This window comes from Nocardia sp. NPDC057227, from assembly GCF_042669725.1.
GTDB lineage: Bacteria > Actinomycetota > Actinomycetes > Mycobacteriales > Mycobacteriaceae > Nocardia > Nocardia asteroides_A.
In genome coordinates this window covers 55,237-494,767 of record NZ_JBHUXA010000001.1, presented here as the reverse complement: position 1 = coordinate 494,767, position 439,531 = coordinate 55,237, and the positions used below count along the sequence as shown (strand labels likewise).

Genomic DNA, 439,531 nt, shown 5'->3' with positions numbered 1-439,531 from the left:
GGCGAGGTGCCCGCCCCGCCCGCCATCGGCTCGGTTCCGGGCAGCTGACATGACCTTCCTGTCGCTGGAGGCGGCGCTGCAGCGCACGCTCCTGCTGATCGTGCTGACCTACGCCGGGGCGCTGGTGCTCGGGGTGCTGCTGGCAGTCTGCCGGATCTCCCCGGTGCCGCCGCTGCGCGCCGCGGCCACCGCCTACGTGACGGTCTTCCGCAATATCCCGCTGCTGGTGCTGCTCGTGCTCTTCACCTTCGGGCTGCCGGACGTGGGGCTGCTCGTCCCGCTGTTCTACAACGCGGCGCTGGCGATGGCGCTGTACTGGGCGGCCTTCGTCTGCGAGGTGGTGCGCAGCGGGGTGCGGACGGTGCCGCGCGGGCAGCTGGAGGCGGCCCGCGCGCTCGGCCTCGGCTTCGGCCAGTGCCTGACCCAGGTGGTGCTGCCGCAGGCGCTGCGCTCCATGGTGCAGCCGCTGGCGAACATCTTCATCGGCTCGGCGCTGGCCACCGCGCTGGCCGCCGCGGTCGGCGTCGCCGAGCTGACCTTCTGGTACCAGCAGCAGGCCAACCTCGCCGGGGCGCCGCTCACCGCCTTCGCGGTGGTCAGCGCGCTCTACATCGCGGTCACGCTGACCGCGGGGCTCGCCGCGGGCAGGCTGGAACGAAAGGTGGCGATCCACCGATGACGCTGCTCGAACGCACGCACCGGCCGAAGCCTGCCCGCGCGCCGCGCCCGCGCACCGAGGAGGTGCTCTTCGACCAGCCGGGGCCGCGCGCCCGCCGCCGGATCCGGATCGCGACCGCGCTCTCCCTGGTGCCGCTCACCGCGCTCGCCGTCTTCGTGGTGCAGCGCTTCGCCGCGCACGGCCAGCTCGACGCCGACCAGTGGCGGCCCTACCTGACCTGGCCGATCATCCACTACCTGCTGGTCGGCGCCGGGAACACGCTGCTGGTCACCGCGGTGGCGGCGCTGCTCGCCTTCCCGCTCGGCGGCGCGCTCGCGCTGCTGCGCATGAGCCGGGCGGCCACGCCCCGGTGGCTCGCCCGCGGCTACATCGAGCTGCTGCGCGCGGTGCCGCTGCTCCTGCTGCTCTACCTGTTCCTCTTCGGCCTGCCCCGGCTCGGGATCGCGCTGCCGACCTTCTGGCAGCTGGTGGTTCCGATCGTGCTGACGCACGCGGCGGTGATCGCCGAGCTGGTCCGGGCCGGGGTGCTCGCGCTCGACCGCGGCCAGGGCGAGGCGGCGCAGAGCCTCGGGCTGAGCCACTGGCAGGCCATGCGCGACGTCGTCGCCCCGCAGGCGCTGCGGCGGCTGACCCCGGCCCTGGTCAGTCAGCTGGTGCGGCTGCTCAAGGACTCGACGCTCGGCTACGTCGTCAGCTTCCTGGAACTGCTGCACCGGGTGCGCGTGCTCGGCGAGTACAACCACACCGTGCTCTCCGCCTACCTGGTGGCCGCGGCGGCCTTCGTCCTGGTCAACGCCGCGCTCTCGAAGATCGCGGACCGGCTCGAACAGCAGCGCTGATCCCCGTCCCGAACCGAAAGGTACTCCCGGCATGTGCCGCTTACTCGGCGTGGTCATGCACGCCCCCCGGCCGCTCACCGACGCGCTCTCCGGGCTGCTCGAGCCGTTCACGGCGCTCTCGCACGAGCACGCCGACGGCTGGGGCGTCGCCGCCCGCCGGAACCACGAACTGGTGGTCGCCAGGGGCACCGAGCCCGCGCACGCCAGCCCCGGTTACCGCGCCGCGCTGGCGGGCCCCGCCGACGCGGCGCTGCTGCACCTGCGGCTGGCCTCGCCCGATTCGCCCATCCGGCCGGAGAACACGCACCCCTTCACCGCGGGCGTACTCGCCTTCGCGCACAACGGCTTCTTCACCCCCGGGGACGCCTTGGACGATCTCATCGCCCCCGAGCTCCTGGCCGGGGCGAGCGGCGACACCGACTCCGAGCGCTTCTTCCTCCGGGTGCTCACCCGATTGCGCAGCGGGGAGCGGGATCCCGCGGACGCCATCGCCCGCACCGCCGCCGAGATCCGGGTGCGCGCGGCGTTCGCCAGCTTCAACTGCCTGCTGCTCACCGAGGACGCGCTGTACGCCTACACCGAGGAGGACCCGGAGTCCGAGGTGAGCAGGCGGCGCGGCCCCGATTTCTTCCGGATGTACTACCGCACCGGGGCATCCGGCACGGTCGTCGCCTCCAGCGGCATCGGCGCCGGACCGGACTGGCAGGTACTTCCACCGCGCGCGGTACTGGAGATCCGGCGCTACCATCGTCGAATCTCCGTCCACACGGTGGTGGACGATCCGGCAATTGCGATCACCGCGAGGGAAAACAGTTCGGTAACAACCGATGTCGGCGAGGATCGAGCGATCCGTTGAGCACGACCGAGGTCCGCGCCTGATCGGCGGCCGGTGGAGCGTGAACCATGACCCTGGAGCTACCCGAGGAACTGCGCTGGCTCTCCTACCTGGCGGGCTCCGAGTGGCCGGAGGGTGACGAGGACGCCCTCTTCGCCCTCGCCGAGCTGTGGAAGGTGGCCGCGGCCGACCTCCGCGACGTCACCGGCGAGCTGCGCGCCGCCTGCGACCTCGCGCTCGCGAACTATTCGAGTTCGGGCGCCGATCGGATGCGGGCGCAGTTCGAGCTGTTCTTCGCCGGGGATCAGTCGATCGAGAAGATGGCCGAGAACCTCGACGGCCTCGGCGAGATGGTGCGGGATTTCGGCGCTCAGATCGAGGCCGTGAAGCTGCAGATCATCATCACCCTCGCCATCGTGGCGGTGGAGATCCTGTACGCGCTCTCGACACTGTTCGGCGCGGCGGCGATCCCGGCGATCGAGGCGACCGCGCACGGCGTGATCCGCACCATCAGCCAGTCGCTGCTGCGGCGGATGGCGGCGCGGGCGGAGAAGCACGCGGCCATGCCCATGTGGCAGCTGGCGCTGCGGGAGGGGTTGCAGGAGGCCGGGATCGGCGCCGCCGTCGAGCTGGGGGTGCAGGGGATCCAGCTCGCGGAGGGGCATATCGACGAGATCGACGCGGGGCGGGTGGCGATCGCCGGTGTCGTCTCCGGGATCTCCGGGATGGTGGCGGCGCCGGTCGCCTCCTATGCGGCGGGGGGCCTGAGCAAGTGGGCCGGTGGGAAGAACGGGATGTCGGGGTGGAAGGCGGCGGGGATCGGCATCGGGTCCGGGATCGCGGCCGGTGTGGTCGGTGCCGGGGCGGGGTTCGTCGCCAACGGCGCCATCACCGGGGACTGGACCTTCACGCCCGCCATGATCCTCGGCGGGATCGGCGGTGGTCTCGCCGGTGGGGTGCACGGGGTTTCGGGGTACTACAGCGGGATTCGGCTGCAGCCCTACATGTCCACCGGGGGAGCGGGGGGCGGGAAGTCCGCGTTCCCGGCGGCGAACAAGGGCGGGCCGCCGTCGTCCTCCGGCGGGCCGGAGACGCGCGGCGGAATCCGGTCGGGGGAGGTGCCGGTCGGGGGTGCGCGCGCGCTCCCGCAGGAGCAGGGGGCGGGGCGGCCGATCGACGCGGGGTTCCGGAGCACGGTGGAGAACACGGGGCGTCCGGCCGCGTTCGATGGATCGTCGCGGGTGAGCGAGGTCAGTGTGCCGCGGGTCGTCGACGGCAGCGGTGGGCCTTCGCGCGGCGCCGAGTCCGCCGTCGCCCGCTCGGGCGACGGAACCCCCTCGCAGGTCACCGCCCCGGTGGAGCCGCGCTCGGTCGACGGAAGCCACTCGCCGCTCCTCGAGCCGCTGTCGCCGGGCTCGGCCGATGGAAGTAACTCGCCGCTCCTCGAGCCGATATCGCCGCTCCTCGAGCCGCTGTCGCCGCTGATCGGGGACGAGACCTTCACGCAGCTCGGCGAATCGCCGCCGGATCTCGGCTCGCGCGGCCTTCCGGTGCCCGCCATCGGGGCGACGCACGCGCCTGCTGTGATCGACGGCAGTGCCCCGCTCACCACCGTGGACGGCAGTTCGCCGCTCTCGGCGCGAACGGAATTCAGCCCGGCGCCGATCGATACCCGCAACAACTGCGGTTCGCTCGCCCTGGAGCGGCTGGTCGCGCTGACCGGGAGCGAGGTCGCGCAGGTTCCGGCGCAGCCGATCGGCCCGGGCGGCATGACGCCCCAGCAACTGGAGGAGGCCGCGGGCGCGCCCCTGCAGCACTTCACCGACCACAACGAGATCGGCGCCCACCTGCGTGAGCTCGGCGACGGCTCGGCCGCACTCGTCGTCGACACCTACTCCGGCCCCTCGGACGAGTACGGCGTCGGCGCGCACGCCTACGTGCTGCACAATCGGGACGGCGAACTCGTCGTGGTAGATGCGGTGCTCGATCGCGAGTTCCCGCTGGACTCGGCGAACCACACCGGCATTCGCGACACCCACGCCATTCTCTACACCGCCGACGGCACCCCGTACACCTCGTCCGACCAGCGCACCGCCCCCGCCCGGCCGTTCGCCGACGTGCGCACCGGCTTCAATCCGGGCCCGGAGAGCGGACGGCAGTCGCCCGTCCGGGAGGGATCGAATTCCGGGCGCCCGATCGAGGGTGCGGAGCCCTCCTCGACCACCAGGGGCGGAGTGCCGCGCGAGGGCGGTCCGGAGCACGAGACCGCCATCGTCGGCGCCACCGATTCCGGTGCGCCCCGCCCCAGCGAGGAGGGGAAACCGCTCGGCGCCGAACTATCCGTCACCGCGGAATCCGCCGTCGACACGAAGGTGATCACGGATCCGGATGCGATCGGCACGAAGGTGGTCACCGAATCCGATGTCGCCGACACCAAGGTGGTCACCGACCTGGACCCCGGCGATACCAAGGTAGTCACCGATCCGGACCCCGCCGACACCAAGACCACCCCCGTTCCGGTGCCCGGCGACAAGCCGGAGCTGAAGGCACCACCGCTGGCGGACAGCGACAAGCTGCCGGCGCTCACGGCGGCGGAGCATGCGCAGCGCCTGCCCGCGATCCCGGTCCCGCTGCGCGCTGCCGACACCGCCGACAGCGGCGTCCAGCGCCTCGTCCTCGTCGACGCGGCCGGCGGCTCCTTGAAGCTCCCCACCACCGGAAACCGCCCCGCGGTCCGCGGTACCGACGGCTCCGGCCGCGAGTACTACGACTTCACCGAACGCGGCCGGAGCGTCCGGATCCCCACCATCCTCGCCCGCGATTTCACCTACACCCCACCCGCTGGCGACGGCGCCGCGGGCAGGCTGAGCTGGAACGTCCGCGGCGGCCAGCTCCGCTTCCTCGGCACCGACGCCACCGGCGCGCCGCAGGCCCTCGCGGTGCGCGGCAACTCCACAGTGATCGCCGTGCCCGACACCGGGGGAGCGCTCTCCGTCAAACTCCCCGGCACGGACCGGGGCTGGGTACGAATCGCCACGCCGGGCCCCTTCCTCACGCCACCGCCCGCCACCGCCACCCGGCACGGGGAATCCCTCGTCGGCCCGAACGGCCCGCACCCGGCCGACGTCCGCGCGGGCGCGGCGGGCGACGGCCACCTCCCCGCCACCCTCGCGAACCTCGCCACCCACGACCCGTCCGGCCTGGCGGAGACCCTGCACGACTACGGCGACGGCACCGTCGGCGTCCGCTTCTTCACCGGCGGCAAGATCGAGTGGGTCCGCGTCGAGAAGCAGCTCCACCTCGCACCCGGCACCGACACCGGCCACTTCGTGCACCACCGGCCGGGCCGACCCCTCTGGCCCGCCATGGTTGCCAAGGCCTACGCCCACCGCTTCGGCGGCGCCGACGGCTACCACGGTATCGCGGGCGACCCCCCGCACCTCATCGCCCAGCGCCTCGGCACGGGATACTTCAAGCGCACCCCCCACGGAGTCGAACAGCCGGTCACCGGCATCAGGGACACCGGCTTCCTGCACCCGCTCCGCTTCGACACCGACACCATGCGCGCCCTGACCGGCGGCGACCCGGAATTCGCGCGCAACGCCGCCGAGACCTACGAGCGGTACCGGGCCGACCTGCGCACCAGCGGGCAATCCCCGTCCCCGGCGCACTTCCGCGGTTACCTGGACCGGGAATTCCCCGGCAGCAGGGAGAACAAGTTCTGGCGCACCGAGAAACGCGCCCTCGTCGACTACTACCGGGCGGTGCAGAGCGGCGCCGCCGCCAACCGGGCGCTGCCCGCGAAGTACGGCGACGCCGCCCGCTGGATCGGCAAACGCCTCGAATACGCCGTGCGACACCAGACCTCGATCGTCCTGCACACCCGCGACCTCGGCCCCGGCCCGGACGGCGCGCCGCGCGTTCCCGGGCTGCTGAGCGACCACTCCTACTCGGTCACCGGCACCGAGCGCGGCCCGGGCAACCGCCCGGCGAAGGTGCTGCTGGAGAACCAGTGGCACCACGCGGGCGGCTACCCCCGCCCCGAACCCGGCATCGAGTACCGCTACGACGCCGCCTCCAGGGACGACTACCGCCCGACCCGCGGTGGCGGCGGCTACCGGGTCGACGCCGACGGCAGCCGGTACTGGTATCGCCCGGACGGCGGCCAGGGCGTCCGGCTCCCGGACGGCACCCACTACGGCATGCACGCCGACGGCGTCCGCTATCGGACCGACCCCGACGGCACCCGCTACCGCACCGACCCCGACGGCACCAAGTACCGCACCGCCCCTGACGGCACCCGCTACCGCCTGACCGGCGGCAACGACCCGGCCGCACCGCCGCGCGGCGGCATCGTCGCGGTCGACCTGCGGCACCTGCCGAAGTTCGGCAGCCTCGACATGGCCGGTGCGGGCGCGCACGGCCTCTACGGCCGCGGGCTCACCGACACCGTGCGCGATTTCGGCACCACCAGGGACGGCGCGCTGGACCTGAACCACATCACCCCGGTGCCGGAGGAGACGCTGAACTGGCTGCACCAGCAGATCTTCGCCCTGGTGGAGGGGAATCGCGGACCGGACGAGAAGTTCCGCGCGTCGGTCCGCGAGGTGCTCACCGCCCGGCTGCTCTCCGGCGAGTGGCCCCGGCTGCTGAGCACCTCGGGCATGCCGCTGCGGGTGAAGTACGGCGGCACCAGCTACCCGATCGCGCTGCGGCTCGGGCTGCGCTCGCCGCGCCCCGCCGAGTCCGACATCAACCCGGTCGGCATCCAGCGCTGGGCCTTCGGCATCTCGGAGACCTCCGATTCCAGCGGCAGCGGCAACTACCGCAGCTTCGGCTACGGCTCCAACTACACCCTGGACACCGATCTCGGCCCGCTGCGCCGCATCGGATTCGAGCCGGGGTTCAGCCTGACGCACAACCAGCTCTCCACCGACTTCGCCGTCACCTCGACCGTGCAGCCGATGATCCTCATGCGCAGCAAGGGCGGTTCCCGGCCGTTCGACTACGAGATGGTCTGGGAATTCCGCACCGGCAAGAACCTCGGCGCCCTGCTCGACCAGCCGCCGCCGGAGAGGGGCTGGCAGCAGGTGGCGAGCAAGCCACCCCCGAAGCGGTTGGCGATCTGGTTCCCGGACTACATGACCGAGGACAATGCGCTGCCCGCCGTCCGGCCGGGCGATCCGAGCACCGTCCCGGCACCCATGAGCAGGCTGAAGGAGGACTTCCCGATCTACCTCCCGCTCGGGATCCCGCACCACGACCGGGTGCTGGCCGACCTGACGGACTCGTTCCGCCCGCAGCTGCGCGACCTCTCCGGCTTCTCCACCGAGCAGCTGCGCGAGTTCTTCACCGAGGGCAACCTGCGCAGCACCATTCCGCTGGCCTGGGGCGGCTCGGCCGACACCCCGACGCTCTACACCTCGTCCGGGGAGACGATCGGCTTCTTCCGGCTCTCCATGGAGTTGACCGGCGGCAGCGAGCCGACCGGCCCGACCACCAAGTCCTCGGTCATGGAATCGCACGTGCTGCGGCTGCTGCGCATGCAGGGCAGCTCCGCGATCACCAACTCCCTCGGCGGCTCGTTCGGGGTCTCCTTCGGCTTCGGCGCCGAGACCGCCGACCCCGCGGCCGCCGCCGAGTCGATCGGCGGGCAGGTCGTCGTCAAGGGCGGTGCATCGCAGAGCTACAGCCATATCCTCGGCTACGGCGGCAATGCGCGGATGTCGCACTCGCTGCGAACCGGGGAGCCGTTCCTGCACGTCACACCGCAGATGAAGCTGCGGGTCGAGCTCATCCGCCCGGACAGCGCGCCGGTGCGGCCGGGCCGGGGCACCCCGCTGGACGGCGGGCACGACTACCCGGTGAATACGCTGGTGCCCTCGGTGCAGACGCTCGGCCACGCGCCGACCGAGAAGCGCTTCCTGCCGCCGGAGGTGCTGCACCTGCGGCAGCTCGGGGTCTCCACCACCCCGCTCACCGTGAACGGCACCGAGCCGCTCTTCGCTCAGGCCGAGAAGTACCTGCTCGACCAGGGCTTCTTCCCGTCCGAGGAGAAATCGCCCGGGTTCCTCGACAAGGCGACCCAGGAGGCGACGGGCACCCAGCGGCTGAACAATGTCCGCAAGTTCGAGCAGATGAGCAACGGCATCGGGCGGCGCTCGCAGCTGGACGAGATGATCGAGGGCGGCGCCGTCACCGTCTTCGAGCTGCCGACCCCGACCGGCACCCGCAAGATCTCGCTGAAACTCGTCGCCGAGCGGCCCGACCCCGACAAACCCCACGAGGGCACCGCGCACGTCTGGACCATCCCCAAGATCCAGACGCTGAACTACGCCGCCGCCACGCTGCCCGGCGAGGAGCAGTTCAGCCGGACACCGTTCGCCTGGAACGTCGGCGGCAACGGCTCGCTCACCAACCCCTTCGACGACAAGGGCAGCGTCGAGTTCCAGGGCTTCACCCCCGAATACACCTACTCCGGGCAGAAGTCGACGGTCACCGGGTCGGGCACCGGCTCCGGCCACGAGTACTACATGCTCAGCCCCACCGAGAACGGCATCCAGATCTTCACCCAGACGGTGCGCTACCGGATGGAGCTGACCGACACCGGCAACGAGCCGCCCGCGCCCTTCACCGGAGACGGCGATATCAAGCTGGCCGTGCCGACCTACCGCACGCTGACCGCGCAGGCGGAGCCACCGCCGAAACTCGCGAAGATCGAGGTGCGGGGGCACACCGACGACGACACCGCCAAGCTGGCGCTGCCCTCGGGGAACCGGACGCTCGAGGGGGGTGTGCTGCGGATCCCGGAGTCCGCGCTGCTGGATCGGGTGGGGGGCAGCAAGGAGCTGCGGCAGACCGCCGCGGAGCTCATCGACGACCTTAAGCTGGCGGCCGAGCAGGCTGCGGCGGAGGGCGACCCGCCGCTCCCGATGCCCGGGACGTTCCCCGCCGACGAGACCCTCCCCGGCAGTGAGGATTCCGACGCGGAGGGCACTGTCCGTGCGGGCGACGGTGGCGTTCCCCGTGCCGAGGACGGCGACGCGGAGCGCGCGGACGACACCGAGGAGCGCGGGTGGTTGCGCGGTGCCATCGACGGCACCGGCCGCGTGGTCGCCGGGACGGCGAAGGAGGTGGGGCAGTGGATCCGGACCGTCGCGGTCGGCGAACCCGCCACGAACACCGAGTCCTCGGCCGGCCAGGTCACCCACACCGGACTCTCCCCCTACCACCTGAACGGCAACGCCCTTCGCATCTTCCGCGACTCCTACGTGCTCGAGGGCGCCGGACGGCCCGGCATCGCGCGCGGCACCGACATCGTCGTCGAGGTCACCGGGTACCTGACCGACGTGACGCTGCTCCCGCAGCCGCCGAAGATGGACGCGGAGCGCTGGCTGCAGTCGCTCACCGCCGCCAACCGGACCGAGAGCGAGCAACGCGGCCACCAGTGGGGCGCCGCGCTCGCGGGCACGTACGGAAACACCGAGCGATACTTCGTGCCCGGTGGCTCCTACGCGCACACCTCCACCCATGCGCACAGCGAGACGGTGAACGACAACACCGGTGTATTCCGGGTCACCACCGAGGACACCGCCCCGGTGCACCGCTTCACCGCGACCGCCGTCTACGTGGTGACCGTGCGGATGGGTGGCCGCAACTTCGCCGTCGGCATCGTCGCGGGCGGTCCGTCCGCGGAGCGGAGCCGGGTCGTCGTGGTCCCGGACGGAGTGGAGTTCCTGCTCGTCGACAACGACCTGCAGAACCACCCCGACCTGGCGAAGCTGGTCGAGGACACGGTCGAGAAGGCGGCCGCCGATTCGACCCTGCCGAAGTATCTCCCGGTCACGGCGGCGAATCCGTTCGACCGCAGGCTGCCCGCCGCCTACGTCGAGAGCGCGGGCGAGCCCGGGTTCAGTGCCGTGACCGCCGCCGATCCACGCGGCGGCCGGAAGACCTTCCAGCTCGTCGCGGAGCGGCTGGTGAACAAGATCTCCCCCGGCGTCACCCATCCCGGCCACAACAACCACGTGCCCGGTGTGCTGACCCGCATCAACGAGCACACCACCTCGCTCTCGCTGCGCACGCTGCCCAATACCGGGCCGACCGGCCGCATCCGGTTCCACTTCATCGACCGGAACTCCTGGCTCGGCCCGCAGCTGATCGAGGTCTCCTTCGGCGCCCGTCCCGCCCCCGGCACCGATCTGGAGGCCATTCGCGGCAAGCGGGTCACCACCACCTCGGGCGTGGACAATATCGTCGGCCACTCGCTCGGTGACGGCTCCGCGCTCTCGCCGCCCGGCGTGACCCGGGTCGACGAGAACCGGAAGACCGGCCACCAGGGTGGGGTCTCGTTCGGGGGCCAGTACAACGGCCACCGCCCCCGGTTCGACGCCAAGGTGCAGCGGCTCGCCGGGCTCACCGAGTCGCAGAGCTCCAGCCGCGAGATCCGCTCCTGGCAGCGCAGTTTCGGCGCGACCAGTGAATTCTCCGTGCCCTACGAGTACTTCGTCGAGGTCAGCTCGCGGCCGCTGACCGAGGCGCTCTCGGTCTCCCTGCTGCGCAGCGGCATCGCCGGGGCCGCGCTGCTCGGCGCCAACCGGGGAGTCCTGCCGGTACTCGACATCTCGCAGCTGCGGGCGCCGATCCTGACCGACCGCGACAGCACGCTCGCCGACGCGAAGCTCCGCTTCAACACCTCCGAGACCAGGGCGGGGCTGCCCGCGCCCGGCAATACCGACCCGAGCGCGGGCGACGTTCCCGCCGCCCGCACCACGCCGGGCATCCACAGCGCCGATCCGGCCGTTCCCGCCCCGCCGCCCACCGACGGCGATGCCGTGATCGACATGGAGACCAGCCCGGATGTGCGGCACCTGCTGGCCCAGCCCGCCTGGGTGCCCGCGCGACCCATCGAGATCTACCTCTTCGGAGCGGTGGACGGGCTGGGCGCGGCGCTGCGCGCGGTCGACCCCTCGCTCGCCACCGGCGATCAGAACCTGGGAAATCGCTCCTCGGAGGGGATGTTCATCCGGTTGAACCGGCTGGTCGCGAACAACGAGTGGACCGTGCTCGGCCCCGCCGCCACCGCCCCCTACCTCGGCACCGGCATCCAGGGGCAGCACGCTGCCGCACCACCGCCCGCCCCCGGCAAGACCGGCCCCACCGCCGTGAAACTCACGCTCTTCGCGCCCCGCATCGAGCGGACCAGCAAGGACACCGCGATCGACCGCGTCGAGCTCTCGGTGGACGGCTTCCGGACCGCGGCCGACAACACCATCGGCTTCACCGGCCCCTTCGCGATCAGCAGCCCCTACTCCGAGCACCAGCGCGGCGCCTTCGTGATCCCGATCGCGGGCGGTGACGCCACGGACGGCCAGGCCAGCAGCATCTCGTCGCAGCGCCGGGAATTCATCCGCTTCGGCACGCCCGCGGAGAAGGCCGACGGTAGCGGGGCGACGGGGCACCGCATCCGCGCGCTCGCCCTGCTCGAGGTGCGCGGGCCGAAGGGGACGCTCTGGGTCACCGGTGACCTGCTGTTCCGCACCACCGAGACCCCGCCGTGGGTGGCGGACGTGGACAAGCCGTTCACCCTGGGCGGGTCGGAGGAGCACGACGGCTCGGGTGAGCACGATGGCTCAGGCGATTCCGATGGTTCGGGCGATTCCGATGGTTCGGGCGAATCCGAGGTGCCGCCGGCGGACGTGCGGGCACCGGGCACGCGGGCGGCGACGGTCGGCGGCGTCCGGGCCCCGGCCGGCCACGTCTGGGAATCCATGCCCGAGGACGGCGACTGCTTCCTGCACACCGTCGAGCGCACCGCCTTCCCGACCACCCCGCCCGCCACCGCGGCCGAACTCGACCGCAGGCTCCTCGACCTGCGCACCGACATCGCCGCGGAACTGCGAACCAACGCCGACGCCTACTTCACCCAGTTCCAGGCGGTCCTGACCGCCGCCGAGAAACCGGGCGCCACCGACCTCCGCCCGGAGGAGCGCGCCGCCCTGACCAAGGCCCGCGCCGACGGCACACTGCGCGAGCGGTTCGACGCCCAGGTCGACGCGATCGAGAACGCGGGCGTCTGGAACATCGCGGTCGGCCACCTGGTACCCGCCGCCGCCGGAGTGGTCCTCGCCGCCCGCGGCCTCGGGCTGCGCGTGCTGAACCGGGAGCTGAGCGCCACCCCCGGCTGGGTCCTCGCCGGTGGCAGCACCGCGAACGGCACCGTCCTGAACCACGGGAACCACTACTACCTCGCCGTCCCCGGCGGGGGAGGGGAGCAGGCATGACCAACGACCCCATCGAAGCGGACCCCGACGGCATGCGCCGCGCCGCGCACCTGTTCGAGGCCGTCTCGACCCGGACCAACCGGATCCTGACCAACCTGGAGGGCGGGTCGCCCGGCGAGCCGTGGGGCCAGGACGATATCGGCACCAAGTTCGCCGACGGCGACGGCGACCCGGAGAAGGGCTACCGGAGGGGAAGGGACAATATGTTCAGCAGCGTCCGCGCCCTGGTCGGCGTGCTCGACGAGAACGCCGTGCAACTGGCGGACGGGGCGAACCAGCTCGAGCAGGCCGACGAGAGCTGAAGGCCGCACCCGAAGTAGCCGAGAAGGTCAGCCCCACGGCCCCTCGGTCTGCACGCAGCGCAGCCCCTGCACGTCGTCGGGCAGCCGTACCACGCCCTCCTTGCAGGTGAAAACGGTGCGTGCGGCCGGGAACTCCAGCCGGAGCGGCTGCCGCACCGACCCCGACGGCGCGCCGTCGGATGCGCTGCAGTTCTCCCGGCCGGTGGTGACCCCGGTGATGTTCTGGTCGAGCAGCCGGCAGCTGTAGGTCGGCACGACCAGCGGGTCGGCGGTGGCGGGCGCCACCACCAGCCCGCCGCCCACCGCGGCCCCGAACACCACTGCGGCCACCCGATCGCGCCACGACATCGCCACCACCTTCCGGGACGGGAAGACCCGCCCGCACACTCGTCGTTGTGGGGTACCCCGCGCGCGGGTGCGGTAAGCGGTGACCGCGCTCTCGCAGGTCAGCCCAGTGCGACCCCGAGTTCGGCGGCGAAGGTGCGGATCATGTGCTGCACCCCGATCTCGTTGCGGCCGATGATCATGTGGTCGTGCTGCCCCTGCCGCACCCCCTCGCCGCACTGCGGCAGCATGGCGAAGTCCTCGTCCCGCACGGCGGCGTGCACCTGGGCGTAGATGCCGTCGTAGAGCGCGCGCTGCTCGTCGGTGGTGGCGGGGACCTTCGCCATCCAGCTGTGCCGGACGGTGCAGCGGGTGGGTGCGCCCGCGGGCAGCATGTCCAGGATCTCCACCCCGACCGGGCTGTTGGCGAGCACCAGGTTCGGATAGATCCAATAGATGACGCCCATGTTCATCAGCGGGTCCCAGGAGCCGCCCGGGTCGGTGTCGAGCGCGGTGATCCAGGTGAACGGGAAGCCCATGCGGTGGTGGCGGCCGAAGCTGTCGTGGGTGGAGGTGTCGGCGACGGTGTTCTGCCCGATCACGCTCTCCCCGTGCACGAACGGGAAGTGGTAGCTCTCCGCGAATGCCTCCAGCGCGCCCTTCCAGCTCACCTCGGAGACGAATTCGCGGTCGTCGTGGTAGCCGTAGCTCGCGTAGTCCAGCCGCGCCAGCTCCGGGCCGAGCGGCCCGAGGTGCGCGTCGACGTCGATCTCCGCGCCCGCGGTGAGCACCGCCCAGACGAAGCCGTGCCGCTCCTGGCTCGGCAGCTCGACCAGGCCGTAGTCGGCCCGGTCCATACCGGTGAAGCCCGCCTTGCCCGGTACCCCGGCCAGCTCGCCGGTATTGCGGTAGCTCCAGGCGTGGTACGGGCAGGTGAAGCGGGTGGCATTGCCGGAGCCGCAGGCCGGCTGCGCGCCGCGGTGGCGGCAGTAGTTCAGGAAGACGTGCGCGGCCCCGGCGCGATCCCTGGTGACCAGCAGGGAATCGCCGAGCACCGAGCGCACCACGTAGTCGTTCGGTGCCGGGACGCGCGCGCTCGGGACGATCGCCAGCGGAGTGCGGCGCAGGATCTGCCCCTCCTCGACCTCGGTGATCTTCGGATCGCGGTAGTAGTGCAGCGGCACCCGCAGCGGGGCGGGCGCCATCTCGGTGGTGCGGTCGAGCACCAGGCGCAGCGCGCGCCGGGTCAGCTCCTCGGTGAGGCCGGTCGCGGTGGAAGTCGTCATGGATAGACCATACATATGGGCAAATATGTATGGTCTGGATTCGGCTAAGGTCGCCGGGAGGAGGTGACCGATGCGCACGCACGGCTGGTCCGGCACCGCCCCGGTCGACGACGCCGAGGCGGTCCAGCGGATCCTCGGCGCGGCGCGGGCGGCGGTCGAGCGCCGCGGCGCGGACTTCACCATGGCCGAGATCGCCCGCGAGCTCGGCGTCACCAGGCAGACCGTCTACCGGTACTTCCGCAATGCCGACGCGCTGCTCGCCGCGACCGCGCTGGCCGAGACCGGCCGCTTCCTCGCCGTGCTCGGCGCGCACCTCGACCACCTCACCGACCCGGCCGAGGCCGTGGTCGAGGGCATCGCCTACACCCTCGAGTGCCTGCCTGCGGACCGCTACCTCGGGCTGCTGCTCACCCCGGTGCGCGCGGGGACCTTCTCCGCCGCCGTCACCTCCGACACCGCGCGCAGCTTCGGCCGCGCGGTGCTCGAGCACATGGCCGTCGACTGGGCGGGAGCGGGCATCGGCGACGAGCGCCTCGGCGAACTGGTCGAGCACATGCTGCGCATGGTGCAGTCCTTCGTCATCGACCCCGGCGACCCGCCGCGCTCCGGCGCCGAGCTGCGCCGCTATCTCGCCACCTGGGTGGCGCCCGCCCTGCGCCCGGAGGTGTGAGCCCGCCCGCCGTGGGCGGGGTGGGTGGCAGCCGCGAGTCGGCGCGGAACTCTCCGCAAAGTACGCAGATTCGCAGCTCCGCCTCCGCAGAAGTCGCCGGATGCGACGCGTTCTCGGGTGCTGTTTCCGCTTGTAGCGTTCGGAACGACATTCCGCGACGACCCGGAGGCATCGGCCCGTGAAGAATCATCTCGTTCGCACCCACCGTTCGGCGGCGGACTTCCCGCGCGAGCAGCACCTGGCGTGGCGGATCGCGGAGGTGGCCGCCGATCCGGTCGAGGTCGCGCCGGAGACCGAGGAGATGATCGTCAACCGGATCATCGACAATGCCGCGGTGTCGGCGGCGTCGCTGACCCGGCGTCCGGTAGCCAATGCCCGCGCCCAGGCGCTGGCCCACCCCTACCGCCCCGGCGCCACCGTGTTCGGCGTCGACGGCCGCTACTCCCCGGAGTGGGCGGCGTGGGCCAACGGCGTCGCGGTGCGCGAGCTCGACTTCCACGACACCTTCCTGGCGGCCGAGTACTCGCACCCCGGCGACAATATTCCGCCGATCCTGGCGGTGGCCCAGCACGCGGGGTGTTCCGGGCGCGACCTGATCCGCGGCCTCGCGACCGGTTACGAGATCCAGATCGACCTGGTGCGCGCGATCTGCCTGCACCAGCACAAGATCGACCATGTGGCGCACCTCGGCCCCTCGGCCGCGGCGGGCATCGGCGCCCTGCTCGGGCTGGACACCGAGACCACCTACCAGGCCATCGGCCAGGCGCTGCACACCACCACCGCGACCAGGCAATCGCGCAAGGGCGAGATCTCGAGCTGGAAGGCGTACGCCCCCGCCTTCGCCGGAAAGATGGCGGTCGAGGCGGTGGACCGGGCCCTGCGTGGCGAGGGCGCCCCCTCCCCGATCTGGGAGGGCGAGGACGGCGTGATCGCCCGGCTGCTCGGCGGCCCGGACATCGAGTACTCGGTGCCGCTGCCCGGCCCCGGCGAGCCCAAGCGCGCGATCCTCGACTCCTACACCAAGGAGCACTCCGCCGAGTACCAGAGCCAGGCCCCGATCGACCTGGCCAGGCGCATGCGCGAGCGGATCGGCGACCTGGACCAGATCGCCTCGATCGTGCTGCACACCAGCCACCACACGCACGTGGTGATCGGCACCGGCTCCGGCGACCCGCAGAAGTTCGACCCGACCGCCTCGCGCGAGACCCTCGACCACTCGGTGCCCTACATCTTCGCGGTCGCGCTGGAGGACGGCACCTGGCACCACGAGCACTCCTACACCCCCGAGCGCGCGCAGCGCCCGTCCACGGTCGACCTCTGGCACAAGATCTCCACCGCCGAGGACCCGGAGTGGACCCGCCGGTACCACTCGACCGACCCGGCCGAGAAGGCGTTCGGCGCGCGCGCCGAGGTCACGCTGAAGAGCGGGGAAGTGATCGCCGACGAGCTGGCGATCGCCGACGCGCACCCGCTCGGTGCCAGGCCCTTCGCCCGCGAGCAGTACATCGCCAAGTTCCGCACCCTCGCCGATGGCGTGGTCGAGCCCGCCGAACAGGATCGCTTCCTCGAGGTGGCCGAGCGCGCGGGCGAGCTCGCTCCGGGTGAGCTGCCTGAGCTCACCGTCACCGTCTCGGCGGACGTGCTCGCCCGCGCGCCCCGCTCCCCGAAGGGGCTCTTCCGATGACCGGCCTGCTGGCGGCGGCCACCTCGGCCGCGGACAAGCGGATCGCCTTCCGCGCCGGGCTCACCTCCGGGACGATCCAGCGCCTCCCCGGCGCCTTCAATCCGCTGGTGGCGACGCTGATCCAGGAGATCGGGTTCGAGGGCGTCTACGTCTCGGGTGCGGTGCTCTCCGCCGATCTCGGGTTGCCGGATATCGGGCTGACCACGCTCACCGAGGTCGCGGGGCGAGGGCAGCAGATCGCGCGGGTGACCGATCTGCCGGTGCTGATCGATGCCGATACCGGTTTCGGCGAGCCCATGAGCGCGGCCCGCACGGTCACCGTGCTCGAGGACGCCGGTATCGCCGGGCTGCACCTGGAGGACCAGGTCAACCCCAAGCGCTGCGGCCACCTGGACGGCAAAGCCGTTGTCCCGGTGCCGGACATGCTGCGCAGGCTCACCGCCGCCGTCTCCGCCCGCCGTGACCCGAACTTCGTGATCTGCGCCCGCACCGACGCCGCCGGGATCGAGGGGCTCGACGCCGCCATCGACCGGGCCGAGGCATACGCCGACGCGGGCGCGGACCTGATCTTCACCGAGGCACTGCATACCCCGGCCGAGTTCGAGAAGTTCCGGGCGGCGGTGGACACGCCGCTGCTGGCGAATATGACCGAGTTCGGTAAGTCCGAGCTGATCCCCGCCTCGGTGCTGGAGCAGATCGGCTACAACGCGGTCATCTACCCCGTGACCACACTGCGGCTGGCTATGTTCGCCGCCGAACAGGGGCTACGCGAGATCGCCGCCGAAGGAACGCAATCCGGGCTGCTGGACCGCATGCAGCACCGCTCCCGGCTCTACGAACTGCTGCAGTACGAGCGCTACAACGAATTCGACTCCGACATCGTCAATTTCTCGCTCGGAAGGAACCCCTGATGCCAGATATCCACAAGGGTCTGGCCGGCGTCGTCGTCGACACCACCGCCATCTCCAAGGTGGTGCCCGAGACCAACTCGCTGACCTACCGCGGCTACGCCGTGCAGGAGCTGGCCGCCACCTGCTCCTTCGAAGAGGTCGCCTACCTGCTCTGGAACGGCGAACTCCCCGGCGACGCCGAACTGGAACGCTTCCAGCAGCGGGAGCGCGCCTCCCGCCGGGTCGACCGCTCGCTGCTCTCGCTGGTCACCAAGATGCCCGACACCTGCCACCCGATGGACGTGGTCCGCACCGCCATCAGCTACCTCGGCGCCGAAGACGCCGCCGCCGAGGACAACTCGCCACGGGCCAACCGGGCCAAGGCGCTGCGCATGTTCGCCGTGCTGCCCACCATCGTCGCCGCCGACCACCGGCGCCGCCACGGCCACGATCCGATCGCCCCGCACTCGCATCTGGGGTACGCGGAGAACTTCCTGAACATGTGCTTCGGGAAGGTCCCCTCGCGGGAGCTGGTCAAGGCGTTCGAGGTCTCGCTGATCCTCTACGCCGAGCACAGCTTCAACGCCTCGACCTTCGCCGCGCGGGTGGTCACATCGACGCTGTCGGACATCTACAGCGCGGTCACCGCCGGGATCGGCGCGCTCAAGGGCCCCCTGCACGGCGGGGCGAACGAGGCCGTCATGCACCACATGCTCGAGATCGATGACCCGGCCCGCGCCGCGGACTGGCTGCGCGCCAAGCTCGCCGACAGGGAAAAGGTGATGGGCTTCGGCCACCGGGTCTACAAGAACGGCGACTCCCGGGTGCCGACCATGAAGCGGGCCTTCCTCGACATCGCCGCCGCGACCGACGGGCAGAAGTGGGTGCGCATGTACGACATCCTCGAACGCACCATGGTCGACGCCACCGGGATCGAGCCGAACCTCGACTTCCCGACCGGCCCCGCCTACTACCTGCTCGGCTTCGACATCGAGATCTTCACCCCGATCTTCGTCATGAGCCGGATCACCGGCTGGACCGCGCACATCATCGAGCAGGGCGAGTCCAACGCGCTCATCCGGCCGCTGAGCGAATACGTCGGCGTGCCCCAGCGCCCGGTCGTGGCGTAGTCAGCGCAACCGGTGCCCGGCCAGCAGTTCGTGGTCCCCGAGCACGTCGCCGATCGCCCCGTCGGCGACGATCCGGCCCCCGTCCAGGATCACCGCGCGGGAGCAGACCCGCTCGGCGTACGGCAGGTCGTGGGTGACCAGCAGCAGCGTGGCGGGCAGCGTCGCCAGGATCTCGGCCAGCTCGCGGCGCGCGACCGGGTCGAGGTTGGCCGCGGGCTCGTCGAGGACGAGCACCTCGGGGCGGCAGGCGAGCACCGTGGCCAGCGCGGCGCGGCGGCGCTCGCCGAGGGAGAGCCGGGTGGGGGAGCGGTCGGCGCGGTCGGTCATGCCGACGGCCAGCAGCGCGAATTCGACCGCTTCGGCGAGTTCCGTGCCGCGGACGCCGAAGTTGTGCGGCCCGAAGGCGACGTCCTGGGCGACGGTCGGCATGAAGAGCTGGTCGTCCGGGTCCTGGAACACCACCCCGACCCGTCTGCGGATCTCCCGCACGGTCCCGCGCTCCAGCCGGGTGCCGCCGATCACGACCTCGCCCGCGCTCGCCGTGAGCACCCCGTTCAGGTGCAGCATGAGCGTGGACTTCCCGGCCCCGTTCGGGCCGAGCACGGCGACCCGCTCGCCCGCCCGCACGGTGAGCGAGAGCCCGTCCAGCGCGCGGGTGCCGTCCGGGTAGGCGAAGGTCAGGTCGGTGACCTGCACCGCGGGCTCGGTGCTCACCGCGCCACCCACGCGCAGGCGCAGACTCCGGCGGCGGCCAGCACCACCGCACCGGCGGCCAGCCGGTCGCGCGCCGTGGCGGGGCGGGTGCCGAGCGCGGGGACGCTGCCGGTGAAGCCGCGCGAGAGCATGGCCAGGTGCACCCGCTCGCCGCGCTCGTAGGAGCGCAGGAACAGCGCCCCGACCCCGCGCGCGGTCGCGGCGACCTGGGCGAGCGAGCGCGGGTCGTCGCCGCGCGAGATCCGGGCCAGCCGCATGCGGGCGGCCTCGTCCGCGATCACGTCGGCGTAGCGCAGCATGAGCACCACGATGGTCACGATCAGCCCCGGCACCCGCAGCCTGGTCAGCCCGCCCGGCAGCTCGCGCACCGCGGTCGTGGCCGCCAGCGTCAGCGAGATACCCACGCCGAGCGTCCCTTTCGCCACGATGCCCCAGGCGGCCCAGAGCCCGGCCGTGGAGAGCGACAGCCCGAGCAGCGCGGTCCGCGGCTCCCCGGCGGCGAAGGGCAGCAGCAGCGCCAGCACCAGGAACGGCAGCTCGATCAGCATCCGCGGCGCGATCCAGCGCAGCGGGATGCGCGCCGCCGCCCACAGCGCGAGCAGCCCGGCCGCGAAGACGGCGTACGGCCAGACCGTCTCGCGCGGCGTCGCCACCACGGCCACCACCAGCAGCACCGCCCCGGCGATCTTCACCTCGGCGGGCGCCAGGTGCAGCGCGGAGGCGCCTGGCAGGTAGAGCCGGTCCGCCCTCACCCGGCGCGGCTCCGGCTCGGCCGCGCCGCGAGCAGGACCCGGACCAGCGCGAACAGCACGGCGAAGGTGGCTGCCGCCCCGAGGATTCCGGCGAGGCCGGTCAGCGTGGAATCACCGCCGATGGTGTAGTCGGCCAGCGGGGAGCCGGCCAGTTCGTGGTCCTCGGCGCTCTGCGCGATGCACTCGCCCTCCAGCTGCTCGGCCACCACGGTGCAGCCGCGCTGGGTGGTGGCGTCCAGCCCGTCCGGCTGCGAGCTGGCCAGGTACGACAGCGCCCCGGCCACCAGCACGGCCACCGCGGCGAAGCCGAACAGGAAGGCGTTCAGCGAGACCCTCGGCGCGCTCGTGCTGCGCAGCAGGTACACCAGATCCGGCCTGGCCTTTGCCACCGCGACCACCGTGACCGCGGTGATCAGCCCCTCCCCGATACCGATGAGCGAGTGCGTGACCAGCATGTACCCGGTGACCGCGCCGAGCGTCGACCCGGCGGCCCCGCCGAGCGCGTACTCCAGCACGAAGCCGAGCGCCGCGCAGAGCGTTCCGGCGAGCGCCGCGACGAACGCGACCACCCCGATACCCCCGCGCCGCGCGAACACCGGCAGCAGCCCGCGCGCCACCAGGTACCCGGCACCCACCCCGATCAGCGCCATATTGGTGATATTGGTGCCGAGCGCGCTGAGCCCGCCGTCGGCGAAGAGCAGCGCCTGCACCACCAGCACGATCGCCACGCACAGCGCGCCGACGTACGGACCGACCAGGATGGCGGCGAGCGCGCCGCCGAGCAGGTGCCCGCTCACCCCCGGCAGGATCGGGAAGTTCACCATCTGCACCGCGAAGATGAAGGCGGCCACCAGCCCCGCCATCGGCGCGGCGCGCTCGTCCAGCTCCGCCCGCGCCCGCCGGGCCGCGAAGCCGAGCCCGGCGACGGCGAGCAGGGCGAAGGCCGCGGAGGTCGGGGCGTCGACGATGCCGTCGCTCATGTGCATGGCGGAGGTGCTGACGTTCACCCGCCGGAACATTACTCGGAATATCTGAACATGCAGACCGATATCGGAGCGGGCTGGCCTCGCCGCCCCCGGACCGGCAGAGTGGAGCCGTGCCCGCCCCCACCTCGCTCGGCCACGAGCCCGCCGTCCCCGGCCTCGACGTCACCGGGATCGCGGGCTGGGCGCAGCGCTTCGAGCTGCTGGCCGACGCCAACCGGCTGCGGCTGCTGGTGTGCCTGCACCACACCCCGGACCAGAACGTCACCGAGCTCGCCGCCGCCGTCGGCATGAGCGCCACCGCCGCCTCGCACGCCCTGCGCATCCTGCGGCACCAGGGCTGGGTGACCTCGACCAGGACCGGGCGGATCATGCGCTACCGGCTCACCGACGAGATCATCCACCGGCTGCTGCACTGGATCGGCGCCCCGCACGCCCCCGCCCCCCGCCCGGACTGAACCGGCGCGGTTGCGCCGCCGGTCCGGTTGAGAAAGTGATCTCGGGGTACTGCACGAAAGCGCCCGGGCCACGGTGAAGCACGTCGATATCGTGATTGTCCGGACGTGGTGCGTCGTCCGTGGGCGGGTCCAGCAGCGCGGCTTGTCTCGGGCGGCGCTCGCGCACGTCACGGGCTACGGCGGCGGGTCGCCCGCGGCCTCGGCGGCGATCCGCGGGAACTCCGCGCCCATCCGCACCGACAGCGCCTGCGCCGCCGAGAGCGGGCGGACCATGACCATGAAGTCGTCGATCTTCCCCGCGTCGTTCGTGCGCACGAAGTCGCAGCCGGTGATCCGCTTCCCGTCGACGGTCGCCTCGAAGACGAAGGCGTGCTCGCGCCCGCCCGCGTCGGCGATCTCCCGGACGTAGCGGAAATTCTCGAACACCCGCATGGCCGCGCGCAGGATCGCCGCGGTCACCGGTTTGCCCGGATACGGCTTGAACGCGACCGGGCTGGTGAACACCACGTCGTCGGCGAGCAGTTCTTCGATGGCGGCGGTGTCGCGGGCTTCGACCGCCGCGCGGAATGGATGCATCGGACCTCCTCGATCGGGTCGGTCGAGGGTAGTGGAGGTGCTCCGCGGTGGGGTCGGTTCGGGCGCATTGATTCCGACGGCGGATTCGGCCGGTCGCTCCTGACCGCGGATCACGCCCGCTCCACCGTCGACAGCCGGTACACCCCGTCGAATCCCTTCAGCGCGACCTCCCGCGTCCCGGTCACCGCGATCCCGGGCAGCGCCGCCACCTCGTCCCGCACGGCGGCGCTGACCAGCACCTCCGCCCCGCCCGCGGCCCCGGCGACCCGCGCGGCCATCGCCACGTTGCGGCCGAAGAGGTCGTCGCCGCGGCGCACCGAGCGGCCGATGTGGATGCCGATCCGGACCCGGACCCGCTCCTCGGTCTCGGTGCCGCGGGCGAGCGCGGCCTGGATGTCGAGCCCGCAGCGCACGGCCTGCCCGGCCTCGGCGAAGGCGATCATGAAGCCGTCGCCCTGGCTCTTGATCACGTGCCCGCCGTGCGCGGCGACCTGCTTGCCGACCAGCCGCTCGTGCCTGGCGAGCAGCCGCACGAAGGCGCGGTCGCCGAGCCGTTCGTTGAGCGCGGTCGAGCCCTCGATGTCGGAGAAGGCGATGGCGACGTTGCCGTCCGGGGCGAGCGTCGCCAGATCCGGCCGTTCGACCTGCGCCCACCCGGCCAGATCCTCGATCGAGCTGAGCAGTGCGCCGCGGAAACCCTTGCGGCGCAGCAGGCTCGCCGCGCCCCAGACCGTCTTCACGGCCTCGCGCCCGCCGCTCACCCACGCCTGCCTGGCATCGAGCCGCCGCCGCGCCTCCGCGAGCTCGCGGCGGGTGCGGGCCAGCAGGATGCCGAGCACGATCAGCCCGGCGGCCTCCAGGGCGGCGATCAGCACGAGCAGGAGTTCGAGCGACACGGGCAACCGCCGAGGGGTCGAGGTGGGCGCGGACGCCACCGACCCTAGCGGTGCGGCCCGGTCGGCTCCGCCTCCGGCAGACCGACCCGGCCAAGGGCCCCGTTTCCTCGGCATTCGGGTCCGGTCACGGTGGCGACCGTGTGGAATGGGGTCATGAGTAGAGCAGCCGTCGTTCTCGGTGCGTGTGCCTTCGCGGCGATGTCGGTGGTGGTCGCGCCCACGGCGCAGGCCGCACCGGTCTGCGCGGGCGCCGGTCAGCCGACGCTGCCCGCCGCCTCGATCGCCGGTGCGCTCGAGGGGCTCACCGTCGACGCCCGCGGGCGCGCCTTCACCACCGATATCGCGACCGGCCGGGTCTTCCGGATCGATGCGCCCGGCGCCGCCCCCGTCCCCATCGGCACCGTGCCGAGCGGTGGCGGCGGCGCGCTGGCCTGGACTCCGGACGGCGGGCTGCTCGTCGGCTACGGCGCCGACGCCAGGGCGCTCGCCGGTGACGTGCTGCGCGCCGCGGGCATCGTCCGCATGGACCCGGAGACCGGCGCCACCACCCCGGTCGCCGCCGGGCTCAGCGCCGCGAACGGCCTGGCGGTCGCCGGGGACGGAGCCATCTACGCGACCAACGACTTCGGCAGCCTCGTCGGCCGGGTCGACCCCGGCGGCGCCGTGCAGGCGGACTGGGCGAGCCTGCCCAGCGCCAACGGTGCCGTCCTCGACCGGGCGGGCGAGTACCTCTACGTCGGCCGCACCTTCAGCAACCCCGGCGTGAGCCGCATCCCGCTGGCGAACCCGGGCGCCCCGCAGTCCCTGCTCGACCTCGGCGGCGCCGACGCGCTCGCCGCACCCGACGGGCTGACCCTGGACTCCGCGCAGCGCCCGATCGTCCCGTTCAACACCGCGGGCCAGGTGGTCCGGGTCGACGCACCTCAGCGGTACTGCGTGCTGAGCAGCGGAAACCCGTCCACCAGCGTCGTCACCTACGGTCGCGGCGCGAGCGGCTTCGCGGCGGGCAGGCTCTTCGCCGCGACCTTCACCGGCTCGATCTACGAGATCCCCGGTGGCTTCGACCCGGCCGCCACCACCGCCGCGCCCTAGGTCGCACCGGGTCGCGGCGGCGCCGCGGATTCCGATCCCGGCCACGCTCGGTCCGCTCGCGCTCAGCGCTGGGCCGACTCGGCCGGGCCAGTGGGATCGTTCCCGCTGGACACAAGCGAGGGCGGCCCGGCTCGATGTGAGCCGGGCCGCCCTCGGACCGTCAGCGGGGGGTGAACTACTGGCTGGGCTGCGGGACGTCGATATCGCAGTCGGCCTTCGGGTTCGCGCCGAGGTAGTTCAGCGGGCCCGCGATGATGGTGAGCGCGATGGTGCCGGTGCTGGCGCAGTTGGTCGGCGCGCTGTCGTAGTAGTTGCGCTGTGCTCCGGCGATCACACCGATGAGCAGCCAGACCAGCACGATCACACCGATCAGGCTGGTATTGCGGGTGGCGGGGCGGCGGCGGGCGAAGGTGGGCATCTCGACTCCTGAGCTGGGGTGGACTGGTTCGGCAATGCCCGGTCCGCGCCGCGGGAAACACTGTCCCGCCGGAGTTTCCGCCGCGGTCAGTGGCCGATCCGGTCGAGCCAGGTGAGCAGCGCCGGAATCGCGAGGTAGGCGATGGTGGCGTGCGAGGCGCCGGGGAGCTGCTCGTAGGTGACGTCCATGCCGAGGCCGCGTTCGCGGGCGACGAAGGCATCGGTGTCGGCGGGGACGACCAGCTCGTCGTCGCGGCCCTGGGCGACGAGCAGCGGCGCGCGAAAGGCGATGGCGCCCGCGGAGTTCCGCGCCAGCAGGTCGCTCCACGGCGGGGTGGTGGTGGGGTCGCCGGTGGTGAAGTTCCCGACCAGCGGCTGCCCCATGGCGTGCAGCTCCTGCAGATTGCTGAGCAGGCACAGCTGGTTCATCCGCGGCACCACGTCCTGCGCGGCCGGGGTGAGGATGCCGGGCAGGCTCGCGCCGTACACCCCGGCGTAGGCGGTGAAGGCGTAGGAGCCGATGGTGACTCCGGAGATGTCGTCCAGGTGGGTACGCATGAGCGCGGTGAGGTCGGCGGCCGGGGCGGCGACCGCGACACCGTCGACGGTCAGCTCGGGGGCGTAGGTCGCGGCGTTCTCGGCGGCGAAGAGCGCGGCCTGGCCACCCTGCGAATGCCCCCAGAGCAGCACCGAGCTTCCGGCCTCGGCCTCCGGGATGGCGCGGGCGGCGCGCACCGCGTCCAGCACCGAGTGCGCCGCCGTCTTCCCGACCAGGTAGGAGTCGGGGCCGTCGGTGCCCATGCCCGCGTAGTCGGTGGCGACGACGGTGTAGCCGCGGTCGAGCAGGAAGCGCAGCCCCTCGATCCCGAGGAACGGGTCGAAGCCGCGCGAGGGGGCACAGTCCTGCGCGGCGCCGGTGGTCGGGTGGCCCCAGGCCAGCACGGTGCGCCCGGCGGCGGGGGCGGGGCCGAGCGGGGTGACGACCACGCCGGTCACCACCACCGGCGCGCCGTTCAGGTCGGTGGAGCGGTACATCACCCGCCAGGCCCGCGCGCCCACCGGCGTCCCGGTCAGCGACTCGCTCTTGACCAGCGTGCCCGGTGCACCGTCCGCGGCACCGTCGGGCTGGGTGTAGAAGGCGTTCAGCCCGGGCCGCTCGGCCTCGTCACCCCGGACCCGGAGCACCTCCGCGGTGACGAGCGCCGACACCAGCGCGACCACCGCGCAGAGCGCGACCACCGTGAGACGTCGCATGTCGGTTCTCCGCTCCGGCGGGCCCGCACCCCGCGCAGACCAGCATTCTCACACCCGCGAGCGAATCCCGAGCGAATTCGAGCAACGGCCCGCTGGTCAGTAGGAGTTCTTGATGACGAAGTAGGAGCCGCGGATCGTCCCCGCCAGCTTCGACTTCTGCCGCGCGAACTTGAACGCGCCGAGCTCGTCCGGGATCTCCATCCCGTCCGAGAGCTTGAACCCCACCGCGCGCTTCCCGCCCGCTTCCAGCGTGTACAGCACGTTGACCGCCAGCCCGTCCGCGTAGAAGACGTATGCGAACCGGATGCCCGCGACCTCGAACGCGGCGGCCTCCAGCGGCCGGGCGGCGATGGTGATCCCGCGCTCCTCGGCCAGGATCCTGGTCACGTACTCGACGGTGTCGCGCGCCTCGGCCGCCGGTTCGACGGTGAAGACGTGGTCGTACTTGTTCCGGAAGTAGCGGGCCTCGTTGGCACGCAACCCGGCGAGCGCCGCGGCGACCGGCGAGCTCTCCAGCCCCGCGGTCGAGACGGTGCCGAAATCAACGGTGTGGGCCATGGCGAACTCCTCGATCCCTCGTCGAAGTCACTGCGCACCGGACTCTAACAGGGGAGCGGCCGCCGCCCCGGGGGATCGGCGGCCGCTCCGGTGGATGTCAGGAGATCTTGCGGCGGTAGGTGCGCATGGCGAACAGGTAGGCCAGCGCGAGGATACCGAGGCACCAGGCCAGCGCGATCCAGATATCGGTGCCGACCGGCTGCTCGGCGAAGAGCGCCCGGACCGCGTCGATGATCGAGGTGACCGGCTGGTGGTCGGCGAAGGCGCGCAGCGGCCCCGGCATGGTGTCGGTGGGGACGAAGGCCGAGCTGATGAAGGGCAGGAAGATCAGCGGGTAGGAGAAGGCGCTCGCCCCGTCCGCGGTCTTGGCCGAGAGCCCCGGAATGACCGCCACCCAGGTGAGCGCCAGGGTGAACAGGGTCAGGATGCCGAGCACCGCCAGCCAGGCCAGCGGGCTCGCCCCCGACCGGAACCCCATGAGCAGCGCCACCAGCACCACCACCGTGAGCGAGATGAGGTTCGCGACCAGCGAGGTCAGCACGTGCGCCCACAGCACCGAGGAGCGCGCGATCGGCATGGACTGGAAGCGCTCGAAGATGCCGCTCTTCATGTCCAGGAAGAGCCGGAACGCGGTGTAGGCGATGCCGGAGGCGACCGTGATGAGCAGGATGCCGGGCAGCAGGTACTGCACGTAGGAATCCGACCCCGACTCGATCGCGCCGCCGAAGACGTAGACGAACAGCAGCATGAAGGCGATCGGCAGCACCGTCGTGGTGATCACGGTGTCGACGCTGCGCGCGATGTGCCGCAGCGAGCGCCCGAGCAGCAGGGCGGTGTCGGCGAAGAAATAGGTGGTCATCACTGGTCCTCGGCGGTGGTCTCGGCGCCGACGAGTGCGAAGAAGACGTCCTCGAGGCTGGGTTGTTTCTCGACGTACTCGATCTCGGCGGGCGGCAGCAGCGCCTTCAGCTCGGCGAGGGTGCCGTCGACGATGATCTCGCCGCGGTGCAGGATCGCGATCCGGTCGGCGAGCTGCTCGGCCTCCTCCAGGTACTGGGTGGTGAGCAGCACGGTGGTGCCGCCCGCGGCGAGCGCCTTGACGGCGTCCCAGACCTCGATGCGGGCCTGCGGGTCGAGCCCGGTGGTCGGCTCGTCCAGGAAGATGACCGGCGGGCTCCCGATCAGGCTCATGGCGATGTCCAGGCGGCGGCGCATGCCGCCGGAGTAGGTCGCCACCCTGCGCGCCCCGGCGTCGGTGAGCGAGAACCGGGCGAGCAGGTCGTCGGCGATCCCGGCGGCGCCCTTCAGGTGGCGCAGCTTCGCGATCAGCACCAGGTTCTCCCGGCCGGTCAGGATCTCGTCGACGGCAGCGAACTGGCCGGTGAGGCTGATGGATTCGCGCACCTCGGCGGGGTCGGCGGCGACGTCGACGCCGTTGACGCTCGCAGTGCCCGCGTCGGCGCGGAGCAGGGTGGAGAGGATCTTCACGACCGTGGTCTTGCCCGCGCCGTTCGAGCCGAGCAGGGCGAAGATGCTGCCGCGGGCGGCTTCGAAGTCCACGCCGCGCAGGACCACCAGCTCTCCGTAGGACTTGCGCAGGCCGTGTACCCGGATGGCCGGGGGGTGTTGTGTCGTCATGGGACGCTCCGCTTTCCCGAAGTGATTCTATAAGTAGATGTATACGCACATCGCCTGTGGCAACTGTACGTAGACGCATACTCATATGCAACCCCTCGGGCGGATTGCGGTCGCGGCGCCGGGCCGGTCAGCTGTTCCCGGCCACCACGCCGTCGCTGTGCCTGGCCAGCGTGGCCACGGCCTCGCTGCGGGTGCGCAGCCCCAACCTGCGGGCGAACTCGCGGAGCTGGTCGCCGACGAACCAGGTGGGGCCGTTCGGCAGATTCGCGATGGCCTCGGCGACGACCTCGGCCGCGGTCGCGGCGCCGGGCAGCGGCGCGGTGTCCGCGGGGTCGAGCGCGCCGCGGCGCACGAGGGCCCGGCGCAGCGCGGGGGTGTCGGTCGTGCCGAGCACCAGCGCGAGCACATCGACCCCGTGTGGCCGCAGCTCCGCCCAGAGCGCCTCGGTCAGCACCAGGTCGAACGCCTTGGTGGCCGCGTAGGCGGCCATGTTCGGGGCCCCGTACAGCCCCGCGACCGAGGTGAGCACCACGATCCCGCCGCGCCCGCGCTCCATCATGGGGCCGGCGAAGTGGTGGCACAGCTGCAGCGGCGTCGCGCAGTTGCGCCGCAGCAGCGCCAGCGCGGGCTCGACCGGCCCGGACAGCAGCGGCGTGTACGCCGGATCCGCTCCCGCGCAGTACAGCAGCATGCCGACCGCGAGGCCGTCGGTCGCCGCGATGACGCTCGCCACCGCGTCCGGCTCGGCGAGATCGACGGCGAGCACCCGCACCTCGACGCCGGTGTCCGCGCGGAGCTCGGCGGCGAGCTCGTCGAGCGCGGCGCGGCGGCGGGCCAGCAGCACCAGGTCGAGGCCGCGCTCGGCCATGGCGCGGGCGTAGCGGGCGCCGATCCCCTCCGAGGCGCCCGCGATCACCGCCCAGCGGCCGTAGCGCTCACGGAAGCCGCTCACGCGAACGGCTCCTCGCCCGCGAGCTTCGTCCGGTGCAGCAGCCGCCCCGACTCCGGGTCGTAGGGCCTGGCCCGGTGCATGGTGCCGGTGTTGTCCCAGATGACCAGATCGCCGACCGACCAGGTGTGCCGGTAGACGAACTGCGGACCGGTGGCCCAATCCCGCAGCCGCACGAGCAGATTCACGCTCTCCCGGAAATCGGCGTCGACGATGTGGCGCGCGGTGCAGCCGAGCACCAGCGACTTGCGCCCGGAGCGGTGCGTCCACACCAGCGGCAGCTCGCGGTCGCCGATCGCCATCATCCGGCGCAGCGTCCGGTGGTCGGGCTCGGGGTCGTAATAGAACAGGGTGTTCCAGGCCGAGTGCATGACCCGCAGCTGCTCCAGCCGCTCCTTGTCGTCCGCGGCGAGGTCGTCGTAGGCGGCGTAGGTGTTGCAGAACTCGGTCTCGCCGCCGGTGGGCGCCAGTACCTTCGACGACAGCAGCGAGGCCCGGATCGGCACGTCGTTCATGGTGCCGTCGATATGCCAGAACAGCGAACCCTTCAGGTACTCGGCCTGCCGGTTCACCGAGGAGTCGAGGGTGACGCTGTAGACCTCCTCGCCACTGCGTTCGGGGGCGAAGGTGCCGAGCGTCCCGGTGAAGGCGATGTGCTCGTCGTCGGTGAAGCCGATGCGCGGGAAGACCAGGACGCCGCGCTGTTCGAGCAGGTCGCGCAGTTCTGGGGCGTGCGCGCCGCTGAGCAGCGCGTCCTTCTCCGCGTGCACCGCGGAGGCGATGCGGGGGGTCAGCTCGGTGGTTTCCAGCAGCGCGTTCGGCATGCGGTAACTATACATCGCTGTCTAGTTATTGTGGGCGGCCTAGAGTCGGAGCGTGACGTCGAACGGAGCGCCGCGCCGCGGCGGCCGCCCCACCCGGGCCGAGGCGGCGGCCCTGCACCAGCGGCTGCGCGCCGCCGCCGTCCGGACCTTCCTCGCCAACGGCTACGACGCGACGACCATGGTCGCGATCGCGGAGGCGGCCGAGGTCGCCAAGGCCACCGTCTACGCGCGCTACCCCGACAAGCGCGCGGTCTTCCTCGACGTCATCCCGTGGGCGCTGAGCCGCGCCGTCCACCCCGAAGCCGAGCCGGCCGACGGCGACGGCGACCTGCGTGCCACCCTGCTCGCCATCGGCCGTGCCGCCATCGAGCACGCGCTCGACCCCGATATCGTCCAGCTGCACCGCATCGCCGGTGCCGAGGCGCACCGCTTTCCCGAATTCGCCGCTGCCGCGGGGTCGTTCGGCTGGGCGGGACGTCAGCAGCAGGTCATGGCGGTGCTGCGCAGGCACGCCGAGGCGGGCGCGCTCGCCATCGACGACCTCGAGCTCACCGCCGAGCACTTCATCGCGATGGTGGAGATCCTGCCCGCCCGCCTCGCCGACTTCGGCGTCTACCGCAGCCCGCGCGATCAGCAGCGGCACCTGACGCACGCGGTCGACCTGTTCCTGCGGGGTGTGCTGGCGCGGTAGGCCGGTCTCGTTCTCGGCCGTGTACCCCGCGGCGAAGCTGTCGTAGCCCCGCTCAGGGCGTGGTCGTGAACCGCACGGTGGCTTCGACGATGCCGTCCAGCAGCTGCTCGCGGACATGGGGCGGCTCCTCGGCGAGGCCGGGGGGCGGATCGTGCATGAAGGTGAAGTGGCCTGCCTCCGGCAGGACGCGCACCTCGACGTCGGCGGGCGCGGCCCGCAGGTGGAGCGCCTGCTCCGGCGGGGTGACCGTGTCCCGGCCGCCGGCGTAGACCAGCAGCGGGATGGTGAGTTCGTCGAGCGCGCCGGGAGCGGTGAACCACCCGGCGGCGGGGGTGTACAGGACCGCACGGCGGATGCGCGGTTCCCGCGGTGTTGGCAGCGGCGTGCCGCCCGGCCCCGGCGAGACCGCGCCCGCCAGGCAGAGCGTGGCCCACGCGCCGATCGAGTGCCCGATCGCCACCACCTCGGCGCCGGGATCCGCGTGCCGGGCCAGGGCGTCGACGAGCCCGAGCGGACGGGCGAGCAGCTCGGCGCCGGACGGCTCACCGGGGACGCGGAACTGCTCGAAGTGCGGGGCGATCACCCGGCAGCCCGCAGCCGACAGGCGTTCCAGCAGCGGAAGGTAGCGACGGGGATCGCCACCCGCGCCGGTGCCGAACAGGACGGCGAGGCGCGCTGATTCCGGACCGAGGGTCAGAATGTCCACGGCCGCCACGGTACGGCACTCCCGCTACGGCGCCGCGCGGCCGGGAAGCAGCCTGCGCTGGTACCCCAGCCGGACCGCGAGCCGGGCCGCCCCGCCGAGGAACACGCGTTGCAGCCACTCCGGCGGCCCCGCGAGGTAGCCGTCCTGGAGCTGCCAGAGCAGAGCGAGGGCGAGCGGGTCGCGCGGGATGCCGGAGCGGGTCGTGCGGCCCGCGCGGTCCAGTGCGCTCCACAGCCGGAACATGTCGAGATGCCGGAGCGGGGGCCGGATCTCGTGGTCGAGCTCGGTGCCTGGATCGAGGCTCTCGAAGGCGTGCACCGCGCCGGGCGGGGCGTGCACGGTGTCGCCCGGCCCGGCGACCGTCGCGGTGCCGTCGATGACGAAGCGGAGCCGGCCGCGGGTGACCGTCCAGGTTTCGGCGAGGACCGGGTGCCGGTGCGGGCCCGCCTGTCTGCCCGGGGCGGGGAGGGTGTGCCGGAGCCGCAGCACCTCAGGGAGGTCGGCGACGACCTCGACGCGGTGGCCGCTGCGGAACTCCAGTACCTCGGACATATCATCAATAGAAAGGTAACCTTCCTATTATGTCAACCTCCTCTGTGCTCCGGCTGCTCGTCGAGACCACCCGCGAGTTCGAGCGCGAACTCCTCCGTGAGCTGCGCGAACGGGTTGATCCCGAGCTGCGCCCGGCGCACTTCGCCGTCTTCCGCTACCTCGAGCCCGACGGGTCCCGGATCGGGGCGCTGGCCGAGGCGGCGGGGATGACGCCGCAGTCGATGGGCGAGCTGGTCGGCCACCTGGAGAAGGCGGGGTTGCTGCGGCGCGAGGTCGATCCCGCGGATCGGCGGGCCCGGTTGGCGGTGCCGACCGAGGCCGGGCTGGCGGCGTTGCGGATCGCCGCGGATCGGATTGCCGCGCTGGAACATCGGGTGATCGGGGCCGTCGGCGCGGACGGTATCGCCGAGCTGCGGCGGCTGCTCGCCGCGGCCGGGACCGCGGTGCGGGAGTGCTGACCGGATCGGGCCGATCGGTCAGTCGTCGGGTGCTGCCCGGCGGTTGCGTTTGGTGACGCCGCGCCGCTTCTTCGCGGAGATGCGCCGCTCGGTCGCACCGCGCGAGGGCTTGGTGGCGCGGCGCACCGGCGGCGGGGCTGCGGCGGCCGCGCGCAGCAGCGCGGCCAGCCGCTCGCGGGCGGCCGCGCGGTTCTGCAACTGCGCGCGCTGCTCGGACGCGGCGATCGTGAGCACCCCGTCGACCAGCCGGGAACCGAGCCGCTCGAGCATCCGGGTGCGCAACCGCTCCGGCACCGAGGGCGAGCCGGCGAGGTCGAAGGAGAGCTCCACCCGGCTGTCGGTGGTGTTGACGCCCTGCCCGCCGGGGCCGGACGACCGGGAGAACCGCTCGCGCAGTTCGGCCGCGGGGATGACCAGCGCCCGCGTCACCGCCAGATCCGCCGCCATCATCCGCCTCCTTTTCCGCACCGGGTCTCCCGGAAAACGGTGGCAGCCGCCCGCGGGACGCGCAAGCCCATTTCAGAGCAGTCCGCGGCGGTGCGCGTAGATGGCGGCCTGGGTGCGGTCGCGGACGCCGAGCCGGTTCAGGATGCTCGAAACGTGGTTCTTCACCGTGCCCTCGCTCAGGTACAGGCCGCGCGCGATCTCGCGGTTCGCGGCGCCCGCGGCCAGCAGCCGCAGCACCTGGGTTTCGCGCTCGGTCAGGGCGATCGGCGCGGTCGCGGGGCGCGGGCGGACCAGGGCGGCGAGCCGCTCGGCCAGGGGCGCCGAGTACTGGCCGACCCCGGCGTGCGCGAGCCGGACGGCCTGGGCGAGTTCCGGCGCGGGGAGGTCCTTGAGCAGGTAGCCCGATGCCCCGGCGGCGAGGGCGCGGACGAGGTAGTCCTCGTCGTCGAAGGTGGTGAGCATGAGCACGGTGGCGTCCGGGCCGAGCCGGGCCGCGGCCTCGATGCCGTCCGTGCCCGGCATGCGGATGTCCATGAGCACGACCTGCGGTCGGAGCCGCGCGGCGAGGTCGACGGCGGTGGCGGCGTCCGGCGCGGTGGCGAGGACGTCGATGCCGGGTTGCAGCTGGAGCAGCGCGGCGATCCCCTCGCGGACCAGGCGTTCGTCGTCGACGACGAGGACGGTGACGGGCTCGCTCATCGCCGTGGCACCTCGGCCAGCAGCCGGGTTCCGCCGGGACCGCTGGTGACGGTGAGCGCACCGCCGACGCAGGCGAGCCGCTCCCGCATTCCGCGTAGGCCGTTGCCCTCGACGGTGCCCGGCGCGAAGCCCGCGCCGTCGTCGCGGATGTCGATGGCGCCCGCGTCGAGGTCGGCTCGGATCGTCACCGTGGTAGCGGCGGCGTGGCGGCGGGCGTTGGTCAGCGCCTCCTGGGCCACGAGATACAGGGTCAGCGCGGTGGTTTCGCCCAGGGCGGCGCCGTCGGCGGAGAGCTCGAGCGTGACGGCGAAGCCCGGGTCGTGCAGTCGCGCCGCGAGTGCGCGCAGCGCGCCTGCGAGTTCGAACTCGCTGCCGTCGGCGCGCAGCGCGGCAACCGCGTGCCGCACTTCGCGCAGTGCGGCGCGGGTGGAGTCGCGGCTGTCGGCCAGCGCACGGTCGGCGGTCGCAGGCTCCAGGTCGCGGAAGGCGGCGGCCTTCTCCAGCTGGATGGCGGTCACCACCAAGTGGTGGCCGACGGTGTCATGGATATCGCGGGCCAGGCGGGTGCGCTCGGCGACGGTGGCCAGCGAGACCGCCCGGTCGGCGTACTCGCGCAGCCGTTCGTGTGCCTCGGCGAGCTCGGCAAGCAGCTCCTCGGCGCGGCGCCGCCCCGCCTCCTCCCGGCCCGCCAGCACCGCAAGCACAAGCGCGAAGACGGTCCCGACCGCGAACATCGCCACATCCGAGACCGCCTCGGCATCCGGGCGCCCGGCCACCAGCAGCGCCACCCCCGCGACCTCCGCGCCGCCGAGCCAGAAGGCGGTCCGGCGCCCGACGGTGAAGTAGGCGGTGAGCGGGAGCAGGACGAAGAGCACCCTGGCGATCCCCGCGCCGTCGAGCGCGACCAGCAGCGTGAACAGTGCCGCCCGCATCGCGAGCGCCGCCACCGCGCCCGGCCGGGTGCGCGGGAGGGCGGGCACCTCGAGTGCCGCCGCCACACCGAGCCCGGCCGCGAAGCAGGCGAACCGCGGCCAGCTGCCGCCGTCGGTCACGGTGCCCGCGAGCCCGGCCAGCAGCACCGAGAGGTACAGGAACCACGCCACCCAGCGCAGCGCGCGCGGTCGGATCATGCATCGAGCCTAGGGCCGGAATCACCGTCCGGGGCAGGTCAGCCGTGGAAATAGGCCGAAGGTCATGGGTCCCGCGGCACTTCCGCGGGTGCCGTCCGGCTGCCTAGCGTGAGCGGCATGGAGAACGAAACGGATACGACGCTGCTGCGGCTCAGCGCGGTCGCGGGCATTACCTGCGGCGCCGCGATCGCGCTGGCGGGCGCAGTGGAATCGGTGATCGGGCACAAGGTCGCGGTCACCCAGGTACTCAACGGCGCCTCGGTGCCGTTCGGGCTCGGGCTGCTGGTGGGGCTGTACCTGTGGCAGCGGGCCGCGGCCGGGCGCTTCGGCACGGTCGCCTTCGTGCTGCAGTTCCTCGGCTTCGGCTACTTCGCCGGAATCGCCTACACCCGCAATGCCGTGCTGGTCTACCTCGACGAACCGGTGCTCGACGCCCTGCTCGACGGGCCGTCGCGGCTCGCCTTCCTCGCCACCGCGCTGCTGGCGCTGACCGGGACGATCGCGTTCGGGGCGGCGCTGTGGCGGGCGGGAGCGGTGCCGAAGGCGGCCGTCGCGCTGTACGTGCTCGGGCTGTCGGCGCTGTGCCTGACGTTCCTGCTGCCGACGCCGATCGTGCGGCTCGGGCACGTGGTCGGCGGTGCGGGCATGGTGTGGCTGGCGCTCACCCTGTGGCGCGCGATCTCTTCGGTCGCCGAACCGGTTCCGGCCCGCTGACGCCCCGCAGCACCGATCACCGGACGACGACGTGATGCACCCCGTGCGGGAGCGGGATGCGCTGCACCGGCGTCAAGCCGTCGTCCCCGACTTCGTAGACCTGCAGCCCCGGCCCCGGCCGGTCGGGGCGGTACCCCTGGAAGACGGTGGCGAGGAAGTACCGCCCGCTCGGGTCGAAGGCGCCGCCCTCGGGCAGCACGCCGTCGAGCGGGTACTCGCCGACCGGGGTGAGGGTGCCGTCGTCGAGGCGGAGCAGGGAGACCGAGGCGCTGTCGTCGTGGCCGGGGACGCCCGGTGGCAGGGCGGAGCCGCGCATGTTGACGGTGGCGACGTGGCGGCCGTCCGGGCTGACGGCGAGCCCCTCGGCGGATTTCCCGGAGTCGGCGGTGCCGGTCACCGTGTGCGCGCCGGAGTCGGCGAGGCGGATGACGGTGATGGTCGACGGCCGGTCCGGGAGGCGTTCGGCCAGGGTCGGTGCGGTGAAGTTCCGGCCCCAGTTCGAGGTCAGGTAGTGGCGGCCGTCGGGGGTGAAGCGGCCGACGAAGGGGTCGGGGCCGGTGGGTACCGGCGCACCGAGCGGCCGTACGGCGGGGCCGTCGACGGCGAGGAAGGCGACCCGGTTCCGGGTGGTGATGTTCACCGCGAGCGCTCGGCCGTCGGGACGCCACTGGACGCTGGTGGCGGTGACGCCGCCGCGCGGGCCCGGGGCGGTGCCGGTGATGCCGAGCGTGGCGAGGTCGAAGCGGAGCGGGTCGCCGAAAGCGTCTCCCGCCCAGGGCAGGAGCCACAGTTCGGCGGCGGCGGAGTTGGCCACCACGGCCAGCCGGGTGCCGTCCGGGGAGACCGCGAGCGCCTCCGGCGACGGTACCCGGGCGGTGTCCAGGAGCTGCGGCGCGCCGGAGTCCGGTAGCCGCACCGCGGTGATCAGGTCACCGGCGGGTAGTTCCGCGGCGCGGGTGACTCCGGGGGCGGGCCTGCCGAGGCGTTCGGCGACGAAGGCGACCGAGCCGTCCGGGGTGAGGTCGAGCACCTCGGGTGCCGCGGTCACCGAGTTCGACACTGCCACCTCCCCGGTCGTGGTGACCCGGCCGTCGCGCAGCGTCGAGGTGTGGAGCAGGTCCCGGTTGCCGGGGGGAGCGAGGATGCCGTCGCCGTAGGTGCTGGCGAGGTGGTCGCCGTCGGCGATGGTGACGAGGCGGTCGATGGTCGGTCCGGTGGGCGGGTCGTCGGCCGCGCAGGCCGTGAGGAGGGCGGCTGCCGAGCAGGCCGCCAGGAGTCTGAATCCGGTCACTGGCCCAGTGTCGATCCACGGGTGATCGGCGATCAATCGGAAGTTCGGGCTCCGTGATAAGGAACTACGATCACCGGGTGGACCTCCGGTCGATCGAGTGCTTCCTGCGCGTGGCGGAGACCCTGCACTTCGCCAGGGCCGCCGAGGAGTTGCACCTCAGCCAGCCTGCACTGAGCCAGCGCATCCGAACCCTCGAGCGCGAGATCGGCGTGGTACTGCTGGAGCGCAATCGCCGCGGCGTCCGGCTCACCGCCGCGGGCGCCGCCTTCCTCGACCCGGCCACCGCCGCGCTGGCCAGGGGTGCGCAGGCCGCCGACGCCGCCCGCCGGGCCGCGCGCGGACTGCAGGGCAGGCTGCGGCTCGGCTTCACCGTCATCGCCTCCTACACCACGCTGCCGCACGCCGTGCAGACCTTCCGCGGCGTCTGCCCGGAGGTCGTCGTCGACCTGGTCGAGATCAACTCGCCCGCGGTGGAGGAGGCGCTCGACCGTGGCACCCTCGACCTCGGCATCCTGCACCCGCCGCTGGAGCGCCCGCACCTGCGCACCCGGGAGCTGCCCGGCGAGCCACTCGTCCTCGCCGTCCCGGCCGGGCACCGCCTCGCCGAGCAGCCCGCGATCACCTTCGCCGACCTGCGGGGCGAAGCCCTGCTCGCCGCGCCCCGCCGCATCGGCCCCACCCTGTTCGACGGGCTCGTGCGCCGGTTCCGGGAAGCGGGCGGCGAACCGCGCATCGTGCAGGAGGCGACGCCGATGACCACGCTCGCCGGGCTGGTCGCCGCCGGCGCCGGAGTAGGCTTCGTGACCAGGGGGATCGCGCGTGCCACGCGCCCCGGCGTCGTCTTCCGGCCGGTCCGGGAAGCGCCCGCGGTCCCGATGGCGGCGGCGTGGGCGCCACCGGGGCTGTCTCCGGCCGGGGCGCGGTTCCTCGAGATCCTCACCGCCGGGCCGGCCTCGGAAAGTTGAATGGACACCTGTCTGGACGACCGGCCATGCCTTCGGTAGCGTGATCGGCACCTCAATCGCGAGAGCAAGGACGCTTATCTCGATGCCGAACACGCACTCGATCCCGTCCGGTCCGCAGGACATCACCGCGCGCTGGCTCGCCGACGTGCTCGGCGTGGCCGTCGACGACGTCCGCGTCGAGCCGATCGGCACCGGCCAGACCGGCGCCACCTACCGGGTGACCCCCACCGCCCCGCCGGAGTCGAAGCTCCCGCCGACCCTGGTGGCGAAGCTGCCCGCGCTCGACCCGGCCATTCGCGAGCGCTGCGCGCTCGGCTACCGCTCCGAGTGCGCCTTCTACGACGAGGTCGCCGGCTCGGTCGCGGTCCCGCTGCCCACCGTCTACCACGGCGACATCACCGAGAGCGCCACCGATTTCGTGCTGCTGCTGGAGGATCTCGCCCCGGCGGCGCAGGGCGATCAGCTCGCCGGGTGCACCCCGGAGCAGGCCGAACCCGCGGTCACCGCGCTCGCGGGGCTGCACGGCCCCCGCTGGTGCGACCCGGCCTGGCTGACCTTCACCGGCACCGCCATGCCGAAACCGGACGCGAACCTGGCCGCCGGGCTCGCCGGGATCACCCGCACCGCGCTCGACATCACCCTGGACAAGCTCGGCGACCGGCTCGGTGCCGCGAACCGCGAAACGCTCGCGCGGGTGGCCGAGCTGACCGAGCCCTGGCTGCTCTACGCGCCGGAGCGGTTCTCGGTGCTGCACGGCGACTTCCGCGTCGACAACCTGCTGTTCCACCCGGACGATTCCCGGATCACGGTGGTCGACTGGCAGACCGTGAGCGTGGGCCTGCCCGCCCGCGACCTCGCGTACTTCCTCGGCACCAGCCTGCTCCCCCCGGTGCGCGCCGAGCGTGAGCGCGAGCTCGTCGCCCGCTACCACCGCGCTCTCGCCGAGTACGGCGTCACCGGCTACCCGGCGGAAACCTGTTGGCAGGACTACCGGATCGGGATGCTGCAGATCCCGGTGCTGACCGCGCTCGGCTTCGCCTTCTCCGCCGCCACCGACCGCGGTGACGACATGATCGTCACCATGCTCGACCGTGGCTGCCGCGCCATCCGCGAACTCGGCACCCTCGACCTGATCACCGCCGGATGAGCCCGGCGCGCAGCCCCCGCGAGGTGGTCGAGGTCGACAACCGCGGACACGAGCAAGGAGCCTGGGCGTGAACAGCACCTTCGACGAACTCGGCTACTACCTGCTGGCCGGTGCGGGCGACCCGCGCACCCTGGTGGAGGAGGCCCGCCACGGCGAGGCGCTCGGGCTGGGCACCGCCTTCATCTCCGAGCGGTGGAACGTCAAGGAGGCGTCGTCGCTGGTCGGCGCGGCCTGCGCGGTCACCGAGCGGATGCGGATCGCCACCGCCGCGACGAACCACAACACCAGGCACCCGCTGATCACCGGGGCGTGGGCGACGACCATGCACCGGCTCTCCGGCGGGCGCTTCACCCTCGGCATCGGGCGCGGCATCGCCGCCATCTACAACGCCTTCGGCGTGCCCGCGGTGACGACCGCGCAGATGGAGGATTTCGCCGGGGTCATGCGCAGGCTGTGGCAGGGCGAGGTGATCGTGAACCACACCGGCCCGATCGGCGACTACCCGGTGCTGGTGCTCGACCCCGAGTTCCGCGAGGACATCCGGCTGGCGCTGGTCGCCTTCGGCCCGCAGACCCTTGCCCTGGGCGGGCGCGCCTTCGACGACGTCGTCCTGCACACCTTCTTCACCCCGGACACCCTGCGGCGCAGCGTCCGGATCGTGAAGGAGGCCGCGGAGCAGGCCGGGCGGAACCCCGACGACGTGCGGGTGTGGTCGTGCTTCGCGACCGTCGGCGACCACCTCCCGGAGGAGCTGCGGCTGCGCAAGACCGTGGCCAGGCTCGCCACCTACCTGCAGGGCTACGGCGACCTCATGGTGCGCACCAACGACTGGGACCCCGCCGTGCTCGCCCGCTTCCGGCAGGACCCGATCGTGACCTCGGTGCCCGGCGGTATCGACCACAAGGCGACCCCGGACCAGATCGAGCACATCGCCGGGCTCATCCCCGGCGAATGGCTCGAGCCCGCCGCCACCGGCAGCCCCGCGCAGTGCGTGGCGCGGATCCGGCAGGAGTTCGAGTACGGCGCCGACCGGGTCATCCTGCACGGCGCCACGCCCGCCGAGCTCGAGCCGATCCTGGCCGAGTACGGCACCGCGTCCTAGATCGCACGGCCGCGGTTCAGCGCCGACGCTCCAGCGGCAGCCCGGCATCCCGCCAGGCGGCGATCCCGCCCGCCAGGCTGGAGGCGTCGTACCCGGCCCGGCGGGTGAGCGCGGCGAAGTGCTGCGAGACCCGCCCGACCGGGCAGACGAAGACCAGCGGGCGGGACCGGCAGAACGGCAGCTGGTCGGGGGTGAAGCCGCCGAGCAGGTCGTCGCGCAGGTTGATCGAACCGGGGATGTGCGCGACGCGGTAGGCCATGGCGCCGCGGGTGTCGACGACGGTGATGCGCCGGTCGCGGTCCAGCTCGTCCAGGTGCTCGGGGGTGAGCAGGGGGACGGCGGCGAGCTCGGCGGGGTGCGGCGGGGCCGGACGGGCGGGGTCGTCGAAGAGCTCGGGGCGGCGGGCCCGCAGGTAGGACAGGTACGGTTCGAGCCGGTCGCAGACGATGAGCACGGCAACCAGATCGGGGTCGCCGGGCCGCAATGCGGCCGCGGCGGGGCGCAGTACGTCGAGCGCCGCGGCGTAGGCGGCGCCGGAGGTCGGCCCGGCGAGCACGCCGTAGCGGTGCGCGAGCAGCAGCGTGGCGCCGACCGCGTGCTCGGCGGCGACGGCGACGATCCGGTGGTAGAAGTCCGGCTGGAAGAGCCCGACGTCCCACATCTCGGTCTCCGAGCGGATGCCGGGGATGAAGTCGTCGCGCGCCGACACCACGCCGACGGTGCGCAGCCCCGGATTGTGCTCGGCGAGCGCGGTGGCGGTGCCGCGGGTGGAGCCGGTGGTGCCGAGCCCGCCGATCACGTAGTCGACCCGGTCGATCCCGCTCCCGGCGAGGGCATCGCGGATCTCCCGGCCGGTGCCGCGGTAGTGCGCCTCGACATTGCGCTCGTTGGTGTACTGCGAGGGATGGTACCACTTCCCCGGCTCGCGGGCCATGGTCGCGGCGATGACGGCGGCGACGTCGTCGGGGGCGGTGGGGTCGGGGCACTCGGAGAGCCCGGGCAGCTCGACGATCTCGGTGCCGAGCAGCCGCAGCGTGTCGCGCACCTCGTCGACCTTGATCCGGTTGGTCACCGCGCGCAGCCCGATGCCGTGCCTGGCGCCGAGCACGCGCAGCGCCTTCGCGGTGTTGCCGCTGGAGGCCTCCAGGAAGCCGCGGCCGCGCAGCTCGGGCAGGTCGTCGCGGATCATGCCCCAGGCGGCGCGGTCCTTCACCGAGCCGAAGGGGTTGTGCGACTCCAGCTTCGCGAAGAGCTGCAGCCGCTCGATGCCGTGCACGGCGGCATCGAGCCGGAGCAGGGGGGTGTCGCCGATCAGTTCGGTGATGTCGTCGTAGGCGCGCACGGGCCCTCCTCGGCGGGGCGGTGGCCGGCGTCGGGGCCGGCGGTGAAGGTGGAGCGGTCTCGGGTGACGGCGAGTCGGCGCGGCAGCGGGTGCATGGCCGCGGTGCCCGCGGAGAGGTCGGAGTGGTAGCCGGCGGTGTTGGGGAAGACCAGCAGGTCGCCGGGGCGGGGGCGGAAGGGGAGCCGGATCGCGCGGTTGCTGATCATGTCGCGCTCCAGGCAGAGGCGGCCGGCGAGGAACACGCCGAGCGGTTCGGGGTGCTCCGGGGGCGGCTGCGCGGGGACGAGGAGGGGGTCGACCAGGGCTTCCTGGTCGGCCGGGGTCACCTGGTCACGGCTGAGGTCGAGGTTGACGAGGACCGCGCCGTCGGGCAGGTCCTTGGTGAACTCCACTGTCGCCACGGTGATTCCGGCGTGGTCGGCGACGGCCTTGCCGGGTTCGAGCCAGAGCCGCAGCAGGTTGTCGGTGAGGATCGCGGCCAGCGGGCGGTGCTGGCCGGGGATCTCGGCGTCGAGCAGGGCCGCCAGTGCGGCGGTGGCGGGCACGGTGTTGGCGTACTTGTGGAAAACCGGGATGCCGTGCACCGACCCGTCGCCGACCCGGTAGCCGAAGGTTGCCCCCGCCCAGGTCAGGGGCGGGCCGTCGCCGAGCAGGGCGGTGCGCAGGGCGCGGGTGTAGGTGTCGTAGGCGGCGGGGTCGGCGGTGAATACCTGGCGCAGCCCGCCGCCGATGTCGAGCACGTCGGGGGAGAGGCCGGCGTTCCAGGCGCTCTCCAGCAGGATCAGGCAGGTCGTCACGGCGCGCAGCCGGTCGCGGTGCTCGCCGGTGTCGAGGTGGAAGGACAGGCCGCGCAGCGCTACTCGGTCTCGGTGTGCGGCCAGGAGCGGCCAGAGCGCGTCGATCCCGTCGGCCGGGATGCCGAAGCGGCTCACGGCGGTGCCGGGAAATCCGCTGACCCGCAGCAGGACCGGGGCGGGGTGTTCGGCGAGGGCGATGATCCGGTCGAGCTCCCAGCGGTTGTCGACATTGATCGTGACGCCCGCGGCCAGCAGCCGGCGCAGGAGGCGCTCGCCCTTGGGGCCGGTTGCCTCGATGCGGGCGGGCGGGAAGCCCGCGCCGAGTGCGCTGTCCAACTCTCCGGCCGAGGCGATATCGATGTCGAGGCCGAGGTGGCCGGCCTCGCGCACGAAGGCGTGCGACCGGTTGACCTTGTGCGCGTAGCAGAGGCGGTGCTCGACGCCGCGCGCCGACAGCACGTCCCGCAGTGCCGCGGCATTGCGGGCGAAGACCTGCGGGAACACCAGGTGCAGGGGAGTGCCGTTCCGGGCGGCGACCGCGACGAGGGCGGTGTCGACGAACTCGCGGACCAGCGGGTCGAGGAGCGCGGGGACCGCGGGCGGGGTCACCGGGGTCGCCCGGTGCGGGGTGGACAGGTGGGATCAGGCGGATTCATGGCGCATTCCTCGGTTCGGCGACGCGCGGCGGTGCCGGGCGCGATCACCCGCGCCTCGGCTGGGGCAACGCACACCGCTGCCGGGACCGGCGCGGTGCGCTGCGCTCACCGGCCAGGGCGGAACTACCTCAGCGGACGGCGAGCTCTGGGAGCGGGTCGGCGAGCACCGGCGGCCCGCGCCGCGACAGCGCATGCCGCAGCCGCACCCCGCGCAGCGGCGCCGGGTACTCCACCGGCACCGGACCCGGCGTCGCGGTGACCGCCGACAGCACGGGAAGAACGGCCCGGGTGAACAGCGTGCGCACGAGCGCGAACAGCGCGCGCTCCCCGCGCCACAGCCACAGCCCGCAGACCGCCGCGGCCAGCGCGTGCGCGGCCAGCATGCCGGCCCCGCCGCCGTGCGCACCGTGCTCGACCCCGAACCACAGGTGCAGCACCGCCTGCCCGCCGAGCAGCCCCCCGCCGATGGCGACCGGCCCGCGCTCCCGATCGGCCACCGTCCAGGCCACCGCCGCCACCGCGAGCAGCGCCGAGACCATCGTGGCCCCGGACACCGCGGCACCGGCGGCGCAGGCGTGCCCGGCCGCGGCGAGCGCGACGCAGAGCAGGGCGAAAACCGCCGCGCGGCAGAGCCGTACGGCGGGCAGCGCTCCCGCGCCGAGCGTCATCGCCGCATCCACCCCCTGCCGGACGGTCTTCGTGCCGGACAGCGTAGGCGGGTGCGCTCCGGCGGGGTTGCGCAGGGGTCGACCCCAATGCTGTTGCGGGTGGCCGGGTCAGGGCACACTTACCCCTGCCGGTGGGCACCGGCGGTGCACGTTCGAGGGAGTGATGCGGGTATGAGGTCGTGGCTGCGGATGCTGGTCCTGACGGTGGCGGCGGCCGGGGTGATCCTCGCGCCGAGCGGGGTCGCAGGCGCGCACACGTCGCTGAGCACCACCGATCCCGGGCCCGCCGCGGTCGTCACGGTGGCGCCGCAGCAGGTCACGCTGACCTTCGCGGCCACGCTGCTGCCCGACGACGCCGCGCTCACCGTGACCGGCCCGGACGGGGTCCAGTACCAGACCGCGACCGTGGTCTCCGGCAGGCAGGTCTCGACCGCGCTGCGCGGGCTCGGCCCGGCAGGCGTCTACACGGTGACCTACGCCGTCCGCTCCGACGACGGGCACCTGCTGCGCGACGGCTACGGCTTCCTCTACGCCCCCGTGGCGTAATCGGCCGCGAGGTCGACGATCTCGTCGGCCAGCCGCTCGATCACCCACTGCTGGTGACTGATCACGAGCAGCGCCACCCCCGAACCGCGCAGGTCGTCGAGGATGTCGAGGACGACATCGGCGGCGCGCCGGTCGAGCGAGGCGGTGATCTCGTCGCAGAGCAGCACCTCCGGCCCCGCGGCCAGCGCACGGGCCAGCGCGGCGCGCTGCTGCTGCCCGCCGGAGAGCCGGTCCGGGCGGCGCGCGGCCAGCTCCGGGTCGAGCCGGACCGCCGCCAGCAGCCTGCCGGTCTCGCGGGCGGCGCCGGCGGCGGTCATCCCGCGCAGGAGCCGCAGCGGGCGCGCGATCTGCGCGCCGATCGCGTGGGCGGGGTTGAGCGACGTCGCCGGATTCTGGAAGACCAGCTGGATCGCGCGCCGCTGCGCGATCGGCCGGTGATCGACCCGGGGGTGCAGTGGCTGCCCGTGCAGGGTGATGGCGCCGCGGTCGGGCGGGTGCAGTCCGGCCAGGGTGCGGGCGACGGTGGTCTTGCCCGCACCCGACGGGCCGGTGAGTGCGAGACAGCGGCCGGGGCGCAACGTGAACGACAGGTCGGTGGCGACCGGTCGCCGGTGGCCGGTGGTGAGGCCGTCGATCCGGAGAACGGCCTCGCGCTCGCTGTGCGACAGCGTTTTCCGGCTCGGTTCCGGCAACGGCTCGAGCTCGGCCACGGGCCGGAAGGAGACCAGCCTGCCCCGCTCGAGTTCGGCGACGTGCCGCACTATCGGAGCCAGCGCGGCCGGGTCGTGGGTGATCACGATCATCGTGGCGGCGGTGTTCCTGCGCAGGGTGCGCACGAGATTCGCCCTGGCCGCGGCGTCGAGCCCGGTGGTCGGCTCGTCGAGGACGAGGACCGCCGGGTCGCCGAGCAGCGCCATGGCCAGCAGCACCCGCTGCTGCTGCCCGCCGGAGAGCTGGTGCGGGTACCGGCGGCGGAACTCGCGATCGTCCGGCAGCCCGACCCGGCGCAGCGCGGCATCGACGGAATCGCCGTGCAGCCGGGTGATCTCGGCGAGTGCGGTGCCGATCCGCAGGGCGGGATTCAGCCCGGACCCCGGATCCTGCGGCACATACCCCACCGCGCGCGCACCGGACCGCACCGACACCTGCCCCGTCGCGGACAACCCGGCCGGGAGCGCACCCAGGATCGCCAGCGCGAGCGTCGTCTTCCCGGCGCCGGAGTCCCCGATCACCGCCACCGCGGAGCCGGCGGGCAGGTCGAGATCGATCCCGTCGAGCACCGTGGCGCCGTCGTCGGCCAGCACCCGGAGCCCGCGCACCCGCACCCCGCAGGCGCCGCCGGACACCGGCGGCAGCGCGGGCCCGGCCGCACCCGTGGCGAGCGCCCGGTCGGAGATCATGTTCGCGGCGACGACCAGCACCATGATCAGCAGTGCCGGGGCAAGCACCGCCACCGGCTGCTGGGCGAACCCCTGCCGGTTCTCGGTGATCATGAGCGCCCAGTCCGCCGACGGCGGGCGCAGCCCGAGCCCGAGGAAGCTGCTCACCGCCACGATCGACATGGCGGCCGAGAGCCGGACGCCGGCGTCGGCGGCGAGCACCGGGCGCAGATTCGGCAGCACCTCGACCAGCGCCAGCCGCCACAGCGGCTCGCCGCGCGCCCGCGCACTCTCGAGATAGCCGGTGGCGGCGATCTCCACGGTGGCGGTGCGCACGATCCGCACGATCCACGGCACCGCGGCCAGCGCGGTCGCGGTCGCCACCGCCGCCGGGCCCGCGCCGAGCGCGGTCGCGATCACCGCGAGCAGCAGGAACCACGGCAGCACCACGATCGCGTCCACCGGGCGGCTGATCCACGGATCGGCGCGCCGCCGCAGCCCGGCCACCACGCCGAGCCCGACTCCGGCGATGTAGGCGAGCGTCAGCGAGAGCGCCGCGATCGAGACCAGCGGCAGCCCGCCGTGCAGTACCCGGGAGAGCACGTCGCGGCCGATCACATCGGTGCCGAGCGGGTGCGCCGCGGCGGGCGGCAGGAACGGCGCGCCGGTCACCGCGGTCGGGGGATGCGGGGCGAGCAGCGGCCCGGCCAGCACCAGCAGCACGATCGCCGACGCGACGACGGCCCAGCCGGTTCTCATTCGTCTCATCATCGCTCCAGCACCAGGTCACGCGCGCGCGGGGAGGTCAGCATGGTCACCAGGTCGGCGATCAGGTAGAGCCCGATCCCGGTCGCGGCGAGCAGCACCGCCGCGGACTGCACGAAGGGGAAGTCGCGCCCGGCCACCGCGCGCAGCAACTCCTGGGACACCCCCGGGTACACGAACAGCGTCTCCACCACCGCGATCCCGCCGATCAGCCCGACCAGCGCGCCGGCGAGCGGGTGCACCGCCGCCGAGATCGCGTTCGGCGCCACGTGCCGCAGCAGCAGCCGCGGGCCGCGCACCCCGTTGAGCCGCGCGGTGCGGATGTAGGGGGCCGCCAGCACCTGCGCGGTCTGCGCGCGGACCATCCGCACCGGGTGCGGCGCCAGCGCGGCCAGCAGGCACAGCACCGGGAGCACCAGGATCTCCGGCCTGCTCCACACCGACGCCCCGGTCGGCAGCAGCGACACCGCGGGCAGCAACCGCAGCGTCAGCGCCACCGTTGCGATCAGCACCACCCCGGAGACGAAGGGCGGCAACGACTCCGCGGTCAGCGCACCCATGCTGATCGCCCGGTCGGTGCGCGAGCCCGGCCGCGCCCCGGCGACCAGCCCGAGCCCGATCGCCAGCGGCACCAGCAGCACCGCGGTCACCAGCGCCAGCGCCGCGCTGTTCGCCAACCGGCCGAGCAGCACGTCGGCCACCGGCCGCCCGGAGAGCAGCGAGGTGCCGAGGTCGCCGTGCGCGAACCGCACCGCCCAGTCGGCGAACCGGACCGGCGCCGGCCGGTCCAGCCCGAGCTCGGCGCGCAGCGCGGCCAGCTGCTCCCGGCTCGGCTCGGCCCCGCCCTGGCGGGCAAGGAGCACCGTCGCCGCATCCGAATCCAGCGTTTCGAACAGCACGAACACCAGCACCGCCACCGCCGCGAGCACGACGGCGGCGGTGCCGAGCCTGCGCAGCGCCCACCGGGTGAGCGCCCGGCTCACCCGGCGAGCCAGGTGGTGGCGTAGTTGGCCCAGTCGTCGGTGCCGGGCACCCCGTCGCGCATGCCGCCGACCTTCGCCCGCGCCGCGTCCGGGCGCTTGGCGAAGCTGTGCAGGATGAGCCCGCCCTCGTTCCAGAGCTCCTCCTGGAGTTCGGCGTAGAGCGCGGTGCGGCGGGCCGGGTCCATGGCGGCGCGGGCCTCGGCGAACTTGGCGTCCCAGCCGGGGCGGCGCCAGCCGGTGCCGTTGCTCGGCGAGGCGCTGGTGGCGGTCTGGCCGTAGAAGTAGTCCAGGCTGTAGTTCCACCAGCCGAGCTGGGTGAGCGGCTGCTTGCCGCTGATCTGCGAGAAGTAGGTGTCGGCCGGTGCGGATTCGAGCCGGATGGTGATGCCCGCCTTCGCGGCGTGCTCGGCGAAGAGCGTGGCGGCCTCCACCTGGCCGGGCAGCCCGTCCGCGGTGGGCAGGGTGACCGTCAGGTTCTCCTTGCCCGCCGCGCGCAGCAGCGCGCGGGCGCGCTCCGGGTCGTAGCCGCGCTGCGGCAGCCGGTCGTTGTAGAAGGGCGCGCCCTTGCCGTAGATGTCGTTGCCGACCTCGCCGTAGCCGTAGTACAGCGCGTCCGCCATGGCCTGCCGGTCCACCGCGAGCCGCATGGCCTGGCGCACCCGGACGTCGTCGAAGGGGGCCATGTCCACCCGCATCTGAAAGGCGCCCATGAGCCCGGCGGGCGGCACGATCACGCGCGCGTCGGGGTCCCCGGCCAGGGTGCTGGCCTGCAGGTAGCTCATCTCGTGCACCACGTCGGCCGCGCCGGAGAGGAAGGCGTTCATCCTGGCCTCGGTCTCCGCGATCTGGATGATCTCGACCTCGTCCAGCAGCGCGGGGCCGTCCCAGTGCAGGTCGTTGCGGCGCAGCAGCGTCCGGTCGCCCGGCGCCCAGTTCACCAGCGCGAACGGGCCGGTGCCGACCGGGAGCGTGCGCGCGTCGAAGGTGGTGGTGCCCGCCTTGACCACGTAGCAGTACCAGCCGGCCAGCACCGAGCCGAAATCGGCGAGTGGGTACTTCATCTCGACCACCACCGCGTGCTCGCCGTCGGCGCGGGTGCGGGCCGGGTCGATCATCGACAGGTCACCCGACGACGGCTTGGCCGGGTCGAGCATGCGTTCGAAGCTGAACAGGACGTCGCGGGAGGTCAGCGGGGAGCCGTCGCTGAAGCGCACACCCTGCCGCAGCCGGATCCGCCACGAGCTGCCGTCCGCGTTCGGCTCCAGCGCCTCGGCCAGCCGATAGCGCAGCGTGAGGTCGTTGTTGTAGGTGACCAGCTTGTCCCAGACGTTCTTCGCCACCGCACCGCCCGCGGAGCTGCCCGCCTCGAACGGGTCGAGCACGTCGGCGGTGGCCGAGCGGCCCGCGATCGCGGTGCGCAGCCGCCCGCCCGGCCGCGGCGGGCCGTCGGCCACCAGCGGCGCGCCGCCGCTGCCGCAGCCGGTGAGCAGCGCGGCGGCGCCGAGCGTCAGCCCGGCCGTGCCGATCAGGAATCCGCGCCTGCCGATGCGGGCGCGCGGTGTGGAGTTGTGCATGACCATCCTCGTGGGTGTGTTCCCGGTACCGCGGACGCAGGTGTCCTGGCTCCCGGATCGACGCTCCCCACCGGCCTTCCGACCCGGGTAGGTCGTGGCCACGAAATCGGCGGATCACTCCTCGGTGACAGTTGCGGGACAGCCCCGGATTCGCACCGGTGTTCCCTGCCTTCCGCCGTCGAACGTTACCGGGGCGAACCGGTGAACGGGCGGGCTGGATAATAGAGCGAGTGCTCTGTTACGGTGTGGGCATGCCCCGCCCCCGCCTGCACGACCTCGACGAACTGATGGACGTCGCCGAGCGCATGGCCGTGGATTCGGGTCCGGCCGCGGTCACCGTGCGCGCCCTGTCGCAGACCGCCGGGGTCTCGAACGGCGCGATCTACCACGCCTTCGGCTCCCGGACCGCGCTGCTCGCCCGGGTGTGGCTGCGCGCGGCGCAGCGCTTCCTCGCGCTGCAGCGGGAGGCCGTGCGGAGTGCGTCGGGCGGCGCGGTGGAGGCGGTCGTCGCCGCTGCCGACGCGCCCGCGGCATTCCTGATACAGCAACCGGTTTCGGCGCGATTCCTGCTCGCCGTCGCACGGGAGGAACTGCTCGGCTCCGGCGAGATCCCGGACGACCTCGCCGCGGAACTCCGCCACCTCGACCGGGTTCTGACCGAGCTGTTCGGCACCCTGTCCGACGACGTCTTCGCCCGCCGCGACCGCGAGGCCGTCGCGGTCGTCCGCGACTGCGTGGTCGAGCTGCCCACCGCCCTGCTCCTGCGCGGCAACCGCAGCCCCGACCCGCCGGTCCGCGCACGCCTCGCCGCCGCCGTCCGCGCGGTCCTCGCCCTGACTCCGCCCCCACCGACGTGAAGGAATCACCATGCCCGCGACCCTGCGCTACGAGGGCGACATCGCCGTCCTCACCCTCGGCACCGACGAGAACCGCTTCTCCCCGGACCGGCTGGATGCCGTCGGCGCCCACCTCGACGCCGTCGAGCGCGACGCGAGCGGCCTGATCACCATCGGCACCGGCAAGTTCTACTCCAACGGCCTCGACCTGGAGTGGCTGCTGGCCAACGGCGACCACGCCGAGGAGTACGTCGCCCGCGTCCAGGAGCTCTTCGCCCGCATCCTGACCTTCCCGATGCCGACCGTCGCCGCGGTCAACGGCCACAGCTTCGGCGCGGGCGCCATGCTCGGCCTCGCGCACGACTACCGGCTCATGCGCGCCGACCGCGGCTACTACTGCTTTCCCGAGGTCGACATCGACATCGTCTTCACCCCCGGTATGGCCGCGCTCATCCAGGCCAAGCTCACCCCGCAGGCGGCGCTCACCGCCATGACGACCGGCCGCCGCTTCGGCGCGGACGAGGCCCTCGCGGCCGGGCTCGTCGACGGCACCGCCGCCGAACCCGAGCTGCTCACCGCGGCGCTCGCCCGGCTCGCGCCGCTCACCGGCAAGAACCCCGCGACCGTCGCCGGGATCAAGGCGACCATGTTCGGCGGCGTCACCGCAGCCCTGCGCTGAGTACGGTGGGCGCATGGAGATACGCGCCGTCCTGCCCGGCGACCGGGCCGAGCTGCTCGCGCTGAGCAGCCGCGCCGGGGCGGGCTCGCCGACCGAATCGGTCTGGGGCCACGCCGAATCCGAGGCCGCGGTGTATCTCACCCCGTACTTCGAGCTGGAGCCGGAATCGCTGTTCGTCGCGGTGTCCGGCGGGGAACTGGTCGGGTACCTGGCCGGCTGCGTCGACACCGCCGCGTTCCCGAGCGAGGAGGAGCGCATGCGCCGGGCGATCGGCGACCACCGGCTGTTCGTCAAGCGCGGGCCGCTGGCGTTCTTCGCCCGCGCCGGTATCGATGCCATGCGCCCCGGGCCGGCCGCGGGGGAGCTGGACGATCCGCGCTACCCCGCGCACCTGCATATCAACCTCGTCCCCGAGGCGCGCGGGACCGGCGCCGCGGACGCGCTCATGGCGCGCTGGTTCGCCCGGCTCGAGCAGGCGGGCGCGCCAGGCTGTTTCCTGCAGACCCTGGTCGAGAACACCAGGGCCGGAAAGTTCTTCGAGCGTTCGGGTTTCACCGACCATGGCCCGACCCCGCTCGTCCCCGGCCTGCGTTACCGGGGTGCGCGGGTGCATCAGCGCACGATGGTCCGCCCGTCGCGCTGATCGCGGCGGCGGCGCAGGCGGCGGACGACGAACCAGCCGCAGGCGAGCACGACGGCGGCGATCACCCCGTACTGGAAGACGGCGGTGTACGGCTCGACCCGATGCCAGTTCGCGCCGAGCGCGTACCCGGCCAGCACGAAGACCGTGTTCCAGATCAGGCTGCCCGCGGCGGTGAGCACGCTGAAGTACAGGAAGTTCATCCGCTCGACCCCGGCGGGGATGGAGATGAAGCTGCGGAACATCGGGATCATCCGGCCGAAGAACACCGCCTTGCCGCCGTGCCTGCCGAACCAGGCGGCCGAGCGGTCGACGTCGTCGGCGTCGAGCAGCGGGATACGGCCCGCGATGCGGCGCAGCCGCTCGTGGCCGAGCCCGGCGCCGAGGCCGTAGAGCAGCCAGGCGCCGAGCAGCGAGCCGATCGTGGTCCACACGATCGCCGACACCAGCGAGAAGTCGCCGAGCCGGGCGGCGAAACCGGCCAGCGGCAGGATCACCTCGCTCGGCAGCGGCGGGAAGAGGTTCTCCAGGAAGATGGCGAGCCCCGCTCCGGGGCCACCGAGCCGTTCCATCAGGTCGACGGCCCAGCCTGCCAGGCCGTCGGGCGGTGCGGTTTCGATGGTGGGCTCCTTCCGTCGCGGGCGGCGGAAACCGCCCGTTTCGGGCATTCCCCGTCGGCGCGCCGGGACACCTCCGCCGGGCTCAGCGCTGTAGCGCGGCGGTGAGCAGCTCGACGGTCTGGATGCGGCCGGTGCTCTCGTCCAGCGGCTCGGATTCGAACTGCCCGGCGGCGGCGGAGATCATGATCTCGTCGACGCCGTGCTCGGCGGCGAAGGCGCGCAGCCGCTTCGCGACATCGTCGGGCTCGCCGATGAACCAGTTCCGTGCCTGGTGGTCGATGATCCGCCGCTCGGCCTCGTCGGAGGGGTTCGCGCGCACCTCGTCGACGGTCTCGGCCGCGCGCAGCGGCTTGTTCGAGCGCATGCGGGCCATCATGCGCAGGTGCGGAAGGGCGCGCTCGAAGGCCTCCTCGTGGGTCGGGGCGACGACGGCGTTCGCGGTGAGGAAACTCTTCGGCTCCGGGTGCGCGGCCGAGGGCTGGTACTGCGTGCGGTAGAGCGACATGGCGTGGTCGAGGTGGTCGCCGGCGAAGTGGTTCGCGAAGACGTAGGGCAGGCCGAGCTGCGCGGCCAGCCGCGCGGAGTAGTCGCTGGAGCCGAGCAGCCACACCTCGGGCGTGCTGGTCGCGACCGGGGTGGCCTTCACGGTGTACTCGCCGCCGGAGGCGAAGCGCAGGGTCGCGCCGTCGGGGTGCGAGAGCGCGATGATGTCCTTGATGTTGTCCGGGAAGCGGTCGACGTCGCTGGTCGCGCCGGACTGGCGGAGCAGCTGGGTGATCACCTGGTCGCTGCCGGGCGCGCGGCCGATGCCGAGGTCGATGCGGCCGGGCGCGAGCGCCGCCAGCGTGGAGAACTGCTCGGCCACGATCAGCGGCGCGTGGTTGGGCAGCATGACCCCGCCGGAGCCGAGCCGGACCCGCTCGGTGCGGCTCGCGGCGGCGGCGATGAGCACCGGCGGCGAGCTGGAGGCGATGGCGGGCATGTTGTGGTGCTCGGCGAACCAGTAGCGGTGCACGCCGAGCTCGTCGGCGCGCCGCACGAGCTGCATGGACGCCGCGACGGCCTGCGCGGTGGTCTGGCCGGTGCGCAGCGGGACGAGGTCGAGCAGGGAGAGGGTGAGTGCCATGTTCGTACCAATCCTTCGGACGGCGGGCGTCGCGGGTGGGTGGTCAGCCGCCGGTGGGGCGGCCGAGCGCGTCGATGGTGCGCCGGAGGTGCTCGAGCTCGTCGGCGGTGTGCGGGCAGACCTCGTCGATCTTGCCGGTGACGGCGCGGACCTCGGCCTCGAGCGCGAGCCCGCGCTCGGTGAGGTCGACGAGGACGCGGCGCTCGTCACCCGGATCCCGCCTGCGGGTCACCAGCCCGGCGGTTTCGAGCCGCTTGACCAGCGGGGTGATGGTGCCGGTGTCCATCTCCAGGCAGGCGCCGAGCGCGCCGACGGTCCGCGGCGCACCATCGATGAGCGCGAGGATCACCAGGTACTGCGGGAAGGTCAGCCCCAGCGGTTCGAGGATGGGTTTGTGGTGGCGGATCATCCGGTTCGCCGCCCCGTAGAGCGCGAACGACAGCTGCCTGCCCAGCTCGCCGGTTCGTTCTCCAGCGCGTGATTCCATAGTGCACTAGATACTAGCGTGCTGGAACAGGTACCGCCACCGGCCGCCGCGCGAGGTCGAAGTTGTTCGCCTCGGGATGGCTCACAGACTGCGGCGCCGTGCCTCCGTCAGATATCCCTCGAGCACCGCGCGCGTGGCCTCGGCGCGATGGGGGTCGCCTGCGGCGAGCGCGGCACGGTGGGCTGCCTCCCAGCGCAGTACGCCCGCGGTGACCCTCGGATCCGGCTGTTCGGTCAACGGGACTGCCCGGGTGGTAGACATGCCCACTATTTTCGCGCCCAAGCTAACTTCGGGCAAGCCTCGAAACGGTAAATATGAAACGTTTCACTCAAGGGTCGCCCCGCCGGTGCACGCGCGCGGCTCGCGTAGCTCACCCGCCCAGGTGTTCGTGCTGCAGGACGCCCATGCGCAGCGCGTTCCGGTAGCGACCACCGGCGAAGTACTCGTCGCGCAGGATGCCCTCGTCCTGGAAACCGAGCTTGCGGTACACGTGGATCGCCTTCTCGTTCACCACGTCCACGATCAGGTACACCTTGTGCAGGTTCAGCACGGCGAAGGCGTAGTCCAGCGCCTTGCGGGTCGCGACGGTCGCCAGCCCGCGCCCCTGGTGCCCGGGCGCGACGATGATCTGGAACTCCGCGTTGCGGTGCACCGGCGCGATCTCCCGGAGCTCGACCAGCCCGGCGTGCGCGCCGTCCACATCCAGGACGAAGCGGCGTTCCCGCTCGTCGTGGATGTGCCGGTCGTAAATGTCGCGCAGCTCGACGAGCGCCTCGAACGGCTCGTCGAACCAGTAGGACATGATCTGCGCGTCGTTGAAGAGCTGGTGGACGAAGGGGAGATCCTCGCGCTCGAGGGCGCGGAGCCGGATGTTCACGCCTCCATTCTATTGCTGAGCAGTTGCTGTTCGGTGCTACTCGGCCTGGAAGCGCAGCAGCTGCGCGGAGGCGAAGCGCCTGGACTCCAGCGGCCGGAGCCGGATGCGCTCGGCCAGCGCCGGGAACATCGGGGTGCCACCGCCGAGCAGCACCGGCGAGACGTAGACGTGGTACTCGTCGATCAGCCCGTGCGGAATGACGGCGGCGGCGAGTTCGGCGCCGCCGATCTCGGCGACGCCGTCGCCCTCGGCCTTGATCCGGCGCACCTCTGCTACAGCGTTCTCCTTGACCAGGGTGCTGTTCCAGGCGACCTCGGTGAGCGTGCGGGAGAAGACGACCTTCGGCACCGCGGTCCAGAGCTGCCCGAATTCGCGCTCGATCGGCGGCGCGTCCGCGGCCACGTGCGGCCAGTACTCGGCCATGAGCTCGAAGAGCCTGCGGCCGTTGAGCACGATCTCGAGCTCCCGGAACCGGTCGTTGTGGTGCTGGTGCAGCTCGTCGTCCGGGTCGGACCAGTCGATACTGCCGTCCCGGTCGTTGATGTAGCCGTCCAGGGACACGCCGAAGCCGTAGATCAGTCTTCTCATGCCGGGTAGACCTCCTGTGCGCCGGAAACTCATCGGTGCCTGCCGGAATCGATCACATCCGGATCGGGCCGAGCCCGCGCGGCCGGCCGTCAGGTGGGGCCACCGGCCCTGATCCCCGCGGTGTCGATGCCGAGCGCGCGCAGCCGGGCCAGGTAGGTCTCGACGGTGCGCAGCTTCACCTCCTCGTAGCCGCGCACCAGGTCGGCCGCGCCGGCGACCGCGACGGCGTGCGCGTGGTCGTCCGGAGTCAGGGTGGCGGTCAGGGTGCGGATCGTCTGCTCGTAGTGCGCCGCGAGGCGCCGCTCGAGCCGTCGCATCCGCGTGAACCCGAAGGGGTCGAAGGGCGTTCCGCGCAGCCCGCGGCCGCGGGCGAGCACGCGCAGCGCGGCGGGGGAGCGCAGCCCGATCTTCTTGTCCCTGCCGAGTGCGCGCAGGGTCGGCGGGTGCAGCTTGTAGGTGAGATCGCCCGCGCCGGGCAGCTCGTCGCGGACCGCGTGCAGGAAAGCGGGGTCGGCCAGCATCCGGGCGACCTCGTACTCGTCCTTGTAGGCCAGCAGCTTGTGCAGCCCGTGCGCCACCGCCGCGGTGAACTCACTACCCGCGCCGATCGCCTGCTCGGCGGCCCAGACCTGCTGCACCAGCGCGAGATAGCGGGCGGCCAGCGCCTCACCCTGGTAGGCGACGAGCTGGGCGGCGCGGCGCTCGACGGTGCCGCGGACCGCGCCGGTCACGCCGAGCGGGGCGAGCAGCCGCGCGGGTAGCGGGGCATCGTCGCTGCGGTGCGAGCGTTCGCCCGCGCGGGTGGCCGCGGCGAAGGCCGCCGGGTCGGCGACGGCGACCCGGCCCCAGGCGAAGGCGCTCCGGTTGGCGCGCACCGCGACCCCGTTGAGCGCGATGGCCTCCTCGATCGCGGCGGCGTGGATGGGCAGCGCCCCCGCCTGGTAGGCGGCGCCGACCAGCAGCGAGTTGGCGGTCGCGGAGTCGCCGAACAGCACCTCGGCGGCGGCCACCGCGTCGAAGCCGAGCACGTCCCTGCCCGCGGTGGCGAGCCGGTCGAGCAGCACGCCCTCCGCCGGGTAGGCGACCGAGGCGTCGTGCACCATGTCGCCGGTCGGGGTGCGGCTGGTGGAGGCGACGACCAGGGTGCGCTCGGCGCTGCCGTAGCGCAGGTTGCGGTCGTCGGCGGCGGTGAGCAGGTCGAAGGCGAGGAAGCAGTCGGCGCCCGCGGGGGCGATGCGGTTGGCGGCGTCGACCGCGCGCCTGCTCAGCCGCAGGTGCGAGGTGACCGGCCCGGCCTTCTGGCTGAGCCCGGTCTGGTCCAGCCCCTCCACGTGCAGCCCGGCGCGCAGCGCGGCGGTGCCGAGAACCTGGTTGGCGGTGACGATGCCGGTGCCGCCGACCCCGGCGAGGAAGACGTCGAAGGTGCCGTCGATCTCGGGCAGCTCCGGGTCGGGGACCTCGGGCGGGGCCGGGGTCGCGGTGCGGGCGGGCGGTGCGGGCACCTCGGGCAGCTCGACGGTGACGAAGGCCGGGCAGTCGCCGTCCAGGCAGCTGTAGTCGGTATTGCAGCCGGTCTGGTCGATCCGGGTCTTGCGGCCGAACTCGGTCTGCACCGGCCGCACCGACAGGCAGTTCGACTTCACGCCGCAGTCGCCGCAGCCCTCGCAGACCGCCTCGTTGATCAGCACCCGCGTGCGCCGCACCGGCGCCTCGCCGCGCTTGCGCTTGCGCCTGGTGTCGGCCGCGCACGGCTGGTCGTAGATCAGCACCGTGACGCCGGGGACCTCGCGCAGCAGGCGCTGGGCCTCGTCCAGGCGGTCGCGATCCCACACCAGCACACCGGGCGCGAACGCGGCGCCGCGGTGCCGCTCCGGCTCCTCCGCGCAGACGATGGTTTTCACCACCCCCTCGGCGGCGAGCTTGTGCGTCAGCCGCGGCACCGAGAGCCCGGCCTCGGCGGGCTGGGCGCCGGTCATGGCGACGGCGGCGTTGTAGAGGATCTTGTAGGTGATGTTCACCCCGGCCGCGATGCACGCCTGGATCGCGAGCTGCCCGGAGTGGAAATACGTTCCGTCGCCGACGTTCTGGAAGATGTGGCCGACATCGGTGTACGGCGCCTGGCCGATCCACTGCGCGCCCTCGCCGCCCATCTGGGTGAGCCCGGTGACCTGGGAATCGGTGCGCGAGGACATGGTGACCAGGGTGTGGCAGCCGATCCCGCCCCCGGCCAGCGAACCGTCCGGGACCACGGTGGAGCGGTTGTGCGGGCAGCCGGAGCAGAAGAAGGCGGTGCGCTTGGTGTCGAGCACGCTCAGCGGCAGCGCGGCGGGCAGCGGGGTGCGCAGCGGAACCCGTTCGCGCAGCACGGTGCGCAGCGGGCCGACGAGCCGGGCGGCGGTCAGCTCGCCGTCGGCGGGGACCAGCGGGCGCCCGTCGGCGGCGCGCTTGCCGAGGACGCGCGGCGCCCGTGCGGTGCCGTACAGCGCCTCCAGTACCTGGGACTCCGCGAACGCGGTCTTGTCCTCCACGACCAGCACCGTCTCCACCCCCGCGGCCACGCGGCGGACCTTGCCCGCATCCAGCGGGTAGGGCATGCCGACCCGCAGGATCCGGATCCCCGCCCGCCGCAACTCGTCCGCACCGAGCCCGAGCTCCTCCAGCGCCTGGCGCACCGCGTCGTAGGCGGTCCCGACCGCAACGATGCCGAGCCAGGCGTCGCCGGTGTCGACCTCGACGCGGTCGATGTCGTTGGCGGCGGCGAACTCTCGCACCATCGCCCACCGCGGCCCGTACAGATCCGCCTCGGCGAGCACGCTGTCCGGCGGGGCGGCGAGCACCCGCTGGCGGTAGGTCCATGGCCTGCCCCCCCACTCCAGCCGGGGCACGGTGATGCGGAAATCGGTGAAATCGCGGTCCAGCGTCCACAGCCCGTCGGCGACGTCGGCCACCAGTTTCAGCGCGGGCCAGCACCCCGACGCCCGGGACAGCGCCACCGCGTACAGGCCGAAGGCAACGACCTCCTCGGCATTGCGCGGGAACAGCACCGGCATCGACAGCGCCGCCAGTGAGCGTTCGCTGGCCGCGGGCACCGACGACGACTTCGCCGCCGGATCGTCCCCGACCAGCGCCAGCGCGCCGCCGGCCGGGTGCGCGCCGTACATGGCGGCATGCCGCAGCGCGTCACCGGCGCGATCCAGCCCGGGGCCCTTGCCGTACCAGACCCCGATCACCCCGTCGTGCGTCCTGCCGCCCTTGGGCAACTCCAGCTGGCTGCCCCATACCGAAGTCGCCGCCAGTTCCTCGTTCACCCCGGGCACGAGCCGCACATCGTGCTCGGAGGCCAGCTCCGGCAGCCCGGCGAGCAGGCGATCCAGTCCGGCCAGCGGACTGCCCTGGTAGCCGGAGACGAAGGTCGCCACCCGCCGCCCCGCGCGCCGATCGCGCTCGTGCTGCTCCACGAGCAGCCGCGCGATGGCCTGCACGCCGGTGAGCAGCACCGGCCCCGTCGCACTCCGGTACCGATCCGCCAGATCCACGGAATCGGTCACCGGCTGAACATCATCGACGTGCGTCATATCCGCACCGTCTCGGCAGAACTCGACATCTGGCGCCCCCATCGATATCGGTTGAATCCGGTCAACGAAGCATCGAGATCAACGAACCGACGGCCCGAAACGGGGCCTGCACCCTCATCGGCTCGGTGGAGCACAATCGTCCGGTCGCGAGGCGACGGGATCAGCGGCCGATGCTACCCCGTGCCGCGGGTACCGCGGGGCCGCGGTCCGCCCGGCTATGGACAACGTCGCTCCGCGGCCGGAACCCTTGGGATCGTGAGGATCGGCACCCGGCTCCGGCCTGCTGCGGCGATTAGCCTCGGAACGGACATTCCGACCAGCATTCGAGGAGCAACACCGTGTCCGAGGAACTACCCGCATCGGTATCCGTGTCCTGGCTGCGTGACCATCTGGGCGAGCCCGGCCTGGTCGTGGTGGACGCGAGCACGCACCTCACGCTGCCCGCCTCCGGCGCTTACACCGTCGAGCCCGGCCGGGCCACCTACGCGGCCGAGCACATCCCGGGCGCGCTCTTCGCCGACCTGCTCACCGACTTCGCCGACCCCGACTCCGCGCAGCCGTGGACGGTGCCCACCTCGGCGCGGTTCGCCGCCGCCGCCGGTGCGCTCGGCATCGGCGACGGCACCCGGGTGGTCGTCTACGACCAGCACGACGGCTACTGGGCCACCCGGTTCTGGTGGCAGCTGCGGCTGGAGGGGTTCGACGCCGTCGCCGTGCTCGACGGCGGGCTGCCCGCCTGGCGCGCCGCCGGGAACCCGGTGACCGACGAGCCCGCGGTCGCCGCCCCGGCCACCTTCACCGCACACCGCCGCCCCGAGCTGCTCCGCTCCACGCGGGAGGTGCTGGCCGCGGTCGACGACGAGAAGACCGTGATCGTCAACGTTCTCGACCCCGAGACCTACCGCGGGGAGCGCAGCAGCTACGCCAGGAACGGCCACATCCCCGGCAGCGTCAACGTGCCGGTCGCGCTGATCAGGGACGCCTCCGGCGAGCTGAAGCCGGTGGCCGAGCTGCGGGCCCTCTTCGCGGAGGCGGGGCTGCTCGACCCGGCGATCACGCCGGTCACCTACTGCGGCGGCGGCATCGCGGCCACCGGCGTCGCGCACGCGCTCGCGCTGGCCGGGCGCGACGACGTCGCCGTCTACGACGGCTCGCTGACCGCGTGGACAGCCGACGAGTCGCTGCCCCTGGTCACCGGCCCGAACCCGCGCTGAGCGCCGGGTCCCGCCCGCGCCGCGCGCGTGGGCGGACACTCGGTTTGCCTGCTTGCGTAACTCTGCAATTGCGAATGTCTTGGCGTACGGTGGGCTCACCGACGGAAGGAATCGCTGTGGCCCACATGGAAGTCGCGTTGAAGGATCTGATGATGCTGGACGGCGCGATCGCCGCGGCCGTCGTCGACTACGGCAGCGGGATGCCGCTCGGCACAGCGGGCGGGTCACGGGACTTCGACGTCGAGCTGGCCGCCGCTGGCACCACCGAGATCGTGCGGGCCAAGATGCGCACCATCGGCGACCTCGGGCTGGACGAGGAGATCGACGACATCCTGATCACCCTGCGCACCCAGTTCCACCTGCTGCGGCCCACCGGCAACGGGCTGTTCGTCTACGTCGTGCTCGATCGCGGCCGCGGCAACCTGGCGCTGGCCCGGCACAGCCTCAAGGCCGTCACCAGGGAACTCGAGGTCTGATCGCCGGATCGGCGCGGCCGCGGGGCCGGGAATCGGCGATTTGCTAGGGTTGGCGGGCAAATCTTCGGTGTGCCGGTGCGCTGGTTGGAGGGTCGACGTGGGCGGTGTGCGCCGGCCGCTGTACCGGATGAAAGCCGACTTCTTCAAGACGCTCGGGCACCCGGCGCGGATCCGGGTGCTGGAATTGCTGAGCGAACGCGAGCACACGGTGGCCGAGATGCTGCCGGAGGTGGACGTGGAACCGGCGAATCTGTCCCAGCAGCTCGCCATCCTGCGCCGCACCGGCCTGGTCACCGCCCGCCGCGAGGGGCTCTCGGTCACCTACGCCCTGACCTCGCCCCAGGTCGCCGAGTTGCTGCGGGTGGCGCGGGAGATCCTGACCACCGTCGTCACCGGCCAGGCCCAGCTCCTCGACGAGCCGGAGAGCGCGGAGAAGTAACCGGCGGTACCGGCGCCCGGCGCGGAGCCGGACGCCGATACCGCCCCGGGCTCAGGCGGGTCTCATCCGGCGCGCACCACGACGGCTGCCCGCCGGTACCACCGCTCGATGGTGTCGCCCTGGTTGCCGGTGTACCCCTCGGCCTGGTAGGCGTGTTCCTGCAGCACCCGCGTCGGTGTGGCGCAGCGGATTTCGTCGTCGTGCACCTGCTCCGAGACCGCCAGGCCGGCTCCGGCGGCATCGAGCCGCCAGGTCAGGGTGGTGATGACGAGTTCGGGCTCGTCGGTGCCGGTCGGGTTGGCGTCCGGGTGGTCGCTCGCCGAGCGGTCGCTCGGCTCGTCGAATATGTCCTCTTCGTCCTCGTCGCCCTCGATCGACTCCCACTCCTCGTCCACCAGCGCCCATTCGCCGTCGGCGAACTCCCACCGGCGGCGCCTGCCCATCATGCCCAGCTCATCGATGAAGGCGTCGGTGCGGTGATGGTGGACCACCTCGGTCAGGGCGAGCTCGACGGCGAGCCCGGCCGTTCCCGCGGCCGCCCGCAGTGCCGCCGCGCTCGCCGCGTCGGCGCCCTTGAGCCGATCCCAGCCGAGCCCGCGCTGCGAGTACTGGTGGTCGAGCAGGTACACCAGCTGCCGCGGCGCCTGGTGCTCGGGGCCGTCGCCGCGCCGCCAGTACGGGAGCGGGACCGGTGTCCCGAAGTAGGTGCGCAGCGCGGCGGTGAGCTGCGGAGTCGTCGCCGGGGGCGGGTCGGCGGGGCGGGTGTCGCCGGTCGCGATCAGGTTGTAGGTCAGGGCGATCCGGTGCCCCGCGGTCACCGGGAGCACCTCGTGCTCGCAGTCGGCGTAGAAGGCCACGTAGCCCACCGCGTCGGCCGCGCTCTCGGTGTGCAGCCGCCGGTCGCCGTGCTCGATGACGAGTTCGCCGCCGGTGCACTCCGTCGGCAGCGTCAGCACCAGCGTGCCGATCATGCCGTCGGCCTTCTCCGAATCGCGGTGCCTGCGGAAGAACTGGCCCGGCTCGTAGACCAGCAGCGAATGCGGCTCCGCGCGCAGCGCGCAGTCGGCGGGAAGCCCCAGCTCGGCGCGGACGGTGTCGAGAACCGCGGCGAAGCCGCCCCCGTCGACCCGGACCCGATCGAGGGGGACCTTCCAGGTGTCGCGCACCGCCGGGTCGAGCAGCGTCTGCTCGCCCCGGCCGAACCGCGCGGGCGCGGCCAGCGCGCGGAGCTGCCGCGCCTGCTCGGGCGGGACGGGGAACGCCAGCGGGCCGACGCCGTCCACCTCGACGGCGATGGTCGCGGGCAGGGTGCCGTGTGTGGCGAAAGAGCCGGATGCCGTTGTGGAACGGAGCAATTCGACGATGTCGGGCAGGGTCTGGTCGGTCATGGCCGCCCCCGGAGCGCAGATCTCATGCGGCAGAACGTAGCCGGGACCGGTGACAGGTTCGCGTCGTCCCGGAACTGGGACTTGCCCGGCCGCAGGGCCATCGGCATCGTCGCAGGTGAATCGAGAATCGCGGCGCCCGCCGAAATTCACCGAAATTGATGTCTTTCAAGGGACCAAAGTCCCTAGCTTTCGGCTACACTCAGCTTGTCCGGGTTCGGCTTGAGCCGCCACGACCCGGGCGGTCGGATACCGGTGGTCCGGGTCGAGATGTATCACGCAGCTCGGCCCGGCGCCATCCGCACCGAATTCCCCTCACTCCCGGCCGGGCCGCGTCCCGAAGTCCGGTGCCTCGAGCAGGCGGAAGCTGCCCAACACGGTGAGGCCGCGCTGGCGGAAGCGGGCCAGGAGGAGCTGCAGGTCGCGCGTGGTGTCGGCGGGGCCGGAGAGCACCGTCGTTCCCGCTGCCGTGCCGAGCGCCCGGATCAGGTCGGGGAAGGCGGAGAGCTGCTCGGGGTCGAGCTCGCCGGCGAGGACGAATCGGTACCACTGCGGAGGCACGCCGGACCACCTTCCGTTCCTTCGTGCCCCACGGACACCGATCGACCCACCAGTGTCCCCGCGCAGCGTCCCCGCGGCACCGGTCGCGGGGAAGTTCGGCGCGTCCCACCGCGATTTGTCGCGTTCTGCCCGGGTGCGGTCAATGCACCGAATCCGGTTGCGGGCCGGGAATATCGCGGGGCATCTCCGCCGCGACGAGGTGACTGCCGAGGTCGCCGAGGTGCACGCCGTCGGCGCGCCACGGCGAAGCGGTTCGGCTCACCTCGCGGGGGCCCGCTGGACGCCGGTGAGCATCGGCAGTACGAATTCGCCGTTCGCGGTTTCCGGGGTGGTGGTGAGGTAGGTGTGGATGCGGTCGAGCAGGGTGGTTCGTTCCTGCTCGGGGAGGGTGAGTACGCCCGCGCGGGTTGCCAGCGTCGCGACCAGCGTGTCGGCGGTGCGGCGCTGACCGTGCGGGAATTCGGCCTGCTCCGGTTCGCCGAACCGGCCTGCCGTCGGGAGAAACGGACCGGTCGCGGTGCGCCAGCGGCTGTGCGTGTCCCGGGGGCCGATCACCACGCGGCCACTGACCCGTTCCAGCCCGGCGACCCAGCCGACCCGGTCGTCCAGCACGTTCCACAGCCCCGCCACCGTTCCGCCCGGCGCGAGCACCCTGGTCAGCTCGGGGCCTGCCGCGGCCATGTCGAACCAGTGCATGGCATTGCCCGCCAGCACGGCGTCGACGGAGTCGTCCGGAAGCGGGATCGCCTCGGCGCTGCCGCGCAGGGCGCGCACCTCCGGCAGTGCGCGCCGCAGTTCGGCCAGCATCGCCGGGTCCGGCTCGACCGCGACCACCTCGGTGCCCAGTGCGGCAAGTACGCCGGTCAGCTTCCCGGTCCCGGCGCCGAGATCGAGCACCCGCGAGCCCGGTGCGAGTCCCAGCGCCCAGCGCACCGCCTCCGGTGCGTAGTCGGGGCGGTGCTCGGCATACGCGGCCGCGGCCGCGCCGAACGGGAGGTCGTGGACCCTGTCCTCTTCCATGCGGCCACCGTAGGGGAATTCACTCCGCGCAGAGGTAGAGAGCTCGGTGACGTCCCCGACGTCGAACAGCCGCAACGACATCCGCTCGGTCTCGAGCGCGGCGCCCATCGCCCGCGGCGTGGCCTCCGGCGGAATCATCGGCTCCGGTCGAGGAGATCTTTGGTGAGGACCGCGCGGACGGCGACGTCGTCGGCGGCGAGGGGGTGTTCGGCGGCGGGGGAGCGGTCGATGGCGCAGACCACCGTGGTGACGAGCCCGCCGCCGTCCCGGAGCGCCGAGGCGGCGGCGCGGACGGCGCCGCCGGTGGTGATGACATCCTCGATGAGGGTTACCGTCGCACCGGCGAACTCGCCGCCTTCGGCGAGCCTGCCCGTGCCGTAGGTCTTGGCCTGCTTGCGGACGAACAGGGTCGGCAGCCCGGTGATCTGGCTCAGCACGGTCGCCAGCGGCACGCCGCCGAGTTCGAGCCCGCCGAGCAGGTCGGTGCCCGCGGGCACCAGGCCCGCCATCTGTTCGGCGACCCGGCGCAGCAGCCGCGGGTCGGCCTCGAAGAGGTACTTGTCGAAGTACTCGGTGCTGGTGGCGCCGGAGCGCAGGGTGAAGCGGCCGTGCAGGCGGCAGCGGGCGTCGATGTCGCGGGCGAGGTCGAGCAGCGCAAAATCGGTCACGGGGTTGATCCTGTCATTCGTACGCCTCGCGCTGCTGCTCGTGGAGCCGGCGGTGCGAGACCGCCGTCGATCGGTGCTCAGGGCGCGCGGAGCCCGTCGAGCAGCAGTCGCGTCGTGCTCTGCACCCAGGCGTCGGTGAGCCCGTCCGGCCCGCGGATGAGCAGGGCGGCCAGCGCCGCGCCGATCACCACCTCCAGCAGGACGCCGCCGTCGAACCCGGGCCGCAGCTCGCCGCGCTCGATGGCGGCGGCGAGGTGGCCGTCCAGTCCGCGCCAGCCCTGCACGGCGAAGCGGTCGAGCAGCCGCTGGTTCAGGGTGGCGTCGGCGGCGGCCTCGCCGATCAGGCCGGGGACGGCGAGCCGGGCCAGCGGCGAGGTGAGCAGCGCGACGGTGCGGGTGACGACGGCGCGCAGGTCGGTCTCCAGCGCGCCGGTGGCGGCGACGGCCGAGGTGTCGGCCTCGCGGAACACCGCCTCGTGCACCAGGTGCGCCTTGCTGGGCCAGCGCCGGTAGACGGCGGGCCGCGAGGTGCCCGCCCGGTCGGCGATGGCGGCCATGGTCAGATCGGCGTAGCCGACCTCGGTGAGCAGCTCGGCCGCAGCGCTCAGGACCGCCGAATCGATCCGGGTGTCGCGGGGTCGCCCATTCTGCTCCGTCATTTCCGTGACACGCGTAACGTTTCGCCCGTGGGCACTACCGGACCCGTGGTCGCCGACCTGCGCGACATCACGGACGACAGCTTCGGCGGCAAGGCGAGCGGACTCGCCGAACTGATGCGGCTCGGCCTGCCGGTGCCGCCCGGCTTCGCGATCGCCGACGCCGCCGCGATCCCTGCTGCTGCCGTCATGGAACGATTCTCGCGCATGCGGGCCGCCGGATCGACGCCGGTGGCGGTGCGCTCGTCGGCCGCGGGGGAGGACGGCGCCGAGCTCTCCTTCGCCGGCCAGTACGAGACGGTGCTCGGCGTCGGCACCGAGCGCGACCTGGTCGCCGCCGTGCACCGCTGCGTCGCCTCCGCCGACTCCGGCCGCGCCACGCACTACGGCGCGGGCGGCGCCATGCACGTCGTGGTGCAGCAACTGGTCGACGCCGCCGCGGCCGGGGTGGTCTTCACCGCCGACCCGGTCTCCGGGCGCCGCGACCTGCTGGTGATCGACGCGGTGCACGGGCTGGGGGAGAGCCTGGTCGACGGCTCCGGGCACTCGGACCACCACGTCCTCACCGCCGCGGGCACCCCGGTGACCAGCGAGGTCGGCCCGCACCCTGTGCTCGCGCCCGACCAGCTCGCCGCCATCCGCACCGGCGCGCAGACCGCCGCCGCGCACTGGGGCAGGCCGCTGGACCTGGAGTGGGCGATCGACCGCGCGGGCACGCTGTGGTGGCTGCAGGCCCGCCCGATCACCACCCTGCCCGGCGAGCTGGACGAGATGGACACCCCCGTCTCGGCCGGGCACGTCTACACCCGCTGCAATATCGGCGAGATGATGCCGGGCGCCTTCTGCCCGCTCACCGCGGCGGTCAGCGGGTACGCCATCGACTACGCCATGCAGATGGTGCAGGTCATCGGCGGGGTGCAGCGGGGGTACGAGGAGCGCTGGCCGCAGGTCGGCTACTTCTACGGCCACATGTTCCTGAACCTGAGCGAGGGCACCGCGCTGAGCTCGGGCATCCTCGGCAACTCGCGCGAGCAGTTCTCGATGTCGGTCTGCGGCCGCGTGGTGGACGAGCTCGAGGCGGCTCCGCCCAAGCCGTTCGGGCAGCGGTTGCGGAACACGGTGCGGCTCAGCGCCTTCACGCTCAGCGTCGGCCCTGCCATCCGCGGGCTTCGCGCGGAGATCGACGGGTTCCCGGTGATCTCCGGGCGCGATCCGCGGGTCGTCCTGGCGCAGCTGGAGGCCGGGGTCGAGCTGTATCGCCGGGTGACGCTCACCCACGTCCGCTCCTCGTCGCGGGCGGCGGTGGCGGCGAACATCCTGGAGGATCGGCTGATCCGCGCCGCCGTGCGGCGGGGTGCGAGCGAGGCGGACGGCCGCGCCGAGGCGATCCGGCTGCTGGCCGGGGCCACCGACGTGGAGAGCGTCGTCATGGTCGAGCAGCTGACCGGTGTCATCACCCTGCTCGCCGCCGACCCGGACGCCGCCGCGGCGTTCCTGTCGGCGGCACCGGCCGACGCGGTCGAGTCGCTGGTGGCGGCGCAGAGCCCGGCCGGGGCGGCGCTGCGCGGATTCCTGGCGCGGCACGGCCACCGCGGCTACCGCGAGCTGTGCATGCGCGACCCCTCCTGGGCCGACGATCCCGACGGGCTCGGCTCGATGATGCAGATCATGCTGCGGGCCCCCGCGCCGGAGCGCGAGGAGGCCGCGGCCCCCGGTCCGCGCCGCGGCGCGCTGCGGCTCCTCGCCCGGCTCGCCCAGGGCGGGGCCAGGGGCCGGGAGGAGACGAAGTCCCGGATGGCCCAGGTCGCGCACCGGCTCAAGCGCGGCTACCGGCACCTCGGCGCGGTGCTCAGCGAGCGCGGCGACCTGCCCGACGCCGACCTCGTCTTCTTCTTCGACCGCGCCGAACTCGCCCGGCTCGTCGACGGCGACACCTCCCTCGTGCCGCGGGCGGAGCAGCGCCGCCTGGCGCTGCCGTTCCAGGCCGCGCTGCACTTCCCCGACGTCTCGGTGGGGCGGCCGGAGCCCGCCCCGCCGCGCGCCGCCGTCGCCGTCCCGGCCGACGGGGAGATCGTCGGCCGCCCCGCCGGGCGCGGCGTGGTGACGGGCGTCGTCCGGGTGGCGCAGTCGATCGTCGAGGCGCGCGACCTCCGCCCCGGCGAGGTGCTCGTCGCCCCGGTGACCGATGTCGGCTGGACCCCGTACTTCGCGGTGATCGCCGCGCTGGTCACCGACATCGGCAGCTCGGTCTCGCACGGCGCCGTCGTCGCCCGCGAGTACGGGCTGCCGTGCGTGGTGAACACCCTGGTGGCGACCACCGCGCTGCGCACCGGCGACCGCGTCCGGGTGGACGGCGACCGCGGTGTGGTGACCCTGATCAGCCGTCCCTGAACCGAATCCGAGGAGCCGAACGTGCCGCACGTGCCCGGGGTATTCCCGCTCGACGAGTACCCCATCCACCAGATCCCCGCCCCCATCGAATGGGTGGGCGGCGACCGCAACTTCTACGACCGGTCCTACTGGAACGCGCTCGACCACTCCGGCGAGCTCATGCTGATCACCGGCATCGGCTACTACCCGAACCTGGGCACCAAGGACGCCTTCTTCGTCGTCCGCCGCCGGGAGGAGCAGATCGCGCTGCACTTCGGCGACACGATCGACAGCGACCGGCTGAACCAGCACTGCGGGAACTACCGGCTGGAGGTGGTCGAGCCGCTGACCACCTCGCGGCTGGTGATCGCGGAGACCGACGGCGTCGCCGTCGACATGACCTGGCGCGCCTCGTTCCCCGCCATCCCGGAGCAGCGCCACGTCATGCGCTCGGGCAGCCACCGCACCATCATCGACGCGCAGCGCTTCGCCCAGGTCGGCACCTGGGAGGGCGCGATCAGCATCGACGGCACCGTCTACCCGGTGACCCCCGACCGTTTCACCGGCACCCGCGACCGCTCCTGGGGGCTGCGCCCGATCGGCGAGGCCGAACCCGCCGGGCGCCCCGCCGACCCGCCCTTCGGCGGCATGTGGTGGCTCTACGCCCCGATCGCCTTCGAGGACTTCGCCGTCGTGATCATCATCCAGGAGGACGCCGACGGCGAGCGCAGCCTCAACGACTGCCACCGCGTCTGGCCCGACGGCCGCACCGAGCAGCTCGGCTGGCCGCTGGTCTCGACCAGCTACCGGCCCGGCACCCGCCTGCCCGCCACCGGCACCCTCGCGCTGCGCACCCGCGACGGCGCCGAGGTGCGGCTGGAGCTGGAGTCGAAGCTGTTCCTCGCCATCGGCGTCGGCGGCGGGTACAGCCCCGACCCGGACTGGCTGCACGGCCAGTGGCACGGCGAGAACTTCACCGAGCGGCGGAACTACGACATGACCGCGCCCGAGGTGGTCGGCAGGCTGCCCTTCGGGCTCACCGACAATGTCGGGCGCGCGGTCTGGCACGAGGAGGGGATGGAGCCGCGGGTCGGCTGGGGGCTCTACGAGCACGGCGTGATCGGCGTGCACCGGCCGAGCGGCTTCACCGACTTCTTCCAGGCGGCGCCGGAGTAGGGGCTACTTCGCCGCGCTGCGCTCCCCGTCCAGCCTGCTCATCACCCAGCCCGCGCTGGCGCCGTGCACGAGCACCGACAGCACGATGGTGAACGCCGTGATCGCCCAGACGGTCTCGCCCGCCGCCCCGAAGTCGGTCTGCGCGAGCGCGTAGGCGACGTAGTACACCGAGCCGATGCCGCGCACCCCGAAGAACGCGGTCACGCGGCGCTCCCTCGGGTTCAGCTCCGGGCAGCGCCGCAGCGACAGCCACGCCGCGACCGGGCGGATCACGAAGACCAGCAGCACCCCGAGCAGCGCGCCCCGCCAGTCCAGCGCCGCCAGCAGCCCCGAGGTGAGCGCGGCGCCGAGGAGCAGCAGCACGACCAGGGTCAGCACGTGCTCGAGCTGCTCGACGAGGCTGTGCATCTCCTCGTGGTAGTCGTTGTCGCGCTCGATCCGCCGCATGGCGACGGCGCAGGCGAAGACCGCGATGAAGCCGTACCCGCCGATCAGCTCGGTGAGCCCGTACACCGCGAGCACCGCCGCCAGCGCCACGATCGGCTCGCCGCGGTCGGCGAGCCGCGCGTCGCGGACGGGGAAGCGGAAGAAGCCGCGGCCGAGCAGGTCGCCCGCGATCCACCCCGCGGCCACGCCGAGCGCCACCTTGCCGATCAGCTCCCACGCCACCCAGCCGGGCAGCCAGGTCAGGATCGGCCCCGCCGTCGCGAGCATGATCGCCAGGTAGACGAAGGGGAAGGCGAGGGCGTCGTTGAGCCCGGCCTCCGAGGTGAGCGCGAAGCGCACCTCGTCGTCCTCCTTGTCCGAGCCCTCGCCCGGCGTCGGCCCCTCCACCTGCACGTCGGAGGCGAGCACCGGGTCGGTCGGGGCGAGCACCGCCCCGAGCAGCACCGCCGCCGCGGGCGGCAGCGCCGCCGCCCACCAGCCGAACACCGCAACCGCCGCGATGCAGACCGGCATGGCGATGAGCAACAGGCGCCAGGTGGAGCGCCAGGTGCGCCAGTGCAGCGGCCGGTCGATCGCCAGCCCGACGCCCATGAGCGCCACGATCACGCACAGCTCGGCCAGGTGCTCGATCACCGCCGGGTGCGCGAGCGGGGAGACCACGTCGATGTCGGTGCGCCCGATCGCGAGCCCCGCCAGGGCCCCGATCCCGACGACCAGCATCGGCGCGGTGATCGCCCGATCCTTGAACAGGCGGGGCAGGGTCGCCGCGAGCAGCAGCGCGATTCCGGCGGCCAGGTAGGCGCCTTCGATATCGTTCTCGGTCATCGTCGTTCGCCGCGCGGGCACCTATCTCTCGGGGCAGTGAGTCTGCTCTACCCGGGAGGTTCCGGACGAAACGGTCTCAGCCCAGCCCCCGCAGGAAGGCGAGCAGCTCGGCATTCACCTCCGCCGGACGTTCCTGCTGCACCCAGTGCCCCGCCCCCTCGATCATGACCTCCCGGCAGGGCCCGGTCAGGATCTCGCGCATGCGGTGCCGCGGCGTGGTGAGCAGGGTGAAGTCGTCGGTGCCCGCGAGGAACAGGGTGGGCACGTCGATGGTGGGGGCGCCGGCGAGCAGTTCCCAGTTGCGATCGATATTGCGGTACCAGTTCAGCCCGCCGGTGAAGCCGGTGCGGGTGAACTCGGCGGCGTAGTGGTCGATCTCCTCGGCGGTGATCCAGTCCGGATCGCTCTCGGGCTCGGGCAGGCGTTCGACGAACCCCTCCGGCCCCGGCGCCACCAACCGCAGCATGGCTGCCTGTGCCCGCGGATCGGTACCGGCGCGCAACCCGCTGAGCAGGCGGCGGAGCGCGGTCCCCGGATCGGCGTCGAGCTCGGCGTCGGCGGGCCCGACCGGCTGGAAGTGGAGCATGTAGTAGAAGTTCTCGCCGAAACGCTTGGCCAGCACCCGCATGGGCGGGACCGGCGGGCGCGGCGTCGGCGGCACGCTCAGCACCGCGACGGCGGTGGTGCGCTCGGGATGCAGCTGCGCGAACCCGGCGGTCACGGTGGCGCCCCAGTCGTGCCCGACGATCACCGCCCGCTCGGCCCCGACATCGTCCAGCAGCCCGGCGAGATCGCCGGTGAGGCAGGCGATGTCGTAGTCCTCGACGGCCGCCGGCCGCTCCGACCCGCCGTACCCCCGCTGGTCGGGGGCGAGCACGTGATACCCCGCGCCGGCGAGCGCGGGGATCTGGTGCCGCCAGGAGAACGCGAGCTCGGGGAAGCCGTGCGCGAGCACCACGACCGGCGCGCCGCGATCACCGGCCTCGGTCACCCGCAGCGTCACGCCATTGGTGCGGACCGGCCGTTCGACGGTGCGATACATCCACCCAATCAACCACAGCCGGGTCCGCTACTCCCGATGCAACCGCTCCCGGACCGCGGCCATCCGCGCCGCCAGCTCGTCCTGGTCGATCACGCCGCGGTCCAGCAGCGTGTGCGCGGTGATCACCGCCGAGCGGGTGCGGACCGGGAAGTCGCGGTAGACGGTCTCGCCGAGCGCGTCCTCGGCGTGCCTGCGCTCCAGGTTGTCGAGTGCGCCGCGCCAGGAGAGGCACTCGCAGGTGGCCTGCATGCTCGACTCCCACGGGTCCGGCCTGCGGTCGAGGCCGGGCAGCGACTGTTCGCGCTCGGTGCCGTCGGGCAGGGTGGCGAGCAGGACGGCGTAGGGCGCGGTCATGCGCGGGCCTCCCCGTGCATGGCGTCCGCGGCCTGGCTCGGCGGTTTCTGCGCGGTCCAGCCGACCTGCGGCACCGCGACCCCGATCATGGTGTCGCGGGTGACGATGGCGGCCAGCTGCTCCTCGGTCCAGCCCTCGGTGCCCGCCGGGCGCATGGGCATGACCATGAACCGGGACTTCTGGTTGGAGTCGTGCACCCGGACGTCGACCTCGGCCGGGAAGTGCAGCCCGAACTCGGCGAGCACCTCGCGCGGCCTGCGCACCAGGCGCCTGCGGTAGTTCGGCGTGCGGTACCAGTCCGGGGACATGCCGAGCACCGGGCGCGGGTAGCAGGAGCACAGCGTGCAGACGATGACGTTGTGCACCTCGGGGGTGTTCTCCAGGACGTAGAAGAAGGTGTAGTCGCTCGGGGTGCCGGAGCCGGTGGGGTCGCGCCAGTCGATCCCGACCTCCCGGCAGGTCTCGGTGCCGTCGGCGAGCAGCCGCGCCTTGAACTCCGGGTCGGTCCAGGCCCTGGCCACCAGCTTGGAGCCGCCGTGCGGGCCGACGGTCTCGGCCCACTCGGCGAAGCGGCGGTGGTCCTCGCGGGAGAACAGCCCCTTCTCGATGGCGAGTTCGCGGATCGCGGTCTCCAGCACCTCGAATTCGCTGATCTGCCCTGCGGTCTCGATGGGGGCGTGGTCGTCGTGGTCGTGGGTCACTGCGTGTCGTCCTCCTGTGCGGGGGTCAGCCAGTGTTCGGAGATCTCGGTCTGCAGGGTGTCGGCGGGGAAGCCGGTGTAGCCGGGCCAGAGGTCGTGCTGCCGGAAGCGGACGACGTAGAACGGTTCGGTGCGGCCGTCGTCGCGGCCCCACGCCTCGTCCTCGGGGATGACCCACTCCGGGCGGTGCTCGACGACGGTGCCGGTGCGGCCGCGGGTGTAGAGCTGGGTTCGGGTGTGGAACAGGGTGGTGGCCGCGCGCACGGTGACCCGGTCGCCGATGTCGAAGCGGCGGGCCGTCACCGCGCGGCCTGCCTGGCGCGGACCTCGTCGAGCTTGGCGCTCAGCTCGTCGGGGGTGACGTACCCCTTCGCCACCAGCGTCTTCGCCGCGACCATGGCCCAGCGGGCGTAGTAGGGCAGCCCGAAGTAGAGGGTGGCGCCGAGGTCGTTCTCCGCGCGGCGGCGCTCCTCGGAGTTCCACACCCCGCGCCAGCCGAGGCATTCGCAGGTGACGTAGGTGTTCATCTCCCACTCCTCCTCGGTCTTCTCCAGGTACGGCACCGGGATGTCGGGCTGGCCGCCGACGTCGTGCAGCACGTGGCGCAGCGCGGCGAAGAGCTCGTCGGAGATGTCGTACGGGGAGTCGAGCGGCGTGCGCGCGACCGGCGCCACCCCGGCGACGCGGGAGGCGAGCTGGTCGAACCGATCCGGTGCAGTCATATCGCCTCCGCAGTGGCGTGCATCACTTTTATGACTCTAGAACATAACACGTGCTCAGGGTGGTGACGTTTACGCGGTCGCGCCGGTGGAAATGCGGGGTCGACAGCACAGCGGGACAGGGGACGGGGCAGATGGTCGCGGGATTCTCGAGGGCACGGCTGATGGCGGGCGTGCTGGGGTTGGCGCTGCTCACGGGGTGTGCGGAATCGCCGCCCGAGCAGCTCGGGCGAGAGGACCGGGCGGCCGCCGTCCCGGTGTTCGAACTGCACATGCCGGAGCAGGTGTGGCAGCGCACCGACGTCCGGCTCGGCGATCCCGGCGTCGAGGAGCCGGTGACGCTCGTCCCGGAGGCCGACGGCATGGTCCGCATCGACCTGACCGGCGAGCAGATGGCCGACTACCTCGTCGCGCTCGACCACAACGCGCACGGCGGCATCTCCGCCGACGACCCCGAGCTCGCCGCCGCCGTCTACGACCTCGTGGTCCGGGTGATCGACACGCTGCCGCCGCCCGCGCCGGGGCAGCCGGCGCCGAGCGTCGTCGTCCCGGCAACCGTCCTGCCCCCGGCCTGATCGCTGGCGCTTCCCGGCCCCGGTCTGGTCTACTGACCCGACCTCGACTGCCCGACCGGGCCGGGGCCCGCCTGCGGGCGACCCCCGACGACCCGAATTCCGAGGCACGAATGACAGCGATACCCGGGCAGACCGCCGCCGCGACGGCGGAGCAGGACCTGCGCGATCTGTTCGGACAGTCGGTCGCGGTGTACGCGACGCTCGCGGGCCCCGACCACGTGGTCGAGTCCGCCAACCCCGCCTTCCACACCGCCATCGGCAGCGACCGGGAAGCCGCGGGCCGCCCGCTGGCCGAGCTGCTGCCCGCCGCCGTCGGCCGCGACGTCGTGGCCGTGCTCGACCGGGTGCACCGCTCGGGCGAGGCCGCCACCATCAGGGACCTCCGCGTCGTGCTCGGCTCCGGCGCGCCCGCGCGGGAGGCGTTCTTCGACCTCACCGTCGAACCGCGGCGCGGCGGGGTCCAGGTGATCGGGGTCGAGACCACCCAGATCAAGCACGCCCAGCGGCTGCTCGCCGAGCAGCGGATCCTGGTCGAGCACATCGCCAGGCAGGCGCCGCTCGCCGAGGTACTGGACGGGATGGCGCGCTCGATCGAGAGCCTGGTGCCCGAGCCGGTCCTGGTCTCGGTGCTGCTCGCCGACCCCGACGGCGCGCACCTGCGCCACGGCGCGGCCCCCAGCCTGCCCGCCTTCTACAACGAGGCCATCGACGGCATCGCCACCGGCGAGGGCGTCGGCTCCTGCGGCACCGCCGCGCACCGGCGGGAACCGGTGATCGTCACCGACATCGGCACCGACCCCTTCTGGGCCGACTTCCGCGAACTCGCCGAGCGCGCCGAGCTCGCCGCCTGCTGGTCGACCCCGATCCTGGCCCGCGACGGCAGCCTGCTCGGCACCTTCGCCATGTACCACCGGCGCCCGCGCGTCCCGCGGGACAGCGATCTGGCGCTCGCCCGCGTCTTCGCGGGCACCGCCGCGCTCGCCATCGAACGCCACCACATCGAGCAGGCCAAGGCCGCCGCCGAGGCGCGTGCCGAGGCCGCGCGCGAGGAGTTGGCCGTTGCGCTGCGCGCCGAGCACGAGCTGCGGGCCGAAGCCGAGCGGCGGGCCGAGGCGGCCGCCGAACTCGCGGGGCGGCTGCGTTCGGCGGCCGCCGCGCAGGAGGCGGCGCCGCATCCGGAGCGGTGCCAGCTCGGCGGGCCGGAGGGGTGTGCCGATGTGGCGGAGATCAAGATCGCGGATTCGTGGGGGGATTCGGCGTGGGGTTGCCCCGCGCACGCCGAGGAGGCGATCCTGAACGTGCGGGCGGTGTTCATCGCCAGTGCGGAGCTGGGCGGGCTCGCCGCCTACCTCGGCCGCTGATGCGCTGAGCACGCGGGATCCGAAGGGGTACAGCGTGGTTGCGGTCGAGGGGTAGGTTGGAAGGGTTGTCGACGAGTCTCGTGGGGGTGGATCATGCGCGCCGGCTGGCGGGATGGTGAGCGATATCTGGTGCGCGCGGTGTCGTGGACGGGCGGTAGCCCGCACCTGGACCTGGCCGAGGTCGGCTCGGGGGAACGCACCGCCGTCCCGCTGATCGGCACGACCCTGGCGTTCAGCGTGCCGGAGCCCGGGCAGTTCTGCACCGGGCACGCGGTCTTCGCCGCCTCCGGCGAGGTGAAGGGCAGGGACTGCCCCGCGGCCCGGCCCGCGGTGACCGGACGGCAGTGCGCGGAGTGCGCCGCCGCCGACGAGTTCCGCTTCATCCACCACGTGCACCGCGGCGGCTACATCCCGGACGGCCTGCGCGAGTACGTCGCCCGCCCGCACTGGGTCTACATCGCCACCTTCGCCGACGCCTCCAGCAAGGTCGGCACGGCGGTGCACGCGCGCAAGCGGACCCGCCTCGACGAGCAGGGCGCCGTCCGCGCCACCTACCTGGCCTGGGCCGACTCCGGGGTCACCGCGCGGGAGTACGAAGACCTGGTCTCCGGCGCGCTCGACATCGTGCAGAGCAAGCGGCGCAGCGCCAAGCTGACCGCGCTCTCCCGTCCGCGGCCCGCCGCCGAGATCGAGCGGGCGCACGGGTGGGCCGTCCAGGAGGCGCGCGAAGTGCTGGAAAGCGCCTCGGCCGTGCTGCCGCTGGAGCCGTGGGAGCCGCCCGCGCAGCATGCCGGGATCGCCGGGGACGAGTACCCGCACACCCTCACCTCCGGTGACCACTGCCTGACCGTGGGGGCGATGGTCGGCTCCGTGGCATCGGTCACGGTGAACGGGGAGGCGGATCGCTACCTTGCCGATCTCGGGGTGCTCGCCGGGCGGCGCGTGGTGCCGGGTCCCGTTCGCTCGCCCGGGATCTCGACTCAGCTCGGGCTGTTCTGAGTCACCAGGTCCGCTGGGCGACGCGCAGGAAGTTGGCGCCGAGCACGGCGGCGATCTCGGCGGGTGCCCATCCGCGTGCGGCGAGGTGGTCGCCGAGGGCGAGGAAGGTCTCCGGTGGCATCCAGGTGATGGGGCCCCAGCGGGTGTAGGACTCGTCGAACAGGTGCGGGTTGCGGGCGATCTCGCGGAGGAAGTCCGCGGCGTCGAAGGAGTGGTCGGTGCTGACGCCGACGTGGTCGATGCCGACGAGGTCGACGGCGTATTCGAGGTGGCGGGTCATCGCCTCGAGCGTGGGGGTGTTGGGGCCGAGGAAGATGCCGACTCCGGTGATGCCGACGACACCGCCGGTCTCGGCGCATGCCCTGGCTTGGTCGTCGGTGATGTTGCGGGGGTGGTCCCACACCGCGCGCATGCACGAGTGGCTGTAGACGACCGGGCGGGTGGAGATTTCGCAGATGTCCAGCCCGGTGCGGGCGCCGCAGTGCGAGCCGTCGGGCACGATCGCTGTCGCGTTCATGTGCTCGATCAGGTCGCGTCCCCAGCGGGTGAGGCCGGGATCGTCGGTGTCGAGGCAGCCGCCGCCTGCGATATTGGCGTGGTTGTAGGTCGGGGCGAGGGTGCGGACGCCGAGGGCGGCGAAATGGGAGAGGTTGCCGAGGTCGCCGTCGAGGGGTGCGGCGTCCTCGAGGTCGAAGGCGACGCTGATCGTTCCCGGTGAGGTGTCCGGGATCTGCCGTGCGGTTTCGGCGAGGGTCAGCCGGGGATGCGCGGTGACGGCGGTGCGGTAGTGGTGCAGCAGGCGGGTGGCGTCGGCGAAGTCGTGGGGTGCGTAGCCGACGTTGATCGAGACGAAGGTGGGGCCGGGGTGGGCGAAGCGGGTGAGTGGTTCGACCTCGGCGTCGAGGTGCAGGGGGAGCGACGCGTGCTGGTCCCAGAGCAGGCTCATGGGTAGTGATTCTGCATTCGCGGGGTGCGTCAGCAGAACATGGTCGGCTCCGTACCGCCGGCGAGTACCCGGCCCGCGCCGATGACGACGGCTCCCACCTCGATGCAGGTCCGGCCTGGGGCGAACACCTGCCGCGAGCGGTGCAGTCCGGTGGTGTTCCCCGTGTGGCCGGTGGCGATGTCGGTGTACGCGACCGCGATCGAGGTCTGCACCTGCGCGTAACCGGACGGGTAGGGGTTGATCAGGTCGATCCAGCGCGTGTCGCACCCGGGGGAGCGGCGGACCGTGATCACCAGCCGGGTCGGGGCGCCCGACGGGTCGGTGAGCGGGACGGTCGCGGTGATGACCGAGTCACGCGCGCAACCGCTCTCGCGGGGATCGGTGGCGTTGAGCTCGGGACCCGCCTGCGCCGCGGGCGCCGCTGCGACCACCGCCGCGCACACGAGCGCCGCCATCACCGAATTCCGCACCACGCGCATCCCTTGCTCCCATTCGTCGCTGTCTCCCGTTGGCAGGCATCCACGTTCGTGGAGTCGGGAACGGTGGGAACTACACCCCGGGGTTCGAGCGAAACAGGTTGCGCCGAAACATTCCTCACGGTTGGGGGGTCGAGCGGACCTGCGGTTCGGGAATGCCCCGCCCCGACACCCGGTGGGCGCACCGCTGTCCCTGGCACGGCTCGAACCTGCGCGCGGGACAACCGGATTCCGGGTGGCGATCTCCACTCGGGTGCGCGGGTGGCGGAGCTCGGTTCAGCGCGGCGGGAGGATCGGGGCCGGGGCGCCGCCGTACGGGGTCGGGATGGACAGTGGCCCGACCGGCGGCGGGTCGGCGGTGGCCAGCGGATCGGCGCCCGCGGGCACGCCCGGCACCGCCCACCCGGGCGGGCGGGGGGCATTGCGGGCGCCGCGGGGGAGCAGCGCCGGGTCGGGGTCGGTGCAGTCGGCGTAGAGGTACGGCGCGGGGAAGTCCGGCACCGAGCCGGGGCGGCGGGGGACGTCGTAGTCGCACTGGTAGCGCGGGTAGATGGCGGCGAGTGCCCAGACTCCGCCGTCGTGGAAGGCCGACGCCACCGCGTCCAGGGTGGAGCCCGCGCGCTGCCGCGGGAAGAAGAACTCGGTGAAGGCGGGCACCCGCGGCTCCGCCATCCGGGTCACCGGGAGCAGACTGTCGAGCAGTTGCCCCACGTTCGCCGAGTTCTCGGCGAGGACGGCGTCCATGGCGGCGAGCGTGCCGGGAGCCTGGTTCACCAGGTGCTCGAAACCGCCGCTCAGCCGCGCGGCTCCGGCGGAGAGCGCGGCCAGGTCGGCGGCGCCAGCGGCGAGCCCGGCCTCGGAGTCACCGAGTGTGGTGAGCACGATCTTGCTGTTGCGCAGCAGCGACACCGTCTGCGGCAGTACGCCGTCCAGCGTGCCGAGCAGGAACATGCCGCCGTCGAGGATGTCGGCCAGCTTGTCCGGCCCATCGGGGCCGACGCCGAGCTCGGCGGAGATGGCGCGCAGCTGCTCCGGGTCGACCTGGGCGAGCAGGCCGCTCAGCGATTCGAGCATGCGCGCCATCGGGACCGGGCTCGCGGTGCGGTCGGCGGTGACCACCGAGCCGTCGGTGAGGAACGGGCCGGTGTCGGCGTCGGGGCGGAAGTCGAGGAACTGCTCACCGGCGGCGGAGAGGGCGGCGGCGCGGACGGTTCCGCTGTCCGGGATACGGATGTCGGGGTCGATGGCGGCCACCGCGACGACGGTGTCGCCGGACAGCTCCACCGAGGCCACCCGCCCGACCCGCGCCCCGCGCAGCGTGACGTCCTGACCGGGCAGCAGCCCGCCGGACTGCGCGAGCTCGACCCGCACCAGGTACGGCGGGTCCAGCGGATCGAGGTCGAGCACCCCGATCCCGAGATAGCCGCTCGCCAGCACCAGGATGAGCGCGAGCCCGGAGAGCGAGGCCGCGGTGCGGTATCGGTGCGCCCCGCTCACCGCGGCGGGCCGTTCAGCCGGCCGTCGAGCCGTTCGAGCATGTACCGCAGCGACCCGGCGAAGGCTGTCAGGTCGGTGCCGTCCGGCAGCCGGGCACCGGGCGTGCCGGGGAAGTTCGGGTCAGGGACCGCGCCGACGGCCAGCTGCGCGAGATCGACCACCACGTGCGCCGAGGAGGCGGTGGTCAGCTTCATCACCGTGGCGATGATGGAGTTCAACGCGTTCAGGTCGGCCTCCGGGTTCTTCGCCGCGGCGGCCAGCCCGGCGGCGAGCGCGTCGATGTCGGCGCTCATGCTGCCGGTATTGGTGCCCTGGACGGACGGGAAGCGGGCGAGCTGCCCGGCGATGGTGTCGATCCGGGCCACCAGCTCGACCAGGCCGTCGGTATTGGCCGCCATCGTCTCCAGCGCGGGGCCCGCGGCGGCGACCGTGTCGGTGATCGCGGTCTGCTGGGTGGCGACGGTGTCGCTCAGTGCCGTCGCGGTGGTGAGGACGGTACGGATCTCGCCCGACCGGTTCGCGATGGCGTCGAGCAGCTGCCCGGTGTGCGCGATGAGCGCGGCGAGCCGCTCACCGCGGCCGCCCGCGTATTCGCCGAGTGCGGTGAGCACCCGGGTCAGGTTCTCGATCGTGCCGCCGCCGACCAGCAGCGCGGCCCGGCTCAGCGCCTCCTCGATGGTGGCCGCCGCGGCGGTGTCGGCGAGCGGGATGGCGTCGCCGTCGCGCAGCAGCGCGGCGGCGGGGTCCGGGTCGGCGGGCGGGTGCAGCGCGACGAAGACATCGCCCATCGGGGTGGCCGAGCGCAGCTCGGCACCGGTGCCGACCGGCAGCGGGACGTCGGCGCGGATGCGCAGCGTGACCACCGCGGTGAAGTCGGCCGCCGTCATCGCCCCGACCTCGCCGATCTCGGCGCCGTTCAGCGTCACCTTCGCCTTCGCGGGCAGGTTCAGCGCGTTGGTGAAGGTGGCGGTCACCGAGTACGCGCCGGAGCCGAGCCCGGGGGCGGGCAGCGGCAACCGGTCCAGGCTCACCGAACAGCCGGTCAGGGCCAGCGCGGCGGCGATCGAGAGCACGGCGGCGCGGATCATTTCGGCTCCGCGAGGGCCTGCAGGATGGCGGTGATGCCGAAGTCGGGGCCCATGTCGCGCAGGTCGCCGGTATTGCAGCCGAGGCCGGTCAGGTTCAGCAGGTTGCAGATCTCCTTGACCATCTGGCCGTCGAGCAGCAGCCGGTTGATGTCGACGGTGGCGCGCAGCGCGCCTGCCTCCGTGTCGATGGCGTTGTAGACGTTGTCGGCGAGCAGCGGGAAGACGTCGAGGAACTCCGCGATATCGCCCTGATGGTCCGCGAGCGTGCCGGTGATGGTCGCCGCGTTCCCGGTGAGCCCGGTGAGCGTCTGCTGATTGCGGCGCAGCAGGTCGGTGACGGTGTCCAGGATGCGGTTGAGGAGCGCGCCGGTATCGCCGGAGCCGAGGTTCTGGTCGGCGAGCAGATCGCTCAACTGCCGGATGCCGGTACCGAATTCGCGCAGGGTGCGGTCGTTGCGGGCGGCGAGCCCGGACAGCTCGTCCAGTCCGGTGATCACCGTGCCGAGCGCGGCCCCGGTGCCTGCGCCGTCGCCGGACATCCGCAGCGCGCGGGCGAGCTCGGCCAGCGCCGCGCGCAGGTCGTCGCCGTTGCCGTCGGTGACTCCGGTGCCGAGCGTCAGCAGATCCGCGATCGGGCCCCGGCCGGTGCCGTCCCCGCCGAGTGCGGTGCCGAGCTTCTCCACCATGGCGAGCAGGCCGTCGAACTCGATCGGCGTCGCGGTCCGCTCCGGGCCGAGTACGGCCGCGCGGGGCAGCCGCGGGCCGCCGCGGTAGGGCGGGGTGAGTTCGATGTGCCGGTCGGTGAGCACCGAGTCCGAGACGGTGACCGCGCGCACCTCGGCGGGCAGCGGTATCTCGCCGTCCACCCGGAGCACCACCTCCACGCCACCGCCCCGCGGCGTGATCTCCTCGATGACCCCGACTTTCATGCCGAGCACCGCGACCACATTGCCGGGGTAGAGGCCGTTGGCATTGTCGAAGAGCGCGACCACCGTCGTCTCCGGTGCGTGGCTGCTGGAACAGCCCGCGAGCACGGTGCAGAGCATGAGCAGCGCGACGAGTCTCATCGGCAGTCCTCCAGATAGGGCGCACGGCCGGCCTCGACCGCCCGCGCGCTGAGCGCGCACATGAACGAATCGATGAAGGCGCCGTCCGGTGCGGCGGCCGAGAGCTCCATGCCGGAGCCGGTGGCGTTGGCGAAGAGCCGCCACGGCACCGGCAGGATCTGCAGGATATTCCGGAGCAGCGCGTCGTTGCCCGCGAGCATTCCGGTCATGGCGTGCAGGTCGTCGAGGAGCGTCTGCAGCTGCGCGCGGTCCTCGACCACGATCGGCTCCAGCGCGCGCACCAGCGCGGTGGTGGCGGTGAGCATGCGGCGCAGCGCGTCCTGGCGGGCGGTGATCTCGCGCAGCAGGGTGCGGCCCCGGCCCACCAGCGCGGCCAGGTCGGCCTGCTGGTCGCGCAGGAGCGTGGTGAGCTGCTCGGTGCTGGTCAGCAGGGTGCCGATCTGTGCGCGGCGCTCGGCGATCACCGTCGAGAGCGTGTGCACGTCGGCCAGTGCCCGTGGCACCAGCGGCGGCAGGTCGCGCAGCCCGGTCGAGAGCGCGGTCATGGAGTCCGCGATCCGGTCCGCGTCGACCGCGCCGAAGGTGCGGGTGGCGTCCTGCAGCGCGGTCTCCAGGTCGTAGGGAACCTCGGTGTGCGCGAGCGGGATAACGTGGTCGTCGAGGCCGCCCTCGCCGTTCGACCGCAGCTCGACGTAGCGCGAACCGAGCAGCGTCGTCAGCTTGATCGCGGCCCTGGTGTCGGCGCCGAGGCGCACCGCAGGGTCGACCCGCAGGGTGACCACGACGTGGTCCCCGGCCAGCCGGGTATCGGTGACGGTGCCGATCGGGACCCCGGCGTAGGTCACCGCGTCACCCGCGCCGATCCCGGCGGCCTGCGTGAACTGCGCCTGGTAGCCGACGGTGCCGAGGTGCAGCGAGTGCACGCCGACGGTGCCTGCCAGCACCGCGGCCAGCACGGCGGTGGCGGCGACGCCGACGCGGAACGGAACGGAGCGGAGCATGGGCCCTCACCTGCAGATCGGGGAGTGTTCGGGGGCGCCGCTCGGGCTGGCGACGCCGAGGATCCGGGCGATCAGCGGATCGACCCCCGGTATCGCGCTGACGCCGATGTCGCAGACGTAGGCGGTCAGGTAGGAGCCCTGGTCCACGATCCGGGTCAGCGATTGCAGCAGCAGCGGCAGATTGAAGCCGAGGAAGGCGAACTTCTCGCTGTTCTGCACGAAATGGCCGGAGAAGCCGGGCCGCTCGACGAACCGGTTCAGCGCGGGGGCCGCGCCATCGACCACCGCCGAGGCGCGGTCGAGCACCGTCGCGATCCGCGAGGTCTGCTCGACCAGCGTGTCCCTGCGCTCGTGCAGCCCGTCGAAGATCCGGCGGGTCTGGGTGATCGTGCTGCTCAGATCGCCGCGCTGCGCGGCAAGTTCGCCCATGACCCGGCTCAGGTTCTCGATCAGCGGGCCGAGGATCTCGTCCGGGCCCGCGAAGGATTCGGCGAGCGCGGCCGTCTGCGCGATCAGCGCGGGGATCGCGCTGTCCTGGCCCTGGAGTGCCCGGATCAGCGCGGTGGTGATCGCGTCGACGTCCTCGGGGGCCAGCAGCCCGAAGAGCGGCCGGAAGCCGTTGAGCAGCGCGGACAGGTCGAAGGACGGTTCGGTGCGCTCCAGGGGAATCCGCGCGCCCGGCGCCAGCCGGACCCGCTCGCCGGAGCCGCCGGGAGCGAGGCCGAGGTAGCGCTGGCCGATCAGGTTCTGATAGGTGACGGTGGCGCGGGTGTCGCTGTACAGGGCCTGGTCGATCTGGAGCTCGAAGGTCACCTCGGCGACCGTCCCGGCGATGGCGATGCCGTTCACCCGCCCCACCCGCACCCCGGCCACCCGCACGTCGTCACCGGGCCGAAGCCCGGAGACATCGGTGAACAGCGCCGAGTACCGGTCCGTCGCGCCGGGCACGCCGCGCTGCAGCGTGGCGGCGACCATCCAGGTCAGCAGGATCGAGACGGCGGTGAACACGGCCAGCCCGAGCAGGGTGCGGCGGTGGCTCATCGGGGCTCCTCCGGAGGTAGCAGCAGGCCGGCGAGCCCGCCCGGCGGGGCGGTGCCGAGCACGCCGGGGCCGGGCGGGCCGGTGCCGCAGCTCGGCCCGGCCAGCTCGCCGTAGCGCGGACAGTCCTGTGCGGTGTACTGCTTGTGCGGGGTGAGCTCGACGATGATCCGCGGCACCGCGCTCTGTGAGTCCGGGCGCCACAGCACCGCGGCGACCCGCTCGGCCAGCGCCCGCTGCGAGGTCGTCATCTGCACGAAGTTCGGGCTGCCCGCCGCCAGGATGTCGAGCACCGGCGCCGCGTTCGCGGTCACCTCGAGGACGGTGCCGGTGCGGTTCACCAGCCCGGTGCCGACGGTGCCGGTGGTGGTCAGGCTCCCGGTGACCAGCTCGGTGAAGCGCGCGCGCTGGATCGCCATGGCGCGCAGCGGGATCACCGCCTGGTTGACCGCGGCGAGCAGGTCGGGGGAGGCGTTGCGCAGGCCGGTCAGCGCGCGGTTCAGCGCGTCCAGGGTGGAGGCGGTGCCGTCCGGGACGGTCAGCGCGCTCAGCTCGGTGACCAGCCGTTCGAGCTGGGTGCCCGCGCGCAGTGCCTCGGGGCCGCGGCCCGCGGTCGCCCGCTGCACCGTCTCCAGGATGCCGACGGTGGGGTCGGCCGGGCTCCGGCCCGCGGCGGCGGCGATCCGGCTGAGCGCGGTGAGCGAGGTCTGCAACTGCACGGATGCCGCGCTGCGGTCCTGGTGGAGCTCCGCGCCCGCGCGCAGCGGCGCCGCGGGCCCGTTGTCGAGCAGCTGGATCGAGGGAACGGCGAAGACATTGCTCGGCACCACCCGCACCGTCACCGAACCCGGGATGCCCGCGATCTTCTCCGGCCGCAGCGCGATCCGCACCCGGGTCGGCCCGCCGCCGACCGCGGGCAGCACCGCGGACACGCTGCCGACCAGCACCCCGCGGTACTTCACATCCGAGCGCGGCGGCAGCCCGTCGCCGATCTCCGCCAGCACCGCCGTCACCTCGACCGCGTCGGTGAAGCCGCCCTGCGAGCGCACGATCCCGGCGGCGACCGCCACGGCCGCGAGCGCCGCGAAGAGCACGCCGCGGACGAAGAGCTTCGCGGTGCTCAGCGTGCGGTCGTCGGACTCGAAGAGAATGGCCACCCCGCTCACCCGCTCAGCCGGGAGCCGGAGCTCACGCCCCAGAGCACCAGGGTCAGCAGCAGATTCACCGAGATCATCACCGTGATGCTCGCGCGCATGGCGCGCCCGGCGGCGACCCCGACACCCTGCGGCCCGCCGGTGGCGTAGTAGCCGTAGTAGCACTGGATCGCGGTCGTGATGATCACGAAGACCTCGGCCTTGAGCAGCGAGCCGAGAATGTCGCCGCCGCTGAGCACCAGGTCGAAGTAGTGCGCGTAGGTGCCGGGCGCGTCGCCGCCCGCCACCCGGACGAAGGCCCGCACCGCCAGGTAGTCCGCGGCCAGCGCGGCGAGGTAGAGCGGCACCATGGCCACCATCGCCGCCAGCAGCCGGGTGGAGACCAGGAACGGGATGGGCCGGATGGCGATGGATTGCAGCGCGTCGATCTCCTCGGCCACCCGCATGGCGCCGAGCTGCGCGGTGAACCGGCAGCCCGCCTGCGCGGCGAAGGCGATCGAGGCCATGATCGGGGCCAGCTCGCGGGTGGCGGCGGTGGCCGCGATCATGCCGGTGGCCGGCTCCATGCCGAGCAGTTTCAGCGCGCTGTACCCCTCGATCCCGACGATCGCCCCGGCTGCCGCGCCGAGCACGACCATCACCCCCGCGGTGCCGCCGCCGACCACCAGCGACCCGTTGCCCCAGGTGACATCGGAGAGGATGCGCGCCGACTCGCGGCCGTAGTGCCGCACCGCGAGCGGAATGGAGAACAGCGCCCGCAGGAAGAAGGTGACCATGTGGCCGAGCCGCACGATGCCGTGCACCGGCCCCGCGCCCACCCGCACCAGCGGGCGCACGAGCGGCGGGAGGTAGGGCGCGGCCATCAGAGCGTCGTCCGCGGGAAGAGGATCGTGTACAACTCGGTGAAGCCGACGTTGACCACCATGAGCAGGATCATCGAGGCGACCACCGCGGCGTTCACCGAGTTCGCCACCCCGCCCGGCCCGCCCGCCGTGTGCAGCCCCTTCTCGCAGGCCACCACGGTGACGATGGTGCCGAAGACCGCCGCCTTGACCATGGCGAGCACCAGGTCGCCGGTGGTGGCGAAGGAGGAGAAGGTGGCGAGGTAGCTCCCCGGGGTGCCGTGCTGCACATAGACGTTGAACAGGTACCCGGCCAGGAAGCCGATGAAGCAGCTCAGCCCGGTGAGCGCCATCGCCACCAGGATGCCGGCCGCGAGCCGGGGGACCACCAGCCTGCGCAGCGCGGAGACGCCCATGACCTCCATGGCGTCGATCTCCTCGCGAATGGTGCGCGCGCCCAGATCCGAGCAGATGGCCGAGCCCACCGCCGCGGCCAGCAGCATGGCTGTCACCAGCGGCGCCGACTGCCTGATCACCGCGAGCCCGCCCGCGGCGCCGGCCAGCGAGGTGGCGCCGACCTGGCCGGCGAGCAGCCCGAACTGGATGGAGAGGGTGGCGCTGATCGGCAGCGCGACGGCGATCGTCGGCAGGTAGGCGGTCTTGACCATGAACATGGCCTGCCGGACGAACTCCCGGAACGGGAAGCGCCCGGCGGCGGCGTCGACCACCAGGTAGCGCAGCGCCTGCCCGCCCATGATCACCTGGCGGCCGACGGTCTCCAGCGCGGCGCCGGGGTGGCGGTGCAGGTACCCGCGGGCCCACGTGGTGCTCGCGCCCGATCCGGTACGGCTGGCTGCGGACGTCGCCATGCGGCCTCCTCGGCATGAACCGAATTTTCGTTCCGTCAAACGAAAGCACGGGCGCAGACCGACTGTCAACCACGAGAGTGCGCGGTGGTAAACCATTTTCGCCGCTAGAGGGCGCGCACACCCCTTGTGAACCGAATATTCGTTCCGTACCCTGAACTCGGCTCGGCGCTCGCCGCGCCGCGGATCTCGAAGGGGAGTGCGCCATGGGTCGTGTGACAGGAAAGGTCGCGTTCATCACCGGAGCCGCCCGCGGCCAGGGCCGCAGCCACGCGGTGCGGCTGGCCGAGGAGGGCGCCGACATCATCGCGGTGGATCTCTGCCGCGACCTCGGCACCGTGGGGTACGCGCTGGCCACCCCGGAGGATCTCGCCGAGACGGTCCGGCTGGTGGAGAAGACCGGGCGGCGGATCCTGGCCGGCGAGGCCGACGTGCGCCGCCCCGACCAGCTGACGGCCGCGGTGGAGGCGGGGGTGGCCGAGTTCGGCAGGCTCGACATCGTGGTCGCGCAGGCCGGGATCGCCGGCATGAAGGGCGAGCCGAAGAAGCAGGCGTGGAGCGATGTCATGGCGATCAACCTGGGTGGCACCATCAATGCCATCCAGGCCGCGCTGCCGCACCTGGCGGCGGGCGCCTCGGTGATCGCCACCGGCTCCACCGCCGGGCTGATGGACACCAAGTCGCTGGACACCCCCGGCACCGACCCGGGCGGCATCGCCTACCCGCTCTCCAAGCGGATGCTCTCGCAGTACGTGCACGAGTTCGCCGCGCAGTTCGCCGCGAGCGGGATCAGGGCCAATGTCGTGCACCCGACCAACACCAATACCCCGATGCTGCACAGCGAGCCGATGTACCGCGCCTTCCGGCCGGATCTGGAGAACCCGACGCGGGCCGATGCCGAGGCGGTCTTCCCGGTGCAGCAGATCATGCCGGTGCCCTACGTCGAGCCGGCGGACATCAGCGCGATGGTGCTCTTCCTCGCCTCCGACGAGTCCCGCTACGTGACCGGCATGCAGATGCGGGTGGACGCGGGCAGCTACCTCAAGTGGTACGACTACAAGATCTGAGCGCCGGGGGCGTCACCCGGCGCGGGTGACGCCCCGCAGCGAGGTGTCGCGGGCGAGCAGCAGCGCGTTCCTGGCGCCGACCTCGCGCAGGATGTTCTCCGGAATCCACTGCACGCCGATGACGCAGCGCGCGAGCATCTCGGTCGACCGGCTGTCGACGGTGATCTCCCCGGAGCGGATGCCCGCCCCGAGCATGGCCTTCATCTGCCGCACCCGCGCGGCGAACGACCAGCCCGGGTTCGGGGTGTCCGGCGGCGACTGCCGCATCCAGGCCAGCTGGATCCGGAACTCGTCCGGGAAGCGGTCGAGCGCGGCGATATTGATCCAGCTCAGCGCGTCCAGCTTCTCCACCAGCGTGGAGTCGGAGTCCAGTGCGGCCAGCCAGCCCGCGCCGACCTTCTCGCCGAACTCGCGCATGATCGAGGCGAGCAGCTGGTCCTTGGAGCCGATCAGCCGGTACACCGTCCCGGTCGCCATCCCCGCGGCCGTGGCGATGTCGCGGGCGGTGGTCGACTCGTAGCCGCGCCTGCCGAACACCGCGCGGGCGGTATCGCGCACGTGCCTGGCCCGGTCGCCTGCCTCGGGGTCGGGCTCGGCCCAGGAGTCGATGACCTGCTGCACCGCCGCGAAGGCCGCCGAGCCGTCCAGCCCGGCATCGGGCAGCGGTCCGGCCGCGATGCCGTCGAGCAGGATCCGGCACAGCAGCTCGGCGACCCGGGCGGGCTTGGCCCGGTGCCGGATGACGTCGAGCCCGACGTGCAGCATGGTCTGGCAGAGCCGGTCGGCCAGCACCGCTGGCTCGATGTCGGAGCGGATGTAGCCGCTCCACTTCCCGGCCCGCAGCGTCTGCTGCACCACCTCGTTCAGCCGCACCGGCCGCAGCCGGGTGAGCGTCGCCAGCTCCGTCGTGGCGCTCGGCCCCTCGAAGAACGACATCTGCAGCGCGGCCCGGTTGCGCACCGCGCACTCGGCGATCGCGGTGCCGAGCTCGCGGATCCGGTCCGGCGCCGAGAAGTCGCCGGGGCGGTCCAGCCGGGCGGCGGCCTCGTCGGCGATCCGGTCCAGATCGGCGTGGTAGCGCCGCATCAGCTCGACCAGGATGGCTTCCTTGGAGTCGAAGTGGTGGTAGAGGCTGCCCGGCAGGATGCCTGCCGCGTCCGCGATCTCCTGCAGCGAGGTGCGCAGCCCCGAGGAGGCGATCAGGGTCTCGGCGGTCAGGAGGATCTCGGTCCGGCGCGCGCTGTCGTCGCCGGGACCGCCGGCCACCGCGCTCCCGCCGCGGGCCGGGTCCCCCTGGTCATCCCCGAACATTGTGCTCCTGTCGTCCCTGGTGACCTCGACATTACCCGTCATGGGACGTTTATTTGTTTCCGCCCCGCTCGACAGGGGCCGCGGCGTTTCCCCGGGTCAGCGCGCGGGGAGCCGGGCGGCGAGGTCGAGCACGGTCACGGTGTCGGTGCCGGTCTTGCGCAGCCGCTCGGAGGAGCGGTGGCCCAGGTCCACATCGCCCGCCTGCGCGCGCAGCGCGCCGACCGTCGCCTGCTCGCGCGGGATGTGCGCGAACGGGTCGAAGGAGAACAGCCGCAGCGCGTTCCGGTGCGTGATCCGCTCGATGTCGTGGTCGGAGACGCCGTCGAAGTGCCCGGCCAGCGTCTCCGGCGCGGTGGGCCAGGTGGAGTCCGAGTGCGGGTAGTCGCACTCCCAGGTCACCATGTCCAGGTTCAGCCGATCGCGCACCCGGATCCCGAACGGGTCGTCGATGAAGCAGGTGACGATCCGCTCCAGGAAGATCTCGCTGGGCAGCCTGCCCGCGAAGTCCTGGTGCGTCCAGGCCCGGTGCGTGGTGTAGACGCGGTCGATCCGCTCCAGGAAGTACGGGATCCAGCCGATCCCGCCCTCGCTCAGGGCGAAGGTCAGATCCGGGAACCGGCGCAGCACCGGCGACCACACCAGGTCGGCGGCGGCCTGCACGATACTCATCGGCTGCAGCGTGATCATGGTGTCCACCGGCGCGTCCAGCGAGGTGATCACCACCTGCGAGGACGAGCCGATGTGCAGGCAGACGACGGTGTTCGTATCCGAGCAGGCCTGCCAGAACGGGTCCCAGTGCCGGTCGTGCAGCGAGGGGTGGTCGAGCTTGGCCGGGTTCTCCGAGAAGGTGACCGCGTGGCAGCCCTTCGCCGCCACCCGCCTGACCTCCGCCGCCATCAGCTCCGGATCCCAGATCGGCGGCAGCGAGATCGGGATCATCCGGCCCGGGTAGGTGCCTGCCCACTCGTCGATGTGCCAGTCGTTGTAGGCGCGCAGCACCGCGAGCCCGAGGTCCTTGTCCTTGGCGCGGGCGAAGTACTGGCCGCAGAACTGCGGGTAGGAGGGGAAGTTCATGGCCGCGAGCACGCCGTTGGCGTTCATGTCGCGGATCCGCTCGTGGATGTCGTAGCAGCCCTCGCGGATCTCGCTGAGCTTGGTCGGCTCGGCGCCGTACTCGTCGGGCGGGCGCCCGGCCACCGCGTTCAGCCCGACATTGGTGGCCTCCTGGCCCTCGAAGACCCAGGCGTCGGTGCCGTCGGCGCGCTGGATCAGCTTCGGGACGTCGTCCCGGTACTTCGCGGGGATGTGGTTCTCGAACATGTCCGGCGGTTCGACCAGGTGGTCGTCGACCGAGACCAGGATGAAGTCGTTGATGTCCACGGGGAGCTCCTTCGCCGGGACGGAAAGCCACTCGGGCTCCGGGAATTTCGGGGCGGCGATTGACGTGCCGCTCCCGCAAACCCTACTTTGGAACAGAAATTTGGTCAACGAACGGAGGCGGCGATGATGCCACCGCTGGAAGCGGTCGCCCGAGCGGGCGGGCCGTTCTACGTGCCGGTCGGAACCGAGCGGGCGGTGTTCGCCGCGGCCTACCGCAGCGGGCTCTCGATCCTGCTCAAGGGGCCGACCGGCTGCGGAAAGACCCGGTTCGTCGAGGCCATGGCGCACGAACTGGACCGGCCGCTGATCACCGTCGCCTGCCACGACGACCTGACCGCCGCCGACCTGGTCGGCCGGTTCCTGCTGCGCGGCGGCGCGACCGAGTGGGTGGACGGCCCGCTGACCACGGCGGTGCGCGAGGGCGCGCTCTGCTACCTGGACGAGGTGGTCGAGGCGCGCCAGGACACCACCGTGGTGCTGCACCCGCTCGCCGACCACCGGCGCAGCCTGCCGATCGAGCGGCTCGGCATCACGCTGGCCGCGGCGCCGGGCTTCGGGCTGGTCGTCTCGTACAACCCCGGCTACCAGAGCGTGCTCAAGGACCTCAAGGACTCCACCAGGCAGCGCCTGGTCGCCATCGAGTTCGGCTACCCCGCACCGGAGGTGGAGGAGGGGATCGTCGCGGCCGAGGCAGGCGTCGACCGGGACTGTGCCGCCGCGCTGGTCCGGCTCGGGCAGGCGATCCGCAGGCTCGGCGCCGAGCTGCGCGAGGTGGCCTCGACCCGGGTGCTGGTGGCGGCGGCCAGGCTGATCGCCGAGGGGCTGCCGCCGCGGGTGGCCGCGCGCGCCGCCGTCGCCGGGCCGCTCACCGACGACCCCGCGGCGACCCGCGGGCTGCTCGCCGTGATCGATTCCTATCTGCCCGCCGATGATTGACGGTCGGCCACACCGCTCGTTACAGTGTGAACAAATCTTAGGTTCGCTTGCTAGGGGTGCCATGTCCTACGAAAGCACTGCACATCCGATCAAGATCGGCTACCTGATGGACTTCCGGCTCCCCGACTCCTATCCGAAGGACATGCTCGACGACCTGTCGTTCCCCTTCGAGCTGGTCTTCGCCGAGGCGCTGGAGGCGGGGCTGATCGACCGGCCCGTCGAGGTGGTCTACCGGGAGGTCGAGGGGCTGCCGAAGGGCTCGGTGAAGGCGGTGATCGACGGCTTCGGCGAGCTGGTCGACGAGGGCTGCCTGGTGGTCTTCGGCCCCAACATCACCGACAACTGCGTCGCGGTGAAGGAGGCGATCGAGCAGCGCTTCCACATTCCGGCCATCGCGGTGACCGGCACCGACGACTGGCTGGGGGAGTGGACCTTCGCCTTCCCGCAGGGCTCGATGACCGACGAGCCGATCTTCTGGGCCGACCTGCTCGCCAAGGCGGGCCACCGCACGGTCGGCATGCTGGTCGAGCGGTCGCTGATCGGCGAGAGCTACCTGCGCAACTTCCGCGCCGCGGCGGCGCGCAAGGGCATCCGGGTGGTCGCCGAGGCGCCGATCGCGCAGACCGCGCAGGACATCTCGGCGGCGGTGCGGGCGCTGCACGCCGCCGCCCCGGACGCCCTTGTGCACTGCGGCTTCGGCTTCGGAATCGTCTTCATCAACCCGGTCCTGCGCGAGCTGGACTGGGATCCGCCGCGCTACACCAGCACCGCCTTCCAGAACGCCTGGGTGAACCCGGTCATGTGGGAGGCGTTCACCGGCTGGATCGGGGTGGACCAGTTCGACGAGGAGAACCGGGTCGGCCAGGACTTCCTTGACCGGTACGAGAAGCGGTACGGCCGCCGCCCGCAGTACGTGCTGCCGATGGTGAACCACGATGTGGCGCAGACCCTGCTGCGCGCCTTCACCGACGCGCACCCGCTGAGCCCGCGCGGGGTGCAGGAGGCGCTGGAGCGGGTGAAGATGCTGCCCGCCGCGGCGGGGGCGCCGGGTACCCGGATCTCGTTCGGCAAGTGGACCCGGCGCGCCTGGATGGGCGCCGGATACCTGGTCGCGCGGCGCCTCGACCCGGACGGCGTCACCTCGCACCTGGTCGACCGCTTCGGGGCGGACGGATGACCGCCACCGCGCCGCCGGTCCGCAGGAACCACCTGGGCTGGGGGCTGGCGGCGCTCGCCGTCGTCGTGCTCGGGCTGATCGCGCTGAACGCCAGGCGCGGCGCGGTCTCCGACCGGATCCGCAATCCGGAGGTCACCGGGGCGCCGCGCCCGGTGGAGCCGCTCTTCGGCTTCGAGCATTGGATCGCGGTCATCCACATCGGGACGCTGCTCGCGGTGCTGCTGGTGATCGCGATCTGGATCCGGATGTTCCGGCGCAACCCGCGCGACCCCGTGCTGATCATGGGGTTCATGACGACGCTGATCGTCTGGCAGGACCCGATCATGAACTGGGCGCCGTTCGCGGTCTACAACCCGGAGCTGTGGCACTGGCCGGAGGACTGGCCGCTGGTCTCGCTCTCGCCCACCGTAGAGCCCTTCGTCGTCATCGGCTACGTGCTGTTCTACCTCGGCCCCTACTTCCCGGCGATCGCGATCCTGCGCCGGTTGCAGGCGCGGCGCGGCCCGGACGCCTTCGCGCACCGGCATCCCCTGATCAGCCTGGCGCTGCTGATCCTGCCGATCGGCTTCGTCTTCGACATGATCCTCGAGGTCTCGCTGGTGCGGACCGGGATGTACATCTACTCGCAGGTGATCCCGTTCGGCTCGCTCTTCGCGGGCAGCACCCACCAGTTCCCGCTGCTGTGGGAGTCGCTGGCGGTGACCTTCGTGATGATCCCGGCCGGGGTGCTGATCTTCCGGGACGACACCGGGCAGACGGTGGCCGAGAAGCTCGCGCTGCGCGCGCGGATCTTCGCCGGTCGGCCCTTCCTCGGCATGATCGTCGTGATGTTCCTGGTCATGAACGTCTCCTACTTCGTCTACGGCGGCTGGTTCGCGGTGATCAAGGCGACCGGGGCGGCGACCTCGGTGGCCTGCCCCTGGCCGTATCCGGAGGCCAAGGTCTACGACCCGCAGGGCTTCTACGAGCGGAACGGGGCGCCGGGGCCGTACTCCGTCGGCATCTGGTCGGAGTGGATGAGCGGGCAGCCGGACGGCAGGCCCGATGTCGAACCGCCCGCAGATGGCGGCCGCTGCGGGGAGCCGTCATGAGAACCGTGCTGATCACCGGCGCCGCGCGGGGCCTCGGCTTCGCCTCCGCGGCAACGCTGTACCGCCGCGGCTGGCGGGTGCTGGCCGCGATGCGCTCGGTCGAGGCCGGGCTGGCCGCGCTGCGCGCCGAGACCGGCGCCGCCGCCGACGACCCGCGGCTGCTCGGGGTCCGGCTCGATCTGTGCGACCCGGAGTCGGTCGCGGCCGCCGCGGCCGAGATCCTGGCGCGGGCGGGCGCCCCGGACGCCATCGTGCACAACGCCGGGATCTCGGCGGCAGGCACCGTGGAGGAGACCCCGCCGGAGCTGTGGCAGCGGATGTTCGCCACCCACGTCTTCGGCCCGGCGCAGCTGACCGCGGCGCTGCTGCCCGGGCTGCGCGCCGCCGGGCGCGGCCGCATCGTGCTGATCTCCAGCGCGGGCGGCGTGCGCGGCATGCCGATGATCTCCGCCTACTCCGCGGCGAAGGGCGCGCTGGAGCGGTTCGGCGAGTCGCTGGCCGGGGAGGTGGCGCCCTACGGGATCGGGGTCACGGTGCTGGTGGTCGGGGTCTTCGACACCGAGATCATCACCGACGACGGCACCTTCGCCTTCCGCGACTTCGACGGCCCCTACGGCGCGCTGCACGCCACCGTCGACCGGCGCGGCCGCGCGGCGATGCGGATCGCCCGCCCGCCCGCGGTGTTCGCGGCGCGGCTCGCCACCGCCCTCGACGACACCGCCCCCTATGCCAGGCACGCCGTCGGTGCCGATGCCGCCGCGCTGGTGGCGTCGAACCGGGCGCTGCCCGCCGCCGCCATGCACCAGGTGGTGCGGCTGGCCATGGGGCTGCCGCGCTACCGGGCGCTGCGCGCGGGCGGCATCCGGCTCGGGCTCGCGACCAGGGCGCTGCTCCGGGCCGCTGAACTGCTGCCCGCCCCGGTCACCCGACGGATCACGCTGCCGCTCCTGCGGATCCACCCCACCCAGCTGCCGACGGAGGCCGCGCGATGAGCGACGAACCCGACACCCGCCTGCTGATCGACGGTGTGCTGACCGACGCCCCGGCCCGGTTCGCCGTGCTGAACCCGGCCACCGAGGAGGTCGTCGGCGCGGTCTCCGACGGCTCGGCCGCCGATATGCACCGGGCCATCGACGCCGCCAGGCACGCCTTCGACCACACCGGCTGGGCCCGCGACCACGCGCTGCGCGTCCGCTGCCTGCTGCAGCTGCACGACGCGGTGGTGGCCGAGCGGGAGCTGTTCCGCGAGGAGCTGATCCGGGAGGCGGGCTGCCCGCGCGCCCTCACCTACGGCCCGCAGCTCGATGCCCCGCTGGCCGAGGGGTTCCGCTACCCGGCCGAGCTGATCGGCCGCTACCCGTGGGAGACCGACCTCGGCGATGCCTTCGTCCCGCTGACCGGGGTGCAGACCAGCCGCCGGGTGCTGCGCGAGCCGGTCGGGGTGGTCGGGGCGATCACGCCGTGGAACTTTCCCTTCGAGATCACCGTCAACAAGCTGGCCCAGGCGCTGGCCACCGGGAACACCGTGGTGCTCAAACCCGCTCCCGACACCCCGCTCAACGCCACCCGGCTGGCCCGGCTCGTCGCCGAGCACACCGATATCCCGCCCGGCGTGGTCAATGTCGTCCCGGCCGCCGATCACCTGGTCGGCGAGGAGCTGACGCGCTCGCCGAAGGTCGATCTCATCTCCTTCACCGGCTCCACCGCGGTCGGGATCCGGATCGCCGAGCGCGGCGCCGCCACCATGAAGCGGCTCTTCCTGGAGCTCGGCGGGAAATCGGCGACCATCGTCTGCGACGACGCCGACCTGAACCTGGCCTGTGCCATCGGGATCGCGCCCTGCCTGCACGCCGGGCAGGGCTGCGCCAACCCGACCCGGATGCTGCTGCCCCGCTCGCGCTACGCCGAGGGCGTCGCGCTGCTGCGGAGCATGTACGAGTCGATCGCGCCCGGTGACCCCCAGGATCCGGGGACGCTGTGCGGGCCGGTGATCTCGGCCAGGCAGCGGGATCGGGTGGTCGGCTACATCGAGCGCGGGATCGAGCAGGGCGCCACCCTGCTGGCGGGCGGGCCCGAGCGCCCGGACGGCTTCGACCGCGGCTTCTGGGTGCGGCCGACCCTCTTCGTCGACGTCGACAATGCCATGACCATCGCCCAGGAGGAGATCTTCGGCCCGGTGCTCTCGGTGATCCCCTACGACGACGATGACGACGCGGTCCGGATCGCCAACGACAGCCGCTACGGGCTGGCGGGCAATGTCATGTCCGGCTCGCTGGAGCGGGCGCTCGCGCTCGGCCGCCGGCTGCGGGCGGGGTTCATCGGGCTGAACGGTGCCGCGGGCTACGGCGCCGACGTCCCCTTCGGCGGCTACAAGGCCAGCGGAATCGGCAGGCAGAACGGCAGCGCAGGCTTCGACCAGTACACCGAGATCAAATCCGTGGCCTACCCGGCCGCGGAGAGGGAGTGACCGTGCAACTTTTCGATGACCTCGAGGATTTCGGCTCCTTCGACGACGAGGTCTCCGGCGATGTCCGCGACCCCTACACCGAGCTGGCGCGGCTGCGCCGGGAGGAGCCGGTGCAGCGCATCGAGCTCTCCACCATGCCCGGCGACGACACCAAGCCGCTGTTCATCGCCTACCGCTTCGAGGACGTGCGGCAGATGCTGCGCGACGACCGCACCTTCTCCTCGGCCATCGTCATCCAGGCCTTCGGCGACGTGCTCGGGCAGCACGTCATGCTCGGCATGGACGAGCCCGAGCACGGGCGGCACCGGGCCCTGGTCTCGAAGGCGTTCGCGCAGAAGGCGCTCGCCCGCTGGGAGGACTCGCTGGTCCGCACCGTCGCCGACCAGCTGATCGACCGGATCGTGGCGGCGGGCAGCGCGAACCTGGTGTCCGACTTCACCTTCCCGTTCCCCACCCAGATCATCGCCGGGCTGCTCGGGCTGCCGCGCGCGGACTACCCGCGGTTCCAGCGCTGGTCGATCTCGCTGCTCGGCTTCACCGTCAACCCCGAGCGCGGCAGGGCGGCCTCGCTCGCGCTGGAGAACTACTTCACCCCGATCCTGGCGGCGCGCCGCGCCGAGCCGCGCGACGACCTGATCAGCAGGCTGGCCGTCGCCGAGATCGACGGTGAGCGCCTGGCCGACGAGGAGATCTTCTCCTTCCTGCGGCTGCTGCTGCCCGCCGGCGTCGAGACCACCTACCGCGCGCTCGGCAATCTGCTGTTCGGGCTCTTCAGCAACCCGGACCAGCTGGCCGCGGTGCGCGCCGACCGCTCGCTCATCCCGCAGGCCATCGAGGAGGCGGTGCGCTGGGAGCCGCCGCTGCTCACCATCACCCGGATCGCCACCGAAGACACCGAACTCGGCGGGGTGCCGATCCCGGCGGGCTGCGCGGTCATGCCCATGCTCGGCGCGGCCGACCGGCAGGAGGACCGGTGGGCCGAGCCAGACACCTTCGACATCTTCCGGCCCGCGCGGCCGAGCATGGCCTGGGGGCACGGCCCGCACGTCTGCCTCGGCATGCACCTGGCCCGGCTGGAGATGCGGGTGGCGCTGGAGCGGCTGCTGGACCGGCTGCCCGGGCTGCGGCTCGACCCGGACGGCGGCGACCCGCACATCCGCGGCCAGGTCTTCCGCTCCCCGACCGCGCTGCCGGTGCTGTTCGACGTGCCCGAGCGGGTGACGTCGTGAGCGGCGAGCTGCGCTTCGACGGCCGGACCGCGATCGTCACCGGCGCCGGGCGCGGGGTCGGCGCCGCGCACGCGGTGCTGCTCGCGGCCAGGGGCGCGCGGGTGGTGGTCGCCGACCACGGCGCCGGGCTGGACGGCAGCGGCCGGTCGGGCGAACCGGCCGACGCGGTGGTGGCCCGGATCCGCGCCGCGGGCGGCAGCGCCGTCGCGGTCTGCGCCTCGGTGGCCGAGGAGGCGGGCGCCGAGGCGATCGTCGCCGCCGCGCTCGCCGAGTTCGGCCGCATCGACATCGTGATCAACAACGCGGGCATCTCCGACCCCGGCCCGTTCGAGGAGCTGAGCGTGGCGCAGTTCCGGGCCATGGCCGAGGTGCACTGGTTCGGCACGCTCTTCGTCACCAGGGCCGCCTGGCCGCACCTGCGCGCCCGTGGCTACGGCCGGGTGGTGAACACCGTCTCCGAGGCCATGATCGGCACCGTCCCGGAGATGACCAGCTACGCCCCGGCCAAGGGCGCCGTGTGGGGCTTCACCCGCAGCCTCGCCACCGAGGCCGTCGGCACCGGGATCCGGGTGAACGCGGTCGCGCCCCGCGCGCACACCAGGATGTCGGCGGCGCAGGCGGACCGGATCGCCGCCGAGCACGGCTTCAGCGCCGCGGAGATGGCGGAGATCAATGCCGCCATGCCACCCGAGCTCGTCGCCCCGGCCGCGCTCTACCTGGCGCACGAGAGCTGCGCGCTGGACGGCGAGGTGCTGCGCGCCGGGTTCGGCGGGGTGGCCCGCATCGCGGTCGTCGCCACCGCAGGCATCCACCGCGCGGCGCTCAGCGCCGAGGACGTCGCCGCCCACATCGGCGAGATCCTCGACCTCGGCTCCGCCGCGGCCATCGACATCGCCTGACCCCGGCTCGCCCGGCAGTACCGAGGAGGACCCGTGCCCGACTTCGACGCGATCGACTACTTCACCGACGAGAGCCTGATCCCCGACCCCTACCCCTACTTCGACCACCTGCGGAACCGCTGCCCGGTCCTGCCCGGCGGCCCGGCCGGGGTCGTCGCCGTCACCGGCTACGAGGAGGCGCTCGCGGTGTACCGGGACACCGCCATGTCCTCGGCCAATGCCGTGGTCGGGCCGTTCGCGCCGCTGCCGTTCACCCCGGAGGGCGACGACATCACCGAGCTGCTCGAGCAGCACCGCGACGGCATTCCGATGGCCGAGCACGTGGTCACCATGGACGCCGAGCGGCACCTGCGCACCCGCGCGCTGCTGAGCAGCCTGCTCACCCCGAAGCGGCTGCGCGAGAACGAGGCGTTCATGGCCGGGCTGGCCGACCGGCAGCTCGACACCTTCACCGCTGGGCGGGCCGAGTTCCTCTCCGGCTTCGCCAAACCGTTCTCCGCGCTGGTGATCGCCGACCTGCTCGGCGTGCCCGCCGTCGACCACGGCGAGTTCCGCGCCGCGGTGGGTGGGCAGCACGTCGGCGATCTCGGCGGCGAGCTCGCGCACAACCCCCTGGTGTGGCTGGAGCAGAAGTTCACCGGCTACATCACCGACCGGCGCCGGGAGCCGCGCGGGGACGTGCTCACCAAACTCGCGCAGGCCCGCTACCCGGACGGCTCCGTGCCCGAGGTGCTCGACGTGGTCCGGCTCGCGACCTTCCTCTTCGCCGCCGGGCAGGACACCACGACCAAGCTGCTCAGCGCGGCCGTCCGCAATCTCGCCGACGACCAGGGGCTGCAGGCCGAGGTCCGCGCCGACCGCACGCTGGTGCCCGGCTTCCTGGAGGAGACGCTGCGGCTGGAGAGCCCGGTCAAGAGCCACTTCCGGCTGGCCCGCACCAGCACCGAGGTCGGGGCCTGCCCGATCGCCGCCGGTTCGACGGTGATGCTGCTGCCCGGTGCCAGCAACCGCGACCCGCGCAAGTTCGAGGAGCCGAACGAGTTCCGGGTGGATCGGCGCAATGCCCGCGAGCACGTCGCCTTCGGCCGCGGCGCGCACACCTGCCCCGGTGCCCCGCTGGCCAGGGCGGAGGGCCGCATCTCGGTGAACCGCATCCTCGACCGGCTGGCCGACATCCGGATCGACGAGCGCGAGCACGGCGCGGCGGGCGCGCGGGTGTTCCGCTACGACCCGACCTTCGTCATGCGCGGATTGTCCGAGCTGCACATCGAATTCGATCCGGTGCCGTGACCGACCTGCTTGCCTCCGCGATCGCCGGGCGCCCGTTGACGGTGGCCGAGCAGGAGCCGGGCGAGCCCGCCTGGACCGACGGGGCGGTGCTGTATCTCGCCGCGGGCGAGCCGGACCGGCTCGCCGCGATCGCCGTGCAGGCGTCGCTGCTGGCGGGCGGCGGGCTCGCGCCCGGCATCGTGCGGCGACTGCGCCGCGGGGAGGTGCGGCGCTACCTGGCGGTCGAGGGCGGGCGGGCGCTGCTCGCCAATGCGGCGGTGCTGCCGCCCGCGGTCCTCGGGTTGCTCGACGGGACCGTGCGCACCGGGTCGCCCGCGGAGTCGCTGGCACTGGCCCGCAGCCGGGTGCCGATCGCCGACCCGCCCGCGTGTTTCGGCACCATCCGCCCGGGTGTCGTGCGCGCGGACTCCCCGCCCGGCGGCGGTGCGCACCGGCCACGGCGCGGCGGCCGGGTCGAGGAGTTCGACGAGCCGGAGGAGTACGGCGACGACGTTCCGGATCCGTTCTCCAGCCCGATCGGAGGGGGCGGCGGGCTCGGCAAGCTGCTGCGGCGCCTGCTCGGCGTCGGCCGGGGCGGTGGCGCGGGCGAACCGGGGGCGGAGGCGGTCACCCACCGGACCCGCTCCGGCCGGATCGGCAACGGCACGGTGGTGTCGGCGGCGGTGGATCGCGCCGAGTACGGATTCGGCGCGCGCGCGGGCGGGTTCGGGTACCCCGAGTGGGACGTCCATCGGCGCGACTACCGCCCGGACTGGTGCACGGTCCGCGAGGTCGAGCCCACTCCGGCGGAGCACACGGAACCCGCCGCCCCCGACCCCCGCATGCGCGCCGCGCTGGCCCGCGTCGGGCTCGGCCTCGAGCGCAGGCGCAGACAGCCGCAGGGCGACGACCTCGACCTGGACGCCCTCGTCACCGCCAGGGTCGATGCACTGGCCGGTGCCGCAGCGGGGGAGTTCGTCCACCTCGACACCGCGCGCACCCGCCGCGACCTCTCGGTGCTCATCCTGCTCGATGTCTCCGGCTCGGTGGCCGGGCGCGGCACGGGCGGAGACTCCATCCACCGGCAGCAGCGCGCGGTCGCGCTCGCCCTCGCGGGCACACTGCACGAGCTCGGGGATCGCCTCGCGCTCTACGGCTTCCGCTCCGCGGGACGTTCGGCGGTGCAGCTGCTCCCGGTGAAACGCTTCCACGAGCCGTTCGGCGGTATCGCCAGGCGGCGGCTGCACGGGCTGGAGCCCGGCGCGTACTCGCGGCTGGGTGCGGCGATCCGGCACGGCACCGCGCTGCTGCGCGACGGCGGCGGCACCCCGCGCCCGGTGCTGGTCGTGCTCTCCGACGGGCTCGCCTACGACCACGGCTACGAGCGCGGCTACGGCGCCGCCGACGCCAGCCGCGCGCTGGCCGAGGCGCGGCGGGCGGGGATCGGGGCGCTGTGCCTCACCGTCGGCGCCCCGACCGCCGACGACGAGCTGCGTCGCGTGTTCGGCACCGCCGCGCACGCGGCCGTCCGGGACCAGGGTGAGGTGGCCCGGATCATCGGCCCGCTCTTCCGCGCGGCGGCTACTCGAAATCGGTGAACGACTTCCCGACGTCGGCGAGCGTCAGCGGGACGCCGTAGTCACCCCGGAACCGGTGGTACTCGACATCGCAGCGGTAGAGCCCGGTGTCCGGGCGGAAGTCGGCGGGCACCCAGCCGTCCGGGGTCGCGCGCTCGATGTTGAAGCAGGAGACCGGCGACTCCCGGTCGGCCGTGTCGACCGGGGCGTGCAGCCCGCCCGCGGTCCACGCGGGCCGGTTCGCGGCGGCCTCGTAGACGCAGCGCCGGGTGAGGTCGTCGCCGCAGGCGGCGGCCGAGGTCGCGAAGAGCAGCCACGCCGACATGGCGCGCAGCTGCGGGAAGGTCATCTCGGTGCCGGGGGCGTAGCGCTCGAACATGGCGGTGATCTGCCGCAGCGCGGGCACACCGTCCGACTTCTCGAACGGCGCCACCCCGCTCAGGTCGACCACATTGTTCTGGAACGCCAGCGACCGGCCGAGGCTGGTCAGGAACGAGGGGGTGTAGTTGTTGTTGGTGGCATCGATCCAGTCCGGCCGGTGCCCGATCTCGGTCAGCGCGTCCTCCAGCTTCGGCAGCTGCGCCGGTTCCCCGTTGAACACCAGCCCGCGCACCCCCCTGTCCTTCAGCGCCTGGGCGTACGGACCCCAGTTCGACAGCCCGGCAACCGGATACAGATCGTGGTAGACGACCGTGGCGCCCCTGGCGCGCAGGCTCTCCTCGGTCTTGGCGCCGAGCACCTTGGTGATGGGGGAGTCGGCGTCGATGATCCCGACCGCGCCGATCGAGCCCGGGTACCCCTCCGCGACCAGCCACTGCCGGAACCCGGTGTAGATATCGTGCCGCGGCAGCACCGAGGGCGAGCCGCTGATCTCCAGATCGGCCGCGACGCTGCCGTACTGCGAGATCTGCGCAGGGAAGCTGGGCAGCAGGCAGCCCAGCCGGTCCTTCACGCCCAGCCCGTCCAGCCCGCTGCCGCCGCCGACCAGCGCGAAGTCGTCGCGGCAGGATTCGCGCATGCGCTGGCGGACCTCGGTGAGCCTGGTGTCGCGCGTGATCGCCTCGATCCGGCGCCCCGCGATCCCGCCGTGGTCGTTGCACCACGCGGTGAAGACCTCCGCCGCGGTGATGAACTCGGGATTCTTCGTGAAGCCGAAGTCGCTGAAGACCCCGACCGCGATGCGGTCCGCGGTGACCCCCTGCGCCGATGCCTTCGTCGGCGCGCCCGGCCCGCAGACCGCGCCGAGATCGCCGAACTCGGCCGGTACCGGGGATGCACCCGGCGGCGCGTCCGAGCGGGACGAGCCGTCCCGGCCGCAGCCGGTGCACAGCAGCAGCGCTGCCACCGCGGTGATGACGAATGGACGAAGACGGGACATGCGCGCTCTCCCTCGAACGGCTGCGGAGCGCATCAAAACTAACATTTGTTCACACCGTGCGCGGGCGTTTGCGCCCGCCCGCCGTCAGCCGGGGCGGTGCAGGAAACCGTGCAGCACGGCCTGGGTCAGCTCCGCGACGATCGCCGCGCGCGGCGGCGGCTCCGCGCCGAAGTAGGTCGAGCGCAGCGCCGCCATGCCGACGATCATCGCCACCGTGGAGTGCGCCGCCAGGTCCGGGTGCGCCGAGCGCACGCCGCGCAGATCCATGCCCTCGGCGCTGATCCCGCCGAGCACCGCCAGCGCCCGCCGGACATCGGCGATCCCGGCCTCGCCCGCCTCCTCCGCGCTCAACGCGTCGGCCGAGAGCAGCGTCACCACCAGGCCGCGGTGCTCGACGAAGACGTCGTAGAGCCGGCCGACGAAGTGCCCGGCCAGCTCCTCCTCGTCGGTCGTCTCCGGGACCACCGCCGCCCAGGTGCGGCCGAATTCGTCGACGAACTCGGTGAACGGCAGCACCAGCGCCTCGCGGAACAGCGCCGCCTTGGAGCCGAAGTGCCGGAACAGCAGCGGCTCGGTGACCCCGGCCGCCTCGGCGATCTCCCGCGTGGTGGTGGTGCGGTAGTCCTGCCCGCCGAACAGGGTGCGGGCCGCCTCCAGCAGGAGCTGCCGCACGGCGCCGCGCGGACGCCGGGTGGTCGGTGATGACTTCTGGGGCAACGGGGTTGGCTCCTGGTTCGGGTCTTGGCGCGCGATGGAGATTAAGGTAGTCTCCACTACCCAAGGGGATAGGATAGTCCTCACTACCCAAGTCTGGCACTCGGATCGAAAGGAGTACGGACATGGGCGCAGTCATTATGCTGGCCACGCTGTTCGGGCTGATCGCGGTGATCGTCGGGGTGGTACTCCGCTTCGACCCGGAGGCACGGCGGTGAACGGCGAACTCACCCCGCTGCTGACCGCGGCCATCGGCTTCGCCTACGTCGGCGGGTTCGTCTTCGTCGCGGCCGGGGTGTACCTGAGTCTCCGCGGCAGGCGCCTGCATCCACTGCTGCTGGTGTGTATCTCGGCGATCTCGTTCTCCTGGATCGAGGCGCCCTACGACTGGGCGGTCTACGCCCAGTTCCCGCCCGCCATCCCGCGCATGCCGTCCTGGTGGCCGCTGAACATGACCTGGCAGGGGCTGCCGTCCTCGGTGCCGCCCGGCTACATCGCCTACTTCGTGCTTCCCGCGGTGCTCGGCGCCGCGCTCGGGCGCGGGCTGGTGGCGAGGTACGGGTGGCGGCGGCCGCAGACGCTGCTGGTGACCGGGCTGGTCGTCGGGTTCGTCTGGGCGTTCCTGTTCAACGCGATCCTGGGCGCGCGGCTCGGCGTCTTCCACTACGGCCGGGTGATTCCCGGGCTCGCGCTGTGGGAGGGCACGAAGTACCAGTACCCGCTCTACGACGCGCTGGCCATGGGCGTGCAGATGATGGTCTTCACCTACCTGCTCGGCCGCACCGATGCGCGGGGCCGCACGCTCATCGACAGCTGGGCCGATACCAGGGCCACCACCGGGTTCCGCTCCGCGCTGCTCTCCGTTGCCGCCGTCGTGCTCCTCGGGCACGTCGTCTACCTGTCGGTCTTCGTACCGCACCTGGCGACCAAACTCGGCGGCTTGGTCACCGCGGGCCCGTCCGAGCCGCTCTTCACCGGCGTACCCAACCAGCCGCCGTGAGGCGGAACTAAATTTCGGTTCTACGAAGGGATGCAGGTACGTGACCGAGACCCGAGCCGACCTGGTCTACGACCCCTACGATTTCGCGATCGACGCGGACCCCTACCCCGTCTGGCGGCGGCTGCGCGAGGAGGCGCCGCTCTACCGCAACGGCGAGCACGGCTTCTTCGCGCTGAGCCGCTACGACGACGTGGCCGCTGGGCTGCAGGACTGGGACACCTTCCGCTCCGGCCGCGGCACCGTCGTGGACGTGATCGCCTCCGGCGCGCAGATCCCGCCCGGCATCATCCTCTGGGAGGACCCGCCGCTGCACGACGCGCACCGCAAACTGCTGGCCAAGGTCTTCAGCCCGCGCCGGATGCTCGCCATCGAACCGCGGATCCGCGCCTTCTGCGCCACCGCGCTCGATCCGCTGGTCGGCGCCGCCGGATTCGACGTGATCGCCGACTTCGGCGCCTTCATGCCGATGCGCACCATCGGCTACCTGCTCGGCATCCCGGAGGCCGACCAGGCCGCCATCCGCGACGGCACCGACTCCGCCATCGGCCTGCGCGACGACAGCAGCGCTCCGGTGTTCGACCAGGGTAATTTCGAGCGCAGCGCCGAGGTGTTCGCCGACTACATCGACTGGCGGGCCGAGCGCCCCGCCGACGACCTCATGACCGAGCTGCTCCGGGCCGAGGTCGAGGAGGACGGGGTTTCCCGCAGGCTGACCCGCGCCGAGGTGCTCACCTACACCAGCGTGGTCGCGGGCGCGGGCAACGAGACGACCACCCGGTTGATCGGCTTCATGGCGCAGCTGCTGGCCGAGCATCCGGAGCAGCGCGCCGAGCTGGCCGCCGACCCGGCGCTCATCCCGGGCGCGGTCGAGGAGGCGCTGCGCTTCGAGCCGCCCTCCCCGGTGCAGGCCCGCTGGGTCGCCCGCGATGTCCGCTACCACGGCGAACCGGTCCCCGAGGGCTCGATCATGCTGCTGCTCAACGGCTCCGCCAATCGCGACCCCCGTCGCTTCACCGACCCCGACCGCTTCGACATCCACCGCAGGGGCGGCCACCTCGCCTTCGGCCACGGTCTGCACTTCTGCCTCGGCGCCGCCCTGGCGCGGCTGGAGGGACGCATCGCGCTCGAGGAGCTGCTGCGGCGGTGGCCGCGGTGGGAGGTCGACTACGCGGGCGCTGCCAGGGCGCACACCACCAGTGTCCGGGGGTGGGGGCGGCTTCCGCTGGTCGTGGGGTGAGGTACCCGATCCGTTCCAGCCGTCCCGCCGAACGCGATCACCGGCGCGGAGTCAAACTTCAGCTGCGGCAGCGGTACCCGCCGTTGCGGCGATCGAGCGAGATCGCGGCGGCGGAGAGCGCTCCGAGCCCGCCGCCCGCGATCACCCCCGGTGCGCAGAACAGCAGGGTGTCGATGGCGAGCAGCGCGGGGTCGGCGGCCAGCGCGGCGGCGAGCGAGCACAGCACGAAGAGCATCGCGAACCCACCGAGCAGCGCACCGGTCACCGTCGCGGAACAGATACAGCCTTTCACCTGCCCGAGTGTAGGAGCAGGGAGCCCGCGCCGACAGCCGCGGAAACCGGGGTCGCGACCGGCGGGCCTTCCGATTTACACCTGTATAGCCTAGTGTCTGGATTCATGGTCGAAACGGGAATCGGACGTCGCTCGCTGGGAGGTCGCTCGGTCGACACCGCGGATCGGGTGCTCGACGCGGGGCTGGCGGTACTGCGCGAGCAGGGCTACGACCAGCTCTCCATGCGCGAGGTCTCGCGCCGCTCCGGGCTGACGCACGCCACCGTCTACGGCTACTTCTCGGCCAAGCAGCACCTCGTCACCGAGCTGTACTGGCGCCGGGTCCAGCGCTGGTGCGAGCAGCCGGTCGCCGGCTCCGAGCCGCTCGAGCGGCTGGCCGGGGTCTTCGCCGAGCTCGGGCAGCTCATGTCGGAGGAGCCCGAGCTGAGCGTGGCCGCCTCGGCCGCGGTGCTGAGCCGCGACCCGGACGTGGCCCGGCTGCGCACCTGCATCGGCACCGCCATGACCGGCCGGTTGCGCCGCGCCGCCGGGCCGTCCTGCACGCCGGAGATCCTGGACGCGCTGAGCATCGCCGTCAGCGGCGCCATGATCCAGGCGGGCATGGCGTACGGCTCCTACACCGACATGGCCGAGCGGCTGACCTCGGTGTCCGCGCTGCTGCTGCGCGGCTGAGCATGCGCGTTCTGATCACCGGCGCGACCGGTTTCGTCGGCGCGTGGACCGCCAAGGCCGTGCACGACCGCGGTCACCAGGTGCGGCTGCTGGCCCGCGATCCGGAGCGCGTGGCCGCGGTGGCGGCCGAACTCGGTTTCGACGGCGGCGACGTCGTCCGGGGCGACATGACCGACGCGGAACAGGTGCGGGCAGCGTTGAACGGCTGCGATGCCGTCGTGCACGCGGCAGCGGTGGTCGCGCTCGACCCCGCCGCGGCCGAGCGGATGATCCGCGCCACCGTGACCGGGGCGGGGAACGTGCTCGGGCAGGCGGTGGCGGCCGGGCTGGACCCGGTGGTGTCGGTGTCGAGCGCGGTGGCGCTCTGGCATCCGCGCTGCCCGCTGCTGCACCCGGACCTGCAGCCCGGCGGCGGCGCCGACGCCTACGGCGAGTCCAAGGCGCGGGTCGAGCGGTACGCGCGCGGCCTGCAGCGGGCCGGGGCGCCGGTGGTGATCACCTACCCGAGCAGCGTGCTCGGGCCCGCCGTGGCCGGGCGGTTCGGGGAATCCGGCGATGCCGTCGGCGCCTTCCTGCGGTCGGGGATTCCGGGACGGGGCGCGGCGTTCTCGGTCGCCGACGTACGCGATATCGCGGAAGCGCACGCCCGCCTGCTCGAACCCGGGCTCGGCCCCCGGCGCTACGTGATCGCCGGACACCACCTCACCGGCGCCGAACTGGCCGCGCAGCTCAGCGCGATCAGCGGCCGCCGGGTGCGCCACCACCGCGTGCCCGACGCCGCGCTGGTGGCGGCGGGCACGCTCGCCGACCGGTTCCGCGACCGCCTCCCGCCGAGCCTGCGCAAACTCGGCGCGGCGGGCGCCCGCTACCTCGTCGACTCCCCGCCCGCCGACAACTCCGCCGCCGAACGCGACCTCGGCATCACCTTCCGCCCGGTCCGGCAGACCCTCGAGGAACTGCTCACCGACCGCAGACGACTGCGCGCCGCGCGCCCCTGAAAGGAATCTCCATGCCCCGATTCCCCCGTGCCGAAATCCAGGAAACGGTCGACCGCTGGCTGGCGGCCAATATCGAGGCCGAGCGCACCGGCGACTGGCGGCCGCTGGCCGACTTCTTCGTCGCCGACGGCAGTTACGGCTGGAACATCGGCCCGCACGACGATGTCATGTGCGTCGGGATCGACGAGATCCGCGAGATCGCGTTCGGCCAGGAGATGGCGGGGTTGCTGGGCTGGCGCTACCCGTACCAGCGGGTTCTCATCGACGACGTGCAGGGCGAGGTGCTCGGCTTCTGGAAGCAGGTCGCTACCGATACCGACGGCGTCGAGCACGAGGTGTACGGGCTCGGCGGGTCGTGGTTCGGGTACGCCGGGGACGGAAAATGGGCCTGGCAACGCGATTTCTTCGACTTCGGGCACGTCGCCGACCTGTATATCCGGCTGTTGAAAGCGGGCAAGGTCACCGCCGAGTTCTCGGCGCGGATGGCGAAGAACGCCGGCGCCGGACGGTTGCCGGGGTGGTATCCGCTGGGCACGACGCCGTCGCCACTGTGGCCCCCGGCGGTCGCCGCCGGATGATGGGGGCATCACCTGAGTGATTCGCACCTGCGCAGTGATGCGCTCGCCGGTACGCAGGTCCCGAGCGCGCCGAGGCGTGCGGCCCGGTTCAGGGCGTCGCGCGCTCGATCAACCCCTCCAGGTCGCGCTCCCCGGCGACCGTCTGAGCTCCGGCGGCGAGCGCGGCGGCGGCGCGATCGATGGCGTCGGCACTGGTGAAGAGGGGCATGAGCAGCGCCATCTCCCGCTCGGCGGAGTCGGGGCGTGCGGGCAGGGCCGCGTCGATCGCGGCGATGGCGGCCGCTACGGCGGCAGGTGGTTGGGCCGCGATCCGGTGCGCGAGTTCGGCGACGAAGGGATCGAGTTCGGCGGCGGGGAGGGCGCGGTCGATCCAGCCGTAGCGTTCGGCGGTGGCGGCGTCGTAGAGCTGACCGCTCAGGATCACCTCGAGCGCGCGTGCGCGGCCGAGCAGGGCGGGGAGCTCACGGGTGCCGCCGCCGCCGGGGAAGATCCCGAGGCTCACCTCCGGCTGGCCGAACCACGCGTTCCCCAGCGCCGCGTAGCGCAGGTCCAGGTGCAGGAGGAACTCCGCGCCGCCGCCGCGCACCCGGCCGGTGACCTTGGCGATGGTGAGCTGCGGCAGCGCCCGGTAGCGCTGGAAGAGGTCGAGGCCGGGGCCCTGGACGTAGGCGTCGAGCGCCGCCGGGTCGGTGAGCAGCCGGAGATCGCCGTGCGCGAGGAAGAAATCGGGGTTCGCGCTCTCGACGACCACGACGCGGGTGGTGGGGTCGGTGGCGAGTTCGGCGTGCAGGCGGTCGAGGTCGGCGATCAGTTCGGTGTCGAGCAGGTTGACCGGCGGGTGGTCGAGCGTGACGACGGCGACGCCGTGTTCGCGGCGGACGGTGAGGGCGGTGTAACCGGGGGACATGACCGGACTCCTGACTTCTCTATGAGAACCCAGAATGTAGCTGAGTTCTCTGGTGGAACTCAACCGGTAGGGTGGATGCGTGGAATGGACGTCGGTCGACCTGGGGAACTGCCCGGTGGTGCGGGCCCTTGAGGTGGTCGGCAGCCGGTGGACGCTGCTCGTGCTCCGCGAGCTGTTCAACGGCGTGCACCGCTTCGAGGACATCCAGCAGCACCTGGGGGTCTCCACCTCGGTGCTGAGCAGGCGGCTCGCCGAGATGGCGGAACACGGCCTGGTGGAACGGCTTCCGTACCGTCAGGAGGGCAGCCGGGAACGGCTGGAGTACCGGCCGACGGAGAAGGCGTGGGAGCTGTATCCGGTCGTGGTCGGGCTCATGCAGTGGGGGGATCGGCACCTCACCGGGCCGGACGGGCCGCCGGTCGCGCTGGTCGAGACCAGGACCGGGAAGCCGGTGGTGGCGGCGCTGGTGCCGGTCGATACGCCGACCTGCGCGCCCGCGGATGTCACGGTGGTCACCGGAGACTGATCTGCTACCGCACCTGCCTGCCGTCGATCCAGACGTGCCGGACCAGTGCCGCGTCGGGGGCGTCGAGCGCGGTGTGCAGAGGTGCCGCCAGGAGAACCAGGTCGCCGGGGGCGCCGACGGCCACGGTTCGCGGGCGGAGGTCGGCGCCGTGCAGGAAGCCGTCGAGCACCGTCCGGGTCGAAACCCGTTCGCCCGGAACGAGTTCGCGGGTCGCGGCGGCGCGCATGACGGCCCACGGGTCGAGCGGGCCGTAGGGGGCGTCGCTGCTCGGCAGCACCGGCACTCCGGCGGCGAGCAGGCTCGCGTAGGGGTAGAGGTGCGGGAGGTCGTCGGGATCGACTTCCGCGCGGTACCTTTCGCGGTTGGCGACGACGAAACCGGGCTGGGTGACGACGGTGAGCCCGCGCAGCGCGGCGGGGTCGGGGATGACGGCGCCGTGCTCGATCCGGTCGCCGGGCAGGATGCCGACCTCGTCCAGCACCGCGAGGGTGAGCAGCAGGGACACCCTGGTGACGCAGTGGACGGCCACCGGGAGGCCGCGGTGGTGCAGGGCGGCGATGCGGGCGCGGAGTTCGTCGTAGCCGGGGAGGTCGTGGTCGTGCAGGAGCAGTTTGCGCTCGCCGAGCAGGGTCACCCGTTGCGGCAAGGTGGGCATCGAGGTGCGGCCGGGGGTGGCGTCGGTGACGCCGGTGATGCCGTAGGCGGTGAGTTCGCGGCCGAGGGCGGTGAGATCGCCTCGGGGCGGCCAGGTTCCGCGGAGTAGGTCGTCCAGGCGCCACAGCCGGCCGGTGGGCTCGCCCGCGGCGTCGCGTTCGACGCCGGGCAGGTGCGGGAGGGGTGCGAGTTCGGCGAGGGCGGCGGTGTTGAGCATCCACAGGGCGCCGGAGCGGTGCTGGACGCGGACGGGGCGGTCGGGGACGAGGTGGTCCAGGGCGTGCCGGTCCACCGAGACGCCGGCGCCGACCGCGCGGATCCGCGCGGCCTCCGCCTGCCGCAGACTCTCCAGACCCGTTGTGCAGTCGACGGATTCGCGGGCTGCGGCGGTGCCGTGCAGGTGGATGTGGTGGTCGTGCAGGCCGGGCAGCAGTACCGCACCGCCGCCGTCGACCTCGGTCTCCCCGCGCGCGCGCAGCCGCGGCCCGATCTCGGCGATGACGCCGCCGGCGAGGCGCACATCGACGCCTTCGCGCCCGTCGATCAGCGAGACATCCCGGATCAGCCGGCTCACAGCAGCGACTCCAGTGGGTGCGCGCCCGAATCGGGAGCGGGGCCGGGGGCGTCGCGCGGTGCGGGCGCGGCGACCGGGAAGGTGCCCGCCTCGCAGTCGACCCACCACTGCTCGTCGCGGAGCGAGACCGTGTGCGCGGGAACCGGTCCGGATGCGGACCGCACCGCGAGGTCGTGCATGGAGATATCGATGAGGCGGGCACACTCGTCCAGCAGCGCCTCGGCGGCCTCGGCGGCGGCGACGGCGCCGGTGAGCGGGTCGGCGAGCGCGTCGCCGCAGGGCACCGGGGTGTGGCCGCCGGCGTGCAGCCCGGCGCAGGCGGCGATGTCGTCGCCGAAACCGACGCGGTCGGAGGCCCGCCCCCGCGCGGTGATCGACAGCCACGAGACCCCGGCCGCGACCAGCCCCTCGGCGTCGAGCCCGAGGCGGCGCAGGGCGCGCGGGCGGGAAGCCTCCACCACCAGGTCGGCGCCTGCCACCAGCCGGGCCAGGCGGTCGCGATCGGCCGGGTCGTCGAAATCAACGGCGACGCTGTACTGCCCGTGGTGCAGCAGGTCGTAGAAACCGGCGGGGCCGGTGCGGGCGCCGTCGGGGCGGGTGCGGCTCTCGACCTTGATCACCTCGGCGCCGATGCCGGTCAGCAGATGGGTGCAGAGCGGGCCCGCCCACAGGGCGCTGAAATCGATCACGCGGGGGCGTTCGCGGAGGCGTATCCGGCGGCCACCGACGGTGCGCCGCACCGGCTCGCGGGTGGCCGCGGAGCCGAGCGCGCCGCCGGGCAGCCCGAGCAGGGCGACGCGCTCATCGGCGACCCGGACCGGCAGCGCGCGGGCCCATTCGGCCAGGGCCGCCCACGGATCGGGGCACTCGCCGCGCTCGACCAGCGCGGGGAGCAGGGCGATGTCGTCGGGGCGGGCCAGCGACAGCCCGACGAAACCATCGCGCGCGGGCACCGCAAGGAACCGGCCCCCGCAGGAGAAGGGCGCGTTACGGGTGAAGCCCGTGCAGGCGGCGCGCTCACCGAGCAGCCCGACCCCGGGCAGCACCGGCGGGCGGCCGGTGCGCGCAGCCGCGGCACGGGCGACGCGGTCGAGCGCCCGCTCGACGACGAGCGCGGGCGCACCGGGCGCGGCCAGCGGCGGCTCACCGGGGAACCCCGTCAGCGCCATCGCCCCCGACCGCGCCCACGCGGCCAGTGCGGAACCGGAGGGTGCGCCTCCGTCGTCGGCGGCCCATCCGGGCTCGACGGCCGCATCCGGGACGGATCGCGGGTAGCCTGCGGCGCATCCGGACTCGGCGGCGTCCGGCATGCCCTACGCCCGATCCCGCAACGTATCGGCCAACCCCCACCGCACCGCCGTCTCCGCGTCGACGTACGCCCCGGTCAACACCATCCACGCCGCCCGCCAGCGCCCGATCCGATGTACCACCCCGACCGTCCCGCCCGCCCCCGGCACCAACCCCATGGACAGCTCGGGCAACCGCAGCCGCGCGTCGGGCGCGACCTGCACGTGGGTCGCGAAGGCGGGAACCTCGAGCCCGGCCCCGATGCACGACCCGTGCAGGTGCGCGTGCACGGTGGTGCCGGGCCGGACGGCCAGCCGATGCAGGGCGTACCCCGCACTGCGCTGCAACCGGACCGCGTGCGACGTGGGGGCGTGCTTCGCGGTGCCGAACTCGTCCAGATCCCCGCCGCTGCAGAAATCCGGCCCAGCCCCGTGCAGGTGCACCTCGGCCACCCCGGGATCCAGCGCGGCGATGTCGAGCGCCTCCAGCAGCGCGTCGCGCACTTCGCGGGCGAAGGCATTGCGCCGCTCGGGGCGGTTGAGCGTGAGGTCGAGCCGGTCGCCGGTGCGCTCGGCCAGCACCGGCGGGGCGACCGGATCGGGAACGGGCCGCACCGGCCGGGCGGCCCGCCAGGCGGCGAACTCGTCACCGGCGAGCAGCATCGAGTAGGCGAGCGACTCCGCGACCAGCCCGGAGGCGACCGGAGCGCCGGCGGTCAGCCGCAGCAACCCGGTCATCGCCAGGGCCGCCAGCGGCGCCCGGTCCACGGCGGCGACGATCAGCGGCAGGCTGTCGGGCTCGGCCACCACCTGTGGCGACCACTCCTCCGGCGCCAGGGTGCAGGTCAGAGCGGCCAACACCGGATCGGCCGCGGACGGCGGACGGCGGGTGGCGATGCCGATGGCGACCGGGCTCGCCGGGTCGGCGAGCACGGCGCACGCCGCCTCGACAGTTGCCGCGCTCCACTCGGTTCCGTCCAACTCCACCACCAGCAGCGGTGTCGACGGCACCCCGGCGGAGTCGAGCGTGCTGAACGAGGCGCCGAGCGCGGAGTCGGCGAGCTGCTCCACCGAGACGGCCGCGAGCGTCGGTGGCGGTGTCATCCCTCGATGGTCGCACGCCGGGTTACGGGTTGCATCCAGAGGTGAACGTGTGTTCACCTCTGGGGGAACGTTCGTTCGTCTCGGTAAGGAGCCCGCGTGGACAGTCCGGCGAAAGCGCCGCCGAATCGGCTGCTCACCGCGGTGCTCTGCCTCTCCGGCGTCGTGGTGGCGCTGCAGCACACCCTGGTGGTGCCGCTGCTCGGCGAATTCCCGGAGATCCTCGGGGTCGACTACCCGAGCGCCTCCTGGCTGGTGACGATCACGCTGCTCTGCGCCGCGGTGGCGACGCCGATCCTGTCCCGGCTCGCGGACATGTTCGGCAAGCGGCTCATGATGCTGGTGTCGCTGGGCACCATCGTGGCCGGGTCGCTGATCGCCGCGCTCGGCGGGACCTTCCTCGCGGTGCTGGTCGGGCGCGGCCTGCAGGGGCTGGCCTCGGCGCTGGTGCCGATCGGCATCGCCATGCTGCGCGACGAGCTGCCGCGCGCCAAGGTCGCGGGCGCGACGGCGCTGATGAGCGCGACGCTGGGCATCGGCGGGGCGCTGGGGCTGCCGCTGCCCGGCGTGCTCTACGAGCACCTGGGCTGGGAGTCGATCTTCTGGCTCTCCGCGGTCGCGGCGGCGCTGCTCTTCGCCGCGGTGCTCGCGGTCGTGCCGGAATCCGCGGTCCGCACGCGCGGCCGGTTCGACTTCGGCGGCGCGGTGCTGCTCTCGATCGCGCTGGTGGCGCTGCTGCTGGTGATCTCGAAGGGCGGTTCGTGGGGGTGGACGAGCGGGTACACGCTCGGTGCGGCGGCGATCGCGGTGCTCGGCTTCGCGGTCTGGTTCCCGTTCGAGCTGCGGGTCAGCCTGCCCATGGTCGACCTGCGCACCTCCGCGCGCCGCCCGGTGCTGCTGACCAATGTCGCGGCGCTGCTCTGCGGCATCTCCATGTACGCGAACATGCTGGCCACCATCCAGGAGCTGACCATGCCGGTCGGCACCGGGTACGGCTTCGGGCTCTCGGTGCTGGCGGCGGGGCTCTGCATGATGCCGGCGGGACTCGTGATGGTGGTCTTCGCGCCGATCTCGGCACGGCTGATCAGGCGGATCGGCGCCAAGTACACGCTGATGACGGGGACGGCGATCCTCGCGGTCGCCTACCTGGTGCGCGTCCTGCTCAACGGCTCGGTGCCGCTGGTCATCGGCGGCGCCATGTTCGTGATGGTGGGCACCGCCATCGCCTACGCGGCCATGCCGATGCTGATCATGGGGTCGGTGCCGATCACCGAGACCGCCTCGGCGAACGGGCTCAACACGCTGCTGCGCTCGGTGGGCACCGCGATCTCCAGCGCGCTCATCTCCGCACTGCTCACCACGCTCACCCTCGAGGTCGGCGGGGAGCGGCTGCCCGCGTTCGCCGCCTTCCAGCTGGTGTTCGTCATCGCGGCGGTGGCCGCCGCGGTGGCGACGGCGGTCGCGTTCTTCATCCCGCGGGTCGAGCTGCCCGCCGAACCGGTGCCCGACGACGGCGAGCTCCCCGACGAGCTGGTGGTCACCGGGACGGTGCGGGGCGGCGGCGAGCCGATCCGGCACGCCGTGGTCACCGTGCTGCGCACCACCGGCGAGCCCGCCGACTGGGGGCGGGCCGACAACGCGGGGGAGTTCACCGTGGTGCTGCCCGCGCCGGGGCCGTACCTGGTGATCACCGGCGCGGACGGGTGGGCGCCGGAGTCGCAGGTCATGGAGCTGGCCGCGGACTCGGAGCGGCCCAGCGTCGTGCTGACCCGCAGGCTCAGCCTCCAGGGCCGGGTCACCGCGGCGGGGGAGCCGTGCGCGGGCGCGATGGTCAGCCTGGTCAAAGTCAGCGGGGAGTACGTGGCGGCCACCGTCACCGGCAGCGACGGCGGCTACGAGCTGGCGCAGCCGCCGAGCGGGCGCTACCTGGTGACCGTGCTCGCCGCCGACCGGCGCACCGCGACCAGGCACGTCGCCGTGCTGACCCGGCCGGCCGCGGTCGACTTCGAGCTGGACCACGCGCTGCAGGCGTCGGGGGCGCGGTGAGCGACCGCTCCTCCCGCGACACGGTGATCGCGGCCGCGCGCGAGCTCTTCGCCCGGCGCGGCTACACCGCGACCACGATCAAGGACATCGCCGCCGCCGCCGGCTGCTCGCCCGCCCTCGTCATGAAGCTGACCGGGAGCAAGGCCGAGCTGTTCGCCGCCGCCGACCCCTCCGGCGCCGCGCTGGACGAGGCGCCGCCGCCCGCGGGCGAGCCGCCCGGAGTGCTCATGGTGCGGCGGCTGGTGGAGCGGCGCCGCACCGACGAGCCGGAGCCGTGGGCGATGGCGTCGGTGCTCATCCGGGAATCCGACGATCCGGCGCGCACCCGCGCCGACGTCCGCACTCGCTACCTGGACGCCGTCGCGGAGCGGATCGGCGACACCGCGCCGGACCGGCTGCGCGCCCAGCTGGTCATGGCGCAGCTGCTCGGGCTCGCCGCCGCGCTGCGCCACCTCGAGCTGCTCGACCCGGCCGCCATCGACGACGAGACGCTGATCCGGCGCTACGGCGCGCTGGTCCAGCGGATCGTCGACGGCGACGGGTGACCCGCGCGGAGTAGCGCCCCGCCGCGCGGGCTCGCTACTCGCCGAGCGCCGCCAGCCCCGCCGCGACCAGCGGCCCGACCGCCAGGTGCGCGTGCTCGAACCCGTCGCCCTCGGTCGCCCCGGCCCGGTGCCGGTGCGTGATCCCCTCGGCGATCACCGCGAGCTTGAGGTGCGCCAGCCCCAGGTAGAAGCCCCACTCGCCGAGGTCGCGGCCGGTGCGTTCGGCGTAGCGCTGGGCGAGCTCGGCGGGGCCGGGCAGCCGCGGGCTGGTCCAGGCCGCGGTCTCGCCGATGATGGCGTCGAGCGCGGCGTGGCGGTAGGTGCACATCTGGGCCAGGTCGGCGAGCGGGTCGCCGAGCGTGGAGAGCTCCCAGTCCACCACCGCCGCCACCCGGCCGGGCGCGGCCAGGATGGTGTTGTCGATGCGGTAGTCGCCGTGCACGATCGAGACCGCCGAGCGGGCCGGGACGGCGGCGGCGAGCCGGTCGTGCAGCCGGTGCAGGTCGGGCAGCTCGCGGGTCCGCACCCGTTCCCACTGCCGCGCCCACAGCGCGACCTGCCTGGTCAGGTACCCCTCGGGGCGGCCGAAGCCGGCCAGCCCGACCGCGTCGGGATCGACCTCGTGCAGCGCGGCGAGCACCCGGATCAGCTCGTCGGTGCAGGCGGTGATCTCGGCGTCGGAGAAGGCGGCGAGCTCGTCGGCGGTGCGGACGACCTGCCCGTCGACGAACCCGGTCACCGCGAACGGCGCCCCCATCACCTGCTCGTCGGTGCAGAGCGCGACCGTCGGCGCCACCGGCACCCCGCTACCCCGCAGCGCCGCGCAGACCCGGAACTCGCGCGCCATGTCGTGCGCGGACGGGGTGAGCCCGGCGGTGGGCGGGCGGCGCAGCACCCAGCGGGTGCGGCCGTCGGTGATCAGGAAGGTCAGGTTGGACTTGCCGCCGGAGATCAGCTCGGCCCGCAGCTCGCCGTCGACCGCGACGTCCCGCTCGGCGAAGAACCGCCGCAGCGCGACCAGATCGAGCCCCTCGTGCACGGTCGCGGTCACCGCGCCTGCTCCCGCGCGGCCCGCTTGGCGGCGCCGACGACCCGCTTGGCCAACGCCCAGCGGTGCACCTCGGAGGGCCCGTCGTAGACCCGGAACGGCCGGACCTCGCGGGAGAGCCGGGCCAGTGGCAGGTCGTCGGAGACGCCGAGCCCGCCGCACATCTGCACCGAGCGGTCCACGATCCGCCCGATCGCCTCGGCGCCGAAGGTCTTGGCGATGGCGGTCGCGTTCGCGGCGGAGCCGCCCCGGTCCAGCTCCCAGCAGGCGCGCACCAGCAGGGCGCGGGTGGCGGCGATGTCGATCTCGTTGTCGGCGACCAGCTGCTGCACCATGCCGAGATCGCCGAGCACCGAGCCGAAGCCGCGGCGCTGCGCCACGTGCGCGACGGCGATGTCGTGCGCGCGCCGGGCGGCGCCGAGCCAGCGCATGACGTGGGTCATCCGGGCCGGGCCGAGCCGCACCTGGGCGTAGGCGAACCCCTCGTCGACGGCGCCGAGCACGGCCTCGTCGGGGACGAAGAGATCGTCGAAGAAGACCTCGCAGTGTCCGCCGATCATCGAGCGGTCCAGCGTGCTGATGTGGCGCTCCACCCGCAGCCCCGGCGCGTCGGCCGGGCTGAGGAACATGGTGGCGCCGCCGCGGTCGCCGGGCGCGCCGGAGGTGCGGGCCATGATGATGAAGAACCCGGCGCCGTCCGCGCCGGTGATGAACCACTTGTGGCCGCTGATCTTCCAGCCGCCCGGCGCCTTCTCCGCGCGGGTGGTGAGCGCGGAGGGGTCCGAGCCCGCGCCGGGGGCAGGCTCGGTCATGGCGAAGGCCGAGCGCTGGTCGCCGTGCGCGAGCGGCGCGAGGAACTGCTGCTTCTGCTCCGGGGTCGCGACGTGCGCGAGCAGGTGCACGTTGCCCTCGTCCGGGGCGGCGATGTTCACCGCGAGCGGCCCGAAGAGCGAGTAGCCGGCGGCCTCGAAGACCGGGGCGCGGTCGCTCATGTCCAGCCCGAGCCCGCCGTACTCGACCGGCGCGTGCGGGGCGAAGATGCCGCGGCTCCGCGCCTCGCCCTGCAGCTCGACCCGGATCTTGTCGGAGCCCGCGACGGCGATGTCGCCGCCGTTGGCGTCCTCGACCGGGAGCACCACCTCCCGCACGAAGGCCTCGGTGCGGGTGACGAGGCCGGTGACCTCGTCCGAGTACGACAGCTCCACCGTCATGACGCTCCCGTCGGAATCCCGCCCGCACCTCGGCCGGCACGGGCTAATGACCATTAGCCTAGCGTGCCGCCGGATTGACCGTGTGCGATGGGTCGTCGGCTACTCGGCGGTTGCCGGTGGGATTCGGTCGGATCGCCGACAGACAGCGGCGGACCCGGGCCCTAGGTTCGGAGTATCCGGTTCGTCGCGCTCGCCGAGAGGATGTCCGTCCATGACCAGCACGCAGCTCCCGACGCCCGCGCACCGGCGGTGACGGCGGCCGGGCTCGTCCTCGACCCGGCCGCGCTGCGCCGCGCCGTCCGTACGGCCACCGCCGGCCGCTCCGGCCCCGCGCTCACCCGCGCCCGCGAGCGCGCACTCAGCGACTACGTCAACGGCGCCGCCGCGCACCTGCCGCCGGTGCGCTGGATGCGCGTGCACGACGCGCCGCCGGTGCTGGCCGCGCGCACCGACCGCTACCCGGACCCCGCCGACGTCGCCGCCCGCTGGGCCGCGGCGCTGCGCACCGCCCCGCCCGCCGCCGACCGGCTGCCCGGCGCGATGTCCGCGCAGTGCTGGACCCCGATCGGCATCCTGCGGGTCTGGTACCTCACCGACCGCAACGCCTACCTCACCTACTGGCGGCACCGGCGGGGCGAGCGGTGAGCCGCCTGCTCGCCGAGATCGGCGCGCTGGCGATGGGTGTCCTGACCACCGGTCTGGTCGTGATCCTGCGCAAACAGCTGATCCAGGCGGAGTCGGTGCTGGAGCGGTGGCGCGCGGCCGCCGATCCGGAGGAGTAGCCCGCCTCCCCGGGGTACTCCGCGCCGAACTACTCCCGAGGGCCCGCCGGGCTCTCGTGGCCGGAAGGAACGCCTGGTGCCCGTCACGCTCGCCGACATCGCCCGCGATCTGCGCTGCCCGCTCCCGCCGGGGGCCGGGGACGCACTCGTCACCGACGTCGCCGCCGACTCGCGGGCGGTCGAGCCGGGCACGCTGTGGTTCGCGCTGCCCGGGCAGCGGCACCACGGCCTCGACTTCGAGGAGCAGGCGCGGCGCCGCGGCGCGGTGGCGGTGGTCAGCGACCGGCCCGCGCGCACGCTGCCCACCCTGGTGGTCGCGGCGCCGCGGCCCGCGCTCGGCCCGCTGGCCGCCCGGCTGCACGGCGACCCCTCGCGGCGGCTGCCGGTCTTCGGGGTGACCGGCACCAACGGCAAGACCTCGACCACCTACCTGCTCGACGCGGGGCTGGCGGGCGCCGGAATCCGGCGCGGGCTGCTCGGCGGCATCGTCGCCCGGACCCCGGCGGGCTCGGAACCGGCGACCCGCACCACCCCGGAGGCCGATGTCATCGCCAGGCACCTGGCCCGCTGCGTCGCCGACGGCGCGGGCGCGGCGGTGCTCGAGGTGTCGTCGCACGGGCTCACCGAGCACCGGGTGGACGGCACGCACTTCGCCTGCGCCGCCTTCACCGGCCTCGCCCGCGACCACCTCGACCACCACGGCTCGATGGAGAGCTACTTCGCGGCCAAGGCCGCGCTCTTCCACCCCGCGCGCAGCGAGCGCGCGGTCGTCGCCGTCGACGACGCCTGGGGGCTGCGGCTGGCCGAGCGGGCGCTGCTGCCGACCGTCACCTGCACCACGACGCCGGGGGTCGCCGCGGACTGGCGGGCCACCGACATTCGCGCCGAGCTGACCGGAACCCGCTTCCGCGCGCACGGCCCGGCCTGCTCCTTCCCGGTGCGGTTGCGGCTGCTCGGCACCCACCAGGTGCGCAATGCCCTGACCGCGCTGGCCGTCCTGGCGGGCGCGGGAATCGACCCCGGGCTCGCCGCGGCCGGCATGGCCGGGCTCGGGGTGGTGCCGGGACGGCTCGAACGGGTCGACGCCGGGCAGGATTTCCTCGCCTTCGTCGACTACGCGCACAACGAGGACGGCCAGCGCGCGGTGCTCTCCTGGGCCAGGACCGCCACCGCGGGCAGGCTCATCGTGGTGATCGGCGCGACCGGCGACCGGGATGCCGGCAAGCGCGCGGCGCTCGGCCGGACCGCGGCGCACCGGGCCGACCTCGTCGTGGTCACCGACGAGAGCCCGGAGCACGAATCCGCGCCCGACCTGCGCCGCCAGGTGCTCGCCGGTGCCACCGGCGGCGCGACCGTCGAGATCGCCGACCGCGGCGCCGCCATCCGGCACGCCGTCGCCGCCGCCCGCCCCGGCGACCTCGTGCTGCTCGCGGGCCGCGGTGCCGACACCGTGCAGCGCTACGCCGCCGCGACCAGGCACTTCGACGACCGCGCCGAGTTGGCGGCGGCGCTGCGGGAGCGGCGCCGGGCACAGGGGCTTCAGCCCTCGATGCGGTCCAGGTAGGCGCGGCGCCGCCGCGCGTCGTACTGCCCGGGGTCGCGGCCGACGAAGCGGCGCTTCACCAGGCGCAGCGCCGCTTCGGGGATGCCCTGCTCGACCGTGCCCATCGGCGCCAGCCAGCGCGGAATCGTCACCTCGGCGCGCCGGTGCCGCACGGTGTCGGCGATCGCCTCGCCCACCTCATCGGGCTGCAGGGTGGGCTGCAGTGACAGGTTCACCCCCGAGGTGAGTTCGGTGTGCACCGCCGCGGGCATGACGGTGGTGACGCTCACCCCGGTGCCGTCCAGCTCGGCGCGGACCGCACGGGAGAGCGCGGCGACCGCGAACTTGGAGGCGCAGTACACCGCCGCGCCCGGCGTGGTCACCTTCGCCGCCATCGAGGCCACATTGACGATGTGGCCGCGCCCGCGCGCCACCATGCCGGGCAGCGCCAGGCTCATCCCGTTGACCACCCCGCCCACATTGATCGCCAGCTCGCGGTGGTGCCCCGCGAGATCCAGCTCCAGGTAGGGGGCGAGCCGCATGATGCCCGCGTTGTTCACCAGGATCTCCACCGGCCCGCTCGCCGCCGCGGCCGCCAGGAACGCGGCGAAACTCTCCGGGTCGGTGACGTCCAGCGGGGCCGCGTGCCCGCCGATCTCGGCCGCCGTCGCCTCCGCCGCGGCCACGTCGATATCGCCGATCCACACCCGGGCACCGCGCGCGGCCAGCGCGAGCGCGGTGGCCCGGCCGATTCCCCGTGCCCCGCCGGTGACGCAGGCGGTCGCGCCGTCGAGCCGGGTCATCGCCGCACCCCCGGCCGCGGCGCGCGCATGGCGAAGTAGCCGATCGCCCGGAGCTCACCGCCGGTCGAGCGCAGCTGGGCCCGGCCCAGGTACACCCCGGGCACCAGCTCGACGATCTCGTCCCTGACCCGTTCGATCGGCACCACGCGGCTACGCGGGTTGCCGAGCGCCGGGTCGGTGTAGGTCACCGCGACGACCTGGTTGTGCGGAGCCAGCACCGCCTTCTCGACCCGGTGCGTGAACCGGAAGCCGCGGTACCCGGTGCCGGTGCGTACCCAGCCCCGGTAGCCGGGGACGACGGCTTTCAGCGCGAGGTAGGCGGGCAGGTCGAGCCGGTTGGCGCCGGTGCCGGTGGCGGCGTCGAAACTCTTGCCGACCCAGCCGGGTTCGATCGCGACCACCGGGTTGAGCAGCGCCAGTCCGGGGATGCCGTGCAGTTTGCCGACGATGATGCCCTCGTAGTCGCCGTGCAGTTGTGGTGCGGTGCCCGCGGCGAAGAGCGCGTCGAGCAGCGCGCGGTCGTCGGCGGCGCTCGCCGCCAGCACGTGGTCCCAGCAGGCGAGGCGGGCGCGGGCGGGCGCCGTCGCGGTCAGTTCGCGGAGCTCGTCGAGCAGCGCCGCTGGATGGTCGCCGGTCTCGGTGGCGAGTGCGGTCGGGATGGTCACGGGATTCCCTTCGGGGGCGAGTTCAGGCCGCGGCGGTCGCGGCCGCGGGACGGATGTGCGCGCGGGCGAAGCGCGCGATCTCGGCGGTGAGCGCGCGGCTCTCCGGCAGATAGGGGAAGACGACCGGGAAGGCGTGGATCTGGCCGTACCAGAGGTGCAGCTCGCACGGCACGCCCGCCGCGGTCAGCCGCTCGGCCATGACCTCGGAGTCGAGCCGGAGGAACTCGTCGTCGCAGGCGGCGAGCAGCGTCGGGGGTAGTCCGGCCAGCACGCCGGAGACGGGGGAGAGGGTGAGGTCGACGTGGCCGTCGCGGGTGCAGCCCAGTTCGGCGATGCGCGGGAAGGCGGCGGTCGGGAGGTAGGCCTCGGTGGCGGCATTGCGGTGCGCGAGTTTGGTGGTCGGGTCCAGGTCGAGCCAGGGGCTGAGCGCGACCATCGCGGCCGGGGCCGGTAGCTGCGCGGTGGCGGCGGCGATCGCGGTGCTCAGCGCGAGGAAGCCGCCCGCCGAGTCGCCCGCGAAGACCACCGACCCCGGCGCGGCGCCCTGCTCGAGCAGCCAGCGGTAGGCGGCCAGGCAGTCGCGCACCGACTCCGGCACCGTCGCCTCCGGCAGGTACCGGTAGCGCACCTGGACCACCGGCAACCCCGTGGCCAGGGCGAGCTCGGCGGCGAAGCGGCGGTGCGTGTGCAGCCCGCCCGCGACGAAACCGCCACCGTGGAAATAGAGCAGCGCGCCCGCGCCGAACCCCTCCGCGACCCCGGCGGCGCGCACGACCGCGCCCCGCACCCCCTCGCCGCGCACCGGCTCGACCCGGACGGCGGTGCGCACCGGCAGCAGCCGCGCGCCGACATCGACCAGCGAACCGGCGCGCAGCGCGAGCGGCGAGATGGGCACCAGGCGCAGCACCGGGCGGACCAGTTCGCGCACCGCGGCGGTGGCGAGCCGGGAGCGCAGGCTGGGCCGGCGGCGGGCGCCGGCGCCGAAGTGGTGCCTGGCAGTGGGAGTCATGGCGTCGCCTCTCTGGCACGTCCGAAGAAGATGAAGCAAGCGTTTCATCTTGAAACGGCTGATGTCAATACTGCCCCGGGATGGGAGGATCGCCGCATGAGCTCTCCGAAGCTGTGGCGCGGGCAGACCCTGCGGGACCGCTCCCTGGATCGCCGCGAGCAGATGCTCGACGTCGGTGAGGAACTGCTCGGCACCGGCGGCGCCGCCGCGGTGACCACCCGCGCGGTCATGCGGCAGACGAACCTGAGCCCGCGCTACTTCTACGAAACCTTCGACACCCGCGAGGATCTCGTGATCGCGGTCTACGACCGGGTGGAGACGCGGCTCTTCGAGCGCATGCGCGGGGTCTCCACCGCGGCCGGGCTGCGCGCCGCCATCAGGGAGATCTTCGAGATCTGCGCGCGGTACTTCGAGGAGGATCCCGGCCGCGCCCGGATCCTGCTGCGCGAGCCGCTCGCCGACGACACCCTGCGCGCGCACAGCGCCGACCGCGCCCCCGCCTTCCTGCGGCTGCTCATCCCGATTCTCGGTGCGGAGGCGGGCGCGGTGGTCCCCGACGGCGACGAGGAGCTGGCGCTCGGCGCGGCCGCACTCGGCGGCAGCCTGGTCTCGCTGTACCTGGAGTGGACCGACGGGCGGCTCGCAGTCGGGCGCGACCGGCTCGCCGACGCCGCGGTGGCGGTGGTCTTCGCGGTGCTCGGGGCGGTGCGCGAGCAGGGCTGACGCGTCCGGCCCTTGACAGGGGCGGGCCACAAGTTGAAACATGCGCTTCATATTGAAGCGACCGTTACTGCTTGCTGTCCGCCCGGAAGGACCCGCGCCGATGACCACCGAATCCCGTCCCACCCCCGACCGAAACATCGTGATCATCGGCGCGGGCATCGCCGGGATCGGCATGGCGATCCTGCTGCGCCGCAACGGCATCGAGGATTTCACCGTGCTCGAGCGGGCAGGCGACATCGGGGGCGTCTGGCGCGACAACACCTACCCCGGCGTCGGCGCCGACGTGCCCTCCTTCAGTTACCAGTACTCCTTCGAGAAGAATCCGCACTGGTCACGGCTCTTTCCCAGGGGCGAGGAGATCAAGGCGTACCTGGACCACTGCGTGCGCAAGTACGACATCGCCCGGCACATCGAGTTCGGCGCCGAGGTGCTGGAGCGGCGCTGGGACGAGGGTGCGCGGCGCTGGCACCTGCGCACCGGCGACACCGAGTTCACCAGCCGCTACGTCATCAGCGCGCTCGGCCCGTTCGTGAACGCCCGCACCCCCGCGATCCCCGGGCTTGCCGAGTTCACCGGCGCCGTCATGCGGTCCCAGCACTGGGATCACGACCGCGACCTGACCGGGCTGCGGGTCGGCGTCGTCGGCACCGGCGCCAGCGCCGTGCAACTGGTGCCGCACGTCGCCGAGCGGGCGGCGCACCTGAGCGTGTTCCAGCGCCGCGCCATCCACGTGCTGCCCAAGCTGGACCTGCCCGTGCCGGAGCCGGTGCAGCGCGCGATCGCGGGTGTTCCCGGCGCGCAGCACGTGCTCCGCTACGCGTTCACCGCCCAGGTCGAGGCGCTGCTGGTCGCGGTCGCCGCCTACGGCCGCTCGGTCGCGCCGCTGGCCCGCGGGCTCTCGGCCACCAGCAGGGCGCTGCTGCACACCCAGGTGCGCGATCCCGGACTGCGCGAAAAACTCACGCCGGACTACGATTTCGGGTGCAAGCGCCCGAGCGTCTCCAACGCCTGGTACCGCACCTTCGCCAGGGACGACGTCGCGCTCGTCACCGACCCCATCGAGCGCGTCACCGCCACCGGCATCCGCACCGCGGACGGCACCGAGCACGACCTGGACGTCCTCGTGCTCGCCACCGGCTTCCACTTCGCGCACGAGCCGGTCAACTACCGGATCTCCCCGGTGCGCACCTCCGACGGCTTCGACCTGGCCGAGTTCTTCGAGCACGAGCCGCTGCAGTCCTACGAGGGCGTCAGCCTGCCGCAGCTGCCGAACGCCTTCTCGCTCTTCGGCCCCTACTCCTGGTCCGGCGGCTCGTACCACGTCATGGTCGAGACCCAGGCGGGCCACATCATCCGGGTGCTGCGGGAGGCCGAGCGCCGCGGCGCCGACCGGGTCGCCGTCCGGCCCGAGGCGAACGCGCGGTTCCTGGAGTTCGTCCGGGCCCGCGCCGCGAACTCGCTGCTCGCCATCAGCGACTGCGCCCCGGCGGGCAGCTACTACTTCGACCACCACGGCGACTTCAGCTCGCTGCGCCCGACCACCGGGCTGCAGGCCTGGTGGACCAGCCGCACCTTCCCGCTCGACGACTACCGCTACGCCTGACCCGTCGCCAGCGCCCGCACCAGCAGGCTCGCGATCACCGCCTGCCCGGTCGTGGCGAAGTGGATGCCGTCCGCGCTGATCAGGTCGGGGCGGTCGTTGAGCGGGTGCGCCCAGCAGTCGGCGACGGCCGCGCCGTGCTCCCCGGCCAGGGCGCGGGTGAGGTCGTTGAGCCGGGCGACGCGGTCGGCGAAGTCCGGGAACGCGGGGATCAGGAAGGCCCGGCCGAGGGTGAAGACGCTCAGCCGGGCGCCGGTGCCGCGCGCCCAGGCGTACATGGCGCCGAGATCGTCCTCTATCCGGTGCCAGTCGGGGGTGCGGCGGATGATGTCGTTCGCGCCGCTGTTCAGGTGCAGCAGGTCGGGTTCGAAAGCCTCGATGTGCTCGGTCTGCTCGTTCAGCGCCTGCGCGGTGGTGACGCCGACCCGCGCCGTGTTGAGGTACGCGAGGTCCGGCCTGGTCAGCCGGAGTGCGCGCTCGACCCGGCCCGGCCAGCCGAGGTCCTCGTACCCCGGGGTGGCGTCGCCGACGCCGAGCGAGAGGCTGTCGCCGAAGACGCCGAACCGGCGCCACGGGGCGGCCGCGAGCAGTGCCGCGGCGGCGTCGGGGGCGAGCACGTCGGGGTCGGCGGCCTCGGTCGCCGCCAGGAATCGCGCGGTCATCGGCTCGCCACCCGCTCCGGCCGGATGCCGAGCGCGGTCACCGCGCCCGCAAGGACGAGTACCGTGATGAAGATCCAGCCCTGCCGGAAGCCGGTGCCCGCGTGCAGCTCGGCCCGGCTGCCGAGGATCGTCACCAGTGCGGCGACGCCGAGCGCGTTCCCGGCCTGGCGCGCGGTATTGACCACCGCGCTCCCCGTCGCGGTGTCCGCGGGGGGCAGCCCGGCGACGGCGGCGCCGATCACGGTCGGCATGGCGATCCCGATCCCGGCGCCGATCACGATCCACCCGGGCAGGATGCCGGTGGCGTACTCCACCCCGCCGCCGAGCGCCAGCAGCGCCGAGCCGAGCCCGAACACCGCCAGCCCGGCCGCCACCACGTACCCGGGCGGCACCCCCGCGGCCACGCGCTGGGTGAGCGCCGCGAAGAGCGGAACGGCCAGCGGGCCCGGCAGCAGGGCGAGCCCGGCCCCGAGCGGGCCGTACCCGGCGGCGTTCTCCAGCCACAGCGCCACGCTCAGGAAGACCGCGCTGAACGCGCCGGTGAAGAGCAGGATCATCAGGTTGGCGACGCCGAACCCGGGCGCGCGGAACAGCTTCGGCGGAATCACCGGCGCCGGGTGGACGCGGACCCGGTGGACCAGCAGCGCGACGGCGAGCGCCGCGACCGCCGCCGTCAGCAGCATCCGGGGCGAGCCCCAGCCCCACTCCTCGGCCCGCACCAGCCCGAACGACACGCCACCGACCGCGACCGCGATGGCCAGCGCGCCGACCGGGTCGGGAATGCGCGTCCGCGCGGACGGCGTCGACGGCGGAAGCAGCCGCGCGGCCAGTACCAGCGCGACCAGTCCGACGGGCAGGTTGAGCAGGAACGCCCACCGCCACGAGGCCTCCGCCAGCAGCCCGCCGATCACCGGGCCGAGCGCGCCGGCGAACGAGGAGCTGGTGGCCCAGATCCGCACCGCGCCGGCCCGGCGATCCTCCGGCAGCACCTCGAGGATCAGTCCGAGGCCGGCCGGGGTCAGTACCGCAGCGCCGATCGCCTGGAGCACCCTGAAGCCGATCAGTACGCCCAGCGTCGGCGCGACCGCGCAGCCGAGCCCGGCGAGCGTGAACAGCCCGAGCCCGACGAGGAAGCCCAGCTTGCGCCCGTACCGATCGCAGAGGCTGCCCGCGGGCACCAGACAGGCCGCGTACACCACGATGTACGCGGTCAGGACCCAGCTGAGCGCGGCGAGCGAGGAGCCGGGGTAACTCGTCCCGATCGAGGTGAAGGCCACGTTCACGATGAACAGGTCGAGCATCGTCATGAACGCGGCGGCGCACAGCAGTGCGATGGTCCCGGTGGCGGCCTCGGGGGCTACCTGTCCGGTGCGGGGTCGTGAATCCGTAGGGGGCACAGCCACTCCCAGTGAGTTGGAAAAGCGAACTCACTTATCGTGGGGGAGTGGGTTTGAAAAAGCAACCCACTGGGGTGGAGAATGGGGTCATGCCAGCGGCACCTGCCGGGAAGACCCCGCGCGACTGCACGATCGCCGACGCCCTCGAGGTCGTCGGCGATCGCTGGAGCCTGCTGATCGTGCGCGAGCTCTTCTACGCCCAGCAGCGCTTCACCGAGGTCGTGCGCAACACCGGGGCGCCGCGCGATATCGCGACCGCCCGGCTGCGCAAGCTCGTCGAGCACGGGGTCATCGCCCGCGAGCAGTACAGCGCGCGGCCCGCCCGCTACGCCTACCGGCTGACCGAGTCCGGGCGCGCCCTCGCGCCGGTGCTGCTCGCGCTCAAGCGGTGGGGGCACGAGTACGTGCGCGACGGTGCGGATCCGGTGCGGTTCGACCACAGCTGCGGGCACGAGTTCGTGGGCGCGCTGCACTGCTCCGCCTGCGGAGAGTCGTTCGAGTCGGGATCGCTGACGCTGCATTCCTGAATTCCCGTTGCGCGCTGTAACGGGGATGGGCATCGGGGCGACAGTGAACATGAGTGTTCGTGAACCGCGAGTGCTCGGACGGTCTGTCGAAAACCATTGCGGAAGCGCTGCTTTCGCGTGGGAGCGAGGGGGAGAGTCATGCGGAAGTTCAGCAGGGGGCTGGTGTTCGGGATCGTGGCGCCGGTCCTGGTCGTGACCGGGTGCACCGCCGAGGAGGGGAGTGCCGGGGCGCCGGCGGCGAGCAGTGCCTCGACAACGTCGTCGACCGCCCCGGCGCCGGGCGGCTCGGACCCGGTCGACGCCCCGGAAGTCCCCGCTCCGGACCCGGTCGACGCTCCGGAAACCCCCGCTCCGGACCCCGGCGGCTCGGATCGGCCCGCGTCGACCCCACCCTGGGACCCCTGCGTCATCTCCGACGCCGACCTCATCGCCCAGGGCTACCGCCCCGACAGCGAAACCGCAACCACCGGCCCCGGCGCCGCCGACCTCAACTGCCGCTGGCAATTGTCCACCGGCGCATCCGAACTGACGATCGTCTCGGTCCGGTGGTCGATCGACGGCTGGCGGGAGACCGGCCGCTACGTCGACTTCACCCCGGTCACCGTCGCCGACCGCCAGGCCTACCGCTACCGGGCGGCACAGGACTCGAACCGGATCGGCTGCTACATCGGCTTCCCGGCCCCTGGCGGCGGCACCATCGCCTTCGTCATCCGCAACCTGCGATCCGACGGCGTCGAGGAGCCCTGCGCCACGGCGACCCGGGTCAGCGGTGCGTTCGCCGGCTACCTGCCCTGAGTGCGGGGCCGGTCGAGAACCGCCGCTATCGGCCGGGCGTCGAAGGGTTGGTGACGGCAGGCTCCCGGAAGCGCTCCGCGTGCTCGTCCACCCACTGGTCGAAGGTCAGGGCCGGCCGACCGGTCACTCGCTCGACGGTGTCGACGACGGTCCTGGAGGCGGCATCGGACGCGGAGTACCAGCCGACCACGTACTCCGCATCGTCCCGGGACACACCGCGGGCGGTGAGCCGGTCGACGGCCTGCCGGTGCGTGATCGGAACGAAGGCGAGATCCCGGCCCAGGGCGCGGGCCAGGATCGCGAGCCGCTCCCGCGGCGTCAGCGACTGCGGTCCGGTGAGGTTGTAGGCGCGTCCCGCGTGACCACCGTCGAGCAGCGCCACCGCCGCAACGGCCCCGATGTCGGCCTCGTGCACCAGCGCACTGGGAAAGTCGTACGGCTCGCGAACGACGCCCTCGCCCCGCACGGCGTCGACCCAGGTCAGCGTATTCGACATGAACTCCTGCGGCTCCAGCCGCGTCCACTCCACACCGGAGTCCGCCACGGCCCGCTCGACCGGCCCGACCGCACCGCCCCACACCACGGTGATGCGCCGCACGCCCGCCGCGACCGCCCGCCGGACCAGCTCGGGACCGACCTCGGCAAGCCCGGCCGTCACGGTGACATGCAGGCGACTGACCCCGTCGAGCGCCGCCCCCAGCGTCTCCGGCGCGGTGTGCGTGCCCGCCACCACCTCAACCTCCGGCGGGAACAGCCGCGCGGCCGCAGCGGGATTCCGGGTCAGCGCCCGGACCCGCTCCCCTCGGCGCGCCAGCTCGCGCACCACATGCCTGCCGGTATTGCCGGTGGCACCGGTAACCAGTGTCGTCATCGTCGAACTCCTGTCGTCGTCGACGACGCTAGGAGCTCAACCGAACTCGAGGTCAAGGGGCAGGCCCCGAGTCCGGGCGGTGCGGGCCGCGCTCAGGCGGCGAAGAGCTCCAGGCGGGGCGAGGGCTGGATGTCGCTGTAGTGCGCGGCATCGCCCTTGACGACCCGGCTGACGGTACCGTTGACGTCCACCGGCACGTCTCCGGCGAGCGTGATCCGGTGCAGCTCGCGCTCCTGGTTCCCGTAGTCGGCGATGCCGTAGTGCTGGGTGGCCCGATTGTCCCAGATCGCGATGTCGCCGAGCCGCCAGTTCCACCGGAACGTGTTCTCCAGCTTGATGATCCGCGCCTGCAACAGCTGGTACAGCGAGTGGAACTCGGCGTTCGAGAGCCCGGTGAAGCTCTTGGCGAAGTGGCCGAGCAGCAGCGAGCGCTCGCCGGTCTCCGGGTGCACGCGGACGACGGGGTGCACCGTCTCGTACTCGGTGCTGGTGAACTCCTGGTAGTTGGCGGGGGTGGTGCGCCCGGAGGTGCTGGTCTGGGCCGCGTAGTCGTAGAGGTTGCTGTGCGTCGCCCACAGCTCCTCGGTGAGCGCGCGCAGCGCGGGCGGCAGCTGCTCGTAGGCGGCGACGGTCGAGGCCCAGGTGGTGGCGCCGCCGTAGCCGGGAAGGGTGACGGCCCGCAGGATCGAGGCCTTGGGGATGCGGTCGACGAAGGTGACGTCGGTGTGCCAGCTGTTGGCGGCGCCGTCGATGGTGAGCAGTTTGGCGCCCTTGGAGGTCAGCGTCGGGTGCGGCTCGGTGGGCGTGCCGAGCAGCTCGGCGAAGGCGTACTGGGATTCGTCGTCGAGCTGGTGCTGGCCGTCGAAGACGACGACCTTGTTGATGGCGAGCGCCAGCCGGATCGCCTCGACCCGCTCGGCGGGCAGGTCGCCGCCGAGCCGGACGGCGCCGATCCGCGCGCCGATGTGCTCACCGAGCTTCTCGACGGTGATCCCGCCCTGCCGGTAGATCTCCGCGGCGCCGGCTTCGCGGTCGGCCCCGATGTCGTTCTGCGCGAGTGTCATTGTCCTGATCTCCTCATTCGCCGAGCAGGAAGTTGCCGATGTATTCGCGGACGCTGTCGCTGCTCGGCGGGTGGAAACTGCCCGCGCGCACGTCCCGGTAGAGCCGCTCCAGCTCGTTGCGGCGGTGGATGGAGCCGCCGCCGCCGATCTCCAGCGCGATGTCCACGACGTCGCGCGCCGTGCGGGTGCCGTTCTCCTTGACCGCGAACAGCGCGAGCAGCAGCCGGTCGCCGAGGTCGTCGCCGCGGGCCAGCCGCTCGGTGATGTGGTCGAGGTGCGCGGTGGCCGCCTCCAGCGCCAGCTCGGCCTCGGCCGCGTGGTACTGCACGAACGGCTTCCCGCCGACCGGGCGGTTGCCGAGGCTCAGCACGTTCCTGGTCCGCGCCTGCTCCAGCGCCACGTCGGCGGCCCGCCTTGCGATGCCGAGGTAGATGTTGACCAGCGCCGGGATCGCCCACGGCAGGATCGAGGCGATGAACGGGCCTGGATTGTCGCCCTTGTCGTAGACGTCGGCCACGTGCTCGGTGGCCACGAACACGTCGGTCAGCACGGTGTCGTGGCTGGCGGTGGCCCGCACGCCGAGCGTGTCCCAGGTCTCGACCGTGCGGACACCCTCGCTGGTCCGCGGGACGAAGGCGTGAACGATGCGCGGCCGCTCCGGGTCGCTGTCGTCGCGGGCGTGGATGCCGAGCCAGTCCCAGGCGGGCGAGAGCGAGGTGAAGATCTTGTGGCCGTTGATCAGGTAGCCGCCCTCCACCGGCACGGCGGTGGTGGTGGAGTCCTCGATGGCGAGGTCGTTGCCGCGCTCACCGTGCCCGGAGGCGATCACCCTGCCCGCGACGACCTCGTGCGCCAGCCAGTCCAGCGAGCTGTCGCCCGCGGCGATCCGGTCGGCCAGCGGACCGGTCCAGTACAGGTGCATGTTCACGCCGAGCGCGGTGGCGGGCGCCCAGTACGCGAGCGCCCGCTGCGCCCGGTTGAACTGCGGCAGCGTCCACCCGAGCCCGCCGTGGCTCACCGGGATCGCCGCGCGCAGGTATCCGATCGCCCTGAGCTCGTCCAGGTCCTCGGCGAAGAAGCGGTTCTCGCGGTCGTACTCCGGCGCGCGCTCGTGGAAGCCGCGCAGCAGCGCCTCGGGCAGCACGCCCGGCTCGAGCGCCTCCTGGATCGGTGGAGCGGCGAGATCTGTCATGGCGCACTTGTCCCCTCGTCTTGCGTCACCCGTCCGCGAGCGACGTGGCAGAAGTCGACGGTAGGAGGCGGCGGTGCGGGGCGGAAGGAATCGAGTCAGCGCGAGTGCAACGGTGGGCGCGGCTCCATTGCGGGTCAATGCATTACGCGCCGCCCCCGAGACCGAGGAGTTCGATGTTGCCGTGCTTGGCCGCCTCGGTCTCGATGGTGGACTCGCGCCGGAACGGGTCACCCGCTCCCGTCGTGATCAGGTTGTACAGGCTGTTCGTGAGGTAGCCGCCCCACGCGTTCGCGCACACCTCGTAGCACTCGCCCGCGGGGTGCAGGCCGGCGTGGGTGAAGCGGATCTCGGTGCGGCCGTCGCGCTCGGCGAGGTCGAAGACCACGTCGGTGTCCTCCCACTCCGCGGTGTCCGCGACGAAGGACAGGTACGAGTCGGTGACGTGCCAGACCAGGCGCTCGCCGGGCACGGACTCGGTGGTGGTCATGGTGCAGCGGTGCACGTCGGGCACCTCGAAGCGGTAGCTGTCGCCCACCGTCCCGGTGCTGCCGACGATGGTCTCCGACCACCAGCCGCGCACGTCGGCGATCGCCGCGAAAGCCTGCTCGGGGGTGGCGTCGACGGTGATGGTGACGGTGAAATCAGCTGTGCTCATGGGGATTTCCTTCCTGACGGTCCAGATGGTCGCGGAGCGCGGCGAGCGGGCCGTCCCAGTCCCGCGCCAGCGCGGCGAGGAACTGCTGGGCCACCCGCATCGGCGCGGAGTCGAGGCGGTAGCGGACGCGGCGGCGCTCGCCGGGCTCGGCGATCACCAGCCCCGCCTCCGCGAGCAGGGCGAGGTGCTTGGCGATCGCCTGCCTGGTGATGGGGAGCCGGTCGGCGAGGCCGGTCGCGGTGGCGGGGCCGTCCGCGGCGAGGGTGGCGAGGATCGAGCGCCTGCTCGGGTCGGCGAGCGCGGTGAAGACCCGCTCGGCGGTGGCCTCGGGTTCAGGCCGCATCGAGGTACCGGTCGAGTTCGGCGAGCTCCTTGGCCCAGCCGTCGGTGTTGCCGTCGAACGCGACCCGGTGCGCGTCGTCGGTGAGCTGCGCGAACCCGGTCTCCACCACGGTGAGCCTGGTACCGGACCCGGCCGGTTCCAGGGTGAACTCGACGTAGGTGCGGCGCGGGTCGTCCGCAGGCAGGCCGTGGATGTGCCAGGTGAAGCCGAAGACCGACGGCTCCTCGACCCGCTCCACCCGCAGGTGCTCGGTGTGCTCGCCCGACCAGGTGAGCTGCGCGGCGCCACCGGGGCGCAGGTCGATGCTCGCGCTGTCGCCGAACCAGCCGCCGAGCCCATCGGCCGTGGTGACCGCCGCCCAGACGGTGGCGGGCGGCTGGGTGAGGTCGATGGTGCGGACGATGCGATCGGGAAAGCTCATGCCGTGCTCCTCTATAGCAACCAGTTGATTGCCATCGACGATATTGCAACCTTCTGGTTGCGTCAAGGTGTGTGCCGATTCGGTCAGGTGACCAGTTGGGTGGTTGTCGCCCGTGGATCGGGCTCCCTACCATCCGGTAACCGGATCCCTGCCATCGAGGACAGTGCGACGATGCCTTCTCACCCTGGCGACAGCGGAATCACCCGCCGCGGCCTGCTCGGCGGCGCGGCGGCCGCCACCACCCTCGCCGCGCTCGGCCCGAACCCGGCCTGGGCCGCACCGGGCGGCGGTGACGCGGACGCCATCGTCGTCGGCGCCGGACTGGCGGGGCTCGTCGCCACCAGCGAGCTCGTCGCCGCGGGGCGCCGCGTGCTGCTGCTCGACCAGGAGCCGGAGGCGAGCCTGGGCGGGCAGGCGTTCTGGTCGCTGGGCGGGCTCTTCCTCGTCGGTTCGGTGGAGCAGAAGGTCGCCGGGATCAGGGACTCCTTCGAGCTGGCGCGCGCGGACTGGTTCCGCACGGCCGGGTTCGACCGCGGGGTCGGCGACCCGCTCGGCGAGGACCACTGGGCTGCCCGCTGGGCCGAGGCCTACCTGCACTTCGCCGCCGAGGAGAAGCAGGCGTGGCTCTTCCGGGAGGGCGTGCGCTGGGTGCCGATCGTCGGCTGGGCCGAGCGCGGCGAGGGGCCGCAGACCCCGGGCAACTCGGTGCCGCGCTTCCACATCACGCTCGGCACCGGGCCGGGGGTGGTGAAGCCGTTCGAGCGCAAGGTGCGGCAGGCGCCGGAGCGGCTGCTCACCTTCGCGTTCCGGCACCGGGTGGACGAACTGGTCAGCACCGGCGGCGCGATCTCCGGGGTGCGCGGCAGCATCCTGGAGCCGAGCGGCGCCGCGCGCGGCACGCCGAGCTCCCGCACCGAGGTCGGCGAGTTCGAGCTGCGCGCCCCGATCGTCATCGTGACCTCCGGCGGTATCGGCGCGAATCACGAACTGGTGCGGCGTAATTGGCCGGCCCGGCTCGGCGCCCCGCCCGCCCGGCTCAGCACCGGGGTGCCCGCGCACGTCGACGGGCGAATGCTCGGCATCGCCGAGGCGGCGGGCGCGCGGCTGGTGAACCGGGACCGCATGTGGCACTACACCGAGGGCATCGTCAACCCGTCGCCGATCTGGCCCGGACACGGGATCCGGGTGCTGGCCGCGCCGTCCTCGATGTGGTTCGACGCCACCGGCAGGCGGTTTCCGAGTCCGGGCATCCCCAGCGTCGACACCCTCGGCACGCTCGAGCTGATCACCGCGACCGGCTACGACTACTCCTGGTTCGTGCTCAACAAGCGGATCGTCGACAAGGAGTTCGTGCTGTCCGGCTCCGAGCAGAACCCCGAGCTGACCGCCGAGGACCTCGTCGGCTACCTCGCCATGCGCGCCTTCAACGACACCCCGCCGCCGGTGCGGAACTTCCTGGACCGGGGCGAGGACTTCGTCATCGCCGATACGCTCCCGGAACTGGTCGCCGGGATGAACCGGCTCACCGGCACCGACCTCATCGCCCTCGACGCCCTGCGGACGCAGATCGCCGCGCGGGACGCCGAGATCGGCAACCCGGCGAGCACCGACCCCGGCATCGTCGCGCTGCGCCGCTCCCGCGCCTACATCGGCGACAGCCTCGCCCGCACCACCGAGCCGCACCGCCTGCTCGACCCCGCGGCCGGGCCGCTCATCGCCATCCGGATGAACATCCTCACCAGGAAGACCCTCGGCGGGCTGCAGACCGACCTCTCCGGGCGGGTGCTCGACGCCGCGGGCGCCCCGATCCCCGGGCTGTACGCGGCGGGCGAGGCGGCCGGATTCGGCGGCGGGGGAGTGCACGGGTACCGCGCGCTGGAGGGCACCTTCCTCGGCGGCTGCCTGTTCTCCGGGCGCGAGGCGGGGCGCGCCGCCGCCCGTGAAAGTGCCTGACCCGGACGGTGTCCGCGACCGTATGATCGGCGCATGACGACAGTGGGTTTTCTCCTTCTGATCGCGGCGATCCTGCTCGCCGTCGTGCTGCTCATCGGGTTCATCGCCTACGTCGCGGGACGCTCGAAGGACACGTCGGACTCGGGGGAGTGGTCGGCGGGCGACGGCGACTGGTCGGATGCCGGTGGCGACTCGGGCGGCGGTTCCTGACGGCCCGTTCGAGGGCCGACGTGGGTGCGGCCCAACGGTTTCGGGGGATAGGGCGTTGCGCGCTGCGGGGTCGGCTGTAGCATGGCCGCCGATGGGGCTCGTGCCGCCGGTACGGGTCGCATCATCTCGGATACCGAGCTGCCGAGACCTTCGGGTCTCGGCAGTCTCCGGTCTAGCTCGAGACATGTACACATTGCGCTATGCGCATCAGACGGTTTGTCGAACCGGCGACAAACCGGGTCGAAAGAAGCGGGGAGGGCGGCAGACGGTATGCGACGGAGTTCGGTGCACGATGCGGGGGTTCGGTGTGCTCCGGGTGCCGGGTCGGGACGCGGCGGCGGGCTGCCGGGGCAACAGTCGGCGAACCGCGGCGACCAGCAGTTTTGTCCGGAAGAGATCTCGGTCCGGTCTCGGCCACCGCGACCAGGCGACGGTCGGGTAACAGCTTGGCCCCGTACCGATTTCGATCGGCCCCGTCCGTTGCTCGACCGCGCCGCCGTATTGCCGCCCCGGACCGCGCGGCCTACGGTCGAACCCCACAGTTCGTGATCACGGCGAAGCTCGCCGTATCGGGGTCCCCGGGGAGTTCGCGATGGGTCAGAAACCTAGGCCGACGACGGCGCCGCCGGGGCGGGCGCGCCCGGTGTGCCTGCGGGACTACTGGGCGAGCCCGGCGCGGGTGCTGCTCGTCGAGGACGATCCGGCGACCGCGGAGATGATCTCCATCGTGCTCGCCGGCCAGAGCCTGATCGTCGACCACCTCGCGGCGGGCGCACAGGCCGCCGCCTACGCGCAGAAGCACCGGCCGGGGCTGATCCTGCTCGACCTCATGCTCACCGATCTGCACGGGGTCGCGGTGTGCCGGGCGCTGCGCGCGGTCTGCGCGACGCCGATCGTGATCGTCTCCGCCACCCGCGAGGAGCCGGTGATCGCGGCGGCCATGGCGGCGGGCGCGCACGACTACCTGCCCAAGCCGTTCGCCGTGCACGACCTGCTCGCGCACGTCGACACCCACCTGCCGCCCACCTCGGCGCCGCTGCCGATCACCCTTCCCGGGCCGCGGTCGGCGGCGTCCTCGCTGGTCGGCGCGGTGACTGCCGGGCAGCGCGCGGTTCGCTGATCCGAAAGCTGGTTCCGGACAGCAGGATTGTCCTACGCTGTACGGACTGGGGGACGGAACGACCCGGGAGAACGATGGCCACCCTCGAACAGCGCTATACCGATCTCGTCGAGGCCATCGAGGGGCTCCCGACGGTGCCTGACCCGAGCAGCCTCGCCGACCTGCGCGAACAGCACGCCGAGCTCGACGCCGGGTGCAGGCGCAGCACCCTCACCGCGCACGAGCGGCACCGCCTGCGCCGCGCCAGCCTGGAGGCCGATCGGCTGCTCGAGGAGGCGGAGGCGAGGGCGCGCACCGCGGCGCCGTCCGGCTACCCCGTCGCCACCGGCGGCGGGCTGAGCGCGGACACCATCACCGACCTGCGGGCGGCGCTGGATCGCTACCACGATCGGGGCCGGTTCCACTAGCGAGGCAGCTCCGGGCCCGCTCGAGCAGCAGGGTGCGCTCGGCGGTGTTGCCGGTCATGGCGGCGGCGCGCTCGAACTGCGCCCTTGCCTCGGCGGGGTGCCCGAGCGTGCGCAGCAGGTCGCCGCGGACGGCGGGGAGCAGGTGGTAGCCGCGCAGCGCGGGCAGCTCGGCGAGTTCGTCGACCAGCACGAGCGCGGCCGCCGGGTTCCCGGTTCGCGCCACGGCAACGGCCCGGTTCAGCGCGACCACCGGCGAGCCGGTGAGCGCGCCGAGCTCGGCGTAGAGCGCGGCGATCCGGTGCCAGTCGGTGGCCGCCATGTCCGGTGCGCGGGCATGGCAGGCGGCGATCCTGGCCTGCAGCACGTAGGAGCCGGTGCCGCCGAGGCCGTCCGCCCGGCGCAGCGCGCCCTCGGCGTGCGTGATGAGCAGCCGGTCCCAGCGGGCGCGGTCCTGGCGGTCGAGCGGCACCGGGGCACCGTCGGCGCCGGTGCGGGCGCGCAGCCGGGAGCCCTGGAACTCCATGAGCGCCACCAGGCCGTGCGGCTCCGGCTCGCCGGAGGCGAGCGCGGCGAGCATCCGGCCCAGCCGCATGGCCTCCGCGCAGAGCTCGGCCCTGGTCCAGGAGTCGCCCCCGGTGGCGGCGTACCCCTCGTTGAAGATCAGGTAGACGACCTCGAGCACCGAGCCGAGCCGGGCGTCCAGCTCCGCCCCCGCCGGAACCTCGAACGGCACGCCCGCGTCCGAGAGCGTCTTCTTGGCCCGGGAGATCCGCTGCCCGACGGTGGCCGAGGGGACGAGGAAGGCGCGGGCGATCTCGCCGGTGGAGAGCCCGGCAACGGTCCGGAGCGTGAGCGCGACCCTGGCGTCGCGGCCGAGCAGCGGGTGGCAGGCGGTGAACATGAGCCGCAGGATGTCGTCGCCGACCTGCCGGTCGAGGTCGAGCGCGGCGATCGGGTCGATCCCGTCGGGGAGGTCGCGGGCGAGCAGTGCGAGCTTGCGGCGCAGGGTGGCGCGGCGGCGGACCGCGTCGACCGCGCGCCTGCGGGCGACGGCGAGCAGCCAGGCGCCCGGCTTGGCCGGGACGCCGCTGCGCGGCCACTGCTCCAGCGCCGCGAGCAGCGCGTCCTGGGCCAGGTCCTCGGCCAGATCCAGGTCACCGACGGTGCGGGCGAGGACGGCGGTCACCTGCGCGGCCTCGATCCGCCAGACCGCGGCGACGGTGCGCCGCGTCGCACTGCTCACCCGCGGCCCTACGCCTCGGCCGCCAGGCCGGCGAAGTCCTCGGGGCCGTAGAACGGCCGCACCTCGACCACGCCGCCGCGGATCGGGGCCCGGCGCACCCACTCCAGCGCCTCCTCGAGCGAGGAGACCTCCCAGATCTGGTAGCCGGCGATCAGCTCCTTGGTCTCGGCGAACGGGCCGTCGAGCACCGCCGAGCCGCCGTCCTCGTCGAAGCTCACCCGCTTGCCCGCCGAACTCGGCTTCAGGCCGTCACCGGCGAGGACGATGCCCGCCCTGGTGAGCTCCTCGGTGTAGGCCTCCATGGCGGCGAACTCCGCCGCGGTGGGCGGGATGCCCTGCTCGGTGGCCTCGGTCGCCTTACCCAGCACCATGACGCGCATATCGTCGCTCCTTCGTCTCGCCGGGCCGACCCACCGTGCGCGGACCGTTCCAACCCTGGCTCACCTCTCCGTCGATCGGCAACCCGGGTTTTCGACACGGCGGTCAGAGGGTGCGGCGGCGGGCGCAGACGGTGCGGTGGATCGCGGCGAGCCCGGCGTCGGTATCCGCCTCGACCCACTCCTCGAAGGCGAGGTGCAGGGCGATCTGCGCGATCTGCGCGATCTGCGCGATCATCCGCAGCCGGGCACGGTCCGCGGGGGAGCATCGGCCGTCGAGCGGGGCCAGCGAGCGCAGGGTGCAGTCCGCGTGCCTGGCGACGGCGCACTGTGGCCGAGCCGCGCAAGGCGAACCTAGACTACGTCTCGGTGCCGCTGGCCGCGCTCGGCTTCGGTGGGCTGGTGTACGGGCTGAGCAGCATCGGCGAGTCGGCATTCGGGCACGCTCCGGTGCCGCCCTGGGTCTCGCTCGCTGTCGGGTGCGGTGGCGCTGGTGCTCTTCGTGGGGCGGCAGTTGACGCTGGTCGAGCGCGGGCGGGCGCTGCTCGACCTGCGCACCTTCGCGATCGGGCCGTTCCGGCTGGCGGTGGCGCTGATGGGCAGCCTCATGCTGACGCTGTTCGGCGCGCTCATCGTGGTGCCCATCCACCTGCAGAACGTGCTCGGCAAGGACGTGCTCACCACCGGGCTGGTCCTGCTGCCCGGCGGGCTGGTGATGGGGTTGCTCGCGCCGTTCGTCGGCGCGCTCTTCGACCGGTGGGGCGCGCGCGGCCGCTGGTGCTGCCCGGCACCATCGCGCTGAGCGCGGGCGTGTGGGTGCCGGCGATGCTGGACGAGCACTCCGCCATCGGGCTGGTGATCACCGCGCACGTGATCGTCAGCGCCGGGATCAGCTGCGGGCTCACCCCGCTCATGACCTCGGCGCTAGGCGCCCTCCCGCCCGAGTGGTACTCGCACGGCAACGCGACGGTGAGCACGGTGCAGCAGGTGGCGGGGGCCGCGGGGACCGCACTGTTCATCACGATGATGACGCGCGGGACCGAGTCGGCAGAAAGTCGCGGTCGAGTCGGGCCGGTCCGCGCGGGGCTGGTAGTGGAGTGCGTCAGTAGGCATGTTCGCGGTCCGTCCGCAGGTATTGATGAGCGGGCCGCCCGGAGTTCGTCGGCAAGTTCGTCCGCAGTCGCATCGTAATCGCACACGGCTGAAATCGGGTCGGCCGGACAACCGACACAAAACCTTCCGTCGGGCTGCCTATCATTGGCCTCAATGTGTTAGGTCCGGTAGCACCGGGAGGCGTTTATGTCACTGCTCGCTGCTTTCGGGGCGCTGGAAACAAGGGACAAAGTGACGACCGTCCTGACGTTCGTCACGATTGTCATCAGCATCGCGGCATTCGTGATCGCGATCCGGTCGCAGCGCGTCTCGGAGGATGCTCTCCAGGTCTCCAGATACGAGGCCGCCAGTGTGTATCGAGTTACGATGCAGTATCGGTGGAAAGACGGGAAGGGGAATCACTCGGCTCGTCTGGAAGGCGAGGACGTAAGCCGGATATCTGTAGGCCAGTTCCTGAACAGCAATTCCTGGCTCCAGGTCGAGGTCGCCAATGTTTCGAATCGGCTGGACACCGTGCTCGATCTGGGGCTGGTAACCGATAGTGAAGAGGCGAGCGGATACTGGATCAATAACGAGGAATATGCGATACCGGAGTATTGCGCGGAGGATACGGACGCGCACCGTGATGTGAAGTGCTTTTCCTACCCGGTGCTCATCTCGGTCGGCAATTCTGTCAAATTCCTCTGGCATCTTCCGTACTGGGGGCAACGTCTGATCGATGAGGGAGGCGTTTCGCCCGTTTCGGTAGGGATCGTCAGCAGGAGTGGTACCGACGTCTTCGCCACCAATCTCGTCGTGGAGAAGTGACGAGAGTTTCCGGAGATCGTGGACCCGAGGTGCCGGCGCCGGGAACCGTGCCCGTGCTCCGTTGTCTTGACTGCCGGATGGACATCCGTCTAATTTCAGGGTCGTACCGCGGTGGCTCCGGCCGCTCGCCCGAGACGATGATCGAGGTCCTGCGATGGGTGATCCGACCGAGCCGCTACTGGGCAGGGCCGCGCTGGTGACGGGCGCGGCGCGCGGGCAGGGCCGCGCGCACGCCGTTCGCCTGGCCGAGCTTGGCGCCGACCTGATCGTGGCCGACGTGTGCGCGCCGATCTCGCCCACCGTCACCTACCCCGCCCCCACCGCGGACGACCTGGCCGAGACCGCGCGGCTGGTCGAGGCGACCGGGCGCAAGGTGCTGAGCAGGGTCGTCGACATCAGGGACCTGGCCGCGCAGCAGCAGCTGGTCGCCGACGGGGTCGCGCTCTTCGGGCGGCTCGACGTGCTGGTCGCCAACGCGGGCATCCTGAGCTGGGGCAGGCTCTGGGAGCTGAGCGAGGAGCACTGGGACCGCGTCGTCGAGGTCAACCTCTCCGGCACCTGGCGCACCGTGCGGGCCGCGGTACCCGCCATGATCGAGGCGGGCAACGGCGGCTCGATCATCATCGTGAGCTCGTCGGCCGGGCTCAAGGCGACTCCGGGCAACGGCCACTACGCCGCCGCCAAGCACGGGCTGGTCGCGCTGACCAACACGCTCGCGCTGGAGGCGGGGGAGTACGGCATCCGGGTCAACTCCATCCACCCGTACTCGGTGGACACCCCGATGATCCAGCCCGACGCCATGCTGGAGCTCTTCGGCAAGCACCCGTCCTTCCTGCACAGCTTCCCGCCGGTGCCGCTGAAGCTGGCCTCGGACGGGCAGAGCGGGTTCATGCCCGCCGAGGACGTCGCCGAGGTGGTCGGCTGGCTGGCGGGTCCCGGGTCGGGGCCGCTCACCGGGGTACAGATCCCGGTCGACGGCGGCGCGCTCAAGTACTGACGTGTTCACCTTCGAGGACGTCGAGAGCGCCGAGATCGACCGGCGGGCCGCCGTGTACGGCCCGCTCGCCGACGCCGTGCGCGAACTCGTCGACGCCACCATCCGCAGCACCGCCGCCGAGCCGGAGATCCGCGCGGCCGAGGCCGCGATCCGCGAGGTCACCGCGCGGCTGCGCCGCGACCAACTCCCCGGCAGCTTCGGCATCAGCTACAACGGGAGCGGCGACTCCATGCCGTGGGGCAATGCCGCGATCGGGCTGCGCAACGCCATCGCGCCGCCGCTGCAGATCGAGCCGGACCCGGACGGCGGCTACCGCTGCGACGTCGTGCTCGGCGCCGCCTACGAGGGCCCGCCCGGCCACGTGCACGGCGGCGTCTGCGCCCTCGTGCTCGACCACATCGCCGGCGTCGCCGCCTCCGACGGGGTGCGCGCCACCTCCACCGGCACGCTCACCCTGCGCTACCGCCGCGGCACCCCGCTCGGGCCCCTGCGCGCCAGGGCGAGGGCCGAGCGCACCGAGGGGCTGAAGACCTTCGTCACCGCGACGCTCGGCGATGCCGCCGGCGTCACCGTCGAGGCCGAGGGGATCTTCATCGTGCCGAGCTGGGCCCGCTGATCACGGCCGCGCGCCGATGAATTCGGCGATGTCGGCGGCTATCCGGTCCGGGTACTCGCCGTTGAGCGCGTGCGAGGCATCCGGGTAGACGCGCACGGTGCCGCCGGGCAGCGCGCGCTCGGCGGTCGCGGCGGCGGTCGCGGGGTCGTGCATGACCGAGCGGCCCGCGATGATCGCCAGCACCGGCGGGCGCAGGCCGGCCAGCCGGTCCTCGGCGATCCGGGTCGGGGCGGGGAGTTCGAGGCGGTAGTGCCGCATGCCCGCCTCGATCATGGCGGCGACCGGCTCGTCCTCGACGGGGGCGCCGCCCGCGGTGTAGGAGTTGAAGCCGTCCCGCCAGGACTTCGGCAGCCAGGGCAGCGCGGCGGGCAGTGAGCGGACGATCGTGCCGAGTGGCAGGTCGTCGAAGACCTGCACCGGGTCGATCAGGGTGAGCGTGGCGATGTGCGCCGGGTCGTGCAGGGCGAGGTTGACCGCGGTCCAGCCGCCGATGGAGAGCCCGACCAGGTGGAAGGCGTCCTCGGGGAGCGCCGCGAGGGTCTCGTGCAGCCAGGCGGCCTGATCTGCGTCGTCGGTGATCGGGCGCTCCTGGATGCTCAGGCCCGGCTCGCCGAGCAGGTCGACGGTGTAGACGTCGCCGAGTTCGAGCAGCCCGGGCAGGTCGGCGGCCCAGACCGGGGTGGCCGAGGCGCGGCCGGGCAGCAGCAGGAACGGGCGGGCCGCCGGGCGCTCACCGGCGAAGCGATAGACCCGGACCAGGCCGTAGCCGGTGCGGATGTCGAGGGTGCGCGCCGGAGCCGGAAGCGCGGCGAAGGCGGTGTCGTAGGCGGCGCGGAACCGGTCCTGACCGGCGGCGTCGTCCCAGTGCCCGATCGGGGCGGGGGTACGCACCAGCAGGGCGATGCCCGCTGCGGCGATGGTCACGGTGACGACGGTATTGCGGATCCGGCGCCTGGACTTCTCGGAGACGGTCACGGGGTGCTCCTAACCGATCGGTAAGTAATTCCACCTTACGGTAGAATCGGCGGATGGCCAAAGGTCGAGAGGGCAGACCGCCGACGCTCACCGAACGGGCGCGGCGCGCCCAGCTGATCGAGGTCGCCATCGAGCAGGTGGCCGAGCACGGGTACGCAGGCACCTCGCTGAGCCGCATCGCCGACGGCGCCGGGATCACCAAGGCGGCCGTGCTGTACCACTTCTCGTCCAAGGACGCGGTGATCCTCGCCGCCTACGACCACGTGCTCGCCGCGCTCGTCGAGACCGTCGGCGCCGCGGTCGACGCCGCCGAAGACGCCGGGAAACCGGCGGCCTACGCCCGCGCCATGATCGGGCACCTGCGCGCGCGGCCCCGGCACACCCGGATGCTGATCGAGGCCGTGACCGGCACCGCCGCCGAGCACGCCCCCGAAGCCCGCTGGCGCCCGCTGGCCGGGCTGCTCGACGGTGCCGTCCGCGCTCGCGGCGGTGCCGGAATCGACGCTCGGACAACGGCGCTCGCCATCGGCGGCGCCATCGACGCCATCGTGGCCGAACGGCTGCGCGACCCCGCCTACGACACCGCCGCCGCGGCCGAGGTGCTCGCCGCGATGATCGACACCTGGATCACCCGCTAGCGCGGCTCGATCCCGGCCGCCACCCCGTACGGGATCACCGTCGGCCCGACGCGGAAATCCCGGCCATGCCACCATGCTCATCTCGACCGGAACCCGACCGACGCCGCAGCGAGGAGCCGCCCATGATCACCGACCCCGTCCTGTTGCGCATCGGCGAGACGGTGCTGCGCGGCCACGCGGGCGAATCGCAGGAAGCGCGGCTCGAGCTGCGGCAGCTCTGGGACGAGATCGGCGGTGACAGCGGCGATCCGCTGCAGCGGTGCACCCTCGCGCACTCGCTCGCCGACCTGCAGGGGGACCCCGCCGACGAGCTCGCCTGGGACCTCCGCGCGCTCACCGCGGCGGCGGAGATCACCGACGAGCACACCGCGCGGGCCGGGGTGGAGCTCCCGGCGGCCGCGCTGTACCCGTCGCTGTACCTCAACCTGGCCGAGTGCTACCGGAAGCTCGGCGATCCCGGCCGGGCGCGCGAGTATCTCGCACTGACCCGGGACACGATCGGCACGCTCGGCGACGACGAGTACGGAGAGCTCATCCGGGACGGCCTGCGAACCGTCGCCGAACAGCTTGATGGTATCTAGATATCAAAACAGTTGATATGCTCGTACCGTAACCACGGGAGCGGGAGGGTACCCATGCCGAAAATCGGCCGATTCACCAGTGATACCGCGCGGGACGAGTTCTTCCGCGCCTACGACAGCGTGGCGGCGAAGTGGCCGGTGCCCTCGACCGAGCACGATGTCGCGACCTCCTTCGGAACCACCCGGGTGCGCCGGTCGGGCGAGGGCACCGGCGCGCCGATCGTGCTGCTCCCCGGCATCGGCGGCAACGGCAATGTCTGGTGGCGGTTCATGGCCGAGCTGGCCGGGGAGCGCACGGTCTACACCCCGGACGTCATCGGCTGGGCCGGTCACTCGACGCAGACCGCGCCCGTCCGCGACACCGGCGATATCGCCACCTGGCTCACGGAGCTGCTCGACGGGCTCGGCGCGGAGCGGGCGCACCTGATGGGCAACTCGCTCGGCGCCTGGCTGGCGGGCGCGGTCGCCGTGCACCGCTCGGACCGGCTCGCGAGCCTCACCCTGATCGAGCCGAGCGCCGCCACCTTCCTCCGCCCGCGCCTCGGCCTGCTGGTCAAGATGGTGCTGGCCGGCGCGCGCCCGACCCCCGAGCGCATGCGCACGTTCACCAGCTGGGGCATGCCCCGGTTCGTGATGGACGACGACGAAGTGGCGGTGGCCGTCGCGGCGACGAAGTACCGCATGGCCCTGCCGTGGGATCGCCCGTTCACCGACGGGCAGCTCGCCGCGATCACCACGCCGGCCCTGGTGCTCTTCGGCGCGGAGACGGTGGTGAGCGACCCGGTGGCCGCCGCCGCCCGCGCGCGGGCGCACATCCCGGTGGTGGAGACCGAGATCTACCCCGGCATCGGCCACGACCTGCTGTGGGCCAACCAGGACGTGGTGATCCCGCACCTGCTCGACTTCACCGCGCGTCACGAGCGGGCAAGGGCCTGACCGATCACCCGGGCAGCGGCCGGGAAATCGCCCGGCCGCGGGCCGGAGTAGTTGAGCCGCAGGTAGCGCCCGGTCGGCTCGGCGGGAAACCAGTCGTCGCCCGCCGCGACGACGACCCCGCCCGCCTCGCAGGCGCGCACGAGCCGGTCGAGGTCGGTGTCGTCCGGCAGCCGCACCCAGAGGTTCAGTCCGCCGCTGGGCACGGCCTCCAGGTGCGCGGCGGGGACGTGTTCGGCGAGCGCGCCGATCAGGAGGTCGCGGCGGGCGGCGAGCTGCCTGCGCAGCGACCGGAGGTGGGTGCGCCAGGCGGGCTGGGTGACCACGTCCAGCGCGACGGCCTGCAGCGTTCCGCTGACGTACATGGCCTGCGCCCCGGTGTCGGCGAGGATCCGTTCCCGGGCGGGACCGCGCGCCACCAGCCCGGCGACCCGCACCGAGGGGGAGACGCTCTTGGTGAGCGAGCGCAGGTGGACGACGTGCCCGCTGTCGTCGCGGGCGGCCAGCGGCGCCGGCTCGGCGGTGATGCCGAAGTCGTGCGCCCAGTCGTCCTCGATCAGGAAGGCGCCGTGCGCGCGCACCAGGCCGAGCACCGCGTCGGCGAGCTCGGGCGGCCAGCGGCCGCCGGTGGGGTTGGCGAAGGTGGGCTGGGCGTAGAAGGCCCGCGCGCCGGTCCGGCGGAAGGCGCGGTCGAGTTCGTCGGGGTCGGGGCCGCGGGGTCCGCTGGGGATCGGGACCAGCGGCACGCCGACCTGGGCGGCGGCCAGGATCGCGCCCCAGTAGCTCGGTGACTCGATGAGCAGCGGGCGACCCGCCCCGACCAGGGTGCGGAACAGCGTGCTCAGCCCGCTCTGGCTGCCGGGAAGGACGATCACGTCGCTCGCCGCGGGCGGGGTGTGCCCGCCGAGCTCGGCGGCGAACCAGGCGCGCAGCTCGGGCAGCCCCGCCGCCGGTGACCGGTCGAGGACCGTATCGGCGCGGGCCGCCCTGGCGAAGGCCGCGCGGACCAGGCGGCCGGGAAGCAGCTCGCGGTCCGGGTAGCCGGAGTGCAGCGCGATCAGGTCGTCGGCGGTGGTCCGCAGGGCGGCGGCCGAGCGCGGCAGCCGGGTGGGCGATGCGCCGAGCGCGGCGGTCTGCCAGCCGTAGTCGTTGGGGCGCACCGGACGGACCCCGCGCACGAAAGTCCCGACACCGGGGCGGGTTTCGACCAGCCCCTGCCCGACCAGCGCCCGCAGCGCCCGCTGCACCGTCACCGGACTCGCCCCGAACCGGTCGACCAGGGCGCGGGTGGACGGCAGCTGCGCACCCGCCGGAGCGGACGCCACCCACTCGCGCAGCGCGTCGACGATCCGGCCACTGCTACCCTCGGACATGAGAGCCGATAGTAGCGCTATCAAGACCGACGTCGCTCCGCTACCGAACGGGATGTGGTGGGGCCTGCTCGGTATCACCGCCTTCTCTCTCACGGTGCCGTTCACCCGCATCGCCGTCGGCGGCCATCTCTCCCCGCTCTTCGTCGGCTCGGGGCGGGCCGTCGTCGCCGCGCTCCTCGCCGCCGCGGCACTCGCGCTGACCAGGCAGGCGATGCCAGGCGGGCGGCAGTGGGCGCGGCTGGCCGTTGTCGCGGGCGGCGTGGTCGCCGGGTTCCCGCTACTCACCTCCTATGCGCTCACCGCGGCCCCGGCGAGCCACAGCGCCGTCGTCATCGCCCTGCTACCCGCCGCGACCGCGGTGGCGGCGGTCCTGCGCGGCCGGGAACGCCCGGGCGCCGCGTTCTGGGCGGCCGCCGCACTGGGCGCGACCGCCGCGCTCGGCTTCGCCGCGCTCCGCGGCGACGGCCTCGCCGGACTCGGCCACGCCGACCTCCTCCTCTTCGCGGCGGTCGTCGTCTGCGCGATCGGCTACGCCGAGGGCGGGCTGCTCGCCCGCGAACTCGGCGCCTGGCAGACCATCTCCCTCGCGCTGGTCCTGGCGGCGCCGCTGATGCTCACACTCACCGGGATCGCGGTGGTGCGCCACCCGCCCAGCGGCACGGCGGCCGAGTGGGGCGCCTTCGGCTACCTGGCCGTGGTGAGCATGTTCCTCGGCTTCTTCGCCTGGTACCGCGGCCTCGCCATCGGGCCGATGGCGCAGGTGAGCCAGGTGCAGCTCGCCCAGCCGGTGCTGACCATCGGCTGGGCCGCGCTGCTGCTGCACGAGCGCGTCGGCCCGGCGACCCTGCTCGGCGGCTGCGCCGTCGTCGCCGCCGCGCTGTTCGCGGTGCGCACGCGGAATCGGCCGGGACCCGGTGCCCGCCCGTACCGGTGATTCGGTATCCGGGGGGACTCCTCGATACGGTGGTTTCCGGCAATGGCGGGCGTCGGACTATCCGGGGGCGATGGCAGGTGAGCAGAGGCGAGGACACGATGGATTTCGTGGTGTGGAAGGTCGCCGACGTGCCGCCGCTGCCCGCGCGGGTCGCCGCGGACAATATCGCCCGCCGGGGCGGTGCCGCCATCGACTGGCGGGTCGTCGCCGAGGCCAGCGCGGAGGCGGTGAGCGCGCGGCCGAAGGGGTGGACGCACCGGGAGTGGCGCGAGCACGGGCGGCGGCTCGGGCTGCGCGGCAATGAATTGTTCGCCTGGAGTGAGCTGTTCGCCCGGCCCATCGAGATCGCCGCGAACGGCGCGCAGTGGGTCGACGGCATGCACCGCGCGGCGCTGATGGCGGAGGCGGGCGCCGAGCGGATGGCGGTGCTCGACCCGGACTGGATGCCGAACTGGGAACCGGACGGCTCCGACCGGGTCTGACCGGCGCCGGGCCGGGGTCGCACCGCGTGCGGATGCGAGACCCGGTGCCTGGTTGTAGCGTTCTTGCTGGTGGGGCTGCGCATCGAGGTGAAAGCCACCGGGCAGGAGCGCAGTTGACCACCTCAGGCCGCCCGGCGCCGCGCGGCCCCCGGCACGAGGGCCGTCGGTGATCGTCGGGAGGAGACCGCATGCGCAGCGAAGCCGAGTTCGCCGTCTACGCGGCGTTGCCGGTCGAATACCGGCAGCTCGTGGACGTGGTCGACCGCTTCCCGCACGGGGTGCAGGCCCGCCGGATCGCCCGGATGACCTACCCCGGCATGTGGGAGCTCGACGAGGCCGACATCGACAGCCGGGTCGTCGGCATCCTGCGCGACCGGCTGTCGGAGCTGGCCGCCGACGGCTTCGTCGCCATCGAGCGCAGCAGCGAGTACGGCGACATCTACCGCCCGGTGAACAGCCCCCTGGACATGGCGACCTGGACCCTCGAGCAGGGCCGCGCCTACTACGCGACCCGGCACGCCGAGCTGATCGGCGCCGACCAGCTCCCGGCCGCCGCCTACTCGATGGTGCTCGGCGCCTGGCGCACCACCCTGATCGAGGACGCGCACGCGGGCGACGGATTGAACCGGATCAGCGACGGCGAGATGTTCGCCGCCAACGTCGCCGCCTTCCGGATCATGCGCGGCTTCCTCACCGCCGCCGACCGCGGCCCCGAAGCGTGGCAGCGGCTTTCGCACACCCTCACCGACCCGGAGCGGGTGGCGGCGGGCAGCCGGACCGTCGCCGACCTGCTCGGTGAGCACTACCCGGAGTGGGCCGCCGACTGCGCGAGCGCGGTCCGCTACTACGCCACGCTGACCGCCCCGGCCGCGCACGACATGGCGTGGTTCATCGCGGTGAAGTCGTGTTTCGGTGCGGTGAGCGGGAATTGGTTCGGGATGCCGGGCTGGGCGCGGGTGGTCGACGCCTTCGCCGGGCGCACCGAGCCCGCCGTCCCGGAGACCGTGCGCGCGGCCCTGCTCACCGCCCCCGACCAGCTCGATCCGGCGATCCTGGAGCAGTACGTCCGGGCCGGTATCGGCACGCTCTGAGCGGTCACCCCGGCGTCAGGCCTGCCGCACCGCGTGGTGCAGCTCGTGATTGCGCGCGGCCAGGGCGCGGGCCCGCTCCTCGTCCACCCCGTCGCGGGCCCAGTCCGCGGCCAGCTCGCTCAGCCGGGCGAGCAGCTCGCTCAGCGCGGTTCGCGCCGCGGGAGCGTCGGCGGCGGCCGCCACCACGGCGGGGAGCGCGAGCAGGTAGTGGCAGGCCAGCAGCAGGTGCTCGGCGCCGACGGCATCGGCGCGGTCGGTGACCGGCGGGGGCAGGTGCGGCAGCGGCGCCCACGGCGGGGTGTCGATGAACTCGCGGAACGCCGCGAGTTGGGTGGCGAGCAGCTGCTCGGCCGAGCCGGTCCCGGCCCGCAGCTCCCCGCGCAGGATGTCGAAACGGTGTGCCCACCGCCGCAATTCGGTGTCGCGCACTTCCGGCCTCCTCGCACCCGCCCATCTGAGGACGAGCGTCGTCCAATCTAGGGTCGCCTACGATGGGGGTCAAATGGTGAGGCCCAAAGTCGAGCGCAGCTACGCCGGGGTGAGCGCTGCCGAGCGGCGGTCGGGCCGGCGCGTCGCGCTGCTGCGCGAGGGGCGCCGGATCTGGGGCGAGTCCGGGCACGCCGCGGTCACCGTGCGCGGGGTGTGCAAGGCCGCCGGACTCACCGACCGCTACTTCTACGAGCACTTCGCGAGCCGCGAGGAGCTGCTGGTCGCGATCGCCGACGAGGTGCGCGACCTGCTGCTCGGCACGCTCATCCAGGTCGGGCTGACCAGCCCGGGCAGCCCCGAGCAGCGGCTGCGGGCGGCGCTGCACGCCCTGCTCGAGGTGATCGCGACCGACCCGCACGTGCACCACATCGCGGCGGGCGAGCTCAGCCCGCTGCTGCTGGAGCGGCGCCGCGCCCTGCTCGCCACCATGGCCGCGATCGTGGTCGAGTACGCCCCCGCCCAGCTCGGGATCGCGCCGGACCCGCCGTCGCTGGCCCGCGCCGCGCTCTTCGTCGCGGGCGGGCTGAGCCAGCTGGTGGAGGCGTGGCTGGACGGCACGCTCGAGCTGAGCACCGGCGAGCTCGCCGAGCACGCCACCGCGCTGATCCTGCGCGCGCTGGTGCCCTGAGCTCAGCCCGCCGCCAGGTACTCGACGATCAGCCGGTTCACCACGGCGGGCTGCTCCAGGTGCGGGAAATGACCGGCACCGTCGACCTCGACGACCCGGCTCCCGGCAGGCAGCCGCCGCTCCAGGCCGCGGAAGAGGCCGGGGCGCATGCAACCGTCGGTGCTGCCGTGCACGGCGAGCAGCGGGTGCCGCGGCGCGGCGAGGAGCAGCCGGTCGAGTTCGCGGTTGCGCGGGCTGCGGGCGCGGCGGCGCAGCAGGAAGCGGTAGTAGTCGGTGGCGGCGGCGCGGTGCGCGCGGGTCGGGGTGGCGTCGGCGAGGTGGGCCAGATCCTCGGTGGGGTCGTACCCGGGCGACCAGGTGCGCCAGAGGAACTCCGCGAGCCGGGCGAAGGCGGCCTCGGGCAGCGCCGGGAGCTGGTTGGCGAGGATGTACCAGCTGTTGACCGACTGCGCGAGGGTCTGCGCCAGGTGCGGGAGCAGGTTGTCCCGGCTCGGGGTCATGCTCGCGATCGGCGGCACGGCCAGGCTCACCACCGCGCGGAACGGGGTGCCGTCCAGCGCCGCGAGCGCGGTCGCGGTGAAGCCGCCCCAGTCGTGGCCGATCACCACCGCCTCCGGCGCGCCGACCCGGGCGGCGATGCCGAGCGCGTCGGCCACCCTGGCGCCGGTGGAGAGGTCGCCGTCCGCGGGGATGCCGGAGGGGGCGTAGCCGCGGGTGAACGGCGCCACCACGTGGAATCCGCGCCCGGCCAGCTCGGGGCCCAGATGCCGCCAGGTCCAGGCGGTGTCCGGGTAGCCGTGCAGGCAGAGCGCCAGCGGCGCGCCGGGCGTGCCCCAGGTCAGCGCATGCAGGGTGACGTCGCCGAGGTCGAAGGTGTCGCGGTTCAGCACGGTTTCAGGGTACGAGGCGCCGGACCCGGCCGGGCCGTGGATCATGGGGGAGAGGCCGCACCGCGATCGGGGCGGCGGAGGAGGACGGCATGGGGCTGCGGGGCATCAATCACGTCGTGCTGTACGTCGCGGAACTGCCGCGCAGCCTGGAGTTCTACGAGGGCGTGCTCGGCTTCGAGCGGCTCGGTGCCGGGTTTCCCGGCGGCGCCTTCCTGCGGCACGCCGGCTCGGCCAACGACCACGACCTCGGGCTCTTCCAGTCCGAGGTGCCGCAGCCGCCAGCGGCCGGATCGGTGGGGCTGTACCACGTGGCGTGGGAGGTCGAGACCCTCGCCGACCTCGCCGAGCTGCACCGCGGGCTGCTCGCCGCCAATGCGCTGACCGGCGCCTCGGACCACGCCACCACCAAGGCGCTCTACGGCCGCGACCCGGACGGCATCGAGTTCGAGATCTGCTGGCTGGTCCCCGACGCGCAGGTCGAGGCGGCGCTGGCGGGTGGCGCGGCCATGACCGGCCCGCTGAACCTGGACGCCGAGATCGCCCGCTACGGATCAGCCACCCCCGGCGGCCCGCGCGCCGACCCGGCCGTCTGGGCCAGGGTGGCCGCCGCGGGCGGCCGCTGACCCGCCGGCTGGTAAGTTAGCCATCATTCTCGATGTGGGAGGAGATGGCCGGTGAGCGAGGTCGACGAGAACCGGACGGCGCGGCGGCTCGCGCTGCTGCTCGGCGGGGTCGGGGTGCTGCACTTCGTCGCCCCCGCGCCGTTCGACACGGTGATCCCGAAGCAGCTGCCGGGCAGCCCCCGGCTCTACACCCTCGGCTCCGGGGTCGCCGAGCTCGCGATCGCGGGCGCGCTGCTGCGCCCCGGCACCCGCAAGCTCGGCGCCCGCCTGGCGGAGCTGCTCTTCGTCGCGGTCTACCCCGCCAACATCCAGATGGCGGTGGACTGGGTGCGCGACGAGCAGCTGCCGAAGCCGCTCAAGGCCGTCGCGCTGGCCCGGCTGCCGCTACAGCTCCCCATGGTGCTCGCCGCGCGCCGGATCTACCGCGCGGGTTAGACGGCGTCGCCGCGCCCCACCTGGATCCCGACGACGCAGGTGTCGTCGTCGCTGTTGGCGTCGCTGTGGTCGAGCAGGTGGTCGAGCCGCTCGTCCAGGGTGCCGGTGAAGCCTGCCGACATGTCGAGCAGGCGCTGCACGCAGTCGTCGAGGTAGCGGTCGCGACGCTCGATCAGGCCGTCGGTGTAGAGCAGCAGGATGTCGTCGGCTTCCAGCTGCTCGGCGCCCTCCTCGTAGACCGATTCGGCGACGGCGCCGAGCAGCATGCCGGAGAGCTCGGGCAGGGTGACGGCGGTGCCGTCGCGGATCAGCACCGGCGGGAGGTGGCCGGCGCGGGCCCAGCGCAGCACCCTGGTCTCCGGGTCGTAGAGCCCGCAGACGGCGGTGGCGAAGATGTCGTCGGTGAGGTGGTGGGTGACCAGGTTGAGCCAGGTGAGCATCTGGCCCGGCCCGGCGCCGGTCGCGGCGAGGCCACGTAACGCGTTGCGCAGCACCACCATTCCGGTGGCGGCCTTGATGCCGTGGCCGGTGATGTCGCCGACCGAGACCATGATCTGCTTGCTCGGCAGCACGATGGCGTCGTACCAGTCGCCGCCGACCAGGTGGTCCTGCTCGGCCGGGCGGTAGCGCACCGCGATGTGCAGCCCGAACGCCTCGATGACGGGCTGCGCGGCGGGCATGATCGCCTGCTGCAGCTGGCGGGCGAGCCTGCTCTGCTCGGCGGCGTGCTGCTCGGTGTGCGCGAGCCGGTCCTGCGTGGCCGAGAGCGCGACCTCGGTCCAGTGCTGGGCGGAGATGTCCTGGTAGGCGCCGCGCACCGCGAGCAGGTGCCCGGCGCTGTCCACCACCGGCTCGGCGATGATCCGGATGTGCCTGGTGTCGCCGTTGGGGCGGATCAGCCGGAAGGCGGTGGAGCCGGGGCGGCGGTAGCGCAGCAGGGTCCGCAGCAGCCGCCGCACCGCGTCGGTGTCGTCGGCGTGCACGTGCTCGGGCAGCCGGGCCAGCGGGACCGGGTCGGCGCCGGGGGCGAGGCCGTGCAGCGCGAAGAGGTCGCTGCTCCAGGTGATCGCGCCGCTGGCGGCGTTCTCCTCGAAGCCGCCGACCCGGCCGAGGCGCTGCGCGTGCTGCAGCAGCGCGGCCAGCCGGGCGGTCTCGTCCTCCACCCGCCACACCACCAGCACCGCGGCGCCGTGCCTGCTGATGCCGAGCGCGGCGGAGACGGTGAGCGGCACCTGGTCGACCAGCTCGGTGAGCTGCACCCGGTCGGCGCGGTAGGTCTCGCCGGTGGCGAAGACGTGCTCGACGTGCTCGAAGAGCCTGCCCTCGCTGGCCGCCATCGGGTACGCCTCGAAGAGCAGCGCGCCGTCGACCAGCCCGCGCGGCCGCCCGGCCGGGTCGACGAAGGAGGCGTTGAGGTGGTGGATACGGAAATCGGTGAGCGTGCCGTCCGGGCCGAGGTGCGGGAGCAGCACCAGCGCCGGATCGAAGAGCCCGTCGGCCAGCCGGACCAGGTCGGCGACGCCGGGCCGGGCGGGGGCGCCGACGGTGACCGGGTCCGATTCCAGGGTGTGCGCGCACAGCTCGGCCAGTGCCTCGAGCTGGCGCCGGATCTGCGGCGGCTGTGGCTCGAGCGGCGTGGGCCAGCAGACCTCGAGCACGCCGATGAGCCGCCCGCCGATGCCTGCCGGGATGGCGGCGCGCCCGCCCTTCCGCGCCCCGATCGAGGGCAGCCCGGAGCGGGCGATGTCGGCGATCCACTGGGGTTCGCGCAGGGCGAGCGCCTGGCGGGCCGGGGTGACGACGCCGGGCGGGAGGTAGCGCCACCGCTCGGCCTCGGCGCGGTCGATGCCTGCGAAACCGGCGAGCGCGAGCGAGGAGTCGGTGCCGACCGCCCAGATCGCCACCGCGGTGGCGCCGAGCGGGGCGGCGGCGTGCTCCAGCAGCGACCGGGCGACGCGCTGCGGGTCGCCCGCGGCGAGCAGCCCGCTCTCCGCGGTGCGCAGCCGGACCGCCTCGGCGGGCTGCTGCGGCACCGGTACCGAGACCGCCTCGTCCTGCGCGGCCTGGCCGACCAGCTCGGCCGCCAGCTCGACGGCGCTCACCCCGGAGCGCCTGGCCAGTGCCTCCAGCTGCCGCGCCGCCTGGGCCGGGCCGCAGCGCAGCCGCTCGATCAGCACGCCCTTCGCCATCTCGACCAGCGCCCGCCCGTCCGCCGTCGCCTGCGCCTGCTGCACCTCCGCCCGCAGCCGCTCGACCGTCGCCGCCAGCCGGGTGACCACCGGCCCGTCGCCCGTCCCGGCGTCGGCCGCGACCGTTTCGGCCGGGCCGGAGCCGGCCCGCGTCCCGGTCACCGCGACCCCAGCCAATGCTGGATGCAGGTGAGCAGCGCGTCGGCGTCCACCGGCTTGGTGACGTAGTCGTTGGCGCCGGAGGCGAGGCTCTTCTCCCGGTCCCCGAGCATCGCCTTCGCGGTGACCGCGATGATCGGCAACTGCGCGTACCGCGGCATCTCCCGGATGGTGGAGGTCGCGGTGTACCCGTCCATCTCCGGCATCATGACGTCCATCAGCACCAGATCCGTCTCCGGGTGCGCCACCAGCGTCTCGATCCCCTCGCGCCCGTTCTCCGCGTGCAGCACCGTGACCCCGTGCAGCTCCAGGATGCTGCTGAGCGCGAACAGGTTCCGCGCGTCGTCGTCCACGATGAGCACGGTGCGCCCGGCCAGCCGCCCGTCCGGCCACTGCGGCGCCGGCGCGGGTTTCTCGTCGCCGCGCACCAGCGGGAGCACGTCGCCCGGCGCCTCGGCGGTGATGTGCAGCGCGATCCGCTCACGCAGCTCGTCCAGGCTGGAGAGCAGCTCCAGCGGCCGCTGCGCGGTGCGCTCCTGCAGCAGCCGCTCCTGCTCGGAGCCGAGCCTGCGGTTGTTGTGCGCCAGCACCGGGACGGTCCGCGCCGCGCTGTCGCCGTCCATGGTGGCCAGCAGCCGCAGCGCGGCGTCGCCGGGCATGTTCAGCTCCAGCACCACGCAGTGGAACACCTCGGCGGCCATCGCGGCGGCCGCCTCCTGCACCCCGATCGCCGTCACCACCTGCACCGGCCCGCGCGGGTCGTTGCGGTCGGCGAGGTCGGCGACCGCGCTCTGCGCGACCAGCGAGAGCAGCCCCTGCGGCCGCTCCTCGACCACGAGCAGCCTGCGCGGCTGCGGCGGCCCGGCGGGCAGCGGCAGCGGCTCCGGGCTGCGCACGTCCTCGCGCACCGGCGCCTGCAGGAAGTCGGGGCGCGCCACCGGCAGGTAGAAGGTGAAGGTGCTGCCCCGCCCGACCACGCTCTCCGCGGTGATCGCGCCGCCGAGCAGGTAGGCGATCTCCCTGCTGATCGAGAGCCCGAGCCCGGTGCCGCCGTACTTGCGGCTGGTGGTGCCGTCGGCCTGTTGGAACGCCCCGAAGATCGACTCCAGCTGGTGCTCGGCGATGCCGATCCCGGTGTCGATCACCCGGAAGGCGATGGCCGCGCCGTGCCTGCGCGCCGCCGCGGGCAGCTCGCCCGGCGCGGCGGGCTCGATGCGCAGCTCCACCGACCCGTTCTCGGTGAACTTCACCGCGTTGGAGAGCAGGTTGCGCAGCACCTGGCGCAGCCGGGAGTCGTCGGTGAGCAGCTCGGCGGGCAGCCCCGGCGCGGTGCCGACCCGGAAGCCGAGACTCTTCTGCGTGGTCATCGGCCGGAAGGTGGCCTCGACGTAGTCGAGCAGTTTGCGCAGCGGCACCTGCTCGGGGGCCAGCTCCATCTTGCCCGCCTCGACCTTGGAGAGATCGAGGATGTCGTTGATCAGCTGCAGCAGATCCGAGCCCGCCGAGTGGATGATCCCGGCGTACTCGACCTGCTTGGGGGTCAGGTTCCGGTTCGGGTTCTGCGCGAGCAGCTGGGCCAGGATGAGCAGGCTGTTCAGCGGGGTGCGCAGCTCGTGGCTCATATTGGCCAGGAACTCCGACTTGTACTTCGAGGCCAGCGAGAGCTGCTGGGCCCTGGTCTCCAGCTCCTGGCGGGCCTGCTCGATCTCCAGGTTCTTCGCCTCGATGTCGCGGTTCTGGGTGGCGAGCAGCGCCGCCTTCTCCTCCAGCTCGGCATTGGAGCGCTGCAGCTCGTCCTGCTGCACCTGCAGCTCCTCGGAGCGGGCCTGCAGCTCGGTGGTGAGCCGCTGCGACTCGACCAGCAGCTCGTCGGTGCGGGCATTGGCGATGATGGTGTTGACGTTCACCCCGACCGTCTCCATGAGCTGGTCGAGGAAGTCGCGGTGGATGCGGGTGAAGCGGTGCAGCGAGGCCAGCTCGATCACGCCGAGCACCTGGTCCTCGACCCCGATCGGCAGCACGAGCAGGTTCATCGGCGCGGTGCGGCCGAGCCCGGAGGAGATGGTGACGTAGTCGCCCGGCACCTCGTCCACCGCGATGGTGCGCCTGCTGCGCGCCGCCTGCCCGACCAGCGACTGCCCGAAGGCGAGCCGCGGCGCGCTGTCCTCCGGGCTGCCGTAGGAGCTGATCAGCCGCAGCTCCGGCCGCTCGGTGGTGTCGTCGGCCAGGTAGAAGGCGCCGAACTGGGCACGGACCAGCGGAGCCAGCTCGTCCATGATCAGCTCGGCCACCACGTGCAGGTCGCGCTGGCCCTGCATGAGCCCGGAGATCCGGGCCAGGTTGGTCTTGAGCCAGTCCTGGTCCTGGTTGGCGGTGGTGGTCTCGCGCAGCGAGCCGACCATGGAGTTGATGTTGTCCTTCAGCTCGGCGACCTCGCCGGAGGCCTCGACCGTGATCGAGCGGGTCAGGTCGCCCTCGGCGACCGCGCTGGTGACCTCGGCGATGGCGCGCACCTGCCTGGTCAGGTTGCCCGCCAGCTCGTTCACGTTCTCGGTGAGCCGCTTCCAGGTGCCGGAGACACCCTCGACCTCGGCCTGACCGCCGAGCCGCCCCTCCGACCCCACCTCGCGGGCCACACGGGTGACCTCGGCCGCGAAGGCGGAGAGCTGGTCGACCATGGTGTTGATGGTGGTCTTGAGCGCCAGGATCTCGCCGCGCGCGTCCACGTCGATCTTGCGGGTCAGGTCGCCCTGCGCCACCGCCGTCGTCACCTGGGCGATATTGCGCACCTGGTTGGTCAGGTTGTTCGCCATCGAGTTGACGTTGTCGGTGAGGTCCTTCCAGGTGCCCGCCACGTTCGGCACCCGGGCCTGCCCGCCGAGCATGCCCTCGGTGCCGACCTCGCGGGCAACGCGGGTCACCTCGTCGGCGAAGGCCGAGAGCGTCGTGACCATGGTGTTGATCACCCCGGCCAGCGCCGCGACCTCGCCCTTGGCCTCCACGGTGATGGTCTGGCTCAGGTCACCGCGGGCCACCGCGGTGGCGACCTGGGCGATCGAGCGCACCTGGTTGGTCAGGTTGGAGGCCATCACGTTGACGTTGTCGGTGAGGTCCTTCCAGGTGCCGGAGACCCCGCGCACCGTCGCCTGCCCGCCCAGGTTGCCCTCGGTGCCGACCTCGCGGGCCACCCGGGTGACCTCGTCGGCGAAGGCGGAGAGCTGGTCGACCATGGTGTTGATGGTCTCCTTGAGCTCCAGGATCTCGCCGCGCGCATCGACCCGGATCTTCTGGGTCAGGTCACCGCGCGCCACGGCCGTCGTCACCTGGGCGATCGAGCGCACCTGGGCGGTCAGGTTGTCGCCCATCACGTTCACCGACTCGGTGAGGTCCTTCCAGGTGCCGGAGACGCCCTTGACGTCGGCCTGCCCGCCGAGCCGCCCCTCGGTGCCGACCTCGCGGGCCACCCTGGTCACCTCGTCGGCGAAGGACGAGAGCTGGTCGACCATGGTGTTGATGGTGTTCTTGAGCTCCAGGATCTCGCCGCGCGCGTCGACGGTGATGTTCTGCGTGAGGTCGCCGCGGGCCACCGCGGTGGCGACCTGCGCGATCGAGCGCACCTGTGCGGTCAGGTTGCCCGCCATGAAGTTCACCGAGTCGGTGAGGTCGCGCCAGGTGCCGGAGACGCCCTTGACGTCGGCCTGCCCGCCCAGCCTGCCCTCGGTGCCGACCTCGCGGGAGACGCGGGTGACCTCGTCGGCGAAGGACGAGAGCTGGTCGACCATCGTGTTGATGGTCTCCTTGAGCTCCAGGATCTCCCCGCGCGCGTCCACCCGGATCTTCTGGGTGAGGTCGCCGCGGGCCACCGCGGTGGTCACCTGGGCGATATTGCGCACCTGGGCGGTGAGGTTGCCCGCCATGGCGTTCACCGAGTCGGTGAGGTCCTTCCAGGTGCCGGAGACCTCGGGCACCTCGGCCTGGCCGCCGAGCCGCCCGTCGGTGCCGACCTCGCGGGCCACCCTGGTCACCTCGGAGGTGAAGAGCGAGAGCTGGTCGACCATGCCGTTGAAGACCGTCGCGATCTCGCCGAGCAGCCCGTCGGCGTCGGCGGGCAGCCTGGTGCCGAAGTCGCCGTCGCGCACGGCGGTCAGCCCGGCCAGCAGCTGGCGCAGCTCCACCTGGTCGGACTGGTAGCCCGCGGGCGCCGCTGTCTCCGTCATTGCCGTCCTCGTTCCGATGTGCGGGCCGGACCGGGATCGCACCGGTCCGCCGAAGCTGGGCCGCCGGATGTGCCGACGGGGGTGCGCGACCGATATCCTCGCTGTGAAACCATGGCTCCGAGTGACTTTCGAGTCGGGTCGGAGCGGCGCCCGGCGCCCGCGCGGCGCGGCATCGGGGCGGTGCTCGTCGCGGGTTGGCGGCTACACCGTGCCCCGGCCCGTCACGGGCGACTCGAGGTCACCTCGGAAGTCAACCAGACCGGCCGGGCGCGCGCACACCGCTTGCCGCAAAGCGCGCCGCCGAGCGGGTTCGGCAGCGCCGATGCGGGGAAGTCCGACGGCGTGCGCGGCACCGCGCACGACAGCGAAGGGATCGTGGATGGCCACCTTCATCGACCTCGGCGACGAGTTCGAGGGTTTCGTCAATGCCGAGCAGGTGGTCCGGATCGGGATCCGGAACGATCGGGCCTGGATCTACACCGCCGAGAACCGGCACCGCTTCCCCGGCGGCAGCACCGACGGCACCGACGCGGTGCCCGCGGCCACCGTGCTCGAGCAGCTGCTGCACGAGCTGAGCGAACCCTCGGTGCTGCCCGGCACCAGGGTGATCGCCTTCACCAGGGGGCGGGTGGTCTCCCGCTACCTCTGAGCCCGACGACGGTGGCCCCCGCGATGTTCGCGGGGGCCACCGGGTGCTCGGGGCGGGGTCAGATACCGGCCGCGCGCCCGGCGGGCCTGCGGCCGAGCAGGACGCCGAGCCCGATCATGCCGACGCCGAGCACGAAGTGCAGCCAGTTGTCGCCGGTGTTCAGCGGCACGAAGTTGGCGCCGCTGTGCTCGTCGATGGCCAGGCCGTAGAGCCACAGCACCAGGTAGACGGCGCCGCCGACGATCAGGTACAGCTGCGAGGTCCGGATGGCCCGCGCGGCGAGCAGCCCGGCCGCGCCGAAGGCCAGGTGCACCAGGTTGTGCAGGATCGAGACCTGGAACAGCCCGAGCAGCTTCGCCTCGGAGTGGTGCCCGGCGAACTGCAGCGTGTCGTAGTTCGTGGTGACGCCGGGGATGAAGCCGAGGATGCCGACCAGCAGGAAGACCGCGCCGACGATCAGTGCCGCACCCCGCACCGGCGAGCGGTCGCCGGTGCGCTGGGTCGATCCGATGGATGCCATGGGAGTGCCTTTCCTCGGTGCCGTGGTCGGCGCCGAGCTACCCCTGGCCCGCGGTGCCAAACCGGCTCCGCGGCACCGCCGATCGGCTCGATTCAGCAGATCTTCGTCGCGGGGCCACCGCCGGCGAGCACCCGGCCCGCGCTGGTCACCGTCGCCGAGACCTTGATGCAGGTGCGGCCGGGCGCGAAGACCTGCGGGGAGATCTGCCACCCGGTGCGCGCGGCGGTGCGCTGGTAGCGGATGTCGGTGGCGGCCACCGCGATCGAGGTGTGCACCTCGGCCGTGCCGTCCGGGTAGGGGTTGTCGATCTCCACCCAGGTGGTGTCGCAGGCGGGCGAGCGCAGCACCCGCAGCGTGAGCGCGGTCGTCTCGCCCCGCTCGTCGGGGAGCGGCAGGTTCGCCGTCACCGACGTCTTCGCCGCGCAGCCGCTCGCCACCGGGTCGGTGCCGTTCAGCGACATATCCGCGCCCGCCGGACCCGCACCGAGCGCCGCACCGCACACCGCGAGCGCCGCACCCACCGCGACCATTCCTGACCAGCTCACCTGACCTGCCTTTCCACGATCGTCCGATAGTTCCGGGACTGTGTCGTGGCAGTGCTGTCCGGTGTGACGACCGGGAAAAAACATTTCGCGCGGTTCGGGTGCGCGGCCGTCCGGCGGTCGGTATCGGGGCGGTGGTCCGGGGATCAGTCCCCGGAATCGTCCTCGTCCGGTTCGGTGAGTTCCGGGGCGTGCTCGCGGGTGGCCATGCCGCCGTCCCGGCCCTGGTCGGTCGGGCCGGGACGGCCGCCCTTCGGCTCGTCGTCGCCGGTCTTCTTCTGCTCGCTCACGGCAGCTCCTCTCGTCGGGTACCGGGTGTGGTACCCCGGAGCGGCCCGGATGAACGGGTCAGCCGTTCTCGGTGACGGTGGTGTCCGGGTGCCTGCGGCTGGTGTCCGGCTTGACGAAGTGGCCGGTGATGGCCGATCGGTCGCGTCGGTTGTCACCGCCGTGCGCCTCGTCCTCACCGAGGGTGGTGCGCGGGTTCTGCTCCGCGGTCTCCTCGCTCACGTACTCGCCGGTCTCCGCCGAACGGTGGCTCTCCGCCATGGTCATCGCCTCCTGATACACGAATGTTCCTGCAACCGGGGGGATGCCACGGGAAAGCGGGGGAAAACGTGAGCGGCGCAGCCCGATCGACCGCTGATGGGTCGAACGGACTGCGCCGCACGGCTTTCCGGCCGTGGAATTTCTCGGGTCAGGCCCGTACCTCGAGCCGGTGCAGCGCGGTGCGCAGCCCGGTGTGCGGGCGGCCCGGAATCCGGACCGGGGGCAGCGGGGCGTCCGCGAACTTCTGCTCGGAGGCCGTCTCCGGCGCGTCGTGGCAGTCCCTGGTCAGGAAGCGGTCCGGCAGCGAGAGCTTGTGGATGGTGCGCAGCGTGAGCAGGTACTGCGCGAGCAGCGGCCCGCTGGTGTAGGGCAGGTCGTAGCGCTCGCACACCGCCCGCACCCGCACCGCGATCTCGGCGTACCGGTTGCTCGGCAGCTCGGGGAACAGGTGGTGCTCGATCTGGTAGCAGAGATTGCCACTGAGGAAGGCGAGCACCCGCCCGGCGTCGAAATTGGCGGTGCCGAGCATCTGGCGCAGGTACCACTCCGCGCGGGTCTCCCGCTCGGTGACGCTCGCGTCGAACTTCTCCGCGCCGTCCGGGAAGTGCCCGCAGAAGATCACCAGGTAGGCCCAGACGTTGCGGACGATGTTCGCGGTCGCGTTCGCGGCAAGCGTGCGCTTCCAGCGCCGCCCGCTCAGCAGCGGCAGCACCAGGTAGTCCTTGCCGACCTGGCGCAGCATCTTGCCGCGGATGGCGGCCAGGTGGCCGCGGCGCTCGTCCTTGCTGATCGAGCGGTCCAGCTCGGCGTAGAGGCCGTGCAGCGCGATGCCCCACTCGAAGGTCAGCGCGAGCAGCAGGTTCTGGACCGGGGCGAACAGGTGCGCCGGGCGCCATTCCTGGTCCCTGGTGACCCGCATGATGCCGAAGCCGAGATCCTCGTCGTGGTCGAGCACGTTGGTGTAGACGTGGTGCTGGTAGTTGTGCGAGTAGCGCCAATGGGCGGAGGCGCCCATCATGTCCCACTCCCAGGTGCCGGAGTGGATCTCCGGATCGTTCATCCAGTCCCATTGCCCGTGGCCGATGTTGTGGCCGAGCTCCATGTTCTCGATGATCTTGGCGAGCGCGGTGCCCGCGGTGCCGATGGCGACGGTCTTGCGCGAGCGGCCGAACACGATCAGCGCTCGGGAGACCGCGTCCAGCACGCGCTGCGCGGCGATGGTGTGCCGGATGTACCTGGCATCCGCGGCCCCGAGGCTGCCCGCCACGTCGGCGCGGATGGCGTCCAGTTCGCGCCCGAGCTCCTCGATGTCCGCGGGGCTCAGGTGCGCGTAGGGACCGACCTGGGTGATGGCGATGGGAGGCTCCTCACATGTACTGGGCGATCAGCGCCGGTTGCGGCGGGGCGGTGCGGAGTCGAAGTCGGCGTCGCGGGGCTGCGCGGAGCGCGGGTCGCTGAACACCGGGGTGGGCACCGCGCCGGTCTCCGGCGTCTGCGTCGGCAGCTCGGCCGCGGGGGCATGGCTGAACAGTTCGGGTACGTCGTTGCTGGTCACAAGGTCCTCGTGATCGGGTTCGGGGGAGCGGTGCTCCGAAGGTGCGCCCGGCGGGAAGAATCGGCAGGAGCCGCCTGGCGGTCGCGGCGATGGCCGTGGCCGGAGTGTTCCTGTCCTGTCCTGTCGGGCGCTGCGATGATCCGGCGGCACGCGCCGATTCGAGGCCGCGATTCTCCTTCCGGATGCCTCCACCCTACCCGGCCCGGCCGGGAGTGCCCGCGCGGCGCGGCGCGGCCGTGTCGGGCGAAATCGGACAATCGGCGAATATCGCTGCGGAACAGCGGTTTTCGATGTCGGCGGCCGGGTGCGCCGACGGTCCGGGTATCGCCCGACCTGGATGGCGGGTAAGGTTCAGTGGGTAAGGCCGCCGCGAGCCGATGATTCGACACATTTCTTTCCGGTTATCGCGGGGCGGCCCGTCGAGGAACCCGCTGAGTGGAGTTAACCGCTGTGCAGGGTCGGACGGGCCTCTTTCGCAAACGGAAGGTGCCTCGATGCGCCCGACGAACTCCGCTGTCCGCGCCAAGCGCGGCCCCGATTCCTACGACGACCTCGAGCCGCGGCTCACCGAACTCGCCGCGCTCGACGAGACCGACCCGGCCCGGGCCGGGCTGCGCGCCGAGATCATCACCGCGGCGCTGCCGCTGGCCGAGCACATCGCCGCCCGCTACGGCGGCCGCGGCGAGGCGCTGGAGGACCTGACCCAGGTCGCCACGGTCGGGCTGGTGCAGGCCGTCGACCGCTTCGATCCCGGCCTCGGCAGCCCGTTCCTCGCCTTCGCGGTGCCGACCGTCATGGGCGAGGTGCGCAGGCACTTCCGCGACCGGTCCTGGGGGGTGCGGGTGCCGCGTCCGGTCAAGGAGTTGCAGCAGCGGCTCGGCGGCACCATCGAGGTGCTCTCCCAGCGGCTGCAGCGGATGCCGACGGCGCGCGAGATCGCCGCCGAGCTCGACGTCGACGTGGTCGAGGTCACCCAGGCGCTGCTCGCCCGCAACGGCTACCGCTCGGAGTCGCTGGAGGCGATGAGCGCGGGCTCGGACGAGGCCGGCTCGGTTCCGGCGGGTATCGAGCAGCGCAGCGGCGCCGTCGACCCCTCCTACCGCCTGCTCGAGGACGCCATGACGGTCGGCCCGCTGCTGCGCGAGCTGCCCGAGCGGGAGCGGCAGATCCTGGTCTGGCGGTTCTTCGACAACCTCACCCAGAGCCAGATCGCGGCCCGCCTCGGCATCTCCCAGATGCAGATCTCGCGGATCCTGAGCCGCACCCTGGAGCGGCTGCGCGAACAGGCGCTGGCCGAGCCCGCTGCCTGAGCGGGCGGGCCGCGCCCGCGTGCGAGCCGGACAGGGGCCCGCCCGCGGGCACTCCGTCCGCCGGATCGGTGGTGCGCACCTCCACCGCGGCGGACCTCCACACCGTAGAACAGTGCGGAATGATCGGCAACATAATCGCCGAAACCCGCTGTCAGCACGGCGATTCCGAATGGAATCAGTGGTATTCAGCGCTGACATCGTCGTGGCGGCGCCGCGACGCGCGGAGGGATGCGGTTGACTATCGCGAACGATGTAGTTCACTGGGGTACGTCACGCGGTTCAGCCAGCAGCCGTGCGCGGGCGGGATATCACCTGGCCAGGCACTGGACAGAGGGCGGTGACGGGTGCGGAACCTCACGTTCGACAGCACGAACCTGAGCGAGACCGAGGAGTTCCTGAATCGGAACTACACCAGCATGCGGATCGGCAACGACAGCCAGAGCGCGCCCGAGGCGCACGTTCGCAGGGACATGCTCGGCCCGGTGCACCTGGACCGGCTGCACCTGGGCTTCGACATGGCCTACGACGCCGATCCGCTGCACAAGATCTGCCTGGTCAGCGTGGTCACCGGCGCGATCGAGGAGAACTACCACGACACCGGGCCGGACACCTTCCTGCCCGGCCAGACCGGGCTGCTGACCCCGCCCGAGCTGCCCTACTCCGGGGTCATCCGCTCCGCGCGCTACGACATCACCCTGTTCGACCCCGCGCTGCTGGACCGGGTGGCCGGGCGCGGCGGGGAGCCGGTGCGGCTGATCGGCCATCGCCCGCTCGACGACAACGCCAACCGCAGGCTGACCGCGGTGATCAAACACCTGCAGCAGATCGCGGCCGCCCCGGAGTTCCCCGCGGACTCGCTGGTGGCGGGCACCGCCGCGGACTACCTGGCGGCCACGGTGCTCGCCACCATGCCGAACTCCGCGCTCGCCGGCCCGACCGCGACCGACCGCCGCGACGCCCGCCCCGACACCGTGCGCCGCGCCGTCGCCTACCTGGAGACGCACCTGCGCGAGGACATCGCGCTCGCCGACGTCGCCGCGGCCGCCTTCGTCACCCCGCGCGCGCTGCAGCTGGCCTTCCGCAAGCACCTCGACACCACGCCGCTGCAGTACCTGCAGCAGCTGCGGCTGCACGCGGTGCACGAGCAGCTCGTCGCCGCCGGGCCGGGCAGCGGCCGGACGGTCGCCGCCATCGCCAGGCAGTGGGGTTTCGCGCACGCCGGCCGCTTCGCGCTCGCCTACCGCAGGCACTACGGCCGCTCGCCGAGCGACACCCTGCGGTCCTGACGGATCGCGGGTGTCGCGGCGCCGCTACGGGGTAGCTGCGCGGCATGGACCTGCACACCGCACTGCGAACCACCGAATCCGCCGGACGCCTCGACCCGGCCGCCACCCGGGTGGCCGAGCTCGTGGCGGGCGCCGTCGGGGAGGGAAGGGCCGCGGGGCTGCTCCGCGGCTCCTGGCTCGGCCACCCCGTCCACCCGCTGCTCGTCACCGTGCCGATCGGCGCGTGGAGCGCCTCGCTGGTGCTGCGCTCACTCGGGCAGCCCGAGGCCGCGCGCACCCTGATCGGGCTCGGCCTCGCCGCCACGGTGCCGACCGTCGTCACCGGCTGGGCGGAGTTCCCCGCGCTCGGCACCGAGGCGCGCCGGGTTGCGCTGATCCACGCCGCCGCCAACGCCACGGCCACCACGCTGTTCCTGAAGGCCTACCGGGCGCGCACCGATCGGGCCGCGACGACCTGGAGCCTGCTCGGGCTCACCGCCATGGGGGTCGGCGGTGCGCTCGGCGGGCACCTGTCCTACGCCCTCGGCGCGGGGGTGTTCCGCTACCAGCGGGGCGCGCGCCGGTAAGCCGCCCGACGCCCGGTTTCGGAGCGTGCGCCGGGGTAGTCGCGGGACGGCGGTACACAGTGCGGTGTATCGCGTCCCGCCCGCTCACGACAACGTCGAAGGACGAATTCCATGAGCACACGCGACACCACGGCCCTGCTCACCCAGCTGCGCGCCGTCCGCGACCTCACGCACACCGAGATCCAGCTCGCCGAGACCAGGGTCGCCCAGGCCAGGACCGAGGCGGTCCGGCGCGAACTCACCGAGAACGCGGAGAACGGCCGCTCCCGCGCCGCCGCGATCGAAGCCGTCATCCGCCAGCTCGGCGGCGTCCCGCAGCTGATCGGCCCGCTGCTCGGCCGGGCGACCGCCGCGTTCAAGGCGCTCGGCGAGCAGGCCCAGCCGCTCGATGAGGCGCTGCTCGGCGACCTCGCCCTCGAGCACCAGCTGCTCGACCGCGCCCACTACATCAGGGCGCTCGCCACCGCCGCTGACCATCCGACGGCCGAGGCGCTGGCCGACCGGCTGATCGCCGCGCACTCCGCCACCGTCGACTGGCTCGGCACCGTCCTCGCCGAGGAGGCGCTCGGCGGCCCGGCCGCGCTGCGCCGCACCCCGCTGCAGGCGGCAACCGGCACCGCGGTCAAGCTGGTGAACCTGCCGGTCACCTGGTCGGCCCGGCGCATCGATCGGGCACTGGACACCGTCCGCGCGACCAGGCCCGCCGTCGACCAGCTGCTCGCCCGCGGCGCGCACGCCACCGAGGTCGCGGCGAAGGCGGCGACCGCCGCCGGCGACTCCGCGCTGCGCACCGCCGAACTGGTCACCACCGACGAGGGCGCGGACGGCGCCGCCGAGGCCGTGCACCGGGTGCGCACCGCCACCGGCCTGCTCGACCAGGACGAACTGCCCGTCCACAACTACGACCTGCTCGGCGCCACCGAGACCATCCAGGCGATCCGCGACCTCGACGAGCCCGGCGACATCCGCGCCGTCGTCGCCTACGAGGAAGCGCACCGCAACCGGCACGGGGTGGTCTCCGCCGCCCAGACCCGGCTCGCGGCCATCGCCAAGGACGCCTCCGGTCTCGAGTGACCAGGTCTCCCGGCCGGTGACCGAGGGCGCGGTCACCGCCCCCGTCCGGGCCCGTTCACCCGCCCGACCGGCGACGACGCCGGCCCGGGCGAGGGTGAGCGAGGCCCCGGAGGCGTCGTCCGGCTCCGGTTCCGCGAAATGCACTCCTCCACAGAGGAGAATGGCATTGACGCTGGAGGGAAGCGTTGTTACCGTCAGGACACCGCACGGTTGGTGTCGGTTCAGCGCGCACTTCAGGGGCACTTCATGACCAGTACTCTCGATGCCACAACCGATCCGGCGCTCGACGGAGCCCGGCTATGGCTGGCAGCCCTCGACGAGGCCTTCGCGTCCCGCGACCGGAGCCGATTCGAGGGGCTGTTCCTCGAGGAGAGCTTCTATCGCGATCTGGGAGCGCTCACCTGGAACTTCCGGCAGGCCGCAGGCCGCGACAACCTGATCGACCTGATCCTCGGCAGTATCGATGGCATCGCCCCGCGCAACTTCCGCGTCGACGAGAGCAAGCCGACCGTGCCCGCGCTCACGCAGGAGGAGGGCGGGCCGCGGGTCATCGAGGTCTTCCTCGCCTTCGACGTCGACGCCGGAACCGCCGACGGCCTCGCCTACCTGGTCGAGGACGCCACCGCGCCCGCGGGCTGGCGCGCCGTCAACCTGCTCACCCGCATCGACGGCCTGCGCGATCACGCGCCGCACTGGCCGCGCCGCGACCGCTTCGACGACACCCACCCCGATGTCCGCTGGTCCGAGCACCGCGAGAGCGAGTCGAGCTTCACCGACTCCGACCCGGAGGTGCTGCTGGTCGGCGGCGGCCAGTTCGGCGTGATGATGGCGGCGCACCTGAACCGGCTCGGCGTGCCGAACGTGGTGATCGACAAGCACGAGCGGGTCGGCGACACCTGGCGCAAGCGCTACGAATCGCTGCTGCTGCACCAGCCGCACGGCATGCTCTACTTCCCGTTCCTGAAGTTCCCGGACAGCTACCCCGAGTACATCCCGAAGGACAAGTTCGCGAACTGGTTCGAGGCGTACGTCGAGGCGCTCGACATCAACTTCTGGACGTCGTCGGAGTTCAAGGGCGGCACCTACGACGAGGCATCCGGCCGCTGGACCGTCCGGATCGCGCAGGCCGACGGCTCGGTCCGGGAGCTGCGCCCGAGGCACGTCGTGCTCACCACCGGCGGCAGCCAGAAGCCGCGCATCCCCGATATCGCCGGGCTGCCCGACTTCGCCGGCGAGGTCGTGCACTCCAGCAAATTCGTCGACGGCAAGCACTACGCGGGCAAGAACGTCCTGGTCGTCGGCACCGGGACGAGCGGCCACGACATCGCGCTCGACATCCACAAGCAGGGCGGCACCTCCACGATCCTGCAGCGTTCGCCCGCGATCGTGCTCGACATCGAGACCGCGAACCTCTCCTACGCGCCCTACAACCCCCGGGACATCCCGGTCGAGCTGATCGACATCCGGTTCATGTCGGGCATGGTGTATCCCCAGCTGAAGCAGAACTTCATCACCCAGACCGCGCTCGGCGACGAGATCGACAAGGAGCTGCACGACAAACTCCGCGCGGCGGGCATGAAGATCGGCTCCGGCCCCGAGGACACCGGCTTCTTCTACAGCTACTTCCTCACCGGCGGCGGCTACTACCTCGACGTCGGCGCCTCGCAGCGGATCATCGACGGCGATATCGGCGTCATCCAGACCGACGACGTCGAGACCTTCACCGCGACCGGCGTCCGGCTGAAGAACGGCGACGAGCTCCCCCTGGACGCCGTGATCCTCGCGACCGGCTACGAGCCCATCGAGACCGCGATCGAGGAGTGGTTCGGCGCCGGGGTGCGCGAGAAGGTCGGCAAGGTCTGGGGCTTCGGCACCGACGGCGAGATCAACAATGTCTGGAAGCCGACCCCGCAGGACGGGCTGTGGATCATGCTCGGCGCCGTCGCGCAAGCCCGGTGGTACACCCCGACCACCTCACTGCTGATCAAGGCGTACATCGAGAACCTCGTCCCGCGGGAGTTCCTGGCCGACGGGCACCCGTCGCGGACGCCGAAGGAGCAGATCGTCGAGATCTGACGCCGTGACCGTGCGCGGACCCGGGCCCATCGGCTCGGGTCCGCGCTCGTCTGCGTGTCGGGGTCCGCGCGCGCCCGGTTCGTGGCATACCTGAGGGATGGCCCACTACCGCAGCCTCGGCGACGTGCCGCCGAAGCGGCACACCCAGCACCGGGATGCGAGCGGCGCGCTCTACGCCGAGGAGCTGATGGGCGCGGAGGGGTTCACCGGGGACTCCTCGCTGCTCTACCATCGCGGCAGCCCGTCGGCCATCACCGCGGCCGAGGTGTGGGAGCTGCCCGATCAGGCGACCGTGCCCAACCATCCGCTCAAACCGCGGCATCTCCGGCTGCACGACCTGTTCCCCGACCCCGCCGATATCGACGTCGTCACCGGGAGGCGGCTGCTGCTCGGCAATGCCGATGTGCGGATCTCCTACGTGGTCGCGCACCGGGAGTCCCCGCTGTACCGGGACGCCGCCGGTGACGAGGTGGTCTTCATCGAGTCCGGCGCGGCCAGGGTGGAGACGGTCTTCGGCGCGCTCCCGGCCCGGCGCGGCGACTACGTCCTGCTGCCTGCCTCCACCACGCACCGCTGGATCCCCCTCGGCGAGGAGCCGCTGCGGGCCTACGTGATCGAGTCGAGCAGCCATATCGCGCCGCCGCACCGCTACCTGTCCCGGTTCGGGCAGTTCCTGGAGCACGCGCCCTACTGCGAGCGGGATCTGCACGGGCCAGCCGAGGTGCTGCTGGCCGACGGCAGCGAGGTCGAGGTGCTGGTGAAGCACCGCACCGCGCGCGGCATCGCCGGCACCCGCATGGTCTATGCCAGGCACCCGTTCGACGTCGTGGGCTGGGACGGTTGCCTGTACCCGCTGACCTTCGATATCGCGGACTTCGAGCCGATCACCGGGCGGGTGCACCAGCCACCGCCGGTGCACCAGGTCTTCGCGGGCAGTGGCTTCGTGATCTGCAATTTCGTGCCGCGCAAGGTCGACTACCACCCGCTGGCGATCCCGGTCCCGTACTCGCATTCCAATACCGATTCCGACGAGGTGATGTTCTACTGCGGCGGCGATTACGAGGCGCGGAAGGGATCGGGGATCGGGCTCGGCTCGATCTCGCTGCACCCCGGCGGGCACGCGCACGGTCCGCAGCCCGGCGCGGCGGAGCGCTCGCTCGGCGCCGAGCGGTTCGAGGAGACCGCGGTCATGGTCGACACCTTCGCCCCGCTCGGGCTCGGTGAGGGCGGGCTGGCGTGTGAGGATCCCGAATACGCCTGGTCATGGGCGTGATCGACGGGGCACGGCCGTACGGGGTGTTCTCCGCCGGGGGTGCGGCGCCGCGCGTCGGGGTCCGGGTGGGGGAGGGGGTCGTCGACCTGGCTGCCGCGCTCGGCGACGATGTGTTCGCCCGGCCGAGCCTCAATGCCTTCATGGCGCAGGGGCCGCGGCGCTGGGACGAAGTCCGTTCGCTCGTCGCCGGACTCGACGCCTCGTATCCGCTGACCGAGGTCACCCTGTACCGGCCGGTGGAGATCGCCGACTACGTCGACTTCTACGCCTCCGAGCAGCACGCCACCAACCTCGGGCGGCTCTTCCGCCCGAATTCACCTCCGCTGCTGCCGAATTGGAAACACATGCCGGTCGGGTACCACGGGCGGGCGGGCACCGTCGTCGTCTCCGGGACCGACATCGTCCGGCCGTGCGGCCAGCTCGCGACGCCGGACGGCCCCGTCTTCGGGCCGTCGCGGCGCCTCGATATCGAGGCCGAGCTGGGATTCGTGGTCGGGGTCGGCGGCGCGCGCATCACCCCGGACGCCTTCGCCGAGCACGTCTTCGGCGTCGTCGTGGTGAACGACTGGTCCGCTCGCGATATCCAGTCCTGGGAGTACGCGCCGCTCGGCCCGTTCCTCGGCAAGAGCTTCGCCACCTCGATCTCCCCGTGGGTCACCCCGCTCGCCGCCCTCGACGCCGCTCGCATCCCCACCCCACCCCGGGACCCCGTTCCGCTGCCCTACCTGCGCGGCACCGAGCCGTGGGGGCTCGACATCGATCTCGCCGTCTCCTGGAACGGGCAGCTCGTCTCCCGCCCGCCCTACGCGGGCATGTACTGGTCGCCCGCACAGATGCTCGCGCACCTGACCGGCAACGGCGCCACCGCCCGCACCGGCGATCTCTTCGCCTCGGGCACCGTCTCCGGACCTGCCCGCGACCAGCGCGGATCCTGTATCGAGCTGACCTGGAACGGTTCGGAGCCGATCGAGATCGCCGGCGCGCAGCGATCGTTTCTGGCGGACGGGGACGAGATCGTCATCGCCGCGACCGCGCCGGGGCCGGGCGGCACCCGCATCGAACTCGGCGAGGTGCGCGGCCGGATCCTGCCCTCGGTCGGGTAGCACGACTTCGCGCCGCATCGAAAGCCGCGGTCAGCGCTCCGGAGAGCCCGTGCCCGGCTGTTCGAAGTGCTTCGGGCGCAGCAGAATACTGATCAACCAGGCGCCGAGGAGGACGACGGCGGCGTCGACCACGATGGCCACCCGGATACCGCCGAGGATGGTCGTCGCGGAGTCGACGTCACCGCTCCGGCCCATCCATGCGACAGCGACAGCGCTGAGGATGGGGACGCCGAGGGTGAAGCCGATCTGCTGGGTCATGGAGGTCAGGGCGGTGGCCAGCCCCTGCTCGGTGTCGGGAAGAGCCGAGGTGGCGGTGAGGGTGTAGGACACCACGGCCCACACGTGCCCGACACCGCCGAGTGCCGAACCGACGAGCAGTACCGCCATACCGGTGCCGACCTCGTCGCCGATGAGGACCAGCGCGCCGGTGGCGACACCCTGAACGACGAGCCCGAGCAGGAGCGCAGCCCGGGGGCCGAGGCTGCCCACCACCCGCGGAGCGATCATGCCGCCGAGGAAGACGCCGAGTCCGAGCAGTGTGAACGCCAGCCCGGTGGTCAGCACGGACAGGCCGAGTACCTGCTGCATGTAGATCGTGAGCAGGAACGAGAGCCCGCTCTCCATCGAGAGTGTGATCAGCCCGGCGAGGTTGCCCCACTTCACGGTCGTCCGGGAGAGCACGCGCAGCGGCGCGATCGGGTCGGGGGCGCGCAGTTCGACGAGCACGAACGCCCCGAACATCACCACGGCGAGCGCGAGCGACAGCAGCGTCTCCAGGCTGCCCCAGCCGTTGGCGGTGGCTCCGGTGAGCCCGTAGACGAGTGCGACGAGTCCGATGGTGACGGTGAGCGCACCAGGCAGATCCAGCCGCTTGGCCTGCTCCCCCCGGCTCGGAGTGATCACCAGCGGGGCGCAGATCAGAATCGCGATCCCGACCGGCACGTTCACCAGGAAGTTCCAGCGCCAGCTGAGGAGATCGGCCAGCACACCGCCGAGCAGCGCGCCGGCCGCGAACCCGAGCGAGAGCAGCGCGCCGTTGAAACTCAGCGCTTTGGTGCGCAGCGGTCCCTCGGCGAAGGAGGTGGTGAGCAGCGCCAGCGCGGCGGGCATCACCGCGGCCGTCGCGAGCCCCTGGGCGACCCGGGCGACCAGCAGGATCGCGGGGTCCTGGGCCAGTCCGCCGAGCAGTGAGCCGACGGTGAGCAGTGCCATCCCGGCGAAGAACAGCCGATGCCTGCCGATCCGGTCCCCGATGCGGGAGAACATCAGCATGAAACCGGCGGAGGCGAGTGCGAAGGCCGTGCTGATCCACTGCAGATCGGCCAGCGCAAAACCGAGGTCCGAGCCGATCACCGGGAGCGCGACGGTCAGGATCGAGAAATCGACGGCCACCATGAACTGGGCGCCGAGCAGGACAGCCAGGGTCAGCCGCTGGCGGGAGGTCATCGGTGCGGAGCTCGGCTGCTCGCCCGGGGGCGCGGTCGTCGAGGGCGGGCTACTTGGATCGGTGACGCCGGTCATCGTCGGTACCTCTCGCGTGGAAGAACGGAAACGAGCACGCGAAGAATGTTAGAGCTAGAACTATTCAAGCTGCAAGAGTCAAGACTTGATGCATCTCCCGGCTACACTGGGGCCATGAGGACCGCCCCCGATGCCGCTGTCGGCGCGCGCGATCTGTGTGCGCTGGTCAACCAGGTGGCACGGCAGATCCAGGACCACATGCACGAGTGCGCGGGATCGCTGGGACTGACCGCTACCCAGGCGATGGCCCTGCACGAACTCGGGGAGCCGAGAACGATGCGCGAGCTCGCGGATCGAATGTCCTGCGAGCCGTCGAACGTCACCTTCGTCATCGATCGCATGGAGAAGCTCGACCTCGTCGAGCGTCGTCCGCATCCGAACGATCGGCGGGCGAAGATGCTCGTGCTGCGCCCGGCCGGAACCGAGCTGCGGAACAGACTGCTGCAGGTCATGGCATTGGAGACGCCGCTCGGGGAGCTGGACGCCGCCGAGCAGCGGCAACTGCGTGACCTGCTGTCCCGGGCGGTCGCGCGCTGACGCGCTGCACCGGAACATTCTTCGCCTCCGGCGCGCGAGAGCCCCGCACGGCACCGAGAAACTGAAGCCGTTCTGAAGCCCGGCGCATCGGCTTCAGCTCGGCTTTGGGTACGCCCGCGATCCTGGTGACATTCGATCGTGATCGTGAAGGGCGAATTCTTCGATGCTGCAGCAGAACACGACCAAACGGCTCGGCTACTGGCTCCTGCTCCTGCACCTCTACTTCGAGGACGACATGGCGGTGGCGCTGGCCGCGCAACGTCTGGACCGGCGGGGCTGGCAGGTATTGCACGCGCTGGCGATCGGGGTCGACAGCGTCGACGCACTCGACGACGCGTTCCGCCCCTTCCTCACGGTCGATCGGCTCGCCAGCTGCGACAGCATCGTCGAGGACTTCGTCGGGCGCGGCTGGGCCGTCGCGAACCGGGGGCGCCTCGCGCTCACGGACGCGGGGAAGGCGGCACACGTCGAGGCCGAGGCGATCGTGAACGATCAGGCCGAGGACATACTGGCGGGGCTCACCGAAGATCAGTTCCTCGCCGCCAACGGTGTGCTCGAGCGCATCGCCGCGAACATGCGACCGAGCTGACCGATGGTCGCCGACGACTCCGCCCCGCCGGGCATCGCGAGCGGCCGCCGGACACCTGCCGTACTGCTGGCGGTGCTGTCGGGGAACATGCTGCTCGATTCGATCGAGGGTTCGATCGTTCTGCTGGCGGTGCCGACGATAGCTCGCCGATTCGAGGTGTCGATGTCGGTCGCGCAGTGGATGCTGAGCGGGTTCGCCCTCGGCTTCGCCGCCATGATCGCCGCCGGTCCCGCGATCACCGCTCGGTTCGGCGTCCGGCGCGTCTACCTCACGGCGCTGGCCGCGTTCGTCGTCGCCTCGGTCGTCGGTGGGCTGGCCGACGGCATCGAACTCCTGATCGCCGCCCGCGTGGTGAAGGGTGGCTGTGTCGCGCTGACGGCGCCGGTCGGGCTCGCCGTGATCGGCGCCGTGTACCCGGAGGGTTCCGCGCGCAGGCGCGCCGTCTCGATCTATTCCCTGTTCGGAGCGTCCGGGTTCACCGTCGGTCTCCTGCTCTCGGGTGTGCTCACCGCGGTGAACTGGCAGTGGACGCTGCTCGCGCCCGCTCCGGTCGCGCTCCTGCTGCTGTTCGCCGGACGTTCGGTGCTTCCCGCTGTCGCGGTGCCGGCGCGCCCCCGGATCTCGGCCTCGCTCCTCGGTCAGGGCATGCTGCTCCGCTCGGCGGTGGCGGCGGCCGCACTGAATGGGACGTTCATCGGCACGCTGCTGCTCACCTCGATGCAGTTGCGCTCGAGCCACGGCTGGTCGGCACCGGTGATCGCGCTCGCGCTGCTTCCCGCTTCCCTGCCCCTGGTGCTGTCGGTGCCGTTCACCGGTCGAATGCTCGGACGCTTCGGGACGGCGAAGCCGATCGCGGTGGGCGCCGTGCTCGCTCTGCTCGGCGCGCTCGGCTACTTCCTGAGCCGGTATCCCATGCCGTACTGGACGGTGCTCCTGCCGGTGTTGACGGCGCTCGCGGCGGGGCTGGTGCTGTCCTTCGCGGCGCTCAACGCGCAGTCGACGATCGGCGTCGATGCGGAGTCCCGTGCCGCCGGGGCGCTGGTCTATCAGCTCTGGGTGCAGGGGGGAGCGGCTGTCTCGCTGATCGCGATCGGCCACTCGATCGGTGAATCCGGGGAGAGCCGGACTTCGGCGCCGGTGGTGGTGGCCGCGGCGGTGGTCTTCGCCGCGGCGGCCTGGGCGCCCGGAAAGCGGAAGGTGACGGTGATCTCGTGAGTGCCGAGCCGTTGACGCTGGTGATCGTCGTCGGAAGTGTGCGGGACGGTCGTTTCGGGCCGACAGCGGCCCGGTGGTTCGCCACCCGTGCTCAGGCACACGGCCGGTTCACCGTTCGGTCGGTCGATCTGCTGGATCATCCGCTCCCGCTGGTGATGCCCGAGCCGGACCGCGCACCGGCTCCGGAGGTCGCGGCGGTCCGGGATGTGCTCGGCGCCGAACTCGCTGCCGCCGATGCGTTCGCTGTCGTGACGCCGGAGTACAACCACTCCCTTCCGGCGGCGCTGAAGAACGTCATCGACTGGTACTTCCCCGAATGGGCGGCGAAGCCGGTCGCCTGCGTCTCCTACGGCGGCATGAGCGGGGGGCTGCGCGCCATCGAGCACCTCCGGCAGATCTTTGCCGAGCTGCACGCAGTGACCGTTCGGGAATCGCTGAGTTTCCACAACCCCTGGGACACCTTCCGCGGAACCGAGCCCGACGACGCCGCTGCCGCCGACATCGCGGCGCAGGCGATGTTGGACCGGCTCGCGTGGTGGGCGGAGACGCTGCGCGCCGGCCGCCTGCGCCGGCCCTTCGTTCGATGACCGATACCACCTGCTGAGAGGCACTCCGATGAGCACCGTCTTCGATCACCGATTCCGTTTCGTACTCTGCGTTTTCGGCCCGACCGGGCGCGGGGGCTGGGTGGAGGCGGCCCGCGTCGCCGAACAGCTCGGCTACGACGCGATTGCCGTCTCCGATCATCTCGGTGGTTTCGCGCCGGTACCGACCGTCGCCGTCATCGCCGAGGCCACCGAACGCCTGCGGCTCGCGATCTATGTGTCGAGCAGCACGCTGTACCGGCCACGGGTGCTCGCCAGGGACTACGCGACGCTGGACCAGTACTCCGGTGGGCGGGTCGAGATCGGGCTGGGTGCGGGGTACAGCCGGGCCGAGTTCGAGTCGGCCGGTGTGCCGTGGTTGCCTGCGGGGCAGCGAGTCACGCTGCTCGAGCACGCGGTGCACGAGTTTCGCGACCTGATAACGGATCACGCGTTCCGTCCCGGGTTCGTCGTCCCGGCCGGGCCTCCGATGGTGGTCGCCGGTCGCGGCGACCGCGTCCTGCGGCTCGCTGCCGAGCACGCCGACATCATCGGCTTCTCGGGCACCGCCCCGGTGCCCGACGGCGAACCGCTGGTGCTCGCGGATCCGGCGGAGATTCGCGAGCGCGTGGACTATGTGCGCAAGCTGGCAGGGCACCGCCTGCACGAAATCGAGTTCGGCATCCCCGTGCACCGGGTGTTCCGCACTCGGCCGGACACCGCCATCACCGACGTGTGGGGCAACGAGATCCGGCTCGGCGCGGACGAGCTGGACGAACATCCCGGCGTGCTGATCGGTTCCCCCTCGGAGATCGCCGACAAACTCGTGATGCTGCGGGCCAGGTACGGCTTCAGCTACTTCAATGTGATGGAGAGTGAACGGGACTCGTTCGCCGAGGTCATCGCGCACCTGCGCTGAGCGCTGCGCGCAGTGCCCGAAGGTACACCTGCGGCGGCTGCGCTCCGGAGATGCCGGGTCCGCCGTCGATCACCACGGTGGGGACTCCGCGGATGCCGATCTCGCGGCTGCGGCCGTGATCACTGTGCACCGGCACGGCGTAGTCGTCGCCGGCCAGCAGTGCCCGCACGTCCGCCTCGGCCAGCCCCGCGTCGGTGCCGAGCCGGACCAGCGTGGGGTGATCGGCGATATTGGCCCCTTCGCCGGTGTAGGCCAGCATCAGCCGTTCACGCATCTCCTCTCCTCGGTTCCGGTCCGCGGCGAAACGGTACAGCCGGTGCGCGTCGAAGGAATTCACCAGCAGTGCGTCTCGCATGCGGTAGCTCAAGCCGAGCTCGGCGGCCAGGAGGTCGACTTCCTCGACCGCTGCTTCCGCTCGCTCCCGGGTCAACCCGACATCGCGCTGCAGGCGCTGCGGAATGGTCAGTTCGGCATCTTTCGGTTCACCGGGGTGCAGGTCGAAACTGCGGTAGCGCAACCGGACGGCCGCTGCGCCCTCGAATTCCGCGAGTGCCAGATCCAGACGCCGTTTACCGATATAGCACCAGGGGCACAGGAAGTCGAACCAGAAGTCCACTGCGATCTCGTCCATGCCGCCAGAATAGGGTGGTGGGCCCGGTGGGAGAAGGGCTTACATTTTAGTAAGCTTGTTCCGTGCAGGTAGGGACCGAGGGTGCGGCAGGGGCTCCGCTGGACGAGGTGTTCCGGAAGGACTGTCCGGGACGTCCGGTGTTCGAGCAGGTGACCGGACGCTGGGGGCTGCTGATCCTGGTCGCGCTGAGCGAAGGGGCGCTCCGCTTCGCCCAGCTCCGCGACCGGGTCGGGCGGATCAGCGAGAAGATGCTGGCGCAGAACCTGCGGACCCTGGTCCGGAACGGTTTGACCGAGCGCACGGTCGAGCCGACGGTGCCGCCGCGGGTGACCTACGCGCTGACCCCCCTCGGCCGCGACCTCGTCGCACGGCTTCGGCCGCTCGTCGAGTGGAGCGCGGAACACGATGCCGAGATCGCGGCGGCGCAACGGCGCCACGACGACGGGGTGGCTGCGCCGATGCCGTGAGTGTCCGCGGCGGGTGAGCGGTAGCGTCGTCCGCCCGGACTCCGTGCCCTTCCGAATGGTCGTGCGGCGATCGACGGCATCCTTGCCCCGGAAAAGGTGGGCAATGTCCCGGTTGTCGAACAATTTGCTCCGCAGAATTCCGAAAACCAGAGTATGTGACTTCTGTCACGAGCCGAATCTGCCACTCGGACGAGGGCTGAAACATCCGGATAGAATCGGTGCGGATTCGTGATGGGCGAACCGGTACAACGGGGTACGTGCTGTTTTTGCCCGATTCGTGGAGTGCTTCGCGCGAATCCACTCGCGGCCGAGGGGGAGCGTAAGTGAATTCCTGTGCGCACAATAATGATGTCGAAGTGCCTCACGAGGTGATTCGGCACTCCGAATTGCAGAGAATCACTGATCTCATAGAAATCGATGAGCGTGGTACGCGGATCGTCGAGATCGTCGGCGAACCCGGCGCAGGCAAATCCTTCCTGCTGTCGGCGCTCGCCCGGCGCGCGGAGGCAGGCGGGCTTTCCGTACTGTCGGCGCGCTGCGCGGAACACGATCCCGACATCCCGTGTCTGCCCCTGCTGGCCGCGCTCGGAGCGATGACCGATCCCGCGGAACCCGCGCTGCGGCTGCACCGTTCGCTGTCCGCGCAGGGCCGGAGCAGGCATCCGGAGCACGATCCGCAGGTGCTGGAGGCCTTTCGGCACATGCTGCGGACGTCGCCGGCGAGAACGCTCCTGCTGCTCGACGACTTCCATCTCGTCGACCCGGCGACGCTCGCCCTGGTGCGCGCGCTGATCAGATCGGTCGCCGGGGTCGGCCTGGTGGTGATCGTCGCGCACCGGCCCCGGCCGATTCCGCCGCAGGTCCGGTGCTTTCTCGACGATGCGGAGCCGATGCCGGGGGTCAGGGTGGAGCTGCTCCCCCTGAACGCGGACTGTGCTGCTCGGTTGTTGCGGATGGACGAAGCGAACGCCGCCGTCGGGGAGCTGAACCGGGCGGCAGCGGGCAATCCGCTGTACCTGCTCACGCTCGCCGGGCAGCGCCGGGCAGCGCAGCTCGAGCTCGGCGAAACCTCGCTCGGTTCGCGGGTTCTCGCCGAGCTCGCCGGACTCGATCCCGACCAGGTGCACGTGGCAGAGGCTGCCGCGGTGTTCGGTGAGCCCGTCGACATCGACACACTGGCCTTCCTGACCAGGCTCGGCACGCATCGGAGCTGTCGTGCGACCAACATCGTGCTGGAGCGTGACCTGTTGCGCCGCGATCCGGCCACGGGGGCGGTGTGCTTCCGGCACCCCCTGGTGCGCGACGTCGTCGCCGCGCACACCGACCACCACCGCCGGAAGGCGATTCATCGGAGGGCAGCGGATCTGCTCGGACGGCGCGGCGCGCCGGCGGTGACGCTGGCGCCACATCTCGAAGCGCTCGACGACGACGCACTCCGTCCCGAGTATCGCCACGTGCTCTATCGAGCCGCGCTCGATGTGCTCGAGCGGGATCCGCGCCGTGCCGTGCGATGGCTGGAGACCGTGCTCCTGCGCTGGCCCGAAGGCTGCGATCGGGACCACGAGAACGATTCCGTCCGTATCGCCCTGATCCGCGCGTACCTGGCCTCCGGCCGGCAGCCGCAGGCCGTGAAACTGCTCCGGGAGATCCGCTCCTCGGCGCGGCCGGGCGCCGCCGCATTCGGGGCCGTTGCCGCCGCCGCGCTCGGAACGCCCGGAGTTCTCGAGGATCCCCGAAGTCCCGGTGCCGGTGCGCTCGACCCGTCGATGACCGCGGTGTCGCGCGGTGCGGTTCGTTTCCTCCGGGGTGAGCCGCTCACCGTCGGCGAATGGGGCGAGCTTCGGCGCGTCGCCACCCGGGCCGGCAGCAGGATCGAACGCGCGACCGCGTCGGCGTTGCTCGCCACGCAGTCCGTCTGGAACCACGATCGCGGCACCGACGACGGCGTGCCCGCCTGTGCCGCCGAGTTGGACGCGCTGACCGACGCGGACTGCGAAGAACATCCGGTGTGCTGGGCGGCGCTGGGCTGGGCCGAGGCGCTGTCCGGGGATCCGGCAGCGGCCGAGCGGCACTTCCGGCGCGGCCTGTCCGCAATCGCTCGCTCCGGCGACGTTCATCTGCGGCCGGTCATGGTCGCGGGAGCGGCCTACGCCTACCAGGAATTGGGGCGCTTCGCCGAGGCGGCGGAGCTCTGCGCCGAAGCGGCACCGATCCTCCCCGAACTGGCGCACTCCGGATTCCGTGCGCTGCTCACCGGCCTGGAAGCCCGCAATTCCGCCGTCATGTCCAGCACGAAGACCGCATCGGCGCGGTACGAGTCACTCGCGACGCGGTGGCCGCGCTGCTCGAGGTGGGGGCGCGTCGCGTTGCTCACGCTCGCGGACGCGGCGCTGCTCGCCGATGATGCCGAGTTGTGCGCGGCGCTGATTCTCCGTGCCGGTGGCGGGACCGAACTCCGGGAGATTCCGGCAGCGCTGCTCCCGTGCTGCTTCCAGGCGCTCGCTGGGGCCTCGGCGCGCGCGTTCGCGGTGCCCGCCCGGTGGGTCGACTGCGCGACCGATACCGCGGCTCGCGCACCGCAGCAGCAGGCTTTCGTCCGTACCGCGCACGGCCACCTCGAGCACAGCCGCGGTGACGTCGGCAGCGCCGCCGAACTGTACGGTCAGGCCGCGGAATTGTTCGCCGAGGCAGGCATGGTCGGTGCCCAGACCCGGATGCTGCTGCAGGCCGCGGTCGTGGCCGGACAGGCGGGGCAGTGCGCGACTGCCCGCACCCACCTGCAGTTGGCTCGACAGCTCGCACGGGAGTGCGGTGCCGCCGGTCTTCATCGGGCTGCCGTCGAAGCCGAGGCCGGTCTCGCCCGGGACGGCGCCAGGGGCGAACCGAATGTCGCGCTGCTGCCGCTGACCGATCGCGAACGCCAGGTCGCGCAGCTGATTTCGAACACCGGCATGCGGACTCGTGAGCTCGCCGACCATCTCGGTGTCAGCCCGCGCACCGTCGACGCCCACCTCACGCGGATCTATCGCAAGCTGGGGATCACCTCGAGGGCGGCGTTGGTCGCCGTGATCACCGGCCGGCTCCCGCCGGGTGAGCGATATCTGTGAGCGAAAGTCGGGCAAAGTACGCGATTTCCCCGATGCGCCCGGCGCACCACCACTGCCACGCTGTGAACAGCCTTGTACACCTGAAGACCGGGGGCCCGATGCACTACCAGATACTCGGCACCTTGCGGGTCGTGACGGCGAGCGGTGACGTGCCCGACCTGCCACGGCAGATCCGCGTGCTGCTCGCCGTTCTGCTCATGCAGCCCAACCACACGATTTCCACGGCGCGCATCGCGGAGTTGATGTGGAACGGTAATCCACCCCGTCGCGCCGATGCCGCGATCCACGTGTACGTTTCCCAGCTCCGGAAGGTCATGGCGCGGGAGGGGCGCGCCTGCGTGCTGACCCGCAAGCCCGGATACCAGCTCGCGGTGGCGGAGGACGCGCTCGATCTCCCGATCTTCCGGCGCCTGGTCGACGCCGGTGGAGCGGCGCTGAGCGGCGGCCGAACCGCCGAAGCCGCCGCGATCCTGCACCGCGCGCTACAGCTCTGGCACGGGCCCGCGCTGGCAGACCTCAGGGAGAACGCCGCGGTCGACGGCTTCGCGGCATGGCTGGAGGATCTGCATACCGAGTGCGCCGAGATGCTGGTGGAGGCGCAGCTGATCCTCGGGGACACCGCGAACGCGGTGCGGTTGCTCCGGGACCTGTGCCGTCGTCACCCGCTCCAGGAAGTCCACCACCGGCAGCTGATGGAGGCGCTGTACCGATCGGGTCGACGGGCCGAGGCGCTGCGCACCTATACCGAGGCACGGCGGGTACTGGCCATCGAGCTCGGCGTCGAGCCCGGGCCCGAACTGCGTCGCTGCTATCACCGAGTGCTGCGTTGCGACCTCGCCGAACCGGCCGCCGAACTGATCGACGCGGGTTCGAGATGAGTGCGGGCGCCGAGCTCCGGGTCGGGCCGGAATTCCGGCAAGCGCCGAAGTCGGTGCTGAGCACGGAGCCGGGCAGCGACCATTCGTGCGCATCGCGGCCACCTTCGTTGTCCGACCTGTTCCGAGTCCGTCTCCTCGGGGCCGCTCAATCGACGTTGAGCTGCCCCGAATGCCGGTCGGCCCCGCACCGGCTCTGGCCGGCGCTGACCGTGCTGCTGTGGTCGGACCGGCTGTGTGAGGTTCGCGCGCTCGCTCGGGGGCGATCCGGGGACACGCCGCCGGACCTCCTCGTGCGCGCGGCGTCAGCGCGGGCGGCGGCCCTGCTCGGTGACATCGCCACCGGTGTCGCGGAGTTGGAGGCGGTGACCGGGCCCGGTCGCCTGCCGGTGGGCGGAGCGGTCGCGCTTGGCTGGCTCGCCGAGGCGCTGACGGCCGCGGGTGAACCCGAGCGCGCGAACCGCGTGCTCGGCCGTGGGCTGGGAGCGACGACCGCACCGTTTCCGCGGGCTGTTCTGCTGACCGCGCGAGGCTCGGCGGCATCCGCCACCGGCGACCTGCCGCGGAGCCTGGCCGACCACCTGGCGAGTGGGCGGATGCTGCGCCAGACCACCGTCACCAATCCGGCGGCGGTGGCGTGGCGTTCGCGCGGGGCGCTCGTCGCCGCCGCGCTGGGGCGGGGCGATCTCGCCGCCGCATTGGCCGAGGACGAACTGGCCGCGGCTCGGCAGTGGGGGGCGGCGGGAGCGGTGGGTCGCGCGCTGCACGCTCGTGCTGTCGCACGGCACGACGACTCCGCACCGGAATCGCTCGACCGCGCGGCCGAACTGTTGCGGGTGGCTGGGTTGCGCGGAGATCTCGTCGCCGTGCTCTGCGACTGCGCGGTCATGTGCGCTGCCGGCGGTGACCCGGGCCGGGGCCGCCGCGCGGTCGCCGCCGCCGAGGCCGCCGCGGCCGGCGACCCGGTTCTGGCCGACCGGGTGCGCAGCGCCGCTCGCGTGGTCGGCGGCGATCCGGGCGGTCCCGCCCTGACCAGACAGGAGCTCCGCATCGCACAGCTCGCACGGCTCGGCGACAGCAATCGGGTGATCGCGGAGACGCTGTTCCTGACCGTGCGGACGGTGGAGTTCCACCTGTCCAATGTGTACCGCAAGCTGGGCATCAGCGGTCGCCGTGAACTAGCGGTGACACTGCCGTCCGCGAGCCCGCACTAGCGGCGCTGTGTCGACCGAAGCGGACACGGCGGCGTCCGGCCGGACGCGGGACGCTCGGCATTCGCGATTCGCGGTTCTGCGGATCCGGAACTTCCGGCTGTTCGTGGCGGGGCAGCTCACCTCGGTGACCGGCACCTGGATGATGGTCGGCGCGCAGGACTGGCTCGTGCTGGAGCTGTCCGGCAATTCGGCGGTCGCACTGGCATTGATCACGGTGTGCCAGTTCGGACCCGCGCTCGTGGTGCCGATCGGCGCTGGCGTGCTCGCGGACCGGTTCGCGAAGCGGACGGTACTGATCGTCGCCAACTGCTCGGCTGCGGTACTGACGGCGATCCAGACCCTCGTCGTGGTCGGCGGGCACATCGAACTCTGGCATCTGTATGCGATCGCGGCCGGGATCGGCGTCGTTGCCGCCGTGGAGACGCCGGTCCGGATGGCTTTCATCACCGAGATCGTCGGTGCGGAGCGGTTTCGGGACGCGTCGGCGCTCAGCGCGATGTACTTCGGGCTCGCGCAGCTGTGCGGCCCGGCACTGTCGGGTGTGCTGATCGGCACGCTGGGAACGGGTGCGGCGATGGGTGTGAACGCTGTCAGCTATCTCGCGACGGTGGCCACCCTGCTCCGCGTGCGGCCGGGTGAGCTGTATCGGGCCGATCGTTCACCCGGTCGCTCCGACCCCCTGCGCGGATTGCGCCGAGTCCGCGGCGACCTGGAGTTGCGGCATACCGTCCTGCTCGTCCTGCTTGTCGGGTTCTTCGCGCTCACCCTCAGGGTGACGACTCCGCTGCTCGCTCGCGGCGAACTGGATTCCGATCCCATCGAATTCGGGATTCTCGCGGCGGCGACGGCGGTCGGCTCGCTCGTGGCAGCGGTGCTGGCCGGAGCGCGGGGAACGCCGTCCGTGCGGCGGGCGGCCGTCGTGGCGATGATTCTGGGAGGTGGCGAGATCGCACTGGCTCCGGTCACCGCGCCCTGGCTCGCCGTGCTCGTGCTCGCGGTCTGCGGGGCGATGATCACGCTCTTCCTGCAGACGGTCAATCACCATCTGCAACTGGGTGCGGGGCCGGGGAACCGAGTGCACGTCATCGCCGTCTACACCATGATCGTGCAGGGAATCACCCCGCTGGCAGCCATCGCGGTGGGGGTGGCGGCGGAGCGGTACGGCGTGCGTGCGGTCGTCGCCGCGGGCGGAGCCGCCACCCTCGGTGGCGCGTGCGCGATTCTGCTCCGCCACCGCGTGCTCGGGGCCCGGATCGCGGGCAACGGCTGACCTACGGGGGACCACAGGGTTCGGCCCGTGCCCTTGAGCCGGTCGGCGGGGGCGTGCCAGAGTGAAGTGGCAACGAAATTTGTTGCACTACAACAGTTCACGTTCCAGGAGCGGTTGCGCGGCATGGTGGCCCGAACCGTCCTGCGGCGCAGTCCGTCGAGCGAATCATCGCAAAGGACATGTCATGCCCCTGTTTCGGAGAGTGCTCATCGCGAACCGAGGAGAGATCGCGGTTCGGATCGCCCGTGGCTGCCGCGATTCCGGGCTCGCCTCGATCGCGGTCTACGCCGACCCCGATCGAGATGCTCCGCACGTCCGGGCCGCCGACGAGGCCTACGGCATCGGTGGCGACACTCCGGCCGCCAGTTATCTCGACAGCGCCAAGATACTGCTGGCAGCGGAGCGCTCCGGCGCCGATGCCGTGCATCCCGGCTACGGATTCCTCTCCGAGGACGAGTCCTTCGCCCGGGCGGTGGCCGCGGCCGGACTGACCTGGATCGGTCCGCCCGCCGCGGCCATCCGGCTACTCGGTGACAAGGTCAGCGCCCGCGCGATCGCTCGCGAGGTCGGCGCCCCCCTGGTGCCCGGCACCGACGGGCCGGTCGCCGGCCCCGACGAGGCAGTGGCCTTCGCCGACCGGCACGGGCTACCCGTGGCGATCAAGGCGGCGCACGGTGGTGGCGGCCGCGGTCTCAAAGTCGCGCGGACGCGGGCCGAGATACCCGAACTGTTCGATTCGGCGGTGCGGGAGGCGGTCGCGGCCTTCGGCCGTGGCGAGTGCTTCGTCGAGCGCTACCTGGAGCGCCCTCGTCATGTCGAAACACAGTGCCTGGCCGACAATTTCGGGAATGTCGTCGTGGTGTCGACCCGCGACTGCACGGTGCAGCGGCGACACCAGAAACTGGTCGAGGAGGCTCCCGCCCCCGGCCTGACCGCCGAGCAGCATGCGCTCCTGGTCTCCGCGTCGAAGGCGATTCTGCGGCGCGCCGGGTATGTCGGAGCCGGTACCTGCGAGTTTCTCATCGGGACCGACGGAACGCTGTCGTTCCTCGAAGTCAACACGCGATTGCAGGTCGAGCACCCGGTCACCGAGGAGGTGACCGGCATCGATCTGGTAGGGGAGATGTTCCGGATCGCGGCGGGCGAGCGGCTGGAATACGACGATCCCGCCCCACGGGGACACTCCATCGAATTCCGGATCAACGCCGAGGACCCCGGTCGCGGTTTTCTTCCGGCCCCCGGCACCGTGCGCGTGTTCCGCACGCCCTCGGGCCCCGGTGTCCGCGTCGACAGCGGGGTCGAGGCAGGAAGCGTCCTCGGGTCCTCCTGGGATTCGTTGCTGGCGAAATTGATCGTCACCGGCGCCGACCGGGAACAGGCGATCCGGCGCGCCTGCCGCGCATTCGCGGAGTTCACCGTCGAAGGGCTGCCGACGACGGTCCCCTTCCATCGCGCGGTGCTCGCGGATCCGGCCTTCACCGGTCCGCGGCCGTCGATCCACACCCGCTGGGTGGAGACCGAGTGGGTCAACCGGATCGAGCCGCAGGCGAGCGCCGGTGACCCGGACCCACAGGCCGAACGCGAGACCGTCATCGTCGAGATCGCCGGACGGCGCCTCGAAGTTTCCCTGCCGGCGGCCGCCGGTGCGGCCGGGCCACCGCCCCCGGTGCTCCGCACCGGCCGATCCCGGCGCGGAGCCGCCGCCCGGCCCGGCGCCTCCGGTGCCGATCTCGCCGCCCCGATGCAGGGAACCGTCGTCGCGGTTCCCGTCGCCGAAGGCCAGCACGTCACCGCAGGGGAGCTGATCGTGGTGATCGAGGCGATGAAGATGGAGCAGTCGGTGACCGCGCATCGCGCCGGTGTCGTACGCGGACTCGCCGTGCGGGTGGGCGAGACGCTGCGCCCCGGCACCACCATCTGCAGCCTCGACGATCCCGAAAGCACGGCCGCGTGAGCGGCGAGAGGAGTCCTGGGATGGAAGCATCGGTTGTCGTCGTCGGCGCGGGCCCGACCGGGCTGACGCTCGCCGCGGAGCTGCGGCTGGCCGGAGTCGACGTGGTGGTGGTGGAGCGGCTCGCCGGAGCCAGCGGTGAATCCCGCGGCATCGGGCTGACGCTGCGCAGCATGGAGGTGCTCGACCAGCGCGGACTGCTTCCCCGATTCGGTCCGCTGGAAACCGGGACGCACGGCCACTTCGGCGGAATCCCGCTCGACATGACGGTGCTCGGCTCCGCGCTCGACGCCGCGCGGGCGGTTCCGCAGTCGGTGACCGAACGCGTACTCGAGGGCCGGGCGCGGGAGCTGGGGGCGCACATCCTGCGCGGCACCGAAGTGTGCGAGGTCGAAGCCGACGCGGACGCGGTGCGGGTCCGGACCCGCGGCGCCGGCCCCGCCTCGCTGCGCGCCCGCTTCCTGGTGGGATGTGACGGCGGGCGCAGCACCGTGCGGAAGGCCGCCGGATTCGACTTTCCGGGCACCGCTGCCACCACCGAACTCCTCCTCGCGGATCTGCGCGGCGTCGAGCCGGTTTCCCGTGCACCCGGTTCCCAGGTGCCGGGCGGGATGGCGATGAGCGCCCGGATGCCGGACGGGACCCACCGCGTCATCGTCGCGGAACGCGGTGCGCCGCCGCGCGATCGCACCGAGCCGCCCTCGTTCGCGGAGGTGGCGGATGTGTGGAAGCGGCTCACCGGTGACGACATATCCCGGGCGGAACCGCTGTGGGTCAGTGCGTTCGGCGATGCCGCGCGGTTGGCTACCGCCTACCGCCGCGGGCGCATCCTGCTGGCGGGCGACGCCGCGCATGTCCACCTGCCCGCGGGGGGCCAGGGAATGAACACCGGCATCCAGGACGCGATGAACCTGGGCTGGAAGCTGGCCTCCGTCCTGCGCGGACGTGCCCCGGACTCGCTCCTGGACACCTATCACAGCGAACGCCATCCCGTCGGTCGAGCACTGCTGGACAACACCAGGGCGCAGAGCCTGCTGATCCTCGGTGGCGACGAGGTGCAGCCGCTCCGTGCACTGCTCGGGGAACTGCGCGGCTATCCACAGGTCGAGCGGTTGCTCGCGGCCCGGGTGAGTGGCCTCGACATCCGCTACGAGGTCGGCGGCGGCACCCATCCGTTGCTCGGTGCCCGGATGCCGCGGCTCGACCTCGACCTCGGTGGCCGCCGGGTGGACACCGCCCGGCTGTTGCATCGCGGCCGCGGGCAACTACTCGACCTGACTGCCAATTCCGTTCTCCGTGAACGCGCCCGGCCCTGGTCGGACCGCATAGACATCGTCACCGCGCAACCGGTGACGCCGCTCGCCGGGACCACCGCGGTCCTGGTGCGCCCCGACGGCCACGTCGCCTGGACCGCCCCGGGGAGCCACGACGACCTGCCCACCGCGCTGAACCGCTGGTTCGGCGCGCCCCGCTGACTCGAGGAGACTGTCGTGCACAGCACACTCATCGTCGCCCGGATGAATCCGGACGCCGCCACCGATGTCGCCGAGCTCTTCCGAGCCTTCGACGAATCCGACATGCCACACCTGATGGGAACCCGGCGCCGCCAGCTGTTCGCTTTCCACGGGCTGTACTTCCATCTCCAGGACTTCGATTCCGACGACGGCCACGACCGAATCCAGTCCGTCCGAGCTGATCCGCGCTTCGTCCGGATCAGCACCGACCTGAACCCGTACGTGCACGCCTACGACCCGGAGACGTGGCGCTCGCCCGCCGATGCCATGGCGGGGCGGTTCTATACCTGGAGTGCGCGATGAGCCGGCGGCGTGTGGTGATCACCGGGATCGGGGTGACGGCGCCCGGCGGAATCGGGACCAAGGATTTCTGGGACCTGATCTCCAACGGCCGTACCGCCACCAGGCGAATCTCGATGTTCGACCCGGCCGCGTTCCGGTCCCAGGTGGCCGCGGAGATCGATTTCGATCCCGAGCTGCACGGGCTGAGCCCGCAGCAGATCCGGCGCATGGACCGCGCGGCACAGTTGGCGGTGGTGACCGCACGCGAGGCGCTCGCCGACAGCGGACTGGAATTCGACCGTGTCGATCCGGCGCGCACCGGCGTGACGATCGGCAGCGCGGTCGGGGCAACCATGGGGCTGGACCAGGAGTACCGCACGGTCAGCGACGGGGGGCGGCTCGAACTGGTGGACCACGCCTACGCGGTGCCGCACCTGTACAACTACTTCGTTCCCAGTTCCTTCGCCACCGAGGTCGCCTGGGAAGTCGGGGCACAGGGCCCGGCCACGGTGGTCTCCACCGGATGCACCTCGGGGCTGGACGCTGTCGGCTATGCCGCGGAGATCCTGCGCGAGGGCGGCGCCGACATCATGATCGCCGGTGCCACCGATGCGCCGATCAGCCCGATCACCGTCGCGTGCTTCGACGCGATCAAGGCCACCACGTCCCGCAACGATGAGCCGACGACCGCTTCCCGCCCCTTCGACGCCCGCCGCAACGGCTTCGTTCTCGGCGAGGGCGCCGCGGTCTTCGTGCTCGAAGAGCTCGACAGCGCGCGCCGCCGCGGGGCGACGATCTACGCCGAGATCGCCGGTCACGCCACGCGCTCCAACGCTTTCCACATGACCGGGTTGCGGCCCGACGGAAGGGAGATGGCCGAGGCGATCCGGGTGGCACTGGACGAAGCCCGCATCGACGGCAGGGAGATCGACTACATCAACGCGCACGGTTCCGGCACCAAACAGAATGATCGGCACGAAACCGCCGCCTACAAGCGCAGCCTCGGCGACCACGCCAGGCACACCCCGGTGAGCTCGATCAAATCGATGGTCGGCCACTCCCTCGGCGCCATCGGCTCGATCGAGATCGCCGCATCGGTTCTCGCCATCACCCACGATGTCGTGCCGCCGACCGCCAATCTGCACGTTCCCGATCCCGAGTGCGATCTGGACTACGTTCCGCTGACCGCGCGGGACCGCCGGGTCGACGTCGTGCTGTCGGTCGGCAGCGGTTTCGGTGGATTCCAGAGCGCCGTCGTCCTCGCCGACCCCTTCCGGAGCCCGCGATGACCGTCGCGGTGACCGGCCTCGGCGTGACCGCGCCCACCGGGATGGGGCACCGGGCCTACTGGGCGGCGACGCTGCGGGGGGACAGCGCGCTCCGGCGCATCACCCACTTCGATCCGGCGCCCTACCCGGCGAAGGTCGCGGGCGAGATCAGCGGATTCGCCGCCGAGGAGCATCTCCCCGGCCGGCTGCTGCCGCAGACGGACCGCATGACCCGGCTCGCCCTGGTCGCGGCGGACTGGGCCTTCGCCGACGCGGGCATAGAACCGGCGGAGCTGCCGGAGTACGCGGGTGGCGTGATCACCGCCAGCCATTCCGGTGGCTTCGAATTCGGGCAGAACGAACTGCGCGCGCTGTGGAGCCGAGGCGGCGAGTACGTCAGCGCTTACCAGTCCTTCGCCTGGTTCTACGCGGTCAACAGCGGCCAGATCTCCATCCGCAACGGCCTGCGCGGGCCGAGCAGCGTCGTCGTCAGTGATCAAGCCGGCGGCCTCGACGCTCTGGCACACGCGCGGCGGCAGATTCGCAAGGGGACCGGGCTGGTGATCAGCGGCGCCGTCGACGCTTCGATCTGCCCGTGGGGCTGGGTGGCCCAGCTGGCCGGAGGAGACCTCAGCACGGTGCCCGACCCGCACCGCGCCTACCTGCCCTTCGATCCGGCTGCCTGTGGGCATGTCCCCGGCGAGGGCGGCGCGTTGCTCGTGCTCGAGGATGTCGGGCATGCCGAGCGGCGCGGCGCGCCGCACATCTACGGCTATCTCGCCGGGCACGCCGCCACGCTCGATCCCGCGCCCTGGACCGGCGGGGGCAGTGCGCTCGGGCGCGCGATCTCCGCGGCGCTGCGGGACGCGGGGGTCACCCCTGCCGATATCGACGTCGTCTTCGCCGACGCCGCGGGGACGCCGGAGCGGGACCGGGCCGAGGCGGCCGCGATCACCGAGATCTTCGGCGCGGGAGCCGTTCCCGTGACGGCACCCAAGACCATGACGGGACGGCTGTACTCCGGGGCGGCGCCGCTCGATCTGGTGGCCGCGCTGCTGTCCATCCGCGACAGCGTGATCCCGCCGACCGTAGGCGTCGAACCGGCCGCCGAGTACGGCCTCGACCTGGTGACCAGCGCGCGCCCGGCGACCGTCGGCGCCGCACTGGTGCTGGCTCGCGGAACCGGCGGCTTCAACTCGGCCGTGGTCGTTCTCGGCCCCGACCACCGCCACTGACGAAAGGAAGGCACGTCATGCCCGCAACCTTCACCGTCCACGACCTCCGGCGCATCCTGCGCGAGGGCTCGGGCGAGACCGAGGGGCTGGACGGCGAGATCGACGATCTCGACTTCGAGGCACTCGGCTACGAATCGTTGGCACTGCTCGAGACCACCGGCCGGATCAAGCGCGAGTACGGAGTCGATCTCGACGACGACGCCGTGATCGCGGCGACCACTCCGCGCGCGCTCATCGCCCTCGTCAACGACCAGCTGCGCGACCTGATCCAGCGCGGCTGATCCCCCCGACCGAAGGAGTAACGCCATGCCCCAGGATCCGAAGGTGGCGCTGATCACCGGCGCCACCAGTGGTATCGGACTCGCCTCGGCCCGCCGGCTGGCAGGTCAGGGCCACCGGGTGTACCTGTGCGCCCGGGACAAGGACGCGGTCGCCGACACCGTCGCGGCCCTGCGTCGGGAGGGCCTCGACGTGGACGGCACCGCTGCCGACGTCCGGGTGGCCGACGACATCGCGTCGCTGGTGCGCGGCGCCGTCGACCGCTACGGCGCTCTCGACGTTCTGGTGAACAACGCGGGCCGCAGCGGGGGCGGTGTGACCGCCGAGATCCCCGACGAGCTGTGGTTCGACGTGATCGCCACCAACCTGCACAGCGTCTTCCGGGTCACCCGCGAGGCGCTCACCGCGGGGGGGATGCGTGCGAAGGACCGTGGACGGATCATCAACATCGCCTCCACGGCCGGCAAGCAGGGCGTGGTCCTCGGCGCCCCCTACTCCGCTTCCAAGCACGGAGTCGTCGGGTTCACCAAGGCACTCGGCAACGAACTCGCGCCGACCGGAATCACCGTGAACGCGGTGTGTCCCGGCTATGTCGAGACGCCGATGGCCCGCCGGGTCCGGGCAGGCTACGCGGAGGCGTGGAGCGCCGACGAGGACGAGATCCTGCAGAAGTTCCAGGCCAAGATCCCGCTCGGCCGCTACTCGACGCCCGAGGAGGTCGCCGGCCTCGTCGGTTACCTGGCCTCGGACATCGCGGCCTCGATCACCGCCCAGGCGCTCAACGTCTGCGGCGGGCTCGGCAACTTCTGACCACCCACAGCCCCAGGAGCACTGATGGACGCCAACACCAGGCAGGCCGAGCATTCGATCGTCGTACACGCCCCCGCCCGCGAGGTCTACCGCATGCTCGCCGAGGTGGAGAACTGGCCGCGCCTGTTCCCGCCCTCGATCTACGTCGACCGCATCGAGCAGCGCGGCGACGAGGAACGCATCCGGATCTGGGCCACCGCCAACGGCGAACCCAAGAACTGGATCTCGCGCCGGACGCTCGATCCCCGCGGCCTCCGGATCACCTTCCGCCAGGAGGTCTCGGCGCCGCCGGTCGCGGCTATGGACGGAACCTGGCTGATCGACGAGCGACCCGGAGGTGAGACCGTGCTGCGGCTGCTGCACAGTTTCCGGGCGGTCGACGACGACCCCGCGAATCTCGACTGGATCGAACGCGCCGTCGACGAGAACAGCAGAGCCGAGCTGCCCGGGCTCAAGGCCGCCGTCGAATCGGCGGTCCGGGACAGCGAGCTCACCCTGTCGTTCGTCGACTCGATCGAGATCGACGGCTCCGCGCGGGCCGCGTACGACTTCGTGAACGAGGCGGACCGGTGGAGTGAGCGCCTGCCGCACGTCGCCGCGGTTCAGCTGACCGAGGACACCGCCGGTCTGCAGGTGCTGCGGATGGAGACGCTGACCGAGGACGGCTCGGCGCACGTGACCGAGTCGGTGCGAGTCTGCCTGCCGCACAACCGAATCGTCTACAAGCAGACGACCCTGCCCGCGCTGATGGAGCTGCACACCGGCTACTGGCAGTTCGACCAGCTCGCCGACGGCGTCACGACCGCATCCTCCCAGCACACCGTCGTGATCCGGGCCGACCGCATCGCGGCCGTGCTCGGGCAGCAGGCCGACGTGGTCGAGGCGCGCCGCTTCATCCGCAACGCACTCGGCGCGAACAGTCGGGCCACCCTCGCCCACGCGAAGGCGTACGCCGAGAAGCGCGGGCGATGACCGGCGGTGGTGCCGGCCCGGACACCGGCGTCGTCATCGCGGGGGCGGGCCCGGTCGGACTCCTGCTCGCCGGCGACCTCGCCGAAGCCGGAGTGCGGGTCAGCGTCGTCGACGAGCTGGCCGAGCCGTCCGCCGAATCCCGGGCTTCGACGCTGCACACCCGCAGCATGGAGCTGCTCGCCGAGCGAGGGGTGCTCGGTGGATTGGGCAGGCTGCCATCGGCGGGGAGCGGCCACTTCGGCGGCCTGCCGCTGGATCTGACCGTCGCCGACCCGGAACATCCCTTCGCCGGACAGTGGAAGTGCCCGCAGGTTCGGTTGGCGGCGGCACTGGAGCGGCGTGCCGTCGCGGCCGGTGCCCGAATCCGGCGTGATCAGCGGGTGATCGAGCTGCGCCGTGCGCCGGGGCGAGTCACCCTCGATGTGGTGACCGGGCGGGGTCGCCGAACCGCCATCACCGGGGCCTACGTGGTCGGCTGTGACGGTGAGCGGAGCACGGTCCGGCGCCGGGCCGGCTTCACGCTCACCGGGAGTGCTCCGGCGCGCGTGCTGTTGCGTGCCGATGTGGCCGGCATCGATATCCCCGTCCGCCGATTCGAGCGAATGCCCGGTGGATTCGCCACCGCGGCGCGCTGGCCCGACGGCAGCACCCGGGTGATGGTGCATGTCCGCGGCTCGACCGCGAACAGCGGCCAGGATCCGCCGGAGTTCGAGGAGATCGCCGAGGCGTGGAATCGGGTCACCGGGGAGGACATCGGGCATGGAACGCCGCTGTGGTGTAACCGATTCGATGATCGCAGCCGAATCGTCGCGAGGTACCGCAGGGGCCGGGTCCTGCTCGCCGGGGATGCGGCGCACCAGCAGATGCCGGTCGGCGGGCAGGCGCTGAATCTGGGGCTGCAGGATGCCGCGTACCTCGGATCCCGGCTGGCCGCGCATCTGACCGGCACCTCCGGCGACTCGGTACTCGACGACTACGACTCCATCAGGCACGCCGCCGGTGTTCGCGTGCTGGCAGGCATTCGCGCCCAGACGCTGCTGCTGCTCGGCGGTCCCGAAACGGAACCGATCCGGGATCTGGTCCGCGAGCTGCTCGCGTTCGACGACGTTCACCGGCACCTCGCCCGATCGATCAGCACACCCTCCGCCGAGCCCGCCGGGCGAGCGCGTTCCGCTACCCACCCTTCCGAGGAGAATTCGATGAGCCTTTCCCTGACGAACAAGACCGCGCTCGTCACCGGGTCGAGCCGCGGCATCGGCCGGGCCACGGCCAGGCAGCTGGCCGCGAAGGGCGCACTCGTCGCCGTCCACTACGCCGGCAACGAGGAGGCCGCCCGCGAGACCGTTGCCGCGATCGAGGGCGACGGCGGCAGGGCCTTCCCGATCCGCGCCGAACTGGGGGTCCCCGGCGACGTCCACGAGCTCTTCCTCGCTCTCGAGCAGGGGCTGAAGGAGCGGACCGGCCACACCACCCTCGACATCCTGGTCAACAACGCGGGCGTCACCACGCCGGCCGGTCAGCAGCCGGAGGACGTCACCCCCGAGGACTTCGACCGGCTCTTCGCCGTCAATGCCAAGGCGCCGTTCTTCATCGTGCAGCGCGCGCTGGCCTTGCTGCCGGAAGGCGGCAGGGTCATCAACATCTCCTCGGGGCTCACCCGGTTCGCCAACCCCGAGCAGGTCGCCTACTCGATGACGAAGGGCGCGATCGAACAACTCACCCTGCACTTCGCGCGGCACCTGGCACCTCGTGGCATCACGGTGAACAGCGTCGCCCCCGGGATCACCGACAACGGCGGCGCGATCTTCGACATCCCGGAGGCGGTCGAGCAGATGGCGCAGCTCTCCGCCTTCAAACGCGTCGGTGAGGCCGTCGATGTCGCCGATGTGGTCGCCTTCCTCGCGACCGACGACGCCCGCTGGATCACCGGCGCGTTCGTGGACGCCACCGGCGGCACCCTGCTGGGGTGACCGCGTGCTCTCGGAGGAGAAGATCATGACCACAGTGCGGGAACCCACCGACTCGGCGACGCGTCTGCGAGAACTGGCGGAGCGCAGGCGTCGCGGCCGCGGCGGCGCCGATCCGGCCGCCACCCGGCGACAGCACGACAAAGGCAAGCTCACCGCCGACGAGCGCGTCGAGCTGCTGCTGGATCCGGGCACCTTCGTCGAGGTGGAGCCGTTTCGGCGGCACCGCGCCACCGGGCTCGGGCTCGAACGGCGGCGCCCGGACACCGATGGTGTCGTGACCGGCTGGGGGCTCGTCGACGGCCGGACCGTCTTCGTCTACGCCGCCGACTTCCGGATCTTCGGCGGAGCGCTCGGCGAGGCGCACGCCCAGAAGATCCACAAGATCATGGATATGGCGCTGACCGCGGGTGCGCCGCTGGTGTCGCTCAACGACAGCGCCGGGGCGCGGATCCAGGAGGGAGTGTCCGCGCTCGCCGGTTACGGGGGAATCTTCGTCCGGAACACCCGCGCATCCGGGGTCATCCCGCAGATCAGCGTGATGCTGGGGCCCTGCGCGGGCGGGGCGGCGTACTCGCCCGCGCTGACCGACTTCGTCTTCGTGGTGCGCGACATCTCCCAGATGTTCATCACCGGGCCCGATGTGGTGCGGGCGGTCACCGGCGAACAGATGACCCAGGACGAGCTCGGCGGCGCCGACGTGCACGCCACCCGCTCGGGCGTCGCCCACTTCGTCCACGACGACGAGCGCTCGTGTTTGAGCGACGTCCGGTTGCTGCTGTCGATGCTGCCGGCGAACAACCGGGACCTACCGCCCGTCGCGTTCACCCGGGACCGGGCAGATCGTGCTCTCGACGACATCCTCGGACTGGTACCCGTCGACGGCAGCAGGCCCTATGACGTCATCGACGTGATCGGCGACATCGTCGACGACGGAGAGCATTTCGAGGTTCACGCGAACTGGGCCGCCAATCTGGTCTGTACTCTGGCCAGGCTCGACGGCCGGACGGTCGGCATCGTCGCGAGCCAGCCCGCGCATCTCGCGGGTGTGCTCGATATCGAGGCGAGCGAGAAGGGCGCGCGCTTCGTGCAGTTCTGCGACGCGTTCAACATCCCGCTGCTGACCCTGGTCGACGTTCCCGGCTTCCTGCCCGGCCTCGACCAGGAGCACGGCGGGATCATCCGGCGCGGTGCCAAACTGCTCTACGCCTACTGCAATGCCACGGTCCCGCGGGTCTCGCTGGTGCTCCGCAAGGCCTACGGCGGCGCCTACATCGTGATGGACTCGCTGTCGATCGGCGCCGATCTGGCGCTGGCGTGGCCGACCAACGAGATCGCGGTGATGGGTGCCGAGGCGGCCGCTGACGTCGTGTTCCGACGGGAGATCGCCGCGTCCGCGGATCCCGAAGGCACCCGCCGCGAGAAGATCGCCGAGTACCGGGCGGAGCTCGTCCATCCGTACTACGCCGCCGAACGCGGCCTCGTCGACGACGTCATCGACCCCCGCCGGACCCGGTCGGTGCTGATCAGGGCGTTCGCCATGCTCGCGGGCAAGGACACCGACCTGCCCCGGCGCAAACACGGAAATCCGCCGCAATGACCGAGGCGAACCCGGTGTTCCTCACCGTGACACGCGGCAGCGTCGACCTGTACGAACTCGGGGCACTGACCGCGGTCCTGCACGCCAGGACGGCGAGCACCGCGACCGGGCCGATGCCGGCGCGCCCGGCCGCGACCTGGCGGCGCACCGAACGCCGCCCCGGCTACACCGACCCACGGTCCTGGGCGAACCCGATCGTCCCATGAAAGGGCTAACCATGAAGATCGGCCTCCTCTTCGACCTTCGCAATCCCGCCCGATGGCACCGGCCCTGGGCCGACCACTACGCCCGCGCCCTCGACTTCTGCGAGGAAGCGGATATCCGAGGTGTCGACGGCGTGTGGTTCACCGAGCATCACCTCTTCGACGACGGCTACCTGCCGCAGCCGCTGACCTTCGCGGCCGCCGCGGCCGCCCGCACCAGCAGGGTCAGGATCGGCACCGCGGTCGTTCTTCCCGCGCTTCGTCCGCCCGCCCAGATCGCCGAGGAAGCCGCCGTCGTCGACCTGATCAGTGGCGGACGGCTCGAACTGGGATTGGGCGCCGGATACCGGGTCCCCGAGTACCGCCTGTACGAGGCCGATTTCGAGCGACGCTTCGCGCGCACCGGTGCGAACATCGCCGAGATACGCCGGTTGTGGGAGACCGGCGGGGTGACACCCGGCCCCGTTCAGCAGCCGGTACCGCTCTGGGGCGGTTTCTACGGCCCGCGCGGAGCACGGCTGGCCGGGCGGCTCGGTATCGGATTGCTGCACATCTCCCACGAGATGTTCGAGCACTACCGGGCCGGCCTCGTCGAAGCCGGGCACGACCCCGGCATCGCCCGAGTCTCCGACCTGCTTCCGGTGCTGCTCGCCGACGATCCCGACAGTGCCTGGCATCGGATAGCGCCGCACCTGGCACATCAGGTGAACAGCTACCGGCAGCTCTCGGTCGAGGGCACCGACGCACCGAAACCACCGCTCCTGCGGCCGGAAGACCTCCGGAACCGCACTCCGGACGGCCCGTGGGGCGCGCTCGAGATCCTCACCCCGGAGCAGGCGGCCGACCGGATCCACGAGCGGACAGCGGGACTGCCGCTGCACCACCTCATCTTCTGGGCCGACATCGCCGGTATGCCGGACGATCTGGTGCAGCGCAATATCGAACTCGCCGGCGGTGCCCTGCCACCCCTGCTGGCGAAGCGCTTCGGCGATCGGAAGGTGACCGTGCATGGCTGAGACGCTCGTGCTCGGTCTTTTCCCTGGGCAGGGTTCGCAGCGGCCCGGTATGGCGCGGTGGATCGAAGCCGAACCCGTCGCACGGGAGCTGCTGCGCCGGGCCGACGACATTCTCGGCATCCCGCTGACCGAACTGTGTGTCTCCGGGAGCGCCGAGGAGCTGCGCGACACCCGGATCGCGCAGCCCGCGATCCTCGCCACCAGCCTCGCGCTGCTCGCGGTACTGGCTCGGCGGGGCTGGCGGCCTGCCGCTGTGACCGGGCACAGCCTCGGCGAGTTCACCGCCCTGGCGGCCGCGGGAGCGATCGACGAGGAGTCGGCTCTGCGCCTGGTGCACCGTCGCGGCGAACTGATGGCCGAGGTGTCGCGGCAGCGAGGCGGAGCGATGAGCGCGATCGTCGGGCTGGCCGCTGCGCGCGTCGAAGAACTCTGCGCGGAGGTGCAGGACGGCGTCGTGGACATCGCGAACTACAACCAGCCCACCCAGACCGTGGTGTCGGGCGATGCCGCGGCCGTGGATCGGGTGGCGGAACTCGCCGTGGCCGCGGGCGCCGCCAAGGTCGTGCCGTTGAAGGTCAGCGGGGCGTTCCACAGCAGGCTCATGGCAGAGGTCGCCGACCGGTTCGGGGCCGAGCTGGATCGGTACCCCATCGGCACCCCCGCCATGCCGGTGCTCAGCGCTGTGAACGGCGACTACGTGCGTGGACCTGCCGAGATCAGATCGGTGCTCCGCAGGCAGATCGTGGCCCCTGTCCGGTGGGTGGACACCGTCCGCCGCGCCGTGCGGGACGGGTACGGCGAACTGGTGGAAATCGGGCCCGGCCAGGTTCTGACCGGGTGTTCGCGGCGGATCGTGCCCGAGGTGCCGTCACGGTCCATCGCGGCCGTCTGACACCGGATTCGCTCCGGCTCCGGAACGGCTCGACCGGTGCGCCGGGGCCGAGCACCTCACACGGGGGTATCACCCTCGGACTGCATCTTCTCCGCCTGCTCCTCGGTGTCGGTCGGCGTCTGGTCGGTGGAGTCCGGCCGGTGCTCGACGTCGTCCCGGCCCGGTTCGACACTGTTCCGCTCTTCGGGATCACTCATGATCGGAGAGTTGACCGGAATGCCGCGCGGAAACGCGCGCCGAGCCTCGATATCACCCCGAACGGGTGATGGCCGCGGCCGCGAAGGCGTGGATCATCGGGGGCGCCGATTCCGACCGGGAGGTGCGCCGTGCACGCGAAATCCGAGTCCGCGCAGCCGAGGCAGTCGCTGCTGGCCAAGGTCTCCACCGGGCAGTGGCTGGCGTTGGTCTTCGCGGTGCTCGCGTTGATCTTCGTGCTGTCCAACCGCGGGAAGGTGCGGATCGAGTTCCTGCTGGTGACCGTGACCTCGCCCATGTGGCTGATCCTGCTGATCATGTTCGTGATCGGGCTGCTCAGCGGGGCGCTGCTCACGCGCAGGAAGGGGCGCGCTCCGCGCTGAACCGGCCTTCGGGTGGCAGTGCGGCCGCTCGTCGCGTGCTCCCGCACATTCACGGACCCGCGAAGGAGGGCGACGATGCACGCCTACCCACCCATTGCCGACCACGGAATGGTCGGCGACCTGCAGACCGCCGCGCTGGTGTCGTCGGCGGGCGCCATCGACTGGTGGTGCGCCCCGCGCTTCGACTCGCCCAGCCTGTTCGCCGCCCTGCTCGACGCCGAGCGCGGCGGCTCCTGCACGATCACCGCCGACCCGGCCGCGGGGCCGGTGACCACCAAGCAGCTCTACCTGTCCGACACCGCCGTGCTGATCACCCGGTTCATGACCGCGGGCGGCGTCGGCGAGATCGCCGACTTCATGGAGCCGCTGGGCGACCCGGTCGCCACCGACCGGCACCGGCTGGTGCGCGTCGTGCGGGTGGTGCGCGGCAGCATGGGCTTCGCCTTCGCCTGCCGCCCGCGCTTCGACTACGCCCGCGCCGAGCACACCCTGGAGCTGGGTGCCGGCGCCGCCGCCTTCCGCGGTCCGGGGCTGGACCTGCACGTGCAGGTCAGCGGGCCGATCGAGTTCAGCGCCGAGAACACCGACGTGACAGCGCATTTCACGCTCGAAGCGGGCAGTACCGCCGCGATCGTGCTCAGCACCGCCGCCCCCGGCAGCGCGCCCCCGCCCGCCCCCGGCTCCGGCAGCGTCTTCGCCGCCTTCGACACCTGCTGCCGGTTCTGGCACACGTGGCTGCGCGGCAGCACCTACCGCGGCCGCTGGCGCGACATGGTGCACCGCTCGGCGATCACCCTGAAACTGCTCACCTACGCCCCCACCGGCGCGCCGATCGCCGCGCTCACCGCCGGGCTGCCCGAACAGGTCGGCGGCGAACGCAACTGGGACTACCGCTACACCTGGATCCGGGACGCCTCGCTCTCCGTCCGGGCCCTGCTCGACCTGGGCTTCACCGCCGAGGCGCAGGCATTCCGGCACTGGCTGCGCGACCGGCTCGAGGCAGGCGGCACCGCCTCCGGGGAGCCGCTGCAGATCATGTACCGGGTCGACGGCGACCCCGAGCTCACCGAGGAGACCCTCGACCACCTGGCCGGGTACCGGGGTTCGCGGCCGGTGCGGATCGGCAACGGCGCGGCCGGGCAGATCCAGCTCGACATCTACGGCGAGGCCGCCGACGCGCTGGCCCAGACCACCGATATCGCGGTGCGCGGCTGGCAGAACTTCGCCGGGCTGGTCGACTGGCTCTGCGACAACTGGGACCGCCCGGACGAGGGCGTCTGGGAGACGCGCGGCGGGCGCAAGAACTTCACCTACAGCAGGCTGATGACCTGGGTCGCCTTCGACCGCGCCGTGCGGGCCGCCACCGCGCACGCCCGCCCCGCCGACCTGCCGCGCTGGACGGCGGCCCGCGACGCCGTCTTCGACCAGATCCTGGCCCGCGGCTGGAACGCGAAGCGGCGCGCCTTCACCCAGCACTACGACACCGAGGTGCTCGACGCCGCGCTGCTGCTCATGCCGCGCATGGGGTTCCTCTCCCCGCGCGACCCGGACTGGCTGAGCACGCTCGACGCCATGGACGCCGAACTGGTCAGCGACAGCCTGGTGCACCGCTACGACCCCGCCGCCGCGCCGGACGGCCTCGCGGGCGCCGAGGGCACCTTCACGCTCTGCAGCTTCCTCTACGTGGAGGCGCTGGCCAGGGCGGGGCGGCTGACCAGGGCCCGCTACGGCTTCGACAAGATGCTCACCTACGCCAACCACGTCGGGCTCTTCGCCGAGGAGATCGGCCCATCCGGCGAGCAACTCGGCAACTTCCCGCAGGCCTTCACGCACCTCGCGCAGATCGCGGCCGCGCTGGCCCTGGACGAGGAGCTGGATCGGGTCGAATCGCGGCCGGATCCCGGCGCGGGGGTGGCCGCGGAGTTCCGGTGAGGGGGCTGCTGATCCCGCTGACGCTCGCCCAGTTCCTGTGCAGCTTCGCGGGGTCGAACATGACCGTGATGATCAGCGACATCAGCGTCGACCTGAACACCACCGTGCACGGCGTGCAGGTGACGATCACAGTGTTCCTGCTGGTGATGGCGGCGCTGATGATTCCGGGCGGGGTGCTGAGCGACCGGTTCGGGCGCAAGCGCTGCTTCACGGCCGGGCTCGCGCTCTACGGGGTCGGCGCGGTGCTCAGCGCGCTCGCCCCCTCGCTCGGGATCCTGCTGCTCGGCAACTCGATCCTGGAGGGCATCGGCACCGCGCTGCTGATCCCGCCGGTCTACATCCTGACCACGCTGCTGTGCACCGAGACCGCGGCGCGGGTGAGGGCATTCGGCGCCATCATGGCCGCGGCCGGGCTCGGCGCGGCGGCCGGGCCGCTGCTCGGCGGGGCGATCACCACCGCGCTGAGCTGGCGGGCGTCCTTCGCCTTCCAGGCGGTGGTCGTGGTGCTGATCCTGGTGTCGAGCAGGCGCATCCGGGACCCGCTGCCCCCGGACCCGGCGCGCCGGGTCGACCTCCGCGGGGTGCTGCTCTCGGCCTCCGGGCTGGTGCTGATCGTCGCCGGGATCCTGGCCGCCGCCACGAACCTGCTGGTGACGCTGGGGCTGGTGCTGTTCGGCGCGCTGCTGCTCGCCGGGTTCGCCGCCGCCGCGCGGGCCGACGAGCGCGCCGGGCGCGAACCGCTGCTCTCGCTCGCCCTGTTCCGCAACCGGGTCTCCGACCTCGGGCTGCTCACCCAGAACCTGCAGTGGCTGCTGCTGATGGGGGTCTCCTTCGTGGTGGCGGCCTACCTGCAGGTGGAGCACGGCTACAGCGCCATCGGCACCGGGGTGGTGTTCACCGCGGCCACCGCCGGGCTGCTGGTCTCCTCGCTGGCGGCCGGGCGGCTGGTGCGCCGCCACCGGCGGCGCACGCTGGTGCTGGCCGGATTCGCGCTCACCGCCGCCGGGATCGCGATGCTGCTGCTGCTCCCCGGCGCGCGCACGGTGTCGGCCTCGGCCTTCGTGCCAGGGCTCGGGCTGGTCGGGCTCGGTCTCGGGGCGATGCTCACGCCCTCGGTGGATCTGGTGCAGTCGGCCTTCGACGAGCGGTGGCAGGGCGAGATCTCCGGGCTGTCGCGCTGCGTGTCGAATCTGGGGTCGGCGCTCGGCACCGCGGTGGCCGGGACCGTGCTGGTGCTGAACCCGGGGGGCCGGGGGTACGCCGCGGCCATGGTGCTGCTCGGCCTGCTCGCCGTCGCCGGGATGGCGGCGGCGGCCCTGCTGCCGCGGAATCCGGTCGCGCCTGCCCGGTGAGCCGGGTCCGGGCGCGGGTCACCCGGATCGGATGAGGGCGGCGCGGGTGCCCGGCGGGAGGCTGGAGAGCGTCAGCCGGACCCGCGAGAGAGGACCTGCCGTGTCGTTCTGGGAGATCGCCGGAGTCGTCGTGATGTCGTTCCTGTTCCTGGCCTACCTGATCGTGCTGTTCCGGATCGTCACCGATCTGTTCCGCGACCACACGACCTCGGGATGGGCCAAGGCGGGCTGGATCGTCGCGCTGGTGCTGCTTCCGCTGCTCGCCGCGCTGGTCTACGTGGTGGCGCGGGGGCCGGGCATGGCCGAGCGCGCGCAGGCCGCCGCACTGCGGGAGTGGGAGGCGCGCAACGATTACATCCGGGTGATCGCGGGCACCGACGCGGTCTCCCGGATCGGCGAGGCGGGCAGGCTGCTGGACAGCGGCACGATCACCGAGGCCGAGTTCGCTCGGATCAAGGACTCGGTGATCGGCCGCTGAGCGGACGGGTCAGAGCAGCCCGGCGCGCCGGGCGTGCTGCAGGGTGCCCGCCCGGCTGCTGGTGCCGAACTTGGCGTAGATGCGGCGCAGGTGGGTCTTGACCGTGTTCACCGAGACGCCGAGCGCGTCGGCGATCTGGTGGGCGGTGCGGCCGCTCGGCAGCTGGGCGAGCACGGTGCGCTCGGTCTCGGTGAGCAGCGGGGCGGCGGTGCGCTCGGCGCCCGGGTTGGCGCGGATGGCGGCGGCGAACTCGTTGTGCTCGGTGAAGGTGCCCGCGTGGTCGTCGAGCAGCTCCAGGATGCCCGGTGTCTCCAGGAACGGCCGCACGATCCGCTCCGGCGCTGCCAGCTCCAGCGCCCGGACCAGCGCCGCGCGGGCCTTGCCCGGGATGCCGAGTGCGGCGTGCGCGTTCGCCTCGAGCAGCTGCACGAGCACCGCGTGCTGCGGGGCCGTCGCGGCCGGGTCGCGCCGCAGCGGGTCGAGCAGGGCGCGGGCGAGGTCGGGGCGGTGCAGCCCGGCGGCGAGCACCGCCCTGGCCAGGACGAGGCCGGGCCGGTCGCCGAGCTCGGCGCGGGCGTGGCCGAGCAGCAGCCGGGCGGTGCGCGGGGTTCCGGCGTCGACCAGCAGCCGGACCACGTGCGGCAGCAGCAGTTCGGTCACCGTGCGCTCGGGGAGCGCGGCGGTGTGCAGCAGCGTGCTGACGTGGTGGCGGAGCGCGTCGGCGCGGCGGTGCCGGTCGGCCTCGTCGCCGGTGCCCGCGAGCCCGTCGAGCACCGCCCGCACCCGACCGTCCGGCCCGGCGGCCGGCGGGGCGGCCGGCCGGGTGGACGGTCGGGGCGGACGGTTGTTCGGCCCGGCGGTGAGCGGCGGCTCGGTGGCGAGCGGCGGCTCGGTGGTGAGCGGCGGCTCGGTGGTGAGCGGCGGCTCGGTGGTGAGCGGCGGCTCGGTGCCGCGCAGGAAGGCGATGTAGGCGGCGGCCGCGTCCGCCTCGCCGAGCGCGGTGAGCAGCCCGGCGTCGGCTGCGGTGGCCGCCGCCGCTTCGGCCCGCTCGGCGCCCGCGGTGAGCCGCCCGCTCCAGGCCAGCACGGCCGCGAGCCTGGACTCCGCGCGCAGCACCAGCCGGGGATCGGCCGCGACCCGGGCCAGCGCCACCGCGCGGTACAGGTCGTCGATCCCGCCCGCGCTGTCCCCGCGAACCGCGCGGGCGGTGCCGGACTGGACGGCGGTGTAGGCGTCCACCCCCGGACTCCCCGATGCCGGGACCACGTCGGGCAGCCGGACGTCGGCGAGCCCGGTGGCCATGGCGAGCGCGGTGGCCAGTGTGGCGGCCAGGATCAGCGCGACCAGCTGCCCGCTCGGCGCCGCGGTGCCGTTGCCGGTGCGGCGGCAGGCCAGGTCCAGGTAGGTGAGCGCGTGCGCGGAGTCGGCGCGTTCGACCGCGTCGATGGCGCGCAGTGCCCAGACCGCCGGGTCGTCGGCCTCGACGCCGTGCGCGAGCTCGAGGCCGTCGAAGAGCGCCCGGCCCGCGCCCTGCAGGATCATGCGCAGCGCCGGATCGCCGAGGAAGGCGGGCAGCCCGCGCTGACCGTTCTCGCCGAGCACGTGCGGCAGCGCCGCGGCGGGCGCGCCCGCGGCCAGATGCCAGGCGGCGGTGATCCGGTGGCACTCGGCGCCGACCCCGGCCCGCTCCGCGGCGCCGAGCAGGTGCGCGCGGACCAGCGGGTGGTAGCCGAACCAGAGCGCGCCGTCCCGGTACACCGGCGCCAGCGGGAAGTTCTCGCGCAGCAGCCGATCCAGGATCTCCGGCGCCGCCTCGCCCGCCAGCCGCCAGGCCAGTGCGGTGCTGAACCGCTCCGGAATGCTGGTGCGGATCAGGAACCTGCGCACCGGCGCCTGCTGCGGCTCGATGAGCGTGTCGAGGAAGGCGCCCGCCTCGGCGGTCGGGTCGAGCAGCGCGGCCGCCGCCGCGCGGACGTCGCCGCCGCCGTCGAGCTCGGTGGCCGCGATCCGCACCGGGGCCGCCCAGCCCTGGGTGAGGCGGAGCAGCGCGTCCATATCGGCCCGCTGCGGCTGAATGCCGTACCCGGCGAGCAGGTGTGCCGTCTCCCGGCGATCGAGCGCTAGTTCGGCGGCGCCGATCCGCGTCACCCGGGTCTCCAGGACCAGCGAATGCCAGGCGAGCGGCGGGTCGCGACGCGCGATCAGCACCAGCGCGGTGTCGGCGGCATGGTGCACGAGGTAGTCCAGCGCCGCCTGCGAACGGGGATCGCTGACGAGATGCGCGTCGTCGATCACCAGCACCCGCGCCGGTGCGGCGGGGCCGCCGCGGGCGGGTCCGCCCGGGGTCACCGGGGGCAGCAGCTCGGCCACCGGTGGACCGCCGGGCGCGCATGTCACCCAGTGCATCTCGGCTTCCGGCGTACTTTCGCGGAACTTGCGGAACCATTCCGCCACGGCCACCGTCTTACCGCTGCCCGGCGGTGCGCAGACCAGCACAACCCGGCGCGGACGGGTGCCTGCCGCGGAATCGAGAATCCGCCGGATCCGTTGCCGGGGAACGGGTTCGAATGCGAATTCGGGTGAAGGGGTCATCATCTCCTGCTCGGGGTGGCGAAGAATGGCCGGACACCGCGCCGCGCGACCCCGGGTTCGGCCGGGATCGCGCGGCGCGCAGCGGATTTCAGGACGGCAGCAGCAGGGCGAACGGCGCGTAGTCGCGCACGTGCCCGTCCACCCACTGCCAGACCGTCGTGGTGTCGACGGCGACACCGTTCTGCAGGCAGAGCAGCCAGCCGTGCTCCGCGCGCACCCAGACGTCGCCGTCGCGGTCGCGGTAGACGCCGGGTGCGGCCGGCTCGGGGGCGGCGGGGCGCGGAGCCGGGGCGACGTCGGTCGTGGTGGCGGTCATGGGCAACTCCCGTTCGGGTCGGAAACAAATGCTGCGCAATTCTCACGCGCCCGGCTGAACAATTACTTCCGCACCGATTCCGCAGTTCTTCGGAAATTCTTTGTTATCGAGTGTTGACCATTTTCGAATGGCACTGCGACGAAATTCGTGAATAGAGTGTCGGTGTTCTCCGGATCGGCGAGAGGTGAGGGTATGGATTGGCGCAGTGGCGCCGCGTGCACGGGAATCGCGCCGGGGCTCTTCCTGCCCCCGCTGCCGCCGCGCGGCGACCCGAGGCAGGCGCTCGAATATTGCCGTCGCTGCCCGGTTCTCGTGGAATGCGCCGAGAGTTCGCTGCGCGCCGGACGACGGCACGGGGTGGTGGCCGGAGTTTGGCTTTCGGCCGACCGGGGGGCGCGCGAAGTGCTGCGCGAAATTTCCGCGGGGCGGGTGCGGCAGCGGCGCTGCGTGCGCTGCTGGCGGGTGCTGGATCCGGCCGCGACGGAGCGGTCCTGTGAATTGTGCGGATTCGCCGAGGTTCCGGCCTGAGCCGAAATCTCGCACGCGATCGTGTTCGCGAACACAACTGTTACCCACCGTTTGTCAGTTTTGTGAACCGGCGGTAATTTACCGGTCGGTTTATGTTTGCCGAGGATCGGATGTAAATATCCGGCGACTGGAGGGGCGTCGTTTCATGACAGAGGTGCGAGTTCAGGTCTTCGGCCCGCTGCGGGTCGTGCTCGACGGCCGGGCGACCCGACTCCAGGCGGGCAGGCAGCAGGCGCTGCTCGGCAGGCTCGTCCTGGCCGGTGGGACGACCACGCGGGTGGATCGCCTGATCGAGGATGTGTGGGAGGGCAGCCCGCCCGCCCAGGCCGCCTCGGTGCTGCAGGTGCAGGTGCACAATCTGCGCCGCGTTCTCGAGCCGGCCAGGCCACCGCGGACACCGGCCTGCGTGCTGGTCTCCGAGGACGGCGGATACGCGCTGCGGCTCGATGCCGACAGCGTGGATTCGTGGCATTTCGAACGATTGCTCAACCGCTACGAGCACCATCTGCGCCGGCACGCCGGAACCGGCCCCGCCGAGCGATATCGGATGCTGGACGAGGCGCTGGAGTGCTGGCACGGCGAGGCGTTCGAATCCTTCGCCTCCGCCTCCTGGGCGTCGGCCGAGGTTTCCCGGCTGTCGGATCTGCGGGCCACCGCGATGGAAATGCGGGCCCGCGCCGCGCTGGAGATGGGGCTGGACGCCGATGTCGTCGCGGCGCTGCATCAGCTCGCCCGCGACAATCCGGGGCGCGAGGAGAGCGCGCGATTGCTGGCCACCGCGCAATATCGGCTCGGGCAGCAGATCGACGCGCTGGAGACCGTGCGGCGCACCCGCGAACATCTGCGCTCGGAATACGGGGTCGACCCCGGCAGGCCGCTGCACGAACTGGAAATGGCGATCCTGAACCATTCGCTGGAACCGGAGACACCCCCGCCCGGCACCGCGCTGGTGGTGGCCGCCGTGCCGCGCTCGGAGAAACCACCGCCGCGCCCGGCCTGCTATCCGGCCGAGGCGACCGCCGTCCACGCCGCGGCCGAGGCGGCGGCGGCGGGCGACCCGCGACTACTCTGGCTGGTCGGCGCGGCAGGGTCGGGCAAGACCACGTTGCTGACCGGCGTTCTCGGTGAATTGGCGGCGCGGGGCTGGCACACCGCCTTCGCCTCCTGCCCGGAATTGGACGGCGCGCCGGAGGGATGGGTCTGGACCGAGCTGCTCGAGGGGCTGCCCGGCAGCGCGGAGGTGCGCGCCGCCGACGGCGTCTTCGGGGTGGTGCGCGCGGTCTACCGGCGCAGCCGCGAACTGGCGCTGCACGGACCGGTCGTCATCGCGCTGGACGGCGCGCACCGCGCCGACGCGGCCACGCTGCAGGGCATCAGGCAGCTCATGACCTGGTTGCAGGGCGAGGCGGTGCTCGTCGTCGTCGCGGATCGCGGCCCCGAGCCGGGCCGACCGGCCGACCTGATCACCGACCGGGTCGAGCTCACCGGCCTCGACCTGGCCGGGACGCGGGAGTTCCTGCGCGGCAGCGGCGTCGACATCGGTGACGACGCCCTGGTGCGCAGCCTGCGCGAGCGCACCGCGGGAAACCCCATGCAGCTGCGGATCTGGGGTCAGGTGATCGCCGCGCGGCCGGACTCCGGCGAGCCGCCGCACCGCATCCGGGCCCTGGTCCTGGACGTCGCCGAGCGGCTGCCGACCGGCTCGCTCGCGATGCTGCGCGCACTCGCGCTCTGGGGCGGCCCGATCGACGTCGACGCGCTCGCCCGGCTGGCCGAGCTCACCGAGGAGCGGGTGGCCGATCTGCTCGACAACGCCATGGCCGCCTCGCTGGTGCGCTTCGACGGCTCCGGCCGGGTTGCCGTCCGCGACGAGCTGGTGCAGCGCATCGTGCGCGACAGCATCCCGCCGATGCGGCGCAGGCGCATGCACGCCCACATGGCCGAGGTCGCCGCCGACCGGATCGCGGGCGGGGTCCTCGACGGGGCCGGGCCTGCCGCGCTCGCCGTGCACGCGCTGCACGGCAGCACCCCGGCCACCGCGGGCCGGGCGCTGGAGCGGCTCGTCGAGGCGGCGGCGCGCTGCGCCGCGGCGGGCAGGCGGGCCGAGGCGGCGACCCTGTGGCGGGCGGCCGCCGAGCTGAACGGGCGCGCCACCCCGGTCGATCCCGACGCCGCCCCGGCGGAGCGGGCCGGGCTGATCGACGCGCTCTGCCTGCTCGCCGACGCACTGGCGCACGGGGGCGACCGGGCCGCCGCGGCCGCGGCCCGCGAACGCGCGCTCGACATCGCCGAGAGCCTGGCCGACCCGGCCCTGCTCGCCCGCGCGCTCACCTGCTGGAGCGCCCCGGTGATCCCCGGCATCCGTTACCGCGGCACCGGCAGCCCCCGGCTCCGCACCGCGCTCAAGAACGCGCTGGCCGAGCCGCTACCCGGCCACACAAGGGCTCGGCTGCTGATCACCCTGGCCGGCGAGTCCGAGGGCACGGTGACCGCCGCGCAGCGGTACGCACACGCAGGCGAGGCGCTGGCGCTTGCCTACCACGCCGGTGACCGGCCGCTGGTGTGCGCGGCGCTGAACGCGGTGGTCTGCGCGCTGGTCGACGCCGGCTCCGCCGACCTGTGCGGCCCGGCCACCGCGGAGCTGAGCCGGGTGGCCGCGCTCACCGAATCGGCCGAGTACCGGGCGCTCGCGCTGTACCTGCGCTTCCTCGACGCCTGCAGGCGCGGCGACCTGGTCGCCGCGGCGCGGTTCGCGCTGGAGGCGCTCGCCGCCGCCGAGGACGGGCACTTCCCCGAGCTGCGCCAGGCCCTGCTCTGCTTCGTCGCCACCACCGACCTGATCCGCGGCGACCGCGCCGCCGCCGAGCAGCGCTACACCGCCTGCCGCGCGGCCGCGCTCGAGCTCGGCGCCTGGCACGAGGACGCGCTGCTGCTCACCGAGCTCGCCACCGCGTGGGACCGCGACGACCTGACCCCGCTGCGCGCGGTGCTCGAGCGGCGCTACGCGCAGGAGCCGGAGCGCTTCGCCCACGTCTACGCGCTCGCCCTCGCCCAGGCCGGTGAGCTGGAGCGCGCCCGCCCGGTGTTCCGGGAGAACCCGCCGCTGCACCGCGGCCCCGGCCGGCCGATGATGACCGCCTTCTCGGCCCGCGCCGCCGTCGCGCTCGGCGAGAGCGAGGCCGCCGCACTGCTTTTCGAGCGGCTCACGGCCTGGTCCGGCTCGACGGTCGGGTTCGGCACCGGGCTGGTCGGCCTCGGCCCGATGGACCTGGTGCTGGCCCGGCTGGCCGCGGCGGCCGGGGACGAGGTCTCCGCGCGGACCCTGCGCGACCGGGCCTGCGCCCAGCGCGAGCACCTGCGCGGGATCGCCGAGTCCATCCGGCCGCAGACCGAGCTCATCGCCGCCCGCTGCACCGGGCGCCCCGAGCCCGGCTGCGCCTGCCCCGACCTGCACGTCTCCATCGCCTGAGCTGCGCCGCTCCGCAGGTCACCCGCAACGGATGATCCCCGGTCCGCCTCCGCGTCACTAGCGTCGCCGGGCGCAAGGCACGTATCCCTCGACGAAGGAGAAGCCCATGGCCGGAACCCTGACCGTCTGGAAGTTCCCGAGCGAGACCGGCGCCGAGACCGCCGTCGCCACCCTGCGCGAACTCGAGCAGCGGCGGCTGGTCGCCGTGCACGACGCGGCGATCGTCAGCTGGCCCGCCGGGGCGCCGAAGCCGAAGACGAAGCAGCTGCACAACCTCGCCGGCGCGGGTGCGCTCGGCGGCGCCTTCTGGGGGCTGCTGTTCGGGCTGCTGTTCTTCGTCCCGCTGCTCGGGGTCGCGGTCGGCGCGGGCATCGGCGCGCTGACCGCCTCGCTCGCCGACGTGGGGATCGACAACTCCTTCATCGCCCGGTTGAAGGAGCAGCTGACCCCGGGCACCTCGGCACTGTTCGTGCTCTCCTCCGATGCCAGGCTCGACCGGGTACACGAGGAGTTCCGCCACCAGACCGCCGAGCTCGTCACCACCAACCTCAGCCACGAGCAGGAGCGGAAGCTGCGCGCGGTCTTCGCCGAGTAGCGGTCAGGGGCGCCGCGGCACCGTGCCGAGGTGCTCGCCGAACCACACCGACGCCAGGTAGGCCGACCACATGCCCAGCCGGTCCCGCGGGACCGGCTGGGTGCTCACCGCCAGCTCGGTGATCCGGGTCGGGGCGGGCACCAGCGCCGCGGCCGCCCGGACGCACCGGCGGATCCGCTCGTCGGCGCCGCCGGAGACGAACAGGGTCGGGGCCAGTACCCGGGTCAGGCGGTCGGCCGCCAGGTCGGGCCTGGCGCCGTGCACCACCACGGTGCCGAGTCGCACATCCGGTTCGCCCGCCGTCCAGAGCGCGACCGGGGCATCCGAGCCGACGCCGAGCAGCCCCACCGGCATCCACTGGTACGGGGACCCGGTCAGCCAGTGCCTGACGGCGAGCAGCCGCCCGCCGAGCAGGGTGATGTCGAAGATCAGATCGGTCGTCGCCTCGGCGGGGGTCAGCAGGTCGAGCGTCAACGAACCGAGCCCGCGGTCGGTGAGCTGCCCCGCGATGTGGGAGTTGCGCGGGCTGTCCCGCCAGGTGCCGCTGCCGTGCGCGACGAGCACCATGGCTCGTGCGCCGTAGGGGATCCGCAGGTGCCCGCGCAGCGCCGTGCCCTCGGCGCGCACGGTGATCTGCTCATCGATGTCCAGCGCGGTGATCGCCCCGATGTCCGTCATCCCATCTCCTCTATCCGTCTCCGGTGATGGGATCAGTCTGTGCAACAGCACTTTTCGCACGCTTCCGCGCGAATTCCGGCGGGCTCGGCGATCGAGCGGCTCGACCACGACGGTGCCGGGACCGTGGTGTCCCGCCCGCGTGGCGGCCCGTTCGAGAGCATCGTGCGGAACTCGGGACGAGCGCATCGCCTCGCCTATGTCAGGGAGCGCACCTCGGCGATGTCGTACTCCGAGACCGAGGCCGAGAGCATCTGCGCGCTCTGATCGTCCCCCGGCCCACTGCCCCGGAACGCCTCTACCGCCGCCTGCGTTTCCCAGCGCTCCAGAATATTGATCCGCCCGTTGTCGACCAGATCCGCGCTGATCGCGAAGTCGAGGCAGCCGGGGGCGCGGCGCGCCTGCTCGACGACGGGCACGCATCCCGCCAGGTAGGAATCGCGATCCGCGGGGTCGACGGTGATGTGGCCTGCGACGATAACCATGTACGGCTCCTTCTCGTGGTGTCGGGTATACCGACGACGGGAAGGGCCGAAGTTCATCGGTGAAGGGAATTCGCGCATGGTCGACAGCGCTCAGCGCCGCCTCGGGATGGCGGCGGCGTTCCTCGCGGCGGCGGCGCTGCCGGTGGGCCTGGCACCGTCGGCCGCCGCCGAGGTCTTCACGCTCCGCGCCGAGCCCGGCGCGAGCTGGGGGCCGGTGACCCCGTTCGGAACCTCGTGCACGTACACGCTGGTCGCCGCCGTGAGCACCGATATGCCGGTCTCGTTCTACGACTTCGAGGACAGCTCGACCTTCGTCCCTGGCAACCTCGTCACGCCGGTGAACGGCGTCGCCACGGTGCGCTGGACGCCGGTCGTCCCCGGCACGCACCGAATCATGGCGTACCAGACCTCGGCCGGCGGGCCGACGGTGGACATTCAGGTCGGGACCGGGGTCGATACCGGATCAGGGTGCGCAGTCCCGTTCTGAACAGCGCGGACATGGATGCGAAGGACGCTTGGGGCAACCCGCGCGGGGCACACCTCGGTCAGGACTGCGCTGTGGCGAAATCGTGCAGTAGGACGGCGATTTCGAAACCGCGGCGCTGCAACCAGTGCGCCACGACCGACGCCCGGGCCGCCGTCGGATCGTCGATGAGCACCACGCGCGCCCCGCGGACGGCGATGGTCCGGTAGGAGACGCCGAGCAACTGCCCGCCCTCGGCGTTGATCGAGCCGGGCAGGTGGCCCTGGTCGAACTCCTCCGGGGTGCGGACGTCGAGCAGGTAGGTGGTGCGGCCGGGGTCGGCGGCCCAGGCGTGCGCGGTCGCCACGTCGATGCGGGGGAATTCGTCACCGGCGGAGATGGCCCGCACCCGGGCGGCGGCGCGCTCGCGGGCGGCGTCGTCGACCGGGCCGTACAGGGCGGTGGCGCCGGTTTCGAGCTCGAGGTTCTCCTGCTTCCAGGCTTTGGTGCCGTCGTGCAGGTAGGAGACCTTGTTCGGGACGCCCGCGTCGATCAGGGTCTGGGCGCCGATGATGGCACGGGGGAGTCCGGCGCAGGAGACGACGATGTGGGTGTCGGGGGAGGGGACGACGTCGGCGAAGCGGAGCAGCAGCTCGGCGCCTGGCACGCCGACGGCGCCGGGGACGTGGCCCGCGGTGAACTCGGGGACGGTGCGGGTGTCGATCACGACGACGTCGGCGCCCTCGTCCTTGAGCGTCTTGAGCTCGGCGGCGGTGACGACGGGGGTGGCGCGCTCGTCGCGGATGCCGAGCGAGAAGTCCTGGCCGGGGATGTCGAAGGTGGGCAGGCCGTCGGTGCCCGCGCGGGTCCACTCCGGGATGCCGCCCGCCAGCACGTGCACGTTGGTGCGCCCGGCGGCGGCCAGTTCGGCGGCGAGCGCGTCGGCGGCGCCGTCCCCGGCGTCGACCAGGACGGTGCGCACCACCGGGCGCGGCACGAACCGGTCGATCTCGGCGGCGACCCGCTCGGCGGGCAGGTTGGTGGCGAAGAGCGGCGAGGCGTAGCCGACCACCTCGCTGGGGCGGATGTCGAGCACCGCCAGCTCCGCGCCGTCGGCGAGCCAGCGGCGCAGCGTGTCGGTGTCGATGGTGTTCGCGGCGGCCGTGCTCGGCTCGATCGAGGAAGTGCTCACGCTCGTACGGTAAGGCCGGCTTCACGGGTCCCGGCCGGACCGAGCGCGGTCCGGGGCAGTGGGCGGCGGGCTCGAGCTGGGCGGACGCACCGCGGGCGGTGTTCGAATCACGGTGGTTCGAGATCCGGCAGGTCACAGGGTGTTTCAACCACGGTGAACGGTATCCGTGACGCGCGGTCGACGGCTCGGTAGGAGAAGAGGTATTCGTTCCGCACCGTCCAGGAGCCGCCCGTATGAGTATCGACAGACCCGTGCGCAGGCTGACCCTCGCCGCCTCCATCGTCGGCTCCGGCGTCTCGGCGAAGGCATGGAACTGGCCGGGCACGAAGTGGAACCGGTTCGCCGACTTCGAGCACTACCGGCGCTCGGCGGAGCTCGCGCGCTCCGGCAATCTCGACGCGGTGTTCGTCTCCGACCACCCGGCGCTGCAGCGCGACGCGCGGCGCGGGCCGGGGCACCTGTTCGACCCGATCGTGCTGTTCTCCGCCATCGCGTCCGCCGTCCCCGATATCGGCTTCGTGCTCACCGCCTCGACCAGCTACAACTCGCCCTACAACCTGGCGCGGCGGCTGGCCAGCCTGGACGCCATCTCCGGCGGCCGGGTGATCTTCAACGCGGTCGCCAACTTCAACCCGGATATCGCCGCCAACTTCACCGCGAGCGGGCTGCTCGACCGCGACGACCGCTACCGCAAGGCCGACGAGTTCCTCGAGGTGGTCAAGAAGCTGTGGCTCTCCTGGGACACCCCGGACGGCCCGGAGCCGCAGGGGCCGCTGTGGGACGAGACCACCGCCCGCACCATCGACCACCACGGCGAGTTCTTCGACGTGCGCGGCCCGCTGAACGTCCCGGTCGGCCCGCAGGGGCACCCGGTGATCTCGCAGGCGGGCGCCTCCGCGCAGGGCATCGATTTCGCGGGCAAGCACGCCGAGATCGTCTACGCCGCGCTGCTCAGCAAACAGGCCGCGCACGAGTACGCCGCCCAGCTCGACGCCGCCGCGCAGCGGCACGGCCGCCCGCCGGGCAGCATCCGGCTCTTCCCCGGCGTGAACGTCTACCTCGGCGACAGCAGGGCCGAGGCGCTGCGCAGGCACGAGGTGTTCAGCGGCGCCGAGAACGAGGACGGGCTGATCGCGGCCTTCCTGACCCAGCAGCGCTCGTTCAACCCCGCGTTCCCGAAGTCGATCGACCCGGACATACCGCTGAAGCCGGAGTGGTTCGAGCCGCAGGAGGACCAGACCCGGCCGATCGGGTTCAGCAAGGCGGTCCAGGACCTGGTGCGGATCGAGCAGCCGAGCACCCGCGAGATCGTGCGCCGGGTCGGCGGTGCCGGCGGGCACCGGCTGGTGATCGGGAGTCCGAAGGAGGTCGCCGACCAGCTCGTCGACTGGTGGGCCGACGGCGCGGTCTCCGGCTTCAACGCCCACTTCCCGCTGCTGCCCGACGATCTCGAGCGGTTCGTGCGCGAGGTGGTGCCGATCCTGCAGGCCGAGGGCGTCTTCCCCACCGGCTACGACGCGCCGACCATTCGCGGCCGCTTCGGCCTGCCCGAACCCACCGCCGCCGTGACCGAGGAAGCCGCATGACCACCACCATCAGCCCCGCACCCACCGACGAAGAGCTGCTCGCGAAGTACCGTCCGGTGTTCGCGCGCATCGCCGACGGCGCCTTGGCGCGCGAGACCAGCGGGCGGCTCGCGCTCGAGGAGGCGGGCTGGCTGCGGGAGGCAGGCTTCCCCGCGGTGCGGGTACCGCGCGAGCTCGGCGGCGACGGCGCCAGCCTGCGCCAGCTCTACCTGCTCGTGGTCGAGCTCGCCGCGGCGGAATCCAATCTGCCGCACGCACTCCGGGTGCACCTCCGGTTCGTCGAGGACCGCTGGCGGGAGCGGCACACCGAGCGCGGCCGGGAGTGGCTCGGCCGGATCGGCGCCGGGCTGGTCTTCGGCACCGCGGTGAGCGAGCGCGAGGGCAGCTTCCGCAAGCCCGCGACCACGCTGCGGACCGTCGACGGGAAACTGCTGCTCAACGGCACGAAGTACTACAGCACCGGCGCGCTCTACGGCGACTACCTGACCGTCGCCGCGCAAGACGACAACGGCGAACGGGTGACCGCGGTGGTACCCGCGGACGCACCCGGCGTCGAAAGGATCGACGACTGGGCCGGTTTCGGCCAGCGGGCCAGCGCGAGCGGCACGACGGTCCTGACGAACGTGGAGCTCACCGGGCCGGAGGCGGTCTTCCCGCCGCCCGGCGGCACCGCGGGCCACCTCGCGCACTTCCAGCTGACCCACCTGGCGACCATCGCGGGCATCGTGCGCCGGGCCACCGACGACATCGCCGAGTTCGTCCGGAACCGGCACCGCACCTACCCGGTCGCCAAGGCGGCGGTGGCGGCGAACGACCCGCTCATCCAGCAGGTGGTCGGGCGCACCGATGCTGCCGCCTACGCGCTGCGCGCCACCGTCCTCGACGCCGCCGCTGCGCTGGACGCCGCCGCCGAGCTGGGCTACGCCTTCCGCACCACACCGGAGGCCGAGCGCACTCCGGAGGCGGCGGCCGAGGTCGCGGCGGCCGAGCTGAAGGCCGAGCTGGACGCCTTCCGCGCGCAGTCCGTCGTACTCCCACTCGCCCTGCAGGCCACCACCGAGATCTTCGAGGTGGGCGGGGCGTCGGCGCTGGACCGGAAGTACCAGTTCGACCGGCACTGGCGCAATGTGCGCACGCTGGCCTCGCACAATCCGCTCATCTACCGCGAGCAGCAGCTCGGCGACTACGTGCTCAACGGCACCGCGCCGACCTTCGCCTCGCCGGAGGGTGGATCGGTCATCACGGGCGGGGCCCCGGCGTAGGGGGTGGTTGGCTCCGCCCCGGTAGGGACTGTCGTCGACCCTGGCAGAGGATCCGGGGCGGAGCCGCACCCGGAGCGGAGATGAGCGATCCGCTCCGGGTGCACCCCTCTGTTCTACCGGGCGCGACGGTGGATTCCTGTCCGCTGTTCGCTCGATTCCCCGTCGGTTCGCTATGCGGTAGCTGTTATATGGGCGGAGGGTCGACGGCAGCGCTCAGAGCCAGCGGCGGACTCGGGCGCGATAGGCGTCGTACTCGTCGGGGAAGCGCTGTCGCAGGTAACGCTCCTCGGGCGCGATCACCAACCGGGTGACGGCGAGCAAGGTGAGCGGGAGCAGAACGAGCGGCCACCAGGTGCCGATGAGTAGCCCGAGCCCGGGAACCAGCAGGGCGAGCCCGAGATACATCGGGTTGCGGGAGACGCGGTAGACGCCGGTGGTGATCAGCGTGGCCACCGGCCGGTGCGGGACGATCGTGGTGCGGTGCCTGATCACCGCGAGCACTCCGGCGGCTGCCGAACCCGCTCCCGCGCAGGCGATGACGAGGCCGGCGACCCGCAGCGCCGGGTGCGCCGCGGCGAGCGGGAACACCCGGTCGAGCAGTACGCCGCCGACCAGGGCCGCGGCATAGTAGAGCGGCGGCGGGATCGGGACGACGCGGGCGCCGGTCTCGGACGTGGTGGTCGACATGGCATCCTCTTTTGGTAGAGTAAAGCTCTATTCAATAGTTGACTACCCTGAACCGGTGGCTGTCAAGAGGCGGTACGAATCCACGCATCGGCAGGAGCAGGCGCGCAGCACCCGGCTCGCGATCCTGGCGGCGGCGCGCACGCTCTTCGTCGCGCCCGGGTACGGCGCGACCACGCTCGCCGAGATCGCCCGCGCGGCAGGGGTGGCGGTGCAGACCGTCTACAAGGTGTTCGGCAACAAGAAGACGCTGCTCTCCGAACTGCTCGATCTGGTGATCGCCGGGGACGACGAACCGGCCGCGCTCGCTCAGCGGGAGTTCGTCGCCGAGATCCGCGCCCTCGGCGACGCCCGCGCCAAACTACGCCGCTACGCCCGCCACCTCGCGCAGACGCACGCGCGGCAGGCCGAGGTGCTGCTCGCGATCGAGAGCGCGGCGAGCACGGAACCGGACGCGGCCGCGATCCACGCGAAGAATGTGGCCGAGCGCCGCACCGCCATGGGCATGTTCGCGGCCGATCTGGCCGTGACCGGGGAGCTGCGAGCGGAGCTGTCCGACGAGGAGATCGTCGACGTGCTGTGGCTGGCCATGGACGTGCGGAATTTCGACTGGCTGGTCCGGCGGCGGGGCTGGAGCCCCGAACGGTTCGCGGACTGGTACGTCGAGTCGGTGGCCGCGGTGCTGCTCAGCCGGTAGGGCCGCCGGGGCGCGAGGTTCCGGCCGGGTCGGCGCAGGTGTCGGCGGCGGCGAGCTCGGGCGCCAGGAAGATCGTCTGCGCCATCATCCGGTAGCCGGACATGCGCTCCCGGAACACCTCCACCGACTCCTCCGGGTGCACCGAGTCGATCACGGCGTTCGGCCCGATCGCGTTGAACTGGTGGCTGACCCCGCGCGGGATCTGCATGTCGACGAACGAGCACGGCGGCACGATCAGGTTGTGCCTGGTGCGGTGCACGCCGGGCGGGGTGTCGGGCAGGTCGTCGGTGAACTGCTCGGGCGCGAACGGGGTGACGCCGGGAACGTCGGTCACCACGAACGGCGAGAGGCTGCCGACCCGGATACCGGTGTCCGGCCCGGTCATCATGCGCACGAAGCGCAGCCCGGTGTGCAGGTGCATGCGCGAGCAGATGCCGCGCTCGGCGGAGTCGTAGAAGTCCATGAGGTAGCGGTCGGCGAAGAAGCCGTCGAAGGGCTTCTCGATCATGTAGACCTCGCCCTCCTCGAAGGTCTGCGAGCGGATGATGCCGTCGGCGTCCGCGGTGGTCGCGGCGGTGGCGGCCGCGGCCGTGCGGACGATCCGTGCGAAGGCGTCGACCACGGCCGCGGCGACAGCGGGCTCGAAGCGGGCGACCGGGGTGACCACGTTGCGGCCCGGGTCGGCGAAGGTCGCCAGGTCGTGGATCTCGTTCTCGGCGTCGGCCGCCACCTTGAGCCGGGTCATCCGACCGGCCCGCCCACGTCGAACGAGCGCAACCACAGTTCCAGCGACAACACCAGCCAGAGTTTGCCACCCTGTCGCGGGAGCAGCGCGCCCTCCCCGCGCAGCCAGCCGCGCACGGTGTCCCGGCGGAAGAGCCCGCGGTCGCCGGAGAGCAGCAGGTCGTGGCCGAGGTCGCGCAGCGGGCCGTCCAGCCACTGCTGCACCGGCACCCGCATGCCGCTCTTGGGCCGGTCGACGATGGTGGCGGGCAGCAGGTCGCGCACCGACTCCTTGAGGATCCACTTCTCGCTGGTCCCGGCCAGTTTCAGCGCGGGAGGGGTGGCGAAGGCGCGGTCGATCACCGCGCGGTCGAAGAGCGGGGCGCGGCCCTCGATGCCGCTGGCGGCGGTGAGCCGCTCCACCTTGGTCAGGATGTGGTGGGCGCCCTTGGTGCGCAGGTTCACGTGCAGGAGCTGGTTGAGCAGCGTGCTCATCCGGTCCTGCCGCAGGTAGGGGGCGACGTGCGCGGCCGGGCCCGGCGCGGATTCCAGCGCGGCCAGGGTGTCGGGGGTGAGCAGGGCGGGCAGGTCGGCGTGGCACTTGCGGTAGCTGTCGATGTAGGCGCGGGCGCGGGCATCCGGGTCGGGGTCGCCGCGGAAGAGCTCGAAGATGAGCATGGGCAGGTTCTTGGGGCCGCCGAAGACCGGGTCGCCGCCCTCGCCGTTGAGCGCGACGGTGGCGCCGTCGGCCGCCACCGCCTCGGCCAGCAGCGCGTTGGGGACGGTGAGCGGGTCGCCGACGGGGGAGTCGAGCAGCCCGACGGTGTCGGCGAGCCGGGCCGCGACGGTCGCGCCCGGCACCGTGAGCACCCGGTGCTCGGTGCCGCAGTGCGCCGCCACCAGCCCGGAGTAGCCGAGCTCGTTGGGCGCGGTGTCGCCGAAGCTGATCGAGTAGGTGCGCACCGGGTGGTCGTGCAGCTTGGCGGCGAGCGCGGTCACCAGGCTGCTGTCGATGCCGCCGGAGAGCAGCACCGCGACCGGTTCGCCCGCGGGCAGCCTGCGGGACACCGCCTGCTCCAGCAGGGCGCGCAGGGCGAGGGCGTGCTCGGCCGCGGGGCGGTGGTCGACGAGTTCCTCCGGCTCCCAGTAGGTCTGCTCGCTGCTGGTGCCGTCGGGGTGCAGCCGGACGCAGCGGCCGGGGAGCACTTCGCTGACGCCGTGCAGCAGGGTTTCCCGGCCGGGGAGGTAGGCGAAGGTCAGGAAGTCGCGGACCGCGGGCAGGTGCAGCCCGGTGCGCAGGGCGGGCCAGCGGCGCAGCGCGCGCAGCGAGGTGGAGGCGGCCCAGCCCGCGGCGGCGCGCGCGTGGAAGAGGGTGCGGGCGCCGACGTGGTCGCGGATCAGCACCAGGTCGGGGCCGTCGGTGACAGCGAGGGCGAACATGCCGTCGGCGGCGGCGATGCCGGGCAGGCCGAAGCGCTGGTAGAGGTGCAGCAGGAGCAGGCCGTCCCCGCTGCCCGGCGGTGGCGCGGCGGCGCCGAGCCGGGCGCGCAGCTCGGCGGTGTTGAAGAGCGTGACCTCGCCGACGGCGGTGAGCGCGCCCGCGGTGAACGGGCCGGCGGCGGTGCCGGGGCCGTCGAGCAGGCCGAGGGCGTGCGGGCCGTTCGCCGCGAGCGGTTCGGCGCCGACCGCGCGTACCTGGGCGGTGGGGTCGGCGGAGGTCAGGAAGGCGCACCAGCGGGACATCAGCTCACCCGAAATCGTCGTCGTCGCCGTAGCTGTCGTCCCAGTCGCCGTAGCCGTCGCCGCCGTCGTCCCCGCCGCCGGAGCTGCTGTTCGTCGCCTGGTTGCGCAGCTCCTCCTCTTCCTCCGGGCTCATGACCAGCGGCGGCACGACCAGCGCGCCGAGCAGCGCGCCGCCTGCGACGGTGGCGAGCACCGCGCCGATCCGGCCGCCGAAGGAGCTGCGGTTCACGGTGAGCACGCCGTCACCCCAGAGCGTGCGGCCGTACCCGGCCTCGCGGCCGTAGAGGACGCCGCCGGGGTGGTCGCGCCGGATGATCTTCGGGCCGAGCGGCTCGTCCCGGCCGGAGCGGCCCCGGTTGTCCCGCCAGAGCACGGTGCCGCCGGGGCCGCGGCTGCGCCACTCCTGGCGGCCGTCGCCGTAGCGGCGGTGCACGGTGCCGTCGGCGAGCAGTTCATCGGTGTAGTCGACCTGCCGGTACGGGGGCACGGCTGGCTCCTTTCGGGGTACCGGTCATGCGGCGGGCCAGGTCAGGAACCCGGTGTCCCTGGTGCGGCGGAGTTCGAGCAGCGGGGTGCGCGGGGTGCGCACCTCGCGGACCAGGCGGTGCACGGTGCGCAGCAGGGCCGCGGGGCGCACCGCCTCGAGTTCGACGGTGCGGCCGCGGGCCAGCCAGCGGCGCTCGCGGTCGTCCGGGCCCGGTGGCGGCTCGGCCGCTGCTCCCGGCAGGTGGAACAGGTGCAGGGCCTGGGCCTGGCGCGGGCGGAGGCCGAGCGGGACCACCGCGACCTCGTCCGGGAGCGCGGCGAGTTCGCGGACCCGCGCGGCGAACTCGAAGCCGGCGGTGCTCGCCCCGTGCAGCACGTAGGCGGTGCCTTCGACGCGCGCGAGCATCCCCGCGACCCCGGGGTGCACCGGGAGTTCGTCGGCGCTCAGCACCGGGCACGCCGACTCCATCGGCAGCCCGTTGGCGCGCAGCATGTGCGCGATCTCGTGCGAGTGGCAGATCAGCAGCCGGGGCAGGCCGTAGTCGAACAGGTCCGGCTCGGGGGTGTGGCGTCCCGGCTCGGCCCGCTCCGGCGGGGGGATCGTGAGCAGGCCGGGCAGGTCGCCGAGGGCTTCCCGGAACGTGCTGTAGCGCAGCGGAACCCGGACTGTGCAGCCGGGAACGCCGCGCAGCCGGTGCGCGGGGGCGAGCAGGCGGCACAGCTCGTAGTACAGCTGGCGCTCGGTGACCAGCAGCCCGCTCGGCGCGGACGCGCGGGCGCGGGCGAGCGGAAGCAGCCGCTCGATCACGCGGGAGCCGGCCACGTCAGGAAACCCACCTGCCCCGCCAGGCGGCGATCGGGGTCGGCGGCCTCCTCCGCCCGGTCGACCCCGCGCTGCACCAGCCGCAGCAGCCGGGCAGGCGGCAGCGCGGCCACCGGCGACCACCAGCCGTCCAGCAGCCACTGCCGATCCTCCGCGCCGATGGCGGGCGGCAGCGCCGCGGACTCCAGGGGGTGCTCCTTCACCCGCACCGCCCAGGGCGCGGTGCGCACCGACGCGGGGGAGAGGCCGAGGAGTGTGGCGCGCGGGCCGAGCGCCTCGCGCACCTGGCGCGCCCAGCCGATCCCGGCGACGCTCGCGTCGTGCAGGACCAGCACCGGCCCGTTCGGCGGCACCAGTTCGAGACGCTCGCACAGCGCCATTCCCCAGGTGGTGGCGGCGCCGTTGGCGGCGAGGCAGGCCAGGGTGGAGCGGTCCGGGCAGAGCAGCGCGATCCGGGGCCGCGGCACGGCCGGCAGCGGCAGGTTGTCGCGGACCAGCCGGGGTGGCGGCGCACCGTAGAGCCGCTGCCACGGGCGCAGCACCTGCGTGCCGAAGTCGGGATAGGGGCGGTCCATCCGGATGGTGCTGCGGCGCAGCAGCTGCGGCCGGATCAGCAGCAGGAGCAGGTTCACCGCGACGATCACCGCGGCGACCCCGGCCAGCCCCGGCCCGACCGGCAGCACCCCGGAAGCCAGCAGCACCGTCCCGATGATCACCAGCAGCACCGTGTAGCCGATCGCCGCCAGGGTGTAGGTGCGCCCGGTGCCCGGCAGCGTCTTGCGGCCCGCCGCGAAGTACAGCTGCGGGCCGGTGTAGAGCAGGCCACGACCGTCGGAGAGCTTGTCCGCCAGGCGGTGCACGCGCAGGTCGTGCAGCCGGAACGGGCTCTCCTTCGGCTCCAGCGCGAAGGGGCGCCCGCACGACGAGCAGATGCGTTTCGGGCGCTGCCGGTAGAGCAGGCTGGTCTGACAGTGCGGGCAGATCACGCCCTATATTCACCCATCCGCGGCGGATCCGCGAGCGCTGCCGGTGAGAATCGATGTTGACTCTCCACCTACTGGAAACCCGAGGCTGATTCCCGTGAGTGACCGCGACGAACTGTTCACCATCGGCGAGCTGGCCCGCCGCACCGGACTCGCGGTGCGGACCATCCGCTTCTGGTCCGATGCCGGGGTCGTGCCGCCGACCGACAGGTCGCCGACCGGCTACCGGCTCTACGACACCGAGGCGGTGGCCCGGCTCGACCTGGTGCGCACCCTGCGCGAACTGGGGCTCGACCTGCCCACCGTGCACAGGGTGCTGCTGCGTCAGACGACGGTGGCCGACGTGGCCGCCGCGCACGTGCGGGCACTGGACGCCGAGATCCGCACGCTGCGGGTCCGGCGGGCGGTGCTGCGTTCGGTCGCTCACCGAGGAAGTTCGACCGAGGAGATGAGAATCATGCACAAGATGGCCAAACTGTCCGCCGCCGAGCGGCAGCGGGTGATCGACGACTTCGTGGACGCGACCTTCGCGGGCATCCCGGACGACGCACCCGGGGCGCACATCGCGCGGGGGATGCGGTCCATGCCCGCCGAGCTGCCCGACGATCCGAGCCCGGAGCAGGTGGATGCCTGGGTCGAGCTCGCGGAGCTGGTCGGAGATCCCGGTTTCGGGGAGCGGGTGCGCGCGATGGCGGTCACCGGGGCGGCCGGGGCCGAGCCCGGCGCCCCCGACCCGGCCCGGGTTTCCGCGGTCGCCGCGCAGGCGCTGAGCGAGGGGGTCGCGCCCGATTCGGCGCGCGGCCGGGAACTGCTCGATCAGATCGTCGATCCGGCGCTGCCCGCTGACGAGCGGGTCCGGCTGGCGGATTCTATGGCGACCTTCACCGATCGCCGAGTGGAGCGGTACTGGCAGCTGCTCGGCGTCCTGAACGGGTGGCCTGCCCGAGAGCCCCAGGTCCCCGCCTGGGAGTGGTTCATCGACGCGCTGCGCGCGGCCGCGTAGCGCGTCTCGGCCGGGAATGCGCCCGACCAGCACCGGCGGCGGTCCCGTCCGCGAACCGGAGGATCGGGCCGCCGCCCGCGCGAGCCCCTGCCTCACACGCCGAGTTCGTCGCAGAGGTCGGCGAAGCGGTCCAGGTGGTCCGGGGGTGAGCGGTGCCGGGCGAGGCCGACGGTGTCGAATTCGTCCAGGCCGGGGCGGGCGGTGATGCCGAGGGCGCGCAGGGCGGCGTTGATCGTGCCGGCCGGGCGGGGTGGGGCGCCCGCTTCGGCCGTCACCGCGTACTGCTCGCCGATGCCCGCGGTGTAGTTCGTGTGGATGAGGGCGAAGGCGGTGGGGCCGGCCAGTGCCGCGGCGATCACGGTCACCACGCCTTCGCGGGGGAACAGGAGCGGGGCCGTGGCCGGAAGCACGAGCTGATCCGAGATGCCTTGAACTGCTTGCTGATACGCGGTGTAGTAGTGCGTCAGGTGGAACAGGGTCAGGTCGGCGGCCAGGGGGACCGGCACCAGATCCCACGCGGCCGCGGCTTCCGGTGAGCACGGGCCGGGGATGACGAGTGCCGTGACGGTGTGTGACATTTCGGGAGCCTTCCGGCAGCGTGGATCGGGCGAGGCCGGGTAACTCCGAACTGGTGTCCGGATCGCTCATTCTCGCGCGTCGTGCGATTCGGGTGCCAGGCCCGCCCCGGTCGTTCCTGTCCTCGTCCGGGGCGGGTCCGCGCGCCCGACGCCGTTGCGCGGCAACCGATCACGTGCGGCGGGCGAGGTGCGCGGTGATGTCGGCGATGATCTCGACCCGCGCGGGCAGCGCGGCGGCGACCAGGGCGAGCACCTGCGCGCGCTCGGCTTGCGGGAGCCGGAGCGTGGCGGAGAGGGTGCCGAGGTAGCCGAGGTAGTCGTGCGCGCTCAGGGTGCGGCGGTGCTCGAGCACCTCCTGCCGGACGTCGGTGAAGAGCTCCGAGCGCTGCAATTCCGTTCCCGGCCACTGCATCCGCTGCTCCGGCGGGGTGCCGTCCGGCGAGGGCACCGCGTCGTCGCCGCGGAAGGCGATGCGCACGGCGGCGCGCACGGCGGGGTCGGCGGCGAGCACCGGGCCGCCGAAGGAGGCGACGATGCCACCGGGCTCCAGCAGCGCCGCCATGCGGGACCAGCGGCCCTCGGGGGCGGTCCAGTGCAGCGCGGCGGCCGCGTAGACGAGGTCGTAGCGGTGATCCGGAGAAAGCTCCTCGAAGGCGGCGCGCACCGTCGTGACACCGGGAACGCGCAGCTCGGCGAGCATGGCCGGATCGGGGTCGGTCGCGGTGACGGCGATACCGCGCGCCGCGAAGAGCCGGGTCGCCTTTCCGGTGCCCGCGCCGATCTCCAGCGCGGTGCGGAGCGGGTGGCCCGCGTAGGCGAGTACCAGGTCGGCGAGGTCCGGCGGGTACTCCGGCCGGAAGCGTTCGTAGGCGCGCGCGACCGCGCCGAACCCGAGTGCGCGGGACATGCCGGACATCCTGCCAGCACCGAGCGCTTGACCTTGACACAGTGACAACGTCTTCACTGGACGGGAGGAGGTTTCCCATGAACCCGACACCGGAACGATCCGTAGACCCGCGGCTGCTCGCCGCGCTGAGCACCGAGAACGCCTCGACCCGGCTGCAGGCCGCGCTCACCGCGGGCACCCACCCGGACCCCGCGCTGCTCGCCCCGCTGCTCGCGCGCTGCGCGGTCGAGCCGGACTTCTACGTTCGCGACATGCTCACCTGGGCGCTCACCCGGCTCCCGGCGGCGCAGACGGTGCCCGCGCTGCTCGCCGAGCTCGAGTCCGGCCCCGCGCAGGCCCGCAGCCAGGCGCTGCACACGCTCTCCAAGATCGGTGACCCGGCCACCTGGTCCACGATCACCCCGGAGCTGCTGCGCGATCCCGACGACGAGGTCGCCCGCAGCGCGTGGCGGGCCGCGGTGGTCCTGGTGCCGGACGCCGAGCGGAGAGCCCTGGCCGCCGAGCTCGCCGGGCAGCTCGCCCGCGGCGGCCGCGACGTGCAACGCAGCCTGAGCCGGGCACTGGCCGCGCTCGGCGACCTGATCGAGCCGGTCCTGGCCACCGCGAAAACCAGCCCCGACCCGGCGGTGCGCGCGCACGCCCTGGTCACCGAGCAGCTGCTGCGCGACCCGGACGCCGCCTTCGACATCGACGCGGCCAAGCGGATCGCCGCGCTGGACGGCGCCCCGTGCTGATCGGCGAGGTGGCGCGGCGTTCGGGGGTCAGCACCCGGATGCTGCGCCACTACGACGCGCTCGGGCTGGTCCGCCCCACCGGGCGCACCGTCGGCGGCTACCGCGAGTACGCCGACGCCGACATCCGGCGCATCTTCCACGTGGAAAGCCTGCGCACGCTCGGCCTCTCGCTGCGCGAGGTCGCCCGCGCGCTGGAGGATCCGGCGTTCGCACCGCAGACCCTGGTCGCGGATCTCATCCGGCGGACCGAGGAGCGGCTGGAGCGGGAGCGGGAACTGCTGGAGCGGTTGCGCGCGGTCGAGGGGGCGGAGCCGGCGGGCTGGCGTGCCGTGCTGCGCATCGTCGAGCTGGTCCGCGACCTCGGCTCCGCCGACCCGCCGCGGCGCCTCCGGACCGTGCTCAATCCCGCCGCGAACGAGCCGGTGCCCACCGAGCTGCTCACCGCGGCGGTGCTCGCCGAGTCCGAGCCGAACATGGCGGGGGCGCTGCGCTGGGCGTTGGCCAGGGCCGGGACCGACGGGCTGGCCGGGCTCGCACCCGGATTGCGGTCGTCCGATGCCGAGGTCCGCCGCCGGGCCGTGCTGGCGGTCGCCGAGATTCCCGGCGATGCCGCCACCGAGCTGCTCACCGCCGCGCTCGCCGATCCGGATTCGGCGGTTCGCGGCCCGGCCGCGCTGGCCGCGGGCGCTCGCGGGGTGACCGTCGCCGAACCCGCGCTGATCGACATGGTCGTCACCGGCACCAACGACGTGGACGCGGGCGAGGTGCTCGGCGCCCTCTCCCGCGATCCGGCCACCGCGGATCGCATCCTGGATGCGCTGACCGCCGCACTGACCGCGCACGAAGCCGACGCGAGCGTCCGCCTCCGGCTGATCCAGGCGCTGGTCGAGCTGCCTGGCACCGGCGCCCTGGCGATCCTGCAACCGCTCCGCGCGGATGCCGACCCCGCGATCGCCCTGGTCGCCACCGCCTTCGCCGACCTGGTGGCGGCACGGTCCTCCGGCTAGCGTTCGGCCGGACCCGGGTGGTGCGGCAACCGGTGCGGCGCTGGATGCGCGAACGTGGTGGCCCGGTTCGGCCGCGGCCGCGCACCACCCGCGCTCAGTCCTCGACCGCGACGCGCCGGTCGTCCCGGTCGCCGTCGCCCGCGCGCCCATCGGCGAGCACCTTCTCGAAGGTCAGGTACGGCAGCGTCGCCGGATCGGCGGTGATGTCGTACTTCGGCTCGTACCCCGAGGTCAGATACAGCCCCGCCGCCTCCGGCTGCCGCGGCCCGGTGGTGAGCCGGATCAACCGATACCCCGCCGCCACCGCCGCCCGCTCCAACTCGACCAGCACCGTCCTGGCATACCCGCGCCGCCGATGCGCCGAGTGCGTCCACACCCGCTTGATCTCCGCGGTCGTCTCATCGATCCGCCGGAACCCGCCGCCCGCGACCGCCCCGGAGCCCTCGAGCAGCAGCACCAGCCCGCCCTCCGGCGGCTCGAAGTCGTCCGGCGCGGTATTGCTCATCTCGTCGTTCGGCCCGTACCTGGTCTCGTACTCGTGGGCCAGCTCGTCGAGCAGCGGCCGCACCAGGGGGTCGGCGGCGCCGACCCAGCGCAGCTCGCGGGCTTTGTCGCAGCGTGTCACGATCCGGCTCAACAGCGCGGTCGGGGCCGGACATTCCCCACGCGAAGCGGCGGCGGTGTAATACCGGCTCGTGCCCCTGCGATCGACCTGGTAGCAGGGAGGGAGCACGGGGATGAACAAAGGGTCGACCTGGCTGGAGTGGCTCAGATTCCTGCTCGGCGTGCTGACCGCCGCGGTGCTGCTGATCATCGGCAGCTCCCTGCTGTTCCCCTCGGAACCGGCCGAACCCGGCTGGCGCGTCGAGATGCCGGTCGTCATCCGCCCGTGGACCCCGCCCGAACCCCCGCGCTGAAACACCGAACGGCCCGCCCCCGAATCCGGGAGCGGGCCGCTCGGGCAACCGAACTCAGCGCAGCGCGGGAACCGGATCGTCCGCGTCCGCGGGTACGTCGAGCCGCTTGGTCAGCCCCTCACCCTCGATGTCGAAGGTCGGCACCAGCGGCGCGAGCCACTTCGGCATCCACCAGATCCGCTCGCCCACGATCAGCATGAACGCCGGGACGATCAGCATCCGCACCAGGAAGGCGTCGGCCAGCACACCGACGGCGAGCGCGAAGCCGATGGTCTTCAGGATCACGTCGTCGGTGAGCGCGAACCCGGCGAAGACGCCGATCATGATGATCGCGGCGGCGACCACAACCCTGGCGCTGTGCGCGAACCCGTCGATCACGGCCTGGCGGGCCGGGGTGCCGTGCGCGTACGCCTCGCGCATCCGGCTGACCAGGAACACCTCGTAGTCCATGGCGAGCCCGAACAGGATGCCGGTCAGCAGGATCGGCAGGATGAACAGCACCGGCGAGGTGGTGTCCAGGCCGATGAGCTGGTTGAGCCAGCCCCACTGGAACACCGCGACGGTGGCGCCGAGCGAGACGCCGACCGAGAGCAGGAACCCGAGCGCGGCCTTGAGCGGCACCCACAGCGAGCGGAACACCGCGATCAGCAGGAAGACCGCGAGCCCGACCACGACCGCGAGGTAGATCGGGAACACCGAGGTGAGCTCGTTGGCGATATCGACCCCGACCGCGGTCTGGCCGGTGACCAGGGCGCGCGCGCCGGTCTCGGCGGGCAGATCGGCGACGGTGCCGCGGATCTCCGCGACCAGGTCCTTGGTGGCCTGGTCGGACGGCCCCGAGCCCGGGATCACCGTGACGGTCGCGAACTTCACGACCTCGAGCTGCTGGGCGAAGGCCTGCTGCGCCTGCGGGGTGTCGCTGGTGAGCGCGGGGATCACGGTGGCGACGTCGGTGCCCGCGCGGCCTGCCATGGTCTGCAGGTCGTTGGTCACCCTGGCCACCGCACCGGCCGGGTCGGCGGCGTTCGCGGTGTCGACCACCACGACCAGCGGGCCGTTGGCGCCGGGGCCGAAGTTCTCGGCGATCAGGTCGTAGGCGGTGCGGGCATTGCTGCCCGCGGGCTTGGCCGCGTCGTCGGGCAGCGCGAGCTGCATGGAGGCGACCGGGAGCGAGGCGAGCAGCGCGACGGCGATACCGCCTGCCAGCGCGCCCCACTTGTTTCTGGCGATGCCGTCGACCCAGCGGCGGCCGTGCGTGCGCGGCTCCGCGCCGTCGGCGGCCTTGGCCAGGTAGCGCGGCTTGCCCTGCATGACCCGCTCGCCGGCGAAGCCGAGGATCGCGGGCAGCAGGGTGAGCGAGATGAGCACCGCGACGGCGACGGTGAAGGCGCCGCCGAGCCCCATCTGGGTCAGGAAGCCGATATTGCAGACCGCCAGCCCGACCAGCGCGATGATGACGGTGAGCCCGGCGAAGACCACCGCCGAACCCGCGGTCCCGACCGCGCGGCCCGCCGCCTCCTCGAGCGAACGCCCGGCGCGGACCTCGCTCTGGTAGCGGCTCATGATGAACAGCGCGTAGTCGATGCCGACCGCGAGCCCGAGCATGGTGCCGAGTGCAGGGGTGGTGGAGGAGAGCTCGACGAAGCCGGTGAGCGCGGTGATCGCCAGCATGCCGATGCCGACGCCGACCAGCGCGGTGAGCAGCGGCATCCCGGCCGCGACCAGCGAGCCGAAGGTCACCGCGAGGACCAGCAGCGCCACCGCGATGCCGACGACCTCGGCCAGCGGCATCGCCACCTCGTTCATGGCGTCGCCGCCGATGGCGACGTTCAGCCCGGCGGTCTCGGCGTCGTGCGCGGCGTTCTCCAGCGCCGAGCGGTCGGCGTCGGTGAGCTCGTTCGAGGTCTGCGTGTAGCCGACCGAGGCGTAGCCGACGCGGCCGTCGCCGGTGAGCGTGCCCGCGGTGAACGGGTCGGTCACCGAGGCGACGTGCTCGGTGCGCAGCGCGCCGAGCGCGGCGGTCACCGCGGCGCTGTAGCCGGGCTCGGTCAGCGAGCGGCCCTCGGGCGCCTCGAAGACCACCCGCGCGGTGGCGCCGTCGGGGGAGGACTGCGGAGCCCGCTCCTCGATGAGGTCGAAGGCCTGGGTCGACTCGATCCCGGCCAGCTCGAACTTGTCACTGGTCTGGCCGGAGAGCGTCGCCGCGCCGACACCGAGCACGACCAGCAGCAGCACCCAGATCGCCGCCACCGCCCTGCGGTGCACGAACGACCACCGGCCCAGCCGGAACAACTGCCACGCCATGAGCGTCCTCCAAGCACCTATATGGACCAGATGGTCCGGATAGGGTCTAGAGTAGGAGTATGCGGACTGCGGGGTCCACTTCAGCGCCCCAAGTGTGCAGCAACTCACGTGAGCTGCGGAAATGAGACCCGGGACACATTCCGGCAAAGGAGCGGATCGATGACGGCACCGAATCGGCAGCGGCGGCGCCGGGTGGACGCCCAGCACAATTCCGAGCGCGTGCTCGCCGCCGCGATCGAGGTCTTCACCGAGCACGGGCTCGAGGCCACCATCCCCGAGGTGGCGGCGCGCGCGGGCGTCGGCAAGGCGACCGTCTACCGCAGCTACCCGACCAAGGCCGACCTGGTGCGCGAACTCGCGCTGCTGCACCTGGACTGGTTCGACGAACTCGCCGACGCCGCGCTCGACGCCGCCCGCACCGACGCCTACCGCGCGCTGGAGGTGCTGCTGGAGCGGATCGCGACCCGGCTCGCCGAGGACCGGCTCATGGTCGAGGTGCTCAGCGGCGTGGACGGCATCGAGGACGAGCGGCTCGACAACCAGCTCGAGCAGCTCCTCGCGCTGGCGCACGAGCAGGGCAGGCTGCGCCCCGACGCGACCGCCATGGATGTGCAGGTGCTGGTCGCCGGGGTCGCGCGGGCGCTGATCGAGTTGCAGATCGGCGACCCCGCCGTCTGGCGCCGCTACGCCCGGCTGGCACTCTCCGCGCTGCGCCCGGAGTGAACCACCGCGCGCCGCGCGGTGCCGATCACCAGCGGCGCGATGGTCGGCAGCGCGGTCGGCATGCGGGTGTGCGTGATCTCGGTGACCGTCAGCGGCGACTCGGCGAGCATGGCCTCGAAGTCCCGGTTGGCGTGGCAGCCGTCGGCCATCCTGCGCTGCACCGGGGTGAGGACGTCCTGCACGACGCCGAGCGCCCCGGTGCCGCGCACGTGTTCGTGGAAGAGGAACTGCCCGCCCGGGCGCAGCACCCGGTGCACCTCGGCCAGCGCGGCGGCGGGGTCGCGCACCGAGCAGAAGACCAGCGAGGCGGTGACGGTGTCGAAGCAGGCGTCCGGGAAGTCGAGTGCGTGCGCGTCGCCGTCGAGCACGGTGAGCGGCAGCTCGGTGCGGGCCGAGAGCTGTTCGCGCAGCGCCGCATTGGGCTCCAGCAGGACCAGCTCCGGCAGCCCGGCGGGGTAGTGCGGGACGGAGAGGCCGCTGCCCGCGCCGATCTCCAGGGTGCGGCCGCTGGCGGCGGCGAGCTGGGTGCGGCGCAGCCCGGCCTGCCCGGCCCGGTCGACGCGGTCCATGAAGCGGGGGTACCAGGCGGCGAAGCAGCGCTGGCCGAAGGTCGGAGCGGTCATGGTTGCCAGTGTGGTCCGCGCGGGGGCTGCCGCGCATGGCCGGAACGGGCCATCATCGAGGGGTGCCGCCCGCCGAGGATCAGATCGTACGCCACCTGCCGACCGGCGGCGGCGAGCTCGCGTACGCCGTCACCGGGTCCGGCCCCGCGCTGCTGATGGGCGGCTGGTGGTGCGGGCATCTCGCGCTGAACTGGGCGGACCCGCTGTTCCGCGGCTACCTCTCCCGGCTGGCCGAGCGGTTCACGGTGATCCGCTACGACCAGCCCGGCCGCGGGCTCTCCGGGGGCGCCACGGTCGGCCTGGACGGCGAGATCGCGGCGGTCACCGAACTGCTGGACGCGCTCGAGGTCGAGCGGGTCGCGCTGCTCGGCGGCTCCTCCGGCGCGGCGGTCGCCGCCGGACTCGCCGCGCGCCTGCCCGGCCGGGTGCGGCGGCTGGTGCTGTACGGCGCCTTCGCGCGCGGCGCCGATATCGCGCCGGAACCCGCGCGGCGCGCGATGGTGGCGGCCGTGGCCGCGCACTGGGGGCTCGGATCCCGGGTGCTCGCCGACGTTTTCGTGCCGGGAGCGAGCAGGACCGAGCGCGACCGCTTCGCCCGCTTCCAGCGGCTCTCCGCCACGGCCGAGCAGGCCGCATCCGCCCTCGCCGAGAGCTACGCCATCGACGCCACCGAGTACCTGGCCGCCGTCACCACGCCGACCACGGTCCTGCACCGCCGCGCGGACCGCGCGGTGCCCTTCGCGCTCGGCGTCGACGTGGCCCGCCGGGTGCGCGGCGCGACCCTGGTCGAACTCACCGGCGACGACCACTTCCCCTGGCGCGGCGGTGCTTCCGCGGTCGCCGACGCCACCCTGCGCGGACTCGGCCATCCCGTGCGCTCCCGCCCCGAGCCGCCAGGCCCGGCCGCCGTCACCGAGCGCGAACGCGAGATCCTGCACCTGGTCGCGGCCGGGCTCACCGACGCCCAGATCGGCGAACGGCTCACGCTCAGCCCGCACACCGTGCACCGCCACATCGCCAATGCCCGCACCAAGCTCGGCGTCCGCTCCCGCGCGGCCGCGGCGGCCGCCCTGCGCGGCTACGAACCCGGCCGCCCCGGAATCTGACTCCAGTACCCCGCCCGCGCGCCGTACTTGCTGCGCACCCACTCCGACGGCAGGTGCCGCTGCGCGGCGGGCCCGTCCGGGGTCACCACCGCGAGCAGGATCCGGCCGAACTCGGCCCGCGCGGCCAGATCCGGCGCCGTCATGTGCCCCCGGTCCCGCCCCTGCCAGTACTGCTGCTCGACCACCAACCGGTCCAGTAATTGCTTGCGTGTCAACGTATCCAGATCACCCCAGGTGAGCCGCTCGAAAGCCATGGAGCCCTCTTCCGATCGCGTGTCCGTCCGATTCAATCAGGTGATGGACGGGTCACGCCAGAATCCCAGCGTGCGGCCGGGGGCCTACGACCCCGGCGCCCGGTCCGAGTCCGGCTCGTCCCGGGTGGCGAGGTGCGCCTCGGCGATCACCGACCAGAACCGGCTGCGCAGGTCGCGGGCGCGCTCGACCTCGCCCGGGTCGGGCGCGGCGGCGGGGCCGAACATCCAGGAGGGGCGGGCGTCGGCGGTGGTGTCGCGGGCACCGAGGCGGTGCACCGCGGTGATCACCTGGTCCAGGGTCTCGGCGCTCTGCACCGCGGACCAGAAGGAGGCGGGCAGGTCGGTGAGCGCGGCGAAGGAGGCGGAGCTCAGCCCCAGGTCGACGGTGGTGCCGACCTCGCCGTCGTCGTCGAAGATGGTCTCGATGAAGGTGATCTCCCAGGACGGCGCGGTGCCCGCGCGGCGCAGGGTGAGCGAGGGGTGCTCGATATCGGCGGTGGTGGCCCATGGCGAGGCGTGCGCGAGCCGGTACTGCAGCGGCCCGACCTCCGGATCCCACCCGCGGGTGTGCACCCGCACCTCGGCGGCGCGCCCGATGGTCCGGTGCTCGACGCCGGTGCCGGCCGACCCCAGCCAGACCCGCACGATCTCGCGCTCGGCGTAGGTGCCGAGCATGGCGGCCAGGTGCGCGAGCGCCTGCTCCCTGCTGCCCTCGAAGCCGTGCACCTCCTGCTCGGCGGCGAGGCCGTAGAGCACGCCGACCGCCCCGGGCGCGAGCCCGGCCAGGTAGTCGGCGGCCAGCGCGGTGCCGCGGGCGAGCGCGCGGGGCCAGTCGTGTTCCGGTAGTGCCGGGTCGGGCTCGTCCATCGTCGTACCCCCTGTCCGTCCCCCATTCTCCCGCCGATCGGCGCTCCTGTCCCGGTACCTTGGTGGCGCGGCGATTCGCGTGTAAACGAATCGGGCCGCCGGGTGGATTACCCTGTGCCGCCCGCGGTGGGCGGCCCCACCGAACGCAGGAGCGCCCCGTGCACAATCCCGTCAACCGGTTCATCCTGGCCGGCATCTTCGCCACCCTCGGCTACGTCGCGCTGAAGCTGCTGCTCGACGGCGCGCCTGCCGAGACCGACACCTGGATCGGCACCTTCTGCACCGGCATCGTGGTCGGCGGCGCCGTCGTGCTCGGGCTGAGCTGGCAGCAGCGGCGCAAGCAGGCGAAGGACAAGGAGGGTCAGCCCGAGAAGTAGATCCCGGCCAGCCCCGCCCACAGCAGCACCAGCCAGGCATCGGTGCCGAGCCGCAGCCAGCGCGGCGCCTCCCCGACCTCCATGAACCAGCGAATCACCAGGCGGCACTTCACGAAGGCCAGCACCACGACCACAGCGACCAGTTCGGTGCTGTGACCGGGCGCGAACCACCAGGCGGCGATGGTGCTCACCACCAGCACCAGCCAGACCAGGACGAGCGCGCGCCGGGACCGCGGCAGCGACGGGGACTCGGTCACGGCGTCACCTCATGAGGTAGAGGATCGCGAAGATCACGATCCAGAGCAGGTCGATCATGTGCCAGTACAGCGCGCCCTGCTCGATCGGGCTCACCGCCGGTCTCCGCGCCACGATGCCGAGGATCAGCAGCCCGAGCAGCAGGTGCGCGAGGTGCACCCCGGTCAGCACGTAGTAGAAGGAGAAGAACTCGTCGGCCACGGTGTGCCCGGCCGCGACGGCGTGCTGCCACTCGTACCCCTTGAGCACCGCGAACAGCACCCCGCAGCCACCCGCCGCCAGCAGCAAGCGCCGCGTCGCCCGCACCGCGCCGCGCCGGATCTCCAGCACGGCGAGCGCGGCGAAGAGCGAAGCGGTCAGCAGCACAACGGTATTGACGACGCCGACGCCGAGAAGCAGCTGCCGCTGCCCGGCCGCGAAGAGCTCCGGCGAGCGCGCCCGGAACACCATGTAGGTGAGGAAGTAGCAGCCGAAGAAGAACAGGTCGCCCAGGATCATCACCCACATGTGGATGTCGCCGGAGATCCGCCCGGCCGGGGCGCTCACCGCGCGGGCTCCGCGCTGTACAGCGCCGGGGTGTCCGCTGTTTCGGCCCTGGCGGCGGTACGCATGAGGGGAAGGAGGCAGGCGATCCAGATCCCGAAGATCACCACCGCGATGTAGAAGGTGATCATGCCGTTCCAGGCGAAGGCGCCGGAGCGGAAGACCCACATCTGGGTGGCGACCACCTCGGTCACGATCTGCCAGATCGAGACGTAGGCGAACCACTTCGGGAAGATCCCGTTGCGGTCGTAGAAGATCGCGATGGCGAGCACCGCGTAGGCGGCGGTGAAGCAGCCGAGCGAGCCGTTGTAGGAGAGCATGCCGAGGTCGTAGAGCAGGTACTGGAGGCCGGGGTCGCGGTCCGGGCGGAAGGTGGCGGCGAGCCAGCAGACCAGGATCAGGTGGAACCCGGGAATGGCGCCGACCCCCATGGCGGCGATATAGGCGTAGGCCAGCAGCCGCCCCGACGACATGCGCTTCATGAAGTAGCCGATGATGCCGTTCGAGATCGCCGCGCCGCCCGCGATCACCAGCAGCACCCCGAAGCCGAGCCGGATCCCGGTCGCATGCGCCTCGAACCACTGCGCGGCCTGCTCGGCGGTCACGTCCGGGCGCGGCGGCGGGGTCGCCCGGCCGAAGAACACCACCCCGACCGAGAGCGCGGCGTAGAACACCGCGAACCCCCAGTAGGCGATCCACACGTCGAGATTGCGCGCCCTCACGCCGCGCGCTCCTGCTCCCGCAGCGCCGCCCGCACCTGGACGATCATGACCGCGACGAACAGCGCGATCGCGCCGTTGCGCAGCCAGAACGAGACGAACCCGTCCCACGCCAGCGGGCCGCTGCGGAACACCGCCGCCCCCGCCGACGGCGCCACGAGCACCGCGGTGAGCAGCGAGTACGGCGCTACCCAGCGCGGGAACACCGCCCGGTCGTCCAGGTACACCGCCAGCGCCAGCAATACGAACTGTGCCACCAGCATGCCGATCGGCGCGATGAACAGCAGCCAGGCGAGGTCGTTGAGCAGCTGCACCAGCGCCGGGTCGCGCTCCGGGCGGAAGGCCGCGACCGCGAAGAGGATGTTCGACAGCGCGAAGAGCGTCGCGCCCGCCACCACCGAGGTCAGGTAGGAGAAGGCGAGGATCCCGCTCTGCCCGCCCATCCGCGCCATCCGGCCCATGATCAGCACGAAGAACGGGACGATCATGATCCCGCACAGGTTGAACCCGACCATGCTGAACCGGGTGAGCGCGGTGTTGTCCAGGTAGAACCGCGCGACCTCGTCGGCCGTCATCCCCGGCGACATCGGCGGGAAGAAGCCGGGGAAGGCCACGAACAGCCCCCCGAGCACCAGCGCCACCACCGGGGTCGACCACAGGATCGCGTACTGCGCCCGCAGATCGGTGTCGTCCATATGTTGTTCCTCCCGGCTCCCGCGCTCACCGAGGATCGCAACTTTTCTGACGGTAGTCAATAACGGAGCCGGGGTAATATCGCTGTGTGGCAGCAACTCCGAAAGGTGACCAGCGTCAGAAGCGGGCGACGCCGGTGCGGGCGCGGTCGCACGCGAGCCGGGAGGCGATCATGCAGGCCGCGATGGCGCTGTGGCGGACGAAGGGGTTCGCGGATACCACCGTCACCGATATCTGCAAGGCGGCGGGGGTCTCGAAGGCGCTGTTCTACGTGTATTTCGCGCGCCGGGAGGAGATCCTGCTCGCGCTCGAGGTGTTCACCATGCGCGCGGCGCACGCCGCCGCCGATGCGGTCGTCGCCCGCCCGTACGAGCTGCGCGAGGTGCTCACCGCGGTGATCGGCACGCTGGAGCAGCGGGCGCGCCGCTTCCCGGCCGAGCTCATCTTCGAGGCGGTACTGGAGACCTACCGGCTGGAGCGGCAGGTGCTCGGCGACGGCGCGAGCGAGGCCGATATCGCGTACCTGTTCCTCGGGCCGTTCCAGCGGGCCCAGCGCGACGGCAAGCTCGGCCCCGACGTCGACGTCGTCCGGCTGGCCAGGCTGGCCCAGATGCTGGTCGCCGACGGCTTCCGGCTGTGGGCCGCGGCCGATTTCGGCGACGAGCCGCTCACGCCGCGGCTCGCCGCCGAGATCGACACCGTGCTCAGCGCGGGTTGGTGATGGCCCCGGTCTCGGCGCCCTGCACCAGCCGCGCGTACTTGCCGAGCACGCCGCGGGTGTAGCGCGGCTCGTTCGGCACCCAGCCCTCCCGGCGCGCGGCCAGCTCCGCGTCGTCGACCAGCAGGTCCAGTGCCTTGCCGTGCACGTCGACCCGGATCAGGTCGCCGTCGCGGACGAACGCGATCGGCCCGCCGTCGCGCGCCTCCGGCGCCACGTGACCGATGCAGAATCCCCAGGTGCCGCCGCTGAACCGGCCGTCGGTCACCAGCGCGCAGTCCGCGCCGCGCCCTGCCCCCTTCAGCGCGCCGGTGATGGCGAGCATCTCGCGCATGCCCGGCCCGCCCTTGGGGCCCTCGTAGCGGATCACCAGCACCGTGCCCGGCTCGATCTCGCCGGCCAGGATGGCGGCCATGGCGCCGTCCTCGCCGTCGAACACCCGGGCAGGCCCCTCGAACTGCATCTGGTCGGCGGTGAGCCCGGCGACCTTGACCACGCTGCCCTTCGGGGCGAGCGAGCCGCTGAGCACGTTGATGCCGCCGTCGCGGTGGATCGGGCGGTCGATCGGGTAGACCACGACACCGTCCGGGGCGGGCGGATCGATCTCGGCCAGGTTCTCCGCCATGGTCTTGCCGGTGACGGTCAGGCAGTCGCCGTGCAGCAGCCCGGCGTCGAGCAGCTGCTTGAGCACCACCGGGACGCCACCGACCCGGTCCAGCTCCAGCATGTGGAACCGCCCGCCCGGCTTCATGTCCGCGACGTGCGGCACCCGGGCGGCGATCCGGTTGAAGTCCTCCAGATGCAGCTCGACCCCGGCCTCGTTGGCGATGGCGAGCAGGTGCAGCACCGCGTTGGTGCTGCCACCCAGCGCGGAGGTGACCGCGATGGCGTTCTCGAAGGCCTGCTTGGTCAGGATCTGGCTGGGCCGGATGCCGAGCCGCAGCATGCCGACGATGGCCTCGCCGGAGCTGCGGGCATCGTCCTCGCGGCGCCGGTCCACCGCGGGCGGGGAGGCCGAGCCGGGCAGGCTGAGCCCGAGCGCCTCGGCGATCGAGGACATGGTGTTGGCGGTGAACATGCCGCCGCAGGCGCCCTCGCCGGGGCAGGCCTTGCGCTCGATCTGGCCCAGCTCGTGCTCGTCGATCTTGCCCGCGGCGCAGGCGCCGACGGCCTCGAAGACGCTGGTGATGTCGAGCGAGACGCCGTTGTGGTTGCCGGGCAGGATCGAGCCGTTGTAGACGAAGACGCTGGGCAGGTCCAGCCGTGCGGCGGCCATGAGCATGCCCGGGATGCTCTTGTCGCAGCCGGCCAGCCCGATGAAGCCGTCCAGGCGCTCGGCGTGCACCACCGTCTCCACGCTGTCGGTGATCACCTCCCGGCTCACCAGCGAGGCGCGCATCCCCTCGTGCCCCATGGAGATTCCGTCACTGACGGTGATGGTGCCGAACTCCAGCGCGACACCGCCCGCCGCGCGCACGCCCTCCTTGGCCCGCTGCGCCAGCGTGCGCAGGGTGAGGTTGCACGGGGTCACCTCGTTCCAGGCCGAGGCAATGCCGATCTGCGGTTTGTCCCAGTCGTCGTCGGTCAGCCCGACGGCCCGCAGCATGGCCCGGGATGGGGCCCGCTGCATCCCGTCGGTGACATCGCGGCTGCGCGGCTTCATATCGACCGGATCTGTCATTTCCGGGAGGCTACCCGATCGGTTTTCGGCGGCCGTGACCAGCGTAGTTACCGCTCGCGCAACTATCAGGTGCGGTCATTACCGCGGAAAGCAACATTGCCCGGGCTCGACTCAACGCAGGACGGTGCCGCCGTCGATGTTCAGCACCTGGCCGTTGATCCAGGCGCCGTCGTCGGAGAGCAGGAAGGTGACCAGCCCGGCCACGTCGGCGCTCGCGCCGACCCGCGGGCTGTGCATGCGACGCAGCGCGCCGGCCTCCAGCTCCGGCCAGCGCTCGGCCGCGCGGATGGCCTCGGTGGCGGTGAAGCCCGGCGCCACCGCATTGCAGCGGATGCCGTCACGACCCCAGCGGGTGGCGACGTGCCTGGTGAGCGCGCCGATCCCGGCCTTGGCGGCGGCGTAGGCGGGGCGCGCCGGTTCGCCCTGGAAGGCGGCGGCCGACGAGGTGTTCACGATGGCGCCGCCGCCGCGCTCGAGCAGGTGCGGGATGGCGTGCCGCATGGTGAGCAGGTAGCCGCGCAGGTTCACGGTGAGCAGGCGGTCCCAGACGGCGAGGTCGATGTCGACGACATCGGTGTCGCCGCGCAGCGCGCGCATGTCGGCGCCGACGTTGAAGAGCCCGTCCAGCCCGCCGAACTCGCCGACCGCGGCGGCGATCAGCTCCCGCACCGAGTCCTCCTCCGCCAGGTCGAAGGCGTGCGGTATCGCGGTCCCACCGGCCCCGGTCACCTCCGCCGCGGTGCGCCGCGCGCCCTCGGCGTCGAAATCGCCGACCAGCACCCGGTGCCCGGCCGCGCCGAGCCGCCGCGCGGTGGCCGCGCCGATCCCGCTCGCCCCGCCCGCCACCACGACGGCCTTCACAGCGACCGCACCGGGTCGGCGCCGTTCCACCGCTCGGCGGCGTCGCGGACCATCCGGGCGAGCCCGGCGGTGCGCTCGGTGTACTCGCTGAGTTCGAGATACGGCGCGGGACCACCGTCCGACTCGAAGAACGCATAGCGGGTCGCGGAATCCCCCGACCACACCACCGGCCGCCCCACCCGCTCCAGCGCGGCCTCGAAATCCTCGGCCCACCAGGCCAGCTGGTGGAACCCGCCGGCGAAGTCGGAGTAGATGCTCGGGGCGTCGTTCTCCTGCTGGATCACCTCCAGCTGCACCTCCCCGGACTGCGCGAAGGCGATGCTCAGCGAGACCGTGCACGCGGAATCCCGGTAGCTCCCGGTCTGTTCCACCCCGCGCAGCACGTACCACGGCCCGATCCCGAGCTCCAGCCACTCGCGCAGCTGCTCCTCGATATCGGCCACCACGTATCCGATCTGCCGGATCGGCCCTGGCATCGGCATGCAGGCCTCCTTGTGCGCTCGTGTCGAATATGTCACTCTCGAAATCAAGAATAGCATTCTGAGAACTGAGAGCGAGAGTCTGGAGCATGGGCTACGCCGACGAATTGTTCGACCTGACCGGCCGCGTGGTGCTGGTGACCGGGGGCAGCCGCGGCCTCGGCCGGGAGATGGCGTTCGCCGCCGCGCGCTGCGGGGCCGACCTGGTGATCGCGAGCCGCGACCCCGAGAGCTGCGCGGCCACCTGCGCGGAGATCGAGCGCGAGACCGGCCGCGCCGCACTGCCGCACGCCGTGCACGTGGGCCGCTGGGACCAGCTGGACGGCCTGGTCGAGGCCGCCTACGCCCGCTTCGGCCGGGTCGACGTGCTGATCAACAACGCCGGGATGCAGCCGGTCTACGACACCCTCGGCTCGGTGAGCGAGAAGCTCTTCGACGCGGTGCTGAACCTGAACCTCAAGGGCCCGTTCCGGCTCTCGGTGCTGATCGGCGAGCGCATGGTGGCGGCCGGGCGCGGCTCGATCATCAATGTCAGCTCGTCCGGCTCGATCCGGCCGCGCCCGTCGATCGTGCCCTACGCCGCCGCCAAGGCCGGGCTCAATGCCATGACCGAGGGGCTCGCGCTCGCCTTCGGCCCGACCGTCCGGGTCAACACGCTGATGGCGGGCCCGCACCTGACCGGAGCCACCGCGGGCTGGAACGTCGACGCCGTGCCCAACCCCTTCGGCGCGCACGCCCTGCAACGCGCGGGCAACCCCGCCGAGATCGTCGGCGCCGCCCTCTTCCTCGCCTCCGACGCCTCCAGTTTCACCACCGGAGCCACCCTGCGCTCCGACGGCGGCATGCCCTGACCATCCCGACCCGACCGACCGAGGAGACAACGACATGGCGTGGGATTTCGAGACCGATCCCGACTATCAGGCCAAGCTGGACTGGGCGGACGAGTTCGTCCGCACCGAGGTGGAGCCGCTGGACCTGGTCTGGCCGCACGAACAGTTCGTGCCGCTCACCGGCAAGCGCCGCGATGCCATCGCCCCGCTCAAGCAGCGGGTGCGCGAGCAGGGGCTGTGGGCCACCCACCTCGGCCCCGACCTGGGCGGCCAGGGCCACGGCCAGGTGAAGCTCGCACTGCTCAACGAGATCCTCGGCCGCTGCTCGTGGGCCCCGATCGTCTTCGGCTGCCAGGCCCCGGACACCGGTAACGCCGAGATTCTCGCGCACTACGGCACGCCCGAGCAGAAGGAGCGGTACCTGCGCCCGCTGCTCGACGGCGAGCTCTTCTCCTGCTACTCCATGACCGAGCCGCAGGCGGGCGCCGACCCGCGCCAGTTCACCACCACCGCGGTCCGCGACGGCGACGACTGGGTGATCGAGGGCCGCAAGTACTTCTCCTCCAACGCCAGGACCGCCGCCTTCTACATCGTCATGGCGATCACCGACCCCGCCGCCGGCGCGTACAAGGGCATGTCCATGTTCCTGGTGCCCACCGACACCCCCGGCATCGAGATCGAGCGCGATGTCCGGCTCTACGGCGAGCCCGAGGCCGCCGGGCAGCACGCGCTCGTCCACTACAACGGCGTGCGGGTCCCGGATTCCGCCCTGCTCGGCGGCGCGGGCCAGGCCTTCGTGATCGCGCAGACCCGGCTCGGCGGCGGCCGCATCCACCACGCCATGCGCACCATCGGGCTGGCGCAGAAGGCGCTCGACATGCTCTGCGAGCGGGCGCTGAGCCGGGAGACCGCGGGCAGCTCGCTCGCCGACAAGCAGTTCGTGCAGGGCTACATCGCCGACTCCTGGGCCCAGCTCGCGCAGTTCCGGCTGCTGGTGCTGCACACCGCGTGGAAGATCGACAAGCACAACGACTACCGGAAGGTCCGCAAGGACATCGCCGCGGTGAAGACCGTCATGCCGACCGTGCTGCACGACATCGCCTGGCGCTCCATGCAGGTGCACGGCGCGCTCGGCGTCACCGACGAGGTCCCGCTCATGAAGATGATCACCGGCGCCGCCGTCATGGGGCTCGCCGACGGCCCCACCGAGGTGCACAAGACCACCGTCGCCCGCCAGGTGCTGCGCGACCACTCCGCCACCGAGGAGCTGTGGCCCACCGAGTGGCTGCCCCGCAAACGCGAGGCCGCGCTCGCGCAGTACGCCGACTTCCTCGGCGACGAGCGATGAGCGGCATCGACACCGCGCGGCTCGCCGCCTGGCTGGACGAGGCCGGGCTCGGCACCGGCGCCCCGCTCGAGGTCGCGAAGCTCTCCGGCGGCGCGCAGAACGAGATCTACGAGCTCCGCCGCGGCGAGCACCACAGCGTGCTCCGCATCCCGCCCGCCACCGCCCCGCCCGAGCGGGACAGGGGCATCCTGCGCGAATGGCGGATCACCGCCGCGCTGGACGGCACCGACGTCCCGCACGCCGCTGGCATCGCGGTCTGCGCCGACCCGGCCGTGCTCGGCCGCGCCTTCTACCTCATGGGCCACATCGACGGCTGGTCACCGATGGACCACCGCACCGGCCTGCCCGAGCCCTTCGACCGAGACCCGGCCGACCTGGCCTACCGCCTGGTCGAAGGCGTCGCGCTGCTCTCCACCGTGGACTGGCGGGCCCGCGGCCTCGGCGACCTCGGCCGACCCGACGGCTTCCACGACCGCCAGGTGCAGCGCTGGACCGGCATGTTCGAGCGGATCAGGGGCCGCGACCTCGACGGCATGGACACCGCCACCGCCTGGCTGAACGCGCACCGCCCGCTCGACTTCGTCCCCGGGCTCATGCACGGCGACTACCAGTGGGCGAATGTCATGTTCGCGCACGGCGGCCCCGCCCGGCTCGCGGCGATCGTCGACTGGGAGATGGGCACCATCGGCGACCCCAAGCTCGATCTGGCCTGGGCGCTGAAGGACTGGCCCGAGGACACCGGCGCGCCGGAGGCCGCCACCGCGGGCTACCTCGACGTGCGCGGCATGCCCTCGCGCGACCAGCTCGTCGCCCGCTTCGCCGAGGTCTCCGGGCGGCAGGTCGACGACCTGGACTACTACCTGATCCTGGCCCGCTGGAAACTCGCCATCGTGCTGGAACAGGGCTATCAGCGCGCGGGTGACAACCCGAAGCTGCGGGCATTCGGCGAGATCGTGCCCGAACTCATGCGTTCGGCCGCCGAGCTCGCCGAGACGACCGGCTACCGCTGACCGATCGGCGCGGTGGCGAGAGTGACAGCTTTATTGCACAATTCGCCATATGATCGGAATCGACCTGCTCGTGCTCGACGGCGCGAGCGCGAGCGCGGTCGGCAGCACCGTCGACGTGGTCTCCGCCGCCAACCGCATCCTCGGCGAGCCCGCCTTCGACCTGCGCTTGGTCGCGCCCGAGCCGGAGGTCCGGGTGCGCGGCGGGCTCACCGCACGGGCCCGGCCCCTCGCCCGTGCCCGGCCGCGCGACATCGTCGTCGTCCCCGGTCTCGGCGCCGCCGACGGCGCGGAGATCACCGCCCGCCTCGCCGCCCCCGATATCGCCGCCGCCGGGCAGTGGCTCACCCGGGCGCACGCGCGCGGCGCGGAGATCGCCGCCTCCTGCACGGCGGTCTTCGTCCTCGGCGCGGCCGGGTTGCTCGACGGCCGCCGCTGCGTCACCACCTGGTGGCTCGGCACCGAACTCGCCCGGCTCGCGCCCGGCGCCGACGTCGTGCTCGACGACATGGTGCTGCGCGACGGCCCGATCCGCACCGCGGGCGCCGCCTTCGCCCACATCGACCTGATGCTGGCGATCATGCGGGCGCACGGCGGCGCCGCGCTCACCGACGAACTCGCCGCCCGGCTGGTGGTCGACCAGCGTGCCTCGCAGGCGAGCTTCCTCATCCCCTCGCACCTCGCGGCCCGCGACGACGCGGTCGCCGCGCTGGAGTCCTTCGTCCGCGCGCACCCCGAGCACCCGCACACCCTGGAATCGCTGGCCGGGCACTGCAACCTGAGCCCGCGCACGCTCGCCCGCCGCACCGGCTCCGCCGCCGGGCTGAGCCCGATGCAGCTGGTCGCGCGGGTCCGGCTCCGGCACGCGCTGCATCTGCTGCGCACCACCGACCGCCCGCTCGCCGAGATCGCGGCCGCCGTCGGCCTCGCCGACCCGGCCACGCTGCACCGGCTGGTGAAGCGGCATACCGGTCGCGCGCCTGGCGCGTTGCGGCCGGCGGCGAAACACGGGGTCGCAGCGGGGTAGCCGCAGGCCCGCGTTTCGCGCGGCTCCGTCGTTGAACCGGGATCTGCCCGTCGAGCGGGTGCGGCAGGCTCAGGATGTCGCGCGGTCGCGCAGGCGGGCGGCGAGCCCGGCGAGGACGACATCCAGGTCGAACTCGAACTGCACACCCCGGTCACGCACCGCATCGCGCTCGGCGGCGATCCGGCGCAGCGCCGGGAACTGCTCGCCGCCCGCCCCGGCCAGCGCGTGCACCACATTGTGCGCCTGCGCCTCCGGCGGCCCGCCGGTGTTCTCCAGCGTCTCGTAGGCAGCGGCGCGCGCGATGTCGGCGAGCAGCGTCAGCGTCCGCCCCGCCTCCCGCGAGGTGAACCCCGCCTCGATCAGCCGGGTGAGGATGCGCTCGACGGTGCCGAGCGCATCGTTCCCGCGTACCGCGCCGAAGTCGATCGCCGAGATCAACCCACCCACCTGCAGATACGCCGCCCGCATCGCCGTCGCGCAGAGCCGGAGCAGCTCCGGCCACCCGGTCTCGGGCCCGAACCGCAACCCGGCGATCTCGGTCTCGAAGGCGTTCAGCGCAAGCAGCTGCAGCAGCCCGGCCCGGTCACTGACGTAGTAGTTCAGCGCCTTGCGGTCGACGCCGAGCCGGTCGGCGACCCCCTGCATGGTCAGCGAGTCGAGCGGCAGCTCCCCGGCCGCGGCGACGATCCGCTCCCGGCTCAGCTTGGCCGGGCGCCCCGGCCGCCGCGGTACCCCCGTCCCCTCGCTCATGCTCCCACCCTACGGGGGCAGACCGCCCGGTCGCGTATCCGGTCACCGCAGGTCGGCCAGGGATTTCCCGACATCGCCGAGCGTCAGGGGCGCGCCGTAGTCGCTGCGGAAGGCGTACGGCCGCACATCGCAGCGGTACGGCCCGGTGTCCGGGCGGAAGTCGGCGGGCTTCCAGCCGTCCGGGGTCGCCTGCTCGATGTTGAAGCACACCGAGGTGCCGTCGCGGTCGGTGAGATCGATCGGCGCCTGCAAACCGCCGGCGGTCCACGCCTTCTCGGCGGTGGCGGCCTCGTACACGCAGCGCGGCGTGAGGTCGTCACCGCAGCTCGCGGCCGAGCGGGCGAACAGCAGCCAGGCCGAGAGCGAGCGCAGCTGCGGGAAGCTCAGCTCGGTGTCCGGCGCGTATCCGGCGAACAGCTCGCGCACCTGCGCCATGACCGGAACGGCCGCCCCGTCCTCGATCGGGCTGACGCCCCCGAGATCGGCGACATTGTTCTGGAACTCCACCGATTTCCCCAGCCCGTCCAGGAACCCGGCGCTGTAGTTGTTGTTGGTGGCGTCGATCCAGTCCGGCCGGTAGCCGATCCCGGTGAGCGCCTCCTCCAGCTTCACCAGCTGCCGCGGCTCGCCGTTGAAGACCAGCCCGCGCACCTCCCTGTCCTTGATCGCCTGGGCGAACGGGGTCCAGTCCGGCACCCCGGCGATGGGGTAGCGGTCGTCGTAGACGATCCGCGCACCGAGCGCCTCGAAACTCTCCTTCCCCTTGTCGCCGAGGATCTTGGAGACCGGGGAGTCGGCGCTGACGTAGCCGATCTTGTCCTTCGAGGCCGGGTAGGCGTCGAGCAGCCACTGCCGGAAGCCGGTGTAGATGTCGTGCCTGGGCAGCGTGGTGGGGGAGGCGCTCACCTCGAGATCGGCGCCGACACTGCCGGGCTGCGCCACCTGGGCCGGGAAGCTGGGCAGCAGGCAGGAGAGCCGGTCCTTCACACCCAGCGAGTCCAGCCCGGCGCCACCGCCGACCAGCGCGAAGTCGTCGCGGCAGGACTCCAGCATGCGCTGCTTGACCTCGGTGAGCCTGGTGTCGCGCACCTTCAGCTCGAGCCGCCGCCCGGCGATGCCGCCGTGATCGTTGCACCAGTCGACGAAGACCTTCGCGGCGTCGTTGAACTCCGGGTTCTTGGTGAACCCGAGATCGCTGACCACCCCGACGGTGATGCTGTCCGCGGTGACCCCGCGCCCGGTCGCCTTCGTCGGTGATCCCCCGCTGCAGACCGCGCCGAGATCGCCGAATTCCGCGGCGACCGTCGGAGTTCCGGCCGCCTCCCGCTCCGGCTCGCCGGAGCGCCCGCACCCGGTGAGCACCAGCAGCGCGGCCGCGCCGAGCACGGCGGCCACGCGCAGCCGGGCGGTCATCGGGCGCTCAGGATGCCGCGCGGCAGGGTCAGCGGCAGATCGGTGTAGGTGACGATCCCGGCCCGCGCCTGCACCACCGCGGGGATGGCGTGGATGGGCGGCATGGCGGTCATGACGTGGCCGAGCACCATGAAGTCGGCGATGGTCTCGCCGACGAAGTCCGGCGGCGGCAGGAAGCCGACGTTCATGGTCACGGTGGGGAGGCCGTCCACGGTGATCTTCCAGCCGTCGCCGTCGAGCTTCCAGTCCGGATCCAGGGTCTGGCCCTTGCGCCACCGCACGTTCAGGTCGACCACCGTCTTCCCGGCGACGATGCCCTGCCAGCTCACGAAAACGCCCGCGACGCAGCCCTTCTCGATGGTCCAGGAGCCGAGGTCGAGATCCTCGGTGGTCTGCGCGTACTCGGCGACGCAGCGGATCTCGTCCAGCTCGGTGCCGAGCGAGTCGGCGAGCAGCCGGACCGCCTCGGCGAAGACCGCGGTGCCCTTCTCGGCCATGCCCGCCAGCGCGGGATCATCGATGGCGGTACCGAAGCCGACCGGGCGCTCGGTGGCGGGGGAGTCGTAGAAGGTGGTGTCGGCCTGCTCGGCGATGGTCACCCTGTCCACCCGGTTACAGGCATTGGCCGCCACGATCGCCAGCAGCTGCGCGAACCCCGGGCTCACCCCGGAGCCGAAGAGGGTGGAGCCACCGCGGCGTGCGGCCTCGTCGAGCCGGGCTCGGCCCGCCTCCAGGTTGTGGCCGGTGATGAACGACGCGGTCGTCACCACATTGGCGCCGGAGGCCAGGATCTGCTCGAGCTCGGCGACATCGATCCACATCGGGTTGTAGACGACGCAGTCCGGCTCCAGTGCCAGCAGCGCCTTGACGTCATCGGTGGCCGTGACGCCGACCGGGTCCACCCCGACCAGTTCGCCGACGTCCTTGCCCGCCTTCTCCGGCGACCACGCGTAGCAGCCGACCAGCTCCAACCCGGGGTGCGCGAGCAGCGCCTTGACCGAACTCTTGCCCACATTGCCGGTCGTCCACTGCACGACCCGGTAGCTCTTGGCCGACATCGATACCTCGTTCTCATTCTCGGCTAGTCAGATTCTCGCGTCCTGCTTACTCCTCCGCGCCCCGGTTTTTCCCGGCCGGAAAATAACTGGCTGAATATATCAATCAGCGGAATAAATCCCGATGGGGAAGAACTCTTGACCTGCTTCGAAGGGTCGTGTTAGGCATAGTCGGCGGGATTCGGTCCGGCGGAACGGGAGCGGCGATGGACGGGTCGACGGGGTGGCGCGAGATTCTCGCGCTCACCGCACTCAAGGCACAGTACTGCCGCTACCTCGACACCAAGCGGTGGGACGAGTGGCGCGCGCTGTTCACCGACGGTTTCGTCAGCGACACCTCGGCGGCGGGCGGGCAGATCATCACCGGCGCCGACGATTTCGTCGCCTACATCCGCGGCACCCTCGGCGACGGCAAGGTCACCGTGCACCAGGTGCACAACCCGGAGATCGACCTCACCTCCGCCACCACCGCGACCGGGGTGTGGGCACTGCACGACGTGGTCCACCTCGGCCCCGGCCTCGACCTGCACGGCTACGGCCACTACCACGAGACCTACCAGAAGCACGGCGACGCCTGGCGCATCGCCACCTCGACGCTCACCCGGGTCCGGGAGGACATCCGGACCCCGCTGGTCTCGGTGCGGATGACCGCGCGGCTGCGCGATGCGGGCGCCGCCCTCGCCCGCAGGCGCGGACGATGAGCACCGTCCTCGTCACCGGCGCCTTCGGCCAGGTCGGCGCGCTCTGCACCGAACTGCTGCTCGCCCGCGGGCACACCGTGATCGGCATGGACCTCCGCACCGACGCCACCGAAACCGCCGCCGCCCAGCTCACCGCCGCGCTGATCCCGTCCTTCGTCGACCTGCTCGACCGCGATGCCGTGCGCGCCGTCGTCGCCGAACACCGGCCGTCCGCGATCGTGCACCTGGCCGCCGTCTACTCCCCGATCTCCTATCGGGCGCCCGCCCTCGCCCGCAAGGTCAACGTGGACGGCACCACGCACCTCATCGACGCGGCCCGGCTGCTCGATTCGCCCCCGCTGCTGCTCTTCGCCTCGAGCGCCGCCGTCTACGGCTCCCGCAACCCGCACCGCTATCCGGAGCCGATCACGCCGGGCACCCCGGTCGCCCCGATCGATCAGTACGGCACCGACAAGGTGCTCGGCGAAGCCCTGATCACCGGCAGCGGCCTGCCGCACGCCGTCCTGCGCCTCGGCGGGGTCATCTCCCCGGTCGGCGCCGGACGCCTCGACGGCGACTACCTCTCGCTCATGCGCGCCACCCCCACCGACAACCGCATCCACGCCGTCGACGCCCGCGACGCCGCCCTCGCCTTCGCCAACGCCGTCGAACGCGGTTCCGCTGTCGCGGGCCGGACGCTGCTGATCGCGGGCAACGAGAGCTACAAGCACCAGCAGCAGGAGCTGAGCGACGACATCGCCGCCGCGACCGGCCTCGGCCGCCTCGGCCCGCGCGCCGGGCTCCCCGGCGACCCCGCCGACGACCGCGGCTGGAGCTTCACGGGCTGGTTCGACACCACCGAATCCCAGGCGCTACTCGACTTCCAGCAGCACGACTGGCCCGACACAGTCGCCTGGGTCGCCGGAGCGAGCGGCCAGCTCCCGCGCATCGTCGGCCCCGCCCTGCGCCCGGCCATCCTGCTCTTCCTCCGGGTGCAGCGCCGCCTCGAACGCCGCGGCCGCTACGCCGACCCGTGGACCTTCCTCGCCCGCCGCTACGGCCCCGAAATCCTGGCATCCGAAGCACCGTTGCGGTGATTACACTGTTACAGGTGAGCGAAATTCCGACGCTGTACGAGTGGGCGGGCGGCAGGCCCGCCATCGAGCGCATGATCGGCCACTTCTACGACCGGGTGGAGCGCGACGAGCTCCTCGGCCCGCTGTTCCCGGGCGGGGTCACGGTCGCGCACCGCGAGCACGTCACCACGTGGTGGAGTGAGGTTTTCGGCGGTCCGGCCGCCTACACCGAGCAGCGCGGTGGTTACGCCACCATGCTCGCCCACCACCGGAACCTCGGTATCACCCCCGAGCAGCGGTTCCGCTTCGCCTCGCTGATGAGCCTGGCCGCCGACGATGCCTCGCTGCCCGACGATCCGGAGTTCCGCGCCGCGCTCGTCGGCTACCTGGAGTGGGGAACCCGCTTGGCACTACACAATTCGCAGCCGGGAGCCGAGGTGATGGAACAGGCGCCGGTGCCGCACTGGGGCTGGGGCGTGGCGCCGCCCTACCAGCCCTGATCCGCGCAGACTACGGCTCCCACAGGCCGGCGCACGGGACCATGGGCAACTCGTCGGTGACCTGATCGTCCACGGTTATCCCGGCATCCGGCAACCAGTCGCGAAGTTTCCGCTCCAGTTCGACGGCGGCCGCGTCGCTGATCCGGTAGTCGAAGGTCGCGCCGCCCGCGTACTCGATTCGTATGTGGCGATCCACGGCTATTCCCAGTCGTCCCCGGCTGCGGGTTCGGACAGGAAGGCCAGCGCGGCGACTCCCGGCAAGCAGTGGAGTCCCGGAGCGTGCTGATGGAAGCGGAGGATCAGGTCAGCGGCCTGCGGCGTGAGGTGCTCGGGATCGAACTCGCAATCCAGCCAGTGCTCGTCTGCCGCCGTCATGCCGCAGTTCTGCCTGTGTGTTGTTCGTATGGGGCTGTTCGAACGGTGAGCAAGGCTTGATCTCCTGCGCGAATTCGACTGCGTCGACAAGGGGTAGGGGAACCCTGCCGTTCGGAGCCGTCCCATCGCGACGACGCGGGAGTACCGTCTCGTGCTTCACGGTCTCGGCGGGTCTCTTCTTGCTATCGTTCCCGCGGGGGGAGCCGGTCAGTCGTCGCGTAGTGGTCGAGAGGGGAGGGTCGGTGCTGCGCCTGGAGTTCGAGTTGCGCCGGAAACATCTGACCTACGGTGGGTTCTGCCGGGAGTACGACCGGGTGGCGGGGTCGATCGACTCCCACCTGATCGGGACGGCGCCGGGACGTGCCCAGTTCTACCGATGGCTGCGTGGCGATGTGAAAGGGCTGCCGTACCCCGACCGATGCCGCGTGCTGGAAGCGATGTTCCCCGGCTGCACTGTCGCCGAGTTGTTCGGCCTTTCCGGCCACGGATCAGCAAACTCGCAACTCGTCGTCGAAGACTCCGGCCGAGCCGATATCGAAACGGTTTTTGCCAGCCGATCGGACTTCCTGCAAGCCATGCCGCCGCAGCAGTGGCTCGGCTCGGCACGCACTGTCGACCTGATGGGCATCTCGCTGAATCTGCTGTGCCAGCAATCCACCGATACCGACATCGTCCGCATGCCCGAAGCCGGAGCGACCATTCGATGCTTGTTCCTCGATCCAGCGGGCGAACACATTGCGCTGCGAGAAGCGGAAGAAGGGCATGTCCCGGGGACGCTCACCAATCTGACCCGCCTGAACATTCGTGTCCTCGAAAGGCTGCGCCGCCTCGTGTCCGCCGAGGTGACCGGCCGGATCGAGATCCGCACCTACGATGCGATCCCGCGATTCAACCTCACCATGGTCGATGGTGAGCTATGCGTGATGCAGCCCTACCTGCCGCATGCTCGCGGTGTCGAATCACCGACCTTCGTGGCACGGCGGTCCAACCGGCCAGCGGGAATCTTCTCGACCTTCGACAACGTCTTCGAGTCCGCCTGGAGCGGGGCGAGAAGGGCGGTGTCGCAGTGACCGAGCTGCTCGACCTAGTGGATATCGCCCGGCAGGCAGCACGACTCGGTGCGGATCTGCTGTCGAAGAGTGCTCCCGGCCGCGTCGAAGCGAAGAGCGAGCGCGACTTCGTGACCGAGCTCGACGTGCGGATCCAGGAAGACATTCAGCGGCATCTTGCCGTGCAGACGCCAGGGATCGCGTTTCTGGGTGAGGAGGGTGATGCCGGTCCTGCCCGCGTGCCGTCACGCCGGTGGGTGCTCGATCCCATCGACGGGACGTCGAATCTCATTCACGGGCTTCCGCTGTGCGCGGTATCGCTGGCCCTGATCGAGGAGGATCGTCCGGTCGTCGGCGTGATCAACGCGCCGATGCTCGCCCGGGAGTACTGGGCGCTTCAGGGCGGAGGCGCACGCTGCAATGGCGAGATGATCCGCGCCAGCGCCGTCCGCGAACTGGATGCCGCGATCATCTCGATCGGTGATTACGCAGTTGGTGAAGGAGCCGACGACAGAAATCGCCGACGTATCGCGCTCACCGCAGCGCTGGCGGCGAAGGTCGAGCGCATCCGGATGTTCGGGTCCGCCGCGCTCGACCTCGCCTGGGTCGCGGAGGGCCGCACCGACGGCTGCGTCATGCTGTCCAACAAGCCCTGGGACACCGCCGCCGGGGTGCTGATCGCCCGGGAGAGCGGGGCGACGGTCACGGACAGCGACGGCAGCGCCCACACCGTCGACTCGCGGCACACGGTGGCGGCGGCCCCGGGGTTGTCGGCTGGTCTTCTCCGACTGCTGGCGGCCCCGATCGACGGCGGGGACCGGGGCAATTGAGTCCCGCTCCCCGAACTATCGCCGCGGCGAGCCCGAACCACCTGCGGAGGTGCGCCTGGATCACCCCTTTCGGGTGAGGCGCGCGCTCGCGCTGCACGGCAGCGTCTAGAGCGTGCGCCGGTCGTGCGTGCCGGCTCGGATGGGAGTGGCGATGTCCTCGACGGCGGTCAGCTCTGCGGGCGTACCGAAAACCGGCTTCCCCGGGGGGTTCCCCGACCCCGAGACGGCGCGGTCGGCGCGTGCGCAGGCCGATCTGGCGCGTGCGCTCGTCGCCTACCGATTCTGGTATCCGACCGTGTCCGCGGAGGGCATCTGCACCGGCAACCGCGAGGTGGGGCTGGCGGACAACGAGGCGATCGGGATCGCGGCCGCCGGTCCCCGCCAGGTCGGGTTCACGCTCAACTCCGATACCCCCTACGGGGCGGCGGTGCTCGATATCGGTGCGGGTCCGTTCGTGATCGAGATGCCCGCGGGGCCGTTCATCGGTCTGGTCGACGACCATCACCAGCAGTGGGTCACCGATCTCGGGATCCCCGGCCCGGACGCCGGGCACGGCGGCACCTACCTGATCGCGCCCACCGGCTACACCGGCCCGGTCCCCGAGAACGCCCACCTGGCGTATGCCGGGTCGAACAAGCTGCTCCTTGCGCTCCGTGCGCTTCCGCTGCGGGGAGACCTGGCCGCCGCTCTGGAAGCACTGCGCACCATCCGGGTATATCCGCTGAACGCACCGGACCGGGTCCTGCGCTACGTCGACGTGACCGCCGAGGCGATGGACAGCACGTGTCTGCGCTGGGAGGGCAACCTGGAGTACTGGCGGGTTCTGCACCGCGTCCTCGACGGCGAACCCGCCGTGCCCGCCTTCGCGCCCATGTACGGGCTGCTCGCCGACCTCGGCATCGGCAGGGGAGGCACCTTCGATCCCGACGAGCGCACGACGGCGCTCCTCACCGAGGCGGCTCGCCGCGGCCGCGATCAACTGCTGGTCTCCGCGTTCGCCGGAACCCGCCCGGACCGGGTCGCCTGGCCCGACCGCTCTTGGGAATGGGTCGGCCTGGTCGCCGACAACGGCAACTTCACCACCCCGGCCGGGCTGGACCTGGAGGCACGGGACCGCTGGTTCGCCCAGGCGATCATCGCCTCACCCGCGATGTTCCGGCGCGTCCCCGGCAGCGGCTCGCTGTACTGGCTCGCCGCCCGCGACAACACCGGGGCCTGGCTCGACGGCACCGCCTTCTACACCCTCGACCTGCCTCGGCCGGTGCCGGGACAGCTGTTCTGGTCGGTCACCGTCTACGACGCCGCGACCCGCTCCCAGATCCAGGCTCCGAGCGATATCGCCGCACTGCGCTCGCTCTTCGAGCTCCGCGAACTGCCCGGCGACGGCCCGGTGCGGCTGCACTTCGGCCCGACCCCGCCGCCGGACGCCGGGAACCGCTGGCTGCAGACGGTTCCCGGCCGCGGCTGGTTCGCCTACCTCCGCATCTACGGCCCCGAGCAGGCCGCCTTCGACGGGACGTGGCGGCCGGGCGACTTCATCCGGACCGGATAGCCCGGGTTCACCCGTTTCGGATGAGGCCACCGCTCCGGGTGATCCCTAGCGTCGGAGTCAACGGTCCGCCGACGGGGCGGGGCGGGTCACTGCGGAAGGAGCCCGGTGTGGCTGCGAGTTTGACGGTGTGGAAGTTCCCCTCGGCCGACGGCGCCGATCAGGCGATCGGGACGCTGGAGGAGTTGCAGCGCGAGAAGCTGATCGCGGTGCACGACGGGGCGATCGTGAAGTGGCCGGAGGGGGCGAAGAAGCCCAAGACCCAGCAGCTGCATTCGCTCACCGGCGCGGGAGCGCTCGGCGGCGCGTTCTGGGGGCTGCTGTTCGGGCTGCTGTTCTTCGTCCCGCTGCTCGGGGCGGCGGTGGGGGCCGGGATCGGCGCGCTGACCGGGTCGCTGGCCGATGTCGGGATCGACGACGGCTTCATCGCCAGGGCGAAGGAGAAGATCACCCCCGGCACCTCGGCGCTGTTCGTGCTGACCTCCGACGCCACCCTGGACCGGGTGCACGAGCGATTCGCCGGTCAGCAGGCCGAGCTGCTCTCCACCAACCTGTCGCACGAGCAGGAAGCCAAGCTGCGCGAGGTCTTCGCCGCCTGAGAGGTGTCAGCACATGACGAGCACGAGCGTTGAAACCGATCACCGGCTGCGGCAGGAGGTGGCGGCGGGCACCTCGATCGCGGCCTCGCTGCTGCTGCTCACCGTGGGAGCGCTCTCGCTCCTCGAAGGCATCTCCGCGGTGGGGCGCGACGAGATCTTCGTCCCCGGCCCGGATTACGTGTACGGCTGGGACCTCACCGAGTGGGGCTGGGTGCACATCGTGCTCGGCGTGCTGCTGGTGATCGCCTCGCTCGGGCTGGTCGGTGGCGCGGGGTGGGCGCGGTTCGTCGCGATCGTGATCGCGGCCGCCTCGATCGTCGGGAACTTCCTGTGGCTGCCCTGGTACCCGTGGTGGGCGGTGGCGATGATCGCCCTGAACGTGGTGGTGATCTGGGGCGTCACCACCTGGCAGCCGGGCCGTCGATGAGCGCGGACCGGCCCCCGCCGTGCTGAGCGCGGTGGGGCAGCTGCTGCCGCTGGCGGTCGGGGTCGCGATCTCGCCGATCCCGATCGTCGCGGTGGTGCTGATGCTGATGTCGCGCAATGCCGGGGCGACCAGCGCCGGTTTCGCGGCGGGCTGGGTCATCGGCATCACGGCGGTGCTCGCGGTGGTGGCGGCCGCGGCCGGGGCGATCCACACCGGCGACGGCTCCGGGCCGTCACCGACCGTCGGCTGGGTCAAGATCGCACTCGGGGTGCTGCTGGTGGGGCTGGCCGTCAGGCAGCTCCGGGCCCGCGGCGACCACTCGACCCCGAAGTGGATGCAGGCCATCGACTCCTTCACCCTTGGCAAGGCGGCCGGGCTCGGCTTCGTGCTGGCGGCGGTGAACCCGAAGAACCTGCTGCTGTGCGTCTCGGCGGGGCTGCAGCTCGGCACCGCCGAGCTCTCCGTCGGCGCCGCGGTGGCCGCGGGCGCGATCTTCGTCGTGCTCGCCGCGACCACGGTGCTGGTGCCGGTCATCGGCTACCGCCTGGCCGCCGAGCGGCTGCGGGCGCCGCTGGCCGCCGCGCAGCGGTGGCTGTCCGGCAACAACCACCTGGTCATGGCGATCGTGCTGGCGCTGATGGGGGCCTCGGTGATCGGGAAGGGCCTGGAGGTGCTGTGAGCGACGGCCGGTGGCCGGTGTTCGCCTCGCTGGCCGGGTATCGCCGCGACGGGATCCGGCCGGACGTCGTCGCCGGGATCACGGTGTGGGCGGTGCTGGTGCCGGAGGCGCTGGCGTACGCCGGAATCGCCGGCGTCGACCCGGTCGTCGGGTTGTACGCCGCGGTGCCCGCGCTGGTGCTGTACGCGGCGTTCGGCTCCTCGCGGCAGCTGGTCGTCGGGCCGATGTCGGCCACCGCGGCGCTCTCGGCCGCGATCGTGGCCCCGATCGCGGCCGGTGACCCCGGCCGCTACCTGGCGCTCACCACCGCTCTGGCGCTGGCCACCGGAGCGGTCGCCCTGGCCGCCGGGCTGGCGCGGCTGGGCTTCGTCGCCGCGTTCATCTCCGAGCCGGTGCTGAAGGGGTTCATCGTCGGACTGGCGCTGACCATCCTGATCGGCCAGGTGCCCGCGCTGCTCGGCGTCGCCGGCGGGCACGGCAACTTCTTCGCCAAGACCTGGGCGGTGCTCGGCGATCTCGGTGCCGTGCACGGCACCACCGCCGCGCTCGGCGGGCTGAGCCTGGCCGCGGTCCTGCTGCTGCGCCGCCTGCTGCCGCGCGTGCCGGGATCGCTGCTGGTCGTGCTCGCCGGAATCGCGGCCGCGACCTGGCTGGATCTGCCTGATCGCGGGGTCGAGGTGGTCGGGCACATCGATCCCGGTCTGCCGCGCCCCGGCCTGCCCGCCGGATTGTCCCTCGACGACTACCTCGACCTGCTCGGCCCCGCGGTCGGCGTCGTCCTGATCGGGTTCGCCGAGGGGCTCGGCGCGGCCAGGACCTACGCCGCCCGCACCGGCGACCGGATCGACCCGGACCGCGAGCTGGCCGGGCTGGGAACGGCCAACCTCGGCGCCGGGCTCTGCGCGGGAATGGTGGTCAACGGCAGCCTCTCCAAGACCGCCGTCAACGGTGCGGCGGGCGCGCGCAGCCAGGTCTCCGGCCTGGTCGTCGCCGCGCTCGCCGTGCTCACGCTGTTGCTGCTCACGGGGCTGTTCGAGAACCTGCCCGAGGCCACGCTCGCCGCGGTCGTCATCGCCGCCGTGCTCGAGCTGATCGACCTGCCCGCGCTCGCCCGGCTCTACCGCGTCTGGACCCGGCGCCTCGGCGCGCTCTACGGCCCCGCCGCCCGGGTGGACTTCCTCGCCGCCATCGCCGCTCTCGCCGGAGTGCTCGTCTTCGACACCCTTCCCGGCCTGCTGATCGGCATCGGGGTCTCGGTGCTACTGCTGCTCTACCGTGCCTCCCGCCCGCACGTCGCCGCCCTGACCGGCCACGACGGTCTGTGGGTCGACCGCGCCCGCCATCCCGAGCTGCCCGCCCCCGACGACGACACCGTGGTCGTGCGGGTGGAGGCCGGGCTGTTCTTCGCCAACGCCGACTGGGTCGCCGACCACATCCGCGCCCTGGTCACCGAGCACACCCGCCTGGTCGTGCTCGACGCCGAGACCTCGCCCTTCGTCGACGTCACCGCGGCGGGCGTGCTCGCCCGGCTCGCCACCGCGCTCGCCGGCGACGGCGTCACCCTGCGGCTGGCCCGCGACGTCGGCCAGGCCCGTGACGTGCTGCGCCGGCTCTCCGAACAGGGCGTGCGGATCCCGGTCTATGCCACCGTCGACGAGGCGCTCGCCGCCGAGCTGCCCGGACGCCGCGACGATCGTCCCGAATAAGGCGCTCCGAGCGACCGGATATCACCCCATTCGGGTGAGGTGCCCGGCGTCGAGCGGGCCGAGCATCGGGGCACGGACCGGATCGAGCCGAGGGAGCTGACTTCACCATGGCATTGGACTTCGACGACCGCACCGACTTCGACAACGCCGATCGCGGCTTCATCGCGACCCTGACGCCGATGCGGATCACCGATGCCGCGGGCGCGGTCGTCTTCGACACCTCCGGCTACGACTTCCTCGACGGGGACTGCCCGGAGACCGTCGACCCGAGCCTGTTCCGCCAGGCGCAGCTGTGCGTGAAGCACGGCCTGTACGAGGTGACCGACGGGATCTACCAGATCCGCGGCTTCGACCTGTCGAACATGACGATCGTGGAGGGCGACACCGGCATCATCGTGATCGACCCGCTGATCTCGGCCGAGTGCGCCGCCGCGGGATTGCGGGTCTACCGCGAGCACCGCGGCGAACGTCCCGTTACCGGTGTCGTCTACACCCACTCCCACGTCGACCACTTCGGCGGCGTCGACGGCGTCCTGCCGGACGGGCGCGGCGACGTGCCGATCCTCGCGCCCGATGGCTTCATGGCCGAGGTGGTGTCGGAGAACGTCTACGCCGGCGTGGCGATGACGCGGCGCAGCACCTACATGTACGGCCGCGGAATGACCCCGGGGCCGGAGGGGCAGTGCAGCACCGGGCTCGGCATCCAGACCTCGAGCGGCACCGTCGGCCTGATCGCCCCCAGCCTCGACATCACCCACACCGGCCAGCGGGAGACCGTCGACGGCGTCCCGATCGTCTTCCAGCTGACCCCGGGCACCGAGGCGCCCGCCGAGATGAACTTCTACTTCCCCGACCACCGCGCGCTCTGCCTGGCCGAGAACGCCACCCACAACCTGCACAACCTGCTGACGCTGCGCGGGGCGCAGGTCCGCGACCCGCGCGTCTGGTCGCGCTACATCGACGAGGCGATCGAGATGTTCGCCATCGACTCCGACGTCGCCTTCGCCTCGCACCACTGGCCCACCTGGGAGGCCGACAACATCGTGTCCTTCCTGTCGCTGCAGCGCGACCTGTACATGTACCTGCACGACCAGACGCTGCGCCTGATGAACGCCGGGCTCAACGGCCCCGAGATCGCCGAGACGTTCGAGCTGTCGCCCGCGCTCGCCGCAGGCTGGAGCCTCCGCGGCTACTACGGCTCGGTCAGCCACAACGTGAAAGCCATCTACCAGCGCTACCTCGGCTGGTTCGACGGCAACCCGACCTCGCTCTGGGAGCATCCGCGCGAAGCGAAGGCCGCCCGCTACGTCGAGGCGATCGGCGGCATCGACGCGGTCATCGAGAAGGGCCGCGCCTACGCCGCCGCGGGTGACCCGCGCTTCGCCGCCGAGCTGCTCACCCACGCGGTCTTCGCCGAACCGGGCAACGAGGCCGCGAAGACCGCCCTCGCCGACACCTACCGCGGGCTCGGCTTCGGCGCGGAGAACGCCACCTGGCGCTGCTTCTACCTCACCGGCGCGCGCGAACTGCGGAACGGAGTCCAGCCGACCACCCTCGATCTAGGCGGGGGGATGGCGGCGGCGCTCTCGGTGGAACAGCTCTTCGACACGATCGCGATCCGGGTGAACGGGCCGCGCGCCGCCGCCGACTCCCTCCGGATCGAATGGCACTTCACCGACCTGGACTCCGTCGTCCGGCTCACCCTCTCCAACGGTGTCCTGATCCAGACCCCCGCGCCGCGCTCCAAGGCCGAGGTCGATCTCACGCTCGAACTCACCAAGCCGCAGCTGCTCGGCATCCTCGCGGGCAAGGGGCTCGACGGAATCTCGCACTCCGGCGACCCCGCGGTCCTGCAGCGCCTCTTCGGCCTGCTCGACACCCCCGATCCGGATTTCGCCATCGTCACGCCCTGAGGCCGCTGCGGCAGCGGAGGAATTCTCGGCATTGCGATCCGGGTCACGTCTATGCGATCGTAGCTCCCAGCAAATGTGATCCCGCTCGGTATCACAATAGCCTGAGGAGTGAACGATGCAGAGCCGAGGACACCGTGGTCGTCGGATCGTCGCGATGTGCGGGGCGCTGACGGTGGGGGTGCTGACCGTATCGGCGACGCTCGCGCACGCCGAACCCGCCGCGCCCGCGGCCGTGCAGGTCCCGGTGCAATCCGCCGCGGCCGTACCGGTCCCGCCGGAACTGGACCCGGGCTTCTACCGCCCGCCCGCTGATCTCGTCGCCGCGGCGGCGCCGGGGCAGATCCTGGCGGCCAGGCTCGTCAACGCGGCCAATTTCGGGCTGATCCCGCTCAATGTCGATGCGTGGCAGGTCTCCTTCCGCTCCAATGACAGTCGTGACGAAGCGATCCCGGCCGTGGCGACCGTCCTGAAACCGCGCGGCTCCGCCCCGGACAAGATGCTCTCGGTGCAGATCGCCGTGGATTCCCTGGCCGCCTACTGCTCGCCCTCCTACGCCGTGCAGCAGTGGTCCGCCGGTGCCGCGCTCGGCCAGATCGTGGCCCCGCTCGAATTCATGCTCGCCCAGGGCGCGCTGCAGCAGGGGTGGGCCGTGGTCATCCCCGACCACCACGGTCCGAAGGAAGCGTACGCCGCCGGGCCGCTGGCCGGGCGGATCACCCTCGACGGCATCCGCGCCGCCCGCGCCTTCGAACCCCTGCGGGTCGCGCCCGACGCCCGCATCGGCATGTACGGCTACTCCGGCGGCGCGATCGCCACCGGTCACGCCGCCGAGCTGAAGCAGAGCTACGCGCCCGAGCTGAACATCGTCGGCGCCGCCGAGGGCGGGGTCCCGGCCGACCTCGGCCCCACGCTGCTCAACGGCAACAACGGCCTGTGGTCGGGCATGATCCTGTCCGCGGTCATCGGCCTGGCCCGCGAATACCCCGACTTCGCCGCGTTGCTGGACCGCCGCCTCGACCCGCTCGGCAAGGCCCTGGCCACCGTGAAGGGCGGGCTGTGCGTGCAGTGGAACACCGCGCTGGCTCCCTTCCTCAACATCATCGGCTTCCTGCACGCCGACGGCGACCCCTTCGACGATCCCGCGGTGCGCAAGGTGCTCGAGCAGACCCGGATGGGCAAGGCCGTGCCGGACATGCCCATGTACATCTGGCAGGGCAACCCCGACGAGCTGATCCCCGTCGGCCCGGTCGACACCCTCGTGGACACCTACTGCCAGGACCCGGCCGCCAGCGTGCAGTACACGCGTGAGCACTTCGCCGAGCACATCGCCACCGAGATCTCCGGCGTCGGCCCGGCCATGCTCTGGCTGCGCGACCGGCTCGACGGCGTCCCGGCCCAGCGGGGCTGCACCACCGCCGACGTCGGCTGGCTCGCCCTCGACCCCGATGGCACCCGGGCGCTCGCCGAGAACTTCGGCGAGACCTTCGCCTCCTTCTTCGGCAAACCGATCGGCACCGATAAATGAACAATTCCGCTCTCATCACGGTCGGCCTGCCGATCGCCCTCGCCATCATCATGTTCGGCCTCGGGCTGACCCTGACCGTGGCCGATTTCCGGCGGGTGGCGCGGAGCCCGAAGGCGGTCGCCGTCGCACTCGTCCTGCAAATTCTGGTGTTGCCCCTGATCGCCTTCGGGCTCGTCACCGCGTTCGACCTCGACCCCCTGCTCGCGGTCGGCGTGATGCTGCTGGCCGCCTCGCCGGGCGGGACGACGGCGACCCTGTTCAGCCACCTCTTCCGCGGCGACGTCGCGCTCAATATCACCCTGACCGCGATCAATTCGGTGCTGGCCGCGGTGACCATTCCGGTCATCACCAATCTCGCCATCACCCATTTCGACGCCGAGGGCGAGCTCGGATTGCAGTTCGCGAAAGTCGTGCAGGTCATCGCCATCGTGGTGATTCCGGTGGCGATCGGCATGCTGGTCCGCAGCCGCCGGGAGCAATTCGCCGTCCGGGCCGATCGCCCGGTGCGCGTCTTCTCGATCGTGGTGCTGGTCCTGGTCTCGATCGGCGCCCTGCTGAGCGAGCGCGAGAACGTTGTCGACTACGCCGAGCAGGTCGGCGTCGTGACCGGGCTGTTCTGCCTGGCCAGCCTCACCCTCGGCTACGCAGGCGCCCGGCTGCTGCGGCTCGGGCAGCCGCAGGCGATCGCGTGCTCGATGGAGATCGGTATCCACAACACGACCGTCGCGCTCACCATCGCGCTCAGCGTGCTCGACAGCACCGAGGTCGCGATCCCCAGCGCCGTCTACTCGGTGCTCATGTACATCCTGGCCACCGCCTTCGGCTTCCTGATCACCGGGCGAACGGCGCGTACCCCGGCACCGGCGGGTAGCGCCGAACCTGTTCGAGGAGAGGAACTCCGATGATTCGCCGGCTCGGTCGAGTCGCCGCAGCGGCGGCCGCACTCGCGCTGATCGCGCTGCCCACCGCCAACGCCGAGCCGCAGGGCGCCCGCTACGTCGCGCTCGGCGACTCCGGCGCGGCCACCACCGGCGTGCTGAACATCGACCCGGCGGCGCCGCTGCTCTGCGCACGCTCGACGGTGAACGCCCCAGCCCTGGTCGCGCAGGCGCTCGGCGTCACCGTCGACGACCGGACGTGCAGCTCGGCGAAGCTCCGCGACCTGACCGGACGACAGTCCGGGACGGTCGCGCCGCAGTTCGAGGCGCTCGGCCCCGACACCGAATTCGTCACGCTGCACATCGGCGCCAACGACGCCGAGATGACGAAGTTCATCATCGGCAGCTGCCACACCGCCGCCGTCACCGGCAGCTGTGCGACCGCCGCCGATCCGGCGTGGGACGCCGCCATCGACGCCATCGCCCCCGGCTACGCGGCAGCACTGGACGAGATCGAGCGGCGTTCCCCGAAAGCCACGATCTTCGTCGACGGCTGGCCCACCTACTTCGACCCGGGCACCTGCCCGGCCATGATCGGGCTGCTCGCCGACGACGCCGCCTACATCCAGTCCAAGTTCGACCGGCTCAACGCCGTCGTCGCCAGGGAAGCCGCCGCGCACGGCGCCACCTACATCGACACCCGCGCGGCCTCGATCGGCCACGGCATGTGCTCGGCCGCCGCCACCCGCTGGTTCGACCCCGTCATCGGCGGCGACACCATGCTGCCCTACCACCCGACCTTCGCCGGGCACCGCGGCGTCGCCGCCGCCGTCGTGGACGCCATCCGCTCCGCGGGTGCGCCGACTCGCTGATCGCCGTGGAGGTACATCGACCAGCCGTGGTCGAAGGATTCGGCGATCATTATCGGGCGGCCAGCGCGGTCAGGACCTGCTCGGCGCTGTTTCGGTGGCCGGCGGCATTCGGGTGCAGCGAGGCGATCGCGCCCGGGTCGGTCGGAATCGCGCCGACCATCCAGGCCTGCCCCGGCTCGGCGCAGGCATCGTGCGCGGCCGACGACGTCGCGGTATCGACGTAGGTCGTGCCGCTGGCGATCGCCTGCGCCCGCATCGCCGCGCTGAGTTGATCGATCTTCGCCTGCAGGTAGGTCGCGTCGGCGGCCCGGACCGGCTGACGCCCCGGGCACCCGCCGTTCCGAATTCCGGTCGGGTAGCCGACGAGCAGAATCCGCGCCAGCGGCGCGCGCAGCCGGATCTGCTCGATCATGGCGGCGTATCCGGGCGCGAATGCCACGATGTTCTCGCCGATCCGATCCCTTCCGCCCGCGGTATTCGCCGCCGCGCACGAATGCCCGTTCGGTTCCGGTAGGGCGTTGACGCACCCGAGGCCGAGGCCGACCAAGCCGATGTCGTTGCCGCCGATGCCGACCGTGACCAGCGTGGTGTCGGCCGACAGCGCGTCGTACTGCGGGGCGATCGGGGAGCCGTCCATATCGGTCTGGCGGCCGGCCAGATCGGCCAGTACCGCGCCGCTGCAGGTGACGTCGCGGAATTCGGTGACGCCGAGCGCGGCGGCGACCAGGTGCGGGTAGTTCACCATCGAACGCAGACACATCGGCGGCGCGGGACTCACCAGGGGCGGCAGCGCGGTCCCCGCGGCGAACGAATCACCCAGCGCCACATACACCGACGGCTGCTCGGGTGCGGCCTGCGCACCCGCCGTGTACGCGCAGACCGCGGCGGCGAACGTGCCGAGCGCGACGGTGGCACGGCCCAACGATCGATGTCCACGCGTGGTCGATCCACTCCTCGAGGTTGAGGTCGCCGATCGGCCGAGAGCCGAGGCACCCAAACCGGAGAGGGGTCTCCGGTTGCTAGGGTAGTGTGCGTGCCGTCACAACCACGTGTCAATAGGGGGCCAGCAGCCGCCGCCCACAACCGCGCGGCGATCCTCGCCGCCGCCAGGACCGTCCTCACCGAGGACGGGATCGACGCCTCCCTGGCGAAGATCGCGCGCACCGCGCAGGTCGGATCCGGCAGCCTCTACCGGCATTTTCCCACCAGGGAGAGCCTCACCATGGCGGTGTTCGGCGATTACATCGCGGAGGTGGAAGAGCTGGGTTCGCGCTCCGATTCCACGCTGGACGACATCCTGGAGCTGATCATCGGGCAACTTCCGGTCTCGGCGGCCCTGATCTCCAACCTCACCCCGGGGCCCGTCTACGCCTCGGCGGACGCCGATCCCGGCCTGTCGGCGATCGGTGACCGGCTCTCGGCGCTACTCGTCGCCAAGCTCTCCGCCCCGGAGACGCGCGGCACCATCCATGCCGACACCACCACCGACCAGCTGTTCCTCGCCGTGGCGATGGCGGCCGCGCTGCTCGCGAAGACCGCTCCGGCGTTACGTCCATCGGTCGCGGCACAATGTTGGCGGGTTCTGCTGCAAGGACTGCGGCACCCGGCTCCGTGACGGCTGTGCGGCGCCCCGGGCGCGGTAGCTGCGGGGTTGTTCCGAACCGGACGATCTTCCCCCGGAAAGCACGAAACCCGCGCCAAGGCGCGGGTTTCGGGTTCTAACTGGTCTCAGATGGCGCGGACGCTCTGAGCCTGCGGGCCCTTCTGGCCCTGCTCGATCTCGAACTCGACACGCTGCCCCTCGTCCAGGGACTTGAACCCGGAGCCGGAAATCGCGGAGTAGTGGACGAACACGTCAGGGCCGCCACCGTCTTGCGCGATGAAACCGAAGCCCTTTTCGCCGTTGAACCACTTCACACTGCCTTGCGTCATTTACTTTGTGTTGCTTTCTGTTGAGAGCCGGGAAATCGCTGCGACAACCCTGTGCTCGATGAACAGCCTGCCATATCTACTCCTCTCGCGCACCCTCGGACGGCGAAACGTGATGATCGCAACGGGATCGCAACCGACCGGTCCACGAGTGAATCGGTGGCTAACGGCGGCCGGAGGTCTGCTCGGGGCCGGGAATCCGACCGGTCGCACAGCGGGGGACACCGCGCTGCGCCGATAGCCGTCCCCGGCGGTCCGCGCTCCGAATGTTGTGGGACCTCGGATCGATCCCGCCCGACCGAAGGAGTGACGATGACGTCTGCGGACAGCGATGCCCTGTTCGAAGATCTGCTGTCCTCGGCAGCGCGGCTGTCCTTCGACGCCCGCGACCCGGCGATCTTCGCCGACGCCAAGCACGACGACCGCTCGCACGGCATGTCGCCGCGCTGGTCGCCGCTGTACGACACGGCGGCCTGGCGGGCGCTCCCGCCGGCGCAGCAGGTGCTGCTGACCAGGGCGGAGGTGGCCCAGTACCTCGGGATCGCGATCTGGCTGGAGCTGCTGCTGCAATCGGCGCTGCTGCGCAGGCACGTCGATGCCGACCCGGCGCGCCCGGACACCCGCTTCCTGCTGCACGAGTGCGCCGACGAGAACATGCACTCGCTGATGTTCGTGAACGCGGTGGCCGGGATCGGGGCGCGCTTCCACCGCAGGGACTTCTCCTTCACCGTCTTCGGCTGGCTGTTCCGCTACGTCGCCTGGCGCGAGGCGGTCTACGGGCTGGTGCTGGCGGGCGAGGAGATCTTCGACGTCATGCAGCGGGACTGGATGGCCGATCCCGAGGTGGCCGCCGCGGTGCGCCAGACCTCCTACATCCACGTGGTGGAGGAGTCGAGGCACATGCAGTTCGCGCGGCGCAATATCCGCGACCAGCTGGCCGGGCGTTCGCGGCTGCGCCGCCGGGTCTGCGCGCTGATCATCGCGATCGGCACCCACGTGATCGGCAAGAGCCTGATCAACCGGCGGGTCTACGAGGACCTCGGGCTGGACTGGCGGTCCGTCCGGCGCGCCATCGACGGCAACGAGCACCACCGGATGATGTTCCGCCGCGCGGCCGAGCCGCTGATGGATTTCCTGAGCCGCGAAGAACTGCTCGACCGCGGCTCCCGTTGGATCTACCGGAAGTCGAACCTGCTGTGAGGGACAAGGCGTGACCCATGTGATCCTCGGCCACTGCTGCAAGGACGCCTCGTGCGTCAAGGTGTGCCCGCAGAACTGTATCCACCCCGCGCCGGGCGAGCCCGGCTTCGGGACGGCCGCGACCCTGCACATCGACCCGCGCACCTGCATCGACTGCACGGCCTGCGTCGAGGCCTGCCCGGCCTCGGCGATCAAGTCCGAGTTCGACCTGACCAGCACCGAGCTGCCGTTCGCGCGGATCAACGAGGAGTTCTTCCGTGGCCGGGCGCGCGCCCCGCGGGTGCCGGCCCCGCGGGACACCGGGCACCGGGCGCTGGCCGCTCCGCTGCGCATCGCGGTGGTCGGGGCTGGTCCGGCCGCGCTCTACACCGTGCGCGAGATCCTGCAGCGCTCCGGTTCGGCGCGGATCACGGTGTTCGAGAAACACGACGAGATCGGCGGGCTGCTGCGCCGCGGCGTCTCACACGCCGACAGCCGGGTGCGCGACATGATCGCGCTGTTCGGCAAGCCGTTCGGCGACGACCGGGTGACCGTGCTGCTCGGCACCGAGATCGGCGTCGACATCGCGGTGGACGAGCTGCGCCGGGAGTTCGACGCCGTCGTGCTCGCCTGCGGCGCGACCCGCCCGCGCACGCTCGGCCACGACAACCACCGCCGCATCCCCGGCTTCCACCACGCCATCGACATCATCGCCGCCGACAACGCCGGGCTGCCCGCCCCCGCCGGGGCCGGTGACCTCGGGCCGGTCTGCCTGGTGGTGGGGGGCGGGAATGTCGCGATGGACCTGGTCCGGCACATCGTCACCCGCGACGAGGTGAATCCGGGCGGCCGCCCGGTCGAACAGATCCTGGTGCTCTCCCGCACCGACCGGGTCGCCTTCACGCCGTCGGTCTTCCTCGAGCTGGCGCGGCTGCAGAACGTGGATCTCGTCCGCGACGGCGCCGGGCTGGCGCCGCGCGCGGCCCCGAACCCGGTGGTCCGCGATATCAGCGGGCTGCCCGCGATCGATATCGCCGAGCCGCCCGTGCGCGGCCGCACCCGGGTGGTCTTCTCCTTCGGCAGCGAGGCCACCGGGCTGGAGATCGCCGACGGGCGCAGCCTGCGGGTCTCGACCAGCGCCGGACGCACCTTCGGCGCGAACTCGGTGGTCAGCGCGGCGGGGTTCCAGGTGACGCCGATCCGCGGGGTCCCGCTCAGCGAGCGGGGGACGGTCGCGCACCGGGCGGGGCGGGTCGTCGATCCCGGGAGCGGTGCGGTGGTCGACCGGCTCTACGTCACCGGCTGGGCCAAGCGCGGCCCGGTCGGCGGGGTGGGGGACAACCGGGTGTGCGCGGCGGAGACGGTGGCGGCGCTGGCCGACGATCTGGCGGGGGTGCGCTCGGGCGAGCTCGTCCGGGTGTGATCAGTCCGTACCCGCGAGCTCGAGGCGCACGCGGGTCCAGGTGTCGCGGGCGGGGTCGTACTCGGCCAGCCCGGCGTCGGCGAAGGCTTGTAGCCAGCCGGTCATGGGCCAGCGGCCCCAGCGGCTGTGGAAGCGGGCGGCGTTGGCGAGGATGTCGGCGAGGTGCTCGATCGGCGGGTCGGAGACCGGGTGGTGCTGGTGGTAGGCGTCCGCGCCGCCCGCCCAGTGCAGCGGAACCCCGGTCGCGGCGGCCTTGGCGCCGAAGTCGGTGTCCTCGCCGCCGTAGCCGCGGTAGCCGGGGTGGAAACCGCCGACGGCACGCCAGGTGCAGGCGGTGAGGGCGAAGGACAGGGACCAGAAGAGGTCGTGGTCGCCGTCGCGCAGGACCGCGCCGGGGCCGGGGTCGGGGCGGACCGGGTGCGGGGCGCGCCGGGCGGCGAGCCGCTCGAGGTCGTAGCCGCCCGGCGGGGGCGGGGGCAGGTAGGTGACCGGCCCGCACCACAGCGCCTGCTCGCCGGAGGCGGCCAGTTCGCGGTAGCGGGCGAGCAAGTCCGGGCCGGGGACGCAGTCGACATCGAGGAAGACGAGCAGCTCGGCGCCTGCTGCCAGCGCGGCCTTCGCGCCGAGATTGCGGGCCGCGGCGAGGGGAAGCGGAGCGGCGCAGTCGAATTCGACCACGTGCGCCGGGTGGTCGGCGAGTGCGGCGGTGACGGCCGGATCGCCGAGCGCCACCACGACGTGGATGTCGGGGCGCAGGGTGCCGAGTTCGATGCCGCGCAGCTGATTGCGCAGGTGCGGCAGCCGTCCGCCGCACAGGGTGATGACCGCGGTTCTCACGAGGCCCGCCGTTCGCGTCGGCCGGTGAGCTCCTCGATCGCGGCCGCGGCCCTGGCGGCGGCGCCGGTCGTGCGCCACCCGGCCCAGCGGCCGGGCTCGAGCTCCGCCGCGCGATCGAGCAGGTCCGGCCACTCCTCGGGGGCGGGCCACCGATCGGCGACCACCGCGAGTCCGGCGGCGTCGATGGCGGCGGCGGTGGCGTGCTGCTCGCCGAACGGGCGCGCGGCGGGGATCAGCACCGCGCGCGCCCCGGCAGCGGCGATGTCGGCGACCGCGCCCTGCCCGCAGTGCGCGACCACGACCCCGGCCCCGCACAGCAGCGGCCACGGATCGTCCACCCAGGAGCCGGGGCCGAGGTGGCGCCAGCGTCGATCCCCGTGCCGCACGGCCAGATCCGACACGGTCTCGGCGGCGAAGTCCGCGCCGCCTGCTCCGGCCAGCACCAGGACATCGGGAGCCTGCGGATCCGGTACGCGCGGCCGCCCGGCGAAACGGCTGATGCCGCCGACGAAGCGGACGTCGTCGGCGCGCAGGTAGGGCGGGTCGTTCAGTTCGCGCGGCCAGGCCGCGATGACCCGGTCGGCGATGCGGTGCACCAGCCGGTGCGGGTCGTCCACGCGCTCGCCCGGAAGCACCATGGTCGCCACCGGGACCCCGTGCAGCCGCGCCAGCAGCGCGACCTCCACCGAGACGTCGACGACCATCGCCGACGGCCGCACCGCCGCGATCCACGCCGCGATCGCCGCCATCCGATCGGCGAGCCCCCGGTCACCGCGCGGCACCCAGTGCAGCGCGCCGCCGGCGTCGGTGCCGACCGGGTCGGTGCCGCTGTCGTCGCGGGGCAGGAGCACGGTGTCGGCGAAGCCGGTGCCCGGGTCGGGCAGGGAGGTCAGCACGGTCACCGGCGCGCCGAGTTCGGCGGCGATGGCGCGGGCCCGGTGCAGGTGGCCGGAGCCGTGGTGGTGCACGTAATAGCCGATCACGCCGCCACCTCGGCGTGGCGGCCGATCAACTGCTCGTAGCTGCGCAGATATGCCTCGATCATCCCGGATTGGGCGCAGTGCGTCTCCGCGCGCTGCCTGACACCCGCACGTGGCAGTGCGGCAGCTCGGTCGACGGCGGCCGCCATGGCAGCAATGTCGCCGGGCGCGACCAGGACGCCCGAGCCCGAATCGAGGATCTCCGGAATCCCGCCGCGCGCGAAGGCGACCACGGGCGTCCCGCAGGCCAGCGCCTCGGCCACGACCAGCCCGTACGGCTCGTCCCAGCAGGGGGTGACCAGCGCGGCCGCGCTCGAGCCGACCAGCTCGGCCAGCTCCACCTGGTGCAGATGCCCGTGGTAGACGACCTCCGGCCCCAGCCGCGGCGCGACCGCCCGCGCGAAGTAGCCGCCGTCGCTCACGGGCCCGGCCAGGTGCAGCCTGCGCCCGGCCGCCGCGGCGGCTTCGATCGCCAGGTGCGTGCCCTTCTCCGGGGTGATCCGCCCGGTCCACACCAGATCGGCGCCGCCGGGCCCGACCGGCCAGCGCCCGCCGTCGACCCCGTTGCCGATCACCGCGATCTCCCCGAGCAGCGGCCGCCACGACCGCGCGGTGTGCGCGCTCACCGCGGCGAACGCCGACCCGCCCGCCCCGGCGACCGCGACCGCGGACTCCAGCCACGGCGTCGGCGGGGTGTGCAGGGTGGTCAGCATCGGTACCGTCACACCAGCGGCCATCGCCACCGGCAGGTAGTGCAGGCTGTGGTTGTGCACCACGTCGAAATCCGTTGCGCCCGTGCGCTGCAGTCGCAGCATGAGGCTGAGGTAGGCGTGGTGGTCGACCAGGAACTCGATCGGCGCGGACGAGGGGTCGGCGGCGGCGAGCGGGCTCGGGGTGAAGGCCGGTTCGGTGACCGTCGCCGCCTCGAGGGCGGGGTCGCTGCCCGCGGCGGCGAACAGGGTCACCGCGTGGCCGCGGGTGCGCAGTGCGCGGGCCAGGTGCCACACGTGCGCCTCCAGCCCGCCCGCGAAGGGCTGGGCGATCGGGTGCCTGCTGGAGGCGATGAGCGCGACCCGCAGCCCCGCGGTCACGACAGCGCCTGCTCGTAGAGGCGGCGGTGCGCCGTGGCCAGTGCGCGGCGCTCGCTGTGCCTGCGCGGCCAGGTCGCGCGCGGCAGCGGCCTGGCGTTCGCCTCGAGCACCGCGCGCCGCAGCGCGGCGGCGTCCAGGCCGTTCTCGCCGAATCCGTAGCTGTAGCAGGGGCGTTGGTCGCGGTAGTGGCCGCAGTCCGGGGCGATCACCGCGGTGCCGAGGTCGTAGCAGGCCTCCAGCCAGCCCGAGTGCGTGCCGAAGCGGTAGGGCAGCACCGACGCCGACAGCGACGACAGGTACCGCCACAGCTGGGCGTCGGAGAAGTACTCGTGCACCTCCACCTGCACCTGCGGGCGGCGCTGGAAGTCGAGCACCGCCGCACCGGTGCGCGGGTTGTACCAGTGGTTGTCCGGGTCGAACAGCTCGTCGTGCAGGTTGATCCGCAGCACCGCATCGGGGATCTCGGTGATCACCCCGGCCAGCGTCTCCAGCACCGGCAGCGGATCCATGTTGGCGCGCAGGCTCTTCACGTGCACCCCGACGCTGAACTGCGGCGCGGGCGGGCGCTCGGCGCGCACCAGGTCGGGCTCGACCACGTGCGGGTGCGGCAGCACGTGCGCGCGCCGCCCCCAGCGCCGTTCGATCTCGCGTGCGGCGCCGGGCGTCAGGGTGGTGAGGACGTCGGCGGCCTCGATCAGGATGTCGAGCTGGGCGTGGTGGTCGCCGGGGTCGGGGTGGTGCGGGTTGCGCAGGTCGTGCACGGTGTAGACCAGCGGCTTGCCGTGCGCGCGCAGCCGGTCGACGACCTCGCGCAGCACCGCGGGCTCGATGGCGTCGAAGCCGAAATGGACGTGCATGAGGTCGAATTCGGTGTGGTTCTCGTCGATCCAGGCCGGGTCGAGCATGAGCGGGGGCCACCAGCCGCCCGGCACCGTCCGCCCGTCCGCCGGCGGCGGGTCGGGCAGGCGGAGGACGCCGTCGGGTTCGTCGGGGTCGGCCAGGTGCCGCACGTACACGTGCGACGCGGGCACCGACGCCACCCGGATCGTCGCAGGCACTCCGGGCCGCCGCGGCGGCGCCAGCACGGCTTCGGTCACCGCTGCCCGCCAGGAATTCGCACCATGCCGGTTCGCCCTTTCGCCGTGATCACAGAGACGGACGGCATCTACCCCCGGTCCGGACCGGCAAACTCTCCGCAGCAGTGATAACGGCCCTGCCCGAGATCGAGGTGCTACTTCGATCCGACCTTCGACTGTGCGGCGACAGCCGAACCCATCCAGCGCCGCAGGTAACCGCGCAACTCCGCCTCGCCGCGCGGCGGATTCCCGGGGGAGACGAAGAACGACTGCATGGTCCGCAGCACGTACTCGACGAGTTCGTGCAGCGCCTCCTCGTCGTACCCGTGCCGCGCCCAGTCCACGTCGAACCGCCGGATCATGGTCATGCCGAAGGTCCGCGCCTGCTCGGAGGTGAGGCTGTCGGGGTCGCGCCCGGAGTAGGAGCTGGAGAGCAGCAGCCCCAGGTGCGGAGTGCGGCGCACCTCGACGAGGGTGAAGAGCACGGCCTCGGTCATCGCCTCGGCCGGGTCGTCGAGCCCGGCGACGTGCGCGGTCAGCCGGTCCAGGAAGCCGTCGACGGAGGCGATCGCGGCGGCGGTCATCAGCGCCTCGGCGGTGGGGAAGTAGCGGTACACGGTCTGCCGGATCACGCCGAGCACCTCGGCGACCTGGGCGATGCTGATCGCCGCTCCGGTCGCGCCGATCAGCTCGACGGCGGCGGCGACGATGCGGCGCTGCGCTTCCTCGTCGTCGGCCGGCGGACTGCCGCCCCATCCGCGTCTGCGCGCCACCGGTCGGACACTACCAGCGCGAAAGCAATCATACAGTCGCTTGCTTTTGTGTATGGTGACGCAAACAGCCCTGACCCGTGAGGCGAGGTATGACCCAGTTACAGCCGCGGAAGATGGATTTCGGTTTCGAATCCGCCGACGTCCCCTTCTGCTGGAATCCGCAGAACCCGGCCTGGTCGAGCATGTCCAATGCCGTCTCGTTCCTGGCGGTCGGCTTCGAGAAGATGATCGTGAAGCTGATCATGCAGCTCAAGCCGGTGCTCACCGACCCGGAGGTCGCGGCCGAGGCGGTGGCGTTCATGCGGCAGGAGGGGCACCACTCCACCGCGCACCGCCAGCACGTCAAGGCGCTGATCAAGCAGTACCCGGGGCTGCAGAACACCCTGGACGCGGTGATCGGTGAGTTCGACCTGCTCACCGAGGCCACCTCCACCGACTACCGGCTCGCCTACACCGCCGACCTGGAGGCCACCTTCACCCCGGTCTTCAAGCTCATGCTCGACCACGAGGCGACCCTGTTCCGCCCCGGCGACGACCGCGTCGCCTCGCTGTTCCTCTGGCACTTCGTCGAGGAGGTCGAGCACCGCAGCTCCGCGCTGATCCTGTTCAACGCGCTGGTCGGGAACGAGCTCTACCGGATGCGGATGGCGCCGTCGATCTTCGCGCACGTCATGAAGGTGATCCGGATCGCCTGCGCCGGGTTCAACCAGCACGTTCCGCTCGCGCAGCGGAAGGTCGACTCGCTGTCGATGTTCGCCACCCACCGCTTCAAGCAGCGGGTGCTCGGCTCGGTCGCGCCCTATCTGACCAAGGGCCCCATGCCGCGCGCCTTCGACGGGCTGCCGCGCAGGGAGCAGCTCACCGCGCTGGCCGGGGTGTTCCGCAGCCAGATGCCCGGCCACGACCCGGGGGAGGAGACACTGCCCGAGCTGGCGGGGGAGTGGTTCGCCCGCTACGACGCCGGCTACGACTGCACCCGCTGGTACACCGCGGACACCGAGCAGCTGGTGGTGAACGGATGAGCTCCCCCTGTGCCCCCACCTTCGCCGAACTCGCTACGCGGCTCGGCTTCTCGTGCGACGAGGCGGGCGGGCTCGTCGAGTTCCGCAACCCGGCCGCGCTGGAGAACTGGACGCTGCCGGTCCTCGAGCTGACCATCGTGCTCGGCTCGGTCCTCGCCCTGGTCTACGCGATCCTGCGGCTGCGCAGGCACGGCGACCCGACCAACCTGGTGCTCTGGTTCGGCGCGACGGCCTACCTGTTCGTGATCGAGCCGCCGCTGTACTTCCCGGCGGCGTTCGGCATCGAAGAGCACGTCGACACCATGTTCGCGCACAACGTGTTCACCGTCGATTTCCTGTGGGGGCGGCTGCCGCTCTACATCGTCGCGATCTATCCGCTGATGGCAACGCTCGCCTTCGAGATCGTCCGGATGCTCGGGGTGTTCCGCCGGTACGGGGTGCTGCTCGGCGCGGTCTGCGTCGGCTTCGTGCACCACGCCTTCTACGAGATCTTCGACCACATCGGCCCGCAGCTGCGCTGGTGGGAGTGGTCGCTGGCCAACCCGATCAACCAGCCGTTCTTCGACGCGGTTCCGCTGCCGAGCGTGGTCGTCTTCGCCGCGCTGTGGCCCATGTCGCTGGCGCTGTGCGTGCAGTTCTTCGTCGGCCGTCACGTGGACGCCGGGACGACGTTCACCGGAGTGCAGCTGGTGTGGCGGACGGTGGTGATCGGGCTGCTCGCCTCGATCGGCACCTTCGTGCTTCCGTTGCCCGCCACGGTGATCGGCATCGGCAGCGACACCGTGCGCGGTGTCGTGTACGCGGGGGAGCTGGCCGTGCTGTCGGTGGTGGCGGTGGCGCTGCTGTGGAAGCGGTGGTCGGCGCTGCGCGCCGGGACCTCCGATGTGCGCGGGGACCGCAATCGCTTCGTGCAGGTGTACGCGATCGTCTACCTGGTGGTGCTGGCCGTGCTGTGGGTGGCCGCGCTGCCGGACTACTTCGGCGCGGTGGACGGGGTGACCGACAATGGCGACCCCGTCGGGAGTCTCTGGTACACCGTGGGGTGCTTCGTGATCGCGATCGCCAGTGTGCTGGCCACCTTCACGATTCCGCGGGCGTCAGCGGTCGAAGCGGCCGAGCCGGCCGCGGAGCCCGCCGCGGCCTGAACCCGGTGATGCGGCCGGGGTCCCGGCCGCATCACCGATGGTTCAGACGGCGTTGCTCCAGCCCTCCGGGTCGGCGTCGTCGCCCTCGTAGCGGTCGCCGCGCAGCTCCACGGAGCTGTCCGGTTCGATGCAGGCGGTGACGTCGGCCGGGTCGAGCACGGCGACGTGCAGTTCCAGCTCCACGTCGGTCTCCCTGGCGAGGGTGAAGCCGACCAGCTCGCCGACCACCTCGGATTCGTCACGCCGCAGCCGGACCGCGGCGCCCAGGTCGGTGTACTGCAGATGCGCTGCTTTCTTGATCATGCTGCCCATCGGTAATGAATACCCGGTATCAGGGCGGTCAACATGACACCTGATTGAAGACCGGCGGCGATTACTTCTCTGCCTCGCGCGCGCCCAGGCCGGTAGCGCCACCGAGCACCGCGGCCATCCGGCCCGGAGTCACCCCGCCCATCGCGACCGTCGTCCGCACCAGATGCGCTTGATCCGCGAACCCGGTACGCGCCGCGATCTCCGCGGCGGGCCGGAGCGGAAACTGCAGTACGGCCTCGCGCAGCCGATGCCAGCGCCGCAGTGCTGTCAGCGAACCGCCGAGCGTCGCGGCAGCGAGCTGCCGCAACCGCCGCGGTGACAGCCCGACGCGGACGGCCGCATCGTCCACGCTCGATCCCTCGTCCAGCAACCGCAGCACCCGCCGCAATCGGGGATCCGGGGCGGGGGCGGCGATCGCGAGCCGGTCGAGCGCCGCGCCCAGCCGCTCCGGATCGAGGTCACGTCCGGTTGCGGTGACCACTCCGCGGACCTGGTTCCGGTCGAGTGCGTGGACCCGTGGGACGCCGCCCACCGCGACCAGGTAGGGATCGACCCACAGCGAGAGGAACCCCGCCGGATAGCGGATCGCGCGCTCGAGACCCGGTGGAATCAGAACGCCGGGCGCGGTGGTGGTGACGAGGCGCCCGTCCGTCACCGAGACCGGGTCGTCGGTGGAGAGCACGAGCTGCCAGGCCGGATGCCGGTAGGAGTTCGGAGCGGCGGCGGCGTCGAGGGAGATGCAGGCGAACTCGGCGCACACCGCGACGAAGGCGGTGCTGCCGTTCCGTTCAAGACGCCACGACCGCGGCTCCTCGATCATCACTCCATGCTCGCACTCGACACACCCCCGCTTCCAGCCCCGGTGATCCGCACCACGAAACCCGTCCGGGCGGGCCGACGATGAGAATCAGGCGATCGGAGTACCGCGCCCAGCCGTGGCGAATCCATGCCATAGCCCCGGATTTCACCGTCGAGGACGTGTGGCAACTGCCGACGCCCGGCGGCCGGGACGACCTGGCCCGCCTGGTAAGGCAATTCGCGTCGGACGGGAAGGAACAGCGAACCTCCGCCGCGTATCGAACACTGTTCGCGATCCGCTGGCGACTCGGGGCGCTGCTGCACTGGGACGATCCGGACACCGGAATCGGCGTCCGGGTACCGACCCTGCGCGATCGGCTGCCCGCCGACCTGCTGGCCGGGCCCCGCGGCCCCGACCTCACCGCCGTCCCCTTCACCTCGGTGTACGAGACCGACACCGAGTGGGTGGCGGAGATGGCGAACCGAACCGTGCACGCCGCGATGCACATCGGCTGGGTCCCGGACGCTTCCGGGACCGGCTACCACGGTCAGATGGCGGTGCTGGTCAAACCCAACGGCCTCTTCGGCAGGCTCTACATGGCCGCCATCCTCCCGTTCCGCTACACCCTCGTCTACCCGGCCCTGCTGCGCTCGATCGGACGCGGCTGGGTCAGCGGGTAGCCGGTCAGGTTCGCCGCGCCGCCGGTTCGTCCTCGAGTTCGACCTCGCTGCGCGCCGAAACACTCACCGGTGTCTCGGGTTCCGATTCGGTGCGCTGATCGGGGACGGGCGCGGACCGTCCCGCGAACCGGTTCATGATCGGCAGATCGACCCAGTGGTAGAGCGCGGCCGCGGCCGCCGTCGACAGCGCGAACACCAGCACGGCGAACCCGGCCCACCCGAGGAACCCGAATTGCCTCCCCCCGATCAGGAACCGGGTGACCAGCACCATCACCGGGAACTGGATCAGATAGAACGCGTACGAGATATTGCCGAGCCACACCATGCGCGGGTGCGCGTTGAGCCCGCGGATCCCGCGCAGATCCCGGACCGCGAGCGTCGCCACCACCGCCGCCGTCGGCGCGATCAGCAGCGCCGACATCTTGAAGTCGACCGGAACCACCCAGGTCGCGGCGTAGGCGAGCACCAGCGCCAGTACCGGCGGCGCGAGCCGGGTGTTGCGCCAGCGCCCCTCGATCACCATGCGGGCGGCCAGCACGCCGAGGTAGAACTCCGGGAGCCGGGCGGGCGGGAAGGTGTAGCCGAGCCAGTACGACGGCGACACCGGGATGTCGGGCTGGGCGAACCAGGCGGGGGAGGCGTGCAGCTCGTAGTACGGCGAGGTGTCGCCGGGCACGAGCCGGGGCGCGAAGGCGTTGCCGATCCCCTTCGGGCCTGGCACCCACAGGTAGAAGGCGGCGTGCAGCGCGAGCACGCCCAGCACCAGGATCGTGGCCGCGAGCAGCAGCCGCCGGGTCGGGATGCGCAGCACCAGCGGAACCAGCAGCGGGAAGCTGAGGTAGAACAGCATCTCCGAGGCGAGTGACCAGGCGGGCACGTTCAGCCCGCCGACCGTGCTCCACTTCGGCACCCACGCGTGCACGAGCAGCAGGTTCGGCAGCCACACCACCAGCCGCTGCAGCGGCACCGCCGCGACCAGCACGAACGCCGCCGCCGCCACCAGGTGCGTCGGGTAGATCTTCAGCACCCGGCGCCGGTAGAACAACCGCACCGACATGCCGGGCCGGAACGCCCAGTAGATGATGAAGCCCGACAGCACGAAGAAGAACGTGACCCCGGCCGCCCCCAGCTGCATCGGCATCCACTGGTGCAGCTGCCGGAACAGTTCGGACTTCTGGAACGGGTACACCGGCAGGAACACCAGCGCGTGCAGGGTGAACACCGCGAAGGCCGCCCACCAGCGCGCCCCGGTGAGCGACGGCAGCGCGGGCCGCCGCTCCGCGACGACCTCGGTGGTCACCGCAGGTACCCGTCGTACAGCGCGGTCGCGACGACGGAGTCCCCGCGCGCGGACGGGTGCAGCGGCAGCCCGGCGATATCGGTGCGCCAGTCGAAGAACCCGTTGATCCACGGCTCGGCCGAGCACAGCCCGTGCCCTGCGGTCAGCGCGCGGGTGTCCAGGAACTCCAGCCCGAGCAGCTGGGCGGCCTCGCGCTGGGCGCGGTCCATCCGGTCGAAGTAGTCCACTACCGCCTTGGCGCGCGGCTGGATGAACGGCGCGACGCCGAGAATGCTGACGCAGGCCGTCTCCGTTCCCGCTGCCAGCACCTCCGGGTAGCCCATGATCACGACCCGGGCCGCGGGGGCGTAGTAGCGGATGTAGGTGACCGCGGCGCGGATCCGCTCGGCGTAGACGGGGCCGGTGACCCCGTTCAGGTCCGGGTAGCGGCCCTGCTCGACGGCGTCCAGGTCGCAGCCGCGGACCAGGTCGAAGACGCACTGCTGCAGCCCGTACCAGAGGGTCTGCGTGGACTCGCCCCAGCGGTCGTCGAGGCCGAGTTGCAGGGTCACCAGCTTCGTCGCGGGGCCGAGCGCGCCTTCGCGATCGGCCTGCAGCACCTCGTGGGCGAGGGTGAATCCGGGGCCGCTGTCGATGGTCGCGCCCGAGCAGGACGGGTTCGCCACCTGGCCCGGCTCCAGCAGCGCGCCCAGCTGGGCGGGCCACGCGGTCGCGCCCCGCACACAGACGTCGCCGAGGGTGAGCGGATCCCAGCCGTTGGCGGTGTAGGAATCGCCGAGGACGATGACCTGCTTGCCCTGCGGCGCCGGCTCCACCTGGGCGGCGGCCGTTCCCATCGCCGACGCGGCGGCCAGCGCGGCCGCCGCGCACAGGGCGCTGACGACGGATCTCATCGTGGCCCTCAGTAGCCCGCGCGCGGCTCGAAGCCGGGCGCGTCCAGGGTGGGCGGTGCGGCGGGCGCGGGCTGCGGGGCAGGCTGCGGTGCGGCCGTCTGCGGGGCAGGCTTCGGCGCGACCGGCGGCGGGGCAGGCGCCGGGACGACCGGCTCCGGCTCCGCGGGGCCCGGTTCCGGTGCGGGCGGGGCTTCGGCCGGTGCGGGCGCGGCGCTGCTCGGCGCCGGGTCGGCGGCGGGCGCCGGAGTAGCGGGGGCCGGGGCGACGGTGCTGGTGGCGGGCGCTTTCGGCGGCTCGGTCGAGTCGTCGCCACAGGCCGTCGCGCTCAGGAGGAGGAGTCCGGCGATCAGCGCGCCTGCCGCGCGGAGAAGGTGCTTACCCGAGGTGCGAATCGTCATGGGCCTCTCGAATCCAGATGTGAACTACGTGTGGTTCACTTTCGGCGCAGCGTACAGCCGCCTCGAGTGCATAGTGCCCGAATCGGGCGAAACATGATCTTCGTTCCGCGCCGAATGTGCTCGGTGACAATGGGCCGCCGGTGCGCTCGGGGTGGTGTCACGGTTCCTCCGGGGAGCGCCTGCCACGAGCGGGGTGCTGAACTCCCCGGCGGGGCCCGGCGCCACCGCAACCCGCCTTGACGCGCTCTCGATCGACGTGTCCGGCACCCGCCGGGGCAGTGTGGGTGGCGGCCGCGGGGGAATCCGGGTCCCATGTCGGAGAACGCTCATGACGCCGAGTCGGATTGCGCAGCGGTGCTCGCCGCCGCGGACTACCCGGTCTTCGTCGTCACCACCCGCGCCGGTGCCGAGCGCAGCGGCTGCCTGGTCGGCTTCACCGCCCAGGTCAGCATCGATCCCCTGCGCTTCCTGGTGGGAATATCGAAGTCGAACCACACCTTCGGGGTGGCCGAGCGCGCCGAGCGGCTGGTGGTGCATCTGCTCCCGCACGACCGGCCTGCCCTCGCCGAGCTGTTCGGCGCCGAGACCGGCGACGAGATCGACAAGTTCGGGCGCTGTGCGTGGCGGCCGGGTCCGGGCGGGCTGCCGGTCCTGACCGACGCGGCCGGGTGGTTCAGCGGCCCGATTCTCGAGCGCCACGACTACGGGGACCACGTCGGCATGCTGCTCGCCCCGGATGTGGGGTCGGCGCCGGCGTCCGGGGTCGCGGTTCTGCGGATGGCCGATGTCGATCACCTCGCGCCCGGCCACCGGGCCTGAGGCGAATCGTTCGGAGAAGTAGCAGTGCTGCAACACGTTTGGCTCGGGACGGATCGGCTAGACCCTGGGTGACACCGCGGGCGCCCGCATCCCCGACCTTCCGATCCGGGCCCCGAGGTGTGCGGTCCTCACCGGGGATGCCGCCATGGCGGTGGCGGCCCCCGCGGAGTGAGGGCTCGACCGAACCCCTGCCCGGGCGTGCGAAATGCCGGTGCCGATCGGAGTGAATCGACTCGGCGCGAAAGCTTTTCACTCCCGGGCAGGGCAGGGAGACGACGGGTGCGGCTTCCGCGCCGCGGCGGTGGCGTTTGCGCTTCGAATCTCCGGGTATCACCGATAGAACATCTGTTCGTATTGCCTGCCGGAAGGTACCCCACCCTGTGACGAGTTCGAGAACCTCGACCACCTACGCCGAATTCGCCCGCCGCTCCGGCGCGGGTAAAGACGACTACGAGAACCTCGAGCCCCGTTTCGCCGAACTGGCGGCCCTCGATCCCGCCGATCCGGCGCGGGCGCGGCTGCGGGACGACATCATCACCACCGCGCTTCCCCTGGCCGAGCACATCGCGATGCGCTTCGGCGGGCGCGGGGAGAACATCGACGACCTGGTCCAGGTCGCGATGGTCGGGCTCGTCCAGGCAGTCGACCGGTTCGACCACGCGCACGGCAGCCCCTTCCTCGGGTTCGCGATCCCGACGGTGATGGGGGAGGTGCGCCGCCATTTCCGCGACAAGATGTGGGCGGTGCGGGTACCCCGGGCGGTCAAGGAACTCCAGCAACGCCTCGCCCCGGCGATCGAGTCGCTGTCGCAGCAGTTGAACCGGATGCCGACCGCGCGCGAGATCGCCGCCGAGCTCGGCGTTGAGCTGGTCGAGGTCACCCGGGCGCTGATCGCCCGCAACGCTTACCAGAGCGAATCGGTCGATGCCGGACGCCGGAGCGAGGACGGCGACGGTAGCGGCTCGGTACTCGACGATCTCGTTGCCCCCGACCCCGGCTACACCCTGCTCGAGGATGCGATCACGGTCGGTCCGCTGCTGGCCGCGCTCCCGGAGCGCGACCGGCAGGTGCTGGTGTGGCGCTACTCGGACAACCTGACCCAGAACGAGATCGCCGCCCGGATCGGGGTCTCCCAGATGCAGGTCTCCCGCATCCTGACCCGGGTGCTCGCCCAGCTCCGCGCACAGGCGATGGCCGAGACGGTCGCGGCTGCCTGACAGCCGTCCGCGCCGGGGGTGCGTTTGCCGGTGGCCCGGATCGGGCACCTCGCCGGTGCGGAGTCCGGCCCCCGCCCGAACGACCCTGGGAGCCGGGAACCGCAGGTGCCGCCGGAGGTGCGTCGAGGCAACGGACACCGTTCCGGTGGCACCGCCGTCGGCCGAACATTCGCTTCCCGGGTGGTGGTCAGTTCTGCAGGGTCTCGGCGGGGCTGTGGCCGTACTCGTGGCGGTAGGAGATGGCGAAGCGCCCGGAGTGGGTGAAGCCCCAGTACTGGGAGATCGAGGTGACGGTCTGGTGGTCGCCGGAGCCGGCACGCTGCAGCTGATCGTGGGCGCCTGCCAGGCGGATCCGCTTCAGATAGCCCAGCGGGGTGGTGCCGAGGTGCGCGCGGAAGGCCAGCTGCACCGCGCGCGGGGTCACGAACGCCGCCGCGGCGACCCGGCCGATCGTGATGTTCTCGTGGGCGTGGGCCTCCAGGAAGGCGATGGCACGCTGGACGGTCTCCGAATCCGCGGCGCCGCCGTCGCCGTCCCATTCGAGGTGGTCGCCGGCCGGGAACGCCTCGGTGACCGAGGCGGCCACGTACTGGGCCAGGCTCGCGGTCACGAGGGGGGACCCGAGGACATCGGCTTCGGCCGCGGCGCGCACGTGGTCGAGTAGCGCGGCCAGGCGGACCCCGGCCGCCGGGTCGAGATGGCGGGTGCCGATCCGCCAGGGCGCGTCGGCACCGTGCGGGCCGGTGTCGCGGGGCAGGAACCGCGGATCGACGGAGAGGATGTCGTAGCCGGTGGCGCGCAGGCCGTCGTTCCCCCGTTCGCCGAGCCCGGCGAGCTGCCCGGGGGCGATCGCGGTCGTGCGCCCGGCGGCGTCGGTGCGCTCGACCGCGCCGCGTCGCACCGCGCACACCCACCAGGTACCGAGCGGGTCGACCGTCCACGACATGGTCGAGCCGAAGCCGAGCCGGTCCAGCCGCACCGCGGGGCCGAGCTGGATCCGCCGGACCGAGGTCGGATTCTCCCGCGAGCCCGCGGCGGTGCCGAACCGCGCGGTCGCGTAGGCCCTGGCCATGAAATCGGCGATCACGCCGACGTCGGTGCTGGCGAACGGCATACGTGCGGGCTCCCTCCGGGCCGCATTCGATTCCCGTCACCTCGCTGCCCTGCGGGGGCAGCCACGGGCGTTGTGATCAGCATCGTCCACTCTCCTCCCTCCTGTCCGAAAACGAAACCCGGGTGCACCCCGTGCGCTACGCCCCGAGTGGTCGCCGCCGCGGTCAGGAGTGCAGGGTCCGCGCGGGGGTCTCGCCGTAGCGCTGCCGGTAGTAGCCGGCGAACCGTCCGGAGCTGGGGAAGCCCCAGCGGGCGGCGATCGCGGTCACGGTGTCGCCCGCGGCGGGGTCTGCGGTGCGCAAGTCGCGGTGGGCCGCTTCCAGCCGGACCTCGCGGTGGTAGCCGAGCGGGGTGGTGCCGTGGTGGGTGCGGAAGGCGTACTGCAGGGCCCGCGGAGTCACACCGGCGATCCGGGCGAGTTCGGTGACGGTGATGGGCAGGTGCGGGTGGGCGTGCAGGTGCTCCACCGCGCGGGCGAGCGCCGCCGGGGAGGTCGTGCCGGGGCCGGGCCGGTAGATCTGGGTCATTCCGGTGTGCGGGAACACCGCGAGCAGCACGGTGGCGAGCATGGCACCGGTCTGTTCGGCGAGGACCGGGTGGGCGAGCGCGGGGTCCGAGGCCGAGAGCAGGTCGCGGTGAACCTGGTGGGTCAGCGAGTTCCAGTAGCGGTCGAGGGCGGGGTTCAGCGGAGTGAACCCGGTGAAGCGCAGTTCGCCGGGGTGCAGACCGTAGTGGGTGGCGGCGGCGTCATCGATCCGGGTCATCGGGATCCGCAGGATCAGCATCTCCATCGCGAAGGCCTGGAATGTCTGCGTGGTGTGGGCGGGGACGAGGACGGTGTCACCGGCGCGCCCGCGCACCCGGGTGCTGCCGTGGTCGTAGTCGTACTCGAACCGCCCGGCCGTGAAGGTCTCGACCACGACGTGATCGCCGATCGGGTCCGTGTCGGCGCCGAAACCGGTCGTCGCGTGCAGCCGTGCCGAGTGCAGGCCGGGGACAGCGCCGCTCTCGATACTGAAGACGTCGTCGGCGTCGATCGGATCGATCCGGCTGCGGGTGTCGACGTACATGGCGGTGAGCATCTGCTCGATCAGCTCCGCCTCGCCCGTGGCGAAGCGCTGCCGCTGCAGCGGAGCATCGTCGCTGGTGCTGGTCATGATCTCCTCGACTCCTCGCTCCGGATGGGTGCGCTCCGAGCACGGTCCTCGTCGACGGCAGGCCGGTCAGCCGCCGGACTCGGCCTCCGGGCCGGACAGCTCGGCATTGCGTTCGTGGGCACGGGCGAGCTGGTCCTCGAGGGAGATGATCCGGCTGGCCGCCTCCAGCGCGGTGCCCCTGTCGACGAGCTCGCGGGCGCGGGCGGCGATCCGCAGCTGGGCGCGGGAGTAGCGGCGGTGCCCACCGTCGGAGCGCTGCGGCTCGACCAGGCCGGTGGCGCCGAGGGCGCGCAGAAAAGCGGGCGTGACGCCGAGGATCTCCGCGGCGCGGCCCATGCTGTAGGCGGGATAGTCGTTGTCGTCGAGACGCCCGGCGGCGATATCGGAGCCGGATTCTTCGAATGCGGGTTCGGGCACAGTGCCTTTCGGGTGGGTCGGCGCGCACGCCAGGGGCCCCGGCGCCATTGGCGCCGGGGCCCGGAAGAGTTACGAGGGCAATTCCGACATCATCACTCGGCCGATGCGGCCGGTGCCCGGAATCTGGCGGGCGTGTGAAGTCGGGTCGAGTTGTTCAGTAGGCCACCTCCCGGGATCGGTTGACATGTCTGCGGTACTGCGTCCCCGCCCCCCGGCGGTCCGGCCTGCTGCACCGGATTCTCTTCTCCGCCGGGGAGGGGCGAGGGTTCTGCTCTCCGGGCAGTTCACCTGCCCGGCTACCAGTCCTTCTGTTCTCGACGAGAGAGACGTTAGTAGCTTCTCGGCAGAATGTCTACACCCGAGAGGGCAGGTTTTGCCCGCGGGATCGGTGGCATACCGAGTGGGTCTCATACCCTGGGTTTCGGGGCCGGGAGCGGCGTCCGGGGCGGTAGCGGAACGGGGGGTGGTCGTGGACAGCGACGATCTGGAAGCCGAACTCGCCGATGCGATCACGCGACTGGCCGGGCTCGGGCCCGCGCCCACCCGCGCCGCGGTTCAGGTGCTGCGCGAGCGGGTCGGGGTGCTGTACGGCAGGCTGTCGCGCACCGTGCCCGACGGACCCCGCAACGATCGGCTGCACGCCGCCCTGCGCGAAGCCGAAGAGCTGCTGGTCCACGCCGCTGAGCGCGCGGACCGCGCGGTCACCGTCGCGCACATCGTCGCCGCCCGCCGCCGGGCCGCGCCGCGCTGAACCCCTCCCGCGACCCGCCGAGGTGTCGTGCGATGTCGCAGACCTCTCACCAGACAGAATTCCCCGGTGAGGTCGATCGGCGGGACGAAACGGGTATGCCTCGATTGCAGCGGCCGGGGCCGCACGTTCGGACCGAGAGCGAGAGGGCATGGGCGGCACACAGCAGACGGAGTCGCGCGATGGGATCGACACCGCGGGCGCGGTGGCGCCGGTGTGTGTCGGCCGGTTCGGTTACCGCCCGGACGAGCGCACCATGTGGTGGGCCAGGCAGACCGCGCCGCGCTCGGCGGCTGCCGATGCCGGGGACGGGCAGCTGGGCGTTGAGCTGCTGCTGGCGCAGGTCCACCCACTGGACCGGGCGGCGCTGGCCGAGGCGCTCGCCGGTGACCGGCGGTTCTGCCTACGGGTGCGGCTGCTCGACGCCGCCGGGGCCGAGCGCACGCTGATCCTGTTCGCCGACCGGGCGGGCGGCGCGGACGAGCCGGGTTCGCAGGTCGAGGGGTTCTACATCGACCTCACCGACGAACTCGCCGTCCAGCACAAGGCGCTCCTGGACGAGGCGCTGCCGCGCATGGTGGAGACCGGCGCGGCGGTCGAGCAGGCCGTCGGCATGCTGCGGCTGGTCTACGGTGTCACCGCGGAGAAGGCCGGGGAGCTCCTGGCCTGGCGCGCGGAGGTGACCGGACTGCCGGTGGGGGAGTTCGCCGCGCGGCTGTGCGCCGTGGTCTCCGGGGAGGGCGCCGCGGCGTCGGCGGAGGTGCGGTCGCGAGTCGACGATCTGCTGCTGACCCTGCATGAGCGCATCGGTGCCGACCGGGGTCCGCACTCTCCGGCCGAGACGGCACGGGCGCCGTCCGCGTAGCCGGCATGTGTGCGGTGGCTCACGTTCGAAGCACCGATGGCCCGGGTGTGACATCCTTGAGAAGAGTACGAGTTGTCGCAGTGACGGTTCGGCTTGCTACAGAAAGCAATACAAAGTAATGACGCAAGGCAGTGTGAAGTGGTTCAACGGCGAAAAGGGCTTCGGCTTCATCGCGCAAGACGGTGGCGGCCCTGACGTGTTCGTGCACTACTCCGCGATCTCCGGATCCGGATTCAAGTCCCTCGATGAGGGCCAGCGTGTCGAGTTCGACGTCGAGCAGGGCCAGAAGGGCCCGCAGGCCGCGAGCGTCCGCGCCGTCTGACAATCGTCTGACCCGAAACCCGCGCCGACGGCGCGGGTTTCGTGCGTTCTCGGGCCCTCCCGACACGCCGTCATCGGCCGCGGCGCAGGACCAGCACGGCGCCGACCAGCGCCCACACCACCACCAGCGTGACCCCGAGCCCGAGCGGGTAGGCCCGGTCGAGCACCGAGGGGTTGTCCGGCACGGCGCCGCCGCGCCCGAGCACCGGCAGCGCTAGCAGCGCCAGGGTGACGGTGCACAGCGCACCGCAGGCGGCCGGCGCCCACCAGCGGGCGGGTAGTATTCGGCGCGCACCGAGCCCGGCGGCGGCGCAGAGCGGCGCGAAAACCGCGTCGTGCAGCAGGATTCCGAGGCCGAACCACCAGGCGACCGAGATCAGCTCCGGCCGGGCCAGGTCGAGCAGCGCGGCGATGCCGTACCAGCCGATGGCGATCCCGGCGGCGAGCAGCGCGGCGCGGAGGGCGAGCATCATGCGAGCACCTCGATCCGGGCCAGCCATTTGGTCTGGAGCACGCCGGGCCGGTTCGGGGCGATGAGCCGGCACGGGTAGCCGTGGTCGAGATCGAGCCGCTGCCCGTTGATCGTCAGCGCGACCAGGGTGTCGGCGGCGGCGACGTGGACGGCGGGCAGGATCGAGGTGCGGTAGATCCCCGACTCCTCCAGCGACTCGAAGCGCACCGCCCCGCCGCGGTAGCCGACGCTCTCGAGGAGGTCGCGCAGCCGGACCCCGGACCACTCCGCCGAGGCCGACCAGCCCTCCACGCAGGCGATCGGCAGCCGCGCTGAGGTCTGCGGCAGCGCGGCCAGCTCGTCGGCGCCGAACTCGCGGCGGCGTTCACCCGCGGCCACGATCAGGCGGTAGGCGGGATCGCCGGCCCGGTCGACGACCCCGGCGGCGACGGCGGTGCGGTTGACCGGAACCCCCTGCGGTCCCTCGCCGCTGCGCGGCGCCAGCACCGCGAGCCACCGCAGGAACGGGACCGACTGGCCGGCCACCGCCAGCCCGGCGACGGCGGCGGCGATCCAGCCCGCGTTCAGCACCGCGCGCCGGGAGATCCCGGAGCTGGGCGGGGAGTTCACCGGGCGGTCGAGGGCGGCACGGATCACCGGGAGCTTCACCGCCAGGTGCACGGCCAGCGCGCCGAGCGCCACGTAGGCCATGGCGTAGTGCGCGGGCGGGAAGAAGAACTTCCACGGGTAGAACTGGGCGATGTTGGCCACCCCGGTGGCCAGCTGGAAGATCACCGACCCGACCAGCAGCGCGATCGAGCCGCGCTCGGCGAGTACCAGCGGCGAGAGCTTGGGCCGCTGGAACAGCCGGGGGTAGACCGCCCACAGCTTCACCAGCAGCAGCGGGATCGCCGCGACCCCCGCGATCACGTGCAGGCCCTGGGTGACCCGATACAGCCACACGGGGTGCGCGGGCCAGTAGAACCAGTCCGGCGGATGCTGGATCCAGTGGCTGAGCAGCCCGGTCAGGAAGCACACCAGGATGGCGACCCCGAGCGGTATGCCTGCGCGGGCGGCGATCTCCGCGCCGCGCGCCGGACTCGCCGGTTCGTCGGCGGGGTGCTCGTCCGGCTGCGGCGGCTGCGGCAACTCGTCGCGAGTCCGGCCGCTCATGCCGATACCGCCCGGCGGGCGCGGTCGAGCCACGCGATGTGGCGCCCGTGCACCTCGGCGGTGGCGCGCACCCGGAACCCGGTGGCGGCGGCGAGCTGCCCGGCGTGCTCGATGCCGACCCGGGTCCACGGGAACCACGGCCCCGCGACGGCGTCGGTCTCCACGCGTTGCAGCAGCCGCACCATCCCGGTGCCCGGCGGGTCGAACTCGACCACGGCCACCCCGTCGGCGGCGAGCAGGGCGCGGGTGCGGACGAGCAGCCGTCGCGGGTCGGCGCCGATGCCGATATTGCCGTCGGCCAGCAGCGCGTAGGACCAGCGGCCTGCGCCCGGCAGCGGGCCCAACACGTCGCGCAGCAGCGCGGGCGCGCCGCGGGCCCTGGTCAGCGCGACGGCCAGCGGGGAGACGTCGACGCCGAGCGCGACGACGCCGCGGCGCAGCAGCGCGGCCACCAGCCGCCCCGGCCCGCACCCCAGGTCGATGGTCGGTCCGTCGCAGCCCGCGGTGAAGGCGGTGTCGGCGGGTTCGGCGGCGCCGAGCCAGCGCCGGGCCGGGACGTCGCGCCTCGTCCCGTCCGCGGCGCGAACCCAGCAGTCGTGACCGGCGAGGGCCCGGTCGAAGGTCTCGGTCATCGGGACACCGGGGTGAGCCGGTGCACGGCCGCGGCGAAGCGGCCACCGGCGAAGGCGGCGACCCGCAGCGCGTCGTCGAAGTCGTCCACGTCGGAGTGCGTGGCCAGCGAGCGAACCGGAATCCCGCAGCGGCGCAGCGCGTCCCGGGTGAGCAGCCCGGTCCGCGCGGTGGACATCGGCACCGCGGCCAGGGCGCGCGCGGGTTGCGGGGTCGGCAGCCCGAGCGCCCACCAGCCGCCGTCGGTGGCCGGGCCGAGCACCGCCTCGCCGGTGCCGGCGAGCTCGGTCGCGGCCGCGGTCAACTCGGCGGCGGAGAGCTGCGGGGTGTCCATACCGATCTGCAGCACCGGAAACCCGGCGCGGGCGGCGTCGGCGTGCGCGTTGGCCAGCCGTTCGCCGAAGGTCCGGCCGCGCTGGGGCAGCACCTCGAAGCGGGCGAGCAGCGCGCGCACCTCGGCGCCGCGCTCGGCGGCGGCCGGATCGCCGGTGAACGCGACGACCCGGTGCTCGACCTCGGCGGCGAGCACCGCCTCCAGGGTGTCGAGCAGCGCGGCGGCGGCCAGGTCGGCGGCCTCGCGCGGGGTGAGCGGCGGGCTCAGCCTGGTCTTGGCGAACCCGGCGACCGGCGCCTTGGCGATGACGAGAAGGGTTGCCGGACAGGTCATGACAGCACCGCCAGGAAGTCACGGGTGGCGCGCGCCGAGCCGCGCAGGGAGCCGGAGACCTTGGAGACGCCGCCGGCGCGGGGCCGGTAGCCGATGTCGAACTCGACGATCCGCCAGCCCGCCGCCGCGGCCCGCACCAGCAGCTCGAGCGGGTAGCCGAAGCGCGGGTGCAGCGGGCCGAGCGCCAGCAGCGCGTCGCGGCGCGCCACCCGCATGGCGCCGATGTCGTGCACCGGCACGCCGCGGCGCCGCAGGCGGGCCGCGATCACCCGGTTGCCGAGCCGGGCGTGCCAGGGCCAGCAGCCGCGCTGCACCGGCCTGCGCCGCCCGACCGCGAGGTCGGCGCCCGCGGTCACCGCGCCGACCAGTTCGGGGAGCTCGCCGGGGTCCATGGAGCCGTCGCCGTCGAGCACGGCGACCACCCCGGTCGCCGCGGCGGCGATCCCGGCCTGCACGGCGGCGCCGTAGCCTGGAGTCGGTTCGGAGATCACCCGCGCCCCCGCGGCGCGGGCGACGGCGGCGGTCCCGTCGGTCGAGCCGTTGTCGACCACGAGGACGCGGTAGCCGCCGGGAACGGCGGCGAGTACTTTCGGCAACGCTTCAGCTTCATCGCGGCACGGGATGACGACGGTCACGCCGTCCATGCGTTCGGTCACCATGTCGACGCTATGCCCCGGACCATCGAAATCAGGCCATGGAATCCGTGACGAAAGTCTGACGTCCGCTCCGAACACCGGTAACTCCGGGCCTCCCGGCCCTAGGGTCAGTGCCGTGCCCCGCCTCTCCGAGACCGCGCGCGAGCCGCGCCTCGCCCGTGCCGACCTGCTCGCGGCCGGGGCGGGGTTGGCCCTGGTCGCCCTGGCATTCGCGGTCCCGCGAATAGCCAGCGAACAGTGGCGGCTCTCGCTCTACGCCGCCGCCGCACCGATCTTCGGTAGTTTCGTCCCGCACATCGGCTGGGGCACGGTCCCCGCGATCGCGCTCGCCGCCGCGGTGATCACCACCGGCCCCGCGCTGGCCGCCCGGCTCTCCCTGCCCCGGCTGCTGACCCTGAGCTATCTCACCGCGCTGGGGTGGGCCCTGGCCCTCGCGCTGGTCGACGGCTGGGAACGCGGATTCGCCGGACGCTTCGCCGACGTCAACGAGTATCCGCACGAGGTGCCCGGCGTCACCGATATCGGCGCCGTGCTGCGCGGGTTCTCCGGGCGCATCCTCGACTTCCAGCCCGACTCCTGGACCACGCACGTCTCCGGGCACCCGCCGGGCGCGCTGCTGTTCTTCGTGCTGCTCGACCGGGCCGGGCTCGGCGGGCCGGTGTGGGCGGCGTGGGCGTGCGTGCTGATCGGCTGCACCGCGGTGCCCGCGGTGGCGGTGGCGCTGACCGCGCTCGGGGCGGCGGAGCGGGCGCGCGCGGCACTGCCGTTCCTGGTGCTCGCCCCGGCCGCGCTGTGGATCGCGGTCTCGGCCGACGCCGTGTTCGCCGCGGTCGCCGCCTGGGCGGTCGCGCTGCTCGCGATCGCGACCCGGTCCGGCCGGACCCCGGTCGCGCTGGGCGCCGGGCTGCTGTTCGGGCTGGCGATCTTCCTCAACTACGGGCTGGTCCTGATGGCGATCCCGGCCGTCGCGGTGCTGATCGCCGGGCGCACCGCCCGCCCGCTGCTGCCCGCGCTGGCCGGCGCGCTGGCCGTGGTCGCGGCCTTCGCGCTGGCCGGATTCTGGTGGCTGGACGGCTATCACCTGGTGGTCGAGCGCTACTACCAGGGCATCGCCGCCACGCGGCCGTTCGGCTACTGGTGGTGGGGCAATCTCGCCGCGACGGTGTGCGCGGTCGGCCTGGCCACCGTGGCCGCGCTGCCGCGGGTGGCGGCGCGGCTGCGGGCCGCCGACCCGGCCGCGATCCTGGTGGTGGCCGGGCTCTGCGCGGTACTCGCCGCCGACATCAGCGGGCTCAGCAAGGCCGAGACCGAACGGATCTGGCTACCCTTCGACGTGTGGCTGCTGGCCGCTCCCGCGTTCCTGCCGCGCGCCGCGGACCGGATCTGGCTTACCGTGCAGGCGGCGGGCACCCTGCTGCTCGTCCACCTCGTTCTGACGAATTGGTGAGGCACCGTGTGCATTCTCGTCGCCGATGACGACCCCGTGGTCCGTGAGGTGGTGCGGCGCTACCTCGAGCGCGACGGGCTGACCGTGCTGGAGACGGCCGACGGCGCCGCGACCACCGCCGCGCTGCGCGACGCGGAGGTCGAGCTCGCCGTGCTCGACGTCATGATGCCCGCCCCCGACGGCATCGACATCTGCCGTGCCGTGCGCGCGGGCCCGCGCCCGGACCTGCCGGTCATCCTGCTCACCGCGCTCGGCGAGGAGGAGGATCGGGTGATCGGGCTGGAGGCGGGCGCCGACGACTACGTGACCAAGCCGTTCAGCCCGCGCGAGCTGGCGCTGCGGGTCGCCTCGGTGCTGCGCCGCGCCCGCCCCGCGCCCGCGCCGGATCGCGGGGTGCTGCGCGACGGCCCGATCGAGCTGCGCCCGGCGGCCCGCTTCGTCGCGGTGCACGGCGGCGCGGTGGAGCTGACCCCGCGCGAATTCGACCTGCTGGAGTTCCTGCTGCGCCATCCGGGTGCGGTCTTCGCCCGCGAGGAGCTGCTCGCCCGGGTGTGGGGCTGGGACTTCGGCGACCTCTCCACGGTGACCGTGCACGTGAAACGGCTGCGCGCCAAGCTCGGCGACCGGCACCGCATCGACACCGTCTGGGGCAGGGGCTATGCCTGGCGCCGGGAGCCCGCCGATGGATGAGTCGACCGCCCAGCTGATCGGCTACACCGCCGCCGGCTCGCTGCCGGTGGTGCTGGCCGGGGCGATCGTGCTGCGCTACACCGGGAATCGCTCGCTGACCACCAGCATGGTGGCGCTGGTGCTGATCCCCATCCTCTCGGCGCTGGCGGGCATGGTCGCGGTCAGCGGGCTGATGTTCACCGAGGAGCTGCACCGCACGCTGGTCGTGCTCGGGGTCGTTGCCGCGGTCACCGTGCCCGCCGCCGTCGTGCTCGGTCGGCAGCAGGCACGGAAGACCGTGTGGGAGAAACAGATCCGTGCGCAGGAGCGGGCCGCCGAACAGTCCCGCCGGGAACTCGTCGCCTGGGTCAGCCACGACCTGCGCACCCCGCTGGCCGGGATCAGGGCCATGTCCGAGGCGCTCGCCGACGGGGTGGTCGCCGGCGACGCCGACGTCACCCGCTACGCCGGCCAGATCGGCCGCGAGGTGCACCGGCTCTCCGGCATGGTCGACGACCTGTTCGAGATGTCCAAGATCAGCGCGGGCGCGCTGCGACTCGAGCTGGAACCGGTCGACCTGCGCGAACTGGTCGACGAGGTGCTGGCCGCCAACCGCGCCACCGCCGAACGCGCCGCCGTCGCGCTGCACGCCGAGCACCCCGGCACCAGGCTCACCGTCGCCGCCGACGACCGCGCGCTGGTCCGGGTGCTCACCAACCTGGTGTGCAATGCCATCGCGCACACCCCGCCCGGCGGCCGGGTCGCGATCTCCGCGGGGGCTGGCGCCGGGCACGCGTGGGCGCGGGTGGACGACACCGGCCCCGGCATCGCCGAACTCGACCTGCCGCGGATCTTCGACATCGCCTACCGCGGCACCGCCGCCCGCTCCCCGGTCGCCGCGGACGGGCTGCCCGTCGGCAGCGGCATGGGGCTGGCCATCGCCGCCGGGCTGGTGCGCGCGCACGCGGGCGACATCACCGCCGAGAACCGCGAGCGTGGCTGCCGCTTCGAGGTCCGGCTGCCGCTGCCGCGGTACTGATCACAGCCCCGGCGCGCCCGCCCCGGCGGCGAGCCGCAGCGGCGCGAAGGCGAACTCGGCCAGCCCCCGTTCCGGTCGCACCAGGGCCGAGAAACCGAGCAGCCGCCGCGCCGCCTCCGGGCTCGCCACGATGTGCCGCACATCGCCGGGCCGGAACTCCCCGGTGACCACCGGCGCCGGGCCACCGCGCGCCTCGGCCAGCACCGCGGCCACCGCGCCGATCGTGATCGGAGCCCCGGAACACACATTGAGCGCGGTGAACCCGGGCAGCGGCTGCTCGACGGCGGCCAGATTCGCCGCGGCGATATCGGTGACGTGCACGAAATCCCGCGCCTGCGCGCCGTCTTCGAACACCCGGGGTGGTTGCCCGGCCTCCAACGCCGAGCGGAAGATGGCCGCGACTCCGGAGTACGGGGTGTCGCGCGGCATGTCCGGGCCGTAGACGTTGTGGTAGCGCAGCGCGGTCACCGAGCCGCCGGTGGCCGCGACCCACGCGACCGCGTAGTGCTCCTGGGCGACCTTGCTCGCCGCGTAGAGGCTGCGCGGGCGCAGCGGCGCCGCCTCGGGGACGAGCTCCCAGTCCAGATCCTCGCCCGCGCTGCGATGATCGAAGTGCCCGGCCGCGAGGTCCGCGCGGTCCCGCTGGCCGACCTCGACGATCCCGCCGTCCGCCGCGCGGTAGCGGCCCTCGCCGTAGACCACCATCGACGATGCCAGCACCAGCCGCGAACAGCCCGCCTCGGCCATGGCGGCGAGCAGCACCGCGGTGCCGAGGTCGTTGTGCGCGGCATAGGCGGGCGCATCGGCCACGCTCACCCCGGCTCCGACCACGGCGGCCTGGTGGCACACCACATCGACCCCGCGCAGCAGCGGGGCGAGGGCGTCCCGGTCGCGGACATCGACCCGGTGGACCCCGTCCGGCGCGGGGGCGTCCGGACCGTGCGCCGCGGGCAGCATGAGGTCGGTGGCGATCACCTCGTGCCCGGCCGCGGTCAGCGCGCGGTGCACCTGCGCGCCGATGAACCCGGCCGCGCCGGTCAGCAGAATGCGGAGCGTCATGGCCCGATTGTTGTCCGGTGGCGGGTCCGGAGCCGCCGCGACAGTCCGGCCGTCACTGTTTCGTCACGACCTCGACCGCGCGGTCCGGCATCGGGGTCGCTTCCGCCCGGTGGTGTACCGGAGGGCGGGGTCGTGCGGGTCGTCGGATGTTCCGCGACGTCGAATCCGGCATCGGGACGGTAACACCCCTCGACAATGACCCATCGGCACCCGAGTGCGGCTGCGCGACTTAATCTCCCGATCGTCCGACGAGATCACCGATACCGCTCCGGGAGAGGTCGCACGTGCACCGAGGCCAGCGTCGCCACTACGTCAGGGCCGCGATCATCACCGGAACGGCGCTCTTCGGGATCGCCGCGGTGGGGATCGGCCCCGCGGCCGCCGACCCCGACCAGACCTCCGGCAGCTCCGCGACGGGGTCGACCGGCGGTTCGGTCGACACCGTTGGTTTCGGTCCGGTCCAGACATCCTGGGCCGCGGCGACGAGATACGCGCGCACCCGGCCCGATGTCGCACCGCCCGGTACCAACGACTGGTCGTGCCTGCCGAGCGCGGCGCACCCGCGCCCGGTGCTGCTCGTCCACGGAACATGGTCCAACGCATATGGATTCGCCGGCCTGAGCGGGCCGCTGGCCGCGGCCGGTTACTGCCTGTTCACGTTCAACTACGGTGCCGCCGACCTGGCCGGGGGCGGGGGAGTGATGCCCATGATGCGCCCCGCCGTGTACGGCTCCGGCGACATCGCGGAGTCCGCGCGGCAGCTCGCGCGGTTCGTCGAACGCGTGCTCGCCGCGACCGGGGCGAGTGCGGTGGACATCGTGGGGCACAGCCAGGGCGGGCCGATGTCGCGCTGGTACCTCAGGTACGAGGGCGGCGCCGCGGTGGTCCGCCGCGAGATCACCATCGGCGCGACGAATCACGGCACCACCATGGCCGGGATCGGCGCCATCGGGCAGGCGGCGACCGACTTCGGCGGCCCCGCCATCGGGCCGGTCGTCGGCCGCGCCACCAGCCAGCAGATCGCCGGCTCGGAGTTCCTCACCGCACTGAACGCGGGGGGCGATACCGTGCCCGGCGTGGAGTACACCGTGATCGGGACCCGCTACGACACCGTCAGTACCCCGTACGAGGCCACCTTCCTCGAAGCGGGCCCCGGTGCCCCGGTCACCAACATCACCCTGCAGGACGGCTGCGAGCAGGACCGGTCGGACCACTTCGAGATGGTGTACTCCCCGCGCACGCTCTCGATCGTCCTCGCGGCTCTCGATCCCGGCACCGGCTCGACACCGACCTGTACCGCCCACGGGTGAACCGGTCCGGGGGCGGGTCGCGTCGTCAGTGGCTCGACCGGCTCCAGGAGCCGCCGGTGGCCGTGGGGAGTTCCTCGGCATCCGCGGCGATCAAGGGGGAGGGCAGCAGCACCGAAGCCCGCACGCCGCCGTAGTCGGACTCGGTCAGCTCCACCCGGATCGCGTGCCGTGCGGCGAGGTTCGCCACGACGAACAGGCCGAGGCGGGAGTCGGCGGCCGGTGCGGCGCCGCCGAAGTCCGGGACGTCGGTGAGCTTGGTATTGGCCTCGAGGCGCGCGGCGCCGGTCATGCCCATGCCCTGGTCCTCGATCACGATCAGGACGCCGTCCGCCACCGCGGCCCCGGACAGCTCGACCCTGGACTCCGGCGGGGAGAAGGCGGTGGCATTGTCGACCAGCTCCGCGAGCAGGTGCACGATGTCGGCGACCGCGACACCCTGGATCCGGACCGCGGGGACCCGGCTCACCCGCACCCGCGCGTAGTCGAGCGTCTCCGCGATGGCGGAGCGGATCAGGTCGACCAGCGTGACCGCGGTGCGCCAGCGCCGCCCGACCTGCCCGCCGCCGAGTACCACCAGGTTCTCGGCGTTGCGGCGCTCCCTGGTGGCGAGGTGGTCGAGCCGGAACAGCGTCTCGAGCAGCGCGGGGTTCTCCTGCTTCTGTTCGGCCTGGTCCAGGAGCTCCAGCTGGCGGTGCACCACCACCTGGCTGCGCCGGGCCATGTTGAGGAAGACCGTGCGCACCCCCTCCCTGGTCCGCCGCTCGGTCACCGCGGCGCCGATCGCCGCGCTCGCCGCCCGCTCGAAGGCCGATGCCACCTGGCCGATCTCGTCGGTTCCGAAGTTCAGGTCGAGCGTGAAGCTCTCCCCGTCCGCCCCGCGGTCGGCGCCGAGCCGGGCCATCGTCTCCGGAAGCCTGCGGTCGGTCAGGTCCATGGTCGCGGCCCGCAGCCGCCGCAGCCGCCCGTTGACCCGGTTCGCCAGCAGCAGCGAGATGGCGAGCGCGAGCACCGCGACGGTCAGGACCGCGGCCCCGGTCAGCCAGGAATTGCGCTCCACCGCGGCGGCGTTGCGATCCGCCAGCCGCTGGGTGTCCTCGATGTGCGCGTTCCACTGGTCGAGGAGCTGCTCCGCCAGCTCCTCGGCGGCGGTCGACCACCGGCCGGTCGCCTCGGAGCGGTCCGCGTCGCCGCCCCCGGCGCGGACCGCGGCGCGCCCGAGCGCCGCGTCCTCGGAACCGGTGACGAGCTGCCAGATCGCGCTGCCGAGCAGCGCCGTCGTGCGGTTCCGCTTCTCCTCGTCGAGGTCCTTGCCGAAGCTGGCGAGTTCGCCGCGGTAGTAGCCGGACTGGTGGGAGAACTCCGTGGCGGAGACGTCGGCGGTGCCGTCGGTGAGGTCGAGCGCCAACCCGAGCGCCGTGCTCCGGGACAGGCTCTCCGCGGTGCGCAGCAGCCGCATGGCCTCGGCGAGCTCGACGCCTGCCTCCGCGTCCGGCACCGCGTCGCGCGCCTTGGTGGCGCCGATCAGGATGACGTCGAGCAGGCCGCTGTAGAACCGGTACGCGTCGGTGATCGGCAGTCGCCCGGTGTCGGCTCCCGTCCGGACCGCGAGCAGGCTGCCCATGAGCCTCTCGAAATCGGCGGCGGGCGAGGCGACCTCGGCATCGAGCGTGTTCATCCTGGTCTGCATCCCGGCCGCGGCGCGCAGCGCGGCGTCCAGCTCCGCCCGCCGTCCGGCGAGTCGGGTCGTCGAAGACTGGTCCCCGGCCAGGTGGGTCATCGTCGCCAGTCGTTCCCGCTGCACCGCGGTCACCAGCGCGGTCGTCTCCGGTAGCGACTGCTGCATCTGCGCGGCCCAGTCGGACGCGTGTCTGGCATCGGTGATCAGCAGCCCGGTGACGGCGCCGCCGACGAGTAGGACCGCGGCACTCGGCACCAGGGCGACGGCCAGAATCTGTGCCCGGACACCGGGCCTGAGCGTTCTCACCGGTCGAACATATGGAACTCGACAGCAAAGAGAAGTGAATTCTCACAATGAGTAGTGTTATTTTCGGGCAGGCCGATGCGCTGCCCCTCGGTCTGTCGAAATGCCGACATCGTAGGAGGGCACGTGTCGTTGAGCGGGAAAGTCGCTTTGGTCACCGGGGCGACCAGCGGAATCGGCCGGGCGACAGCGGAATTGCTCGCCGAGCGCGGTGCGCACGTGGTGGTGTCCGGGCGCGACGCCGGGCGCGGCGCCGAGGTCGTGCGGCAGATCCGCGACGCCGGGGGCGTGGCGGAGTTCGCGGGTGGCGAGCTGTCGGGGGCCGCCGACGCGCGAGCGCTGGTTCGCGCCGCCGAGGAGCTCGTCGGCCCGGTCGACATCCTGGTCAACAATGCCGCGATCGCGGTCTTCGGCGCGACGGCCGCGATCGCCGAGGACGACTTCGACGCCTGCTACGCCATCAACGTGAAGGTGCCGTTCTTCCTGGTCGGCGCCGTCGCGCCGGGAATGGCGGCGCGCGGGGGCGGGGTGATCGTGAACCTCTCCACCATGGTCGCCTCCTTCGGCACCGCCGGATCGGCGGTCTACGCCTCCAGCAAGGCGGCGCTCGAGCTGCTCACCAAATCCTGGGCGGCGGAGTTCGGCCCGCACGGGGTGCGGGTGAACGCGGTGGCGCCGGGGCCGACGCGGACCGAGGGCACCACCGCGCAGTACGGTGCGGAGCGGTTGGCGGCGCTCGGCGCGCAGGCGCCTGCCCGGCGGGTCGCCGAGGCGCGGGAGATCGCCGAGACCATCGGGTTCCTCGTCGGTGACGAGGCCACGTTCGTGCACGGCGTGATCCTGCCCGCCGACGGCGGCCGCACCGCTGTCTAGCGCCGAGGGGATGGGGACGTCGTCCACGAGCCGGCCCCTTCCAGGCGCGGCGTGTGCGCACGCTCCGGTTCCCGCGCCAGGATGCACGTATGAGACCGACACTGCGTGACCGGCGCTGGACCGTGCACCGCCACATCCCGGCCGCACCGGAGGTGGTGTGGGCGCTGCTCACCGACCTCACCGCCTGGCCGCGCTGGGGCCCGACCGTGCGCGGCGCCTCCATCGACGGCGGGCAGGTGGTCGAAGGCGCCCGCGGCACCGTGACCACGTCGGTCGGGGTGCCGCTACCCTTCGTCATCACCGACGTCGACCCGGGACGCCGCTGGTCCTGGACGGTCGCGGGTGTCCCCGCCACCGCACACGGCGTGGAACCGTCCACCGACGGCTGCGAAGCGTGGATGTCCGCTCCACTGTGGGCGCCGGCGTACCTCCCGGTCCTGGCACTCGCCCTGACTCGCATCGAACACATGGCCGGCGGGCGCTGAAACCCAGCCGGCTCACCACCCATCTGCGGCGGCAGCGCGAATTTTAGACACCCTCGGGGCCGAGAACCAGACCCCGGCGTTCGGCGCCCTGCGCGAGGGTGGCCATGAGGTAGCGGTCCTGCCCCTCGGGCGTATCGAGACGCCCTGCGCAACCGCCGGTCAGCGGTGATGGTCGACCGGAAGCAGTTCGGTGGGCAGGCTGTCCTGATCGGCCGCCAAGGAGAGCCGACGAGCTCGATCAGCGCCCGGTCGTGCGGGTTGCGCCCGGCTTCGGAGCGGAGCAGGGCGGCGGCGTCGCGGGCGATCTGGTCGTAGTCGACGAAGAAGGCGCGGGCGGCGTCGGGGTGCAGGGCGGTGGCGAGGGAGTCGAGCACCGATTCCGAGGCGCCGGCCAGGCTGCCGCGTTCCATCCGGACGTAATGGTCGACCGAGACGCCGCCAGGTGTACGCACTACGCACTCCACCTCAGCCACCGAGGCTGCGGTCGAGCAGCGCCTCATGGGCCGCCGACAGTATGCGCTCGCACATCAACTCCCGACCCAGAAGCCCTGAGGGCGCTCGGGACCGCGATGACGGCCACCAGTTCGGTCGGCCGGGCAGTCAGGGTCGGTACCGATAGTCGCCGTCGGGCACACGGAGCCACATGTCCGGTGGTCCGGCGAAGGCGCGCGCGTCGCGCGGGCGCAACCCGGCCCACGCGCAGCAGTAGGCGAGGACGTCGAACCGATACAGGTACGAGGTGAGGATGTCCTCGGCGGAAGCATCGTCGGGCGGGTCGAGGGCGGGACTGATATCCGAGCCGGTGAGCGCGCCGTCGAGACTGGTGCTGCCCTGGCAGCCGCTCTTCGGGTTGAAGTACATCCCATAGCATTTCGTGCCGGGAGATAGGCGGGTGGAGATGCCGGGCATCGAGGCGATGTAGGACCAGGGTTGGGCGATCGCGCAGCCGCCGGGCACGTCGGTCGCCCACATCGTCAACTCGGTGTCAGCGGACAGGGGCCAGCCCGCCATGTCGTCCGGAGTGACCGATCCCGCCGGCACGACCTCGGCGTCCAACCGGCGGACAGCCTCGGCCGCGTCGATGCCCGCGACACAGACCAGGCTCATCCCGTCGATCCATGGTTTGCCCAGTGCCGTGGTCAGCTGGCGTTTTTCCTCGACCGAGGCCTGTTCGGCGGCCGACAACGCGCCGGTGACCAGCGGATGCTGCCCAGCCAGGCTCAGCCTTGCCGGGGACCAGCCCGCCATCATCGGTCGCGCCGGATCAGCGCCCGCGGCCAGCAACGCGCGGGCGTTGTCGTGACGGTCGGCATACACCGCACGCCACAACGCGGTGCGGCCCCACGCCATCGCGTCGACATCACCCACCCGCGACGCTACCTCCGCCACCACCTCCGCAGACCCGTACTCGGCGGCCATGTCCAACGGTCTCTGCTGGCCGGGCAGTAGGACATCGGGGTCGGCACCCGCTTCCAGACGTGCGCGTATCCGCCCTGGATCGGTCCATGCCGCCCAGCCGAGGCCGGCCCAGCCGCCCTGCTCATCATGCATGGCTACAGTGTGCCTTCTCGAACATGTGTTCGACACCCTGCTGTGTCGGTCACGGTCACACTGCATGGAATCGGACCAGTCAGCGCGGGCCTGTGAAAGATCGACGAGCCGAGGAATTTCGGCGCGAGCCGAGTACGTGCACATCGGCAGTTGAGTGCGTTCGTCGGCCGACGCTGCGTCGGCGTATGTGCGATGGGTTGCCCTGTGCCCGAGGCGATGTGGGCGGCGAGGATGTAGTCGGCGCGCCGTTCGAGGTCGTTTCGAGCGCGGTCGTAGCGCATCGTCGTGCGGGGGTCGGCGGGACGCGTGGCGATCTGCATATCGCGTAGGTCGACACCGGCGTCGAGCACCGCTGCCGACGAGCCACGCTCGGCCATACTGGCGGCATGGCGAATCGCTGGGTGGGTGTGACGGTCGACTGCCTCGATGTCGAACGGGTGGCGCGATTCTGGAGTGCACTGCTGGAGCGGCCCGCCGGGCCGTCGCGGTCCGGCTGGGTTTACCTCGGCGAGCGCGGAGATGCTCTGCCGCGCATCGTGTTCCAGCCGGTTGCCGAGCCGGCGCGGGGGAAGGTGCGGGTGCACCTCGATGTCGCGGTGGAGGATATCGACCGCGGCGTCACCGAGGTCGTCGAGCTGGGCGGGCGGGCCACCGGTGAGCGGCACGACTACGAGCAGGGCGTCGTCGTGGTGATGGCCGATCCCGAGGGCCACGAATTCTGCCTGGTGCAGTACTTCGACGAGCCTTGATCGGGCCGCTACTCCCGGGCTCCGGGTGCGGCGCTGATGAGCGCGTGGGTGCCGCTGGTGCGCCAGCCGGGGTCGTCGGTGTCGAGGGTGTGCTCCTGCTCGGCGGTGAGCCCGACCACGACGTCGGACTTCAGTGTCCGCAGCGCTACGACCGCCGCCGGGAACGCCCCGGTTGTCTCGGCGAAGGGCGTGGTGGCTGGCCAGTGCCGGTCACCGACCAGGCGCCGGTAGTTCAGGTCGCCCTTGAGCACGGTGACCTGCGCGCCGGCCAGTTGCCGGGCGAGGTCGTCGGGCATGTCGGCGAAGGGGAGCGGGGCGCAGAAGAATTCGTGGGTGTCGATGATCAGCCGCGCGGTGCCGATGTGGTCGGCGAGCCGAGCGGCGAGGTTGTCGGCGGTACGGGAGGGTGACGTGCGCAGCAGCGCGAGGGTGGCGAGGACATCGGCCGTGGTGGCGTCGGAGACGAAGTAGGGCGCGGGCTTGACCCACAATCTGACCTCGGCGGCGATGCCGGTGGTCAGCAGGTGGTCGATCAGGATCAGGTCGGGCAGGAGTTCGCCGGCGGCGTTGTCGGCGATCAGGTCGAGCCTCGGTGCGGCCGCACCCTCGAGTGTCGACCACAGCTGGGCGCTGTCGTCGATGAGGAGCGCTTCGGAACTCTCGCTCGCGGTGGCGGTGAGCTGGAATCCGAGGTCGGCGCGGTTGCCCCACAGACAGGCCGGCAGGAGCTGGGTGCGTGGGTCGAGGGTGTCGAGCCGGTCGAGAGCGTCGAGCTGGCCGGTGACCGTGGTGCCGTGCAGTTCGGCGGTCTTGAACGGGGCGAAGGGGTCGATGCCGCGCCAGGGGCCGGGGCGGTGGTAGCCGGTGGCCTCGAGCAGTCGCCGGTAGAAGAAGCTCTCCGCCCACAGGAACGGCGCCTCACCCCACGGCTTGCCGTAGTGCTCGGCGCCCCAGTCCAGCCAGCGGCCGCGGTCGGCGGTGTTCTCCGACAGCGGCCGCATCTCCCCGCCGATGCTCTCGGCGAGCAGTGCCTCCAGCGCGGCGCGTTGAACGGGGGTGTAGGGCAGGGCGTCGAGGACGCGCGCGATCAGTTTCGGGTGGCGTTCGTGGAAGACGGCGCGGGCGAAGGAGCCCGGGGTGCCGGCGAGGATGGGCTGCGGGATCGGGGGTGTCGGCACCATGTCCACTATTCGACCAGAGTCTCGGCCGCGCGGTGGTTCAGGCGTGGCTCAGGGCCTTGGTCTTGAGGGCGTCGAACTCCTGGGTGGTGATGGTGCCCGCGTCGAGCAGCTCCTTGGCGTGCGCGATCTCCTGGGCCGGGGAGCGCCCGGCCGCCTCGCGGATGTAGGCATCGGTATCCCGCTTGGTCGACGCGGCGTAGTCGCGGGCCCGTTCGGCCATGCCCCGGCCGCGGGCGATCAGGTACACCAGCGCGGTGAGGTAGGGGAGCACGATCAGCCCGATGAGCCAGACCGCCTTGATCGCGCCCGAGGTCTTGTGGTCGCGCCAGAACAGGTCGACCAGGATGTTGAACAGGATCATGAGGTAGGCGACGAACGCGAAGATCACCACGCCCGCCCACAGGAAGTCCCAGAAAGAATCCCACATGGTGTCTCTCCTCCATCGATGAGCACGGCAGCGAGTCGGCAGGCGGGAACAGCGACCGCGCGAGACGCTGATCGGAGCCTAGAGCAGCAACTCCGCGATTCGGTGCAGGCCGCGGCCCCGAGTTTCCGGGACCGAGGTCCTCGGCGCGCTGCTCGGGATGCCGCTCACGCCGGGGCTCCGGTGAAGGCGGGCAGGTGTGCGGTGAGCACGGTGGCCGCGTCGAGCGGCTCGCGGCCGAGCAGTTCGGCGACGGTCGTGGTGACCCGGGCGTGCAGCCCGGCCTCGACGCTGCGGTCGATCCCGAGGGCGACTTCGGCGTAGTAGCCGGGCACTCCGCGCGCGGTCATCGCGTTCCGCATGGTCTCGGCGGTGGTTGGCGTGTAGGTGATCTCGCGTCCGAGCAGCTCACCGAGCACGACCGCGAGCTGCGGCAGGGTGCGGGCCTGCGGGCCGGTCAGCTCGTAGGTGCGCCCACGGAGGGCGGGGTCGAGGACCAGGGTCGCGGCGACCGCGGAGATGTCGGCGGGGGCGATCATCGCGATCCGGCCGGTGGGCGAGGTGCCTGCCCAGCTTCCGCCGGCCGCGATCGACGGCGCGGCGGTGCGCAGCAGGTTGGTGGTGAAGTAGGCCGGGCGCAGGATCGTGTGCGGCACACCGGAGCGCACCAGGTGCTGCTCGATCTCCGCGTGCCAGCGGCCCACCGGATTCGGTGAGTCCGGGGCGGTGTCGATGGTCGACAGCTTGATCAGGTGCGGTAGACCGCTCGCGGCGGCGGCGTCGATGAACGCCTTCTCCAGCTCGGTCTGGCGCGGATCGGTGCCCACCGACAGGAACGCGACCTCCACTCCGTCGAGCGCTCGGGCCAGCAGCTCCGCGTCGTCGAGCGGGCCGACCAGCAACTCCACATCGCGCACCGCGACCTCGGCCCTGGCCCGGTCCCGCGCCAGCGCGCGGACCGGAACACCCTGTGCGCGTAGCGATCGCGCGAGTCCGGAGGCCACCTGTCCGGTGACGGCGGGAACGAGAACGGGCACGGCACACCTCATCTGACTAGACAAAACTATAGCCAGATGGACGTTAGTCGAACCCGGCCGTCAGGGGCAATCTCGAACGCCGAGTCCCGGTCGAGCGCGCGGTCGGCGCGCCGGCGCGGCTCACCTCTGGTCAGGCGGATACTGCTGCTCCCGGAGTCGCCAGGAGGGAGTCGGCCAGGGCGCCGAGGTGTCCGGCGGGGCGCCCGGCGGGGTGTAGCCCGGCGATCGCGAACGCGCCGACGATCGCGAGGTGGAGGTGGGCGGCGAGCCGGTCGCCGTCGGCGACACCGAGACGTGCGGTCAGCGCGCGCAGCCGCCGGGCCAGCTCGCGGTCGTGGTCGAGGCAGCGCTGCCGGACTTCGGCGTGGCCGGACTCGGCGGCGATATTGACGAAGGCGGACCCGCGGTAGCCCGCCCGCGCCGCCAGCTCCTGGAACCCGGCGAGGTGGGCGTCGAGTTCGTCGCGCGGATCGCTGTGCTCGGCGGCGATCCGGTCCCAGCGGGCCCAGAAGTTGGTGTCGTGGCGGTGCAGTACCGCGAGCACGAGGTCGTTCTTGGTGGGGAAGCGCCGGTACACGCTCGCTTTGGCCGTCCCCGTCCGCCGGACGAGCTCGTCGACGCTGATCGCGTGGACGCCGTGCTGATAGAAGAGCTCGGCCGCGGTCTCGACGAGCCGGTCCCGCAACGCGGTACCGCGGAGCTGCTTGCGCTCGGCGGGCGGGGCCGGCTCGCCGCCGTGCGCGGGGGAGTGCTGCTGCCGAGCGGGATCGCGGCGCTGCCGGTGGCCGGCGGGATGGCTGTGGCCCGGCCCCGGCCGGAGCCGGTCGGTCGGGGCCGGGCGGCGCCCGGCCGGAGTCGAGGCCGGTAGATCCATCGGTGTGCGCAGCACTGTTTCCAGCGTTCTTGCAGGAGCCTTCTTCCGCATGCCGGGAAACAGTATCGTAGGTACTGATCTAGTACTAATCGTACCCCTGCGAGATGGTACATTCAGTGATCAATTAGTACCACTTATACCGAGGGGCGCCGTGAACGCGATCAAGCACAACATCCTCACCGCCATGGAACGCATCGGCGGCCGCCACGACGACCCGGCCGTCTACGGCGGGCCCGCAGGCGACCCGGGGCTCTGCGGTCCGGGCAGCGTGTCCTGGAAGATCACCGCCGATCTCGCCTCGGTGATCAACGCCGCGACCGCGGCGATCGTCATGGAGTTGCTGCATCCCTCGGTCATGGCCGGGGTCGGCCAGCTGTCCAACTACCGGGAGGACCCGTTCCGGCGCGCCCGCACCACCCTCGGTTACGTCCTCACCACCACCTTCGGCAACACCGAGGCGGCGGCCGGGCTGATCGGGAAGGTCAAGGCGATCCACGGGCACATCCACGGCACCAGGCCCGACGGCGTGCCCTTCGACGCCCTCGATCCGGAGCTGCTCACCTGGGTGCACACCGCCATCCCGTGGATGATCCTGCGCAGCTACGAGCGCAACAACTCCCCGCTCACCCCCGGCGAGCGGGACCGATACCTCGCCGAACAGGCCGTCATCGGACGGCTGGGCGGCGCAGGCGACATCCCGGAGACGATGGCCGAACTCGCGGACTACGTCGAGGCGATGCGCCCCCGGCTGGCCGTCACCGAGCAGACCCTGGAGTTCTTCGAGTTCCTCATGACCGCACCGCTGCTGCCGATCCGCGCGCCCGGCCCGCTCGACCGCGCGCTGCACGCCTACGTCGCGCACGCGGGCATGAGCCTGGCCCCCGAGTGGGCGCGCCGGCTGACCGGCTACCACCACGCACCGCTCACCGACGCCCTGATCTTCGCGCCCTACCTGCGCACGAGCACGCCGCTGACCCGCTGGGTCGTCGGCGAACCTCCCTACGCCGGACAGGCAAGGCTCCGCGCGGGTGCGACGCCGGTGGCCGAGCAGCCGTTGGCGATAATCAGCCGATGAGCCCAGAGCCGGTCACGCTGTCGGAGTTCCTCGACCGCGCCGCCACCCACCGGGTCGCCGACACCGACGCGACCGCGCACCGCATCCTCGACGCCGCGGTCGCCGAGGCGGGCGCCGTCGGCCTGGACCGGGTCCGGATGGAAGACGTCGTGCGCCGCAGCGCCCTCGGCCGCACCACCGTCTACCGCCGCTTCCCGAGCCGGGACGACCTGGTGCGCGCCCTGGTCGCCCGCGAGACCGAACGCTTCCTCGCCGCGGTCACCGCGGGCATGGACAGCGTCGACCGCCCCAGCGACCGCGTGGTGGAGGCCTTCCTGGCCGCGGTCTCCTTCGCCCGCGCGCACCCCATGCTGCGCCGCATGGGCGAGAGCGCGCCCGGGTCCGTGCTCGACCTCGCCACCACGCCCGGCATCGAATTCCTCGACACCGGAACCGCGTTCATCGCCCGCCACCTGCACGGCGGTCGCCCCGGCAAGCCCGCGCGCCAGGCCCGCTGGGTCGCCGACGTCTTCGCCCGCCTGTTCCTCACCTACCTGGCCCTGCCCCCGCTCGACCCGGACGTGCGGAACGACACCGAACTGCGCGCGTTCGCCCGAGCCGTGCTCACCCCGATGGCCGAGAGCGCCGCGCCGGCCGATGCGACCGGGAAGCGCGTCCGGTAGCGCGCCGCGGCCCCCAGTCGGCGGACCGAATCGTGGTTACGCCGTCGGCTCGGCGATCCCGTCGGCCGAGACGTCGATGTCGGGGGTGGATTCCCGGGCGACCGAATGCGATGTTCCCGCGACGAAGGAGCTCCGTTCCGGATCCGGCTGCTGCCCGTCGATCGACAGCGATGTTCCGAAAGGCGGCTGCTCCGCGGTGGTGTCCTGCGGGGCTTCCCGGTCGGGCGGCGGCGCGGGGCGCGGATGGGTCGCGCTGTGGGTGTGCACGGTGGTTTCGGCGGGAGCACGGTTGCTCTTGGCGGAGTAGAGCCCCGCGTCCGCCGTCGCCAGCAGTGTCTCGGCGTCGGTGCCTGCGATCGGAGTGGTGATGGCGCCGATGCTCGCGGTGATCCGCAGGGTGAGCCCGTCCACGGTGACCGGCTCGGCGAACACTTCGGCGAGGCGCCGCGAGATGGCGGCCACCGTCTCCGGGGTGGTGGGTGGGGCGATGAGGGCGACGAACTCGTCGCCGCCGATCCGCGCGATCATGGAGTCGCCGTGTTCGTGGCGATCGGCGCGCAGCCGGTCGGCGACGGCGGTGAGGACCAGGTCGCCGACGTGGTGCCCCCAGCGGTCGTTGATCTGCTTGAAGCGGTCCAGGTCGAGGAGGCACAGCCCGGCGAGATCGTCGGCGGCGGCGGTGCCGCTGCAGCGGTCGATCGTCTCGATCAGGTGCCTGCGGTTCGGCAGGCCGGTGAGCGGGTCGTGGCGTCCCTGGCGGTGCAGCTCGAGTTGGTGCTGGTACTGGTCGGTGACGTCGGCCCCGATCGCGATGAGGTAGTCGGGGTCGTCGGCGGTGCTGCCCTTGGCGTAGGTGATGCCGACGTTCATCCAGCCGATGGTGCCGTCGGCGCGCAGCAGCCGCTGGCGCAGGGAGACGGTGCCCCGCCCGGCCGGGATCAGCTCCTCGTAGAGCAGCTGCCGGATCCGGGCGTGATCGTCGGGGTGTGCGAAGTCGTAGACCGAGATGCCGGTCAGGGTCTCGACCGGGACGCCGATCATGTCGGCGAGGCTCTGGTTGGCCTCGAGGATGCGGCCCTCGGTGTCGCCGAGCGCGATCGCGGCGGCGGACTTGTCGAACAGCAGCTGGAGCCGTGCCGCGCGGATGTCACCCGCGTCGGGGACGCGCGGCGCCGCCGCCGCGGCGATATCGGTGACCGCGCGCTGATGCCCCTGGCCGAGGGCCGAGGTGTAGGCCGCCACCTGGGCGTGGCCGATCACCCCGAGCTGCTCGGCCAGTGCGCACACCACCGGTGCCGACACGACCGGGACCGTGGCGTGCCGTAGCCCGGCCTCGGCCAGCTGCGACCCGAGGCCGGTGCCAGCGGCGGGATCGAAGGGGATCGCGGAGAGATCCCGCTCCGCGCGTTCGAGGAGCGCGGCCAGCGGTGGCTCCGGCGACAGCTCCTGACCAGCGGCCCGCAATGCGGCTCGCCACGATCGTGTCAGTTCCGGGTGGTCGTCACGAACCACGGTGTCGAAAGCCTCCGTCACGCTGCCGCCTCGACATCCCGACCCCGCGCCGACCCTCGTCGGCCGTGTGCCGGACCCGATCCACGGCGACGACGGGGGCGGGAGCAGCGATATCGACCTCACGTGTGGGATCCCCCGCTGCGAAGATCGCCTCGGCCGCGACCCTGTCGATCGCCGCGTCCAGGGCGACCTCGAGGGGCAGGCAGTCCCGCTGCGCGCGGGCGACGAGCATGCCCCCTTCGTAGGCGGTCACGATCAGCAATGCCAGCCGGGCGATGTCGGCGTCGGGGCGCAGTTCGCCGGCGTCGCGCATCCGGGCGAGCCCGGCGGCCACGGCATCGGTGAGCCGGCGCAGGCCGAGGGCGACGAGTTCGAGCAGCTCCGGGTCGGTGTCGCCGAGCTGCTCGGCGAAGGAGGCCAGCGGGCATCCGGTGCGCCACCCCGCCGCCGACGTCCCCTCGACCACGGCGTCACGCCAGGCGCGCAGATCGCGCAGCGAACGCAGCCCGGTCACCCATTCGTTGGCGACGACGACCTCGGTCCGCGACTGGATGACCGCGGCGAGCAGGTCCCGTTTGTCGGCGAAGTAGTGGTACAGCTGCGAGGTGCTGACCTCGGCCGCGAGCCGGATCGCCTCCATGGTGGTTGCGTTGGCGCCGTGCGCGAGGATCAGCTCCGAGGCGGCCTCGATGATCCGGGCCCGGCTGCGCCGCCCCTTGGTCGTCAAGGTCTCCACCGCTACCGGCACCGGCCGTCCTCTCCGAGTTCTGGTATTGCGATTCCATTCTGCACTCACAGAATGAGAGAAATGGAACGAATCGAAGCACAGCCGCATCCGGTCGCCGTGGTGACCGGGGCAACCAGTGGGATCGGGCGCTCGGTGGCGCATGAACTGGCGGGGGCGGGGTGGACGGTGCTGGTGCACGGCCGCGCCCCGGAGCGGGTACGCGCGACGATCGAATCGGCGGGGGAGCTGCCCGGACGGCTGCTCCCCGTCGTCGCGGATCTCGAGACGCTCGCCGGTGTCGGCGAGCTCGCCGGGCAGGTGCGCGCGGCGGCACCGGAGGGGGTGGATGTGCTGGTCAACAATGCGGGCGCGGCCTTCGACCGGCACGGGCTGACGGTCGACGGGGTGGAGCGCACGATGGCGGTCAACCACCTGGCGGTCGCCGGGCTCACCTTCGCGCTCGAGCCGGTGCTGACCGGGCGGGGCTCGCTGCCGCGGGTGATCATGGTGACCTCGTTCCTGGAGCGCGGGGCGCGCCCGGCCGAGTGGACGCTCTCGTCCGGCTGGACCCAGATGGGGGCGTACCGGACGAGCAAACTCGTCGACCTGGCCTTCACCTACGCGCTGGCGCGGGAGTGGGCGGGGCGGGCCGATGTGCTCGCCGTGGACCCGGGGTCGGTGCGCACCGGATTCCAGCGGCGGGCGGGCGGCCCGCTGCGGCTGATCGGGGTGCTCGGCAAGCCGTTCATGGCCGGTCCCGAGCGGCCGGCGCGCACGATTCTCGCCGCGGCCACCGCACTGCCCGGCCATCCCACCGGCAGCTATATCCGGGCCGGTGCGGCCGGGCGCAGTGACTCCTCCGCGCTCTCCCGCGATCCGGATTTCCAGCGGGAGGTGTTCACGGAGACCCGCCGCCACCTCGGGCTCGCGCCCTCATGATCGAGCTCGGCTCTCGCGGTCCGCGGCGGTGGCCGGCCGAAGCGCCGCCGCGCGCGGACCGTTCTCACGCACTGCTCGCGGCGTGGCGGGTGAGGAACGGGGTGACCGCGTCGAGGAAGCGCTGCGGGCATTCGGCGTAGGGCTCGTGGCGCGCGGGCAGAATCGCGACCTCGGCGTGCGGGAGAACCTCGGCCACGCCCTTCCTGCTCACCGCCCACGGGTTGATCGGGTCGTTCCGTCCCCAGACCACCTGCACCGGTACCTCGGTCCACGGTCGGTCCCCGGCCCGCAGCTCCAGGCCGGGGTCGGCGAGCGCCGCCCAGATGCTCCGGTAGACGGCGAGCCGGGCGGGATCATCGCCCAGCGCGACCGCCCGCTCGTAGATCGCCCGCGCCCCACCGCCGCGCGCCGGCCCCAGATACGCCCGCGCACTCGGGGCCACCAGCGCCGGCCCGGTCCTCGGCCCGCTCATGATCCGGAACAGCAGGCGAGTGGCGACGTTGAGCGGCGCGAAACCGGCCGGTGCCACGGCGACCACGCCCACCACATCGGCGCGGTGGGCGAGCCGCAGCGCCACGTAGCCGCCGACGCTGCTGCCCACGACGATCAGCTCGCGGAAGCCGTGCGACGCCAGCACCGCGCAGACCGTCTCCGCGACAGCGACCAGAGCGGGCACGGTGACGGCGGCGGGGTCACGCACCCCGGATTGCCCGTACCCGGGCCAATCCACCGCGGCGATCGCCCACCGGCGGCCGAGCACCGCGGAGATCTCGGCGAAGTCGCGATGGTCGCCCGGGTTCGCGTGCAGCAGCAGTATTCCGGGTGCCCGTGCGGGATCGCGACCGGCCAGGTGCACGGCGATCTCCCCGTGGTCGGTGCCAACCCGCAGAATCATCGTCCACTCCCGTCGCTCCGCCCGAACCGGGCGCTGTGCTCGACGTTAGGGAGTGACCGACCGGTCGGTCAAGTGGGTGCCGAGTGTAGGACGAGGCGGCCGGATGCGGACACCGATGAGTTTCCCGACCCCGTCCCGTCGAATCCGGTGCACCCGACCGGAAGGACACCCGCATGACCACCACCGACACCCTGGACACCCGCATCCTCGAGGTGCCCGGCGCCGTCCTGCGCTACGACATCCGCGGCGAGCTCGGCTCCGGCCCGCACCCTGCCCTGCTGCTGGCAGGCTCGCCGATGGACGCGAGCGGGTTCCCCACCCTGGCCGGGCACTTCACCGACCGCGCGGTGGTGACCTACGACCCGCGCGGCACCGGCCGCACCGAGCGCACCGACGACGACGCCGAGTACACCCCGCGGCAGCACGCCGACGACCTGCGCCGCGTCATCGAGGCGCTCGGCGTCGGGCCGGTGGACGTGTTCGGCAGCAGCGGCGGCGCGGTGAACGCGCTCGCGCTGGTGGCCCGGCATCAGGGGCCGGTGCGCACGCTGGTCGCGCACGAGCCGCCGAGCAGCCAGTTCCTGCCGGACCGCGAGATCATCGACGCCGTCTGCGACGACCTGCGCGCCACCTACTACGCCGAAGGCATGGGCCCGGCCATGGCGAAGTTCATCGCCCTCGCCTCGTTCCGCGGCGAGTTGCCCGCGGACTACTCGGACCGCCCGACGCCCGATCCGGCGTCCTTCGGACTGCCCACCGAGGACGACGGCGACCGCACCGACCCGCTCATCGGCCTGAACATGCGCACCTGCACCCCGTACCGGCACGATATCGAGGCGCTGCGTACCGCGCCCACCCGAATCGTGCTCGCGGTGGGGGCGGGATCCGAGGGCGAGATCGCGCATCGGGGTGGTGCCTCGATCGCGGTCGCGCTCGGCGGGCAGGCGGTGCGCTTCCCGGGCGACCACAACGGTTTCCTCGGCGGCGAATTCGGCATGCACGGCGAGCCCGGCGCTTTCGCCGCTGCGCTGCGCACCGCGCTGGACGGCTGAGCGCGGCGGAGCGGCGCGAGCCGGTGGCTGTCGACCACCACTGCGGTCCGGTCGGTGCGCAGTTCGTCGAACCTCGGCGAGCGGCGCGGTATCGGCGTGCCGGGGCGACTGAATCTTGTACTGTCGCAGACGAAGAACTCGTCTCAACAGCCCGTGGTCGCTATGGCTCGGGCCCGATCAGGAGCGTGCTGCTCATGTCCGATGCCCCCGGCTCGGCCCTCCGGACCGATATTCCGCATTCGGCCCGGATCTGGAATTACTGGATGGGCGGGAAAGACCACTACGAGATCGACAAGATCGCCGGTGACGCCGGTATCGCGGTGGACCCCGACATCACGACCATGGCGATCCAATCGCGCCAATTCCTCATCCGGGCAGTCCGGTTCCTGGCCGGCGAGGCGGGGATCGGGCAGTTCCTCGACATCGGCACCGGGTTGCCAACCATGCAGAACACCCACGAGGTCGCCCAGTCCGTCCGGCCGGAGGCGAAGGTCGTCTACGTCGACAACGACCCGCTGGTGCTCACCCACGCCAGGGCGCTGCTCACCAGCACCACCGACGAGGGCGTCACCACCTACGTGCAGTGCGATTACCACGAGCCCGAGCAGATCCTGGCCGACGCCCGCAACGTCCTGAACTTCACCCGCCCGATCGCGGTGATGTTCATGGGCGTGCTCGGCCACGCCCGCTCCTACGACGAGCTGCGCCGCATCGTCGGCACCGTGCTGGCCGCCGTCCCGTCGGGCAGCTACCTGGTGATGTGGGACGGCACCGACGACAGCGCCGCCTACGTGCAGCTGTGCGAGGAGTACACCGGCACCGGCGGCGCACCCTACGTGCCCCGGCCCAAGGAGCAGATCGAAGCGGTCTTCGACGGACTCGACCTGGTCGAACCCGGCGTCGTCCCGATCACGCACTGGCGGCCCCGGCCCACCGAAGTGGGCCGGCCGCAGACGATCTCGGCCTACGGCGCGGTGGCCCGCAAACCCTGAGCCTGCGATCGTTCGGGGACGCCACCTTTCAGCCGCCTGCCCCGCGCATCACGTGCTGCCCCACCTCGGCGATCCGCGCGGCATCCAGAACGCGCATCGGGTGCGCGCCGAGGATCATGGCGACGTTCCCGCGCTCGTCGAGCACCGGCGCGGTGATGCTGAAGACCGGCCGGGACTCGCGCCCCGGGTCGTCGTCGGAGAGGTACCCGATGGAGGTGAACTCGGCGAGCAGGGTGTCCATGATCCGCCGCACGTGCGGCGGCAGCCCCTCCTCGTCGAGGCGGTCCACGAGCTGAGCGGCCTGCATGAGCGCCGGGGTCGTCCAGTCGACGTCGAAGCCGCGATCGCGGGTCCGGGCCAGGACCTGTTCGAGCCGCGCGGTCACGGTGCCGTCGCCGCCCGCGCGCGCGATCCATCCGCCCTTCTCGGCCGCGGGCGCCCACGCCGCGAAGGCGGCTCCGAAGGGCGGGGCGTAGGGGATGCGCTCGCCGGGGCGGGCCGGGCGCTGGTCGTCGTCGCCGGCCAGGAAGGCGGTGATCACCAGGTGGTCGCCGACCCGCTCCACGACCGAGGCGGCGTAGCCGAGTGCGGCGACGAGTTCGGCGGCGGCCGCGCGGGCGACGGCGGCGAGCGGGCGGCTCGCCTGGACTCCGGCGGCGAGCGCGGTGAGCGCCGGGCCGGGGCCATAGGTCTTGTTCAGCGGATCCCGCACCGCCCAGCCCCGCTCGCACAGCGTGGTGAGGATGGCGTGCGCGGTCGCCTGGGTGAGCTGCAGCGTGCGCACCACGTCGGAGAAGCGCAGTGGCTCCTCCCCGGCCCGCGCCAGCAGTTCCACGATGTCGAGCACTCGCGAGGTCGGGGCCGATCCGCGCACCGTTGACTCCTCCTTCTCCGGAATCGTATTCTTATCTCCTCAATTCGAGAAGTATTCTCGCATATTCGAGAAGTGCAGTCCAGGAGAGTCCATGCGCGCTGTTGTCCTGCGGTCGAACCGCCTGACGGTCGGGGAGACGCCCGACCCGGAGCCGGGAGCGGGAGAGTTGCTGGTGTCGGTGGTGAGCACGGCGATCTGCGCCTCCGACGTCCACTACATGGATCACCCCGAGGCCGGGACGAATGACCCCACCGGCCGCTCGCTCTACGATCCCGACCGCGATGTGGTGCTCGGGCACGAGTTCGTCGGGGAGGTGCTCGCGCACGGGCCGGGCTGCACCGGGCAGTTCCCGGTGGGGACGCGGGTCACCTCGATTCCGATCCGGCTGGTGGACGGCGGGGCGGGCGGGGCTCGGATCATCGGCCAGCACCCGGAATGCCCCGGCAGTTTCGCCGAGAAGCTGGTGATCGCCGAGGTGATCGCGCGCGAGGTGCCGCGCGACGTGGATCCCGACGCCGCCGCACTGACCGACGCGTTCGCGGTCGGCGAGTTCTACGTCCGCACCGCGCGGATCGCCGCGGGGGAGGTCCCGATCGTGATCGGCGCGGGCGCCATCGGGCTCTCGGCCGTGGCCGCGCTGGCCCGCCGCGGCGTGGAACCGATCATCGTCTCCGATTTCGACCCCGGCCGCCGGGCACTGGCGCGGGACGCGTTCGGCGCGCACCTCCTGGTCGACCCGGCCGTGGAGTCCCCGTTCGCGGTGTGGCGCGCGGTCCGCGCGCAGCGCGAGCTGTGGGGGTCGGCGGTGGTCTTCGAGTGCGCGGGTGCCCCCGGGCTGATCCAGCGGCTGATCGCCGAAGCCGATATGGGTACCAGGATCGCCTGCGCGGGCGGCTGGTACACCGGCGACACCCTCGACATCACCGCCGCCACCCGCACCGGAGTGAACGTCCAGTTCGGCGGCGGCCCCATGCCCGAGGACTGGTACGGCACCCTCGACGCCATCACCGGCGGCGCCCTCGACCCGCTGCCCAGCGTGGGCGCCGTCATCGGCCTGGACGGGGTGCCCGACGCGCTCGAACAGGTCCGGCGCTCGCGGGGGCCCGCCCGCGTCGTCGTCCACCCGAACGGAGCTCCGCGATGAACGACCACCACGACATCGGCGCGGTGCTGATCCGCTACGCCACCGGCATCGACCGCCGCGACTGGGAGCTGTTCCGCACCGTCTTCACCCCCGACTGCGTCCTCGACTACGGCCCGATCGGGACGTGGCACGGCATCGAGGAGGTGCTGACGTTCATGCGGCAGTCCCACGACATGGCCGGGCACACCCTGCACCGCATCACCAATATCGCGGCCACCGTCGACGGGGACAGCGCGCGGGCCACCAGCTACGTCGACGCGGTGATCATGGCGCCCGACGGCACCTCCGGCGTCAACGCCGTCGGCTTCTACGACGACGAGCTGGTGCGCACCGCTACCGGCTGGCAGATCCGGCGGCGCCGCTTCACCACCGTCCGGATCGGCGCGACGAACCCGTGAATCCCCGGCCGACGATCGCCCGATAGAGCGGGCTCAGCCCGCGCTGTTCTCCTGGAAGTCGGCGATGGCACCGCCGTTGTCCCTGGCCCACATGGTCAGGACGTCGATGGGCTCGACCAGCGTGCGGCCGAGCTCGGTCAGGTGGTACTCGACCTGCCGCGGCGCGAGCGCGCGGCGTTCGACCAGGCCGTAGCCCTGCAGTTTTCGCAGGGTCTGGGTGAGCACCTTGCGCGAGATGCCGCCGATGAGTTCGGCGAGCTCACCGTGGCGGCGGGGCCGGTGGCTGAGCCCGAACAGGACGAGCACGGTCCACTTGTCGGCGATGATCTCGACCGCGAGCCGGGTGGGGCAGTCGGCGAGGAAGCCCGATCCGGCGGGCGTGTCGTGCATGAGATTCGAAGGTACCAGGAGGTAACTCAGCGCTCCGTAGCGTTCTTCTCCGAGCCGGGAGCCGGCTCGGGAGCGGAGGAGGCGCCATGTCGCGGGTTGTCGTGTTCGACGAGTTCGGCGGGCCGGAAGTGTTGCGGATCGTCGAGGAGCCGGTGGTCGAGCCTGCGGCCGGGGAGGTGCGGGTCGGGGTCGAGGCGTTCGCGGTCAACCCGCTCGATGCGATGATGCGCTCGGGTGCCATGCCCGGCGCTGTCACCTTGCCGCACGCTCGGCTCGGGGTGGAGGGGACCGGTGTCGTCGACGCGGTCGGGCCCGAGGTCACCGAGTTCGCTGTCGGCGATCCCGTCGTCATCGCGGCCGTTCCCGATGCGGGCGTGCGGGGTAGCTACGCCGAGTTCACCACGCTGCCGGCGAGCCGGGTGATCGCCCGGCCCGCCGGGCTCACCGTTCCGGAGGCCGCCGCGATCTGGGTCGCCTTCTCCACGGCCTACGGTGCGCTGGTGGAGAGGGCGGGGGTGCGGGCGGGCGACCATGTCCTGGTCACGGCGGCGAGCGGTGCCGTCGGGCGGGCGGCGCTGCGGATCGCCGCTCGGCTCGGCGCCGTGCCCATCGCCGTCACGCGGCACAGCGCGAAGGCCGGCGAACTGCTCGCGGCGGGGGCTGCCGTCGTCGTCGCCACCGACCGGGAGAACGTCGCCGATGCTGTTCGCCGTCATACCGGAACAGGCGCCGACGTGGTCCTCGATCTCGTCGCCGGCCCCGGCCGGCGTGACCTGCTCGCCGCCGCGCGCCCCGGCGCGACCCTGATCGCCGCGGGTTTCCTCGACCCCCGGCCCGCGCCGGCCACGGCGGACTCCCAGGTCACGATCCAGCCGTACCGCAGCTTCGAGCACACCCTCGACCCGGTCGTGGTCGCCCGCATGGCCGCCGCACTGAATGCGGGCATCCACGACGGCGCACCGCGGCCGATCATCGATGAGGTGTTCGCCCTCGACGAGGTGATCGAGGCGCACCGTCGCCTCGACAGGGGCGCGCACACCGGCAAGATCGTCGTCACGCTTCCGGAGTAGGGGGCGACGCCCAGTCGGCGCGCCGGGCGATCTCGGCCAGCGCGGCGGGGTCGGCGACGGCCTGCGCCGGATCGTCCGGCCAGCTCGCCACCTGCCCGGCCGCCCAATCCGACCACCGGGCGACCATCGCGTAGAACTCGGTGAAGAACGCCCCCGCCAGCATGCCCTGTGCGGCACGGTATTGGAACGGGCCGTCTCCTGCCGCGTACCGCACCGCGACTGCCAGGTTCTCGGTGTTCTGCTGCTCGGCCCAGCGGTGCGCGGCGGCGATGGTCCGCAGGGCGTCGTCCTTGGTTCCGTGCTCGGCGAAGCCGAGCTTGACGAGTTGCTCGAACTCCAGGACCGGGCCATCGCCGGGTTCGCGGAGCCAGTGCGCCAGCGCGCCGCGGCCGGCGTCGGTGATCGAGTACACCGTGCGGAGCCTGCGCCCGGTGCTCTCCTCGGCGGCGGTGGCGAAGCCGAGCGCCACCAGCTTCTTGGGCTCCTCGTACAGCCTGCTCTGCGCCCGCGGCCAGACCCGGCCGAGGGTGCGCTCCATCTGGCGGGTCAGCTCGTAGGTGCTCCACGGCTGCACCGCCAGCAGCCCCAGCACCGCGTACGTGGTTCCGGTCATGCGCGGACTTGACACATCGCCTCCTCGGCCCGATATTTACTCTCATGAGAGTACTCCCATTGGGAGTATCGCTGACAAGGAGGGTGCCCGATGGCCGCACCGACCCCTACCGCCAACCACGCGCAGACCGCCGCCTGGGACGGTGCCGAGGGCGCCTACTGGGCCGCGAATCACGACATCTTCGAAGCGGTCCTGGAGCGCTATCAACCGGCCTTCGACCGTGCCGCGGCAATCCGGCCGCAGCACCGAGTCCTCGACATCGGTTGCGGCACCGGCGCTTCCACCCGCGCAGCCGCGACCATCGCCCATCGCGGTCACGCCACCGGCGTCGATCTCTCGTCCCGGATGATCGACGTCGCCCGGGGGCTGGCGGCGCGGGAGGGGCTGCGCAACATCTCCTTCGAACGTGCCGACGCGCAACTGCACCCCTTCGAACCCGGCCACGACGTTGTCATCAGCCAGACCGGAGCCATGTTCTTCGACGATCCGGAGGCGGCCTTCGCCAACCTGGCACGCAGCCTGCGCCCGGCCGGCCGGATGATCCTGCTGACCTGGCAATCCGCCGACCAGCAGGAATGGCTCGACGCCTTCACCCTCGCGCTCACCGGCCGCACCCCGCCGCAGCCCCCGGCCGGCGCACCCGGCCCCTTCTCGCTGAGCGACCCGGCCCGCGTGACAGCGCTGCTCGAACGCGCCAGTTTCACCGCCGTCGAGCTCACCGCCGTGCGCGAGACCACCACCTACGGCCGCACCGTCGAACAGGCGCACACCTTCCTGCGGGGACTGCTCGGCTGGATGCTCGCCGACCAGGAGCCCGCCCGGCGCGCCGCCTCCCTCGACGCGCTGCGCGCCACGCTCGCCACCCACGCGACCGCCGACGGAGTCCGTTTCGAGTCCGCCGCCTGGCTCATCACGGCAACCCGTTCCTGACCTCCGAGGGGAGGAGAACCCGGCCGCCGGGTTTACCGCACCGCAGAGGGGCTATCGCGTCGTTGTCGGCCCGCGGACATCACGGACCGTATACGTCACGTCGAAAGGGATACCGGATGAGCGCCACCGACAAGGCGAAGAACAAGGTCGAGGATCTCGCAGGCAAGGCCAAGGAGGCGGTGGGCAAGGCCACCGGCGATCGGAGCACCGAGGCCGAGGGCAAGACCGACCAGACCAAGTCCGACCTCAAGGGCGCGGGCGAGAAGGTCAAGGACGCGCTCCGCGACTGATCCAGCTTCTCGGCAGGCCGGGTAGCGAGGCACGTTCCTCGCCGCCCGGCCTCGAGTCGTTTCTACCGCTTGTTGAGCAGCCCGGCGTCGACCGGGACGACGGTCCCGGTGACGTAGCGGGCATCCTCGGAGACCAGCCAGGCGATGGCGTTCGAGACGTCCAGCGGTTCGACCAGGTCGACCGGCATGGCATTGGTGAGTGCCTGCGCCAGCTGCGGTGAGCGCTCGAGCACCGCCCGCAGGTCGCCGTCGGCCGCCATCGGGGTACGCACGGCGGTCGGCGCGATGCTGTTCACGCGGATATTGTGCGGGGCCAGGTAGTTCGCCCACGACCGCATGAGGCCGATGACCCCGTGCTTGGCGGCGGTGTAGCCGAGGAATCCGGCGGCTGGAATGCCGACGCCGATGAGCCCGCCGGTCGAGCTGGTCAGCACGATCGATCCGCCCGCTCCGCGCTCGACCATGTCCGGGATGGCGACCCGGCCGGTATTCCATACCCCGGTCAGGTTGACCCCGACCACCTCGTCCCACTCCTGTTCCTCGGCCACCGCCGCGCCGCCCGCGCCGATGCCCGCGTTGGCGAGCACGATGTCGACCGGGCCGAGCTCCTCGACCCCCGCCCGGTACGCGCCGCGCAGCGCACCCACATCCCGCACATCGGCGCGATGCACGGAGACCCGCCTACCGGTGGCCGCCACCAGCCGGGCGGTCTCGGCGAGTTCGTCGGCGGTGCCCATCGGGTACCGCACCGAATCGAGCTGCGCGCAGATGTCGACCGCGATGACGTCGGCCCCCTCCTGCGCCAGCCGGACGGCATGGCTGCGGCCCTGACCGCGCGCCGCGCCGGTGATGAAGGCGACCTTGCCGTCGAGCTTTCCCATGCCGGTCACCGCCCCGCCCGCTCGTAGGTGACGTGCAGTTCCTGCAGCCCGCGCAGCAGGAAGGTGGGCTCGTACCGGAAGTCGCGGCTCCCGCCGGGGCCGTGCGCGGTCTCGTCGATGGCGAGGTCGGTGACCCGGTCGAGCAGTCGATCCAGGGTCACCTGCCCCTCGGTGCGGGCGAGCGGCGCGCCCGCGCAGGTGTGGATGCCGCGGCCGAACGCGATGTGCTCGCGCGAGTTCGGGCGGTCGAGGCGGAACTCGTCGGGGGCGTCGAACTTGCGCGGGTCGCGGTTGGCGGCGCCGATGCAGAGCATGACGATGCTGCCCGCGGGGATGTCGACGTCGCCGACCCGGGTCGTCCTGCGGGCGAGCCGGAAGTCGACCTTGGTCGGGCTCTCGATGCGCAGCGCCTCCTCGATGAACGGCGCGACGAGGCTGCGGTCGGCGCGCAGGATCTGCTGGTACTCGGGGCGTTCGGCGAGCACCCGGATCGCGGAGCTGAGCAGTTTGGTGACCGTCTCCATGCCCGCCGCGAAGAGGAAGGTGGCCGGGCGGACGATGTCGATCAGCTCGGGCAGCGTGCCGTCGGGGTAGGTGGTGGCGGCCAGCACGCCGAGGATGTCCGGGCTCGGGGTGGCGCGGCGCTCGCCGAGGTAGCCGCCGAAGGTGTCCTCGAGCCACTGCAGCGGATTGCTGCCGACCGGTTCGCTGTCCAATGAGCCGACCCGGCTGCCCGGCTCCTCGTGCCCGGTCAGCCTGCGGCGGAACTCCTCCCGGTCCTGCTCGGGGACCCCGAGCAGGTCGGCGATGACCAGGGTGGCGAACGGCTTGGCGTAGTCGCCGAGGAATTCGCAGCCACCGGCCTCGACGATCGCGTCGAGCCTGCGGTCGGCGAGGCCGAGCATGTAGTCCCGGTTCTCCTTCAGCCGCTTGGGCGTCAGCAGCCGGCTCAGCAGCGTTCGGGTACGGGTGTGCTCGGGCGGGTCCATGGTGACCATGTGCTCGAAGATCGGGAACCGGTGCCGGTGCGCTTCGATCTGGTCGGTGATGTCATCGCCCTCGGGGGTGAACGGTAGCGGCGGGAAGGGGCCGCCGATCGACACGCACGCGGAGAAGGACTCGTGGTCGCGGAAGATCAGGTCGGCTTCTCGATAGCCGGTGACCATCAGGACGCCGTGGTGCGGTTCGCGCACGATCGGGTTCCGGTCGCGCAGCCCGGCCAGGTACGGGTACGGGTCCTGGGCCAGCGCCGGGTCGGAGAAGTAGTCGAGGGACGCCGTATCGGTCATGAGCCGGCCTTTCCGGGGCGAGGGGGGCGAGGCGGCCGGCGAGCGTCACGGCGGGCCTCGGACTGATCGATCGATAAAACTCGGGGAGCGGTGCATTGGTATCACGGGCTCTAGATCGTGGTCAAGCATGTAATGCAAAAATGAGAATGGCATTGACATGGCCTACGCGAGGGTGTCCACTTTTATCGACCGATCAGCATCGGGCTGGTCGAGAGCGAACGAGTGAGGTTTCCATGGCGGGTCGGGTCGAGGGTAAGGTCGCCTACATCACGGGTGCGGCGCGCGGGCAGGGGCGCAGCCACGCGGTGCACCTGGCGCGCGAGGGGGCCGACATCATCGCGGTGGACGTGTGCGCGCCGGTCAGCGGCACCGACCAGATCGCGCACTCCACCCCGGAGGACCTGGCCGAGACCGTGAAGCTGGTCGAGGAGACCGGGCGCCGGATCATCACCGCCCAGGTCGACGTGCGCGACTTCGACGCGCTCTCGGCGGCGGTCGATTCCGGCGTCGAGCAGTTGGGCCGGCTCGACATCGTCGTGGCCAATGCCGGAATCGGCAACGGCGGCCAGACGCTGGACAAGACCAGCGAGCAGGACTGGAACACGATGATCGACATCAACCTGTCCGGCGTCTGGAAGTCGGTGAAAGCCGCTGTGCCGCATCTGCTCTCCGGCGGCCGGGGCGGATCGATCATCCTGACCAGCTCGGTGGGCGGGCTCAAGGCCTACCCGCAGACGGGGCACTACATCGCGGCCAAGCACGGCGTCGTCGGGCTCATGCGGACCTTCGCCGTGGAGCTCGGGCAGCACTCGATCCGGGTGAACTCGGTGCACCCGACGAACGTCAACACGCCGATGTTCATGAACGAGAACACCATGAAGATGTTCCGCCCCGATCTGGATAACCCGGGCGTCGAGGACTTCCGCGTGGTGGCCCAGATGATGCACGTGCTCCCGGTCGGCTGGGTCGAGCCGGAGGACATCAGCAACGCGGTCCTGTTCCTCGCCTCCGAGGAATCCCGTTTCGTGACCGGGCTGCCGCTCACGGTCGACGCCGGCAGCACGCTCAAGTAGGGAATCCGATGCGCACCGGTTTCATCGGGCTCGGCAGCCAGGGCGGGCCGATGGCCCGCCGCATCGCCGAGGCGGGTTTCCCGCTCACACTGTGGGCCCGGCGGCCCGAGACGACGGCCGCCTTCGCCGACACCGGCGCCACCGTCGCAGCGACACCGCGCGAACTGGCCGCGGCCAGCGACCTGGTCTGCCTGTGCGTGGTCGGCGACGCCGACGTGCGCCAGGTGCTCGACGGGCCGGACGGCGTGCTCGCCGGGCTGGCCCCCGGCGGCGTCGTCGCGGTGCACAGCACCGTGCACCCCGACACCTGCCGCGAGATCGCCGCCACCGCCGGGGTGCGGGTCGTGGACGCACCGGTCAGCGGCGGCGGGCAGGCGGCCGCCGAGGGCAGGCTGCTGGTCATGGCGGGCGGCGAGGACGAAGCCGTGCGGCGCTGCCTGCCGGTCTTCGAGTCCTACGCAGGCCGGGTCGAGCACCTGGGCGCGGTCGGCGCGGGGCAGGTCGCGAAACTGCTGAACAACCTGCTCTTCACCGCCAACCTCGCCACCGTGGCGACCACTTTCGCGCTCGCCGCCGACCTGGGGGTCGACCCGGCCCGCCTCGGCGGCGTGCTGGGCGGCGGCACCGCGAACAGCTTCGCCCTCACCGCGATCACCGGCAGCGGCGGCACCGTGGACACTATCGCCGCCCACGCGGGTGATTTGCTGCGCAAGGATGTCGGGCTCCTGCGCGATCTGGCCGAGCGGGCGGGAGCAGAATCCGGCGCCGTCGTCACCGCCGCCGACGCAGCGCTGACGCTGATGCGCGTCGGCTGACCGCGTTGCCCGGTCCGCTCCCCTGCCACCTGCGGAATTGATCGGACGATCAGATGATAGCGTGCGCTGTGCGCAGTCCGACGAACAGCGGGGAGCGGTAGTGGCCGCCAGAAAGCCGCGCGAGGCCACCGGTGCCAGAGAGCGGCTCATGGCGGCCACCGAGCAGATCATGGGCGAGGACGGCTACGCGGCGGCGACCTCGCGGCGGGTGGCCGAGCGGGCCGGGGTGAAGTCGGCGCTCGTCTACTACTACTTCCCGACCATGGACGACCTGTTCGTCGCGGTCCTGCGCGACAGCGGCGAACGGGCGCTGGTCCGCATGCGCGAGGCGCTCACCGCCGAGGACCCGCTGCGCGTGCTCTGGCTGATCAACACCGACACCCGCTACACCCGGCTCAGCACCGAGTGGATGGCGCTGGCCAACCACCGCAAGGTGATCGGCGCCGAGCTCCGGGTCTTCGCCGAGCGCGTCCGCGACATCGAGACCGCCGCGGTCACCCTGGTGCTGCGCACCAACGGCGTCGACCTCGCCGACTTCCCGCCCGTGGTGATGTCGATCCTGCTGACCGGTGCCGCGCGCATCATCTGCAACGAGAGCGCCGTCGGCATGGTGCAGGGGCACGAGCAGCTGCGCACCTACGTCGAGCAGTTCATCGCCCGCTACCCGCTCCCGGCCCGGCCCGCCGGGCGCTGAACGGGCCGGACCGTGAGGGCCTCAGCTCATGCCGATCCGGATGTTCTTGACCTGCAGGAACTCGTACAGCCCGTCCAGCCCGCCGGTGCGGCCGAAACCGCTCTGCTTGTAGCCGCCGTAGGGGCCCTGCGGCGAGATGTCGCTGACCTGGTTGATCCAGATCGAGCCCGCCTCGAGCCGGCGGGCGACGCGATGCGCGCGGACCAGGTTCGTGGTCTGGATGAAGGCGTTGAGCCCGTACGGACTGTCGTTGGCCAACCGCACGGCCTCGGCTTCGTCGCGGAACCGCATGATCGACACGACCGGCCCGAAGGTCTCGGTGCGCGCCAGCGGCGAGCCGTTGTCGACCTCGCCGAACACCGTCGGCTCGAGGTAGTAGCCCGCGCCGAGCGCCCCGCCGATCCGCTTGCCGCCGGTGAGCAGTTCACCGGCGCCGGTCGCGACGGCCTCGTCGATCACCGACAGGATGCGGGTGGCGTCGGGCTCGCTGATCACCGGCCCGAACACCACGGCGGGATCGAACGGATCGCCCACCGCTGCCTGCTCGACGGTCGCGACGAACTTCTCCACGAAGGCGTCGTAGACCGATTCGTGCACCAGCACCCGGCTCGCACACGCGCAGCTCTGCCCGGACTGCACGATCGGCCCCTGGTAGGCCGACAGCCGCGCGGCATAGTCGAGATCGGCATCGGCGAAGACGATGTTCGCCGACTTGCCACCCAGTTCGGCGACCACCGGAATCAGGTTCTCCGCCGCGGCCGCCAGGATCTTGCGCGCGGTCGCCCCGCCCCCGGTGAAGTGGATCTTGCGGACGCCGGGGTGTCGCACCAGTGCCTCGCCGCCCTCGGCGCGGGCGGGCACGACGTTCACCAGCCCGGGCGGCAGCCCGGCCGCCAGGCACAGCTCACCGAAGCGCAACGCCGCGAACGGCGCCAGTGCCGACGGCTTGAACAGCACCGCGTTGCCCGCGGCCAGCGCGGGGGCGACGCACGATCCGGCGACCACCATCGCACCGTTCCAGGGCGCGATCACCCCGACCACGCCGTAGGGCTCGCGTTCGACCAGATTCAGGTCGGGGGACTCGGAGACCGGGGTGCTCAGCCCGTGCGGCTTGTCGACGTATCCGGCGTAGTGCCGCAGAAATCGTTCGAGCACAACGGTATTGATGGCGAAGGAGATCGGCACCCCGTAGTCGTGCACGTTCAACCGGCTCAGCTCGGCCGTGTGCTCGTGCACCGCGTCGGCGAGGTCGATCAGCAGATCACGGCGACGATCGGCGGAGTAGGAGATCCACTCCCGCTGTGCTTCGCGCCCGGCTCGGACGGCAAGCTCGATGTCTTCGGCGCCCGCGAGCGCGACCGTCCCGTTCGGCCGACCCGTGGCCGGGAAGATGTGCTCCTGGGACCCGCCCGCGGTGGCGGCGACCCGGTCTCCGCCGATGAGCAACGCACCGTTCAACGTTTCGGTGGTACTCACGACTGCTCCTCCTCGGCTTCGCCGCGCCACTCGTGCACGACGCGACCCTTCTGTTCGCGGATGACCTGGCCGAGGTACGTGCCCTTCGGCAGCCCGCAGTAGGCGCCGAACTGCAGCGCCAGTTCGTCCATCTCCTCGAACGACACGTCGCGGCTCTTCAATGCCGCGTAGACGTGGGAGAGGATCGGCAGCGGGGCGTCCTGAAACCCGACGCAGGCCACCGTGAGCAACCGGCGCGCCTTCATCGGGAGTCCCGGGCGTAGCCACATCTCGCCGAAGACGAAATTCAGGATGCCCGCGCCCTGGTACGGGTTGTTCCGGTCCGGGGCGAACGGCATGCAGTTGACCTCCTTGAACGACTGCGTGCCGCGGACCAGGCGCTCTTCGGGGTCGCTCGGGGTGACCAGCGGCAGCAGCGGTTCGGGGGCGGGGACCGGCAGGCCGCGTTCGCGGTGGATGCGTTCCCACTGCTGGTCGACGACGATATTGAACCGCGACGCCTTCGGCCAGCCCGCGTAGACCGCGAAGTGCAGCACCGTCTCCCGCATCTCGACGATGGAGAGGTCGCCGCTGTTCAGCGCGGCGTAGACGTGGTCGATCAGCGGCTGCTCGGCGTCGGAGTCGGCGACGCAGGCCAGGGTGACGAAGCGCCGGTCGCGGCGGCTGAGCACCGGGCGGGTCCAGACCTCGGCGAAGACGTAGTCCAGCAACCCGTCGGGTGCGGTGGGCGGAGCGAAGGTCATGACGTCGGTGAAGGCCCGCCGCCCGCGCGCGCTGATTTCGGTGGTTTCCATGAGGTTCGCTTTCAGTGGAGCGTGACGCCTGCGTCGACCTTGAACTCCATCCCGGTGACGTGCCGGGCCTCGTCGGAGATCAGGTAGAGCACCGCGTTGCTGATGTCTATGGGTTCGGTCATGACGACCGGCAGCGCATTGCCGAACAGCGGCGCCAGGTCCGGGCGCACGTCGGTGAGCAGGGTGAACAGCGAGGCCGGGGACATCCCGGTGGCGACTCCGGTCGGGTGCACCGTGTTGACCCGGACGTTACTGGCCGCCAGCTCGTTGGCCAGTGCCTTGCTCAGGCCGACGACGCCGTGCTTGGCGGCCGTGTAGGGGGTGTGCAGCGGAGTACCCTTGAGCCCGGCCGCCGAGCTGATGTTGACCAGGCTGCCGCCGCGTTCGACCAGGTGCGGCAGCGCGGCCGCGCAGGTGTTCCAGGTGCCGATGAGGTTGACGTCGACCACCGTTCGCCACTGCTCCGGCGTAGTGTTGTCCCAGGTAGCGGCGGTGAGTACACCGGCATTGGCGACTGCGGCGTCGAGCCCGCCGAGCGCGGCCACCGCCTCGTCCACCGCCGTGCGCAGTGCCGCCACGTCGCGCACGTCGGCGACGGCGGTGCGCACCTGCCCGCCGTGCTCGCCGGCCAGCCGCGCGGTCTCGGCGAGATCGTCCTCGGTGGCGAGCGGATATTCGAGTTCGGGCAGCGACCGGCAGATATCGATGAGCACCAGATCAGCGCCCTCCTCGGCGAGCCGGACCGCGTGGCTGCGACCCATGCCGCGGGCGGCGCCGGTGATGAGCACCCGCTTGCCCGCGACCCGCCCGGTCCTCACAGTTTGTTGACGAAGCCGGCGTCCACCGGCAGCGTCACCCCGGTGATGTACTTCGCCTCGTCGGAGGCGAGGAAGGCGATCGCGGCGCTGATGTCCTGCGGCTCCAGCATGGCGACCGGCATAGGGTTCATCAGGTGCGGGCCGCCGTCGGGGTTGTTCGCCGCCCACTCCATCATCTGCGGATTGACCGCCATCATGGTGTTCACCGCCGTCGGATGCACGGTGTTGACCCGAATACTGTACTGCGCCAACCCATTGGCCAGACAGCGCATGATCCCGACGATCGCGTGCTTGGACGCCGCGTACCCCAGCCCGCCCCCGTCCATCCCGCCCATGCCGACCAGCCCGGCCGTCGAACTGGTGAATACGATGCAGCCCCCGCGCCCGCCGGCGATCAGATGCGGCAGTGCGGCGCGCGCGGTGTGGAAGGCGCCGGACATGTTCACCCCGATCACGTCGGTCCACTGCGCGAGCTCGGTCTCGATCGGCACCTCTTCCAGCGAGAGCGGCGCGATCCCGGCGTTCGCGCAGACGATGTCGAGCCGGCCCAGCACGGCCACCCCGGTATCCAGCGCCTCGCGCAGCCGGCCGAAGTCCCGTACGTCGGCGACCGCGGCGACCATTCTGCGGCCTTCGGCCTCGACCAGCGCCACGGTCTCGTCCAGCTCGTCGCGACTCGCCATGGGGTAGCTGTTGGAGGCGATGTTCGCGCAGATGTCGACGCCGATGATGTCGGCGCCCTCGCGCGCCAGCCGCAGCGCGTGGCTGCGGCCCTGCCCTCGCGCCACCCCGGTGATGAAGGCGACCTTGCCGTCCAGGGAACCCATTGATCCTCGATTCGATGCCGAGTAGCTCCGCGCCATCCCGGATTCCGTCACGGGAGCACGCCGAGCCGAGTGAAAATCTCGCTTCTAGCAGTGGTAATCTGATTACCACTCGGCGAGAGTAGCAGTATCGTCGGTGGCAAGGGAAGGAGTTGGGCCGAATGCCTGAAGAACACCGCGATGTCATGGAGTCGGTCGTGGGGCAGGGGGAGCAGCGCATCCGGGCCGCCGTCGTCGAGATGCTCGAGGCCGAGGGGTACGACGCGGTGCAGGTGCGCGAGGTCGCCCGGCAGGCTCGGGTCTCGCTGGGCAAGATCTACAAGCTCTACGGGACTCGCGACGAGCTGATCCTGGCGGCGCTGCAGCAGTGGCTGGCCGAGAATCGGTATGCCGGGCTGGCGGATTTCAGGCCCGGCCCGGGCGCCACGCTGCACGAAGCGCTCATGGGCGTGCTTCGTCCCATCTTCGAACCGTGGGAGCAGCATCCGGGGCTGTTGATCGCCTACTTCCGCGCCCGCGCCGCGAGTGGTGGGGAGTTGCTGGTGCGGCGCGGATTCGAGGCCGTTGTTCCGGCGGCCATGACCGCGCTCGAGGGTGTGGACCCGGACTTCGTCCAGGATCTCGGGCGGATCCTGTCCAGCCTGGTCTATGGGCTGCTCGGGCGTTTCGCCGGGGGGGAGATCGCGGTGACCGAGATCCTGCCGACCGTTGATCGCACGGTCTACTGGCTGACTACGGGTTACGCGGCGAGGAGTGGCCCGATCGCCGAATCAAGTGGTGGGACAGCAGCTCCAGGGCATGCAGGACAGCACTGATCTCGTCCGGGTCGTCGGTGCCGAGCGCGTCTCCGACGACGTCGTCGACGGTGCTCGCGCGCACCTCGGCAACGCGATCGGAGACGTGCTCGGCGCGGCGTAGCAACGTGCGCCTGCGGTCGCGCGGATCGGCGCGAGCCGCGACCGAGCCGGATTCGCGAAGCCTGGCGACCGCCGTCGACACCGCGCTCTGGGGCAGTCCCGTGCACCCCCAACAGCTGCACACCCTCATCGCCCACGAGCCGGTGGCGCCCTCCCTGCTCGCCGCCCCCGACCGCGCCGCGCACCTGCGGGAACTCGAACACTGCCAGCAGGTCTTCCACGCGGAAGGCTGGCGCGCCGCGCTCGCGCCGGTGGCCCGCTCGCTGGGAATCGACCCCATCGGCCAGGACATCGAGCCGGAGATTCGCCTGCCTGCGCTCACCGCCGAACGCGCCGCCGATTTCGGTCACTTCCTCGTTCACGACCTCACCGCTGTCCGTGCGGACCGGCTCGACGTCGTTGCCCTGCAACGCAGCTCGGTCCGGGTCGTTCCGGCCGTGGGCAGCACCACCCCGGCTCACGTCTTCGATCGCAAGTGCGCCGCAGAGCTGGCCGCTCTGCTCGACACCGGCATCGCGACCTTCGCCGGTGGGCACAACGGCAGCATGACGCACCCGCGCGCCAACGCCATGCGGCTGTCGGCGCTCCCGGGGTGCCGGAACGACGTACGGGTCAGTGCGGGATGAGTCGGGGCGCGCGCGGGCGGGGCCGCGACGACAGGTGAGCCTCGATCACCTGCACCACCTGATGAGCATGCTCGGTCGGTTCGAGCAGGGAGAGGTAGTCGATGGTTCGCGCCAGTGCCTGGAGGTCGACGGCGACGTACATCGCCATGAGCGGGTTCACGAACAGCTCGCTGCCCTCGGTGCGGCCGGTGGTGTGGACATCACCGAACTCACCACGTAAAGCACTCGCGATCTGGGTGTGCACGATGGTCGGGCGCAGCGGCGTGTCGGCCACCGCCTGTTCGACGGCGTCGAGGTAGGCCGCCCCTTCGGGGCTGTCGAGCGGAATGGAGAGCGCCCCGAGGTACCCGTTCTGCCGTTGCAGCGCCGCGAGGTTCTCGAGAACGTGGGCGTGGCAGACCCCGTGATAGGCATCGACCCCGAAACCGATCGACACCACCACGGCGGTGAGATCGTCCAGACCGGCCACCGCGGCGAGGCTGGTCATGTCCTCGTGCGGTGTGCCGAGACCGGTTTCGTCGCCGCGCAGCAGAATGTCGGTGCCACCGTCCACCAGCACGAGGGCGTCCACGCCGAGCTGCTCGACGAGTCCGCGGTAGGCCGCGCGCAGCGGGCGGACACCGGATCGCGGGAACGTGTAGACGACCGGTTCGCGTCCGGTGGCGGCCAGCCAGCGAGCCAGGCCGCGTTCCGGGAAGTAGACGTCGTCACCGACGGTGTCGGGGGTGACGGCGGCGACTCCGGGGAGCAGCCAGTCGTCGAGCGGGGTCCGGCCCAGGTCGCCGAAGGACAGATTCGCCAGGTGAACGGTCTTGCCGAGCCCCTCCAGGGCAACGGCGAGCGGCAGGCCGCCGTAGATGTCGAATCCACCGCCCGCCCCGGCGATCAGCACGCGCGAGGCGTCGTGCAGGCGAGTGAACAGCGGGGGCTCGGCCAGGCGATACGAACTCACCCCGTCCATCATGACCAGGACGGCACCACGGCGCCACGCGATCTTGCGTACCTTCTCGATCGTGCGAGGTGCTGTCGGCGCGGGCACCCTTATGCGACAGCGGCTGAACGAGATCCGGCGCCCGCTGGGAGCGGACGCCGGATCGTAGCGAGTCGGACCCTCAGGCCACGAGATCGAATCGGTCGCGCATGGGCGTCGCCGGCGCCCCGGGACCGGACTCGGACGTTCCGCCCTCGCCCCGCTCCCCACCGGTGGCCACCTGCTCGAACGCGCCCGGTTCGGGGTCGCGGACGGTGGGCGGGACGCCGCTGGGCTGCCCGCTCCAGAAGGTGGCCACGGCGCCGTACTCGGCGACCGCGGTGCTCCAGTTCCACATGTCGTCCCCCTTTCTCGGTCTTTCGACGGTATCCGGGAAAGGGGCCGCGGCGATACCGATTTTCCGGCCGGTGGAAGGGGGCGGGGATCAGAAGCGTTCGCGCAGCGGGATGTCGAAGGGGGTGCTGCGGTAGATGCCACGGTCGATGAGGCGGGGCACGACCTCGTCGATGAACTCGCGGATGGCTCCCGCGCCCGCCGCGAACATGAGGTTGAATCCGCCGACCGAGCCGTCCTCGTGCCAGGCGGCGAAGTCGTCGGCGAGCTCGTCGTAGGAGCCGACGAACTTGCGGTGCGTGGCTCCGCCGCGGCCGACCGCCTGGGCGACGACCTCGCCGACGGTGACCCCGGGACGCTCCTGGACGAAGGTGTAGATCGCGACGTAGTTGCCGAAGGTGCTCTTGATGGTCGCCTCGACGTCCTCCGGGCGCGGGAGCAGATGGGCGGGGAACGGTTCGCTCACGTCGCCGAGGGGGATGTCGAGCCCGAACTGCCCGAGTGCGAAGGGTGCCATGGCGGCCCAGTCGACGTGGCTGTCGAGTTCGCGCAGCTTCTCCTCGGCTTCGGCGGTGGTCCGGCCGAGGTAGGGGATGAGGCCGGGAACGGGTGGGACCGTGCCCGGGGTGCGGCCCGCTTCGATGAGCGCCTTGTCGAGGGTTTCCCGGTAGGCGGCGGCAGCGGCGCGGGTGGAGGAGTTGGTGAAGACCATGTCGGCGTGCGTCGCCGCGACCGCGATGCCCGCGCCCGACCCGCCCGCCTGCGCGATGAGCGGGCGCTGCTGGCGGCTCGGCGCGATATTGAGCGGGCCGGTGACCTGGAAGTGCTCGCCGCGGTGGTTGATCGGCTCGGCGTGGAAGCGGAGGCGGCCGTCGGCGCCGGGGCGCAGGGAGCGGTTGTCCCAGAGGCCGCGCAGGACCTGGAGGAATTCGTCGGCGCGGTGGTAGCGGGCCTCGCGGTCGAGGTGGCGGTCGAGGCTGTAGTTCAGGGCGAAGCGGTCGACCACCGAGGTGACGGCGTTGTAGCCGGCGCGGCCGTCCGAGGCCTGGTCGAGCGAGGCCAGCAGCCGGGCCAGGTTGTACGGGTCGTAGAACGTGGTCGACGCGGTCGCGATCAGCCCGACGTGCCTGGTGTGCTGGGAGATCGCGGTGAGCGCGGTGATGGGCTCGGCGGGGCCGCCGTCGAAGGCGGGGGAGCCCTGCATTCCGGGGATGTCGCCGACGAACAGCGCGGTGAACAGGCCCTCGTCGCCGAAGCGGCCGTACTCGAGCAGCCGCTCGAAGGCGCTGCGGTCGGGGATGCCGCGGGCCTGCTCCGCCTGCTGTGCGCCCTGGTGCAGGTTGAGGTCGTTGGCCACCAGGTTCAGGTGCAGGTAGCGGCGTTGCGCCATGGGAAGGGCTCCTGTCGTCGCCTCGGCGAGATCGGGACTTTTGTCAGTGGAGAATCATATTCTCCTCGCGGTTCCGGCGCCAGGGGCCGCTGTCGGCGTCCCCGGCCCCACGGTTGACGATTCGTGGCTCCGCGTCGAGTCCTGTTACGCTGCCCTGTTTTTCACTCGGAAGGGGAACGGAACATGATCAATCGGTCGGTCACGGTGGCGTGTGCGGGGGTCGTGCTCGCGGCGGGAGCGGCGCTGCTCGCGCCCGGAGCGCAGGCGCAGGGATCGCTCGGCTTCGATCCGGCGATCGGGGAGTGCGTGCGGCTCGGCGGCACCGTTGACGACGCCACCATCACCCGGGCGGGCTGCGGCAGCGCCGAGTCGAACTACGTGGTGATCGGCAAGGCCGCCACCAGCGACGGGTGCATCGCCGACCGGGACAACTTCTACGCCGAGACGGTCGACGACGTGGAGGTCGGCGCGCTGTGCCTGGATGTCGACTGGGTCTACGGCGGATGCCTGGACGTGGGCGGGGAGGATCCGCAGCGGATCGACTGCGGTGCGCCCGCTCGCGAGGGGATCCGGGTGCTGAACCGGGTCGACGGCACCGACGATGTCGCCGCGTGCGCGAGCGAGGTCGGGTCCGCTACACCGAGCGGCATTTCGTGGTCTGCGTCGAGGACCTCTGAGTCCGCCGATTGTCGGGGGCGCGACGAGTTCGAACCGGCCTGACGCCCGGCGCCGGGGAGCACCGGGCTGTCGCCGGACTACCGCGCGGCGAGCGCGTGCGTCACCAGCTCGCCCAGGATCTCGATCCCGTCGGTGGTCAGCACCGACTCCGGATGGAACTGCACCGACGCGAACCCCGGCCCGCGCAGCGCGTGCACCCCTCCGCTCGCCGAGGCGCTGCACTCCACCCACGGCGGCGGGGTCGCGGCGACGGCGGTGAAGCTGTTGTAGAACCCGACGGTGGTGCGCCGCCCGAACAGGTCGATGCTGTGCTGACTGCCCTGGTTCGGCGCGGTCAGCCGGACCAGCCGGAGCCCGAGCCGCGCGGCGAGGAGCTGATGGCTCAGGCAGATGGCGAGCAGCGGGCGGCTCTCGCGCAGCCGGTGCCGCACGAGCGCGTCGATGCGCGCGATCCGCGGCTCCGCCGTCGCGGTGGGGTCGCCGGGGCCGGGGCCCATGACCAGCAGGTCGGCCGGGTCGGAGTCGGGCTGCTCGCTCCAGCGCCGGACCTGAACGGTCAGCCCGAGGTGGCGCAGCTGGTGCCCGAGCATGGCCGACCATTCGTCCTCGCAGTCGACGATGGTGGCGGTCACCGGCTCGACCCCCGGTTGCGGGGCGATGGCGGGCTGCCGGTCGAGCCAGAACTGGGCCAGCGATTCGTTGCGCGCGGCCAGCGCCCTGCGGATCTCGGCGTGCTCGAGCAGCGAGGTGCGCCCGACGGCGGGCCGGTGCCCGGGGAGCGCGCCGAGCGCCTGGAGCACGCCGGCGAGCTTGGCGTGGGTCTCGGACACCTCGGTGACCGGGTCGGAGGCGCGCACGAGGGTGGCTCCGACGGAGGCTTTCACGGTGCCGTCGGCGTGCAGTTCGCAGGTGCGGATGAGGATCGGGGCGTCCAGGGTCTGGCCGTGGTCGTCGCGGCCGAGCAGGGCGAGCACGCCGGAGTAGTAGCCGCGGCCACTCTCCTCGTAGCGGTGGATGACGCGGGCGGCGTTCTCGATCGGGGAGCCGGTGACGGTCGGGGCGAACATGGTGGCGCGCAGGATGTCCCGGACGTCGCGGGTGCTCTCGCCGCGCAGCAGGTACTCGGTGTGGGTGAGGTTGCCCATCTGCTTGAGGGAGGGGCCGATGACCTGGCCGCCGCGGTCGCAGACGGCGGCCATCATCTTCAGTTCCTCGTCGACGACCATGAACAGCTCGTCGGTTTCCTTGCGGTCGCCGAGGAAGTCCAGGATGGCGGCGGGGTCGGGGGCGGTGCCCGGGTGGCGGAAGGTGCCGCTGATCGGATTCATGAGCACCGTGCCCGCCTCGGCGGAGACGTGCCGCTCCGGGGTGGCGCCGACCAGCGCGAGCTCGGGTGTCACGAAGGCGAAGGTCCAGTAGGCGCCGACCTCGTGGCGCAGCAGCCGCCGCAGCAGCACCAGCGCGCTGCGGACGTGGTCGCCGCCGATCCGGCCGCGGAAGTCGCGCCGGATGACGAAGTTGGCGCCCGCGCCGTGCGCGATCTCGTCGGTCACGATCTGCTTGACGATCTGCGCGTAATCGCTGTCGCTGGAGGTGAATTCGCCGCCGCGCAGCCCGGGGCTGCCCGCGGGAAGCAGGTGCACGGCGGCGCTGACCGCGGCGGTGCCGCGCTGCTCGATCAGCAGGCAGGTCAGCGCCGCGGCGTCGTCGTGGCAGGCGAAGCCGCGCTCGGTGATCTGCCGGTAGGGGATGGCGGCGAGGACGGCGGGGCCGTCCGCGTCGTCGGGCAGCGGGATGTCGGCGATGGTGGCGACCTGCCGCGCCCGGCCGGTCAGCACGTCGAGCGTGCTGCCGTCGCGGCAGAGCAGGGCGAAACAGTCGTGTTGTCCTTCGAGGACCTCGATCAACAGCTCGGACACCGGGAACCTTTCGTTACGCCTGCCCGAACGGGACCCCTGCTCGGCGAGGCGCGTCCCGATCGGGAAAGGCAGCCTCTGAGCGGAGAATTCGCACGCTGACAGTGGCGCCTACCGGCGCCACCGCCACACGTGCTGGGTGATCATGATCGGAGACCCTACAACAACTTTCGGCGGGTGTCCGCGCACGCGTTGCGCGGTGCCGAGGTGAGCGCTGATCCCTCCGGCTCAACCGGAGCCGGCGTCGCGCACGGTCAGCAGCAGGTCGTCGAAGCGGGATCGCAGGGCGGGCGGGGCGGGGCTACGCCCGCTGACCGCGGCGCAGAGCCGGGCCGCGAGCTCCTCGACCGGCCTGCCGGTCTCGGTGGCCCGCCAGGCGAGGATCTCGCGCGCCCGGTCCGCCGGGATGGCGTAGACGAGCAGCAGCATGCCGACGGCCTGCTCGACGACGGCGCGGTCGGCCAGGAATCGGGTCACCGATTCGTCGACCACCGCCATGCCGTCGGCGCGGAGGGCGGCGGTGAGGTCGATGTAGCAGCCGTCGACCCCGTCGGGGGCCGGTTCGCTGATCACGATCAGCGTGCGCACGGCCCGCTTCGCGCCGAGTACGCGCAGCCGCAGGCAGCGGCGCTCCGGTGCGGTCAGAACCTGGGTCAGCAGGCCCTGATCGTCCGGGTGCACGCGGGCGATGGCGGCGTTCTCCGCCATCTGCTCGATCTCCGCGGGGAGGCCGAGTGGCGGTGCCGCGGGTGCGGACCACCGCACCGTCCGGGTGTCGCGGCGGTAGGAGAAGCGCCCCGCGCGCAGGGATCCCGCCGCGGTGCGCTCGCCGTCCGCCTCGATGCGAGCGGTGGGGGTCACCCCGCTCACCGGGGCTGCTCGGAAACTTTCCATGCTGGGAAAATCGGTGTTGACCTGGGGGTTGTTTCCGAATTCCGGCGTGAGGAGAATCGCGGGCGCCGCGACGTTTGGGCGGTTCGACGGGGGTGGAGGCGCTATTCGCGCCCCGGAGCGGCGGTGATGCCGCCGTCGCCCCGGGGCGGGTGATGGCGCCGAGCGCGTCCGCGGGGGTGCGATGCGGAACGTCTCACCGGCGCAGCGCGACCGGAGATGTGGTCATCGGCACGGTAAGGTTTCGCGCCGCGAGCCGCGGAATCACTCGGGTGCGGGCACGGTCATGCGCCGTTCCCGGTGATCGGCGCCGCGAGGTTCCGCTCGTGCACCGCGCGCTGCAGCTGCTCGAGGGTCTCCGCGAGCCCGGGCCCGAGCCGGGGGCCGGGGGTGAAGGTGGCGGGCAGTTTGCGCATGCCCTGGATGATTCCGATGGTCTCGTAGTGCACGGCCCCGGCGGGGTCGCAGGCGTAGTCCGGCATCCGGTCGAGCACCGCGAGCAGCATTCGCTTGAAGATCAGGCGGGCGAGGTTGGAGCCGATGCAGCGGTGGATGCCGAGCCCGAAACTCAGGTGCCGGTTCGCTTTCCGGTCGAGGACGACGGTGTCGGGGTCGGGGAAGACCGCGGCGTCGCGGTTGGCCATGGCCCAGGAGAGCCAGAGCCGTTCGCCTTCGCGCAGGGTCCGGCCCGCCACGTCGTGATCGGCGGAGACGGTGCGGCCGTCGCCGGGCGCCGGGGTGAAGTAGCGCAGGAACTCCTCGGTGGCGGGGTCGAGCAGCGTGTCGCGGTCCCTGCTGAGGACGGTTCGCCGGCCGGGGTTGTCCGACAGCCACTCGAGGGAGTGGGCGGTCAGCGCCGTCGTGGTGTCGAAGCCGCCGCCGATGAGCAGCCCGAGGATGCCGAGCAGGTCGAGCTCCTCGGGCGGCTCGCCGTCGATCCGCATCCGGGCCAGCGCGTCGATGATGCCGGGGCGCGGGTTCTCCCGGATCTCGTGCAGGTTGGCCAGCAGGTCCATGCCCATCGCCATGTTCAGCTCCTGAACGCGGTCGATGTCGGGGGAGTCCGGCGGGGTGTAGACCGAGGCGTGCGCGGGCTCGCTGTAGACGGCCCACCTGTGCAGCGGCACACCGAGCATGGCGAGGGTGAGCACGGCGGGCACGATATTGGCGAGGTCGTCGACGAAGTCGATGTGGCCGGTCTCGATCCGCTCGTCCAGGCAGGCGCGGACCAGGTCGTCGATGAAGGGCTGCCAGCGCCGCACCGCACTGGGCGAGAGGTACGGGTTCAGCACCGCGCGGAACACCCGGTGCTCGGGGTCGTCCATCTCGATGATGCCGTTGCGCATCGGCAGGTAGGTCTTGCCGGAGGGGATGGTGATGCCCTGGTAGCCGCGGCGCTCGTTCTTGTAGTCGCGGTCGCTGGAGACGTGCGGGCAGCGGGCCAGCTCGAAGACCTCGCGGTGGCCGGCGGCGACCCAGTGGCCGCCGTGGGTGTCGGTCCAGGCCAGCGGGCAGCGGGCGTGCAGTTCCCTGGTGATCGTCTCGAACTCGCCGCGGTACTGCGGTGTGTGCCGGTCGAAGTGGTAGTCGGGGGTGGGCGTCGCGGGGTGTGGGTTCACGGCGGAGTCCTTTCCTGCGGGCCGGCTCAGCGGTCCTTGAACGGCACCGGCTCGGGCACCGTGACGCCATCGGGCATGATGAGCCGGCCCTCGTTGTCGATGTAGCCGGAGCCCTTGCGCGGCAACGGAAGCGCCGGATCCGGGCAGGGCATGTCCGAGCCGGCCCCGCAGATGCCGCCGTTGAAGTAGGAGCGCTCGAGCACGTCCTCGGGCCAGGGGTCGGCGTGCATGCCGAACCACTGCGCGGGCAGGTTGTAGAAGGCGAAGAAGATCACGCTGACCGCGGCGAAGATCGCCAGGAAGCGGGTTGCCTGCTGCTTGGCGAAGCCACCGCCGACCCGGTCCAGCCCGCGCTCGGCGATGGTGCGGCCCCGATCGTCGGTGAAGTAGTACAGGCAGCACAGCCCCGTCTGCACCCCGCCCCACATCAGCCCCTCGTAGACCGGCCACTGGTAGTAGGTGCCCGCGTTGATCGAGAGCGCCTGGATGGAGCCGGGGAAGCTGTAGAGCCCCATCGGCATGAGGACCAGGCCCTCCATGACGAAGTCGAAGACGAAGGCGATCACCGCGGTCACGCCGATCAGCCGCAGATTGCTCATGCCGGGCCGGCGCGCTTTGACCTTGCGCATCACCCAGCAGCCCGCGATGGTGCAGAGCAGCACGCCGTAGGCGTAGCCGGGCGCGTTCATCAGCAGCGGCTCGGCGACCTGGCGGCCCGGCTCCTCCGGCGAGATCCAGCCCGGGATGTGCGAGGACCACGAGCCGCGGTTCCACATCCAGGTGTTGTAGGTGCACCAGGTGTTGACGTAGTTGAGCAGCGGGTCCTGGAAGAACATCAGCCCCATCGCGCCGATGAGCATGCCGTCCAGGGTGATTTGGCGTTCCCGGCGCCAGGGCCGGACGATGAACCACCAGACGCTGACCGGGAAGAGGACCACGATGCCTGCCGTGTAGACGGTCAGGATCGTCTTCATGGCGGTGGGCAGCTCGGTCGGCCCGGCCGGGACGCGCTCGAAGTAGGGGCCGCTGATCCAGCGGATCCACACGTATACCTGGAGCAGCAGGATCGCGGCGCCGACAAAGGCCCAGATCTGCACGGGTTTGACCGCGGCCTGCTGCTCGCCGCCGAGCGCGGCGGTCTTCGCCGCCGGTTCTACGACGGTGGCCCTGCCCTTGTCCTCCGGTCCGCTCATCGCGCGCACCCCTTCCCCGACTCTTCGGTAACCGAACGTCCATCAAGATACCAGCTAGTATCTGCAAGACGAAGGGGAATCTGGGCGTCGCGGTCGTTGCGCAGGGCGGTCACCGACCGAGTTACGCGCGTAAACTTCGGTCGGATGGTTCGGCTGGGTGCGGCGATGGGCGAGTGGAAGGGGAGCGCGGGTGAGCACGGTGGAGCATCGGAGCCCGATCCGGGACTGGTGGAGTTACTCGCAGGGGCTGCGGCTGCGGCACCGCCTCGCGGTCCTCGCCCCGGACGCGCAGGACGTCGTCACCCACGCGGGCGGCTGGCTCTTCGACCGGGCGCAGGCGGGCTGGGAGGTGGCGGTGGTGCTCGCCGACGTCGGCGATATCGCGCCGCTGCAGCTGCTCGGCGCGACGGTGCTGGAGCTGGAGGGGCCGCTCTCGGTGCCGGTGCACCACACCTGGCCGGAGCTGCTGATCGTCGCGCCGGAGCTGCTCACCGCCGATGATCGGGTGCGCAGCGGGGTGCAGGAGTGCCTGGAGCGCGACCTGCTCGACATCGTCGTGTGGGATCAGGAGCTACCCGCGGGGTTCGACCGCTGGTTCGCCGGGGCGCACTGCCATCCCAGCGCCGCCGCCCGCGCCTTCAAAGCCTGCGCGCTCGCGCTCGGCGGGTACTCCGGTGCCGATGCGGCGACGACCGAGCGATTCCGCGCCGCCAGCGCACGAATCGACGCCGTCACCGACAGTTTCGCGCTCGACCCGGGCACGTGCGAAGCCTGTTGACGCGCGCCTCCGTCGCTCGGCCGACGAGGGGTCGCAGCAGCTCCCCGGTCCGCCGCGCCGAGGCCCCGCGGTCGGGGCCGACCGGGAAGACGGCGGCGTCCGGCCGACTCGAAAGCGCGTTTGCCCAGACCTGACAAGACCTCATCGAAACACTGTTCTACTTGCGGTTTCCTTTCCCGATCGCCGGGCGAGTCCCCGTTTGCCGGACCCCGCCCACCGCTACGATCGCCGCCATGCCATCCATCCTCACCAAGCTTGTCCTGTCTTGCTCGGTACCTGTCATGGCTGCCGGGCTCGCCGCCACCTTCGCGCCCCCGGCCCTCGCCGAGGTGGTGAACCTGGCCCCGCACGAGCTGACCTTCGAATCGCCGGACGGCCCGACCTTCGTCGTCGGGTCGTCCGACGAGAGCATCGACAAGGTGCCGCCGCTCAACGCCGCGGGCACGGTGCGCGAGGTGTACATCAGCGGGTCGTCGTACACGCGGTCGCCCGCGGCGGGAACCTTGGCCGTCGGGTACCACGTCGGCTGCGCGGTCGATCTGCAGGGCATCAACGCGGGCATCGGGCCGGACGACGACGGCGACCCGGACTGGACCGACATCGGCCTGACGGCGTCGGTCTCGGTGCGGCCGGGCACCATCGCCGAGGTGCCGCTCGCGAAGAAGGACGTGGTCGCCGGCGCCTCCGCCCGCATCAACATGCGCGACGTCCACCTGGTCATCAACGGGTGCATCGGCCCTGCGGTCATCCGCCAGTACACGACGATGCAGGTCTACACCGACCAGATCAGCGACATGGGTGCCGTGTACGGCGACCCGCTCTGGATCTGAGCGCCCGGCTTCAGGCCACCTCGCCCGCGTGCCGCCACGGCAGGAACAGGGCGCTCGCGAGCAGGACGAGCGCGGCGGCGCCGATGGCGGTGCGCGTACTGGTGGCCGCGGCCAGCACCGCGCCCGCGGCGATGAAGGCCGGCTGCACCGTCTTGGCGCTGATGGACCACGCCGTGCCGACCCGGGCCAGGTGATCGTCGTCGGTGCCGTTCATCCGGACGACGGCGAAAACCGGATTGAACACACCGGCGCAGAACAGCAGCGCCGACTCCGCGACCAGTACCACGAGCAGCCCCTTCGCTCCCGGCTCGGCGAGCAGCACCAGCCCGAGCCAGCAGCAGCGCAGCGTGCCGAACCCGAACAGCACCCGCGCCGGACCCCAGCGCGTCACCAGGCGCGGCGCGCACAGCGAACCGGCCAGCCCGGCCAGCGTCGGCAGCCCGAGCGCCAGCCCGTACTGCCAGGGCGCGAGGCCGAGTTCGCGCAGCATCAGCACCGCGAGCAGGGGAGCGGAGGCCATCAGCGCGCCGCCGAAGAGCATTCCGTTGCCGAACAGCCCGCGCAGCAGCGGGCGGCTGCCGATGTGGCGCCATCCGGCACCGAGGTCGACCCGCGGGGTGTGCGCCGGTCGCGGCGGCGCCGGGTCGGGGGCGGTGATCCGGCTGATCCCCAGCGCCGAGAGCAGGCAGCCGACGGCGTCGATGGCGAGGGTGACGGTACTGCCGAGCAGGGAGACGAGCGCCCCGCCCGCGGGCGCCCCCACCGCGGCGGTGGTCCACATCGTCGACTCCAGGCGCGCGCTCGCGTGTACCCGATCCGGCTCGGGCACCAGCGCTTTCAGGTGCGCGGTGTTGGCGGCGGTGAACACGATCGTCGCCAGTGTCTGCACGGTCGCCACCGCGCACAGCTGCCCGAAGCCGAGTACCCCGAGCCAGCCCGCCAACGGGACGCTGACCAGCGCCGCCGCCGTGGCGAGGTGCGCGCCGATCATCACCGGGCGCTTGCGCCGGAACTCGATCACCGACCCCGTCGGCAGCGCGATGAGCGCGGCCGCCACCCCCGAGATCGCCGCCAGCATGGAGACCTGCCAGTCCGCCGCGCCCAGCACCAGGATCGCGACCAGCGGCAATGCCCCCATGCCGATCGCGGAACCGGCCTGCGCGGCGGTGAATGCCGCCCACAGCTTCCGGAAGTCCGGCGGCAACGCGGCTCGGCTCGTCACCTGCGGCACCCTAGCGAAAACAGGTTTCCGCGGCGGGAGCGGCTCTCTACCGTGGACCGGTGGCAGCCGTCAGACAGATCCAGGTCACCTTCGACTGCGCGGACCCGGTGCGCGTCGGCCGTTTCTGGTGCGAGGTGCTGGGGTACGTCCCCTCGCCACCGCCGACCGGGTTCCCGACGTGGGACGACGTCGAAAGCACACGCCACGGCGCGTGGTTCGCCTGCGTCGACCCCACCGGAGCGGGCCCGCGCCTGTACTTCCAGCGCGTCCCCGAAGCGAAGGTGGCCAAGAACCGGGTGCACATCGACGTCAGGGCGGGCACCGGCCTCGTCGGTGCGGAGCGGCTCGCCGCCCTGGAATCCGAGTGCGCCCGGCTGCTCGCGCTCGGCGCGACGCGCGTCCGACTGTTGCGCGCCGACGGCGTCGACGAGTCCTGCATCGTCATGCGGGACGTCGAGGGCAACGAGTTCTGCCTCGACTGAATCAGCGGCAGCAGTTCGGGTCGAGCGCCACGCACAGCGCCGACAGTGCTTCCCGGCGCGCGGCGTGCACGGTGTTCATCCCGCGCCGCTCGGAGCCGATGAGCCCGGCCTTGCGCAGCTGGGTGAGGTGATGCGAGACCGTCGACTCCCCGAGCCCGACCGCGGCCGCGAGCTCGCCGCTGTTGTGCTCCCCGTCCGGATCGCTGAGCAGGATCGACAGCAACCGCACCCGCACCGGATCGGCGATCGCCTTCAATCGCAGCGCGATGGCGAGCGCGGTGTCCTCGTCGACCGGCGCCGCGGCCACCGGGGCGCAGCACACCGGGGCGGTCATGTCGATCACCGGCAGCGTCTTGGGCATGCACCGAATCCTACCTACCTTCTTGACATATGTCGAAGTACTGGCGCAGACTCGGCCCCGGAAGTTCTTCGACATACATCACACAACCTCTGGAAGGTGGCGGTCATGTCCCGCATCCAGCTCGCCCTCGACGTCGACGACCTCGACACCGCGATCGGCTTCTACTCCACCCTGTTCGGCACCGGCCCGGCCAAGCGCAAGCCCGGCTACGCCAACTTCGCCATCGAGAACCCGCCGTTGAAACTGGTGCTCCTCGAGAACCGCGGCTCCGGCGGGCGGCTCAACCACCTCGGCGTCGAGGTCGAGACCTCGGAGCAGGTGCACGCCGAGATCGCCCGGCTCTCCGGGGCGGGGCTCTTCACGGAGGAGCAGCTCGCGGCGACCTGCTGTTTCGCCACCCAGGACAAGGTCTGGGTGACCGGCCCGGATGCCGAACGCTGGGAGGTCTACACCGTGCTCGCCGACACCGAGCACTTCGGCGCCGACGCGCAGGCGGCGTGCTGTGGGACCGGGGCGGAGGCCGCGAGTTCCTGCTGCGGCAGCGATACGAAGGCCGGCGCCCCCTGCTGCTGACCGCGCATCGGCGGAAATCGAGCACCTGATTTGCCGCTGGATTCGATATCGATCAATATCGGCACATGTCGAATCCGGCCCTGCCGCAGGTGTGTGACTCCGCGCCGCTGACCCGTCCACCGCTGTCGGCCGAGGCAGCCGCCTCGGCCGCGGCGGTGTTCAAGGCGCTCGCCGACCCGGTCCGGCTGCGGCTGCTGTCGGCGATCGCGGCGCGGGCGAGCCGGGAGGCGTGCGTGTGCGAGATCTCGGCCGGGCTCGACCTCGCCCAGCCCACGATCTCGCACCACCTGAAGGTGCTGCGCGAGGCCGGGTTGCTGGTCAGCGAGCGCCGCGCCTCCTGGGTCTACTACCGCCTGGTCCCCGCCGCGCTCGCGGGTCCGGCCGAGTTGTTGCTGACCGAAGCGGACCAGGTTCCGGCATGACGGAAACGGCTGTCGCGCAACGGCTGTCGATGCTGGACCGGTTCCTTCCGGTCTGGATCGGCGTGGCCATGGTCGCCGGGCTGGTGCTGGGCCGGGCGTTCACGGGCCTCGGGAACGCGCTCGGCGCGATCGAGATCGACGGCATCTCGCTGCCGATCGCGGCCGGGCTGCTGATCATGATGTATCCGGTGCTGGCGAAGGTCCGCTACGACCGCATCGGCACCGTCACCGGCGATCGTCGCCTGCTCGCCGGCTCCCTGGTGCTGAACTGGGTGCTCGGCCCCGCGCTGATGTTCGCGCTGGCCTGGCTCTTCCTGCCGGACCTGCCGGAGTACCGGACCGGGCTGATCATCGTCGGGCTCGCCCGCTGCATCGCCATGGTCGTCATCTGGAACGACCTCGCCTGCGGCGATCGCGAGGCCGCCGCGGTGCTGGTGGCGCTGAACTCGGTGTTCCAGGTGGTCATGTTCGCGGTGCTCGGCTGGTTCTACCTCTCGGTGCTGCCCGGCCTGCTCGGCCTCGAGCAGGCCGGGATCGACGCCTCGCCGTGGCAGATCGCGAAATCGGTGCTGATCTTCCTCGGCATCCCGCTCGTCGCGGGCTACCTGACCCGTCGGCTCGGCGAACGCGCTTGGGGCCGGGTGTGGTACGAGACCCGGCTGCTCCCCGCGATCGGGCCGCTGGCGCTCTACGGGCTGCTGTTCACCATCGTCGTCCTGTTCGCCCTGCAGGGCGACCAGATCACCGCCCGCCCGGCCGATGTCGCGCGGATCGCGCTCCCGCTGCTGGTCTACTTCGCGCTCATGTGGGGCGGCGGGTTCGCGCTCGGCGCCGTGCTCGGGCTCGGCTACGCCCGCACGACCACGCTGGCCTTCACCGCGGCTGGCAACAATTTCGAGCTCGCCATCGCCGTCGCGATCGCCACCTACGGCGCGACCTCCGGTCAGGCGCTGGCCGGGGTGGTCGGCCCGCTCATCGAGGTGCCCGTCCTCGTCGCGCTGGTCTACGTCTCCCTCGCGCTCCGGCACCGCTTCACCGCGGAAGCGGATGACACCGGGTAGGTACCACGGTCAGTCCGCGAATCCGCTTCGGCGTTCGGCCAGTTCCTCGGCGAGGATGCGGATCGCCTTCGGTCCGACGCCGTGGATGGCGAGCAGCTCCTTCGCGGACACCACGGTCAACTGGTCGTAGCGGGTGTACCCGTGCGCGGCGAGTTCCCGGCGCGCCACCTTGCCGATCCGCGGGGTGAACTCGCTCGCATCCTGGTCCATGGCCCGATGCTAAGGCCGGCGTCCGCGCGTGGTCGGATGGGACCATGACCGAGCACCTGCTGTTCTCCTACGGCACCCTGCGCCGGCCCGGCGTTCAGCGCAGCGTCTTCGGCCGCGAACTCGACGGGCATCCCGACGAGATCACCGGCTACGAGCTCGGGCAGGTCACCATCACCGACGCCGCCGTCATTGCCGCCAGCGGCAGTGCCGAGCACCCCGTCCTGCGTCCCGCGAGCGGGGAGTCCGGTATTCCCGGGATGGTGTACGAGGTCGGCGACGACGATCTGCGGGCCGCCGACGCCTACGAGGTCGACGACTACACCCGCATCCTGGTCCCGCTCCGTTCCGGCGCCAGGGCCTGGGTGTACGTGCTCGCCGAATCCGCGAACCGTTCGTGATCGCTGATCAATTCGGGCGCAGGTCGAGCAGTTGCTCGAAGAAGCCGCCGATACCGCGGGCGCGGTCGGCGAGGTGCACCTCGAGGATCCAGTGGCACTGCTTGCCGGTGGGGTCGAGGCGGCGCATGGGGGTGTGCGAGCCGGGGGCGATGTAAGAGGTGACCTCGGTGCCGGAGATCTTCTTGTGCGGGAACTCGCCGACCAGGTGTCCGGCGATGGGTGCGGAGAATTCCCAGCCGAGTTCGGCGGCGCGGGCGGTGATCCAGGTGTAGAGCTGGTCGCCGGTGATGTCGGGGGTGCGCTCGAAGTGCTCGCGGCCCTCGTGCCAGAGCGGTTCGAGGGCGTCGCGCAGCGCGAGTTTGGCGGGGTCGGCGCCGAGGACGTAGGTGCGGCCGAAGTCGGCTTCCCATTCGGCGAAGATGGGGCCGAAGTCGAGGTAGCAGATGTCGTCGGCGGCGAGGGTGCGGTCGGGTGGGTCGGCGGCGAAGGGTTGCAGGGTGTTGATCCCGGCGCGGACCATGCGCTTGTGCCAGAAGCGGCGGGTGCCGAAGAGTTCGACGGCCAGGTCGCGTACCGCGTCGCTCACCGCGGACTCGGTGGTGCCCGGCGTGACGAGGCCGCGCGCGAGGACCTCGTCGAAGAGCGTGACGGCCTTGGCCTCGGCCTCCAGCAGCGCGGCAACACGCTCCGACTCGACGACCTCGGGAACTCCCATCCGACGAACTCTAGCCGGGTGCGAAAGACGCTCTCCCGTTCCGGCCACGTCCTCGTCGGGCACCCTGGCGGGTCCAGGTCCCGGCGACGACCAGGACACCCGAACCGGCCGATGCCCTACCCGAGCGGGTGCGGCCAGGAGAACCCGACCGTCACCGGGTGCCCGGCCCGCGCCGGGTCGTGGGAGCCGCACCCCAGCGCGAAGTCGGTGACAAGGGTGCGCACGATGTGCCAGCCCAGCCCGTTCAGCACCGGCGGCACAGCGGTGTGCGAGCTGATCAGCACCTCGATCTCGATCGCCTCCACCCGGTACTCGAAGCGCACGATCGCACCCGGCGCCGCCACCGGGATCAGCGCCGTCGCTATCTCGTGCGCGACCAACTCCAGGTCTGCGGCGGCGTCGATAGCCAGCCCCAGCCCCAATCCCAGCGATCGAGTCATCGAGCGCAGGATCCCCAACTGCTCGGGCCGCGCCTGGATCTCCATCGCCACCGTCGAACCCGACACCCGCGCACCTGCCTCCACATCGGAACCGCTCGCGCGTCCTACCCGAACGGTCCGTCCCGAATCTTGCCCCAGGTGAGCCCCCTTTCGTCCCCCCGGGGCGGTCGACGACCGCCCCGGCCGGTGTGTGGAGGTCGCGACCGCGGGGTAGCCCTGCTCCTGAGAGCCGGAGAACGGCCCGGCCGAAGGAGACGACATGAGCAGCGCGGTCGAGCCGCTACGGATCGAGTTTCCCGCCAGCCCCGACCAGCTCCCCGGGGTGCGCAGTCGGTTGCGCCGGTGGCTGGCCGGAATGATCGCCGATTCCCAGCGCGCCTACGACCTGCTGCTGGCCGCCGGGGAGGCCTGCGCGAACGCGATCGAGCACGGCCACGCCGGTGATCGCAGGCCGATCCGGCTCGAGGCGATCGTGGCGCGCGGGGCGGTCCTGGTCGGGATCTCCGATCACGGGCACTGGGTCACCCGCCCGGCCGCGCCGGACGACGACCGCGGCCACACCGAATCCCTGCGCGGCCGCGGTCTGCAGATGATCAAGGCCCTGGTGCACGAGAGCCGCGTCACCGTGCTCGACTCGGGGACCACGGTGACCCTGAGTATGCCGCTCGATTCCGACAGCGCGGCGGAACGCGACCGGGCACGGTGATCGGACACCTCCGGGAGCCATCCCGAAGGTGCGGCGCGACCTGTCGCGAGCCCGGGCTCGGCGCGCCACGCGTCATCGATCCGGTGCGAGATCGTTGCGACACGGCCCGGCTCTGCCAGGATGAACGGGTGGACGCCGACGGACGGATCGCCGCGGGCCGGGCGACGGCAGGCCGGTGAGTGCCGCGCCCGGCCGCGGGCCCGAGGATCGTGCCGCCGCCACCGTGCTCGAGGACGACGCCGAGGACCTCTACGAGCACGCGCCGTGCGGCTACCTCTCCACCCTGATGGACGGCACGATCGCCCGGATCAACACCACCCTGCTCGAGTGGCTCGGCCGCACCAGCGCGGAGCTGGTCGGGGTCCGCCGGTTCGGCGACCTGCTCACCGTCGGCGGCAGGCTCTACCACGAAACCCACTTCGCGCCGCTGCTGCAGATGCAGGGCGAGGTGAACGCGATCGCGCTGGAGTTGCGCACCGCCGACGGGCAGCGCCTGCCGGTGCTGGTCACCTCGGTGGTGCGGACCGGCGGGGACGGCGCGCCCCTGCTGATCCGCACCACCGTGGTCGCGGCCAAGGACCGCAGGGACTACGAGACCGAACTGCTGCGCGCGCACCGCGCCTCGGAGGTGGAGCGGGACCGGCTGCACCGGCTCAACCACCTGCTGCAGAGCACGCTGCTGCCCCCGGCGCTGGAGACGGTGCCCGGGCTCGATGCCGCCGCGCACTACCACATCGCCTCGCTGGACGAGGTCGGCGGCGATGTCTACGACCTGTTCCCGCTGGCCGCGGGGCGCTGGGGCTTCTTCCTCGGCGATGTCTGCGGCAAGGGCGCGCTCGCCGCGACCATCACCTCGCGGGTGCGGTACACGCTGCGCTCGGCCGCCGTCTACGCCCCCGGCCCCGCCGCGGTGCTCGAGCACCTGAACGGAGTGCTGCTCGAGGCGTACAACCCCGGCGATCCCCGGTTCTGCACTGTGCTCTACGGGCAGCTCGTGCTGTCCGGTGGCGGGGTCGAGATCACCATCGCCTCCGGCGGGCATCCGGCACCGATCCTGCTGCGCGGCAACGGTTCCGCCGCGTATCTGCCCACCGAGGGCGGGCAGCTGATAGGGGTGCTGGCCGGTGCCGTGATCGTCACGACCACCGTCACCCTGTGCCCCGGCGACACCCTGCTGCTCTACACCGACGGGCTCACCGAGGCCCGCACGAGCACCGGCGGCCTCTTCGGGGAGCAGGCGCTGCTGAGCCTGGCCGAGACACTGGCCCCGGTGTCGGCGACCGACGTGGTGGCCGGGCTGGCCGATCTGCTGCACACCCTCGGGTCCGGGGTCACCGACGACACCGCGCTGCTGGCGCTGCACCTTCCCGGCGCGGGCCGGGGGCAGCCGTGAGCGCCCATCTCACGGTCCGCACCCGCACCGACGCCGAAGGCCCCGTCGTCGAGCTCGCCGGCGAACTCGACTTCGCCGGTGCGCCGCAGGTGCTCGCGCTGCTGTCCGGGCTGTCGCTGAGCGCGGGCGAGATGTTGGTGCTGGATCTGCGGGCGCTCACCTTCTGTGATTCCCGCGGCATCACCGTGCTCATCGCGGCACATCACCGCGCCCAGGGGGCGGGGGCGACCCTCACCCTGGTCGCGGTGCCCGCCGATATCGGGCGCACGCTGCGGCTGCTCGGCGTCGATCAGCTCTTCGGCACCGCCGACACCGTCGCGGCCGCCCGCGCGCCGCGGGGTTGAGAACGCCGGACCGGGGCGGGCCCGTGACCGCCGGGCCCGCCCCGCGAAGGTCCCCGCGGGGTCCGGGCGGGGACTGCGCGACGGGTGTCGCCACCCGCGCGGCCGGTCAGGAACCGGCCAGCGCCTTGGCCTCGTTCTCATCGCGGATGATCTCGATCTTGCGCGGCTTCGCCTTCTCCGCGACCGGGATCGTCAGCCGCAGCACGCCGTTCCGGTAGTCGGCGCGGATCCGCTCGGTGTCGAGCCCCTCCCCGAGGAACAGCTGCCGGGAGAACACCCCGCGCGGCCGCTCGGAGGCGATCATCGACCGCCCCTGGTCCAGCGGCGCGCGCTCGGCGCGCACCGTCACCACATTGCGCTCGACATCCAGATCCAGCGAGTCCGGGTCGATGCCGGGCAGATCGAACTCCGCCACGAACTCCTCGCCCGCACGCCAGGCATCCATCGGCATCACCGCCGGACGGGCCGCCGTGCCGAACACCTGCTGCGTGAATCGGTCCAGATCCCGGAACGGATCGGTACGCATCAGCATGGTCGCCACCTCCACTACTCCTTGTCTCACTGTATGCGGTGCCAGGTAATCTGCGTTCGCTGGCATAGATTTGTTTTAGCACTCTGCTGAGATGAGTGCAAGTAGGGTGAGAAGATAATCTGGAACAGACCGGAAGGACGGTGAACAGCGGCGATGAGCGGTGACGGACCGGTGCACGGACCGGATCGAGCGGTGTACGCGATCTCGGTCGCGGCCGAACTGGCCGGCATCGCGGTCCAGACGCTGCGGCTCTACGAACAGCACGGGCTGATCACCCCCGCGCGCAGCGCGGGCGGGACCCGGCGCTACAGCGGCGCCGATCTGGCCCGGCTGGAGCGGATCTCCGAGTTGAGCAAGCAGGGGATCAATCTCGCCGGGATCGGGCGCATCCTGGAGCTCGAGGACGACAACGCCGTACTCACCGCCGAGCGGGACCAGCTGCGCGCCGACGCCCCCGAGCCGGAGTCGGACGGCCGCGTCGCGGGGTAGGGCACGCCCCTGCCCGATCGAACACGCGGTCGCGATTACCGGACAGTAACATGTAGTACTGTTTGGCGGGTAACGACGTTATCTGTCACGCGATGGGGACGTCCCGCATCCGGCGCCGCGCCGAGTTCGGTTCGGCGACAGGCGAACACCGCGTCGCACTCGCCGCCGGGGCCGGGGGGCTCGGAAGGGAACATGGTGGCCGTCGACCGCGCGATCGTTCATGCCTGGCTCGCGGATTTCGCCGAGCGGGTGCGCACCGAGGCCGAGACCGAGCACGTGCTGCGGTTCGTGGACCGGGCGATGCTCGAGGAGTTCCCGCGCTTCGCCGCCGACCCGGAGCTGCGCGGCGAGGTGCGCAGCAGTGGCAAGGCGCACTGGCTCGGGCTGCTGGCCGGGATCGGGCGGCCGCGGTTCGACATCCGGCCGCCGATCGAGGTGATCGACGGCGCGCGCACGGTGGCGCGCCGGGGATACGACCTGAACGTGCTGCTCAAGACCTATCGGGTGGGCCAGCGCGGGCTGTGGCGCTACATCACCGGTGTGCTCGACCTGCAGATCCGCGATCCGGAGCTGCGCGGGGCGGTGCTGGTGACCTTCTGGGAGCGCAGCAGCCAGTGGCTGGACGGCTGCCTGGACGCGGTGGTCACCGCCTACCTCGAAGAACGCGAGCAGCGCAGCCGCAGCGCCGAGGAGCAGCGCGCCGCCACCGTCCAGGCGCTGCTGCGCGGCGACGCCACCGCGGCCGAGCTGACGCCGGAGCGGCTCGGGCACAACGTGGAGCACCAGCAGACCGCGCTCACGCTCTGGGCCGACCACAGCATGGCGTCGCCGGTGGCGGCCCGGGTGCTGGCCCGGCTGGCCGCCGACACCGCCGCCGCGCTCGGCGGCCCGCCCCCGCTCACCCTGCCCAGCGGCACGCACGGGCTGTGGGCCTGGGTGGCGACCCCCGAGCCCGCCGATGTCGCGCTGATCCCGGCGCCGCCGGTGCCCGGCACCCGGATGGCGGCGGGCACCCCGTGGCCGGGGGTGGACGGGTTCCGGCGCAGCCATCGGGAGGCGCTGGCGGCGCAGCGGCTCTCCGCCGACGGCGCCGCCGCGGGGCCGGTGATCGCCTACCGGGACGTGGATCTGGTCTGCCTGCTCACCGGTGACGGCAGCGTGGAGTCGGCCCGGCTGCTGGTCGAGCGGGAACTCGGCGGGATCGCGGGCCCCGGTGAGCCGGCCGCCCGGCTGCGCGAGACGGTGCGCGAGTTCCTCGCGGGCGGCGGCAATGTCACGGCCACCGCGGAGGCGCTCGGGGTGCACACCAACACCGTGCGCTACCGGCTGCAGCAGGCCGAGCAGCGGCTCGGGCGCCCGATCGACCAGCGCAGGCTGCACCTGGAGCTGGCGCTCGAGGTGCTGGCCGCCTACGGCGACGAACTCCTTCCGACCGGATGAGACTGGAGACCGCGCACAAAGCGGGTGGACCCCGTTGTGCGGCGGTACCAACTCCGACGCGCGGCCCGGCGGCGGACCGCGCGCCGACCTAGCGTGAGCCGGGTGTGGGTAGCGGGTTCGGCGATGCGGGAGCTGTCCGGCCCGCGCGTGCCGTCATCCGTGGTAGACCTCGGGCTCCAGGGCGTTGCCCGGCGCGATCTGCCCGCAGCTGGTCGGCGCGGGCTCCCCGGCGAAGCGGGCGTTCACCCAGGCGAGCGTCTCGAGGGCCCAGATCGGTACCACGGCGCCGTGGCTGAGCAGCGGCAGTTCCCGGTACTGCACCGGCAGCCCGGTCGCGCAGTAGCGGTTCAGCAGGGCGCGCACGTCGCCGGCGATCATGATGCCGTCACCGTCGCCGAGGCCGGGCCCGCCGGGCGCCGTGCCCTCGAAGATGCCGCCGGTGCCCTGGTAGACCAGCATCGGGATGGTCGGGATCGGCGCCAGCCCCATGTTGATCGCGTTCGCGACCGCGGTGAACTCCGGGATGGAGTTCGGGTCGGCGTACTGCGGGAGCACCATCTGCTGCCAGGTGAGCCCGGGGTACTGCAGGAAGACGTTGATGATCGAGGCGTCCCGCAGCCGGGCGAAGACCTGCTTGCCGTGGTCGCTCAGGTACTGCTCGACATCGATCCCGTACGAGCGCGAGATGCCGACCAGCGCCATGCCGACCACGCCGGCCCAGGCCAGGCTGCCCGAGGCGTAGCGGAGGGTGTGCGCGGGCACGGCGAGCAGCCCGCCCTGGGCGACCCCGATGAGCTGCGCCGCGATCTCCGGCGCGTACTCCGGGGCGAGGATCGCGGCCCAGTTGCTGGCGATCGCGCCGCCGGAGTACCCCATCAGCGCGGTGCGGGTGCCCGGCGCGATCCCGGTCTCGGGCACCCGGGCGACCGCGCGCAGCGAGTCCAGGGTGTTCATTCCGTACTCCGGGCCCGCGGCGAAATTGGCCTGCTGCCCCTCGGTGTCCGGCACCACGATGCTGAACCCCTGCGCGAGCAGCAGCGCGAACCCGGCGACCTCGCCGGAGAAGAAGAGCCCGCCGACGGCGAGATTGCGCCCGCTGCTGGTGAATCCGCCGATCTGGATGTCACCGGCGACCGCGCGCGACGGGCTGTCCTCGGGGTTGAGCGAGTCGTAGGCGGACTGGTACGAGATCACGCCCGTGGCAGGCCCGGCCCCGGCGGCCCTGATCACCGAGGTCACGTTGGCGACGGCATTGCCCCCGGCGTCGGTCGAGCGGTACAGCACCTGGATGGCGGTCAGCGGCGTCGGCACCTCGGCGAGGTGGAACGGGACCGTCCGGACGTCGAGGACGGTTCCCGGCGCCAGCGCAGCGAGATCCGTTGTGCCGCTGTAGGAATAGAAGGTGTCGCGGGCCTGCGCGACCGACGGCGTCAGCGCCGTCGCCACCGCCGTCGACAATGCCGCGACGGCGATGCCCGCCGCCCGTGCGACCGTTCGAGTTCTCATACACGTCCTCACACCACACCGTTGGGATGACCGGGGTCACACCGGCACGTGGGTCTTGCGACGCCTCGAGCTAGTGAAACCATCCGGGATCAAATGCCCGCCGACTATGGCACAGAGTGGTGCGCGTCGCAATGACCTCCGGTGATTCCGTACCGATCGGTAAGTGGTCTATATCACGGTGGTCGGCGGGGAATCTCGACTTCGCGATCCCATGCGTGGTCGTGCGCGGTCAATCTAGTTAGCCGATTGTTGGCGGCATAATCTGAAAACGTAGAGATCCACAAAGAGGGGGTTGTGTCGAACCCGAGGGGGAGCGTGCCGGAGGTCGCCCGGCAACCTCGATCAACCTACTCGCCAGTTTTATAGCGCAGCCCCCACGGTGTGACTCGCATCTATCCGGTTTCCGTTCCCCCTGGCCCGTGCCGACAGCGTCCGCGCAGGTCGCCCCGAATTCGTGCCCCGTTTACGCGTCGTATCCGGCTGAGACGCAAGTAGCGACCGCTCGCGCTCTTTGTTACGTTGCGAAAGCGCCGACGTCGCGAGATCAGTACCTGAAGGCATCGGCGCCTTCTTCGATTCGACTGTCCCCATTGCTTTTTCGCTCCCGGGCGCGCTGCCGCGTCCGGGTGGTGGAGCTGCGCGTGGGCGACCAAGGAGGCTGCACGTGCGCGATCAGACGGCTCAGATGCCCCGCGTGCCCGACCGCGGACACGAGAGCGAGAGTGCGAGGCGCAGGCGGCTGGAGTGGATTCGCGCGCAGACCGGCGGCAGCCTGCGCGCACTGGACACCTTCGACCTGGACCCGGCCCGGCTGGTCGGCAATATCGAGAACCTGGTCGGCAGCGTGACCATCCCGGTCGGGCTGGCCGGGCCGCTGCGCTTCACCGGCGAGCACGCGACCGGGTGGATCACCGCGCCGTTCGCCACCACCGAGGGCGCGCTGGTCGCCTCGGCGACCAGGGGCGCGCACGCGGTGTCCCGGGCGGGCGGGGTCAGCACGCGGGTGCTCGGCCAGCGCATGGTCCGCTCGCCGCGGTTCGACCTGGACGACGTGGTGAGCGCGCACCGCTTCGCGGCGTGGGCGCTGGCCAGGCAGGACGAACTCGGCGCGCAGGTCGCGGATGTCTCCCGGCACGCGCGGCTGGTCGGGCTGCGTCCCATGCAGATCGGGCGCAGCGTCGACCTGGTCTTCGAGTACGAGACCGGCGACGCCTCCGGGCAGAACATGACCACCGCGTGCACCTGGCGGGCCTGCCTGTGGATCGAGAAGCAGCTCGCCGACGACCCGGAGATCGCGCTGCGCTCGTTCTGCGTCGAGGGCAATACCGCGGGGGACAAGAAGCTCAGCCAGCGCTCGCTGATCAACGGCCGCGGCACCAGGGTGACCGCGGAGTGCCGGATCGACGGCGCCACGCTCGCCCATGTCCTGAAGGTCGATCAGGCGGCGCTGTGCCGGGCGTATTCGATCAATGTCATCGGCACCGCGCTCGGCGGCGGCATCGCGCCGAACATCAATGTGGCGAACGCGATCGCGGCGCTCTTCGCCGCGACCGGCCAGGACATCGCCTGCGTGCACGAGTCCGGCGCCGGGATCCTCAATATCGAGCCGGACGGCGACGGCGTCTACGCCTCGCTGCTGCTGCCCGCGCTGGCGATCGGCACCGTCGGCGGCGGCACCGGCCTGCCGCAGCAGGCCGACTACCTGCAGATGCTCGGCTGCGTCGGCACCGGGACCGCGGGCAGGCTGGCCGAGATCATCGCCGGATTCGCGCTGGCGCTCGACCTCTCGACGCTGTCGGCGGTGATCGGCGGCCAGTTCGCGACCGCGCACGAGCGGCTCGGCCGCAACCGCCCGGTCCGCTGGTTCACCGCGCTCGACCTGACCCCGGAGTTCTTCGAGCGCACCCTGACCGGCGACGGCCGGGTGCAGACGGTCAAGGTCATCGGCGACAACACCGAGTCCAGCGTGATCAGTGAGCTGACCCACCGGGTGAGCACCCAGAAGCTGGTCGGGGTGCTGCCGGTGGACGTGCACTTCGACGACGACGCCGCCCCGCTCGAGCTCGTGGTCAAGGCCAAGCCGCTCGACGGCGAGGTGGTGCTGGCCGCGCACCGGCTGGTGTCGCTGGCGGGCGGCAGGCTGGCCGAGGCGTGGTCGCGGGGCAGCGACGCCAGCGGCTTCCTCGGCACCCACATGCGCGAGCTGGAGCTGTACCGGGACCCGGGTCCGCTGGCGGCGATCATGCCGCGCTGCCACGGCATCCACCAGGCGCCGGACCGCGAGGCGTACCTGCTGCTGCTGGAGCGGCTCGGCGACGACGTGCTGCTCAAGGACTCCGCCGACCGCCCGCAGGACTGGCGCCCGGCCCACGTCCGCGCCGCGCTCGACGGAATCGCACCGGTGCACGGGCACTGGCTGAACCGCACCGGCGAACTCGTCGCGAAGCCCTGGTTCGGCCCGGCCACCGAGACCGGCCGGATGGTCGAGATGGCCGAGCTGTGGCGCGGGCTCTACGAGCACCACCACCGCGAGTACCCGCAGCTGGTCGGCGGCGAGTGGCTCGCCGAGACCATCGCGTGGATCGAGACCGTCGCCGACTGGTGGCCGGAGCTGGAGGCCATGCCGCGCACGCTGGTGCACAACGACTTCAACTCCCGCAATATCGGGCTGCGCCCGGTCGCGGAGCGGTTCGAGCTGGTGGCCTACGACTGGGAGCTGGCCTCGGTGCACGTGCCGCAGCGCGACCTGGCCGAGCTGCTCGCCTACGTGCTGACCCCCGCGGCCACCGCCGCGGAGGTCGACGGCCACCTCGAGCACCACCGGCTCGCGGTCGAGCGGGCCGCGGGCGTCGCGCTCGACCCGGTGCGCTGGCGCCGCGGCTACCGGCTGGCGCTGGCCGATTTCACCGTGCGCAGGCTCTCGCTGTACCTGATGGTGCACACCGCGCACCGGCTCTCGTTCCTGGAGCGGGTCGTCGCCACGGTGGCGCGGCTCGGCGAGATCGAGCGGAACCGCGGATGAAGGTGCACCACCTGGACTGCGGCCCGCTCGCGAGCGGGATCGTCACGCACTGCCTGCTGGTCGAGACCGCCGACGCGCTGGTGCTGGTGGACAGCGGCTTCGGCACCGCCGATCTCGCGGAGCCGGACCGCAGGCTCGGCTGGACCCGGCGGGTGCTCGCCCCCCGGCTCGACCCGGAGCACACCGCGCTGCGGCAGGTCGAGGCGCTGGGGTACGACCCGCGCGACGTCGGCCACATCGTGCTGACCCACCTGGACTACGACCACGCCGGCGGTATCAGCGACTTCCCCTCGGCCCGCATCCACGTGCACGGCCCCGAGCTGCGCGCCGCCGCCGCGCCGACCGGCAGCGACCGCTGGCGCTACCGCACCGCGCAGTGGGCGCACGGCCCGCGGTGGTCGATCCACGAGCGCGGCGGGGCCGAGTGGTTCGGCTTTCCCGGGGTCACGGCGCCGGGCGGGTTGCCGCCGGAGCTGCGGCTGGTGCCGCTCTACGGGCACACCGCGGGGCATGTCGGCGTCGCGATCGACACCGGAGACCGGTGGCTGCTGCACGCGGGCGACGCCTTCGTCTCCGAACTCCAGCTCCATCGGCTGCTGCCGGGGCTGCTGCTGGCGGGCGCGGCGTTCGGGGTGCCCGAACCGCGGCTCGCCGCCGCCCGGGTGCGCACGCTGCACCGGCTGGCCGAGCTCACCCGCCTGCCTGGCGGGCCGGTCACCGTGTTCGCCGCGCACGACCCGATCACCTTCGCCCGACTGGCGAACCAACCGGAAGGAGAGCCGTCGTGCGCCGGACTGTGATGCACGCCAAGGTGCACCGCGCCACCGTCACCCAGGCCGACCTGCACTACGTCGGCTCGGTCACCATCGATGCCGAGCTGCTGCGTGCGGCCGACATCCTCGAGGGCGAACAGGTCGACATCGTCGACATCACCAACGGCGCCCGGCTCACCACGTACGTGATCAGCGGCGAGCCCGGGTCGGGGGTGATCGGGATCAACGGCGCGGCCGCGCACCTGGTGCACCCGGGCGACCTGGTGATCGTGATCGCCTACGGCCAGTTCGACCCCGCCGAGCTCGCCGCCCACCGGCCGCGGGTGGTGCACGTCGACGCCGCCAACCGGATCGTCGCGATCGGGGCCGACCCAGCGCAACCCGTCCCCGGCGCACCGGACCAGATCTCCGGCGCGCTCACCGCAGCCGGACAGCGACAAGGAACCCCCTCGTGACCACCACCGCCATCACCACCGAGTCCCCGTTCGCACTGCGGCTGCTCGCCTACTCCAACGAGCGCTTCCCCGCCTGGCAGGTCGCGGCGCAGCTGCCCATGTTCCTGGCCGCCTTCCTCTTCGGCCAGGCGATCACCGACCAGGAACCCGCGCTGCGCGCCGCCACCTGGGCCGGTTTCGCGGCCTTCGTCGCCTACACGCTCATGGTGCGCTGCATCGACGACAACAAGGACGCCGCGCACGACGCCGAGCACTACCCGGAGCGGGTGCTGCAGCGCGGGCTGGTGACCTTCACCCAGTTGCGGGTGATCGCGGTGCTCTGCCTGGTGGTCTCGGTGGCGGTCTCGATCTGGATCGACGGCGGGCTCGGCCGGGTGACGCTGTGGTGGGTCGTCATCTTCGTGACCAACAACCTGGTGCAGTTCGTGCAGGTGAAATGGGCGGCCATCGGTGCGTGGCTGGAGTCGCGGCGGGTGCTGCTCGCCCTGAGCGTGGTGCCGTTCTGGGGCTTCGGCTCGGTGTGGATCGCGCAGATGGGCGGCGGCGACCGGCTGGTCCCCGCCGCGGTGTGGTGGCTGGTGGCGCTCTGGTGTGTGGCGGCGCTGCTGCTGGAGATCGCGCGCAAGTCCCGCACGCCCGACGACGACCGGCCGACCGTGGTCGACTACACGAAGACGGCGGGGTCGTGGACCCGGTCGCTCGGCCTTGCGGGCACGGTCGCGGTCCTCGTGGTGCTCGCCGTGCTGGCCACCGTGCTCGAGGTCGTCGTGCTGCACACCGCGGGCGCGGACAGCCGGTGGGCGGTCGTCGCGCTCGGGGCCACCGCGCTCCTCCCGATCGGGGCGGCGGTGCGGTTCCTGCTGAAGCCGGACCGGTTCCGGGTCAAGGACGTCGCGGAGATGTCGGCGGGGTTGTGGCTGATCGGGCAGATCGTCTCGGTCGCCGCGCTGCTGGCGGTGATCTGAGGCAGTGGAGCCCTTCGCCATCGTCGGGGCGGCGCTCGCGCTGCCCGGCGTCGCAGACCTGGATCGCTTCCGTGCCGATCTGCTCGCGGGCGCAACGCATTTCGGCCCGGTGCCGCGCGTGCTCGCCGACGACAACGAGGTGCCGGTCGCCTCGGTGCTGCCCGAGGCGGAGCTGTTCGACCGCGAGTTCTTCGGGCTGACCGCCACCGAGGCGCGCTGGACCGACCCGCAGCAGCGGCTGCTGCTCCGGCTGGCCCACGAGGCGCTGGAATCGACCGGGATCGCGCGCTCCGGCGCTCGGATCGGGGTGTACGCGACGGCCTCGGCGTCCACCTGGCTGCACGGCCGGGTGGCCGCGGCGGAGCCGGGCCCGGCCCGGGTCGACTACCGCGCGCTGCTCGGCAACGACCGCGACTTCCTTGCCAGCCGGATCGCCTACCGGCTCGGCTGCACCGGGCCCGCGCTGACCGTGCAGAGTGCGTGCTCGAGTTCGCTGGTCGCGCTGCACCAGGCATGCCTGGGGCTGGCGTTCGGTGATGCCGACACCGCGGTGGTGGGGGCGGCATCGCTGGCCTTCCCACAGGAGCAGGGATATCTGCACGAGGCGGGCGGGATCCTCTCGGCCACCGGACGCTCGCGGCCCTTCGACGCGGCCGCCGACGGGACCGTTCGCGGCAGCGGCGGCGGGGTCGTCGTGGTGCGGCGGCTGGCCGATGCGCGGGCGGACGGCGATCCCGTGCTCGCGGTGATCGCCGGTTCGGCGATCAACAACGACGGCGCGCAGCGGATGGCGTACAGCGCGCCCGCGGTCGGCGGGCAGCAGGACGTGCTCGCGGCCGCGCTGGACCGGGCGGGGATCACCCCCGGTGAGGTCGGCTATCTCGAAACGCACGGCACCGGAACGCCGCTCGGCGATCCGATCGAGTTCCGCGCGCTCTCCCGCGCGTACGCGGATCCGGCGGCGCGGCGCTGCTACCTCGGTGCGGCGAAGGCCGGGTACGGCCACCTCGACGTCGCGGCGGGCATGGTCGGGCTGCTGAAGGCGGTGCTGGTGCTGCGCGGCGGAACGATCTTCCCCCAGCCCGCGTTCACCGCGCCCAATCCCGCTGTTCCGCTCGCGGATTCGCGGTTCGCGTTCGCCACCGAGCCGGTGCCGGTCGCCGACCTGGAGTACGCCGCCGTCAGCTCGTTCGGCATGGGCGGCACCAATGGACACGTCGTATTGCGGCGGGCCGAGGCGAGGGCGCCGGGACCGGCCGAAGGGGGGTCGGTCCCGGTGGTCGTCTCGGCCCGCTCGGTGGACGGGCTGCGCGCGTACCGGCAGCGGCTGGCCGAGTACTTGCGGGCGAACCCGGAGCTGGCGGTGCGCGATATCGCCGCCACGCTGGATCGCCGGGTCCGGCACGAGCACGTCTGGTCGGGGTCGGCGGGTTCTGCCACCGACCTGGCCGAGCAGCTCGCGCCCGAGCAGGTGGTCTCCGGCGGGGTAGCCGCCCAGTTCGCGCCCGAGTCGGTGGTCTCCGGCGCGGTGGCCGCCCAGTTCGCGCTGGAGACCGCCGCCGATCCCGAACCTACTGCCGGACAGCGGATCTGGCTCCCGCCGAGCCCACTGAACCCGGAACGCCACAGCCTGCCGCTGCTGGCGGCGCCCGCACCCGCCCGCGCGGACGACGCGCACGCCCTGTTCGTGCGGCTGGCCGTGGCCGAGCTGGGCGGCGCGGCGGACGAGGACACCGACTTCTTCGCCGCGGGCGGGGAGTCCATGACGCTGGTCGCGCTGGCGGGCACGCTCACCGACAGCATCGGCTTCCGGGTCGACTTCGACGCGCTGGACGGTGTCTCCCGGATCGGTGACCTGGCCGCGATCCTGGCCGGTCAGGCACGCGCCCAGCGGACGCCGACCCCGGGCGGCGAGCTGCTCGTCCTCGGCGCGGGCGAGCCGCGGATCTACCTGTACCCGCCCGCGGGCGGCACGAACTTCGGCTACACCGCGCTCCAGCGCGCGGCGCCGCGGCTGACCCTGGCGGCGTTCCGCGCGGTGCGCGGCGCGCACACCGTCGAGGAGATCGCCGCGGCCTGCGTGCGCACCCTGCGCGAACGGGGCGCCGTCACCCCGGAGCTGGTGCTCGGCGGGTACTCCTTCGGCGGCAATGTCGCCTTCGAGATGGCCAGGCAGCTCGACGCCGACGGCACCCCACCGGCCGGGCTGGTGCTGATCGACTCCTTCCCGCCGCAGGCGTTCGGGGCGGAACCGGTCGACCCGGAGGCGCTGAGCCGCGAGGTCGGCGCGATCGCGCGCACGGCCGCCGCCGAACTGCCCGGCACCGACCCCACCGGCGTCCTCGCCGCCTTCGAATCGCTGTGGCTGGCCAATACGAAGGCGCTGCGCGGCTACCGGCCGACGGCTCCGATCTCGGTGCCGATCACCGTGCTGCGCGCCGAGATCCCGCTGACCACGGCCCGGGCCCGCGCCGTCGGCATCGACCCCGCCGCCGGCACCGACTGGTCCCGCTGGACCCGGGCGGACGTGCAGACCTTCGACACCCCAGGCGACCACTACACCGTCTTCACCGAGCAGCCCTGCCGCGGGGCGGCGGCCGAGCTGCTCGAGCGGGCGCTGCGCACGAGAAGGGCCATCCCATGAGACCCGCATCCCCGATCCAGCGGCACCTGGTGCTCGCCGCCGCATTGCGCCCCGCCGACCCGGCGCAGAACTGGGCGCTGCTCTCCCGGCTGCCCGCCGGGACCGACCCGGTCCGGTTCGCCGCCGCCGTCGAGGCGATCCTGCACGGCAATCGCGCCTTCACCGAGACTTTCACGCTTACCGGCAGCGGCGATGTCGTGGTGACCCCGACGGAGGTGCGGGCACCGGTCCCGGTCACCCGCTACCCCGACCTCGCCGCCGTCCGGACCGAGGTGGGATGGCTCGGCGACAGCGTCTTCGACCCGGCGATCGCCCCGCTCTACCGCGCGGAGATCGCCACCACCGGCGACGACGCCTACTTCCTCTTCGCCGGCGCGCACGTGCTCTCCGACGGCTTCGGCTTCTACAACCTGCTCGCCGACTTCGCCGCCCGCTACGCCGACCCCGCCTACACCAGCCCCGACCCCGGTTCGCCCGCCGACACCGCCGGTTCGCCCGCCCCGAGCCGCGCGGACGCGGTGCGGCACTTCGGTGCCGTGCTCGCCGGGCTCGACGACCTGCGCGTCGAGGGCTGGCGCGACCGCGACCCCGACGGCCGGATCACCGGCGGCATCCGGCGCGAACCGCTGCCGCGCGCCGACTACGACCGCGCCAAGTCGGCCGGGACCGCGCTCGGCGTGCGCCGCTACACGGTGCTGCTGGCGGCACTGGCGCTCACCGCCGGCTGCCTGGCAGGGACGGACACCGTCGTCGTCTCCACCCCGATGTCCAATCGCCGCTCGGGGTCGGGCTCGGCGACCACCCGCGGCGTGCGGGTCAATGCCCTGCCGATCCGGTTCGATCTGCGCCCGGAGCTCGGCTTCGCCGAGCTCTGCGCCCGCACCGAGGCCCAGCTGCGCGGGCTGCTCGAGTTCGAGCAGCTGCCGTTCTCGGAGTTCTCCCGCAGCCTGATCGGCTCCGAGGCCATGGACGCCACCCAGCCCTCGGTCGCCTTCACCCTGTACCCGCGCCCACTGGCCGCGGTCGTGGCAGGCGTGGCGGGCGAGGCACTGCACGTGGACCGCCGCTACCTACAGCACCCGCTCTCGGTGACCGTCGAGGTGGGCGCGGACCAGCCCGCGCTGCTCGTCCAGCGCGCCGACCAGCTGCCCGATGCCGATATCGGCGCGCTCTACCGGCACGTGCTGCACCAGGTCGTCGCCGATCCGGAGCAGCTGCGTCTCGGTGAGATCAGCTGGGCAGAAGGCGATCTCGCCGCCAGAGTGGACCCGGTCACCGCTTTTCCGCGGCGCAGCCTGGCCGAGGAGTTCGCGACCGCGGTCACCCGTGACCCCGACGCAACCGCTGTGCGCACCGACGACGAACGGCTGAGCTACGCCGAGCTGGACGCGCTCTCCGACGCCGTCGCCGCCTGGCTGCGCGCGCACGTCCCCGGCGCGCTGGTCGGCGTCACGATCGCGCCGTCGGTGCGGCTGGTGGCGACCATGCTCGGGGTGTTCAAGGCGGGCAAGGTCTACGTGCCGATCGACGTGGCGGCCGCACCGGCCCGGGTCGCCCAGATCGCCGCGGCCTGCCCCGACATCACCATCGTCACCGGCCCGGCCGACCAGGTCGGCACGCGCGCACCGGATGGCGACCCGCTGCCCGAGGTCGGTGTGCGGACGATCGCCATGCCCGAGCGGCTGCCGCCCGCGCCCGCACCGGCGGCCCGGCCCGGCCCGGACGATCTCGCCTACATCATCTTCACCTCCGGCACGACCGGCACCCCGAAGGGCGTGCGGATCGGCCACGACGCCGCGGTCCGCTTCTTCGACGGCCTGCGACAGGCCACCGGCATCGGGGCGGAGCGCTGGCTGCTGTTCCACTCGATGTCGTTCGACATCTCCATCGTCGAGACCTTCGGTGCGCTGTTCTCCGGTGGCGCGGTGTGTATTCCCGGTGCCGAGGTCAAGCGCGACCCGGCCGCGCTCGGCGCGTTCCTGGAGCGGCACCGGGTGGCGGTGGTGTCGCAGACGCCGTCGGCGTTCGCCATGCACGGGCCGCGGCTGCGGAACCTCGACAGCCTGCGCCACGTGCTGCTGTGCGGGGAGCGGCTGGAGTACGGCAGCGTCGCCGGGTTCGTCGCCGCCCGCCCCGACGTGGCGGTCATGAACTGCTACGGCATCACCGAGACCACCATGTACCACACGGCATTTCGTGTCCCGGCCCGCTCGCCGGAGCGGTCCGTCATCGGCAGGCCGTTCGCCGACACCGGCATGGCCGTGGTCGACGCCGCGCATCGGGTGCTGCCCCGCGGCGTCCCCGGCCAGCTCGTGATCAGCGGTCCCGGGCTCATGCTCGGGTATCTCCGGGACGACGAGCTGACCCGGGCGCGGATCGTCGAGATCGACGGGGTGCCCAGCTACCTCTCCGGTGATCGGGGCACGCTCGGCGCGGACGGGCAGTTCGTCGTCGCGGGCCGGATGGACACCCAGGTCAAGATCCGCGGCCACCGCCTCGAGCCGGGCGAGGTCGAGCGGGCCCTGCACCGGACCGGGCCGGTCGCGAACGCGCACGTGCGGGTGGCGGGTGCGGGGCTCACCGCCGAACTCGTGTGCTTCCTGGTCCTGAACGGGGACGGCGATCTCGCAACGGTTCGGGAACGGCTGCACCCGCTGCTGCCCCGCGCCTTCCACCCCGACCGCTACCTGGTGCTGCCGGTGCTGCCGGTGAACACCAACGGCAAGCTCGACGCCGAGGCGCTGACCCGGCTGTACACCGCGGACCGCGACACCGCGCCCGCCGCCACCCCGGACGACCGCACCGCTGCCGGGCTGGACGCCGTGGTCACCGAGGTGTGGAGCGAAGTGCTCGGCAGCACCGAGTTCGACGGCTCCACCCGGTTCTTCGACGCGGGCGGCACCTCGGCGATGGTGCTGCAGGTCGGCGAGCGGCTGCGCGCCCGGCTCGGCCTGCCCGAGCTGAGCGTGGTCGACCTGTTCGAGCACTCCACCCCCGACGCGCTGACCGAGTTCCTGGCCGAGCGGGTGTGACGCCCGTGCCGACGAACCCCGACGAGAAGAAGCGAGAACGCGTGCCCTCCGACGACTACCGGGCCATCTGTGGCTGGCTCGACAACCCGGATCCGACCGGCGGGGTGCGGCTCGCCGACGACGACGGCGGCTGGACCAGGCGGGGCTACCCCGAGCTCGCCGCCGACGTGCGCGCCGTCGCCGCCCTGCTCGCCGCCGCCGGGCTGCGCGCGGGCGACGGGGTGTGCGTGGTGCTGCCGACCGAGATGCGCTGCATCGCCACCATGTTCGCGGTGTGGGCGAGCGGGGCGACGGTGACCATGGTGGCGCCGCCGGTGTTCGGCGCGGGCGGGGAGTACGGCGAGCACCTGCGCGCGCAATTCACCCGGGCCGCCCCGCGGCTGGTTGTCACCACCGAGCAGTTGCAGGGGCCGATCGGCGCCGCCATGGCGGACTCCGGGGTGGCGGGCACCCCGGTGACCCTGCCGGAGGACGCCGCGGGTGCGGCCACGGCGGAACTCGGTGCGGTTGCTGCGGGCACCGGAGCGCCAGCGAGTACCGATCGCGCGCTGGTGCAGTTCACCTCGGGCTCGTCGGGTGCGCCGAAGGGGGTGCCGATCAGCTGGCGCAACCTCGCCGCGAACGTCGCCTACATCACCGACTCGATCGGCTGGCGCCCCGGCGACGCCACCGTCTCCTGGCTCCCGCTCTACCACGACATGGGACTGGTCGGCGCGGTCATCGCCACCATCGCGGGCCAGGGCGAGCTGTACCTGATGCGCCCCGACCAGTTCATCCGCGAGCCGCTGCGCTGGGTGCGGGCGATGGCGCAGGCCCAGCACGCGGTCGCGCCGTCGTTCGGGCTCGGCTACACCGCGCGCCGGGTCCGGCCCGAGGATCTCGCCGACCTGGACCTGTCCGGCCTGCGGTCGCTGATCACCGGCGCCGAACCGGTCGATGTCGAACACGTCGCCGCCTTCACCGCCCTGCTGGCCGGGGCAGGCTACGACCCGGCCGCGCTGCGCCCCGCCTACGGACTGGCCGAGTCCACGCTCATGGCCACCATCACCCGCTCGGGCGAGACCCCGGTCGCGGTGCGGATCGACAGCGCCGCAACCCGTTTCGGCGAGGCCGTCGCCGTCGTCGCCGAGACCCCGTACCGGGGCCAGCCGCTGTCGGGGGGCGGCTGGCTGGTCGGGCTCGGCGGCCCGGCCGCGGCGGTCGCGGTGCGCATCGCGGGCACCGACGGCGCCGAACTGCCCCCGGGCGTGCTCGGCGAGGTGGTGCTCAGCGGCGCCTCGGTCGCCACCGGCTACCACGGCGCCGACCAGGAGTCGGCCGCGGGCACCCGCTTCGCCGGCGGCGAGCTGTGGACCGGCGACGCGGGTTTCCTGCGCGGCGGCAGGCTCTTCGTACTCGGCCGGATGGGCTCCAGCCTCAAGGTGCGCGGCCGGTCGGTCTTCATGGAGGACCTCGATGCCAGGATCGCCCGCGAGACCGGGCTGCCCAAGCACACCTTCGCCGCGGTCGCCATGCCGGAGGCGGGCGCCAGCCAGGGCGTCGTGCTCTTCGCCGAGCACGCCCCCGGCGACTGGACGGACGCCGCCCGCAAGGCGCTGCGCGCCGAACTCGGCCCCGCCCGCGACTGCGTGGTCGTCACCGGCGAGCGCGGGCTGATCCGGCGCACGTCCAGCGGTAAGCCGCGGCGCAGGCTCATGTGGGAGCTGTACCGCGACAACGGAACCGACGCGGTCGAGACCGACTCCGCCCCGGTCTTCGGCGAGCGGCGCGCCTCCCTCTCTCGGCTCGGTGACGCCGAGCTGAGCCGGCTGCTGGAGCAGGCGCTCGCGGCGGTCGAGGTGCCCGCGGCGGCGACGGTCCTGCTGGAGGGTTCGATCGCGGAGGGGTTCGGCAACGAGGGCTCCGATATCGACTTCCTCGCGGTCTCGCCCGGCGCGGAGCCGACGCCGGTGATGCCGTCGGTGCTCTTCCTCGGCGGGCGCCGGGTCGAGGTGCGCACCCGATCGGAGGGCGAGCTGCGCGCGCAGCTCGACCTGGTCCGCAAGGCCGCACTGGACGAGGAGATCACCGGGGCCGCCCTGCTCGACCTGGACCAGGACCTGCTCAACCGCTGCCAGCGTTTCGCCAGGGCGGCGGTCGTTCGCCCCGGCGCGGCCGATATCGCCGGGCTCCGGCAGGCGCTGCCGTTCCCCGAGCTGAGCCGGGTGCTGGCCCGCTGGTGGTCGGCGCGCGCGACCCAGTCGCTGCGCCAAGCGGTGGCCCTGGCCGCGCTGCGCGACCACGGCACCGCCGCGGCCTGGGCGGCCGACGGGCTGCTACAGGCGGTCAAGGGGCATCTCGCCGAGCGCGGCGAGACCTATCTGGAGAGCAAGTGGCTCGGCCCGCAGCTCGACCGGCTCGGCGCGGACGCGCTCGCCGACCGCTACTTCGAGCAGCTCCGCGCACTGCGCACGGGCCCCGAGCCCGCCCCCGCGTCGGCGCTCGCCTCCGCGCTGGCGCTGGCCGCGGAGCTGGGGGTCGCGGTCGCCGACGATCCCGCGCAGGTGGTGCTCACCCGCGTCGACGGCGTGACGACCTGGCCCATCGACGGCCGCATCCACGTGGTGCGCGGCCGCTCCGACGTGCTGGTCCTCTCCGACCGCGCCGCCAGAGCCTGGCGCGGCGTGGTCTTCGGCCGCTCCGTCTCCGAGGTACTCACGCGCACCCCGGAGCCACTGCACGCCGAACTCGCCGAGTTCGTCCGCCTCGGCCTGGTCGGCCTGCGCTGGGGCCGCGAGTCCGCGATCCGGCCCGCGGTGGCGATGGTGAAACCGCTCGGCCCGTCCACCCTCGCCCCGTGCCCGGTCAGCCCGGTACTCGGCATCGGCGGCGGCACCAGGGCCGATGGCCAGCCGGTGACGCTGAGCCCGCTCCCCGCCACCCGCTTCACCGAGTGCGCCTCGGCCCTGGTCTGGTCCAACGTGATCGTGGAGAACGCCCGCGAGGACCTGGTCGGCGCGCTCGGCCAGGGGCAGCCCCGGGTGGCGGAGGCCGCCGCGGACCGGCTGCTCAAGGGCGCGGTGCGGCTGCTGCTGTGCACCCTCGGCATCAGCCCGCTCCCCCCGGACGTGGCCCCGGTCGCCACGCTGGAGCGGCTCGTACCCGCCGGCCTGCCCGGCCGCGACCAGTTGCTGGCCCGGGTGGACGCCGCAGCGCGGGTCGGCTTCGCGGGGGCACCGCAGAACGCCGGGCTCGCGGTCCTGGACGACCTCGTCGACACCGTCCGCACCACCGCCGACCTGGCCTTTCCCGCCTCCTTCGATTCACACGAGCAGTGGCGCGCCACCCTGCGGATCACCTACGACTGGCTGCGGCTCGCGGCCTACCTGGACACCGAGCTGCCGATCGACGAGGTCCAGGACCTGCTCGCCTCCGGTGGCGCCCAGCCGCACCAGCGCGGCACCGACCCGAACGGAGAGATCGACCGATGACCGACGACGCCATCGCGGAACCCGTCCGCGCCCTCATCGCCCGCATGGCCCCCGACACCCCGCAGCGCGTGCGCGACGACGAACGCCTGATCGACGACCTCGGCTTCGACTCCATCCGGCTGATGGAGCTCACCGTCGCCCTGGAGCGCGTCTTCGCCCTGCCGAGGCAGAACCCCGAGGACCTGGCCGACATCCTGCGGGTCGGCGACGTCGTCGGGCTGGTCCGCGGCGCGACGGCGGGGGAACGCCGGTGACCGCCGTGCTGCTCACCGGCGCGGGCGGGCTGGTCGGCGCCGAGGTGGCCGCCCGGCTGCACCGGCGCGGACGGCACGTCGTCGCGCTCACCCACCGCACCCCCGGCATCGTGGACTGCGCCGGGAACCGGCTGCCCGCGACCGCGTTCGCCGACGATCCGGAGGCGCCGGTCACCGCCGTGCGCGGTGACGTGCGCGCGCCGGGTTTCGGCCTGGACGCGAGCGCCATGTCCGGCCGGGTCGGGGCGATCGTGCACTGCGCCGCCACCACCGATTTCGCCGCGCCGCAGCGCGACTACGACGAACTGAATGTCGCGGGCACCGCCAACGCCTGCGCGCTCGCCCTCGAGCTGGACGTCCCGCTGGTGTACGTGAGCACCGCCTACGTCTGCGGCCGCCGCGAGGGCGTCATCGCCGAGGACGACCTCGGCGACGCGCACGGGTTCGGAAACGGCTACGAGCGCAGCAAGTTCGACGCCGAGACCCACGTCAGGAACACCGAGGGGCTGCGCTGGTCGATCGTGCGCCCCGGCATCGTCACCGGCTACACCGGCAGCGGCGCCATCCGCGACTACAAGAACCTCTACACCGTGGTCAAACTGATCGTGGAGGGCAAACTGCGCACCCTGCCCGGCCGCTACGACGCCACGCTCTCGCTGGCCCCGGTCGACTTCGTCGCCGACACCGTGGTAGCCGCGGTCACCGACTTCACCGAGCGCCGCACCTTCCACGCGGTCGGCGCCGACCCGCTGTCGCTGCGCGGCATGTCGGAGGTGCTCGCCGAGTACCCCTCGTTCGAGGTGGCCCGCTTCGTCCCCAAGTCGGCCTTCGTACTCGCCGACCTCGGCGACCTCGAGCGCGAGTACTACCTCCGCATCGGCGCCCAGTACACCGGCTACTTCGACGCCCGCCGCAGCTTCGACACCGCCAACACCGCCGCACTGCTCGGCACCCCGGCACCGGACACCGGCCCCGCCTACCTGCGCACCCTGCTCGACTTCTGCACCGAGACCGGCTATCTCGGCGCGCCGCTGGCCTCCGTCGACGAGGTGGTTCGATGCTCGAGCTGAGCGAGGTGAGCAAGTCCTACACCGTCGGCGGCAGGGAGGTGCGCGCGCTCGACCGGGTCAGCCTGCGTTTCGACGCGGGCACCTTCACCGCGGTCGTCGGGCCGTCCGGCTCCGGCAAGAGCACCCTGCTGCACCTGCTCGGCACGCTGGACTCCCCGGACAGCGGCCGGGTCGCCTTCCGGGGCGAACCGGTGGACGGGCTCGGCGAACAGCGGCAGGCCGCCTTCCGGCGCCACACCATCGGCTTCGTCTTCCAGTTCTTCAACCTGCTCCCCACGCTGAGCGCCTGGGAGAACGTCGCGCTGCCATCGCTGCTCGACGGCGGCACCCTGCGCGGCGCCCGCGCCCGCGCGCACGACCTGCTCGACACCGTCGGGCTGACCGACCGCGCCGAGCACCGCCCCGCCCAGCTCTCCGGCGGCCAGATGCAGCGGGTGGCGGTGGCCCGCGCGCTCATGCTCGACCCGCCGATCGTGCTGGCCGACGAGCCGAGCGGCAACCTCGACACGCACGCGGGCGACGAGCTCATGGCACTGCTGGCCCGGCTCGCGCGCGACGGCGACCGGCAGCGCGCGGTCGTCATGGTCACCCACGACCAGCAGGCCGCCGCGGGCACCGACCGCGTGGTGACACTGCGGGACGGCCGGGTCGCCGACGACACCGGCCGCGAGGCGCCGTGAGGTCGGCGCTGAACCGGTGGTGGGTCTTCGGCGTCCGGGAGTGGTCCGCGCACCGCGCCCGCGCGCTCACCTCCGGCGCGGTGGTCGCGGTCTCGACCGCGCTGCTGGTCACCGTGCTGTCGATCATCGGCTCGATCGACCGCTCCCTCGACGACTTCGCCCACGGCACCACCGGCGATGCCGCGCTGGAGGTCTCGGCGTTCTCCGGCGCCGGCATCCCGGCGGCGCTGCGCACCGAGGTCGCCGCCGTTCCCGGCGTGGCCGCGGCCGTCCCGCTGGTGCAGACCCCGGTGACCACCGCGCGCGGCACCGCCCTGCTGATCGGCACCGACGCCTCCGCGACGGCGCTGCACAGCCCGCTCCAGGACCACCTGCGGGTCCCGCCCGCCACCCCGGACGGGGTGCTGGCGGGCCCGAACACCGGCTTCGCGGCGGGGGAGAGCATCGCCGTACAGGACACCCGGGTGACCGTGGCCGCCGTGCTCGACGGCGTCGAACGGTTCGACGGCGGCCGCTTCCTGCTCGCGCCGCTCCCGCTGGCGCAGCGCGCCGCCGGCCGCGGCGACCGCATCGACTCCGTCCTGATCGTGGCCGCGCCCGGCACCGACCCCGCCGCGCTGCGCCGCGACGTCACCGCCGTGGTCGCGGGCCGGGCCGGTGTCGGCGAGCCAGCGGCCCACCGCGCCGCGGCGAGCAACGGCGTCCAGCTCATCCGCTTCGTCTCCGTCTCCGCCGCCGGAATGTCGTTCCTGGTCGCCGCCTTCCTCATCTACACCGCGATGGGGCTGGCGATCGCAGGCAGGCGGCAGCGGATCGCCATGCTCCGCGCGCTCGGCGCGACCCGCCGGAGCATCGTCGCCGACCTGCTCGCCGAGACCGCCGTCTCGGCACTGTTCGGCGCGCTGGCTGGCGCCGTGCTCGGGCTGCTGCTCGGCCGCGCCGCGGTCGGCCGGCTTCCGGACATATTCCTGCAATCCGTCTCCGCCCGGATCGAATTCGCGGTGCCGTGGTGGACGATCCCGCTCGCCGTTGTCGCGGCGGTCGCCGTCTGCCTGGCCGCAGCGGCACTGGCGGCGCGGCAGGTCTACCTGGTCTCGCCGGTGGAGGCGCTGGCCCCGGTCGGGGTCTCCCCGGTCGACCGCATCCGCCCCGCGGCGCGGATCGGCGCGGCCGTGCTCGCCGCGGTGCTGGCCGTCGCGGCGGTGCTGGTCGCGACCGGACAGCCCGGCATCCTCGCCAACGGCGGCATCTCGACCATGTTCGCCGCCGAGATCGCGGCGGGCTTCGCGGTCGGCGCGGTGCTGGTGCGTGCGGCGGCCGCGGTCGCGAACCGGTGCGGCGGCGCGGGCGCGCTCGCCGCCGAGACCATCCGCCGCTCGCCGAAACGCTCCTGGGCGACGCTGATGACCGTCGCGGTCGCGGTCGCGGCCAGCTTCGCGATCAGCGCGGGCAACAGCAACGCGGTGACCTCGACCGAGAAGTCGTTCGAGGTGCTGCGCGGCGCCGACATCTGGGTCTCGACCACCCCGGCCGGAGCCTTCCCCACCGGGCCCAGGCTCCCCGCGGACACCGCCGACCGGCTGCGCGCGCTGTCCGCCGTCGCGACGGTCGTCGCCGACCAGGCCACCTACGTCGACCTGGGCGAACAACGTGCCCTCGCCTACGGCGTCGCCCCCGGCTCGGCGAATGCCCTGCTGGACGCCGCCGGCCCCGATGTGGCGCGCCGCGTCCTGGACGGCGAAGGCGCCGTCGTCTCCCGCGACCTCGCCGACGCGCTGTCGCTCCGGGTGGGCGACGCCCTCACGGTCCCGAGCCCCACCGGCGCCCACGCGGTCCCGATCCTCGCGGAGGTCGCCTTCTTCTCCGCCCTGAACGGCGCACTGGCACTCGGCCTCCCGCTCGTGCAGGAGTGGTTCGGCGACACCGGCACCGCCGCCGTGCAACTGGGACTCGAGCCGGGCGCCGACCCCGGCGCCGCACTCGACCAGGTCCGCGGCGCGGTCCCGCCCGGCGTCCACGTCTACAGCGGCGACGCGGCGGTGCGCGGCTTCGCCGCCGCGCTCGACCAGGCCACCGTCCTGAACCACCTCATCTGGATCATCGTCACGATCATCGCCGCGGTCGCGCTGCTGAACACGCTGCTGCTCTCGGTGCTCGAACGGCGCCGCGAGATCGGCGTGCTGCGCGCCATCGGCGCCGCCCGCCGGTTCGCCGTGGCGACGGTGCTCGCCGAGGCGGCCGGGCTCGCCGTGGTGGGCGGGGTGCTCGGGCTGGCGTTCGGCTCGGTGCAGCAGGTCGTCGCCGACCTCGCCTCCTCCCGCGCCTGGAACGTCGACGTCGCCTTCGCCCCGGTCCCCGGCGCCTACGCGCTGGCGCTCGGCGCGCTCCTGCTCTGCCTGCTCGGCGCGCTGCCCGCCGCGTGGCGCGTCTCCACCGTCAACATCATCGAAGCGATGAGGGTCGAATGAATCAGCGAACCGACGTATCCGTGCTGCGTGACGGCACTCTTGTCGCCGACGGCGACACCGGCTGGGCGGGCGGCAAGGCGGCCGGGCTGGCCCGGCTGACCCGCGCCGGCGCCACCGTGCCCCCCTGGGTGGTGCTCGGCACCGAGGGCTTCACCGCTCACCTGACCCGGGGCGAACTGCCCGAACTGCACCGGCAGCTCCTCGCCGCCGACGACCCCGCCCGAGCCGAAGCGGCCGAACGCCTGCGCGCCGAGATCCGCCGCACCCCGGTCGATCCCGCGCTCGCGGCCGAGATCGAGGAGGCCCTGCACGGACGCGAGCGCGTCGCGGTGCGCAGCTCGGCCGTCGGGGAGGACGGCGCCGACCGCTCCTACGCGGGCATCTACGAGTCCTTCCTCTACCTCACCGGCACCGACCAGGTACTCGACGCCGTGCGTCGCTGCTGGGCCTCCGCCTTCAGCCCGCGCGCCCTGCACTACACCGGCGCCGAGGCCGCCTCCCCGGTCGCGGTGATCATCCAGGACATGGTCGACGGCGAGGTCTCCGGCGTCCTGTTCACCACCGACCCCGTCACCGGCGCCACCGACCGGGCGGTCGTCAGCGCCTGCTGGGGGACCGGCGAGGGCGTGGTGAGCGGGGCCTGCGCCACCGACGAGTTCACCGTCGGCCACGACGGCACCGAGGTGTCGGTGACCCTCGCCGACAAGGACATCGAGTACGGCCGCGCCGACGGCGGCGGCGCCGAGCAGCGCGTGGTCGCCGAGCCGCGGCGCCGGATCCGCTGCCTGAGCCCGGAGCAGACCGCCGAGCTGGTGCGCGAGGGGGTCCGGATCGCCGACGCCATCGGCGGCCCGCAGGACATCGAGTGGACCTTCCGCGCCGGCGAGCTCGTCATCCTGCAGACCCGCCCGATCACCGCGGTGGCCGCGCTCGGCACCTGGCGCACGGTGTGGGACAACAGCAATATCCAGGAGAGCTTCAACGGCGTCACCACCCCGCTCACCTTCTCCTGGGCGGCCAAGGTCTACGAGGTGATCTTCCGCGAGACGCTGCATCTGATCGGCGTCGGCGACCGGACCATCGCCGCCAACGACAAGGTGCTGCGCAACATGGTCGGGCTGGTCTCCGGCCGGGTCTACTACAACATCAACAACTGGTACCGGGTGCTGCGCCTGGCCCCGTTCTTCGACCGCAACAAGGACGACGTCGAGCGCATGATCGGTGTCGAGCACCCGGTCGACTTCATCGAGGGGATCCACGCGGGCCCCGCCGAACGGCTCGCCGCCATCCCGCAGCTGGCCCCGGTCTTCGTGGTGCTCGGCTGGCGGATGCTGAACCGGGGCAGGCTGGTCGAGCGGTTCCAGCGCGAGGTCGGCGCCGAGGTCGAGCGCATCCGCCACGACCTGGACACCGCCACCGAACTGGACCAGCTCCTCGACCTCGCCGAGCGCGGCCTGAACCTGTTCGACCGCTGGGCCGTGCAGATCCTCAACGACCTCTACCTGAGCAACCAGGCAGGCCGGGCCAGGCGCATCCTGGCCGCCGCCGGCGGCTCCGAGGAGACCGTGGCCGGGCTGCTCGCCTCCGAGGAGGCGGTCGAATCACTGCAACCGACCCTGATCCTGATGCGGCTGGCCGCCGACATCCGCCGCGCCCCCGACCTGCGCATCGCGCTCTACACCGGCGACCCGCGCGCCGGCCTCGACGCCGTGCGCGCCGCCGCCCCCGCCGTCGCCGCGGAACTCGACGCCTACCTCGACCGCTACGGCGACCGCTGCATGGGCGAGCAGAAACTGGAGACGGTGTCGCTGCGCCAGGACCCGTCCTTCATCGGCACCATCCTGCGCAACTACGTCCGCGACGACGCCATCGACGCCGACGCGCTCGAACGCGACCACGCCCTGCGCCGCGCCGCCTTCGAGCGCGAGATCCTGGACGCCCTGCCCCGCGGCCGCCGCGAGAAACTCGCCGGGGTGCTGCGCAAGGCCCGCACCGCGGTCCGCGACCGGGAACGCATGCGGCTCACCCGCACCCGCATCGTCGGCGTCGGGCGCTCGGTCTACCTGCGGGTCGGCGAGGTGCTCTGCGCCGCGGGCCGCCTCGACGAGCCGCGCCACGTCTTCTACCTGACCATGGAGGAGATCCAGGGCTTCACCGAGGGCCGCTCCATGACCACCGACCTCGCCGCGCTGGCCCGCACCCGGATCGCCGAGTTCGCCCGCTACGAACACACCGAGCCACCGAACCAGTTCGAGACCACCGGCCCGCCCGACGTCCTGACCCCCACCGCCGCGGCCGCCGCCGAGCCGGTCGGTGACGGCCGCACCCTGCGCGGCACCGGCTGCTGGCCCGGCATCGTGCAGGGACCGATCCGCGTGGTCCGCAGCCCCGATGACGACCTGGACGTGCGCGGCACCATCATGGCCGCGCTGCGCACCGATCCCGGCTGGGGGCCGCTCTTCCCGAGCGTCAAGGGGCTGCTCATCGAACGCGGCAGCACCCTGTCGCACTCCGCGGTGCTCGCCCGCGAACTCGGCATCCCCGCCGTGGTCGGCGTGCCCGGGCTCATGGCGACCATCCGCGACGGCGAGACCGTCCGGCTCGACGGCGGCTCCGGCCTGGTGGAGCGGCTCGATGACCCCGCCTGAGCCCCCGCTGCTGGTCTGCGTCGCCGGCGGCGACGCCTCCGGCAAGAGCACCCAGATCGACGCCCTCACCGCGGCCCTGACTAAGGCCGGTGTCGACACCGCCACCGCCGGCATCTGGGACGCCCTCGCCGACCCGGTACTCGGTGCCCGGCTGCCCTTCGCCGACCGCGTCGCCGTCCTCGCCTACCTGAGCGTGCTCGGCCCGAACGCCCGCGCGCACTTCCTCTTCCACGCCCTGCACGCCGGTCTCGACCTGGCACTGGCCCGCAAACCGCGTATTTTGCTGCTGAACGCCTACTGGTACAAGTACTTCGCCACCGAGATCGCGCACGGCGGCGACCCGGCCACCCTGCGCGCCGCGACCGCCGCCTTCCCACCGCCCGCGCTCACCTTCCACCTGCGCGTCACCCCGGAGACCGCGCTCGCCCGCCGCACCGACCGCAGCGACTACGAGAGCGGTTACGGCGACGCCGCCCGCTTCCTCGAATTCCAGCGCCGCAGCCACGCGGAACTGGACCGGCTCGGCACCGAACTCGGCTGGATCGAGCTCGACGCCACCGCCGCCCCGGCGGCGCTCACCCGGACCATGCTCGACGCCGTCACCGCGGCGGCCCGCCGGTGACCGCCCGCATCGCCGTGGTCGGCATCGACGGCTGCGGCAAGTCCTCGCTCATCGCGCGGCTGCGGGACGAGTTCCGCGACGACCGCCTGCTCACCATCAGCTGCCCCGACCTGCACCACAACGGTGACGGCCCGCTGCACGACCTCTCCCGCAAACTCGCCGCCGTCGGGGAGGCCGCCGACGCGCTCGGCAACCCCGTGGTGAAAGCCGCGACGCTGTACCTGCGGATGACCCTCTACGGTCCGGTGGAGGACTTCCTGCTGCGCACCTACCGGCCCGACGTCCTGGTCTGCGAACGGCACCCGATCATCGAGACCCTCGTCTACGCCCCGCTCTACGCCCGCCTCGCCGGCCGCGCGGCCCCCGGCAGCAGAGCCGTGCTGGACCACGCCGAACAGCGCCTCCCCGGCGCGACGGCCGCGCTGCGCCGCTGGCAAACCCTCGAACAGGACCGCGTCGGCATCGGCGGCGACCTCACGACCGTGCTCGACGAGCTCGTCGCGATCCTCGGCACCGGAACCGAGGCGGCCGTCGCCCGCCTCGCCCAGACCTACCGCACCACCCTCCCGGACCGGGTGCTGTGGCTGGACACGCCCCCCGCCGAGGCGGCGCGCCGCCTCGCCCTGCGCGGCGGCCAACGCGAAACCCACGAGAACCTCGCCCACCTGGAGACCCTGCGCGCCGGATACCGGGAACTCGGCGACCGCAGCCCCGACCTGCGCTTCGTCCGGATATCGAGCTCCGACGCGGACGATCCCGCCGCGATCCGGGACGCCTGCCTCGCGGCGGCGACCAGCCCGTGAGTGCCCGCCGCTGGGACCGCTTTTCCCTTCGCGTCCTGCGCGAGAACGACGAGCCAGTGGCCGAGTTCTCCCTTGTCTGCGCCCGCACGACCACCGCGGAGACCGAACCGGACGACGATCCGATCGCCACCCGCGCCGAGCCGGTCCGCGAACTGCTCGAGCTCGCGGTGCGGATGCGCGCCGAACCGGGCGTGTTCGGCGTCGCCGACCTCGCCCTCGAGTACCAGCTCACCCGCCCCGGACCCGGCCGCGATCACCTCGCCCGCCTGCTGACCCCGCTCGACGGGCACCCCGAGCTGCTCGACACCGTGCTCGAGTACCTGCGGCAGGAGTACGGCCGCTCGGCCACGGGCGAGGCACTCGGCGTCCACCCGAACACGGTGCGCAACCGGCTCGACAAGGCCGGTCGGCTCCTCGGCCTCGATCTCACCCGGCTCGAGTCGCTGTGGCAGCTGCGCGCCGCCGTGATCGTGCGCAGCTTCCTCCGACCCCCGGACTAGGAGCCGAACTCGCCGCCCCGAATGCCCGCGGTGAAGGCGGCCCACTCCCCGGGGGCGAAAACCAGAGCCGGACCGGCGGCGTTCTTGGAGTCCCGCACTCCGACGAGCCCTTCACCCAGGTGGGCGACCTCGACGCAGTCGTTGTTCCCGCCGCTGAAGCTGGACTTGAACCATTGCGCGTCGGACAGATCCGGTGTCACTGCTTGTACTCCCTCGCCATGCGCCGGAGCGCGTGCTTGCTGTCTGCCGGCGACAAGGCGGCGGCCCGGAGCCGCGCGAACGTGCTCCGGAAGTGGTTCACCGCCTCGGCCTTGTCGTAATACATGTTGCCACGGAAGCCTTCCACGAACACGGTCGGCATTTCGCCGGTGGCCTCGTCGAAATCGAGGATCGTGAAGGGTCCCGTAGCCACTCCGAGCGGGTAGCCCGTCGTGAACGGGAGCAGTCGGACCGTCACGTTCGCGGGCAGGTCCGCGAGGTGCGTCAACTGTCCGGCCATCACTCTCGGCCCCCCTACCGCGCGGCGCAGCACGAGCTCGTCCACCAGCAGCTCGACCGGCACGGGGTTCCGCTTGCGCGTGATGATCCGCTGCCTGTTGATCCGGACGTTCGCGCGGTGCTCGATCTGCTCGGCGGTGGCGCCGGGCTCGAACAGGTCGTCCAGTGCCCGCGCGTAATTGGCGGCCTGGAACAGCCTGCTGACGATGTCCGGCCGGAAGGTGGTCAACTTCGTCGCCGATGACTCAAGGCTGACGTACAACTCGAAATCGGCCCGAATGGCATCGGAGTACTCCTGCCACCACAGCCCGCCGTCCCCGGCGTTCGAATCGGCCGCCTGCACCAGCTCCAGCAGCATGGGCAGCTTCTCCGGTACCTCGTACAGCTGGCACAGCGCCTTGATGTCCAGCGTCCGGATCCGTCCCGCCTGCCCCTTCTCCAGCCGCTGGAGCGTGCCGGCCCCACGCTCGATCAGTCTGGCGGCGTTGGCGATCGAGTACCCGGCCTCCTGGCGGAGATCGCGCAGGTAGCGGCCGAGCTGGCGGCGCGGGATCGTGCTGGGCGGCAGTGTCGGGGTGGGCATCGTGGATGGAACCTTCCTTGAATTCTGGACGGCTGTGCGCCGTTTCGGTGGACGGTCCCTATACCCCTTGCCGGACCGGCGATTTCGCATCGATGGACGGCGTCCTGGCACTTCTGGATGCACCTTCTGGACGAGCCATCAGCCTCGCGCGGCGACAGTAGCGGATGTCCGACGGCCGCGCGGCGACGTCGCGATTTCCGCTCGATCAGGGATGGGTGGCGGTGACGGCGATGATCTCGTCCAGCCGGCCGAGCACGCCGGAGAGCTCCTCGATCCGGTCCCGGATCCGGTCGCGCTGGGCGTGCAGCATGGCCCGCTGCGCGGTATCGGTGTGGCCGCTGTCGATGCACGGCAGCAGCTCGGCGATATTGCGGCTGCTCAGCCCGGCCGCGTAGAGCAGCTGGAAGAAGCGCACCTTCTCCACCGCCGCGGCCGGGTAGCGGCGCTGCCCGGCCGCGGTGCGCTCGGCGTCGAGCAGCCCCTGCTCCTCGTAGTAGCGCAGCGCCCGCACGCTCACCCCGGCCCGCTCCGCCAGCTCACCGATCCGCAGCACCGCGACCTTCTTCCTTGACCCTCACGTCAACGTCAGGTTCTAGCGTAGCGGTATGCCCCTGAACGACACCGTCGCCCTCGTCACCGGCGCGAACCGCGGCCTCGGCCGCGCCTTCGCCCAGCACCTGCTCGCCGAAGGCGCGAAGGTCTACGCCGCCGCGCGCCGCCCGGAGACCGTCGACCTGCCCGGCGCCCAGGTCCTCCGCCTCGACATCACCGACCCGGCGCAGGTCGCCGCCGCGGCCGCCCAGGCGTCCGACCTCACGGTGCTGATCAACAACGCAGGCGTCCAGACCGGCGCCGACGCGCTCACCGGCGCGGAAGCCCTGCTGCGCGCCGAGCTCGAGACGCACCTGTTCGGCACCCTCGCCGTCACCCGCGCCTTCGCCCCCGTGCTGGCGGCCAACGGTGGCGGCGCGATCCTCACCGTGCACTCGGCGCTGTCCTGGTTCCCGCTCCAAGGCGCCGGCGGGTACCACATCGCCAAGGCCGCCGAGTGGGCGCTGACCAATGCCACGCGGGTCGAACTCGCAGGTCAGGGTACCCAGGTCACGGCGCTGCACCTCGGTGCCGCCGATACCGACATGACCGCCGGGTATACCGGCCCCAAGCTCGTCCCCGCCGAGCTGGCCCGGCTCGCACTCGACGGCGTCGCCGTCGGACGCGCCGAGATCCTCGCCGATGACTGGAGCCGCTACATCAAGTCCACGCTCGCCGACGACCCGGCGGAGGTCTACCCCGAACTCACCCGCAGGTTGACGGAACTCGCGAGCACCGGCGCACCCCACTGACCCGGCGCGTATCGTCCGCGCCATGAGTACGGTCGCCGTCACGGAACTGATCGCGCGTTACGGGGAACTGATCGACGCAGGCGATTTCGCAGGCGTCGGCGCGTTGTTCGCCGACGCCGCGTTCGTCAGCGGCGGTCATACGATCCGGGGGAGCGCGGGCGTCGAGGAGATGCTGCGCCACACCGTGATCCGCTACGACGACGGAACGCCACGCACCCATCATGTGACGACCGACGTCGTGGTCGAGTTCGCCGAACCGGCCGGCACCGCGACGGCGCGCTCCGCCATCACGGTCTTCCAGGCACTGCATCCTGCCTAAGCTGTTCCTGTCCGTTGGCCTCAAAATTGCGACATTGCGGTATGCGCATCAGACCGGTTTGGCGAAGCGGAAGAAGGCCGGGACAGGCTGCACGAAACAGGTCCCAAACGCCTGGACGGTCAGTCGAGACTTGCGTGCCGCTACAACTGCGCCGCCCAGGCCCGCGGCGAGCACCCCACCCGCTGGGTGAACGCCCGGGAGAACGCCGGCGCGGTGGCGTACCCGAGCTCGGTCGCGGTGCGCGCCACCGGAACGCCGGCCCGCAACCGCTCCTTGGCCACGGTGATCCGCCACCCACCGAGATAGTCGGCGGGTGACTGCCCGACCGCCTCCTTGAACCGCGCGGCGAAAGCGCTGCGCGACATCCGCGCCTCCCGCGCCATCCCTTCGAGGGTCCACGCCCGCCCCGGCTCCTCGTGCACGGCGACCAGGGCGCGGGCCAGCCGCTCGTCAGCGAGCCCGGTGAGCAGCCCGGTGGGCAGGTCGAGTTCGTCGGCGTGCTCGAGGATCCAGCGGAAGAGCTGGATGAGCACGACCTCGAAGAGCCGGTCCACGAGCACCCGGTGCCCGCATTTCGCGGTGTCGATCTCGGCGAAGAGCAGGGTGAGCGCGGGTTCGAGCGTGGCGACGGCGTCGAGCGGGAGCACGATGACCGGGGGCAGGGTGCGGACCAGCGGATGGTTCGGTCCGCCCTCGAAGTCGACGCTGGCGCAGGCGAAGTCGGAGTCCGCGGTGGGCGCGTTGTGGAAGGAGTGGTCGAGCGGGCGGGGGTAGAAGAGCAGGCTGGGCCGGTCGACGTGGCGGGTGGCGAGCCGGTTGCCTGCGCCGCGGTGCGTGACCTCCATCGACCCGGCCCGCAGTACGTGCAGGAAGCCCCGTCCGAGCCCGGCGTCGTAGGTCGTGACCCCGCAGAGCGGGCCGGTGTGGAAGAGCCGGGTCCGCACGCGGAATCGTTCGAGCAGCGGGGAGATCCGGTCGACGGAGGTCATGCACCCATGATTGCAGACGAATAGGTAAGAAATCGAGACGATAGGGCGCAAATCGTCCGGATCGGTGCGGCAGGCTGGGAACTGTCCGAAACACGACAGCGAAGGAACCTCCCATGACACTCGTTCCCCTCGTCGACCGCGAGACCGCCACCGGCACCGTCCGCGAGCAGCTCGACAGCATCCACGCCGCCTTCGGCACGGTGCCCGCCATGTTCCGCGCGGTCGCGAACTCACCCGCCGCGCTGACCAGCATGTGGGCCGCCTTCGGCGCCTTCGGCGGCGGCGCGCTCGGCCCGGCGGTCGGCGAGCAGATCGCGGTGGCCGTCGCCAACCGCAATGCCTGCGAGTACTGCCTCGCCGCGCACACCGCGCTGGGCCGCAGGGCCGGGGTCAGCGGCGCGGACATGCAGGCCGCGCAGCTCGGCGAGTCCCCGGACCCGCGCACCGCGGCCCTCCTGGGCTTCGCGCTGAAGCTGGTGGAGGAGCGCGGACAGGTCGCCCCGGAGGAGGTGGGCGGGCTGCGCGCCCTGGGGTGGAGCGATGAGCAGATCGTCGAGGCGATCGGGCAGGTCGCGCTCAACCTGTTCACCAACTACATCAATGTGGCGCTCAAGATTCCGGTCGACTTCCCGAAGGTGGCCTTGCGCTGAGGCCTCGTCCGAGGAACGGGACGAGCACGTCGAGGAGCGCGCCCGGCTGCTCCAGCGGGACGAGATGGCCGCAGTCGGGCACGATGTGCTCGGTGAGATCGTCGGCGACGGTCGACAGTTGGCGGGCGAGGGCCGAACCGACGACATTGCCGCCGAGCGCGAGCGCAGGCACGGTGAGCCGGGCGGAGGCCGTCGCTCGCGCGATCAGCTCGGCGTTCCCGTGGGCGGCCCGGTAGTAGCCGAAGCCGCGGGCGAGGGCGTCCCGGCCGGTGTAGGCGCGGACGAAGGCGGCGTGGATCTCCGGGTCGATGCCGCGGCGCTCGAAGGTGTGCTCGGTGAGGAAGTAGGAGAGGTAGGGGTCCTCGCCGCCGGGGAGCACGGTCTCGGCGAGGCCGGGCACGCCGTGGAAGCCGAACCACCACGGCGGGTCGGCCAGGAACTCCTCGGCGCCGGGCAGCGGTGGGAGCAGGCCCTCCATGAGCGTCAGCGATGTCACCCGCCGCGGATCGGTCATCGCGAAGAGGAAGGCGGGCTGCACCGCGAGGTCGATCGCCACCACGGCGGCGCGGTCGGCCCCCGCGGCGTCGAGGATGGCGGCCAGATCGGTCGCGATGGCGTCGGCGCGGTAGCCGGAGTTCGGGGCGGTGCTCTCGCCGAGTCCGGGCAGGTCCGGCGCGATCACCGTGTGGTGTTCCGCCAGGCCGGGCAGCACGTGATCCCACAGCCGCCGGGTGTGCGGCCAGCCGTGCAGCAGCAAGGCAGGAGGGCCGGAACCCTCCACCCGAACTCGCACGTCGGCGCCGCGGGAGCGGACCGTGTGAAGCAGAACCATCGTGCACACCTCCGGTAACCAGGTAACTTGTGGTTACTGTCCACCGGCCGGTGGATCGGCACAAGAAGGCACTTTCCGGAAAGCAGGTGAGGCGGAGGTGACCACCCACCGCGGCGATCTGTTCGATCCGCGCTGCCCGACCCGGCAGATCCTGGACCGGCTCGGCACCAAGTGGACCTCGATGATCATCACCGTGCTTGCCGCAGCCGAACCGGGCGAGGTGCGCTTCGCCGAGCTGCGCCGCCGCATGCCCGGCGTCTCGGCGAAGATGCTCTCGACCACGCTGAAGGAGCTGGTCGCCGACGGGCTGGTGGGCCGGGCGGTGCTCGACACGGTCCCGCCGCAGGTCTCCTACCGGCTCACCCCGCTCGGCCGGTCGCTGGTCGGGCCGCTCGCCGTGCTGCGCGACTGGGCCGAGGCGCACGCGGCGGAGATCGACGACCACCGGGCCCGCGGCGGCGACGCGGCGGCGCGGGCCCGGCTCGATCACCGGTCGGGCAGCAGCTCGACGTAGCCGTCGGCGCCGTGCACGCGGATGCGCTGCCCGTCGCGGATGAGCGTGGTGGCGTGTTCGACGCCGACCACGGCGGGCAGGCCGTATTCGCGGGCGATCACCGCGCCGTGCGTCATGAGCCCACCCGCCTCGGTCACCAGCCCGGCGATGGCGACGAACAGCGGGGTCCAGCTCGGGTCGGTGTAGGCGGTGACGAGGATGTCGCCCGCTTCGAGGTCGGCGCGGGCGATATCGGTGATCACGCGGGCGCGGCCCTCGACGGTCCCGGCGGAGACCGGGGTGCCCGGCAGCGCGCCGTCGGGCAGGTCGGTGCGGCGGTAGGCGCCGGTGAGGACCTCGCCGTCGGAGGTGAGCACGCGCGGCGGGGTGAGCGCCTCGTCGGCGCGGAACGCGGTCCTGCGCGCGGTGATCAGCTCCGGGTCGGCGCGGTGGGTGGCCCCGACCTCGCGCAGTTCGTCGAAGCGCAGATGGTCGATGTCGTCCGCTGCCCGCAGGACACCGGCCGCGACCAGGCGTTCGGCCTCGCGCAGCAGGGCCTGCCGGTAGACGAAGTATCGGCACACCATGCCGTACTTCGGGTACTCGCGGTAGCCGGAGAAGGTGCGGACCCGGTCGATCATGCGCTCGGTCTCCGCCGCCTTCGCAGCGCCGTCCGGGAGCGTCAGCACCCGGTCCAGAATCCGCTGTTTCGCCTGCTCGGCTTCGCGCAGGCCGTCGGCGAACTGCCGCGCGGCCGCCCCCGCCTCGAAGCCGGCGACATTGCCGAGGATCGCGGGCAGCAGGGTGCCGGGCTGCTCGCGCCAGCGCGGCCGGGTGATGTCGATCTCGCCGGCGCAGCGCATGCCGTAGCGCTCCAGGAAGCCTTCGATCGCGGTGCGTGCCTGTTCGCCGCCGGGGTGGTCGGGGAGCCGGTCGAGGAAGTCGTTCGGGGCGGCGTGCAGGTAGGCAACGACCTCCGGGTGCGGGCGGATGGCGTCGGCGACGTCGAGCAGCGCGAGCCCCATCTCCGAGGTGATGTTGCCGGGGACCGAGCGGGTGAGCGCGTCGGCGGCGTTGCGCTCGCCCAGCCAGTCGAGCAGCCGGTCGTTGAGCCACTCGGAGGCGTCCATGGCGGCGGTGATCAGCTGGAGTCCGCGCGGGTCGAACAGGACGCGGCGCAACTCCTGGATGTCGGTGCGGATGAAGTCGAGCAGCGCGGCCCCGGTGTGGGCGTGGATGTCGCGCTCCAGCACCGCCAGCGATGCCTCGCTCTCGGCGATGAGCTCGCCGATGAGCGCGGGGTCGAGGTCGGGCGGTGCGGGCACGGTGCCCGGGATCGGGCGCTCCGGTTCGGGCGCTCCGGTGCCGTAGCCGCCGCGCTCGATCAGGGTGCGCAGGGCGTCGCCGAGCAGCGGATCGGATTTGCCGAGCGCGGTGACCAGCGCGGCGCGCGACCCCGGCGCCGCGAGCACGGCGGTGACGTCGACGAACAGCCGCCCGCCCGCAGCGCGCATGGGCGCGCCGCTGGTGAGCTGCCAGAGCGAGATCCCCAGCGGTTTCATGGCGTCGGTCATCATCTGCTGGTGGCCGACCGAGACATAGACGTGGTCGCCGCCGTCGGTGGCCTCCGGGATCGGGAACAGCGTGGTGATCGGCCTGCTCTGCACGATGCGGACGCCGTTGTCGCCGAGGCACCACTCGATGTCCTGCGGGCTGCCGAAGTGCGCTTCGATCCGGCGGCCGAGCCGCTCGAGGTCGAGCACCTCGGCGTCGGAGAGCACCGGCTCGTCGCGGCGTTCGGTGTCGAGTTCGCGCACCCGCGTGCCACCGGCGGGCTCCGGCTCCACGGCGAGCTTCTTGGTCGCGGTGGAGCGCTCGACGACCACGCCGCCGCGCACCCGGACGTTGTCGGCGTTCACCAGCCCCGAGACCAGCGCCTCGCCGAGCCCGAAACCGGCGTCGATCGAGGTGACGGTCCGATCCGAGGTGACCGGATCGGCGGTGACCAGCACCCCGGCGGCACGCGGGAAGACCATGGTCTGCACGACGACCGCCATCCGGATCCCACTGTGCCCGAACCCGTTCCGCTGCCGGTAGGCCACGGCGCGCTCGGTGAACAGCGAACCCCAGCAGCGCCGCACGTGCGCGAGAATCTCCGGCGCGCCGACGATGTTGAGGTAGCTGTCCTGCTGTCCGGCGAAGGACGCCGTCGGCAGATCCTCGGCCGTGGCGCTGGAGCGCACCGCGTAGGCGCCGTTCGCGCCGAGCCGGGCGTGCGCCGCGACGATCTCCGCCGCGACCTCGCCGGGGATCTCCAGCCCCTCGATCACCGCCCGGACCCGCGCGCTGAGCACCCGGGTCGCCTCCCGATCACCCGGCTCGATCCGGGACAACTCGCCGAACAGCGCGTCCAGCCCCGGCGCGCCCGCCACCGCGCGGGTGTAGGCCGCCGTCGTCACGCAGAACCCGTCCGGCACCCGCACACCGTCCACGCGGGACAGCTCACCGAGGTTCGCGCCCTTGCCGCCGACCACCGCGACCTGCGTTCGATCGATCTCCGCGAAGCCGAGCACATAGGTCATACCGCCACTCCTCACCTGGGGTTTCCGTGCAACGGGAGCGAGTATGGACCACATTTCGGCGGCTCATGAGGGCGCGGAATCGTGTATACAGTGAAAGGGGGATGGGGATCGGACCGTGGGGGGCTGATCCACCCGATATGCTCGGTGGGCGAACGATTTCCGCCGCGGGCCGTCGATGCCGACGGAGTCATCCGGCCGGGGCGAGCGGGATCGGAAAGCTCGACGGGGGAGGGCTCGAACCATGAACATTCGACGACTGGGCGCGGGGCTGGCGGCAGTACTGGGGATCGGGGTGCTCGGCGGCACGACAGCCGTTCCGGCGCACGCCGATCCGCTGCCGCAGTTCGCGCCGATCGGCACCACGCTCTACACCTTCGGTGACGCGAACTTCTGCGCCGGAGCGATTTCCGTGGATCTGGAGGCGGCGCCGAAGCGGCCCGGGTTCGTGCGGGCGCGGGTGACGCCGCAGGGGTACCTGAGCGGGCCGTGCGGCAACCACGTCATGATCGGCTGGGTCGGCTCGGCCGGCTTCCGGCACCAGGACGTCTACGTGCGCACCGGGGCCCAGCGCGGCAAGACCGTGACCGTCGACCTGTGGGTGGGGATGGGCCCGGCCAAGATCATGTCGAGCAGCTGGCCGATCCAGGGCCCGTTCGCCGAGTGGTACCTCTACGTCCCGTAACCCCCGGCGCTCAGGGCAGGTCGGCGAAGCGGACCTCCGCGGCCGCCGCGCTGACGTGCAGCCCGTCGGCGGCCGCGCGGATGGCGGTGATCTCGGCGCCGAGCGGCAGGTCCTGCAGCGGGATCGTGAAGGCCAGGCTGCGGCTGAGCACCGAGAGCGGCAGCGCCGGGCCGCCGACCGCGGCCTGCACCGAGATCGGGGTCAGCTCGATGCCGTCGGCGGTCGGCGCCATGGCGAAGACGATGGTCGCGGGCACCGGGAACGGCAGCCCCTCCACCCGGAAGGTGCCGGTCACCTGCAGCCCATCGGGGCTGTCGGAGAGTTCGCGGACGCCGTCGTCGGCGAAGCGCCGCACGGTGTCGTAGGCGACCACCGCCTCGGCGGTCGCCCCGGCCGCCACCAGGGTCGTGGTGTCGCCCGCGATCAGGTCGGCGAGCGGTGCGGTGACGTCGGTGAGGGTGAGCCGCAGGTCGCGCACGGTGACGTCCTGCTCGCTCCACTCACCCGCCCGGATGTCGATGGTCTCGTACCGGCCGTCGACGGCCTGGGTGAGGAACGGGAAGCCGCCGATGTCCACCGCCGGATCGCGGTCCAGCGCGTACTCGGCGGCGATCCGGCGCCCGATCTCGTTCTGCGCCACCACCACCGCGATCCGGTCGCCCGCGATCAGCGCGATCGCCGCGACCACGATCAGTATCACCAGCGCGCGCATGCGCTCACCTGCTCGGTCACCGCACCATCATCGCCGCTGTGGGCGGGCGGGGCGAACCGATCCGCGCTATCGGCCGCCGATCAGGGCGCGTCCAGCACGCCCGCGGGGACGCCGTAGGGCAGGAACCGCACCCGGCGGCGGTCGTCGGTGTTGTCGCGGTGCGCGCGTAGCGCTTCGAGTTCGCTGGGGAAGACCTGGTCGACCCTGGCCGTTCCGCCCTCGTCGACGGTGTAGATCACCCAGACGCCGCTGCCGGACTCGCCGGTGGTCTCGCCCTCGGGCTTGGGTGTCGTGCGCGGCTTCTCCGGCTGCGGCGCGAACTGGCCGAGCAGCGCCGCCAGCGAGCCGACGCTCGCGCCGTCCACGCGCTCCAGGTACCCGCCCGCCTTGCCGATCAGATCGCGCAGCTCGATTCCCGCCTCACGCAGCGCGCGCTCGAGGTCTTCCGGGTCGAGGCCGAAGGGCCCGTTGGTTGCCATCGCATGTGCTCCTGGGGGACGAGTCGAATCACTACGTCCCCGAGTGTCCTCGCGAATTGCCGATCACGCCACGTCGGTCACCGCGCGGGTGACGGACTCGTCCTCGCGGAACACGAATCGGTCGATGCGGGGCTGGTTGCCGATCACCTCGGCCGCGGCCCCTGGATCGACCAGCGGGCCGACGAAGGCGTAGTAGGTCCACTCCCGCCCGCTGCCGTCCCGGCGCGGGGCGCGGCCGTGGCGCAGCTCCCGCACCCGCCGCCACAGCCCGGTGCCCGCGGGATCGGCCACCACATCCCCGAGACCCACCTCGGTCACCGCCACCGATTCGGTCCGCATGTGCTGATTCTGGCAGCCGCGCGTCGCGCCGTCGCGCCGGAAAACGGCAGTGGCTCAGGGCGCGCGGAACGCGCTGATCACGAGCGTGGCGTAGCGGCCCGCCGCGGCGGCGCCGATCGCGCGCTGCGCGGAGAGCACGAGCATCAGGTCGTCGACGGCGAAGTCGGCGCGCAGCTGCCCGGTTCGCCCGGCGCGCACGGCGAGTTCGGCGACGGCGCGCAGCGCGGCGGCGCGGTCGGGGCCCAGGTCGACGGCGTCCGGGAAGGTCGCGGTGAACGCCTCGGTGAAGCCGCGGTTCCGCGCGTGCAGTTCGCAGATCTGCTCGATCAGGGTGGTGAAGCCGCGCCACGGGTCCGGGTCGGCGTGCGCCCGCTCGACGATGGCGCGGCACTCGCGCATCTGTCCGGCGAAGGCGGCGGTGGCCAGGATCTCCTTGGTGGGGAAGTGCCGGTAGAGGGTGGCCGGGCCCACACCGGCGCGGCGGGCGATCTCGCGCATCGGCACGCTCGTGCCGTCGGCGGCGAAGAGGGCGCGAGCGGCGTCCAGGATTCGCTCCCGGTTCTCGGTGGCGTCCGCGCGCGGGGTGCGAGGCAAAAGGTCGGGCACCGCTCTCACTTTAGCGAAACGGACGGGGGTGTCCGTTAGCGTCGGTGCCCGGACCGGCGACGATGAGGAGAACCAGTGCGCGCCATCGAGATCCGCAGTTTCGGCAGTCCGGATGGGCTCGCGGTCGCCGAGTTGCCCGTCCCCGAGCCCGGCGCGGGGGAGGTGCTGATCGCGGTCGAGGCCATCGGGGTCGGTGGGGTGGACGCGGTGATCCGGCGCGGCACGCTCGGTGGGTACGGCTTCCGGGAAGGGCATGTTCCCGGCAGTGAGGTGGCCGGGGTGGTGAGCGGAGTCGGGGCGGGTGTGGACGAATCGTGGGTCGGGCGGCGGGTGTGGGGGTTCACCGGGACCGGTGGTGGCTATGTCGAGCACGCGGTGGTTCCGGTGGAGCAGGTGCAGGAGTTGCCGGAGGGGCTGACCGCGCAGGCGGCGGTGGCGTTGGGCGGGTCCGGGGTGGTGGCGCACTTCGGGCTCGCGCACGCGCGGTTCGCGGCCGGAGAGTCGGTGCTGGTCCGCGGGGCAGCGGGCAGCATCGGACTGCTGACCGTGCAGCTCGCTGCCCGGGGCGGCGCGTCGGAGGTCGCGGTCACCACCTCCGCGCCCGAGCGCGGGGACCGGCTGCGCGCGCTCGGTGCCACCCGGGTGCTGGATCGGGCCGGGACCGGTGGTTCGGGTTTCGATGTGATCATCGATGTGGTCGCCGGGCCCGACCTGCCCGTGTTCCTGGACAAGCTGGCGCCGAACGGGCGGATGGTGACGGTGGGGGTGGTCGCCGGGTATCCGCCCGCCGATTTCGGGATGACGCTGCTGGGTGCGTTCCAGCGCTCGCTGTCCTTCGCCACCTTCAGCTCCGACACCGTCGACCCCGCCGCGCGGGACGCGGTCCGGTCCGGGCAGTTCGAAGCGGCCGCGCGCGGGGAGCTGGCGGCGGTGGTGCACGAGGTGCTGCCGCTGGATGCGGCGGCGCTCGCACACCACCGGATGGACGCCGGGGAGGTCTTCGGGCGGATCGTGCTCACACCGTGAGACCCGGCCGCCGCGCGAACAGGGCGGGCAGCAGGATGCCGATGGTGGCGGCGACCGCGAGCCCGAGCGCGGTCTCGCCCAGCCGTTCCAGGACCCGCGACTGCGCCGCGCCGGGGTCGGGGTAGCCGAGCAGGGTGATGACGTAGAACGTGGTGAAGGCGGGCAGCAGGTAGAAGCGGCTCGCCGCGGTGGCGGCCGCGGCCGCGAGGCTCAGCGGAAGCACGATGGCGTAGAGCAGCGGCGGAGCATCGAGCGCGACCAGGGCGGCGGCGCCCGCGCAGCCGGCCAGCACGGAGCTGAACCGTCCCGCGGTGCGCCACCGCTGCAACTGCGGGTCGGGGCGCATGACCATCAGCGCCGCGGCACAGGCCCAGCCGATGTGGTCGAGGTGCAGGGCGAAGCCGAGCCCAGCGGTGAGCGCCGCGACCGCGCCGAGCAGGTAGCCGTAGGTCCGCGCGATCGGCCGCGGCTCGGGCCGTTCGACCTCGGGCCGCTCCGGGATCAGCAGGGCGGGCAGCCAGGCGAGGACGGAGCCGAGCACGAAGAGGCCGGTAAGCCCGGCCGCTGTTCCGAGATCGGGGTAGCTGAGCCCGATGCCGATCATGGGCAGCAGCGTGGTGGTGGTCAGCCCGGCGAGCGCGGTGAACCGCGGGATCGCCGTCGCCCGGACGGCGAGCACCGGAAGCAGGAACAGGCCGAGCACGGCGAGCACCGGCACCCGCGCCAGCAGCGACCCCGCCATCATCGGCACGCCGAGCAGCAACCCCGCCGCCAGCAGCCGGGTCCGGCGCCTGCGGACCGGGTCCACCCCGATCACCGCGGCGGGCAGCACCCCGAGGGTGAGCGCCACTCCGGCGCGCACGTCGTTCGCGGCCACCACCGCGGCGGGGAGCGCGGCGATGAACGCGACCAGGGCGGCCCGCTGCTCCCACACCAGCAGCGCCGGGCGCCCGGCCCGCGAGGTCACGGGCTCGGCCTCGCTCACCACGACCTCCGCTCTCGCTCCACCATCTCCGCTCAGCGTCACCGAGCGGTGGGGGAGTGGCGTCACCCGTTTCGGATGAATCCGGCTTCCCGGCCGACGGCCGGGGTTACGGCTCGATGCGGACCTCGGGACTCGTGCGGTCGTCCATGTCCCGGTCGCCGCCGAGCCCGGTACCGCCGACGAGGCGAAGCTCGGGCTGCCCGCGAGCGGGGCGGCGACCACCGTCGAGGTCGCGGACTGTCCGGAGCCGACCCGGGCGACCGTCCGGCCGCTCGCTACCGTGAGCGAATCGATCCCCGTCGCGCGTCCGGCCGAATACCGCACCGGGTGCAGGACTCCGCGCGAGGATCGGATGACCGCGGCGGCTCGCCGCCGTGGTTTCCGTCGCGGCGCAGCGGTCATTCCGGGACAGGGGAGCGGCGTACGAAAGGGTTCTGCACATGGGCGAGACGTGGTTCGGCCACTACCGCCTCGATCGGCTGCTCGGCAGCGGCGGCTCGGGCCGGGTCTGGCTGGCGCACGACACCGCCACCGACCGCGATGTCGCGCTCAAGGTGCTAGCCGCCGACCTGGCCGCCGACCCCGGCTTCCGGCGCCGGTTCACCCGCGAGGCCAGGCTCGCCGCGCAGCTGCGCGGCCCGCACACCGTCGCCATCCACGCCTTCGGCGAGCACGACGGCCACCTCTACCTCGACATGGAGCTCGTCGACGGCATCGACGGTGCCGCGCTGCTGCGCCGCGAGGGACGGCTCGCGCCCGGGCGCGCGACCGGGATCGTCGCCCAGGCGGGCACCGCGCTGGCGGCGGCGCACCGGGTCGGGCTCGTGCACCGCGACGTGAAGCCGTCGAATCTCATGGTGACCGCGGAAGAGTTCGTCTACCTGATCGACTTCGGCACCGCCACCCGTGATGGGCAGCCGGCGATCACCGCCACCGGCAACCTGGTCGGCACCCTGGGATACGTGGCGCCGGAGCGCTTCTCCGGCGCCGCCGACGCCCGCTCGGACCAGTACTCGCTGGCCTGCGTGCTCTTCGAACTGCTCACCGGGCGCAGGCCGTTCGGCGACGGTGACTCGCCGCAGCAGGTGCTCGCGCACCTCATGACCGCGCCGCCCGCGGCGAGCATGCTGAACCCGGCCGTGCCGCGCGCGCTGGACGCGGTGATCGCGCGCGGGATGGCGAAGGAGCCGCAGGCGCGGTTCGCCGATGTGCAGGAGTTCGTCGCGGCCGCCCGCGCGGCCGCGGGCGGGGCCGATATCGCGACGGCCGATATCGCTCCCGCGACCGTCTTCGCGCATCGTCACCAGGCGCCGACCACCCTGCCGGAGACGCTCCGCGCGGGCAGCAAGCGTCCCCGGATCGCGGTCGCCGCGCTGGCCGGGCTCGCCGCCGTGATCGGCGGCGTGCTGCTGCTCGACCGGCCCGGCTCGGCCGGGAGCACCGAGGTCGCCCCGACGTCCCCGCCCGCCACCGCGGTGCCCACCGCCGCGCCGATCGCGCAGACCCCCGGCCCCGTCGTGCTCGACACCTGCGGTCCGGCGCAATGCACCGCGGTGGTCCAGGCGCCACCGCCACCGCCACCGATCGCCGACCCCGACCCCGACCCCGACCCCGACCCCGACCCCGACCCCGACCCCGGCGCCACCGCCGCCGAGCCCGGCCCGGCCGTCGTTGCCCCGCCGGAGCCCGACCCCGGAAACGGCAACCCCGGCAATGGAAACGGCAACGGCAACGGCCGAGTGAAACCCGAGAAGCCGGACAAGCCCGCCAAGCCGGACAAGTAGCCACCTAGGGTGACCGGCATGAGTGAGTTGTCGGGAAAGGTCGCGCTGGTCACCGGTGCGTCGTCGGGGCTGGGCGCGGCGGTCGCCCGGCTGTTCGGGCAGCGCGGAGCCACCGTCTTCGGCGTCGGCCGCGACGAGCAGCGGCTGGCGGAGGTGTTCGCCGAGGTGCCCGGCGGGCGGTACGCGGTCGCCGATATCGCCGGGGCGCACCGCTGCCGCGAGGTGGTCGAGCAGTGCGCGGCCGAGCTGGGCCGCCTCGACATCCTGGCCAACGTCGCCGGACAGCACGCCATGCGGCACACCGCCCAGGTCACCGACGAGGAATGGGAGCGCGACCTCGCGGTCAACCTGAACGGCCCCTTCTACCTCTCCCGCGCCGCCCTGCCGCACCTGCTCGAGGTGGGCGGCAACATCGTCAACGTCGCCTCGATCGCCGGGATCGAGGGCCAGGCGTACTCGGCCGGGTACTGCGCGGCCAAACACGGCCTGATCGGGCTGACCCGCGCGCTCGCCGTCGAGTTCACCGCGCAGCGGCTGCGGGTCAACGCCATCTGCCCGGGCGGCATGCTCACCCCGCAGGTCACCGGCTTCACCCTGCCCGACGGCGCCGACCCGAACCTGGTCATGCGGGTGGCCTCGCCGCGTGGGCTCAGCGAGCCGGAGGCCGTCGCGAAGCTCGTCGCCTTCCTGGCGAGCGACGACGCGGCCGCGATCCACGGCGCGATCTACACCGCCGACAACGGCAAGACCGCGGGCTGATCAGGCGGGTTCGCGCCGCCGCAGCCGGAATTCGCTCGGCGCCACCCCGCGTACCCGTTTGAACGCGGCACTGAACCCGAACGGATCCGAGTAGCCGACGATGCGCGCCACGTCGGCGATGCTGCCGTCCTGCTCGGTCAGCAGATCCGCGGCCAGCGTCATCCGCCAGCGGGTGAGGTAGGTCAGCGGCGGCTCGCCGACCAGCTCGGCGAAGCGCTTGGCCAGCGTGGAGCGGGAGACACCGGTGCGCCCGGCCAGCGTCGCGACCGTCCAGGGCGCGGCGGGCTCGGCGTGCAGCAGCCGCAGCGCGTCACCGACCACCGGGTCGCGCTGCGCGGCCCACCACGCGGGCGGCTCGCCACCGGGCCGGTCGAACCACTCGCGCAGGGTGCACACCAGCATCCAGTCCAGCAGCCGGTCCAGCACCACCTGCTGGCCGGGGACGTCGGCACTGACCTCGGCGGCGAGGTGGTCGAGCACCGCGTCCCCGGTCCCGCCCGAGCCCACCCGCAGCACCGCGGGCAGCGCCTCGAGCAGCCTGCCGCTGATCTCCCCGCGCACCGGGTAGGCGCCAACGATCAACGTGGTCGCCCCCGGCGCGGGCTCACCGCAGTCCGCCCACCCCAGCCGGTACCGGGTACCGCCCTGCTCCGGCCCCGAGCAGAACGCCCCGCAGGCCACCGGCGCGGCAGCCGTGCCGGGATCGTCGACGAAGGTGAAGGTCGCGGGGCCACGCACCACGGCCGTCTCGTAGGCGCGGACCCGCTCCGGCGGCCCGTCCTCCGGCACGATCCAGCCCGCCCCCGACAGCACCGTGCACAGCGTGAGCGGCGCGCCGTCCACGAAGTGCAGCGACCACGGCGGGGTGAGCGTCGAGCTGCCGAACAACGAACCCTGCGCCCGCACCCCGCGAATCAGGTCACCGAAGACATCCACCCCGCCAGAATAGACGAATGGACAGGCAATCCGGCGTCTCACCTATGGAACTGTCCGACTCGACCCCGTTGAATCAATGCCCATGAGCACCGACACCACCCTCGTCCTCGGCGCGACCGGCAAGACCGGCCGCCGGGTCGCCGCCCGCCTGCGCATGCGCGGCACCCCGATCCGGACCGCCTCCCGCACCAGCCCCACCCCCTTCGACTGGGCGCACCCCGACGGCTGGGACGCCGCCCTCACCGGCGCCACCGCCGTCTACCTCATCGCCCCGCCGGTGCCCGGCCCCGTCCACGACTTCGTCACCAGGGCCGCCGCCGCAGGAGTCCGCCGGGTGGTGCTGCTCTCCGGCCGCGGCGCCGACACCTGGGGCGAGTCCGACTTCGGGCTCGACATGCGCGACGCCGAGGACGCGGTCCGCGGCTCCACCCTGGAATGGACGATCCTGCGGGCAAGCAACTTCGACCAGAACTTCGACGAGGACCTCTTCCACGCCCCGCTCACCGCGGGCGAACTCGCCCTCCCCGCCGGCGCGGTCCCCGAACCCTTCCTCGACGCCGAGGACGTCGCCGACGCCGCCGCCACCGTCCTGACGCACCCGGGCACCCACGCGGGCCGCGTCTACGAACTCACCGGCCCGCGCGCCCTCACCTTCGCCGAGGCCGTCGAGCTCATCGCCCGCGCCGCCGGACAGCCCATCACCTACCGCGAACTCACCCCCGCCGACTACGTGACCGCCCTGGTCGAACAGGGCTGGAACCCCGGCGACGCCGACCACGTCACCGCCATGTTCGCGCTCATGGCCCGCGGCCTGTTCGCCACCCCCACCGACGACGTCGCCACCCTGCTCGGCCGCGCAGCCCGCCCCTTCGAGGACTACGTCGCCCGCACCGCCGTCACCGGCATCTGGCAGAAAGGACGGGCATGAGCACCCTCACCCCCGACGACATCGACTTCCTGCACCGCCCCCTGCACGGCTTCCTCACCGTCGCCGCGGGCCCCGTGCCGCCGCAGCCGCGCCCGGTCTGGTTCGAACTCGCCGACGACGGCACCGTCCAGGTCTTCACCGAACCCGGCTCCGCCAAGGTGCGGCGGCTCGCGAAGGACCCGCGCGCCTCGCTCGTGGTCGCCGCACCGGTGGGGGAGCGCGAACGCTGGATCTCGGTCGCCGGCCCGGTCACCGTCGAACCCGACGGCGCACGCGAACTCTGCGACCGGCTCGCCGCCCGCTACTGGGACCTCGACGACCCGGACCGCGCCGCCGACCTCGCCGCCATGCGCGCGGGTGAACTGGTCCGGATCGTCCTGCACCCGGAGCAGGTGGCCCGCGTGGGCTACTAACCCCTCAGTCGTCGCTCGCCGGCTTCAACGCCGACGGCTTGTGCACCGCGTCCCGCCCGCTCTTCTCGCTGCGCACCCGGTACTGCGGATCGTCCTTCGACGCACGGACCGTGCGCCCGGCCGCCTCGGTATCGGAGGTGATCTTCTCCTCGACCTCACCCTCGGCGGTGCTGCCGTGGCTCTTCCACTCCACCCTGTCGCCCTTGCGGAACGTCTCGTCGGCGCTCATGCGCGGCTCCTCACCGTCGGGGAATCAGCGAATATTCCGGACCTACCCGAGCCACTCGACCGGAAACGCGCAGCTCGGCAGGCGCGCGAGGCCGGATCGGTCTACAGTTCCGAGCGTTCCGCTCACCCGAGGAGAGATCACCATGGCAGCCACCCGCACCCCCGTCGTCTTCATCCACGGCCTCTGGCTGCACGCCACCTCGTGGCAGGCATGGGCGGAACTCTTCGCCGCCCGCGGCTACGAACCGCACACCCCGGGCTGGCCCGGCGAGCCGGAGACCGTCGCCGCCGCCCGCGAACAGCCGGAGGCCGTCGCCGGAATCGGCATCGACGACGTCACCGCGCACTACACCGAGATCATCCGCGCCCTCGACACCCCGCCGGTGCTCGTCGGCCACTCCTTCGGCGGGCTGTTCGTGCAGAAACTCCTCGCCGCCGGGCTCGGCAGCGCGGGCGTCGCGATCGACCCCGCCCAGATCAAGGGCGTCAAGCCGCTACCCCTCGCGCAGCTGCGCTCCGGCTTCCCCGTGCTCGGCAACCCCGCGAACCGCAAGCGCTCCGTCGCGCTCACCAAGAGCCAGTTCCGCTACGGCTTCGGCAACGCCATCCCCGCCGACGAATCCGACACGCTCTTCGACGCCTGGACCATCCCCTCCCCGGGCCGCCCGCTCTTCGAAGCCGCCTTCGCCAACTTCACCGGCAACTCCCCGGCCGCCGTCGACACCGCCAACGCCACCCGCGGCCCGCTGCTCTTCATCTCCGGCGGCAAGGACCACACCGTCCCCGACGTCGTCACCCGCGCCGCGCACAAGCTCTACAGCGCATCACCCGCCGTCACCGACCTGCGCCAGTTCCCCGACCGCGGCCACTCGCTCGCCCTGGACAGCGGCTGGACCGAGATCGCCGAATCCGCGCTCGAATGGCTCACCGCCAAGGGTGTCGGCCCCGCGCAGTAGAGTCCGCCGCATGCGAGCGGGCATCGGCGGACCGGAGGCACCCAGCACGGCCGACATCTGGCGGCACTCGGCGGCATGGTGGCACGAGCACACCCCGCTCGGCGCCGCCATCGGCCCCGCCCCCGAGCTGCCGCTGCCCGCCGACGCCGCCATCGGCTTCGCCTTCCCGCCCGCCGCCGAGCAGCGCGCGCACCTGCCCGCGCTGCTCGCCCTCGCCGCCTACGACCACCCGGCCGAGGTCGCGAGCGACCTGCTCGACGGCGGCATCGACCGCCCCGAACACCCCTACCTCCTCGTCCTGCCCGCCGACCGCATCCAGCCATGGACCCGCGGCCACACCGCACCCGCACTGCGCCGGGCGCTCACCGAACACGGCTGGTCCGGGCTCACCGTCCCCGAATACCTGGTCCTGCAGCGCCAATCCTTCGATGCCAACGGCGACCACCGCTTCGACGCCTACACCGGCGACGAACCCGGCTGGAGCTGGCTGCCCGCCTCCACGCACGGCCCGCTCGTCGGCATGGCCTACTACAACCCCGGCAGCGGCACCGTGCAGATCGCCGCCTGCAAGACCGGAAGCAAGAACCCGCGCAAGGGTGCCCACATCGGCCGCGTCCTGCCCTGACCCGCCCGCGCCGCACGGCATCTGGTTGACTCGAGCCCACCTCGACCGCCACCGCGCCGGGGGCAGCTGTGAATACTGGGAGGCCGCCGTGCCCGACTCCTCGCACCCGATCGACGTCCTGCTCGTCGAGGACGACCCCGGCGACGAGCTCATCACCCGCGAAGCCTTCGACACCTACACCCTCGGCAACACCCTGCACGTCGTCCGCGACGGCGAAGAAGCACTCGACTTCCTCTACCGCCGCGGCCCGCACACCGACGCCGTGCGCCCCGACCTCATCCTGCTCGACCTCAACCTGCCCCGCTACGACGGCCGCCAGGTCCTCGAACAGATCAAGGCCGACCCCGAACTGGCCGCCATCCCCGTCGTCGTGCTCACCACCTCGTCGGCCGCCGAGGACGTGGAGAGCAGCTACCGCGCCCGTGCCAACGCCTTCGTCACCAAGCCCGTCGACCTCGACGCCTTCATGGCCGCCATCCAGCAGATCGACGGCTTCTTCGTCCGGGTGGTGAAGTTGCCCCGGCCACACCCGTGACCGGCGTGTCGTCCCCGCAGGTCGCGCTATTGTTCCTAGGTGTCCGAGTCCGCTGTGCCCGAGTGCCGGGAAGACCCGCTCGCCGATCTGCCCGAGTCGGTCGACCCCCAGGTGGCAGGCGGCTTCACGCTGTGGTTCGCCGACCGCAGGTGGGAATGGTCCCCCGAGGTGTACCGGCTGCACGGGTACGAACCCGGCGCCGTCGAACCGAGCACCGAGCTGGTCCTCGCGCACAACCACCCCGACGACCGCGACCTGGTCGCCCAGCTGATCGAACGCGCCCTCACCGACCGCGAACCCTTCTCCGGCAGGCACCGCATCATCGACACCAACGACTGCGAGCACACCGTGCTCGTCGTCGCCAACCGCATCCTCGACGCCGACGGCGAACCCGTCGGCACCAGCGGCTGCTACATCGACCTCACCGACACCATCGACGCCGCCGGCCAGGCCGCCGTCAGCGAGGTCGTCCCCGAGATCGTCGAATCCCGCGCCGTCATCGAACAGGCCAAGGGCGTCCTCATGCGGATGTACGGAATCAGCCCCGAACAGGCCTTCAAGGTGCTCTCCTGGCGCTCCCAGGAGACCAACACCAAACTGCGCGCCATCGCCGCCCAGCTCATCGCCGACCTGCCCCGGGTGCCGCCGCCCCGGCCGGACATCCTCACCGTCTTCGACCACCTGCTGCTGACCGGCCACGAACGCGTCCAGCCGGGTAAGGACTGAGGCGGCTCAGGAGGGCTGCGCCTCCCGGTACGCCGCCACGATCTCCGACGGGATCCGGCCCCGGCTGGAGATCTCGTGCCCGTTCTCCTTCGCCCACGCCCGGATCGCCGCCACATCCTCCCGGCTCGCCGACGAACGCCCGCCCCCGGCGTTCTTGCTGCGCGCCGCCTTCCCGGTCCGGCGCGCGTACGGCGTCCACTGCTCCAGGAATTTCCGCAGCGAACGCGCATTCTCCGCGGAGAGGTCGATCTCGTAGGACACGCCGTCCACCGCGAAAGCCACCATTTCATCGGCGGCCGAAATGCCGTCGTAATCGTCCACAACCGTGACAACGACTTTGCGTGCCATGAAGCTCTCCCTCTTCCAGTGCACCGAAAACGCGACAGAAACACACTGTAGCGCCAGGGGAGTACACGCCGGAATTCGGCGAACCCTTTATGGCAGCCGCGGCGGCGGCCCGCCGCGCGGCAACTCCGGCCCCACCGCCACCCGGCTGCCCGGCGTACGCCCGCGACCCCAGCCCAGCCGCTCCCGATACCGCCCGATCTCCTCGGCCGGCACCGCCGCCCCCACCGGCCGCGGCGCCGAATCCGGGTGCACGAACAGCGCATCCGCCGGGCAGTACGCCTCACACATGAAACAGGTCTGGCAATCCCGCTGCCGCGCGATCACCGGAATACCGGACTCCGTCCGATCGAACACATTCGTCGGGCACGCGTCCACGCACTTGTCACAGCCGATGCACGCCTCGGCGAGCACCAGCTCGATCACGACGCCACCGCGGTCCCGGTCCACACCGCGTCCACCCCGCCGGAGAGCACGTGATGCCGCTGCGCCGGATCCAGCTCCGGATGATCCGCCCGCTTGCTCATCCCGCGAGTCTCGGTGCGCGCCAACGTCGACGCGTACATCAACCGCCCCACCGCCGTGATCGCCGCCGCCTGCCGCGCCCGCACCCGGCCGTCACCCGCGCTGTCGCCGCCGAGCCCGGCCACCGCCGACTCCCAGATCCCGTCCAGCGCGGCCAGCGCGGGCCGCACCCGATCACCGTGGCGCAGATAGTTCTTCTCGAACGGAATCAGCTCCGCCCGCGCCGCTTCCAGCACCACCGCCGAATCCACCGCCGCACCACCCGACGGCCGCAACCCCGTCCGCCCCGTCCCGCGCAACCCCGCCGCGTCCGGACGCCCGCGCAGCGCGAACCGCGCCGCCCCCGCACCCGCCCACGACCCCGAACTCATCGCCCACGCCGAATTGTGGCTGCCGCCACCGGTGAAACCCCCGCAGATCCGCTCCCGCGTCGCCGCGTCACCCGCCGCGAACAGACCGGGCACCGACGTCGCGCACTCGTCGTCGAGCACATCGATCCCGCCGGTGCCGCGCACGGTCCCCTCCGCCAGCATGTCCACCTCGAACCGATCACGGAACGGATCGATCCCGCGCCGATCGAACTGCAGGAAGAAATTCGGCTGACCCAGCCGCATCCGCTCCTGCACCGCCGCGTCCGCCCGATCCAGCTGCGCGAAAACCCGCTCCGACCGCAGCGCCCGCGCGATCACCGAACGCCCCTGCTGCGACCCCGCACCCTCCAGCACCGACCCGTCCTCGTGGAAGAACGTGGCGTAGCCGTAATAGGCCGTCTTCGTGATCGTCGACCCTTTCGCCACGATCGCGTACGCATTCGAGAATTCCATCCCGGAGAACCGCGCACCCACCTCCGCCGCCATCAACGCACCGTCCCCGGTGTTCACATTCGTGCCGAGCGCACCCGACAGGAACGCACACCCGCCCGACGCCAGCACCACCGCACCCGCCGCAATTCGATAATCCCGGCCCAGCTGCCGCTGAAAACCCGCCGCACCGCGAACCACGCTGTCCGCGTCGACGAGCAATTCCAGCGCGGGGGAGTGATCCAGAATTCGGACCCCGGCCCGGCGCACCCAGGCCCGCATCCGCCGCATGTACTCCGGCCCCTGCACCCCCGTGCGCAGCTGCGCACCCGTCACCGGATCCACCGGGAACGGATAGCGGCCCTCCGTCGCCAGCCGCTCCATGTTCGCGTACGTCTGCTCGAGCACCCGGTCCATCCACCGGTGATCGGCCAGATGACCACCCAGCGCCTCCCGGCTCGCCTTCGCCTTCGCCCGCGCCTCGGCCTCCGGCGCCACGTACCAGACCCCGGTACCGGAGGGCGCCGTTGCCCCGCTGGTCCCGCAGTACCCCTTGTCCACCAGCACCACCTCGGCCCCGGCCGCCCGCGCGTGCAACGCTGCCCACGCCGCGGCCGGGCCACCACCGATCACGAGAACATCCGTCTCGGTCTGCCAGACATCACCCATCGGTACGCTCCTGCCGGTCTCGCGATAACCCGACGGTAAGGGCTCGCCACCACCCCCGAACACCGTTGCGCTCACCCCGATTCCGGCGCCCCGAGCCCGGCGTTTGCCCCACGGAGCCCCGGGTACCCGCCCCCCGACCGGAGGAGGGATGCGCACCATGACGCACGCCGCACACGACCGGAACGGGCCCGCCGACGCCCGCTCGGTCTCCGAACTCGTCGGCACCGCGAGTGAACAGCTCAGCCGCCTCGTCCGCGACGAGATCCGGCTCGCCACCCTGGAGATGCAGGAGAAGGGCAGACGGGTCGGCAAGGGCGCCGGGCTCGCGGGGGCGGGCACCGTCCTCGCGCTCTACGGCGTCGGCGCGCTCGTCGCCGCCGCCATCATCGGCCTGGCCGAGCCGCTGCCCGCCTGGGCTGCCGCGCTGATCGTCGGTGTCGTGCTGCTCGTCGTCGCGGGCATCCTCGCCCTCGCGGGCAAGAAGAACGTCCAGAGCGCAACCCCGCCGCTTCCCGAGGCCGCCGTCCACGGCGTGCAGGAGGACGTGGCCACCATCAAGGAAAGGAGCCGGAGGCAGTGAGCCCGGACCCCGAACTCAGCCCGGAGACCGAGAAGGAACTCGTCGCCGCGGACCGTGACCGTGCCCGCGAGGAGCTCGGCCAGGCCGTCGAGGAGCTGACCCACAAACTCGACGTCCCCGCCCGCACCTCGGAGAAGGTACAGGAGGCCAAGGAGAACGCCGCGGCCGCCGCCGTCGGCGCCAAGGACAAGGTCGCCGACAGCGCCCAGCTGGCCACGGAGCGCGTCGCCGAGACCGCCGCCGTCGCCAAGGAGCGCACGCAGGACGTGGCTGCCAAGGCCAAGGAGAGCACCGCGGCCGCCACGGCCAAGGTCGCCGAGGCCACCCCCGAGCCGGTCGCCCGCGGCGGACGTCAGGCTGCGGACCTGATCCGCGCCAACCCGGTGCCGGTCGCCATCGGCGTCGTCAGCGGCGTCGTGCTCTGGCAGGTCCTGCGGAAGCGAGGCAGGCGATGAAGCTCGCGTACAAACCGCTCGGCCTCGCCGTCAGCGTCCTCGGCGGCCTGCTGGCCAACGTCGTCTTCGGCAAGATCTGGCAGGCCGTCAGCGGCGAGGACGAAGCACCGCACGCCACCTCCGAGGACTACGGCTGGCGCGAAGTTCTGCTCGCCGCGGCCATCCAGGGCGCCGTCTTCGGCTTGGTGAAAACCGCCATCGACCGGGCCGGAGCCACCGGATTCCAGGCCGTCACCGGAACCTGGCCGGAGGACTGAGACGACGTTCACGCAGTTCGGCTGCGTGAACGGGTCGATCCCGGGTAGTTCACCGAATGGATATCGGGACCGACGACGAGAGAGAGGTACAGCAATGTCGCAACCCATCACCAGCACCCTCGAGGCCGAGCAGCAGCGCATCGCCGGTGAGGCCCTGCGCGCCACCGTCGTCGACCTCATCGACCTGTCCCTGATCGCCAAGCAGGCGCACTGGAACGTCGTGGGCCGGAACTTCCGATCGGTGCACCTCGCGCTCGACGAGCTGGTGGTCGCCGCCCGCGAGTTCACCGACGCCGCCGCGGAGCGCGCCACCGCCATCGGTGTCAGCCCGGACGGCCGCGCCACCACGGTCGCCCGCGACAGCGTGACGGAGGGCTTCCCGGACGGCTGGCAGAAGGACACCGACGTCATCAACGGCGTCGTCACCAACCTGACCGCCGTCATCCGCGGCCTCCGCGAGCGCATCGACGCCACCGAGAAGGCCGACCCGGTCACCCAGGATCTCATCATCGGGATCGCCGGGCGGCTGGAGCAGCTGCACTGGATGTGGCAGGCCCAGGTCGCCGACGCCTGACATCGGCCGATCGAACCGCCCGCGAGCCCCGGCTCGCGGGCGGTTCGGCGTTTCAGGGCCGGGGGAGGGGAGCGGCGAGCCAGCGGCGCAGCGCCTCGTGTACCGCCTCCTCGTTGAGCAGCGTGAAGTGATTGGCGCCCGGCAGGTGCAGCCCGTTCTCCGGCTCGAACGCGATCCGGCGGGCACGGCCGCGCCCGGAGCCGCTCGGCGTGAGGACCAGGCCGTCGCCGACGATCCGGCCGAGCGGGTTCTTCGGGTTGCGGATGATCGACGCCGTCACGAAGTAGTGCTCTACCCCCGGCAGCAGCGGTACCTCCTGCTGCACCCGACGGGTCAGCGCGTCGATATCGAGATCGGTCCAGTCCTCGTCCACCAGCGAGCCCTGCCGCAGGTCACGGATCCCCGCGCTGCGCCTGCGCAGCAACTGCCCGAAGGGTCTGGTCTCCGGCAGCTTCACCAGCCCCGCCGACACCACGTGCACGAACTGCTCCAGCGGCGCGCCCAGGTGCGGCGAACCCAGGCAGACGATCTGCCGGACCAGCGTCGCCCACTCGGCACCCGCCGCGGCCGCGAGATGGCAGGCCGCGCGGGCCACCAGCCCGCCCATCGAGTGCCCGACCAGCGCGATCCGGCGCAGCGGCACCGGCCAGGCGCGCTGCGTCCGCTCCAGCAGATCGGCGAGTTCGCGCGCGTTCTCCGAGATGTGCAGGCCGCTGTTGAACCGCACCTCCGCCGTCGCGCAGGGCAGCTCCTCGGCCAGCCGCTCGGCGTAGCTGGGGATGCCGCCGCGGCGCCAGGCGTGCTCGGTCTCGACCAGGCCGTGCACGAAGACGATGAGGGTGTCGTGCGGCGAGCCGAGTTCCTCCGGGGCCACCGGCTGCCCGTCGACGCGGAAGGACATGGGGCTCGTCAGGACCGGATTCTGCTCGGCCAGCCGGTCGCCGATCAGCCCGGACAGCACACCCAGGACCCCCGCGCCGAAGACCGTGCGCGAGGGTGGCTCGCTGTTGGGCAGGTCGGCGGTGCGCTCGGCGACCCGGCCCGCTGTCTCGGCGACGGTGCCGACGATCGTGTAGACGCCGTCGGCGATGGCATCGTGGGCGATTTGAACGGGGGCGGCGGCCGGGCCGACGCCCCAGCGCACCGCCGTGAAGACGCGGTCGGCGATAGCCCGGTGAACAGTGGCGATGCCCGCGACAGCGCCGCCGAGTTCGTCGCCGGCGAGGCGGGCGAGGGCGCGGATTTCCGCGCGTCGCTGGTCCTCGTACATGGGGTTGAGTGTACAGGTGTGCACCAGATGGTTACGGTATAAATATTGCATGTATGCGGATATGCGCATCAAACAGATTAGCCACTCATCACCTCGAAAAAACAACCCGCAAGGACAAGAGAGGGCTCAGGGAAGTTGGGTGATCGTGTACCACAGCAGCGCGAGGGTTCCTGCCATGAAGAGCGGTGCGAGCACCCAGGTCTCGACCTTGTTGCCGGTCCGGCTGATGATCTCGATCCCGAGCCGCTTCTTGTACGGCCAGAGCAGGGGACACCCGCGGTCGGTGAGGCAGTCGCCGAGGATGTGCACCAGGCAGCCGAGCGCGACGCAGAACGGCAGCCACGGGGGAGCGTCGGAGATCCAGTGCGTCATGGCGAAGGTGCCGCCGAGGGCGAGCGCCAGGACCGTGCCCCAGGCGCGGATGCCCTTGCCGGGCGGGCAGAGGTGCAGGGCGCGGACCGCGAGGGCGAGCAGCACGAAGACCAGGCCGAGGGTGAAGGGCCTGCCGAGGTAGGTCATGCCCGCCCAGGTGCCGACGCCGGCGAGGGCGACGAAGAGGAACGAGTGCGTGGCTTTGCGGTGGCCGCCCGCGATCCAGGACACGATCTTGCAGAAGAGCTCGGAGACCGGGCCGAGGGTGTTGGCGATGGTGCCGTCGGGGTGGTCCATGTCGGGCAGCAGTGCGGCGCCCGCGGTGAGGAAGACGCCGAGCAGCAGGTCGACGGTTCCGAGGTGGTGGTCGCCGACGACGTCGATCGCGGGGTACGTCAATACCGACACCGGGAGGGCGGCCGCGGCCGCCGACCAGCCGAGCGCACCGCTGGTCGCGTGAGAATGTCCGAGCACGCGTCCACGTTATCGATCTTGGTTCACGTGCGGTTCACCGGGGAGAGCGCGGTTAGTTGACATAATGTAGATTATCGGCGTTTTTACGACATGGCGTTCGAGCGCTGGAATGGCGTTCGCTGTGCAGCTGCTCAACGTGCCGAGTTGCCTGCTCTGCGAGTCGCTCTCCCCTTCTCTGTCGGCTGTCAGTGCCCCGATGTCGCGATGGCGACCGGCTAGCACTGTGACCAACCGCCCTCCTCCGATGCGTCACAGTGACGCTGCGCATCACCCCTCTTGCGTCACAGTGACGTTTTGCCCGCGCCACGCGGGAACGTGGCAAAACCTGTTGCCGGTCAATTGCTGGGCGCTAGGCTCATCGCATTGTGCTGTGCATCACACCAAGGAGGTGGTGGCCGTGCGGGATCGGAGCCGAGTGGTGATCGGGCTGGCGGTGGCGGCGGTACTCGTCGTCGGGTCCTGCGCGCAGGAGGACTCGGGCGGAGGGACGGCGTCCTCGAGCTCGGCCCCGCCGAGCGGCACGGCGCAGGAGTCGCCGGGGCAGGTGGCCGGTGTCGCCATCCCGGACGGGCAGGTCGATCGCGCGGTCGGCCAGCTGGATCGGATCGCCGAGGAGCTGCTGGCCTCGTCGAAGATCCCTGGCATGGCGATCGCGGTGGTGCACGGCGGCAAGGTCGTGTACAGCAAGGGGTTCGGGGTGCGGGATGTGGCGACGGGGCAGCCGGTGGACGCGAGGACGGTGTTCCAGCTGGCGTCGGTGTCGAAGCCGCTGGGCTCGACGGTGGTGGCGCGCGAGGTGGCGGCGGGCCGGGTGGCGTGGGATACGCCGGTGAAGCGGCTGTCGCCGGGGTTCGCGCTGAACGATCCGTACGTGACGGAGAACGTGACGATCGGGGATCTGTACTCGCACCGATCGGGGCTGCCGGATCACGCGGGCGACCTGCTGGAGGATCTGGGGTACGACCGCGGGCAGGTGCTGGAGCGGCTGCGGCAGCTGCCGCTGGACGCGTTCCGCGATTCCTACGCCTACACCAACTACGGGCTGACGGCGGCCGCGGTGGCGGTGGCCGAGGCGGCGGGCACCTCGTGGGAGGAGCTGTCGCAGCGGGAGATCTACGAACCGCTCGGGATGGCGTCGACGAGTTCGCGGTACAGCGACTTCGTGAGCCGCCCGGATCGCGCGGTCGGGCACGTGCTGGTGGACGGTGCGTACAAGCCCGCCGATCCGCCGCGGCAGCCGGATCCGCAGGCGCCCGCGGGCGGGGTGAGCTCGTCGGTGGACGACATGGCGCGCTGGATGACGATGATGCTGGCGGACGGGACCTTCGAGGGCAAGGAGATCGTGCCGCCGGGCGCGCTGCTGCCCGCGGTGTCGCCGCAGGCGATGTCGGCTCCCCCGGCGTCGCCGGATTCGCGGGCGGGGTTCTACGGGTTCGGTTTCAATGTGGGGACCTCGCCTGCCGGGCGGGTGACGCTGGGGCATTCGGGGGCGTTCAACCGGGGTGCGGGGACGGCGTTCACGCTGATCCCGTCGGCGGATGTGGGGATCGTGACGCTGACGAACGCGGCGCCGATCGGTATTCCGGAGACGCTGAACGCGGAGTTCGCGGATCTGGTGCAGTTCGGGGAGGTGCGGGAGGACTGGCGGGAGCTGTTCGCGGGGGCGTTCGAGCAGTTGAACGCGCCGTCCGGGGATCTGGCGGGCAAGGAGCCGCCGTCGAACGCGAAGCCGGCGGGGCCGCTGCAGGAGTACGCGGGCACCTATGACAACGCTTATTTCGGGCCGGCGGTGGTGTCGGTGGACAACGGTGCGCTGGTGTTGACGATGGGGCCCGCGGCGGTGCGGATGCCGATGCGGCACTGGGACGGGGACAAGTTCGTGTTCTCGCCGCAGGGTGAGGGGGCGAATCCGGGGTCGGTGTCGGTGGCGCGGTTCGAGGGGAATCGGCTGATCCTGTCGTACTACGAGCAGGAGGGGTTGGGGATGTTCGTGCGGCCCTGACCGTATTCCTCTCTATGCGTGGTGTGTGACGCGGGTAACCTGGTCGAAAAGTTCCGGCAGAAGGTGTTGAAGCTTGATGAACGCGACCACCGTTGCCCGGCAGTGCACGCTGTGCGAGGCCCATTGCGGAATCCTGGTGACCGTCGAGGATTTGCAGGTGACCCGGATCGAGGGCAATCCCGACGATGTCCTGTCGAAGGGCTATATCTGCCCGAAGGCGACGGCCATGGGCGGGCTGCACCACGATCCGGATCGGCTGCGGACGCCGATGAAGAAGGTCGGCACGGAGTTCGTGCCGATCGGCTGGGACGAGGCGATCGCCGAGGTGGGGCGCAGGCTGCGGAAGGTGCGGGCGGAGCACGGCGCGCACGCGGTCGGCATGTACCTGGGGAATCCGGCGGCGCACAGTTCGTCGGTGATCTATGGCGGGATGCTGCGGGCGGCGCTGGGGACGAACAATTTCTTCACGGCGTCGTCGATCGATCAGTTCCCGCAGGAGTTCGCGGCGTGGCAGATGTTCGGGTCGAATGTGCTGATGCCGGTGGCCGATATCGATCGGACGCATCGGCTGGTGATCCTCGGTGCGAATCCGGCGGTGTCGAACGGGTCGATCACGACGATGCCGGGCGCGCGGGATCGGATCAAGGCGGTCCGTAAGCGGGGCGGCACGGTGGTGGTGATCGATCCGCGGCGCACGGAGACGGTGAAGCTGGCGGACGAGCACGTGGCGGTGGCGCCGGGTGGGGACGCGTACCTGCTGCTGGGGATGTTGCACGTGCTGGTGGCCGAGGGGTTGGTGGACGGGGCGGCGGTGCGGTCGCGGACCACGGGTTTCGACGAGTTGCGGGCGTTGGTGGCCGAGGCGACGCCGGAGTGGGCCGCTCCCCTGGCGGGGGTGGAGGCGGAGGTGATCCGGCGGTTGGCGCGGGAGCACGCGGCGGCGCCGTCGGCGGTGATGTACGGGCGGATCGGGGTGTGCCATCAGGTGACGGGCACGCTGACGCACTGGCTGATCAATGTGATCAACGCGGTGACCGGGAATCTGGATCGGGCGGGTGGGCAGATGTTCGCGACGCCCGCGGTGGACGCGGCGCGGATGGCGCGCCGGGTTCCGCTGGCGGGGTACGGGAAGTGGACGGATCGGTCGGGGCGGTTCAAGTCGTTCCGGGCGGAGTTGCCGGTGGCGGTGCTGGCGGACGAGATGTTGGACGAGGGGCCGGGGCAGATCCGGGCGATGGTGACCTATGCCGGGAATCCGGTGCTGTCGACGCCGCAGGGTGGGCGGTTGGACGAGGCGCTGGCGGGGCTGGATTTCTACGTCGCGGTGGATATGTACATCACGGAGACGACGCGGCACGCGGATCTGATCCTGCCGCCGATCTCGCCGCTGGAGCGCGAGGACATGGACATCGTGCTGTCGGTGTTCAGTGTGCGGAACAGTCTGCGGTTCAATCCGCGGGTGTTCGAGCCGCCGGTGGGTGGGCTGGAGGATTGGGAGATCATGGCGCGGCTGGCGGTGGAGATTCTGCCGCTGCCGGTGCGGCGGGTGACCGGGCGCGCGCTGACGGCGGTGCTGGATCGGCTGAGTCCGTTGCGGCTGGCGTCGGCGGGGATCGCGGTCGGGCCGTACGGGGTGCTGCGCAAGGGGCCCGGCGGGGTGACGGTGTCGAAGTTGCGGAAGACGGCGGGCGGGATCGATCTGGGGCCGTTGCTGCCGCGGTTGCGGGATCTGATCGCGACGAAGGATCGGAAGGTGCATCTGGCGCCGGAGCTGCTGCTGGATGGTGCGCGGGAGTTGGTCGCGGAGGCGGGGCGGGGTGCGGCGGTGACGGCGCCCGCGGACGGGTTCGATCTGCGGTTGATCGGGCGGCGGCATCTGCGGAGCAACAATTCGTGGTTGCACAATCTGCCGTCGATGGTGAAGGGGAAGCCGCGGTGCACGGTGCTCATGCATCCCGATGACGCGGTGGAGCGCGGGTTGGCCGATGGTGATCCGGCTGTGGTGTCGTCGCGGATCGGGGCGATCGTGGTTCCGGTGGAGGCGAGTGACGAGATCCGGCGTGGGACGGTGGCGATTCCGCACGGGTGGGGGCATCGGGAGCCGGGGGTCGGGTGGACGGTCGCGGCCGGGCTGCCCGGCGCGAACGTCAACCTGCTGCACGATCCCAAGGCGACGGATTCGTTCACCGGCAATTCCGCCGTGAACGGCACCTGGGTCACCGTGGCCCCCGCCCCCGGCGCCCCGGAAGTCGCCGAGCAGCCCGAAGAAGCCGCCATCCCCGGCTGACCCCTCCCCTGGTGCCGTGTCCGGGTGCTCGGCGACGGAGGAGCGATTCCCCCCGGCGGGCGGAGCGTTTGCTCCTCCCCCGGAGGGCGGGGGTGCCGGGGCGGAGCCCCGGCGAACTACACCCACCCCGCCGGGGTGACACAATGCGACGATGCATGTGGCTGTCGGCTTGGTGATCCTGGTAGCGGCAGCGGTAGCCCTCGCCGCCCTGGCGCGCAGGGCGGGTCTGTCGGAGCCTCTGGTCCTCACGGTGGCGGGGGTTGCGGCGTCGTACCTGCCGTTCGTCCCGCAGGTGGATCTGGACCCGGAGATCGTCCTGCTCGGCGTGCTCCCCCCGCTGCTGTACACGGCGGCGATCCGCACCTCCCTCCTGGATTTCCGCAAGAACGCGACGACGATCGCGCTGCTGTCGGTGGTCCTGGTGCTGTTCTCCACGTTCGTGGTGGCCGCGGTGGTCTGGCTGCTGCTTCCGGTCCCGTTCGCGGTCGCGGTGGCGCTGGGTGCGGTGGTCGCCCCACCGGATGCCGTGGCCGCCACGGCGGTGGCGCGCAAGATCGGGATGCCGCGGCGGGTGGTGACGATCCTGGAGGACGAGTCGCTGTTCAACGACGCGACGGCGCTGGTGGCGTTGCGGACGGCGATCGCGGCGTCGGCGGGTTCGGTGTCGGTGTGGCAGGCGGGCGGGGATTTCGTGCTGGCGGCCGGTGGCGGTGCGCTGGTGGGGGTGCTGGTGGCGGCGGTGCTGGCGACGTTGCGGCGGCGGATCACCGATCCGGTGCTCGATACGACGCTGTCGTTCCTGGCGCCGTTCGCGGCGTACCTGCCCGCGGAGGAGGTGCATGCCTCGGGGGTGATCGCGGTGGTGGTGTGCGGGATGATCCTCGGGCACGGTGCGCCGCGCTGGCAGAGCGCGGCGTCGCGGATCGCGGAGCGGACGAACTGGCGGACGGTGCAGTTCATTCTGGAGAGCTCGGTGTTCCTGGTGATCGGGTTGCAGGTGCGCCACATCGTGGAGGACGCGCTGGCCTCGGGGCTGGACAACCGCACGCTGCTGGCGGCGGTGGTCGCGGTGCCGGTGGCGGCGATGCTGGCGCGGCCGCTGTTCGTGTTGCCGTGGGCGTGGTTGAACCGGGCGCGCGGGCGGGGTGAGGAGTCGCTGCGGGAGGGGCTGGTGGTGTCGTGGGCGGGGATGCGCGGGGTGGTGACGGTGGCGGCGGTGCTGTTGCTGCCGGACGACACGCCGCAGCTGGCGGTGTTGAAGCTGCTGGCGTTGCTGGTGGTGGGGGCGACGCTGCTGGTGCAGGGGTCGACGCTGGCGGTGCTGGTGCGGGTGTTGCGGTTGCGGGGGCCGAGCCGGGCGGAGGACGCGCTGCAGAAGGCGAATCTGTTGCAGCAGGCGGCGGCGGCCGGGTCGGCGGAGCTGGATCGGCGGGTGACGCCGGAGACGCCGGAGGAGGTGGTGCGGGCGTTGCGGGAGCGGTTGACGTTCCGGACGAACGCGGCGTGGGAGCGGCTGGGGCGGGCGGAGTCGGAGCTGGCGACGCCGACGGCGGAGTATCGGCGGTTGCGGCTGGCGATGCTGGGTGCGGAGCGACAGACGGTGCTGCGGGCGCGGGACGACGGCGCGCTGGATTACGAGATCCTGCAGGCGGTGATGGCGCGGCTGGATCTGGAGGAGTCGATCATCGACCGGTTCGACGAGGCGGAGGTGGCGGAGCCGGAGCCGTTGACGGCGCCGGTTCGGGCGGAGAGCTGCGCGCATCTGCGGGAGGCGCCGCTGGTGCGGGTGCCGGATTCGGTGGTCGGCTGCGCGGCGTGTGTCGCGGAGGGGCTGACCTGGGTGCACCTGCGGATGTGTCTGACCTGCGGGAATGTGGCGTGCTGTGATTCGTCGGTCGGCAATCACGCGTCGAAGCATTTCGCGGCGGATGGGCATCCGGTGATGCGGAGTGTGGAGCCGGGTGAGGCGTGGCGGTGGTGCTATGTGGACGAGTTACTGGGGTGAGCGGCGGTGCGAGTAGATGAGCCTGGCGAATTCGGTGAGTAGCCGGTCGAGGCTTGGTTCTTGTTCGCCGGGGGCGATCTGCTGGTAGCCGATGAGGGTGGCCATGCCGAGTGCGGTGAGCACGGCCGCGGTGTCGGGGTGGTGGACGATGCCGTCGATGGCGCGGTGCACGGTGCGGCGGCGGGATTCGTCGACGCGTTTGAGGGCGACGGCGACGGATTCGTCGTTGGCGCCCCAGGCGCGGATGGCGGCTTCGGCGCGGTGGTTGAGGCCGCAGGCGAGGTCGGAGAGGGCGCGGATGTCGTCGTCGGGGGTGTTGCGGCCGAAGTTGCGGGCGCGCAGGACGAGGACCTGGCGTTGTTCCCAGGTTTCCAGGAGCAGGTCGACGAAGCCCTGCCAGCTGCCGAAGTGGTGGTAGAAGGAGCCGGAGGTGACGCCGAGGCGGCGGCAGAGGACGCCGATGTTGAGGCCCTTGAAGCCGAGTTCGGCCAGCACCTCGATGGCGATGTCGAAGTACTGATCCTTGGTGACCACGCGGGACATGGGGTCGCCGATCTGCTCGCAGGGACGGAGTGAGGCCGAACAGTACCTCATGGGTCACGCCGTTCCCGGCAGGTGAAAGGGGTGGAATCGGCGAACCGCGTGGACATCCCGGTCGGTTGTCCGGTTTCGTGTCGGTTCGGGTCAGCCTGCTGGACGCGGGTGTGGCTCGGCCGCTACCCGGCGGGGTGGAGCGCGATGCCGAGCAGGGCGTCGACGGCGGCGCGGATGGTGGCGGGGGCGGTGCGGTCGGCGCCGCCGTAGGCGAGCGCCTGGCGGGCCCATTCGTCGACGGCGGCGAGCGCCTTGGGGGTGTCGAGGTCGTCGGCGAGGTGCTGGCGCAGGCGGGCGACGGTGTCGTCGGCGGCCGGGCCCGCGTCCAGGGCGGTGGCTTCGCGCCAGCGGGCGAGGCGCTGTTCGGCGGTTGTGAGGACCTCGTCGGTCCACATGCGGTCCTGCCGGTAGTGGCCGGCGAAGAGGCCGAGGCGCAGGGCGGCGGGGTCGGTGCCCGCGCGGCGCTGGGTGGAGACGAAGACGAGGTTGCCTCGCGATTTGGACATCTTCTCGCCGTCGAGGCCGATGAGGCCGGTGTGCACGTAGTGGCGGGCGAAGCGGCGGCCTGCGCCGAGGGCTTCGCCGTGTGCGACGGAGTATTCGTGGTGCGGGTAGATCAGGTCGGATCCGCCGCCCTGGACGTCGAACTCGGGGCCGAGCCGGTTCAGGGCGATCGCCGTACACTCGATGTGCCAGCCTGGCCGTCCAGGCCCGAAGGGGGCGTCCCAGGAGGGTTCGCCGGTGCGGGCGGCGCGCCAGAGCAGCGGGTCGATGGGGTCGTGTTTGCCGGGGCGTTCGGGGTCGCCGCCGCGTTCGGCGAAGAGCTGTTCCATGGTGGCGCGGTCGTAGCCGGATTCGTAGCCGAACTGTTCGGTGGCGTCGGCGCGGAAGTAGATGTCGGGGTATTCGGCGTCCTCGACGGTGTAGGCGGCGCCGGAGGCGAGCAGTTTGCCGACGAGTTCGATCACCTCGTCGACGGATTCGACGGCGCCGATGTAGTCGCGCGGGGGCAGCACGCGCAGGGCGGCCATGTCCTGGCGGAAGAGTTCGACCTCGCGGGCGCCGAGGTCGCGCCAGTCGATGCCGTCGCGGGCGGCGCGTTCGAAGAGCGGGTCGTCGACGTCGGTGATGTTCTGCACGTAGTGCACGTCGTGGCCCGCGTCGCGCCAGAGCCGGTTGACCAGGTCGAAGGTCAGGTAGGTCGCGGCGTGGCCGAGGTGGGTGGCGTCGTAGGGGGTGATGCCGCAGACGTAGAGGGTGGCGGTGCGGCCGGGGGTCACCGGGCGCACGGCGCGGTCGGCGGTGTCGAACAACCGCAGCGGCGGCCCTGTTCCGGGGAGGGCGGGGATGGGGGTATCGGACCAGGACTGCATGATTCGAGGGTAGAGGTGTGGGCGGGGTCGCGGTGCCGCACCCCGGTTCCGGGCACACTTCCCGCACCCGGGTGGGCGTTGCCGACCTGCGGCGGGGCCGCCGGAGGGCGAAGTCAACAGTTGGCTTCCGGGTGATTCGCCGGTCACCCGCGCGGGGCGGGGTGCGGCGCCGGGGTCAGAACGCGGGCCAGGGAATGGGGCGCGCGGTGTCGGGCAGCGGCATGGCGGGGGCGTCGAGCAACCGGCGGGCACGGTCGGCGAGCGCGGTGATCTCGGTGTCGGTGAGGTGCGCGGCGAGCTCGTCGGCGAGGTCGCCGCTGAGCTCCTTGACGAGGCCGGTGATGTCGGGCAGCAACTCCTCGGGGACGGGCTCGCCGGCCCACCCCCAGAGGACGGTGCGGAGCTTGTTCTCGGCGTGCAGGCAGATGCCGTGGTCGACACCGTAGACGGTGCCGTCGGCGCCGTCGAGGGCATGGCCGCCCTTGCGGTCGGCGTTGTTGACGATGACGTCGAGCACGGCGAGGCGGCGCAGCCTGGCGTCGTCGGAGTGCACCAGCGACACCTCGGTGCCCGCGGGGTCGACGGCGCGCAGGACTTCGCGGAAGCCGTCGGGGACGACTCCGGCGGGGGTGAGGTCGACCAGGTCGAGGGTGTCGGCGTGGTCGACGGTGTCGATCCAGCGCTGCACCATGCCCGGCCCGAAGGGGCCGTCGCGCAGGATGGTCTCGGGGACGGTGCGCCAGCCGAGCGTCTCGGCGATCCGGTAGGTGGCGACTTCGCGGCCGGCGAGAGTGCCGTCGGGGAAGTCCCAGAGCGGTTGTTCGCCGCGGACCGGTTTGTAGACCACGCGCAGCGGGGTGTCCGGGTCGGCGGTGGCGATGTCGCAGACCAGGGTGAGGTTGCTGGCGGTGCTGATCCGGCCGAGCACCGCCAGCTCGCCCTCCCGGAACAGCGGGTCAGCGCCGCCGGGCACGGGTCACTCCTCTTCCAGGTCGGTGGTGCCGAAGATGTCGCCGCGCTTGTAGCCGTTGGTGCGCACGCACATGTGCCCGCCGGGGGTGAGCGGTTCGCCGCAGAGCGGGCAGGGCTGGCGGCCGGCGGCGATCACCTTGGTGGAGCGCAGCGCGAATTCGCGGGCCTGGATCGGGGTGAGGAACACCCGTACCGCGTCGGGGCCCTCCTCGGTGTCGTCGAGCACGACCGATTCGTCGACCTCGGTCTCGGTGATGGCGAGCAGCTCGACCACCACCGCGCCTGCGTCGGCGTCCCAGCCGAGCCCCATGGTCCCGACCCGGAACTCGGCGTCCACCGGGGTGACCAGCGGGTCGGTGTCCCCGACGGCTTCGGCCTGCGGCGGCACCTCGGCGCCGAACCGGCGCGCGACCTCGTCCAGCAGCAGCCCCATGCGATCGGCCAGCACCTTCACCTGCTGCTTCTCCAGCAGCACGCTGACGACCCGCGGATCCTGCACGGCCTGGAGATAGAACGCGCGATCACCCGGTTCGCCGACGGTTCCGGCGACGAAGCGATCGGGGGTGCGAAATACGTGGATTGCTCGTGCCATCTGCACCCTCCTCGAACCCTGACCCTCATCGACTTACCCCGGCGTGGCGTTTTCCAGACGCCGGGGCGAGCCGGGTGCCCCGTGTGACGTCTCTACAACGGATCGCGGCGCTCCGCATTCCCATTATCCGCGACCGGCTCCGGCGCCACCTCGCCACCGGGGACCGGGCCGTGCGCTTTCGCGCCGGATTTCGCGGTCCCGGACGGCGCCGCGGCGGCCAGCGCGGACAGGTCGGCGCCGGTGTCGTTGAGCCGCCACACGTAGGGGGCGTGCGGGGAGTAGCGGACGACGCTGATCGAGGCGGGCTCGACCACGATCCGCTGGAAGCCGTCGAGGTGGATGCCGAGCGCGTCGGCCAGCACCGACTTGATGACGTCGCCGTGTGTGCAGGCGACCCAGAGCACGTCGGCGCCGTCGTTGCCATCGGCGAGGCGGCGGTCGATGTCGCGGATCGCGGTCACCGCGCGGCGCTGTACGTCGGCCAGGCCCTCCCCGTTGGGGAAGACGGCGCCGGAGGCGTGCCGCTGGACCACCGACCACAGCGGTTCCTCGAGCAGTTCGCTCAGCGGGCGGCCGGTCCAGTCGCCGTAGTCGACCTCGAGCAGCCGGTCGTCGTACTCGGGTTCGAGGCCGAGGCGTTCGGCGAGCGGGCCGACGGTGCGCTGGCAGCGCAGCAGCGGGGAGTGCGCGATGTGCTTGATCGGGAGCCCGCCGAGCCGGTCGGCGATCGCGGCGGCCTGTTCGGCGCCGCGGTCGGTGAGTTCGACGCCGGTGCTGCGTCCGGCGAGCGTGCGCGCGGTGTTCGAGGTGGACACGCCGTGGCGCAGCAGGATGACCGTCATGGGGTCAGCCTAGTGGGCCGCGGGTTCGCGCCGTCCCGCTCGCGGCGGGCGGCGGCCGCGCCCGACCGTCGCCGCTGTCCGAAATTTCCGTTCCGAACCGACAATTGGGCTCGTCGGCCCGCCGTGATCACGCAGCGACAGTACAGGCCGCCCGCGGCCCCCCGCGCGGGGGTGGGTACGGCACTGTGTGGGACGGCGCGGTGTCGGCTCGGCGCTCCCGCGGTGGTGACGCTTTAGGCTTGGCGCCGTGACGAGAGCGTGGACGCGGTAATGGAACAGCGGACGGTCGGCCGTAGCGGGCTGCGGGTGTCGCGGATGGGCCTGGCCACCCACACCTGGGGCGACCGTACCGGCAGCGACGAGGCGGCGGTGCAGATGACGGCGTTCCTGGACGCGGGCGGCACCCTGGTCGACATCTCCCCCGCCTATACGGCCGGTGGCGCGCAGCGGGTGCTGGCCGAGCTGCTCGGCGATCTCGTCAACCGTGACGACCTGGTGCTCAGCGGCTGCTCCGGGGTGGTCCCGGTGACCGTCGCCGAGGCCGGGCCCGCGGTGCCGGAGCCGGTGCGCCCGGCCGTCGACGCCTCCCGGCGCGGGCTGCTGGCGCAACTGGACCGGACACTGCGCGAGCTCGGCACCGACCACCTGGATCTGTGGAGTGTCGGCGAGTGGGACCCCTACACCCCGCTCGACGAGGTCGCGGGCACGCTCGAGCACGCGGTGCGCGCCGGGAAGGCCAGGTATGTGGGGGTGCGCGGGTTCAGTGCCTGGCAGCTGGCGTCGCTGGCCGCGCTGACCCCGGTGGTGGCCGCGCAGCACCCGTACTCGCTGCTCGCGCGCGGTGCGGAGGAGGATCTGCTGCCCGCCGCGCGGCATCACGGGACCGGGTTGATCGCGGCGACGCCGCTGGCGGGCGGCATCCTGACCGGCAAGTACCGGGACGGGGTGCCCGCCGATTCGCGCGGGGCGGACGAGGCGACGGCGGAGGAGATCAGGGATCGGCTCGACGAGCGCGCCAACCGGGTGGTGGACGCGCTGGTGACCGCGGCCGACGGGCTCGGCACCTCGCCGCTCGCGGTGGCGCTCGCCTGGATCCGGGATCGCCCCGGGGTGGCGAGCATGGTCGTCGGGGCGCGCGATATCGGGCAGCTCACCGGGGTGCTCGCGGCCGAGACGCTGGAGTTGCCGCGGGCCATCGCCGCCGCGCTCGACGACGTGAGCGCGCGCCCGGAGACCGGGCACGAATAGTCCGGTCGGCGATGGCGCCGACCGTGCGGCCCGCCGTGGGCGGGGGCAGCGCTAGCCTGGGCGGCATGAGGTGTGGCGGTCGTGGTCGTTCCGGGGGAATCCGTGCCGTGGTGGCGGTGCTCGCCCTGCTCCTGGCGGCCGGGCTGACCGCCTGCGGGGACACCGGAGCCGGCGCGACCGGCGGGCAGCGCGGCCCGGCGACGGCGTCGCTCACCGACCTGGATCCGGTGCCGTTCACCCCGCCGCCCGCGCCCGCGCTGCCGGTGACGGTGCGCTCCTTCGACGGCACCGAGGTCACCGTCGGCTCCGCGGACCGGATCGTGGCCGCCGACCGGTACGGCACGCTGGCGCAGACGGTGTGGGCGCTCGGGCTCGGCGCGAACCTGGTCGGGCGCAGCACCGCGGCCGCCTTCCCCGCCGTGCGGGACGTGCCGAACGTGACCGGCGGCAGCGGCTCGCTGAACGTGGAATCGATTCTGGCGCTGCGCCCGACGGTGTTCCTCACCGACACCACCAGCGCCGCGCCCGCGGTGCGCGAGCAGCTGCGCGCGGCCGGGCTCGCGGTGGTCTACTTCGACCCGCAGCGCACCATGGACGGGGTGGTGCCGCAGATCGAGGCGGTCGCCGCCGCGCTCGGCGTTCCCGAGCGGGGCGCGGAGCTGGGCAGGCGCACCCGCGACGAGATCGCCGCCGCCACGGCCGCGGTGCCCGCGCAGGAGCCGCCGCTGCGGATCGCGTTCCTGTACCTGCGCTCCACCGCGATCACCATGATCGCCGGGCCCGGCTCCGGGGCGGACGCGCTGATCGCGGCGATCGGCGGGGTGGACGCCGGGACCGCGGCCGGGGTGAGCGAGCCGTTCACCGCCATCACCAGCGAGGGCATGATCAATGCCGCGCCCGACGTCATCCTGGTCATGACCGACGGGCTGCAGTCGGTCGGCGGGCTGGACGGACTCGCCAAGGTGCCCGGGATCGCGCAGACCCCGGCCGGGCGGGACCGGCGCGTCGTCGACATGTCCGATGCGGTGCTGCTGTCCTTCGGGCCGAACACCGGCCGGGTGGTGGCGGCGCTCAGCGACGCCGTGTACGGCGCATGAGCCGAGAACCCGGCACCGAATCCGCTGCTCCGATGCCCGCGGCGTTCATGCCGCACTCCCCCGCCCCGGTCGTGCCGCGCAGCCGCGGCGTTTCGCGGATCGCGATCGTGTCGATCGTCGCGGTCGCGGCCCTGGTCGCGCTGGCGCTGCTCTCGGCCACGCTCGGCCAGGTGCCGACCACCCCGGCCGAGGTCGCGGGCAGCGTCCTGCATCGGATGGGGCTGGACTTGGGCCCGCTGCCCGCGCACCCGGCCGGCGAGGTCACCCTGTGGGAGGTGCGGTTCCCGCGGGTGCTGCTCGCGGCGTTCGTCGGCGCCGCGCTCGCCACCGCGGGCGCGCTGCTGCAGGGCGTGTTCGCGAACCCGCTGGCCGAGCCGGGCGTGATCGGGGTGTCGGCGGGGGCGGCGGTGGGCGCGGGCACGGTGATCGTGGTCGGTGGCGCGTTCGTGGCGGCCTGGTCGGTGGCGGCGGCCGCGTTCGCGGCGGGGCTGGCCACCACCATGCTGGTATACCTGCTGGCCCGCTCCGGGGGGCGCACCGAGGTGGTGACGCTGGTGCTCACGGGGGTGGCGATCAACGCCTTCGCCGGTGGGCTGCTGGCGTTCCTGCTGTTCGTGGCGCAGCCCGCCGCCCGCGATCAGATCGTGTTCTGGCAGCTCGGCAGCCTCAACGGCGCCACCTGGGACGCGGTCGGGATCGTGGCAACGCTCACCACGCTCGGGGTCGCGGCGGCGGTGCTGGTGGCGCGGAAACTGGACCTGCTGGCGCTGGGGGAATCGGTGGCCAGGCATCTCGGGGTCGACGTCGAGCGGTTGCGGGCGATCGTGATCGCGGTGGTCGCGCTGCTCGCCACCGCGGGGGTGGCGTTCACCGGGATCATCATGTTCGTCGGGCTGGTGGTCCCGCACGTGGTGCGGATGCTGGTCGGGCCCGCGCACCGGGTGCTGATCCCGCTCAGCGCGATCTTCGGGGCGGTGGTGCTGCTCGCCGCCGACGTCGGGGCCCGCACCCTGGTCAGCAACGCCGACCTCCCCCTCGGCATGCTCACCTCCCTGGTCGGCGGCCCCTTCTTCTTCTGGCTGCTGCGCCGCACCCGCGCCCGCTCGGGAGGATGGGCATGAGCACCCCGCCCGGCGGGGAGCCGCGCCGGGATGGGATCGCGGACCCCGGTCCGGGCGGTGCCGTCCCCGGCGTGGACCGGCCGGGCGCGGAGATGGCGAGCGACGGCGGCACCGGAGCGGATAGTCGCGGCTCGGCAGAGCCCGGCTCGGCGGGCGCGGTGCGACGGCGCCGCCTGTTCGGGCGCACCGCTCCCCTGCCCGGCCCCCCGGAACCGGGCGCGGTCACCCTGCGCGCTCGCGGCGTCACCGTCGCCCGCGGCCCGCGCAGGGTGCTGCACGAGGTCGACTTCGAGGTGGCCGCCGGGCAGGTGGTCGCGCTGGTCGGCCCGAACGGGGCGGGCAAGTCGACCCTGCTGGCCGCGCTCGCCGGGGAGCTGCCCGCCAGCACCGGCACCGTCGAGCTGGACGGCCGCCCGGTCACCGCGTGGTCGGCGCTGGACATGGCGCGCAGGCGCGCGGTGCTGCCGCAGAGCCACACCGTCGGGTTCCCGTTCACCGCCCGCGAGGTCGTCGCGATGGGCCGCGTCCCGTGGGCTGGTACCGGCCGCGACCTCGGCGACGAGCCTGCGATCGACGCCGCGCTGGCAGCGGCCGACATCGGCCACCTGGCCGGGCGCGCGTTCCCGACCCTGTCCGGCGGCGAACGGGCCAGGGTCGCGCTGGCCCGGGTGCTGGCCCAGGACACCGCGACGCTGCTGCTCGACGAACCCACCGCCGCCCTCGACCTCGGCCACCAGGAAGCCGTGCTGACCCTGGCCCGCGCCCGCGCGCGGGCCGGTGCCGCAGTGGTGATCGTGGTGCACGACCTCGGCATCGCCGCCGCCTACGCCGACCGGGTCGCGGTCCTCGACGACGGCCGGGTGGCCGCCGACGGGGCGCCGCGCGCGGTGCTCACCACCGACCTGCTCACCGCCGTCTACCGGCACCCGGTCGAGGTGATCGACCACCCGGTGACCGGCGCGCAGCTGGTGCTGCCGGTGCGGGCGGTCAGCGCCGCCACACCAGTTTCAGCACCGCCGGGGTGAGCAGCATCCGGATGACGGTGGCGTCGAGCACGAGCGCGGCGATCATCCCGTAGGCGATGTACTTCATGAGCACCAGGTCGGAGAAGCCGAACGCGCCGGTCACCACGATCAGGATGGCCGCGGCCGAGGTGATCACCCCGCCGGTGTGGGCGATGCCGTAGCGGATGGCCTCGGGCGGGTCGGCGCCCGCCGCGCGCGCCTCGGTCATCCGGGACTGCAGGAACACCTCGTAGTCGGTGGAGAGCCCGAAGATCACGCAGACGATCAGCACCAGCGCCGCGAACATGAGCGGGCCGGGGGTGAAGCGGAGCAGCTCCGACCCGTGGCCCTGGACGAACAGCCAGGTCAGCAGCCCGAGGGTGGAGGCGAGGCTGAGCGCGCTCATCGCCACCGCCTTCACCGCGAGCACCAGGGAGCGGAACGCGACGTACATGAGGGCCAGTGAGGCGCTGACCAGGATCAGCAGCAGCCAGGGCAGCCCGGCGAGCAGGCCGTTGATGCTGTCGCGTTCCAGCGCGGGCACCCCGGCCACGTAGGTGCGGACGCCGTCGGGTTGCGGGATCTCGCGCAGCGCGCGGACCACCCGGTCGGCGTCGCGGTCCGCGCGCAGCCCGGCGCTGAGCACGTTGACCCCGTCGCGGGTGGCGGCGGCGGGTTCGAAGCGGCCGGTGAGGCCGGGGACCTGGTTGGCGGCCCAGCGGATGTCGGCGAGCTGCTGCGGGTCGGCGCCGACGACGACGAGTTTGACCGGTTCCAGCCGCAGCCCGGGGAAGAGGTCGTCGAAGCGTTCCTGCGCGACCCGGGCGGGGTGTTCGCGGTCGAGGTAGCGTTCGCTGATCCCGCCGAACTCGATGTGCCGGAACGGGGTGCTGAGCAGGGCGATGCCGAGCAGCACCGGCACGATCACCAGCCACGGGCGGCGCATGGCGAAGCGGGCGAGCCGGGCGAAGAACCCGGCGTCGATCTGGGCTTCGGTCTTGGTGCGGGAGAACCGTTTCCAGCCCCACAGGTCGATGCGGTGCCCGACGATGCCGAGCAGCGCAGGCAGCGCGGTCACCGAGAGCACGGCGGCGATCAGCACCGAGGAGATGCCGCCGTAGGGCACCGAGCGCAGCACCCCGTTCGGGTAGATGAACAGCGCGCCGAGGCTGATCGCGACGATCAGCGCGGAGAACAGCACGGTGCGCCCCGCGGTGGCGACGGTGCGGGCCACCGCGTCCTCGACCGTATGGCCCGCGGCGAGCTCCTCCCGGAACCGGGTGACCGCGAAGAGCCCGTAGTCGATGGCGAGCCCGAGGCTGACCAGGGTGACGACGGCGCCTGCGAAGACGTTGACGTCGATGTAGCCGGTGAGCCCGCGCATGATGCCCTGCCCGGCCAGGATGGTCATGCCGCCGATCAGCACCGGCAGCAGCGCGCCGACGATGCCGCCGAAGACGAAGTACAGCAGGATCGCCACCAGTGGCAGCGCGATCACCTCGGCGCGGCGGATGTCGTCCTGCATGCCGGTGTTGATGCCCTCGACCACCGGTTGCAGCCCGGCCAGCTGCACGGTGGTGCCGCCGGGGCCGGTGCCGTCGCCGTCCGCGCCGAGCGCGGGTTTGAGCGCGAGGAAGTTCTCGATCGCCTCGGTGCCCTCCTCGCGCAGCCCGACGACGGCGAAGGCGACGGTGCGGGTGGCGTCGGTGGCGGAGGCGGCGAACGGGCTGTCCCAGTAGCTGTCGATCTTGGCGACCCGGTCGGGGTGCTGTGCGCGCAGCGCGGTGAGCGCGGCGGTGACCGGGCCACGGACCTCAGGGTCGTCGACGGTGCTGCCCGCGGGGGCGGTGAAGAGCAGGATGAGGTCGCTGTCGGTGTCGCGGCCGAAGGTGTCGTCGGCGATCTTCGACCCGGCCACCGATTCGCTGCTCTCGTCGAACCAGCCCTCCTGGGTCAGGTGTTCGCCGAGGTCGCGGCCGTACCAGCCGGTGACGAGCACGGCGAACACGCACAGCGCGAGGACCACGACGCGGTGCCGGTGGACGAACCTGCCCCACCGCAGGAAGCCGGAGTGCAGCACCCGCGCCTCAGCCGCAGGCCGCGGTGCGGTAGTCGGCCGAGCGCAGGATCCCGCACAGGTCGGTGCGCGAGATCTTCCACTGGTCGTCGAGGTAGACGAAGTGCACGACGGTGGTGCGGATATTGCTGCCTGTCCCGTCCTTGTCCAGGCGCAGGGTGGCGGTGAGGGTGCCGTCGCGGTTGTCGAAGACCGGGTCGGTGACGCCGTAGACGGCGCGCGGGTTGTCCTGCAGCGCCTTGTACATGTCCGGGATGGCGTCGCGGAAGGCGGCGCCGTCCTCGATCAGGCCGGTGCGCTCGGCGTCGGGTAGCGCCGGGTCGAGGGCGCTCTTGATGCGGGCGTCGAGTTCGGGCGCGGTCGGGATGTGCCGGTTCGCCACCGCCGACGAGGTCGCCGCGATCGAGGAGGTGACCGCGGCGTTGGCGGAGGAGCGGGCGGCGGCGACGGCGCTCTCGTCCACGCCGTCCCCGCAGGCGGAGAGGGTGAACGCGGCGGCGGCGGCCAGCGCGGCGCCGAACGCGCGGCGGATGAGGCGGTGCGGTATGGGAAGCATCACCTACAGGGATACCGTATGCGGTCAGCGTCCGTCGATGACGGCCCCCAACCGTCCCAGAAGGGCACGCACGATCGTGGGCTCGCCCGCGGTCGTGCCCGGCGCCGGGACGGCGCGCGGCAGCAGGTCGCGCACCAGGGCGGTGACGCTGCGCTCGTCGTCGAGGTCGATGTCGGTGACCGGGGTGTCGGCGGCCGCGAGGACGTCCTCGGGGCCGGGAACGGCCAGGTCGGGGTCGTGCCGGTATATTTCCACGAACAGAGTGGACCGGACGGTCCGGAACGCGAAGGGGTGACCGTCTGCGGTGGTGCCGAAGCCGTGCGCGAACGGGCCGACGGTGAGGTCGTCGACGGTGAAGCCGGATGATCGGTCGGGCTGCAACCGGGTCTCCCTGGGTCGGGTGGTGGTCACCTCCACGGTAACCACCGGAGCGGACGGTCGGCCCGCCGGAAGCGACGACACAGCTGGTGCCGGGGCGTCGGCGCAGCGATGTTGCGTCATCATGGGTCGATGCGGTCTGCTCGTATGTCGGCCCCGGAGGGGCCGATGTTTCGCCCCGGGCCGTGATCGGTCCGGGGCGGTGTCGCGGGTGAGCGGTGGAAAGGGAGTGCGGCGGATGCGTCCGGTTGGTTCACTGGCGGCGGGGCTGGTGGCGCTGGCATTGCTCACCGGCTGCTCCGGCGAGTCCGCCGGCCCCGACGTCCCCACCCGCGAACCCGCCGCCCCCGCCGCCGCGCCGGTGCCCGCCGTACCGCCCGCCGGGCGCACCGCACTGGCCGGCTCCTCGTACTCGCTGCTCGCCGCCGATCCCGGCAGCGGGCTGCTCGCCGCCGCCGCCGGCACCCGGCTCGACGTGCTCGATCCCGGCGCCGACCCGCTCGCCGTCGCCCGCACCGTCACCCTGCCCGGCGCCGCCGCCGCGCTCGTGCCCGGCCGCCCCGGCGAAGTGCTCGCCGCGGTGCCCGGCGCGGTGGTGCGGGTCGCGCTCGGCACCGGGACGAGCACCGAGATCCCGGTCGAGGGCGAGGTGCGCAGCGTCGCGCCCGGCCCGGACGACACCCTCGTCGTCGGCACCGGCGACGGGCAGCTCCGCACCCTCGGCCCGGACGGCGCCACCCGCGCCACCGCGGACGGGCTGGTCTCGGCCGACGCGCTCGCCGTCGTCGGCGGCGAGGTCGCCGTGCTCGACCGGCGGCAGAGCATGATCGCCGAGCTCGGCACCGGCGCCGACCGGCTCGGGCTCGGGCTGCGCGCGGGCGACGGCGCCACCACCCTGATCGCCGACCCGCTGGGCCGGGTCCTGGTCACCGACACCGACCACGGGGAACTGCTGGTCTACACCACCGCGCCGCTGGTGCTGCGGCAGCGCTTCCCGGTGGGCTCCGCGCCCTACGCGCTCGCCTACGGCGCCGGGTCGGACACCGTGTGGGTGTCGTGCACGCAGAGCAACGAGGTCGTCGGATTCGACCTCGGCACCGGGATACCGGTGGAAGTGGACCGTCGTCCGACGGTCCGGCAGCCGGACGCGCTCGCCGTCGACGCGCGCACCGGCGACCTGTTCGTGGCATCGGCCGCCGGCGACGGCGTCCAGCGGATCGCCGCGACGGATCGGAAGAGAGGTCAGTGATGGCGCCGAAGCATCGGAGTTCGCGAACCGCGCTCCCCGCGGGCTGGGAGACCAGCGGCGACGACTACGAGTACGTGCCGCTGCGGCTGCCACCCGAGGTCACCAGGGTGACCGCCTCCATGCGGCTGGCCATCCAGGCCGAGTACGGCGGCTGGGAGCTGTCCCGGGTGCGCGCCTACACCGACGGCAGCCGCCGCGTGCTACTGCGCAGGCGCCGCAACGCCGCGCTACCCGAATCCGAACCGGGGATCTGATGTACGGCCTGCTGCTGCGCCTGATGTTCCTGCTTCCGCCGGAGCGGGTCCATCACCTCGCCTTCGCCACCATGCGGTGGGCGACCCGGTTTCCGCCGCTGCGCCGGGCGCTGGCCCTGGTACTGGCCGGGCACGACCCGATCCTGCGCAGCACCCTGTTCGGGGTCGGCTTCCCGGCCCCGCTCGGGCTCGCGGCCGGGTTCGACAAGAACGCCGACGGCGTCGACGCCTGGGCCCCGCTCGGCTTCGGCTTCGCCGAGATCGGCACCGTCACCGCGCACGCCCAGCCCGGCAACCCCGCCCCCCGGCTGTTCCGGCTGCCCGCCGACCGCGCCCTGATCAACCGGATGGGCTTCAACAACGAGGGCGCCGCCCCGGCCGCCGACCGGCTGCGCGCGCGCCGCCCCGGCGTCCCGATCGGCGCCAACATCGGCAAGACCAAGGCGACCCCGGCCGCCGAGGCCGCCGCCGACTACGCCACCAGCGCCGCCCTGCTCGGACCGCACGCCGACTTCGTCGTCGTCAACGTCAGCTCCCCCAACACCCCCGGGCTGCGCGACCTGCAGGCCGTCGAGGCGCTGCGGCCGCTGCTGCGCGCGGTGCTCGACACCGTCACCGTTCCGGTCCTGGTCAAAATCGCCCCCGACCTCTCCGACGACGACATCGACGCCGTCGCGGACCTCGCCATCGAGCTCGGGCTGGCCGGGATCGTCGCCACCAACACCACGATCGAGCGCGCCGGGCTCGCCACTCCCGCCGCCGAGGTCGAGGCCTGCGGCGCGGGCGGGCTGTCCGGGCCGCCGGTGGCCGACCGGTCGCTCGAGGTGCTGCGCCGGCTGCACCGGCGGGTCGGCGGGCGGCTGGTGCTGGTCTCGGTCGGCGGGATCGAGACCGTCGATCAGGCGTGGGAGCGGATCCTCGCCGGGGCGAGCCTGCTGCAGGGCTACACCGGGTTCATCTACGGTGGCCCGTTCTGGGCGCGGCGGATCCACCGCGGGATCGCCGCCCGGCTGCGCGCCGCCGGGTACCGGGACCTGGCCGAGGCCGTCGGCGCGGAGCACCTCGACCCGGCCTGATCACGGGAACACCACCGGCGGCTCGGTGTGCGGCCTGCGCAGGTCGATGCAGTACCCGAGGCCACGGCCGGGGCCCGGCTCGCGCGGGCGGCGCGGGATCCCGATATCGCCGCCGCGCGGGCCGTCGGCCTGCTCGCCCGGGGTGATCTCCACCGCGCCGCGCGCCGCCATCGCCTTGGCCAGCAGCAGCAGGGCCTGGGCGAACACCGTTCCCAGCCGGTGCGCCCGCTCCTGCATCAGCGCGAACGCCAGCGGGTCGTGCACCAGCGCCGAGTTCGACACCAGCTCGTCGAGCTCCATCCCCGCCAGCGCCTGCTCCTCGGTGAGCGGCCTGCCCGGCCACCAGCTCAGCCGCCACGGCTTCCCGTCACCGGAGTACACCCGGTAGGCGTACTCCGGGGTGACCTCGCTGGTCATCCTCGAGCCGGTGCTGTGGACTGCCATGATCGCTCCTTATCGGCCCCTCCGGGCCTCGTCCCCGACGGGGAGGAGCCGATCCCAGTGTGACAGTTGCCGCCGAGGGCGGTCAATTGCCGTCGAGTCATGGGAATTGACATGTGAACAGTGCGGTAAACCTGCTGTCAGGCCGGATGGACAGCGTGGAATTCCGCTGTGCGCGACACTATTACGGCGCGGTTGCCACTCCGCGATCACCCGAATGTCATCGGGCGGACGCACTGTGGCATTTGGCGCGGTAGCGTGGAAAGCGGCGGTGGCGGGAGGTGAGGCCGGTGAACGGCCCGCTGGACGGACAGGTCATCGCTGTCCGGCAGATCCTCACCCGGCTCGGGAAACGGTCGGGGCTCAGCGCGGAGCGGGTCCGCACCACCGAGATCGACGTCTCCCCCCTGCTCGAGCTGCCCGCCATCCGTACCTATGCGCGCCGCGCGGGGATCGACTCGGCCGAAGCGGTGTTGCCGGTCGTTCGCGAAGTGGCGCAACGGCTTCCGCCCACCGATCGGCTCGTGGTGGATGCCGCGCTGTCGCTGGGGCTGATCGCCGGTGACGAGGTCGACACCGCCCGGCTCTACGCGGGCGACCTCGGCGAGCGGCGGGGCTACCTCTCGGAGGCATGGACGCAGCTGCACACCGTGCTCGGCGCCGGGCCGACGCCGTCGGCCCCGAGCGTCCGGACCCTGCGCGCCTCCCCCGAACGGCGGGCGTTCACCGCGCTGGCCGCGGCCCTGGTCGACGACCCGGTGCGCAACGGCCGGGGATACTCGATGGAGCGGGTGTCGGAGCAGGCCGACGAGATCGCCGACCGGTTCGGCACCACCGGCACGGTCACGGTCCTCGGCAACGCGGTCGTCGACCACCTCTACCGCGTCGACCGGCTGCCGGTCGCAGGCGGCTCGGCGAGCGGCCGCTTCGAACGACGCCTCGGCGGCAAGGGGCTCAACCGGGCCGTCGCCGCCTCCCGGCTCGGCATGAACACCCGGCTGCTCGCCGCCGTCGGCGACGACGACGCCGGACGGCGCATCGTCGCCCTGCTCGAACGCGAAGGCGTCGACACCTCGATGATGAAGATCGTCCGCGACGCCGGCACCGACGTGGCCGCGCTCATCGTCACCCCCGGCGGCAGCACCAGCGCGATCGGCGCCGAAGGCAACCAGATCCAGTTCACCCCGCGCGACCTGCTCGACCCCGAGGTGGCCGCGACGCTGGTCAGCTCCGACGTGGTCATCATGACCCTCGAGGCACCGCTGCCCGTCGTGGAGCAGGCACTCACGATCCTGCGCGAAGTCCCCCGGCCCCCCGCCCGGGTGCTGCAGGCCGCGCCGCCGCACGACCGGCCCGCCCGGCTCTACCAGTTCCTCGACGGCGTCGAGTACGTCGTCGGCAGCACCTGGCAGCTCAGCCGCCTGGTCTCCGCGACCAGGTACACCCCCGACGAAGCACTGCGCGTCTTCGACGCCGAGACCGCGCCGAAGCTGCTCGCCCTCGGCGTCGGCACGGTCTGCGCGATCGAGGGCTTCACCTGCCGGCTGCGCGGCATCCACGGCCCCGCCGACATCCCCCGGCCCCGGCTCGCCGCCATGGACGACGCGCCGGGCGCGCACGCCGCGTTCTGCGGGGCGCTCGCACACCAGTGGGTGCGCACCGGCGGCGAGCCCGACTTCCACTGGATCTGCGCCGCGATGGCCGCCACGCAGTCCTTCGCCGGCGACGTCCCCGAGGCCATGCCGGGCAGGGCGGCCATCGATCGGTTCGTGGACAGGCCGGACGATTCCGCGTGATGTACGTTTGCCCCGCCCGCCAACGATCCCCGACCGCTTCGGAGGAAGCATTGATCATGACCGCGTGTGATCGGCCCGAGGCCGCACATCGGAGCTCGCGCAAGGGGAACGAACTCGACGTCCGCGTCATCGAACTAGCGGACGCCATCAACGGGGGGCACCTGCTCGTCTTCGGCGCCGCCACCAACGGCTGCCTCGTCCGGCTGCACTCGCGCTGCCTCTACGGCGACGTCCTCGGCTTCGAGGACTGCGACTGCGGCCCCGAGCTCGAGGCCGCGATGGACCTCATCCAGGCCGAGGGGGCCGGGGTGCTGGTCTACCTGGAACAGGAGGGGCGCGGCGCGGGGCTGTCGATGAAGGCCCGCGGGCTCGGGCTCGGGCAGCGCGACAACCTCGACACCTTCGAGAGCTACCACCGGCTCGGGCTGAACGAGGACTCCCGCGACTACAAGGTAGCCGCGAACGCGCTGGCGGCGCTCGGGCTCGACCGGGTCCGGCTCATGACGAACAACCCGGACAAGGTTGCCGCGCTGGAGGAGGCGCACATCGAGGTCGTGGTCGTTCCCCTGCACACCGAGCCGCGCTCGGAGGCCGCCCGCCACTACCTGACCGCCAAGCGGGTCAAGCGCCACCACCTCCTCCCGGAATAGGGACGATCCGGGCAGCACACCCGCTACGATCGACGTGACCCACACCACTTCCGCGCACCCTGAACCCTGACACGGTGACAGACGATCATCGCCACTGTGTCAGGGGCCGCGTGTGGCCACGCTCGACGATCGGGAACTACGACTATGACTACACCGGAGATCGGCTTCGCCCACGAATCGGGCGCCACCGTCTACACCGTGCCCGCCGCGTTCCAGGAGACCGTGAAGCTGCGCCCCGGCCAGGTGGCGCTGCGCACCGTCGGCGGAACCCAGGAGATCACCTGGGGCCAGTACGCCGAACGGGTGCGGGTGCTCGCGGCCGGGCTCGCGCGGCTCGGCGTCACCCGCGGCGACACCGTCGGCATCATGCTCACCAACCGGCCCGAGTTCAACCTCGTCGACACCGCCGCACTGCACCTGGGCGCCACCCCGTTCTCGGTGTACAACACCAGCTCCACCGAGCAGATCGCGCACCAGTTCGGCAACGCCGGGAACAGGGTCGTCATCACCGAGCAGGCGTTCCTGCCGGTCATCACGGCGGTGCAGACCCCGGTCGAGCACCTGATCGTGGTTGACGGCCCGGCGACCGGCGCGATCACCCTCGCCGACCTGGAGGCGAACCCCGAGCCCGGCTTCGACTTCGACGCCGCCTGGCAGGCCGTGCGCGCCGACGACCTCGCCACCCTCATCTACACCTCCGGCACCACCGGGCCGTCCAAGGGCGTGGAGATCAGCCACCGCAACGTCCTGGCCCAGATCATCGCGCTGCTCAGCGGCCCGCTGAAGGTCGGGTTCGACGACCGCGCCGTCTCCTACCTGCCCGCCGCGCACGTCGCCGACCGCATCTCCGGGCACGCCATCAGCCTGCTCACCGGCGTGCAGATCACCACCGTTCCCGACCCGCGCGAGATCGCCGCCGCGTTGCCCGACGCCCGCCCCACCACCTTCTTCGGCGTGCCGCGGGTGTGGCAGAAGATCAAGGCCGGGGTCGAGGGCAAGCTCGCCGCCGAACCGAGCCCGCTCAAGCGGTCGCTCGCGAACTGGGCCATCACGACCGGAATCGCCGCCGCCCGCGCCGATCTCGGCGGCAAGGGCCGCTCGCCGCTGCTCAAAGCTCAGCATGCCGTCGCCGACAAGCTGGTGCTGGCCAAGCTGCGCGCCGCGCTCGGGCTCGACCAGCTGCGCGTCGCCTCCTCCGGCGCGGCGCCCATCCCGCCGGAGACCCTCGAGTACTACCTGGGGCTCGGGTTCGTGGTCTCCGAGGTGTGGGGGATGTCGGAGACCACCGGCGTCGGCACCTTCACCGACCTGGACAACCCGCGCCCCGGCTCGGTCGGGCGCGCGGTCGACGGCGTCGAGCTGAAACTGGCCGAGGACGGCGAGGTGCTGATCCGCGGCCCGATCGTCACCCGCGGCTACCGCAACATGCCGGACAAGACCGCCGAGGCCATCGACGCCGACGGCTGGCTGCACACCGGCGACGTCGGCAGCCTCGACGACGACGGCTACCTGCGGATCATCGACCGCAAGAAGGAACTCATCATCAACGAGGCCGGCAAGAACATCGCCCCCTCCAACATCGAGAACGCGGTCAAGGCCGCCAGCTCGCTGGTCGGGCAGATCGTCGCCGTCGGCGACGCCAGGCCCTACATCACCGCGCTCATCATGGTCGACCCCGACGTGCTCGCGCTGCGCGCCAAGGACCTCGACGCCACCGGCGAGGAGCTGCCCGCCCTCGTCGCCCGCACCGAGATCATCGACGAGCTCCGCGCCGCCGTCGCCGAGGGCAACCGGAAGCTCTCCCGGGTCGAGCAGATCAAGCGCTTCACCGTCGTCGACCGGGTCTGGGAGCCCGGCGGGGAGGAACTCACCCCGAAGATGTCGCTCAAGCGGGTCCCGATCGCCAAGGCTTACGCCGCCGAGATCACCGCGCTCTACGGCCCCGAGCCGGGCGGGCGGGTCGTCGCCGTCTGACCCGCGCGCGAAAACGGCCCCGGACAGCAGGTCCGGGGCCGCTGCCGCGGCTACTGCTCGTAGGTGGCGACCAGGGTCGCGCGGGCCAGGGTGTGCGAGAACAGGTTGAAGCCGAGGAACGCCGGGCTCGCCTCCGGCGGGATGCCCAGGCTCTCCACGTCCACCGCGTGCACCACGACGAAGTAGCGGTGCGGGCCGTGGCCCGCAGGCGGGGCCGCGCCCACATAGCCCGCGAAACCGCCGTCGTTGCGCAGCGTGATCGCCCCGGACGGGACGGCCCCGCCCTCCTCGCCGCTGCCCGCCCCGGACGGGATCGAGGTGGTGCCCGCCGGGATGTCGGCCACCGCCCAGTGCCAGAACCCGGACGCGGTCGGGGCGTCCGGGTCGTACACGGTGACCGCGAAGCTCTTCGTGCCCTCGGGGAAACCGGACCACGACAGCTGCGGCGAGATGTCCCGGCCGCCCGCGCCGAACACCCCGCTCACCTGGTCGTTGCCGAACTTCTCGCCGTCGGCGATGTCGTCGGAGGTGACGGTGAAGGACGGGACATCGGGCAGCGCGTCGTACGGGTTGTTGGTCATGCGGTCCTCTCTCGTTCGGTTCAGCTGTGCAGCAGGAAGTGTTCCAGCACCCGGGTGCCGAATTCGAGCGACTCCACCGGCACCCGCTCGTCCACACCGTGGAACAGCGCGGTGAAATCCAGCTCCGGCGGCAGCCGCAGCGGCGCGAACCCGAAGCAGCGGATCCCGAGCTTGGCGAAGGCCTTCGCGTCGGTGCCGCCGGAGAGCATGTAGGGCACCGTGCGCCCGTTCGGGTCGTGTGCCAGCACCGCGGCGTTCATCGCGTCGACCAGGTGCCCGTCGAAGGTGGTCTCGTAGGAGTCGAGCTTGGTGATCCACTCGCGCTCCACGTCCGGGCCGATCAGCTCGTCCACCTCGCGCTCGAACTCGGCCTGGCGGCCCGGCACCACCCGGCAGTCCACCACCGCCTCCGCGGTCTGCGGGATCACGTTGGCCTTGTAGCCTGCGCTGAGCATGGTCGGGTTCGCGGTGTCGCGCAGGGTGGCGCCGATGATCCGGGAGATCGTGCCCAGCTTGGCCAGCCTGCCCTCGATGTCGGGGCCGGCCGGATCGAACTCCAGGCCGCTCTCCTCGCTCACCGCGGCCAGGAACTCGGCCACCGAATCCGAGACCACCAGCGGGAAGGTGTGCGTGCCGAGGCGCGCCACCGCCCTGGCCAGGATGGTGACCGCGTTGTCCTCGTGCAGGAACGAGCCGTGCCCGGCGCGCGCCTTGGCGCGCAGCCGCATCCAGCCCAGCCCCTTCTCCGCGGTCTCCACCAGGTAGAGGCGGCGGTCGCTCCCGTCCTGGCGCGGCACCGTCAGCGAGAAGCCGCCGACCTCGCCGACCGCCTCGGTGATGCCGTCGAACAGGTCGGGGCGGTGCTCGACCAGCCACTGCGACCCCCACTTGCCGCCGTTCTCCTCGTCGGCGAGGAAGGCGAAGACGATGTCGCGCGGCGGGACCGTTCCCTCGCGGCGGAACTGGCGGGCCAGCGCCAGCGACATGCCGACCATGTCCTTCATGTCGACCGCGCCGCGGCCCCACACGTAGCCGTCTCGGACCGCGCCGGAGAACGGGTGCACGCTCCAGTCCGCGGCCTCGGCGGGCACCACGTCGAGGTGGCCGTGGATCAGCAGCGCGCCGCGCGAGGAATCGGCGCCGGGCAGCCGGGCGAAGACGTTGCCGCGGCCCGGCGCGCCGGACTCCACGTACTCGGTGGTGTAGCCGACCTCCTCGAGCTGCTCGATCACCCACCGCGCGCACTCGGCCTCGCCCTTGGTGGTGGCCAGTTCGCCGGTATTGGAGGTGTCGAAGCGGATCAGCGCGCTGACCAGGTCGACGACCTCGGCGACGGCGCTGGAGTCGGGAGGGGGGCCGGAGGGATCGCCAGTTGCGGACACGTCCCCTTTCCTACCATCCGGCGCGGCCCCGGTGCCGCCGGTGCGATCACCCCGATCGGAAGTACCGGACGGTTTCAAGATCAACACCGGTGCCCCCGCACCCCGCCTGTCACCGGCATTGGATATTCTGTTCGGCGTCACGCGCTACCCCAGACCCCGGTGGCCTGCGGCGAATCGATTTCGTCGGAAGAGGTAGGGGTATGGACCAGGCGAACAGTGATGCCGTCGTGCTCGGTGCCGCGCTGCGCACGCCGGCGGCCGAGGACGGGTTGCCCGGGGGCGCCGAGCTGCTCGGCGGCGGCCGCGCCCAGGTCGCGGGCGGTTTCCGGTTCTGGCTCGCCGACCAGCGGTGGGAATGGTCCGACGAGGTCGCCGCCATGCACGGCTACGCCGACGGCGCCGTGCAGGCCACCACCGAGCTGCTGCTCTCGCACAAACACCCCGACGACCGCGACCAGGTCGCCGCCACCATCGCCCGCAGCATCGACACCGGCGAGCCCTTCTGCAGCAGCCACCGCATCATCGACCGCGCGGGCACGGTGCGCCACGTGCTCGTCGTCGGCGACCACCTGACCGGCGACGACGGCACCGTGCTCGGCACCGGCGGCTACTACATCGACGTCACCGACACCTTCGCCGAGAGCCGCAAGGCCACCCTCGACGGCGTGCTGCCCGAGCTCTACGAATCGCGCGCCGCCATCGAACAGGTCAAGGGCGCCATGATGCTGGTCTACGGGATCAGCGCCGACCAGGCCTTCCGGGTGCTCGCCTGGCGCTCCCAGGAGACCAACGTCAAACTGCGCACGCTCGCCGCGCGGCTGATCGCCGAGCTCGTCGCGAGCGCCGACGCCGACGTCGCGCTGCGCACCCGGTTCGACCACCTGCTGCTCACCGTGCACGAACGCGCCGACGACGACGAGCACCCGCTGCCCTGACCGCTACCGCTCGCCCGAGCGCGCCGCGGCGAAGGCAAGCACCTCGGCGGCGTCCACCGAACGCTCCACCACGTCGCGGGAGAGCTCCGGCAGCCGGCGCCGGTGGTGGCGGGCGTAGCCGCGCAGCGCGGCGAACGCCGTCTCCGGGTGCAGCTCGCCCTGCGCCGAGAGCACGCCCTTGGCCTGCTCGATCACGATCCGCGACTGCAGCGCGGTCTGCAGCTGGTTGTTCACCGTCCTGGTGTCGGCCAGCTGCCTGGCCCGCAGCAGCGCGATCGCGGCGATGTCGGCCAGCGCCTGGCCGACCGCGAGATCGTCGTCGGACAGCCGGGTCTCGGGGTCGGTGCTGAACAGGTTCATCGCGCCGAGGCGGTCGTCGCGCAGCCGCAGCGGCAGCGCGTACACCGAGCGCAGCCCCTGCTCGTAGGCGGTGTCGGCGAACTCCGGCCAGCGCTCCCGGTCGCGCTTCAGGTCCTCGGTGACGACCCGCTCGGCGGTCCGGTAGGACTCCAGGCACGGCCCGTTGCGGGACTGCAGCTGCAGCAGCTCCAGCCAGCGCGCCGTCTCGTCGGTCGAGGCGAAGACCTGCAGGTCGCCGTGCTCGTCCACCAGCAGCACCGCGCCGTTGTCGGCCGGCGGCAGCAGCTCGACGGCACGGTCGAGCAGGTACTGCACCAGGTCCATCGGGTCGTAGTCGTCGACCAGTGTGTCCGCGAGGCGGACGAATGCCGCCACCAACTCCGCTTCCCGGCGCGCCATTCCTCCCACGTCCTTCCAGCTCCGCCGGGCCCGTCGGGGCCCGGTGCCGGGACGCCGCCCGGCCGTGATTCGTGATTGCCCCGCAATCTTTCCGTCAACCCTGTCGGAAACCGAAACACCGCCCGGGCGTGGCGCAGCACACGCCGGGACGGAATTCGATGTGCGCGTGCCGTTCTCACCGGACCGGCCACGTTTGCGCGCACCGCCAGCGGGCATCGCGGCAGCCGTGACCAGACAACCCGACCCGGCCCGGCGCGGATTCGCGCCCCTTCGTGCGAAACTGGCCGCGTGAGCGCGGAAGACGCCGTCGAACACGGCACCCGAAAGCCCGAGCAGGCGCGTGACCGGGGCGAGGTGATCGGCCGGGGTTTCCTCTGGCTGGCCAAGTGGTCGCTGTGCCTGGTCGCGGTCGCCGCCGGAGCCTGGGTGCTCGGCTACCTCATCGCCAAGTTCTGGGTGATCCTGCTGCCGGTGGCGATGGCCATCGTCGTGGCCACCGTGCTCTGGCCGCCGACCCGCTGGATGGTCAACCACGGGCTGCGGCCCGCGCTGGCCGCCACCATCTCGCTGCTCGGCTTCATCGGCGTCCTGGCCGGGGTGATCGCGCTGATCGTTCCCTCGGTCGTCGACCAGGCCCCCGACCTGGGCGACAAGTCCACCGAGGGCGTCAACCAGGTGCGCGACTGGCTGCGCGGGCCGCCGCTGCGGGTCCGCGACGAACAGCTCGACTCGGCGGTCGACGCCATCGTGCAGCGGCTGCAATCGAGCGCCGAGCAGATCGCGGGCGGGGTCTTCACCGGTGTCACCACCGCCACCTCCGCGCTCATCGGCATCTTCCTGGTGCTGGTGCTGGTCTTCTTCTTCATCAAGGACGGGCCGCGGTTCCTGCCCTGGCTGCACCTGCTGCTCGGCAGCCGCAGCGGGCGCCACGTCGAAGAGGTGCTCAACCGGATGTGGGTCACCCTCGGTGGCTTCATCCGCACCCAGGCGCTGGTCAGCCTGATCGACGCGATCTTCATCGGTGCCGGGCTGGTGATCCTCGGCGTCCCGCTGGCCATGGTGCTCGCCGTCATCACCTTCATCGGCGGCTTCGTCCCCGTGGTCGGGGCCTTCGTCGCAGGCGCGCTCGCGGTGCTGGTCGCGCTGGTCGGCAACGGCTTCACCACCGCGCTCATCGTGCTCGGCATCATCATCGCGGTGCAGCAGCTGGAGGGCAACGTGCTGCAGCCGGTGCTGCAGAGCCGCAGCATGAAGCTGCACGCGGTGGTGGTGCTGCTCGCGGTCACCGCGGGCAGCTCCCTCTACGGGATCGTCGGCGCCTTCCTCGCGGTACCGGTCGTGGCGATCGTCGCCGTGGTCGTGCGCTACCTCGGCGAGCAGATCGACGTCGTCACCGAACCGGCCCCCGAAGCCACCGACAACAACCCCTCCCGAGCCGGGAGACCGGACGACGCCACCGATACCCCGGCCGGGGAGAAGACCGTCTGATCCTCAGCGGATGTCGAGGTGCCAGCCCGCGGGCAGCCCCTCGACCCGGGCGGTGTCACCGCGCGCGATCACGTGCACGTTCGCCCCGCCGAGGCGCAGGTCGGTCAGCCGCACCTCGCCCCAGGCCGCAGGCAGCCGCGGGGTGAGCAGCAGGGTTCGGCGCGGCAGGTCGGGCTCGAGGCCCAGCAGGGCGCGGACCAGCAGCAGCGGGGCCGCACTGGCCAGCGCCTGCGGCGAGCACGCCGCCGGATACGGGATCGGCGGGTCGAAGCGGGCGCGCGGGAACCCGCAGAACAGCTCGGGCAGCCGCCCGCCGAAACGCTCCGCGGCGTCCAGCAGCCCGGCCGCCAGCGACTCCGCGAGCTCCGCCGCCCCGCTCACGTGCCGGTAGCGGGCCAGCCCCGCCACCGCGAGCGCGGTGTCGTGCGGCCAGATCGAGCCGTTGTGGTAGCTCATCGGGTTGTAGGCGCCCATCCCGTCGGCCAGCGTGCGCAGCCCGAACCCGCTGTTCATCGCCGGGCCCGCGAGCCGGTCGATCAGCTCCTCGGCGCGCTCGTCGGCCACGATCCCGGTCCACAGGCACTGGGCGGCATTGCTGGTCAGCGCGTCGACCTGCTGCTTGTCGCCGTCCAGGCCGAAGGCGTACCAGCCGTGCTTGGGAATCCAGAACGCCTCGTCGAAACGCGCCCGCAGCTCCTCGGCCGCGGCCCACATCACCGCGCCGGTGCGGGCATCGCCGAACGCCGCCGCCAGCTCCGCGCGCGCGAGGTACGCCGCGTACACATACCCCTGCACCTCGGCCAGCGCGATCGACGGCCCGGCCGGGCGGCCCCTGGCATCGGTGACCGCGTCGAAACTGCCCTTCCAGCCCTGGTTCACCGGCCCCTGATCGGAGAGCCGCCGGTACTCGACGAACCCGTCGCCGTCGCGATCCCCGTACTCGGTGATCCAGCGCAGCGCCGCGTCCGCCGCGGGCAGCAGCGCCTCCACCTCGGCGTCCGGGGCGCCCCAGCGCCGCGCCTCGGCCAGCAGCACCACGAACAGCGGGGTCGCGTCCACCGAGCCGTAGGTCACCGCGTCGTGCCAGTCCCGGCCGCCGTGGCGCAGCTCGTGCATGATCCGGCCCGGCTGCTCCTCGGTGAAGGCGTCCACCCGCGCGCCCTGGGTCGCGGCCAGCTCGCGCAGCGTCGACAGCGCAAGCCCGTGGTCCAGCGGCAGCGTCATCCAGGAGGTGAGCAGGCTGTCGCGGCCGAACAGCGTCATGAACCAGGGCGCGCCCGCCGCCACATAGCCCGCGCCTGCCGCGGAGTCCTCGATGCGCAGCGCGCCCAGGTCGGTGTCGGTGCGGCGCAGCACCAGATCCAGTGCGGGCGCGGTCGCGGTGAGCGCGGTCGGGGTGGCGCGCCAGTGCCTCGCCGGGTGCTCGGCGCAGCGGTCCAGGCAGGTCACCTCCACCCGGCGGTGCCCGCTGATCGGCTGCACCAGCAGCCGCGTCTCCCACTCGCCCTGCGCGGGCACCACCGCCTGCCACTGCAGCTGGCCGGGCACGATCACCGGGGCCGGGCCGGTGGCGCGCACCGCCACCCCGTGCCCGGTGCCGCTCTGGTCGTGCAGCAGCAGCTCGTGCTCGGCCGGGGTCGCCTCCACCGGAACCTGGTGCGCGCGGCCCTGCTTCACCGCGAGCAGCCCGGCGAAGTCGGCGTCGGCGTGCAGCACCAGCCCGAGCACGGTGTCCTCGTGGCCGAGGTTGCGCACCGTGATGGTCTCGGCCAGCCCCTCCCCGACCAGCCTGCGCCGCTCGATCAGCAGCGTGCTGTCGGCCAGCCCGCTGCGCGGCGGCACCCGCAGCACGAACCTGGCCTCGTCCGGCCCCGGCATGTCGAGCGCGAGCTGCTCGGCGGGGTGGCCGTCGACCAGCAACTCCCAGCGCGACAGCAGCCTGGTGTCGCGGTAGTAGAGCCCGGCCGCCGCGCCGCCGATGTCGCCGCGCGGGTCCGAGGCGCAGAAGGTGGTCGCCTCCACCAGCGTGACCGTCTGCGGGCTGGCGTCGAAGGGCAGCTCGCCGCGGTACGGCAGGGTCTGCGGCTCGGTCATGCGCGGGCACCGACCGGAGCCGCCGCGCGGCGCGCGCGCACCGCGCGGTAGGCGTGCTCGTAGCCCGCCGCGAGCCGCTCCACCCCGAACCTGGTCTCCGCGGCGCGGCGGCAGTCGCGCGGGTCGAGCGCGGTCACCCGGTGCAGGGCGGCGGGCAGCTCGGCGGGGTCGTCGGCGATCATGCCGGTCACGCCGTGGGTGAGGATCTCGGGCACCGCGCCCGCGCGCAGCGCCACCACCGGGGTGCCGCAGGCCAGCGCCTCGATCAGCACCATGCCGAACGGCTCCTCCCAGCGCACCGGGAACAGCAGGCAGCGCGCCCCGGCCAGCAGCCTGCGTTTGGCGGTGGCGTCGGCCTCGCCGACCAGGGTGTCGGTGGGGCCGAGCAGCGGGCGCACGGTCTGCTCGAAGTAGCGGCGCTCCATCGGCTCGCTGCACTTGGCCGCCAGCACCAGCGGCACCCCGGCCGCGTGCGCGGCCCGGATCGCCAGATCCGGCCCCTTGTCCGGGGAGAACCGGCCCAGGAACAGCGCGTAGTCGCCCTTGACCGGCTCGAACGGCCAGTCCGCCGGGCGCAGCGCGTTGTGCACCCGCCCGACCCAGTTCAGGTCGGGGGCGAGCGCCCGCTGGCGGTCGCTGATCGCGACCAGTCCGGCGCTGTCGCCGATCTCGCGGTAGTAGTCGGCCAGCTCGGAATCGACCGAGCCGTGCACGGTGATCACCGCCGGGATGCCGAGCCGGGCGAAGGCGGGCGCGTTCAGCGCGCCGGCGAAGGTGTGGTCGTGGATGACGTCGACCGGATCGCTCGCGTGCAGCTGTTCGATCGCGCGCCGGACGGCGAGTGCGTGCACCACCTCGGGGAAGGGTTCGCCGAGCCGGGCCGCGGCCGGGGTGTCGGAGACCGCGACGAAGCGGGCGCTGGTCCCGGGACGCCCGACGCCGAGCAGCGTCACCCGATGCCCGCGCACCACCAGCGCGTCGGCCAGGTCGGCGAGCACCGCCTCCACCCCGCCGTAGCCGCTGGGCGGCACCTCGTAGTAGGGCGGGGCGACGAGCGCGATGTGCAGCCGGGACCCGTCCGGGCCCGGGGTGTCCGGCGGTCCCGGCGGGACGGGCGAACCGACCGCGGCCTGGCGTGTTCCGGACATCGTGCTCATCGGGCCTCCTCGTGCGTGGCTGCCGCCGGACGCGCGCGGCAAGGGAGCGATCGGACGTGATCGGTGGAGCGAGAAGGAAATATCGGGCGCAACGGTAACCGCTGCGCTGCCGCGGTGACCGGTATTGCGCCGTCGGCCTGCGAGTGTCGGCGCCGTCTCCTGGTTACGGTCCGGCAACTACCCGGGCCGGGGGGTGTGAAACCGGCGAATCGGAAATCGCGCGCTGACCGGCCGCACCGGAAATCCCTCGCACGCAATGCATCTCGCCGACCGGCGTGGCAACTGACAGCACCTGCCCGCACAACCTCCGTAGGATGCGCTACGGTACGAACGCCACGACGACGTGACGGAAGGCGGCGCGGATGCAGTACCGTCCCTCGGCCCGGGAACTCCTCGACGACCTGGCCGAACTGCTCGGCGAGGTGCTCCTGCCCGCGCTCCCGCCGGAGCTGCGGCACCGCGCCCGCGTCGGGGCCAACCTGGCCCGCATCCTCGCCCGCGAAGCCGAGCTCGGCCCGGCCGCCGCCGAACGCGAACAGCGGGCGCTGGCAGCGCTTCCCGCGGGTGACGAGCACGCCGAATGGGCCGCCCTGGTCGAGATCGCCCGCGCCGACCTCGCCATCGCCAAGCCCGGCTACGACGCCTGGACCGGCGAATGAGCCCCGACCTCGCCGCCGGGCTCGCCCGGCACCTGAGCGCGGCGCTCGGCGAACCCGCCACCGTCGACGCCGTCCACCCGCTCTCGGCCGGGGCCAGGCGCCGCAATGTCGCCGTCGACGCCACCGTCGGCGGGCGCCCGCTCGCCCTGGTCGCCACCCTGGTGCCCGCGGGCATCCAGCTGCTCCCGGTCACCGCCGAGGCCGCCGTGCGCGAGCTGGCCCGCAGCGCCGGGGTCGCCGTCCCGGAGCTGGTGAGCGTCTGCCCCGACCCCGCCATCGTCGGCGAGCCCTTCCTGCTCTCGGCCCGGATCGCGGGCGAGACCGTCCCGCGCCGGGTGCTGCGGCTGGTCGCGGCCGAGGGCAACGGCGAACGCATCGCCACCCAGCTCGGCCACGCCATGGCCCGGCTGCACGCCGTCGACCCCGCGCTCGCCCCCGCCGAGCTGCCGGGCACCGCGGGCGCGAACCCGGCCGAAGCCGCGCTCGCCGAAGCCGAGAAGGGCGTCGCCGCGCTGCTCGCCGACCGCCCCGCCTTCGCCTTCGCGCTGCGCCGCCTCGCCCGCGACGTCCCCGCCCCGCCCCCGCGCCCCGCGATCCTGCACACCGACCTGCGCAACGGCAACCTCGTCATCGGCCCCGACGGTATCCGCGCGGTCCTCGACTGGGAGGGCGCGCACCGCTACGGCGACCCCATGCGCGACGCCGCCTGGGCCGCCCTGCGCATGTGGCGCTTCGGCGCCGACGACCGCGAATTCGGCGGCTTCGCCGGACGCGACCCCTTCGTCCGCGGCTACACCGAGGCCGGCGGCGACTTCGACCCCGACCGCTTCCGCTGGTGGAAGACGCTGGCCACGCTGGCCTGGGGCATCGGGCTGGCCGGGCAGGCCGCCGCGCACACCGACGGCAGCGTCCGCGACATCGTGATGGCCGCCAGCGGGCGGCGCATCCCGGAGATCGAATGGGACCTGCTCATGCAGACCCGGCCGACCTGAGGAAGGAACACCATGGATTTCGAGCTGCCCGCCGCGCTCACCGCCTACCTCGCCGAACTCGACGAATTCATCGAGCGCGAGATCGTCCCGCTGCAGCACACCGGCGACAACAACCGCTTCTTCGACCACCGCCGCGAGGACGCCCGCACCGACTGGGACCGCGACGGGCTGCCCAACGCCGAATGGGAGGCGCTGCTCGACGAGGCCCGCCGCCGCGCCGACGCCGCCGGACACCTGCGCTACCCCTTCCCCGTCGAGCACGGCGGCCGCGGCGGCGGCAACCTCGACATGGCCGTCATCCGCGAACACCTCGCCCGCAAGGGCCTCGGGCTGCACTGCGACCTGCAGAACGAACACGCCGTCGTCGGCAACAACGTCGGACTGCTGCTCATGCTCGAATACGGCACCCCCGAACAGCAGGCCGAATGGCTCGAGGACCTCGCCACCGGCGACCGCGGCTTCGCCTTCGGCATCACCGAACCCGATCACGGCTCCGACGCCACCCACATGGAGACCACCGCCGTGCGCGACGGCGCCGACTGGGTCATCACCGGCGCCAAGACCTGGAACACCGGCATCCACCGCGCCGACACCGACCTGATCTTCGCCCGCACCTCCGGCGCACCCGGCGACGCCACCGGCATCACCGCCTTCCTGGTCCCGGTCGACAGCCCCGGCTTCACCGTCGAGGAATTCCTCTGGACCTTCAACATGCCCACCGACCACGCCCGCATCTCCCTCGACGCCGTGCGGGTGCCGGACTCGGCGATCTTCGGCCGCGAGGGCCGCGGCCTCGCCGTGGTGCAGCACTTCTTCAACGAGAACCGGATCCGCCAGGCCGCCGCCAGCCTCGGCGCCGCCCAGTACTGCATCGACGAGGCCGTCGCCTACGCCAACCAGCGCCGCACCTTCGGCAAGCGGCTCGCCGCCAACCAGGCCATCCAGTTCCCGCTGGTCGAGCTGCACACCCAGTGCGAGATGCTGCGCGCGCTCATCCACAAGACCGCATGGACCATGGACCGCGACGGCGCCTTCACCGTCTCCGCTCAGGTCTCCATGTGCAACTACTGGGCCAACCGGCTCTGCTGCGAAGCCGCCGACCGCGCCATGCAGGTACACGGCGGGCTCGGCTACTCCCGGCACAAGCCCTTCGAGCACATCTACCGGCACCACCGCCGCTACCGGATCACCGAAGGCGCCGAGGAGATCCAGATGCGCCGCGTCGCCGGGTACCTCTTCGGCTTCATGAAGCAGCAGGCGCCCAAGGGGGTGTAATTCACTCTTGACTTATATAAGTTCTTCCTGAAATATCGGGTCGTGCACGCGTTCGATGTTCTCGGTGACCCGGTGCGCAGGCGGCTGCTCGAGCTGCTCGCCGACGGGGAACGCTCGGCCGGTGAGCTGGCGGAGCAGGTGCGGGCGGAGTTCGGGATCAGCCAGCCCGCCGTCTCCCAGCACCTGAAGGTGCTGCGCGACAACGGCTTCGCCTCGGTCCGCGCCGACGGCACCCGGCGGCTCTACGTGGTCGAGCCGGAGCCGCTGCGCGAGGTGGACCGCTGGCTCGGCCACTTCCGGCACTTCTGGACCGCCCGGCTCCACGCCCTCGACACCGAGATCGCCCGCGGCAAACGCACCCGACGAACCGAGGAAGGACAACCCCCATGACCGATGACCAGGTCACCGCACCCATCGACGTCGACCGGCAGCTGCACGAGGTGCGGCGCGGCGTCACCATCGGCGCGCACGAGACCGGCGCGGCCGCCGTGCCCACCATCGTCGAGCTGAGCCAGGTCTACGCCACCACCGTCGACGACCTCTGGGACGCCTGCACCACCACCGAGCGGCTCCCCCGCTGGTTCGCCCCCGTCACCGGGGAGCTGCGGATCGATGGGCGATTCCAGATCGAGGGCAATGCGAGCGGTGTCGTCGAGGAGTGCGAGCCGCCGCGCTCGTTCCGCATCACCTGGGAGTTCGGCGGGGCCGTCACCTGGGTCGACGTCGCGCTCGAGCCGGTCGGCGCCGAGGCGGCGCGGCTCACGCTGCGGCACTCCGGCGACACCCCCGCCGAGATGTGGGACCAGTTCGGCCCCGGAGCCCTCGGCCTCGGCTGGGACCTGTCGTTCCTCGGCATGGCCTCGCACCTGGCCGGGCACGACCTGCCGCCCGAGGCCACCCAGTGGGAGCAGAGCGACCAGGCCAAGCGGTTCATCCGCGAAGCGGCCGCGGCGTGGGGGCAGGCCGCCGTCGAGGGCGGGAGCCCGGAGCGGGACGCGCTCGACGCCGCCGATCGGACCAGGGCCTTCTACCTGGGCGAAGGGCCGGGCGCCGCGGGCTGAGCCCCGTCGCCCCGGGCGAGGGGCGGGGCGCCGCGGGGTGAGCCACGTTGCCGGGCCAGCGCCTCGGTGAACCCCCACACCCGCCGCCCGACCCGGTGGTGGGCGTGGGCGAGCGCGGGCGGCGGCCGGTATCAGCCGCGGTTGCGGCGCCACAGGGCGGCCGACAGCACCGTCGCGAAGGCACACCAGGCCGGGTAGGCGATCAGCGCGCGCCCGCGCGGATCCGCCGCCGCCACCCGGCGGGTCAGGTCCGCGCTGCTCGCGGTGAGCGCCGCCGCGGTCAGGGTGGCGGCGCCGAGCCGGTGCGCGCGGAAGAACACCCAGGTCCAGCCTGCGTTCAGCACCAGGTTCGCGGCCAGCGCGCGCTGCACCCGCTCCGCGTAGCCCGGGTCGGGGGCGTTCTCCAGCGCCAGGGCCGAGGTGAACGCCAGGTCGGCGTAGAGCAGCGTCCACGCCACCGGGAAAGCGGCGGGCGGCGGCTGGAACCGCGGCTTGCGCAGCTGCCGGTACCAGGCGCTGCCCGACGTGGTCGCCGCCGAGCCGACCACCGCCGCGGTCGCCACCCCGAGCGTGGTCCTGGCCAGCGAGTCCGTCGCGGGCCACCGCCTGTCCTTCGCGATCGTGGCCACCTCGCTCCTTCCGTCGTCCTTGGCATCGCGTACCCGGAGATCGAATCCAGCAAACTGTGAGCGATCGCTCGGTGAGTAGAGTGCCCGGGTGATCGAGGTCAGGAGCGGCTGCGGCGCCGTCCGCGGGCAGTGGACCGACGGCGTCGCCGTGTTCCGCGGCATCCCCTACGCGCTGCCGCCCTTCGGCCCGCGACGCTTCGCCGCACCCGTCCCGATCCCGCGGTGGGACGGCGTGCGCGAAGCACTGGCGTTCGGCCCCTTCATGCCGCAACCCGGCCACCCCGATGACACCGGGCACCTCACCCTGAACATCTGGTCGCCCGCGCCGGGCGCCGCCCGGTTGCCGGTCCTGGTCTGGATCCACGGCGGCGGCTACTACGAGGGCGGACCGGACAATCCGCACCAGGACGGGACCGTGCTCGCGCGCGCCGGGGTCGTGCTGGTGACGCTCACCTACCGGGTCGGGGTCGAGGGCTTCGCGCACCTCGACGGCGCCCCGGACAATCGCGGCATCCTCGACCAGCTCGCCGCACTGCACTGGGTGCGGGAAAATATCACCGCATTCGGTGGTGACCCCGCGAACGTCACCCTGGTCGGCCAATCCGCCGGTGCGGGCTGCATCGCGGCGCTGCTCGCCGTGCCCGCGGCACGCGGGCTCTTCCGGCGGGCGGTCCCCATGAGCGTGCCGGGCACGTTCTTCACGCCCGCGCTCGCCGTACGGATCGCCACCGACATCGCCGCCCGGGTCGGGGCGCGGGCGACCCGCGCCGAGCTGTCCCGGTTCGCGCCGGGGGCGCTGGTGGCCGCGACCGGTGAGGTCATGGCGCGCATGCCCGAGTACACCGGCCGGTGGGGGCGCGTCGCGCTCACCCCCTCGCCGTTCTCCCCCGTCGTTGACGGCGAGGTGCTCCCGCGCGATCCCTGGCAGGCGCTCGCCGCCGGCGCCGCGCGCGAGGTCGAGATCCTCACCGGGCACACCCGCGACGAATACCGGCTCTTCGCCGCCGCGCCCGGCGCCGCCACCGACGAGCTGATCGACGCCGCGTTCCACTGGTTCGCCGACCACGACCGCTACCGCGCCGCCTACCCGGGCGCGAGCCGCGCGCAGCTGCACGAAACGCTGCACGCCGACTGGCTCTTCCGCATGCCGACCCTGCACCTCGCCGACGCCGCGCACGCCGGCGGCGGAGCGGTGTGGCTCTACGAACTGTGCTGGAGCTTCCGGCACGACCAGGGCGCCTCGCACAGCCTCGACGTCCTGATCCTCTTCGGCACCCTCACCGACGCCGACGCGCGCGACCACCCCGCCGCCATCGCCGGTGCCGCCGAACAGCTTCCGGTCCTCGCCCAGCAGCTGCGCGACGAGTGGGTGCGCTTCGCCCGCACCGGCGACCCCGGCTGGACGCGGTACGACCCCGAGGCCAGGGCCACCCGGATCTACGGGGAAGCAGGGGTGACCGGGCGCTACCCGGAGGAGCCGTCGCGCGCGATCTGGCGGGAACACCGGTTCGGAGCACTGACCCCGCCGGGGTGAAACACCCCGGCCCCGCCATCGCGCCGCCCTTGCGCCGCCGTGTCACCGCCACCGCGCGCGGAGGCACTGGAAATCCGGCCGGGAGGGCATCGTATTCTATTGAGGCACTGCACCGTTCGACTTTCCCGTCCAGGGGGCGCGAGATGATCGTGATCGCGCAGGACAGTACGTTCTCCGGTCCCGAGAAACTTGTCCGGCGATGGTTCGAGAGCTGGCACGGGCCCGATCGCGGGCTCGGCGGCCTCGCCGTCTTCGGCTGCAAGCTTCCCGGCGTCGCGGGCGGGCCGGGGCGCCGGGCCGACGTCCTCGTCTGGACACCGGAGCACTGCACCGTCGTCGAGATCGCCGGGCTGCGGCGCAGCCAATCCGGGGTGCTCGACACCGAGCAGCGGTGGCGGATCGGCTCCGCGCCCGCCGATCTCGACCTTCCCGTCGCCAGCCTGACCCCCGATGTGCGGGCCGCGCAGACCGCCACCGGGCTGCGGGCCCGGCTGAAGCGGGCCGGACTACCCGAACTCGTCGACGAGCTCGCCGTTCTCGTCACCGCGCCCGGGTCGGCGGTCAGCCGTCCCGAACCGCCCGAGCCGACCGGCGGCGCTGTCGTCGTCGCCGGGAGCGCGGATCCCGACGCGGTCGAGCGGTACTTCCGGCGCCGGACCGGAGGCGATGTCCGCTGGGATGTCGCCGCGCTCACCGCCGCCTTCGCCGAACTCGAACTCACGGAGCTGCTGCCCTCCGCCGAAGCGCTCGCCCGCGAGGGATTCGCAGCGGCAGACGAGATTTCGGCGGCGGAGGTGGCGGCGCAGGGGGCCGTCACCGCCGCCGCCGAGCCACCGTCGGGAGCGGATGGGGATGCCCCTCCCGAAACCGGCGACAGCGGTTCGGAAGCGGCCGCAGGCCCGTACGACCGAGTGGCCGAAGAACCGGTTCCCCGGACGGGCGCGCTGGACGGCTCACCGAACAGCGCGGGCGCGCCGCACGGGCTCGCAGGCGACGCGGAGCACGGGCCCGTCCTGTCGGACGACGTCGACCGCCGCGACCGGTCACCGGAACAGGCCGACGATGCCTCCGGTTCGGTCTCCACCGACGACGACCTCGAGCCGGACGACCCGCGGCGCGCGGAATCCGCGGCTCCGGAGCGGGTTCCGGCGATGGCATCGGCCGCCCCCGGGCGCCCGCCGTGGCTCGCGCCGATCCCGCCGCTTCCGGAGCGGCCGCGGCACCGAGCCGGCGCGCGGAAGGCGGAGCCGAGCGCGATCACCGAGGTGGACGCACCGCGGCGCGGCGCTCACCCCGAGTCGCCCGCGTCCGGATGGGCCGGAGACGCCGGCACCGGGGTGGCCGAGGACAGGGTGCGCGACAACCACGAAGCCGCTGCCCGAGTGTCGGACGTGCGGATAACCGACGGCCGGCCCGACGAGCCGTTCGCGGTCGGACGCACCCCGGCCGCCGCCCCCTGGACCCCACTGCCCGGACGCCCGCAGGCGAACTCCGCGCCCCCCGAACAACCCCGTTCCCGCGGCGTCCGCCTCACCCGAACCCCGGCGAACGCGGCACCCCCGCCCCAGCGCCCCTCGTTCACGGCACCTTCCCCCTACGACGCCGCCCCGACCGACGAAATGCCCCGGCACCGCCCCACCCCACCCGCCGCCGAACAACGCCCACCCCGCCGCATCGAATACAGCGCCGACCCCCGACCCCTCCGCCCCCGGAACCACTACTCCCCACCCCCGTCTCGCGGCGAGAAACTCCGGTCGGCGTTCGACACCGAGTCCTGGCCCCGCTTCCGGGTGGGCGGCACCGCCCTGGTGCTCGCCCTCGCCGCCGTGGTCGCCGTCTTCTTCGTCGGGGTGCACGTGGCACGGGAGAACCGGCCCGCCCTCGCCGACTACGCGGCGATGTGCGACAACCCGGACGGCTTCGCCGGCGCCGCCGAGCCGAAACCGGGCCCGGTCGGGGTCTACGCGGCGGGCGACCTCAACGCCGTGAGCC

451 protein-coding genes, 2 pseudogenes and 1 riboswitch (2 of these 454 running past the window's edge) are annotated in these 439,531 nt (G+C 72.4%); of the genes and pseudogenes, 242 read left to right on the top strand and 211 right to left on the bottom strand.

Annotated elements, in window-relative coordinates; translation table 11 throughout:
- The 6 genes in view from ACFUJ1_RS02550 to ACFUJ1_RS02525 are tightly spaced (at most 47 nt apart) and all read left to right on the top strand, a layout consistent with a single transcriptional unit that may run on beyond the window.
- Positions 1 to 48 carry the 3' portion of a glutamate ABC transporter substrate-binding protein gene (locus ACFUJ1_RS02550; protein ID WP_378641658.1) on the top strand. It extends 888 nt beyond the left edge of the window, so the window shows 48 of its 936 coding nt (coding positions 889-936); its start codon lies off the left edge, out of view; its stop codon occupies positions 46 to 48.
- A gap of 1 nt (position 49) precedes the next feature.
- Positions 50 to 679: an amino acid ABC transporter permease gene (locus tag ACFUJ1_RS02545; RefSeq protein WP_378641656.1), complete on the top strand. Its 630-nt coding sequence runs from the start codon at positions 50 to 52 to the stop codon at positions 677 to 679.
- Positions 676 to 1,518: an amino acid ABC transporter permease gene (locus ACFUJ1_RS02540; RefSeq protein ID WP_378641654.1), complete on the top strand. Its 843-nt coding sequence runs from the start codon at positions 676 to 678 to the stop codon at positions 1,516 to 1,518. Before ACFUJ1_RS02545 ends, ACFUJ1_RS02540 begins: the two co-directional genes overlap by 4 nt.
- 31 nt (positions 1,519 to 1,549) lie before the next feature.
- The gene (locus ACFUJ1_RS02535) at positions 1,550 to 2,374 is read left to right on the top strand and encodes a class II glutamine amidotransferase (protein WP_378641653.1); all 825 of its coding nucleotides are present in this window, start codon (positions 1,550 to 1,552) and stop codon (positions 2,372 to 2,374) included.
- Between the two features lie 47 nt (positions 2,375 to 2,421).
- Positions 2,422 to 12,636 carry a hypothetical protein gene (locus ACFUJ1_RS02530; RefSeq protein ID WP_378641651.1) on the top strand — a complete coding sequence of 3,405 codons (10,215 nt, stop codon included), beginning with the start codon at positions 2,422 to 2,424 and terminating at the stop codon, positions 12,634 to 12,636.
- The gene (locus tag ACFUJ1_RS02525; RefSeq protein ID WP_378641650.1) at positions 12,633 to 12,938 is read left to right on the top strand and encodes a hypothetical protein; all 306 of its coding nucleotides are present in this window, start codon (positions 12,633 to 12,635) and stop codon (positions 12,936 to 12,938) included. The genes ACFUJ1_RS02530 and ACFUJ1_RS02525 overlap by 4 nt, the downstream gene beginning before the upstream one ends.
- Before the next feature lie 27 nt (positions 12,939 to 12,965).
- Here the strand turns inward: ACFUJ1_RS02525 and ACFUJ1_RS02520 are convergent, their stop codons facing one another.
- Positions 12,966 to 13,286 (bottom strand): hypothetical protein, encoded by a 321-nt coding sequence (locus ACFUJ1_RS02520; RefSeq protein ID WP_378641648.1) that lies wholly within the window; start codon positions 13,284 to 13,286, stop codon positions 12,966 to 12,968.
- A 98-nt stretch (positions 13,287 to 13,384) separates the two neighbouring features.
- Positions 13,385 to 14,548: an SRPBCC family protein gene (locus ACFUJ1_RS02515; RefSeq protein WP_378641646.1), complete on the bottom strand. Its 1,164-nt coding sequence runs from the start codon at positions 14,546 to 14,548 to the stop codon at positions 13,385 to 13,387.
- Between the two features lie 70 nt (positions 14,549 to 14,618).
- Here ACFUJ1_RS02515 and ACFUJ1_RS02510 point away from each other — a divergent pair, with 70 nt between their 5' ends.
- The 4 genes from ACFUJ1_RS02510 to ACFUJ1_RS02495 all read left to right on the top strand — a co-directional run bounded on the left by ACFUJ1_RS02510 (position 14,619) and on the right by ACFUJ1_RS02495 (position 18,922).
- Positions 14,619 to 15,218 carry a TetR/AcrR family transcriptional regulator gene (locus ACFUJ1_RS02510; RefSeq protein WP_378641644.1) on the top strand — a complete coding sequence of 200 codons (600 nt, stop codon included), beginning with the start codon at positions 14,619 to 14,621 and terminating at the stop codon, positions 15,216 to 15,218.
- Between the two features lie 178 nt (positions 15,219 to 15,396).
- Positions 15,397 to 16,902: a 2-methylcitrate dehydratase PrpD gene (gene prpD / locus ACFUJ1_RS02505; protein WP_378641642.1), complete on the top strand. Its 1,506-nt coding sequence runs from the start codon at positions 15,397 to 15,399 to the stop codon at positions 16,900 to 16,902.
- Positions 16,899 to 17,813 (top strand): methylisocitrate lyase, encoded by a 915-nt coding sequence (gene prpB, locus ACFUJ1_RS02500; RefSeq protein ID WP_378641640.1) that lies wholly within the window; start codon positions 16,899 to 16,901, stop codon positions 17,811 to 17,813. Before prpD ends, prpB begins: the two co-directional genes overlap by 4 nt.
- Positions 17,813 to 18,922: a bifunctional 2-methylcitrate synthase/citrate synthase gene (locus ACFUJ1_RS02495; protein ID WP_378641638.1), complete on the top strand. Its 1,110-nt coding sequence runs from the start codon at positions 17,813 to 17,815 to the stop codon at positions 18,920 to 18,922. Before prpB ends, ACFUJ1_RS02495 begins: the two co-directional genes overlap by 1 nt.
- Here the strand turns inward: ACFUJ1_RS02495 and ACFUJ1_RS02490 are convergent, their stop codons facing one another.
- The 4 genes and pseudogenes from ACFUJ1_RS02490 to ACFUJ1_RS02475 form a co-directional block, all read right to left on the bottom strand.
- Positions 18,923 to 19,636: an energy-coupling factor ABC transporter ATP-binding protein gene (locus ACFUJ1_RS02490; RefSeq protein WP_378641636.1), complete on the bottom strand. Its 714-nt coding sequence runs from the start codon at positions 19,634 to 19,636 to the stop codon at positions 18,923 to 18,925.
- Entirely contained in the window at positions 19,633 to 20,388 is a 756-nt protein-coding gene (gene cbiQ, locus ACFUJ1_RS02485; protein WP_378641634.1) for a cobalt ECF transporter T component CbiQ, read from the bottom strand. The genes ACFUJ1_RS02490 and cbiQ overlap by 4 nt, the downstream gene beginning before the upstream one ends.
- The gene (locus tag ACFUJ1_RS02480; protein ID WP_378641905.1) at positions 20,385 to 20,753 is read right to left on the bottom strand and encodes a PDGLE domain-containing protein; all 369 of its coding nucleotides are present in this window, start codon (positions 20,751 to 20,753) and stop codon (positions 20,385 to 20,387) included. The genes cbiQ and ACFUJ1_RS02480 overlap by 4 nt, the downstream gene beginning before the upstream one ends.
- Positions 20,727 to 21,374 (bottom strand): annotated as a pseudogene (locus ACFUJ1_RS02475) (energy-coupling factor ABC transporter permease); the annotation flags it as partial. The gene ACFUJ1_RS02480 and the pseudogene ACFUJ1_RS02475, both read right to left, overlap by 27 nt.
- Positions 21,375 to 21,484: 110 nt before the next feature.
- Here ACFUJ1_RS02475 and ACFUJ1_RS02470 point away from each other — a divergent pair.
- A complete protein-coding gene (locus tag ACFUJ1_RS02470; RefSeq protein ID WP_378641632.1) occupies positions 21,485 to 21,829 on the top strand; it encodes an ArsR/SmtB family transcription factor in 345 nt (114 codons plus the stop codon).
- A gap of 174 nt (positions 21,830 to 22,003) precedes the next feature.
- On the opposite strand, the gene ACFUJ1_RS02465 is transcribed toward ACFUJ1_RS02470, so the two are convergent.
- Entirely contained in the window at positions 22,004 to 22,405 is a 402-nt protein-coding gene (locus tag ACFUJ1_RS02465) for a nuclear transport factor 2 family protein (protein WP_378641630.1), read from the bottom strand.
- Positions 22,406 to 22,515: 110 nt separating this feature from the next.
- Positions 22,516 to 23,301, bottom strand: a complete 786-nt coding sequence (locus tag ACFUJ1_RS02460; protein WP_378641628.1) for an adenylate/guanylate cyclase domain-containing protein — start codon at positions 23,299 to 23,301, stop codon at positions 22,516 to 22,518.
- A gap of 153 nt (positions 23,302 to 23,454) precedes the next feature.
- Between ACFUJ1_RS02460 and ACFUJ1_RS02455 the strand changes: the two genes are divergently transcribed.
- The gene (locus ACFUJ1_RS02455) at positions 23,455 to 24,393 is read left to right on the top strand and encodes an SMP-30/gluconolactonase/LRE family protein (RefSeq protein WP_378641626.1); all 939 of its coding nucleotides are present in this window, start codon (positions 23,455 to 23,457) and stop codon (positions 24,391 to 24,393) included.
- Positions 24,394 to 24,568: 175 nt separating this feature from the next.
- Here the strand turns inward: ACFUJ1_RS02455 and ACFUJ1_RS02450 are convergent, their stop codons facing one another.
- The 7 genes from ACFUJ1_RS02450 to ACFUJ1_RS02420 form a co-directional block, all read right to left on the bottom strand.
- Complete coding sequence (locus ACFUJ1_RS02450; RefSeq protein ID WP_233017724.1) at positions 24,569 to 24,811, bottom strand: hypothetical protein; 243 nt, start codon at positions 24,809 to 24,811, stop codon at positions 24,569 to 24,571.
- An 86-nt stretch (positions 24,812 to 24,897) separates the two neighbouring features.
- A complete protein-coding gene (locus tag ACFUJ1_RS02445) occupies positions 24,898 to 26,064 on the bottom strand; it encodes an alpha/beta fold hydrolase (protein ID WP_378641624.1) in 1,167 nt (388 codons plus the stop codon).
- A 96-nt stretch (positions 26,065 to 26,160) separates the two neighbouring features.
- A complete protein-coding gene (locus ACFUJ1_RS02440) occupies positions 26,161 to 26,622 on the bottom strand; it encodes a phage tail protein (protein WP_378641622.1) in 462 nt (153 codons plus the stop codon).
- A 97-nt stretch (positions 26,623 to 26,719) separates the two neighbouring features.
- Positions 26,720 to 27,481 (bottom strand): ABC transporter permease, encoded by a 762-nt coding sequence (locus tag ACFUJ1_RS02435; RefSeq protein ID WP_378641620.1) that lies wholly within the window; start codon positions 27,479 to 27,481, stop codon positions 26,720 to 26,722.
- Entirely contained in the window at positions 27,481 to 28,260 is a 780-nt protein-coding gene (locus tag ACFUJ1_RS02430; RefSeq protein WP_378641618.1) for an ABC transporter ATP-binding protein, read from the bottom strand. The genes ACFUJ1_RS02435 and ACFUJ1_RS02430 overlap by 1 nt, the downstream gene beginning before the upstream one ends.
- Before the next feature lie 127 nt (positions 28,261 to 28,387).
- Positions 28,388 to 29,212, bottom strand: coding sequence for an SDR family NAD(P)-dependent oxidoreductase (locus tag ACFUJ1_RS02425; protein WP_378641616.1), 825 nt, complete (start codon positions 29,210 to 29,212; stop codon positions 28,388 to 28,390).
- On the bottom strand, positions 29,209 to 30,033 hold the full coding sequence (locus ACFUJ1_RS02420) for a TauD/TfdA dioxygenase family protein (RefSeq protein ID WP_378641614.1): 825 nt from the start codon (positions 30,031 to 30,033) through the stop codon (positions 29,209 to 29,211). The genes ACFUJ1_RS02425 and ACFUJ1_RS02420 overlap by 4 nt, the downstream gene beginning before the upstream one ends.
- Before the next feature lie 52 nt (positions 30,034 to 30,085).
- On the opposite strand from ACFUJ1_RS02420, the gene ACFUJ1_RS02415 reads away from it, so the two are divergent.
- A complete protein-coding gene (locus tag ACFUJ1_RS02415; RefSeq protein ID WP_378641612.1) occupies positions 30,086 to 30,724 on the top strand; it encodes a TetR/AcrR family transcriptional regulator C-terminal domain-containing protein in 639 nt (212 codons plus the stop codon).
- 52 nt (positions 30,725 to 30,776) lie between these two features.
- On the opposite strand, the gene ACFUJ1_RS02410 is transcribed toward ACFUJ1_RS02415, so the two are convergent.
- Together ACFUJ1_RS02410 and ACFUJ1_RS02405 are read right to left on the bottom strand one after the other, a co-directional pair.
- Complete coding sequence (locus ACFUJ1_RS02410; protein WP_378641610.1) at positions 30,777 to 31,430, bottom strand: hypothetical protein; 654 nt, start codon at positions 31,428 to 31,430, stop codon at positions 30,777 to 30,779.
- 24 nt (positions 31,431 to 31,454) lie between these two features.
- Complete coding sequence (locus ACFUJ1_RS02405) at positions 31,455 to 31,982, bottom strand: cupin domain-containing protein (RefSeq protein WP_378641608.1); 528 nt, start codon at positions 31,980 to 31,982, stop codon at positions 31,455 to 31,457.
- Positions 31,983 to 32,011: 29 nt separating this feature from the next.
- Between ACFUJ1_RS02405 and ACFUJ1_RS02400 the strand changes: the two genes are divergently transcribed.
- Positions 32,012 to 32,440, top strand: coding sequence for a MarR family winged helix-turn-helix transcriptional regulator (locus ACFUJ1_RS02400; protein WP_378641606.1), 429 nt, complete (start codon positions 32,012 to 32,014; stop codon positions 32,438 to 32,440).
- An 18-nt stretch (positions 32,441 to 32,458) separates the two neighbouring features.
- Here ACFUJ1_RS02400 and arfB read toward each other — a convergent pair whose 3' ends face one another.
- The 3 genes from arfB to ACFUJ1_RS02385 all read right to left on the bottom strand — a co-directional run bounded on the left by arfB (position 32,459) and on the right by ACFUJ1_RS02385 (position 34,716).
- On the bottom strand, positions 32,459 to 32,887 hold the full coding sequence (gene arfB / locus ACFUJ1_RS02395; protein ID WP_378641604.1) for an alternative ribosome rescue aminoacyl-tRNA hydrolase ArfB: 429 nt from the start codon (positions 32,885 to 32,887) through the stop codon (positions 32,459 to 32,461).
- Between the two features lie 72 nt (positions 32,888 to 32,959).
- Positions 32,960 to 33,586, bottom strand: coding sequence for a response regulator (locus tag ACFUJ1_RS02390; RefSeq protein ID WP_378641602.1), 627 nt, complete (start codon positions 33,584 to 33,586; stop codon positions 32,960 to 32,962).
- Complete coding sequence (locus ACFUJ1_RS02385; protein WP_378641600.1) at positions 33,583 to 34,716, bottom strand: sensor histidine kinase; 1,134 nt, start codon at positions 34,714 to 34,716, stop codon at positions 33,583 to 33,585. The genes ACFUJ1_RS02390 and ACFUJ1_RS02385 overlap by 4 nt, the downstream gene beginning before the upstream one ends.
- A gap of 117 nt (positions 34,717 to 34,833) precedes the next feature.
- Here ACFUJ1_RS02385 and ACFUJ1_RS02380 point away from each other — a divergent pair, with 117 nt between their 5' ends.
- Positions 34,834 to 35,430 carry a hypothetical protein gene (locus ACFUJ1_RS02380; RefSeq protein WP_378641598.1) on the top strand — a complete coding sequence of 199 codons (597 nt, stop codon included), beginning with the start codon at positions 34,834 to 34,836 and terminating at the stop codon, positions 35,428 to 35,430.
- 16 nt (positions 35,431 to 35,446) lie between these two features.
- Here ACFUJ1_RS02380 and ACFUJ1_RS02375 read toward each other — a convergent pair whose 3' ends face one another.
- The gene (locus tag ACFUJ1_RS02375; RefSeq protein ID WP_378641596.1) at positions 35,447 to 36,721 is read right to left on the bottom strand and encodes a lactonase family protein; all 1,275 of its coding nucleotides are present in this window, start codon (positions 36,719 to 36,721) and stop codon (positions 35,447 to 35,449) included.
- A 77-nt stretch (positions 36,722 to 36,798) separates the two neighbouring features.
- Between ACFUJ1_RS02375 and ACFUJ1_RS02370 the strand changes: the two genes are divergently transcribed.
- The 3 genes from ACFUJ1_RS02370 (at position 36,799) to ACFUJ1_RS02360 (ending at position 39,935) form a co-directional block, all read left to right on the top strand.
- Positions 36,799 to 37,686, top strand: a complete 888-nt coding sequence (locus ACFUJ1_RS02370) for a LysR family transcriptional regulator (RefSeq protein WP_378641594.1) — start codon at positions 36,799 to 36,801, stop codon at positions 37,684 to 37,686.
- 82 nt (positions 37,687 to 37,768) lie between these two features.
- Positions 37,769 to 38,833 carry a phosphotransferase family protein gene (locus tag ACFUJ1_RS02365; protein WP_378641592.1) on the top strand — a complete coding sequence of 355 codons (1,065 nt, stop codon included), beginning with the start codon at positions 37,769 to 37,771 and terminating at the stop codon, positions 38,831 to 38,833.
- A gap of 67 nt (positions 38,834 to 38,900) precedes the next feature.
- Positions 38,901 to 39,935 carry a TIGR03857 family LLM class F420-dependent oxidoreductase gene (locus tag ACFUJ1_RS02360; protein ID WP_378641590.1) on the top strand — a complete coding sequence of 345 codons (1,035 nt, stop codon included), beginning with the start codon at positions 38,901 to 38,903 and terminating at the stop codon, positions 39,933 to 39,935.
- Between the two features lie 16 nt (positions 39,936 to 39,951).
- Here the strand turns inward: ACFUJ1_RS02360 and ACFUJ1_RS02355 are convergent, their stop codons facing one another.
- The 3 genes from ACFUJ1_RS02355 to ACFUJ1_RS02345 all read right to left on the bottom strand — a co-directional run bounded on the left by ACFUJ1_RS02355 (position 39,952) and on the right by ACFUJ1_RS02345 (position 43,398).
- A complete protein-coding gene (locus tag ACFUJ1_RS02355; protein WP_378641588.1) occupies positions 39,952 to 41,277 on the bottom strand; it encodes a pyridoxal-phosphate dependent enzyme in 1,326 nt (441 codons plus the stop codon).
- Positions 41,247 to 42,683, bottom strand: coding sequence for a decarboxylase (locus tag ACFUJ1_RS02350; RefSeq protein ID WP_378641586.1), 1,437 nt, complete (start codon positions 42,681 to 42,683; stop codon positions 41,247 to 41,249). The genes ACFUJ1_RS02355 and ACFUJ1_RS02350 overlap by 31 nt, the downstream gene beginning before the upstream one ends.
- Before the next feature lie 175 nt (positions 42,684 to 42,858).
- Positions 42,859 to 43,398 (bottom strand): hypothetical protein, encoded by a 540-nt coding sequence (locus ACFUJ1_RS02345; protein ID WP_378641584.1) that lies wholly within the window; start codon positions 43,396 to 43,398, stop codon positions 42,859 to 42,861.
- A 171-nt stretch (positions 43,399 to 43,569) separates the two neighbouring features.
- On the opposite strand from ACFUJ1_RS02345, the gene ACFUJ1_RS02340 reads away from it, so the two are divergent.
- The gene (locus ACFUJ1_RS02340; protein WP_378641582.1) at positions 43,570 to 43,944 is read left to right on the top strand and encodes a copper resistance protein CopC; all 375 of its coding nucleotides are present in this window, start codon (positions 43,570 to 43,572) and stop codon (positions 43,942 to 43,944) included.
- On the opposite strand, the gene ACFUJ1_RS02335 is transcribed toward ACFUJ1_RS02340, so the two are convergent.
- Genes ACFUJ1_RS02335 through ACFUJ1_RS02325 form a run of 3 tightly spaced genes read right to left on the bottom strand, consistent with a single transcriptional unit; the run spans position 43,926 to position 48,645 of the window.
- Entirely contained in the window at positions 43,926 to 46,082 is a 2,157-nt protein-coding gene (locus tag ACFUJ1_RS02335) for an ATP-binding cassette domain-containing protein (protein ID WP_378641580.1), read from the bottom strand. The genes ACFUJ1_RS02340 and ACFUJ1_RS02335 overlap by 19 nt on opposite strands.
- Positions 46,083 to 46,090: 8 nt before the next feature.
- Entirely contained in the window at positions 46,091 to 47,071 is a 981-nt protein-coding gene (locus ACFUJ1_RS02330) for an ABC transporter permease (RefSeq protein ID WP_378641578.1), read from the bottom strand.
- Positions 47,068 to 48,645 carry an ABC transporter substrate-binding protein gene (locus tag ACFUJ1_RS02325; RefSeq protein WP_378641576.1) on the bottom strand — a complete coding sequence of 526 codons (1,578 nt, stop codon included), beginning with the start codon at positions 48,643 to 48,645 and terminating at the stop codon, positions 47,068 to 47,070. The genes ACFUJ1_RS02330 and ACFUJ1_RS02325 overlap by 4 nt, the downstream gene beginning before the upstream one ends.
- Before the next feature lie 38 nt (positions 48,646 to 48,683).
- Positions 48,684 to 48,812, bottom strand: a riboswitch (cobalamin riboswitch).
- A gap of 84 nt (positions 48,813 to 48,896) precedes the next feature.
- On the opposite strand from ACFUJ1_RS02325, the gene ACFUJ1_RS02320 reads away from it, so the two are divergent.
- From ACFUJ1_RS02320 to ACFUJ1_RS02310, 3 genes are read left to right on the top strand one after another with little or no spacing between them, the layout of a single operon-like run.
- Positions 48,897 to 49,502, top strand: coding sequence for a TetR/AcrR family transcriptional regulator (locus ACFUJ1_RS02320; RefSeq protein WP_378641574.1), 606 nt, complete (start codon positions 48,897 to 48,899; stop codon positions 49,500 to 49,502).
- 10 nt (positions 49,503 to 49,512) lie between these two features.
- Positions 49,513 to 50,160, top strand: coding sequence for an enoyl-CoA hydratase-related protein (locus ACFUJ1_RS02315; protein WP_378641572.1), 648 nt, complete (start codon positions 49,513 to 49,515; stop codon positions 50,158 to 50,160).
- Between the two features lie 13 nt (positions 50,161 to 50,173).
- Positions 50,174 to 50,803, top strand: a complete 630-nt coding sequence (locus ACFUJ1_RS02310; RefSeq protein WP_378641571.1) for a GNAT family N-acetyltransferase — start codon at positions 50,174 to 50,176, stop codon at positions 50,801 to 50,803.
- On the opposite strand, the gene ACFUJ1_RS02305 is transcribed toward ACFUJ1_RS02310, so the two are convergent.
- The 6 genes from ACFUJ1_RS02305 to ACFUJ1_RS02280 all read right to left on the bottom strand — a co-directional run bounded on the left by ACFUJ1_RS02305 (position 50,773) and on the right by ACFUJ1_RS02280 (position 58,073).
- Positions 50,773 to 51,468, bottom strand: a complete 696-nt coding sequence (locus ACFUJ1_RS02305) for a DedA family protein (RefSeq protein WP_378641569.1) — start codon at positions 51,466 to 51,468, stop codon at positions 50,773 to 50,775. The genes ACFUJ1_RS02310 and ACFUJ1_RS02305 overlap by 31 nt on opposite strands.
- Before the next feature lie 34 nt (positions 51,469 to 51,502).
- Positions 51,503 to 52,546, bottom strand: a complete 1,044-nt coding sequence (locus tag ACFUJ1_RS02300) for an LLM class flavin-dependent oxidoreductase (RefSeq protein ID WP_378641567.1) — start codon at positions 52,544 to 52,546, stop codon at positions 51,503 to 51,505.
- Between the two features lie 43 nt (positions 52,547 to 52,589).
- Positions 52,590 to 53,033, bottom strand: a complete 444-nt coding sequence (locus tag ACFUJ1_RS02295) for a MarR family winged helix-turn-helix transcriptional regulator (RefSeq protein WP_378641566.1) — start codon at positions 53,031 to 53,033, stop codon at positions 52,590 to 52,592.
- 370 nt (positions 53,034 to 53,403) lie between these two features.
- Positions 53,404 to 53,910 carry a spermidine N1-acetyltransferase gene (speG, locus tag ACFUJ1_RS02290; protein WP_378641564.1) on the bottom strand — a complete coding sequence of 169 codons (507 nt, stop codon included), beginning with the start codon at positions 53,908 to 53,910 and terminating at the stop codon, positions 53,404 to 53,406.
- A 36-nt stretch (positions 53,911 to 53,946) separates the two neighbouring features.
- The gene (locus ACFUJ1_RS02285; protein ID WP_378641562.1) at positions 53,947 to 54,498 is read right to left on the bottom strand and encodes a dihydrofolate reductase family protein; all 552 of its coding nucleotides are present in this window, start codon (positions 54,496 to 54,498) and stop codon (positions 53,947 to 53,949) included.
- An 89-nt stretch (positions 54,499 to 54,587) separates the two neighbouring features.
- Positions 54,588 to 58,073, bottom strand: coding sequence for an indolepyruvate ferredoxin oxidoreductase family protein (locus ACFUJ1_RS02280; RefSeq protein ID WP_378641560.1), 3,486 nt, complete (start codon positions 58,071 to 58,073; stop codon positions 54,588 to 54,590).
- Positions 58,074 to 58,411: 338 nt separating this feature from the next.
- Here ACFUJ1_RS02280 and ACFUJ1_RS02275 point away from each other — a divergent pair, with 338 nt between their 5' ends.
- From ACFUJ1_RS02275 to ACFUJ1_RS02265, 3 genes are all read left to right on the top strand, one after another.
- Positions 58,412 to 59,287, top strand: a complete 876-nt coding sequence (locus ACFUJ1_RS02275) for a sulfurtransferase (RefSeq protein WP_378641558.1) — start codon at positions 58,412 to 58,414, stop codon at positions 59,285 to 59,287.
- A gap of 116 nt (positions 59,288 to 59,403) precedes the next feature.
- Complete coding sequence (locus tag ACFUJ1_RS02270; protein WP_378641556.1) at positions 59,404 to 59,763, top strand: hypothetical protein; 360 nt, start codon at positions 59,404 to 59,406, stop codon at positions 59,761 to 59,763.
- 127 nt (positions 59,764 to 59,890) lie between these two features.
- On the top strand, positions 59,891 to 60,202 hold the full coding sequence (locus tag ACFUJ1_RS02265) for a helix-turn-helix transcriptional regulator (protein WP_233021276.1): 312 nt from the start codon (positions 59,891 to 59,893) through the stop codon (positions 60,200 to 60,202).
- A 62-nt stretch (positions 60,203 to 60,264) separates the two neighbouring features.
- Here the strand turns inward: ACFUJ1_RS02265 and ACFUJ1_RS02260 are convergent, their stop codons facing one another.
- The 5 genes from ACFUJ1_RS02260 to ACFUJ1_RS02240 all read right to left on the bottom strand — a co-directional run bounded on the left by ACFUJ1_RS02260 (position 60,265) and on the right by ACFUJ1_RS02240 (position 64,495).
- Positions 60,265 to 61,590: a 2OG-Fe(II) oxygenase gene (locus ACFUJ1_RS02260; protein ID WP_378641554.1), complete on the bottom strand. Its 1,326-nt coding sequence runs from the start codon at positions 61,588 to 61,590 to the stop codon at positions 60,265 to 60,267.
- 312 nt (positions 61,591 to 61,902) lie between these two features.
- Entirely contained in the window at positions 61,903 to 62,148 is a 246-nt protein-coding gene (locus ACFUJ1_RS02255; protein ID WP_378641553.1) for a hypothetical protein, read from the bottom strand.
- A 258-nt stretch (positions 62,149 to 62,406) separates the two neighbouring features.
- A complete protein-coding gene (locus ACFUJ1_RS02250) occupies positions 62,407 to 63,168 on the bottom strand; it encodes a class I SAM-dependent methyltransferase (protein WP_378641552.1) in 762 nt (253 codons plus the stop codon).
- A gap of 134 nt (positions 63,169 to 63,302) precedes the next feature.
- On the bottom strand, positions 63,303 to 63,836 hold the full coding sequence (pyrE, locus tag ACFUJ1_RS02245; protein ID WP_378641550.1) for an orotate phosphoribosyltransferase: 534 nt from the start codon (positions 63,834 to 63,836) through the stop codon (positions 63,303 to 63,305).
- A 77-nt stretch (positions 63,837 to 63,913) separates the two neighbouring features.
- Positions 63,914 to 64,495: a TetR/AcrR family transcriptional regulator gene (locus ACFUJ1_RS02240; protein ID WP_378641548.1), complete on the bottom strand. Its 582-nt coding sequence runs from the start codon at positions 64,493 to 64,495 to the stop codon at positions 63,914 to 63,916.
- Between the two features lie 27 nt (positions 64,496 to 64,522).
- On the opposite strand from ACFUJ1_RS02240, the gene ACFUJ1_RS02235 reads away from it, so the two are divergent.
- Together ACFUJ1_RS02235 and ACFUJ1_RS02230 are read left to right on the top strand one after the other, a co-directional pair.
- Complete coding sequence (locus ACFUJ1_RS02235) at positions 64,523 to 66,883, top strand: PEP/pyruvate-binding domain-containing protein (protein WP_378641546.1); 2,361 nt, start codon at positions 64,523 to 64,525, stop codon at positions 66,881 to 66,883.
- Positions 66,884 to 66,913: 30 nt separating this feature from the next.
- Positions 66,914 to 68,038: a hypothetical protein gene (locus ACFUJ1_RS02230; protein WP_378641903.1), complete on the top strand. Its 1,125-nt coding sequence runs from the start codon at positions 66,914 to 66,916 to the stop codon at positions 68,036 to 68,038.
- A 3-nt stretch (positions 68,039 to 68,041) separates the two neighbouring features.
- On the opposite strand, the gene ACFUJ1_RS02225 is transcribed toward ACFUJ1_RS02230, so the two are convergent.
- From ACFUJ1_RS02225 to ACFUJ1_RS02200, 6 genes are all read right to left on the bottom strand, one after another.
- Positions 68,042 to 69,310, bottom strand: coding sequence for a cation:proton antiporter (locus ACFUJ1_RS02225; RefSeq protein ID WP_378641544.1), 1,269 nt, complete (start codon positions 69,308 to 69,310; stop codon positions 68,042 to 68,044).
- A 76-nt stretch (positions 69,311 to 69,386) separates the two neighbouring features.
- The gene (locus tag ACFUJ1_RS02220; protein ID WP_378641542.1) at positions 69,387 to 70,352 is read right to left on the bottom strand and encodes an alpha/beta fold hydrolase; all 966 of its coding nucleotides are present in this window, start codon (positions 70,350 to 70,352) and stop codon (positions 69,387 to 69,389) included.
- Between the two features lie 27 nt (positions 70,353 to 70,379).
- Complete coding sequence (locus tag ACFUJ1_RS02215; RefSeq protein ID WP_378641540.1) at positions 70,380 to 70,706, bottom strand: ScnB; 327 nt, start codon at positions 70,704 to 70,706, stop codon at positions 70,380 to 70,382.
- Positions 70,703 to 71,407 (bottom strand): thiocyanate hydrolase subunit gamma, encoded by a 705-nt coding sequence (scnC, locus tag ACFUJ1_RS02210; protein WP_378641538.1) that lies wholly within the window; start codon positions 71,405 to 71,407, stop codon positions 70,703 to 70,705. Before scnC ends, ACFUJ1_RS02215 begins: the two co-directional genes overlap by 4 nt.
- Positions 71,404 to 71,709, bottom strand: coding sequence for an SH3-like domain-containing protein (locus tag ACFUJ1_RS02205; protein ID WP_378641536.1), 306 nt, complete (start codon positions 71,707 to 71,709; stop codon positions 71,404 to 71,406). The genes scnC and ACFUJ1_RS02205 overlap by 4 nt, the downstream gene beginning before the upstream one ends.
- Entirely contained in the window at positions 71,706 to 72,128 is a 423-nt protein-coding gene (locus ACFUJ1_RS02200; RefSeq protein WP_378641534.1) for a hypothetical protein, read from the bottom strand. The genes ACFUJ1_RS02205 and ACFUJ1_RS02200 overlap by 4 nt, the downstream gene beginning before the upstream one ends.
- Positions 72,129 to 72,259: 131 nt before the next feature.
- Here ACFUJ1_RS02200 and ACFUJ1_RS02195 point away from each other — a divergent pair, with 131 nt between their 5' ends.
- From ACFUJ1_RS02195 to ACFUJ1_RS02185, 3 genes are all read left to right on the top strand, one after another.
- The gene (locus ACFUJ1_RS02195) at positions 72,260 to 72,700 is read left to right on the top strand and encodes a hypothetical protein (protein WP_378641532.1); all 441 of its coding nucleotides are present in this window, start codon (positions 72,260 to 72,262) and stop codon (positions 72,698 to 72,700) included.
- 110 nt (positions 72,701 to 72,810) lie between these two features.
- Positions 72,811 to 74,061 (top strand): GAF domain-containing protein, encoded by a 1,251-nt coding sequence (locus tag ACFUJ1_RS02190; RefSeq protein ID WP_378641530.1) that lies wholly within the window; start codon positions 72,811 to 72,813, stop codon positions 74,059 to 74,061.
- A gap of 93 nt (positions 74,062 to 74,154) precedes the next feature.
- Entirely contained in the window at positions 74,155 to 75,060 is a 906-nt protein-coding gene (locus ACFUJ1_RS02185) for a DUF2797 domain-containing protein (protein ID WP_378641528.1), read from the top strand.
- Position 75,061: 1 nt separating this feature from the next.
- Here the strand turns inward: ACFUJ1_RS02185 and ACFUJ1_RS02180 are convergent, their stop codons facing one another.
- The 10 genes from ACFUJ1_RS02180 to ACFUJ1_RS02135 form a co-directional block, all read right to left on the bottom strand.
- The gene (locus tag ACFUJ1_RS02180; RefSeq protein ID WP_378641527.1) at positions 75,062 to 76,006 is read right to left on the bottom strand and encodes a dipeptidase; all 945 of its coding nucleotides are present in this window, start codon (positions 76,004 to 76,006) and stop codon (positions 75,062 to 75,064) included.
- Positions 76,007 to 76,035: 29 nt separating this feature from the next.
- Positions 76,036 to 76,461, bottom strand: coding sequence for a hypothetical protein (locus tag ACFUJ1_RS02175; RefSeq protein ID WP_378641525.1), 426 nt, complete (start codon positions 76,459 to 76,461; stop codon positions 76,036 to 76,038).
- A 297-nt stretch (positions 76,462 to 76,758) separates the two neighbouring features.
- Entirely contained in the window at positions 76,759 to 77,979 is a 1,221-nt protein-coding gene (locus ACFUJ1_RS02170; protein WP_378641523.1) for an MlaD family protein, read from the bottom strand.
- Positions 77,976 to 79,067, bottom strand: a complete 1,092-nt coding sequence (locus ACFUJ1_RS02165) for an MlaD family protein (RefSeq protein ID WP_378641521.1) — start codon at positions 79,065 to 79,067, stop codon at positions 77,976 to 77,978. The genes ACFUJ1_RS02170 and ACFUJ1_RS02165 overlap by 4 nt, the downstream gene beginning before the upstream one ends.
- A complete protein-coding gene (locus tag ACFUJ1_RS02160) occupies positions 79,064 to 80,134 on the bottom strand; it encodes an MlaD family protein (protein ID WP_378641519.1) in 1,071 nt (356 codons plus the stop codon). Before ACFUJ1_RS02160 ends, ACFUJ1_RS02165 begins: the two co-directional genes overlap by 4 nt.
- Positions 80,131 to 81,135 (bottom strand): MCE family protein, encoded by a 1,005-nt coding sequence (locus ACFUJ1_RS02155; RefSeq protein ID WP_378641517.1) that lies wholly within the window; start codon positions 81,133 to 81,135, stop codon positions 80,131 to 80,133. Before ACFUJ1_RS02155 ends, ACFUJ1_RS02160 begins: the two co-directional genes overlap by 4 nt.
- A gap of 6 nt (positions 81,136 to 81,141) precedes the next feature.
- Positions 81,142 to 82,176 (bottom strand): MCE family protein, encoded by a 1,035-nt coding sequence (locus ACFUJ1_RS02150; protein ID WP_378641515.1) that lies wholly within the window; start codon positions 82,174 to 82,176, stop codon positions 81,142 to 81,144.
- Positions 82,173 to 83,330 (bottom strand): MlaD family protein, encoded by a 1,158-nt coding sequence (locus ACFUJ1_RS02145; RefSeq protein ID WP_378641513.1) that lies wholly within the window; start codon positions 83,328 to 83,330, stop codon positions 82,173 to 82,175. Before ACFUJ1_RS02145 ends, ACFUJ1_RS02150 begins: the two co-directional genes overlap by 4 nt.
- A 5-nt stretch (positions 83,331 to 83,335) precedes the next feature.
- Positions 83,336 to 84,190 carry an ABC transporter permease gene (locus ACFUJ1_RS02140; RefSeq protein ID WP_378641511.1) on the bottom strand — a complete coding sequence of 285 codons (855 nt, stop codon included), beginning with the start codon at positions 84,188 to 84,190 and terminating at the stop codon, positions 83,336 to 83,338.
- Positions 84,190 to 85,038 carry an MlaE family ABC transporter permease gene (locus ACFUJ1_RS02135; RefSeq protein WP_378641509.1) on the bottom strand — a complete coding sequence of 283 codons (849 nt, stop codon included), beginning with the start codon at positions 85,036 to 85,038 and terminating at the stop codon, positions 84,190 to 84,192. Before ACFUJ1_RS02135 ends, ACFUJ1_RS02140 begins: the two co-directional genes overlap by 1 nt.
- A gap of 203 nt (positions 85,039 to 85,241) precedes the next feature.
- On the opposite strand from ACFUJ1_RS02135, the gene ACFUJ1_RS02130 reads away from it, so the two are divergent.
- On the top strand, positions 85,242 to 86,102 hold the full coding sequence (locus ACFUJ1_RS02130) for a mycofactocin-coupled SDR family oxidoreductase (protein ID WP_378641507.1): 861 nt from the start codon (positions 85,242 to 85,244) through the stop codon (positions 86,100 to 86,102).
- A gap of 12 nt (positions 86,103 to 86,114) precedes the next feature.
- Here the strand turns inward: ACFUJ1_RS02130 and ACFUJ1_RS02125 are convergent, their stop codons facing one another.
- Together ACFUJ1_RS02125 and ACFUJ1_RS02120 are read right to left on the bottom strand one after the other, a co-directional pair.
- Positions 86,115 to 87,413 (bottom strand): TetR/AcrR family transcriptional regulator, encoded by a 1,299-nt coding sequence (locus ACFUJ1_RS02125; RefSeq protein ID WP_378641505.1) that lies wholly within the window; start codon positions 87,411 to 87,413, stop codon positions 86,115 to 86,117.
- Between the two features lie 96 nt (positions 87,414 to 87,509).
- The gene (locus ACFUJ1_RS02120; protein WP_378641503.1) at positions 87,510 to 88,793 is read right to left on the bottom strand and encodes an amidohydrolase family protein; all 1,284 of its coding nucleotides are present in this window, start codon (positions 88,791 to 88,793) and stop codon (positions 87,510 to 87,512) included.
- A 123-nt stretch (positions 88,794 to 88,916) separates the two neighbouring features.
- On the opposite strand from ACFUJ1_RS02120, the gene ACFUJ1_RS02115 reads away from it, so the two are divergent.
- The 9 genes from ACFUJ1_RS02115 to ACFUJ1_RS02075 all read left to right on the top strand — a co-directional run bounded on the left by ACFUJ1_RS02115 (position 88,917) and on the right by ACFUJ1_RS02075 (position 99,459).
- Positions 88,917 to 89,729: a CbbQ/NirQ/NorQ/GpvN family protein gene (locus ACFUJ1_RS02115; protein ID WP_378641501.1), complete on the top strand. Its 813-nt coding sequence runs from the start codon at positions 88,917 to 88,919 to the stop codon at positions 89,727 to 89,729.
- Positions 89,730 to 89,790: 61 nt separating this feature from the next.
- Positions 89,791 to 90,906 carry an ABC transporter substrate-binding protein gene (locus ACFUJ1_RS02110; RefSeq protein ID WP_378641499.1) on the top strand — a complete coding sequence of 372 codons (1,116 nt, stop codon included), beginning with the start codon at positions 89,791 to 89,793 and terminating at the stop codon, positions 90,904 to 90,906.
- A complete protein-coding gene (locus tag ACFUJ1_RS02105; RefSeq protein ID WP_378641497.1) occupies positions 90,903 to 91,997 on the top strand; it encodes a spirocyclase AveC family protein in 1,095 nt (364 codons plus the stop codon). The genes ACFUJ1_RS02110 and ACFUJ1_RS02105 overlap by 4 nt, the downstream gene beginning before the upstream one ends.
- Entirely contained in the window at positions 91,994 to 92,989 is a 996-nt protein-coding gene (locus ACFUJ1_RS02100; protein WP_378641495.1) for an SDR family NAD(P)-dependent oxidoreductase, read from the top strand. Before ACFUJ1_RS02105 ends, ACFUJ1_RS02100 begins: the two co-directional genes overlap by 4 nt.
- Positions 92,986 to 94,464, top strand: coding sequence for an aldehyde dehydrogenase family protein (locus ACFUJ1_RS02095; protein ID WP_378641493.1), 1,479 nt, complete (start codon positions 92,986 to 92,988; stop codon positions 94,462 to 94,464). Before ACFUJ1_RS02100 ends, ACFUJ1_RS02095 begins: the two co-directional genes overlap by 4 nt.
- Positions 94,465 to 94,466: 2 nt before the next feature.
- On the top strand, positions 94,467 to 95,693 hold the full coding sequence (locus ACFUJ1_RS02090) for a cytochrome P450 (protein ID WP_378641491.1): 1,227 nt from the start codon (positions 94,467 to 94,469) through the stop codon (positions 95,691 to 95,693).
- Entirely contained in the window at positions 95,690 to 96,592 is a 903-nt protein-coding gene (locus ACFUJ1_RS02085; protein ID WP_378641489.1) for an SDR family NAD(P)-dependent oxidoreductase, read from the top strand. The genes ACFUJ1_RS02090 and ACFUJ1_RS02085 overlap by 4 nt, the downstream gene beginning before the upstream one ends.
- A gap of 33 nt (positions 96,593 to 96,625) precedes the next feature.
- A complete protein-coding gene (locus tag ACFUJ1_RS02080) occupies positions 96,626 to 97,882 on the top strand; it encodes a cytochrome P450 (RefSeq protein WP_378641487.1) in 1,257 nt (418 codons plus the stop codon).
- Entirely contained in the window at positions 97,879 to 99,459 is a 1,581-nt protein-coding gene (locus ACFUJ1_RS02075; RefSeq protein ID WP_378641485.1) for a nitric oxide reductase activation protein NorD, read from the top strand. Before ACFUJ1_RS02080 ends, ACFUJ1_RS02075 begins: the two co-directional genes overlap by 4 nt.
- Here the strand turns inward: ACFUJ1_RS02075 and ACFUJ1_RS02070 are convergent.
- Positions 99,443 to 100,816 carry an ABC transporter substrate-binding protein gene (locus tag ACFUJ1_RS02070; protein ID WP_378641483.1) on the bottom strand — a complete coding sequence of 458 codons (1,374 nt, stop codon included), beginning with the start codon at positions 100,814 to 100,816 and terminating at the stop codon, positions 99,443 to 99,445. The genes ACFUJ1_RS02075 and ACFUJ1_RS02070 overlap by 17 nt on opposite strands.
- Before the next feature lie 84 nt (positions 100,817 to 100,900).
- Entirely contained in the window at positions 100,901 to 101,533 is a 633-nt protein-coding gene (locus ACFUJ1_RS02065; protein ID WP_378641481.1) for a TetR/AcrR family transcriptional regulator, read from the bottom strand.
- A 211-nt stretch (positions 101,534 to 101,744) separates the two neighbouring features.
- On the opposite strand from ACFUJ1_RS02065, the gene ACFUJ1_RS02060 reads away from it, so the two are divergent.
- Together ACFUJ1_RS02060 and ACFUJ1_RS02055 are read left to right on the top strand one after the other, a co-directional pair.
- On the top strand, positions 101,745 to 102,530 hold the full coding sequence (locus ACFUJ1_RS02060) for a spirocyclase AveC family protein (protein WP_378641479.1): 786 nt from the start codon (positions 101,745 to 101,747) through the stop codon (positions 102,528 to 102,530).
- A 40-nt stretch (positions 102,531 to 102,570) separates the two neighbouring features.
- The gene (locus ACFUJ1_RS02055) at positions 102,571 to 103,767 is read left to right on the top strand and encodes a cytochrome P450 (RefSeq protein ID WP_378641477.1); all 1,197 of its coding nucleotides are present in this window, start codon (positions 102,571 to 102,573) and stop codon (positions 103,765 to 103,767) included.
- A 58-nt stretch (positions 103,768 to 103,825) separates the two neighbouring features.
- Here the strand turns inward: ACFUJ1_RS02055 and ACFUJ1_RS02050 are convergent, their stop codons facing one another.
- Positions 103,826 to 104,059, bottom strand: a complete 234-nt coding sequence (locus tag ACFUJ1_RS02050) for a hypothetical protein (RefSeq protein ID WP_378641475.1) — start codon at positions 104,057 to 104,059, stop codon at positions 103,826 to 103,828.
- A 105-nt stretch (positions 104,060 to 104,164) separates the two neighbouring features.
- Here ACFUJ1_RS02050 and ACFUJ1_RS02045 point away from each other — a divergent pair, with 105 nt between their 5' ends.
- The 3 genes from ACFUJ1_RS02045 to ACFUJ1_RS02035 are packed head-to-tail and all read left to right on the top strand — an operon-like array spanning position 104,165 to position 106,307.
- Positions 104,165 to 104,731, top strand: coding sequence for a TetR/AcrR family transcriptional regulator (locus tag ACFUJ1_RS02045; protein WP_378641473.1), 567 nt, complete (start codon positions 104,165 to 104,167; stop codon positions 104,729 to 104,731).
- A gap of 2 nt (positions 104,732 to 104,733) precedes the next feature.
- Positions 104,734 to 105,729 (top strand): SDR family NAD(P)-dependent oxidoreductase, encoded by a 996-nt coding sequence (locus ACFUJ1_RS02040; RefSeq protein ID WP_378641471.1) that lies wholly within the window; start codon positions 104,734 to 104,736, stop codon positions 105,727 to 105,729.
- 11 nt (positions 105,730 to 105,740) lie between these two features.
- Positions 105,741 to 106,307 (top strand): nuclear transport factor 2 family protein, encoded by a 567-nt coding sequence (locus ACFUJ1_RS02035; RefSeq protein ID WP_378641469.1) that lies wholly within the window; start codon positions 105,741 to 105,743, stop codon positions 106,305 to 106,307.
- A gap of 88 nt (positions 106,308 to 106,395) precedes the next feature.
- On the opposite strand, the gene ACFUJ1_RS02030 is transcribed toward ACFUJ1_RS02035, so the two are convergent.
- Positions 106,396 to 107,214: an enoyl-CoA hydratase/isomerase family protein gene (locus ACFUJ1_RS02030; RefSeq protein WP_378641467.1), complete on the bottom strand. Its 819-nt coding sequence runs from the start codon at positions 107,212 to 107,214 to the stop codon at positions 106,396 to 106,398.
- Positions 107,215 to 107,293: 79 nt separating this feature from the next.
- On the opposite strand from ACFUJ1_RS02030, the gene ACFUJ1_RS02025 reads away from it, so the two are divergent.
- A complete protein-coding gene (locus ACFUJ1_RS02025) occupies positions 107,294 to 107,740 on the top strand; it encodes a winged helix-turn-helix transcriptional regulator (RefSeq protein WP_378641465.1) in 447 nt (148 codons plus the stop codon).
- Positions 107,741 to 107,744: 4 nt separating this feature from the next.
- Here ACFUJ1_RS02025 and ACFUJ1_RS02020 read toward each other — a convergent pair whose 3' ends face one another.
- From ACFUJ1_RS02020 to ACFUJ1_RS02010, 3 genes are all read right to left on the bottom strand, one after another.
- The gene (locus tag ACFUJ1_RS02020) at positions 107,745 to 108,968 is read right to left on the bottom strand and encodes an amidohydrolase family protein (RefSeq protein WP_378641463.1); all 1,224 of its coding nucleotides are present in this window, start codon (positions 108,966 to 108,968) and stop codon (positions 107,745 to 107,747) included.
- Positions 108,965 to 110,137 (bottom strand): CoA transferase, encoded by a 1,173-nt coding sequence (locus ACFUJ1_RS02015; RefSeq protein ID WP_378641461.1) that lies wholly within the window; start codon positions 110,135 to 110,137, stop codon positions 108,965 to 108,967. The genes ACFUJ1_RS02020 and ACFUJ1_RS02015 overlap by 4 nt, the downstream gene beginning before the upstream one ends.
- 144 nt (positions 110,138 to 110,281) lie before the next feature.
- A complete protein-coding gene (locus tag ACFUJ1_RS02010) occupies positions 110,282 to 111,358 on the bottom strand; it encodes an enoyl-CoA hydratase/isomerase family protein (protein WP_378641459.1) in 1,077 nt (358 codons plus the stop codon).
- Positions 111,359 to 111,454: 96 nt separating this feature from the next.
- On the opposite strand from ACFUJ1_RS02010, the gene ACFUJ1_RS02005 reads away from it, so the two are divergent.
- A complete protein-coding gene (locus ACFUJ1_RS02005) occupies positions 111,455 to 113,401 on the top strand; it encodes an MFS transporter (RefSeq protein ID WP_378641457.1) in 1,947 nt (648 codons plus the stop codon).
- Positions 113,398 to 113,946: a TetR family transcriptional regulator gene (locus ACFUJ1_RS02000; protein WP_378641455.1), complete on the top strand. Its 549-nt coding sequence runs from the start codon at positions 113,398 to 113,400 to the stop codon at positions 113,944 to 113,946. The genes ACFUJ1_RS02005 and ACFUJ1_RS02000 overlap by 4 nt, the downstream gene beginning before the upstream one ends.
- Before the next feature lie 34 nt (positions 113,947 to 113,980).
- On the opposite strand, the gene ACFUJ1_RS01995 is transcribed toward ACFUJ1_RS02000, so the two are convergent.
- The gene (locus ACFUJ1_RS01995; protein WP_378641453.1) at positions 113,981 to 114,997 is read right to left on the bottom strand and encodes a phosphotransferase family protein; all 1,017 of its coding nucleotides are present in this window, start codon (positions 114,995 to 114,997) and stop codon (positions 113,981 to 113,983) included.
- Complete coding sequence (locus tag ACFUJ1_RS01990; protein WP_378641451.1) at positions 114,994 to 116,205, bottom strand: acyl-CoA dehydrogenase family protein; 1,212 nt, start codon at positions 116,203 to 116,205, stop codon at positions 114,994 to 114,996. The genes ACFUJ1_RS01995 and ACFUJ1_RS01990 overlap by 4 nt, the downstream gene beginning before the upstream one ends.
- 201 nt (positions 116,206 to 116,406) lie before the next feature.
- Here ACFUJ1_RS01990 and ACFUJ1_RS01985 point away from each other — a divergent pair, with 201 nt between their 5' ends.
- From ACFUJ1_RS01985 to ACFUJ1_RS01975, 3 genes are all read left to right on the top strand, one after another.
- Complete coding sequence (locus tag ACFUJ1_RS01985; RefSeq protein WP_378641450.1) at positions 116,407 to 116,850, top strand: hypothetical protein; 444 nt, start codon at positions 116,407 to 116,409, stop codon at positions 116,848 to 116,850.
- Positions 116,847 to 116,987 (top strand): hypothetical protein, encoded by a 141-nt coding sequence (locus ACFUJ1_RS01980; RefSeq protein WP_378641448.1) that lies wholly within the window; start codon positions 116,847 to 116,849, stop codon positions 116,985 to 116,987. The genes ACFUJ1_RS01985 and ACFUJ1_RS01980 overlap by 4 nt, the downstream gene beginning before the upstream one ends.
- A gap of 76 nt (positions 116,988 to 117,063) precedes the next feature.
- Positions 117,064 to 118,551: a Mur ligase family protein gene (locus tag ACFUJ1_RS01975; protein ID WP_378641446.1), complete on the top strand. Its 1,488-nt coding sequence runs from the start codon at positions 117,064 to 117,066 to the stop codon at positions 118,549 to 118,551.
- Here the strand turns inward: ACFUJ1_RS01975 and ACFUJ1_RS01970 are convergent.
- The 3 genes from ACFUJ1_RS01970 to ACFUJ1_RS01960 are packed head-to-tail and all read right to left on the bottom strand — an operon-like array spanning position 118,527 to position 121,007.
- On the bottom strand, positions 118,527 to 119,333 hold the full coding sequence (locus ACFUJ1_RS01970; protein WP_378641444.1) for an SDR family NAD(P)-dependent oxidoreductase: 807 nt from the start codon (positions 119,331 to 119,333) through the stop codon (positions 118,527 to 118,529). The genes ACFUJ1_RS01975 and ACFUJ1_RS01970 overlap by 25 nt on opposite strands.
- A complete protein-coding gene (locus ACFUJ1_RS01965) occupies positions 119,330 to 119,998 on the bottom strand; it encodes a hypothetical protein (protein WP_378641442.1) in 669 nt (222 codons plus the stop codon). The genes ACFUJ1_RS01970 and ACFUJ1_RS01965 overlap by 4 nt, the downstream gene beginning before the upstream one ends.
- Before the next feature lie 22 nt (positions 119,999 to 120,020).
- Positions 120,021 to 121,007 carry an alpha/beta hydrolase fold domain-containing protein gene (locus tag ACFUJ1_RS01960; RefSeq protein ID WP_378641440.1) on the bottom strand — a complete coding sequence of 329 codons (987 nt, stop codon included), beginning with the start codon at positions 121,005 to 121,007 and terminating at the stop codon, positions 120,021 to 120,023.
- Positions 121,008 to 121,103: 96 nt separating this feature from the next.
- Between ACFUJ1_RS01960 and ACFUJ1_RS01955 the strand changes: the two genes are divergently transcribed.
- Together ACFUJ1_RS01955 and ACFUJ1_RS01950 are read left to right on the top strand one after the other, a co-directional pair.
- Complete coding sequence (locus ACFUJ1_RS01955; RefSeq protein WP_378641438.1) at positions 121,104 to 121,730, top strand: TetR/AcrR family transcriptional regulator; 627 nt, start codon at positions 121,104 to 121,106, stop codon at positions 121,728 to 121,730.
- 100 nt (positions 121,731 to 121,830) lie between these two features.
- Positions 121,831 to 123,333, top strand: coding sequence for a flavin-containing monooxygenase (locus ACFUJ1_RS01950; RefSeq protein ID WP_378641436.1), 1,503 nt, complete (start codon positions 121,831 to 121,833; stop codon positions 123,331 to 123,333).
- Here ACFUJ1_RS01950 and ACFUJ1_RS01945 read toward each other — a convergent pair.
- Together ACFUJ1_RS01945 and ACFUJ1_RS01940 are read right to left on the bottom strand one after the other, a co-directional pair.
- Entirely contained in the window at positions 123,324 to 123,992 is a 669-nt protein-coding gene (locus tag ACFUJ1_RS01945; protein WP_378641434.1) for an SGNH/GDSL hydrolase family protein, read from the bottom strand. The genes ACFUJ1_RS01950 and ACFUJ1_RS01945 overlap by 10 nt on opposite strands.
- Positions 123,989 to 125,389: an MFS transporter gene (locus ACFUJ1_RS01940; RefSeq protein WP_378641432.1), complete on the bottom strand. Its 1,401-nt coding sequence runs from the start codon at positions 125,387 to 125,389 to the stop codon at positions 123,989 to 123,991. The genes ACFUJ1_RS01945 and ACFUJ1_RS01940 overlap by 4 nt, the downstream gene beginning before the upstream one ends.
- 89 nt (positions 125,390 to 125,478) lie before the next feature.
- On the opposite strand from ACFUJ1_RS01940, the gene ACFUJ1_RS01935 reads away from it, so the two are divergent.
- Positions 125,479 to 125,916, top strand: coding sequence for a winged helix-turn-helix transcriptional regulator (locus tag ACFUJ1_RS01935; protein ID WP_378641430.1), 438 nt, complete (start codon positions 125,479 to 125,481; stop codon positions 125,914 to 125,916).
- Between the two features lie 138 nt (positions 125,917 to 126,054).
- Positions 126,055 to 126,711 (top strand): DUF3558 family protein, encoded by a 657-nt coding sequence (locus ACFUJ1_RS01930; RefSeq protein ID WP_378641428.1) that lies wholly within the window; start codon positions 126,055 to 126,057, stop codon positions 126,709 to 126,711.
- 25 nt (positions 126,712 to 126,736) lie between these two features.
- On the opposite strand, the gene ACFUJ1_RS01925 is transcribed toward ACFUJ1_RS01930, so the two are convergent.
- The 6 genes from ACFUJ1_RS01925 to ACFUJ1_RS01900 form a co-directional block, all read right to left on the bottom strand.
- The gene (locus ACFUJ1_RS01925; RefSeq protein ID WP_378641427.1) at positions 126,737 to 127,582 is read right to left on the bottom strand and encodes an NAD(P)H-binding protein; all 846 of its coding nucleotides are present in this window, start codon (positions 127,580 to 127,582) and stop codon (positions 126,737 to 126,739) included.
- Between the two features lie 92 nt (positions 127,583 to 127,674).
- Positions 127,675 to 128,646 carry a TauD/TfdA dioxygenase family protein gene (locus ACFUJ1_RS01920; RefSeq protein ID WP_378641425.1) on the bottom strand — a complete coding sequence of 324 codons (972 nt, stop codon included), beginning with the start codon at positions 128,644 to 128,646 and terminating at the stop codon, positions 127,675 to 127,677.
- 13 nt (positions 128,647 to 128,659) lie between these two features.
- On the bottom strand, positions 128,660 to 129,838 hold the full coding sequence (locus ACFUJ1_RS01915) for an acyl-CoA dehydrogenase family protein (RefSeq protein WP_378641424.1): 1,179 nt from the start codon (positions 129,836 to 129,838) through the stop codon (positions 128,660 to 128,662).
- A 142-nt stretch (positions 129,839 to 129,980) separates the two neighbouring features.
- The gene (locus ACFUJ1_RS01910) at positions 129,981 to 130,493 is read right to left on the bottom strand and encodes an SRPBCC domain-containing protein (RefSeq protein ID WP_378641422.1); all 513 of its coding nucleotides are present in this window, start codon (positions 130,491 to 130,493) and stop codon (positions 129,981 to 129,983) included.
- Positions 130,480 to 130,836: an ArsR/SmtB family transcription factor gene (locus ACFUJ1_RS01905; protein WP_378641420.1), complete on the bottom strand. Its 357-nt coding sequence runs from the start codon at positions 130,834 to 130,836 to the stop codon at positions 130,480 to 130,482. Before ACFUJ1_RS01905 ends, ACFUJ1_RS01910 begins: the two co-directional genes overlap by 14 nt.
- Positions 130,826 to 131,257, bottom strand: a complete 432-nt coding sequence (locus tag ACFUJ1_RS01900; protein WP_378641418.1) for an SRPBCC domain-containing protein — start codon at positions 131,255 to 131,257, stop codon at positions 130,826 to 130,828. Before ACFUJ1_RS01900 ends, ACFUJ1_RS01905 begins: the two co-directional genes overlap by 11 nt.
- 171 nt (positions 131,258 to 131,428) lie before the next feature.
- Here ACFUJ1_RS01900 and ACFUJ1_RS01895 point away from each other — a divergent pair, with 171 nt between their 5' ends.
- The 4 genes from ACFUJ1_RS01895 (at position 131,429) to ACFUJ1_RS01880 (ending at position 134,947) form a co-directional block, all read left to right on the top strand.
- Entirely contained in the window at positions 131,429 to 133,210 is a 1,782-nt protein-coding gene (locus ACFUJ1_RS01895; RefSeq protein WP_378641416.1) for an FAD-binding dehydrogenase, read from the top strand.
- Between the two features lie 33 nt (positions 133,211 to 133,243).
- Positions 133,244 to 133,420, top strand: coding sequence for a hypothetical protein (locus ACFUJ1_RS01890; protein ID WP_378641415.1), 177 nt, complete (start codon positions 133,244 to 133,246; stop codon positions 133,418 to 133,420).
- A 592-nt stretch (positions 133,421 to 134,012) separates the two neighbouring features.
- Positions 134,013 to 134,540 carry a response regulator gene (locus tag ACFUJ1_RS01885; protein ID WP_378641414.1) on the top strand — a complete coding sequence of 176 codons (528 nt, stop codon included), beginning with the start codon at positions 134,013 to 134,015 and terminating at the stop codon, positions 134,538 to 134,540.
- Positions 134,541 to 134,614: 74 nt separating this feature from the next.
- A complete protein-coding gene (locus ACFUJ1_RS01880; RefSeq protein ID WP_378641413.1) occupies positions 134,615 to 134,947 on the top strand; it encodes a hypothetical protein in 333 nt (110 codons plus the stop codon).
- On the opposite strand, the gene ACFUJ1_RS01875 is transcribed toward ACFUJ1_RS01880, so the two are convergent.
- From ACFUJ1_RS01875 to ACFUJ1_RS01865, 3 genes are all read right to left on the bottom strand, one after another.
- Complete coding sequence (locus ACFUJ1_RS01875) at positions 134,892 to 136,190, bottom strand: RNA polymerase sigma factor (protein ID WP_378641412.1); 1,299 nt, start codon at positions 136,188 to 136,190, stop codon at positions 134,892 to 134,894. The two genes, ACFUJ1_RS01880 and ACFUJ1_RS01875, sit on opposite strands and share 56 nt — an antisense overlap.
- An 8-nt stretch (positions 136,191 to 136,198) precedes the next feature.
- Positions 136,199 to 136,570 (bottom strand): YciI family protein, encoded by a 372-nt coding sequence (locus tag ACFUJ1_RS01870; RefSeq protein ID WP_378641411.1) that lies wholly within the window; start codon positions 136,568 to 136,570, stop codon positions 136,199 to 136,201.
- A 103-nt stretch (positions 136,571 to 136,673) separates the two neighbouring features.
- On the bottom strand, positions 136,674 to 136,805 hold the full coding sequence (locus ACFUJ1_RS01865) for a hypothetical protein (protein WP_378641409.1): 132 nt from the start codon (positions 136,803 to 136,805) through the stop codon (positions 136,674 to 136,676).
- A 246-nt stretch (positions 136,806 to 137,051) separates the two neighbouring features.
- Between ACFUJ1_RS01865 and ACFUJ1_RS01860 the strand changes: the two genes are divergently transcribed.
- From ACFUJ1_RS01860 to ACFUJ1_RS01840, 5 genes are all read left to right on the top strand, one after another.
- The gene (locus ACFUJ1_RS01860; RefSeq protein ID WP_378641407.1) at positions 137,052 to 137,369 is read left to right on the top strand and encodes a hypothetical protein; all 318 of its coding nucleotides are present in this window, start codon (positions 137,052 to 137,054) and stop codon (positions 137,367 to 137,369) included.
- Positions 137,324 to 137,758, top strand: coding sequence for a hypothetical protein (locus tag ACFUJ1_RS01855; RefSeq protein ID WP_378641405.1), 435 nt, complete (start codon positions 137,324 to 137,326; stop codon positions 137,756 to 137,758). The genes ACFUJ1_RS01860 and ACFUJ1_RS01855 overlap by 46 nt, the downstream gene beginning before the upstream one ends.
- Positions 137,759 to 137,866: 108 nt before the next feature.
- Positions 137,867 to 138,487 (top strand): hypothetical protein, encoded by a 621-nt coding sequence (locus ACFUJ1_RS01850; RefSeq protein ID WP_378641403.1) that lies wholly within the window; start codon positions 137,867 to 137,869, stop codon positions 138,485 to 138,487.
- A gap of 154 nt (positions 138,488 to 138,641) precedes the next feature.
- Positions 138,642 to 139,484, top strand: coding sequence for a mycofactocin-coupled SDR family oxidoreductase (locus tag ACFUJ1_RS01845; RefSeq protein WP_378641401.1), 843 nt, complete (start codon positions 138,642 to 138,644; stop codon positions 139,482 to 139,484).
- 1 nt (position 139,485) lies between these two features.
- Positions 139,486 to 140,100, top strand: a complete 615-nt coding sequence (locus ACFUJ1_RS01840; RefSeq protein WP_378641399.1) for a PaaI family thioesterase — start codon at positions 139,486 to 139,488, stop codon at positions 140,098 to 140,100.
- Here the strand turns inward: ACFUJ1_RS01840 and ACFUJ1_RS01835 are convergent, their stop codons facing one another.
- Complete coding sequence (locus ACFUJ1_RS01835) at positions 140,101 to 141,075, bottom strand: alpha/beta fold hydrolase (RefSeq protein WP_378641397.1); 975 nt, start codon at positions 141,073 to 141,075, stop codon at positions 140,101 to 140,103.
- A gap of 53 nt (positions 141,076 to 141,128) precedes the next feature.
- Here ACFUJ1_RS01835 and ACFUJ1_RS01830 point away from each other — a divergent pair, with 53 nt between their 5' ends.
- The 3 genes from ACFUJ1_RS01830 to ACFUJ1_RS01820 all read left to right on the top strand — a co-directional run bounded on the left by ACFUJ1_RS01830 (position 141,129) and on the right by ACFUJ1_RS01820 (position 143,230).
- Positions 141,129 to 141,713: a TetR/AcrR family transcriptional regulator gene (locus tag ACFUJ1_RS01830; protein WP_378641395.1), complete on the top strand. Its 585-nt coding sequence runs from the start codon at positions 141,129 to 141,131 to the stop codon at positions 141,711 to 141,713.
- 122 nt (positions 141,714 to 141,835) lie between these two features.
- Positions 141,836 to 142,294 (top strand): hypothetical protein, encoded by a 459-nt coding sequence (locus tag ACFUJ1_RS01825; protein ID WP_378641394.1) that lies wholly within the window; start codon positions 141,836 to 141,838, stop codon positions 142,292 to 142,294.
- Between the two features lie 54 nt (positions 142,295 to 142,348).
- Positions 142,349 to 143,230 carry an alpha/beta fold hydrolase gene (locus ACFUJ1_RS01820; protein WP_378641392.1) on the top strand — a complete coding sequence of 294 codons (882 nt, stop codon included), beginning with the start codon at positions 142,349 to 142,351 and terminating at the stop codon, positions 143,228 to 143,230.
- On the opposite strand, the gene ACFUJ1_RS01815 is transcribed toward ACFUJ1_RS01820, so the two are convergent.
- On the bottom strand, positions 143,209 to 144,600 hold the full coding sequence (locus tag ACFUJ1_RS01815) for a PLP-dependent aminotransferase family protein (protein ID WP_378641390.1): 1,392 nt from the start codon (positions 144,598 to 144,600) through the stop codon (positions 143,209 to 143,211). The genes ACFUJ1_RS01820 and ACFUJ1_RS01815 overlap by 22 nt on opposite strands.
- Here ACFUJ1_RS01815 and ACFUJ1_RS01810 point away from each other — a divergent pair.
- The 3 genes from ACFUJ1_RS01810 to ACFUJ1_RS01800 all read left to right on the top strand — a co-directional run bounded on the left by ACFUJ1_RS01810 (position 144,599) and on the right by ACFUJ1_RS01800 (position 147,107).
- On the top strand, positions 144,599 to 145,534 hold the full coding sequence (locus ACFUJ1_RS01810) for a DMT family transporter (protein WP_378641388.1): 936 nt from the start codon (positions 144,599 to 144,601) through the stop codon (positions 145,532 to 145,534). The genes ACFUJ1_RS01815 and ACFUJ1_RS01810 overlap by 2 nt on opposite strands.
- A gap of 98 nt (positions 145,535 to 145,632) precedes the next feature.
- Entirely contained in the window at positions 145,633 to 146,016 is a 384-nt protein-coding gene (locus ACFUJ1_RS01805) for a hypothetical protein (protein ID WP_378641386.1), read from the top strand.
- A gap of 188 nt (positions 146,017 to 146,204) precedes the next feature.
- Positions 146,205 to 147,107 (top strand): hypothetical protein, encoded by a 903-nt coding sequence (locus ACFUJ1_RS01800; protein WP_378641384.1) that lies wholly within the window; start codon positions 146,205 to 146,207, stop codon positions 147,105 to 147,107.
- A gap of 15 nt (positions 147,108 to 147,122) precedes the next feature.
- Here the strand turns inward: ACFUJ1_RS01800 and ACFUJ1_RS01795 are convergent, their stop codons facing one another.
- The gene (locus ACFUJ1_RS01795; protein ID WP_378641382.1) at positions 147,123 to 147,536 is read right to left on the bottom strand and encodes a hypothetical protein; all 414 of its coding nucleotides are present in this window, start codon (positions 147,534 to 147,536) and stop codon (positions 147,123 to 147,125) included.
- 73 nt (positions 147,537 to 147,609) lie between these two features.
- Here ACFUJ1_RS01795 and ACFUJ1_RS01790 point away from each other — a divergent pair, with 73 nt between their 5' ends.
- Positions 147,610 to 148,224 carry a TetR/AcrR family transcriptional regulator gene (locus ACFUJ1_RS01790; protein WP_378641380.1) on the top strand — a complete coding sequence of 205 codons (615 nt, stop codon included), beginning with the start codon at positions 147,610 to 147,612 and terminating at the stop codon, positions 148,222 to 148,224.
- 2 nt (positions 148,225 to 148,226) lie between these two features.
- Here the strand turns inward: ACFUJ1_RS01790 and ACFUJ1_RS01785 are convergent, their stop codons facing one another.
- Positions 148,227 to 149,114, bottom strand: a complete 888-nt coding sequence (locus ACFUJ1_RS01785) for an alpha/beta fold hydrolase (protein ID WP_378641378.1) — start codon at positions 149,112 to 149,114, stop codon at positions 148,227 to 148,229.
- Positions 149,115 to 149,203: 89 nt separating this feature from the next.
- Here ACFUJ1_RS01785 and ACFUJ1_RS01780 point away from each other — a divergent pair, with 89 nt between their 5' ends.
- Both ACFUJ1_RS01780 and ACFUJ1_RS01775 read left to right on the top strand, forming a co-directional pair.
- A complete protein-coding gene (locus tag ACFUJ1_RS01780; protein ID WP_378641376.1) occupies positions 149,204 to 149,737 on the top strand; it encodes a VOC family protein in 534 nt (177 codons plus the stop codon).
- Between the two features lie 51 nt (positions 149,738 to 149,788).
- Positions 149,789 to 150,172, top strand: coding sequence for a hypothetical protein (locus tag ACFUJ1_RS01775; RefSeq protein ID WP_378641374.1), 384 nt, complete (start codon positions 149,789 to 149,791; stop codon positions 150,170 to 150,172).
- Here the strand turns inward: ACFUJ1_RS01775 and ACFUJ1_RS01770 are convergent.
- Positions 150,169 to 152,523: a SpoIIE family protein phosphatase gene (locus tag ACFUJ1_RS01770; RefSeq protein WP_378641372.1), complete on the bottom strand. Its 2,355-nt coding sequence runs from the start codon at positions 152,521 to 152,523 to the stop codon at positions 150,169 to 150,171. The two genes, ACFUJ1_RS01775 and ACFUJ1_RS01770, sit on opposite strands and share 4 nt — an antisense overlap.
- On the bottom strand, positions 152,520 to 156,737 hold the full coding sequence (locus tag ACFUJ1_RS01765; RefSeq protein ID WP_378641370.1) for a HAMP domain-containing protein: 4,218 nt from the start codon (positions 156,735 to 156,737) through the stop codon (positions 152,520 to 152,522). Before ACFUJ1_RS01765 ends, ACFUJ1_RS01770 begins: the two co-directional genes overlap by 4 nt.
- A gap of 379 nt (positions 156,738 to 157,116) precedes the next feature.
- Between ACFUJ1_RS01765 and ACFUJ1_RS01760 the strand changes: the two genes are divergently transcribed.
- Positions 157,117 to 157,386: a hypothetical protein gene (locus ACFUJ1_RS01760; protein ID WP_378641368.1), complete on the top strand. Its 270-nt coding sequence runs from the start codon at positions 157,117 to 157,119 to the stop codon at positions 157,384 to 157,386.
- A gap of 58 nt (positions 157,387 to 157,444) precedes the next feature.
- Here the strand turns inward: ACFUJ1_RS01760 and ACFUJ1_RS01755 are convergent, their stop codons facing one another.
- The 6 genes from ACFUJ1_RS01755 to ACFUJ1_RS01730 form a co-directional block, all read right to left on the bottom strand.
- The gene (locus ACFUJ1_RS01755; protein WP_378641366.1) at positions 157,445 to 157,906 is read right to left on the bottom strand and encodes a DUF4383 domain-containing protein; all 462 of its coding nucleotides are present in this window, start codon (positions 157,904 to 157,906) and stop codon (positions 157,445 to 157,447) included.
- A gap of 92 nt (positions 157,907 to 157,998) precedes the next feature.
- The gene (locus ACFUJ1_RS01750; RefSeq protein WP_378641365.1) at positions 157,999 to 158,451 is read right to left on the bottom strand and encodes a hypothetical protein; all 453 of its coding nucleotides are present in this window, start codon (positions 158,449 to 158,451) and stop codon (positions 157,999 to 158,001) included.
- A gap of 143 nt (positions 158,452 to 158,594) precedes the next feature.
- On the bottom strand, positions 158,595 to 158,738 hold the full coding sequence (locus ACFUJ1_RS01745) for a hypothetical protein (RefSeq protein WP_378641363.1): 144 nt from the start codon (positions 158,736 to 158,738) through the stop codon (positions 158,595 to 158,597).
- A 58-nt stretch (positions 158,739 to 158,796) separates the two neighbouring features.
- Entirely contained in the window at positions 158,797 to 159,018 is a 222-nt protein-coding gene (locus ACFUJ1_RS01740) for a hypothetical protein (protein ID WP_378641362.1), read from the bottom strand.
- Positions 159,019 to 159,145: 127 nt separating this feature from the next.
- Positions 159,146 to 160,354 (bottom strand): fatty acid desaturase family protein, encoded by a 1,209-nt coding sequence (locus tag ACFUJ1_RS01735; RefSeq protein ID WP_378641902.1) that lies wholly within the window; start codon positions 160,352 to 160,354, stop codon positions 159,146 to 159,148.
- 27 nt (positions 160,355 to 160,381) lie between these two features.
- The gene (locus ACFUJ1_RS01730; RefSeq protein ID WP_378641360.1) at positions 160,382 to 160,552 is read right to left on the bottom strand and encodes a hypothetical protein; all 171 of its coding nucleotides are present in this window, start codon (positions 160,550 to 160,552) and stop codon (positions 160,382 to 160,384) included.
- A gap of 494 nt (positions 160,553 to 161,046) precedes the next feature.
- On the opposite strand from ACFUJ1_RS01730, the gene ACFUJ1_RS01725 reads away from it, so the two are divergent.
- The 7 genes from ACFUJ1_RS01725 (at position 161,047) to ACFUJ1_RS01695 (ending at position 169,240) form a co-directional block, all read left to right on the top strand.
- Complete coding sequence (locus tag ACFUJ1_RS01725; protein WP_378641358.1) at positions 161,047 to 161,862, top strand: SigB/SigF/SigG family RNA polymerase sigma factor; 816 nt, start codon at positions 161,047 to 161,049, stop codon at positions 161,860 to 161,862.
- 344 nt (positions 161,863 to 162,206) lie between these two features.
- Positions 162,207 to 163,148 carry a helix-turn-helix domain-containing protein gene (locus ACFUJ1_RS01720; protein WP_378641356.1) on the top strand — a complete coding sequence of 314 codons (942 nt, stop codon included), beginning with the start codon at positions 162,207 to 162,209 and terminating at the stop codon, positions 163,146 to 163,148.
- A 44-nt stretch (positions 163,149 to 163,192) separates the two neighbouring features.
- A complete protein-coding gene (locus ACFUJ1_RS01715; RefSeq protein ID WP_378641354.1) occupies positions 163,193 to 163,714 on the top strand; it encodes a DUF2231 domain-containing protein in 522 nt (173 codons plus the stop codon).
- 111 nt (positions 163,715 to 163,825) lie between these two features.
- The gene (locus ACFUJ1_RS01710) at positions 163,826 to 164,788 is read left to right on the top strand and encodes a ferritin-like domain-containing protein (protein WP_378641352.1); all 963 of its coding nucleotides are present in this window, start codon (positions 163,826 to 163,828) and stop codon (positions 164,786 to 164,788) included.
- 246 nt (positions 164,789 to 165,034) lie between these two features.
- The gene (locus ACFUJ1_RS01705) at positions 165,035 to 166,864 is read left to right on the top strand and encodes a flavin-containing monooxygenase (RefSeq protein WP_378641350.1); all 1,830 of its coding nucleotides are present in this window, start codon (positions 165,035 to 165,037) and stop codon (positions 166,862 to 166,864) included.
- A gap of 97 nt (positions 166,865 to 166,961) precedes the next feature.
- Positions 166,962 to 168,137 (top strand): homogentisate 1,2-dioxygenase, encoded by a 1,176-nt coding sequence (locus ACFUJ1_RS01700; RefSeq protein WP_378641348.1) that lies wholly within the window; start codon positions 166,962 to 166,964, stop codon positions 168,135 to 168,137.
- A complete protein-coding gene (locus tag ACFUJ1_RS01695; protein WP_378641346.1) occupies positions 168,128 to 169,240 on the top strand; it encodes a fumarylacetoacetate hydrolase family protein in 1,113 nt (370 codons plus the stop codon). The genes ACFUJ1_RS01700 and ACFUJ1_RS01695 overlap by 10 nt, the downstream gene beginning before the upstream one ends.
- A 30-nt stretch (positions 169,241 to 169,270) precedes the next feature.
- On the opposite strand, the gene ACFUJ1_RS01690 is transcribed toward ACFUJ1_RS01695, so the two are convergent.
- Positions 169,271 to 170,686 (bottom strand): MFS transporter, encoded by a 1,416-nt coding sequence (locus ACFUJ1_RS01690; protein ID WP_378641344.1) that lies wholly within the window; start codon positions 170,684 to 170,686, stop codon positions 169,271 to 169,273.
- A 189-nt stretch (positions 170,687 to 170,875) separates the two neighbouring features.
- On the opposite strand from ACFUJ1_RS01690, the gene ACFUJ1_RS01685 reads away from it, so the two are divergent.
- The 5 genes from ACFUJ1_RS01685 to ACFUJ1_RS01665 all read left to right on the top strand — a co-directional run bounded on the left by ACFUJ1_RS01685 (position 170,876) and on the right by ACFUJ1_RS01665 (position 174,605).
- A complete protein-coding gene (locus tag ACFUJ1_RS01685; RefSeq protein WP_378641342.1) occupies positions 170,876 to 171,298 on the top strand; it encodes a MarR family winged helix-turn-helix transcriptional regulator in 423 nt (140 codons plus the stop codon).
- Between the two features lie 163 nt (positions 171,299 to 171,461).
- Positions 171,462 to 171,887 (top strand): hypothetical protein, encoded by a 426-nt coding sequence (locus tag ACFUJ1_RS01680; RefSeq protein ID WP_378641340.1) that lies wholly within the window; start codon positions 171,462 to 171,464, stop codon positions 171,885 to 171,887.
- 3 nt (positions 171,888 to 171,890) lie between these two features.
- Positions 171,891 to 173,102: an MFS transporter gene (locus ACFUJ1_RS01675; RefSeq protein WP_378641338.1), complete on the top strand. Its 1,212-nt coding sequence runs from the start codon at positions 171,891 to 171,893 to the stop codon at positions 173,100 to 173,102.
- On the top strand, positions 173,099 to 173,689 hold the full coding sequence (locus ACFUJ1_RS01670; RefSeq protein ID WP_378641336.1) for an NADPH-dependent FMN reductase: 591 nt from the start codon (positions 173,099 to 173,101) through the stop codon (positions 173,687 to 173,689). Before ACFUJ1_RS01675 ends, ACFUJ1_RS01670 begins: the two co-directional genes overlap by 4 nt.
- 28 nt (positions 173,690 to 173,717) lie before the next feature.
- Positions 173,718 to 174,605: a TIGR03621 family F420-dependent LLM class oxidoreductase gene (locus ACFUJ1_RS01665; protein WP_378641335.1), complete on the top strand. Its 888-nt coding sequence runs from the start codon at positions 173,718 to 173,720 to the stop codon at positions 174,603 to 174,605.
- Here the strand turns inward: ACFUJ1_RS01665 and ACFUJ1_RS01660 are convergent.
- The gene (locus ACFUJ1_RS01660; protein WP_378641333.1) at positions 174,586 to 175,236 is read right to left on the bottom strand and encodes a DsbA family oxidoreductase; all 651 of its coding nucleotides are present in this window, start codon (positions 175,234 to 175,236) and stop codon (positions 174,586 to 174,588) included. The genes ACFUJ1_RS01665 and ACFUJ1_RS01660 overlap by 20 nt on opposite strands.
- A 62-nt stretch (positions 175,237 to 175,298) precedes the next feature.
- Here ACFUJ1_RS01660 and ACFUJ1_RS01655 point away from each other — a divergent pair, with 62 nt between their 5' ends.
- The 18 genes from ACFUJ1_RS01655 to fabD all read left to right on the top strand — a co-directional run bounded on the left by ACFUJ1_RS01655 (position 175,299) and on the right by fabD (position 196,158).
- Entirely contained in the window at positions 175,299 to 175,703 is a 405-nt protein-coding gene (locus ACFUJ1_RS01655; protein ID WP_378641331.1) for a winged helix-turn-helix transcriptional regulator, read from the top strand.
- Positions 175,704 to 176,059: 356 nt separating this feature from the next.
- Positions 176,060 to 178,810 carry an AAA family ATPase gene (locus tag ACFUJ1_RS01650; protein WP_378641329.1) on the top strand — a complete coding sequence of 917 codons (2,751 nt, stop codon included), beginning with the start codon at positions 176,060 to 176,062 and terminating at the stop codon, positions 178,808 to 178,810.
- A gap of 62 nt (positions 178,811 to 178,872) precedes the next feature.
- On the top strand, positions 178,873 to 179,688 hold the full coding sequence (locus ACFUJ1_RS01645; protein WP_378641327.1) for a BTAD domain-containing putative transcriptional regulator: 816 nt from the start codon (positions 178,873 to 178,875) through the stop codon (positions 179,686 to 179,688).
- Positions 179,685 to 180,899 carry a LuxR C-terminal-related transcriptional regulator gene (locus tag ACFUJ1_RS01640; RefSeq protein ID WP_378641325.1) on the top strand — a complete coding sequence of 405 codons (1,215 nt, stop codon included), beginning with the start codon at positions 179,685 to 179,687 and terminating at the stop codon, positions 180,897 to 180,899. The genes ACFUJ1_RS01645 and ACFUJ1_RS01640 overlap by 4 nt, the downstream gene beginning before the upstream one ends.
- A gap of 7 nt (positions 180,900 to 180,906) precedes the next feature.
- Positions 180,907 to 182,169, top strand: coding sequence for an MFS transporter (locus ACFUJ1_RS01635; RefSeq protein ID WP_378641323.1), 1,263 nt, complete (start codon positions 180,907 to 180,909; stop codon positions 182,167 to 182,169).
- 184 nt (positions 182,170 to 182,353) lie between these two features.
- Positions 182,354 to 184,123, top strand: a complete 1,770-nt coding sequence (locus tag ACFUJ1_RS01630; RefSeq protein ID WP_378641901.1) for an acetyl/propionyl/methylcrotonyl-CoA carboxylase subunit alpha — start codon at positions 182,354 to 182,356, stop codon at positions 184,121 to 184,123.
- Positions 184,124 to 184,143: 20 nt separating this feature from the next.
- Positions 184,144 to 185,595: an FAD-dependent monooxygenase gene (locus ACFUJ1_RS01625; protein WP_378641321.1), complete on the top strand. Its 1,452-nt coding sequence runs from the start codon at positions 184,144 to 184,146 to the stop codon at positions 185,593 to 185,595.
- 15 nt (positions 185,596 to 185,610) lie between these two features.
- Positions 185,611 to 185,937 carry a TcmI family type II polyketide cyclase gene (locus ACFUJ1_RS01620; RefSeq protein WP_378641319.1) on the top strand — a complete coding sequence of 109 codons (327 nt, stop codon included), beginning with the start codon at positions 185,611 to 185,613 and terminating at the stop codon, positions 185,935 to 185,937.
- Positions 185,934 to 187,205 (top strand): beta-ketoacyl-[acyl-carrier-protein] synthase family protein, encoded by a 1,272-nt coding sequence (locus tag ACFUJ1_RS01615; protein ID WP_378641317.1) that lies wholly within the window; start codon positions 185,934 to 185,936, stop codon positions 187,203 to 187,205. The genes ACFUJ1_RS01620 and ACFUJ1_RS01615 overlap by 4 nt, the downstream gene beginning before the upstream one ends.
- Positions 187,202 to 188,419, top strand: a complete 1,218-nt coding sequence (locus tag ACFUJ1_RS01610; protein ID WP_378641315.1) for a ketosynthase chain-length factor — start codon at positions 187,202 to 187,204, stop codon at positions 188,417 to 188,419. Before ACFUJ1_RS01615 ends, ACFUJ1_RS01610 begins: the two co-directional genes overlap by 4 nt.
- A gap of 17 nt (positions 188,420 to 188,436) precedes the next feature.
- Positions 188,437 to 188,700, top strand: coding sequence for an acyl carrier protein (locus tag ACFUJ1_RS01605; protein ID WP_378641313.1), 264 nt, complete (start codon positions 188,437 to 188,439; stop codon positions 188,698 to 188,700).
- A 25-nt stretch (positions 188,701 to 188,725) separates the two neighbouring features.
- A complete protein-coding gene (locus ACFUJ1_RS01600; RefSeq protein ID WP_378641311.1) occupies positions 188,726 to 189,508 on the top strand; it encodes an SDR family NAD(P)-dependent oxidoreductase in 783 nt (260 codons plus the stop codon).
- A gap of 24 nt (positions 189,509 to 189,532) precedes the next feature.
- Entirely contained in the window at positions 189,533 to 190,480 is a 948-nt protein-coding gene (locus tag ACFUJ1_RS01595) for an aromatase/cyclase (RefSeq protein WP_378641310.1), read from the top strand.
- Positions 190,477 to 192,450 carry an SDR family oxidoreductase gene (locus ACFUJ1_RS01590; RefSeq protein ID WP_378641308.1) on the top strand — a complete coding sequence of 658 codons (1,974 nt, stop codon included), beginning with the start codon at positions 190,477 to 190,479 and terminating at the stop codon, positions 192,448 to 192,450. Before ACFUJ1_RS01595 ends, ACFUJ1_RS01590 begins: the two co-directional genes overlap by 4 nt.
- Positions 192,451 to 192,475: 25 nt before the next feature.
- Complete coding sequence (locus ACFUJ1_RS01585) at positions 192,476 to 194,047, top strand: acyl-CoA carboxylase subunit beta (protein ID WP_378641306.1); 1,572 nt, start codon at positions 192,476 to 192,478, stop codon at positions 194,045 to 194,047.
- Complete coding sequence (locus ACFUJ1_RS01580) at positions 194,044 to 194,253, top strand: acyl-CoA carboxylase subunit epsilon (RefSeq protein ID WP_378641304.1); 210 nt, start codon at positions 194,044 to 194,046, stop codon at positions 194,251 to 194,253. The genes ACFUJ1_RS01585 and ACFUJ1_RS01580 overlap by 4 nt, the downstream gene beginning before the upstream one ends.
- 11 nt (positions 194,254 to 194,264) lie before the next feature.
- On the top strand, positions 194,265 to 195,266 hold the full coding sequence (locus tag ACFUJ1_RS01575) for an LLM class flavin-dependent oxidoreductase (protein WP_378641302.1): 1,002 nt from the start codon (positions 194,265 to 194,267) through the stop codon (positions 195,264 to 195,266).
- Positions 195,259 to 196,158 carry an ACP S-malonyltransferase gene (gene fabD / locus ACFUJ1_RS01570; protein WP_378641301.1) on the top strand — a complete coding sequence of 300 codons (900 nt, stop codon included), beginning with the start codon at positions 195,259 to 195,261 and terminating at the stop codon, positions 196,156 to 196,158. Before ACFUJ1_RS01575 ends, fabD begins: the two co-directional genes overlap by 8 nt.
- 56 nt (positions 196,159 to 196,214) lie before the next feature.
- Here fabD and ACFUJ1_RS01565 read toward each other — a convergent pair whose 3' ends face one another.
- Positions 196,215 to 196,355 (bottom strand): hypothetical protein, encoded by a 141-nt coding sequence (locus ACFUJ1_RS01565; RefSeq protein ID WP_378641299.1) that lies wholly within the window; start codon positions 196,353 to 196,355, stop codon positions 196,215 to 196,217.
- 129 nt (positions 196,356 to 196,484) lie between these two features.
- Here ACFUJ1_RS01565 and ACFUJ1_RS01560 point away from each other — a divergent pair, with 129 nt between their 5' ends.
- The 4 genes from ACFUJ1_RS01560 to ACFUJ1_RS01545 all read left to right on the top strand — a co-directional run bounded on the left by ACFUJ1_RS01560 (position 196,485) and on the right by ACFUJ1_RS01545 (position 200,498).
- Entirely contained in the window at positions 196,485 to 196,736 is a 252-nt protein-coding gene (locus tag ACFUJ1_RS01560) for a hypothetical protein (protein ID WP_378641297.1), read from the top strand.
- 75 nt (positions 196,737 to 196,811) lie between these two features.
- Positions 196,812 to 198,668 carry a glycoside hydrolase family 15 protein gene (locus ACFUJ1_RS01555; protein WP_378641295.1) on the top strand — a complete coding sequence of 619 codons (1,857 nt, stop codon included), beginning with the start codon at positions 196,812 to 196,814 and terminating at the stop codon, positions 198,666 to 198,668.
- Positions 198,665 to 200,020 carry an MFS transporter gene (locus ACFUJ1_RS01550; RefSeq protein WP_378641293.1) on the top strand — a complete coding sequence of 452 codons (1,356 nt, stop codon included), beginning with the start codon at positions 198,665 to 198,667 and terminating at the stop codon, positions 200,018 to 200,020. Before ACFUJ1_RS01555 ends, ACFUJ1_RS01550 begins: the two co-directional genes overlap by 4 nt.
- Positions 200,021 to 200,153: 133 nt before the next feature.
- Positions 200,154 to 200,498 carry a PLDc N-terminal domain-containing protein gene (locus ACFUJ1_RS01545; protein ID WP_378641900.1) on the top strand — a complete coding sequence of 115 codons (345 nt, stop codon included), beginning with the start codon at positions 200,154 to 200,156 and terminating at the stop codon, positions 200,496 to 200,498.
- Positions 200,499 to 200,507: 9 nt separating this feature from the next.
- On the opposite strand, the gene ACFUJ1_RS01540 is transcribed toward ACFUJ1_RS01545, so the two are convergent.
- Positions 200,508 to 202,904: a LuxR C-terminal-related transcriptional regulator gene (locus tag ACFUJ1_RS01540; RefSeq protein ID WP_378641291.1), complete on the bottom strand. Its 2,397-nt coding sequence runs from the start codon at positions 202,902 to 202,904 to the stop codon at positions 200,508 to 200,510.
- Between the two features lie 274 nt (positions 202,905 to 203,178).
- On the bottom strand, positions 203,179 to 203,406 hold the full coding sequence (locus ACFUJ1_RS01535; RefSeq protein ID WP_378641289.1) for a hypothetical protein: 228 nt from the start codon (positions 203,404 to 203,406) through the stop codon (positions 203,179 to 203,181).
- A gap of 192 nt (positions 203,407 to 203,598) precedes the next feature.
- Here ACFUJ1_RS01535 and ACFUJ1_RS01530 point away from each other — a divergent pair, with 192 nt between their 5' ends.
- The 3 genes from ACFUJ1_RS01530 to ACFUJ1_RS01520 all read left to right on the top strand — a co-directional run bounded on the left by ACFUJ1_RS01530 (position 203,599) and on the right by ACFUJ1_RS01520 (position 207,998).
- The gene (locus ACFUJ1_RS01530) at positions 203,599 to 203,934 is read left to right on the top strand and encodes a WhiB family transcriptional regulator (RefSeq protein ID WP_378641287.1); all 336 of its coding nucleotides are present in this window, start codon (positions 203,599 to 203,601) and stop codon (positions 203,932 to 203,934) included.
- A gap of 145 nt (positions 203,935 to 204,079) precedes the next feature.
- Positions 204,080 to 207,403: a BTAD domain-containing putative transcriptional regulator gene (locus ACFUJ1_RS01525; RefSeq protein WP_378641285.1), complete on the top strand. Its 3,324-nt coding sequence runs from the start codon at positions 204,080 to 204,082 to the stop codon at positions 207,401 to 207,403.
- 106 nt (positions 207,404 to 207,509) lie between these two features.
- Positions 207,510 to 207,998 (top strand): DUF1269 domain-containing protein, encoded by a 489-nt coding sequence (locus ACFUJ1_RS01520; protein ID WP_378641283.1) that lies wholly within the window; start codon positions 207,510 to 207,512, stop codon positions 207,996 to 207,998.
- A 3-nt stretch (positions 207,999 to 208,001) separates the two neighbouring features.
- On the opposite strand, the gene ACFUJ1_RS01515 is transcribed toward ACFUJ1_RS01520, so the two are convergent.
- Both ACFUJ1_RS01515 and ACFUJ1_RS01510 read right to left on the bottom strand, forming a co-directional pair.
- Positions 208,002 to 208,676, bottom strand: coding sequence for a hypothetical protein (locus tag ACFUJ1_RS01515; RefSeq protein ID WP_378641281.1), 675 nt, complete (start codon positions 208,674 to 208,676; stop codon positions 208,002 to 208,004).
- Between the two features lie 194 nt (positions 208,677 to 208,870).
- On the bottom strand, positions 208,871 to 209,158 hold the full coding sequence (locus ACFUJ1_RS01510) for a putative quinol monooxygenase (RefSeq protein ID WP_378641279.1): 288 nt from the start codon (positions 209,156 to 209,158) through the stop codon (positions 208,871 to 208,873).
- Positions 209,159 to 209,234: 76 nt separating this feature from the next.
- On the opposite strand from ACFUJ1_RS01510, the gene ACFUJ1_RS01505 reads away from it, so the two are divergent.
- The gene (locus tag ACFUJ1_RS01505) at positions 209,235 to 209,645 is read left to right on the top strand and encodes a hypothetical protein (protein WP_378641278.1); all 411 of its coding nucleotides are present in this window, start codon (positions 209,235 to 209,237) and stop codon (positions 209,643 to 209,645) included.
- Positions 209,646 to 209,703: 58 nt separating this feature from the next.
- On the opposite strand, the gene ACFUJ1_RS01500 is transcribed toward ACFUJ1_RS01505, so the two are convergent.
- Entirely contained in the window at positions 209,704 to 210,813 is a 1,110-nt protein-coding gene (locus tag ACFUJ1_RS01500) for a rhodanese-like domain-containing protein (RefSeq protein WP_378641276.1), read from the bottom strand.
- 233 nt (positions 210,814 to 211,046) lie between these two features.
- On the opposite strand from ACFUJ1_RS01500, the gene ACFUJ1_RS01495 reads away from it, so the two are divergent.
- A complete protein-coding gene (locus ACFUJ1_RS01495) occupies positions 211,047 to 212,399 on the top strand; it encodes an NtaA/DmoA family FMN-dependent monooxygenase (protein WP_378641273.1) in 1,353 nt (450 codons plus the stop codon).
- Positions 212,396 to 213,661 (top strand): acyl-CoA dehydrogenase family protein, encoded by a 1,266-nt coding sequence (locus ACFUJ1_RS01490; RefSeq protein ID WP_378641271.1) that lies wholly within the window; start codon positions 212,396 to 212,398, stop codon positions 213,659 to 213,661. Before ACFUJ1_RS01495 ends, ACFUJ1_RS01490 begins: the two co-directional genes overlap by 4 nt.
- Before the next feature lie 213 nt (positions 213,662 to 213,874).
- Here the strand turns inward: ACFUJ1_RS01490 and ACFUJ1_RS01485 are convergent, their stop codons facing one another.
- Entirely contained in the window at positions 213,875 to 214,348 is a 474-nt protein-coding gene (locus tag ACFUJ1_RS01485; protein ID WP_378641269.1) for a methyltransferase family protein, read from the bottom strand.
- Positions 214,349 to 214,403: 55 nt separating this feature from the next.
- On the opposite strand from ACFUJ1_RS01485, the gene ACFUJ1_RS01480 reads away from it, so the two are divergent.
- The gene (locus ACFUJ1_RS01480) at positions 214,404 to 215,042 is read left to right on the top strand and encodes a TetR/AcrR family transcriptional regulator (protein ID WP_378641267.1); all 639 of its coding nucleotides are present in this window, start codon (positions 214,404 to 214,406) and stop codon (positions 215,040 to 215,042) included.
- On the opposite strand, the gene ACFUJ1_RS01475 is transcribed toward ACFUJ1_RS01480, so the two are convergent.
- The 5 genes from ACFUJ1_RS01475 to ACFUJ1_RS01455 are packed head-to-tail and all read right to left on the bottom strand — an operon-like array spanning position 215,032 to position 219,803.
- The gene (locus ACFUJ1_RS01475) at positions 215,032 to 215,787 is read right to left on the bottom strand and encodes a hypothetical protein (protein ID WP_378641265.1); all 756 of its coding nucleotides are present in this window, start codon (positions 215,785 to 215,787) and stop codon (positions 215,032 to 215,034) included. The two genes, ACFUJ1_RS01480 and ACFUJ1_RS01475, sit on opposite strands and share 11 nt — an antisense overlap.
- Positions 215,784 to 217,508 (bottom strand): asparagine synthetase B family protein, encoded by a 1,725-nt coding sequence (locus tag ACFUJ1_RS01470; protein WP_378641263.1) that lies wholly within the window; start codon positions 217,506 to 217,508, stop codon positions 215,784 to 215,786. The genes ACFUJ1_RS01475 and ACFUJ1_RS01470 overlap by 4 nt, the downstream gene beginning before the upstream one ends.
- Positions 217,509 to 217,512: 4 nt before the next feature.
- Complete coding sequence (locus tag ACFUJ1_RS01465; protein ID WP_378641262.1) at positions 217,513 to 217,995, bottom strand: hypothetical protein; 483 nt, start codon at positions 217,993 to 217,995, stop codon at positions 217,513 to 217,515.
- 24 nt (positions 217,996 to 218,019) lie between these two features.
- Positions 218,020 to 218,817, bottom strand: a complete 798-nt coding sequence (locus tag ACFUJ1_RS01460; RefSeq protein ID WP_378641260.1) for a hypothetical protein — start codon at positions 218,815 to 218,817, stop codon at positions 218,020 to 218,022.
- Positions 218,799 to 219,803, bottom strand: a complete 1,005-nt coding sequence (locus tag ACFUJ1_RS01455; RefSeq protein ID WP_378641258.1) for a hypothetical protein — start codon at positions 219,801 to 219,803, stop codon at positions 218,799 to 218,801. The genes ACFUJ1_RS01460 and ACFUJ1_RS01455 overlap by 19 nt, the downstream gene beginning before the upstream one ends.
- A 94-nt stretch (positions 219,804 to 219,897) precedes the next feature.
- Between ACFUJ1_RS01455 and ACFUJ1_RS01450 the strand changes: the two genes are divergently transcribed.
- A complete protein-coding gene (locus ACFUJ1_RS01450) occupies positions 219,898 to 220,803 on the top strand; it encodes a MerR family transcriptional regulator (RefSeq protein ID WP_378641256.1) in 906 nt (301 codons plus the stop codon).
- A gap of 92 nt (positions 220,804 to 220,895) precedes the next feature.
- On the opposite strand, the gene ACFUJ1_RS01445 is transcribed toward ACFUJ1_RS01450, so the two are convergent.
- Together ACFUJ1_RS01445 and ACFUJ1_RS01440 are read right to left on the bottom strand one after the other, a co-directional pair.
- Positions 220,896 to 221,381, bottom strand: a complete 486-nt coding sequence (locus ACFUJ1_RS01445; protein ID WP_378641254.1) for a hypothetical protein — start codon at positions 221,379 to 221,381, stop codon at positions 220,896 to 220,898.
- 169 nt (positions 221,382 to 221,550) lie between these two features.
- Complete coding sequence (locus tag ACFUJ1_RS01440; RefSeq protein ID WP_378641252.1) at positions 221,551 to 222,288, bottom strand: class I SAM-dependent methyltransferase; 738 nt, start codon at positions 222,286 to 222,288, stop codon at positions 221,551 to 221,553.
- A 77-nt stretch (positions 222,289 to 222,365) separates the two neighbouring features.
- On the opposite strand from ACFUJ1_RS01440, the gene ACFUJ1_RS01435 reads away from it, so the two are divergent.
- Complete coding sequence (locus ACFUJ1_RS01435; RefSeq protein ID WP_378641250.1) at positions 222,366 to 223,022, top strand: HEAT repeat domain-containing protein; 657 nt, start codon at positions 222,366 to 222,368, stop codon at positions 223,020 to 223,022.
- Positions 223,016 to 224,029, top strand: coding sequence for a MerR family transcriptional regulator (locus ACFUJ1_RS01430; protein ID WP_378641248.1), 1,014 nt, complete (start codon positions 223,016 to 223,018; stop codon positions 224,027 to 224,029). Before ACFUJ1_RS01435 ends, ACFUJ1_RS01430 begins: the two co-directional genes overlap by 7 nt.
- A gap of 94 nt (positions 224,030 to 224,123) precedes the next feature.
- Here the strand turns inward: ACFUJ1_RS01430 and ACFUJ1_RS01425 are convergent, their stop codons facing one another.
- Positions 224,124 to 224,654 (bottom strand): GNAT family N-acetyltransferase, encoded by a 531-nt coding sequence (locus tag ACFUJ1_RS01425; RefSeq protein ID WP_378641246.1) that lies wholly within the window; start codon positions 224,652 to 224,654, stop codon positions 224,124 to 224,126.
- A 112-nt stretch (positions 224,655 to 224,766) separates the two neighbouring features.
- On the opposite strand from ACFUJ1_RS01425, the gene ACFUJ1_RS01420 reads away from it, so the two are divergent.
- Positions 224,767 to 224,946 carry a hypothetical protein gene (locus ACFUJ1_RS01420; protein ID WP_378641244.1) on the top strand — a complete coding sequence of 60 codons (180 nt, stop codon included), beginning with the start codon at positions 224,767 to 224,769 and terminating at the stop codon, positions 224,944 to 224,946.
- A gap of 54 nt (positions 224,947 to 225,000) precedes the next feature.
- Here the strand turns inward: ACFUJ1_RS01420 and ACFUJ1_RS01415 are convergent, their stop codons facing one another.
- Positions 225,001 to 227,250 (bottom strand): MMPL family transporter, encoded by a 2,250-nt coding sequence (locus ACFUJ1_RS01415; protein WP_378641242.1) that lies wholly within the window; start codon positions 227,248 to 227,250, stop codon positions 225,001 to 225,003.
- 159 nt (positions 227,251 to 227,409) lie between these two features.
- On the opposite strand from ACFUJ1_RS01415, the gene ACFUJ1_RS01410 reads away from it, so the two are divergent.
- Positions 227,410 to 227,973, top strand: coding sequence for a helix-turn-helix domain-containing protein (locus tag ACFUJ1_RS01410; protein WP_378641240.1), 564 nt, complete (start codon positions 227,410 to 227,412; stop codon positions 227,971 to 227,973).
- Here the strand turns inward: ACFUJ1_RS01410 and ACFUJ1_RS01405 are convergent.
- Positions 227,934 to 228,596: a class I SAM-dependent methyltransferase gene (locus ACFUJ1_RS01405; protein ID WP_378641238.1), complete on the bottom strand. Its 663-nt coding sequence runs from the start codon at positions 228,594 to 228,596 to the stop codon at positions 227,934 to 227,936. The genes ACFUJ1_RS01410 and ACFUJ1_RS01405 overlap by 40 nt on opposite strands.
- Before the next feature lie 62 nt (positions 228,597 to 228,658).
- Between ACFUJ1_RS01405 and ACFUJ1_RS01400 the strand changes: the two genes are divergently transcribed.
- A complete protein-coding gene (locus ACFUJ1_RS01400) occupies positions 228,659 to 229,702 on the top strand; it encodes an alpha/beta fold hydrolase (protein WP_378641236.1) in 1,044 nt (347 codons plus the stop codon).
- Here ACFUJ1_RS01400 and ACFUJ1_RS01395 read toward each other — a convergent pair.
- Both ACFUJ1_RS01395 and ACFUJ1_RS01390 read right to left on the bottom strand, forming a co-directional pair.
- Positions 229,675 to 229,956, bottom strand: a complete 282-nt coding sequence (locus ACFUJ1_RS01395) for a hypothetical protein (protein WP_378641234.1) — start codon at positions 229,954 to 229,956, stop codon at positions 229,675 to 229,677. The genes ACFUJ1_RS01400 and ACFUJ1_RS01395 overlap by 28 nt on opposite strands.
- 84 nt (positions 229,957 to 230,040) lie before the next feature.
- The gene (locus ACFUJ1_RS01390; RefSeq protein ID WP_378641232.1) at positions 230,041 to 230,823 is read right to left on the bottom strand and encodes a hypothetical protein; all 783 of its coding nucleotides are present in this window, start codon (positions 230,821 to 230,823) and stop codon (positions 230,041 to 230,043) included.
- A gap of 158 nt (positions 230,824 to 230,981) precedes the next feature.
- On the opposite strand from ACFUJ1_RS01390, the gene ACFUJ1_RS01385 reads away from it, so the two are divergent.
- A complete protein-coding gene (locus ACFUJ1_RS01385; RefSeq protein ID WP_378641230.1) occupies positions 230,982 to 231,200 on the top strand; it encodes a hypothetical protein in 219 nt (72 codons plus the stop codon).
- Here ACFUJ1_RS01385 and ACFUJ1_RS01380 read toward each other — a convergent pair.
- The 4 genes from ACFUJ1_RS01380 to ACFUJ1_RS01365 are packed head-to-tail and all read right to left on the bottom strand — an operon-like array spanning position 231,185 to position 233,412.
- Entirely contained in the window at positions 231,185 to 231,457 is a 273-nt protein-coding gene (locus tag ACFUJ1_RS01380; RefSeq protein ID WP_378641228.1) for a cytochrome C oxidase subunit IV family protein, read from the bottom strand. The two genes, ACFUJ1_RS01385 and ACFUJ1_RS01380, sit on opposite strands and share 16 nt — an antisense overlap.
- 4 nt (positions 231,458 to 231,461) lie before the next feature.
- Positions 231,462 to 231,962 (bottom strand): cytochrome c oxidase subunit 3, encoded by a 501-nt coding sequence (locus tag ACFUJ1_RS01375; RefSeq protein WP_378641898.1) that lies wholly within the window; start codon positions 231,960 to 231,962, stop codon positions 231,462 to 231,464.
- Between the two features lie 35 nt (positions 231,963 to 231,997).
- On the bottom strand, positions 231,998 to 232,720 hold the full coding sequence (locus ACFUJ1_RS01370; RefSeq protein ID WP_378641226.1) for a hypothetical protein: 723 nt from the start codon (positions 232,718 to 232,720) through the stop codon (positions 231,998 to 232,000).
- A complete protein-coding gene (locus ACFUJ1_RS01365; RefSeq protein WP_378641224.1) occupies positions 232,717 to 233,412 on the bottom strand; it encodes a hypothetical protein in 696 nt (231 codons plus the stop codon). Before ACFUJ1_RS01365 ends, ACFUJ1_RS01370 begins: the two co-directional genes overlap by 4 nt.
- 86 nt (positions 233,413 to 233,498) lie before the next feature.
- On the opposite strand from ACFUJ1_RS01365, the gene ACFUJ1_RS01360 reads away from it, so the two are divergent.
- Positions 233,499 to 234,131 carry a TetR/AcrR family transcriptional regulator gene (locus ACFUJ1_RS01360; protein WP_378641222.1) on the top strand — a complete coding sequence of 211 codons (633 nt, stop codon included), beginning with the start codon at positions 233,499 to 233,501 and terminating at the stop codon, positions 234,129 to 234,131.
- On the opposite strand, the gene ilvD is transcribed toward ACFUJ1_RS01360, so the two are convergent.
- From ilvD to ACFUJ1_RS01345, 3 genes are all read right to left on the bottom strand, one after another.
- The gene (ilvD, locus tag ACFUJ1_RS01355) at positions 234,115 to 235,809 is read right to left on the bottom strand and encodes a dihydroxy-acid dehydratase (RefSeq protein WP_378641220.1); all 1,695 of its coding nucleotides are present in this window, start codon (positions 235,807 to 235,809) and stop codon (positions 234,115 to 234,117) included. The two genes, ACFUJ1_RS01360 and ilvD, sit on opposite strands and share 17 nt — an antisense overlap.
- 111 nt (positions 235,810 to 235,920) lie before the next feature.
- Positions 235,921 to 236,670, bottom strand: coding sequence for an SDR family NAD(P)-dependent oxidoreductase (locus ACFUJ1_RS01350; protein ID WP_378641218.1), 750 nt, complete (start codon positions 236,668 to 236,670; stop codon positions 235,921 to 235,923).
- Positions 236,667 to 237,152 carry a VOC family protein gene (locus ACFUJ1_RS01345; protein ID WP_378641216.1) on the bottom strand — a complete coding sequence of 162 codons (486 nt, stop codon included), beginning with the start codon at positions 237,150 to 237,152 and terminating at the stop codon, positions 236,667 to 236,669. Before ACFUJ1_RS01345 ends, ACFUJ1_RS01350 begins: the two co-directional genes overlap by 4 nt.
- Before the next feature lie 86 nt (positions 237,153 to 237,238).
- Between ACFUJ1_RS01345 and ACFUJ1_RS01340 the strand changes: the two genes are divergently transcribed.
- From ACFUJ1_RS01340 to ACFUJ1_RS01325, 4 genes are read left to right on the top strand one after another with little or no spacing between them, the layout of a single operon-like run.
- Entirely contained in the window at positions 237,239 to 238,000 is a 762-nt protein-coding gene (locus ACFUJ1_RS01340) for an SDR family NAD(P)-dependent oxidoreductase (protein WP_378641214.1), read from the top strand.
- Positions 238,001 to 238,034: 34 nt separating this feature from the next.
- Positions 238,035 to 239,327, top strand: coding sequence for an acyl-CoA dehydrogenase family protein (locus ACFUJ1_RS01335; protein WP_378641212.1), 1,293 nt, complete (start codon positions 238,035 to 238,037; stop codon positions 239,325 to 239,327).
- The gene (locus ACFUJ1_RS01330) at positions 239,324 to 240,337 is read left to right on the top strand and encodes a phosphotransferase family protein (protein WP_378641210.1); all 1,014 of its coding nucleotides are present in this window, start codon (positions 239,324 to 239,326) and stop codon (positions 240,335 to 240,337) included. The genes ACFUJ1_RS01335 and ACFUJ1_RS01330 overlap by 4 nt, the downstream gene beginning before the upstream one ends.
- 49 nt (positions 240,338 to 240,386) lie before the next feature.
- Positions 240,387 to 241,361: a GlxA family transcriptional regulator gene (locus ACFUJ1_RS01325; RefSeq protein WP_378641208.1), complete on the top strand. Its 975-nt coding sequence runs from the start codon at positions 240,387 to 240,389 to the stop codon at positions 241,359 to 241,361.
- A gap of 69 nt (positions 241,362 to 241,430) precedes the next feature.
- Here ACFUJ1_RS01325 and ACFUJ1_RS01320 read toward each other — a convergent pair whose 3' ends face one another.
- Genes ACFUJ1_RS01320 through ACFUJ1_RS01310 form a run of 3 tightly spaced genes read right to left on the bottom strand, consistent with a single transcriptional unit; the run spans position 241,431 to position 244,582 of the window.
- The gene (locus ACFUJ1_RS01320; RefSeq protein ID WP_378641206.1) at positions 241,431 to 242,111 is read right to left on the bottom strand and encodes a TetR/AcrR family transcriptional regulator C-terminal domain-containing protein; all 681 of its coding nucleotides are present in this window, start codon (positions 242,109 to 242,111) and stop codon (positions 241,431 to 241,433) included.
- A 42-nt stretch (positions 242,112 to 242,153) separates the two neighbouring features.
- Positions 242,154 to 243,524, bottom strand: coding sequence for an ABC transporter substrate-binding protein (locus tag ACFUJ1_RS01315; protein WP_378641204.1), 1,371 nt, complete (start codon positions 243,522 to 243,524; stop codon positions 242,154 to 242,156).
- A complete protein-coding gene (locus ACFUJ1_RS01310; protein ID WP_378641202.1) occupies positions 243,521 to 244,582 on the bottom strand; it encodes a dihydrodipicolinate reductase in 1,062 nt (353 codons plus the stop codon). The genes ACFUJ1_RS01315 and ACFUJ1_RS01310 overlap by 4 nt, the downstream gene beginning before the upstream one ends.
- A gap of 203 nt (positions 244,583 to 244,785) precedes the next feature.
- On the opposite strand from ACFUJ1_RS01310, the gene ACFUJ1_RS01305 reads away from it, so the two are divergent.
- Genes ACFUJ1_RS01305 through ACFUJ1_RS01295 form a run of 3 tightly spaced genes read left to right on the top strand, consistent with a single transcriptional unit; the run spans position 244,786 to position 246,835 of the window.
- Positions 244,786 to 245,280, top strand: coding sequence for a nuclear transport factor 2 family protein (locus ACFUJ1_RS01305; RefSeq protein ID WP_378641200.1), 495 nt, complete (start codon positions 244,786 to 244,788; stop codon positions 245,278 to 245,280).
- Complete coding sequence (locus ACFUJ1_RS01300; RefSeq protein ID WP_378641198.1) at positions 245,277 to 246,356, top strand: NAD-dependent epimerase/dehydratase family protein; 1,080 nt, start codon at positions 245,277 to 245,279, stop codon at positions 246,354 to 246,356. The genes ACFUJ1_RS01305 and ACFUJ1_RS01300 overlap by 4 nt, the downstream gene beginning before the upstream one ends.
- Before the next feature lie 14 nt (positions 246,357 to 246,370).
- The gene (locus tag ACFUJ1_RS01295) at positions 246,371 to 246,835 is read left to right on the top strand and encodes a group II truncated hemoglobin (RefSeq protein ID WP_378641195.1); all 465 of its coding nucleotides are present in this window, start codon (positions 246,371 to 246,373) and stop codon (positions 246,833 to 246,835) included.
- Between the two features lie 10 nt (positions 246,836 to 246,845).
- Here the strand turns inward: ACFUJ1_RS01295 and ACFUJ1_RS01290 are convergent, their stop codons facing one another.
- Positions 246,846 to 247,031 (bottom strand): hypothetical protein, encoded by a 186-nt coding sequence (locus ACFUJ1_RS01290; RefSeq protein ID WP_378641193.1) that lies wholly within the window; start codon positions 247,029 to 247,031, stop codon positions 246,846 to 246,848.
- Positions 247,032 to 247,033: 2 nt separating this feature from the next.
- On the bottom strand, positions 247,034 to 247,210 hold the full coding sequence (locus ACFUJ1_RS01285) for a hypothetical protein (RefSeq protein WP_378641191.1): 177 nt from the start codon (positions 247,208 to 247,210) through the stop codon (positions 247,034 to 247,036).
- 242 nt (positions 247,211 to 247,452) lie between these two features.
- Between ACFUJ1_RS01285 and ACFUJ1_RS01280 the strand changes: the two genes are divergently transcribed.
- The 11 genes from ACFUJ1_RS01280 (at position 247,453) to ACFUJ1_RS01230 (ending at position 259,237) form a co-directional block, all read left to right on the top strand.
- Entirely contained in the window at positions 247,453 to 248,280 is an 828-nt protein-coding gene (locus ACFUJ1_RS01280) for a DUF5919 domain-containing protein (RefSeq protein WP_378641189.1), read from the top strand.
- The gene (locus ACFUJ1_RS01275) at positions 248,277 to 249,089 is read left to right on the top strand and encodes an inositol monophosphatase family protein (protein ID WP_378641187.1); all 813 of its coding nucleotides are present in this window, start codon (positions 248,277 to 248,279) and stop codon (positions 249,087 to 249,089) included. Before ACFUJ1_RS01280 ends, ACFUJ1_RS01275 begins: the two co-directional genes overlap by 4 nt.
- Positions 249,090 to 249,384: 295 nt before the next feature.
- Positions 249,385 to 250,641: a DUF1214 domain-containing protein gene (locus tag ACFUJ1_RS01270; protein WP_378641185.1), complete on the top strand. Its 1,257-nt coding sequence runs from the start codon at positions 249,385 to 249,387 to the stop codon at positions 250,639 to 250,641.
- A 107-nt stretch (positions 250,642 to 250,748) separates the two neighbouring features.
- The gene (locus ACFUJ1_RS01265; protein WP_378615007.1) at positions 250,749 to 251,237 is read left to right on the top strand and encodes a DUF1269 domain-containing protein; all 489 of its coding nucleotides are present in this window, start codon (positions 250,749 to 250,751) and stop codon (positions 251,235 to 251,237) included.
- 13 nt (positions 251,238 to 251,250) lie between these two features.
- Entirely contained in the window at positions 251,251 to 251,664 is a 414-nt protein-coding gene (locus ACFUJ1_RS01260; RefSeq protein ID WP_378641184.1) for a hypothetical protein, read from the top strand.
- Between the two features lie 19 nt (positions 251,665 to 251,683).
- Entirely contained in the window at positions 251,684 to 252,343 is a 660-nt protein-coding gene (locus tag ACFUJ1_RS01255) for a GAP family protein (protein ID WP_378641182.1), read from the top strand.
- Positions 252,340 to 254,049, top strand: coding sequence for a SulP family inorganic anion transporter (locus ACFUJ1_RS01250; RefSeq protein ID WP_378641180.1), 1,710 nt, complete (start codon positions 252,340 to 252,342; stop codon positions 254,047 to 254,049). The genes ACFUJ1_RS01255 and ACFUJ1_RS01250 overlap by 4 nt, the downstream gene beginning before the upstream one ends.
- Positions 254,050 to 254,156: 107 nt before the next feature.
- Entirely contained in the window at positions 254,157 to 255,962 is a 1,806-nt protein-coding gene (locus ACFUJ1_RS01245; RefSeq protein WP_378641178.1) for an alkyl/aryl-sulfatase, read from the top strand.
- Positions 255,963 to 256,077: 115 nt separating this feature from the next.
- Positions 256,078 to 257,487 (top strand): lipase family protein, encoded by a 1,410-nt coding sequence (locus ACFUJ1_RS01240; protein WP_378641176.1) that lies wholly within the window; start codon positions 256,078 to 256,080, stop codon positions 257,485 to 257,487.
- Positions 257,484 to 258,392 (top strand): bile acid:sodium symporter family protein, encoded by a 909-nt coding sequence (locus ACFUJ1_RS01235; RefSeq protein ID WP_378641174.1) that lies wholly within the window; start codon positions 257,484 to 257,486, stop codon positions 258,390 to 258,392. Before ACFUJ1_RS01240 ends, ACFUJ1_RS01235 begins: the two co-directional genes overlap by 4 nt.
- On the top strand, positions 258,389 to 259,237 hold the full coding sequence (locus tag ACFUJ1_RS01230; RefSeq protein WP_378641172.1) for an SGNH/GDSL hydrolase family protein: 849 nt from the start codon (positions 258,389 to 258,391) through the stop codon (positions 259,235 to 259,237). Before ACFUJ1_RS01235 ends, ACFUJ1_RS01230 begins: the two co-directional genes overlap by 4 nt.
- A 49-nt stretch (positions 259,238 to 259,286) precedes the next feature.
- Here the strand turns inward: ACFUJ1_RS01230 and ACFUJ1_RS01225 are convergent, their stop codons facing one another.
- Positions 259,287 to 260,159 carry an SGNH/GDSL hydrolase family protein gene (locus tag ACFUJ1_RS01225; RefSeq protein ID WP_378641171.1) on the bottom strand — a complete coding sequence of 291 codons (873 nt, stop codon included), beginning with the start codon at positions 260,157 to 260,159 and terminating at the stop codon, positions 259,287 to 259,289.
- 111 nt (positions 260,160 to 260,270) lie between these two features.
- Between ACFUJ1_RS01225 and ACFUJ1_RS01220 the strand changes: the two genes are divergently transcribed.
- Complete coding sequence (locus ACFUJ1_RS01220; RefSeq protein WP_378641169.1) at positions 260,271 to 260,852, top strand: TetR/AcrR family transcriptional regulator; 582 nt, start codon at positions 260,271 to 260,273, stop codon at positions 260,850 to 260,852.
- A gap of 113 nt (positions 260,853 to 260,965) precedes the next feature.
- Here the strand turns inward: ACFUJ1_RS01220 and ACFUJ1_RS01215 are convergent, their stop codons facing one another.
- Positions 260,966 to 261,169 (bottom strand): cold-shock protein, encoded by a 204-nt coding sequence (locus ACFUJ1_RS01215; RefSeq protein ID WP_067650927.1) that lies wholly within the window; start codon positions 261,167 to 261,169, stop codon positions 260,966 to 260,968.
- A gap of 309 nt (positions 261,170 to 261,478) precedes the next feature.
- Between ACFUJ1_RS01215 and ACFUJ1_RS01210 the strand changes: the two genes are divergently transcribed.
- Entirely contained in the window at positions 261,479 to 262,366 is an 888-nt protein-coding gene (locus tag ACFUJ1_RS01210) for a diiron oxygenase (RefSeq protein ID WP_378641167.1), read from the top strand.
- 10 nt (positions 262,367 to 262,376) lie between these two features.
- The gene (locus tag ACFUJ1_RS01205) at positions 262,377 to 263,768 is read left to right on the top strand and encodes an FAD-dependent oxidoreductase (RefSeq protein ID WP_378641165.1); all 1,392 of its coding nucleotides are present in this window, start codon (positions 262,377 to 262,379) and stop codon (positions 263,766 to 263,768) included.
- Here ACFUJ1_RS01205 and ACFUJ1_RS01200 read toward each other — a convergent pair whose 3' ends face one another.
- From ACFUJ1_RS01200 to ACFUJ1_RS01180, 5 genes are all read right to left on the bottom strand, one after another.
- Positions 263,769 to 264,605, bottom strand: a complete 837-nt coding sequence (locus ACFUJ1_RS01200; RefSeq protein ID WP_378641163.1) for a glycosyltransferase family 2 protein — start codon at positions 264,603 to 264,605, stop codon at positions 263,769 to 263,771.
- Positions 264,602 to 265,588, bottom strand: coding sequence for a hypothetical protein (locus tag ACFUJ1_RS01195; RefSeq protein ID WP_378641162.1), 987 nt, complete (start codon positions 265,586 to 265,588; stop codon positions 264,602 to 264,604). Before ACFUJ1_RS01195 ends, ACFUJ1_RS01200 begins: the two co-directional genes overlap by 4 nt.
- Positions 265,585 to 266,676, bottom strand: a complete 1,092-nt coding sequence (locus tag ACFUJ1_RS01190) for a glycosyltransferase (protein WP_378641160.1) — start codon at positions 266,674 to 266,676, stop codon at positions 265,585 to 265,587. Before ACFUJ1_RS01190 ends, ACFUJ1_RS01195 begins: the two co-directional genes overlap by 4 nt.
- Positions 266,673 to 267,707, bottom strand: coding sequence for a glycosyltransferase (locus tag ACFUJ1_RS01185; protein ID WP_378641897.1), 1,035 nt, complete (start codon positions 267,705 to 267,707; stop codon positions 266,673 to 266,675). Before ACFUJ1_RS01185 ends, ACFUJ1_RS01190 begins: the two co-directional genes overlap by 4 nt.
- 200 nt (positions 267,708 to 267,907) lie before the next feature.
- Positions 267,908 to 268,525 carry a TetR/AcrR family transcriptional regulator gene (locus tag ACFUJ1_RS01180; RefSeq protein ID WP_378641158.1) on the bottom strand — a complete coding sequence of 206 codons (618 nt, stop codon included), beginning with the start codon at positions 268,523 to 268,525 and terminating at the stop codon, positions 267,908 to 267,910.
- 89 nt (positions 268,526 to 268,614) lie between these two features.
- Between ACFUJ1_RS01180 and ACFUJ1_RS01175 the strand changes: the two genes are divergently transcribed.
- Positions 268,615 to 269,547 (top strand): metal-dependent hydrolase, encoded by a 933-nt coding sequence (locus tag ACFUJ1_RS01175; RefSeq protein WP_378641156.1) that lies wholly within the window; start codon positions 268,615 to 268,617, stop codon positions 269,545 to 269,547.
- Positions 269,544 to 270,692 (top strand): hypothetical protein, encoded by a 1,149-nt coding sequence (locus ACFUJ1_RS01170; protein ID WP_378641154.1) that lies wholly within the window; start codon positions 269,544 to 269,546, stop codon positions 270,690 to 270,692. The genes ACFUJ1_RS01175 and ACFUJ1_RS01170 overlap by 4 nt, the downstream gene beginning before the upstream one ends.
- A gap of 42 nt (positions 270,693 to 270,734) precedes the next feature.
- Here ACFUJ1_RS01170 and ACFUJ1_RS01165 read toward each other — a convergent pair whose 3' ends face one another.
- Entirely contained in the window at positions 270,735 to 270,995 is a 261-nt protein-coding gene (locus tag ACFUJ1_RS01165; protein ID WP_378615022.1) for a hypothetical protein, read from the bottom strand.
- 70 nt (positions 270,996 to 271,065) lie between these two features.
- Positions 271,066 to 271,824 carry a helix-turn-helix domain-containing protein gene (locus ACFUJ1_RS01160; RefSeq protein WP_378641152.1) on the bottom strand — a complete coding sequence of 253 codons (759 nt, stop codon included), beginning with the start codon at positions 271,822 to 271,824 and terminating at the stop codon, positions 271,066 to 271,068.
- An 80-nt stretch (positions 271,825 to 271,904) separates the two neighbouring features.
- On the opposite strand from ACFUJ1_RS01160, the gene ACFUJ1_RS01155 reads away from it, so the two are divergent.
- The gene (locus ACFUJ1_RS01155) at positions 271,905 to 272,483 is read left to right on the top strand and encodes a DUF2867 domain-containing protein (RefSeq protein WP_378641150.1); all 579 of its coding nucleotides are present in this window, start codon (positions 271,905 to 271,907) and stop codon (positions 272,481 to 272,483) included.
- A 4-nt stretch (positions 272,484 to 272,487) separates the two neighbouring features.
- Here ACFUJ1_RS01155 and ACFUJ1_RS01150 read toward each other — a convergent pair whose 3' ends face one another.
- From ACFUJ1_RS01150 to ACFUJ1_RS01140, 3 genes are read right to left on the bottom strand one after another with little or no spacing between them, the layout of a single operon-like run.
- Complete coding sequence (locus ACFUJ1_RS01150) at positions 272,488 to 273,783, bottom strand: acyltransferase family protein (RefSeq protein ID WP_378641148.1); 1,296 nt, start codon at positions 273,781 to 273,783, stop codon at positions 272,488 to 272,490.
- The gene (locus ACFUJ1_RS01145; RefSeq protein WP_378641146.1) at positions 273,780 to 274,676 is read right to left on the bottom strand and encodes an SGNH/GDSL hydrolase family protein; all 897 of its coding nucleotides are present in this window, start codon (positions 274,674 to 274,676) and stop codon (positions 273,780 to 273,782) included. The genes ACFUJ1_RS01150 and ACFUJ1_RS01145 overlap by 4 nt, the downstream gene beginning before the upstream one ends.
- Positions 274,677 to 274,684: 8 nt before the next feature.
- Positions 274,685 to 275,074 (bottom strand): hypothetical protein, encoded by a 390-nt coding sequence (locus ACFUJ1_RS01140; RefSeq protein WP_378641144.1) that lies wholly within the window; start codon positions 275,072 to 275,074, stop codon positions 274,685 to 274,687.
- Between the two features lie 312 nt (positions 275,075 to 275,386).
- Between ACFUJ1_RS01140 and ACFUJ1_RS01135 the strand changes: the two genes are divergently transcribed.
- Positions 275,387 to 275,893: a flavin reductase family protein gene (locus ACFUJ1_RS01135; protein ID WP_378641142.1), complete on the top strand. Its 507-nt coding sequence runs from the start codon at positions 275,387 to 275,389 to the stop codon at positions 275,891 to 275,893.
- Between the two features lie 380 nt (positions 275,894 to 276,273).
- The gene (locus tag ACFUJ1_RS01130) at positions 276,274 to 277,110 is read left to right on the top strand and encodes a SigB/SigF/SigG family RNA polymerase sigma factor (protein ID WP_378641140.1); all 837 of its coding nucleotides are present in this window, start codon (positions 276,274 to 276,276) and stop codon (positions 277,108 to 277,110) included.
- Between the two features lie 187 nt (positions 277,111 to 277,297).
- Here ACFUJ1_RS01130 and ACFUJ1_RS01125 read toward each other — a convergent pair whose 3' ends face one another.
- From ACFUJ1_RS01125 to ACFUJ1_RS01115, 3 genes are all read right to left on the bottom strand, one after another.
- Complete coding sequence (locus ACFUJ1_RS01125; protein ID WP_378641138.1) at positions 277,298 to 278,224, bottom strand: helix-turn-helix transcriptional regulator; 927 nt, start codon at positions 278,222 to 278,224, stop codon at positions 277,298 to 277,300.
- Positions 278,225 to 278,387: 163 nt separating this feature from the next.
- A complete protein-coding gene (locus tag ACFUJ1_RS01120) occupies positions 278,388 to 279,380 on the bottom strand; it encodes an AraC family transcriptional regulator (protein WP_378641136.1) in 993 nt (330 codons plus the stop codon).
- 66 nt (positions 279,381 to 279,446) lie between these two features.
- Positions 279,447 to 279,716 (bottom strand): helix-turn-helix domain-containing protein, encoded by a 270-nt coding sequence (locus tag ACFUJ1_RS01115; protein WP_378641895.1) that lies wholly within the window; start codon positions 279,714 to 279,716, stop codon positions 279,447 to 279,449.
- Between the two features lie 544 nt (positions 279,717 to 280,260).
- Here ACFUJ1_RS01115 and ACFUJ1_RS01110 point away from each other — a divergent pair.
- The 3 genes from ACFUJ1_RS01110 (at position 280,261) to ACFUJ1_RS01100 (ending at position 281,732) form a co-directional block, all read left to right on the top strand.
- On the top strand, positions 280,261 to 280,548 hold the full coding sequence (locus tag ACFUJ1_RS01110; protein WP_378641134.1) for a hypothetical protein: 288 nt from the start codon (positions 280,261 to 280,263) through the stop codon (positions 280,546 to 280,548).
- 148 nt (positions 280,549 to 280,696) lie between these two features.
- A complete protein-coding gene (locus ACFUJ1_RS01105; protein ID WP_378641132.1) occupies positions 280,697 to 281,410 on the top strand; it encodes an ANTAR domain-containing protein in 714 nt (237 codons plus the stop codon).
- A 118-nt stretch (positions 281,411 to 281,528) separates the two neighbouring features.
- A complete protein-coding gene (locus ACFUJ1_RS01100; RefSeq protein ID WP_233017996.1) occupies positions 281,529 to 281,732 on the top strand; it encodes a cold-shock protein in 204 nt (67 codons plus the stop codon).
- A gap of 70 nt (positions 281,733 to 281,802) precedes the next feature.
- Here ACFUJ1_RS01100 and ACFUJ1_RS01095 read toward each other — a convergent pair whose 3' ends face one another.
- From ACFUJ1_RS01095 to ACFUJ1_RS01075, 5 genes are read right to left on the bottom strand one after another with little or no spacing between them, the layout of a single operon-like run.
- Positions 281,803 to 282,204: a hypothetical protein gene (locus tag ACFUJ1_RS01095; protein WP_378641130.1), complete on the bottom strand. Its 402-nt coding sequence runs from the start codon at positions 282,202 to 282,204 to the stop codon at positions 281,803 to 281,805.
- The gene (locus ACFUJ1_RS01090; RefSeq protein ID WP_378641128.1) at positions 282,201 to 283,355 is read right to left on the bottom strand and encodes a molybdopterin-dependent oxidoreductase; all 1,155 of its coding nucleotides are present in this window, start codon (positions 283,353 to 283,355) and stop codon (positions 282,201 to 282,203) included. Before ACFUJ1_RS01090 ends, ACFUJ1_RS01095 begins: the two co-directional genes overlap by 4 nt.
- Entirely contained in the window at positions 283,352 to 283,987 is a 636-nt protein-coding gene (locus ACFUJ1_RS01085; RefSeq protein WP_378641126.1) for an SAM-dependent methyltransferase, read from the bottom strand. The genes ACFUJ1_RS01090 and ACFUJ1_RS01085 overlap by 4 nt, the downstream gene beginning before the upstream one ends.
- Positions 283,984 to 284,652 (bottom strand): DUF2064 domain-containing protein, encoded by a 669-nt coding sequence (locus ACFUJ1_RS01080; protein WP_378641124.1) that lies wholly within the window; start codon positions 284,650 to 284,652, stop codon positions 283,984 to 283,986. The genes ACFUJ1_RS01085 and ACFUJ1_RS01080 overlap by 4 nt, the downstream gene beginning before the upstream one ends.
- Positions 284,649 to 285,296: a glycosyltransferase family 2 protein gene (locus ACFUJ1_RS01075; protein WP_378641893.1), complete on the bottom strand. Its 648-nt coding sequence runs from the start codon at positions 285,294 to 285,296 to the stop codon at positions 284,649 to 284,651. The genes ACFUJ1_RS01080 and ACFUJ1_RS01075 overlap by 4 nt, the downstream gene beginning before the upstream one ends.
- Positions 285,297 to 285,423: 127 nt before the next feature.
- Between ACFUJ1_RS01075 and ACFUJ1_RS01070 the strand changes: the two genes are divergently transcribed.
- From ACFUJ1_RS01070 to ACFUJ1_RS01060, 3 genes are read left to right on the top strand one after another with little or no spacing between them, the layout of a single operon-like run.
- The gene (locus tag ACFUJ1_RS01070; RefSeq protein WP_378641122.1) at positions 285,424 to 286,755 is read left to right on the top strand and encodes a hypothetical protein; all 1,332 of its coding nucleotides are present in this window, start codon (positions 285,424 to 285,426) and stop codon (positions 286,753 to 286,755) included.
- Between the two features lie 6 nt (positions 286,756 to 286,761).
- A complete protein-coding gene (locus ACFUJ1_RS01065; protein ID WP_378641120.1) occupies positions 286,762 to 287,445 on the top strand; it encodes a response regulator transcription factor in 684 nt (227 codons plus the stop codon).
- Entirely contained in the window at positions 287,438 to 288,463 is a 1,026-nt protein-coding gene (locus ACFUJ1_RS01060; protein ID WP_378641118.1) for a sensor histidine kinase, read from the top strand. The genes ACFUJ1_RS01065 and ACFUJ1_RS01060 overlap by 8 nt, the downstream gene beginning before the upstream one ends.
- Here ACFUJ1_RS01060 and ACFUJ1_RS01055 read toward each other — a convergent pair whose 3' ends face one another.
- Entirely contained in the window at positions 288,464 to 289,522 is a 1,059-nt protein-coding gene (locus ACFUJ1_RS01055) for an NAD-dependent epimerase/dehydratase family protein (RefSeq protein WP_378641116.1), read from the bottom strand.
- Positions 289,523 to 289,806: 284 nt separating this feature from the next.
- Here ACFUJ1_RS01055 and ACFUJ1_RS01050 point away from each other — a divergent pair, with 284 nt between their 5' ends.
- Positions 289,807 to 290,832: an esterase/lipase family protein gene (locus tag ACFUJ1_RS01050; RefSeq protein ID WP_378641114.1), complete on the top strand. Its 1,026-nt coding sequence runs from the start codon at positions 289,807 to 289,809 to the stop codon at positions 290,830 to 290,832.
- Between the two features lie 25 nt (positions 290,833 to 290,857).
- On the opposite strand, the gene ACFUJ1_RS01045 is transcribed toward ACFUJ1_RS01050, so the two are convergent.
- Positions 290,858 to 292,816: a nitrate- and nitrite sensing domain-containing protein gene (locus ACFUJ1_RS01045; RefSeq protein ID WP_378641112.1), complete on the bottom strand. Its 1,959-nt coding sequence runs from the start codon at positions 292,814 to 292,816 to the stop codon at positions 290,858 to 290,860.
- A 123-nt stretch (positions 292,817 to 292,939) separates the two neighbouring features.
- On the opposite strand from ACFUJ1_RS01045, the gene ACFUJ1_RS01040 reads away from it, so the two are divergent.
- Positions 292,940 to 293,686 (top strand): SDR family NAD(P)-dependent oxidoreductase, encoded by a 747-nt coding sequence (locus ACFUJ1_RS01040; protein WP_378641110.1) that lies wholly within the window; start codon positions 292,940 to 292,942, stop codon positions 293,684 to 293,686.
- Between the two features lie 89 nt (positions 293,687 to 293,775).
- Positions 293,776 to 294,171, top strand: coding sequence for an SRPBCC family protein (locus ACFUJ1_RS01035; RefSeq protein ID WP_378641108.1), 396 nt, complete (start codon positions 293,776 to 293,778; stop codon positions 294,169 to 294,171).
- 224 nt (positions 294,172 to 294,395) lie between these two features.
- Here the strand turns inward: ACFUJ1_RS01035 and ACFUJ1_RS01030 are convergent.
- Together ACFUJ1_RS01030 and ACFUJ1_RS01025 are read right to left on the bottom strand one after the other, a co-directional pair.
- Positions 294,396 to 294,608: pseudogene (locus ACFUJ1_RS01030) on the bottom strand (hypothetical protein); the annotation flags it as partial.
- A gap of 163 nt (positions 294,609 to 294,771) precedes the next feature.
- Positions 294,772 to 295,722 (bottom strand): ankyrin repeat domain-containing protein, encoded by a 951-nt coding sequence (locus ACFUJ1_RS01025; RefSeq protein WP_378641106.1) that lies wholly within the window; start codon positions 295,720 to 295,722, stop codon positions 294,772 to 294,774.
- Positions 295,723 to 296,108: 386 nt separating this feature from the next.
- On the opposite strand from ACFUJ1_RS01025, the gene ACFUJ1_RS01020 reads away from it, so the two are divergent.
- Positions 296,109 to 296,471 (top strand): VOC family protein, encoded by a 363-nt coding sequence (locus tag ACFUJ1_RS01020; RefSeq protein ID WP_378641104.1) that lies wholly within the window; start codon positions 296,109 to 296,111, stop codon positions 296,469 to 296,471.
- A gap of 8 nt (positions 296,472 to 296,479) precedes the next feature.
- Here ACFUJ1_RS01020 and ACFUJ1_RS01015 read toward each other — a convergent pair whose 3' ends face one another.
- The 4 genes from ACFUJ1_RS01015 to ACFUJ1_RS01000 form a co-directional block, all read right to left on the bottom strand.
- On the bottom strand, positions 296,480 to 297,652 hold the full coding sequence (locus ACFUJ1_RS01015; protein ID WP_378641102.1) for a damage-control phosphatase ARMT1 family protein: 1,173 nt from the start codon (positions 297,650 to 297,652) through the stop codon (positions 296,480 to 296,482).
- A gap of 37 nt (positions 297,653 to 297,689) precedes the next feature.
- Complete coding sequence (locus ACFUJ1_RS01010) at positions 297,690 to 298,079, bottom strand: SHOCT domain-containing protein (protein WP_378641100.1); 390 nt, start codon at positions 298,077 to 298,079, stop codon at positions 297,690 to 297,692.
- Positions 298,080 to 298,243: 164 nt separating this feature from the next.
- Positions 298,244 to 299,113, bottom strand: coding sequence for an NAD(P)H-binding protein (locus ACFUJ1_RS01005; protein WP_378641098.1), 870 nt, complete (start codon positions 299,111 to 299,113; stop codon positions 298,244 to 298,246).
- Between the two features lie 130 nt (positions 299,114 to 299,243).
- On the bottom strand, positions 299,244 to 300,002 hold the full coding sequence (locus tag ACFUJ1_RS01000) for a TetR/AcrR family transcriptional regulator (protein WP_378641096.1): 759 nt from the start codon (positions 300,000 to 300,002) through the stop codon (positions 299,244 to 299,246).
- Positions 300,003 to 300,138: 136 nt separating this feature from the next.
- On the opposite strand from ACFUJ1_RS01000, the gene ACFUJ1_RS00995 reads away from it, so the two are divergent.
- Both ACFUJ1_RS00995 and ACFUJ1_RS00990 read left to right on the top strand, forming a co-directional pair.
- Complete coding sequence (locus tag ACFUJ1_RS00995; RefSeq protein ID WP_378641094.1) at positions 300,139 to 301,062, top strand: oxygenase MpaB family protein; 924 nt, start codon at positions 300,139 to 300,141, stop codon at positions 301,060 to 301,062.
- A complete protein-coding gene (locus ACFUJ1_RS00990; RefSeq protein ID WP_378641092.1) occupies positions 301,059 to 301,724 on the top strand; it encodes a TetR family transcriptional regulator in 666 nt (221 codons plus the stop codon). The genes ACFUJ1_RS00995 and ACFUJ1_RS00990 overlap by 4 nt, the downstream gene beginning before the upstream one ends.
- A 36-nt stretch (positions 301,725 to 301,760) precedes the next feature.
- Here ACFUJ1_RS00990 and ACFUJ1_RS00985 read toward each other — a convergent pair whose 3' ends face one another.
- Both ACFUJ1_RS00985 and ACFUJ1_RS00980 read right to left on the bottom strand, forming a co-directional pair.
- A complete protein-coding gene (locus ACFUJ1_RS00985; RefSeq protein WP_378641090.1) occupies positions 301,761 to 303,257 on the bottom strand; it encodes a diguanylate cyclase domain-containing protein in 1,497 nt (498 codons plus the stop codon).
- A complete protein-coding gene (locus ACFUJ1_RS00980) occupies positions 303,226 to 303,984 on the bottom strand; it encodes a TetR/AcrR family transcriptional regulator (RefSeq protein ID WP_378641088.1) in 759 nt (252 codons plus the stop codon). Before ACFUJ1_RS00980 ends, ACFUJ1_RS00985 begins: the two co-directional genes overlap by 32 nt.
- 60 nt (positions 303,985 to 304,044) lie before the next feature.
- Here ACFUJ1_RS00980 and ACFUJ1_RS00975 point away from each other — a divergent pair, with 60 nt between their 5' ends.
- On the top strand, positions 304,045 to 304,902 hold the full coding sequence (locus ACFUJ1_RS00975) for an SDR family NAD(P)-dependent oxidoreductase (RefSeq protein WP_378641086.1): 858 nt from the start codon (positions 304,045 to 304,047) through the stop codon (positions 304,900 to 304,902).
- A gap of 64 nt (positions 304,903 to 304,966) precedes the next feature.
- On the opposite strand, the gene ACFUJ1_RS00970 is transcribed toward ACFUJ1_RS00975, so the two are convergent.
- A complete protein-coding gene (locus ACFUJ1_RS00970; RefSeq protein WP_378641084.1) occupies positions 304,967 to 305,797 on the bottom strand; it encodes an alpha/beta fold hydrolase in 831 nt (276 codons plus the stop codon).
- Positions 305,798 to 305,970: 173 nt separating this feature from the next.
- Here ACFUJ1_RS00970 and ACFUJ1_RS00965 point away from each other — a divergent pair, with 173 nt between their 5' ends.
- Entirely contained in the window at positions 305,971 to 306,849 is an 879-nt protein-coding gene (locus ACFUJ1_RS00965; RefSeq protein WP_378641082.1) for an alpha/beta fold hydrolase, read from the top strand.
- A 194-nt stretch (positions 306,850 to 307,043) separates the two neighbouring features.
- Positions 307,044 to 307,841: an SAM-dependent methyltransferase gene (locus tag ACFUJ1_RS00960; RefSeq protein WP_378641080.1), complete on the top strand. Its 798-nt coding sequence runs from the start codon at positions 307,044 to 307,046 to the stop codon at positions 307,839 to 307,841.
- Between the two features lie 28 nt (positions 307,842 to 307,869).
- Here the strand turns inward: ACFUJ1_RS00960 and ACFUJ1_RS00955 are convergent, their stop codons facing one another.
- Entirely contained in the window at positions 307,870 to 308,715 is an 846-nt protein-coding gene (locus ACFUJ1_RS00955) for a helix-turn-helix domain-containing protein (protein ID WP_378641078.1), read from the bottom strand.
- A gap of 91 nt (positions 308,716 to 308,806) precedes the next feature.
- Between ACFUJ1_RS00955 and ACFUJ1_RS00950 the strand changes: the two genes are divergently transcribed.
- Positions 308,807 to 309,859, top strand: a complete 1,053-nt coding sequence (locus tag ACFUJ1_RS00950; protein ID WP_378641076.1) for an alcohol dehydrogenase catalytic domain-containing protein — start codon at positions 308,807 to 308,809, stop codon at positions 309,857 to 309,859.
- Positions 309,856 to 310,257, top strand: a complete 402-nt coding sequence (locus tag ACFUJ1_RS00945) for a nuclear transport factor 2 family protein (protein ID WP_378641074.1) — start codon at positions 309,856 to 309,858, stop codon at positions 310,255 to 310,257. The genes ACFUJ1_RS00950 and ACFUJ1_RS00945 overlap by 4 nt, the downstream gene beginning before the upstream one ends.
- A 33-nt stretch (positions 310,258 to 310,290) precedes the next feature.
- On the opposite strand, the gene ACFUJ1_RS00940 is transcribed toward ACFUJ1_RS00945, so the two are convergent.
- A complete protein-coding gene (locus ACFUJ1_RS00940) occupies positions 310,291 to 310,647 on the bottom strand; it encodes a winged helix-turn-helix transcriptional regulator (protein WP_378641072.1) in 357 nt (118 codons plus the stop codon).
- Between the two features lie 86 nt (positions 310,648 to 310,733).
- Between ACFUJ1_RS00940 and ACFUJ1_RS00935 the strand changes: the two genes are divergently transcribed.
- Positions 310,734 to 311,717: a zinc-dependent alcohol dehydrogenase family protein gene (locus tag ACFUJ1_RS00935; RefSeq protein ID WP_378641071.1), complete on the top strand. Its 984-nt coding sequence runs from the start codon at positions 310,734 to 310,736 to the stop codon at positions 311,715 to 311,717.
- Here ACFUJ1_RS00935 and ACFUJ1_RS00930 read toward each other — a convergent pair.
- A complete protein-coding gene (locus ACFUJ1_RS00930) occupies positions 311,701 to 312,330 on the bottom strand; it encodes a PadR family transcriptional regulator (protein WP_378641067.1) in 630 nt (209 codons plus the stop codon). The two genes, ACFUJ1_RS00935 and ACFUJ1_RS00930, sit on opposite strands and share 17 nt — an antisense overlap.
- 90 nt (positions 312,331 to 312,420) lie before the next feature.
- Here ACFUJ1_RS00930 and ACFUJ1_RS00925 point away from each other — a divergent pair, with 90 nt between their 5' ends.
- Positions 312,421 to 313,260, top strand: a complete 840-nt coding sequence (locus ACFUJ1_RS00925; protein WP_378641065.1) for a class I SAM-dependent methyltransferase — start codon at positions 312,421 to 312,423, stop codon at positions 313,258 to 313,260.
- Positions 313,261 to 313,376: 116 nt separating this feature from the next.
- Entirely contained in the window at positions 313,377 to 313,550 is a 174-nt protein-coding gene (locus tag ACFUJ1_RS00920; RefSeq protein WP_378615078.1) for a CsbD family protein, read from the top strand.
- Positions 313,551 to 313,612: 62 nt separating this feature from the next.
- On the opposite strand, the gene ACFUJ1_RS00915 is transcribed toward ACFUJ1_RS00920, so the two are convergent.
- Both ACFUJ1_RS00915 and ACFUJ1_RS00910 read right to left on the bottom strand, forming a co-directional pair.
- Positions 313,613 to 314,431, bottom strand: coding sequence for a mycofactocin-coupled SDR family oxidoreductase (locus ACFUJ1_RS00915; protein ID WP_378641063.1), 819 nt, complete (start codon positions 314,429 to 314,431; stop codon positions 313,613 to 313,615).
- 5 nt (positions 314,432 to 314,436) lie between these two features.
- Positions 314,437 to 315,720 carry a cytochrome P450 gene (locus tag ACFUJ1_RS00910; protein WP_378641061.1) on the bottom strand — a complete coding sequence of 428 codons (1,284 nt, stop codon included), beginning with the start codon at positions 315,718 to 315,720 and terminating at the stop codon, positions 314,437 to 314,439.
- Positions 315,721 to 315,953: 233 nt separating this feature from the next.
- On the opposite strand from ACFUJ1_RS00910, the gene ACFUJ1_RS00905 reads away from it, so the two are divergent.
- From ACFUJ1_RS00905 to ACFUJ1_RS00895, 3 genes are all read left to right on the top strand, one after another.
- On the top strand, positions 315,954 to 316,793 hold the full coding sequence (locus ACFUJ1_RS00905; protein ID WP_378641059.1) for a mycofactocin-coupled SDR family oxidoreductase: 840 nt from the start codon (positions 315,954 to 315,956) through the stop codon (positions 316,791 to 316,793).
- 8 nt (positions 316,794 to 316,801) lie between these two features.
- Positions 316,802 to 317,608 (top strand): NAD(P)-dependent oxidoreductase, encoded by an 807-nt coding sequence (locus ACFUJ1_RS00900; RefSeq protein ID WP_378641057.1) that lies wholly within the window; start codon positions 316,802 to 316,804, stop codon positions 317,606 to 317,608.
- 148 nt (positions 317,609 to 317,756) lie between these two features.
- The gene (locus ACFUJ1_RS00895; protein ID WP_378641891.1) at positions 317,757 to 318,302 is read left to right on the top strand and encodes a TetR/AcrR family transcriptional regulator; all 546 of its coding nucleotides are present in this window, start codon (positions 317,757 to 317,759) and stop codon (positions 318,300 to 318,302) included.
- A 21-nt stretch (positions 318,303 to 318,323) separates the two neighbouring features.
- On the opposite strand, the gene ACFUJ1_RS00890 is transcribed toward ACFUJ1_RS00895, so the two are convergent.
- Genes ACFUJ1_RS00890 through ACFUJ1_RS00875 form a run of 4 tightly spaced genes read right to left on the bottom strand, consistent with a single transcriptional unit; the run spans position 318,324 to position 322,217 of the window.
- Positions 318,324 to 319,778, bottom strand: a complete 1,455-nt coding sequence (locus ACFUJ1_RS00890) for an aldehyde dehydrogenase family protein (protein ID WP_378641055.1) — start codon at positions 319,776 to 319,778, stop codon at positions 318,324 to 318,326.
- Positions 319,775 to 320,572 (bottom strand): carboxymuconolactone decarboxylase family protein, encoded by a 798-nt coding sequence (locus ACFUJ1_RS00885; protein WP_378641053.1) that lies wholly within the window; start codon positions 320,570 to 320,572, stop codon positions 319,775 to 319,777. Before ACFUJ1_RS00885 ends, ACFUJ1_RS00890 begins: the two co-directional genes overlap by 4 nt.
- A gap of 11 nt (positions 320,573 to 320,583) precedes the next feature.
- The gene (locus ACFUJ1_RS00880; protein WP_378641052.1) at positions 320,584 to 321,390 is read right to left on the bottom strand and encodes a mycofactocin-coupled SDR family oxidoreductase; all 807 of its coding nucleotides are present in this window, start codon (positions 321,388 to 321,390) and stop codon (positions 320,584 to 320,586) included.
- The gene (locus tag ACFUJ1_RS00875; RefSeq protein ID WP_378641050.1) at positions 321,387 to 322,217 is read right to left on the bottom strand and encodes a mycofactocin-coupled SDR family oxidoreductase; all 831 of its coding nucleotides are present in this window, start codon (positions 322,215 to 322,217) and stop codon (positions 321,387 to 321,389) included. Before ACFUJ1_RS00875 ends, ACFUJ1_RS00880 begins: the two co-directional genes overlap by 4 nt.
- A gap of 158 nt (positions 322,218 to 322,375) precedes the next feature.
- Here ACFUJ1_RS00875 and ACFUJ1_RS00870 point away from each other — a divergent pair, with 158 nt between their 5' ends.
- Complete coding sequence (locus ACFUJ1_RS00870) at positions 322,376 to 323,029, top strand: TetR family transcriptional regulator (RefSeq protein WP_378641048.1); 654 nt, start codon at positions 322,376 to 322,378, stop codon at positions 323,027 to 323,029.
- Positions 323,030 to 323,136: 107 nt separating this feature from the next.
- On the top strand, positions 323,137 to 323,757 hold the full coding sequence (locus tag ACFUJ1_RS00865; protein ID WP_378641046.1) for a hypothetical protein: 621 nt from the start codon (positions 323,137 to 323,139) through the stop codon (positions 323,755 to 323,757).
- Here the strand turns inward: ACFUJ1_RS00865 and ACFUJ1_RS00860 are convergent.
- The 3 genes from ACFUJ1_RS00860 to ACFUJ1_RS00850 all read right to left on the bottom strand — a co-directional run bounded on the left by ACFUJ1_RS00860 (position 323,744) and on the right by ACFUJ1_RS00850 (position 326,471).
- Complete coding sequence (locus ACFUJ1_RS00860; protein ID WP_378641044.1) at positions 323,744 to 324,709, bottom strand: DUF1152 domain-containing protein; 966 nt, start codon at positions 324,707 to 324,709, stop codon at positions 323,744 to 323,746. The genes ACFUJ1_RS00865 and ACFUJ1_RS00860 overlap by 14 nt on opposite strands.
- Positions 324,710 to 324,869: 160 nt before the next feature.
- Positions 324,870 to 325,085, bottom strand: a complete 216-nt coding sequence (locus ACFUJ1_RS00855) for a hypothetical protein (protein ID WP_378641042.1) — start codon at positions 325,083 to 325,085, stop codon at positions 324,870 to 324,872.
- Positions 325,086 to 325,172: 87 nt separating this feature from the next.
- Positions 325,173 to 326,471, bottom strand: coding sequence for an NtaA/DmoA family FMN-dependent monooxygenase (locus ACFUJ1_RS00850; protein WP_378641040.1), 1,299 nt, complete (start codon positions 326,469 to 326,471; stop codon positions 325,173 to 325,175).
- Between the two features lie 183 nt (positions 326,472 to 326,654).
- On the opposite strand from ACFUJ1_RS00850, the gene ACFUJ1_RS00845 reads away from it, so the two are divergent.
- Entirely contained in the window at positions 326,655 to 327,191 is a 537-nt protein-coding gene (locus ACFUJ1_RS00845; protein ID WP_378641039.1) for a hypothetical protein, read from the top strand.
- A gap of 35 nt (positions 327,192 to 327,226) precedes the next feature.
- Here the strand turns inward: ACFUJ1_RS00845 and ACFUJ1_RS00840 are convergent, their stop codons facing one another.
- The 4 genes from ACFUJ1_RS00840 to ACFUJ1_RS00825 all read right to left on the bottom strand — a co-directional run bounded on the left by ACFUJ1_RS00840 (position 327,227) and on the right by ACFUJ1_RS00825 (position 332,768).
- The gene (locus tag ACFUJ1_RS00840; RefSeq protein ID WP_378641037.1) at positions 327,227 to 329,068 is read right to left on the bottom strand and encodes an anthranilate synthase family protein; all 1,842 of its coding nucleotides are present in this window, start codon (positions 329,066 to 329,068) and stop codon (positions 327,227 to 327,229) included.
- A gap of 225 nt (positions 329,069 to 329,293) precedes the next feature.
- Entirely contained in the window at positions 329,294 to 329,926 is a 633-nt protein-coding gene (locus ACFUJ1_RS00835; protein ID WP_378641035.1) for an ANTAR domain-containing protein, read from the bottom strand.
- 314 nt (positions 329,927 to 330,240) lie between these two features.
- The gene (locus ACFUJ1_RS00830; protein ID WP_378641033.1) at positions 330,241 to 331,575 is read right to left on the bottom strand and encodes a cytochrome P450; all 1,335 of its coding nucleotides are present in this window, start codon (positions 331,573 to 331,575) and stop codon (positions 330,241 to 330,243) included.
- 26 nt (positions 331,576 to 331,601) lie between these two features.
- The gene (locus ACFUJ1_RS00825) at positions 331,602 to 332,768 is read right to left on the bottom strand and encodes a spirocyclase AveC family protein (RefSeq protein WP_378641031.1); all 1,167 of its coding nucleotides are present in this window, start codon (positions 332,766 to 332,768) and stop codon (positions 331,602 to 331,604) included.
- Positions 332,769 to 332,958: 190 nt separating this feature from the next.
- On the opposite strand from ACFUJ1_RS00825, the gene ACFUJ1_RS00820 reads away from it, so the two are divergent.
- Both ACFUJ1_RS00820 and ACFUJ1_RS00815 read left to right on the top strand, forming a co-directional pair.
- Positions 332,959 to 333,546: a hypothetical protein gene (locus ACFUJ1_RS00820; protein WP_378641029.1), complete on the top strand. Its 588-nt coding sequence runs from the start codon at positions 332,959 to 332,961 to the stop codon at positions 333,544 to 333,546.
- A gap of 281 nt (positions 333,547 to 333,827) precedes the next feature.
- Positions 333,828 to 334,376, top strand: coding sequence for an MspA family porin (locus ACFUJ1_RS00815; RefSeq protein ID WP_378641027.1), 549 nt, complete (start codon positions 333,828 to 333,830; stop codon positions 334,374 to 334,376).
- Positions 334,377 to 334,386: 10 nt separating this feature from the next.
- On the opposite strand, the gene ACFUJ1_RS00810 is transcribed toward ACFUJ1_RS00815, so the two are convergent.
- On the bottom strand, positions 334,387 to 335,598 hold the full coding sequence (locus ACFUJ1_RS00810) for an MFS transporter (RefSeq protein WP_378641026.1): 1,212 nt from the start codon (positions 335,596 to 335,598) through the stop codon (positions 334,387 to 334,389).
- A gap of 59 nt (positions 335,599 to 335,657) precedes the next feature.
- Between ACFUJ1_RS00810 and ACFUJ1_RS00805 the strand changes: the two genes are divergently transcribed.
- On the top strand, positions 335,658 to 336,080 hold the full coding sequence (locus tag ACFUJ1_RS00805; RefSeq protein WP_378641024.1) for a VOC family protein: 423 nt from the start codon (positions 335,658 to 335,660) through the stop codon (positions 336,078 to 336,080).
- Between the two features lies 1 nt (position 336,081).
- Here ACFUJ1_RS00805 and ACFUJ1_RS00800 read toward each other — a convergent pair whose 3' ends face one another.
- Positions 336,082 to 336,441 (bottom strand): Rv2640c family ArsR-like transcriptional regulator, encoded by a 360-nt coding sequence (locus tag ACFUJ1_RS00800; protein WP_378641022.1) that lies wholly within the window; start codon positions 336,439 to 336,441, stop codon positions 336,082 to 336,084.
- A gap of 105 nt (positions 336,442 to 336,546) precedes the next feature.
- Here ACFUJ1_RS00800 and ACFUJ1_RS00795 point away from each other — a divergent pair, with 105 nt between their 5' ends.
- The 3 genes from ACFUJ1_RS00795 (at position 336,547) to arsB (ending at position 338,497) form a co-directional block, all read left to right on the top strand.
- Positions 336,547 to 337,014 (top strand): ArsI/CadI family heavy metal resistance metalloenzyme, encoded by a 468-nt coding sequence (locus ACFUJ1_RS00795; protein WP_378641020.1) that lies wholly within the window; start codon positions 336,547 to 336,549, stop codon positions 337,012 to 337,014.
- Between the two features lie 65 nt (positions 337,015 to 337,079).
- Positions 337,080 to 337,436: an ArsR/SmtB family transcription factor gene (locus ACFUJ1_RS00790; protein WP_378641018.1), complete on the top strand. Its 357-nt coding sequence runs from the start codon at positions 337,080 to 337,082 to the stop codon at positions 337,434 to 337,436.
- Positions 337,433 to 338,497, top strand: coding sequence for an ACR3 family arsenite efflux transporter (gene arsB, locus ACFUJ1_RS00785; RefSeq protein WP_378641017.1), 1,065 nt, complete (start codon positions 337,433 to 337,435; stop codon positions 338,495 to 338,497). The genes ACFUJ1_RS00790 and arsB overlap by 4 nt, the downstream gene beginning before the upstream one ends.
- Positions 338,498 to 338,506: 9 nt before the next feature.
- Here the strand turns inward: arsB and ACFUJ1_RS00780 are convergent, their stop codons facing one another.
- Positions 338,507 to 338,707, bottom strand: a complete 201-nt coding sequence (locus tag ACFUJ1_RS00780; protein ID WP_378641015.1) for a hypothetical protein — start codon at positions 338,705 to 338,707, stop codon at positions 338,507 to 338,509.
- A gap of 44 nt (positions 338,708 to 338,751) precedes the next feature.
- Between ACFUJ1_RS00780 and ACFUJ1_RS00775 the strand changes: the two genes are divergently transcribed.
- Positions 338,752 to 339,105, top strand: coding sequence for a gamma-glutamylcyclotransferase family protein (locus tag ACFUJ1_RS00775; RefSeq protein ID WP_378641014.1), 354 nt, complete (start codon positions 338,752 to 338,754; stop codon positions 339,103 to 339,105).
- 7 nt (positions 339,106 to 339,112) lie between these two features.
- On the opposite strand, the gene ACFUJ1_RS00770 is transcribed toward ACFUJ1_RS00775, so the two are convergent.
- Both ACFUJ1_RS00770 and ACFUJ1_RS00765 read right to left on the bottom strand, forming a co-directional pair.
- A complete protein-coding gene (locus ACFUJ1_RS00770) occupies positions 339,113 to 339,820 on the bottom strand; it encodes a M24 family metallopeptidase (RefSeq protein WP_378641012.1) in 708 nt (235 codons plus the stop codon).
- Between the two features lie 116 nt (positions 339,821 to 339,936).
- A complete protein-coding gene (locus tag ACFUJ1_RS00765) occupies positions 339,937 to 340,326 on the bottom strand; it encodes an ATP-binding protein (RefSeq protein WP_378641010.1) in 390 nt (129 codons plus the stop codon).
- A 193-nt stretch (positions 340,327 to 340,519) separates the two neighbouring features.
- Between ACFUJ1_RS00765 and ACFUJ1_RS00760 the strand changes: the two genes are divergently transcribed.
- From ACFUJ1_RS00760 to ACFUJ1_RS00750, 3 genes are all read left to right on the top strand, one after another.
- Complete coding sequence (locus ACFUJ1_RS00760) at positions 340,520 to 340,966, top strand: ATP-binding protein (protein ID WP_378641009.1); 447 nt, start codon at positions 340,520 to 340,522, stop codon at positions 340,964 to 340,966.
- 175 nt (positions 340,967 to 341,141) lie between these two features.
- A complete protein-coding gene (locus tag ACFUJ1_RS00755) occupies positions 341,142 to 342,359 on the top strand; it encodes a PP2C family protein-serine/threonine phosphatase (protein ID WP_378641007.1) in 1,218 nt (405 codons plus the stop codon).
- Positions 342,356 to 342,703 (top strand): STAS domain-containing protein, encoded by a 348-nt coding sequence (locus ACFUJ1_RS00750; protein ID WP_378641005.1) that lies wholly within the window; start codon positions 342,356 to 342,358, stop codon positions 342,701 to 342,703. The genes ACFUJ1_RS00755 and ACFUJ1_RS00750 overlap by 4 nt, the downstream gene beginning before the upstream one ends.
- A gap of 106 nt (positions 342,704 to 342,809) precedes the next feature.
- On the opposite strand, the gene ACFUJ1_RS00745 is transcribed toward ACFUJ1_RS00750, so the two are convergent.
- On the bottom strand, positions 342,810 to 343,235 hold the full coding sequence (locus tag ACFUJ1_RS00745) for an Hsp20/alpha crystallin family protein (RefSeq protein ID WP_378641889.1): 426 nt from the start codon (positions 343,233 to 343,235) through the stop codon (positions 342,810 to 342,812).
- A 153-nt stretch (positions 343,236 to 343,388) separates the two neighbouring features.
- On the opposite strand from ACFUJ1_RS00745, the gene ACFUJ1_RS00740 reads away from it, so the two are divergent.
- Positions 343,389 to 343,724: a MerR family transcriptional regulator gene (locus tag ACFUJ1_RS00740; RefSeq protein WP_378641003.1), complete on the top strand. Its 336-nt coding sequence runs from the start codon at positions 343,389 to 343,391 to the stop codon at positions 343,722 to 343,724.
- A 192-nt stretch (positions 343,725 to 343,916) separates the two neighbouring features.
- On the top strand, positions 343,917 to 345,164 hold the full coding sequence (locus ACFUJ1_RS00735) for a PucR family transcriptional regulator (protein WP_378641002.1): 1,248 nt from the start codon (positions 343,917 to 343,919) through the stop codon (positions 345,162 to 345,164).
- 153 nt (positions 345,165 to 345,317) lie between these two features.
- Here the strand turns inward: ACFUJ1_RS00735 and ACFUJ1_RS00730 are convergent, their stop codons facing one another.
- On the bottom strand, positions 345,318 to 346,670 hold the full coding sequence (locus ACFUJ1_RS00730) for a lipase family protein (protein ID WP_378641000.1): 1,353 nt from the start codon (positions 346,668 to 346,670) through the stop codon (positions 345,318 to 345,320).
- Between the two features lie 694 nt (positions 346,671 to 347,364).
- Between ACFUJ1_RS00730 and ACFUJ1_RS00725 the strand changes: the two genes are divergently transcribed.
- Genes ACFUJ1_RS00725 through ACFUJ1_RS00655 form a run of 15 tightly spaced genes read left to right on the top strand, consistent with a single transcriptional unit; the run spans position 347,365 to position 370,076 of the window.
- A complete protein-coding gene (locus ACFUJ1_RS00725; protein WP_378640998.1) occupies positions 347,365 to 349,692 on the top strand; it encodes a hypothetical protein in 2,328 nt (775 codons plus the stop codon).
- The gene (locus ACFUJ1_RS00720) at positions 349,689 to 350,492 is read left to right on the top strand and encodes an MBL fold metallo-hydrolase (protein ID WP_378640996.1); all 804 of its coding nucleotides are present in this window, start codon (positions 349,689 to 349,691) and stop codon (positions 350,490 to 350,492) included. The genes ACFUJ1_RS00725 and ACFUJ1_RS00720 overlap by 4 nt, the downstream gene beginning before the upstream one ends.
- Entirely contained in the window at positions 350,492 to 350,920 is a 429-nt protein-coding gene (panD, locus tag ACFUJ1_RS00715) for an aspartate 1-decarboxylase (RefSeq protein WP_378641887.1), read from the top strand. Before ACFUJ1_RS00720 ends, panD begins: the two co-directional genes overlap by 1 nt.
- Complete coding sequence (locus ACFUJ1_RS00710; protein ID WP_378640994.1) at positions 350,917 to 351,885, top strand: hypothetical protein; 969 nt, start codon at positions 350,917 to 350,919, stop codon at positions 351,883 to 351,885. Before panD ends, ACFUJ1_RS00710 begins: the two co-directional genes overlap by 4 nt.
- Positions 351,886 to 351,889: 4 nt before the next feature.
- On the top strand, positions 351,890 to 354,529 hold the full coding sequence (locus tag ACFUJ1_RS00705) for a beta-ketoacyl synthase N-terminal-like domain-containing protein (RefSeq protein ID WP_378640993.1): 2,640 nt from the start codon (positions 351,890 to 351,892) through the stop codon (positions 354,527 to 354,529).
- Positions 354,526 to 357,561 (top strand): amino acid adenylation domain-containing protein, encoded by a 3,036-nt coding sequence (locus ACFUJ1_RS00700; RefSeq protein WP_378640991.1) that lies wholly within the window; start codon positions 354,526 to 354,528, stop codon positions 357,559 to 357,561. The genes ACFUJ1_RS00705 and ACFUJ1_RS00700 overlap by 4 nt, the downstream gene beginning before the upstream one ends.
- A gap of 5 nt (positions 357,562 to 357,566) precedes the next feature.
- Positions 357,567 to 361,031, top strand: coding sequence for a DUF6001 family protein (locus ACFUJ1_RS00695; RefSeq protein WP_378640989.1), 3,465 nt, complete (start codon positions 357,567 to 357,569; stop codon positions 361,029 to 361,031).
- The gene (locus ACFUJ1_RS00690; protein WP_378640987.1) at positions 361,028 to 361,285 is read left to right on the top strand and encodes an acyl carrier protein; all 258 of its coding nucleotides are present in this window, start codon (positions 361,028 to 361,030) and stop codon (positions 361,283 to 361,285) included. Before ACFUJ1_RS00695 ends, ACFUJ1_RS00690 begins: the two co-directional genes overlap by 4 nt.
- Positions 361,282 to 362,355 (top strand): SDR family oxidoreductase, encoded by a 1,074-nt coding sequence (locus ACFUJ1_RS00685; RefSeq protein WP_378640985.1) that lies wholly within the window; start codon positions 361,282 to 361,284, stop codon positions 362,353 to 362,355. The genes ACFUJ1_RS00690 and ACFUJ1_RS00685 overlap by 4 nt, the downstream gene beginning before the upstream one ends.
- Positions 362,343 to 363,035, top strand: a complete 693-nt coding sequence (locus ACFUJ1_RS00680) for an ABC transporter ATP-binding protein (protein WP_378640983.1) — start codon at positions 362,343 to 362,345, stop codon at positions 363,033 to 363,035. Before ACFUJ1_RS00685 ends, ACFUJ1_RS00680 begins: the two co-directional genes overlap by 13 nt.
- Positions 363,032 to 365,503: an ABC transporter permease gene (locus ACFUJ1_RS00675; protein WP_378640981.1), complete on the top strand. Its 2,472-nt coding sequence runs from the start codon at positions 363,032 to 363,034 to the stop codon at positions 365,501 to 365,503. Before ACFUJ1_RS00680 ends, ACFUJ1_RS00675 begins: the two co-directional genes overlap by 4 nt.
- Positions 365,500 to 368,151, top strand: coding sequence for a phosphoenolpyruvate synthase (locus ACFUJ1_RS00670; RefSeq protein WP_378640979.1), 2,652 nt, complete (start codon positions 365,500 to 365,502; stop codon positions 368,149 to 368,151). Before ACFUJ1_RS00675 ends, ACFUJ1_RS00670 begins: the two co-directional genes overlap by 4 nt.
- Entirely contained in the window at positions 368,138 to 368,773 is a 636-nt protein-coding gene (locus ACFUJ1_RS00665; protein ID WP_378640977.1) for a hypothetical protein, read from the top strand. The genes ACFUJ1_RS00670 and ACFUJ1_RS00665 overlap by 14 nt, the downstream gene beginning before the upstream one ends.
- Entirely contained in the window at positions 368,770 to 369,576 is an 807-nt protein-coding gene (locus ACFUJ1_RS00660) for a hypothetical protein (protein ID WP_378640976.1), read from the top strand. Before ACFUJ1_RS00665 ends, ACFUJ1_RS00660 begins: the two co-directional genes overlap by 4 nt.
- Before the next feature lie 56 nt (positions 369,577 to 369,632).
- On the top strand, positions 369,633 to 370,076 hold the full coding sequence (locus ACFUJ1_RS00655) for a PucR family transcriptional regulator (protein WP_378640974.1): 444 nt from the start codon (positions 369,633 to 369,635) through the stop codon (positions 370,074 to 370,076).
- Here ACFUJ1_RS00655 and ACFUJ1_RS00650 read toward each other — a convergent pair.
- From ACFUJ1_RS00650 to ACFUJ1_RS00640, 3 genes are all read right to left on the bottom strand, one after another.
- Positions 370,073 to 370,276 carry a DUF397 domain-containing protein gene (locus ACFUJ1_RS00650; RefSeq protein WP_378640972.1) on the bottom strand — a complete coding sequence of 68 codons (204 nt, stop codon included), beginning with the start codon at positions 370,274 to 370,276 and terminating at the stop codon, positions 370,073 to 370,075. The two genes, ACFUJ1_RS00655 and ACFUJ1_RS00650, sit on opposite strands and share 4 nt — an antisense overlap.
- Complete coding sequence (locus ACFUJ1_RS00645) at positions 370,273 to 371,157, bottom strand: helix-turn-helix domain-containing protein (protein WP_378640970.1); 885 nt, start codon at positions 371,155 to 371,157, stop codon at positions 370,273 to 370,275. The genes ACFUJ1_RS00650 and ACFUJ1_RS00645 overlap by 4 nt, the downstream gene beginning before the upstream one ends.
- Positions 371,158 to 371,362: 205 nt before the next feature.
- Positions 371,363 to 371,710 carry a MerR family transcriptional regulator gene (locus tag ACFUJ1_RS00640; RefSeq protein WP_378640968.1) on the bottom strand — a complete coding sequence of 116 codons (348 nt, stop codon included), beginning with the start codon at positions 371,708 to 371,710 and terminating at the stop codon, positions 371,363 to 371,365.
- A gap of 52 nt (positions 371,711 to 371,762) precedes the next feature.
- Here ACFUJ1_RS00640 and ACFUJ1_RS00635 point away from each other — a divergent pair, with 52 nt between their 5' ends.
- On the top strand, positions 371,763 to 372,500 hold the full coding sequence (locus ACFUJ1_RS00635) for an SDR family oxidoreductase (RefSeq protein WP_378640966.1): 738 nt from the start codon (positions 371,763 to 371,765) through the stop codon (positions 372,498 to 372,500).
- A 22-nt stretch (positions 372,501 to 372,522) separates the two neighbouring features.
- Positions 372,523 to 372,819 (top strand): nuclear transport factor 2 family protein, encoded by a 297-nt coding sequence (locus tag ACFUJ1_RS00630; RefSeq protein WP_378640964.1) that lies wholly within the window; start codon positions 372,523 to 372,525, stop codon positions 372,817 to 372,819.
- A gap of 140 nt (positions 372,820 to 372,959) precedes the next feature.
- On the opposite strand, the gene ACFUJ1_RS00625 is transcribed toward ACFUJ1_RS00630, so the two are convergent.
- Positions 372,960 to 373,808 carry an AraC family transcriptional regulator gene (locus tag ACFUJ1_RS00625; RefSeq protein WP_378640962.1) on the bottom strand — a complete coding sequence of 283 codons (849 nt, stop codon included), beginning with the start codon at positions 373,806 to 373,808 and terminating at the stop codon, positions 372,960 to 372,962.
- A 113-nt stretch (positions 373,809 to 373,921) separates the two neighbouring features.
- Here ACFUJ1_RS00625 and ACFUJ1_RS00620 point away from each other — a divergent pair, with 113 nt between their 5' ends.
- On the top strand, positions 373,922 to 374,458 hold the full coding sequence (locus tag ACFUJ1_RS00620) for a carboxymuconolactone decarboxylase family protein (RefSeq protein WP_378640960.1): 537 nt from the start codon (positions 373,922 to 373,924) through the stop codon (positions 374,456 to 374,458).
- Here ACFUJ1_RS00620 and ACFUJ1_RS00615 read toward each other — a convergent pair.
- Positions 374,418 to 375,290, bottom strand: a complete 873-nt coding sequence (locus ACFUJ1_RS00615; protein WP_378640959.1) for an alpha/beta fold hydrolase — start codon at positions 375,288 to 375,290, stop codon at positions 374,418 to 374,420. The genes ACFUJ1_RS00620 and ACFUJ1_RS00615 overlap by 41 nt on opposite strands.
- Positions 375,291 to 375,387: 97 nt before the next feature.
- Here ACFUJ1_RS00615 and ACFUJ1_RS00610 point away from each other — a divergent pair, with 97 nt between their 5' ends.
- Positions 375,388 to 375,804, top strand: coding sequence for a winged helix-turn-helix transcriptional regulator (locus tag ACFUJ1_RS00610; RefSeq protein WP_378640957.1), 417 nt, complete (start codon positions 375,388 to 375,390; stop codon positions 375,802 to 375,804).
- On the opposite strand, the gene rph is transcribed toward ACFUJ1_RS00610, so the two are convergent.
- A complete protein-coding gene (gene rph / locus ACFUJ1_RS00605; protein ID WP_378640956.1) occupies positions 375,777 to 378,365 on the bottom strand; it encodes a rifamycin-inactivating phosphotransferase in 2,589 nt (862 codons plus the stop codon). The genes ACFUJ1_RS00610 and rph overlap by 28 nt on opposite strands.
- A gap of 241 nt (positions 378,366 to 378,606) precedes the next feature.
- Here rph and ACFUJ1_RS00600 point away from each other — a divergent pair, with 241 nt between their 5' ends.
- Positions 378,607 to 379,047: a hypothetical protein gene (locus ACFUJ1_RS00600; protein WP_378640954.1), complete on the top strand. Its 441-nt coding sequence runs from the start codon at positions 378,607 to 378,609 to the stop codon at positions 379,045 to 379,047.
- 10 nt (positions 379,048 to 379,057) lie between these two features.
- Here the strand turns inward: ACFUJ1_RS00600 and ACFUJ1_RS00595 are convergent, their stop codons facing one another.
- The 4 genes from ACFUJ1_RS00595 to ACFUJ1_RS00580 form a co-directional block, all read right to left on the bottom strand.
- Positions 379,058 to 379,759 (bottom strand): DUF2993 domain-containing protein, encoded by a 702-nt coding sequence (locus ACFUJ1_RS00595; protein ID WP_378640952.1) that lies wholly within the window; start codon positions 379,757 to 379,759, stop codon positions 379,058 to 379,060.
- Between the two features lie 80 nt (positions 379,760 to 379,839).
- On the bottom strand, positions 379,840 to 380,238 hold the full coding sequence (locus ACFUJ1_RS00590; RefSeq protein ID WP_378640951.1) for a hypothetical protein: 399 nt from the start codon (positions 380,236 to 380,238) through the stop codon (positions 379,840 to 379,842).
- Between the two features lie 63 nt (positions 380,239 to 380,301).
- Positions 380,302 to 380,577 carry a hypothetical protein gene (locus tag ACFUJ1_RS00585; RefSeq protein WP_378640949.1) on the bottom strand — a complete coding sequence of 92 codons (276 nt, stop codon included), beginning with the start codon at positions 380,575 to 380,577 and terminating at the stop codon, positions 380,302 to 380,304.
- Positions 380,578 to 380,631: 54 nt separating this feature from the next.
- A complete protein-coding gene (locus tag ACFUJ1_RS00580) occupies positions 380,632 to 381,183 on the bottom strand; it encodes a TetR/AcrR family transcriptional regulator (RefSeq protein ID WP_378640947.1) in 552 nt (183 codons plus the stop codon).
- A 75-nt stretch (positions 381,184 to 381,258) separates the two neighbouring features.
- Here ACFUJ1_RS00580 and ACFUJ1_RS00575 point away from each other — a divergent pair, with 75 nt between their 5' ends.
- Positions 381,259 to 382,209, top strand: a complete 951-nt coding sequence (locus tag ACFUJ1_RS00575) for a zinc-binding dehydrogenase (RefSeq protein ID WP_378640945.1) — start codon at positions 381,259 to 381,261, stop codon at positions 382,207 to 382,209.
- On the opposite strand, the gene ACFUJ1_RS00570 is transcribed toward ACFUJ1_RS00575, so the two are convergent.
- Positions 382,199 to 383,194, bottom strand: a complete 996-nt coding sequence (locus tag ACFUJ1_RS00570; RefSeq protein WP_378640943.1) for an FUSC family protein — start codon at positions 383,192 to 383,194, stop codon at positions 382,199 to 382,201. The two genes, ACFUJ1_RS00575 and ACFUJ1_RS00570, sit on opposite strands and share 11 nt — an antisense overlap.
- A 440-nt stretch (positions 383,195 to 383,634) precedes the next feature.
- Between ACFUJ1_RS00570 and ACFUJ1_RS00565 the strand changes: the two genes are divergently transcribed.
- Together ACFUJ1_RS00565 and ACFUJ1_RS00560 are read left to right on the top strand one after the other, a co-directional pair.
- Positions 383,635 to 384,978 (top strand): serine/threonine-protein kinase, encoded by a 1,344-nt coding sequence (locus ACFUJ1_RS00565; RefSeq protein ID WP_378640941.1) that lies wholly within the window; start codon positions 383,635 to 383,637, stop codon positions 384,976 to 384,978.
- Positions 384,979 to 384,996: 18 nt separating this feature from the next.
- Entirely contained in the window at positions 384,997 to 385,737 is a 741-nt protein-coding gene (locus ACFUJ1_RS00560) for an SDR family NAD(P)-dependent oxidoreductase (RefSeq protein WP_378640939.1), read from the top strand.
- On the opposite strand, the gene ACFUJ1_RS00555 is transcribed toward ACFUJ1_RS00560, so the two are convergent.
- Positions 385,738 to 386,673 (bottom strand): AraC family transcriptional regulator, encoded by a 936-nt coding sequence (locus tag ACFUJ1_RS00555; RefSeq protein WP_378640938.1) that lies wholly within the window; start codon positions 386,671 to 386,673, stop codon positions 385,738 to 385,740.
- 82 nt (positions 386,674 to 386,755) lie between these two features.
- Between ACFUJ1_RS00555 and ACFUJ1_RS00550 the strand changes: the two genes are divergently transcribed.
- Positions 386,756 to 387,601 carry an NAD(P)H-binding protein gene (locus ACFUJ1_RS00550; RefSeq protein ID WP_378640936.1) on the top strand — a complete coding sequence of 282 codons (846 nt, stop codon included), beginning with the start codon at positions 386,756 to 386,758 and terminating at the stop codon, positions 387,599 to 387,601.
- Positions 387,598 to 388,014, top strand: a complete 417-nt coding sequence (locus ACFUJ1_RS00545) for a pyridoxamine 5'-phosphate oxidase family protein (protein ID WP_378640934.1) — start codon at positions 387,598 to 387,600, stop codon at positions 388,012 to 388,014. Before ACFUJ1_RS00550 ends, ACFUJ1_RS00545 begins: the two co-directional genes overlap by 4 nt.
- A gap of 4 nt (positions 388,015 to 388,018) precedes the next feature.
- Here the strand turns inward: ACFUJ1_RS00545 and ACFUJ1_RS00540 are convergent, their stop codons facing one another.
- Positions 388,019 to 388,243 carry a DUF2945 domain-containing protein gene (locus ACFUJ1_RS00540; RefSeq protein ID WP_378640932.1) on the bottom strand — a complete coding sequence of 75 codons (225 nt, stop codon included), beginning with the start codon at positions 388,241 to 388,243 and terminating at the stop codon, positions 388,019 to 388,021.
- 142 nt (positions 388,244 to 388,385) lie between these two features.
- Here ACFUJ1_RS00540 and ACFUJ1_RS00535 point away from each other — a divergent pair, with 142 nt between their 5' ends.
- The 4 genes from ACFUJ1_RS00535 to ACFUJ1_RS00520 all read left to right on the top strand — a co-directional run bounded on the left by ACFUJ1_RS00535 (position 388,386) and on the right by ACFUJ1_RS00520 (position 391,084).
- Positions 388,386 to 389,198: an alpha/beta hydrolase gene (locus tag ACFUJ1_RS00535; RefSeq protein WP_378640930.1), complete on the top strand. Its 813-nt coding sequence runs from the start codon at positions 388,386 to 388,388 to the stop codon at positions 389,196 to 389,198.
- A gap of 10 nt (positions 389,199 to 389,208) precedes the next feature.
- A complete protein-coding gene (locus ACFUJ1_RS00530; protein ID WP_378640928.1) occupies positions 389,209 to 389,823 on the top strand; it encodes a hypothetical protein in 615 nt (204 codons plus the stop codon).
- 88 nt (positions 389,824 to 389,911) lie between these two features.
- On the top strand, positions 389,912 to 390,358 hold the full coding sequence (locus ACFUJ1_RS00525; protein WP_378640926.1) for a response regulator: 447 nt from the start codon (positions 389,912 to 389,914) through the stop codon (positions 390,356 to 390,358).
- Between the two features lie 39 nt (positions 390,359 to 390,397).
- Entirely contained in the window at positions 390,398 to 391,084 is a 687-nt protein-coding gene (locus tag ACFUJ1_RS00520; RefSeq protein ID WP_378640924.1) for a PAS and ANTAR domain-containing protein, read from the top strand.
- A gap of 6 nt (positions 391,085 to 391,090) precedes the next feature.
- Here the strand turns inward: ACFUJ1_RS00520 and ACFUJ1_RS00515 are convergent, their stop codons facing one another.
- The 3 genes from ACFUJ1_RS00515 to ACFUJ1_RS00505 all read right to left on the bottom strand — a co-directional run bounded on the left by ACFUJ1_RS00515 (position 391,091) and on the right by ACFUJ1_RS00505 (position 393,423).
- The gene (locus ACFUJ1_RS00515; protein ID WP_378640922.1) at positions 391,091 to 391,432 is read right to left on the bottom strand and encodes an Lsr2 family protein; all 342 of its coding nucleotides are present in this window, start codon (positions 391,430 to 391,432) and stop codon (positions 391,091 to 391,093) included.
- An 87-nt stretch (positions 391,433 to 391,519) separates the two neighbouring features.
- Positions 391,520 to 391,855 carry a 4Fe-4S dicluster domain-containing protein gene (locus ACFUJ1_RS00510; RefSeq protein ID WP_378640920.1) on the bottom strand — a complete coding sequence of 112 codons (336 nt, stop codon included), beginning with the start codon at positions 391,853 to 391,855 and terminating at the stop codon, positions 391,520 to 391,522.
- Positions 391,852 to 393,423 (bottom strand): FAD-dependent oxidoreductase, encoded by a 1,572-nt coding sequence (locus ACFUJ1_RS00505; RefSeq protein WP_378641885.1) that lies wholly within the window; start codon positions 393,421 to 393,423, stop codon positions 391,852 to 391,854. The genes ACFUJ1_RS00510 and ACFUJ1_RS00505 overlap by 4 nt, the downstream gene beginning before the upstream one ends.
- Positions 393,424 to 393,580: 157 nt before the next feature.
- Between ACFUJ1_RS00505 and ACFUJ1_RS00500 the strand changes: the two genes are divergently transcribed.
- From ACFUJ1_RS00500 to ACFUJ1_RS00485, 4 genes are all read left to right on the top strand, one after another.
- Positions 393,581 to 394,003 (top strand): phage holin family protein, encoded by a 423-nt coding sequence (locus ACFUJ1_RS00500; protein WP_378640918.1) that lies wholly within the window; start codon positions 393,581 to 393,583, stop codon positions 394,001 to 394,003.
- Entirely contained in the window at positions 394,000 to 394,458 is a 459-nt protein-coding gene (locus tag ACFUJ1_RS00495) for a DUF3618 domain-containing protein (protein WP_378640916.1), read from the top strand. The genes ACFUJ1_RS00500 and ACFUJ1_RS00495 overlap by 4 nt, the downstream gene beginning before the upstream one ends.
- Positions 394,455 to 394,715 carry a DUF4235 domain-containing protein gene (locus tag ACFUJ1_RS00490; protein WP_378640914.1) on the top strand — a complete coding sequence of 87 codons (261 nt, stop codon included), beginning with the start codon at positions 394,455 to 394,457 and terminating at the stop codon, positions 394,713 to 394,715. The genes ACFUJ1_RS00495 and ACFUJ1_RS00490 overlap by 4 nt, the downstream gene beginning before the upstream one ends.
- 94 nt (positions 394,716 to 394,809) lie before the next feature.
- Entirely contained in the window at positions 394,810 to 395,289 is a 480-nt protein-coding gene (locus ACFUJ1_RS00485) for a Dps family protein (protein ID WP_378640913.1), read from the top strand.
- A 52-nt stretch (positions 395,290 to 395,341) separates the two neighbouring features.
- On the opposite strand, the gene ACFUJ1_RS00480 is transcribed toward ACFUJ1_RS00485, so the two are convergent.
- Together ACFUJ1_RS00480 and ACFUJ1_RS00475 are read right to left on the bottom strand one after the other, a co-directional pair.
- Positions 395,342 to 396,559: a lipase family alpha/beta hydrolase gene (locus ACFUJ1_RS00480; RefSeq protein WP_378640911.1), complete on the bottom strand. Its 1,218-nt coding sequence runs from the start codon at positions 396,557 to 396,559 to the stop codon at positions 395,342 to 395,344.
- Positions 396,560 to 396,685: 126 nt separating this feature from the next.
- On the bottom strand, positions 396,686 to 397,405 hold the full coding sequence (locus ACFUJ1_RS00475) for a metal-dependent hydrolase (protein ID WP_378640909.1): 720 nt from the start codon (positions 397,403 to 397,405) through the stop codon (positions 396,686 to 396,688).
- Between the two features lie 370 nt (positions 397,406 to 397,775).
- Here ACFUJ1_RS00475 and ACFUJ1_RS00470 point away from each other — a divergent pair, with 370 nt between their 5' ends.
- The 3 genes from ACFUJ1_RS00470 (at position 397,776) to ACFUJ1_RS00460 (ending at position 403,699) form a co-directional block, all read left to right on the top strand.
- The gene (locus ACFUJ1_RS00470) at positions 397,776 to 399,407 is read left to right on the top strand and encodes a serine hydrolase (protein ID WP_378640907.1); all 1,632 of its coding nucleotides are present in this window, start codon (positions 397,776 to 397,778) and stop codon (positions 399,405 to 399,407) included.
- A 76-nt stretch (positions 399,408 to 399,483) separates the two neighbouring features.
- Positions 399,484 to 401,694: a molybdopterin oxidoreductase family protein gene (locus tag ACFUJ1_RS00465; RefSeq protein WP_378640905.1), complete on the top strand. Its 2,211-nt coding sequence runs from the start codon at positions 399,484 to 399,486 to the stop codon at positions 401,692 to 401,694.
- A gap of 151 nt (positions 401,695 to 401,845) precedes the next feature.
- Complete coding sequence (locus tag ACFUJ1_RS00460; RefSeq protein ID WP_378640904.1) at positions 401,846 to 403,699, top strand: Na+/H+ antiporter; 1,854 nt, start codon at positions 401,846 to 401,848, stop codon at positions 403,697 to 403,699.
- On the opposite strand, the gene ACFUJ1_RS00455 is transcribed toward ACFUJ1_RS00460, so the two are convergent.
- The 5 genes from ACFUJ1_RS00455 to ACFUJ1_RS00435 all read right to left on the bottom strand — a co-directional run bounded on the left by ACFUJ1_RS00455 (position 403,688) and on the right by ACFUJ1_RS00435 (position 408,072).
- Positions 403,688 to 404,242 carry a TetR/AcrR family transcriptional regulator gene (locus ACFUJ1_RS00455; protein WP_378640902.1) on the bottom strand — a complete coding sequence of 185 codons (555 nt, stop codon included), beginning with the start codon at positions 404,240 to 404,242 and terminating at the stop codon, positions 403,688 to 403,690. The two genes, ACFUJ1_RS00460 and ACFUJ1_RS00455, sit on opposite strands and share 12 nt — an antisense overlap.
- A gap of 173 nt (positions 404,243 to 404,415) precedes the next feature.
- Positions 404,416 to 405,666: a cysteine--1-D-myo-inosityl 2-amino-2-deoxy-alpha-D-glucopyranoside ligase gene (gene mshC / locus ACFUJ1_RS00450; RefSeq protein WP_378640900.1), complete on the bottom strand. Its 1,251-nt coding sequence runs from the start codon at positions 405,664 to 405,666 to the stop codon at positions 404,416 to 404,418.
- Between the two features lie 175 nt (positions 405,667 to 405,841).
- A complete protein-coding gene (locus ACFUJ1_RS00445; RefSeq protein WP_378640898.1) occupies positions 405,842 to 406,639 on the bottom strand; it encodes an SCO1664 family protein in 798 nt (265 codons plus the stop codon).
- A gap of 3 nt (positions 406,640 to 406,642) precedes the next feature.
- The gene (locus ACFUJ1_RS00440) at positions 406,643 to 407,230 is read right to left on the bottom strand and encodes a DUF3090 domain-containing protein (protein ID WP_233018133.1); all 588 of its coding nucleotides are present in this window, start codon (positions 407,228 to 407,230) and stop codon (positions 406,643 to 406,645) included.
- A 92-nt stretch (positions 407,231 to 407,322) separates the two neighbouring features.
- Positions 407,323 to 408,072 (bottom strand): histidine phosphatase family protein, encoded by a 750-nt coding sequence (locus ACFUJ1_RS00435; RefSeq protein WP_378640896.1) that lies wholly within the window; start codon positions 408,070 to 408,072, stop codon positions 407,323 to 407,325.
- 270 nt (positions 408,073 to 408,342) lie between these two features.
- On the opposite strand from ACFUJ1_RS00435, the gene ACFUJ1_RS00430 reads away from it, so the two are divergent.
- The 4 genes from ACFUJ1_RS00430 to ACFUJ1_RS00415 all read left to right on the top strand — a co-directional run bounded on the left by ACFUJ1_RS00430 (position 408,343) and on the right by ACFUJ1_RS00415 (position 412,563).
- Positions 408,343 to 409,320: an aldo/keto reductase gene (locus tag ACFUJ1_RS00430; RefSeq protein ID WP_378640894.1), complete on the top strand. Its 978-nt coding sequence runs from the start codon at positions 408,343 to 408,345 to the stop codon at positions 409,318 to 409,320.
- 65 nt (positions 409,321 to 409,385) lie between these two features.
- Complete coding sequence (locus ACFUJ1_RS00425; RefSeq protein ID WP_378640893.1) at positions 409,386 to 410,417, top strand: hemin ABC transporter substrate-binding protein; 1,032 nt, start codon at positions 409,386 to 409,388, stop codon at positions 410,415 to 410,417.
- Positions 410,418 to 410,449: 32 nt separating this feature from the next.
- Positions 410,450 to 411,538 carry a FecCD family ABC transporter permease gene (locus tag ACFUJ1_RS00420; protein WP_378641884.1) on the top strand — a complete coding sequence of 363 codons (1,089 nt, stop codon included), beginning with the start codon at positions 410,450 to 410,452 and terminating at the stop codon, positions 411,536 to 411,538.
- Positions 411,535 to 412,563, top strand: a complete 1,029-nt coding sequence (locus tag ACFUJ1_RS00415) for a heme ABC transporter ATP-binding protein (RefSeq protein WP_378640891.1) — start codon at positions 411,535 to 411,537, stop codon at positions 412,561 to 412,563. The genes ACFUJ1_RS00420 and ACFUJ1_RS00415 overlap by 4 nt, the downstream gene beginning before the upstream one ends.
- On the opposite strand, the gene ACFUJ1_RS00410 is transcribed toward ACFUJ1_RS00415, so the two are convergent.
- Genes ACFUJ1_RS00410 through ACFUJ1_RS00400 form a run of 3 tightly spaced genes read right to left on the bottom strand, consistent with a single transcriptional unit; the run spans position 412,526 to position 415,586 of the window.
- Positions 412,526 to 414,622 carry an MMPL family transporter gene (locus ACFUJ1_RS00410; RefSeq protein WP_378640890.1) on the bottom strand — a complete coding sequence of 699 codons (2,097 nt, stop codon included), beginning with the start codon at positions 414,620 to 414,622 and terminating at the stop codon, positions 412,526 to 412,528. The two genes, ACFUJ1_RS00415 and ACFUJ1_RS00410, sit on opposite strands and share 38 nt — an antisense overlap.
- Before the next feature lie 7 nt (positions 414,623 to 414,629).
- On the bottom strand, positions 414,630 to 415,175 hold the full coding sequence (locus tag ACFUJ1_RS00405) for a hypothetical protein (protein WP_378641883.1): 546 nt from the start codon (positions 415,173 to 415,175) through the stop codon (positions 414,630 to 414,632).
- A 24-nt stretch (positions 415,176 to 415,199) separates the two neighbouring features.
- Entirely contained in the window at positions 415,200 to 415,586 is a 387-nt protein-coding gene (locus ACFUJ1_RS00400) for a hypothetical protein (protein WP_378640888.1), read from the bottom strand.
- 205 nt (positions 415,587 to 415,791) lie between these two features.
- Here ACFUJ1_RS00400 and ACFUJ1_RS00395 point away from each other — a divergent pair, with 205 nt between their 5' ends.
- Genes ACFUJ1_RS00395 through ACFUJ1_RS00385 form a run of 3 tightly spaced genes read left to right on the top strand, consistent with a single transcriptional unit; the run spans position 415,792 to position 418,132 of the window.
- A complete protein-coding gene (locus tag ACFUJ1_RS00395; protein WP_378640886.1) occupies positions 415,792 to 416,802 on the top strand; it encodes a YncE family protein in 1,011 nt (336 codons plus the stop codon).
- Positions 416,802 to 417,056, top strand: coding sequence for a DUF5703 family protein (locus ACFUJ1_RS00390; protein ID WP_067651050.1), 255 nt, complete (start codon positions 416,802 to 416,804; stop codon positions 417,054 to 417,056). The genes ACFUJ1_RS00395 and ACFUJ1_RS00390 overlap by 1 nt, the downstream gene beginning before the upstream one ends.
- A complete protein-coding gene (locus ACFUJ1_RS00385) occupies positions 417,056 to 418,132 on the top strand; it encodes a quinone-dependent dihydroorotate dehydrogenase (protein ID WP_378640884.1) in 1,077 nt (358 codons plus the stop codon). The genes ACFUJ1_RS00390 and ACFUJ1_RS00385 overlap by 1 nt, the downstream gene beginning before the upstream one ends.
- Here the strand turns inward: ACFUJ1_RS00385 and ACFUJ1_RS00380 are convergent, their stop codons facing one another.
- Positions 418,133 to 418,576 (bottom strand): hypothetical protein, encoded by a 444-nt coding sequence (locus tag ACFUJ1_RS00380; RefSeq protein WP_378640883.1) that lies wholly within the window; start codon positions 418,574 to 418,576, stop codon positions 418,133 to 418,135. It abuts the gene before it with no gap.
- A 287-nt stretch (positions 418,577 to 418,863) separates the two neighbouring features.
- On the opposite strand from ACFUJ1_RS00380, the gene ACFUJ1_RS00375 reads away from it, so the two are divergent.
- The 3 genes from ACFUJ1_RS00375 to ACFUJ1_RS00365 all read left to right on the top strand — a co-directional run bounded on the left by ACFUJ1_RS00375 (position 418,864) and on the right by ACFUJ1_RS00365 (position 422,993).
- Positions 418,864 to 420,369 carry a PfkB family carbohydrate kinase gene (locus ACFUJ1_RS00375; protein ID WP_378640881.1) on the top strand — a complete coding sequence of 502 codons (1,506 nt, stop codon included), beginning with the start codon at positions 418,864 to 418,866 and terminating at the stop codon, positions 420,367 to 420,369.
- Positions 420,370 to 420,425: 56 nt separating this feature from the next.
- Positions 420,426 to 421,019 (top strand): GTP cyclohydrolase II RibA, encoded by a 594-nt coding sequence (gene ribA, locus ACFUJ1_RS00370; protein ID WP_378640879.1) that lies wholly within the window; start codon positions 420,426 to 420,428, stop codon positions 421,017 to 421,019.
- Positions 421,020 to 421,163: 144 nt separating this feature from the next.
- A complete protein-coding gene (locus ACFUJ1_RS00365) occupies positions 421,164 to 422,993 on the top strand; it encodes an AMP-dependent synthetase/ligase (protein WP_378640877.1) in 1,830 nt (609 codons plus the stop codon).
- Positions 422,994 to 423,043: 50 nt separating this feature from the next.
- On the opposite strand, the gene ACFUJ1_RS00360 is transcribed toward ACFUJ1_RS00365, so the two are convergent.
- On the bottom strand, positions 423,044 to 423,574 hold the full coding sequence (locus ACFUJ1_RS00360) for a YbhB/YbcL family Raf kinase inhibitor-like protein (RefSeq protein ID WP_378640876.1): 531 nt from the start codon (positions 423,572 to 423,574) through the stop codon (positions 423,044 to 423,046).
- 20 nt (positions 423,575 to 423,594) lie between these two features.
- Positions 423,595 to 424,956 (bottom strand): M20/M25/M40 family metallo-hydrolase, encoded by a 1,362-nt coding sequence (locus ACFUJ1_RS00355; protein ID WP_378640874.1) that lies wholly within the window; start codon positions 424,954 to 424,956, stop codon positions 423,595 to 423,597.
- Positions 424,957 to 425,156: 200 nt separating this feature from the next.
- On the opposite strand from ACFUJ1_RS00355, the gene ACFUJ1_RS00350 reads away from it, so the two are divergent.
- Positions 425,157 to 425,891, top strand: coding sequence for a PAS and ANTAR domain-containing protein (locus ACFUJ1_RS00350; protein WP_378640872.1), 735 nt, complete (start codon positions 425,157 to 425,159; stop codon positions 425,889 to 425,891).
- A gap of 3 nt (positions 425,892 to 425,894) precedes the next feature.
- Here ACFUJ1_RS00350 and ACFUJ1_RS00345 read toward each other — a convergent pair whose 3' ends face one another.
- Positions 425,895 to 426,650, bottom strand: a complete 756-nt coding sequence (locus tag ACFUJ1_RS00345) for a GAF and ANTAR domain-containing protein (RefSeq protein WP_378640870.1) — start codon at positions 426,648 to 426,650, stop codon at positions 425,895 to 425,897.
- 288 nt (positions 426,651 to 426,938) lie between these two features.
- On the opposite strand from ACFUJ1_RS00345, the gene ACFUJ1_RS00340 reads away from it, so the two are divergent.
- On the top strand, positions 426,939 to 428,138 hold the full coding sequence (locus ACFUJ1_RS00340) for an AI-2E family transporter (protein WP_378640869.1): 1,200 nt from the start codon (positions 426,939 to 426,941) through the stop codon (positions 428,136 to 428,138).
- A 3-nt stretch (positions 428,139 to 428,141) separates the two neighbouring features.
- On the opposite strand, the gene ACFUJ1_RS00335 is transcribed toward ACFUJ1_RS00340, so the two are convergent.
- Positions 428,142 to 430,232, bottom strand: a complete 2,091-nt coding sequence (locus ACFUJ1_RS00335; protein WP_378640867.1) for a glycogen debranching N-terminal domain-containing protein — start codon at positions 430,230 to 430,232, stop codon at positions 428,142 to 428,144.
- Entirely contained in the window at positions 430,229 to 431,380 is a 1,152-nt protein-coding gene (locus ACFUJ1_RS00330; protein WP_378641881.1) for a glycosyltransferase family 4 protein, read from the bottom strand. The genes ACFUJ1_RS00335 and ACFUJ1_RS00330 overlap by 4 nt, the downstream gene beginning before the upstream one ends.
- 371 nt (positions 431,381 to 431,751) lie before the next feature.
- On the opposite strand from ACFUJ1_RS00330, the gene ACFUJ1_RS00325 reads away from it, so the two are divergent.
- Genes ACFUJ1_RS00325 through ACFUJ1_RS00305 form a run of 5 tightly spaced genes read left to right on the top strand, consistent with a single transcriptional unit; the run spans position 431,752 to position 435,376 of the window.
- A complete protein-coding gene (locus ACFUJ1_RS00325; protein WP_378640865.1) occupies positions 431,752 to 432,048 on the top strand; it encodes a DUF6285 domain-containing protein in 297 nt (98 codons plus the stop codon).
- Positions 432,045 to 433,040: a phosphotransferase family protein gene (locus tag ACFUJ1_RS00320; RefSeq protein ID WP_378640863.1), complete on the top strand. Its 996-nt coding sequence runs from the start codon at positions 432,045 to 432,047 to the stop codon at positions 433,038 to 433,040. The genes ACFUJ1_RS00325 and ACFUJ1_RS00320 overlap by 4 nt, the downstream gene beginning before the upstream one ends.
- 12 nt (positions 433,041 to 433,052) lie before the next feature.
- Entirely contained in the window at positions 433,053 to 434,315 is a 1,263-nt protein-coding gene (locus ACFUJ1_RS00315) for an acyl-CoA dehydrogenase family protein (RefSeq protein ID WP_378640861.1), read from the top strand.
- 42 nt (positions 434,316 to 434,357) lie between these two features.
- The gene (locus tag ACFUJ1_RS00310; protein WP_378640859.1) at positions 434,358 to 434,705 is read left to right on the top strand and encodes an ArsR/SmtB family transcription factor; all 348 of its coding nucleotides are present in this window, start codon (positions 434,358 to 434,360) and stop codon (positions 434,703 to 434,705) included.
- The gene (locus tag ACFUJ1_RS00305; RefSeq protein ID WP_378640857.1) at positions 434,702 to 435,376 is read left to right on the top strand and encodes an SRPBCC family protein; all 675 of its coding nucleotides are present in this window, start codon (positions 434,702 to 434,704) and stop codon (positions 435,374 to 435,376) included. Before ACFUJ1_RS00310 ends, ACFUJ1_RS00305 begins: the two co-directional genes overlap by 4 nt.
- A gap of 131 nt (positions 435,377 to 435,507) precedes the next feature.
- On the opposite strand, the gene ACFUJ1_RS00300 is transcribed toward ACFUJ1_RS00305, so the two are convergent.
- A complete protein-coding gene (locus tag ACFUJ1_RS00300; protein ID WP_378640855.1) occupies positions 435,508 to 436,005 on the bottom strand; it encodes a TspO/MBR family protein in 498 nt (165 codons plus the stop codon).
- An 88-nt stretch (positions 436,006 to 436,093) separates the two neighbouring features.
- On the opposite strand from ACFUJ1_RS00300, the gene ACFUJ1_RS00295 reads away from it, so the two are divergent.
- Together ACFUJ1_RS00295 and ACFUJ1_RS00290 are read left to right on the top strand one after the other, a co-directional pair.
- A complete protein-coding gene (locus ACFUJ1_RS00295; protein ID WP_378640853.1) occupies positions 436,094 to 437,539 on the top strand; it encodes a carboxylesterase/lipase family protein in 1,446 nt (481 codons plus the stop codon).
- A gap of 143 nt (positions 437,540 to 437,682) precedes the next feature.
- Positions 437,683 to 439,531 carry the 5' portion of a hypothetical protein gene (locus tag ACFUJ1_RS00290; protein ID WP_378640851.1) on the top strand. It continues 365 nt past the right edge of the window, so 1,849 of the gene's 2,214 nt are visible here — the first part of the coding sequence; its start codon is at positions 437,683 to 437,685; its stop codon lies beyond the right edge, outside the window.

Bases quoted from the DNA above. Each gene is read 5' to 3' on its own strand.
- ACFUJ1_RS02295 (WP_378641566.1), bottom strand. From the start codon at position 53,033: ATGGAATCACGCGCTGGAGAACGAACCGGCGAGCTGGGCAGGCAGCTG.
- ACFUJ1_RS01575 (WP_378641302.1), top strand. From the start codon at position 194,265: ATGAAGATCGGCCTCCTCTTCGACCTTCGCAATCCCGCCCGATGGCAC.
- ACFUJ1_RS01090 (WP_378641128.1), bottom strand. From the start codon at position 283,355: ATGAGCGGCCGGACTCGCGACGAGTTGCCGCAGCCGCCGCAGCCGGAC.
- ACFUJ1_RS01335 (WP_378641212.1), top strand. From the start codon at position 238,035: ATGGCGTGGGATTTCGAGACCGATCCCGACTATCAGGCCAAGCTGGAC.
- ACFUJ1_RS01470 (WP_378641263.1), bottom strand. From the start codon at position 217,508: ATGTCCCGCTGGTGCGCCTTCCTGACCTCCGCCGACCCCACCGCCCAG.
- ACFUJ1_RS01170 (WP_378641154.1), top strand. From the start codon at position 269,544: ATGAGCTCCCCCTGTGCCCCCACCTTCGCCGAACTCGCTACGCGGCTC.
- ACFUJ1_RS01330 (WP_378641210.1), top strand. From the start codon at position 239,324: ATGAGCGGCATCGACACCGCGCGGCTCGCCGCCTGGCTGGACGAGGCC.
- ACFUJ1_RS00885 (WP_378641053.1), bottom strand. From the start codon at position 320,572: ATGGAAACCACCGAAATCAGCGCGCGCGGGCGGCGGGCCTTCACCGAC.
- ACFUJ1_RS01525 (WP_378641285.1), top strand. From the start codon at position 204,080: ATGACAGAGGTGCGAGTTCAGGTCTTCGGCCCGCTGCGGGTCGTGCTC.
- ACFUJ1_RS01870 (WP_378641411.1), bottom strand. From the start codon at position 136,570: ATGCGCGTCATGGTGCTGGGTAAGGCGACCGAGGCCACCGAGCAGGGC.
- ACFUJ1_RS01865 (WP_378641409.1), bottom strand. From the start codon at position 136,805: ATGATCGCGCAGATCGCGCAGATCGCGCAGATCGCCCTGCACCTCGCC.
- ACFUJ1_RS01700 (WP_378641348.1), top strand. From the start codon at position 166,962: ATGGCCCACTACCGCAGCCTCGGCGACGTGCCGCCGAAGCGGCACACC.
- ACFUJ1_RS01710 (WP_378641352.1), top strand. From the start codon at position 163,826: ATGAGCACACGCGACACCACGGCCCTGCTCACCCAGCTGCGCGCCGTC.
- ACFUJ1_RS01705 (WP_378641350.1), top strand. From the start codon at position 165,035: ATGACCAGTACTCTCGATGCCACAACCGATCCGGCGCTCGACGGAGCC.
- ACFUJ1_RS02315 (WP_378641572.1), top strand. From the start codon at position 49,513: ATGCCCGCGACCCTGCGCTACGAGGGCGACATCGCCGTCCTCACCCTC.
- ACFUJ1_RS02225 (WP_378641544.1), bottom strand. From the start codon at position 69,310: ATGACCGAGAACGATATCGAAGGCGCCTACCTGGCCGCCGGAATCGCG.
- ACFUJ1_RS01905 (WP_378641420.1), bottom strand. From the start codon at position 130,836: ATGCGGCCTGAACCCGAGGCCACCGCCGAGCGGGTCTTCACCGCGCTC.
- ACFUJ1_RS01880 (WP_378641413.1), top strand. From the start codon at position 134,615: ATGGCCACCCTCGAACAGCGCTATACCGATCTCGTCGAGGCCATCGAG.
- ACFUJ1_RS02530 (WP_378641651.1), top strand. From the start codon at position 2,422: ATGACCCTGGAGCTACCCGAGGAACTGCGCTGGCTCTCCTACCTGGCG.
- ACFUJ1_RS01115 (WP_378641895.1), bottom strand. From the start codon at position 279,716: ATGGGCCGCGCCGCGGAGATCCTCGGCGTCACGCCCGCTTTTCTGCGC.
- ACFUJ1_RS00320 (WP_378640863.1), top strand. From the start codon at position 432,045: ATGAGCCCCGACCTCGCCGCCGGGCTCGCCCGGCACCTGAGCGCGGCG.
- ACFUJ1_RS00645 (WP_378640970.1), bottom strand. From the start codon at position 371,157: ATGCCCACCCCGACACTGCCGCCCAGCACGATCCCGCGCCGCCAGCTC.
- ACFUJ1_RS01020 (WP_378641104.1), top strand. From the start codon at position 296,109: ATGGCGAATCGCTGGGTGGGTGTGACGGTCGACTGCCTCGATGTCGAA.
- ACFUJ1_RS01590 (WP_378641308.1), top strand. From the start codon at position 190,477: ATGACCGGCGGTGGTGCCGGCCCGGACACCGGCGTCGTCATCGCGGGG.
- ACFUJ1_RS00440 (WP_233018133.1), bottom strand. From the start codon at position 407,230: ATGGCACGAGCAATCCACGTATTTCGCACCCCCGATCGCTTCGTCGCC.
- ACFUJ1_RS01960 (WP_378641440.1), bottom strand. From the start codon at position 121,007: ATGACTCCCACTGCCAGGCACCACTTCGGCGCCGGCGCCCGCCGCCGG.
- ACFUJ1_RS01310 (WP_378641202.1), bottom strand. From the start codon at position 244,582: ATGTCGGCCAAGAGCTACCGGGTCGTGCAGTGGACGACCGGCAATGTG.
- ACFUJ1_RS01615 (WP_378641317.1), top strand. From the start codon at position 185,934: ATGAGCCGGCGGCGTGTGGTGATCACCGGGATCGGGGTGACGGCGCCC.
- ACFUJ1_RS01165 (WP_378615022.1), bottom strand. From the start codon at position 270,995: ATGATCAAGAAAGCAGCGCATCTGCAGTACACCGACCTGGGCGCCGCG.
- ACFUJ1_RS01990 (WP_378641451.1), bottom strand. From the start codon at position 116,205: ATGACGGTGGAGCTGTCGTACTCGGACGAGGTCACCGGCCTCGTCACC.
- ACFUJ1_RS01095 (WP_378641130.1), bottom strand. From the start codon at position 282,204: ATGATGCTCGCCCTCCGCGCCGCGCTGCTCGCCGCCGGGATCGCCATC.
- ACFUJ1_RS00795 (WP_378641020.1), top strand. From the start codon at position 336,547: ATGTCCCGCATCCAGCTCGCCCTCGACGTCGACGACCTCGACACCGCG.
- ACFUJ1_RS01260 (WP_378641184.1), top strand. From the start codon at position 251,251: ATGACGAGCACGAGCGTTGAAACCGATCACCGGCTGCGGCAGGAGGTG.
- ACFUJ1_RS00800 (WP_378641022.1), bottom strand. From the start codon at position 336,441: ATGCCCAAGACGCTGCCGGTGATCGACATGACCGCCCCGGTGTGCTGC.
- ACFUJ1_RS01010 (WP_378641100.1), bottom strand. From the start codon at position 298,079: ATGTGGGATTCTTTCTGGGACTTCCTGTGGGCGGGCGTGGTGATCTTC.
- ACFUJ1_RS01605 (WP_378641313.1), top strand. From the start codon at position 188,437: ATGCCCGCAACCTTCACCGTCCACGACCTCCGGCGCATCCTGCGCGAG.
- ACFUJ1_RS02520 (WP_378641648.1), bottom strand. From the start codon at position 13,286: ATGTCGTGGCGCGATCGGGTGGCCGCAGTGGTGTTCGGGGCCGCGGTG.
- ACFUJ1_RS00740 (WP_378641003.1), top strand. From the start codon at position 343,389: ATGAGCGGTGACGGACCGGTGCACGGACCGGATCGAGCGGTGTACGCG.
- ACFUJ1_RS02510 (WP_378641644.1), top strand. From the start codon at position 14,619: ATGCGCACGCACGGCTGGTCCGGCACCGCCCCGGTCGACGACGCCGAG.
- ACFUJ1_RS00465 (WP_378640905.1), top strand. From the start codon at position 399,484: ATGAACGCGACCACCGTTGCCCGGCAGTGCACGCTGTGCGAGGCCCAT.
- ACFUJ1_RS02040 (WP_378641471.1), top strand. From the start codon at position 104,734: ATGCGCGTTCTGATCACCGGCGCGACCGGTTTCGTCGGCGCGTGGACC.
- ACFUJ1_RS00925 (WP_378641065.1), top strand. From the start codon at position 312,421: ATGGCCGCACCGACCCCTACCGCCAACCACGCGCAGACCGCCGCCTGG.
- ACFUJ1_RS02125 (WP_378641505.1), bottom strand. From the start codon at position 87,413: ATGTTCGGGGATGACCAGGGGGACCCGGCCCGCGGCGGGAGCGCGGTG.
- ACFUJ1_RS01410 (WP_378641240.1), top strand. From the start codon at position 227,410: ATGACGGCACCGAATCGGCAGCGGCGGCGCCGGGTGGACGCCCAGCAC.
- ACFUJ1_RS00935 (WP_378641071.1), top strand. From the start codon at position 310,734: ATGTCGCGGGTTGTCGTGTTCGACGAGTTCGGCGGGCCGGAAGTGTTG.
- ACFUJ1_RS00455 (WP_378640902.1), bottom strand. From the start codon at position 404,242: ATGTCCCGCGTGGTCACCAAGGATCAGTACTTCGACATCGCCATCGAG.
- ACFUJ1_RS02045 (WP_378641473.1), top strand. From the start codon at position 104,165: ATGGTCGAAACGGGAATCGGACGTCGCTCGCTGGGAGGTCGCTCGGTC.
- ACFUJ1_RS02160 (WP_378641519.1), bottom strand. From the start codon at position 80,134: ATGAGACTCGTCGCGCTGCTCATGCTCTGCACCGTGCTCGCGGGCTGT.
- ilvD (WP_378641220.1), bottom strand. From the start codon at position 235,809: ATGACAGATCCGGTCGATATGAAGCCGCGCAGCCGCGATGTCACCGAC.
- ACFUJ1_RS01475 (WP_378641265.1), bottom strand. From the start codon at position 215,787: ATGACCCGGCTCAAGGTGGCGGCCGACGCCGAGAACGAGATCCACGAC.
- prpB (WP_378641640.1), top strand. From the start codon at position 16,899: ATGACCGGCCTGCTGGCGGCGGCCACCTCGGCCGCGGACAAGCGGATC.
- ACFUJ1_RS02335 (WP_378641580.1), bottom strand. From the start codon at position 46,082: ATGAGAACCGGCTGGGCCGTCGTCGCGTCGGCGATCGTGCTGCTGGTG.
- ACFUJ1_RS00945 (WP_378641074.1), top strand. From the start codon at position 309,856: ATGAACGACCACCACGACATCGGCGCGGTGCTGATCCGCTACGCCACC.
- ACFUJ1_RS01760 (WP_378641368.1), top strand. From the start codon at position 157,117: ATGGCCACCTTCATCGACCTCGGCGACGAGTTCGAGGGTTTCGTCAAT.
- ACFUJ1_RS01530 (WP_378641287.1), top strand. From the start codon at position 203,599: ATGGATTGGCGCAGTGGCGCCGCGTGCACGGGAATCGCGCCGGGGCTC.
- ACFUJ1_RS01950 (WP_378641436.1), top strand. From the start codon at position 121,831: ATGACCACCGAATCCCGTCCCACCCCCGACCGAAACATCGTGATCATC.
- ACFUJ1_RS01810 (WP_378641388.1), top strand. From the start codon at position 144,599: ATGAGAGCCGATAGTAGCGCTATCAAGACCGACGTCGCTCCGCTACCG.
- ACFUJ1_RS01285 (WP_378641191.1), bottom strand. From the start codon at position 247,210: ATGACGGCGGCAGACGAGCACTGGCTGGATTGCGAGTTCGATCCCGAG.
- ACFUJ1_RS01815 (WP_378641390.1), bottom strand. From the start codon at position 144,600: ATGTCCGAGGGTAGCAGTGGCCGGATCGTCGACGCGCTGCGCGAGTGG.
- ACFUJ1_RS01080 (WP_378641124.1), bottom strand. From the start codon at position 284,652: ATGACCTGTCCGGCAACCCTTCTCGTCATCGCCAAGGCGCCGGTCGCC.
- ACFUJ1_RS00875 (WP_378641050.1), bottom strand. From the start codon at position 322,217: ATGGGTTCCCTGGACGGCAAGGTCGCCTTCATCACCGGGGTGGCGCGA.
- ACFUJ1_RS00815 (WP_378641027.1), top strand. From the start codon at position 333,828: ATGGCTGCCGGGCTCGCCGCCACCTTCGCGCCCCCGGCCCTCGCCGAG.
- ACFUJ1_RS02365 (WP_378641592.1), top strand. From the start codon at position 37,769: ATGCCGAACACGCACTCGATCCCGTCCGGTCCGCAGGACATCACCGCG.
- ACFUJ1_RS01245 (WP_378641178.1), top strand. From the start codon at position 254,157: ATGGCATTGGACTTCGACGACCGCACCGACTTCGACAACGCCGATCGC.
- ACFUJ1_RS02220 (WP_378641542.1), bottom strand. From the start codon at position 70,352: ATGTATCGCACCGTCGAACGGCCGGTCCGCACCAATGGCGTGACGCTG.
- ACFUJ1_RS01520 (WP_378641283.1), top strand. From the start codon at position 207,510: ATGGCCGGAACCCTGACCGTCTGGAAGTTCCCGAGCGAGACCGGCGCC.
- panD (WP_378641887.1), top strand. From the start codon at position 350,492: ATGCACGCCAAGGTGCACCGCGCCACCGTCACCCAGGCCGACCTGCAC.
- ACFUJ1_RS00730 (WP_378641000.1), bottom strand. From the start codon at position 346,670: ATGAGAACTCGAACGGTCGCACGGGCGGCGGGCATCGCCGTCGCGGCA.
- ACFUJ1_RS02390 (WP_378641602.1), bottom strand. From the start codon at position 33,586: ATGAGCGAGCCCGTCACCGTCCTCGTCGTCGACGACGAACGCCTGGTC.
- ACFUJ1_RS02380 (WP_378641598.1), top strand. From the start codon at position 34,834: ATGGAGAACGAAACGGATACGACGCTGCTGCGGCTCAGCGCGGTCGCG.
- ACFUJ1_RS02110 (WP_378641499.1), top strand. From the start codon at position 89,791: ATGTCCTACGAAAGCACTGCACATCCGATCAAGATCGGCTACCTGATG.
- ACFUJ1_RS02030 (WP_378641467.1), bottom strand. From the start codon at position 107,214: ATGTCCCCCGGTTACACCGCCCTCACCGTCCGCCGCGAACACGGCGTC.
- ACFUJ1_RS00975 (WP_378641086.1), top strand. From the start codon at position 304,045: ATGGAACGAATCGAAGCACAGCCGCATCCGGTCGCCGTGGTGACCGGG.
- fabD (WP_378641301.1), top strand. From the start codon at position 195,259: ATGGCTGAGACGCTCGTGCTCGGTCTTTTCCCTGGGCAGGGTTCGCAG.
- ACFUJ1_RS02325 (WP_378641576.1), bottom strand. From the start codon at position 48,645: ATGCACAACTCCACACCGCGCGCCCGCATCGGCAGGCGCGGATTCCTG.
- ACFUJ1_RS02495 (WP_378641638.1), top strand. From the start codon at position 17,813: ATGCCAGATATCCACAAGGGTCTGGCCGGCGTCGTCGTCGACACCACC.
- ACFUJ1_RS01315 (WP_378641204.1), bottom strand. From the start codon at position 243,524: ATGACCGCCCGGCTGCGCGTGGCCGCCGTGCTCGGCGCGGCCGCGCTG.
- ACFUJ1_RS01340 (WP_378641214.1), top strand. From the start codon at position 237,239: ATGGGCTACGCCGACGAATTGTTCGACCTGACCGGCCGCGTGGTGCTG.
- ACFUJ1_RS00870 (WP_378641048.1), top strand. From the start codon at position 322,376: ATGCCTGAAGAACACCGCGATGTCATGGAGTCGGTCGTGGGGCAGGGG.
- ACFUJ1_RS00365 (WP_378640877.1), top strand. From the start codon at position 421,164: ATGACTACACCGGAGATCGGCTTCGCCCACGAATCGGGCGCCACCGTC.
- ACFUJ1_RS01640 (WP_378641325.1), top strand. From the start codon at position 179,685: ATGAGTGCGGGCGCCGAGCTCCGGGTCGGGCCGGAATTCCGGCAAGCG.
- ACFUJ1_RS01215 (WP_067650927.1), bottom strand. From the start codon at position 261,169: ATGACGCAAGGCAGTGTGAAGTGGTTCAACGGCGAAAAGGGCTTCGGT.
- ACFUJ1_RS00395 (WP_378640886.1), top strand. From the start codon at position 415,792: ATGCGTCCGGTTGGTTCACTGGCGGCGGGGCTGGTGGCGCTGGCATTG.
- ACFUJ1_RS01320 (WP_378641206.1), bottom strand. From the start codon at position 242,111: ATGAGCGAGGGGACGGGGGTACCGCGGCGGCCGGGGCGCCCGGCCAAG.
- ACFUJ1_RS00950 (WP_378641076.1), top strand. From the start codon at position 308,807: ATGCGCGCTGTTGTCCTGCGGTCGAACCGCCTGACGGTCGGGGAGACG.
- ACFUJ1_RS01765 (WP_378641370.1), bottom strand. From the start codon at position 156,737: ATGACGGAGACAGCGGCGCCCGCGGGCTACCAGTCCGACCAGGTGGAG.
- ACFUJ1_RS02345 (WP_378641584.1), bottom strand. From the start codon at position 43,398: ATGACGCTCGGCGCGGGAGCGCTGCCCGCCGTACGGCTCTGCCGCGCG.
- ACFUJ1_RS00620 (WP_378640960.1), top strand. From the start codon at position 373,922: ATGACACTCGTTCCCCTCGTCGACCGCGAGACCGCCACCGGCACCGTC.
- ACFUJ1_RS01485 (WP_378641269.1), bottom strand. From the start codon at position 214,348: ATGTCGACCACCACGTCCGAGACCGGCGCCCGCGTCGTCCCGATCCCG.
- ACFUJ1_RS01075 (WP_378641893.1), bottom strand. From the start codon at position 285,296: ATGGACGGCGTGACCGTCGTCATCCCGTGCCGCGATGAAGCTGAAGCG.
- ACFUJ1_RS00990 (WP_378641092.1), top strand. From the start codon at position 301,059: ATGAGCCCAGAGCCGGTCACGCTGTCGGAGTTCCTCGACCGCGCCGCC.
- ACFUJ1_RS01100 (WP_233017996.1), top strand. From the start codon at position 281,529: ATGACGCAAGGCAGTGTGAAGTGGTTCAACGGCGAAAAGGGCTTCGGC.
- ACFUJ1_RS01690 (WP_378641344.1), bottom strand. From the start codon at position 170,686: ATGACCTCCCGCCAGCGGCTGACCCTGGCTGTCCTGCTCGGCGCCCAG.
- ACFUJ1_RS00850 (WP_378641040.1), bottom strand. From the start codon at position 326,471: ATGGCGCAACGCCGCTACCTGCACCTGAACCTGGTGGCCAACGACCTC.
- ACFUJ1_RS00915 (WP_378641063.1), bottom strand. From the start codon at position 314,431: ATGGGAAAGCTCGACGGCAAGGTCGCCTTCATCACCGGCGCGGCGCGC.
- ACFUJ1_RS02525 (WP_378641650.1), top strand. From the start codon at position 12,633: ATGACCAACGACCCCATCGAAGCGGACCCCGACGGCATGCGCCGCGCC.
- ACFUJ1_RS00545 (WP_378640934.1), top strand. From the start codon at position 387,598: ATGAGCACCCTCACCCCCGACGACATCGACTTCCTGCACCGCCCCCTG.
- ACFUJ1_RS02185 (WP_378641528.1), top strand. From the start codon at position 74,155: ATGCGCGCCGGCTGGCGGGATGGTGAGCGATATCTGGTGCGCGCGGTG.
- ACFUJ1_RS01160 (WP_378641152.1), bottom strand. From the start codon at position 271,824: ATGATCGAGGAGCCGCGGTCGTGGCGTCTTGAACGGAACGGCAGCACC.
- ACFUJ1_RS00720 (WP_378640996.1), top strand. From the start codon at position 349,689: ATGAAGGTGCACCACCTGGACTGCGGCCCGCTCGCGAGCGGGATCGTC.
- ACFUJ1_RS00960 (WP_378641080.1), top strand. From the start codon at position 307,044: ATGTCCGATGCCCCCGGCTCGGCCCTCCGGACCGATATTCCGCATTCG.
- ACFUJ1_RS00905 (WP_378641059.1), top strand. From the start codon at position 315,954: ATGGCGGGTCGGGTCGAGGGTAAGGTCGCCTACATCACGGGTGCGGCG.
- ACFUJ1_RS00630 (WP_378640964.1), top strand. From the start codon at position 372,523: ATGAGTACGGTCGCCGTCACGGAACTGATCGCGCGTTACGGGGAACTG.
- ACFUJ1_RS00540 (WP_378640932.1), bottom strand. From the start codon at position 388,243: ATGAGCGCCGACGAGACGTTCCGCAAGGGCGACAGGGTGGAGTGGAAG.
- ACFUJ1_RS00550 (WP_378640936.1), top strand. From the start codon at position 386,756: ATGAGCACCGACACCACCCTCGTCCTCGGCGCGACCGGCAAGACCGGC.
- ACFUJ1_RS02215 (WP_378641540.1), bottom strand. From the start codon at position 70,706: ATGACCGCGCCCTACGCCGTCCTGCTCGCCACCCTGCCCGACGGCACC.
- ACFUJ1_RS00380 (WP_378640883.1), bottom strand. From the start codon at position 418,576: ATGGCAGTCCACAGCACCGGCTCGAGGATGACCAGCGAGGTCACCCCG.
- ACFUJ1_RS01155 (WP_378641150.1), top strand. From the start codon at position 271,905: ATGAGAATCAGGCGATCGGAGTACCGCGCCCAGCCGTGGCGAATCCAT.
- ACFUJ1_RS02465 (WP_378641630.1), bottom strand. From the start codon at position 22,405: ATGCATCCATTCCGCGCGGCGGTCGAAGCCCGCGACACCGCCGCCATC.
- ACFUJ1_RS00500 (WP_378640918.1), top strand. From the start codon at position 393,581: ATGACGCACGCCGCACACGACCGGAACGGGCCCGCCGACGCCCGCTCG.
- ACFUJ1_RS00760 (WP_378641009.1), top strand. From the start codon at position 340,520: ATGAGCAGCGCGGTCGAGCCGCTACGGATCGAGTTTCCCGCCAGCCCC.
- ACFUJ1_RS02195 (WP_378641532.1), top strand. From the start codon at position 72,260: ATGGTCGCGGGATTCTCGAGGGCACGGCTGATGGCGGGCGTGCTGGGG.
- ACFUJ1_RS00940 (WP_378641072.1), bottom strand. From the start codon at position 310,647: ATGCACGACACGCCCGCCGGATCGGGCTTCCTCGCCGACTGCCCCACC.
- ACFUJ1_RS02305 (WP_378641569.1), bottom strand. From the start codon at position 51,468: ATGCCCGAAACGGGCGGTTTCCGCCGCCCGCGACGGAAGGAGCCCACC.
- ACFUJ1_RS01305 (WP_378641200.1), top strand. From the start codon at position 244,786: ATGGACGGGTCGACGGGGTGGCGCGAGATTCTCGCGCTCACCGCACTC.
- ACFUJ1_RS00680 (WP_378640983.1), top strand. From the start codon at position 362,343: ATGCTCGAGCTGAGCGAGGTGAGCAAGTCCTACACCGTCGGCGGCAGG.
- ACFUJ1_RS01545 (WP_378641900.1), top strand. From the start codon at position 200,154: ATGTCGTTCCTGTTCCTGGCCTACCTGATCGTGCTGTTCCGGATCGTC.
- ACFUJ1_RS01510 (WP_378641279.1), bottom strand. From the start codon at position 209,158: ATGGTTATCGTCGCAGGCCACATCACCGTCGACCCCGCGGATCGCGAT.
- ACFUJ1_RS01680 (WP_378641340.1), top strand. From the start codon at position 171,462: ATGCTGCAGCAGAACACGACCAAACGGCTCGGCTACTGGCTCCTGCTC.
- ACFUJ1_RS02455 (WP_378641626.1), top strand. From the start codon at position 23,455: ATGAGTAGAGCAGCCGTCGTTCTCGGTGCGTGTGCCTTCGCGGCGATG.
- ACFUJ1_RS01440 (WP_378641252.1), bottom strand. From the start codon at position 222,288: ATGTCCCGCGCACTCGGGTTCGGCGCGGTCGCGCGCGCCTACGAACGC.
- ACFUJ1_RS00745 (WP_378641889.1), bottom strand. From the start codon at position 343,235: ATGCTGATGCGTACCGATCCGTTCCGGGATCTGGACCGATTCACGCAG.
- ACFUJ1_RS00560 (WP_378640939.1), top strand. From the start codon at position 384,997: ATGAGTGAGTTGTCGGGAAAGGTCGCGCTGGTCACCGGTGCGTCGTCG.
- ACFUJ1_RS01230 (WP_378641172.1), top strand. From the start codon at position 258,389: ATGATTCGCCGGCTCGGTCGAGTCGCCGCAGCGGCGGCCGCACTCGCG.
- ACFUJ1_RS01725 (WP_378641358.1), top strand. From the start codon at position 161,047: ATGCGCCCGACGAACTCCGCTGTCCGCGCCAAGCGCGGCCCCGATTCC.
- ACFUJ1_RS02385 (WP_378641600.1), bottom strand. From the start codon at position 34,716: ATGATCCGACCGCGCGCGCTGCGCTGGGTGGCGTGGTTCCTGTACCTC.
- ACFUJ1_RS01175 (WP_378641156.1), top strand. From the start codon at position 268,615: ATGACCCAGTTACAGCCGCGGAAGATGGATTTCGGTTTCGAATCCGCC.
- ACFUJ1_RS00480 (WP_378640911.1), bottom strand. From the start codon at position 396,559: ATGTACGAGGACCAGCGACGCGCGGAAATCCGCGCCCTCGCCCGCCTC.
- ACFUJ1_RS01985 (WP_378641450.1), top strand. From the start codon at position 116,407: ATGTCCGTCCATGACCAGCACGCAGCTCCCGACGCCCGCGCACCGGCG.
- ACFUJ1_RS01755 (WP_378641366.1), bottom strand. From the start codon at position 157,906: ATGGCATCCATCGGATCGACCCAGCGCACCGGCGACCGCTCGCCGGTG.
- ACFUJ1_RS02105 (WP_378641497.1), top strand. From the start codon at position 90,903: ATGACCGCCACCGCGCCGCCGGTCCGCAGGAACCACCTGGGCTGGGGG.
- ACFUJ1_RS01235 (WP_378641174.1), top strand. From the start codon at position 257,484: ATGAACAATTCCGCTCTCATCACGGTCGGCCTGCCGATCGCCCTCGCC.
- ACFUJ1_RS00350 (WP_378640872.1), top strand. From the start codon at position 425,157: ATGGACCAGGCGAACAGTGATGCCGTCGTGCTCGGTGCCGCGCTGCGC.
- ACFUJ1_RS00425 (WP_378640893.1), top strand. From the start codon at position 409,386: ATGAGGTGTGGCGGTCGTGGTCGTTCCGGGGGAATCCGTGCCGTGGTG.
- ACFUJ1_RS00635 (WP_378640966.1), top strand. From the start codon at position 371,763: ATGCCCCTGAACGACACCGTCGCCCTCGTCACCGGCGCGAACCGCGGC.
- ACFUJ1_RS01035 (WP_378641108.1), top strand. From the start codon at position 293,776: ATGAGACCGACACTGCGTGACCGGCGCTGGACCGTGCACCGCCACATC.
- ACFUJ1_RS01910 (WP_378641422.1), bottom strand. From the start codon at position 130,493: ATGAGCACAGCTGATTTCACCGTCACCATCACCGTCGACGCCACCCCC.
- ACFUJ1_RS00435 (WP_378640896.1), bottom strand. From the start codon at position 408,072: ATGACGGTCATCCTGCTGCGCCACGGCGTGTCCACCTCGAACACCGCG.
- ACFUJ1_RS02180 (WP_378641527.1), bottom strand. From the start codon at position 76,006: ATGAGCCTGCTCTGGGACCAGCACGCGTCGCTCCCCCTGCACCTCGAC.
- ACFUJ1_RS02070 (WP_378641483.1), bottom strand. From the start codon at position 100,816: ATGTCCCGTCTTCGTCCATTCGTCATCACCGCGGTGGCAGCGCTGCTG.
- ACFUJ1_RS02435 (WP_378641620.1), bottom strand. From the start codon at position 27,481: ATGACCACCTATTTCTTCGCCGACACCGCCCTGCTGCTCGGGCGCTCG.
- ACFUJ1_RS01365 (WP_378641224.1), bottom strand. From the start codon at position 233,412: ATGGACGACACCGATCTGCGGGCGCAGTACGCGATCCTGTGGTCGACC.
- ACFUJ1_RS02450 (WP_233017724.1), bottom strand. From the start codon at position 24,811: ATGCCCACCTTCGCCCGCCGCCGCCCCGCCACCCGCAATACCAGCCTG.
- ACFUJ1_RS02115 (WP_378641501.1), top strand. From the start codon at position 88,917: ATGATGCCACCGCTGGAAGCGGTCGCCCGAGCGGGCGGGCCGTTCTAC.
- arsB (WP_378641017.1), top strand. From the start codon at position 337,433: ATGACGGAAACGGCTGTCGCGCAACGGCTGTCGATGCTGGACCGGTTC.
- ACFUJ1_RS01800 (WP_378641384.1), top strand. From the start codon at position 146,205: ATGCGCAGCGAAGCCGAGTTCGCCGTCTACGCGGCGTTGCCGGTCGAA.
- ACFUJ1_RS01540 (WP_378641291.1), bottom strand. From the start codon at position 202,904: ATGCACTGGGTGACATGCGCGCCCGGCGGTCCACCGGTGGCCGAGCTG.
- ACFUJ1_RS02240 (WP_378641548.1), bottom strand. From the start codon at position 64,495: ATGACGGAGCAGAATGGGCGACCCCGCGACACCCGGATCGATTCGGCG.
- ACFUJ1_RS00405 (WP_378641883.1), bottom strand. From the start codon at position 415,175: ATGCTTCCCATACCGCACCGCCTCATCCGCCGCGCGTTCGGCGCCGCG.
- ACFUJ1_RS01565 (WP_378641299.1), bottom strand. From the start codon at position 196,355: ATGAGTGATCCCGAAGAGCGGAACAGTGTCGAACCGGGCCGGGACGAC.
- ACFUJ1_RS02130 (WP_378641507.1), top strand. From the start codon at position 85,242: ATGGGTCGTGTGACAGGAAAGGTCGCGTTCATCACCGGAGCCGCCCGC.
- ACFUJ1_RS00900 (WP_378641057.1), top strand. From the start codon at position 316,802: ATGCGCACCGGTTTCATCGGGCTCGGCAGCCAGGGCGGGCCGATGGCC.
- ACFUJ1_RS00590 (WP_378640951.1), bottom strand. From the start codon at position 380,238: ATGGCAACCAACGGGCCCTTCGGCCTCGACCCGGAAGACCTCGAGCGC.
- ACFUJ1_RS00460 (WP_378640904.1), top strand. From the start codon at position 401,846: ATGCATGTGGCTGTCGGCTTGGTGATCCTGGTAGCGGCAGCGGTAGCC.
- ACFUJ1_RS01825 (WP_378641394.1), top strand. From the start codon at position 141,836: ATGATCACCGACCCCGTCCTGTTGCGCATCGGCGAGACGGTGCTGCGC.
- ACFUJ1_RS00390 (WP_067651050.1), top strand. From the start codon at position 416,802: ATGGCGCCGAAGCATCGGAGTTCGCGAACCGCGCTCCCCGCGGGCTGG.
- arfB (WP_378641604.1), bottom strand. From the start codon at position 32,887: ATGGCGGCGGATCTGGCGGTGACGCGGGCGCTGGTCATCCCCGCGGCC.
- ACFUJ1_RS01120 (WP_378641136.1), bottom strand. From the start codon at position 279,380: ATGACCAGCACCAGCGACGATGCTCCGCTGCAGCGGCAGCGCTTCGCC.
- ACFUJ1_RS01845 (WP_378641401.1), top strand. From the start codon at position 138,642: ATGGGTGATCCGACCGAGCCGCTACTGGGCAGGGCCGCGCTGGTGACG.
- ACFUJ1_RS01390 (WP_378641232.1), bottom strand. From the start codon at position 230,823: ATGGACGAGCCCGACCCGGCACTACCGGAACACGACTGGCCCCGCGCG.
- ACFUJ1_RS01055 (WP_378641116.1), bottom strand. From the start codon at position 289,522: ATGACGCTCCGCATTCTGCTGACCGGCGCGGCCGGGTTCATCGGCGCG.
- ACFUJ1_RS00825 (WP_378641031.1), bottom strand. From the start codon at position 332,768: ATGAGCGGACCGGAGGACAAGGGCAGGGCCACCGTCGTAGAACCGGCG.
- ACFUJ1_RS00615 (WP_378640959.1), bottom strand. From the start codon at position 375,290: ATGGTTCTGCTTCACACGGTCCGCTCCCGCGGCGCCGACGTGCGAGTT.
- ACFUJ1_RS02200 (WP_378641534.1), bottom strand. From the start codon at position 72,128: ATGACTGCACCGGATCGGTTCGACCAGCTCGCCTCCCGCGTCGCCGGG.
- ACFUJ1_RS01345 (WP_378641216.1), bottom strand. From the start codon at position 237,152: ATGCCGATGCCAGGGCCGATCCGGCAGATCGGATACGTGGTGGCCGAT.
- ACFUJ1_RS01915 (WP_378641424.1), bottom strand. From the start codon at position 129,838: ATGACAGATCTCGCCGCTCCACCGATCCAGGAGGCGCTCGAGCCGGGC.
- ACFUJ1_RS02190 (WP_378641530.1), top strand. From the start codon at position 72,811: ATGACAGCGATACCCGGGCAGACCGCCGCCGCGACGGCGGAGCAGGAC.
- ACFUJ1_RS00565 (WP_378640941.1), top strand. From the start codon at position 383,635: ATGGGCGAGACGTGGTTCGGCCACTACCGCCTCGATCGGCTGCTCGGC.
- ACFUJ1_RS00515 (WP_378640922.1), bottom strand. From the start codon at position 391,432: ATGGCACGCAAAGTCGTTGTCACGGTTGTGGACGATTACGACGGCATT.
- ACFUJ1_RS01125 (WP_378641138.1), bottom strand. From the start codon at position 278,224: ATGCCGTTCGCCAGCACCGACGTCGGCGTGATCGCCGATTTCATGGCC.
- ACFUJ1_RS00780 (WP_378641015.1), bottom strand. From the start codon at position 338,707: ATGGACCAGGATGCGAGCGAGTTCACCCCGCGGATCGGCAAGGTGGCG.
- ACFUJ1_RS01935 (WP_378641430.1), top strand. From the start codon at position 125,479: ATGCCAGCGGCACCTGCCGGGAAGACCCCGCGCGACTGCACGATCGCC.
- ACFUJ1_RS01435 (WP_378641250.1), top strand. From the start codon at position 222,366: ATGAACCCGACACCGGAACGATCCGTAGACCCGCGGCTGCTCGCCGCG.
- ACFUJ1_RS00595 (WP_378640952.1), bottom strand. From the start codon at position 379,759: ATGCGCGCGCTGGTGATACTGATCGTGGTCGCGGCGATCGCGCTGATC.
- ACFUJ1_RS00415 (WP_378640891.1), top strand. From the start codon at position 411,535: ATGAGCACCCCGCCCGGCGGGGAGCCGCGCCGGGATGGGATCGCGGAC.
- ACFUJ1_RS01595 (WP_378641310.1), top strand. From the start codon at position 189,533: ATGGACGCCAACACCAGGCAGGCCGAGCATTCGATCGTCGTACACGCC.
- ACFUJ1_RS00330 (WP_378641881.1), bottom strand. From the start codon at position 431,380: ATGTCCGGAACACGCCAGGCCGCGGTCGGTTCGCCCGTCCCGCCGGGA.
- ACFUJ1_RS02155 (WP_378641517.1), bottom strand. From the start codon at position 81,135: ATGCTCCGCTCCGTTCCGTTCCGCGTCGGCGTCGCCGCCACCGCCGTG.
- ACFUJ1_RS00600 (WP_378640954.1), top strand. From the start codon at position 378,607: ATGAACATTCGACGACTGGGCGCGGGGCTGGCGGCAGTACTGGGGATC.
- ACFUJ1_RS01535 (WP_378641289.1), bottom strand. From the start codon at position 203,406: ATGACCGCCACCACGACCGACGTCGCCCCGGCTCCGCGCCCCGCCGCC.
- ACFUJ1_RS02300 (WP_378641567.1), bottom strand. From the start codon at position 52,546: ATGGCACTCACCCTCTCCCTGCTCGACCTCGTCCCGCTGCGCACCGGC.
- ACFUJ1_RS00790 (WP_378641018.1), top strand. From the start codon at position 337,080: ATGTCGAATCCGGCCCTGCCGCAGGTGTGTGACTCCGCGCCGCTGACC.
- ACFUJ1_RS00735 (WP_378641002.1), top strand. From the start codon at position 343,917: ATGGTGGCCGTCGACCGCGCGATCGTTCATGCCTGGCTCGCGGATTTC.
- ACFUJ1_RS00775 (WP_378641014.1), top strand. From the start codon at position 338,752: ATGACCGAGCACCTGCTGTTCTCCTACGGCACCCTGCGCCGGCCCGGC.
- ACFUJ1_RS00530 (WP_378640928.1), top strand. From the start codon at position 389,209: ATGCGAGCGGGCATCGGCGGACCGGAGGCACCCAGCACGGCCGACATC.
- ACFUJ1_RS01695 (WP_378641346.1), top strand. From the start codon at position 168,128: ATGGGCGTGATCGACGGGGCACGGCCGTACGGGGTGTTCTCCGCCGGG.
- ACFUJ1_RS02035 (WP_378641469.1), top strand. From the start codon at position 105,741: ATGCCCCGATTCCCCCGTGCCGAAATCCAGGAAACGGTCGACCGCTGG.
- ACFUJ1_RS00910 (WP_378641061.1), bottom strand. From the start codon at position 315,720: ATGACCGATACGGCGTCCCTCGACTACTTCTCCGACCCGGCGCTGGCC.
- ACFUJ1_RS02265 (WP_233021276.1), top strand. From the start codon at position 59,891: ATGAAAGCCGACTTCTTCAAGACGCTCGGGCACCCGGCGCGGATCCGG.
- ACFUJ1_RS01830 (WP_378641395.1), top strand. From the start codon at position 141,129: ATGGCCAAAGGTCGAGAGGGCAGACCGCCGACGCTCACCGAACGGGCG.
- ACFUJ1_RS02095 (WP_378641493.1), top strand. From the start codon at position 92,986: ATGAGCGACGAACCCGACACCCGCCTGCTGATCGACGGTGTGCTGACC.
- ACFUJ1_RS01805 (WP_378641386.1), top strand. From the start codon at position 145,633: ATGGATTTCGTGGTGTGGAAGGTCGCCGACGTGCCGCCGCTGCCCGCG.
- ACFUJ1_RS02250 (WP_378641552.1), bottom strand. From the start codon at position 63,168: ATGGAAGAGGACAGGGTCCACGACCTCCCGTTCGGCGCGGCCGCGGCC.
- ACFUJ1_RS01420 (WP_378641244.1), top strand. From the start codon at position 224,767: ATGAACAAAGGGTCGACCTGGCTGGAGTGGCTCAGATTCCTGCTCGGC.
- ACFUJ1_RS02310 (WP_378641571.1), top strand. From the start codon at position 50,174: ATGGAGATACGCGCCGTCCTGCCCGGCGACCGGGCCGAGCTGCTCGCG.
- ACFUJ1_RS00665 (WP_378640977.1), top strand. From the start codon at position 368,138: ATGACCCCGCCTGAGCCCCCGCTGCTGGTCTGCGTCGCCGGCGGCGAC.
- ACFUJ1_RS01665 (WP_378641335.1), top strand. From the start codon at position 173,718: ATGAGCACCGTCTTCGATCACCGATTCCGTTTCGTACTCTGCGTTTTC.
- ACFUJ1_RS00895 (WP_378641891.1), top strand. From the start codon at position 317,757: ATGGCGGCCACCGAGCAGATCATGGGCGAGGACGGCTACGCGGCGGCG.
- ACFUJ1_RS02440 (WP_378641622.1), bottom strand. From the start codon at position 26,622: ATGGCCCACACCGTTGATTTCGGCACCGTCTCGACCGCGGGGCTGGAG.
- ACFUJ1_RS00770 (WP_378641012.1), bottom strand. From the start codon at position 339,820: ATGGGAGTTCCCGAGGTCGTCGAGTCGGAGCGTGTTGCCGCGCTGCTG.
- ACFUJ1_RS01505 (WP_378641278.1), top strand. From the start codon at position 209,235: ATGGTCGACAGCGCTCAGCGCCGCCTCGGGATGGCGGCGGCGTTCCTC.
- mshC (WP_378640900.1), bottom strand. From the start codon at position 405,666: ATGCAGTCCTGGTCCGATACCCCCATCCCCGCCCTCCCCGGAACAGGG.
- ACFUJ1_RS00700 (WP_378640991.1), top strand. From the start codon at position 354,526: ATGAGACCCGCATCCCCGATCCAGCGGCACCTGGTGCTCGCCGCCGCA.
- ACFUJ1_RS01630 (WP_378641901.1), top strand. From the start codon at position 182,354: ATGCCCCTGTTTCGGAGAGTGCTCATCGCGAACCGAGGAGAGATCGCG.
- ACFUJ1_RS01780 (WP_378641376.1), top strand. From the start codon at position 149,204: ATGGGGCTGCGGGGCATCAATCACGTCGTGCTGTACGTCGCGGAACTG.
- ACFUJ1_RS00535 (WP_378640930.1), top strand. From the start codon at position 388,386: ATGGCAGCCACCCGCACCCCCGTCGTCTTCATCCACGGCCTCTGGCTG.
- ACFUJ1_RS01945 (WP_378641434.1), bottom strand. From the start codon at position 123,992: ATGACCGCGCGATTCCTGGCGGCGACCGAGGCCGCCGACCCCGACGTG.
- ACFUJ1_RS01515 (WP_378641281.1), bottom strand. From the start codon at position 208,676: ATGACGGACATCGGGGCGATCACCGCGCTGGACATCGATGAGCAGATC.
- ACFUJ1_RS02320 (WP_378641574.1), top strand. From the start codon at position 48,897: ATGCCCCGCCCCCGCCTGCACGACCTCGACGAACTGATGGACGTCGCC.
- ACFUJ1_RS00855 (WP_378641042.1), bottom strand. From the start codon at position 325,085: ATGTGGAACTGGAGCACCGCGGTCGCCGAGTACGGCGCCGTGGCCACC.
- ACFUJ1_RS01970 (WP_378641444.1), bottom strand. From the start codon at position 119,333: ATGACCCGGCTCGACGGCGCGACCGCCTGCGTCACCGGCGGGGCACGG.
- ACFUJ1_RS01895 (WP_378641416.1), top strand. From the start codon at position 131,429: ATGCCTTCTCACCCTGGCGACAGCGGAATCACCCGCCGCGGCCTGCTC.
- ACFUJ1_RS01925 (WP_378641427.1), bottom strand. From the start codon at position 127,582: ATGACGACACTGGTTACCGGTGCCACCGGCAATACCGGCAGGCATGTG.
- ACFUJ1_RS02400 (WP_378641606.1), top strand. From the start codon at position 32,012: ATGTCAACCTCCTCTGTGCTCCGGCTGCTCGTCGAGACCACCCGCGAG.
- ACFUJ1_RS00690 (WP_378640987.1), top strand. From the start codon at position 361,028: ATGACCGACGACGCCATCGCGGAACCCGTCCGCGCCCTCATCGCCCGC.
- ACFUJ1_RS02100 (WP_378641495.1), top strand. From the start codon at position 91,994: ATGAGAACCGTGCTGATCACCGGCGCCGCGCGGGGCCTCGGCTTCGCC.
- ACFUJ1_RS00845 (WP_378641039.1), top strand. From the start codon at position 326,655: ATGATCAATCGGTCGGTCACGGTGGCGTGTGCGGGGGTCGTGCTCGCG.
- ACFUJ1_RS01920 (WP_378641425.1), bottom strand. From the start codon at position 128,646: ATGACACTCGCGCAGAACGACATCGGGGCCGACCGCGAAGCCGGCGCC.
- ACFUJ1_RS02515 (WP_378641646.1), bottom strand. From the start codon at position 14,548: ATGACGACTTCCACCGCGACCGGCCTCACCGAGGAGCTGACCCGGCGC.
- ACFUJ1_RS02135 (WP_378641509.1), bottom strand. From the start codon at position 85,038: ATGGCGACGTCCGCAGCCAGCCGTACCGGATCGGGCGCGAGCACCACG.
- ACFUJ1_RS02545 (WP_378641656.1), top strand. From the start codon at position 50: ATGACCTTCCTGTCGCTGGAGGCGGCGCTGCAGCGCACGCTCCTGCTG.
- ACFUJ1_RS00430 (WP_378640894.1), top strand. From the start codon at position 408,343: ATGGAACAGCGGACGGTCGGCCGTAGCGGGCTGCGGGTGTCGCGGATG.
- ACFUJ1_RS01850 (WP_378641403.1), top strand. From the start codon at position 137,867: ATGTCACTGCTCGCTGCTTTCGGGGCGCTGGAAACAAGGGACAAAGTG.
- ACFUJ1_RS01790 (WP_378641380.1), top strand. From the start codon at position 147,610: ATGGTGAGGCCCAAAGTCGAGCGCAGCTACGCCGGGGTGAGCGCTGCC.
- ACFUJ1_RS00490 (WP_378640914.1), top strand. From the start codon at position 394,455: ATGAAGCTCGCGTACAAACCGCTCGGCCTCGCCGTCAGCGTCCTCGGC.
- ACFUJ1_RS01555 (WP_378641295.1), top strand. From the start codon at position 196,812: ATGCACGCCTACCCACCCATTGCCGACCACGGAATGGTCGGCGACCTG.
- ACFUJ1_RS02445 (WP_378641624.1), bottom strand. From the start codon at position 26,064: ATGCGACGTCTCACGGTGGTCGCGCTCTGCGCGGTGGTCGCGCTGGTG.
- ACFUJ1_RS00585 (WP_378640949.1), bottom strand. From the start codon at position 380,577: ATGCGGACCGAATCGGTGGCGGTGACCGAGGTGGGTCTCGGGGATGTG.
- ACFUJ1_RS02280 (WP_378641560.1), bottom strand. From the start codon at position 58,073: ATGACGCACGTCGATGATGTTCAGCCGGTGACCGATTCCGTGGATCTG.
- ACFUJ1_RS01900 (WP_378641418.1), bottom strand. From the start codon at position 131,257: ATGAGCTTTCCCGATCGCATCGTCCGCACCATCGACCTCACCCAGCCG.
- ACFUJ1_RS02405 (WP_378641608.1), bottom strand. From the start codon at position 31,982: ATGTCCGAGGTACTGGAGTTCCGCAGCGGCCACCGCGTCGAGGTCGTC.
- ACFUJ1_RS01375 (WP_378641898.1), bottom strand. From the start codon at position 231,962: ATGTGGGTGATGATCCTGGGCGACCTGTTCTTCTTCGGCTGCTACTTC.
- ACFUJ1_RS00625 (WP_378640962.1), bottom strand. From the start codon at position 373,808: ATGACCTCCGTCGACCGGATCTCCCCGCTGCTCGAACGATTCCGCGTG.
- ACFUJ1_RS01300 (WP_378641198.1), top strand. From the start codon at position 245,277: ATGAGCACCGTCCTCGTCACCGGCGCCTTCGGCCAGGTCGGCGCGCTC.
- ACFUJ1_RS01140 (WP_378641144.1), bottom strand. From the start codon at position 275,074: ATGACGATTCGCACCTCGGGTAAGCACCTTCTCCGCGCGGCAGGCGCG.
- ACFUJ1_RS02150 (WP_378641515.1), bottom strand. From the start codon at position 82,176: ATGAGCCACCGCCGCACCCTGCTCGGGCTGGCCGTGTTCACCGCCGTC.
- ACFUJ1_RS02015 (WP_378641461.1), bottom strand. From the start codon at position 110,137: ATGGCGCTGACGGGGTTCCCCGGTGAGCCGCCGCTGGCCGCGCCCGGT.
- ACFUJ1_RS02540 (WP_378641654.1), top strand. From the start codon at position 676: ATGACGCTGCTCGAACGCACGCACCGGCCGAAGCCTGCCCGCGCGCCG.
- ACFUJ1_RS01415 (WP_378641242.1), bottom strand. From the start codon at position 227,250: ATGGCGTGGCAGTTGTTCCGGCTGGGCCGGTGGTCGTTCGTGCACCGC.
- ACFUJ1_RS01025 (WP_378641106.1), bottom strand. From the start codon at position 295,722: ATGCATGATGAGCAGGGCGGCTGGGCCGGCCTCGGCTGGGCGGCATGG.
- ACFUJ1_RS00965 (WP_378641082.1), top strand. From the start codon at position 305,971: ATGACCACCACCGACACCCTGGACACCCGCATCCTCGAGGTGCCCGGC.
- ACFUJ1_RS00325 (WP_378640865.1), top strand. From the start codon at position 431,752: ATGCAGTACCGTCCCTCGGCCCGGGAACTCCTCGACGACCTGGCCGAA.
- rph (WP_378640956.1), bottom strand. From the start codon at position 378,365: ATGACCTATGTGCTCGGCTTCGCGGAGATCGATCGAACGCAGGTCGCG.
- ACFUJ1_RS01600 (WP_378641311.1), top strand. From the start codon at position 188,726: ATGCCCCAGGATCCGAAGGTGGCGCTGATCACCGGCGCCACCAGTGGT.
- ACFUJ1_RS01580 (WP_378641304.1), top strand. From the start codon at position 194,044: ATGACCGAGGCGAACCCGGTGTTCCTCACCGTGACACGCGGCAGCGTC.
- ACFUJ1_RS02340 (WP_378641582.1), top strand. From the start codon at position 43,570: ATGAGGTCGTGGCTGCGGATGCTGGTCCTGACGGTGGCGGCGGCCGGG.
- ACFUJ1_RS01395 (WP_378641234.1), bottom strand. From the start codon at position 229,956: ATGGCTTTCGAGCGGCTCACCTGGGGTGATCTGGATACGTTGACACGC.
- ACFUJ1_RS00360 (WP_378640876.1), bottom strand. From the start codon at position 423,574: ATGACCAACAACCCGTACGACGCGCTGCCCGATGTCCCGTCCTTCACC.
- ACFUJ1_RS01105 (WP_378641132.1), top strand. From the start codon at position 280,697: ATGGGCGGCACACAGCAGACGGAGTCGCGCGATGGGATCGACACCGCG.
- ACFUJ1_RS00505 (WP_378641885.1), bottom strand. From the start codon at position 393,423: ATGGGTGATGTCTGGCAGACCGAGACGGATGTTCTCGTGATCGGTGGT.
- ACFUJ1_RS00345 (WP_378640870.1), bottom strand. From the start codon at position 426,650: ATGGCGCGCCGGGAAGCGGAGTTGGTGGCGGCATTCGTCCGCCTCGCG.
- ACFUJ1_RS02535 (WP_378641653.1), top strand. From the start codon at position 1,550: ATGTGCCGCTTACTCGGCGTGGTCATGCACGCCCCCCGGCCGCTCACC.
- ACFUJ1_RS01015 (WP_378641102.1), bottom strand. From the start codon at position 297,652: ATGGTGCCGACACCCCCGATCCCGCAGCCCATCCTCGCCGGCACCCCG.
- ACFUJ1_RS00315 (WP_378640861.1), top strand. From the start codon at position 433,053: ATGGATTTCGAGCTGCCCGCCGCGCTCACCGCCTACCTCGCCGAACTC.
- ACFUJ1_RS00920 (WP_378615078.1), top strand. From the start codon at position 313,377: ATGAGCGCCACCGACAAGGCGAAGAACAAGGTCGAGGATCTCGCAGGC.
- ACFUJ1_RS02430 (WP_378641618.1), bottom strand. From the start codon at position 28,260: ATGACGACACAACACCCCCCGGCCATCCGGGTACACGGCCTGCGCAAG.
- ACFUJ1_RS01610 (WP_378641315.1), top strand. From the start codon at position 187,202: ATGACCGTCGCGGTGACCGGCCTCGGCGTGACCGCGCCCACCGGGATG.
- ACFUJ1_RS00970 (WP_378641084.1), bottom strand. From the start codon at position 305,797: ATGATTCTGCGGGTTGGCACCGACCACGGGGAGATCGCCGTGCACCTG.
- ACFUJ1_RS01585 (WP_378641306.1), top strand. From the start codon at position 192,476: ATGACCACAGTGCGGGAACCCACCGACTCGGCGACGCGTCTGCGAGAA.
- ACFUJ1_RS02285 (WP_378641562.1), bottom strand. From the start codon at position 54,498: ATGAGAAGACTGATCTACGGCTTCGGCGTGTCCCTGGACGGCTACATC.
- ACFUJ1_RS01495 (WP_378641273.1), top strand. From the start codon at position 211,047: ATGAGTATCGACAGACCCGTGCGCAGGCTGACCCTCGCCGCCTCCATC.
- ACFUJ1_RS01955 (WP_378641438.1), top strand. From the start codon at position 121,104: ATGAGCTCTCCGAAGCTGTGGCGCGGGCAGACCCTGCGGGACCGCTCC.
- ACFUJ1_RS00670 (WP_378640979.1), top strand. From the start codon at position 365,500: ATGAATCAGCGAACCGACGTATCCGTGCTGCGTGACGGCACTCTTGTC.
- ACFUJ1_RS00385 (WP_378640884.1), top strand. From the start codon at position 417,056: ATGTACGGCCTGCTGCTGCGCCTGATGTTCCTGCTTCCGCCGGAGCGG.
- ACFUJ1_RS01890 (WP_378641415.1), top strand. From the start codon at position 133,244: ATGACGACAGTGGGTTTTCTCCTTCTGATCGCGGCGATCCTGCTCGCC.
- ACFUJ1_RS01885 (WP_378641414.1), top strand. From the start codon at position 134,013: ATGGGTCAGAAACCTAGGCCGACGACGGCGCCGCCGGGGCGGGCGCGC.
- ACFUJ1_RS02140 (WP_378641511.1), bottom strand. From the start codon at position 84,190: ATGGCCGCGCCCTACCTCCCGCCGCTCGTGCGCCCGCTGGTGCGGGTG.
- ACFUJ1_RS01930 (WP_378641428.1), top strand. From the start codon at position 126,055: ATGCGGAAGTTCAGCAGGGGGCTGGTGTTCGGGATCGTGGCGCCGGTC.
- ACFUJ1_RS01405 (WP_378641238.1), bottom strand. From the start codon at position 228,596: ATGACCGCTCCGACCTTCGGCCAGCGCTGCTTCGCCGCCTGGTACCCC.
- ACFUJ1_RS01210 (WP_378641167.1), top strand. From the start codon at position 261,479: ATGACGTCTGCGGACAGCGATGCCCTGTTCGAAGATCTGCTGTCCTCG.
- ACFUJ1_RS00305 (WP_378640857.1), top strand. From the start codon at position 434,702: ATGACCGATGACCAGGTCACCGCACCCATCGACGTCGACCGGCAGCTG.
- ACFUJ1_RS01445 (WP_378641254.1), bottom strand. From the start codon at position 221,381: ATGTCACACACCGTCACGGCACTCGTCATCCCCGGCCCGTGCTCACCG.
- ribA (WP_378640879.1), top strand. From the start codon at position 420,426: ATGACCGCGTGTGATCGGCCCGAGGCCGCACATCGGAGCTCGCGCAAG.
- ACFUJ1_RS02010 (WP_378641459.1), bottom strand. From the start codon at position 111,358: ATGACACCGCCACCGACGCTCGCGGCCGTCTCGGTGGAGCAGCTCGCC.
- ACFUJ1_RS01240 (WP_378641176.1), top strand. From the start codon at position 256,078: ATGCAGAGCCGAGGACACCGTGGTCGTCGGATCGTCGCGATGTGCGGG.
- ACFUJ1_RS02175 (WP_378641525.1), bottom strand. From the start codon at position 76,461: ATGGCGGCGCTCGTGTGCGCGGCGGTGGTCGCAGCGGCGCCCGCGGCG.
- ACFUJ1_RS00930 (WP_378641067.1), bottom strand. From the start codon at position 312,330: ATGACCGGAACCACGTACGCGGTGCTGGGGCTGCTGGCGGTGCAGCCG.
- ACFUJ1_RS00420 (WP_378641884.1), top strand. From the start codon at position 410,450: ATGCCCGCGGCGTTCATGCCGCACTCCCCCGCCCCGGTCGTGCCGCGC.
- ACFUJ1_RS02260 (WP_378641554.1), bottom strand. From the start codon at position 61,590: ATGACCGACCAGACCCTGCCCGACATCGTCGAATTGCTCCGTTCCACA.
- ACFUJ1_RS01675 (WP_378641338.1), top strand. From the start codon at position 171,891: ATGGTCGCCGACGACTCCGCCCCGCCGGGCATCGCGAGCGGCCGCCGG.
- ACFUJ1_RS01820 (WP_378641392.1), top strand. From the start codon at position 142,349: ATGCCGAAAATCGGCCGATTCACCAGTGATACCGCGCGGGACGAGTTC.
- ACFUJ1_RS00485 (WP_378640913.1), top strand. From the start codon at position 394,810: ATGTCGCAACCCATCACCAGCACCCTCGAGGCCGAGCAGCAGCGCATC.
- ACFUJ1_RS02420 (WP_378641614.1), bottom strand. From the start codon at position 30,033: ATGCCGAACGCGCTGCTGGAAACCACCGAGCTGACCCCCCGCATCGCC.
- ACFUJ1_RS01685 (WP_378641342.1), top strand. From the start codon at position 170,876: ATGAGGACCGCCCCCGATGCCGCTGTCGGCGCGCGCGATCTGTGTGCG.
- ACFUJ1_RS01145 (WP_378641146.1), bottom strand. From the start codon at position 274,676: ATGAGATCCGTCGTCAGCGCCCTGTGCGCGGCGGCCGCGCTGGCCGCC.
- ACFUJ1_RS01325 (WP_378641208.1), top strand. From the start codon at position 240,387: ATGATCGGAATCGACCTGCTCGTGCTCGACGGCGCGAGCGCGAGCGCG.
- ACFUJ1_RS00335 (WP_378640867.1), bottom strand. From the start codon at position 430,232: ATGACCGAGCCGCAGACCCTGCCGTACCGCGGCGAGCTGCCCTTCGAC.
- ACFUJ1_RS01490 (WP_378641271.1), top strand. From the start codon at position 212,396: ATGACCACCACCATCAGCCCCGCACCCACCGACGAAGAGCTGCTCGCG.
- ACFUJ1_RS02165 (WP_378641521.1), bottom strand. From the start codon at position 79,067: ATGATCCGCGCCGCCGTGCTCTCGATCGCCGCCGCGCTGGCCCTGACC.
- ACFUJ1_RS01135 (WP_378641142.1), top strand. From the start codon at position 275,387: ATGTCGGAGAACGCTCATGACGCCGAGTCGGATTGCGCAGCGGTGCTC.
- ACFUJ1_RS01715 (WP_378641354.1), top strand. From the start codon at position 163,193: ATGGACCTGCACACCGCACTGCGAACCACCGAATCCGCCGGACGCCTC.
- ACFUJ1_RS01060 (WP_378641118.1), top strand. From the start codon at position 287,438: ATGGATGAGTCGACCGCCCAGCTGATCGGCTACACCGCCGCCGGCTCG.
- ACFUJ1_RS01660 (WP_378641333.1), bottom strand. From the start codon at position 175,236: ATGGACGAGATCGCAGTGGACTTCTGGTTCGACTTCCTGTGCCCCTGG.
- ACFUJ1_RS01625 (WP_378641321.1), top strand. From the start codon at position 184,144: ATGGAAGCATCGGTTGTCGTCGTCGGCGCGGGCCCGACCGGGCTGACG.
- ACFUJ1_RS01085 (WP_378641126.1), bottom strand. From the start codon at position 283,987: ATGACCGAGACCTTCGACCGGGCCCTCGCCGGTCACGACTGCTGGGTT.